Origin of the sequence: Nocardioides nanhaiensis (genome assembly GCF_039542785.1) — a bacterium.
Taxonomy (GTDB): Bacteria; Actinomycetota; Actinomycetes; order Propionibacteriales; family Nocardioidaceae; genus Nocardioides; species Nocardioides nanhaiensis.
Genome location: NZ_BAABIM010000003.1, coordinates 1 through 444,455, shown reverse-complemented (window position 1 = coordinate 444,455; position 444,455 = coordinate 1). Strand labels below are relative to the sequence as shown.

452 protein-coding genes, 1 tRNA gene, 1 other RNA gene, 1 pseudogene and 3 riboswitches (1 of these 458 running past the window's edge) are annotated in these 444,455 nt (G+C 73.0%); of the genes and pseudogenes, 165 read left to right on the top strand and 290 right to left on the bottom strand.

Annotated features, from left to right (window positions below; genetic code table 11):
• A protein-coding gene (locus ABD948_RS16230; protein ID WP_345267697.1) for a LysR family transcriptional regulator crosses the window boundary here: on the bottom strand, positions 1 to 299 show its 5' end (the start). 583 nt of this gene lie to the left of the window's left edge; the window shows 299 of its 882 coding nt (coding positions 1–299); it begins with the start codon at positions 297 to 299; the stop codon falls past the left edge of the window.
• 82 nt (positions 300 to 381) lie between these two features.
• Here ABD948_RS16230 and ABD948_RS16225 point away from each other — a divergent pair, with 82 nt between their 5' ends.
• On the top strand, positions 382 to 1,623 hold the full coding sequence (locus ABD948_RS16225; RefSeq protein WP_345267695.1) for an MFS transporter: 1,242 nt from the start codon (positions 382 to 384) through the stop codon (positions 1,621 to 1,623).
• A gap of 13 nt (positions 1,624 to 1,636) precedes the next feature.
• Here the strand turns inward: ABD948_RS16225 and ABD948_RS16220 are convergent, their stop codons facing one another.
• Both ABD948_RS16220 and ABD948_RS16215 read right to left on the bottom strand, forming a co-directional pair.
• Entirely contained in the window at positions 1,637 to 2,233 is a 597-nt protein-coding gene (locus tag ABD948_RS16220; RefSeq protein ID WP_345267693.1) for a hypothetical protein, read from the bottom strand.
• Positions 2,230 to 2,919: a hypothetical protein gene (locus tag ABD948_RS16215; protein ID WP_345267691.1), complete on the bottom strand. Its 690-nt coding sequence runs from the start codon at positions 2,917 to 2,919 to the stop codon at positions 2,230 to 2,232. The genes ABD948_RS16220 and ABD948_RS16215 overlap by 4 nt, the downstream gene beginning before the upstream one ends.
• A 91-nt stretch (positions 2,920 to 3,010) precedes the next feature.
• Here ABD948_RS16215 and ABD948_RS16210 point away from each other — a divergent pair, with 91 nt between their 5' ends.
• Positions 3,011 to 3,802, top strand: coding sequence for an SDR family oxidoreductase (locus ABD948_RS16210; protein ID WP_345267688.1), 792 nt, complete (start codon positions 3,011 to 3,013; stop codon positions 3,800 to 3,802).
• 20 nt (positions 3,803 to 3,822) lie between these two features.
• Here ABD948_RS16210 and ABD948_RS16205 read toward each other — a convergent pair whose 3' ends face one another.
• Both ABD948_RS16205 and ABD948_RS16200 read right to left on the bottom strand, forming a co-directional pair.
• The gene (locus ABD948_RS16205) at positions 3,823 to 4,581 is read right to left on the bottom strand and encodes an SDR family oxidoreductase (RefSeq protein ID WP_345267686.1); all 759 of its coding nucleotides are present in this window, start codon (positions 4,579 to 4,581) and stop codon (positions 3,823 to 3,825) included.
• Positions 4,582 to 4,606: 25 nt separating this feature from the next.
• Positions 4,607 to 5,761 carry an MFS transporter gene (locus tag ABD948_RS16200; protein WP_345267684.1) on the bottom strand — a complete coding sequence of 385 codons (1,155 nt, stop codon included), beginning with the start codon at positions 5,759 to 5,761 and terminating at the stop codon, positions 4,607 to 4,609.
• A gap of 109 nt (positions 5,762 to 5,870) precedes the next feature.
• Here ABD948_RS16200 and ABD948_RS16195 point away from each other — a divergent pair, with 109 nt between their 5' ends.
• The gene (locus ABD948_RS16195; protein WP_345267682.1) at positions 5,871 to 6,470 is read left to right on the top strand and encodes a TetR/AcrR family transcriptional regulator; all 600 of its coding nucleotides are present in this window, start codon (positions 5,871 to 5,873) and stop codon (positions 6,468 to 6,470) included.
• 14 nt (positions 6,471 to 6,484) lie between these two features.
• On the opposite strand, the gene ABD948_RS16190 is transcribed toward ABD948_RS16195, so the two are convergent.
• Positions 6,485 to 6,919 (bottom strand): GAF domain-containing protein, encoded by a 435-nt coding sequence (locus ABD948_RS16190; protein ID WP_345267680.1) that lies wholly within the window; start codon positions 6,917 to 6,919, stop codon positions 6,485 to 6,487.
• Between the two features lie 22 nt (positions 6,920 to 6,941).
• Between ABD948_RS16190 and ABD948_RS16185 the strand changes: the two genes are divergently transcribed.
• Both ABD948_RS16185 and ABD948_RS16180 read left to right on the top strand, forming a co-directional pair.
• Complete coding sequence (locus tag ABD948_RS16185; protein WP_345267678.1) at positions 6,942 to 7,535, top strand: LysR substrate-binding domain-containing protein; 594 nt, start codon at positions 6,942 to 6,944, stop codon at positions 7,533 to 7,535.
• Positions 7,536 to 7,720: 185 nt separating this feature from the next.
• Positions 7,721 to 9,412 carry a BCCT family transporter gene (locus ABD948_RS16180; protein WP_345267676.1) on the top strand — a complete coding sequence of 564 codons (1,692 nt, stop codon included), beginning with the start codon at positions 7,721 to 7,723 and terminating at the stop codon, positions 9,410 to 9,412.
• 43 nt (positions 9,413 to 9,455) lie between these two features.
• Here the strand turns inward: ABD948_RS16180 and ABD948_RS16175 are convergent, their stop codons facing one another.
• Entirely contained in the window at positions 9,456 to 10,835 is a 1,380-nt protein-coding gene (locus ABD948_RS16175; protein ID WP_425576627.1) for a GuaB1 family IMP dehydrogenase-related protein, read from the bottom strand.
• A 94-nt stretch (positions 10,836 to 10,929) separates the two neighbouring features.
• A complete protein-coding gene (locus ABD948_RS16170) occupies positions 10,930 to 11,322 on the bottom strand; it encodes an ankyrin repeat domain-containing protein (RefSeq protein ID WP_345267672.1) in 393 nt (130 codons plus the stop codon).
• Between the two features lie 43 nt (positions 11,323 to 11,365).
• Between ABD948_RS16170 and galK the strand changes: the two genes are divergently transcribed.
• Positions 11,366 to 12,556 (top strand): galactokinase, encoded by a 1,191-nt coding sequence (gene galK / locus ABD948_RS16165; protein ID WP_345267670.1) that lies wholly within the window; start codon positions 11,366 to 11,368, stop codon positions 12,554 to 12,556.
• 105 nt (positions 12,557 to 12,661) lie between these two features.
• On the opposite strand, the gene ABD948_RS16160 is transcribed toward galK, so the two are convergent.
• On the bottom strand, positions 12,662 to 14,014 hold the full coding sequence (locus ABD948_RS16160; RefSeq protein WP_345267668.1) for a DUF2252 domain-containing protein: 1,353 nt from the start codon (positions 14,012 to 14,014) through the stop codon (positions 12,662 to 12,664).
• Positions 14,015 to 14,112: 98 nt separating this feature from the next.
• Between ABD948_RS16160 and ABD948_RS16155 the strand changes: the two genes are divergently transcribed.
• Entirely contained in the window at positions 14,113 to 14,844 is a 732-nt protein-coding gene (locus ABD948_RS16155) for a hypothetical protein (protein WP_345267666.1), read from the top strand.
• Positions 14,845 to 14,902: 58 nt separating this feature from the next.
• Here the strand turns inward: ABD948_RS16155 and ABD948_RS16150 are convergent, their stop codons facing one another.
• Together ABD948_RS16150 and ABD948_RS16145 are read right to left on the bottom strand one after the other, a co-directional pair.
• The gene (locus ABD948_RS16150; protein ID WP_345267664.1) at positions 14,903 to 16,114 is read right to left on the bottom strand and encodes an acyl-CoA dehydrogenase family protein; all 1,212 of its coding nucleotides are present in this window, start codon (positions 16,112 to 16,114) and stop codon (positions 14,903 to 14,905) included.
• A 14-nt stretch (positions 16,115 to 16,128) separates the two neighbouring features.
• A complete protein-coding gene (locus ABD948_RS16145) occupies positions 16,129 to 17,496 on the bottom strand; it encodes an acyl-CoA dehydrogenase family protein (RefSeq protein WP_345267662.1) in 1,368 nt (455 codons plus the stop codon).
• A 133-nt stretch (positions 17,497 to 17,629) separates the two neighbouring features.
• Between ABD948_RS16145 and def the strand changes: the two genes are divergently transcribed.
• Positions 17,630 to 18,232 carry a peptide deformylase gene (gene def / locus ABD948_RS16140; RefSeq protein ID WP_345267660.1) on the top strand — a complete coding sequence of 201 codons (603 nt, stop codon included), beginning with the start codon at positions 17,630 to 17,632 and terminating at the stop codon, positions 18,230 to 18,232.
• Here def and ABD948_RS16135 read toward each other — a convergent pair.
• Genes ABD948_RS16135 through cobA form a run of 3 tightly spaced genes read right to left on the bottom strand, consistent with a single transcriptional unit; the run spans position 18,199 to position 20,963 of the window.
• Positions 18,199 to 18,861: a hypothetical protein gene (locus tag ABD948_RS16135; protein ID WP_345267658.1), complete on the bottom strand. Its 663-nt coding sequence runs from the start codon at positions 18,859 to 18,861 to the stop codon at positions 18,199 to 18,201. The two genes, def and ABD948_RS16135, sit on opposite strands and share 34 nt — an antisense overlap.
• Before the next feature lie 28 nt (positions 18,862 to 18,889).
• Complete coding sequence (locus ABD948_RS16130) at positions 18,890 to 19,693, bottom strand: TrmH family RNA methyltransferase (protein WP_345267656.1); 804 nt, start codon at positions 19,691 to 19,693, stop codon at positions 18,890 to 18,892.
• The gene (cobA, locus tag ABD948_RS16125) at positions 19,686 to 20,963 is read right to left on the bottom strand and encodes a uroporphyrinogen-III C-methyltransferase (protein WP_345267654.1); all 1,278 of its coding nucleotides are present in this window, start codon (positions 20,961 to 20,963) and stop codon (positions 19,686 to 19,688) included. The genes ABD948_RS16130 and cobA overlap by 8 nt, the downstream gene beginning before the upstream one ends.
• Positions 20,964 to 21,054: 91 nt before the next feature.
• On the opposite strand from cobA, the gene ABD948_RS16120 reads away from it, so the two are divergent.
• Positions 21,055 to 21,582 carry a YbhB/YbcL family Raf kinase inhibitor-like protein gene (locus tag ABD948_RS16120; protein ID WP_345267652.1) on the top strand — a complete coding sequence of 176 codons (528 nt, stop codon included), beginning with the start codon at positions 21,055 to 21,057 and terminating at the stop codon, positions 21,580 to 21,582.
• Positions 21,583 to 21,650: 68 nt separating this feature from the next.
• On the opposite strand, the gene ABD948_RS16115 is transcribed toward ABD948_RS16120, so the two are convergent.
• From ABD948_RS16115 to ABD948_RS16105, 3 genes are read right to left on the bottom strand one after another with little or no spacing between them, the layout of a single operon-like run.
• A complete protein-coding gene (locus ABD948_RS16115) occupies positions 21,651 to 22,319 on the bottom strand; it encodes a CE1759 family FMN reductase (protein WP_345267650.1) in 669 nt (222 codons plus the stop codon).
• Positions 22,316 to 23,440: an LLM class flavin-dependent oxidoreductase gene (locus ABD948_RS16110; protein WP_345267648.1), complete on the bottom strand. Its 1,125-nt coding sequence runs from the start codon at positions 23,438 to 23,440 to the stop codon at positions 22,316 to 22,318. The genes ABD948_RS16115 and ABD948_RS16110 overlap by 4 nt, the downstream gene beginning before the upstream one ends.
• 59 nt (positions 23,441 to 23,499) lie before the next feature.
• Entirely contained in the window at positions 23,500 to 24,705 is a 1,206-nt protein-coding gene (locus ABD948_RS16105; protein ID WP_345267646.1) for a PP2C family protein-serine/threonine phosphatase, read from the bottom strand.
• A 41-nt stretch (positions 24,706 to 24,746) separates the two neighbouring features.
• Here ABD948_RS16105 and ABD948_RS16100 point away from each other — a divergent pair, with 41 nt between their 5' ends.
• The 8 genes from ABD948_RS16100 to ABD948_RS16065 all read left to right on the top strand — a co-directional run bounded on the left by ABD948_RS16100 (position 24,747) and on the right by ABD948_RS16065 (position 34,671).
• Positions 24,747 to 25,994 carry a tetratricopeptide repeat protein gene (locus ABD948_RS16100; protein ID WP_345267644.1) on the top strand — a complete coding sequence of 416 codons (1,248 nt, stop codon included), beginning with the start codon at positions 24,747 to 24,749 and terminating at the stop codon, positions 25,992 to 25,994.
• Complete coding sequence (locus ABD948_RS16095) at positions 25,991 to 27,016, top strand: tetratricopeptide repeat protein (protein WP_345267642.1); 1,026 nt, start codon at positions 25,991 to 25,993, stop codon at positions 27,014 to 27,016. The genes ABD948_RS16100 and ABD948_RS16095 overlap by 4 nt, the downstream gene beginning before the upstream one ends.
• A 91-nt stretch (positions 27,017 to 27,107) precedes the next feature.
• Positions 27,108 to 28,640 (top strand): catalase, encoded by a 1,533-nt coding sequence (locus ABD948_RS16090; protein WP_345267641.1) that lies wholly within the window; start codon positions 27,108 to 27,110, stop codon positions 28,638 to 28,640.
• Between the two features lie 166 nt (positions 28,641 to 28,806).
• Positions 28,807 to 30,261 (top strand): ethanolamine permease, encoded by a 1,455-nt coding sequence (gene eat / locus ABD948_RS16085; protein ID WP_345267639.1) that lies wholly within the window; start codon positions 28,807 to 28,809, stop codon positions 30,259 to 30,261.
• Positions 30,262 to 30,263: 2 nt separating this feature from the next.
• Positions 30,264 to 31,655, top strand: coding sequence for a glutamine synthetase family protein (locus ABD948_RS16080; RefSeq protein WP_345267637.1), 1,392 nt, complete (start codon positions 30,264 to 30,266; stop codon positions 31,653 to 31,655).
• Positions 31,656 to 31,728: 73 nt separating this feature from the next.
• Complete coding sequence (locus ABD948_RS16075) at positions 31,729 to 33,087, top strand: aldehyde dehydrogenase family protein (RefSeq protein WP_345267635.1); 1,359 nt, start codon at positions 31,729 to 31,731, stop codon at positions 33,085 to 33,087.
• A gap of 103 nt (positions 33,088 to 33,190) precedes the next feature.
• Complete coding sequence (locus ABD948_RS16070) at positions 33,191 to 33,970, top strand: 3-oxoacyl-ACP reductase (RefSeq protein WP_345267633.1); 780 nt, start codon at positions 33,191 to 33,193, stop codon at positions 33,968 to 33,970.
• Positions 33,967 to 34,671, top strand: coding sequence for a gamma-glutamyl-gamma-aminobutyrate hydrolase family protein (locus tag ABD948_RS16065; protein WP_345267631.1), 705 nt, complete (start codon positions 33,967 to 33,969; stop codon positions 34,669 to 34,671). Before ABD948_RS16070 ends, ABD948_RS16065 begins: the two co-directional genes overlap by 4 nt.
• Here ABD948_RS16065 and ABD948_RS16060 read toward each other — a convergent pair.
• Positions 34,659 to 35,126, bottom strand: coding sequence for an NUDIX hydrolase (locus ABD948_RS16060; protein WP_345267629.1), 468 nt, complete (start codon positions 35,124 to 35,126; stop codon positions 34,659 to 34,661). The genes ABD948_RS16065 and ABD948_RS16060 overlap by 13 nt on opposite strands.
• A gap of 40 nt (positions 35,127 to 35,166) precedes the next feature.
• Between ABD948_RS16060 and ABD948_RS16055 the strand changes: the two genes are divergently transcribed.
• The 5 genes from ABD948_RS16055 to ABD948_RS16035 all read left to right on the top strand — a co-directional run bounded on the left by ABD948_RS16055 (position 35,167) and on the right by ABD948_RS16035 (position 38,636).
• Positions 35,167 to 36,144 carry an alpha/beta hydrolase gene (locus ABD948_RS16055; protein WP_345267627.1) on the top strand — a complete coding sequence of 326 codons (978 nt, stop codon included), beginning with the start codon at positions 35,167 to 35,169 and terminating at the stop codon, positions 36,142 to 36,144.
• An 87-nt stretch (positions 36,145 to 36,231) separates the two neighbouring features.
• On the top strand, positions 36,232 to 36,891 hold the full coding sequence (locus ABD948_RS16050) for a hypothetical protein (protein WP_345267625.1): 660 nt from the start codon (positions 36,232 to 36,234) through the stop codon (positions 36,889 to 36,891).
• A 10-nt stretch (positions 36,892 to 36,901) separates the two neighbouring features.
• Positions 36,902 to 37,267, top strand: coding sequence for a hypothetical protein (locus ABD948_RS16045; protein ID WP_345267623.1), 366 nt, complete (start codon positions 36,902 to 36,904; stop codon positions 37,265 to 37,267).
• Positions 37,264 to 37,971 carry an RDD family protein gene (locus tag ABD948_RS16040; protein ID WP_345267622.1) on the top strand — a complete coding sequence of 236 codons (708 nt, stop codon included), beginning with the start codon at positions 37,264 to 37,266 and terminating at the stop codon, positions 37,969 to 37,971. The genes ABD948_RS16045 and ABD948_RS16040 overlap by 4 nt, the downstream gene beginning before the upstream one ends.
• Before the next feature lie 65 nt (positions 37,972 to 38,036).
• Complete coding sequence (locus ABD948_RS16035; RefSeq protein WP_345267620.1) at positions 38,037 to 38,636, top strand: RDD family protein; 600 nt, start codon at positions 38,037 to 38,039, stop codon at positions 38,634 to 38,636.
• 21 nt (positions 38,637 to 38,657) lie between these two features.
• Here the strand turns inward: ABD948_RS16035 and ABD948_RS16030 are convergent, their stop codons facing one another.
• The 4 genes from ABD948_RS16030 to ABD948_RS16015 all read right to left on the bottom strand — a co-directional run bounded on the left by ABD948_RS16030 (position 38,658) and on the right by ABD948_RS16015 (position 42,010).
• The gene (locus tag ABD948_RS16030) at positions 38,658 to 39,422 is read right to left on the bottom strand and encodes a sulfite exporter TauE/SafE family protein (protein WP_345267618.1); all 765 of its coding nucleotides are present in this window, start codon (positions 39,420 to 39,422) and stop codon (positions 38,658 to 38,660) included.
• Between the two features lie 7 nt (positions 39,423 to 39,429).
• The gene (locus tag ABD948_RS16025) at positions 39,430 to 40,554 is read right to left on the bottom strand and encodes an SPFH domain-containing protein (protein ID WP_425576626.1); all 1,125 of its coding nucleotides are present in this window, start codon (positions 40,552 to 40,554) and stop codon (positions 39,430 to 39,432) included.
• A gap of 111 nt (positions 40,555 to 40,665) precedes the next feature.
• The gene (locus ABD948_RS16020) at positions 40,666 to 41,127 is read right to left on the bottom strand and encodes an NfeD family protein (RefSeq protein WP_345267614.1); all 462 of its coding nucleotides are present in this window, start codon (positions 41,125 to 41,127) and stop codon (positions 40,666 to 40,668) included.
• Between the two features lie 88 nt (positions 41,128 to 41,215).
• Positions 41,216 to 42,010, bottom strand: coding sequence for an ABC transporter ATP-binding protein (locus ABD948_RS16015; RefSeq protein ID WP_345267612.1), 795 nt, complete (start codon positions 42,008 to 42,010; stop codon positions 41,216 to 41,218).
• 62 nt (positions 42,011 to 42,072) lie between these two features.
• On the opposite strand from ABD948_RS16015, the gene ABD948_RS16010 reads away from it, so the two are divergent.
• The gene (locus tag ABD948_RS16010; RefSeq protein ID WP_345267610.1) at positions 42,073 to 42,798 is read left to right on the top strand and encodes a hypothetical protein; all 726 of its coding nucleotides are present in this window, start codon (positions 42,073 to 42,075) and stop codon (positions 42,796 to 42,798) included.
• Positions 42,799 to 42,810: 12 nt separating this feature from the next.
• On the opposite strand, the gene ABD948_RS16005 is transcribed toward ABD948_RS16010, so the two are convergent.
• A complete protein-coding gene (locus tag ABD948_RS16005) occupies positions 42,811 to 42,957 on the bottom strand; it encodes a VOC family protein (RefSeq protein ID WP_345267608.1) in 147 nt (48 codons plus the stop codon).
• A gap of 326 nt (positions 42,958 to 43,283) precedes the next feature.
• Here ABD948_RS16005 and serB point away from each other — a divergent pair, with 326 nt between their 5' ends.
• The gene (gene serB / locus ABD948_RS16000) at positions 43,284 to 44,510 is read left to right on the top strand and encodes a phosphoserine phosphatase SerB (protein ID WP_345267606.1); all 1,227 of its coding nucleotides are present in this window, start codon (positions 43,284 to 43,286) and stop codon (positions 44,508 to 44,510) included.
• 37 nt (positions 44,511 to 44,547) lie between these two features.
• Here the strand turns inward: serB and ABD948_RS15995 are convergent, their stop codons facing one another.
• Positions 44,548 to 45,084: a SixA phosphatase family protein gene (locus ABD948_RS15995; RefSeq protein WP_345267604.1), complete on the bottom strand. Its 537-nt coding sequence runs from the start codon at positions 45,082 to 45,084 to the stop codon at positions 44,548 to 44,550.
• 42 nt (positions 45,085 to 45,126) lie between these two features.
• Here ABD948_RS15995 and ABD948_RS15990 point away from each other — a divergent pair, with 42 nt between their 5' ends.
• Positions 45,127 to 46,146, top strand: a complete 1,020-nt coding sequence (locus ABD948_RS15990; RefSeq protein ID WP_345267602.1) for a cyanophycinase — start codon at positions 45,127 to 45,129, stop codon at positions 46,144 to 46,146.
• Positions 46,143 to 48,914 carry a cyanophycin synthetase gene (gene cphA / locus ABD948_RS15985; protein ID WP_345267600.1) on the top strand — a complete coding sequence of 924 codons (2,772 nt, stop codon included), beginning with the start codon at positions 46,143 to 46,145 and terminating at the stop codon, positions 48,912 to 48,914. The genes ABD948_RS15990 and cphA overlap by 4 nt, the downstream gene beginning before the upstream one ends.
• A 52-nt stretch (positions 48,915 to 48,966) precedes the next feature.
• On the opposite strand, the gene ABD948_RS15980 is transcribed toward cphA, so the two are convergent.
• From ABD948_RS15980 to ABD948_RS15965, 4 genes are all read right to left on the bottom strand, one after another.
• Positions 48,967 to 50,694, bottom strand: coding sequence for a Mur ligase family protein (locus tag ABD948_RS15980; protein ID WP_345267598.1), 1,728 nt, complete (start codon positions 50,692 to 50,694; stop codon positions 48,967 to 48,969).
• A gap of 52 nt (positions 50,695 to 50,746) precedes the next feature.
• A complete protein-coding gene (gene fabI, locus ABD948_RS15975) occupies positions 50,747 to 51,520 on the bottom strand; it encodes an enoyl-ACP reductase FabI (protein ID WP_345267596.1) in 774 nt (257 codons plus the stop codon).
• Between the two features lie 69 nt (positions 51,521 to 51,589).
• Entirely contained in the window at positions 51,590 to 52,282 is a 693-nt protein-coding gene (locus ABD948_RS15970; RefSeq protein WP_345268031.1) for a beta-ketoacyl-ACP reductase, read from the bottom strand.
• Positions 52,283 to 52,418: 136 nt separating this feature from the next.
• Positions 52,419 to 52,631 carry a dodecin gene (locus ABD948_RS15965; RefSeq protein ID WP_345267595.1) on the bottom strand — a complete coding sequence of 71 codons (213 nt, stop codon included), beginning with the start codon at positions 52,629 to 52,631 and terminating at the stop codon, positions 52,419 to 52,421.
• Between the two features lie 125 nt (positions 52,632 to 52,756).
• On the opposite strand from ABD948_RS15965, the gene ABD948_RS15960 reads away from it, so the two are divergent.
• Both ABD948_RS15960 and ABD948_RS15955 read left to right on the top strand, forming a co-directional pair.
• Positions 52,757 to 53,080, top strand: coding sequence for a DUF3099 domain-containing protein (locus ABD948_RS15960; RefSeq protein ID WP_345267593.1), 324 nt, complete (start codon positions 52,757 to 52,759; stop codon positions 53,078 to 53,080).
• Positions 53,081 to 53,217: 137 nt separating this feature from the next.
• Positions 53,218 to 53,445 carry a hypothetical protein gene (locus ABD948_RS15955; RefSeq protein WP_345267591.1) on the top strand — a complete coding sequence of 76 codons (228 nt, stop codon included), beginning with the start codon at positions 53,218 to 53,220 and terminating at the stop codon, positions 53,443 to 53,445.
• A 25-nt stretch (positions 53,446 to 53,470) separates the two neighbouring features.
• Here the strand turns inward: ABD948_RS15955 and chrA are convergent, their stop codons facing one another.
• Together chrA and moaA are read right to left on the bottom strand one after the other, a co-directional pair.
• Positions 53,471 to 54,856, bottom strand: a complete 1,386-nt coding sequence (chrA, locus tag ABD948_RS15950; protein WP_345267589.1) for a chromate efflux transporter — start codon at positions 54,854 to 54,856, stop codon at positions 53,471 to 53,473.
• Positions 54,857 to 54,949: 93 nt separating this feature from the next.
• Complete coding sequence (gene moaA / locus ABD948_RS15945; RefSeq protein WP_345267587.1) at positions 54,950 to 55,948, bottom strand: GTP 3',8-cyclase MoaA; 999 nt, start codon at positions 55,946 to 55,948, stop codon at positions 54,950 to 54,952.
• 35 nt (positions 55,949 to 55,983) lie between these two features.
• Here moaA and ABD948_RS15940 point away from each other — a divergent pair, with 35 nt between their 5' ends.
• Positions 55,984 to 56,859, top strand: coding sequence for an SURF1 family cytochrome oxidase biogenesis protein (locus ABD948_RS15940; protein ID WP_345267585.1), 876 nt, complete (start codon positions 55,984 to 55,986; stop codon positions 56,857 to 56,859).
• A gap of 157 nt (positions 56,860 to 57,016) precedes the next feature.
• On the opposite strand, the gene ABD948_RS15935 is transcribed toward ABD948_RS15940, so the two are convergent.
• From ABD948_RS15935 to ABD948_RS15925, 3 genes are all read right to left on the bottom strand, one after another.
• Complete coding sequence (locus ABD948_RS15935) at positions 57,017 to 58,744, bottom strand: glycerol-3-phosphate dehydrogenase/oxidase (protein ID WP_345267583.1); 1,728 nt, start codon at positions 58,742 to 58,744, stop codon at positions 57,017 to 57,019.
• Between the two features lie 87 nt (positions 58,745 to 58,831).
• Positions 58,832 to 60,343 (bottom strand): glycerol kinase GlpK, encoded by a 1,512-nt coding sequence (gene glpK / locus ABD948_RS15930; RefSeq protein ID WP_345267581.1) that lies wholly within the window; start codon positions 60,341 to 60,343, stop codon positions 58,832 to 58,834.
• A gap of 91 nt (positions 60,344 to 60,434) precedes the next feature.
• Complete coding sequence (locus ABD948_RS15925) at positions 60,435 to 61,304, bottom strand: MIP/aquaporin family protein (RefSeq protein WP_345267579.1); 870 nt, start codon at positions 61,302 to 61,304, stop codon at positions 60,435 to 60,437.
• Between the two features lie 127 nt (positions 61,305 to 61,431).
• On the opposite strand from ABD948_RS15925, the gene ABD948_RS15920 reads away from it, so the two are divergent.
• Together ABD948_RS15920 and glpK (ABD948_RS15915) are read left to right on the top strand one after the other, a co-directional pair.
• Positions 61,432 to 62,193 (top strand): IclR family transcriptional regulator, encoded by a 762-nt coding sequence (locus ABD948_RS15920; RefSeq protein WP_345267577.1) that lies wholly within the window; start codon positions 61,432 to 61,434, stop codon positions 62,191 to 62,193.
• Positions 62,194 to 62,200: 7 nt separating this feature from the next.
• The gene (gene glpK / locus ABD948_RS15915; RefSeq protein ID WP_345267575.1) at positions 62,201 to 63,715 is read left to right on the top strand and encodes a glycerol kinase GlpK; all 1,515 of its coding nucleotides are present in this window, start codon (positions 62,201 to 62,203) and stop codon (positions 63,713 to 63,715) included.
• 9 nt (positions 63,716 to 63,724) lie between these two features.
• On the opposite strand, the gene ABD948_RS15910 is transcribed toward glpK (ABD948_RS15915), so the two are convergent.
• From ABD948_RS15910 to ABD948_RS15900, 3 genes are all read right to left on the bottom strand, one after another.
• Positions 63,725 to 65,602 (bottom strand): ABC transporter ATP-binding protein, encoded by a 1,878-nt coding sequence (locus ABD948_RS15910; RefSeq protein ID WP_345267573.1) that lies wholly within the window; start codon positions 65,600 to 65,602, stop codon positions 63,725 to 63,727.
• Between the two features lie 102 nt (positions 65,603 to 65,704).
• Entirely contained in the window at positions 65,705 to 66,520 is an 816-nt protein-coding gene (locus ABD948_RS15905; RefSeq protein ID WP_345267571.1) for an enoyl-CoA hydratase/isomerase family protein, read from the bottom strand.
• 49 nt (positions 66,521 to 66,569) lie between these two features.
• The gene (locus tag ABD948_RS15900; RefSeq protein ID WP_345267569.1) at positions 66,570 to 68,168 is read right to left on the bottom strand and encodes an ABC-F family ATP-binding cassette domain-containing protein; all 1,599 of its coding nucleotides are present in this window, start codon (positions 68,166 to 68,168) and stop codon (positions 66,570 to 66,572) included.
• A gap of 122 nt (positions 68,169 to 68,290) precedes the next feature.
• On the opposite strand from ABD948_RS15900, the gene ypfJ reads away from it, so the two are divergent.
• Entirely contained in the window at positions 68,291 to 69,259 is a 969-nt protein-coding gene (ypfJ, locus tag ABD948_RS15895) for a KPN_02809 family neutral zinc metallopeptidase (RefSeq protein WP_345267567.1), read from the top strand.
• Between the two features lie 16 nt (positions 69,260 to 69,275).
• Here ypfJ and ABD948_RS15890 read toward each other — a convergent pair whose 3' ends face one another.
• From ABD948_RS15890 to ABD948_RS15820, 15 genes are all read right to left on the bottom strand, one after another.
• Positions 69,276 to 70,181, bottom strand: a complete 906-nt coding sequence (locus tag ABD948_RS15890; protein ID WP_345267565.1) for a phosphotransferase — start codon at positions 70,179 to 70,181, stop codon at positions 69,276 to 69,278.
• An 85-nt stretch (positions 70,182 to 70,266) separates the two neighbouring features.
• Positions 70,267 to 70,389: a hypothetical protein gene (locus ABD948_RS15885; protein ID WP_345267563.1), complete on the bottom strand. Its 123-nt coding sequence runs from the start codon at positions 70,387 to 70,389 to the stop codon at positions 70,267 to 70,269.
• 187 nt (positions 70,390 to 70,576) lie between these two features.
• Complete coding sequence (locus tag ABD948_RS15880; protein WP_345267561.1) at positions 70,577 to 71,191, bottom strand: acVLRF1 family peptidyl-tRNA hydrolase; 615 nt, start codon at positions 71,189 to 71,191, stop codon at positions 70,577 to 70,579.
• 10 nt (positions 71,192 to 71,201) lie between these two features.
• Complete coding sequence (locus ABD948_RS15875; RefSeq protein WP_345267559.1) at positions 71,202 to 71,708, bottom strand: ASCH domain-containing protein; 507 nt, start codon at positions 71,706 to 71,708, stop codon at positions 71,202 to 71,204.
• A 28-nt stretch (positions 71,709 to 71,736) separates the two neighbouring features.
• Positions 71,737 to 72,447 (bottom strand): dienelactone hydrolase family protein, encoded by a 711-nt coding sequence (locus ABD948_RS15870; RefSeq protein ID WP_345267557.1) that lies wholly within the window; start codon positions 72,445 to 72,447, stop codon positions 71,737 to 71,739.
• Positions 72,448 to 72,635: 188 nt separating this feature from the next.
• Positions 72,636 to 73,049 (bottom strand): metal-sulfur cluster assembly factor, encoded by a 414-nt coding sequence (locus ABD948_RS15865; RefSeq protein ID WP_345267555.1) that lies wholly within the window; start codon positions 73,047 to 73,049, stop codon positions 72,636 to 72,638.
• Positions 73,046 to 73,522 (bottom strand): Fe-S cluster assembly sulfur transfer protein SufU, encoded by a 477-nt coding sequence (sufU, locus tag ABD948_RS15860; RefSeq protein WP_345267553.1) that lies wholly within the window; start codon positions 73,520 to 73,522, stop codon positions 73,046 to 73,048. Before sufU ends, ABD948_RS15865 begins: the two co-directional genes overlap by 4 nt.
• Positions 73,523 to 73,524: 2 nt before the next feature.
• A complete protein-coding gene (locus ABD948_RS15855) occupies positions 73,525 to 74,808 on the bottom strand; it encodes a cysteine desulfurase (protein WP_345267551.1) in 1,284 nt (427 codons plus the stop codon).
• 2 nt (positions 74,809 to 74,810) lie between these two features.
• Entirely contained in the window at positions 74,811 to 75,569 is a 759-nt protein-coding gene (gene sufC, locus ABD948_RS15850) for a Fe-S cluster assembly ATPase SufC (protein ID WP_345267549.1), read from the bottom strand.
• Entirely contained in the window at positions 75,566 to 75,916 is a 351-nt protein-coding gene (locus ABD948_RS15845; RefSeq protein ID WP_345267547.1) for a non-heme iron oxygenase ferredoxin subunit, read from the bottom strand. Before ABD948_RS15845 ends, sufC begins: the two co-directional genes overlap by 4 nt.
• Complete coding sequence (gene sufD, locus ABD948_RS15840) at positions 75,916 to 77,094, bottom strand: Fe-S cluster assembly protein SufD (protein WP_345267546.1); 1,179 nt, start codon at positions 77,092 to 77,094, stop codon at positions 75,916 to 75,918. The genes ABD948_RS15845 and sufD overlap by 1 nt, the downstream gene beginning before the upstream one ends.
• 50 nt (positions 77,095 to 77,144) lie before the next feature.
• On the bottom strand, positions 77,145 to 78,563 hold the full coding sequence (gene sufB, locus ABD948_RS15835; protein WP_345267544.1) for a Fe-S cluster assembly protein SufB: 1,419 nt from the start codon (positions 78,561 to 78,563) through the stop codon (positions 77,145 to 77,147).
• A complete protein-coding gene (locus ABD948_RS15830; RefSeq protein WP_345267542.1) occupies positions 78,560 to 79,297 on the bottom strand; it encodes a helix-turn-helix transcriptional regulator in 738 nt (245 codons plus the stop codon). Before ABD948_RS15830 ends, sufB begins: the two co-directional genes overlap by 4 nt.
• A 58-nt stretch (positions 79,298 to 79,355) precedes the next feature.
• The gene (locus tag ABD948_RS15825) at positions 79,356 to 79,793 is read right to left on the bottom strand and encodes a hypothetical protein (protein WP_345267540.1); all 438 of its coding nucleotides are present in this window, start codon (positions 79,791 to 79,793) and stop codon (positions 79,356 to 79,358) included.
• The gene (locus ABD948_RS15820) at positions 79,786 to 80,151 is read right to left on the bottom strand and encodes a hypothetical protein (RefSeq protein WP_345267538.1); all 366 of its coding nucleotides are present in this window, start codon (positions 80,149 to 80,151) and stop codon (positions 79,786 to 79,788) included. The genes ABD948_RS15825 and ABD948_RS15820 overlap by 8 nt, the downstream gene beginning before the upstream one ends.
• A 23-nt stretch (positions 80,152 to 80,174) precedes the next feature.
• Here ABD948_RS15820 and ABD948_RS15815 point away from each other — a divergent pair, with 23 nt between their 5' ends.
• Genes ABD948_RS15815 through ABD948_RS15805 form a run of 3 tightly spaced genes read left to right on the top strand, consistent with a single transcriptional unit; the run spans position 80,175 to position 82,866 of the window.
• Positions 80,175 to 81,110, top strand: a complete 936-nt coding sequence (locus tag ABD948_RS15815) for an ABC transporter ATP-binding protein (protein WP_345267536.1) — start codon at positions 80,175 to 80,177, stop codon at positions 81,108 to 81,110.
• Complete coding sequence (locus ABD948_RS15810) at positions 81,107 to 81,910, top strand: ABC transporter permease (RefSeq protein WP_345267534.1); 804 nt, start codon at positions 81,107 to 81,109, stop codon at positions 81,908 to 81,910. The genes ABD948_RS15815 and ABD948_RS15810 overlap by 4 nt, the downstream gene beginning before the upstream one ends.
• Before the next feature lie 8 nt (positions 81,911 to 81,918).
• Positions 81,919 to 82,866, top strand: coding sequence for a COX15/CtaA family protein (locus tag ABD948_RS15805; RefSeq protein ID WP_345267532.1), 948 nt, complete (start codon positions 81,919 to 81,921; stop codon positions 82,864 to 82,866).
• A gap of 24 nt (positions 82,867 to 82,890) precedes the next feature.
• On the opposite strand, the gene ABD948_RS15800 is transcribed toward ABD948_RS15805, so the two are convergent.
• Positions 82,891 to 83,832 (bottom strand): heme o synthase, encoded by a 942-nt coding sequence (locus ABD948_RS15800; protein WP_425576625.1) that lies wholly within the window; start codon positions 83,830 to 83,832, stop codon positions 82,891 to 82,893.
• Positions 83,833 to 84,083: 251 nt separating this feature from the next.
• On the opposite strand from ABD948_RS15800, the gene tkt reads away from it, so the two are divergent.
• The 5 genes from tkt to ABD948_RS15775 all read left to right on the top strand — a co-directional run bounded on the left by tkt (position 84,084) and on the right by ABD948_RS15775 (position 91,103).
• Positions 84,084 to 86,168 carry a transketolase gene (tkt, locus tag ABD948_RS15795; protein ID WP_345267528.1) on the top strand — a complete coding sequence of 695 codons (2,085 nt, stop codon included), beginning with the start codon at positions 84,084 to 84,086 and terminating at the stop codon, positions 86,166 to 86,168.
• Between the two features lie 82 nt (positions 86,169 to 86,250).
• On the top strand, positions 86,251 to 87,354 hold the full coding sequence (tal, locus tag ABD948_RS15790; RefSeq protein WP_345267526.1) for a transaldolase: 1,104 nt from the start codon (positions 86,251 to 86,253) through the stop codon (positions 87,352 to 87,354).
• A complete protein-coding gene (gene pgi, locus ABD948_RS15785; protein ID WP_425576611.1) occupies positions 87,354 to 89,009 on the top strand; it encodes a glucose-6-phosphate isomerase in 1,656 nt (551 codons plus the stop codon). The genes tal and pgi overlap by 1 nt, the downstream gene beginning before the upstream one ends.
• A 46-nt stretch (positions 89,010 to 89,055) precedes the next feature.
• Positions 89,056 to 89,808: a 6-phosphogluconolactonase gene (pgl, locus tag ABD948_RS15780; protein ID WP_345267524.1), complete on the top strand. Its 753-nt coding sequence runs from the start codon at positions 89,056 to 89,058 to the stop codon at positions 89,806 to 89,808.
• A 323-nt stretch (positions 89,809 to 90,131) separates the two neighbouring features.
• Complete coding sequence (locus tag ABD948_RS15775) at positions 90,132 to 91,103, top strand: type IV toxin-antitoxin system AbiEi family antitoxin domain-containing protein (protein ID WP_345267522.1); 972 nt, start codon at positions 90,132 to 90,134, stop codon at positions 91,101 to 91,103.
• 114 nt (positions 91,104 to 91,217) lie between these two features.
• Here the strand turns inward: ABD948_RS15775 and ABD948_RS15770 are convergent, their stop codons facing one another.
• From ABD948_RS15770 to uvrC, 9 genes are all read right to left on the bottom strand, one after another.
• Positions 91,218 to 91,577 (bottom strand): RNA polymerase-binding protein RbpA, encoded by a 360-nt coding sequence (locus ABD948_RS15770; RefSeq protein WP_345267520.1) that lies wholly within the window; start codon positions 91,575 to 91,577, stop codon positions 91,218 to 91,220.
• A gap of 66 nt (positions 91,578 to 91,643) precedes the next feature.
• Positions 91,644 to 91,877: a preprotein translocase subunit SecG gene (gene secG, locus ABD948_RS15765; protein ID WP_345267518.1), complete on the bottom strand. Its 234-nt coding sequence runs from the start codon at positions 91,875 to 91,877 to the stop codon at positions 91,644 to 91,646.
• A 90-nt stretch (positions 91,878 to 91,967) separates the two neighbouring features.
• Positions 91,968 to 92,762 (bottom strand): triose-phosphate isomerase, encoded by a 795-nt coding sequence (tpiA, locus tag ABD948_RS15760; protein WP_345267516.1) that lies wholly within the window; start codon positions 92,760 to 92,762, stop codon positions 91,968 to 91,970.
• Positions 92,763 to 92,766: 4 nt separating this feature from the next.
• Positions 92,767 to 93,966: a phosphoglycerate kinase gene (locus ABD948_RS15755; protein WP_345267514.1), complete on the bottom strand. Its 1,200-nt coding sequence runs from the start codon at positions 93,964 to 93,966 to the stop codon at positions 92,767 to 92,769.
• Positions 93,967 to 93,968: 2 nt separating this feature from the next.
• Positions 93,969 to 94,964 (bottom strand): type I glyceraldehyde-3-phosphate dehydrogenase, encoded by a 996-nt coding sequence (gene gap / locus ABD948_RS15750; RefSeq protein WP_345267512.1) that lies wholly within the window; start codon positions 94,962 to 94,964, stop codon positions 93,969 to 93,971.
• Between the two features lie 160 nt (positions 94,965 to 95,124).
• Positions 95,125 to 96,111, bottom strand: coding sequence for a DNA-binding protein WhiA (whiA, locus tag ABD948_RS15745; protein WP_345267510.1), 987 nt, complete (start codon positions 96,109 to 96,111; stop codon positions 95,125 to 95,127).
• An 85-nt stretch (positions 96,112 to 96,196) separates the two neighbouring features.
• Positions 96,197 to 97,192: a gluconeogenesis factor YvcK family protein gene (locus ABD948_RS15740; protein ID WP_345267508.1), complete on the bottom strand. Its 996-nt coding sequence runs from the start codon at positions 97,190 to 97,192 to the stop codon at positions 96,197 to 96,199.
• Between the two features lie 2 nt (positions 97,193 to 97,194).
• A complete protein-coding gene (gene rapZ / locus ABD948_RS15735; RefSeq protein ID WP_345267506.1) occupies positions 97,195 to 98,118 on the bottom strand; it encodes an RNase adapter RapZ in 924 nt (307 codons plus the stop codon).
• On the bottom strand, positions 98,115 to 100,145 hold the full coding sequence (gene uvrC / locus ABD948_RS15730; RefSeq protein WP_345267504.1) for an excinuclease ABC subunit UvrC: 2,031 nt from the start codon (positions 100,143 to 100,145) through the stop codon (positions 98,115 to 98,117). The genes rapZ and uvrC overlap by 4 nt, the downstream gene beginning before the upstream one ends.
• Positions 100,146 to 100,233: 88 nt before the next feature.
• On the opposite strand from uvrC, the gene ABD948_RS15725 reads away from it, so the two are divergent.
• Positions 100,234 to 101,529 (top strand): tetratricopeptide repeat protein, encoded by a 1,296-nt coding sequence (locus ABD948_RS15725; protein WP_345267502.1) that lies wholly within the window; start codon positions 100,234 to 100,236, stop codon positions 101,527 to 101,529.
• A 20-nt stretch (positions 101,530 to 101,549) separates the two neighbouring features.
• Here ABD948_RS15725 and ABD948_RS15720 read toward each other — a convergent pair whose 3' ends face one another.
• The 3 genes from ABD948_RS15720 to uvrA all read right to left on the bottom strand — a co-directional run bounded on the left by ABD948_RS15720 (position 101,550) and on the right by uvrA (position 105,661).
• The gene (locus tag ABD948_RS15720) at positions 101,550 to 101,969 is read right to left on the bottom strand and encodes a Rieske (2Fe-2S) protein (RefSeq protein WP_345267500.1); all 420 of its coding nucleotides are present in this window, start codon (positions 101,967 to 101,969) and stop codon (positions 101,550 to 101,552) included.
• A 64-nt stretch (positions 101,970 to 102,033) separates the two neighbouring features.
• On the bottom strand, positions 102,034 to 102,543 hold the full coding sequence (locus tag ABD948_RS15715) for a Rieske (2Fe-2S) protein (RefSeq protein WP_345267498.1): 510 nt from the start codon (positions 102,541 to 102,543) through the stop codon (positions 102,034 to 102,036).
• A 73-nt stretch (positions 102,544 to 102,616) separates the two neighbouring features.
• The gene (gene uvrA / locus ABD948_RS15710; RefSeq protein ID WP_345267496.1) at positions 102,617 to 105,661 is read right to left on the bottom strand and encodes an excinuclease ABC subunit UvrA; all 3,045 of its coding nucleotides are present in this window, start codon (positions 105,659 to 105,661) and stop codon (positions 102,617 to 102,619) included.
• 234 nt (positions 105,662 to 105,895) lie between these two features.
• Here uvrA and ABD948_RS15705 point away from each other — a divergent pair, with 234 nt between their 5' ends.
• The gene (locus tag ABD948_RS15705; RefSeq protein ID WP_345267494.1) at positions 105,896 to 106,570 is read left to right on the top strand and encodes an MBL fold metallo-hydrolase; all 675 of its coding nucleotides are present in this window, start codon (positions 105,896 to 105,898) and stop codon (positions 106,568 to 106,570) included.
• Positions 106,571 to 106,835: 265 nt separating this feature from the next.
• Here ABD948_RS15705 and ABD948_RS15700 read toward each other — a convergent pair whose 3' ends face one another.
• From ABD948_RS15700 to ABD948_RS15685, 4 genes are all read right to left on the bottom strand, one after another.
• Positions 106,836 to 107,198, bottom strand: coding sequence for a hypothetical protein (locus tag ABD948_RS15700; protein WP_345267492.1), 363 nt, complete (start codon positions 107,196 to 107,198; stop codon positions 106,836 to 106,838).
• 316 nt (positions 107,199 to 107,514) lie between these two features.
• Complete coding sequence (locus ABD948_RS15695; RefSeq protein WP_345267490.1) at positions 107,515 to 108,612, bottom strand: 2Fe-2S iron-sulfur cluster-binding protein; 1,098 nt, start codon at positions 108,610 to 108,612, stop codon at positions 107,515 to 107,517.
• Positions 108,613 to 108,744: 132 nt separating this feature from the next.
• Complete coding sequence (locus tag ABD948_RS15690) at positions 108,745 to 109,038, bottom strand: hypothetical protein (RefSeq protein WP_345267488.1); 294 nt, start codon at positions 109,036 to 109,038, stop codon at positions 108,745 to 108,747.
• A 3-nt stretch (positions 109,039 to 109,041) separates the two neighbouring features.
• A complete protein-coding gene (locus ABD948_RS15685; protein ID WP_345267486.1) occupies positions 109,042 to 110,208 on the bottom strand; it encodes a 3-ketosteroid-9-alpha-monooxygenase, oxygenase component in 1,167 nt (388 codons plus the stop codon).
• A 75-nt stretch (positions 110,209 to 110,283) separates the two neighbouring features.
• On the opposite strand from ABD948_RS15685, the gene ABD948_RS15680 reads away from it, so the two are divergent.
• From ABD948_RS15680 to ABD948_RS15670, 3 genes are read left to right on the top strand one after another with little or no spacing between them, the layout of a single operon-like run.
• Positions 110,284 to 111,471 (top strand): acyl-CoA dehydrogenase family protein, encoded by a 1,188-nt coding sequence (locus tag ABD948_RS15680; protein ID WP_345267484.1) that lies wholly within the window; start codon positions 110,284 to 110,286, stop codon positions 111,469 to 111,471.
• A gap of 13 nt (positions 111,472 to 111,484) precedes the next feature.
• Complete coding sequence (locus ABD948_RS15675) at positions 111,485 to 112,597, top strand: acyl-CoA dehydrogenase family protein (RefSeq protein WP_345267482.1); 1,113 nt, start codon at positions 111,485 to 111,487, stop codon at positions 112,595 to 112,597.
• Between the two features lie 3 nt (positions 112,598 to 112,600).
• Positions 112,601 to 114,211 carry an AMP-binding protein gene (locus ABD948_RS15670; RefSeq protein ID WP_345267480.1) on the top strand — a complete coding sequence of 537 codons (1,611 nt, stop codon included), beginning with the start codon at positions 112,601 to 112,603 and terminating at the stop codon, positions 114,209 to 114,211.
• A 24-nt stretch (positions 114,212 to 114,235) separates the two neighbouring features.
• Here the strand turns inward: ABD948_RS15670 and ABD948_RS15665 are convergent, their stop codons facing one another.
• The 4 genes from ABD948_RS15665 to ABD948_RS15650 are packed head-to-tail and all read right to left on the bottom strand — an operon-like array spanning position 114,236 to position 118,438.
• Entirely contained in the window at positions 114,236 to 114,931 is a 696-nt protein-coding gene (locus ABD948_RS15665) for an SDR family NAD(P)-dependent oxidoreductase (RefSeq protein ID WP_345267479.1), read from the bottom strand.
• Complete coding sequence (locus tag ABD948_RS15660) at positions 114,932 to 115,699, bottom strand: SDR family NAD(P)-dependent oxidoreductase (RefSeq protein ID WP_345267477.1); 768 nt, start codon at positions 115,697 to 115,699, stop codon at positions 114,932 to 114,934.
• The gene (locus tag ABD948_RS15655; RefSeq protein ID WP_345267475.1) at positions 115,692 to 116,795 is read right to left on the bottom strand and encodes an NAD(P)H-dependent flavin oxidoreductase; all 1,104 of its coding nucleotides are present in this window, start codon (positions 116,793 to 116,795) and stop codon (positions 115,692 to 115,694) included. Before ABD948_RS15655 ends, ABD948_RS15660 begins: the two co-directional genes overlap by 8 nt.
• Positions 116,795 to 118,438 carry an acyl-CoA synthetase gene (locus tag ABD948_RS15650; protein WP_345267473.1) on the bottom strand — a complete coding sequence of 548 codons (1,644 nt, stop codon included), beginning with the start codon at positions 118,436 to 118,438 and terminating at the stop codon, positions 116,795 to 116,797. Before ABD948_RS15650 ends, ABD948_RS15655 begins: the two co-directional genes overlap by 1 nt.
• Positions 118,439 to 118,484: 46 nt before the next feature.
• On the opposite strand from ABD948_RS15650, the gene ABD948_RS15645 reads away from it, so the two are divergent.
• A complete protein-coding gene (locus ABD948_RS15645; RefSeq protein ID WP_345267471.1) occupies positions 118,485 to 119,285 on the top strand; it encodes a crotonase/enoyl-CoA hydratase family protein in 801 nt (266 codons plus the stop codon).
• A 26-nt stretch (positions 119,286 to 119,311) separates the two neighbouring features.
• Entirely contained in the window at positions 119,312 to 119,998 is a 687-nt protein-coding gene (locus ABD948_RS15640; protein ID WP_345267469.1) for a type III secretion system chaperone family protein, read from the top strand.
• A gap of 15 nt (positions 119,999 to 120,013) precedes the next feature.
• Here ABD948_RS15640 and fadD8 read toward each other — a convergent pair whose 3' ends face one another.
• Positions 120,014 to 121,618 (bottom strand): fatty-acid--CoA ligase FadD8, encoded by a 1,605-nt coding sequence (fadD8, locus tag ABD948_RS15635; protein ID WP_345267467.1) that lies wholly within the window; start codon positions 121,616 to 121,618, stop codon positions 120,014 to 120,016.
• 68 nt (positions 121,619 to 121,686) lie between these two features.
• On the opposite strand from fadD8, the gene ABD948_RS15630 reads away from it, so the two are divergent.
• Together ABD948_RS15630 and ABD948_RS15625 are read left to right on the top strand one after the other, a co-directional pair.
• Positions 121,687 to 122,262 carry a TerD family protein gene (locus tag ABD948_RS15630; protein ID WP_345267465.1) on the top strand — a complete coding sequence of 192 codons (576 nt, stop codon included), beginning with the start codon at positions 121,687 to 121,689 and terminating at the stop codon, positions 122,260 to 122,262.
• A gap of 50 nt (positions 122,263 to 122,312) precedes the next feature.
• Positions 122,313 to 123,194: an aldo/keto reductase gene (locus ABD948_RS15625; protein WP_345267463.1), complete on the top strand. Its 882-nt coding sequence runs from the start codon at positions 122,313 to 122,315 to the stop codon at positions 123,192 to 123,194.
• A 32-nt stretch (positions 123,195 to 123,226) separates the two neighbouring features.
• Here ABD948_RS15625 and ABD948_RS15620 read toward each other — a convergent pair whose 3' ends face one another.
• The gene (locus tag ABD948_RS15620; RefSeq protein WP_345267461.1) at positions 123,227 to 124,270 is read right to left on the bottom strand and encodes an LLM class F420-dependent oxidoreductase; all 1,044 of its coding nucleotides are present in this window, start codon (positions 124,268 to 124,270) and stop codon (positions 123,227 to 123,229) included.
• A gap of 57 nt (positions 124,271 to 124,327) precedes the next feature.
• Here ABD948_RS15620 and ABD948_RS15615 point away from each other — a divergent pair, with 57 nt between their 5' ends.
• The 4 genes from ABD948_RS15615 (at position 124,328) to ABD948_RS15600 (ending at position 128,039) form a co-directional block, all read left to right on the top strand.
• The gene (locus tag ABD948_RS15615) at positions 124,328 to 125,296 is read left to right on the top strand and encodes a Zn-ribbon domain-containing OB-fold protein (RefSeq protein ID WP_345267459.1); all 969 of its coding nucleotides are present in this window, start codon (positions 124,328 to 124,330) and stop codon (positions 125,294 to 125,296) included.
• A gap of 18 nt (positions 125,297 to 125,314) precedes the next feature.
• Positions 125,315 to 126,367, top strand: a complete 1,053-nt coding sequence (locus ABD948_RS15610) for a thiolase domain-containing protein (protein ID WP_345267458.1) — start codon at positions 125,315 to 125,317, stop codon at positions 126,365 to 126,367.
• The gene (locus tag ABD948_RS15605) at positions 126,367 to 127,530 is read left to right on the top strand and encodes a thiolase domain-containing protein (RefSeq protein WP_345267457.1); all 1,164 of its coding nucleotides are present in this window, start codon (positions 126,367 to 126,369) and stop codon (positions 127,528 to 127,530) included. Before ABD948_RS15610 ends, ABD948_RS15605 begins: the two co-directional genes overlap by 1 nt.
• A gap of 209 nt (positions 127,531 to 127,739) precedes the next feature.
• Entirely contained in the window at positions 127,740 to 128,039 is a 300-nt protein-coding gene (locus tag ABD948_RS15600; protein WP_345267456.1) for a helix-turn-helix domain-containing protein, read from the top strand.
• Between the two features lie 17 nt (positions 128,040 to 128,056).
• On the opposite strand, the gene ABD948_RS15595 is transcribed toward ABD948_RS15600, so the two are convergent.
• On the bottom strand, positions 128,057 to 128,659 hold the full coding sequence (locus ABD948_RS15595) for a ClpP family protease (protein ID WP_345267454.1): 603 nt from the start codon (positions 128,657 to 128,659) through the stop codon (positions 128,057 to 128,059).
• Positions 128,656 to 129,312 (bottom strand): ATP-dependent Clp protease proteolytic subunit, encoded by a 657-nt coding sequence (locus ABD948_RS15590; protein ID WP_345267452.1) that lies wholly within the window; start codon positions 129,310 to 129,312, stop codon positions 128,656 to 128,658. Before ABD948_RS15590 ends, ABD948_RS15595 begins: the two co-directional genes overlap by 4 nt.
• 129 nt (positions 129,313 to 129,441) lie before the next feature.
• Between ABD948_RS15590 and map the strand changes: the two genes are divergently transcribed.
• Positions 129,442 to 130,209, top strand: coding sequence for a type I methionyl aminopeptidase (map, locus tag ABD948_RS15585; protein WP_345267450.1), 768 nt, complete (start codon positions 129,442 to 129,444; stop codon positions 130,207 to 130,209).
• A 26-nt stretch (positions 130,210 to 130,235) separates the two neighbouring features.
• On the opposite strand, the gene ABD948_RS15580 is transcribed toward map, so the two are convergent.
• Together ABD948_RS15580 and ABD948_RS15575 are read right to left on the bottom strand one after the other, a co-directional pair.
• Positions 130,236 to 131,480 (bottom strand): cytochrome P450, encoded by a 1,245-nt coding sequence (locus tag ABD948_RS15580; RefSeq protein WP_345267448.1) that lies wholly within the window; start codon positions 131,478 to 131,480, stop codon positions 130,236 to 130,238.
• Positions 131,481 to 131,586: 106 nt separating this feature from the next.
• Positions 131,587 to 132,879 (bottom strand): cytochrome P450, encoded by a 1,293-nt coding sequence (locus tag ABD948_RS15575; RefSeq protein ID WP_345267446.1) that lies wholly within the window; start codon positions 132,877 to 132,879, stop codon positions 131,587 to 131,589.
• Between the two features lie 106 nt (positions 132,880 to 132,985).
• Between ABD948_RS15575 and ABD948_RS15570 the strand changes: the two genes are divergently transcribed.
• A complete protein-coding gene (locus ABD948_RS15570; RefSeq protein WP_345267444.1) occupies positions 132,986 to 134,149 on the top strand; it encodes a steroid 3-ketoacyl-CoA thiolase in 1,164 nt (387 codons plus the stop codon).
• Here ABD948_RS15570 and ABD948_RS15565 read toward each other — a convergent pair.
• The 23 genes from ABD948_RS15565 to ABD948_RS15455 all read right to left on the bottom strand — a co-directional run bounded on the left by ABD948_RS15565 (position 134,146) and on the right by ABD948_RS15455 (position 158,238).
• Positions 134,146 to 135,285: a serine hydrolase domain-containing protein gene (locus ABD948_RS15565; RefSeq protein ID WP_345267443.1), complete on the bottom strand. Its 1,140-nt coding sequence runs from the start codon at positions 135,283 to 135,285 to the stop codon at positions 134,146 to 134,148. The two genes, ABD948_RS15570 and ABD948_RS15565, sit on opposite strands and share 4 nt — an antisense overlap.
• 49 nt (positions 135,286 to 135,334) lie before the next feature.
• Positions 135,335 to 135,730 carry a transcription antitermination factor NusB gene (gene nusB, locus ABD948_RS15560; RefSeq protein WP_345267441.1) on the bottom strand — a complete coding sequence of 132 codons (396 nt, stop codon included), beginning with the start codon at positions 135,728 to 135,730 and terminating at the stop codon, positions 135,335 to 135,337.
• 4 nt (positions 135,731 to 135,734) lie between these two features.
• Complete coding sequence (efp, locus tag ABD948_RS15555) at positions 135,735 to 136,298, bottom strand: elongation factor P (protein ID WP_345267439.1); 564 nt, start codon at positions 136,296 to 136,298, stop codon at positions 135,735 to 135,737.
• Between the two features lie 144 nt (positions 136,299 to 136,442).
• A complete protein-coding gene (locus ABD948_RS15550) occupies positions 136,443 to 136,898 on the bottom strand; it encodes a type II 3-dehydroquinate dehydratase (RefSeq protein WP_345267437.1) in 456 nt (151 codons plus the stop codon).
• Complete coding sequence (gene aroB, locus ABD948_RS15545) at positions 136,895 to 138,010, bottom strand: 3-dehydroquinate synthase (protein ID WP_345267435.1); 1,116 nt, start codon at positions 138,008 to 138,010, stop codon at positions 136,895 to 136,897. The genes ABD948_RS15550 and aroB overlap by 4 nt, the downstream gene beginning before the upstream one ends.
• Positions 138,007 to 138,507, bottom strand: coding sequence for a shikimate kinase (locus ABD948_RS15540; RefSeq protein WP_345267433.1), 501 nt, complete (start codon positions 138,505 to 138,507; stop codon positions 138,007 to 138,009). Before ABD948_RS15540 ends, aroB begins: the two co-directional genes overlap by 4 nt.
• Positions 138,508 to 138,517: 10 nt before the next feature.
• The gene (aroC, locus tag ABD948_RS15535; protein WP_345267431.1) at positions 138,518 to 139,696 is read right to left on the bottom strand and encodes a chorismate synthase; all 1,179 of its coding nucleotides are present in this window, start codon (positions 139,694 to 139,696) and stop codon (positions 138,518 to 138,520) included.
• Between the two features lie 40 nt (positions 139,697 to 139,736).
• Positions 139,737 to 140,456, bottom strand: coding sequence for a prepilin peptidase (locus ABD948_RS15530; protein WP_345267428.1), 720 nt, complete (start codon positions 140,454 to 140,456; stop codon positions 139,737 to 139,739).
• On the bottom strand, positions 140,453 to 141,301 hold the full coding sequence (locus ABD948_RS15525) for a shikimate dehydrogenase (RefSeq protein ID WP_345267426.1): 849 nt from the start codon (positions 141,299 to 141,301) through the stop codon (positions 140,453 to 140,455). The genes ABD948_RS15530 and ABD948_RS15525 overlap by 4 nt, the downstream gene beginning before the upstream one ends.
• Before the next feature lie 42 nt (positions 141,302 to 141,343).
• Positions 141,344 to 142,573 carry an endolytic transglycosylase MltG gene (gene mltG / locus ABD948_RS15520; protein ID WP_345267424.1) on the bottom strand — a complete coding sequence of 410 codons (1,230 nt, stop codon included), beginning with the start codon at positions 142,571 to 142,573 and terminating at the stop codon, positions 141,344 to 141,346.
• Positions 142,566 to 143,027 (bottom strand): Holliday junction resolvase RuvX, encoded by a 462-nt coding sequence (ruvX, locus tag ABD948_RS15515; protein WP_345267422.1) that lies wholly within the window; start codon positions 143,025 to 143,027, stop codon positions 142,566 to 142,568. Before ruvX ends, mltG begins: the two co-directional genes overlap by 8 nt.
• Positions 143,027 to 145,750: an alanine--tRNA ligase gene (alaS, locus tag ABD948_RS15510; protein WP_345267420.1), complete on the bottom strand. Its 2,724-nt coding sequence runs from the start codon at positions 145,748 to 145,750 to the stop codon at positions 143,027 to 143,029. The genes ruvX and alaS overlap by 1 nt, the downstream gene beginning before the upstream one ends.
• Positions 145,750 to 146,067 carry a DUF6167 family protein gene (locus ABD948_RS15505; RefSeq protein WP_345267418.1) on the bottom strand — a complete coding sequence of 106 codons (318 nt, stop codon included), beginning with the start codon at positions 146,065 to 146,067 and terminating at the stop codon, positions 145,750 to 145,752. Before ABD948_RS15505 ends, alaS begins: the two co-directional genes overlap by 1 nt.
• A complete protein-coding gene (locus ABD948_RS15500; protein ID WP_345267416.1) occupies positions 146,064 to 146,600 on the bottom strand; it encodes a hypothetical protein in 537 nt (178 codons plus the stop codon). The genes ABD948_RS15505 and ABD948_RS15500 overlap by 4 nt, the downstream gene beginning before the upstream one ends.
• Before the next feature lie 58 nt (positions 146,601 to 146,658).
• A complete protein-coding gene (locus ABD948_RS15495; protein ID WP_425576608.1) occupies positions 146,659 to 148,038 on the bottom strand; it encodes a replication-associated recombination protein A in 1,380 nt (459 codons plus the stop codon).
• A 54-nt stretch (positions 148,039 to 148,092) separates the two neighbouring features.
• A complete protein-coding gene (locus ABD948_RS15490; protein WP_345267414.1) occupies positions 148,093 to 149,112 on the bottom strand; it encodes an ABC transporter ATP-binding protein in 1,020 nt (339 codons plus the stop codon).
• Entirely contained in the window at positions 149,105 to 150,076 is a 972-nt protein-coding gene (locus ABD948_RS15485) for an ABC transporter ATP-binding protein (RefSeq protein WP_345268025.1), read from the bottom strand. The genes ABD948_RS15490 and ABD948_RS15485 overlap by 8 nt, the downstream gene beginning before the upstream one ends.
• Before the next feature lie 119 nt (positions 150,077 to 150,195).
• Positions 150,196 to 151,107: an ABC transporter permease gene (locus ABD948_RS15480; protein WP_425576624.1), complete on the bottom strand. Its 912-nt coding sequence runs from the start codon at positions 151,105 to 151,107 to the stop codon at positions 150,196 to 150,198.
• Positions 151,108 to 151,141: 34 nt separating this feature from the next.
• Entirely contained in the window at positions 151,142 to 152,068 is a 927-nt protein-coding gene (locus tag ABD948_RS15475; RefSeq protein WP_345267410.1) for an ABC transporter permease, read from the bottom strand.
• Positions 152,069 to 152,390: 322 nt separating this feature from the next.
• A complete protein-coding gene (locus tag ABD948_RS15470; protein WP_345267407.1) occupies positions 152,391 to 154,064 on the bottom strand; it encodes a peptide ABC transporter substrate-binding protein in 1,674 nt (557 codons plus the stop codon).
• A gap of 269 nt (positions 154,065 to 154,333) precedes the next feature.
• A complete protein-coding gene (aspS, locus tag ABD948_RS15465) occupies positions 154,334 to 156,130 on the bottom strand; it encodes an aspartate--tRNA ligase (protein WP_345267405.1) in 1,797 nt (598 codons plus the stop codon).
• On the bottom strand, positions 156,127 to 157,500 hold the full coding sequence (hisS, locus tag ABD948_RS15460; protein ID WP_345267403.1) for a histidine--tRNA ligase: 1,374 nt from the start codon (positions 157,498 to 157,500) through the stop codon (positions 156,127 to 156,129). The genes aspS and hisS overlap by 4 nt, the downstream gene beginning before the upstream one ends.
• A gap of 3 nt (positions 157,501 to 157,503) precedes the next feature.
• Entirely contained in the window at positions 157,504 to 158,238 is a 735-nt protein-coding gene (locus ABD948_RS15455; RefSeq protein WP_345267399.1) for an MBL fold metallo-hydrolase, read from the bottom strand.
• 108 nt (positions 158,239 to 158,346) lie between these two features.
• On the opposite strand from ABD948_RS15455, the gene ABD948_RS15450 reads away from it, so the two are divergent.
• On the top strand, positions 158,347 to 159,588 hold the full coding sequence (locus tag ABD948_RS15450; RefSeq protein WP_345267397.1) for a DUF349 domain-containing protein: 1,242 nt from the start codon (positions 158,347 to 158,349) through the stop codon (positions 159,586 to 159,588).
• A gap of 184 nt (positions 159,589 to 159,772) precedes the next feature.
• On the opposite strand, the gene ABD948_RS15445 is transcribed toward ABD948_RS15450, so the two are convergent.
• From ABD948_RS15445 to ABD948_RS15385, 13 genes are all read right to left on the bottom strand, one after another.
• Positions 159,773 to 162,106, bottom strand: coding sequence for a RelA/SpoT family protein (locus ABD948_RS15445; RefSeq protein WP_425576606.1), 2,334 nt, complete (start codon positions 162,104 to 162,106; stop codon positions 159,773 to 159,775).
• 34 nt (positions 162,107 to 162,140) lie between these two features.
• On the bottom strand, positions 162,141 to 162,677 hold the full coding sequence (locus tag ABD948_RS15440; RefSeq protein WP_345267395.1) for an adenine phosphoribosyltransferase: 537 nt from the start codon (positions 162,675 to 162,677) through the stop codon (positions 162,141 to 162,143).
• A 4-nt stretch (positions 162,678 to 162,681) separates the two neighbouring features.
• Complete coding sequence (secF, locus tag ABD948_RS15435; protein WP_345267393.1) at positions 162,682 to 163,965, bottom strand: protein translocase subunit SecF; 1,284 nt, start codon at positions 163,963 to 163,965, stop codon at positions 162,682 to 162,684.
• Positions 163,965 to 165,860 carry a protein translocase subunit SecD gene (gene secD / locus ABD948_RS15430; RefSeq protein ID WP_345267391.1) on the bottom strand — a complete coding sequence of 632 codons (1,896 nt, stop codon included), beginning with the start codon at positions 165,858 to 165,860 and terminating at the stop codon, positions 163,965 to 163,967. The genes secF and secD overlap by 1 nt, the downstream gene beginning before the upstream one ends.
• A gap of 1 nt (position 165,861) precedes the next feature.
• Positions 165,862 to 166,182, bottom strand: a complete 321-nt coding sequence (yajC, locus tag ABD948_RS15425) for a preprotein translocase subunit YajC (RefSeq protein WP_345267389.1) — start codon at positions 166,180 to 166,182, stop codon at positions 165,862 to 165,864.
• Between the two features lie 150 nt (positions 166,183 to 166,332).
• Complete coding sequence (gene ruvB, locus ABD948_RS15420) at positions 166,333 to 167,403, bottom strand: Holliday junction branch migration DNA helicase RuvB (RefSeq protein WP_425576605.1); 1,071 nt, start codon at positions 167,401 to 167,403, stop codon at positions 166,333 to 166,335.
• Positions 167,404 to 167,414: 11 nt separating this feature from the next.
• Positions 167,415 to 168,008 carry a Holliday junction branch migration protein RuvA gene (ruvA, locus tag ABD948_RS15415; protein ID WP_345267387.1) on the bottom strand — a complete coding sequence of 198 codons (594 nt, stop codon included), beginning with the start codon at positions 168,006 to 168,008 and terminating at the stop codon, positions 167,415 to 167,417.
• Positions 168,005 to 168,511: a crossover junction endodeoxyribonuclease RuvC gene (locus ABD948_RS15410; protein ID WP_425576623.1), complete on the bottom strand. Its 507-nt coding sequence runs from the start codon at positions 168,509 to 168,511 to the stop codon at positions 168,005 to 168,007. The genes ruvA and ABD948_RS15410 overlap by 4 nt, the downstream gene beginning before the upstream one ends.
• A 151-nt stretch (positions 168,512 to 168,662) precedes the next feature.
• Positions 168,663 to 169,430 (bottom strand): YebC/PmpR family DNA-binding transcriptional regulator, encoded by a 768-nt coding sequence (locus tag ABD948_RS15405; protein WP_345267383.1) that lies wholly within the window; start codon positions 169,428 to 169,430, stop codon positions 168,663 to 168,665.
• Between the two features lie 44 nt (positions 169,431 to 169,474).
• Positions 169,475 to 170,146 carry a pyridoxal 5'-phosphate synthase glutaminase subunit PdxT gene (gene pdxT, locus ABD948_RS15400; RefSeq protein WP_345267381.1) on the bottom strand — a complete coding sequence of 224 codons (672 nt, stop codon included), beginning with the start codon at positions 170,144 to 170,146 and terminating at the stop codon, positions 169,475 to 169,477.
• Positions 170,147 to 170,189: 43 nt separating this feature from the next.
• Positions 170,190 to 171,518: a MinD/ParA family ATP-binding protein gene (locus ABD948_RS15395; RefSeq protein WP_345267379.1), complete on the bottom strand. Its 1,329-nt coding sequence runs from the start codon at positions 171,516 to 171,518 to the stop codon at positions 170,190 to 170,192.
• A 139-nt stretch (positions 171,519 to 171,657) separates the two neighbouring features.
• Positions 171,658 to 172,311: a class F sortase gene (locus tag ABD948_RS15390; RefSeq protein ID WP_345267377.1), complete on the bottom strand. Its 654-nt coding sequence runs from the start codon at positions 172,309 to 172,311 to the stop codon at positions 171,658 to 171,660.
• On the bottom strand, positions 172,308 to 173,105 hold the full coding sequence (locus ABD948_RS15385) for a DUF4397 domain-containing protein (RefSeq protein WP_345267375.1): 798 nt from the start codon (positions 173,103 to 173,105) through the stop codon (positions 172,308 to 172,310). Before ABD948_RS15385 ends, ABD948_RS15390 begins: the two co-directional genes overlap by 4 nt.
• 104 nt (positions 173,106 to 173,209) lie before the next feature.
• On the opposite strand from ABD948_RS15385, the gene ABD948_RS15380 reads away from it, so the two are divergent.
• Both ABD948_RS15380 and ABD948_RS15375 read left to right on the top strand, forming a co-directional pair.
• A complete protein-coding gene (locus ABD948_RS15380; protein WP_345267374.1) occupies positions 173,210 to 173,986 on the top strand; it encodes a hypothetical protein in 777 nt (258 codons plus the stop codon).
• Positions 173,983 to 174,891 carry a hypothetical protein gene (locus ABD948_RS15375; RefSeq protein ID WP_345267372.1) on the top strand — a complete coding sequence of 303 codons (909 nt, stop codon included), beginning with the start codon at positions 173,983 to 173,985 and terminating at the stop codon, positions 174,889 to 174,891. Before ABD948_RS15380 ends, ABD948_RS15375 begins: the two co-directional genes overlap by 4 nt.
• Before the next feature lie 7 nt (positions 174,892 to 174,898).
• Here the strand turns inward: ABD948_RS15375 and ABD948_RS15370 are convergent, their stop codons facing one another.
• Together ABD948_RS15370 and ABD948_RS15365 are read right to left on the bottom strand one after the other, a co-directional pair.
• Positions 174,899 to 176,341 (bottom strand): dihydrolipoyl dehydrogenase family protein, encoded by a 1,443-nt coding sequence (locus ABD948_RS15370; RefSeq protein WP_345267370.1) that lies wholly within the window; start codon positions 176,339 to 176,341, stop codon positions 174,899 to 174,901.
• A 38-nt stretch (positions 176,342 to 176,379) separates the two neighbouring features.
• Positions 176,380 to 177,219: a DUF1206 domain-containing protein gene (locus ABD948_RS15365; protein WP_345267368.1), complete on the bottom strand. Its 840-nt coding sequence runs from the start codon at positions 177,217 to 177,219 to the stop codon at positions 176,380 to 176,382.
• 94 nt (positions 177,220 to 177,313) lie between these two features.
• On the opposite strand from ABD948_RS15365, the gene ABD948_RS15360 reads away from it, so the two are divergent.
• The 3 genes from ABD948_RS15360 to ABD948_RS15350 all read left to right on the top strand — a co-directional run bounded on the left by ABD948_RS15360 (position 177,314) and on the right by ABD948_RS15350 (position 179,155).
• On the top strand, positions 177,314 to 177,646 hold the full coding sequence (locus ABD948_RS15360; protein ID WP_345267366.1) for a hypothetical protein: 333 nt from the start codon (positions 177,314 to 177,316) through the stop codon (positions 177,644 to 177,646).
• A 77-nt stretch (positions 177,647 to 177,723) separates the two neighbouring features.
• Positions 177,724 to 178,737: a hypothetical protein gene (locus tag ABD948_RS15355; protein ID WP_345267364.1), complete on the top strand. Its 1,014-nt coding sequence runs from the start codon at positions 177,724 to 177,726 to the stop codon at positions 178,735 to 178,737.
• A gap of 40 nt (positions 178,738 to 178,777) precedes the next feature.
• Positions 178,778 to 179,155 (top strand): hypothetical protein, encoded by a 378-nt coding sequence (locus ABD948_RS15350; RefSeq protein ID WP_345267362.1) that lies wholly within the window; start codon positions 178,778 to 178,780, stop codon positions 179,153 to 179,155.
• 15 nt (positions 179,156 to 179,170) lie between these two features.
• Here ABD948_RS15350 and ABD948_RS15345 read toward each other — a convergent pair whose 3' ends face one another.
• Both ABD948_RS15345 and ABD948_RS15340 read right to left on the bottom strand, forming a co-directional pair.
• A complete protein-coding gene (locus tag ABD948_RS15345) occupies positions 179,171 to 180,052 on the bottom strand; it encodes an SDR family oxidoreductase (protein WP_345267360.1) in 882 nt (293 codons plus the stop codon).
• Positions 180,053 to 180,077: 25 nt separating this feature from the next.
• On the bottom strand, positions 180,078 to 180,827 hold the full coding sequence (locus tag ABD948_RS15340; protein ID WP_345267358.1) for an SDR family oxidoreductase: 750 nt from the start codon (positions 180,825 to 180,827) through the stop codon (positions 180,078 to 180,080).
• Between the two features lie 69 nt (positions 180,828 to 180,896).
• Between ABD948_RS15340 and ABD948_RS15335 the strand changes: the two genes are divergently transcribed.
• The 6 genes from ABD948_RS15335 (at position 180,897) to ABD948_RS15310 (ending at position 185,869) form a co-directional block, all read left to right on the top strand.
• Positions 180,897 to 181,685, top strand: a complete 789-nt coding sequence (locus ABD948_RS15335) for an enoyl-CoA hydratase family protein (RefSeq protein ID WP_345267355.1) — start codon at positions 180,897 to 180,899, stop codon at positions 181,683 to 181,685.
• On the top strand, positions 181,682 to 182,569 hold the full coding sequence (locus ABD948_RS15330) for a CoA transferase subunit A (protein WP_345267353.1): 888 nt from the start codon (positions 181,682 to 181,684) through the stop codon (positions 182,567 to 182,569). The genes ABD948_RS15335 and ABD948_RS15330 overlap by 4 nt, the downstream gene beginning before the upstream one ends.
• A complete protein-coding gene (locus ABD948_RS15325; protein ID WP_345267351.1) occupies positions 182,569 to 183,360 on the top strand; it encodes a CoA-transferase subunit beta in 792 nt (263 codons plus the stop codon). The genes ABD948_RS15330 and ABD948_RS15325 overlap by 1 nt, the downstream gene beginning before the upstream one ends.
• Complete coding sequence (locus ABD948_RS15320; protein WP_345267349.1) at positions 183,353 to 184,438, top strand: NAD(P)H-dependent flavin oxidoreductase; 1,086 nt, start codon at positions 183,353 to 183,355, stop codon at positions 184,436 to 184,438. Before ABD948_RS15325 ends, ABD948_RS15320 begins: the two co-directional genes overlap by 8 nt.
• 221 nt (positions 184,439 to 184,659) lie before the next feature.
• A complete protein-coding gene (locus tag ABD948_RS15315; protein ID WP_345267347.1) occupies positions 184,660 to 184,971 on the top strand; it encodes a cold-shock protein in 312 nt (103 codons plus the stop codon).
• A 484-nt stretch (positions 184,972 to 185,455) separates the two neighbouring features.
• Complete coding sequence (locus ABD948_RS15310; protein ID WP_345267345.1) at positions 185,456 to 185,869, top strand: hypothetical protein; 414 nt, start codon at positions 185,456 to 185,458, stop codon at positions 185,867 to 185,869.
• Between the two features lie 312 nt (positions 185,870 to 186,181).
• On the opposite strand, the gene ABD948_RS15305 is transcribed toward ABD948_RS15310, so the two are convergent.
• Complete coding sequence (locus ABD948_RS15305; protein WP_200919040.1) at positions 186,182 to 186,595, bottom strand: winged helix-turn-helix transcriptional regulator; 414 nt, start codon at positions 186,593 to 186,595, stop codon at positions 186,182 to 186,184.
• A 64-nt stretch (positions 186,596 to 186,659) separates the two neighbouring features.
• Here ABD948_RS15305 and ABD948_RS15300 point away from each other — a divergent pair, with 64 nt between their 5' ends.
• Both ABD948_RS15300 and ABD948_RS15295 read left to right on the top strand, forming a co-directional pair.
• Positions 186,660 to 187,490, top strand: coding sequence for an SDR family oxidoreductase (locus ABD948_RS15300; protein WP_345267341.1), 831 nt, complete (start codon positions 186,660 to 186,662; stop codon positions 187,488 to 187,490).
• 123 nt (positions 187,491 to 187,613) lie between these two features.
• Positions 187,614 to 188,072 carry a PaaI family thioesterase gene (locus ABD948_RS15295; RefSeq protein WP_345267339.1) on the top strand — a complete coding sequence of 153 codons (459 nt, stop codon included), beginning with the start codon at positions 187,614 to 187,616 and terminating at the stop codon, positions 188,070 to 188,072.
• Positions 188,073 to 188,353: 281 nt separating this feature from the next.
• On the opposite strand, the gene ABD948_RS15290 is transcribed toward ABD948_RS15295, so the two are convergent.
• On the bottom strand, positions 188,354 to 188,689 hold the full coding sequence (locus ABD948_RS15290; protein ID WP_345267337.1) for a hypothetical protein: 336 nt from the start codon (positions 188,687 to 188,689) through the stop codon (positions 188,354 to 188,356).
• Between the two features lie 328 nt (positions 188,690 to 189,017).
• Here ABD948_RS15290 and ABD948_RS15285 point away from each other — a divergent pair, with 328 nt between their 5' ends.
• Positions 189,018 to 190,571, top strand: a complete 1,554-nt coding sequence (locus tag ABD948_RS15285; protein WP_345267335.1) for a hypothetical protein — start codon at positions 189,018 to 189,020, stop codon at positions 190,569 to 190,571.
• Between the two features lie 28 nt (positions 190,572 to 190,599).
• Here the strand turns inward: ABD948_RS15285 and ABD948_RS15280 are convergent, their stop codons facing one another.
• Positions 190,600 to 191,247, bottom strand: coding sequence for a hypothetical protein (locus ABD948_RS15280; protein WP_345267333.1), 648 nt, complete (start codon positions 191,245 to 191,247; stop codon positions 190,600 to 190,602).
• A 63-nt stretch (positions 191,248 to 191,310) separates the two neighbouring features.
• On the opposite strand from ABD948_RS15280, the gene ABD948_RS15275 reads away from it, so the two are divergent.
• The gene (locus ABD948_RS15275; protein WP_345267331.1) at positions 191,311 to 191,817 is read left to right on the top strand and encodes a hypothetical protein; all 507 of its coding nucleotides are present in this window, start codon (positions 191,311 to 191,313) and stop codon (positions 191,815 to 191,817) included.
• Entirely contained in the window at positions 191,814 to 192,170 is a 357-nt protein-coding gene (locus ABD948_RS15270; protein WP_345267330.1) for a hypothetical protein, read from the top strand. Before ABD948_RS15275 ends, ABD948_RS15270 begins: the two co-directional genes overlap by 4 nt.
• A 16-nt stretch (positions 192,171 to 192,186) precedes the next feature.
• Here the strand turns inward: ABD948_RS15270 and ABD948_RS15265 are convergent, their stop codons facing one another.
• The 4 genes from ABD948_RS15265 to ABD948_RS15250 are packed head-to-tail and all read right to left on the bottom strand — an operon-like array spanning position 192,187 to position 195,986.
• Entirely contained in the window at positions 192,187 to 193,365 is a 1,179-nt protein-coding gene (locus tag ABD948_RS15265; RefSeq protein ID WP_425576604.1) for an acetyl-CoA C-acetyltransferase, read from the bottom strand.
• A complete protein-coding gene (locus ABD948_RS15260) occupies positions 193,365 to 193,979 on the bottom strand; it encodes a TetR/AcrR family transcriptional regulator (protein ID WP_345267328.1) in 615 nt (204 codons plus the stop codon). Before ABD948_RS15260 ends, ABD948_RS15265 begins: the two co-directional genes overlap by 1 nt.
• On the bottom strand, positions 193,972 to 194,787 hold the full coding sequence (locus ABD948_RS15255) for an SDR family oxidoreductase (RefSeq protein ID WP_345267326.1): 816 nt from the start codon (positions 194,785 to 194,787) through the stop codon (positions 193,972 to 193,974). The genes ABD948_RS15260 and ABD948_RS15255 overlap by 8 nt, the downstream gene beginning before the upstream one ends.
• Positions 194,787 to 195,986 (bottom strand): acyl-CoA dehydrogenase family protein, encoded by a 1,200-nt coding sequence (locus ABD948_RS15250; protein ID WP_345267324.1) that lies wholly within the window; start codon positions 195,984 to 195,986, stop codon positions 194,787 to 194,789. The genes ABD948_RS15255 and ABD948_RS15250 overlap by 1 nt, the downstream gene beginning before the upstream one ends.
• A 58-nt stretch (positions 195,987 to 196,044) precedes the next feature.
• Here ABD948_RS15250 and ABD948_RS15245 point away from each other — a divergent pair, with 58 nt between their 5' ends.
• From ABD948_RS15245 to ABD948_RS15230, 4 genes are read left to right on the top strand one after another with little or no spacing between them, the layout of a single operon-like run.
• Complete coding sequence (locus ABD948_RS15245; protein ID WP_345267322.1) at positions 196,045 to 197,580, top strand: FadD3 family acyl-CoA ligase; 1,536 nt, start codon at positions 196,045 to 196,047, stop codon at positions 197,578 to 197,580.
• The gene (locus ABD948_RS15240; protein ID WP_345267320.1) at positions 197,580 to 198,743 is read left to right on the top strand and encodes an acyl-CoA dehydrogenase family protein; all 1,164 of its coding nucleotides are present in this window, start codon (positions 197,580 to 197,582) and stop codon (positions 198,741 to 198,743) included. The genes ABD948_RS15245 and ABD948_RS15240 overlap by 1 nt, the downstream gene beginning before the upstream one ends.
• Positions 198,740 to 199,645 (top strand): acyl-CoA dehydrogenase family protein, encoded by a 906-nt coding sequence (locus ABD948_RS15235; RefSeq protein WP_345267318.1) that lies wholly within the window; start codon positions 198,740 to 198,742, stop codon positions 199,643 to 199,645. Before ABD948_RS15240 ends, ABD948_RS15235 begins: the two co-directional genes overlap by 4 nt.
• Complete coding sequence (locus tag ABD948_RS15230) at positions 199,645 to 200,646, top strand: acyl-CoA dehydrogenase family protein (RefSeq protein WP_345267316.1); 1,002 nt, start codon at positions 199,645 to 199,647, stop codon at positions 200,644 to 200,646. Before ABD948_RS15235 ends, ABD948_RS15230 begins: the two co-directional genes overlap by 1 nt.
• Positions 200,647 to 200,649: 3 nt before the next feature.
• On the opposite strand, the gene ABD948_RS15225 is transcribed toward ABD948_RS15230, so the two are convergent.
• From ABD948_RS15225 to ABD948_RS15185, 9 genes are all read right to left on the bottom strand, one after another.
• On the bottom strand, positions 200,650 to 200,943 hold the full coding sequence (locus ABD948_RS15225) for a hypothetical protein (RefSeq protein WP_345267314.1): 294 nt from the start codon (positions 200,941 to 200,943) through the stop codon (positions 200,650 to 200,652).
• A gap of 34 nt (positions 200,944 to 200,977) precedes the next feature.
• Positions 200,978 to 201,628 carry a 3-hydroxy-9,10-secoandrosta-1,3,5(10)-triene-9,17-dione monooxygenase reductase subunit gene (hsaB, locus tag ABD948_RS15220; protein ID WP_345267312.1) on the bottom strand — a complete coding sequence of 217 codons (651 nt, stop codon included), beginning with the start codon at positions 201,626 to 201,628 and terminating at the stop codon, positions 200,978 to 200,980.
• A 17-nt stretch (positions 201,629 to 201,645) separates the two neighbouring features.
• Positions 201,646 to 202,545 carry an iron-dependent extradiol dioxygenase HsaC gene (hsaC, locus tag ABD948_RS15215; protein WP_345267309.1) on the bottom strand — a complete coding sequence of 300 codons (900 nt, stop codon included), beginning with the start codon at positions 202,543 to 202,545 and terminating at the stop codon, positions 201,646 to 201,648.
• On the bottom strand, positions 202,542 to 203,447 hold the full coding sequence (gene hsaD, locus ABD948_RS15210; protein WP_345267307.1) for a 4,5:9,10-diseco-3-hydroxy-5,9,17-trioxoandrosta-1(10),2-diene-4-oate hydrolase: 906 nt from the start codon (positions 203,445 to 203,447) through the stop codon (positions 202,542 to 202,544). The genes hsaC and hsaD overlap by 4 nt, the downstream gene beginning before the upstream one ends.
• Positions 203,447 to 204,613 (bottom strand): 3-hydroxy-9,10-secoandrosta-1,3,5(10)-triene-9,17-dione monooxygenase oxygenase subunit, encoded by a 1,167-nt coding sequence (gene hsaA, locus ABD948_RS15205; protein ID WP_345267305.1) that lies wholly within the window; start codon positions 204,611 to 204,613, stop codon positions 203,447 to 203,449. Before hsaA ends, hsaD begins: the two co-directional genes overlap by 1 nt.
• Positions 204,614 to 204,730: 117 nt before the next feature.
• Positions 204,731 to 205,348: a DinB family protein gene (locus ABD948_RS15200; protein WP_345267303.1), complete on the bottom strand. Its 618-nt coding sequence runs from the start codon at positions 205,346 to 205,348 to the stop codon at positions 204,731 to 204,733.
• 29 nt (positions 205,349 to 205,377) lie between these two features.
• Positions 205,378 to 206,499 carry a 4-hydroxy-2-oxovalerate aldolase gene (dmpG, locus tag ABD948_RS15195; RefSeq protein WP_345267301.1) on the bottom strand — a complete coding sequence of 374 codons (1,122 nt, stop codon included), beginning with the start codon at positions 206,497 to 206,499 and terminating at the stop codon, positions 205,378 to 205,380.
• 1 nt (position 206,500) lies between these two features.
• The gene (locus tag ABD948_RS15190; protein ID WP_345267299.1) at positions 206,501 to 207,403 is read right to left on the bottom strand and encodes an acetaldehyde dehydrogenase (acetylating); all 903 of its coding nucleotides are present in this window, start codon (positions 207,401 to 207,403) and stop codon (positions 206,501 to 206,503) included.
• On the bottom strand, positions 207,400 to 208,212 hold the full coding sequence (locus ABD948_RS15185; protein WP_345267297.1) for a 2-keto-4-pentenoate hydratase: 813 nt from the start codon (positions 208,210 to 208,212) through the stop codon (positions 207,400 to 207,402). Before ABD948_RS15185 ends, ABD948_RS15190 begins: the two co-directional genes overlap by 4 nt.
• A gap of 35 nt (positions 208,213 to 208,247) precedes the next feature.
• Here ABD948_RS15185 and kstD point away from each other — a divergent pair, with 35 nt between their 5' ends.
• Together kstD and ABD948_RS15175 are read left to right on the top strand one after the other, a co-directional pair.
• Complete coding sequence (kstD, locus tag ABD948_RS15180; protein WP_345267295.1) at positions 208,248 to 209,975, top strand: 3-oxosteroid 1-dehydrogenase; 1,728 nt, start codon at positions 208,248 to 208,250, stop codon at positions 209,973 to 209,975.
• Positions 209,975 to 210,862 carry a MaoC/PaaZ C-terminal domain-containing protein gene (locus ABD948_RS15175; protein WP_345267294.1) on the top strand — a complete coding sequence of 296 codons (888 nt, stop codon included), beginning with the start codon at positions 209,975 to 209,977 and terminating at the stop codon, positions 210,860 to 210,862. Before kstD ends, ABD948_RS15175 begins: the two co-directional genes overlap by 1 nt.
• 16 nt (positions 210,863 to 210,878) lie before the next feature.
• Here the strand turns inward: ABD948_RS15175 and ABD948_RS15170 are convergent, their stop codons facing one another.
• Complete coding sequence (locus ABD948_RS15170; protein WP_345267293.1) at positions 210,879 to 211,322, bottom strand: MarR family winged helix-turn-helix transcriptional regulator; 444 nt, start codon at positions 211,320 to 211,322, stop codon at positions 210,879 to 210,881.
• A gap of 96 nt (positions 211,323 to 211,418) precedes the next feature.
• On the opposite strand from ABD948_RS15170, the gene ABD948_RS15165 reads away from it, so the two are divergent.
• Entirely contained in the window at positions 211,419 to 211,859 is a 441-nt protein-coding gene (locus ABD948_RS15165) for an OsmC family protein (RefSeq protein ID WP_345267291.1), read from the top strand.
• A 65-nt stretch (positions 211,860 to 211,924) separates the two neighbouring features.
• Here ABD948_RS15165 and ABD948_RS15160 read toward each other — a convergent pair whose 3' ends face one another.
• The 9 genes from ABD948_RS15160 to ABD948_RS15120 are packed head-to-tail and all read right to left on the bottom strand — an operon-like array spanning position 211,925 to position 220,448.
• Positions 211,925 to 213,151 (bottom strand): DUF480 domain-containing protein, encoded by a 1,227-nt coding sequence (locus ABD948_RS15160; protein WP_345267290.1) that lies wholly within the window; start codon positions 213,149 to 213,151, stop codon positions 211,925 to 211,927.
• A 49-nt stretch (positions 213,152 to 213,200) separates the two neighbouring features.
• Entirely contained in the window at positions 213,201 to 213,563 is a 363-nt protein-coding gene (locus tag ABD948_RS15155) for a hypothetical protein (protein WP_345267288.1), read from the bottom strand.
• A 31-nt stretch (positions 213,564 to 213,594) separates the two neighbouring features.
• Complete coding sequence (locus ABD948_RS15150; protein ID WP_345267286.1) at positions 213,595 to 215,130, bottom strand: cryptochrome/photolyase family protein; 1,536 nt, start codon at positions 215,128 to 215,130, stop codon at positions 213,595 to 213,597.
• Positions 215,131 to 215,153: 23 nt separating this feature from the next.
• Positions 215,154 to 215,666 carry an MOSC domain-containing protein gene (locus ABD948_RS15145; protein WP_345267284.1) on the bottom strand — a complete coding sequence of 171 codons (513 nt, stop codon included), beginning with the start codon at positions 215,664 to 215,666 and terminating at the stop codon, positions 215,154 to 215,156.
• 22 nt (positions 215,667 to 215,688) lie between these two features.
• Complete coding sequence (locus ABD948_RS15140; protein ID WP_345267282.1) at positions 215,689 to 216,879, bottom strand: lipid-transfer protein; 1,191 nt, start codon at positions 216,877 to 216,879, stop codon at positions 215,689 to 215,691.
• Positions 216,876 to 217,280, bottom strand: coding sequence for a MaoC family dehydratase (locus tag ABD948_RS15135; RefSeq protein WP_345267280.1), 405 nt, complete (start codon positions 217,278 to 217,280; stop codon positions 216,876 to 216,878). Before ABD948_RS15135 ends, ABD948_RS15140 begins: the two co-directional genes overlap by 4 nt.
• Positions 217,277 to 217,678, bottom strand: a complete 402-nt coding sequence (locus tag ABD948_RS15130; protein ID WP_345267278.1) for a Zn-ribbon domain-containing OB-fold protein — start codon at positions 217,676 to 217,678, stop codon at positions 217,277 to 217,279. The genes ABD948_RS15135 and ABD948_RS15130 overlap by 4 nt, the downstream gene beginning before the upstream one ends.
• Positions 217,675 to 218,220, bottom strand: a complete 546-nt coding sequence (locus ABD948_RS15125; protein WP_345267276.1) for an FAS1-like dehydratase domain-containing protein — start codon at positions 218,218 to 218,220, stop codon at positions 217,675 to 217,677. Before ABD948_RS15125 ends, ABD948_RS15130 begins: the two co-directional genes overlap by 4 nt.
• Positions 218,217 to 220,448 (bottom strand): acyl-CoA dehydrogenase family protein, encoded by a 2,232-nt coding sequence (locus ABD948_RS15120; RefSeq protein WP_345267274.1) that lies wholly within the window; start codon positions 220,446 to 220,448, stop codon positions 218,217 to 218,219. The genes ABD948_RS15125 and ABD948_RS15120 overlap by 4 nt, the downstream gene beginning before the upstream one ends.
• A 34-nt stretch (positions 220,449 to 220,482) precedes the next feature.
• On the opposite strand from ABD948_RS15120, the gene ABD948_RS15115 reads away from it, so the two are divergent.
• The gene (locus ABD948_RS15115) at positions 220,483 to 221,400 is read left to right on the top strand and encodes an alpha/beta fold hydrolase (RefSeq protein WP_345267272.1); all 918 of its coding nucleotides are present in this window, start codon (positions 220,483 to 220,485) and stop codon (positions 221,398 to 221,400) included.
• A 6-nt stretch (positions 221,401 to 221,406) separates the two neighbouring features.
• Here ABD948_RS15115 and ABD948_RS15110 read toward each other — a convergent pair whose 3' ends face one another.
• Positions 221,407 to 222,861: a WS/DGAT/MGAT family O-acyltransferase gene (locus ABD948_RS15110; protein ID WP_345267270.1), complete on the bottom strand. Its 1,455-nt coding sequence runs from the start codon at positions 222,859 to 222,861 to the stop codon at positions 221,407 to 221,409.
• A gap of 103 nt (positions 222,862 to 222,964) precedes the next feature.
• Here ABD948_RS15110 and ABD948_RS15105 point away from each other — a divergent pair, with 103 nt between their 5' ends.
• Positions 222,965 to 224,230, top strand: coding sequence for an alpha/beta hydrolase fold domain-containing protein (locus tag ABD948_RS15105; RefSeq protein WP_345267268.1), 1,266 nt, complete (start codon positions 222,965 to 222,967; stop codon positions 224,228 to 224,230).
• Positions 224,231 to 224,241: 11 nt separating this feature from the next.
• Here ABD948_RS15105 and ABD948_RS15100 read toward each other — a convergent pair whose 3' ends face one another.
• On the bottom strand, positions 224,242 to 226,371 hold the full coding sequence (locus ABD948_RS15100; RefSeq protein ID WP_345267266.1) for an acyl-CoA dehydrogenase family protein: 2,130 nt from the start codon (positions 226,369 to 226,371) through the stop codon (positions 224,242 to 224,244).
• A 289-nt stretch (positions 226,372 to 226,660) separates the two neighbouring features.
• On the opposite strand from ABD948_RS15100, the gene ABD948_RS15095 reads away from it, so the two are divergent.
• Positions 226,661 to 228,145 carry a hypothetical protein gene (locus ABD948_RS15095; protein ID WP_345267264.1) on the top strand — a complete coding sequence of 495 codons (1,485 nt, stop codon included), beginning with the start codon at positions 226,661 to 226,663 and terminating at the stop codon, positions 228,143 to 228,145.
• Between the two features lie 10 nt (positions 228,146 to 228,155).
• Positions 228,156 to 228,827 carry a class I SAM-dependent methyltransferase gene (locus ABD948_RS15090; protein WP_345267262.1) on the top strand — a complete coding sequence of 224 codons (672 nt, stop codon included), beginning with the start codon at positions 228,156 to 228,158 and terminating at the stop codon, positions 228,825 to 228,827.
• Here ABD948_RS15090 and ABD948_RS15085 read toward each other — a convergent pair.
• The 3 genes from ABD948_RS15085 to ABD948_RS15075 are packed head-to-tail and all read right to left on the bottom strand — an operon-like array spanning position 228,795 to position 232,002.
• The gene (locus ABD948_RS15085; RefSeq protein WP_345267260.1) at positions 228,795 to 229,892 is read right to left on the bottom strand and encodes a prenyltransferase; all 1,098 of its coding nucleotides are present in this window, start codon (positions 229,890 to 229,892) and stop codon (positions 228,795 to 228,797) included. The two genes, ABD948_RS15090 and ABD948_RS15085, sit on opposite strands and share 33 nt — an antisense overlap.
• Positions 229,885 to 230,685, bottom strand: a complete 801-nt coding sequence (locus ABD948_RS15080; RefSeq protein WP_345267258.1) for a class I SAM-dependent methyltransferase — start codon at positions 230,683 to 230,685, stop codon at positions 229,885 to 229,887. The genes ABD948_RS15085 and ABD948_RS15080 overlap by 8 nt, the downstream gene beginning before the upstream one ends.
• A gap of 12 nt (positions 230,686 to 230,697) precedes the next feature.
• Positions 230,698 to 232,002 carry a glycosyltransferase family 4 protein gene (locus ABD948_RS15075; protein WP_345267256.1) on the bottom strand — a complete coding sequence of 435 codons (1,305 nt, stop codon included), beginning with the start codon at positions 232,000 to 232,002 and terminating at the stop codon, positions 230,698 to 230,700.
• A 255-nt stretch (positions 232,003 to 232,257) separates the two neighbouring features.
• Between ABD948_RS15075 and ABD948_RS15070 the strand changes: the two genes are divergently transcribed.
• Positions 232,258 to 232,863: a TetR family transcriptional regulator gene (locus ABD948_RS15070; protein ID WP_345267254.1), complete on the top strand. Its 606-nt coding sequence runs from the start codon at positions 232,258 to 232,260 to the stop codon at positions 232,861 to 232,863.
• Between the two features lie 300 nt (positions 232,864 to 233,163).
• Here the strand turns inward: ABD948_RS15070 and ABD948_RS15065 are convergent, their stop codons facing one another.
• The 15 genes from ABD948_RS15065 to ABD948_RS14995 form a co-directional block, all read right to left on the bottom strand.
• Positions 233,164 to 233,919, bottom strand: coding sequence for an SDR family NAD(P)-dependent oxidoreductase (locus ABD948_RS15065; RefSeq protein ID WP_345267253.1), 756 nt, complete (start codon positions 233,917 to 233,919; stop codon positions 233,164 to 233,166).
• 1 nt (position 233,920) lies between these two features.
• A complete protein-coding gene (locus ABD948_RS15060; RefSeq protein ID WP_345267252.1) occupies positions 233,921 to 234,841 on the bottom strand; it encodes a 3-oxoacyl-ACP reductase in 921 nt (306 codons plus the stop codon).
• Between the two features lie 4 nt (positions 234,842 to 234,845).
• Positions 234,846 to 235,037 carry a ferredoxin gene (locus ABD948_RS15055; RefSeq protein WP_345267251.1) on the bottom strand — a complete coding sequence of 64 codons (192 nt, stop codon included), beginning with the start codon at positions 235,035 to 235,037 and terminating at the stop codon, positions 234,846 to 234,848.
• Positions 235,038 to 235,050: 13 nt separating this feature from the next.
• A complete protein-coding gene (locus tag ABD948_RS15050) occupies positions 235,051 to 235,521 on the bottom strand; it encodes a pyridoxamine 5'-phosphate oxidase family protein (RefSeq protein ID WP_345267250.1) in 471 nt (156 codons plus the stop codon).
• Positions 235,522 to 235,524: 3 nt separating this feature from the next.
• On the bottom strand, positions 235,525 to 236,523 hold the full coding sequence (locus tag ABD948_RS15045) for an NAD(P)/FAD-dependent oxidoreductase (protein ID WP_345267249.1): 999 nt from the start codon (positions 236,521 to 236,523) through the stop codon (positions 235,525 to 235,527).
• 102 nt (positions 236,524 to 236,625) lie between these two features.
• Positions 236,626 to 237,399: a hypothetical protein gene (locus ABD948_RS15040; RefSeq protein WP_345267248.1), complete on the bottom strand. Its 774-nt coding sequence runs from the start codon at positions 237,397 to 237,399 to the stop codon at positions 236,626 to 236,628.
• Positions 237,399 to 237,956, bottom strand: a complete 558-nt coding sequence (locus ABD948_RS15035; RefSeq protein ID WP_345267247.1) for a hypothetical protein — start codon at positions 237,954 to 237,956, stop codon at positions 237,399 to 237,401. Before ABD948_RS15035 ends, ABD948_RS15040 begins: the two co-directional genes overlap by 1 nt.
• Before the next feature lie 20 nt (positions 237,957 to 237,976).
• Positions 237,977 to 239,221, bottom strand: coding sequence for an MCE family protein (locus tag ABD948_RS15030; protein WP_345267246.1), 1,245 nt, complete (start codon positions 239,219 to 239,221; stop codon positions 237,977 to 237,979).
• 8 nt (positions 239,222 to 239,229) lie between these two features.
• Positions 239,230 to 240,618: an MCE family protein gene (locus ABD948_RS15025; protein WP_345267245.1), complete on the bottom strand. Its 1,389-nt coding sequence runs from the start codon at positions 240,616 to 240,618 to the stop codon at positions 239,230 to 239,232.
• A complete protein-coding gene (locus tag ABD948_RS15020) occupies positions 240,615 to 241,883 on the bottom strand; it encodes an MCE family protein (protein WP_345267244.1) in 1,269 nt (422 codons plus the stop codon). The genes ABD948_RS15025 and ABD948_RS15020 overlap by 4 nt, the downstream gene beginning before the upstream one ends.
• A complete protein-coding gene (locus ABD948_RS15015; protein WP_345267242.1) occupies positions 241,880 to 242,872 on the bottom strand; it encodes an MCE family protein in 993 nt (330 codons plus the stop codon). The genes ABD948_RS15020 and ABD948_RS15015 overlap by 4 nt, the downstream gene beginning before the upstream one ends.
• Positions 242,872 to 243,993, bottom strand: a complete 1,122-nt coding sequence (locus tag ABD948_RS15010) for an MCE family protein (protein ID WP_345267240.1) — start codon at positions 243,991 to 243,993, stop codon at positions 242,872 to 242,874. Before ABD948_RS15010 ends, ABD948_RS15015 begins: the two co-directional genes overlap by 1 nt.
• Entirely contained in the window at positions 243,990 to 245,321 is a 1,332-nt protein-coding gene (locus tag ABD948_RS15005; protein WP_345267238.1) for an MCE family protein, read from the bottom strand. The genes ABD948_RS15010 and ABD948_RS15005 overlap by 4 nt, the downstream gene beginning before the upstream one ends.
• 7 nt (positions 245,322 to 245,328) lie before the next feature.
• Positions 245,329 to 246,171: an MlaE family ABC transporter permease gene (locus ABD948_RS15000; protein WP_345267236.1), complete on the bottom strand. Its 843-nt coding sequence runs from the start codon at positions 246,169 to 246,171 to the stop codon at positions 245,329 to 245,331.
• 1 nt (position 246,172) lies between these two features.
• Positions 246,173 to 246,946 (bottom strand): MlaE family ABC transporter permease, encoded by a 774-nt coding sequence (locus ABD948_RS14995; RefSeq protein ID WP_345267234.1) that lies wholly within the window; start codon positions 246,944 to 246,946, stop codon positions 246,173 to 246,175.
• Positions 246,947 to 247,158: 212 nt separating this feature from the next.
• On the opposite strand from ABD948_RS14995, the gene ABD948_RS14990 reads away from it, so the two are divergent.
• On the top strand, positions 247,159 to 247,719 hold the full coding sequence (locus ABD948_RS14990; RefSeq protein WP_345267232.1) for a DUF1707 SHOCT-like domain-containing protein: 561 nt from the start codon (positions 247,159 to 247,161) through the stop codon (positions 247,717 to 247,719).
• A gap of 3 nt (positions 247,720 to 247,722) precedes the next feature.
• Positions 247,723 to 248,451: an ion channel gene (locus tag ABD948_RS14985; RefSeq protein ID WP_345267230.1), complete on the top strand. Its 729-nt coding sequence runs from the start codon at positions 247,723 to 247,725 to the stop codon at positions 248,449 to 248,451.
• Between the two features lie 186 nt (positions 248,452 to 248,637).
• On the opposite strand, the gene ABD948_RS14980 is transcribed toward ABD948_RS14985, so the two are convergent.
• From ABD948_RS14980 to ABD948_RS14890, 19 genes and pseudogenes are all read right to left on the bottom strand, one after another.
• Complete coding sequence (locus ABD948_RS14980) at positions 248,638 to 249,360, bottom strand: MmcQ/YjbR family DNA-binding protein (protein WP_345267228.1); 723 nt, start codon at positions 249,358 to 249,360, stop codon at positions 248,638 to 248,640.
• Positions 249,361 to 249,428: 68 nt separating this feature from the next.
• Positions 249,429 to 250,733, bottom strand: coding sequence for an MFS transporter (locus ABD948_RS14975; RefSeq protein ID WP_345267226.1), 1,305 nt, complete (start codon positions 250,731 to 250,733; stop codon positions 249,429 to 249,431).
• Positions 250,730 to 251,071, bottom strand: a complete 342-nt coding sequence (locus tag ABD948_RS14970) for a hypothetical protein (RefSeq protein ID WP_345267224.1) — start codon at positions 251,069 to 251,071, stop codon at positions 250,730 to 250,732. The genes ABD948_RS14975 and ABD948_RS14970 overlap by 4 nt, the downstream gene beginning before the upstream one ends.
• On the bottom strand, positions 251,068 to 253,203 hold the full coding sequence (gene uvrB / locus ABD948_RS14965; protein WP_345267222.1) for an excinuclease ABC subunit UvrB: 2,136 nt from the start codon (positions 253,201 to 253,203) through the stop codon (positions 251,068 to 251,070). The genes ABD948_RS14970 and uvrB overlap by 4 nt, the downstream gene beginning before the upstream one ends.
• Before the next feature lie 337 nt (positions 253,204 to 253,540).
• A complete protein-coding gene (locus ABD948_RS14960) occupies positions 253,541 to 254,101 on the bottom strand; it encodes a carboxymuconolactone decarboxylase family protein (protein WP_345267220.1) in 561 nt (186 codons plus the stop codon).
• Positions 254,098 to 255,021, bottom strand: a complete 924-nt coding sequence (locus ABD948_RS14955) for an SDR family oxidoreductase (RefSeq protein ID WP_345267218.1) — start codon at positions 255,019 to 255,021, stop codon at positions 254,098 to 254,100. The genes ABD948_RS14960 and ABD948_RS14955 overlap by 4 nt, the downstream gene beginning before the upstream one ends.
• A 66-nt stretch (positions 255,022 to 255,087) precedes the next feature.
• Positions 255,088 to 256,344: a phospholipase D-like domain-containing protein gene (locus ABD948_RS14950; RefSeq protein ID WP_345267216.1), complete on the bottom strand. Its 1,257-nt coding sequence runs from the start codon at positions 256,342 to 256,344 to the stop codon at positions 255,088 to 255,090.
• Positions 256,345 to 256,392: 48 nt separating this feature from the next.
• Positions 256,393 to 256,965: a hypothetical protein gene (locus ABD948_RS14945; RefSeq protein ID WP_345267214.1), complete on the bottom strand. Its 573-nt coding sequence runs from the start codon at positions 256,963 to 256,965 to the stop codon at positions 256,393 to 256,395.
• Positions 256,962 to 257,594: pseudogene (locus tag ABD948_RS14940) on the bottom strand (MCE family protein); the annotation flags it as partial. The gene ABD948_RS14945 and the pseudogene ABD948_RS14940, both read right to left, overlap by 4 nt.
• 12 nt (positions 257,595 to 257,606) lie before the next feature.
• A complete protein-coding gene (locus ABD948_RS14935; RefSeq protein WP_345267212.1) occupies positions 257,607 to 258,071 on the bottom strand; it encodes an MlaD family protein in 465 nt (154 codons plus the stop codon).
• The gene (locus ABD948_RS14930; protein ID WP_345267210.1) at positions 258,071 to 259,225 is read right to left on the bottom strand and encodes an MCE family protein; all 1,155 of its coding nucleotides are present in this window, start codon (positions 259,223 to 259,225) and stop codon (positions 258,071 to 258,073) included. The genes ABD948_RS14935 and ABD948_RS14930 overlap by 1 nt, the downstream gene beginning before the upstream one ends.
• Entirely contained in the window at positions 259,222 to 260,295 is a 1,074-nt protein-coding gene (locus tag ABD948_RS14925; protein ID WP_345267208.1) for an MCE family protein, read from the bottom strand. Before ABD948_RS14925 ends, ABD948_RS14930 begins: the two co-directional genes overlap by 4 nt.
• Complete coding sequence (locus tag ABD948_RS14920) at positions 260,292 to 261,275, bottom strand: MCE family protein (protein WP_345267206.1); 984 nt, start codon at positions 261,273 to 261,275, stop codon at positions 260,292 to 260,294. The genes ABD948_RS14925 and ABD948_RS14920 overlap by 4 nt, the downstream gene beginning before the upstream one ends.
• 8 nt (positions 261,276 to 261,283) lie before the next feature.
• Entirely contained in the window at positions 261,284 to 262,300 is a 1,017-nt protein-coding gene (locus ABD948_RS14915) for an MCE family protein (protein ID WP_345267204.1), read from the bottom strand.
• The gene (locus tag ABD948_RS14910) at positions 262,297 to 263,436 is read right to left on the bottom strand and encodes an MCE family protein (protein ID WP_345267202.1); all 1,140 of its coding nucleotides are present in this window, start codon (positions 263,434 to 263,436) and stop codon (positions 262,297 to 262,299) included. Before ABD948_RS14910 ends, ABD948_RS14915 begins: the two co-directional genes overlap by 4 nt.
• Positions 263,437 to 263,440: 4 nt before the next feature.
• Positions 263,441 to 264,319 (bottom strand): MlaE family ABC transporter permease, encoded by an 879-nt coding sequence (locus ABD948_RS14905; protein ID WP_345267200.1) that lies wholly within the window; start codon positions 264,317 to 264,319, stop codon positions 263,441 to 263,443.
• The gene (locus tag ABD948_RS14900) at positions 264,319 to 265,158 is read right to left on the bottom strand and encodes an MlaE family ABC transporter permease (protein WP_345267198.1); all 840 of its coding nucleotides are present in this window, start codon (positions 265,156 to 265,158) and stop codon (positions 264,319 to 264,321) included. The genes ABD948_RS14905 and ABD948_RS14900 overlap by 1 nt, the downstream gene beginning before the upstream one ends.
• A gap of 43 nt (positions 265,159 to 265,201) precedes the next feature.
• Positions 265,202 to 266,077 (bottom strand): SCP2 sterol-binding domain-containing protein, encoded by an 876-nt coding sequence (locus ABD948_RS14895; RefSeq protein ID WP_345267196.1) that lies wholly within the window; start codon positions 266,075 to 266,077, stop codon positions 265,202 to 265,204.
• 64 nt (positions 266,078 to 266,141) lie between these two features.
• The gene (locus ABD948_RS14890) at positions 266,142 to 267,110 is read right to left on the bottom strand and encodes a DNA-3-methyladenine glycosylase family protein (RefSeq protein ID WP_345267194.1); all 969 of its coding nucleotides are present in this window, start codon (positions 267,108 to 267,110) and stop codon (positions 266,142 to 266,144) included.
• Positions 267,111 to 267,190: 80 nt separating this feature from the next.
• On the opposite strand from ABD948_RS14890, the gene ABD948_RS14885 reads away from it, so the two are divergent.
• From ABD948_RS14885 to ABD948_RS14875, 3 genes are all read left to right on the top strand, one after another.
• The gene (locus ABD948_RS14885; RefSeq protein WP_345267192.1) at positions 267,191 to 267,976 is read left to right on the top strand and encodes an enoyl-CoA hydratase/isomerase family protein; all 786 of its coding nucleotides are present in this window, start codon (positions 267,191 to 267,193) and stop codon (positions 267,974 to 267,976) included.
• 180 nt (positions 267,977 to 268,156) lie between these two features.
• Positions 268,157 to 268,750: a TetR/AcrR family transcriptional regulator gene (locus tag ABD948_RS14880; protein WP_345267190.1), complete on the top strand. Its 594-nt coding sequence runs from the start codon at positions 268,157 to 268,159 to the stop codon at positions 268,748 to 268,750.
• Between the two features lie 50 nt (positions 268,751 to 268,800).
• Complete coding sequence (locus ABD948_RS14875) at positions 268,801 to 270,387, top strand: ATP-dependent DNA ligase (RefSeq protein ID WP_345267188.1); 1,587 nt, start codon at positions 268,801 to 268,803, stop codon at positions 270,385 to 270,387.
• Here ABD948_RS14875 and ABD948_RS14870 read toward each other — a convergent pair.
• The 4 genes from ABD948_RS14870 to ABD948_RS14855 all read right to left on the bottom strand — a co-directional run bounded on the left by ABD948_RS14870 (position 270,373) and on the right by ABD948_RS14855 (position 273,919).
• Positions 270,373 to 271,287, bottom strand: a complete 915-nt coding sequence (locus ABD948_RS14870) for an alpha/beta fold hydrolase (protein WP_345267186.1) — start codon at positions 271,285 to 271,287, stop codon at positions 270,373 to 270,375. The genes ABD948_RS14875 and ABD948_RS14870 overlap by 15 nt on opposite strands.
• Before the next feature lie 46 nt (positions 271,288 to 271,333).
• A complete protein-coding gene (locus ABD948_RS14865) occupies positions 271,334 to 271,771 on the bottom strand; it encodes a hypothetical protein (protein ID WP_345267184.1) in 438 nt (145 codons plus the stop codon).
• Between the two features lie 35 nt (positions 271,772 to 271,806).
• Positions 271,807 to 272,496, bottom strand: a complete 690-nt coding sequence (locus tag ABD948_RS14860; RefSeq protein ID WP_345267182.1) for a TetR/AcrR family transcriptional regulator — start codon at positions 272,494 to 272,496, stop codon at positions 271,807 to 271,809.
• 139 nt (positions 272,497 to 272,635) lie between these two features.
• On the bottom strand, positions 272,636 to 273,919 hold the full coding sequence (locus tag ABD948_RS14855) for an acetyl-CoA C-acetyltransferase (RefSeq protein ID WP_345267180.1): 1,284 nt from the start codon (positions 273,917 to 273,919) through the stop codon (positions 272,636 to 272,638).
• Between the two features lie 165 nt (positions 273,920 to 274,084).
• On the opposite strand from ABD948_RS14855, the gene ABD948_RS14850 reads away from it, so the two are divergent.
• Positions 274,085 to 275,419: a 3-oxoacyl-ACP reductase gene (locus ABD948_RS14850; protein ID WP_345267178.1), complete on the top strand. Its 1,335-nt coding sequence runs from the start codon at positions 274,085 to 274,087 to the stop codon at positions 275,417 to 275,419.
• 2 nt (positions 275,420 to 275,421) lie between these two features.
• Positions 275,422 to 276,324: a MaoC family dehydratase gene (locus ABD948_RS14845; RefSeq protein ID WP_345267176.1), complete on the top strand. Its 903-nt coding sequence runs from the start codon at positions 275,422 to 275,424 to the stop codon at positions 276,322 to 276,324.
• Positions 276,325 to 276,366: 42 nt separating this feature from the next.
• Here the strand turns inward: ABD948_RS14845 and ABD948_RS14840 are convergent, their stop codons facing one another.
• Positions 276,367 to 277,734, bottom strand: coding sequence for an MFS transporter (locus tag ABD948_RS14840; RefSeq protein ID WP_345267174.1), 1,368 nt, complete (start codon positions 277,732 to 277,734; stop codon positions 276,367 to 276,369).
• A 19-nt stretch (positions 277,735 to 277,753) separates the two neighbouring features.
• Between ABD948_RS14840 and ABD948_RS14835 the strand changes: the two genes are divergently transcribed.
• Entirely contained in the window at positions 277,754 to 278,155 is a 402-nt protein-coding gene (locus tag ABD948_RS14835; RefSeq protein WP_345267172.1) for a winged helix-turn-helix transcriptional regulator, read from the top strand.
• Complete coding sequence (locus ABD948_RS14830) at positions 278,152 to 278,691, top strand: PaaI family thioesterase (protein WP_345267170.1); 540 nt, start codon at positions 278,152 to 278,154, stop codon at positions 278,689 to 278,691. Before ABD948_RS14835 ends, ABD948_RS14830 begins: the two co-directional genes overlap by 4 nt.
• Before the next feature lie 81 nt (positions 278,692 to 278,772).
• Here the strand turns inward: ABD948_RS14830 and ABD948_RS14825 are convergent, their stop codons facing one another.
• The 8 genes from ABD948_RS14825 to ABD948_RS14790 form a co-directional block, all read right to left on the bottom strand.
• Positions 278,773 to 279,180 (bottom strand): hypothetical protein, encoded by a 408-nt coding sequence (locus tag ABD948_RS14825; protein ID WP_345267168.1) that lies wholly within the window; start codon positions 279,178 to 279,180, stop codon positions 278,773 to 278,775.
• 5 nt (positions 279,181 to 279,185) lie between these two features.
• Positions 279,186 to 279,620: a hypothetical protein gene (locus ABD948_RS14820; RefSeq protein WP_345267166.1), complete on the bottom strand. Its 435-nt coding sequence runs from the start codon at positions 279,618 to 279,620 to the stop codon at positions 279,186 to 279,188.
• A 54-nt stretch (positions 279,621 to 279,674) separates the two neighbouring features.
• Complete coding sequence (locus tag ABD948_RS14815; RefSeq protein ID WP_345267164.1) at positions 279,675 to 280,553, bottom strand: acyl-CoA thioesterase; 879 nt, start codon at positions 280,551 to 280,553, stop codon at positions 279,675 to 279,677.
• Complete coding sequence (locus ABD948_RS14810; protein WP_345267162.1) at positions 280,550 to 281,536, bottom strand: PAC2 family protein; 987 nt, start codon at positions 281,534 to 281,536, stop codon at positions 280,550 to 280,552. Before ABD948_RS14810 ends, ABD948_RS14815 begins: the two co-directional genes overlap by 4 nt.
• Before the next feature lie 10 nt (positions 281,537 to 281,546).
• A complete protein-coding gene (locus tag ABD948_RS14805; RefSeq protein WP_345267160.1) occupies positions 281,547 to 282,983 on the bottom strand; it encodes a hypothetical protein in 1,437 nt (478 codons plus the stop codon).
• A gap of 67 nt (positions 282,984 to 283,050) precedes the next feature.
• Positions 283,051 to 284,976, bottom strand: coding sequence for a 1-deoxy-D-xylulose-5-phosphate synthase (dxs, locus tag ABD948_RS14800; protein ID WP_345267158.1), 1,926 nt, complete (start codon positions 284,974 to 284,976; stop codon positions 283,051 to 283,053).
• 18 nt (positions 284,977 to 284,994) lie between these two features.
• The gene (locus ABD948_RS14795) at positions 284,995 to 285,951 is read right to left on the bottom strand and encodes an SMP-30/gluconolactonase/LRE family protein (RefSeq protein WP_345267156.1); all 957 of its coding nucleotides are present in this window, start codon (positions 285,949 to 285,951) and stop codon (positions 284,995 to 284,997) included.
• 24 nt (positions 285,952 to 285,975) lie between these two features.
• Positions 285,976 to 286,449, bottom strand: a complete 474-nt coding sequence (locus ABD948_RS14790) for an NUDIX domain-containing protein (RefSeq protein ID WP_345267154.1) — start codon at positions 286,447 to 286,449, stop codon at positions 285,976 to 285,978.
• A gap of 52 nt (positions 286,450 to 286,501) precedes the next feature.
• Between ABD948_RS14790 and ABD948_RS14785 the strand changes: the two genes are divergently transcribed.
• Positions 286,502 to 287,515: a glycosyl hydrolase family 18 protein gene (locus ABD948_RS14785; protein ID WP_345267152.1), complete on the top strand. Its 1,014-nt coding sequence runs from the start codon at positions 286,502 to 286,504 to the stop codon at positions 287,513 to 287,515.
• A gap of 99 nt (positions 287,516 to 287,614) precedes the next feature.
• Here ABD948_RS14785 and ABD948_RS14780 read toward each other — a convergent pair whose 3' ends face one another.
• The 13 genes from ABD948_RS14780 to ABD948_RS14720 all read right to left on the bottom strand — a co-directional run bounded on the left by ABD948_RS14780 (position 287,615) and on the right by ABD948_RS14720 (position 299,336).
• On the bottom strand, positions 287,615 to 287,986 hold the full coding sequence (locus ABD948_RS14780) for a hypothetical protein (protein ID WP_345267150.1): 372 nt from the start codon (positions 287,984 to 287,986) through the stop codon (positions 287,615 to 287,617).
• Between the two features lie 44 nt (positions 287,987 to 288,030).
• A complete protein-coding gene (locus ABD948_RS14775; protein ID WP_345267148.1) occupies positions 288,031 to 288,435 on the bottom strand; it encodes a YjbQ family protein in 405 nt (134 codons plus the stop codon).
• A gap of 43 nt (positions 288,436 to 288,478) precedes the next feature.
• Positions 288,479 to 289,120: a thioredoxin-like domain-containing protein gene (locus ABD948_RS14770; RefSeq protein WP_345267146.1), complete on the bottom strand. Its 642-nt coding sequence runs from the start codon at positions 289,118 to 289,120 to the stop codon at positions 288,479 to 288,481.
• 221 nt (positions 289,121 to 289,341) lie between these two features.
• Complete coding sequence (locus ABD948_RS14765; RefSeq protein ID WP_345267144.1) at positions 289,342 to 289,641, bottom strand: thiamine-binding protein; 300 nt, start codon at positions 289,639 to 289,641, stop codon at positions 289,342 to 289,344.
• Between the two features lie 44 nt (positions 289,642 to 289,685).
• The gene (locus ABD948_RS14760; protein ID WP_345267142.1) at positions 289,686 to 289,868 is read right to left on the bottom strand and encodes a hypothetical protein; all 183 of its coding nucleotides are present in this window, start codon (positions 289,866 to 289,868) and stop codon (positions 289,686 to 289,688) included.
• A gap of 58 nt (positions 289,869 to 289,926) precedes the next feature.
• Positions 289,927 to 290,595, bottom strand: coding sequence for a hypothetical protein (locus ABD948_RS14755; protein ID WP_345267140.1), 669 nt, complete (start codon positions 290,593 to 290,595; stop codon positions 289,927 to 289,929).
• A gap of 64 nt (positions 290,596 to 290,659) precedes the next feature.
• Entirely contained in the window at positions 290,660 to 291,346 is a 687-nt protein-coding gene (locus ABD948_RS14750) for a TSUP family transporter (protein WP_345267138.1), read from the bottom strand.
• A gap of 53 nt (positions 291,347 to 291,399) precedes the next feature.
• Positions 291,400 to 294,081, bottom strand: coding sequence for an aconitate hydratase AcnA (acnA, locus tag ABD948_RS14745; protein ID WP_345267136.1), 2,682 nt, complete (start codon positions 294,079 to 294,081; stop codon positions 291,400 to 291,402).
• A gap of 417 nt (positions 294,082 to 294,498) precedes the next feature.
• Positions 294,499 to 295,338 carry an ABC transporter ATP-binding protein gene (locus ABD948_RS14740; protein WP_345267134.1) on the bottom strand — a complete coding sequence of 280 codons (840 nt, stop codon included), beginning with the start codon at positions 295,336 to 295,338 and terminating at the stop codon, positions 294,499 to 294,501.
• The gene (locus tag ABD948_RS14735) at positions 295,335 to 296,423 is read right to left on the bottom strand and encodes a FecCD family ABC transporter permease (RefSeq protein WP_345267132.1); all 1,089 of its coding nucleotides are present in this window, start codon (positions 296,421 to 296,423) and stop codon (positions 295,335 to 295,337) included. Before ABD948_RS14735 ends, ABD948_RS14740 begins: the two co-directional genes overlap by 4 nt.
• On the bottom strand, positions 296,420 to 297,502 hold the full coding sequence (locus tag ABD948_RS14730; protein WP_345267130.1) for a FecCD family ABC transporter permease: 1,083 nt from the start codon (positions 297,500 to 297,502) through the stop codon (positions 296,420 to 296,422). The genes ABD948_RS14735 and ABD948_RS14730 overlap by 4 nt, the downstream gene beginning before the upstream one ends.
• Positions 297,503 to 297,541: 39 nt before the next feature.
• A complete protein-coding gene (locus tag ABD948_RS14725; RefSeq protein WP_345267128.1) occupies positions 297,542 to 298,591 on the bottom strand; it encodes an iron-siderophore ABC transporter substrate-binding protein in 1,050 nt (349 codons plus the stop codon).
• 106 nt (positions 298,592 to 298,697) lie between these two features.
• A complete protein-coding gene (locus tag ABD948_RS14720; protein ID WP_345267126.1) occupies positions 298,698 to 299,336 on the bottom strand; it encodes a TetR family transcriptional regulator in 639 nt (212 codons plus the stop codon).
• A gap of 126 nt (positions 299,337 to 299,462) precedes the next feature.
• On the opposite strand from ABD948_RS14720, the gene ABD948_RS14715 reads away from it, so the two are divergent.
• Entirely contained in the window at positions 299,463 to 300,431 is a 969-nt protein-coding gene (locus ABD948_RS14715) for a CPBP family intramembrane glutamic endopeptidase (protein ID WP_345267124.1), read from the top strand.
• Positions 300,428 to 301,084 (top strand): hypothetical protein, encoded by a 657-nt coding sequence (locus ABD948_RS14710; RefSeq protein ID WP_345267122.1) that lies wholly within the window; start codon positions 300,428 to 300,430, stop codon positions 301,082 to 301,084. The genes ABD948_RS14715 and ABD948_RS14710 overlap by 4 nt, the downstream gene beginning before the upstream one ends.
• Before the next feature lie 265 nt (positions 301,085 to 301,349).
• Here the strand turns inward: ABD948_RS14710 and ABD948_RS14705 are convergent, their stop codons facing one another.
• The gene (locus ABD948_RS14705; RefSeq protein ID WP_345267121.1) at positions 301,350 to 301,829 is read right to left on the bottom strand and encodes an Lsr2 family DNA-binding protein; all 480 of its coding nucleotides are present in this window, start codon (positions 301,827 to 301,829) and stop codon (positions 301,350 to 301,352) included.
• Between the two features lie 129 nt (positions 301,830 to 301,958).
• Here ABD948_RS14705 and ABD948_RS14700 point away from each other — a divergent pair, with 129 nt between their 5' ends.
• Positions 301,959 to 302,087, top strand: coding sequence for a hypothetical protein (locus tag ABD948_RS14700; RefSeq protein ID WP_345267119.1), 129 nt, complete (start codon positions 301,959 to 301,961; stop codon positions 302,085 to 302,087).
• A 108-nt stretch (positions 302,088 to 302,195) separates the two neighbouring features.
• Here the strand turns inward: ABD948_RS14700 and ABD948_RS14695 are convergent, their stop codons facing one another.
• A complete protein-coding gene (locus ABD948_RS14695; protein WP_345267117.1) occupies positions 302,196 to 303,344 on the bottom strand; it encodes a TDT family transporter in 1,149 nt (382 codons plus the stop codon).
• Between the two features lie 92 nt (positions 303,345 to 303,436).
• Between ABD948_RS14695 and ABD948_RS14690 the strand changes: the two genes are divergently transcribed.
• The gene (locus tag ABD948_RS14690; RefSeq protein ID WP_345267115.1) at positions 303,437 to 304,363 is read left to right on the top strand and encodes a LysR family transcriptional regulator; all 927 of its coding nucleotides are present in this window, start codon (positions 303,437 to 303,439) and stop codon (positions 304,361 to 304,363) included.
• Positions 304,364 to 304,644: 281 nt separating this feature from the next.
• Positions 304,645 to 305,589, top strand: a complete 945-nt coding sequence (locus tag ABD948_RS14685; protein WP_345267113.1) for a LysR family transcriptional regulator — start codon at positions 304,645 to 304,647, stop codon at positions 305,587 to 305,589.
• Here ABD948_RS14685 and ABD948_RS14680 read toward each other — a convergent pair.
• The 6 genes from ABD948_RS14680 to ABD948_RS14655 form a co-directional block, all read right to left on the bottom strand.
• Positions 305,586 to 306,698, bottom strand: coding sequence for an Mrp/NBP35 family ATP-binding protein (locus ABD948_RS14680; RefSeq protein ID WP_345267111.1), 1,113 nt, complete (start codon positions 306,696 to 306,698; stop codon positions 305,586 to 305,588). The two genes, ABD948_RS14685 and ABD948_RS14680, sit on opposite strands and share 4 nt — an antisense overlap.
• Positions 306,695 to 307,618, bottom strand: coding sequence for a TorD/DmsD family molecular chaperone (locus tag ABD948_RS14675; protein ID WP_345267109.1), 924 nt, complete (start codon positions 307,616 to 307,618; stop codon positions 306,695 to 306,697). The genes ABD948_RS14680 and ABD948_RS14675 overlap by 4 nt, the downstream gene beginning before the upstream one ends.
• Positions 307,615 to 309,129: a molybdopterin dinucleotide binding domain-containing protein gene (locus ABD948_RS14670; RefSeq protein ID WP_345267107.1), complete on the bottom strand. Its 1,515-nt coding sequence runs from the start codon at positions 309,127 to 309,129 to the stop codon at positions 307,615 to 307,617. Before ABD948_RS14670 ends, ABD948_RS14675 begins: the two co-directional genes overlap by 4 nt.
• Before the next feature lie 112 nt (positions 309,130 to 309,241).
• Entirely contained in the window at positions 309,242 to 310,555 is a 1,314-nt protein-coding gene (locus tag ABD948_RS14665) for a molybdopterin-dependent oxidoreductase (protein WP_345267105.1), read from the bottom strand.
• A gap of 10 nt (positions 310,556 to 310,565) precedes the next feature.
• On the bottom strand, positions 310,566 to 311,159 hold the full coding sequence (gene nrfD, locus ABD948_RS14660) for an NrfD/PsrC family molybdoenzyme membrane anchor subunit (protein ID WP_345268019.1): 594 nt from the start codon (positions 311,157 to 311,159) through the stop codon (positions 310,566 to 310,568).
• A 3-nt stretch (positions 311,160 to 311,162) separates the two neighbouring features.
• Complete coding sequence (locus tag ABD948_RS14655; protein ID WP_345267103.1) at positions 311,163 to 312,095, bottom strand: 4Fe-4S dicluster domain-containing protein; 933 nt, start codon at positions 312,093 to 312,095, stop codon at positions 311,163 to 311,165.
• A gap of 133 nt (positions 312,096 to 312,228) precedes the next feature.
• On the opposite strand from ABD948_RS14655, the gene ABD948_RS14650 reads away from it, so the two are divergent.
• The 8 genes from ABD948_RS14650 (at position 312,229) to ABD948_RS14615 (ending at position 317,454) form a co-directional block, all read left to right on the top strand.
• A complete protein-coding gene (locus ABD948_RS14650) occupies positions 312,229 to 312,594 on the top strand; it encodes a YidH family protein (protein ID WP_345267101.1) in 366 nt (121 codons plus the stop codon).
• Complete coding sequence (locus tag ABD948_RS14645; protein WP_345267099.1) at positions 312,591 to 312,911, top strand: DUF202 domain-containing protein; 321 nt, start codon at positions 312,591 to 312,593, stop codon at positions 312,909 to 312,911. Before ABD948_RS14650 ends, ABD948_RS14645 begins: the two co-directional genes overlap by 4 nt.
• A gap of 115 nt (positions 312,912 to 313,026) precedes the next feature.
• Positions 313,027 to 313,524 (top strand): uracil-DNA glycosylase, encoded by a 498-nt coding sequence (locus ABD948_RS14640; protein WP_193664518.1) that lies wholly within the window; start codon positions 313,027 to 313,029, stop codon positions 313,522 to 313,524.
• 110 nt (positions 313,525 to 313,634) lie between these two features.
• Positions 313,635 to 314,261 carry an alpha/beta fold hydrolase gene (locus tag ABD948_RS14635; RefSeq protein ID WP_345267097.1) on the top strand — a complete coding sequence of 209 codons (627 nt, stop codon included), beginning with the start codon at positions 313,635 to 313,637 and terminating at the stop codon, positions 314,259 to 314,261.
• A 34-nt stretch (positions 314,262 to 314,295) separates the two neighbouring features.
• On the top strand, positions 314,296 to 314,883 hold the full coding sequence (locus ABD948_RS14630) for a sigma-70 family RNA polymerase sigma factor (RefSeq protein ID WP_345267095.1): 588 nt from the start codon (positions 314,296 to 314,298) through the stop codon (positions 314,881 to 314,883).
• Complete coding sequence (locus tag ABD948_RS14625) at positions 314,880 to 315,533, top strand: zf-HC2 domain-containing protein (RefSeq protein ID WP_345267093.1); 654 nt, start codon at positions 314,880 to 314,882, stop codon at positions 315,531 to 315,533. The genes ABD948_RS14630 and ABD948_RS14625 overlap by 4 nt, the downstream gene beginning before the upstream one ends.
• Before the next feature lie 55 nt (positions 315,534 to 315,588).
• Positions 315,589 to 316,281, top strand: coding sequence for a hypothetical protein (locus tag ABD948_RS14620; protein ID WP_345267091.1), 693 nt, complete (start codon positions 315,589 to 315,591; stop codon positions 316,279 to 316,281).
• A gap of 192 nt (positions 316,282 to 316,473) precedes the next feature.
• Positions 316,474 to 317,454: a YeeE/YedE thiosulfate transporter family protein gene (locus ABD948_RS14615; protein ID WP_345267089.1), complete on the top strand. Its 981-nt coding sequence runs from the start codon at positions 316,474 to 316,476 to the stop codon at positions 317,452 to 317,454.
• 213 nt (positions 317,455 to 317,667) lie between these two features.
• On the opposite strand, the gene ABD948_RS14610 is transcribed toward ABD948_RS14615, so the two are convergent.
• The gene (locus ABD948_RS14610; protein ID WP_345267087.1) at positions 317,668 to 317,931 is read right to left on the bottom strand and encodes a metal-sensitive transcriptional regulator; all 264 of its coding nucleotides are present in this window, start codon (positions 317,929 to 317,931) and stop codon (positions 317,668 to 317,670) included.
• A complete protein-coding gene (locus ABD948_RS14605) occupies positions 317,931 to 318,332 on the bottom strand; it encodes a DUF302 domain-containing protein (protein WP_345267085.1) in 402 nt (133 codons plus the stop codon). Before ABD948_RS14605 ends, ABD948_RS14610 begins: the two co-directional genes overlap by 1 nt.
• A gap of 30 nt (positions 318,333 to 318,362) precedes the next feature.
• Between ABD948_RS14605 and ABD948_RS14600 the strand changes: the two genes are divergently transcribed.
• The 3 genes from ABD948_RS14600 to ABD948_RS14590 are packed head-to-tail and all read left to right on the top strand — an operon-like array spanning position 318,363 to position 321,326.
• A complete protein-coding gene (locus ABD948_RS14600) occupies positions 318,363 to 319,655 on the top strand; it encodes a hypothetical protein (RefSeq protein ID WP_345267083.1) in 1,293 nt (430 codons plus the stop codon).
• A 60-nt stretch (positions 319,656 to 319,715) separates the two neighbouring features.
• Positions 319,716 to 320,057 carry a helix-turn-helix transcriptional regulator gene (locus ABD948_RS14595; RefSeq protein ID WP_345267081.1) on the top strand — a complete coding sequence of 114 codons (342 nt, stop codon included), beginning with the start codon at positions 319,716 to 319,718 and terminating at the stop codon, positions 320,055 to 320,057.
• 18 nt (positions 320,058 to 320,075) lie between these two features.
• Entirely contained in the window at positions 320,076 to 321,326 is a 1,251-nt protein-coding gene (locus ABD948_RS14590) for a tyrosine-type recombinase/integrase (RefSeq protein ID WP_345267079.1), read from the top strand.
• A gap of 186 nt (positions 321,327 to 321,512) precedes the next feature.
• Here ABD948_RS14590 and ABD948_RS14585 read toward each other — a convergent pair whose 3' ends face one another.
• Positions 321,513 to 322,676, bottom strand: coding sequence for a class I SAM-dependent RNA methyltransferase (locus ABD948_RS14585; protein WP_345267077.1), 1,164 nt, complete (start codon positions 322,674 to 322,676; stop codon positions 321,513 to 321,515).
• A gap of 16 nt (positions 322,677 to 322,692) precedes the next feature.
• Positions 322,693 to 324,741 (bottom strand): APC family permease, encoded by a 2,049-nt coding sequence (locus ABD948_RS14580; RefSeq protein WP_345267075.1) that lies wholly within the window; start codon positions 324,739 to 324,741, stop codon positions 322,693 to 322,695.
• Positions 324,742 to 324,816: 75 nt separating this feature from the next.
• On the opposite strand from ABD948_RS14580, the gene ABD948_RS14575 reads away from it, so the two are divergent.
• The gene (locus ABD948_RS14575) at positions 324,817 to 325,467 is read left to right on the top strand and encodes a potassium channel family protein (RefSeq protein ID WP_425576622.1); all 651 of its coding nucleotides are present in this window, start codon (positions 324,817 to 324,819) and stop codon (positions 325,465 to 325,467) included.
• A 25-nt stretch (positions 325,468 to 325,492) separates the two neighbouring features.
• Positions 325,493 to 326,164 (top strand): potassium channel family protein, encoded by a 672-nt coding sequence (locus ABD948_RS14570; RefSeq protein WP_345267071.1) that lies wholly within the window; start codon positions 325,493 to 325,495, stop codon positions 326,162 to 326,164.
• A 167-nt stretch (positions 326,165 to 326,331) separates the two neighbouring features.
• Here ABD948_RS14570 and ABD948_RS14565 read toward each other — a convergent pair whose 3' ends face one another.
• The 4 genes from ABD948_RS14565 to dut are packed head-to-tail and all read right to left on the bottom strand — an operon-like array spanning position 326,332 to position 328,638.
• The gene (locus ABD948_RS14565) at positions 326,332 to 327,060 is read right to left on the bottom strand and encodes a DUF3159 domain-containing protein (protein ID WP_345267069.1); all 729 of its coding nucleotides are present in this window, start codon (positions 327,058 to 327,060) and stop codon (positions 326,332 to 326,334) included.
• Positions 327,057 to 327,431, bottom strand: coding sequence for an OB-fold nucleic acid binding domain-containing protein (locus tag ABD948_RS14560; protein WP_345267067.1), 375 nt, complete (start codon positions 327,429 to 327,431; stop codon positions 327,057 to 327,059). Before ABD948_RS14560 ends, ABD948_RS14565 begins: the two co-directional genes overlap by 4 nt.
• A gap of 20 nt (positions 327,432 to 327,451) precedes the next feature.
• A complete protein-coding gene (locus ABD948_RS14555; protein ID WP_345267065.1) occupies positions 327,452 to 328,129 on the bottom strand; it encodes a DUF3710 domain-containing protein in 678 nt (225 codons plus the stop codon).
• Entirely contained in the window at positions 328,126 to 328,638 is a 513-nt protein-coding gene (gene dut / locus ABD948_RS14550) for a dUTP diphosphatase (protein ID WP_345267064.1), read from the bottom strand. The genes ABD948_RS14555 and dut overlap by 4 nt, the downstream gene beginning before the upstream one ends.
• A gap of 96 nt (positions 328,639 to 328,734) precedes the next feature.
• On the opposite strand from dut, the gene ABD948_RS14545 reads away from it, so the two are divergent.
• Both ABD948_RS14545 and ABD948_RS14540 read left to right on the top strand, forming a co-directional pair.
• On the top strand, positions 328,735 to 329,214 hold the full coding sequence (locus ABD948_RS14545; RefSeq protein WP_345267063.1) for a DUF3093 domain-containing protein: 480 nt from the start codon (positions 328,735 to 328,737) through the stop codon (positions 329,212 to 329,214).
• A 62-nt stretch (positions 329,215 to 329,276) separates the two neighbouring features.
• On the top strand, positions 329,277 to 329,594 hold the full coding sequence (locus ABD948_RS14540; RefSeq protein WP_345267062.1) for a DUF4235 domain-containing protein: 318 nt from the start codon (positions 329,277 to 329,279) through the stop codon (positions 329,592 to 329,594).
• 123 nt (positions 329,595 to 329,717) lie between these two features.
• Here ABD948_RS14540 and ABD948_RS14535 read toward each other — a convergent pair whose 3' ends face one another.
• From ABD948_RS14535 to ABD948_RS14525, 3 genes are all read right to left on the bottom strand, one after another.
• Positions 329,718 to 330,008, bottom strand: coding sequence for a DUF4193 domain-containing protein (locus ABD948_RS14535; RefSeq protein WP_345267060.1), 291 nt, complete (start codon positions 330,006 to 330,008; stop codon positions 329,718 to 329,720).
• 131 nt (positions 330,009 to 330,139) lie between these two features.
• Positions 330,140 to 331,015 carry an inositol monophosphatase family protein gene (locus ABD948_RS14530; RefSeq protein ID WP_345267058.1) on the bottom strand — a complete coding sequence of 292 codons (876 nt, stop codon included), beginning with the start codon at positions 331,013 to 331,015 and terminating at the stop codon, positions 330,140 to 330,142.
• Positions 331,012 to 332,127, bottom strand: a complete 1,116-nt coding sequence (locus ABD948_RS14525; RefSeq protein ID WP_345267056.1) for a ferrochelatase — start codon at positions 332,125 to 332,127, stop codon at positions 331,012 to 331,014. The genes ABD948_RS14530 and ABD948_RS14525 overlap by 4 nt, the downstream gene beginning before the upstream one ends.
• Positions 332,128 to 332,161: 34 nt before the next feature.
• Between ABD948_RS14525 and ABD948_RS14520 the strand changes: the two genes are divergently transcribed.
• The gene (locus ABD948_RS14520; RefSeq protein ID WP_345267054.1) at positions 332,162 to 333,457 is read left to right on the top strand and encodes an MFS transporter; all 1,296 of its coding nucleotides are present in this window, start codon (positions 332,162 to 332,164) and stop codon (positions 333,455 to 333,457) included.
• Here the strand turns inward: ABD948_RS14520 and ABD948_RS14515 are convergent.
• Entirely contained in the window at positions 333,347 to 334,897 is a 1,551-nt protein-coding gene (locus ABD948_RS14515; RefSeq protein WP_345267052.1) for a hypothetical protein, read from the bottom strand. The two genes, ABD948_RS14520 and ABD948_RS14515, sit on opposite strands and share 111 nt — an antisense overlap.
• Before the next feature lie 94 nt (positions 334,898 to 334,991).
• Between ABD948_RS14515 and ABD948_RS14510 the strand changes: the two genes are divergently transcribed.
• Positions 334,992 to 336,296 carry a D-arabinono-1,4-lactone oxidase gene (locus ABD948_RS14510; protein WP_345267050.1) on the top strand — a complete coding sequence of 435 codons (1,305 nt, stop codon included), beginning with the start codon at positions 334,992 to 334,994 and terminating at the stop codon, positions 336,294 to 336,296.
• Between the two features lie 135 nt (positions 336,297 to 336,431).
• Here ABD948_RS14510 and ABD948_RS14505 read toward each other — a convergent pair whose 3' ends face one another.
• Positions 336,432 to 336,932 carry a hypothetical protein gene (locus tag ABD948_RS14505; protein WP_345267048.1) on the bottom strand — a complete coding sequence of 167 codons (501 nt, stop codon included), beginning with the start codon at positions 336,930 to 336,932 and terminating at the stop codon, positions 336,432 to 336,434.
• A 110-nt stretch (positions 336,933 to 337,042) separates the two neighbouring features.
• Between ABD948_RS14505 and ABD948_RS14500 the strand changes: the two genes are divergently transcribed.
• Complete coding sequence (locus ABD948_RS14500; RefSeq protein WP_345267046.1) at positions 337,043 to 337,858, top strand: response regulator; 816 nt, start codon at positions 337,043 to 337,045, stop codon at positions 337,856 to 337,858.
• A gap of 18 nt (positions 337,859 to 337,876) precedes the next feature.
• On the opposite strand, the gene ABD948_RS14495 is transcribed toward ABD948_RS14500, so the two are convergent.
• The 8 genes from ABD948_RS14495 to ABD948_RS14460 form a co-directional block, all read right to left on the bottom strand.
• A complete protein-coding gene (locus tag ABD948_RS14495; RefSeq protein WP_345267044.1) occupies positions 337,877 to 338,233 on the bottom strand; it encodes a hypothetical protein in 357 nt (118 codons plus the stop codon).
• The gene (locus ABD948_RS14490) at positions 338,230 to 338,919 is read right to left on the bottom strand and encodes a signal peptidase I (RefSeq protein ID WP_345267043.1); all 690 of its coding nucleotides are present in this window, start codon (positions 338,917 to 338,919) and stop codon (positions 338,230 to 338,232) included. The genes ABD948_RS14495 and ABD948_RS14490 overlap by 4 nt, the downstream gene beginning before the upstream one ends.
• Positions 338,920 to 338,987: 68 nt before the next feature.
• Positions 338,988 to 339,626, bottom strand: coding sequence for a TasA family protein (locus ABD948_RS14485; RefSeq protein WP_345267041.1), 639 nt, complete (start codon positions 339,624 to 339,626; stop codon positions 338,988 to 338,990).
• A 200-nt stretch (positions 339,627 to 339,826) separates the two neighbouring features.
• Positions 339,827 to 342,817: a bifunctional [glutamine synthetase] adenylyltransferase/[glutamine synthetase]-adenylyl-L-tyrosine phosphorylase gene (locus ABD948_RS14480; protein ID WP_345267039.1), complete on the bottom strand. Its 2,991-nt coding sequence runs from the start codon at positions 342,815 to 342,817 to the stop codon at positions 339,827 to 339,829.
• On the bottom strand, positions 342,814 to 343,575 hold the full coding sequence (locus ABD948_RS14475; protein ID WP_345267037.1) for a type 1 glutamine amidotransferase: 762 nt from the start codon (positions 343,573 to 343,575) through the stop codon (positions 342,814 to 342,816). Before ABD948_RS14475 ends, ABD948_RS14480 begins: the two co-directional genes overlap by 4 nt.
• A 1-nt stretch (position 343,576) precedes the next feature.
• Complete coding sequence (locus ABD948_RS14470) at positions 343,577 to 343,945, bottom strand: hypothetical protein (RefSeq protein WP_345267035.1); 369 nt, start codon at positions 343,943 to 343,945, stop codon at positions 343,577 to 343,579.
• Between the two features lie 25 nt (positions 343,946 to 343,970).
• On the bottom strand, positions 343,971 to 345,308 hold the full coding sequence (locus ABD948_RS14465) for a glutamine synthetase family protein (RefSeq protein ID WP_345267033.1): 1,338 nt from the start codon (positions 345,306 to 345,308) through the stop codon (positions 343,971 to 343,973).
• Positions 345,309 to 345,363: 55 nt separating this feature from the next.
• Positions 345,364 to 345,843 (bottom strand): hypothetical protein, encoded by a 480-nt coding sequence (locus ABD948_RS14460; protein ID WP_345267031.1) that lies wholly within the window; start codon positions 345,841 to 345,843, stop codon positions 345,364 to 345,366.
• 122 nt (positions 345,844 to 345,965) lie between these two features.
• Here ABD948_RS14460 and ABD948_RS14455 point away from each other — a divergent pair, with 122 nt between their 5' ends.
• Positions 345,966 to 346,655 carry a response regulator transcription factor gene (locus ABD948_RS14455; protein ID WP_345267029.1) on the top strand — a complete coding sequence of 230 codons (690 nt, stop codon included), beginning with the start codon at positions 345,966 to 345,968 and terminating at the stop codon, positions 346,653 to 346,655.
• Between the two features lie 10 nt (positions 346,656 to 346,665).
• Positions 346,666 to 347,979, top strand: coding sequence for a sensor histidine kinase (locus ABD948_RS14450; protein ID WP_345267027.1), 1,314 nt, complete (start codon positions 346,666 to 346,668; stop codon positions 347,977 to 347,979).
• A 34-nt stretch (positions 347,980 to 348,013) separates the two neighbouring features.
• Here the strand turns inward: ABD948_RS14450 and ABD948_RS14445 are convergent, their stop codons facing one another.
• The 3 genes from ABD948_RS14445 to ABD948_RS14435 all read right to left on the bottom strand — a co-directional run bounded on the left by ABD948_RS14445 (position 348,014) and on the right by ABD948_RS14435 (position 351,066).
• Positions 348,014 to 348,400 (bottom strand): hypothetical protein, encoded by a 387-nt coding sequence (locus ABD948_RS14445; RefSeq protein WP_345267025.1) that lies wholly within the window; start codon positions 348,398 to 348,400, stop codon positions 348,014 to 348,016.
• A 64-nt stretch (positions 348,401 to 348,464) separates the two neighbouring features.
• Positions 348,465 to 348,845 carry a hypothetical protein gene (locus tag ABD948_RS14440; protein ID WP_345267023.1) on the bottom strand — a complete coding sequence of 127 codons (381 nt, stop codon included), beginning with the start codon at positions 348,843 to 348,845 and terminating at the stop codon, positions 348,465 to 348,467.
• A 151-nt stretch (positions 348,846 to 348,996) separates the two neighbouring features.
• Positions 348,997 to 351,066 (bottom strand): NAD(+) synthase, encoded by a 2,070-nt coding sequence (locus tag ABD948_RS14435; RefSeq protein ID WP_345267021.1) that lies wholly within the window; start codon positions 351,064 to 351,066, stop codon positions 348,997 to 348,999.
• 61 nt (positions 351,067 to 351,127) lie between these two features.
• Between ABD948_RS14435 and ABD948_RS14430 the strand changes: the two genes are divergently transcribed.
• From ABD948_RS14430 to ABD948_RS14395, 8 genes are all read left to right on the top strand, one after another.
• Positions 351,128 to 351,616, top strand: coding sequence for a VOC family protein (locus ABD948_RS14430; protein ID WP_345267019.1), 489 nt, complete (start codon positions 351,128 to 351,130; stop codon positions 351,614 to 351,616).
• A 48-nt stretch (positions 351,617 to 351,664) separates the two neighbouring features.
• A complete protein-coding gene (locus ABD948_RS14425; RefSeq protein ID WP_345267017.1) occupies positions 351,665 to 352,084 on the top strand; it encodes a VOC family protein in 420 nt (139 codons plus the stop codon).
• A gap of 34 nt (positions 352,085 to 352,118) precedes the next feature.
• A complete protein-coding gene (locus ABD948_RS14420; RefSeq protein WP_345267016.1) occupies positions 352,119 to 353,042 on the top strand; it encodes a phosphotransferase in 924 nt (307 codons plus the stop codon).
• A gap of 81 nt (positions 353,043 to 353,123) precedes the next feature.
• Entirely contained in the window at positions 353,124 to 354,317 is a 1,194-nt protein-coding gene (locus tag ABD948_RS14415; protein WP_345267014.1) for an MFS transporter, read from the top strand.
• Between the two features lie 16 nt (positions 354,318 to 354,333).
• Positions 354,334 to 354,744 (top strand): VOC family protein, encoded by a 411-nt coding sequence (locus ABD948_RS14410; protein WP_345267012.1) that lies wholly within the window; start codon positions 354,334 to 354,336, stop codon positions 354,742 to 354,744.
• Between the two features lie 111 nt (positions 354,745 to 354,855).
• Positions 354,856 to 355,734: a 3-methyl-2-oxobutanoate hydroxymethyltransferase gene (gene panB, locus ABD948_RS14405; RefSeq protein ID WP_345267010.1), complete on the top strand. Its 879-nt coding sequence runs from the start codon at positions 354,856 to 354,858 to the stop codon at positions 355,732 to 355,734.
• Complete coding sequence (locus ABD948_RS14400; RefSeq protein WP_345267008.1) at positions 355,734 to 356,600, top strand: oxidoreductase; 867 nt, start codon at positions 355,734 to 355,736, stop codon at positions 356,598 to 356,600. The genes panB and ABD948_RS14400 overlap by 1 nt, the downstream gene beginning before the upstream one ends.
• A 50-nt stretch (positions 356,601 to 356,650) precedes the next feature.
• Positions 356,651 to 357,865: a PQQ-dependent sugar dehydrogenase gene (locus ABD948_RS14395; protein ID WP_345267006.1), complete on the top strand. Its 1,215-nt coding sequence runs from the start codon at positions 356,651 to 356,653 to the stop codon at positions 357,863 to 357,865.
• 15 nt (positions 357,866 to 357,880) lie between these two features.
• Here the strand turns inward: ABD948_RS14395 and ABD948_RS14390 are convergent, their stop codons facing one another.
• The 3 genes from ABD948_RS14390 to ABD948_RS14380 are packed head-to-tail and all read right to left on the bottom strand — an operon-like array spanning position 357,881 to position 358,994.
• Complete coding sequence (locus ABD948_RS14390) at positions 357,881 to 358,180, bottom strand: hypothetical protein (RefSeq protein ID WP_345267004.1); 300 nt, start codon at positions 358,178 to 358,180, stop codon at positions 357,881 to 357,883.
• Between the two features lie 31 nt (positions 358,181 to 358,211).
• Positions 358,212 to 358,394, bottom strand: a complete 183-nt coding sequence (locus ABD948_RS14385) for a hypothetical protein (protein ID WP_345267002.1) — start codon at positions 358,392 to 358,394, stop codon at positions 358,212 to 358,214.
• A gap of 9 nt (positions 358,395 to 358,403) precedes the next feature.
• On the bottom strand, positions 358,404 to 358,994 hold the full coding sequence (locus tag ABD948_RS14380; RefSeq protein ID WP_345267000.1) for a copper resistance CopC family protein: 591 nt from the start codon (positions 358,992 to 358,994) through the stop codon (positions 358,404 to 358,406).
• Between the two features lie 111 nt (positions 358,995 to 359,105).
• On the opposite strand from ABD948_RS14380, the gene ABD948_RS14375 reads away from it, so the two are divergent.
• The 4 genes from ABD948_RS14375 to ABD948_RS14360 all read left to right on the top strand — a co-directional run bounded on the left by ABD948_RS14375 (position 359,106) and on the right by ABD948_RS14360 (position 363,222).
• Complete coding sequence (locus ABD948_RS14375; RefSeq protein ID WP_345266998.1) at positions 359,106 to 360,767, top strand: circularly permuted type 2 ATP-grasp protein; 1,662 nt, start codon at positions 359,106 to 359,108, stop codon at positions 360,765 to 360,767.
• Positions 360,764 to 361,690 (top strand): alpha-E domain-containing protein, encoded by a 927-nt coding sequence (locus ABD948_RS14370; protein ID WP_345266996.1) that lies wholly within the window; start codon positions 360,764 to 360,766, stop codon positions 361,688 to 361,690. Before ABD948_RS14375 ends, ABD948_RS14370 begins: the two co-directional genes overlap by 4 nt.
• Positions 361,690 to 362,535, top strand: a complete 846-nt coding sequence (locus ABD948_RS14365) for a transglutaminase family protein (RefSeq protein WP_345266994.1) — start codon at positions 361,690 to 361,692, stop codon at positions 362,533 to 362,535. The genes ABD948_RS14370 and ABD948_RS14365 overlap by 1 nt, the downstream gene beginning before the upstream one ends.
• Positions 362,536 to 362,688: 153 nt before the next feature.
• Positions 362,689 to 363,222, top strand: a complete 534-nt coding sequence (locus ABD948_RS14360; protein WP_345266992.1) for a hypothetical protein — start codon at positions 362,689 to 362,691, stop codon at positions 363,220 to 363,222.
• Positions 363,223 to 363,271: 49 nt separating this feature from the next.
• Here ABD948_RS14360 and ABD948_RS14355 read toward each other — a convergent pair whose 3' ends face one another.
• A complete protein-coding gene (locus ABD948_RS14355; protein ID WP_345266990.1) occupies positions 363,272 to 363,982 on the bottom strand; it encodes a histidine phosphatase family protein in 711 nt (236 codons plus the stop codon).
• Between the two features lie 131 nt (positions 363,983 to 364,113).
• Positions 364,114 to 364,496: RNase P RNA component class A (gene rnpB, locus ABD948_RS14350), an RNA gene on the bottom strand.
• A gap of 94 nt (positions 364,497 to 364,590) precedes the next feature.
• Between rnpB and ABD948_RS14345 the strand changes: the two genes are divergently transcribed.
• Positions 364,591 to 366,414 (top strand): sensor histidine kinase, encoded by a 1,824-nt coding sequence (locus ABD948_RS14345; protein ID WP_345266988.1) that lies wholly within the window; start codon positions 364,591 to 364,593, stop codon positions 366,412 to 366,414.
• A gap of 8 nt (positions 366,415 to 366,422) precedes the next feature.
• Here ABD948_RS14345 and ABD948_RS14340 read toward each other — a convergent pair whose 3' ends face one another.
• Complete coding sequence (locus tag ABD948_RS14340) at positions 366,423 to 367,328, bottom strand: SDR family oxidoreductase (RefSeq protein WP_345266986.1); 906 nt, start codon at positions 367,326 to 367,328, stop codon at positions 366,423 to 366,425.
• 180 nt (positions 367,329 to 367,508) lie between these two features.
• On the opposite strand from ABD948_RS14340, the gene ABD948_RS14335 reads away from it, so the two are divergent.
• The 3 genes from ABD948_RS14335 to ABD948_RS14325 all read left to right on the top strand — a co-directional run bounded on the left by ABD948_RS14335 (position 367,509) and on the right by ABD948_RS14325 (position 368,932).
• Entirely contained in the window at positions 367,509 to 367,688 is a 180-nt protein-coding gene (locus ABD948_RS14335) for a hypothetical protein (RefSeq protein ID WP_345266984.1), read from the top strand.
• Positions 367,689 to 367,739: 51 nt separating this feature from the next.
• A complete protein-coding gene (locus tag ABD948_RS14330; RefSeq protein WP_345266982.1) occupies positions 367,740 to 368,375 on the top strand; it encodes an alpha/beta hydrolase in 636 nt (211 codons plus the stop codon).
• A 98-nt stretch (positions 368,376 to 368,473) separates the two neighbouring features.
• Positions 368,474 to 368,932, top strand: a complete 459-nt coding sequence (locus ABD948_RS14325; RefSeq protein WP_345266980.1) for an SRPBCC family protein — start codon at positions 368,474 to 368,476, stop codon at positions 368,930 to 368,932.
• Between the two features lie 25 nt (positions 368,933 to 368,957).
• Here the strand turns inward: ABD948_RS14325 and ABD948_RS14320 are convergent, their stop codons facing one another.
• The gene (locus ABD948_RS14320) at positions 368,958 to 369,632 is read right to left on the bottom strand and encodes a vitamin K epoxide reductase family protein (protein ID WP_345266978.1); all 675 of its coding nucleotides are present in this window, start codon (positions 369,630 to 369,632) and stop codon (positions 368,958 to 368,960) included.
• 43 nt (positions 369,633 to 369,675) lie between these two features.
• A complete protein-coding gene (locus ABD948_RS14315) occupies positions 369,676 to 370,995 on the bottom strand; it encodes a YibE/F family protein (protein ID WP_345266976.1) in 1,320 nt (439 codons plus the stop codon).
• A gap of 128 nt (positions 370,996 to 371,123) precedes the next feature.
• Between ABD948_RS14315 and ABD948_RS14310 the strand changes: the two genes are divergently transcribed.
• Positions 371,124 to 371,570 (top strand): hypothetical protein, encoded by a 447-nt coding sequence (locus ABD948_RS14310; protein ID WP_345266975.1) that lies wholly within the window; start codon positions 371,124 to 371,126, stop codon positions 371,568 to 371,570.
• On the opposite strand, the gene ABD948_RS14305 is transcribed toward ABD948_RS14310, so the two are convergent.
• A complete protein-coding gene (locus ABD948_RS14305) occupies positions 371,540 to 372,670 on the bottom strand; it encodes an SLAC1 family transporter (protein WP_345266973.1) in 1,131 nt (376 codons plus the stop codon). The two genes, ABD948_RS14310 and ABD948_RS14305, sit on opposite strands and share 31 nt — an antisense overlap.
• Positions 372,671 to 372,763: 93 nt before the next feature.
• Between ABD948_RS14305 and ABD948_RS14300 the strand changes: the two genes are divergently transcribed.
• From ABD948_RS14300 to ABD948_RS14290, 3 genes are read left to right on the top strand one after another with little or no spacing between them, the layout of a single operon-like run.
• Positions 372,764 to 373,696, top strand: coding sequence for a LysR family transcriptional regulator (locus tag ABD948_RS14300; RefSeq protein ID WP_345266971.1), 933 nt, complete (start codon positions 372,764 to 372,766; stop codon positions 373,694 to 373,696).
• Positions 373,697 to 373,733: 37 nt separating this feature from the next.
• Positions 373,734 to 373,991 (top strand): 30S ribosomal protein S18, encoded by a 258-nt coding sequence (rpsR, locus tag ABD948_RS14295; RefSeq protein WP_345266969.1) that lies wholly within the window; start codon positions 373,734 to 373,736, stop codon positions 373,989 to 373,991.
• A gap of 11 nt (positions 373,992 to 374,002) precedes the next feature.
• A complete protein-coding gene (locus tag ABD948_RS14290) occupies positions 374,003 to 375,028 on the top strand; it encodes a CobW family GTP-binding protein (protein ID WP_345266968.1) in 1,026 nt (341 codons plus the stop codon).
• A 21-nt stretch (positions 375,029 to 375,049) separates the two neighbouring features.
• Here the strand turns inward: ABD948_RS14290 and ABD948_RS14285 are convergent, their stop codons facing one another.
• Genes ABD948_RS14285 through ABD948_RS14275 form a run of 3 tightly spaced genes read right to left on the bottom strand, consistent with a single transcriptional unit; the run spans position 375,050 to position 376,634 of the window.
• A complete protein-coding gene (locus ABD948_RS14285; RefSeq protein WP_345266966.1) occupies positions 375,050 to 375,970 on the bottom strand; it encodes a cation diffusion facilitator family transporter in 921 nt (306 codons plus the stop codon).
• Positions 375,970 to 376,302, bottom strand: coding sequence for an ArsR/SmtB family transcription factor (locus ABD948_RS14280; RefSeq protein WP_345266964.1), 333 nt, complete (start codon positions 376,300 to 376,302; stop codon positions 375,970 to 375,972). Before ABD948_RS14280 ends, ABD948_RS14285 begins: the two co-directional genes overlap by 1 nt.
• A 56-nt stretch (positions 376,303 to 376,358) precedes the next feature.
• Positions 376,359 to 376,634 carry a hypothetical protein gene (locus tag ABD948_RS14275; protein WP_345266962.1) on the bottom strand — a complete coding sequence of 92 codons (276 nt, stop codon included), beginning with the start codon at positions 376,632 to 376,634 and terminating at the stop codon, positions 376,359 to 376,361.
• 46 nt (positions 376,635 to 376,680) lie between these two features.
• Positions 376,681 to 376,903, top strand: a riboswitch (cobalamin riboswitch).
• A gap of 23 nt (positions 376,904 to 376,926) precedes the next feature.
• Here ABD948_RS14275 and ABD948_RS14270 point away from each other — a divergent pair.
• The 10 genes from ABD948_RS14270 to ABD948_RS14225 are packed head-to-tail and all read left to right on the top strand — an operon-like array spanning position 376,927 to position 387,781.
• Positions 376,927 to 377,964 (top strand): ABC transporter substrate-binding protein, encoded by a 1,038-nt coding sequence (locus ABD948_RS14270; protein ID WP_345266960.1) that lies wholly within the window; start codon positions 376,927 to 376,929, stop codon positions 377,962 to 377,964.
• Entirely contained in the window at positions 377,961 to 379,004 is a 1,044-nt protein-coding gene (locus ABD948_RS14265; protein WP_345266958.1) for a FecCD family ABC transporter permease, read from the top strand. The genes ABD948_RS14270 and ABD948_RS14265 overlap by 4 nt, the downstream gene beginning before the upstream one ends.
• The gene (locus tag ABD948_RS14260) at positions 379,001 to 379,720 is read left to right on the top strand and encodes a (2Fe-2S) ferredoxin domain-containing protein (RefSeq protein WP_345266956.1); all 720 of its coding nucleotides are present in this window, start codon (positions 379,001 to 379,003) and stop codon (positions 379,718 to 379,720) included. The genes ABD948_RS14265 and ABD948_RS14260 overlap by 4 nt, the downstream gene beginning before the upstream one ends.
• Complete coding sequence (gene cobN, locus ABD948_RS14255) at positions 379,720 to 383,334, top strand: cobaltochelatase subunit CobN (protein ID WP_345266954.1); 3,615 nt, start codon at positions 379,720 to 379,722, stop codon at positions 383,332 to 383,334. Before ABD948_RS14260 ends, cobN begins: the two co-directional genes overlap by 1 nt.
• Positions 383,327 to 384,124, top strand: coding sequence for a precorrin-6A synthase (deacetylating) (cobF, locus tag ABD948_RS14250; protein WP_345266952.1), 798 nt, complete (start codon positions 383,327 to 383,329; stop codon positions 384,122 to 384,124). Before cobN ends, cobF begins: the two co-directional genes overlap by 8 nt.
• Positions 384,121 to 384,651 carry a 2'-5' RNA ligase family protein gene (locus ABD948_RS14245; protein ID WP_345266950.1) on the top strand — a complete coding sequence of 177 codons (531 nt, stop codon included), beginning with the start codon at positions 384,121 to 384,123 and terminating at the stop codon, positions 384,649 to 384,651. Before cobF ends, ABD948_RS14245 begins: the two co-directional genes overlap by 4 nt.
• Positions 384,648 to 386,057, top strand: a complete 1,410-nt coding sequence (locus ABD948_RS14240; RefSeq protein ID WP_345266948.1) for a cobyric acid synthase — start codon at positions 384,648 to 384,650, stop codon at positions 386,055 to 386,057. The genes ABD948_RS14245 and ABD948_RS14240 overlap by 4 nt, the downstream gene beginning before the upstream one ends.
• On the top strand, positions 386,054 to 386,791 hold the full coding sequence (locus ABD948_RS14235) for a cobalt-precorrin-6A reductase (RefSeq protein ID WP_345266946.1): 738 nt from the start codon (positions 386,054 to 386,056) through the stop codon (positions 386,789 to 386,791). The genes ABD948_RS14240 and ABD948_RS14235 overlap by 4 nt, the downstream gene beginning before the upstream one ends.
• On the top strand, positions 386,788 to 387,324 hold the full coding sequence (locus ABD948_RS14230; protein ID WP_345266944.1) for a bifunctional adenosylcobinamide kinase/adenosylcobinamide-phosphate guanylyltransferase: 537 nt from the start codon (positions 386,788 to 386,790) through the stop codon (positions 387,322 to 387,324). The genes ABD948_RS14235 and ABD948_RS14230 overlap by 4 nt, the downstream gene beginning before the upstream one ends.
• A gap of 58 nt (positions 387,325 to 387,382) precedes the next feature.
• Entirely contained in the window at positions 387,383 to 387,781 is a 399-nt protein-coding gene (locus ABD948_RS14225; RefSeq protein WP_345266942.1) for an NUDIX domain-containing protein, read from the top strand.
• Positions 387,782 to 387,783: 2 nt separating this feature from the next.
• On the opposite strand, the gene ABD948_RS14220 is transcribed toward ABD948_RS14225, so the two are convergent.
• From ABD948_RS14220 to ABD948_RS14170, 11 genes are all read right to left on the bottom strand, one after another.
• The gene (locus tag ABD948_RS14220) at positions 387,784 to 388,266 is read right to left on the bottom strand and encodes a hypothetical protein (protein WP_345266940.1); all 483 of its coding nucleotides are present in this window, start codon (positions 388,264 to 388,266) and stop codon (positions 387,784 to 387,786) included.
• Between the two features lie 121 nt (positions 388,267 to 388,387).
• Entirely contained in the window at positions 388,388 to 388,939 is a 552-nt protein-coding gene (locus ABD948_RS14215) for a hypothetical protein (RefSeq protein WP_345266938.1), read from the bottom strand.
• 201 nt (positions 388,940 to 389,140) lie between these two features.
• Positions 389,141 to 390,079, bottom strand: coding sequence for a cobalamin biosynthesis protein (locus tag ABD948_RS14210; protein WP_345266936.1), 939 nt, complete (start codon positions 390,077 to 390,079; stop codon positions 389,141 to 389,143).
• 7 nt (positions 390,080 to 390,086) lie between these two features.
• Positions 390,087 to 390,851, bottom strand: a complete 765-nt coding sequence (locus tag ABD948_RS14205; protein ID WP_345266934.1) for an adenosylcobinamide-GDP ribazoletransferase — start codon at positions 390,849 to 390,851, stop codon at positions 390,087 to 390,089.
• A complete protein-coding gene (gene cobT / locus ABD948_RS14200) occupies positions 390,844 to 391,857 on the bottom strand; it encodes a nicotinate-nucleotide--dimethylbenzimidazole phosphoribosyltransferase (protein ID WP_345266932.1) in 1,014 nt (337 codons plus the stop codon). The genes ABD948_RS14205 and cobT overlap by 8 nt, the downstream gene beginning before the upstream one ends.
• Positions 391,854 to 392,651 (bottom strand): CbtA family protein, encoded by a 798-nt coding sequence (locus tag ABD948_RS14195; RefSeq protein ID WP_345266930.1) that lies wholly within the window; start codon positions 392,649 to 392,651, stop codon positions 391,854 to 391,856. Before ABD948_RS14195 ends, cobT begins: the two co-directional genes overlap by 4 nt.
• A gap of 11 nt (positions 392,652 to 392,662) precedes the next feature.
• Positions 392,663 to 392,884 (bottom strand): CbtB domain-containing protein, encoded by a 222-nt coding sequence (locus ABD948_RS14190; RefSeq protein WP_345266928.1) that lies wholly within the window; start codon positions 392,882 to 392,884, stop codon positions 392,663 to 392,665.
• Between the two features lie 160 nt (positions 392,885 to 393,044).
• Positions 393,045 to 394,052: an Rv2231c family histidinol phosphate aminotransferase CobC gene (cobC, locus tag ABD948_RS14185; protein WP_345266926.1), complete on the bottom strand. Its 1,008-nt coding sequence runs from the start codon at positions 394,050 to 394,052 to the stop codon at positions 393,045 to 393,047.
• Positions 394,045 to 395,397 carry a cobyrinic acid a,c-diamide synthase CobB gene (locus ABD948_RS14180; RefSeq protein ID WP_345266924.1) on the bottom strand — a complete coding sequence of 451 codons (1,353 nt, stop codon included), beginning with the start codon at positions 395,395 to 395,397 and terminating at the stop codon, positions 394,045 to 394,047. The genes cobC and ABD948_RS14180 overlap by 8 nt, the downstream gene beginning before the upstream one ends.
• Complete coding sequence (gene cobO / locus ABD948_RS14175; protein ID WP_345266921.1) at positions 395,394 to 396,008, bottom strand: cob(I)yrinic acid a,c-diamide adenosyltransferase; 615 nt, start codon at positions 396,006 to 396,008, stop codon at positions 395,394 to 395,396. The genes ABD948_RS14180 and cobO overlap by 4 nt, the downstream gene beginning before the upstream one ends.
• Positions 396,008 to 397,972 carry a VWA domain-containing protein gene (locus ABD948_RS14170; protein ID WP_345266919.1) on the bottom strand — a complete coding sequence of 655 codons (1,965 nt, stop codon included), beginning with the start codon at positions 397,970 to 397,972 and terminating at the stop codon, positions 396,008 to 396,010. The genes cobO and ABD948_RS14170 overlap by 1 nt, the downstream gene beginning before the upstream one ends.
• A 25-nt stretch (positions 397,973 to 397,997) precedes the next feature.
• A riboswitch (cobalamin riboswitch) is annotated at positions 397,998 to 398,167 on the bottom strand.
• A 13-nt stretch (positions 398,168 to 398,180) separates the two neighbouring features.
• On the opposite strand from ABD948_RS14170, the gene cbiE reads away from it, so the two are divergent.
• The 3 genes from cbiE to ABD948_RS14155 are packed head-to-tail and all read left to right on the top strand — an operon-like array spanning position 398,181 to position 401,428.
• A complete protein-coding gene (gene cbiE / locus ABD948_RS14165; RefSeq protein ID WP_345266917.1) occupies positions 398,181 to 399,416 on the top strand; it encodes a precorrin-6y C5,15-methyltransferase (decarboxylating) subunit CbiE in 1,236 nt (411 codons plus the stop codon).
• Positions 399,413 to 400,186 (top strand): cobalt-precorrin-4/precorrin-4 C(11)-methyltransferase, encoded by a 774-nt coding sequence (locus ABD948_RS14160; RefSeq protein WP_345266915.1) that lies wholly within the window; start codon positions 399,413 to 399,415, stop codon positions 400,184 to 400,186. The genes cbiE and ABD948_RS14160 overlap by 4 nt, the downstream gene beginning before the upstream one ends.
• Before the next feature lie 30 nt (positions 400,187 to 400,216).
• Positions 400,217 to 401,428, top strand: coding sequence for a DUF3500 domain-containing protein (locus ABD948_RS14155; RefSeq protein WP_345266913.1), 1,212 nt, complete (start codon positions 400,217 to 400,219; stop codon positions 401,426 to 401,428).
• A 4-nt stretch (positions 401,429 to 401,432) separates the two neighbouring features.
• Here ABD948_RS14155 and ABD948_RS14150 read toward each other — a convergent pair whose 3' ends face one another.
• The 4 genes from ABD948_RS14150 to ABD948_RS14135 all read right to left on the bottom strand — a co-directional run bounded on the left by ABD948_RS14150 (position 401,433) and on the right by ABD948_RS14135 (position 406,237).
• Positions 401,433 to 402,956, bottom strand: a complete 1,524-nt coding sequence (locus ABD948_RS14150; protein WP_345266911.1) for a precorrin-2 C(20)-methyltransferase — start codon at positions 402,954 to 402,956, stop codon at positions 401,433 to 401,435.
• The gene (locus ABD948_RS14145; RefSeq protein ID WP_345266909.1) at positions 402,956 to 403,654 is read right to left on the bottom strand and encodes a precorrin-8X methylmutase; all 699 of its coding nucleotides are present in this window, start codon (positions 403,652 to 403,654) and stop codon (positions 402,956 to 402,958) included. Before ABD948_RS14145 ends, ABD948_RS14150 begins: the two co-directional genes overlap by 1 nt.
• Positions 403,651 to 404,544 carry a nitrite reductase gene (locus ABD948_RS14140; protein WP_345266907.1) on the bottom strand — a complete coding sequence of 298 codons (894 nt, stop codon included), beginning with the start codon at positions 404,542 to 404,544 and terminating at the stop codon, positions 403,651 to 403,653. Before ABD948_RS14140 ends, ABD948_RS14145 begins: the two co-directional genes overlap by 4 nt.
• Positions 404,545 to 404,598: 54 nt before the next feature.
• Positions 404,599 to 404,788: riboswitch (cobalamin riboswitch) on the bottom strand.
• Entirely contained in the window at positions 404,786 to 406,237 is a 1,452-nt protein-coding gene (locus ABD948_RS14135) for an RNB domain-containing ribonuclease (RefSeq protein WP_345266905.1), read from the bottom strand. (Overlaps the previous riboswitch by 3 nt.)
• Positions 406,238 to 406,282: 45 nt before the next feature.
• Between ABD948_RS14135 and yaaA the strand changes: the two genes are divergently transcribed.
• Positions 406,283 to 407,062 (top strand): peroxide stress protein YaaA, encoded by a 780-nt coding sequence (gene yaaA, locus ABD948_RS14130; RefSeq protein ID WP_345266903.1) that lies wholly within the window; start codon positions 406,283 to 406,285, stop codon positions 407,060 to 407,062.
• Positions 407,063 to 407,086: 24 nt separating this feature from the next.
• Here the strand turns inward: yaaA and ABD948_RS14125 are convergent, their stop codons facing one another.
• From ABD948_RS14125 to ABD948_RS14115, 3 genes are read right to left on the bottom strand one after another with little or no spacing between them, the layout of a single operon-like run.
• Positions 407,087 to 408,325 (bottom strand): bifunctional RNase H/acid phosphatase, encoded by a 1,239-nt coding sequence (locus ABD948_RS14125; protein WP_345266901.1) that lies wholly within the window; start codon positions 408,323 to 408,325, stop codon positions 407,087 to 407,089.
• On the bottom strand, positions 408,325 to 409,065 hold the full coding sequence (locus tag ABD948_RS14120; protein ID WP_345266899.1) for a zinc ribbon domain-containing protein: 741 nt from the start codon (positions 409,063 to 409,065) through the stop codon (positions 408,325 to 408,327). The genes ABD948_RS14125 and ABD948_RS14120 overlap by 1 nt, the downstream gene beginning before the upstream one ends.
• Positions 409,062 to 410,300 (bottom strand): Nif3-like dinuclear metal center hexameric protein, encoded by a 1,239-nt coding sequence (locus ABD948_RS14115; RefSeq protein ID WP_345266897.1) that lies wholly within the window; start codon positions 410,298 to 410,300, stop codon positions 409,062 to 409,064. The genes ABD948_RS14120 and ABD948_RS14115 overlap by 4 nt, the downstream gene beginning before the upstream one ends.
• Positions 410,301 to 410,367: 67 nt before the next feature.
• Between ABD948_RS14115 and ABD948_RS14110 the strand changes: the two genes are divergently transcribed.
• Positions 410,368 to 410,670 carry an antibiotic biosynthesis monooxygenase family protein gene (locus ABD948_RS14110; protein WP_345266895.1) on the top strand — a complete coding sequence of 101 codons (303 nt, stop codon included), beginning with the start codon at positions 410,368 to 410,370 and terminating at the stop codon, positions 410,668 to 410,670.
• A 39-nt stretch (positions 410,671 to 410,709) separates the two neighbouring features.
• On the opposite strand, the gene ABD948_RS14105 is transcribed toward ABD948_RS14110, so the two are convergent.
• Positions 410,710 to 412,311: an AMP-binding protein gene (locus tag ABD948_RS14105; protein ID WP_345266893.1), complete on the bottom strand. Its 1,602-nt coding sequence runs from the start codon at positions 412,309 to 412,311 to the stop codon at positions 410,710 to 410,712.
• 152 nt (positions 412,312 to 412,463) lie between these two features.
• Between ABD948_RS14105 and ABD948_RS14100 the strand changes: the two genes are divergently transcribed.
• From ABD948_RS14100 to ABD948_RS14090, 3 genes are read left to right on the top strand one after another with little or no spacing between them, the layout of a single operon-like run.
• Positions 412,464 to 413,015: a hypothetical protein gene (locus ABD948_RS14100; RefSeq protein ID WP_345266891.1), complete on the top strand. Its 552-nt coding sequence runs from the start codon at positions 412,464 to 412,466 to the stop codon at positions 413,013 to 413,015.
• A complete protein-coding gene (locus tag ABD948_RS14095; RefSeq protein ID WP_345266888.1) occupies positions 412,972 to 414,447 on the top strand; it encodes a sensor histidine kinase in 1,476 nt (491 codons plus the stop codon). The genes ABD948_RS14100 and ABD948_RS14095 overlap by 44 nt, the downstream gene beginning before the upstream one ends.
• Complete coding sequence (locus tag ABD948_RS14090) at positions 414,432 to 415,103, top strand: response regulator transcription factor (protein WP_345266886.1); 672 nt, start codon at positions 414,432 to 414,434, stop codon at positions 415,101 to 415,103. The genes ABD948_RS14095 and ABD948_RS14090 overlap by 16 nt, the downstream gene beginning before the upstream one ends.
• A gap of 323 nt (positions 415,104 to 415,426) precedes the next feature.
• On the opposite strand, the gene ABD948_RS14085 is transcribed toward ABD948_RS14090, so the two are convergent.
• The 14 genes from ABD948_RS14085 to ABD948_RS14020 all read right to left on the bottom strand — a co-directional run bounded on the left by ABD948_RS14085 (position 415,427) and on the right by ABD948_RS14020 (position 430,127).
• On the bottom strand, positions 415,427 to 416,302 hold the full coding sequence (locus tag ABD948_RS14085) for a serine/threonine-protein kinase (RefSeq protein ID WP_345266884.1): 876 nt from the start codon (positions 416,300 to 416,302) through the stop codon (positions 415,427 to 415,429).
• Between the two features lie 2 nt (positions 416,303 to 416,304).
• The gene (locus ABD948_RS14080; RefSeq protein WP_345266882.1) at positions 416,305 to 416,715 is read right to left on the bottom strand and encodes a hypothetical protein; all 411 of its coding nucleotides are present in this window, start codon (positions 416,713 to 416,715) and stop codon (positions 416,305 to 416,307) included.
• A 132-nt stretch (positions 416,716 to 416,847) separates the two neighbouring features.
• Positions 416,848 to 417,798, bottom strand: coding sequence for a lysophospholipid acyltransferase family protein (locus ABD948_RS14075; protein WP_345266880.1), 951 nt, complete (start codon positions 417,796 to 417,798; stop codon positions 416,848 to 416,850).
• Complete coding sequence (gene larAH / locus ABD948_RS14070; RefSeq protein ID WP_345266878.1) at positions 417,795 to 419,375, bottom strand: NPN-dependent hydroxyacid isomerase, LarAH14/15/16 family; 1,581 nt, start codon at positions 419,373 to 419,375, stop codon at positions 417,795 to 417,797. Before larAH ends, ABD948_RS14075 begins: the two co-directional genes overlap by 4 nt.
• A 73-nt stretch (positions 419,376 to 419,448) precedes the next feature.
• Complete coding sequence (locus tag ABD948_RS14065; protein WP_345266876.1) at positions 419,449 to 420,666, bottom strand: zinc-dependent alcohol dehydrogenase; 1,218 nt, start codon at positions 420,664 to 420,666, stop codon at positions 419,449 to 419,451.
• The gene (locus tag ABD948_RS14060) at positions 420,666 to 422,993 is read right to left on the bottom strand and encodes an HAD-IB family hydrolase (protein ID WP_345266874.1); all 2,328 of its coding nucleotides are present in this window, start codon (positions 422,991 to 422,993) and stop codon (positions 420,666 to 420,668) included. Before ABD948_RS14060 ends, ABD948_RS14065 begins: the two co-directional genes overlap by 1 nt.
• 187 nt (positions 422,994 to 423,180) lie before the next feature.
• Positions 423,181 to 424,731 (bottom strand): M20/M25/M40 family metallo-hydrolase, encoded by a 1,551-nt coding sequence (locus ABD948_RS14055; protein ID WP_345266872.1) that lies wholly within the window; start codon positions 424,729 to 424,731, stop codon positions 423,181 to 423,183.
• A gap of 211 nt (positions 424,732 to 424,942) precedes the next feature.
• The gene (locus ABD948_RS14050; protein WP_345266870.1) at positions 424,943 to 425,362 is read right to left on the bottom strand and encodes a hypothetical protein; all 420 of its coding nucleotides are present in this window, start codon (positions 425,360 to 425,362) and stop codon (positions 424,943 to 424,945) included.
• A complete protein-coding gene (locus tag ABD948_RS14045; RefSeq protein ID WP_345266868.1) occupies positions 425,359 to 426,762 on the bottom strand; it encodes a DUF4331 domain-containing protein in 1,404 nt (467 codons plus the stop codon). The genes ABD948_RS14050 and ABD948_RS14045 overlap by 4 nt, the downstream gene beginning before the upstream one ends.
• Positions 426,762 to 427,019 (bottom strand): hypothetical protein, encoded by a 258-nt coding sequence (locus ABD948_RS14040; protein ID WP_345266866.1) that lies wholly within the window; start codon positions 427,017 to 427,019, stop codon positions 426,762 to 426,764. The genes ABD948_RS14045 and ABD948_RS14040 overlap by 1 nt, the downstream gene beginning before the upstream one ends.
• 133 nt (positions 427,020 to 427,152) lie before the next feature.
• Positions 427,153 to 427,224: transfer RNA gene (locus ABD948_RS14035), tRNA-Val, on the bottom strand.
• 223 nt (positions 427,225 to 427,447) lie between these two features.
• Positions 427,448 to 427,921: a peroxiredoxin gene (locus ABD948_RS14030; RefSeq protein WP_345266864.1), complete on the bottom strand. Its 474-nt coding sequence runs from the start codon at positions 427,919 to 427,921 to the stop codon at positions 427,448 to 427,450.
• Positions 427,918 to 429,609 carry an AMP-binding protein gene (locus ABD948_RS14025; protein ID WP_345266862.1) on the bottom strand — a complete coding sequence of 564 codons (1,692 nt, stop codon included), beginning with the start codon at positions 429,607 to 429,609 and terminating at the stop codon, positions 427,918 to 427,920. The genes ABD948_RS14030 and ABD948_RS14025 overlap by 4 nt, the downstream gene beginning before the upstream one ends.
• 89 nt (positions 429,610 to 429,698) lie before the next feature.
• Positions 429,699 to 430,127, bottom strand: a complete 429-nt coding sequence (locus ABD948_RS14020; protein WP_345266860.1) for a DUF3052 domain-containing protein — start codon at positions 430,125 to 430,127, stop codon at positions 429,699 to 429,701.
• A 285-nt stretch (positions 430,128 to 430,412) separates the two neighbouring features.
• Here ABD948_RS14020 and aceE point away from each other — a divergent pair, with 285 nt between their 5' ends.
• Positions 430,413 to 433,151 carry a pyruvate dehydrogenase (acetyl-transferring), homodimeric type gene (aceE, locus tag ABD948_RS14015; protein WP_345268018.1) on the top strand — a complete coding sequence of 913 codons (2,739 nt, stop codon included), beginning with the start codon at positions 430,413 to 430,415 and terminating at the stop codon, positions 433,149 to 433,151.
• A gap of 82 nt (positions 433,152 to 433,233) precedes the next feature.
• On the opposite strand, the gene ABD948_RS14010 is transcribed toward aceE, so the two are convergent.
• Positions 433,234 to 434,193, bottom strand: coding sequence for an alpha/beta fold hydrolase (locus ABD948_RS14010; protein ID WP_345266858.1), 960 nt, complete (start codon positions 434,191 to 434,193; stop codon positions 433,234 to 433,236).
• A gap of 275 nt (positions 434,194 to 434,468) precedes the next feature.
• Between ABD948_RS14010 and ABD948_RS14005 the strand changes: the two genes are divergently transcribed.
• The 7 genes from ABD948_RS14005 (at position 434,469) to ABD948_RS13975 (ending at position 441,703) form a co-directional block, all read left to right on the top strand.
• Complete coding sequence (locus ABD948_RS14005; protein ID WP_345266856.1) at positions 434,469 to 435,659, top strand: PucR family transcriptional regulator; 1,191 nt, start codon at positions 434,469 to 434,471, stop codon at positions 435,657 to 435,659.
• Between the two features lie 146 nt (positions 435,660 to 435,805).
• Positions 435,806 to 436,990, top strand: a complete 1,185-nt coding sequence (locus ABD948_RS14000) for an acyltransferase domain-containing protein (protein WP_345266854.1) — start codon at positions 435,806 to 435,808, stop codon at positions 436,988 to 436,990.
• Positions 436,990 to 437,988 (top strand): beta-ketoacyl-ACP synthase III, encoded by a 999-nt coding sequence (locus ABD948_RS13995; RefSeq protein WP_345266853.1) that lies wholly within the window; start codon positions 436,990 to 436,992, stop codon positions 437,986 to 437,988. The genes ABD948_RS14000 and ABD948_RS13995 overlap by 1 nt, the downstream gene beginning before the upstream one ends.
• Before the next feature lie 68 nt (positions 437,989 to 438,056).
• Positions 438,057 to 438,302, top strand: coding sequence for an acyl carrier protein (locus ABD948_RS13990; protein WP_345266851.1), 246 nt, complete (start codon positions 438,057 to 438,059; stop codon positions 438,300 to 438,302).
• A gap of 83 nt (positions 438,303 to 438,385) precedes the next feature.
• Entirely contained in the window at positions 438,386 to 439,636 is a 1,251-nt protein-coding gene (locus ABD948_RS13985) for a beta-ketoacyl-[acyl-carrier-protein] synthase family protein (RefSeq protein ID WP_345266849.1), read from the top strand.
• A gap of 57 nt (positions 439,637 to 439,693) precedes the next feature.
• Positions 439,694 to 441,145, top strand: a complete 1,452-nt coding sequence (locus ABD948_RS13980; RefSeq protein ID WP_345266847.1) for an acyl-CoA carboxylase subunit beta — start codon at positions 439,694 to 439,696, stop codon at positions 441,143 to 441,145.
• A 96-nt stretch (positions 441,146 to 441,241) separates the two neighbouring features.
• Positions 441,242 to 441,703, top strand: a complete 462-nt coding sequence (locus ABD948_RS13975; protein WP_345266845.1) for a hypothetical protein — start codon at positions 441,242 to 441,244, stop codon at positions 441,701 to 441,703.
• Between the two features lie 36 nt (positions 441,704 to 441,739).
• On the opposite strand, the gene ABD948_RS13970 is transcribed toward ABD948_RS13975, so the two are convergent.
• From ABD948_RS13970 to ABD948_RS13960, 3 genes are all read right to left on the bottom strand, one after another.
• Entirely contained in the window at positions 441,740 to 442,258 is a 519-nt protein-coding gene (locus tag ABD948_RS13970; RefSeq protein ID WP_345266843.1) for a DUF3145 domain-containing protein, read from the bottom strand.
• Positions 442,259 to 442,424: 166 nt separating this feature from the next.
• Positions 442,425 to 443,336 (bottom strand): alpha/beta fold hydrolase, encoded by a 912-nt coding sequence (locus tag ABD948_RS13965; protein WP_345266841.1) that lies wholly within the window; start codon positions 443,334 to 443,336, stop codon positions 442,425 to 442,427.
• A 16-nt stretch (positions 443,337 to 443,352) separates the two neighbouring features.
• Positions 443,353 to 444,303 (bottom strand): tetratricopeptide repeat protein, encoded by a 951-nt coding sequence (locus tag ABD948_RS13960; protein WP_345266839.1) that lies wholly within the window; start codon positions 444,301 to 444,303, stop codon positions 443,353 to 443,355.
• Positions 444,304 to 444,455 lie beyond the last annotated feature (152 nt).

Below are 444,455 nucleotides of genomic sequence, written 5' to 3'. Positions count from 1 at the left end.
GAGTCCAGGAAGGCCAACCGCACCGTCCCGGTCTCGGGGTCGAGCAGGGCGGCGAGGTCGTCGGTGAGGCGCCGGTAGCGCTCGACCAGCTCCTCGGCGGCCTCCGCGGCCAGCCGACCCGCGGGCGTCGCGTGCACGCCGGTGGCCGTGCGCACCAGCAGCTCGACACCCAGCTCGGCCTCCATCCGGGCCACGGCCCTGGAGAGGGTCGGCTGGGTGGTGCCCAGCAGTGCCGCCGCCTCGGTCACGTGACCGACGTCGACGAGCTGCCTCAGCCACTCCAGGTCACGGATGTTCATGCCCCCACCATACGGATCATGTATGGGTAGGGACCTCAGGACGCATTGGACGCATCGCGTGCAGCGGCGCAGGCTGGGATCCATGACTGTGGCCGACCACTCCGAGCACCTCGCGTCGGACGCCGCGCCGGAGGCCGGTCACCGCGCCGGCTCCGCCGCGTACCGCCGCGTCGTGGCCGCCCTCTTCCTCGCCGGTCTGGCCACGTTCGCCCTGCTGTACTCCACCCAGGCGCTGCTCCCCCAGCTGGCGCGTGACTTCGGCGTCACCGAGGGTGCGAGCACCCTCACGGTCTCGCTGACGACGATCGCGCTCGCCTGCACCCTGCTCCTGGTCGGGCCGCTCTCCGACGTCGTCGGGCGCACCCGGCTGGTGCACCTCTCCCTGGGTCTGGCCGCCGCGATCGGGCTGCTGTGCGCCGTCGCACCCACGTTCACGACGCTGCTCGTGCTGCGGGCCCTGCTCGGGGTCGCGCTGGCGGGCCTGCCCGCCGTGGCCACCGCGTACCTGCGCGAGGAGCTGCACCCGGGCACGCAGGCACGCGCCGCGGGCCTCTACATCGGGGGCACGGCGCTCGGCGGCATGGCCGGGCGCCTGGTGACGGCGGGCGCCGCCGACCTCGCCGGCTGGCGGTGGGCGCTCGCCACCACGGGACTGCTGGCCCTGGCGTGCGCCGTGGCCGTGCGGTTGCTGCTGCCGCCCTCGCGCGGGTTCGTGCCGGCACCGGCCGGGGTCCGCCCCGCCGTGCGGATGACCGCCAGGGCACTCGCCGACCCGGCGCTGCTCTCCCTCTACGCGATCGGCGCTCTCTCGATGGGCGCACTCGTGGCGAGCCTCAACACCGTGGGCTTCCGGCTCGAGGCACCCCCGTTCGGGCTGGGGCTCGGCGCCGCCAGCCTGGTGTTCCTCGTCTACCCGCTGGGCAGCATCAGCTCCGCGCTCGCGGGGCGGGCCGCCGACGCCGTGGGCCGGCACGTGGTGCCCCCGGTGGCGGCGCTGGTGGCCGTCGCCGGCGTCGTCGTCACCCTGGCGGCGCGACTGGACGCCGTCGTGCTGGGCCTCGCGCTGCTGGTGATCGGCTTCTTCGCGGTGCACGGCACCGCCAGCGGGTGGGTGCCGGTGCGCGCGCAGGAAGCCGGCGTGAGCGCCGGCCAGGCCGCCTCGCTCTACCTGGTGGCCTACTACGCCGGCGCCTCCGTGTTCGGCAGCCTGGCCGGCCTCGTGTGGAGCGCGGCCGGGTGGGGTGGCGTGGTCGCGATGGCCGCGGCCCTGATGACGCTCAGCGGCGCTCTCGCGGTCGGGTTGCGCCGCGGGGGCCGCCCGTGAGCGCCACCGGAGGTCAGAAGCCCTCGCCGCGCTCCCACTCGGTGTCGAGCCGGTCGTCGTAGACCTGGTTGCGGAACAGCACCCGGTCGCCGTCGTCGACCACCTCGGGCACCGGGATCGACTCGCCCACCTCGTCGCTCTCCCACGAGACGAGATCGGTGCTCACCAGCGCGACGCTCGACTCCGGCGCCTGCTGGATGAACGCGTCGTCGGCATAGCACCCGGCACCGATCGCCAGGGTCTCTCCGGCGGTGTCGACGTCGAGGGTGAGGCAGCCGTCGCCGGCCTCGTGCGCCAGCACGGGCTCGGTCCAGGCATCGGGGTCCGCGGGGTCGGACGCCTGCACGTAGACCCTGCGGATGTCCTGCGGGTCGATCCAGACCGCCGCAGTGCCGCCAGAGTCCATCTCGATCTCCACCAGGGCGTCGTCGGGAGACGGTGTGGTGTCGCTGCTCGCGTCCGACAGCTCGGAGGGCAGCGGAGCGACTCGCTCCGAGGTGTAGGAGGGGGCGCTGCCACCCTCGGAGCCGGACTCGCCGCACCCCGCGAGCACCGGGGTGACGAGCAGGGCCAGCGTGGTGAGGGCGTGGACGACGAGTCGCTGGGTCACCCGGTGGGGATGCCCCGGTCGGTGGATCGCGAAACACCGAGCACCTCCCGCTGGACGGCGCGCGCCAGCGCGCCCACGCCGACGCCCCACACCGCGGCCCCCAGCAGCTTGAGGCCGTCCTCGACCAGGATGCGCAGCGAGTCGAACGCGGTGATGCCGCCGATCTCCACCACCAGGTCGACGACGAGCGAGGCGCCCAGCAGCCCCGCCCCCAGCAGGAGCACCGACGTCTCGGGCCGTGCCCGCAGCAGGTCCCGGTGCAGGGCCACCGTCAGGCCGAGCCAGACGACGTAGCCCACCAGGGCCGTCTCACCCGGGATGCCGGCCTTCTGCAGCGTGCCGTCGTGGACCATGAACTGGTCGTCGAGGGCGAGGGCCAGGGTGAGGACGCCGAGCATCAGCAGCAGCCGGGCCAGGGGTCCCTCGTGGCGCGCCGGCCAGGCGGTCGCGAGCGCCACGGCCGCGCCCGCCGTCCAGACCATGACGGTCAGGGCCGAGAGCGCGCCGACGTACAGCGGCGAGGCGGTTGTGACGGTCAGGTCGCGGGTCAGGTCACCGAACGTCTCCTCCACCGAGGCGGCGATCACCACGCCCAGGGCCAACGCCAGCGAGGCGGGAAGGGCTCCGAGCAGCAGGGCCCAGCGCACCAGCGAGCCCGCGCTGGGCTCGTCGACACGGCGATGCATGCGGGGATGCTCGCACGCCTGCGGCCCGGCCTGGGTGCGAGTCTCGACACAGGTCGCCCCGCCGGTCGCAGGGCTCGGGTAGAACAGCCCTGTGAACACGCGTGCACTCATGGTCACCGGCGCGGCCGCCGGCATCGGCAGGTCGATCGCCCTGCGGTTCCTCCGCGAGGGGTGGACGGTCGGTGCCTACGACCTCGACGAGTCCGGGTTGGCCTCGCTCGAGCAGGAGGCGGCGCCGCTGCCCGGCACCGTGGTCACCGGCCGCCTCGACGTCCGCGACCGGGCTCGCCTGGAGGAGTGCCTGACCGAGCTGACCGGCCGAACCGGCCGGCTCGACGTCATGGTCAACAACGCCGGCCTGCTCAACAGCGGCCCCTTCCACGAGCTCACCCCCGAGCAGCTGGACCGCGAGCTCGCCGTCAACGTCGGCGGGGTGCTGCACGGCCTGCACGCCGCCTTCCCGCACCTGCGTGCCACCCCGGGGAGCGTCGCCGTCAGCCTGGGCTCCGCCTCGGCGATCTACGGCCAGGCCGAGCTCGCCAGCTACAGCGCCACCAAGTTCTACGTGCGGGGCCTCACCGAGGCGCTCGAGATCGAGTGGGCGCGCCACGGCATCCGGGTGGTCGACATGTGGCCGCTCTTCGTGGGCACCGCGATGGTCGACGGCGTCGACATCGGCACCACCAGCACCCTGGGCGTGCGCCTGCAGCCTGACGACGTCGCCGAGCAGGTGTGGCGCGCCGTCCACCCCGGTCGCGCCCGTCGCGCCCTGCACCAGGTGCACTACCCGGTGGGCCGCCAGGCCACCCTGCTGAGCCTCGGCTCCCGCTTCTCACCGGCGTGGCTGACCCGGCAGGTCAACCGCAGGCTCGCCCGGCACTGAGGCCGCGGCGCGCGGGTGCGTCAGCCGTGCGGCACGCCCTGCACCGTGCCGCCGTCGACGACGAACTCCGCGCCCGTGGCGTAGGAGGAGTCCCGGCTGGCCAGGAACACCACGAACGACGCCACCTCCTCGGGCTGTCCGGGGCGACCCAGCGGCACCGTGATGACGTCGTCGGGGAAGCCTTCGGTCATCGGGGTGCGGATGAGCCCGGGGTGGATCGAGTTGCAGCGGACCCCCTGGCCCGCGAGCTCGAGCGCCACCGACTTGGTCAGCCCGCGGACCGCCCACTTGGTGACCACGTAGCCGTGCGCCCACGGGCTGCCGCGCAACCCCTCGACCGAGGAGATGTTGATGATCGAGGCGTCGCCTGCGGTCCCCGCCGCGGCCACGAGCGCGTCGGAGCAGGCCCGGATGCCGAGGAAGGTGCCGGTGAGGTTGACGTCGAGGATGCGCTGCCACTCCCCCAGGTCGAAGTCGCCGATGGCGCCGCCGTTGACGATGCCGGCGTTGTTGACCAGCACGTCGAGCCGCCCGAACGCCGTCGTCGTGGCCGCGACGGCGTCGGCCCACTGCCGCTCGTCGGTGACGTCGAGGCGCACGTAGCGGGCCGCCTCGCCCAGCTCGGCGGCCAGCGCCTCGCCCTCGGCGTCGAGCACGTCGCCCAGCACCACCCGTGCTCCCTCGGCGACCAGGGCGCGGGCGTGGGCCTCGCCCATGCCGCGGGCTCCGCCCGTGATGAGCGCGACCTTGCCGGAGACCCTGCCCTGCGCACCGTCCATGTTCCGGACCGTACTGGAACTCGTTCTACCCGGCGAGGGTCCCCGTCGCCCCGGGGGTCTCAGGCGCGTCGGGTCGCGGCCTGGCAGCCGCGGACGTCAACCCCAGAGCGAGCCCGCCCGCGAGCAGCAGCAGCGCCCCGGCCACGAGGAACGTCATCCGCTGACCGGTCACGGCCACCAGGGCCCCGACGGCGGCGGCCCCCAGCGCCTGGCCGGCGGTCAGGGCGACGAAGAGGCGCGCCGTGGTCGCGCCCGCGTTCTCGGGCCGGAGCGCGGCGGCCCAGGCGATGAGCACACCACTGAGGGCCGTGTAGGAGCCCCCGAACAGCACGCACCCGAGAGCCGCGACCGGGACGTGACCGGGTGCCGCGGCGAGCAGCCACGTGCCTGCGGCGCTCCCGGTGGCGGTGACCGCCCAGGCGCCCCGCAGCCCCAGGAGTCGGACGGCGTCGCCGCTGAGGGCCCCCAGCACGGCAGCGACGCCCAGCAGCACCCACAGCAGGGCTCCGGTCCGCTCGCCGAGCCCGCCGACGCCCACGACCAGGTCGCGACCGAACGTCCACACCGCCGCGGAGCCGGCCCCGGCCAGGAGCGCCAGACCCACCGGGACCGCCACCGACACCTCGCTCGTCGCGGCGTCGGGGCCCCGCGCCACCCGCTCGACCACGGACGGCCACCGGACGGCCCGGTCGACGACGGTCGCCGTCACCACGCTGGCCACGGCGGCGGCCCACCACATCGGCCGCCACGCCAGGGGCGCCGCCAGCACCACGGAGCCGGCCAGCAGCACCCCGACGCCCGTGCCCGCGTTGACGACCGCCTGGGCCCGGTCGGCGTGGACACCCGGGGAGACTGTCGCCCCGACGGCCACCACCAGAGCCGGCGACGCCGCACCGGCCGCACCGCCACCGACGACGACGCCCACGGCGAGGGCCGGCACCGACGGGGCGGTCGCCACGAGCGCGGCTCCGGTCGCGCCCAGGGTCGCGGCCAGCCAGAGCACCGGCCGCGCTCCGCGCCGCAGGACGAGGCGGCCCGCCAGCAGGGCCACCAGGCAGTAGGAGGCGAAGGCTCCGGCGGCGACGAGACCCGCCGTCGCGGCGTCGATGCCCAGCTCGGCCGAGAGCTGCGGGAGCTGCAGGCCGAAGCCGTACCGCACGACGCCGTAGGTCGTGGCCACCAGTCCCGCGCCCGCGGCGACGACGGGCAGGACCGCCGCATCGGCTCCAGCAGCGGCCGGACCAGCACGTAACGATCGTTTCAACATAGTGATCGTTACAGTACGGGACATGGCCCGCTCCGCACGCCCCGCCGCCAAGGACCGGCTCCTCGACGCCGCCGAGCAGCTCTTCTACGAGCGCGGCATCGCCGCCACGGGGGTGGACGCGGTGCTGCAGCGCGCGGGCGTCGCACCGGCCACGCTCTACGCGCACTTCGCCGGCAAGGACCACCTGGTGGCCGCCTACCTCGAGCGGCGGCACGCCCGGTGGCGCGCCGCCTGGGACGCAGCCCTGGCGCGGACGGGCGAGGACCCCGCGGCACGACTGCTGTCGGTCTTCGACGCTCTCGAGCACTTCCGCGCGGACGCCGTCGGCGACCGCGGCTGCGCCTTCCTGGCCGCCGCCGTCGAGGTGACCGACGCCGGTCACCCCGCCCACGCCTGGCTGCTGGCCGACACCGACCTGTTGCGGGAACGGCTGCTCCACCTGGCGGAGCAGGCCGGTGCCGCCGATCCGCAGGCACTGGCTGCGGAGCTGCTGCTGCTCTACGACGGCGAGCTGGCAGCGCGGTCGCGAGAGGCCGTCCGCGCCGGTGCGTCGCGCCCCGACCACGGGCGCACCCGTCGCCTGGCGGCGGCCGCCGTCGAGCGCCACCTCACCGAGGTGTGACCGCCCCACCCACGTCAGTCCAGGGCGCGGATCCGCTGGAGGTTGCGCCCTCCCCGGGCGAACGTCGCGACGACGGCCGGCGGCACGCCCGCCTCGTCGAGCGACTCCGGGTCCCAGCGCGTGGCGCGCACGTGCACCAGGTCCGCCTCATGGGCCCGGGGATCGACGTCGTAGCGCCACTCCCCCGTGAGGACCCCGCTGCGGTACCGCCCGTCGGCGTCGCGGGTCCACACCTGGTCGCCCACCGGCAGCGCGGCGAACCGCTCCAGGCGCCGCGCCGCACGCTCGTCGGACTCGGACAGCTCGGCCAGGGCCTCCGCGAGCGACGCAGGCGGCACCGCCAACCTGCCGCCCATCCCCACCACGCCGAGCGCGAACGCCCGCTCGAGCGCGAGCTCGGGGTCGACGGCGTCGTCGCGTGAGCGCATCGGCGCGCGGTGGACGGCCATGGAGCCACCCTAGGGTGGGGGCATGGATGAGCCGTTCCGCGTGGGTTTCGTGACCGGCGCGACGCCCGACAAGTGGGCCCGCACCTGGCGCGAACGACGCCGGGACCCGCTGGAGCTGGTGCCGCTCGGCGAGGAGGAGCAGGAGCCGGCCGTCCGCGAGGACCGGGTGCGGATGGTGCTCGCACGCCTGCCGGTGGACCGCGACGGGTTGCACTGCATCCCGCTCTACGAGGAGCTCCCGGTGGTGGTCGCCTCGGCCGAGCACGTGCTGGCCGCCACGGGCGACGACGAGGAGGTGACCCTCGCCGACCTCGCCGAGGAGCAGCTGGTCCTCCCCCACCGCTCCGGGTGGCGACCGGAGGCACCTCAGCTGGACTGGCCGGCCATGAGTGCCTCCGACGCCGTCGAGACCGTCGCCGCGGGCACGGGGGTCGTGCTCCTGCCCATGTCGGTGGCGCGGCTGCACGCGCGGCGTGACGTCGTGCGTCGCGTCGTCGCCGACCTGCCCTCCACCGGGGTGGGCCTGGTCTGGCGCATCGACCTCGACGACGACGAGCGGGTGCAGACCTTCATCGGCATCGTGCGCGGACGGACGGTGCGCTCCACCCGCGGGTGAGTCCGCTCTCACCGAGCCCTCATCTTCCCTGCAGCCGCGGGGTACTGGAGGGGTCGCCCGCTCGGACAACTTGCCGCGGGCAACCACCTGCGATAGGGCTGGACCCGATGACCACTGCTCCCGAACGTCCTCCGAAGACCTCCGACCCCCGCGACCCGCGGCACCGCACCGCGCACACACGCGACGTGATCCCGCACCCCGCGCTCGACACCGCCCTGCACAGCGACGCCGACGAGCCCGGCAAGCGCTCGGGCATCGACCTGTGGGCCTTCCTGGTGCCGGCCGTGCTCGCCGTCGGCTTCGTGGTGTGGGGCATCGTCTCCACCGACTCGCTGGGCGACGCGGCCGACAGCGCCAGCGCCTGGGCGCTGGAGAACCTCGGGTGGTTCTTCGTGCTCAGCGCGAGCGGCTTCGTGGTCTTCGTCGTCTGGCTGGCGGTGAGCCGTTACGGACGCATCCCGCTCGGTCGTGACGACGAGGAGCCGGAGTTCCGCACCTCCTCGTGGATCGCGATGATGTTCAGCGCCGGCATGGGCATCGGGCTGATGTTCTACGGCGTCAGCGAGCCGCTCACCTTCTTCGTCGACCCGCCCCCGGGCACCGGTGGCGAGGGCAACCCCGAGGCCGCCCAGCACGCGATGGCCACCACGCTCTTCCACTGGACCCTGCACCCGTGGGCGATCTACGCGCTGGTCGGTCTCGCGATCGCCTACGGCGTGTTCCGCAAGGGCCGCGCACAGCTGATCTCCGCCGCCTTCGAGCCGCTGCTGGGCAGCCGCGCCCACGGTCCCGGTGGCCGGGTGATCGACATGCTGGCCATCTTCGCCACGCTCTTCGGCTCCGCCGCCTCGCTGGGCCTGGGTGCGCTGCAGATCCGCAGCGGGCTGCAGATCGTCGGCGGCATCGGCACGGTCGGCAACGCCGTGCTCGTGGGCATCATCGCGGCCCTCACGGTCGCGTTCGTGCTCTCCGCCGTCTCGGGCGTGGCCAAGGGCATCCAGTGGCTCTCGAACATCAACATGGTGCTGGCGCTGCTGCTGGCCCTGTTCGTGTTCGTGGTCGGCCCGACCGTCTTCATCCTCAACATGCTGCCCACCGCCATCGGCAGCTACCTGGGCGATCTGCCCGACATGGCCGCCCGCACCGGCGCCGAGGGCGCCGAGACCAGCGAGTGGCTGGCCTCGTGGACCGTCTTCTACTGGGCCTGGTGGATCTCGTGGACCCCCTTCGTGGGCATGTTCATCGCCCGCATCTCCCGGGGGCGCACGATCCGGCAGTTCGTCGCGGGGGTGCTGCTCGTGCCCAGCGTCGTCAGCCTGGTCTGGTTCGCCATCTTCGGCGGCACGGCGATCAACCTCCAGCAGGGCGGCACCGACGTCTACGGCGACGGCGTCGCGGAGTCCCAGCTGTTCAACACCCTCGAGCAGCTGCCGTGGTCGACCATCGCGATCGTCCTCGTCATGGCACTCGTGGCGATCTTCTTCGTCTCCGGCGCTGACGCCGCCTCCATCGTCATGGGCTCGCTCTCCGAGCGCGGCACCACCGAGCCGTCGCGGCGCACGGTGATCTTCTGGGGCACGCTGATGGGCGCGGTCGCCGCCACCATGCTGGTGATCGGCGGGTCCGACGCCCTGAGCGGCTTGCAGACGATCACCATCGTCGCGGCCATCCCGTTCGTGCTGGTGATGATCGGCCTGGCGGTCTCGCTCATGAAGGACCTGCGACGCGACCCGTTGATGGTCCGCCGCGAGTACGCGGCGGAGGCCGTCGAGGCCGCCGTCGTCACGGGCGTCACCCAGCACGGCGACGACTTCGTCATCGCCGTCGAGGAGTCCTCCGGGACGTCCACGACCCCGGCGGCGCCCGAGAGCCGCTGACGGCGCCGCACGCCGCGGCACCGCGCCCAGGGGCGCCCGCAGGTCACCAGCTGGTGGCCAGCGGGCGCCCCTCGTGGTAGCCGGCCGCGGACTGCACGCCCACGACGGCGCGCTCGTGCAGCTCCTCCAGCGAGGTGGCACCGGCGTAGGTGCACGCGGAGCGCACGCCGGAGCAGATCTGGTCGATCAGGTCCTCGACCCCGGGGCGCGCCGGGTCCAGGTACATCCGCGAGGAGCTGATGCCCTCCTCGTAGAGGCCCTTGCGGGCACGGTCGAAGGAGGACTCCCCCGCGGTGCGGTGCGCGACGGCGCGGGCCGAGGCCATGCCGAAGGAGACCTTGTAGGAGCGCCCGTCCGAGTCCTGCGTCAGGTCGCCCGGCGACTCGTGCGTACCGGCGAACCACGAGCCCACCATGACCGACGACGCCCCGGCGGCCAGCGCCAGCGCGACGTCGCGCGGGTGCCGCACACCCCCGTCGGCCCAGACGTGCGCGCCGAGCTCGCGCGCCGCGGCCGCGCACTCGAGGACCGCCGAGAACTGTGGTCGCCCGACCCCGGTCATCATCCGGGTGGTGCACATGGCACCCGGCCCCACGCCCACCTTGACGACGTCCGCGCCCGCCTCGACCAACGCCCGGGTGCCCTCGGCGGAGACCACGTTGCCGGCCACCACGGGCACGCCCGGGTCCAGGTCACGGACGGCGCGCAGCGCCTCGAGCATCCGGTCCTGGTGACCGTGCGCGGTGTCGACCACAAGCGTGTCGACGCCGGCCTCGAGCAGCTCGGCGGCCTTGACCGCGACCTCGCCGTTGACGCCGACGGCGGCGGCGATCCGCAGCCCGCCGCGCTCGTCGACGGCGGGCTGGTAGAGGGTGGCGCGCAACGCGCCGGTGCGGGTCAGCACGCCCGCCAGCGTGCCGTCGGGGTGGACCGCGACCGCCAGCGGCGTCTTGGCCCGCTCGATCGCGTCGAACGCCTCGCGCGGGTCGCTGTCGGCGGCGATGGTCACGGCGGCGCCGCTCTTGACCTGCCCCACCTGGGCGAAACGGTCCACCTCGGCGCAGTCGGCCTCGCTGACGACGCCCACCGGTCGCCCGTCCTCGACGACGACGGCCGCGCGGTGCGCCCGCTTGGGGATCAGCGAGAGCGCCTCGGCGACCGTCTGGTGCGGGTGCAGCTCGATGGGGGTGTCCATCACCAGGTGGCGCGACTTCACGAAGCGCACCACCTCGGCCACCACCGAGGTCGGGATGTCCTGCGGGATCACCACGAGCCCGCCGCGCCGGGCCACCGTCTCGGCCATGCGCTTGCCCGCGATCGCCGTCATGTTGGCGACCACCAGAGGCAGCGTCGCGCCGGTGCCGTCGCTGGTGCTCAGGTCGACGTCGTAGCGGCTGGCCACCGCCGAGTGGCGCGGCACCATGAAGACGTCGTCGTAGGTGAGGTCGTGCGAGGGCTGGGTCTGCTGGAGGAACTGCACGTGCGGGCACGATACCCGCGCCCGGCCCGCTCGCCGATCAGCCGGGCGGCTCGGGCAGCGAGCGCTCGAAGAACGCCGCCGTGGCGCGGGCCGAGGGCTCGCCGTGGTCGGGGTCGGCTCCCAGCGCGACCAGCGCGGCCGCCACCTCCTCCTCGGCCTTGAACAGCGCGCCGGCCAGCGGGCTCTGACCACGGTCGTTGAGCCGGTCGACGTCGGCGCCCCGCGAGGCCAGCGCCCGCACCGTCGCGGCGTGGCCGTGGTAGGCGGCGAGCATCAGCAGCGAGTTGCCCCGGGCATCGGCGAGGTCGACCGGCACACCGGCGTCCACGTAGGCCGCGAGCCGGTCGGTCTCGCCCGCGCGCGCCCAGTCGAGCACCTGGTGCGCGAGGTCCACCAGCGCAGGGTCGGGTTCGGGCTGGGCGTCACTCACACCGGCGATGATGCCGCACCGCACGCTTCGTAGGCTCGCCGGCGTGACGAGCCTCCTGGAACCCGGCACGACGACCGACCGTGCGGTCCGGCTGCGCGCCGAGCACCGTGCCCGCTGGGGCGCGGACCCGGCTCTCGTCGGCCGCGCCCCCGGGCGGGTCAACCTGATCGGCGAGCACACCGACTACAACGGCGGGCTGGTGCTGCCCGTGGCGCTGCCGCACAGCACGCTGGTGAGCCTCTCGCCGCGTGACGACGGGCGTGTGCGGGTCGCGAGCCTGCAGGCCGAGGGCGTCTTCGAGGCGCAGCTGGACGACGTCGGCCCCGGCACGGTCGACGGCTGGGCCGCGTACGCGGCCGGTGTGCTGTGGGCCCTGGACGAGCAGGGCGTCACCGTGCCCGGCGTGGACCTGCTCGTGGACTCCACGGTGCCGCTGGGCGCCGGGCTCTCCTCCTCGGCGGCGCTGGAGTGCGCGGTGGCCGTGGCGGTGACCGCACTCGTGGGCGGCGACCTCTCCCCCGCCGGCCGTAGGCGTCTCGCCGCGGCCTGCGTGCGCGCGGAGTCCGAGGTGGCCGGCGCGCCCACGGGCGGCATGGACCAGGCGGTCTCGCTGCTCGCCGAGCCCGGCGCAGCGCTGCTGCTGGACTTCGACACCGCCGACGGCTCGGTCGGCGACCTCCGCCACGTGGAGCTCGGGCTCGAACGCGCCGGCCTGGCGCTGCTCGTCACCGACACGCGGGTCTCGCACGCGCTCGTCGACGGCGGCTACGGCGACCGCCGCGCCGAGTGCGGCCGGGCCGCCGAGGCGCTCGGCGTCGACTCCCTGCGCCGCGCCGACCTCGCAGGCGTCGAGGCCCTGCCCGACCCGTTGCTGCGACGTCGAGCGCGGCACGTCGTCGGCGAGGTGCAGCGCGTCTCGGGCGTCGTCGAGGCGGTGACGGCCGGTGACTGGGGCACCGTGGGCCGCGCGTTCGTCGCCTCGCACGCCTCGATGCGCGACGACTTCGAGATCTCCTGCGCCGAGCTGGACCTGGCGGTCGCGACCGCTGTCGAGGCCGGCGCGCTGGGGGCACGGATGACGGGCGGCGGCTTCGGCGGCTCGAGCGTGGCGCTGGTGCCCGCCGACCGGGTGGAGGCGGTGGTGGCCGCGGTGCAGCGTGCCTTCGCCGACGCCGGACACCGCGCACCCCTGCACCTGATGGCGACCCCGTCAGCGGCGGCCGACCTCGTCTGAGCGCTGCCGCCTCACGGGTCACGGGCCCCACGGGGCTCGCAGGTCGCCGACCGCGCGGGGCGCCGGTCGCACAACCTCTCGGGCAGAACTTCGATCGGTGCGCAGTCAGGTCGCCGAGACGCCGATCCGCCCCTCGCGGAACGCGTGCACGAACAGGGCGTGGTCCTCGCGCACCTGCTCGGCGTAGGCGAGCCCGAACTCGGTGATCCACTCGGTGAACTCCTTGCGGCGCCGGTGCACGCTCGCGGCCACCGCCTCCTCCACCTGGAAGTCCACGAGATCCTGCTCGCTGTCCTCGTCGGAGGCGCAGTGGATCTTGGCCGTGGCCCGGCCCAGCAGGTCGACGACGGCCCTGATGTCGTCGGGCTCGGTGAGACCCGACCAGTCCAGGTCGACCTCGTAGGGCGAGACCTCGGCGACGACGAAGCCCACGCCGTCGATGGCGGTGTGCCCGAGCAGCGGGTCGGTGTGCACCTGCAGGGCGCGCTGGCTGACCACGGTGCGGTGGCCCTCGTGCCGGAAGTAGCGCTCCACCTCGCCGGCGTCGACGAAGCGGCTGATCGCCGGCACGTTGGCCTGCTTCATGCTCAGCACCACGTCGTTGTCGAGCGCCTGGCTCTGACCCTCGACGAGCAGGTTGTAGGCGGGCAGGCCCGCGCTGCCGATGCCGAACCCGGACTTGCCCACCACGTCGCGCAGCTCGTAGAAGAGCTCGCGGTCGAAGCGCTTGTCCTCCGGGATGGTCTCCAGGTAGCCCTCGAACGCGCTGACCACCCGCGCCCGCTCGACCTTGCCCAACCGCCTGACGGAGCTGTCCTCGCGGAAGGTGCGCTCGCCGCCCTCGAGCACCGTCATGCCGTCGAGGAGGTCGGCGCGGCGGTTGCAGCGGGCCGCCACCAGCGCGGCGTGCACGGGGCCCGAGGTGTTCTCCAGGTGCAGGGCGAAGTCCTCGTCCTGCTCGCTGCGCCGGTAGTCGTCGACCTGCGCCAGGTAGGCCCGCACGTACGCACCGACCAGGCGTCGCACGTCGGCCTCCGGCAGCGCCTTCTGCCACCCCATCAGCGCCATCGACGCCGCGAAGCGCTGCAGGTCCCAGGTGAAGCGGCCCAGGTAGGCCTCGTCGAAGTCGTTGACGTCGAAGACCAGCCGGCCGTCGGAGTTGAGGTAGGTGCCGAAGTTCTCCACGTGCAGGTCGCCGTGCACCCAGATCCGGCCGCTCTGCTCGTCGCAGAAGTCGTCAGCCCAGCGCGGGTCCCCGGGGCCCTGGGTGCCGGTGAGGTCGGAGAAGAACAGGCAGGCGGTGCCGCGGTAGAAGGCGTGCGGGTCGGCCGCCATCTTGCGGTACTTGGTGCGGAAGGCCGCGGGGTCGGCCTTCATCAGCGGGGCGAAGGCGTCGGCGAGCACGCCGATGATGACCTCGGAGCGGTCCGAGCCAGGTGGGGTGCGTGCGGCGTTCACGCGCCCGAGTGTGCCAACACGTGTGACATTCGCTCCCGCGGGCACCGGTCGCAGCCCGACCCCGTCGGGCTCCCACCCACGACGCGAAGGACGACCACGTGCCCAAGAAGACGCTCGGCAAGATCAAGGACGCCGCCGAGAAGACGGTCAAGCTGCCCGTGGAGGTCGGCCGTTCGGCGGCGGGTACCGTCGCCGGCACCGTCGGCTCGGTCGCCGGCACGGTGGGCGCGCTCGTCGGGCTGGGCGGTGACAAGGAATCCGGCGCTCGCGACGACAGCGCCGCGACGCCCGTCGACCCGGATCCCGTGGCCGAGCCCGCCGCCCCCCGCAAGGCGCACGGCGACCCTGTCAGCCCCGCCGCCCCGACCGCCCCGGTGGCGAAGAAGTCCGCCGCGACGAAGGCGGCCGCCACGAAGGCGCCGGCCGAGAAGCAGCTGGCGAAGAAGGTCCCCGCCACGAAGTCTCCCGCGAAGAAGGCCCCTGCGAAGAAGGCTCCTGCCTCGGAGGCCCCGGCGACGAAGAGCCCCGCAACGACGACCCCTGCGAAGGCCCCTGCGTCGGAAGCCCCCGCGACGAAGGCGCCCGCGACGAAGGCCGCGGCGAAGAAGTCCCCCGCCGCGAAGACCGCCAAGAAGACGGCCAAGAAGACGGCTAAGAAGGCGCCCTCCGCGCAGGCAGCTACTGCGGGACCCGCCGTCGCCGCGGCCAAGAAGGCCGAGGCCGACCCGTCGGTCGAGACGCCGGCGCTGCTGCAGGCGCCCGACGTCGACGACGCGGCGTCGTCGTCCTCGCCGTCCCCGACGTCCTCGGCGACCACCACGCAGGAGTAGCGCAGGGTCCCGGCGGCCGGCCCCATGTCCGGCCGCCGGGAGCTGCTGGACCGGTGGGCTACTTCAGCTGGGCGCTGGAGAGCCCCAGCACGCGGCGGGCCACGATCAGCTGCTGGATCTGCTGGGTGCCCTCGAAGATGTCGAGGATCTTGGAGTCGCGGGCCCACTTCTCGAGCAGCTCGGCCTCGGAGTAGCCCACGGCGCCGCACAGCTCGACGCAGCCGAGCGTGATGTCGGAGCCCACGCGGCCGGCCTTCGCCTTGGCCATCGAGGCCTCCAGCGAGTTGGGCTCACGGTTGTCGGCCATCCACGCGGCCTGCAGCGTGAGCAGGTGGGTGGCCTCCCAGTCGGCCTCCATCTGCAGGAAGCGCGCCGCGGCGGCGTGCTGCAGCTGAGCGGGCCGGTCGTAGTCGACCTCGACGCCGGCGCGGGCCAGCAGGTCGCGGGTCAGGTCGAGCGCGGCGCGGGCGCAGCCCACCGCCATCGCTGCCACCAGCGGGCGGGTGTTGTCGAAGGTCGCCATCGCGCCGGCGAAGCCCTGCTTGGTGTCGACCTCGGCCGAGCCGAGCAGGTTCTCCGCGGGGACCCGGCAGTCCTCGAAGATGATCGTGGCGGTGTCGGAGGCCCGGATCCCGAGCTTGTGCTCCAGCCGGTCGACCCGCATGCCCGGCGTGCCCTTGGGCACGACGAAGGACTTGATGGCGGCCCGGCCGAGCGACTTGTCGAGCGTCGCCCACACCACGATGTGGTCGGCCCGGTCACCGGAGGTGACGTAGATCTTCTCGCCGTTGAGCACGTACTCGTCGCCGTCGAGCACCGCGGTGGTCGTGATGTTGGCCGAGTCCGAGCCCACACCGGGCTCGGTGATGGCCATGCCGGCCCACACGCCCGCGAAGCGCTCGAGCTGCTCGGCGTTGGCCACCGAGGCGATGGCGGAGTTGCCCAGCCCCTGGCGCGGCATCGAGAGCAGCAGGCCCACGTCGCCCCAGCACATCTCGGCGATCGACATCACCGAGGCCAGGTTGGCGCCGTTCTTGACGGTCTTGTCGTCGTCCTTCTCCTCGCGACGGACGCCGGCGGCGCCGGCACCCTCGCTGGCGCCGGACTCCGAGAGCCCGTCGATCATCGCTGCGAGCATGTCGAGCTCCTTGGGGTACTCGTGCTCGGCGCGGTCGTACTTGCGGGAGATGGGGCGCAGCATGTTCATGGCCACCTGGTTGGCCTGGCTGACCAGCGGCGCGAACTTCTTGGGGTTTTCGAGATTGATCATGATGTGGTCCGTCCTCAGACGAGGACTGCTCCTTCCATGACGCCGATCGCACGCAGGTCGCGGTACCACCGCTCCACCGGGTGCTCCTTGACGTAGCCGTGACCCCCGAGCAGCTGGACGCCGTCGAGGCCGATCTGCATGCCCTTGCTGGCGCACAGGTTGCGGGCCAGGGCCACCTCGCGGGTGAAGTCCTTGCCGGCGGCGGCCCGGGAGGCCGCCTTGTAGGTGAGCAGGCGCATGGCCTGCAGCTCGATGGCGATGTTGGCCACCATGAACGCCACCGACTGGCGGTGGGCCACGGGCTCCCCGAACGCCTTGCGCTCCTTGACGTAGGGCGTCACGTAGTCGAGCACGGCCTGGCCGGTGCCGACGGCGAGCGCGCACCAGGCCAGGCGCGAGAGCCGCACGCACTCGGCGTAGGTGGAGCCGTCGGTCTGGCCCAGGACGGCCTCGGCCGGCACCACGACGTTCTCGAGGCTGAGCTTGGTCAGCGAGGCGGCACGCACCCCCATCGAGGGGTCGCCCTCGACGGTGAGGCCGTGGGTGGAGGACTCGACCAGGAACATCACGGGCTTGCCCTCGAGGGTGGCCCCCACCACGAACAGCTCGGCCTGGGCACCGCGGGCCACCAGGCTCTTGACGCCGTCGAGGCGGTAGCCGCCCTCGGGCGTGCGGGTGGCGGTCGTGGCCGGCGACATGACGTCGAAGAGCACGCTCGGCTCGGTCAGCGCGAGCGCGGCGGCGGGCACCTCGTCGGCGGTGAACGCCGGCAGGTAGGTCTGCTGCTGGGCCTCGGTGCCCCACAGGCCGATGGCGGTGGCCACCGACCCGGGCGCGAGGGTGGCGACGGCCAGGCCCATGTCGCCCCGGGCGAGCGCCTCGGCGACCAGGGTGCCGGCCATGGCCGAGCGCTCCTCGGAGATCCCGCCGAGCGCCTCGGGCACACCCAGGATGGGCAGGCCGATCTCGAGGCTGGCCTTGAGCACGGCCTCGGGTGCCTCGCAGGCCTCGTCGGCCTCGACGGCGGCGGGCCGCACGACCTCGTCGGCGAACTCGGTGACCACGTCGACGAGCATCTGCTCGTCCTCGGTGGGCGTGAGGTCGAAGACGCCCGAGGCGCGGGTGGTGGCCGGGCGGGTGCCGGGCTTCGTGGCAGACCCCGCCTTGGAGAAGGTGCGGCTGGCCGTGGTCATCGTCTTGAAGCCGTTGCGGGTGACGGTGAAGACGGCCTGCTCGGTGGGCTTGCGCAGGCCGACCCTGTCGATCAGGTCGCTCTGGGCCAGCTTGTTCAGGCCCGCGACGAGGTAGCCGATCGGGTCGCGGCGCGCGGTCTCCGGCAGGCCGTTCTTCCCGCCGGGAAGCAAGGAGTTGAGGAGGGACATGGCTCCAATGTAACTCGCAGTTACACTCACGGCTACACCTGGGCTCCCGCCCGTTCCGTGGGGCGGGTCACACCACGCTCGACTCCGCCCACCACGTGCGGCACGCGCCGGGCTGCGCCGTATGCTCGCGCGCATGCCCGCGCCCGCCCAGCCCCCCGAGCACGCCCCGCACGGCGCCCTGCCCACCGGCGGCACGGTGCGCCCGATCACCCGCTGGGGCACCCCCGTCATGCACCGCGCGCAGGCGCCGGTCGAGACCTATGACGAGGCGCTGCGCAGCCTGGTCGCCGACATGGTGGCCACCATGTACGCCGCCGACGGCGTCGGCCTCGCGGCCTGCCAGATCGGCGAGGACGTCGCGGTCTTCGTCTTCGACTGCCCCGACGAGTCCGGCGAGCGGACCGTGGGCGTGGTCTGCAATCCCGAGCTGAGCCTGCCCGAGGCGGGCGAGCGGCGGCTCGAGGAGGACGCGGAGGGGTGCCTCTCCTATCCCGGCGCGTTCACCGAGCTCGCCCGGCCCGACACCGCCACGGTCACCGGCACCGGCCTGGACGGCGAGCCGGTGACCTTCTCCGGCGACGGCCTGCTCGCCCGCTGCCTGCAGCACGAGACCGACCACACCCGCGGCACCGTCTTCGGCGACCGGCTGCCCACCAAGGCGCGCAAGCGGCTGGCCAAGGCGCACGACAAGGCGGTCGAGGACTACCCGCCCGACTGGCCCGTCGGCGAGGAGTAGATCGCACCACCGCCGTCCCCGGGCACCTCGACGGTCGTCACCACCTGGGTCAGCGAAGGGGTGCGCGGCGTGGAGGAGAAGCCGAACCGGCACGGTGGGTCCACCGGCGCGAGGCGGCCCAGGTCGGATCCGTCGAGGGCGCCGGCCAGCCGCGCCACGCGCTGCACGTCGGTGGCGCCGTACCACTCCCGACGACCACCCGCGGCCGAGCCGCGTGTCCGGACACCGCGCAGCACCACCCGGGCGACGGGATCGGTGAGCGCGCACCAGGCGGGCGCGGTGCCGACGCGTGCGGGCACGACGCGCAGCAGCCGGCCGAGCGCCGTCCGGCCACCGAGGGCCAGGTCGAGCTGCAGCGAGGGTGACCGGAACTCCCGCCTCCCGGGGGACTCGCGCACCCGGCACGGCTCGAGCCGCACCTCGTCGAAGACGTAGGTGGCGGCGATGAAGTCGCGCACGTCCGCACTGGGGGCCAGCAGGACCCGGTGACCGTCGGGTCGCTCGACCATGGCGTCGGCGAAGGAGCCCAGCGGCGTGTCGCGCCAGTGGCCGACGACGACCCGGACCCCGCTGGTGCTGCCGACGCCGGCGATCTCGCCGGCGAAGCGGTACCGCGTGCCTCGACCCATGCCGCGCCGGTTCCCCGTCACCGGCCCGTCACCGGCGAGCCGCCACGTAGCAGGCGACGGCCGTCGCGGCCGCCACGTTGAGGGAGTCGGTGCCGGGCGCCATCGGGATGATCGCGCGGCGCGCGGCTGTGGTCTCCCAGCGCCGCGAGAGGCCGTGCCCCTCCGAGCCGAGCACCAGGGCGATCCGGTCGACCCCGGCCACCGCCTCCTCCACCGGCACGGCGTCGTCGGCGAGCGTGAGGGCGACGGTGGTGAAGCCGCGCTCCCCCAGGTCGGTCAGCGCCGTGGCCCAGTCGGGCAGACGGGTCCAGGGCAGCGCGAAGACCGCACCCATCCCCACCTTGACCGCTCGCCGGTAGAGCGGGTCGGCGCAGCGCGGGGCCAGCAGCACGGCGTCGAAGCCCAGCGCCGCGCCGCAGCGGAAGATCGCGCCCACGTTGGTGTGGTCCACGACGTCCTCGAGCACCAGCAACGACCGGGCGCCGTCGAGCACCGCCTCGACGCTCGGCAGGGGTGCTCGCTCCAGGGAGGCGAGTGCCCCGCGGTGCACGTGGAATCCGGTGACCTGCTCGGCGAGCGACTCCTCCACCACGAAGCAGGGCGCCTCGGAGGTGGCCAGCACGTCGGCGAGCCCGTCGAGCCAGCGCGGCGCCATCAGGAAGGAGCGCGGGACGTGACCGCCCTCGACGGCGCGCCGCACCACCTTCTCGCCCTCGGCCAGGAACAACCCGTGCTCGGCCTCAAGGTTCTTGCGCAGCTCGACGTCGCGCAGGTCGCGGTAGTCGCGCAGGCGTGGGTCGTCGGGGTCGGTGACCTCGACCAGCTCAGCCACGGGGTGCCGGCTCCCCCACCGGCTCCCCCGGCAGGCGGGCGGCGACCTCGGGGAAGTGCTCGGGGTGCGCCACGGCCACGACGTCGCCGATGACGACGATCGCCGGCGGCCGCACACCCTCGGCGCTCATCACCTCGGCCAGCGTGCCCAGGGTGGCCAGCACGGTGCGCTGGGTGGGCATGGTGCCGTCGCAGACCACCGCGACCGGCGTGCCGGGGTCGCGCCCGTGCTCGGTCAGCGCTGTCGCGATGTGCGGGGCGTTCTCGACGCCCATCATCACCACGACGGTGCCCTGCAGCCCGGCCAGGGAGGGCCAGTCGGTGAGCGACTCCGGGTGCCCGGGCGGCAGGTGGCCGGAGACCACGGTGAACTCGTGGGTGACGCCGCGGTGCGTCACCGGGATGCCTGCGATGGCGGGCACCGCGACCGGGCTGGTCAGCCCGGGGACCACGGTGACCGGGACGCCGGCGGCGCGGCAGGCGATGACCTCCTCGTAGCCGCGCCCGAACACGAAGTTGTCGCCGCCCTTGAACCGGACCACGCGCTTGCCGGCCAGCGCGTGCTCGACGATGACCCGGTTGATCTCGGCCTGCTGCGCCGAGCGACCACGCGGCAGCTTGGCGACGTCGACCAGCTCGACCTCGGGGCGCAGGTCACCCAGCAGCTCACGGGGCGCCAGCCGGTCGGCGACGACCACGTCGGCCTCCATCAGCGCCTTGCGCCCGGCCAGCGAGATCAGGTCGGGGTCCCCCGGGCCACCACCCACCAGCACGACGCCGGGCGTCGGCGGCCGCCCCGACGGCGGGTTGAGCGTGCCGTCGCGCAGGCCTGTGAGCACGTCGTCGCGCACCTGGGCCGAGCGGCGCGGGTCCCGCTCGCCGAGCACGGCCACGGTGACACCGGCGGCGCGGCCCACTGCGGGGGTCCAGGCGGAGGCCCGCGCGGCGTCGTCGGCACGCACGCAGAAGACGCGCCGCTCCTCGGCCGCCGTCGAGACCTGCTCGTTGACGGCGGCGTCGTCGGTGGCGGCGACGGCGTACCAGGCCTCGTCGAGGTCCTCGGGGACGAAGGGCCGCGGGTGCCAGGTGACCTCGCGCGCGGCGGCCAGGCCGTCGATGGCCGGTGTCACCTCCGGTGCGATCACGTGCACCAGGGCGCCGGCCGCGATCAGCTGGGGCACCCGGCGCTGGGCCACGTGACCTCCGCCGACCACCACCACCCGGCGTCCGCCCAGTCGCAGTCCCACGGGATAGGTCAGGTGCTCCGCCACGCCACCATCCTCCCGCGAGTGCGCGGTCGACCATCCCCCCGGGGGGCGCCATGGGATGCTCGGTCGCGTGCCACCTGGTTACCTGGAGGGCATGAGCCTCGACCGACCCGTCAGCCCGAACCCCTACGACCTGCTGCCCGCCGTGCCCTCGTTCACGGTCACGAGCGCCGACGTCACCGAGGGCCAGCCCCTCAAGGACGACCAGGTGGCCGACGCCGGCAACACCTCCCCGCAGCTCTCCTGGGAGGGAGCGCCCGAGGGCACCAAGTCGTTCACGGTGACCTGCTTCGACCCCGACGCCCCCACGCCGAGCGGCTTCTGGCACTGGGTGCTCGTCGACCTGCCGGCCGACGTCACCTCGCTGGACACCGGCGCCGGTGCCGAAGGCGCCTCGCTGCCCGGCAACGCGTTCATGTGTCGCAACGACGGCGGCGGCCACGGCTTCATGGGTGCCGCCCCGCCGCAGGGCGACCAGGTGCACCGCTACTTCTTCGTCGTCCACGCGGTCAAGGAGGAGACCCTCGGCGTCGACGCCGACGCCTCCCCCGCCGTCGTCTCCTTCAACCTGGCCTTCAAGACCGCCGGGCGCGCCATCGTGCACGGCACCTACCAGCACTGATCGCAACCGAGCCTGCGAAGCGGAGCCGGGTCGCCGGGGACCAGCGTCCCCGGCGGCCCGGCGCCTCGTCACCCGCCAGCGCGGCGCAGCAGCTCCTCGAACGGCAGCGACGTGGCCGCGTGCGCGTCGTCGGCAACCGACGACGGCACGGCGTGCAGACCACCGGGGCGGACCACGGCCTCCGGCCGAGCCGCAGCCCGGCGCGCGAGAACCGCGGCGGCCAGCTCACCACCGGCCCGCTCCACCCGCTCCTGCAGCGCGCCGTCACCGAAGTCCTCGGTGGCCGCGAAGACCCCGGTGGGCACGGGGGTGGCCCGCAGGTAGGAGAACAGGGGCCGCACCGCGTGCTCCAGCACCAGCGAGTGCCTCGCGGTGCCAGCGGTGGCGCCCATCAGCACCGGCAGACCTGCGATCGCCCCGGGCTCCAGGACGTCGAAGAACGTCTTGAAAAGCCCCGAGTACGACGCCGAGAAGACCGGGGTGACGGCGACCAGCGCGTCGGCTCCCGTTACCGCCGCGATCGCCGCCTCCAGCGTGGCGTCGGGGAAGCCCGTCACCAGGCGGTCGGCCAACGGGTGGGCCAGTGCCCGCAGCTCGACGACGTCGACCCCGACCTCCGCCCGCGTCACGCCCCGAGCGGCGAGTCCCTGCACGGTGGCCTCGGCGAGCCGGTCGGCCAGGAGCCGGGTCGAGGAGGGCACTCCGAGACCGGCGCTGAGCACCGCCATCCTGGTCATGCCGTCACCCCGGTCGGCGTCGCCAGCGGCCGCACCCCGAGGACGTCGGCGGGCGAGGCGGCCGCGAGGCGGGAGGCGTGCGTCGGCGCGTCGGGCACCCCGGCCGGGCGGCCCTCGGCGAAGCCGGCGCGCAGGTCGGGCAGGATCTCGCCGAGCAGGTCCAGCTGCTCGAGCACGGTGCGCAGCGGCAGCCCGGCGTGGTCGACCAGGAAGAGCTGGCGCTGGTAGTCGCCGACGTACTCGCGGAAGCCCAGCGTGCGCTCGAGCACCTGCTGCGGCGACCCGACGGTCAGCGGAGTCTGCGTGGTGAAGTCCTCCAGCGAGGGGCCGTGGCCGTAGACCGGCGCGTTGTCGAAGTAGGGCCGGAACTCCCGAACGGCGTCCTGGCTGTTGCGACGCATGAAGAACTGTCCGCCGAGGCCGACGATCGCCTGCGCCGCGGTGCCGTGGCCGTAGTGCTCGAAGCGCTGCCGGTAGAACGCGACCATCCGCGCCGTGTGCGTGGCGGGCCAGAAGATGTGGTTGGAGAAGAAGCCGTCGCCGTAGTAGGCGGCCTGCTCGGCGATCTCCGGGGTGCGGATCGACCCGTGCCACACGAAGGGCGGCAGGCCGTCGAGCGGGCGCGGGGTGGCGGTGAAGCCCTGCAGCGGCGTGCGGAACCGGCCCTCCCAGTCCACGACGTCCTCGCGCCAGAGCCGGTGCAGCAGCGCGTAGTTCTCGACCGCGAGGTTGATGCCCTCCCGGATGTCCTTCCCGAACCACGGGTAGACCGGTCCGGTGTTGCCGCGCCCGAGCATCAGGTCCATCCGGCCGTCGACGAGGTGCTGCAGGGTCCCGTAGTCCTCGGCGAGCCGCACCGGGTCCGTGGTGGTGATCAGCGTCGTCGCGGTGCTCAGCAGCAGGCGCTCGGTCTGCGCGCCGATGTAGGCGAGCGTCGTCGTCGGCGAGGAGGCGACGAACGGCGGGTTGTGGTGCTGGCCGAGGGCCAGGACGTCGAGGCCGACCTCCTCGGCCTTGCGCGCGATCGCGACGGTGGCCTTGATCCGCTCGTGCTCGGTCGGGGTGCGGCCGGTCGTCGGGTCGGGGGTGACGTCGCCGACGCTGAAGATGCCGATCTGCACGGGCACTCCTTCGAAGGTGGTTGAAGTTTCCACCAACCCGAACCGCTCCCCCGCGGCCCCTATTCCCCGCGCGGAGCCTCGCCCGCGACCGCGGGAGCCTGGGCCGCACGGGCGCCGGGTGCATCGATGACGACGGGCGAGGCCACCGCCGCGGGCAGACCGCGGCTGAGGATGAGCACGGCGCGGTCGTCGTCACCGCCGGGGACCTGACGGATGATGCGGCGCGCGGCGCCGTCGAAGCCGGTGCGCACCGCGCGCCGGGCCGTGCCCTGCAACCAGGAGATGCCGGCGTCGAGGTCGGCGTCGCGGGTCTCGATCACGCCGTCGGTGTAGAACATCAGCGCGTCGCCGGGCCCGAGCACGCCCTCGCTGCTGTGCAGCTCGGGGTCGGGGAGGATCCCGAGCGCCATCCCGCGGGCGTTGTCGACTTCCCAGCGCCGGTCGAGCGAGGCCCAGCGCAGCGCCGGGGGGTGTCCGGCGCTGGTGACCGTGTAGGTGCCCGGGTCGAGGTCGACCACCAGGTGCACCGCCGTGGCGAAGGACTCGTCGGAGTGCTGGCGCAGCAGGAACCGGTTGGCGGCGTCGAAGAGCTCGTGCGGTGGCAGGGAGCCGAGGAGTCCACCCAGGGCCCCGGCGAACTGGAGCGCCTGCGGACCCACGGCGACGCCCTTGCCGCACACGTCGACGAGCACCATCTCCAGGCGCGGGCCGTGCGGCCCCTCCGCCAGGTCGGCGACGAAGAAGTCGCCGGCGTAGCTGAGGCCCTGCGATGAGCGCACCGCCGACTGCGCCTCCCACTCCTGCGGCAGCGGGGGCATCACCCCCTGGGCCTGCAGGCGGTCGCGCAGCTCGGAGAGCATCGCCTCGCCCAGCGTGACCGGCAGCCCGCTGCGCTGGTGGGCGGCTTGGTAGAGGATCAGCGCGACGGCGATGACGAACGCCACCATCGCGGTCATCTGGCGCACCTCCAGCGCACCGCCGCCTGCCCACAGCACCGCGGTGAACGCGGCGGCCGTGGTGACCGCCGACAGCGCCACCAGGGGCCACAGCCGCAGCAGGAGCACCCCCAGCAGCAGCCACACGAAGTAGGCGGTGAGCGGCATCCAGTCGTACCTGGCCAGCGAGACACCGAACGAGACGAGCACGCCCGCGAGGAGCACCGTCAGCATGAGCACCTGACCGCGTCGAGAGCCCGTGCGCCAGCTGTTCGCGCCGGCGGCGGCGAACTCGCCACAGGCGCGGAGGCTGTCCCGGATGGCACTCACCGACCCAGACTAGGACCCGCGGCGCGCGTAGGCTGGGGAACGTGCCAACCGACCCGCCGGACGCCCCGGACGACGCCGCGAACCCGCTGCTCGCCAGCCTGCAGCGCGCCGTCGAGGCGACACCCGACGACGTCGCGCTGCGGCTGCACCTGGCCGACCTGCTCGTGGAGGCCGCCCGCGGGGGCGAGGCCGTCGCGCACCTGGCGGCGGTGCTGCAGCGCGACCCCGGCAGCTCGCGGGCCCGGGAGCTGATGGCGACCGCGCTGGCTCCCCCGGCACCGGCCGCCCCCGCAGAGCCCGACCCGACCGCCCGGCCCTCCGGCTTCGACTGGCAGGCGGCGGAGTCCGACCTGGGCGAGGTGGTGGCACCGATGTTCGCCGAGTCCAGCGCCCAGGAGTCCGAGGTCGCGGCCTACGACGTCGAGGGCAGCCGGATCACCCTGGCCGACGTGGGAGGGATGAAGGAGGTCAAGAAGCGCCTGAACGCCGCGTTCCTGGCCCCGATGCGCAACGCCGAGCTGCGCCAGATGTACCGCAAGAGCCTGCGCGGCGGGCTGTTGCTCTACGGGCCCCCCGGGGTGGGCAAGACCTTCATCGCGCGAGCCCTGGCCGGAGAGCTGGGCGCCGGCTTCATGACGGTCTCGATGGCCGACGTGCTCGACATGTACGTGGGCAACAGCGAGAAGAACGTCCACGAGCTCTTCGAGACCGCTCGGGCCAGCGCCCCGGTGGTGCTGTTCCTCGACGAGGTCGACTCCATCGGTCACAAGCGCAGCCGGATGCACTCCGACCACATGCGCAGCACCGTCAACCAGCTGCTCCTCGAGCTCGACAGCGTCGCCTCCGACAACGAGGGCGTCTTCGTGCTGGCCGCCACCAACCACCCCTGGGACGTCGACGCGGCGCTGCGGCGGCCGGGTCGCCTGGACCGCACGCTGCTGGTGCTCCCGCCCGACCTCGAGGCGCGGCTGGCGATCTGGGAGTCGCACCTGCGCGAGCGCCCGGTGGCGGGCATCGACGTCAAGAAGCTGGCCAAGGCCACCGACGGCTACACCGGCGCGGACATCGCGCACCTGGTGGAGAGTGCGGCCGAGATCGCCCTGCTCGAGGCGGCCGAGAGCGGGACCGTGCGGATGATCGGGCAGGCCGACATCGAGGCCGCCCTGCGGGAGCTGCGCCCCTCGGTCGGCCCGTGGTTCGAGACCGCGCGCAACGTGGCGCTCTTCGCCAACGACGACGGCAGCTACGACGAGCTCCTGACGTACCTGCGCAAGCACCGCAAGCTGTGAGCGACCCGCGCCTCCAGCGGGTCGGCGACCTGCTCGAGCTGCGCCGCCACGCCGAGGCACGGGCGGTGCTGCAGCCGCTGCTCGCCGAGCGGCCGGACGACCCCGGTCTGCACGGCCTGCTGGCGCAGGCGCTGCTGGGCGAGGGCGACCACGCCGGGGCTCTCGCGGCGGCCAACCGCGTGGTCGCGCTGGCTCCCGACGACGAGTGGGGGCACCGGATCGCCGCCGTCACGCTCGACCGCATGGGTCAGCACCTCGAGGCCACGCACGCGGCCGCCGAGGCGGTGCGGCGTGCGCCGCTGAGCTGGCAGACCCACAAGGTGTACGCCCAGGTGGCGATCGACGCCCGCAGCATGGGTCGCGACGCGCGGGCGGCCGCGCAGCGTGCCGTCCAGCTGGCACCCACCGAGGCCGACGCGCACTTCGTGATGGGGCTGGTGGCGCACCGGCTCTCCGACGACCAGACCGCCGTCGCGGCGTACCGGCGCGCGCTCCAGATCGACCCGCAGCACGCCACCGCGCTGCACAACCTGACCATGCTCGAGAGCGGCCTGCGGCTGGGGCGCTCGGCGCAGGGGCTCGGTGCGGCGCTGCGGCTGGCCCCGGACGACGAGCTGATGCGCGGCAACGTCGACGTGCTGGCCGCCCGGTTCGTGCGGCGCCTGTACTTCGCGGCGCTGCTGGCCTTCGTCGTCGGCCTGGCGGTCGCGCTGGCGGGTGGACCCGACGGCGGCCCCACGCTCCTGTCGGTGCTGGTGGCGGCGGCGCTGGTGCTCGGTGGAGGCGGCTACACCCTCGCGCTGGCGCGCAGCATCCCGGTGGGAATCCGCCGCTACGTGTCCGGCCGGTTGCTGCGCGACCGCTTCCTGCTGCTCAACGTGGTGCTGACCGCCTCGATGACGATCGCGGCCCTCGTGTGCTGCCTGGTGCCGGGTGGCGCGGGCTGGGGGCTCCTGCTCCTGCAGCCGATCGGGCTGGCCAACGTGGCCGCGTTCGTGTGGGCCGTGACCCGTCGTCGCTGAGCGCTCATGCCCTGCGCCCCGGAGGGGCACCGGTGGGGAGCCAGGACCGACCGCGCACCGCAGCACGACGACGAACGGAGTCGCACCACCCATGACCCACACCCAGGACCGCCCGCAGGGCGGCTCGTTCACGCCCACGGGCGCGCCCGCGCCCTCGGACCGCAGCTCGCTCACCGCCGGCGACACCGGCCCGCTCCTGCTGCACGACCACCACTTCATCGACCAGATGGCGCACTTCAACCGCGAGCGCGTGCCCGAGCGCAACGTGCACGCCAAGGGCAGCGGCGCCTTCGGCGTCTTCGAGTGCACCGAGGACATGAGCGCCTACACCAAGGCCGCCATGTTCCAGGCCGGCACCAGCACCGACATGCTCGCCCGGTTCTCGACCGTCGCCGGTGAGCAGGGCTCCCCCGACACCTGGCGCGACCCCCGCGGCTTCTCGCTGAAGTTCTACACCTCCGAGGGCAACTGGGACCTCGTCGGCAACAACACCCCGGTGTTCTTCATCCGCGACACGATGAAGTTCCCCCACTTCATCCGCAGCCAGAAGCGCCGCGGCGGCACCGGCCTGCGCGACAACGACATGCAGTGGGACTTCTGGACCCTCAACCCCGAGTCGGCGCACCAGGTCACCTGGCTGATGGGCGACCGCGGGCTGCCCGCCTCGTGGCGCAACATGCAGGGCTACGGCTCGCACACCTACCTGTGGATCAACGAGGCCGGCGAGAAGACGTGGGTCAAGTTCCACTTCCACTCCGACCAGGGCGTCAAGAACCTCACCCAGGAGGCGGGCAACAAGCTGGCCGGCGAGGACTCCGACTTCCACCGCCGCGACCTGCAGGAGGCCATCGGCCGCGGCGACTTCCCGTCGTGGACGCTCAAGGTGCAGCTGATGCCCTACGAGGAGGCCAAGACCTACCGGTTCAACCCCTTCGACCTCACCAAGGTGTGGCCGCACAGCGACTACCCGCTGCACACGGTCGGGAAGATGACCCTCAACAAGAACCCGGACAACTTCTTCGCCCAGATCGAGCAGGCAGCCTTCGAGCCGTCGGCGATCGTCCCGGGCATCGGGTTCAGCCCCGACAAGATGCTGCTGGGTCGGGTGTTCGCCTACGCCGACACCCACCGCTACCGGATCGGCCCGAACTACCACCAGCTGCCCGTCAACAAGCACCGGGTCGAGGGTGCGCAGACCTACCACTTCGACGGCCCCATGGCCTACGAGCACAGCGGGGACGCGCCGGTCTACGCCGCCAACTCCTACGGCCGCGGCTACAGCGACCTCACCGGCCCGCCGGAGGACTCCTGGGAGCTCGACGGCGAGATGACCCGCGAGGCCTACCGGCTGCGCGAGGACGACGACGACTTCGGCCAGGCCCGCGCGCTGGTCAACGACGTCTGGGACGACGCCCAGCGCGAGCGCTTCGTCGGCAACGTGGCCGGCCACGTGCTCGGCGGCGTCAGCGACGAGGTCCTCCCCCGCGTCTTCGAGTACTGGAAGAACGTGGACGAGGAGATCGGCAAGCGCATCCAGGCCAAGGTCGAGGAGGGCAAGGCCACCCTGCCCGCCCCCCACGACGCCGAGGCCGAGGGCGTCATCGAGGACCCCACCTCCGTCTGACACCCGCAGCAACCGCTGGCCGCCCGCCGTCCCCCACCGGGGGGGCGGGCGGTCCGCGTTGCTGGACCGACACGGTTCCGATACGCCCATGTCCTTGTGGGCGCCTCCGCGTGGGCCTAGCCTCCGAGAACCGCAGAGCGCGGGGACGACGGGGACGGGGACCACCATGACCGCAGAGCCATCGACACCGCGCGCCGGCACGAGCCCGGGGCAGCCCACCGGCACCGGTCAGGACGACGCCTACTTCCAGGAGCGCCAGCTCCAGGGCGGCGTGGCGGGCTGGGTGCTGCTGGCCGGGCTCGGCGTCGCGTACGTCATCTCCGGTGACTTCGCCGGCTGGAACTTCGGCCTGGCCGAGGGCGGCTGGGGCGGGTTCGCGATCGCCGTGGTGGTCATGGCCGTCATGTACCTGTGCATGGTGCTCGGCCTGGCCGAGCTCTCCTCCACCATCTCCACCGCCGGCGGCGGCTACGCCTTCGCCCGCCGGGCGCTCGGACCCTGGGGCGGCTTCCTCACCGGCACGGCGATCCTCGTGGAGTACGCCATCGCTCCGGCGGCCATCGCCAACTTCATCAGCGCCTACGTCGACTCGCTGATCGGCGTCTCCGGGCCGCTGGTGTTCCTGGTCTTCTACATCGCCTTCATCGGGCTGCACATCTACGGCGTCGGCGAGGCGCTGAAGCTGATGTTCGTGATCACCGCCATCGCGGTCGTCGCGCTGCTCGTCTTCGTGGTGGCCGCCGCGCTCAAGTTCGACGCGTCCAACCTCACCGACATCCCGGTCACCGACGCCGCCGGGGCCAGCGAGCTGCTGCCGTTCGGGCTGATCGGCGTCTGGGCCGCGCTGCCCTACGCCATCTGGTTCTTCCTCGCCGTCGAGGGGGTGCCGCTGGCCGCCGAGGAGACCAAGGACCCCGCGCGCTCGATGCCACGCGGCATCATCGCGGCGATGCTCACGCTGCTGGCGTTCGCGGCGCTGATCCTCGTCGTCGCCCCGGGCGCCGCCGGGGCCGGCACCATCGCCGACTCCGGCAACCCGCTGGTCGACACCCTGGAGGTGGCCTACGGCGGCTCGACCGCCGTGAGCACCTTCGTCAACATCGTCGGGCTGCTCGGCCTGATCGCCAGCTTCTTCTCGATCATCTACGCCTACTCGCGCCAGACCTTCGCGCTCTCGCGCGCCGGCTACCTGCCCACGGTGCTCTCCAAGACCGGACGCCGCAAGACGCCCTACCTGGCGCTGATCGTGCCCGGCATCATCGGCTTCGCGATGGCGGTGCTCAACCAGGGCGACCTGCTCATCCTGGTGGCGGTCTTCGGCGCCACCATCTCCTACGTGCTGATGATGCTCTCCCACATCGTCCTGCGGGTCCGCGAGCCCGACCTCGAGCGCCCCTACCGGACCCCCGGCGGCGTCGTCACCACCGGCATCGCGCTGGTGCTCGCGCTGGTCGCCGTCGTCGCGGGGTACCTCGTGGACCAGCGGGTCATCCTCGTGACCGCCGGCGTGTTCGCGCTCGCCATCGCCTACTTCTACTTCTACAGCCGCCACCACATCGTGACGGGAGCCCCCGAGGAGGAGTTCGCCGCCATCGAGGACGCCGAGAAGGGGCTCAGCTGACCATGGCCGACCTGACCGAGGGCACCGACCGGCCCACCAACGACCGGATGCTCACCCTCGACCGGCTGAGGCACCTCATCGCCGAGGGCAGCGTCGACACCGTCGTCATGGCGTTCACCGACATGCAGGGTCGGCTGCAGGGCAAGCGCCTGCACGCCGCGTACTTCCTCGACGTCGCCCTGTCGGCCGGGACCGAGGGGTGCAACTACCTGCTGGCCGTCGACGTCGACATGAACACCGTCGACGGCTACGCCATCACGTCGTGGGAGAAGGGCTACGGCGACATGGAGTTCGTGCCCGACTGGGGCACCCTGCGCCTGCTCACCCACCTGCCCGCGACCGCGATGGTGCAGTGCGACCTCGCCTGGCCCGACCACACGCCGGTGCTGCAGGACCCCCGCACCATCCTCAAGACCCAGCTGGCGCGCTGCCGCGAGCAGGGCTGGGAGGCGCTGGCGGGCACCGAGCTGGAGTTCATCTCCTTCGACACCACCTACGAGCAGGCCTGGAGCTCGGGCTACCGCGACCTGGTGCCCTCCAACCAGTACAACATCGACTACTCCATCCTCGGCACGACGCGGGTGGAGCCGTTGCTGCGCGCCATCCGCAACCACATGTACGCCGCGGGGCTCGACGTCGAGGGCGCCAAGGGTGAGTGCAACCTGGGGCAGCACGAGATCGGCTTCCTCTACGCCGAGGCGCTCACCTCCGCCGACAACCACGCCGTCTACAAGAACGCCGCCAAGGAGATCGCCGCCCAGCAGGGCAAGGCGATCACGTTCATGGCCAAGTACGACCAGCGCGAGGGCAGCTCCTGCCACATCCACCTCTCACTGCGCGGCACCGACGGCAGCCTGGTGTTCTGGGACGAGGAGAAGGGCGAGCGCAGCGCGCTCTACGACCACTTCGTCGCAGGTGTGCTCGCCACCGCCGCCGACTTCACCCTGCTCTACGCACCCAACATCAACTCCTACAAGCGCTACGCCGACGGCTCCTTCGCCCCGACGACGATCGGCTGGGGTCTGGACAACCGCACCTGCGCGGTGCGGCTGGTCGGGCGCGGGCCCTCGGCCCGGATGGAGAACCGGCTGCCCGGCGCCGACGTCAACCCCTACCTGGCGCTGGCCGCCATGATCGCCGGCGGCCTGCACGGCATCGAGCAGGAGCTGCCGCTCGAGGACGAGCTGGTGGGCAACGCCTACGCCTCCGACCACCCCCACGTGCCCCGCACGCTGGCGGCGGCCCGGGAGAGGTTCGCCACCTCCGAGGTCGTCCGGTCGGCCCTGGGTGGCGACGTCGTCGACCACTACGTCAACATGGCCGACGTGGAGCTGGCCGCCTACGGCGCCGCCGTCACCGACTGGGAGCTGCGCCGGGGCTTCGAGCGCCTCTGAACCCCGCCCCCGTCGCGGCGGCACCGGGTCGTGCCGGCGCCTCCTCCCCTGTCCCGTCGAGCGAGAGTCCCCCATGACCGACACGTTCACCGTGCTCAACCCGGCCACCGAGCAGCTCATCGCCGAGGTGGCGATGGCGAGCCTGGAGCAGACCGACGCCGCCATCGCCGCCGCGCACGAGGCCTTCCCCGCGTGGCGCGCCGTCGCGCCGGGCGAGCGGGCGGCACTGCTGCGCCGGTTCGCGGCCGTCGTCGACGCCCACGTGGAGGAGCTCGCCGAGATCGAGGTGCGCAACGCCGGGCACACCTGGGGCAACGCCCGCTGGGAGGCCGGCAACGTCCGCGACTGCCTCAACTACTACGCCGGCGCGCCCGAGCGACTCTTCGGCCGCCAGATCCCGGTCCCCGGCGGCACCGACCTCACCTTCCACGAGCCGCTCGGCGTCGTCGGCATCATCGTGCCGTGGAACTTCCCGATGCCGGTCGCGGGCTGGGGGCTCGCCCCCGCGCTGGCCGCCGGCAACACGGTGGTGCTCAAGCCCGCCGAGCTGACGCCGCTCACGGCGATCCGCCTCGGTGAGCTGGCGCTCGTGGCCGGCCTGCCCGAGCACGTGCTCACGGTGCTGCCGGGGCGCGGGCCCGTGGTGGGCGAGCGGTTCGTGACCCACCCGCTGGTGCGCAAGGTGTGCTTCACCGGATCCACCGCGGTGGGCAAGCGCGTCATGGCCGGCTGCGCGGAGCAGGTCAAGCGGGTCACCCTCGAGCTCGGCGGCAAGAGCAGCAACATCGTCTTCGCCGACACCGACCTGGCCGCCGCGGCCGCTGCGGCCCCGGGGGCGGTGTTCGACAACGCGGGGCAGGACTGCTGCGCGCGCTCGCGCATCCTGGTGGAGCGCTCCGCCTACGACGAGTTCCTCACCCACCTGCAGCCCGCCGTCGAGGGCATGCGGGTGCTCGATCCCAGCGACGAGACCAGCGAGATGGGGCCCCTCGTCTCCGCCCAGCAGCGCGACCGGGTTCGCGGCTACCTCGACGACGCCGAGGTGGCCTTCGCCGCGCCGGCCCCCGGGGGCGCCGGGTGGTGGGTCGCGCCGTCCGTGGTCGCCGTCGAGGACCCGGCCGCCCGCATCTGGCGCGAGGAGGTCTTCGGACCCGTGGTCGCCGTCATGCCCTTCGACGACGAGGCGCACGCCGTCGCCCTCGCCAACGACACCGAGTACGGACTGTCCGGCTCGATCTTCACCCGCGACCTCGGCCGCGGCCTGCGGGTGGCGCGCGCCGTCGAGGCGGGCAACCTCTCGGTCAACTCGCACTCCGCCGTGCGGTACTGGACGCCCTTCGGCGGCTACAAGCAGTCCGGGCTGGGTCGCGAGCTCGGCCCCGACGCACCGATGTCGTTCACCGAGGAGAAGAACGTCTTCATCGGCCACTAGCCGCCGACCACCAGCAACCGGCCATCAAACCTGAGCACCGCTCCGACACGAGAGCGGCGCTCCCCGATCCCGTGCACCACCGACCTCGAGGAGGCCCCACCCCATGGCAGGACGTATCCAGGACCGCGTCGCGGTCGTCACCGGCGGGTGCTCCGGCATCGGCCTCGCCACCGTCCAGCGCTTCGTCGAGGAGGGGGCCAAGGTCGCGGTCGGCGACATCGACGACGAGCGCGGGCACCAGCTCGTCGGGCAGCTGGGTGGGGAGTCCGTCGCCACCTACGTGCACGTCGACGTGACCAGCAAGGAGGAGGTCGACGCGCTCTTCCAGACCGCGAAGGACACCTACGGGTCGGTCGACATCGCGTTCAACAACGCCGGCATCAGCCCGCCCGAGGACGACTCCATCCTCGAAACCGACCTCGACGCCTGGCGCAAGGTGCAGGAGGTCAACCTGACGTCGGTGTACCTGTGCTGCAAGGCAGCGCTCCCCCACATGCTCGAGCAGGAGCGGGGCTCGATCATCAACACCGCCTCGTTCGTCGCCGTCATGGGTGCTGCGACCTCGCAGATCTCCTACTCCGCCTCCAAGGGGGGCGTGCTCTCGATGACCCGCGAGCTCGGTGTGCAGTTCGCGCGGCAGGGGGTGCGCGTCAACGCACTGTGCCCGGGCCCGGTCAACACCCCGCTGCTCAAGGAGCTGTTCGCGAAGGACGCCGAGCGGGCCGCCCGACGCCTGGTGCACGTGCCCATGGGCCGCTTCGGCGAGCCGGAGGAGATGGCCAACGCCGTGCTGTTCCTCGCCTCCGACGAGTCCTCGTTCATCACCGCCAACACCTTCCTGGTCGACGGCGGCATCTCGGGCGCGTACGTCACGCCGCTGTGAGCACGCCGCTCGTCGGGCTGACGGCCTACCGCGAGCAGGCGGCCTGGGGTGTGTGGCGCCAGGCCGCCGACGTGCTGCCTGCGCAGTACGCGCGGGCCGTCGAGGCGGTGGGCGGCCTGCCCGTGCTGCTACCGCCGGTGGCCCAGGTGGGCGCGGCCGAGGCCGTCGTCGCCCGCCTCGACGCGCTCGTCGTCAGCGGGGGTGCCGACGTGGACCCGGCGCGCTACGGGGAGACGCCGCACGCCCGCACCGCCGGGTGGCGCCCCGACCGCGACGCGTGGGAGCTGGCGTTGCTCGACGCCGCCGAGGCGCGGGGCCTGCCGGTGCTCGGCGTCTGCCGCGGCATGCAGCTGATGGCCGTGCACGCCGGTGGCGTGCTCGACCAGCACACCCCCGAGCTCGTCGGCCACGAGCAGCACTCGCCCGGCGGCGACGCCTTCGGGCGCGTCGAGGTCGCGACGGTGCCCGGCACCCGCACGGCGTCCCTCGTCGGCGAGGCGCTCACCGTGGCCTGCCACCACCACCAGTCGGTGCGCACCCACCCCGGTTACGTCGCGACGGCGCGTGCGGACGACGGCACGGTGGAGGCCATGGAGCTGCCCGGCGACCGGTTCTGCCTCGCCGTCCAGTGGCACCCGGAGACCGCCGAGGACGTCGGCCTGCTGGCCGGCCTGGTGCGCGCCGCCGCTCACCCCACGTAGCGAGCAGCGCTCTCCCCGGAGATCGCCGCCTCCACGCGGCCGGTGAGCACCGGTGTCATCCGCGGCAGGTCGTCCAGCGGCCACCAGTGCACGTCGCTGGACTCGTCGTCGGCCACGTGGGCCTCGCCGGAGACGTAGGAGCAGGCGAAGGTGAGGTCGAGGTAGACCGCCAGGTCGCCGTTGGCGTGGGTGACCTCGTGGCCGGAGCTGACCTGCGCCAGGCGATCGGCCCGCACCTGGACCCCGGTCTCCTCGAGGGCCTCGCGCACGGCAGCCACCGCTGGCTCCTCGCCGGGCTCCATGATGCCGGTGATCGGCGTCCAGGCGCCGTTGTCGGCGCGGCGCACCATCAGCAGCCGCCGCTCGTGCACCACGACGGCGGTGACGGCGGGCAGCCACAGCCTCGACTGGCCCACGTGGCGGCGCAGCTCGACGACGAAGTCCGGGATCGGCACCCCGGCAACGTAACCCAGGCGCATTTGCCATGCTGTGCCCATGCCGTCCGAGTTCACCGTCGACGTGCTGGGAGAGCCCTGGGAGGCCGAGACCATCGGGCTGCCACCCGACGAGGAGGGCCCGCTCGGCTTCACGCTGGTGCGACGCCGCTGCGCGCGGCCCACCGGTCGGGCGGTCCTGCACGTGCACGGCTTCGCCGACTACTTCTTCCACACCGAGTACGCCACCTGGTGGCTCGACCGCGGCTACGACGTCTACGCCGTGGACCTGCGCAAGTACGGCCGGTCCTGGCGGCCGCACCAGACGCCCACCTACGTCGACGACCTGCACGACTACTACGCGGAGCTCGACCTGGCGTGGGACCGGATCGTGCGACGCGACGGCCACGACCACGTGGTGGTCTCCGCGCACTCCACCGGCGGGCTGACGACGCCGCTGTGGGCGAACGCCCGACGACCCGCCGAGCTGGCCGGGCTGGTGCTCAACTCCCCGTGGTTCGACCTGCAGGGTGCCGCCTGGCTGCGCTCGCTGCCCGCCACCCAGGTGCTGGCCCGGATGGCGGCCCGCACCCCGCTGCGCGAGATCAAGCGCGCCGTGCCCGGCTTCTACGCACGCAGCCTGCACCGCGACCACGAGGGCGAGTACGACTTCGACCTGCGGTGGAAGCCGATCGACTCCTTCCCGGTGCGCGCCGGCTGGCTGCACGCCGTCCGGCGCGCGCACGCCGAGCTGCACGCCGGGCTCGAGGTCGCCTGCCCGGTGCTCGTGCTCAGCTCGGGAGCGACCGCCTACCCGGCGCAGATGGGCGAGGACGTGCACAGCACCGACATCGTGCTCGACGTGCGGCAGATCCGGCAGTGGGCCACCGCCGTCGGTCCGCACGTCACCTACGTGGCCGTGCCCGGCGCCCGGCACGACGTCGTCCTCTCGCGTGCCGAGCCGCGCGCCCGGGTCTACGCCGAGCTCGGTCGCTGGCTCGGCGCCTACGTCGCCCCGCCCCCTCGCACGCTGCTCTGACCCCGCCCGCCGCCCCGGCGAGAACGAGCGTCGACGCGGTCGCCGGAATCGACGACGCGATCGCACTCCGTCGACGAGGATGCTCGGGTGACACGATCTCGTGCCCTCTCCGCGCTGCTCTGTGCCGCGATCCTCCTGCTCGCCGCGCCGACGCACGCTCGGGCGGCCGAGGGCGCCTGGCGGGGCGACGACGCCGCCGGTGATGCCGTCGCCTTCACGTTCTCGCCCGAGCCGCCTCCCTGTGGCAGTGTCAGCGAGCGGACCGCGCCGCGGGGAGACATCCGACGGCTGGGGGTGCGGCACACGCGCTCGTCTGTGCGCGTGACTGTCGTCATCAGCGATCTGGACGCCGGCCCGGCGCGCGTGTCAGTGCCGCTGCAGACCGAGAGACGCCACATCGACCTCGACATCGACCTCCCCACCGGCCCCGAAGCCGACGGCGTCGAGGGATCGCTGTCCGACCCCGGCAAGCCGACACGCCCCGAGCTCGACGAGTGCGGCGGGTACGGGTGGATCTCCTTCGGAGTGTCGTGCGAGGCGCTGCGGGTGCGGGCCGCCGCGCATGCGGTCACGGCGACGATTCCGCGGTCCTGCCTGGGTCACCCGCGCTGGGTGCGGGCCGGCGCCGAGGTGCAGACCGAGCTGCCGGACGAGGAGTGGACGAGCGATCGCTGGGCCCCCGCTGCCGCCGACGACACCCCGTGGTGGCGGCCGGTTCTCGGCCCGCGGGTGCGTGCGGCGCGCTAGCCTCCGGTCCATGAATCCCGTCACCGGCCTCTCCCTCGGTCGTATCGCCATCGGCGCCGCCGCTCTCGCTCGCCCCGCCCTCGTGTCCCCGCGCATGGGCCAGGGCACCGAGGCCCCGCTGATGACGCAGTGGTTCGGCTCGCGCGAGGTGGCACTGGGGCTGGCCACGCTGGTGGCCGGGCACCCCGCCCGCCGCAACCTGGTGCTGATCGGCGTCGCCGTCGACGCCGCCGACGCCGCCACCGCCTACGCGGGCGTGCAGGCCAAGGCACTGGACCAGAAGATCGGCATGGGGCTCACGGCCGTGGCCTGCTTCGCGGTCGTGCAGGGCCTGGCCGGGTTGCGCGTGCGCAAACCGGGCACCGTCACGGCGTGAGCAGCTTCCCTCCTCCCCCGCCCGACCCGCGGGACCAGGACTCGCCCGCGCCGGGTCCCCGCGACTCCCGGGCCGACGCCCGGCCCGGCCCGGACGGCTACCCGGTCTACGAGGCGCCCGACGTCCACGAGCGACGCGCGGAGCCGCCGCCTCCACCCAGCGGCCCGACCTTCCCGGGGCAGGCGCCGGGCCCGTTCCCACCGGCGCCTCCGACGCCGGGCACCCCGCGCGCGGGCGAGATCGGCGAGCGGATCCTGGCCCGCGTGCTGGACGCGATGATCATCTCGGTGGCCAGCGTCGTGGTCGGCGGCGTGACCGGGTTCGTGCTGGCCTTCGTCGTCACCGGCTCGACGGCCGGTCGGCTCGCGGTCTCCACCGCCCTGTTCGTCGTGGGCGCGGTCATCGTGCTCGGCTACTACGCGGTGCTCGAGTCCGGCACGGGCGCCACGCTGGGCAAGCGCGCCATGCGGTTGCGCGTCGTCGGGCCCGACGGGCACAGCTTCCCCACGTTCGCCGAGTCGGTGAAACGCAACATCTTCCTGGTCTTCTACCCGCTCGGCATCATGCCGACCGAGAACCAGCCGCTGACGCCCAGCCTCTCGCTGATCATCGCCGTGAGCATCATCGTCACGATCGGGCAGGACCAGGCCACCCGCCGCGGCTGGCACGACAAGTTCGCCGGCACACGGGTCCTCAAGGACTGAGAGCACCCGGGCACCGGACCAGTCCACCGATTGCCGCTCCGGCGCGGTAGCGGGACGCTGAGGGCATGAGCGACCAGCAGCCCCCGTTCCCGCCCGAGCAGCCGCACCCGGGGCAGCCCGGCCAGCCGCCCTTCGGGCAGCCCGGCCCCGGCTACGGCGGCATGCCGCCCACGCCCGGGGCGGGGGCGCCGGCCGGCCTGCTCGAGCGCTTCGTCGCACGCTTCCTCGACGGGCTGATCCTGGGCGTCGCGTACTTCGTGGTGAGCCTGGTGATCGGAGCGATCCTGCCCTTCGGCCGCTTCCTCTCGACCGGTGAGCTGTTCATCTACAACCTCGTCCTGGTCCCGCTCAGCGTCGCCCTCTCCCTCGGCTACTACGCCTACCTGGAGTCCACGCAGGGCCGCACCCTGGGCAAGCAGGTGATGAAGCTGCAGGTGGTGGGGCCCGCCGGCGGCCACCCCACGCTCGAGCAGGCGCTGCGCCGCAACGCCTTCCTGGCGCTCAGCCTGGCCGGCATCGTCCCGATCATCGGCCAACTGCTGGGCGCCCTGGCCGGCCTGGCTGCGGTCATCTTCATCGCCGTCACCATCAACAACGACACGGTGCGTCGTCAGGGCTGGCACGACACGTTCGCCGGCGGCACCCAGGTGCTGAAGGTCGGCTGATTCCCCCGCCCGCAGCCACCCTCAGGGCAACAGGAAGGCCGTGAAGGCCACCAGGCCGACGACGACGATGACCATGCGCAGGGCCAACGGCGAGAGCCGGCGACCGACGCTGGCTCCGATCAGCCCGCCGATCACCGCGCCGATGCCGATGAGCAGCACGATCGTCCAGTCGACCTCGGCCACCACGGCGAAGATCAGGCCCGCGACGCCGTTGACGATGGCCGCGAGCACGTTCTTGACGCCGTTGAGCCGCTGCAGCGTCTCCTGGACCCCGATGCCCAGCACCGCCATCAGCAGCACGCCCTGGGCGGCGCCGAAGTAGCCGCCGTACACGCCGGTGAGCAGCACCGCGGGCCACACCCACCAGGCGAGGTCGCGGGCAGGGGCGCCGCGCTCGGCGTGCCGCCGGGCCACCCACGCCGAGAGTCGCGGCTGCACGACCACCAGGACCACGCCCAGCAGGATCAGCGCGGGCACGATCGCCTCGAAGGCCCCCGGCGGGAGCACCAGCAGGAGCACCGCCCCGACCACCGCGCCGAGCAACGACGCCGAGGCCAGGCGCAGCACCCGGCTGCGCTGCCCCGCGAGCTCGCGGCGGTAGCCGATCGCGCCGGTGACCGAACCCGGCACCAGGCCGATGTTGTTGGAGACGTTGGCGACCACCGGCGGCACGCCGAAGGCCAGCAGGGTGGGGAAGGTGATCAGCGTGCCGGAGCCCACCACGGTGTTGATGGTCCCGGCCCCCACGCCTGCCAGCAGGATGGCCGCCGCCTCGAAGAGCGACACCCTCGCGTCAGGAGGTGGCCGGCGGCGCGTCGTCCGCGGGCGGGGCCGGCTGGGCGGGTGCGGGCATGCCGGCACCCGACTCGGCAGCCTGGGCCGCCTCGGGCGAGCGTCCGGGGTGCGCGGCCTGGGTGGCCTCGGCGATGGCCTGCTCGACGGCCTCGTTGGCCTTCGAGACACCGTCGTCGTCGCTCAACGACGCGGGCTCGCTGGTGCCCATGTCGACTCGGGTGCGCGGACCGTCGACCTCCTGCGGGATGCCCTGCAGGGAGTTCATCGTCGATCCGAGGCCCTCGAGCGCCTTGCCGATCTCGCTGGGGACGATCCACACCTTGTTGGCGTCGCCCTCGGCGATCTTCGGCATCATCTGCAGGTACTGGTAGGCCAGCAGCGACTGGTCGGGGCGGCCGTCGTGGATGGCCTGGAACACCGTCTGGATGGCCTGGCCCTCACCCTGGGCACGCAGGATCGCGGCTTCCCGGTCGGCCTGGGCACGCAGGATCTGCGACTCGCGCTCACCCTGGGCGTTGAGGATGTTGGACTGCTTGTTGCCCTCGGCGGTGAGGATGGCCGACTGGCGCTGACCCTCGGCGGTGAGGATGAGCGCACGCTTGTCGCGGTCGGCGCGCATCTGCTTCTCCATCGCGTCCTTGATCGAGGGCGGCGGGTCGATGCCCTTGATCTCGACGCGGTTGACGCGGATGCCCCACTTGCCGGTGGCCTCGTCGAGCACCCCGCGCAGCCCGTGGTTGATCTCGTCGCGGCTGGTGAGCGTCTGCTCGAGGTCCATGCCGCCGACGATGTTGCGCAGCGTGGTCATGGTCAGCTGCTCGACGGCCTGGATGTAGTTGGCGATCTCGTAGGTGGCCGCGATCGGGTCGGTGACCTGGAAGTAGATGACGGTGTCGATCTCGACGACCAGGTTGTCCTCGGTGATCACCGGCTGCGGCGGGAAGCTGACCACCTGCTCGCGCAGGTCGATCAGGTAGCGCACCTTGTCGATGAACGGCACCACGATGTTCAGACCTGCGGGCAGGGTCTGCTTGTACTTGCCGAACCGTTCCACGATGCCCGCGCGTGCCTGCGGGACGATGCGGACGGTCTTGGCCAGCAGCGTGATCACGAAGACCAGCAGCAGCGCCAGGAGCACCAGGACGACGGACACGGGGATCTCCTTCTCGGGCCGGCGCGAGCCGGTGCGGGGACGAGTCGTTCTCGGGTGTTCTCGGGTGTTCTTGGGGTGTTCTCAGCCGTCCAGGCGTGCGACGGGGTGGACGTAGGCGGTGGCGCCCTTGATCTGCAGCACCTCCACGGTCTCGCCGGGGGCGATCACCAGGTGCTCGTCGTAGGGCGAGGCGGACCAGATCTCGCCGCCGATCTTGATCCGGCCCGTGCTCAGACCGGTGATCTCGGCGGTGACCTCGGCGCGCTGACCGACGAGCTTGCCGTGACCCAGGTTGAGCTCGGGGCCGCCGTGGAAGCGCTTGGCCAGCGAGGGCCGCACCAGCGCGAGCATGGCGACCGAGGCCGCTGCAGCGGCGAGGACCTGCACGGGGATGCCGAGCCCGATCAGCGCCGCCGTCATGCCGGCGAGCGCACCGACGGCCAGCATGATCAGGACCAGGTCGAGGCTGAACATCTCCGCGACCGAGAGCAGCGCGGCCAGCCCGAGCCACGTGGCCCACAGGTTGTCGCGCAGCCAGTCCATGCCTCCACCCTAACGCTCGCCCCCGACAGCGGGTCGGTCAGCGCGGGGCCGGCGCGGGTCAGTGCCAGCCAGCGCCGGCCGGCGCGGTTCAGCGGGAGCGGACCCGGCGCCGCGCCGACCAGCGGCCGGCCTCGTGCCGCAGCACCAGGGGCATGCCGAAGGTGGCCGAGAGCGCCTCGGGCGTGAGGACGTCGTCGATGGGACCGGCCTCCACGACGCGTCCCTCGCGCAGCAGCAGGGCGTGGGTGAAGCCGGGCGGGATCTCCTCCACGTGATGGGAGACCAGCACGGTGGCCGGCGAGTCGGGGTCGTAGGCCAGCACCGAGAGCGTGGAGACGAGGTCCTCGCGGCCGCCGAGGTCCAGCCCCGCCGCCGGCTCGTCGAGCAGCAGCAGCTCGGGGTCGCTCATCAGCGCGCGCGCCACCAGCACCCGCTTGCGCTCGCCCTCGCTGAGGGTGCCGAAGGTGCGGTCCGCCAGGTGCGGCACGCCCACCTCGCGCAGCAGCGCCTCGGCGCGGCCGTGGTCGAGCTCGTCGTAGTCCTCGCGCCAGCGACCCAGCACGCCGTAGGAGGCCGAGACGACGACGTCGCGCACCGCCTCGCCGCGCGGCACGCGCTCGGCCAGGGCGGCGCTGGTCAGCCCGATGCGCGGGCGCAGCTCGAAGACGTCGACGGTGCCGATCAGCTCACCGAGCACGCCCACCGCCCCGGAGGTGGGGTGCACCTGGGTGGCCGCCACCTGCATCAGCGTGGTCTTGCCGGCACCGTTCGGGCCCAGGATCACCCACCGCTCGCCGTCCTTGACCACCCAGGTCACGCGGTCCAGCAGGGTTGCCTGACCCTTGCGGACCACGACGTCGGCGAGCTCGAGCACGGCGGGCATGGCCGCCACCCTAGTCCGGCGCCGTCGCTGTCGCTCGGACCGCCCTCGTAGGCTCCGGGCTCGTGAGCACCCTGCCCGTGAGCGCCGTCCTCGCCTGGTGGGGCACCTCGTGGCTGCAGGGCGCCGCGGCCGCGGACGACCTGCTCGACGCCGTCCTCGGTGACGACGCCGCGCACACCGTGGGGGGCCTCGAGGCCGAGCCGGTCGGGCTGCTCGCCGCCCTGGCGCAGATGCGGGCGCGCGGCGCCACCGGTGTCGGGGCCGCCTTCCCGGCCGAGGGGGACCTGGTGGGACTCGGCGGACCCGCCGACCTCAACCTCGCCGCCGTCGAGGTGGGTGAGGCGGTCTGCTCCTGGGAGGCCGACCTCGCGCTCGTGCCGCTGCGCGTGGGCGCGGGGGTGCAGTGGAGCGCGCACCCGTGCCGACGGCGTCAGCTGCCCGACGTCGGCGAGGCCGACCGCGAGCTGCGGCTGGTGCTGGTCAGCGCCGCCGAGCGGCTCGCCGGCCTCGAGGTGGCACGCTGGCGGCCCGAGGTGGCCGACGAGCTGATGGACCTGCGTCGCCGCGGCCCGCTCGCGGCGCCCCCCGGGGTCCCACCGCGCTGCGTGGAGCTGGCCGGCCGCGCGCTGCAGGCCCTCGCCGTCGTCGAGCTGGCGCTGGAGGACGACGGCGGCGCGATCACCGCCGCCGAGGCCGCCGAGCGGCGCGAGGCGCTGGTGCCGCTGCACCGCACCGGGCGTCGGGCACTCACCGCGGCCTGCTCCCCCGAGGTGTGGCCGCCCGCCTGACCCGCCGCACGCCTACTGCTCGGCCCAGACACCCAGCACGTTGCCGCCGGGGTCGGCGAAGGTGAACCGGCGTCCACCAGGAAACGCCTCCGGCTCCTCCACCACCCGTCCCCCGCAGGCCTCGAGGCTCGCGTCGAGGTCGCGCGAGAAGAGCAGCACCAGCGGCCCGCCCGGCCCCGGTGCGCTCGCGGTGGTGATGCCGCCCGCCTCCCCGGGGCGGGCCGGGTCGTGGAAGCCGGCGTAGCCCGGCCCGTACTCGGTGAAGCGCCACCCGAGGCGCGCTCGTAGAAGGTGCGCGTCGCGGCGAGGTCCGTGGCGCCGAGCTCGACGAAGTCGAGGGCGTGGTGGGTGTGGTCCGTCGGGTCTCCTGGCGTCGGTGGTGCGCGGGACCGCACCGGCGACCAGCATGACCCCGACCACCGACACCGGTACCGGTGGACGCCGCGCCCGTGGCGGCCGGCGGAGCCGTTAGCCTCGGCACCGAGATGACCCCCGACCGCGCGCCGGCCAAGCCGGAGACCCTGCTGATCACGCTCACCGGCAAGGACCGGCCCGGCGTCACCTCCTCGATCTTCGACACGCTCGCGCGCGCCGGCGTCGAGGTGCTCGACGTCGAGCAGATCCTGCTGCGCCGCCGACTGATCCTGGGCGTGCTCGTCACGGTGCCGCGCGACTGGCAGCGGCTGCAGTCGGCGGTCGAGGAGACCGCGGCGGCGCTCGAGATGACCGTCGAGATCGAACGCGGGTCCGGCGACAACCGCACCCGCGGCCTCGGCCGCTCGCACGTGACCGTCATCGGGACACCGCTCAAGGCCACCGCGATGGCCGCCATCGCCGGCCGGATCGCCGACTGCGGCGGCAACATCGACCGCATCGAGCGGATGGCGCGCTACCCCGTGACCGCGATCGACCTGCACGTCTCCGGCGTCGAGCCCGAGGTGCTGCGCGCACGGCTGGCCCGCGAGGCCGCCCAGCAGCGGCTCGACGTCGCCGTGCAGCCCGCCACGCTGCTGCGCCGCGGCATGCGGCTGATCGTGCTCGACGTCGACTCCACGCTCATCCAGGGCGAGGTGATCGAGATGCTCGCCGCGCACGCCGGCCACGAGGCCGAGGTGGCCGAGGTGACGGAGCGGGCGATGCAGGGCGAGCTGGACTTCGAGGAGTCGCTGCGCGCCCGGGTGGCGCTGCTCGAGGGGCTCCCGGTCGAGGTGCTCGACGACGTCTACGGGCAGATCGTCGTCAACCCCGGCGCGCGGACGCTCGTGCGCACCCTGCGCCGCCTGGGTTACCGGTTCGCCATCGTCTCGGGTGGGTTCAGCCAGATCACCGACCGTCTCGCCGCCGACCTCGGCATCCACTTCGCCCGCGCCAACGAGCTCGAGATCGACGCCGGCCGCCTGACGGGGCGGATCGTGGGCCGGGTGGTCGACCGGGCCGCCAAGGCCGAGGCGCTGCGCGAGTTCGCGGCCGAGGTCGGGGTCGGCGTCGCCTCCACGATCGCCATCGGCGACGGCGCCAACGACCTCGACATGCTCAACGCGGCCGGGCTCGGCATCGCCTACAACGCCCGCCCCGTGGTGCAGGAGGCGGCCGACACCTCCGTCAACGTCCCCTACCTCGACACGATCCTCTACCTGCTCGGCATCTCCCGCGAGGAGATCGAGGCCGCCGACGCCGAGGCCGGCATCGTGACGCCGTCACCGCCGGTCTGAGCGGCGCTGCCCGGAACCGGGCTGCCCGGCACCAGGATCAGCCGCGCCCCACGTGCGAGGCGGTGAGCGAGGCGGTGCCGGGGGCGAGGTCGGCCCACGAGCCGTCGTAGGCGAACACCACGAGCGCGCTGGTGGGGAAGCCCTGGGCGGCGACGGCAGACGCGTCGGCGTCACCCGTGCCGTCGTCGAGCAGCAGGGCCAGCGAGCCCATCGTCGGGTTGTGCCCGATCACCACCAGGGTCCGCACCTCGTCGTCGACCAGGCGCACCAGGTCGACGGCGGCCTCGGGGCCGGCGGCGTAGAGACCCGGCTCGAGCGTGGGCGCGAGGTCCCAGCCGGCGCCGCGGGCCACGGCGGCGTAGGTCTCCTCCGTGCGCCGCGCCGCGGAGACCAGGGCGGCGTCGGGGTGCACACCCTGCTCGGCCAGCCAGCGACCGGCGGCCTCTGCGTCCACGTGGCCCCGCTCGGCCAGCGGCCGCTCGGCGTCGGTGGGCGCTGCCTGCTCCGCCTTCGCGTGCCGCATGACGACGAGCGTCCGCTCGGTCGGGCTCGGGGGCGGGGTGGTCTCGGGCACCGGGCCAGTCTAGGAGCCCGGCACACCCCTAGGGTGTGCCCCATGCCCCACGGACCCCTGATGATCATCGGCGGAGCGGAGGACAAGCTGCGCAAGCGGACCATCCTCAAGGAGTTCGTGGCCGCGGCCGGCGGCCCGCAGTCCCGGATCGCCGTGGTGCCCACCGCGTCCTCCCTCGGCCCGGAGGTCTCGGGGGTCTACGACGCGCTGTTCCGTCGCGAGGGAGCCACCGAGGTGGTCGCGGTGCGGCCCGAGAGCCGCGAGGAGGCGCACGACCCCGAGCGCGTCGCCCAGATCGAGGCCGCCACCGGCGTCTTCATGACCGGCGGCAACCAGCTCAAGCTCTCCTCCATCGTGTGCGGCACCCCGGTCGGGGACGCCATCGTGGCCGCGCACGAGCGCGGCGCCGTCGTGGGCGGCACCTCCGCGGGCGCCAGCATCCAGTCCAGCCACATGCTGGCCTTCGGTGGTCCGGGCTCGACCCCCAAGCAGCGGATGACCCAGATGGCGGCCGGCCTCGGGCTCGTCGACGCCGCCGTCATCGACCAGCACTTCGACCAGCGCAACCGCTACGGGCGACTGCTGATGATCGTGGCGCAGTCGCCCCAGCTGCTGGGCATCGGCGTCGACGAGGACACCGCCGCGATCGTCGAGCGCGACGACGAGGGCCACCAGGTGCTGCGCGTCATCGGCCGGGGCGCGGTGACCGTGCTGGACCCGGCCAGGATCACCACCAACGCCTTCGAGGCCAAGCGCTCCGCCCCCATCCTGGCCAGCGGGGTGGTGCTGCACATGCTGCCCGAGGGCTCGTGCTTCGACCTGACCACCCGCACCCTGGTGCCCCCCGAGGCGCAGGTGAGCGAGGAGGACGCGGCCGAGCTGAGCGAGGCCGGCCGCGACCTGCGCGCGATGGCGCGCGACATCGCCGCCGCCGACGCCTCCCCCGGGGCGCTGCGCCGTCGCCTGGCCCGACGCATCCGTTCCCGCGGCGACGATCCCGCCCCTACCCCTGACGACGACCCGGCCGGCACCGCGCCCGAGCAGGAAGGACCCACCCGATGAGCGAGCGCCCCACCCCGGACCTGCAGATCCTCGAGACGCGGGTCTACCGCGGCGGCAACGTCTGGTCCTACGACAAGGCCATCCACCTCGTGGTCGACCTCGGCCGGCTCGAGGAGTTCCCCACCAACACCCTGCCCGGCTTCACCGACCTGCTGCTGGAGATGCTGCCCGGGCTGCGCGAGCACTCCTGCTCGCGCGGCAAGCGCGGCGGCTTCGCCGAGCGGCTCGTCGAGGGCACCTGGCTCGGCCACGTCGCCGAGCACTGCGCGCTGGCGCTGCAGCAGGTCGTGGGTCACGACATCCGCCGCGGCAAGACCCGTGGCGTCAAGGGCCAGAAGGGCCACTACAACGTCATCTTCGGCTACGCCGACGAGCACGTCGGCCTGGCCGCCGGCCGGCTGGCCGTCCAGCTGGTCAACCACCTCGTCGAGGCCGACCCCGGCTTCGACTGGGAGACCGAGCTCGAGGACTTCATCCGCCGCGCCCAGCGCACCGCGTTCGGTCCCTCCACGCAGGCGATCCTCGACGAGGCCGTCAGCCGCGACATCCCGTGGATCCGGCTCAACCAGCACTCGCTGGTGCAGCTGGGCCAGGGCGTCCACGCCCAGCGGATCCGCGCCACCATGACCTCCGAGACGAGCGCGATCGCCGTCGACGTCGCCTCCGACAAGGACCTCACCACCCGCCTGCTCGGCGCCGCCGGCCTCCCCGTGCCCAAGCAGGAGGTCGTGCGCACCGAGGACGGCGCCGTGCGCGCCGGCGAGCGGATCGGCTACCCCGTCGTCGTCAAGCCGCTCGACGGCAACCACGGCCGCGGCGTCTGCCTGGACCTGATGAGCCCCGACGACGTGCGCGAGGCGTTCGCGATCGCTCGCGAGCAGTCCCGGCGCGGCTACATCGTGGTCGAGAGCCAGATCACCGGCAAGGACTACCGCTGCCTGATCATCGACGGCCGGATGGCGGCGATCGCCGAGCGCGTACCGGCCTCGGTCACCGGCGACGGCACCTCGAGCGTGCGCGACCTGGTCGACCTCGCCAACGCCGACCCGCGCCGCGGTGTGGGTCACGAGAAGGTGCTGACCCGGATCAAGCTCGACGACGCCGCCGAGGCGCTCGTCCGCAACCAGGGACTCGACGGCATCGACGACGTCCCGGCGGAGGGCGCCACCGTCAAGCTCGCGCTCACCGGCAACATGTCCACCGGCGGCATCTCGATCGACCGCACCTTCGAGGCGCACCCCGAGAACATCGAGATCGCCGAGGAGGCCGCCCGCATGGTGGGCCTCGACATCGCCGGCATCGACTTCATCTGCCCCGACATCACCGAGCCCGTCCGCGAGACCGGTGGCGCGATCTGCGAGGTCAACGCGGCCCCCGGCTTCCGGATGCACACCCACCCGACGATCGGCGAGCCGCAGTTCATCGCCAAGCCGGTGGTCGACATGCTCTTCCCGCCGGGCGCGACGTCGCGGATCCCGATCGTGGCCGTCACCGGCACCAACGGCAAGACCACGACCTCGCGAATGATCAGCCACGTCTTCAAGGGCATGGGCCGCAAGGTGGGCATGACCTCCACCGACGGCGTCGTCATCGACGAGCGGCTGCTGATCCGCTCCGACGCCTCCGGGCCGCGCTCGGCGCGGATGGTGCTGCAGAACCCCCGCGTGGACTTCGCCGTCTTCGAGGTCGCGCGCGGCGGGATCCTGCGCGAGGGCCTGGGCTACGAGCGCAACGACGTCGCCGTGGTGCTCAACGTGCAGCCCGACCACCTCGGCCTGCGCGGCATCGACACCGTGGAGCAGCTCGCCGACGTCAAGGCCGTCCTCGTGGAGGCGGTGCCGCGCGACGGCCACGCCGTGCTCAACGCCGACGACCCGCTGGTGCGCGAGATGCGGCGCCGCTGCTCGGGCCAGGTGGTGTGGTTCTCGATGGAGGAGCCCGGCTCCGAGACCCGCGACATGATCGAGGCGCACTGCCGCCGCGGCGGCAAGGCGCTGGTGCTCAACCCCAGCGAGCGCGGCGAGATGATCGTCGTCAAGCACGGCCCGCGCGAGATGCAGCTGGCCTGGACCCACCTCCTGCCCGCCACCTTCGGTGGCCGGGCGCGGATGAACGTCCAGAACGCGCTCGCCGCCGCGGCCGCCGCCTTCGCCGCCGGTGCCCCGCTGCACGACATCCGGCAGGGCCTGCGCACCTTCTCGACCAGCTACTACCTCTCCCCCGGCCGCCTCAACGAGGTGGAGGTCAACGGCGTCAACGTCATCGTCGACTACTGCCACAACGCGCCCGGCATGAAGATGCTCGGCGACTTCGTGGACCGGGTCGGCGAGTCCCTGGAGTCCTCCCACGAGCTGGCGCGCCCCTCGCGGATCGGCGTCATCGCCACCGCCGGCGACCGGCGCGACGAGGACATGCGCGAGCTCGGCGAGATCGCCGCGCAGCACTTCGACGTCGTCATCGTGCGCGAGGACGCCGCACTGCGTGGCCGTGCCCGCGGCGAGGTGGCCGAGCTGGTGCACGAGGGCGTGCGCCGCGCCATCGACGCCGGCGCGCGCTGCAAGCAGGTGGAGCAGGTGCACGAGGAGATCGACGCCGTGCGGCACGCCATGTCGCGGGCCAACCGCGGCGACCTCGTGGTGATCTGCGTCGACAAGCACGCCGCGGTGATGACCGAGCTCGAGACCTGGTCCTCCCAGGCGCAGGCCGGCTCCGGCGTCAACCCCGACTCCCCCGCCGCCGACCCGGACTACGTGGCGCCCGCCGAGTGAACCCAGGCGGGCCCGGGGTGCGCCCCGCGGCCCGCACCCGGGCCCCGGGGACTCACACAGGCGCGGACGGCGTGCTCGCGGCGCGCACCTTGGCCGCCAGCACCGCGGGGGTGTCGGGCGTGCCGCCGTTCTCGGCGATCCAGTCGTAGACCTCCTGCCGCTCGGCGTGGCACATCAGCCCGACCACGTCGCCGGGCAGTGCCTGCCCGACGAGCGCGGACAGGCTGGCCAGCTCCGTGGGGTAGGAGGGGATGCCGGTCAGCCCGACCCGCGCCGCACCCGCCGAGAGCAGGGCGTCGAGCTCCTCGGTGGTGCGCCCGCGCAGGTACTTCTCCTTGTGCCCGATCGCGACGACGTCGGCGTCGCGCGCGGCGATCTCGGCCAGCTTCTCGATCAGCTCGTCGGTGCGGTCGCCGACGACACCGAGCCCCAGGAGCAGCCGGCCGCCCTCGGCACGCACGCCGTTCATGATCTCGACCATCGCCTCGAGGCCGGCCTCGTTGTGGGCGAGGTCCATGACCACCGACACCTCGCCGCCCGGCCCCGGCATCGTGAAGAAGTTCATCCGGCCGGGGTTGTGCGCGGCGTCCGGCAGGAACGAGGTGAGTCCCTCGACGACCTTCTCCCGCTCGATCCCGATCGCGAGCGCCGCCGAGGCGGCGGCCAGGGTGTTCTCCACGTTGAACCGCGAGAGGCCGGCGAGCGTCATCGGCACCTCCACCAGCTCCACCAGCGGGTCCGGGTCGGCGTCGGCGGTCAGCACGCAGATCCACCCGTCGATCACGGTGGTGGCGCGCCCGCCGTCGCTGAGCGTGTCGCGGACGCCGGGCGAGTCGACGTCACGGCTGAAGACCCACGGCTGCGCCTTGACGACGCTGCGCATCGCGTACACCCGCGGGTCGTCGGCGTTGAGCACGGCCCAGCCGCTGCGCCGGGTGATCCGCGGGACGACCGCCTTGACCTCGGCGAGCTGGTCGACGGTGTCGATGCCCTGCAGCCCGAGGTGGTCGGCGGTCACGTTGGTGACCACCGAGACGTCGTTGCGCGTGAGGCCGATACCCTTGAGCAGGATGCCGCCACGGGCGGTCTCGGTGACGGCGAGCTCAACCTCGGGGTGCGCCAGCACCCGCCCGGCCCCGCTGGGGCCGGAGTAGTCACCGGAGTCCACCATCTCGCCGTCGATGTACACGCCGTCGGTGTTCGACCAGCCCACCACGCGCCCCGCGACCCGGCCGATGTGGGCGACCATGCGCGAGGTGGTGGTCTTGCCGTTGGTGCCCGTGACGGCGACGACCGGCACCGCCGGCGTGATCGTGCGCGGCCGCTCGCCCGGCTCGCTGGCGGCCACCAGCTCCGCCGCCTGGCTCACCGCCTCCTCGATCTCGGCGGCGCCCGCGCGGCCCTCCTGGACGGCGTCGAGCGCCTGCGCCACGGCCTCACCCATCGCGGTGGCCCGGGTGCGGTGCTTCCAGGGGTAGGCGACGACGATCAGGTGCGGGTCGGCGGTGCTGCGCACCCGGACTGCGAGCCGCGCGGTGCCGGCCTCCTGTGCGACGGCCCGCACGAGCCGACCTACGGCGCGCAGCGCGAACCGCTGGCGGAAGCCGGTCTCCGGAGCCCCGGGCCGCGCGTTCTCCAGCCCGATGCGCCGCGCCAGGCGCCCGGCGCGCTCCTCGGAGACGGCGGCCAACCCGCTGAGGTCCAGCGTCAGCTTGATGGCGGCGCGGGGGAAGTAGAGGTTGGGGCCCTCCAGGACCCGGAGCTCGACGAGGGAGGTCATCGGGCGACCGTAGCGAACCGGCGGGGCACGACCCAGCCGGGCCGTGGCGGGGTCAGGCGCCCATCGCGTGGAAGCCGCCGTCGACGTGCACGATCTCGCCGGAGGTGGCCGGGAAGAGGTCGGAGAGGAGGGCGCAGACGGCCTTCGCGGTCGGCACGTGGTCGGTGTTGTCCCAGCCGAGCGGCGCCCGGCTGCTCCACAGGTCCTCGAGGTCGGAGAAGCCAGGGATGGCCTTGGCCGCCAGGGTCTTGAGCGGCCCGGCGGAGACCAGGTTGACGCGGATGCCCTCGGGGCCCAGGTCGCGGGCCAGGTAGCGCGAGGTCGACTCCAGGCCGGCCTTGGCCACGCCCATCCAGTCGTAGGCCGGCCAGGCGACGGTGGCGTCGAAGGTCAGGCCGACGACGGAGCCGCCGGCGCCCATCAGCGGCTTGCAGGCCATCGCCAGCGACTTCAGCGAGTAGGCCGAGACCTGCACCGCCTGCGCGACGTCCTCCCAGGGACCCTCGAGGAAGCGGCCACCGAGCAGGGTCTCGGGGTTGCCGTAGGCGATGGAGTGGACGACGCCGTCGAGGTGGTCGGTGTGCTCGCGGACCTGGTCGGCCAGGCCCGCCAGGTGGTCGGCGTCGGTGACGTCGAGCTCGAGCACGGGCGGCTCGGTGGGCAGCCGCTTGGCGATGCGACGGGTGATGCCCAGCGCGCGACCGAAGTTGGAGATGAGCACGGTGGCGCCCTGCTCCTGGGCCACCTTGGCCGTCGCGAAGCCGATGGAGGAGTCCATGGTCACGCCTGCGACCAGGATGGTCTTGCCCTCGAGGATGCCTGACATGGGATGTGCCTCTCGTTCGGTGCGTGCGTGCGGTGCGTGCGGTGCGTGCGGGATCTGGGGCGGGGCGGGTCAGTGACCCATGCCGAGGCCGCCGTCGACCGGGATCACGGCACCGGTCACGTAGGCGGCACCCTCGCCGGCCAGCCAGGTGACGGCGGAGGCCACCTCGACGGGGTCGGCGTAGCGACCCAGCGGCACCTGCGTCTTGATGCTGGCGCGCTGCTCGTCGCTCAGCACCGCGGTCATGTCGGTGTCGACGAAGCCGGGCGCCACGACGTTGGCGGTGATGCCGCGGGAGCCGAGCTCGCGGGCCAGCGAGCGCGCCATGCCGACCAGGCCAGCCTTGGAGGCGGCGTAGTTGACCTGCCCGGGCGAGCCGAGCAGGCCGACGACCGAGGAGATGAAGACGATGCGGCCCCGGCGCAGGCGCAGCATGCCCTTGCTGGCGCGCTTGGCGAGCCGGAAGGAGCCGGTCAGGTTGGTGTCGATGACCGAGGACCAGTCCTCCTCGCTCATCCGCAGCACCAGGGTGTCGGCGGTGATGCCCGCGTTCGCCACCAGCACCTCGACCGGGCCGTGGGCGGCCTCCACCTCGGCGAAGGCCGCGTCGACGGCAGCGGGGTCGGTGATGTCGCAGCGGACGTCGAGCGCGCCGTCGGGCGCCCCGCCGCTGCGGGTCGTGACGGCGACCTTGTCACCCTGGGCGAGGAAGGCCTCGGCGATGGCGCGGCCGATCCCGCGGTTGCCGCCGGTGACCAGCACCGACCGGGGCTCCGGGGCCTGCGTCGTGGTGCCGGCGGCAGCGTCGTCACGGGCGTCGTCGGTGGGGTTCTGGCTCACGCTCGACGACGCTAGTGATTACTCCGGGGTACTCCGAACCGGGCACCCCGGGGCGCGGTCAGTCGTCCTCGAGGCGGAAGCCCAGCTTCATGCCCACCTGGAAGTGCTGGACGCCGCCGTCCTTGACCTGGCCGCGCACCTGGGTGACCTCGAACCAGTCGAGGTGGCGCAGCGTGCGGGCCGCCCGCTCGACGCCGTTGCGGATGGCGGCGTCGATGCCGTCGGGCGAGGTGCCGACGATCTCGGTGATGCGGTAGGTGCGGTCGGACATGGAGGCCTCCGGGCTGCTGGGTGCGACGAACGGGCTGGGAGCGGATCTGTGGACGTATCTGCGCCGGGAGCGGGTGTGATGCATCCGGCTGGGTCGGCTGATGGTAGCGACGTAGGCTCGGGAGCATGGCCAGGGCACGCAACGACGACGACGCCGTCCGCATCACCACCGCCTCCGCCAGCCGTCACGAGGACATCCGACGGCGGCAGCGGCGCTACCTGGCGTCGATGAGCCTGCGCACCATCTGCTTCGTGGGCGCGGTCATCGTCGGCGAGGGTCTGGCCATGTGGCTGCTGATCTTCGGCGCCATCTTCCTGCCCTACGTGGCCGTCGTGATGGCCAACGCGGTCACCACGCGCAACGACGCCTTCGACCTGCGCGCGCCGACCGTCGCCCGCCCCCAGCTCGAGGGCGGCACGGGTCGCCAGTCCATACCCCCGGGGTCATAGCGTCCCACCGCACGCCATCTGTCAGACTTGGGCGCGCGGTGCTCCACTCCCCCCGATCGGGGCCCGCGCGGTGCCGGGTGGAGCAATCCCGAGACCACCCGGCACCGCCTCGGTGCCCGCCCGCCCCAGGAGGACCCGTGCCGGAGCGCCACGACGGACCGGCGGCGGCCGACGACGCACCCGAGCGCCTCGTGTGCTCGGCCAAGGGCTGCACCGACGACGCCACGTGGCGCCTGCTCTGGAACAACCCCAAGCTGCACACGCCCGAGCGGCGCAAGGAGTGGCTGGCCTGCGACCAGCACCGGGCGTCGCTGGGCGACTTCCTCGGTGCGCGCAGCTTCCTGCGCGACGTCGTCGCCGTCTGACGACCCCCTCCCTGGACCGGGGGCGCTAGACGGCGGCGCGCAGCAGCCCGACGACGACGCCCAGCAGCGCACAGGCGCCCAGCGTGCGCAGCACCGACCAGCCGCGGCCGAACACCAGCCCGGCGCCGACCAGCGTGATGCCCAGCGCCACCCACTGGACCGAGCCGAGCACGGGCAGCTCCAGGTCGAGCGGACCGTCGGTCACCCGGACCCTCTCGGCGAACAGCGTGTGCAGCGCGAAGTAGACCGCCAGGCTCCCGATGACGCCCACGACCGCGGCGGTGATGCCGGTCAGGGCCGACGAGATCGCCCGGTTGCCGCGCAGTCGCTCCACGTAGGGGGCCCCGAGCAGGATGAACAGGAAGCACGGCACGAACGTGACCCAGGTGACCAGCAGCGAGGCCACCACGGCGGCCACCCAGGGGTCGAGCACGCCCGGCGCCCGGTAGGCGCCCAGGAAGGCCACGAACTGCACGACCATGACCAGCGGACCGGGTGTGGACTCCGCCAGCGCGAGACCACGCACCATCTCCCCCGGCGCCAGCCAGCCGTAGACGGCGACCGCCTGCTGCGCCACGAAGGCCAGCACCGCGTAGGCGCCACCGAAGGTCACCAGTGCCGTGCCGGCGAAGAAGAGGCCCTGGTCGACGTAGACCGACGAGCGGCCCAGGACGAGCGCCGCCAGCGCGACGGGAGCGCCCCAGAGCAGTAGCCCCACGCCCAGGGTGAGCGCAGCCCGCCTGCCCGAGGGCCGCTCGGCGTGCAGGGCGTCGTCGCTGATCAGCGGCGCAGGTCCGTCGTCGACGGGGGCCGCCTTCGGGGTCGTCAGGGTGGGGACGGCCCGTCCCAGCCACCAGCCCAGCGGCGCCACGAGCGCGATGACGACGGGGAACGGGACGCCGAAGAAGGTCAGCGCCACGAACGCCGCCACGGCCATGGCGACGAGCGCCGGGTGGGTGAGACCCCGGGAGGCGACCTTGACGACGGCCTGCAGGACGATGGCGATCACGGCCGGCGCGAGACCCAGGAACAGCGACTCGACCAGCGTGGTGTCGCCGAAGGCGACGTAGATGCCCGAGAGGGCCAGCAGGGCCACCACCCCGGGCAGGATGAACAGGATGCCGGCCACCAGCGCGCCCCGGACGCCGTTGAGCAGCCAGCCCACGTAGGTGGCCAGCTGCTGGGCCTCCGGCCCCGGCAGCAGGGTGCAGTAGGAGAGCGCGAAGAGGAAGCGCTGCTGCCCGATCCAGCGCTTCTCGTCGACCAGGGTCCGCTGCATCACCGCGATCTGCCCGGCGGGTCCGCCGAAGGTCTGCAGCGAGATCGCGAACCAGGTGCGCGCGGCCTGGCGCAGCGCGATGACGTCTCCAGGCCTCGCACCGTCGGGTGGCTCCGGGCGAGGATCGCTCACGCTGTCACCCCACGACGCTGCACGGCGTCAGCGTCGTGGCTGCCCTCGGGCAAAGTCAAGCGGACCGATGGTGTTACCGGTCAGGGGTCGCGCTCAGCCGCCGATGGCCGACATCGGGCGGTCGGGCTGCAGGAAGGTCGGGTCGTCGATGCCGTGGCCGGCCGCCTTGCCGTGCATGGCCACGACCCAGCGCTGGGCGATCTCCTCGTCGGAGGCCCCGCCGCGCAGCGCGGCGCGCAGGTCGGACTCGCTGCGCGCGAACAGGCAGTTGCGCACCTGGCCGTCGGCGGTGAGCCGGACCCGGTCGCAGTCGCCGCAGAAGGGGCGGGTGACCGAGGCGATGACGCCGACCGTGGCCGGGCCGCCGTCGACGGTGAACAGCTCGGCCGGCGCGCTCCCCCGCGGCTCGGACGCCGGGGTGAGCGCGAACTCGGCCTGCAGCCCCGTCAGGATCTCGTCGGCGGTGATCATGCCCTCGCGGCTCCACCCGTGCTGGGCGTCGAGCGGCATCTGCTCGATGAAGCGCAGCTCGTAGCCGCGCTCCACGCACCAGCGCAGCAGCTCGCACGCCTGGTCGTCGTTCTGGCCGCGCAGCAGCACGGCGTTGACCTTGACCGGCCCCAGCCCGGCCGCCTCGGCGGCCGCGAGGCCGGCGACGACGTCTTCGAGCCGGTCGCGCCGGGTGATCTCGTGGAACGTCTCGCGACGGACGCTGTCCAGGCTCACGTTCACGCGGGCCAGGCCCGCCTCGGCGAGCGCACCGGCCGTGCGGGCCAGGCCCAGTGCGTTGGTGGTGATCGACATCTCGACCTCGGGCGCAGCAGCGTGGACGCGTCCGACGATGTCGACCAGTCCGCGACGCACCAGCGGCTCGCCGCCGGTGAAGCGCACCTCTTGCACGCCGAGCCGCTCGGTGGCCACCAGCACCAGGCGCACGACCTCGTCGTCGGTGAGCACCTGCTCGGTGGGCATCCAGTCCAGGCCCTCCGGCGGCATGCAGTAGGAGCACCGCAGGTTGCAGCGGTCGGTCAGCGAGACACGGAGATCCGTGGCCACGCGGCCGTAACGGTCGGCGAGCGGGAGCACCTGCATACCTCCACCCTACGGTGTGCACCTACTCTGGAGGCGTGCGCTCGTTCGCCTTCCTGCTCAGCCGTCGCTGGCTGCTCTTCGCGCTCGCGGTGGTGCTCCTGGCCGCCGGGGCGTGGTGGCTGGGCCAGTGGCAGTTCGACCGCCTCGAGGACCGCCAGGCAAGCAACGCCGTGGTCCGCGCCAACGAGGCCAAGGCACCGGCGGCCGTCGACGAGGTGCTCGCCGTCGGGCGACCCGTCTCCAGCCAGGACGAGTGGCGGCTGGTGGAGGCCACCGGCACCTACGCCGTCGACGAGACGATCATCGTGCGCTACCGCACCCGCGAGGGCGCCTCCGGCGTCGACGTCGTGGTGCCGCTGGTCACCGAGCAGGGGCCCGCTCTGCTGGTCGACCGGGGGTGGCTGGCCACCGAGGCCCAGGGCACCACCACGCCCGACGACGTGCCGGCGCCGCCCTCGGGCGAGGTCACCGTGACCGGCTGGGTGCGCGCCGACGGCACGGGCGACAGCACCGCCGTCTCCGACCTCTCGACCCGCGCCGTCTCCAGCGTCACCATCGGCGATGCCCTCGACCGCGACGTCTACGGCGGCTTCGCCGACCTGCAGAGCGAGAGCCCCGAGCCGGCCGTCTCGCTGGAGCCGGTCGAGCTGCCCGAGCTCGACAACGGCCCGCACTTCTTCTACGGGCTGCAGTGGTGGTTCTTCGCGCTGCTCGCCCTCGTGGGCTTCGGCTACCTCGCCTACGACGAGCGCAAGCGCGGGCCGTCGGGCCAGCGACCCCGGCGCGAGCAGAAGCCACGCAGGCCGGCCAAGCCCCCCAAGCAGCCCAGTGCGCGCAAGGTGCGCGACGCCGCGCGCCGCGAGGCGGTGCGGGCGGAGATCGAGCGGCAGGAGCAGTCCTCGAGGCGCTAGGTCGTCCGGGCCCGTCGCGAGTCCCACGCGTCACCCCAGCCTCAGCTTTACCCGGTCGACCGGGTACCCCCCCCGCTTGTCGGCCTGAATATTGGCCGACAAGCAGCACAACGGGCCGACAAGTGAGGTCCGAACCCCTGTTCGACCCCTCGTCGTGTCAGGCCTGGCTGACCGGGACGACGTCGGGAGCGCCCTTGCGGGCAGCGTCGGCGGTCTCGTCGTCGGGCATCGTCTGGCTCTCCCGCTCGGCCTCGACCCGCTTGACGTAGTGCTCCACCTCGCGGTCGCGCTGGGTCTCGTCCCAGCCGAGCACGGGCGCGAGCAGGTCCGCCACGTGCGGTGCGGCGGCGACGCCGCGGTCGAAGGTCTCGATGGAGACGTGCGTGCGACGGGTGAGCACGTCGTCGAGGTGCCGCGCCCCCTCGTGCGAGGCGGCGTAGACGACCTCGGCACGCAGGTAGTCCTCGGCCCCCTCGAGCGGCTCGCCCAGCGAGGGGTCCTCGGTCACGAGGTCGAGGAGCTCGGTGACCAGCGTGCCGTAGCGCTCGAGCAGGTGCTCCACCCGCGCCACGTGCAGGCCGGAGTCCTGGGCCAGGGCACGGCGACGGTTCCACAGCGCCGCGTAGCCCTCGGCGCCCAGAAGGGGCACGTCCTCGGTGACGCACGGGCCGACCCGGCGGCCCAGCACGCCCTCCAGGCCGTGCACGGCCTCGTCGACGGCGTCGGCGGCCATCACGCGGTAGGTCGTGTACTTGCCGCCCGCGACCACGACGAGGCCGGGCACGACGTGGGCGACGGCGTGCTCGCGCGAGAGCTTGGAGGTGGCCTCGCTCTCGCCGGCGAGCAGCGGGCGCAGCCCGGCGTAGACACCCTCGACGTCGGCGTGGGTCAGCGGGGTCTCGAGCACGGTGTTGACGTGCTCGAGCACGTAGTCGATGTCGCTGGCGCTGGCGGCCGGGTGGTCCTTGGAGAGCTCCCAGTCGGTGTCGGTGGTGCCGATGATCCAGTGCCGCTTCCACGGGATCACGAACAGCACCGACTTCTCGGTGCGCAGGATCAGCCCGGAGTCGCCGCGGATCCGGTCGCGGGGCACCACGAGGTGGATGCCCTTGCTCGCCCGCACGCGGAACTGGCCGCGCTCGTGCGCCAGGCCCTGGGTCTCGTCGGTCCAGACGCCGGTCGCGTTGATCACCTGTGCCGCGCGGACCGCGAACTGCTCCCCGGTCTCGAGGTCGACGACCTCGGCGCCGGTGACGCGCTCGCCCTCCTTGAGCAGGCCCACGACACGGCAGCGACTGGCGATCGAGGCGCCGTAGGCGGCCGCGGTGCGCGCCAGGAACATCGTGTGCCGGGCGTCGTCGACCTGGGCGTCGTAGTACTGCAGCGCCCCCACGAGCGCGTCCTTGCGGAGCGAGGGGAAGATCCGCCGGGCGCCGCGGCGGGTGAGGTGGCGGTGCAGCGGCATGCCCGACCCGTGCCCGCTGGCGCGCGAGAGCGTGTCGTAGAGCGCGACGCCGGAGCCTGCGTAGAGCCGCTCCCACCCGCGGTGCTTCAAGGGGTAGAGGAACGGCACCGGCCGCACCAGGTGGGGGCAGAGCCGCTGCATCAGCAGCCCGCGCTCCTTGAGCGCCTCGGCGACCAGCCGGAAGTCGAGCATCTCGAGGTAGCGCAGCCCCCCGTGCACGAGCTTGGAGGAGCGGCTCGAGGTGCCCGAGGCGAAGTCGCGCGCCTCCACCAACCCCACCGAGAGGCCTCGGGTCGCGGCGTCGAGCGCCGCTCCGGTGCCCACGACTCCCCCGCCCACGACCAGGACGTCGAGGCGTTCCTCGCGCATCCGGCCGATGGCCTGGGTGCGGGTGGCGGGCGAGAGAGGTACGGGGGTCATCGGGGGTCCTCCCGGTGGGTGGTGGGGCGGTGGCGGGTGTGCCGGGTGCGTGCCGGGTGTGGCAGGTGCCGTGCGGGTGCGTCCGGATCAGTCGACGTCGACCCAGTCGAGCGTGCGCTCGACGGCCTTCTTCCACTGCCCGAAGCCCTCGCTGCGCTGCTCCTCGGACCAGGTCGGCTCCCAGCGCTTGTCCTCGTTCCAGTTGCGCCGCAGCTCGTCGGTGTCCTTCCAGAAGCCTACGGCCAGGCCCGCGGCGTAGGCCGCGCCGAGCGCCGTGGTCTCCGCCACCACCGGCCGGCTCACCGGCACGCCGAGCACGTCGGCCTGGATCTGCATGCACAGCTCGTTGGCGGTCACGCCGCCGTCGACCTTGAGCACCTCCAGCTTCACGCCGGAGTCCTTCTCCATCGCCTCGGTCACGTCGCGGCTCTGGTAGCAGATCGCCTCCAGGGTGGCGCGTGCCAGGTGGGCGTTGGTGTTGAAGCGCGAGAGGCCGACGATGGCGCCGCGCGCGTCGCTGCGCCAGTAGGGGGCGAAGAGCCCCGAGAACGCGGGCACGAAGTAGACGCCGCCGTTGTCCTCCACCTGCCGCGCCAGGCTCTCGGACTGCGAGGCTCCGCTGATGATGCCGAGCTGGTCGCGCAGCCACTGCACCGCCGAGCCCGTGACGGCGATGGAGCCCTCGAGCGCGTAGACGCAGTCGGCGTCGCCGAACTTGTAGGCCGGCGTGGTGAGCAGGCCCGCCTTGGACCTGACGATCTCGGTCCCGGTGTTGATGAGCATGAAGTTGCCGGTGCCGTAGGTGTTCTTGGCCTCTCCGGGGGCGAAGCAGACCTGACCCACCGTAGCGGCCTGCTGGTCGCCGAGGATGCCGGTGAGCGCCACCTCCCCGCCGGCGGGACCGTTGGCGCGGGTGTGCCCGTAGGTCTCGGAGGAGGAGCGGATCTCGGGCAGCATCTGCCGCGGGATGTCGAAGAAGGAGAGCAGCTCGTCGTCCCACGCGAGGGTCTCGAGGTCCATCAGCATGGTGCGGCTGGCGTTGGTGACGTCGGTGAGGTGGAGCCCGCCGTCGGTGCCGCCGGTCAGGTGCCACATCAGCCAGGTGTCGGTGTTGCCGAAGATCGCGTCGCCGCGCTCGGCCGCCTCGCGCACGCCGTCGACGTTCTCGAGGATCCACTGGATCTTGCCGCCGGAGAAGTACGGGGCGGGCGGCAGGCCGGCCCGCTGGCGGATCGTGTCGCCCTTGCCGTCACGCTCGAGCTTGGAGGCGATCCGGTCGGTGCGGGTGTCCTGCCACACGATGGCGTTGTAGTAGGGGCGCCCGGTGTTGCGGTCCCACACCACGGTCGTCTCGCGCTGGTTGGTGATGCCGATCGCGGCGAGGTCCGAGGGCTGCAGCCGTGCCTTGCCGAGGGCGGTCTGGATGACGGCGGAGGTGCGCTCCCAGATCTCGACGGGGTTGTGCTCCACCCACCCCGCCTGCGGCAGCACCTGCTCGTGCTCGAGCTGGTGCTTGGCGACCTCCGAGCCGCTGTGGTCGAAGATCATGAAGCGGGTGCTGGTGGTGCCCTGGTCGATGGCACCGACGAAGTCGGCCATGGTCACTCCTGGTGGTCGGTGGTGTGGTCGGTGATGTGGTCGGGACGTGCGGGTGGTCGGGGATCCGTGGTGCGGCCAGGTGGGCCGCTAGTCAGCCGGCGGGGGTCTGGACCCCCTTCTCGGCGGCGGTCTCGGGCTCGGCGGGGCCCAGGTGGCGCTCGATGAGGTGCACGAAGGCGAAGCCACCGATGAGGGCGCCCACGAGCGGGCCGACGATCGGCACCCAGAAGTACAGGGATCCGTCGTTGGCCGACTGCCAGATGTCGCTGCCGTAGCCGGTCAGCCAGCCGGCCAGGCGCGGACCGAGGTCGCGCGCGGGGTTGATGGCGTAGCCGGCGTTGGCGCCCCAGGCCATCCCGATGCCGACGACGACCATGCCCACGAACCAGGGCGTCAGGTTGGCCAGCGGGGGGTTGTTGTGGGCCGTGGTGAGGGCGAGGACGAGGAAGACCAGGACGGCGGTGCCGAGCACCTGGTCGCCCAGCGCGGTGAAGGTCGAGACAGGGTCGCCGGCCATGTCGACACCGGGTGAGGTGACGAAGATGCCCATCGAGGCCTTGCCCACCTCGGGGTCGAAGCCGCTGATGAAGTCGGCGTAGAGCAGTCGCACGAGCAGCGCCGCGACGAAGGCTCCGGCCAGCTGGGCGAGCGCGTACGGCCCGACCTTGCGCCAGGGGAAGCCGCGGAAGACGGCGAGCGCCACCGTGACGGCGGGGTTGAGGTGTGCGCCGGTGATCTTGCCGGCCGTGTAGATGCCGAGCACCACGCCCAGGCCCCAGGCCCAGCTGATGGAGTCGACGTCCCCGCGGCCGGCGGCCACGACGGAGGCCACGACGCCGCAGCCGAAGAGGATCAGGATCAGGGTGCCCGCGAACTCCGCGCACAGCTCGCCCCACAGCGTGGGCTCGTGCGCGGCCGGCTCGCGGGCCGTGGTGGTGCTCTCGACGGTGTGGTCGGCCATGCGGTGACTCCTCCCGAGGTCGCGCGCCGCCCCGTTGCGGCGCGCGAGACGTGACGCTAGGCACGTGTGTGACGTGGGTCAACGAGCACCGTTCGACAATGGCGAACGGCAGTGCGACGCTGGTCCGGTGCCCGGTCGGATCCAGAGTCTCGAGCGCGGCGCGGCGGTGCTCTCGCTCCTGGGCGGCGCCTCGCCCGACCTCTCCCTGGCCGAGGTCGCCGACGCCCTCGGGCTCCCCCGCCCGACCACGCACGGCCTGCTCGCCACCCTCGTGCACGTGGGCTTCGTGCAGCAGGACGGGCGCAGTCGCCGCTACCGGCTCGGCGCCGGGCTGACCTCCCTGCAGCAGCACGGCGTCGACCGTCACGACCTGCGCTCCACGGCCACGAGCTGGTGCGACTCGCTGGCCGCGCGCACCCGGGCCGAGGTGCTGGTGTGCGTGCGCACCGGTGACGCCGCCGAGGTCGTGCACCACGTCTTCCGCCCCGACGGGAGCGAGCAGCGCCTGCGCGTCGGCGAGCTGCTGCCGCTGCACGCCACCGGCGTGGGCCGGGCGCTGCTGGCCGCCTCGACGACGGGGCACCGTGCGCTCACCGGGCCGCTCACCGCCTACACCGCGCGCACCCCCACCGCGAGCACGCGGTTGGCCGGGCTGCTCGACCGGGCCCGCGCCGCCGGCTTCGCGGCCGCCCCGGGCGAGCACGTCCCCGAGGTCGGCGACGTCGGCGCCGCGCTGCGCGGCGTCGGCGGTCTCCCGGTGGGTGCGGTCGCCTGCGCCGGGCACGTGGACACGCTCTTCGGGCCCGACGGCGTCGCCCGCCCCGAGGTGGCGCAGGCGGTGACGGCGACCGCCGCCGCGATCAGCCGCGCCCTGGTGACACCCCGGTGAGCGTCGGATGACCGGGACGCCGGGGCGCTCGGTGGTGGCCGCCATCGACCAGGGCACCACCTCGACGCGCTGCCTGCTCTTCGACCACGACGGCCAGATGGTCTCGCTCACCCAGCGCGAGCACCGCCAGCACTACCCCCGGCCGGGGTGGGTGGAGCACGACGCCGAGGAGATCTGGCGAGTCGTGGAGCGGATCGTCCCCGAGGCGGTGCGCCAGGCTGGTCTCGAGCCGGCGCAGGTGGCCGGGCTGGGCATCGCCAACCAGCGCGAGACCACCGTGGTGTGGGACCCGGCCACCGGTCGGGTGCTGGCCCCGGCGATCACGTGGCAGGACACCCGCGCGGACGAGCTGGTGGCCGGGTTGGTGGCCGACGGGCACGCCGAGGAGTTCCGGCGTCGCTCCGGACTCACCCCCGCCGGCTACTTCGCCGGCCCGCGGCTGCGCTGGCTGCTGGACCACGTGCCGGGCCTGCGGGAACGCGCCGGTCAGGGCCGGGCGCTGTTCGGCACCATGGAGTCCTGGCTGATCTGGCAGCTCACCGGCGGACCCGAGGGCGGGCGCCACGTCACCGACGTCACCAACGCCAGCCGCACGATGATGATGGACCTGCGCACCCACACCTGGGACCCGGTCCTGCTGGACCTGCTGGAGGTGCCGCCGGCGGTGCTGCCCGAGATCGTGCCGACCACCGGGCCCTTCGGGGCGTGCCGCACGGTGCTGCCCGGCGTGGCGATCGGCGGCGCCATCGGCGACCAGCAGGCGGCTCTGGTGGGCCAGACCTGCTTCGCGCCGGGCGAGGCCAAGTGCACCTACGGCACCGGGGCCTTCGTGCTCCTCAACACCGGCGAGCGCATCGTCGACTCCCACCACGGCCTGATCCCCACCGTCGCCTACCACCTGCGCGACCAGCAGCCGGTGTACGCGCTGGAGGGCTCGATCGCGGTGACCGGCTCGCTCGTGCAGTGGTTCCGCGACGCGCTGGAGATGATCCCCACCGCCCCGCAGATCGAGACCCTGGCCCGCACGGTGGAGGACAACGGCGGCTGCTACATCGTGCCGGCGTTCTCCGGCCTCTACGCGCCGCGCTGGCGCGCCGACGCCCGCGGCATCGTCGTCGGGCTCACCTCCTACGTGCGCCGCGGCCACCTGGCCCGTGCGGTGCTGGAGGCCACCGGCTGGCAGACCTGGGAGGTGGTGCGCGCCATGGACGCCGACTCCGGCATCCCGCTGGCCGCGCTGAAGGTCGACGGCGGCATGACCGCCAACCACCTGCTGATGCAGTTCGTCGCCGACGTGCTCGACGTGCCGGTGGAGCGTCCGCTGGTCTCCGAGACGGTCTCGCTCGGCGCCGCCTACGCCGCCGGCCTCGGGATCGGCTTCTGGGCCGACCTGGAGGGCCTGCGCCGCAACTGGCACCGGGCGGCGCGCTGGACCCCGACCATCGACCCCGAGCACCGTGCCCGGGAGGCGGCCAACTGGTCCGACGCCGTCAACCGTGCCCTGGGGTGGAGCCCGCGCTGACGGCGCGGATCAGCCGGCCGTCGGCGTGAGCGGGTCGGAGGCGAACTGCGTGCGGTACAGCTCGGCGTAGAGCCCGTCGCGCGAGAGCAGCTGCTCGTGCGTGCCGGACTCCACGATGCTGCCCTGGTCGAGCACCAGGATCTGGTCGGCGTGGCGCACCGTGCTCAGCCGGTGCGCGATCACCAGCGAGGTGCGGCCCTCGAGCGCCGCGTCGAGGGCGCGCTGGACCGCGGCCTCCGAGCCGCTGTCGAGGTGCGCGGTGGCCTCGTCGAGCACCACGATCGACGGCGCCTTGAGCAGCAGCCTGGCGATCGCCAGCCGCTGCCGCTCCCCGCCGGAGAGCCGGTAGCCGCGGTCGCCGACGACCGTGTCGAGCCGGTCGGGCAGGCTGCGCACCAGGTCGGCCACCTGGGCCGCCTCGAGCGCGTGCCAGATCTCCTGCTCCTGGGCCTCGGGCCGGGCGTAGAGCAGGTTGGCGCCGATGGTGTCGTGGAACATGTGGGCGTCCTGGGTCACGTACCCGACGGCGTCCTCGAGCGACTGCAGCGTCACCTCGCGCACGTCGTGGCCGCCCACACGCACCGCGCCCTGCTGCACGTCGTAGAGCCGCGCCACCAGGTTGGTCACGGTGGTCTTGCCCGCGCCGGAGGGGCCCACCAGGGCCACCATCTGCCCGGGCTCGGCGACGAAGCTGACGTCGCGCAGCACCGGCCCGGAGTCGGTGGAGTCCCCGCGCGCCAGCACCTCGAGCGAGCCGATCGAGACGTCGTCGGCGCGCGGGTAGGCGAATCCGACGTGCTCGAACTCCAGCCGGCCCGCGTCGCGGGGCAGCCGGTGCGCGCCGTGGCGCTCCTGGACCAACGAGGGCAGGTCGAGCACCTCGAAGACCCGCTCGAAGCTGACCAGCGCGGTCATCACGTCGACCCGGACGTTGGAGAGCCCTTGGAGCGGCCCCAGCAGCCGCATGAGCAGCGTCGCGAGCGCCAGCAGCGTGCCGACCGTCAGTGTGCCGCTCACCGCCAGCTGGCCACCGACGCCGTAGACGAGCGCGGTCGCCAGGGCGGGCACGAGCAGCATGGCGGCGCCGAAGATGCGCGTCAGCAGCGAGATCCGCACCCCGAGGTCGCGCACCACCGCTGCCTTGGTGCCGAAGTTCTCGTCCTCCTCGCCGCGGCGACCGAACAGCTTGAGCAGCATCGCACCACCGACGTTGAAGCGCTCGGTCATGGTGTTGCCCAGGTCGGCGTTGCCGTCCATCTGGCGCCGGGTCAGACCCGCGAGCCGGGCACCGACCCAGCGCGAGATGACGAACAGCAGCGGGAAGAGCGCCACGCACAGCAGCGTGACCTGCCAGCTCAGCGCCAGCATGGCGATGCCGACCACCACGACGGCGACGCCGTTGGAGACGACCCCGGCGAGCGTGGAGGTGAAGGCCCGCTGGGCGCCGATCACGTCGTTGTTGAGCCGGGAGACCAGCGCCCCGGTCTGGGTGCGGGTGAAGAACGCCAGCGACTGGCGCTGCACGTGGCCGAACACCTGGGTCCGCAGGTCGTAGATGAGCCCCTCGCCGATGCGCGAGGAGAGCCAGCCGATCAGCACCGACAGGACGGCGTTGAGGACGGCGACCCCCGCCATGGCGAGGGCGAGCAGGGTGACCAGGCCGCGGTCGTCGGCCAGGATGCCGTCGTCGACGATGCGCTGCACCAGCAGCGGCAGCACGACGACCATCCCGGCCTCGAGGACGGTGAGGGCGAGGAAGACCGCGATCAGGCGACGGTGCGGGCGCGCGAAGCGGATCACCCGGCGCACGGTCTGCCGCTCGATGCGGTTGTCGACGACGCTGCGGTCGGTGCGCAGGCTGCGCCACGCGGCGGCGTTGGGGCTCATGCCTTGCACGGGCCCACCCCCTCTCCTCGCTCAACTGGCTCTACCGGCTCTACCGGCTCTAGTGGCCTGTCCCGGCCGGGCGGCCACGCGGCCGCCCGGGTCTCACCCGCCCATCAGCTGGGCCAGCTCGCGGAACCGGCGGGTCTGCGCCTCCCGCTCGAGGCGGCGCTGCTCCTCCAGGCTCCGCTCACCCGCCCCCAGCAGGAGGGCCTTGGTCTCACGGACCGCCCCGGCCAGCGGGGCGGTGAGAGCGGCCACGAGGTCGGCGACCGCCTGGTCCAGCTCGGCTGCCGGAACCACCGCAAGCGCGAGCCCGATCTCGGCTGCCTCGGCCGCGCCCACGCGCCGCGCCGTGGCGCAGATCTCGAGCGCTCTCATGTACCCAACACACTCGACCAGCGGTTGTGTTCCCGCGAGGTCGGGCACGAGCCCCAGCGCCGACTCCTTCATGCAGAAGCTGACGTCCTCGGCGACCACCCGCAGGTCGCAGGCCAGGGCCAGCTGGAAGCCCGCACCCACCGCGTGCCCCTGCACCGCGGCGATCGAGACGAACCGCGGGTCGCGCAGCCAGGTGAAGCCGCGCTGGTAGGCGTCGATGGTGGCGCTCACCTGGTCGTCGGGCAGGGCCAGCAGCGCGCTGACCGTCTCTTCCCCGTCGCCGCCGGCGGGGTCGAGCATGCTGCGGTCCAGCCCGGCGGAGAAGGCCGGACCCTCGCCGCGCACCACCACGACGCGCACCTCCTCGGGCAGCTGGGCCCCGACGGCGCTCAGCGTGCGCCACATCGTGGGCGTCTGGCTGTTGCGTCGCTCGGGCCGGGCGATCGTGAGGGTGGCCAGCGCGCCCTCGACCTCCAGCCGGAGCCCCGCGGCACTCAGCAGGTCGGGGGTGAGCGGGGTCTCGGGCGTGATCAGGGGCATGCTGCGGATCATAGGAGCGCGCACCGACGGTGAGCGCCGGCGCCCGCCGTCAGGCCAGGCTGACCAGGTCGGCGTAGTCCGGCGTCCAGAGGTCCTCGACGCCGTCGGGCAGGATCAGCACCCGGTCGGGCTCCAGCGCGTGCACCGCGCCCTCGTCGTGGGTCACCAGCACGATCGCGCCCTCGTAGCTGCGGATCGCGGCCAGCACCTCCTCGCGCGAGGCGGGGTCGAGGTTGTTGGTCGGCTCGTCGAGCAGCAGCACGTTGGCGCTGGAGACCACGAGCGAGGCCAGGGCCAGGCGGGTCTTCTCGCCGCCCGAGAGCACCGCGGCGGGCTTGTGCGCGTCCTCGCCGGAGAACAGGAAGGAGCCCAGCACCGAGCGCGCCTCGGTGTCGGTGAGCTGGGGCGCGGCGCTCTGCATGTTCTCCAGCACCGTGCGCTCGGTGTCGAGCGTCTCGTGCTCCTGCGCGTAGTAGCCGAGCTTGAGCCCGTGACCCGGCAGGACCCGGCCCGTGTCGGTCTCGTCGACCCCCGCGAGGATCCGCAGCAGGGTGGTCTTGCCCGCGCCGTTCAGACCCAGAATCACCACGCGCGAGCCGCGGTCGATCGCCAGGTCGACGTCGGTGAACACCTCCAGCGACCCGTAGGACTTGGAGAGCTCGGCCGCCGTCAGCGGGGTCTTGCCGCAGGGCGCCGGCTTGGGGAAGGCGATGTTGGCGACCTTGTCGGCACGCCGCTCACCCTCGACGCCGGCCATCAGCTTCTCGGCCCGCTTGAGCATCGACTGCGCCGCCTGGGCCTTGGTGGCCTTCGCGCGCATCTTGTTGGCCTGGTCGGTGAGCGTGCGCGCCTTGTTCTCGGCGTTCATGCGCTCGCGCTTGCGGCGCTTCTCGTCGGTCTCACGCTGCTGGAGGTAGTTGTTCCAGCCCATGTTGTAGACGTCGATCGTCTCGCGGTTGGCGTCGAGGTGCAGCACCTTGTTGACGCAGCGCTCCAGCAGCCCGGTGTCGTGGCTGATGACCACGAGGCCGCCCTTGTGGGCCACCAGGAAGTCGCGCAACCACAGGATCGAGTCGGCGTCGAGGTGGTTGGTGGGCTCGTCGAGCAGCAGTGTCTCGGCGCCGGAGAACAGGATCCTGGCGAGCTCGACGCGGCGTCGCTGGCCACCGGAGAGCGTGCGCAGCGGCTGGCCCATCAGGCGGTCGGCGATGCCCAGGCTGTGCGCGATCTGCGCCGCCTCGGACTCCGCGGCGTAGCCGCCACCCGCGTGCAGGTCGGTCTCGGCACGGGTGTAGCGCTTCATGGCACGCTCGCGCTCACGGGGGTCGTCGCTGCCCATGGCCTCCTCGGCCTGGCGCAGCCGGCGGACGACGTCGTCGAGCCCGCGGGCGGAGAGGATCCGCTCGCGGACCAGCTGCTCGGGGTCGCCGGTGCGCGGGTCCTGGGGCAAATAGCCGACCTCGCCGGTCGCCTGGACCGTGCCGGAGGCGGGCAGCCCCTCCCCGGCGAGGATCTTGGTGAGGGTCGTCTTGCCGGCGCCGTTGCGGCCGACGAGACCTATCTTGTCGCCGGCGGCGACCCGGAACGTCACGTCCTCCATCAGGAGTCGTGCGCCGGCCCGCACCTCGACCTGGTGGGCAGTGATCATGAGGCGCCCAGTGTCCCGCACTCGGGAGTCGCCACATAACTCGCGCCCCTCCCGGAAACGCGCAGCGACGCACGTCACACGTCACGCGGGCAGGACACCGCGGACGACACTAGGGTCCCCCCATGCGCTTCAACCCCAAGGCCCGGCTCGACCGAGGACGTGTGCGCGACGCCGGACGGGGCTCGGGACGGGGCTCCGGTGGGCGCCCCGGTGGCGGGACGCGCCTGCCGATCCCCTCCGGCGTCGGTGCCGGCGGCATCGGCGGGGTGCTGCTCCTGGTCGTCGTCGCGGTCGCGCTGTTCGCGACCGGGGGCCTGCCCGGTGTGGGTGGGGATGGCGGCGGCACCGGCGCCACCGGAGGCGCGGCCTACGACACCGCACGGTTCTCCGACGCGACCGACACCGGCCGCTACGACGACTGCCGCACCGGCGCCGACGCCAACCGCAGCCCGGACTGCGCCCGGGTGGCAGTGGAGAACTCGTTGACCGACTACTGGGACGGCGAGCTGGGCCGCGACTTCGAGCCCGAGCAGGCCCTCGTGACGTTCACCGACGACGTGCAGACCGGCTGCGGCCCGGCCACCTCCGCCGTCGGGCCGTTCTACTGCCCCACCGACGCCAGCATCTACCTCGACACGCGGTTCTTCGACGAGGTGCTGGAGCGGCGGCTCGGCGGTCCCGACGGCGGGTTCGTGGAGTACTACGTGCTGGCCCACGAGTACGGCCACCACATCCAGAACCTCACCGGCCAGATGGGCAGGGTGCGCACCCAGCAGGGGCCGCAGAGCGACGCCGTGCGCCTGGAGCTGCAGGCCGACTGCTACGCCGGGATGTGGACCCGCGCCGCCACCACCACCGAGGACGCCTCCGGCCAGGTGCTGATCAGCGAGCTGACGCGCGAGGACATCACGCTGGCGTTGGCCGCCGCCGAGACGGTGGGTGACGACCGGATCCAGGAGCGCACCCAGGGGCAGGTGACCACCGAGACCTGGACACACGGCTCCTCCGACCAGCGCGAGGCCTGGTTCCTGCGTGGCTACGAGGAGGGGTCGCTGCAGGCCTGCGACACCTTCGCGGTCGAGCGGGTCTGACCCCTTCGAGGCCGGGCTACACCTCGAGGAGCGCCTCAAGCGCGTCGTGCTGGCGCTGCAGCGCCCGCAGGTGCGGGGCCACGGCGGGGTGACGGAACTTGCCGGCCAGGGCGCCCTCGCCGCCGGCGACGCGGGAGAGCGCCCAGTCCGCGCGACCCAGCGCCGTCACGACGGCGGCCACGCGCGCACCGAGCAGCACCTGGTCGAGGTCGGCCAGCCCCGGCGGCAGCCCCATCCGGTACGCCTCCACGAGGGGCTCGAGGTCCTCCCGGGCCCCGAGGGCGTAGAGCCCCAGGTCGGTGCCCACGCCGGCGGTGCCGAGCACGGCCCAGTCCAGCGCCACCACGTCGTCACCGTGGCGCCCCCGCAGGTTGGCACGGGTCGGATCGCCGTGCGCGGGCACCTGGGGCAGCGCGTCCACGAGGTCGAGCAGCACACCCCGGCGGCTCCACAGGTGCGCCGCCACGTCGGCCAGCGTGGTGCGCGCCAGGGTCGACCACCCGCCGCGGCGCTCGGCCAGGGCCAGCCGGTCGCGCAGCAGGTCGCGTGCCAAGAAGCGCGGTCGCGGCAGCTCGGAGCCGGCGAAGCGGCCCAGGGCCATCGCGACGAACAGCCCCGGCAGGGCGTCGTCCTCCACCCAGTCCTGGGTGAGGGTGATGCCCTCCTCGTCCTCCTCGACGGCGGCTGCGGTGGTGCGCAGCCCCCGGGTGTGCAGCACCAGCCCGGTGAGCAGCACGTCGGCCTCGCGGCGCCAGTAGGCGTGGCTGTGGGGCGCGAGCAGCGCGGCGTCCTCGCGCGGGTCGGGCCGCAGCAGGCGCTTGACGACGACGGGGCGGCCACCCAGCGCGGTGCGCCACACGCCGAGGGTGCTGGGTCCGGCCCCACCGGGCAGCGGATGCCAGTCCGGCTCGGGCTGCCACATGCGCTGGACGCTAGTGCATCCGCGCGCCGGAGCCCGGGAGCCGACCCGCAGGGGCCCCGGTGTCGCGGGCGCAGTCGCGAGTCGTCTAGAGCGCGGGCACGTAGCTGATCGCCATGCCGAGCACCCACACCCCCACCCCCAGCAGCACGCGCCCGCCCTCGCGCAGGAGCCGCGCGGGCGCCTCCTGCTCCAGGGTCGACGGCACCATCCGGGAGGCCGAGAACCCGCGCCGAGGCGGCCCGCGAGGACCTGCAGGACCTCCGCCGGGAGCGAGCCGCCGAGGGCGACCGCGGTGGTGGGACGCAGCCCGAGGAGATTCCGCCGTTCGCTCCCCGTCGGACGCCGCGCGCGCAGGACTGAACCTGCCGGAGACCGCCGCGGACGGCGCGGAGGGGTCAGGCGTTGACGACCTCCACGCGCACGCTCACGGCGTCCCGGACCGCGCCCAGCAGCACCGCACGTCGGGGGTCGGGGACGGCGAGCGTCTGCCCAACCGGCTGCAGGCCGGTCAGGCGCGGGTCGGCCAGCACCGCGCTCAGCGCCTCCTGGTCACCGCCCACCACCAGCGGCCCCGGCCCCAGGAGCCGGGCGGCGTGGTCGGCGGCTGCGCGGTAGGCGTCGCGCGCCTGGTTGTCGCGACGACGGGCGAAGCGCTGCTGCGACTGCCCACCGGCCTTGGTGCGACCCTGCACGTGCCGCTGCCCCACCTTGGACTCGACGACCTGCTCACCGCTCAGACGCGCGACCGCGAACCCGCCCTTGCGCACCAGCAGCACGCCCCAGTCGTCGGGGACGCGCGCGGCGGCCCGGAACGCCTCGACGTCGGCCGGCCCGTCGTGGCCGGCGTCGAACGGCAGGCGCAGTCGCGCGTGCGAGCCGTCGTCGGCCTCCACCACCAGGGCGCCCTGGTCCACCCGTGCCCGGGTCGCTCCGTGCCGGGCCTCGAAGTTCTCGACCCAGCGGGCGATCCGCTCCCGCGGCACGAGCACCACCTGGGTTGCGGAGGTCACCTGGGGTCCTTCACGCCTGGTAGAGCACCCGGAGCTGTTCGAGCACCACGGGCATGTCGGGGCGGAAGCCGCGACCGAGCGGGTCGTTCTCGCTGAAGAAGTGCTCGTGCTCGGCTCGCCACTGCTCGAGGCTGCGATCCCCCTCGCCCTCGGCGTGCGCGTGCTCGGCGTCGACCTCGTCGAAGGGCACCACCCGCACCGCGGTGGTGGCCACCAGCGCCCGCGGGCGGCCGGCACCGTCGAGCACGATGCCGAGGGTGCCGGGCTCGGGCAGCGGCTCGTCGTCGCCGTAGTCCTCGCGCGCGCTCGCCGTCGCCGTCTTGGTGCCGTCCAGCACCAGCCGCAGCAACCGGTCGGACTGCTCGGCATCGGCACCGAACGCCCACGCGGGCGGAGGCACCGAGGTCAGCGCGTCGGGGCCGAAGTAGCCGGGCAGCGTCTCGAGCCGAGCGTGCCGCTTGGCGAGGTTCCAGAACTGCTCGATCTCGCCGTCGACGGGTCCGCGCGTGGTCTCCATCGCCGCGACGCTACCGGTCCTCCTCCGATCAGCCGCCGGCCGGTCCGACAGGAAGGCGGGTTGCGAGGAACCGCTCCGTGGCGGCCCACGCCTGCTCGGACGCCTCGGGGTGGTGCATGGGCAGGTCGGGGTTGTCGAAGGCGTGGTCGGCGCCCTCGTAGGTGCAGAACTCCACCTCGGGACCGGCCACGGCGTCCTCGATCCGGGCCACCGTGTCGGCGGGGATGTAGGAGTCCGCCAACCCGAACTGGTGCAGCGAGGGTGCCGTCACCTGCGGTGACAGCCCGAGCAGGTCCGGCAGGGCGGAGCCGTAGTAGGAGACCAGCGCGTCCACCGGTTCCCGGGCCGCCAGCGCGAATCCCAGCCCGCCCCCGAAGCAGAAGCCCAGCGCACCCACCGGCCCCGTCACCGACCCGAGACCGCGCAGATGACCCAGCGCTGCGGCAGCGTCGTCGACGGCGGCGTCCCAGTCCAGGCGCGGCAGCAGACCCATCGCCTCCTCCAGCATGTCCGGCCCCTCGGGCACCTTCGAGACACCCAGGCGCCAGAAGATCTCCGGCGCCAGCACCACGTAGCCCAGACCGGCCAGGTCGGAGGCCCGCTGCTCGACGTAGCGGCTGATGCCGAAGATCTCCTGCAGCAGCAGGATCCCCGGGCCGCTGCCGGCCTCGGGCAGCCACAGGTGGGCGGGCATGTCGCCCGCGGTGGTGGGGACGTCGACGCGGGAGGCGGTGGTCACGGCGTCACGGTAGCGGCTACCGCTGGTCGAGCAGCGGCGTCCCGACGGGCGACGCGTACCGACATTATCCCCTCGGAGCCCGCGTCAGCTCACCGGGCTCGCTCGGTGCGCGGTCCAGCGGTCAGCGGGTCTCGAGCCGCCCGTCACGGCCGCGTCGCAGGTCTGCTCGTTCCTCGCAGACCTGCGGCTCAGACGTTGAAGCCGAGGGCTCGCAGCTGCTCGCGACCGTCGTCGGTGATCTTGTCGGGACCCCACGGCGGCATCCAGACCCAGTTGATGGCGACGTCGTTGACCAGGCCCTCGAGCGCGGCGTGGGTCTGGTCCTGGATGACGTCGGTCAGCGGGCAGGCCGCCGAGGTGAGCGTCATGTCGATGACGCAGTTGGATCCCTCGTCGACGTGCACGCCGTAGACCAGGCCGAGGTCGACGACGTTGATGCCGAGCTCGGGATCGACGACGTCCTTCATCGCCTCGGTCACGTCCTCGACGCTGGTGGCCGAGCCGGCCGGCGCGGTCGCGCCGGTGGCCTCGGGCACCTCGGGGAGGTCGCTGTGGTCGGGGGTCGCGACGGCGGGAGCGTCGGTCTGGTTGGTGTCGGTCATGACTGGGCCTCCAGGGATCGGGCGGTGGCGTCCTTCCATGCCATCCACGAGAGCAGCGCGCACTTCACGCGTGCGGGGAACTTGGCGACGCCCGCGAACGCGATGCCGTCCTCGAGCACCTCCTCGTCGGGCTCGACGGCTCCCTTGCCCTGCATGAGGGCCTGGAAGTCGGCGTGCACCGACATGGCCTGCTCGACGGTCTTGCCGATGAGCAGGTCGGCCAGCACCGAGGTGGAGGCCTGGGAGATCGAGCAGCCCACGGCGTCGTAGCTGACGTCGGCGACACGCTGGGCGCCGTCGACCTCCTCGAGGTGGACCCGCAGGGTCACCTCGTCGCCGCAGGTGGGGTTGACGTGGTGGACCTCGGCCTCGAACGGCTCGCGCAGTCCCGCGTGGTGCGGGTTCTTGTAGTGGTCCAGGATGATCTCCTGGTACAGCGCGTCCATGTTGGCCGCGGAGTTGTCGGCAACCATGCTCAACCCACCTTGAAGTAGGAACGGGTGTACTCGAGCGCCTCGACGAGAGCATCGATCTCGCCGGGCGTGGTGTACAGGTACGACGACATCCGGGTCGAGCTCTGCACCCCGAAGCGCGCGTGCGCAGGCTTGGCGCAGTGGTGACCGGCGCGGACCGCGACCCCACGTGAGTCGAGCACCTGGGCGATGTCGTGCGGGTGCACGCCCTCGAGCTCGAAGGAGACCGCGCCACCGCGGGAGTCGGCGTCGGTGGGCCCGAGCACGCGCAGCCCTGGCACCGAGAGCAGCCCCTCGAGCGCGTAGGCGGTGATCGCGTGCTCGTGCGCGCGGATCGCCTCCATGCCCACGTCGCGCAGGTAGTCGACCGCAGCGCCGAGCCCGATCGCCTCGATGATCGGCGGCGTGCCCGCCTCGAACTTGTGCGGGATGCCCGCGTAGGTGGAGCGCTCCATCGCGACGGTCTCGATCATCTCGCCTCCGCCGTGGAAGGGCGGCAGCGCCTCGAGCACCTCGCGCCGGCCCCACAGGACGCCGATGCCGGTGGGCCCGACCACCTTGTGGCCCGTGAACACGAACAGGTCGGCGCCGCACTCGGTGACGTCGACCGGCATCTGCGGCACGGCCTGCGAGGCGTCGACGACGACGAGCGCGCCGACCTCGTGGGCGCGCGCCGCGATCTGCGCCACCGGGTTGATCGTGCCCAGCATGTTGGAGACCCAGGTGAGCGCGACGACCTTGGTGCGCTCGGTGATCAGCGAGTCGATCTCGGAGAGGTCGAGCCGGCCGTCGTCGGTGAGCCCGAACCACCGCAGCGTCGCGCCGGTGCGCTCGGTGAGCAGCTGCCACGGCACGATGTTGGAGTGGTGCTCCATCTCGGTGATGACCACCTCGTCGCCCTCGCCGACGGCGAGGTCACCGCGGGCCCAGGCGAGGGTGTTGGCCACCAGGTTGAGCGCCTCCGTGGCGTTCTTGGTGAAGATCACCTCGTCGCGGCTTGGCGCACCGATGAACGAGGTCACCTTGTCGCGCGCCGCCTCGAAGGCCTCCGTGGACTCCGCGCCCAGCTGGTGCATCGCCCGCGAGATGTTCGCGTTGTGCCGCTCGAGGTGGTCGACCATCGTGTCGATCACCACCTGCGGCTTCTGCGAGGTGTTGGCGCTGTCGAGGTAGACCAGGGGGCGGCCGTCCGCGAGCGTGCGCTCGAGGATCGGGAAGTCCTTGCGGATGACCTCCAGCTCGGGCAGGAGCCCGGAGAGGCCCGCGTGGACGGCAGGGGTGGTCATGGTCAGACCGCGCTCTTCAGGTACTTGTCGTAGCCCTCGGCCTCGAGCGCGTCGGCCAGCTCGGGGCCGCCGGACTCGGCGACCTTGCCGTCGACGAACACGTGCACGCGGTCGGGCTTGATGTAGCGCAGGATCCGCGTGTAGTGGGTGATCAGCAGGACGCCGCGACCCTCGCGCTCACGGAACCGGTTGACGCCGTCGGAGACGATCTTCAGGGCGTCGATGTCGAGGCCCGAGTCGGTCTCGTCGAGGATCGCGACCTTGGGGTCGAGCAGCTCGAGCTGGGCGATCTCGTGGCGCTTCTTCTCGCCACCGGAGAAGCCCTCGTTGACCGAGCGCTGGCCGAACGTCGGGTCCAGGTTCAGCCGGTCGAGCGCTCCGTTGACGTCCTTGACCCAGGTGCGCAGCTTCGGGGCCTCGCCGTCGATGGCGGTCTTGGCGGTGCGCAGGAAGTTCGACACCGAGACGCCGGGGACCTCGACGGGGTACTGCATGGCCAGGAAGAGCCCGGCGCGCGCCCGCTCGTCGACCGACATCTCGAGGACGTCCTCGCCGTCGAGCAGCACCTGGCCGCCGGTGACGGTGTACTTGGGGTGGCCCGCGACCGAGTAGGCGAGCGTGGACTTGCCGGATCCGTTCGGACCCATGATCGCGTGGGTCTCGTCGGCGTCGATCGTGAGGGTGACGCCCTTGAGGATCTCCTTGGGGCCGTCCTCGGTGCTGACCGAGACGTGCAGGTCGATGATCTCGAGCTTGCTCATGCGGGGGTGACTCCGTTCAGGGTGGTGGTGGTGTCGACGTACAGGCCGTCGGCACGCACCTCGACGGGGAAGGTGGCGACCGGCTCGGTGGCCGGCAGGCCGGTGGGCTTGCCGCTGCGCAGGTCGAAGCGGGAGCCGTGCAGCCAGCACTCGACGGCGCAGTCGGCCACCTCGCCCTCGCTGAGGTTGACAGCGGCGTGGCTGCAGAGGTCCTGCAGCGCGAAGAACTCCTCGGTGCCGTCGTCGGAGACGCACTTGGCGATCGCGACGTCGAGGGCGCCGATGGTGACGCCCAGGGCCTCGTCGGCCGGGACGTCGGTAGGGGCGCAAGCCAGCTCGAAGGACATCAGGCCCCCTTGAGGACGTTCTTGGCGAGCTCCGCCTCCACGGTGGCCAGCAGCTTCTCCTCGACGGCGGGGATGCCGACCTTGCGGATCAGGTCGTTGAAGAAGCCGTGCACGACCAGGCGCTGCGCCTCCTTCTCGGAGATGCCGCGCGAGCGCAGGTAGAACAGCTGCTCGTCGTCGAACCGCGCGGTGGCCGAGGCGTGGCCGGCGCCGGCGATCTCGCCGGTCTCGATCTCGAGGTTCGGCACGGAGTCGGCCTGGCAGCCCTCGGTGAGCACCAGGTTGCGGTTCTCCTCGTAGGTCTCGATGCCCTCGGCCTCCTTGCGGATCAGCACGTTGCCGATCCACACGGTGTGGGCACCCTGCCCCTGCAGCGCGCCCTTGTAGAGCACGTTGCTCTTGGTCTTGGGCGCGTTGTGGTCGGCGAAGAGCCGGTGCTCGAGGTGCTGGCCGGCATCGGCGAAGTACAGGCCGAAGAGCTCGGCCTCGCCGCCGGGCCCGGCGTACTCGACGTTGGCGTGCATGCGCACCAGGTCGCCGCCGAAGGAGATCGAGGTGTGCCGCACGTAGGCGTCACGGCCGACACTGATGGCGTCGCGACCCAGGTGGACCGCGTCGTCGTCCCAGTCCTGCAGGCTCAGCACGGTCACCTTGGCGCCGTCGCCCACCAGGAAGGTCTGGATGGCGGAGTAGCGCGCCGTGCCGGTGTGCACCAGCACGAGCGTCACCTCGGCGTGCGTGCCGATGCGGAACAGCAGGCGGCCCCAAACCAGGTCGTCGATCGACTCGCCGTGCAGGCGGAGCACGACCGGCTCCTCGATGCGCGTGTCTGCCGGGACGTCGAGCAGCATCGCTCCTGCGGCGTTGGCGGCCGCGAGGGCCGCGGGCCGCTCGCTGGGTGCCACCTCCCCGAGCTCGCGCGCCTGCTCCGCGGAGATCTCGGTCAGGCTCACACCCTCGGGGACCGTGGAGTCCCAGGTGAGGTGGCCCTGCGAGGCCTCGCCGTCGAGGATGCCGCGCAGTCGCTTCAGGGGGGTGAAGCGCCACACCTCCTCGCGGCCCGTGGGCACGGGGTGGTCGGCCAGGTCGTAGGAGCCCGGCGGGTTGAGGTGGCTCACGACCCGCTCCTGCTCCAGGCTCGCCTGGACGCTCTCGCGGGCAGCATCGGTCACGGTCACGCGCTCTGCTTTCGTCGACGTTCGGGGGTGGCTGTGCTGGGGGCGGTCGGTCAGCCGACCGCGCCCTCCATCTGCAGCTCGATGAGGCGGTTCAGCTCCAGGGCGTACTCCATCGGGAGCTCCTTGGCGATCGGCTCGACGAAGCCGCGCACGATCATCGCCATCGCCTCGTCCTCCTCCATGCCGCGCGACATGAGGTAGAACAGCTGGTCCTCGGAGACCTTGGACACGCTGGCCTCGTGACCCATCGAGACGTCGTCCTCGCGGATGTCGACGTAGGGGTAGGTGTCGGAGCGGCTGACCTGGTCGACCAGCAGCGCGTCGCACAGCACGTTGGACTTCGAGCCGTGCGCCCCCTCGTTGACCTGGATCAGGCCGCGGTAGGAGGTGCGGCCACCGCCGCGGGCCACCGACTTGCTGAGGATCGAGCTGGAGGTGTGCGGCGCCGCGTGCACCATCTTGGCGCCGGCGTCCTGGTGCTGGCCCTCGCCCGCGAAGGCGATCGAGAGCGTCTCGCCCTTGGCGTGCTCGCCCATCAGGTAGATGGCGGGGTACTTCATCGTCACCTTGGAGCCGATGTTGCCGTCGACCCACTCCATGGTGGCGCCGGCCTCGCAGGTGGCGCGCTTGGTGACCAGGTTGTACACGTTGTTCGACCAGTTCTGGATGGTCGTGTAGCGGCAGCGGCCGCCCTTCTTGACGATGATCTCCACGACGGCGCTGTGCAGCGAGTCCGAGGAGTAGATCGGCGCGGTGCAGCCCTCGACGTAGTGCACGTAGGCGTCCTCGTCGACGATGATCAGCGTGCGCTCGAACTGACCCATGTTCTCGGTGTTGATCCGGAAGTAGGCCTGCAGCGGGATGTCGACGTGCACACCCTTCGGCACGTAGATGAACGAGCCACCGGACCACACGGAGGTGTTGAGCGCGGAGAACTTGTTGTCACCGACCGGGATGACGGTGCCGAAGTACTCCTTGAAGAGCTCCTCGTGCTCCTTCAGCGCGGTGTCGGTGTCGACGAAGATGACGCCCTGCTCCTCGAGGTCCTCGCGGATCGAGTGGTAGACGACCTCGGACTCGTACTGGGCCGCGACACCGGAGACCAGACGCTGCTTCTCGGCCTCGGGGATGCCCAGCTTGTCGTAGGTGTTCTTGATGTCCTCGGGCAGGTCGTCCCAGGTCTGGGCCTGCTTCTCCGAGGAGCGCACGAAGTACTTGATGTTGTCGAAGTCGATGCCCGAGAGGTCCGAGCCCCAGGTGGGCATGGGCTTGCGGCCGAAGAGCTTGAGGCCCTTCAGACGCTGGTCGAGCATCCACTGCGGCTCGCTCTTCTTCGAGGAGATGTCGCGCACGACGGTCTCGTTGAGCCCGCGCGTGGCCGTGGCGCCGGCGTCGTCGCTGTCGGACCAGCCGAACTCGTAGCGACCGATGCCCTGCAGCCCGGGGTTGAGCTCTTCGATGGAGGTCATGAGGTGACCGTCTCCTTCGTCGTGGGATGGGGGTGGTTCCTGGAGGTGCTGATGGAGGTGCTGCCGGCGCGCGGCGCACCGGAGGTCTCGGGGATGCACGTGGTGCAGACGCCGTCGCCGTGGGCGATGGTGGCCAACCGCTGCACGTGGGTGTCGAGCACGCGGCTGATCGCCGCGGTCTCGGCCTCGCACAGCTGCGGGAACTCGTGGGCCACGTGGGCCACCGGGCAGTGCTGCTGGCACAGCTGCTCACCGATCGGCAGCTCCCGCACCGCGGCGGCGTAGCCCTCCTCGGTGAAGATCCGGGCCAGCACCTGCGCGGGGCTGAGCTCGGGGTGCTCCTGCTCGACCTGCCCGAACCGCTCCTCGACGAACGCCACGCGGCGCTCGGCGAAGGCGCGGACGGCGTCGTCCCCCCCGGTCTCGGCCAGGAACCGCAGCGCCTGCGCGGCCAGGTCGTCGTAGGCCTGGTCGAAGCCGTCGCGGCCGGTCTCGGTGAGCGAGAAGACCTTGGCGGGTCGGCCCCGGCCCCGGCGCACCGGGGTGCGGGGCTCGCCGGCCACCACGGCCCCCTCCTCGACCAGCTGGTCGAGGTGGCGCCGCACCGCGGCGGGCGTCAGGTCGAGGCGCTCGGCGAGCGCCGCGGCCGTGGAGGGACCCTCGACCAGGATCGACCGCACGACGCGCTGACGCGTCGGCTGGTCCTCCCGGGCACGGTTCTCCACGAATTCCACAACACCAGTGTGCCGATATTGCTTCCGGCCGTTCAAGCAAGGGCAGCCTTACCGGGCCTCAGCGGCTGCGCCTGGCCCGTGCCGACGACCGCGAGCGCAGCCACGCGAGTCCGGCGAACGGCAGCACGAGCGGCAGGAAGCCGTAGCCCTGCCCGAAGTGCGACCACACCGTGCGGTCGGGGAACAGCTCGGGCGCGGCGTAGCTCAGCGCCCCGACGCCGAGCACGCCCACGAGCTCGACGCTCACCGCTGCCAGGGCCACGCTCCGGGCCCGGGGACCGCCGAGGACCAGGCAGGTCGTGGCGACCAGGTAGAGCACGGCGGCCAGCAGGGAGAGCGCGTACGCCAGCGGCGCGCGGTCGGCGTCGGTGCCCAGCTGCACCAGCGAGCGGCCCGTGGCTGCCACCGCGAAGACGCCGTACACGAAGACCAGCGCCCTGCCCCACCCGGAGGCGAGCTCGGTGCGCGTGGTGACGCGCGGCGCGGTCTCAGGCACCGGCGCCGTTCCAGATCGCGACCAGGCGCAGTTCGAGCGCCAGCACGGTGGCCAGGGCCAGGGCCAGGACGGCGGTGCCCGCGCGGCTGCGTTCGGCCAGCGACCAGAACGCGCCGATCGGCAGCACCAGCGCGACGCCGACCAGGTAGCTGACGAACAGCACGCCGGAGACCTCGCGGCCGGTGCCGGCCAGCGCCACCGAGCCGGTGACCACCTGCACCAGGAGCAGGACCTCGGCCACCGCGAGGGTGAGGTAGACCCGGTCACCGACCGCCTCGTCGCGCACCAGCAGCACCACGCACGCCACCAGGCCGGCCGCGGCCACGGCGTAGACCAGCACCTGCAGCCAGACGTTCACGACCCCGAGATTACTCTGGGGTCGTGCCCCCCTCGCCCGCCGTCCTCGTCGACGGCCTGGTGATGAGGTACGGCGAGACGATCGCCGTGGACGGCCTGCACCTGGCCGTCGAGGCGCAGACCATCACGGCCGTGCTCGGCCCCAACGGCGCCGGCAAGACCACCACGCTCGAGACCTGCGAGGGCTACCGCAAGCCGCACCACGGCCGGGTGAGCGTGCTGGGGCTGGACCCCGTGCGCGACCGCCGGGCACTGCTCCCCCGCATCGGCGTCATGCTGCAGGCCGGCGGGGCGTGGTCGGGCGTGCGGGCCCTGGAGATGCTCGAGCACGTGGCGCGGTTGCACGCGCACCCGCTGGAGGTCGGCCCCCTGGCCGAGCGCCTGGGCCTGCACGAGTGCGGTCGCACCCCCTACCGTCGCCTCTCCGGCGGCCAGCAGCAGCGGCTCGGGTTGGCGATGGCGCTGGTCGGGCGCCCCGAGGTCGCCTTCGTCGACGAGCCGACCGCCGGCATGGACCCCGCGGTGCGGCGCACCACGTGGGAGCTGCTCGAGGAGGTGCGGGCCGACGGCGTCACCGTGGTGCTCACCACGCACTACATGGACGAGGCCGAGCGACTGGCCGACCACGTGCACATCATCGACCGCGGGAGGCTGGTGGCCAGCGGGTCGCCGCTGGAGCTGATGCGCGGCGGCACCGTCTCCACCATCCGCCTGGTCGTGACCGAGCCGTTCCCGCCCGGTGCCGGCGACTCGCTGCGCGCCGCGCTCGGCCCCGACACCGAGGTCAGCCAGCTCGACAGCCTCAGTCTCCTGGTCACCGGCCCGGCCGACGCCTCCACGCTGGGCAAGGTCTCGCGCTGGTGCGACGAGCACGGCGTCGTCCCCGAGTCGCTGACGCTGGGCCAGCGCAACCTCGAGGACGTGTTCCTCGAGCTGACCGGACGGGGGCTGCGGCCGTGAGCGCACCGGCCCGGCCCGGCCGCCCCACCCCTCGCGGAGCGGGCGCCTTCGCGCCACGTCCGGGTGCGGCCCCCTTCCTCACCCAGGTGCGCGCCCAGGCCTCGATGGAGGCCCGGCTGATGGTGCGCAACGGCGAGCAGCTGCTGCTCGCCGTCGTGATCCCGGTCGTGGTGCTCGTCGGCGGCGTGCTCGGCGCCGAGCGGGTCGGGCTCGAGCTCGACGGACCCGCCGTCGACGTGCTGGCGCCCGGGGTGCTCGCGCTCGCCGTCATGTCGACCGCCTTCACCTCGCTCGCCATCGCCACCGGCTTCGAGCGCCGCTACGGCGTCATCAAGCGCCTCGGGGCCTCGCCCCTCTCGCGCACCGGCCTGTTGGTCGGCAAGATCCTGGCGCTGCTGCTCGTCGAGCTGATGCAGGCCGTCGTCATCAGCGGGGTCGCGCTGGCGCTCGGCTGGTCGCCCTCGGTCTCCGCGGTGGGCGTGGTCCTCGCCGTCGTGCTGGGCACCGCGGCCTTCGCGGCGCTCGGGCTCGCCCTGGCGGGTGCCCTGCGTGCCGAGGCCACGCTGGCCGCCGCCAACCTGGTGTACCTGCTGCTGCTCGCCGGGGGCGGCGTGGTGCTTCCCCTCTCGGCCTACGGTGGGTTCGGCGAGGCGCTGCGGCTGCTGCCCTCGGGAGCACTCGGCCAGGCCATGCGCGAAGCCCTCACCCAGGCCTCGGTCGCCTGGGTCGAGCTCGGCGTCCTGGCCGCCTGGGCGGTGCTCGGCGCCGCCCTGACCTCCAAGACCTTCAAGTGGGAGTGAGTGAACCGGTGAGCCTCGACCTCCAGACGCTGCGCAGCCGCGCCCGCTGGGCCGGCTGGGTGCGCCCCCTGGGCATCGCGAGCATCGTGGCGAACATCGGCATCGTCGTCACCGGCGGTGCGGTGCGGTTGACCGGGTCGGGCCTGGGCTGCCCCACGTGGCCGCGGTGCACCGAGGACTCCTTCACGCCCCACGGCGAGCTCGACCTGCACTCGGCCATCGAGTTCGGCAACCGGCTGCTGACCTTCGTGCTGGTGGCCGTCGCCGTCGCCACCTTCGTGGCCGCCTGGGCCACCGCGCGGCGCGACCTGCGCCGCCTGGCCCTCGTGATGGCCCTCGGCATCCCCGCCCAGGCGATCATCGGCGGCATCACGGTGCTGACCGACCTCAACCCGTGGGTCGTGGCCTTCCACCTGCTGTGCTCGATGGCGATCATCGGCGTCGCCGTGCTGTTCGTGCGCCGCGTCGACCACCCTGACCCCGTGCTCGCCACCGGGCCCGCGGTCACGCTCGCCTGGGGCACCTTCGCCGCCGGGTGGCTGACCCTCTACGTCGGCACGATGGTCACGGGCTCCGGTCCGCACGCCGGCGACGTCGACGCCCCGCGCAACGGGCTCGACCCGTTGCAGCTGAGCCAGCTGCACGCCGACGCCGTGTTCCTGCTCGTCGGCCTGACCCTCGGCCTGCTCGCCGTCGCCTGGAACCTGCCCGGCGACGCGCGGCGCGCCGCCGGGGTGCTGCTCGGGGTCCTGCTGGCGCAAGGTCTGGTGGGCTTCGTGCAGTACGCCACCGACCTGCCCGAGGTGCTCGTCGGCATCCACATGCTCGGTGCCGGTCTGGTCTCCGCGGCCATGACCTGGGCGCTGCTCGCCGTCCGCGAGGCCGCCGGCACCACGACACCGGGCCTCACGCCCCCGCGGCCCGCCCAGGACCAGGACGTGCCCTCCGTCGTGTGAGCGTCCCCGGATCCCGGGGCGAGGTCAGAAGAGGATCGGGTCGAGCGCCACGGCCACGAAGAGCAGCGAGAGGTAGAGGTTGCTCGTGTGGAACAGGCGCATCGGGGCGATGACGCTGAGGTCCTCGCTGCGCCGCGTGCGCGCCCACATGCGGTGCGCCTCGACCAGGAACACCACACCCAGGACGGCTGCGGCGACCGGGTAGACCGGGCCCGTGCCCGCCACCGGCCACAGCAGCAGCGAGGTCGCCACCATGACGTAGCTGTAGAGCACGATCTGCCGCCCGACCACGGGTGCGGGCGCGACCACGGGCAGCATCGGCACGTCGACGTTGGCGTAGTCCTCGCGGTAGCGCAGCGCGAGCGCCCACGTGTGCGGGGGCGTCCAGAAGAAGACCACCATGAAGAGCACGATCGGCACCCAGGAGAGCTCACCGGTGACAGCGGTCCAGCCGATGAGCGCCGGGAAGCAGCCGGCGATGCCGCCCCAGACGATGTTCTGGGTGGTCCGCCGCTTGAGCACCATCGTGTAGCCCAGCACGTAGAACGCGTTGGCGCCCAGCGAGAGCGCGGCCGAGAGCGGGTTGACCCACACCAGGAGCACCACGGTGGAGAGCACCGCGAGCACGGTGGCGAACACGAGCGCCGAGAGCGGCGTCACGATGTGGCGCGGCAGGGCCCGGCGACGCGTGCGCCGCATCTGCTCGTCGATGTCGCGGTCGTAGACGCAGTTGTAGGCCGACGCCGACCCGGCGGAGAGGGCACCGCCGACGACGGTGGCGAGCACCAGTCCCAGCGGCGGGACGCCGCGGGCCGCGAAGAACATGACCGGGACCGTGGTGAGCAGCAGCAGCTCGATCACGCGCGGCTTGGTGAGCCCCACGTAGGCCGCGACGACGTCGCGCCACCCCGCCTTGGCCGGCCGGCCCGGAGCCGGCTCGTCACCGGCCGCGGGCGGGTGCGCCAACGGCCCGGGCGGCAGCCCGGGTCGGCCGGGCTGCCCGTCGCCGGCGTCGGAGGAGTCGTCGGGATCCGGCTGCCCGAAGGCGGCGGTCGGATGGCCGACGTGGGTCACAGAGTCCTCGCAGACGGACGCGGGTACAGGGGGCAGAACGTGGGTGGACAGCGCTGTGAGTCTAGCGGCCACCCTGAGTAGGCTCAGAACGGCCAGCCCCCCACCCCGGGGTCGGCCGAGACCCCCGTCACGAGAGGACCCTGGTGAGCACATCCCTGGACTGGAACGAGCTCGACGACACGGCGGTCGACACCGTCCGAGTGCTGGCGATGGACGCCGTGCAGAAGGTGGGCAGCGGCCACCCCGGCACCGCGATGAGCCTGGCCCCGGTCGCGTACCTGCTCTTCCAGAAGGTGATGCGGCACGACCCCGCGGACCCCGACTGGATCGCGCGTGACCGCTTCGTGCTCTCGGCCGGCCACTCCTCGCTGACCCTCTACCTGCAGCTCTACCTCGGCGGCTTCGGGCTCGAGCTCGACGACATCAAGGCCCTGCGCACCTGGGGCAGCAAGACCCCCGGGCACCCCGAGCACGGCCACACCACGGGCGTCGAGACCACCACCGGCCCGCTCGGTCAGGGCGTGGGCAACGCCGTGGGCATGGCGATGGCCGGCCGGCGCCTGCGCGGCCTGCTCGACCCCGGCGAGCACGAGTCGCCGTTCGACCACCACGTCTACTGCATCGCCTCCGACGGCGACATGGAGGAGGGCGTCAGCGGCGAGGCCTCCTCGCTGGCCGGCACCCAGCGGCTGGGCAACCTCACCGTCATCTACGACGCCAACAAGATCTCCATCGAGGACCACACCGACATCGCGCTCAGCGAGGACGTCGCCGCCCGCTACGAGGCCTACGGCTGGCACGTCCAGACCGTCGACTGGACCCAGGGCGGCACCGAGTACCGCGAGGACGTGCCGGCCCTGTGGGAGGCCCTCCAGGCCGCCCGCGAGGTCACCGACCGCCCCAGCTTCATCGAGCTGCGCACCGTCATCGCCTGGCCCGCACCGAACGCGCAGAACACCGGCGCCTCCCACGGCTCCGCGCTGGGCGAGGAGGAGGTCGCGGCCACCAAGAAGGTGCTCGGCTTCGACCCCGACCAGACCTTCGAGATCAAGCCCGGCGTGCTCGAGCACACCCGCGAGCTGCTGCAGCGCGGCTCCGCCGCCGGCGACGCCTGGGACCCGGCGCTGCAGAGCTGGCGCGAGGCCAATCCCGAGTCCTTCGAGCTGCTGCACCGGCTCAAGGGCCGGCACCTGCCCGCCGGCTGGGCCGACGACCTGCCCACCTGGGGCCCCGAGAAGCCGGTCGCCACGCGCAAGGCGTCGGGCGCCGTCATCAACGCGCTCGCGGCCACGCTGCCCGAGCTGTGGGGCGGCTCGGCCGACCTCGCCGGCTCCAACAACACCACGATCGAGGACGCCCTCTCCTTCATCCCGGCCGACCGGTCGACGAAGAAGTTCCAGGGCGACCCGCAGACCGGCCGGGTGCTGCACTTCGGCATCCGCGAGCACGCCATGGGCTCGGTGATGAACGGCATCGCCCTGCACAGCGGTACCCGCGTGTTCGGCGGCACCTTCCTCACCTTCTCCGACTACATGCGTCCCTCGGTGCGGCTGGCCGCGCTCATGGGCCTGCCGGTCACCTACGTGTGGACCCACGACTCCATCGGTCTCGGCGAGGACGGCCCCACCCACCAGCCGATCGAGCACCTGGCGGCGCTGCGCGCCATCCCCGGGCTCGACGTCGTCCGCCCCGCCGACGCCAACGAGACGGCGGCGGCCTGGAAGGCCGTGATCGAGAACACGACCCGGCCGGCCGGGCTGGTCCTCTCGCGCCAGGACCTGCCCGTGGTCCCGCGGGGTGAGCAGGGCTACGCCACCACCGACGACGTCGCGAAGGGCGGCTACGTGCTGCTCGACACCGACGGTGCCCCCGACGTGGTGCTCATCGGCACCGGCTCCGAGGTGCAGCTCGCCGTCGAGGCGCGCGAGATGCTCGCGGCCGACGGCATCGCGGCGCGCGTGGTCTCGATGCCCTGCCGTGAGTGGTTCGACGCGCAGGACACCTCCTACCGCGACAGCGTGCTGCCGCCGACGGTGAAGGCGCGCGTCTCGGTCGAGGCCGGCGTCGCGCTGGGCTGGCGCGAGCTCGTCGGCGACCACGGCCGCAGCATCTCCATCGAGCACTACGGCGGCTCGGCGGACTACCAGCGGCTCTACACCGAGTACGGCATCACCGCGCAGGCCGTCGCCGACGCCGCGCGCGACAGCGTCAGCTCGCTGGCGGGCTGAGACTGCCTACCGGCGCCATCCCGCCCCACCCGATCCACCGGCCACACCCGGCCCGCACGCACCCATCCCACGAGGAGGACCCATGAACGACCGGCTCCAGCAGCTGTCCGACGCAGGCGTGTCCATCTGGCTCGACGACCTCTCCCGCGAGCGCATCGAGAGCGGCAACCTCGCCGAGCTCGTCAAGGAGCGCTCCGTGGTCGGCGTCACCACGAACCCCACCATCTTCGCCGGCGCCGTCAGCGACGGGGAGCGCTACGACGACCAGGTCCGCAGCCTCGTGCAGGCCGGCAAGGACGTCGACGAGGTCATCTTCGCGCTGACCACCGACGACGTGCGCAACGCCTGCGACGTGCTCGCGCCGGTGGCCGAGCGCACCGACGCCGACGGCCGGGTCTCGATCGAGGTCGAGCCCTCCCTCGCCGAGGACACCGAGGGCACCATCGCCTCGGCGCAGCGGCTCTGGGCCGCCGTCGACCGGCCGAACGCGCTGATCAAGATCCCCGCCACCCACGAGGGCATCCCCGCCATCACGGCCGCCATCGCCCAAGGCATCAGCGTCAACGTGACGCTCATCTTCAGCATCGAGCGCTACCGCGCCGTCATGGACGCCTACCTCGCGGGTCTGGAGCAGGCGCGCGACGCCGGCCTGGACCTCACCAAGATCGTCTCCGTCGCGTCGTTCTTCATCTCCCGCGTCGACGCCGAGATCGACAAGCGCCTCGAGGCGATCGGCAGCGACGAGGCGATGGCTCTGCGCGGCAAGGCCGCCGTCGCCAACGCGCACCTGGCCTATGCCGCCTTCCAGGAGGTGATGGCGAGCGACCGCTGGAAGCAGCTCGCCGAGGCCGGTGCGCAGCCGCAGCGTCCGCTGTGGGCCTCCACCGGCGTCAAGAACCCCGACTACCCCGACACCCTCTACGTGACCCAGCTGGTGGTGGCCGGCACGGTCAACACCATGCCCGAGAAGACCCTCGAGGCGTTCGCCGACCACGGTGAGGTGGAGGGCGACACGGTCACCGGGCGCGGCGAGGAGGCACAGCGCACGATGGACGCGATCTCCGCCCTCGGCGTCGACATGACCGAGGTGTTCCTCGCGCTCGAGCAGGAGGGCGTCGAGAAGTTCGTCGGCTCCTGGGACGAGCTCGTCGAGACCGTGAAGGGCCAGATGGAGGCGGTCCGCTAGTGGATGCCCCGGTCGACGCCACCGGTACCGCGGCCTGGGCCGAGCTCGACCGCCTGGCCGCGGGGCTCGCCCCCGACCTGCGCGCGTGGTTCGAGGCGGACCCGGGCCGCGTCGAGCGGCTCTCGTTGAGCGCCGCGGACCTGCACGTCGACCTCTCCAAGCACCTTGCCGACGACGACGTCCTGGCCGCGCTGGTCACGCTCGCCGAGCAGACCGGCGTGGCCGAGCGCCGCGACGCGATGCTGCGCGGAGAGCGGATCAACGTCACCGAGGACCGCGCCGTGCTGCACACCGCGCTGCGACTGCCGCGCGACGCCTCGCTCGAGGTGGAGGGCACCGACGTGGTCGCCGAGGTGCACGAGGTGCTCGACCGCGTCTACGCCTTCGCCGAGCAGGTGCGCTCCGGCGAGTGGCGCGGCGTCACCGGCGAGCGGATCCGCACGGTGGTCAACATCGGCATCGGCGGGTCCGACCTGGGCCCGGTGATGGCCTACGAGGCGCTCGCCGAGTTCCGTCACCCCGAGATCGAGTGCCGCTTCATCAGCAACATCGACCCCACCGACGCGGCCACCACCTTGGAGGGCCTCGACCCGGCGACGACGCTGTTCATCGTCTCCAGCAAGACCTTCGGCACCCTCGAGACGCTCACCAACGCGCGACTGTGCCGCGCGTGGCTGCTCGAGCGGCTCGGCGACGAGGTCGACGGTGACGCCGCCGTGGCTCGACACTTCGTCGCCGTCTCCACCGCGCTCGACAAGGTGGCCGACTTCGGCATCGACCCCGACAACGCGTTCGGCTTCTGGGACTGGGTCGGCGGGCGCTACTCCCTCGACTCCGCCATCGGCACCTCGCTCGTCGTCGCCGTCGGGCCCGAGCGCTTCGCCGAGCTGCTCGCCGGCATGCACGCGATGGACGAGCACTTCCGCACGGCGCCGCTGGAGCGCAACGTGCCCGTGCTGATGGGTCTGCTCAACGTCTGGTACGCCGACTTCCACGGCGCGCAGACCCACGCCGTCCTGCCCTACGCCCAGCTGCTGCACCGCTTTCCCGCCTACCTGCAGCAGCTCACCATGGAGAGCAACGGCAAGGGCGTGCGCTGGGACGGCACCGCCGTCACCGCCGGCACCGGCGAGATCTTCTGGGGTGAGCCCGGCACCAACGGGCAGCACGCCTTCTACCAGCTCATCCACCAGGGCACCCGGCTGATCCCGGCCGACTTCATCGCCTTCGCCAATCCCTCGTTCGCGCTCAGCGACGGCGACCAGGACGTGCACGAGCTGTTCCTGGCCAACTTCCTGGCCCAGACCCGCGCGCTGGCGTTCGGCAAGACCGCCGAGGAGGTGCGGGCCGAGGGCACCGAGGAGTCCGTCGTCCCCGCGCGGGTCTTCACGGGCAACCGGCCAACGACCTCGATCATGGCGCCGGCGCTGACGCCGTCCGTGCTGGGACAGCTGGTCGCGCTCTACGAGCACATCACCTTCACCCAGGGCGTCGTCTGGGGCATCGACAGCTTCGACCAGTGGGGCGTCGAGCTGGGCAAGAAGCTGGCCCAGGAGGTCGGCCCGGCGATCGACGGCGACGCCGACGCGCTGGCCGCCCAGGACGCCTCCACCCGGGCGCTCATCGCGTACTACCGCGAGCACCGTCGGTCCTGAGCGCCCGCACCACCCATCCACACCTGCACCTCGGGAAGGCTCCACCATGACCGACTCCCCCGCCCCCCGCGTCGAGGTCCACGACGGCCCCGACGCCCTCGCCACGGCCGTCGCCGGCGAGCTGCTCTCGCGGCTCGCCGACGCCCAGGACGCGGGCCGCGAGCCGCACGTCGTCCTCACCGGCGGGACGATCGCCGTCCACGTGCACCGCGAGATCGCCCGACTGAGCCCGGACTCGGGCGTCGACTGGACGCGTGTCGTCGTCTGGTGGGGCGACGAGCGCTTCGTGGCCCCCGGCTCCGAGGACCGCAACGCGCTCGGTGCGCGCGCCGACCTGCTCGACGCCGTCGGGGCCACCCAGGTGCACGAGGTGGCCTCTACCACCGACGCCCCCGACGTCGCGGCCGCCGCAGCCGCCTACGATGCCGCCCTGCGCGAGCACGGCGCGGACGAGTTCGAGGTCGTGATGCTCGGCGTGGGGCCGGACGGCCACGTGGCCTCGCTCTTCCCCGGCTTCCCGCAGCTCGACGCCGACGGCATCACGGTCGCCGTCACCGACTCCCCCAAGCCGCCGCCGGAGCGGGTCAGCCTGACCTTCGGGCGCCTCAACCGCACCCGCGCCACCTGGCTGCTGGTCTCCGGTGAGGGCAAGGCCGACGCCGTGGCTGCCGCACTCGCCCCCGAGCCCGACGACGCCGAGGCCCGCGACGCCCTGCGCCGCGACACCCCGGCCCGCGGCGTGGCCGGTCAGCAGGAGACTGTCTGGTTCCTCGACCGCGCCTCCGCGTCCCACCTCTGACCCACCGCGACACCAGCGCCGAGTCGGCGCCAGCGCGCGTCGTGGAAGGCGCGAGTCGGCGCTAGCGCGCGCCCAGGCGAGGCCGAGCCGGCGCTGGCGCGCGCCCACGCAGAGCCGACTCGGCGCTTGCGCGCGTCGTGGCAGGCATGAACCGGCGCGTGCGCGCGCGAGGAGGCAGCAGCATCGACACTCCGGTCTCCGGCCGATGAATCGTGGGGACGACCGACCCGCCGTGCGTCCACAGGGGAGGAACAGACCAGGCTCCTCCACAGGCGACGTCACGACGGCTCGCGGGAGCACCGCGAGTCCGCAGAGTGCCGGGCATGAAGATCACCCACATCCTGGAGCGCGGCGTCCTCGACGCCCACGACCCCGTGCCGGACGACGGGCCCTTCACCCTCGCCACGGCACTCGACGCCGGACTCACGCGCCGCAACCTCACCGACCTCGCGCGCGAGGGCATCCTGCGTCGACCGATCCGCGGTATCTACGTCCTGACGCAGGCCGGTGACTCGCTGGCGTTGCGGGCGGCGTGCCTCCGGTTGGTGGCGCCTCCCGATGCCGTGGTGGTCGACCGTCACGCAGGATGGCTGCTCGGTGCGGACATGGTGCTGGCTCCTGGTGAGCACCTCGCCCTCAGACCGCTGTCGCTCTACCGGCCGTCCGGTCACGGACGCCTGCGCAACCAGATCTGCGCGAGCGGCGAGCGCATGCTGTCGGACCGCGACGTCGTCGAGCTCCACGGATTGCGTGTCACCACAGCACTGCGCACGGCGTGCGACCTCGGTCGCGTGCGGTGGACGGACCAGGCGATCGCTGGCATGGACGCACTGGCACGGCTCGGGACCTTCTCACGCAACGAGCTCATCCAGGAGATCGAGCGCTTCAGGGGGCACCGGTTCGTCACCACGGCTCGCGCCGTCGCTCTGCTGGTCGACGGTCGATCCGAGTCCCCCGGTGAGTCCGTGCTCCGACTCCGGTGCCACGAGAGCCACCTGCGCAGCATGACGCCTCAGGTGTCGGTGTACGACGGTGACGTCTTCGTCGCGCGCTTGGACCTCGCGGACCAGGCACAGATGCTGGCGGCCGAGTACGACGGACTCGAGTGGCACTCGACAGCCACGCAGCTGGAGCGCGACCGCCGGCGGCGGGAAGCGGTCCAGGACCTCGGCTGGATCGTGAAGGCCTTCACCAGCGCCGACGTGTTCGGTCCACAGCGCGTCGTCGACAGCGTCCTCGCCGAGGCCCGCCGCGAGGCACGCCGTCGCCGCGGGCTCAACGTGTGGGGCACCTGACCCGAGGACGCGGAAGCGCCGACTCGCGCCCCACCCGACGCGCGGAAGCGCCGACTCGCGCCTCACCGGGCGCGCGGAAGCGCCGACTCGGCAGTCACCCTCGAGCGGCAGGGCTCAGAAGATGATGTCGCCGGACTTGCGGCGTGAGCGCAGCAGCTGCAGGGCCTCGTCGAGGATGACCTGGGCCTCCTGGTCGGAGCGGCGCTCCTTCACGTAGGCCAGGTGGGTCTTGTAGGGCTCGATCTTGGGCGCCGGCGGCGGGTTGTCGCTGTCCAGCGAGGCCGGCAACCCGCACTTGGGGCAGTCCCAGGAGTCGGGGGGCGTCGCCTCGATGGCCAGCGTGATGACCGAGCGGTGCTCGTGGGAGCAGAAGTAGGTGACGGCCTGGCGGGGTGCGGCGTCACCGCGCTCCGCCTCACCCATCGGGCCAGCCCCGACCCGGCTGCCCCGGATCGCATTTCCTCCACCAGCCATGCTGCGTCGTCTCCTGTGCGGTTCGAGCGATCGGCCGGGGCCGATCGAGGTAGGGGGTGCGCGCGTCTACTGGTAGGCGAGCATCAGGCCGAGCGCGAAGACGCACGCGAACCAGACGATGCCGATGCCCACGGTGAAGCGGTCCAGGTTGCGCTCGGCCACCGATGAGCCGCCGAGCGAGCTGGAGACACCACCGCCGAACATGTCCGAGAGTCCCCCGCCGCGGCCCTTGTGGAGCAGCACCAGCAGGATCATGATCGCGCTCGAGATGATGAGCAGGACGGTGAAGAGCAGTTCCACGGCCGTGATCCTACGTCAGGCGACGGACGGCGGCGCAGCCGGCACACGCGACGAGCCGACCGGTCCGCGAGAGGGTCGTCACAGCCGCCGTCACAGGGTGGGCATCTCGTAGAAGCGGCAGATGCCACCGAACTCGTCGGCCTGCAGGCTGGCCCCGCCCACCAGAGCTCCGTCGACGTCGGTCTGCGCCATGATGCCGGCGACGTTGGCCGCCTTGACCGACCCTCCGTAGAGCACCCGCACTCCCTCGGCGGCCGCGTCGTCGAAGGTCTCGCGCACGTGCGCGCGGATGGCGGCGCACACCTCCTGCGCGTCCTCGGGCGTGGCAACCTCGCCGGTGCCGATCGCCCAGACGGGCTCGTAGGCGACGACGAGCCCGGCCACCTGCTCGGCGGTGAAGCCGGCCAGCGAGCCTGCCACCTGGGCGGTGGTGTGCGCGACGTGCTCGCCCGCCTGGCGCACCTCGAGGCCCTCGCCGACGCACACGATGGGGGTCATCCCGGCCCGGTGGGCGGCGTGCGCCTTGGCGCTGACGAGCTCGTCGGTCTCGCCGTGGTGCTCGCGCCGCTCGGAGTGCCCCACGACGACGTAGGAGCAGCCCAGCTTGGCGAGCATGCCCGCGGAGATCTCACCGGTGTAGGCACCGGACTCGTGCACCGACACGTCCTGCGCGCCGTAGCGCACGGAGAGCCGGTCGCCGTCGACGAGCGTCTGCACCGACCGGAGGTCGGTGAAGGGCGGGACGACGACGACCTCGGCCTTGGCGTAGTCGTGGCGCTTGTCGCTGAGGGTCCACGCCAGCTTCTGGACCAGCACCACCGCTTCCTGGTGGTTGAGGTTCATCTTCCAGTTGCCCGCCATCAGCGGGGTGCGCGCACTGCTCATCTGCTCAGTCCTCCAGGACGGTGATCCCGGGGAGCTCCTTGCCCTCCAGGTACTCCAGCGAGGCGCCGCCGCCCGTGGAGATGTGGCCGAACGCGGCCTCGTCGAAGCCCAGCGTGCGCACCGCGGCGGCGGAGTCGCCGCCGCCGACGACCGAGAGGCCCTCGATGCCGGTCAGCGCCTGGGCCACCGCCCGGGTGCCGGCCGCGAACTCCTCGACCTCGAAGACGCCCATCGGACCGTTCCAGAACACCGTCCGGGCACCGGAGAGCGCCTCGGCGAAGGCCGCCGCGGAGTCGGGGCCGATGTCGAGACCGAGCGCGTCGTCGGGGATGGCGTCGGCGGCCACCACCCGCGGCTGCGGGGTGGCGTCGCCGCTCGGGAACGTCGTGTCGACGACGACGTCGGTGGGGAGCACGATGCTGACCCCCGAGCTCTCGGCACGGGCGAGGTACTCGCGGCAGACCTCGAGCTGGTCGTCCTCCAGCAGGCTCTTGCCGACCTCGTGGCCCTGCGCCTTGAGGAAGGTGAAGACCATCCCGCCACCGATCAGCAGCGTGTCGGCCTTGCCGAGCAGGTTGTCGATGACGCCGAGCTTGTCGGAGACCTTCGAACCGCCGAGCACCACGGCGTAGGGCCGCTCCGGGCTCTCGGTCAGCCGGCGCAGCACCTCGATCTCGGTGCTCACCAGCCCGCCCATCGCGTGCGGCAGCCGCTGGGCCACGTCGTACACCGAGGCCTGCTTGCGGTGCACGACGCCGAAGCCGTCGGAGACGAACGCGTCGGCCAGGGAGGCCAGCTGATCGGCGAACGCGCCGCGCTCGGCGTCGTCCTTGCTGGTCTCGCCCGCGTTGAAGCGCACGTTCTCGAGCAACGCGACCTGGCCGTCCGCGAGACCGGCGACCGTCTGCTGCGCGGAGTCACCGACGGTGTCGGAGGCGAAGGCCACCTCGGCGCCGAGCAGCTCGCCCAGGCGGGCGGCCACCGGGCGCAGCGAGTACCGCTCCTCGGGGGCACCCTTCGGGCGGCCGAGGTGCGCGGTGACCACCACCCGGGCACCGGCCGCGGCCAGCTCGGCGATGGTGGGCACGCTGGCGCGGATGCGCCCGTCGTCGGTGATCGTGCTGCCGTCGAGGGGGACGTTGAGGTCGGAGCGGACCAGCACCCGCCGGCCGCCCACCTCGCCGAGCCCGGCGTACTCCCCCACCGTCAGAGGCTCTGGCCGACGTGGGTGATCAGGTCGGCGAGGCGGTTGGAGTAGCCCCACTCGTTGTCGTACCAGCCGACGACCTTGACCTGGTTGCCGATCACCTTGGTGAGCGGCGCGTCGAAGATGCACGACGCCGGGTCGGTGACGATGTCGGAGGAGACGATCGGGTCGGTGGAGTAGCGCAGGAATCGGCCGTCGGCGGCCTTCTCGACCGCGGCGTTGACCTCCTCGACGCTGGTCTCGCGACCGGCCTCGAAGGTGAGGTCGGTGGCCGAGCCGGTGGGCACGGGGACCCGCAGGGCGTAGCCGTCCAGCTTGCCCTTGAGCTCGGGCATGACCAGGCCGATGGCCTTGGCGGCACCGGTGGAGGTGGGCACCACGTTGAGGGCCGCGGCGCGGGCGCGGCGCGGGTCCTTGTGGATGTTGTCCTGGAGGTTCTGGTCGGCGGTGTAGGCGTGGACCGTGGTCATCAGGCCCTTGACGATGCCGAACTCCTCGTGCAGCGCCTTGGCCATCGGCGCCAGGCAGTTGGTGGTGCAGGAGGCGTTGGAGATGACCGTGTGCTGCGCGGGGTCGTAGAGCTCGTGGTTGACACCCATCACCACGGTGATGTCCTCGTTGCTGGCGGGCGCCGAGATGATCACCTTCTTCGCGCCGGCCTCCACGTGGGCACGGGCCTTGGTGGCGTCGGTGAAGAAGCCGGTGGACTCCACGACCACGTCGACGCCGAGGTCGCCCCAGCCGAGGGCGGCGGGGTCGCGCTCGGCGAAGGCCTTGATCTCCTGGCCGCCGACGACGATGGCGTCGTCGGTGCTCGAGACGTCGGCGTCGAGCCGGCCCAGGATCGAGTCGAACTTGAGCAGGTGGGCGAGCGAGGCGTTGTCGGTCAGGTCGTTGACCCCGACGATCTCGATGTCCGCCCCGGAGGCGCGCACGGCCCTGAAGAAGTTGCGGCCGATCCGGCCGAACCCGTTGATGCCTACACGAACGGTCACTGGTGCTGCTCCCTGTCGTCGACGAGCGAGGTGGTCCGAGGGCCCCGGTCAGGGGCGAGCCCCGACCCTATCGCCGCCCACGGACAGCGCAACGCCACGGTCCGAGGTACGTGCGGGTAACCGACGTCACGGGGGGCGAGGCGTCGGCACCGGTCCGGGGTCAGGCGTCCTCGGCGAGCATGTCGGCGGTGAGGGAGGCCTCGGTGTCGGGGATGCCGAGCTCCTCGGCACGCTTGTCGGCCATGGCCAGCAGGCGCCGGATGCGACCGGCGATCGCGTCCTTGGTGAGCACGGGGTCGTGGAGCTGGCCGAGCTCCTCCAGCGAGGCCTGCTTGTGCTCCAGGCGCAGCTCGCCGGCCATCCGCAGGTGGTCGGGCACCTCGTCGGCCAGGATCTCCATCGCCCGCTCGACGCGCGCGCCGGCGGCCACGGCGGCACGGGCGGAGCGGCGCAGGTTGGCGTCGTCGAAGTTGGCCAGGCGGTTGGCCGTGGCGCGCACCTCGCGCCGCATCCGGCGCTCCTCCCAGGCCATCAGCGACTCGTGGGCGCCGAGCCGGGTGAGCAGCTGGCCGATCGCGTCGCCGTCACGGAGCACCACGCGGTCCACGCCGCGCACCTCGCGCGCCTTGGCCTGGATGCCGAGCCGCCGCGCGACGCCCACCAGGGCGAGCGCGGCCTCGGGCCCGGGGCAGGTGACCTCCATGGAGGAGGAGCGGCCGGGCTCGGTGAGCGAGCCGTGGGCCAGGAAGGCGCCGCGCCAGGCGGCGACGGCGTCGCACCCGGAGCCCGCGACGACGGCCGGCGGCAGCCCCCGCACGGGGCGACCGCGCTGGTCGAGCAGGCCGGTCTGCCGCGCCAGCGACTCGCCGTCGCGCACGACGCGCACGATGTAGCGGCTGCCCTTGCGCAGGCCGTTGCCCTGCACCATGACGACGTCGGACTGGTGGCCGTAGACCTCGGCGATGTCCTTGCGCAGCCGGCGCGCGGCGGCGCCGGTGTCGAGCTCGGCCTCGACGACGATGCGGCCGCTGACGATGTGCAGGCCGCCGGCGAAGCGGAGCAGGGAGGCCACCTCCGCCTTGCGGCAGCAGGTCTTGGTGATCTGCGTGTTCGCCAGCTCCGCCTTCACCTGAGCCGTCATCGCCATGGCGCTGATCCTGCCACGCGCGTCAATCACCCGGCGCCGGTGGGGATCCGGCGTCGGGGGTGCCCGTCGGGTCGGTCACGCCGGGTCAGGCGTGGTCGCCCTCGAAGAGCGTGGCGTAGGCGGCGGCCAGCTTGTGGGGGTCGTGTCGGGGGGATCCGTCGTCGGCGCCGAGGTCGGCGAGCACCAGCGCGGCCCCGCAGGCAGCGGCCTGCTCGCGCAGCTCGGCCAGCTCGCCGCCGACGCGTCGCTCGTCGGCCAGCACGGTGTGCAGGCGCAGCTCGGGCGCGTGCTCGGCGAGCACCGCGAGGTGGTCGGCAGCCCCGAAGCCGCCGGTCTCGCCCTCCTGCTCCTCGAGGTTGAGCACGACCACCACCCGGCCCGTGGTGCGCACCAGTGCCTCGCGCAGCGCCGGCACCAGCAGGTGCGGGAGCACGGAGGAGAACCACGACCCAGGTCCGAGCACCACCCAGTCGGCCTCCTCGACGGCGGCGAGCGCGGCCGGGCTGACGGGCGGGTCGGGCGGCTCGAGTCGGACGCTGGCGATCACGCCCTCCGTGGTGGCCACCTCGACCTGCCCGCGGACCACCGTGAGGGCCTCGGGGTCGGTCGGGTCGAGTCCACGCACGTCGGCCCAGATGTCCATGGGGGTGAGTGCCATCGGCAGCACCCGGCCCTTGGCACCGAGCAGTCGCCCCACCCAGTCCAGGGCGTCGACGTGGTCGCCCAGCAGCTCCCAGAGCCCGACGATGAGCAGGTTGCCCACCACGTGGCCGCGCATCTCGCCCTCGCCGGCGAAGCGGTGCTGCAGCAGCCGCGCCCAGGTGTCGCCCCAGTCGTCCTCGCCGCACAGCGCGGCGAGGGCCATCCGCAGGTCACCGGGCGGCAGCACGCCGAACTCGCCGCGCAACCGGCCGGAGGAGCCGCCGTTGTCGGCGACCGTGACGATGGCGGTGAGCTCGTCGAGGGTGAGGTCGTCGACGAGGAGGCGCAGCGCCGAGAGCGAGGCGTGCAGGCCGTGCCCGCCGCCCAGCGCCACCGCGGACTGGGCGCGCAGGCCCGCGGAGCTGCGTACGGGCGTCATGCTCACTCCCGGCCGAGGTCGCGGTGCATGACGCGTGCGGTGAGGCCGGCGCCGCTGAGCCGGGCGGCGATCTCCTCCGACATCGCGACGCTGCGGTGCTTGCCACCGGTGCAGCCGATGGCGACCCGCATGAAGCGCTTCCCCTCGCGCAGGTAGCCCTGCGCCACCAGCTGCAGCACCGGCAGGTAGGCCTCGAGGAACTCCGCGGCGCCCGGCTGCGCCGTCACGTAGTCCGCGACCGCGGCGTCACGGCCGGTGTAGGGGCGCAGCTCCGGCACCCAGTGGGGGTTGGGCAGGAAGCGCATGTCGGCGAGCATGTCGGCGTCGACGGGGATGCCGTACTTGAAGCCGAAGCTCACCACCGTGACCTTGAGCCGCACGGTCTCGCTGGTGCCGAAGGCCGCGGCGATCCGGTCGGTGAGCTGATGGACGTTGAGCGCCGTGGTGTCGATGACGAGGTCGGCGTCGCTGCGCAGGTCGGCCAGCACGCTGCGCTCGCGCTGCAGCCCGTCGAGCAGCCGTCCGCCGCCCTGGAGCGGGTGGGGGCGGCGCGCGGCCTCCTGGCGGCGCACCAGCACCTCGTCGGTGGCGTCGAGGAAGACCAGCGTGGCCGTGCGGCCGAGCGTGCCCTGGGCCAGCGTGGCGTGCAGGGTGTGGAAGAACGAGCCCGAGCGCACGTCGACGACGACGGCGATCGGCTGGCGCGGGCCGAGGCTCTGGTCGACGAGCCGGACGACGTCGGGCACCAGGCTCGGCGGCAGGTTGTCGACCACGTAGAAGCCGAGGTCCTCGAGCTCCTTGGCCGCGGTGCTGCGACCGGCGCCGGTCATGCCGGTCACGACGACGAGCTGCCCGCTGCCGGCCGCGGCGGGCAGCGGCGCGGGTGCCTCGGGGGTGCCGCTGCCCGGGGGTGCCTGGTCGCTCATGCTTCCTCGATCTCGCCGGTGGCGGTGTTGACGGTGTAGGCGGGCTCCTCGGCGCGGCCCGCGGAGCCGGCGTCCTGGTCGGACCCCTCGGCCGCGGCGGGGGCGACGGCGTCCTTGATGGCCTGCGCGGTCCGCGGCCCGATGCCGGGCACCTGCGCGATCTCCTCGACCTCGGCCGCCCGCAGCTTGCGCAGCGAGCCGAAGTGCTTGAGCAGCGTCTTGCGGCGCACCTCCCCGAGGCCGGGGACGTCGTCGAGCACGCTCTCGACCATCGACTTGGAGCGCCGCGAGCGGTGGTGGTTGATGGCGAAGCGGTGCGCCTCGTCGCGGATGCGCTGGAGCAGGTAGAGCCCCTCGGAGCTGCGCGGCAGGATGACCGGGTCCTCCTCCCCCGGCACCCACACCTCCTCCAGCCGCTTGGCCAGGCCAACGACGGGCACGTCGTCGATGCCGAGCTCGGTGAGCGCCTGCTGGGCGGCGGCCACCTGGGGTGGGCCGCCGTCGACGACGACGAGACCGGGCGCGTAGGCGAACTTGCGGGCGCGACCCGTCTCGGGGTCGACCAGCATCGGGCCGGACTGCTCGTCGCCGGGCTTGAGCTCGGAGCTGGCCTGCTCGTCGAGCAGCCGGCGGAACCGCCGGGTGATCACCTCGTGCATGGAGGCGACGTCGTTCTGGCCGTCGACGCCGCGGATGACGAAGCGGCGGTACTCGCCCTTGCGGGCCAGGCCGTCCTCGAAGACCACCATCGAGGCCACCACCTCGGTGCCCTGCAGGTTGGAGACGTCGTAGCACTCGATGCGCAGCGGTGCCTCCTCGAGCTCGAGGGCGTTCTGGATCTCCTCGAGGGCGCGGTTGCGGGTGGTGAGGTCGCTGGCGCGCTTGGTCTTGTGCAGCGCCAGCGCCTGCTGGGCGTTGCGGGCCACCGTCTCCTGCAGGCTCTTCTTGTCGCCGCGCTGCGGCACGCGCACCTGGACGCGGCTTCCGCGCAGGTCGGAGAGCAGCTGCTCGAAGGTGGCGGAGTCGGGTGGCTCGGCGGGGACGAGGATCTCGCGCGGGATGCTGTCGGCGGCCGACTCGGGGTCGGTGCCGGCGTAGAGCTGGAGCAGGAAGTCCTCGACGAGGTCACCCACCTCGCCGTCCTCGACCCGGTCGGCCACCCAGCCGCGCTGGCCGCGCACCCGCCCCCCGCGCACGTGGAAGATCTGGACGGCGACCTCGAGCGGGTCCTCGGCGAGCGCGATCACGTCGGCGTCGGCGCCGTCGGGCAGCACCACCGACTGCTTCTCCAGCGCCTTGCGCAGCGCGCCGAGGTCGTCGCGCAGGCGGGCGGCCCGCTCGAAGTCCATCGCGTCCGAGGCGGCGTACATCTCCTTCTCGATGCGCTTGGTGAAGGGGCGGGTGCGCCCCGCCATGAAGTCGCAGAAGTCCTCGACGATCGCGCGGTGCTCCTCGGCGCTGACGGTGCCGACGCAGGGGGCCGCGCACTTGCCGATGTAGCCGAGCAGGCACGGACGGCCGATCTGGGCGCTGCGCTTGAACACGCCGTTGGTGCACGAGCGCATGGGGAAGACGCGCAGCAGCACGTCGACGGTCTCGCGGATCGCCCAGGCGTGGCTGTAGGGGCCGAAGTAGCGGGTGCCCTTGCGCTTGGCGCCGCGGCCGACCATGACCCGCGGGAACTCGTCGGAGAGGGTGACGGCGAGCCACGGGTAGGACTTGTCGTCGCGGTACTTGACGTTGAAGCGCGGGTCGAACTCCTTGATCCAGGAGTACTCCAGCTGCAGCGCCTCGACCTCGGTCTTGACCACCGTCCACTCCACGCTGGCCGCCGTGGTGACCATGGTGGCGGTGCGCTGGTGGAGGTTGCCGACGTCCTGGAAGTAGGAGGACAGACGCGCCCGCAGGCTCTTGGCCTTGCCGACGTAGATGACCCGGCCGCGGGAGTCGCGGAACCGGTAGACACCCGGTTGGGTGGGGATGGAGCCCGGCTCGGGTCGGTAGCTCAAGGTCTGGCTGCGGGCCACCGGACCACCCTACGGGGGTGCGCCGACACGCCTCGCGACACACCAGCCGGGTGCTGACTATTTATCTACATCGGTTTAGTGTTGTTTCATGCGATGTCGCGACACCTACGGGCTCGGCCTCACCACCAACCGGGCGGCGGCCACCGCCTACGAGCGTGGCGTCGGTCGGCTGCTGCGGCTCGAGCAGGGCGCTGCGGAGTCGGTCGCCGCCTCGCTGGCGCACGACCCCACCTTCGCCCTGGGTCACGCCACGCTGGCCCTGCTCGGTCGCGAGATGTGCCTGCCCATCGACGTGGAGGCGCGGCTGCGCGACGCCGAGGTGCTCGCCCCGCGGGCCACGGAGCGCGAACGCAGCCACGTGCACGCGGTGGCCGCCCACCTGCGCGGCGACCCGGCTCCCCTGCGTCGCCACCTCGCCGCGCACCCGCGCGACGCCGTCCTGCTGGCAGCCGCGGTCCCCACCATCGCCTTCTCCGGCGCCACCGAGGTGCCCGAGGAGGCGTGGGCGATCGTCGAGGGCGCCGCCCCCGCCTACGGCAACGACCCCTGGTTCGCGGGACTGCTGGCTTTCGTGCGCACGGAGCAGCGCCGTTTCGACGAGGCGATGGACCTCGCCACCACCTCCCTGGCCGCCATCCCGACGGCGGGGCACGCCGCCCACGCCCGCGCCCACGCGCACTACGAGACCGGCGACCACGCGGCCGGGCTCGCCTGGATGGACGCGTGGGTGCGCACCCAGGGCCACAGCGCCGAGGGCCGCAGCCACTTCGTGTGGCACGCGGCGCTGCACGAGCTCTCGCTGGGCGACCTCGACGGCGTGGCGCGCCGCTACGACGCCGACCTGCGGCCCGACCCGGGCCTGGGCTGCCGAGCCCTGGTGGACTCCGGGTCGCTGCTCGTGCGGTGGGCCCTGACCCCGGGCGCCGGGGCCGCGCGGGGCCTCGAGGAGGTCGTGCGCGCCACTCCTCCGCACCAGCTGCAGCGTCCGGCCACGCCGTTCCTGGCGATGCACGCCGCCGTCGTGCTGCTGGCGCTGGAGGACACCTGCGGCCTGGCCGAGCTCGCGGCGTGGGCGCAGCACCACCCCCACCCCACGCAGCGCGAGGTCGTCGCGCCCCTGGCCGAGGCGCTGGGGCTGCTGGCCCGCGGCGCCGCCGGACCCGCGGCCGACACGCTGGCGAGGATCGCCCCGCTGTGCCGCCGGCTCGGAGGGTCCGACGCCCAGCGCGAGGTGGTCGAGGAGTGCCGGATCGCCGCGCTGCTGCGCGCCGGGCGGCTCACCGAGGCGCGCGCCGTGCTGGACGCACGGCTGGACCGCCGTGAGTCGCCCCGCGATCGCCGGTGGCGTGCCTGGGCCACGGCGAGGGCCAGCGCCGCGGCCTGACCCGCGTGCCCGAACCCGCGTCAGACCGTGCGGACCTCGCCGTTCTCGACGGTGATCTCGACCTCGGTCAGGCCCGTGGTGGCCGGGCCGCCCTCCCGCTCGCCGGTCTCGGCCGAGAACGAGCTGCCGTGGAAGCTGCACTCGATCGTGCCGCCCTCGACGCCGGTGACGGTGTTGCCCTGGTGCGGGCAGGTGGCGGTGAACGCCTTGAAGTCGCCCTCGGTGGGCTGGGTGACGACGACGCCCTGGTCGCCCAGCACGATGCCACCGCCCACCGGCACGTCCGCGGTGGGCGTCAGCACCGCACCGGCCGCCGGCGCCGCGCCGCCATCGGTCTCCTCCTCGCCGCCGCCTCCGCCGCAGGCGGCGAGGACTGCGGCGACGCCGAGCGCGCCCATGCCCTGGAAGACGATGCGTCGCGAGGTCTGGATCTGTGCCATGGGTCTCTCCTGGTGGGGGTGCCGTGGGACGTGCGGAGCAGGTGCGTGGAACGCCGCGGGGTGCTCAGGCGCGCTGGACGGTGCCGCCGCGCAGGGTGACGGCGACGGGGTCGAGCGGTGAGGTGGCCGGACCCGAGACGGGCTCGCCGGTGTCGATCGAGAACAGGCTGCGGTGGCAGGGGCACACGATGGCGCCGTCGGTGACCTCCGTGACGGGGCAGCCCTGGTGGGTGCAGGTGGTCGAGAAGGCGCGCACCTCGCCGGCGACGGGCTGGGTCACCACGACCGCCTCGTCGGGGAGGATCACGCCGCCGCCGACCTCGACGTCGGCCAGTGGCACGAGCCCGTCAGCGGGGGCCGCTGTGGCGTTGCCCTCCGTGGGTGCGGGCTCGGCGCTCGCGGAGGCCGTCGGGCTGGACGACGGCGTCGGGCTGCCGGTGGCCGGGTCGGCGGCGACGTCGTCCGAGCCACCGCCACCGCTGCAGGCGGCCAGCACCGGGAGGCCCAGCCCGGCGGCGGTGAGGCCGCCGAGCGCGCCGCGACGGCTGAGGGAGGGGGTCTCGCGGGGGGTCACGAGCAGGACAGTAGCCAGGCGGTGTGAGAAAACCCTGTGAGACCGGCCGGTCCGACCACCGGGCGGCCCCGGTTCAGCCGGCCTTGCGGGCGCGGGCGGACCCGGTGGCCCGTGTCGCTCCCGCCTTCGTGGCCGGGGCCTTCTTCGCCGTGGCCTTCTTCGCGCTGGCCTTCTTCGCGGTGGTCTTCTTCGCGGCCTTCCGTGCCGGGGCCTTGGTGGCCGCGCGCGGGTCGACGTCCACCGGCGCCTTGCGAGGGCGCGAGGCGGTCACCGTGCTGTCCGCGAGCAACGGCGCGAGGAACTGCCCGGTGAAGGACTCGGTGTGCGCTGCCACCTCCTCGGGCGTCCCCTCGGCGACGACGAGCCCGCCGCGCGACCCGCCCTCGGGGCCCATGTCGACGATCCAGTCGGCGGTCTTGATGACGTCGAGGTTGTGCTCGATCACCAGCACCGTGTTGCCCTGGTCGACCAGGCGGCCGAGCACGAGGAGCAGCTTGCGGATGTCCTCGAAGTGCAGGCCGGTGGTGGGCTCGTCGAGCACGTACACGGTGCGACCGGTGGAGCGCTTCTGCAGCTCGGTGGAGAGCTTGACGCGCTGCGCCTCGCCGCCCGAGAGCGTGGTGGCCGGCTGGCCCAGGCGCACGTAGCCCAGCCCCACCTCGACCAGGGTCTTCATGTGTCGCGCGATCGCGGGGACGGCGGCGAAGAACTCCAGGGCCTCCTCGATCGGCATGTCGAGGACCTCGGCGATGGTCTTGCCCTTGTAGTGCACCTCGAGCGTCTCGCGGTTGTAGCGGGCGCCGTGGCAGACCTCGCACGGCACGTAGACGTCGGGGAGGAAGTTCATCTCGATCTTGATCGTGCCGTCGCCGGCGCACGCCTCGCAGCGGCCGCCCTTGACGTTGAACGAGAAGCGCCCCTGCAGGTAGCCGCGCATCTTGGCCTCCGGCGTGGAGGCGAAGAGCTTGCGCACGTGGTCGAAGACCCCGGTGTAGGTGGCCGGGTTGGAGCGCGGCGTGCGACCGATCGGCGACTGGTCGACGTGGATCACCTTGTCGACGTGCTCGAGGCCGGTGATGCGGCGGTGGCGGCCCGGCACCGTGCGGGCGCGGTAGATCTGCTTGGCCAGCGAGGTGTAGAGGATGTCGTTGACCAGGGTGGACTTGCCCGAGCCCGAGACCCCCGTGACCGCGCAGAAGACGCCGAGCGGGAAGGCGACGTCGATGTCGCGCAGGTTGTGCTCGCGCGCCCCCTTGACCACCAGCTCACGGCCCACGGTGCGCGGACGCCGGACCTCGGGCAGGGCGATCTCGCGTCGGCCCGAGAGGTACTGGCCGGTCATCGAGTCGGGGTGCTCGTAGAGCCCCTTGACCGAGCCGGAGTGCACCACCTGGCCGCCGTGCTCGCCGGCGCCGGGGCCGATGTCGACCACCCAGTCGGCGGTGCGGATGGTGTCCTCGTCGTGCTCGACGACGATCAGGGTGTTGCCGAGGTCGCGCAGCCGCACCAGGGTCTCGATCAGGCGCTGGTTGTCGCGCTGGTGCAGCCCGATGGAGGGCTCGTCGAGCACGTACAGCACGCCGACCAGACCGGCTCCGATCTGCGTGGCCAGCCGGATCCGCTGGGCCTCGCCGCCGGAGAGCGACCCCGAGGGACGGTCGAGCGAGAGGTAGTCCAGGCCGACGTCGAGCAGGAAGCGCAGCCGCTCCTGGATCTCCTTGAGCACCCGCTCGCCGATCTGGCGCTCACGGGCGGTGAGCTGCAGGCCCTGGAGGAAGTCGGCGGTCTCGTTGATGGGCAGCGAGCAGATCTCGGCGATGTTGCGACCCCCGAGCGTGACGGCCATCGAGACCGGCTTGAGCCGGCTGCCACGGCAGGTGGGGCAGGGCACCTCGCGCATGTAGCCCTCGAAGCGCTCGCGCGTGGTGTCGGACTCCGACTCGCGGTGCTTGCGCTCGACCCAGGGCCGCACGCCCTCGAACGCGGCGTAGTAGGCCCGCTCGCGGCCGTAGCGGTTGCGGGTGACCACGTGCACCTTGGTGCGGTGGCCGTCGAGCAGCGCCCGCTGCGCGGTGGTCGGGATGTCCTCCCAGGGCATGTGGACGTCGAAACCCAGCTCGCGGCCCAGCGCCTCCATCAGCTTGAGGAAGTAGTCGGCGACGTGTGCGGTGCTCCACGGCTGCAGCGCGCCCTCGGCGAGCGAGGCGGTGGGGTCGGGCACCACCAGCTCGGGGTCGACCTCCATCCGGGTGCCGAGACCGCTGCAGACCGGGCAGGCACCGAAGGGCGAGTTGAACGAGAACGAGCGCGGCTCGAGCTCGTCGGTGTCGATGGGGTGCTCGTTGGGGCAGGCCATCTTCTCCGAGAAGCGCAGCTCGCGCTGGGGGTCCTTCTCGGGCAGGTCGACGAAGTCGAGGAGCACCAGGCCGCTCGCCAGGTTGAGGGCGGTCTCGACGGAGTCGGTGAGCCGGCGCTTGGCCGAGCCCTTGACCGCGAGCCGGTCGACGACCACCTCGATGGTGTGCTTCTTCTGCTTGTCGAGGGTGGGCGGGTCGTCGAGCAGGTGGGTCTCGCCGTTCACGCGGGCCCGGGAGAAGCCCTGCGCCTGGAGCTGCTTGAACAGCTCGACGTACTCCCCCTTGCGACCCCGCACCACAGGTGCCAGCACCTGGAAGCGCTGACCCTCCTCGAGGGTGAGCACCTTGTCGACGATCTGCTGGGGGGTCTGCCGCTCGATCGGGGCGCCGCAGGTGGGGCAGTGCGGGCGACCGGCGCGCGCGAAGAGCAGGCGCAGGTAGTCGTAGACCTCGGTGATGGTGCCGACCGTGGAGCGCGGGTTCTTCGACGTGGACTTCTGGTCGATCGAGACCGCGGGCGAGAGCCCCTCGATGAAGTCGACGTCGGGCTTGTCCATCTGGCCGAGGAACTGGCGCGCGTAGGCGCTCAACGACTCCACGTAGCGTCGCTGACCCTCGGCGAAGATGGTGTCGAAGGCCAGGGAGGACTTGCCCGAGCCCGAGAGCCCGGTGAAGACGATGAGCGCGTCTCGCGGGAGGTCGAGGGAGACGTCCTTGAGGTTGTGCTCGCGCGCGCCTCGGATGATGAGCTGGTCCGCCACGGTGGTCTGGGCCGCCTTCTGCGTCGTGGTGTGGTCGTTCGGTGCGGGTCGGTTCGGAGCTGGTCTGCGGGGGTGCTGCAGGAGTGCGGCGGGGCGGGCCACGCTGCCCTCCCGACACGCTCACCCAATGTCTCACGCACCACCGACAGCCCACGCCTCAGCGTTGCCACGGGATGCGACCGGGGTGGTCTCCGCCTCGCCGGCCGGTACCCCGACACCTGCGAGGATGACCCCATGACCTACACCGGAGACGTGACCGTGGGCGGCGCGCCCGAGACCCGCGAGCTGGCTCACCTCAGCATCACCAAGGTGGCCGTCGACGAGAAGATGTCCAACAACGCCTACCTGCTGCGCTGCACTGCCACCGGCGAGCAGGTGCTGATCGACGCCGCCGACGACGCCGAGCGGCTGCTCGAGCTGATCGGCGGCGGCGGGCTGACCGCCGTCGTCACCACCCACCAGCACTGGGACCACCACCGCGCGCTCGCGGCCGTCGCCCGGGCCACCGGCGCCGAGATCGTCGCCGGGGCCCCCGACGCCGACGCCATCACCGAGCAGACCGGCGTGACCGTGACCCGCCGGGTGCAGCACGGCGACACCGTGGCCGTGGGCGGGTGCAGCCTGGAGGTGATCGCACTCGCCGGTCACACGCCGGGCTCCATCGCGCTGCTGCACACCGACGGCGACACCGGCGTCCCGCACCTGTTCACCGGGGACTCGCTCTTCCCCGGCGGGGTCGGCAACACCTTCGGCGACGCCGACGCCTTCACCCAGCTGGTCGGCGAGGTGGAGCACAAGGTCTTCGACCGGCTCCCCGACCAGACGTGGTTCTACCCCGGCCACGGCGGGGACTCGACGATCGGTGCCGAGCGCCCCCACCTGGCCGAGTGGCGCGAGCGCGGCTGGTAGCAGGGCGTTCGACAGGCGACCTCGGCGGACCACTGCTGACGTCGGCAGGCGGGGCGGCCCGGGCACGAGCACCGGCACCCACGCGGCGCCCGCGCACTCCGGCACACCACCGGACACGTGAGCCGCCCCGCCCACCCCCGCCCCGGACGCCGTCGGGCCCCCGCCCGTGCGGCACCGGAGACAGCTCCGGCGCGCCACCCGAGGGCGACGCGCCGGAGCTGGGGACCCGGACGCTGGGGGGTGCGCCGGGTCGATCGAGGGCGTCCTAGGACGCGAGGACCACCGTGCGGGGCAGGTCCTGGGGCAGGCTGAGCAGCTCGAGGTGCTCGACGAGCTCGTAGCAGGGCAGGCCGGCGGCGAGCAGGTCGGCGAACGAGACGCCGTCGTGCTCCATGGCCCAGGCCCAGCACACGGCCGGGGTCACGGGCAGCTGCTCGACGGCGAGCAGGGTGTGGCGCAGTCGCTCGCCGGCGACGCCGTGGGCGACGAGGAGCAGCTGGACGTCGTCCCAGGTGGCCGACTCGGGGTTCTGGTCCACCGCGCGCAGGCGGCGGTCCTCGCTCCAGGAGAGCGGGGAGGTGGATGACGAGACCAGTCGACGCTGGATGCGGGTGAGCGTGGCGAACATGGCCCCTCCTCTCGGGGGAACCGCACCGGGTCCTGGTCGGCGGGTACCGACCGTGGGGGAGGACGTCGATGGCGGGTGGGGGGTGTGCGGTCCGCAGGGGTCCGAGCCGTGCGTAGGCACCATGGTGACCTGTGATCCACAATACAGGAAACTGGTCCAGACCACCGCATACCCCGATGACCGACTCCCCGGAGCCGCGGTGCCGCGGGGTGGGGGCGACGCACATCCACAGGTTGTGGAAGGTCTGTGGAAACAGCGCCGGCCGACGGGACGCCCGGACTGTTACCCGGCTGTGGATGTCCGAGGACCGCCGGGGTCAGCTGTAGGTGACCCGGACGACCTCGGCGGCCGGCAGCGACTGGCAGCCCAGCCGGATGCCGTCGGCCAGGTCCTCGTCGTCGAGCACGTCGTTGCGCTGCATCGACACCTCGCCCTCGAGCAGTCGCACCGCGCACGCCGAGCACTCCCCCTCGCGGCAGGAGTAGGGCGCCTTGACCCCGCGCGACTCCAGGAAGTCCAGCAGCCGCTGGCGGGGGTCCCAGTCGTCGAAGCGGTGCGTCTCGCCGTCGAGCTCGACCTCCAGGCGCACGGGGCCCCTGACGCCCGGCTCCTCGGCGGCCGGCTCCTCGGCGGTGGGCGCAGCCGCGGCGGCGTCCTCCCCCTCGGCGTCGACCGGCCCCGGGACGGCGTCGCCGAACGGGTTGCCGCCCAGCGAGACGAACTTCTCCTGGTGACGACGCTCGCGCGGCAGGCCCAGCTCCTTGGCCGCGGCGATCACCGCCCTCATGAACGGCGCCGGTCCGCAGGTGAACAGGTCGTGCTCCAGGTGGTCGGCCACGAGGGCGCGCAGCTGCTCGGGCGTCGGCAGGCCCTGGAGGCTCTCCAGCCAGTGCACCACGCGCAGCCGGTCGGGGTGCGCCGCGGCGAGCTCTGCCAGCTCGCGCGCGAAGATCACCGAGGACTCGTCGCGGTTGGCGAACACCAGCACGATGCGTCCGCTCCCGGCGGCCAGCGCGGTGCGGGTGATCGACATGATGGGCGTGATGCCGCTCCCCCCGGCCAGGAGCAGCAGGTCGGCGTCGAGGCTGGCGGGCGTGAAGATGCCGCTGGGCGGCAGCACGCGCAGCGTGGAACCGGGGCGGACGTGGTCGCAGATCCAGTTGGACGCGTAGCCGCCCTCGGTGCGCTTGACCGTGACCGTGAGCCGCTCGGGCTGCTCGTGCGGGCTGCTGGAGAGGGAGTAGCAGCGGGCGGCGACGCCGGTCTGCTCGCTCGGCACCGCGAGGGTGAGGAACTGGCCGGGCTTGTAGCGGAACTGCTCCTCGACGCCCGCGGGCACCTCGAAGGAGATCGAGTGCGCCTCCGCGGTCTCCTCGACGACGTCGACGACCTTCAGCTCGAACGAGGTGTCCATGCTCTGCGCGCGCTCTCCTCGGGTGGGCCGGGGCGGCGCCCGCGGCGGTGTGGTGGCTCGGATGGGCTCGGGGTGGGCCCGTGGGCGGCCGCGCGGCGCGCGGTGCCCGGCAAGGTTACCCGTCGGTACCGATCAGTACCCGTCCTCGGCGCCGACCGGCACCTCTCCCCCCCGGGTGGCCGCCTCGATGCTGGCCAGGAGCCGCGGGCAGCCGCGGTGGGTCTCGCGCCGACCGGACCGGCGAGTCAGCTCGGGGCACTGGTGACGGGCCTCGGCGCTCCACTGGATGGAGGTCTGGTGCTCGCTGTTCTTCTTGACGCCGACCCGCGCCAGGCAGTCCAGGCAGGCCACCTCGGTGAGCCGCGCCTGGGTGTAGAGGCGCTGGTCCTCGACGGTCTCGGCGCTGGTGGGGACGAACGACGCCACGGCTCAGGTGCCCGACATGAGCTGGGGCTGGGTCTCGTCGGACCCGTCAGGCTCCCCGGCCGCGTCACGGCGGGCGAGGTTCTCGGCGACCTCCTCCTGCCAGAACTCGTTGGCCTGGGTGGTGTCGACCTCGAACTCGAAGCGGTCGGTCATCTCGGGGGCGATGTCGGCGACGTCGACGTAGAACTGCTCGTACCAGCGGCGCAGCTGGTAGACGGGCCCGTCCTCCTCGCACAGCAGCGGGTTCTGCACCGGCACCTTGTTCTGCCAGATGTGCACGTCCTGCAGGAACCCCTCGCCGAACATCTGCGCGTACTTCTTCGCGATGTAGCGCGCGGTGTCGTCGTCGAGGCCCTCGGGCTTCTTGACGGTGATGCCGTACTGCAGGGTGAAGGAGTCGGGGCCCGTGGGCAGGTGGCAGTTGATGAGCACGACCTCGGTCTCGAAGCCCTTGTAGTCGACCTCGAGCCAGTTGATCATGTACGCGGGGCCGAAGTAGGTGGCCTCGGACTTGAGGAAGAGCTCGGCGCTGCCGTAGCCGCCGGCCTTGTCGGGCCGACCCTTGGACTCCATGTACTGGGTGGCCTCGGTGCCCTCGAAGACGTTGCGGAAGCTCGTCGGGAACGAGAAGTGCACGTAGTAGAAGTGCGCCATGTCGACGACGTTGTCGATCAGCTCGCGACAGTGCGACCCCTGGATCGGCACGACCTCCCACGACCAGTCGGTGTAGAGGCCCTCGTCGAGCCCGGGCAGCTCCGGCGGCAGGATGGCGTGGTCGGGCTCGGACCCCTCGGGGTCGTGCCACACCAGCACCTGCCCGTTGCGGATGGCCACGGGGTAGCGCTGGGTGCGGGCGCGCAGCGGCACGCGGCGCGCGTAGGGGATCTGCTTGCACCGCCCGTCGCCTCCCCACCGCCAGTCGTGGAAGGGGCAGGCGATCTGGTCGCCCTTGACCTCGCCCTGGGTGAGGTCTCCGCCCATGTGGCGGCAGTAGCCGTCGAGCACCTGGATCTCGCCCTGGGTGTCCTGCCAGACCACGAGCTTGGTGCCGAAGGTCTCGATGCCGTGCGGCTCGCCGTCGGCGAACGTGCTGGCGAGCCCGAGGCAGTGCCAGCCCCGCGCGAACCGCATCGGCTGCTGCCCGTGGTCGAGCATCCTGGTCGCGCTCATGCGTGCCTCCTCCGGCGTCGATCGGACGACCGCTGCAGGCTAGCCGAAAACGAGAACACGTTCTAGTCTGGGGTCATGCGTGTAGCCCTCGAACCCGAGCACCTCGCCCTGCGCGCCGAGCTGCGCGAGTACTTCGACCAGCTGGTCACCCCCGAGCGTAGGGCCGGGCTGGCCTCGGCCACCGGAGAGTTCGGGGAGGCGGGCGTCTACAAGGAGGTCATCCGCCAGATCGGCAGCGACGGATGGCTCGGCATCGGGTGGCCGGCCGAGTACGGCGGCCAGGCGCGCAGCATGGTGGAGCAGCTGATCTTCACCGACGCCGCGGCGGTCGCCGGCGTCCCCATCCCCTACCTGACGCTCAACACGGTCGGGCCCACGATCATGCGCTACGGCACCCAGGAGCAGAAGGACTACTTCCTGCCCCGGATCCTGGCCGGCGAGCTGCACTTCTCCATCGGCTACTCCGAGCCCGGCTCGGGCACCGACCTCGCCTCGCTGCGCACGCGCGCGATCCGCGAGAGCGACGAGTGGGTGATCGACGGCCAGAAGATGTGGACCTCGCTCATCCAGTACGCCGACTGGATCTGGCTGGCCTGCCGCACCGACGCCGAGCTCCCGCGGCACAAGGGGCTCTCGATGATCCTGGTGCCCGCCGACGCCCCCGGCGTCTCCTACACGCCCGTGCACACCGTCGCCGGCGTCGGCACCAGCGCCACCTACTACGAGGACGTCCGCGTGCCCGCGGGCAACCTCGTCGGCGAGCTCAACGGCGGCTGGTCGCTGATGACCAACCAGCTCAACCACGAGCGCGTGGCGCTCACCAGCGCCGCACCGCTGATCCAGTCGCTGGGGCAGGTGCGCCAGTGGGCCCAGCAGACCAAGAACGCCGACGGCCAGCGCGTCATCGACTCCGAGTGGGTGCAGCTGGCGCTGGGTCGCGCGCACGCTCGCGTCGAGGCGCTGAAGCTGATCAACTGGAAGCTGGCCTCCGACGCCGACGCCGGGGTGGACCTCTCCCCCGCGGAGGCCTCGGCCACCAAGATCTACGGCTCCGAGCTGGCCACCGAGGTGTACCGCTCGCTCATGGAGGTCGTCGGGCCCGAGGCCGGCATCACCGGCGACTCCGAGGGAGCGGTGCTCGCGGGCCGCCTCGAGCGATTCCACCGCAGCTCGCTCGTGATGACCTTCGGCGGCGGCACCAACGAGATCCAGCGCGACATCATCGGCTACGTGGGCCTCGGGCTGCCCGCGGCCAAGCGGTAAGGGAGCAGCACCCGTGGACTTCACCTTCACCCCCGAGCAGGACGAGGCGGCCTCCCTGGCCGCCACGATCCTGGGCGACCGCACCGGCACCGACCGGCTCACCGCCGTCGAGCAGGCCGGCGACCGGTTCGACCGCGACCTGTGGCGCGAGCTGGGCACCTCCGGCCTCCTCGGGCTGCACCTGCCCGACGACCACGGCGGCGCCGGGCTGGGCCTGCTGGAGCTGTGCCGGGTGCTCGTCGAGGTCGGCCGCCGGGTCGCACCGGTGCCGCTGGCCGTGCACGGCGCGGCCGGGCTGCTGCTGGCCGAGTGCGGCGACGCCGACCAGGCCGCACGCTGGCTGCCCGGTCTCGCCGCCGGCGAGGTGGTGGTCACCGCCGCCGTCTCCGAGGAGCGCGTCGCCCTGCCCGCGCGGCCGGTCACCACCGCCTCCCCCGCGCCTGAGGGCGGGGGCATCTGGGAGCTGCACGGCGTCAAGACCGTGGTGCGGGCGGGCACCGCGGCCGACCTCGTGCTCGTCACCGCCAGCACGCCCGACGGCGTGGGCGTCTTCGCGCTCGACCCGGGCACGGACCGCGTGCGCGTCGTCGCGCAGCGCACCAGCGACGGCGACGCGGTCGCCCGCCTCGAGCTCGACGGCGCCGCGGCTCAGGCGGTCGGCACGCCCGGCGACGGCACCGCGACCCGGCTGGGTCAGCTGCTCGTCGTCACGGCGGCCGCCGAGCAGCTCGGGGTCACCGAGGGTGCGCTGCACCTGACCGCCGCCTACGCCAAGACCCGGGAGCAGTTCGGCCGGCCCATCGGCACGTTCCAGGCCGTCTCGCAGCGGTTGGCCGACGGGTACATCGACGTGCTCGGGCAGCGACTGACGCTGTGGCAGGCCGCGTGGCGGCTCGCCGAGGGGTTGCCCGCCGAGGTCGAGGTGGCCACGGCCAAGCTCTGGGCCGCCGACGCCGGGCACCGCCTCGCGCACACGGCCGTGCACGTGCACGGCGGGGTGGGCATCGACCTCGACGGCGAGGCGCACCGCTACTTCACCAGCGCCAAGCGCTTCGAGCTGCTCTTCGGCGGCGCCACCGACCAGGCGCTGCTGATCGGCCGTGCCCTGGCCGACGACCCCGCCTGAGGTGTGACTGCGACGGGTCCCGACGTCCGGGCCCAGCTGCTCGCGCGAGCAGCGGACGACTCCCCCGGGCTGCTGAGCTCAGACCACCGCTGGTCGTGGCGCGAGGTGGTGGCCGACTCGGCCGCGGTGGGCGCCGCCGTCCACCGACGCCTGGACCCTGCACGCCCGCCGCACGTGGGGGTGCTCATGCAGAACACGCCCGCGTTCCTGCACGCCATCGGCGGCGCAGCGCTCTGGGGGCACGTGGTCGTGGGGCTCAACCCGACCCGACGCGGCGCCGCGCTGGCTGCCGACGTCGCACGCAGCGACTGCCAGTGGGTGCTCGTGGACGAGGCGCACCGCCACCTGCTCGACGACGCGCCGGGGCTCGGTGTCCCGGTGCTCACGGTCGAGGACCTGGCACCGGACCCGGAGGCCGACGGCACCGCTCCGGCCTACGTGCAGGCCGACGCCGACACGCTGCTGATGCTGATCTTCACCTCGGGCACCTCCGGCGACCCCAAGGCCGTGCGGGTCACCCACGGCAAGGTGGCCGGTCCGGGTGCGATGCTCGGCGAGCGGTTCGGTCTCGGGCCGGGCGAGGTGGCCTACGTGTCGATGCCGCTGTTCCACTCCAACGCCGTCATGGCCGGGTGGGCGCCCGCGCTGGCCACCGGTGCCGCCGTCGCGCTGGCACCGCGGTTCAGCGCCTCGGGCTTCCTCGACGACGTCCGGCGCTACGGCGCCACCTACGCCAGCTACGTGGGCAAGCCGCTGGCGCACGTGCTGGCCACGCCCGAGCGCCCCGACGACACCGCCAACCCGCTGCGCCTGGTGTTCGGCAACGAGGCCAACGAGCGCGACATCGCCGAGTTCGGACGCCGCTTCGGCTGCACGGTGGTGGACTCCTATTCCTCCACCGAGAACGCCGTGATCGTCCAGCGGGTGCCCGGGATGCCGGCCGGCGCGCTCGGCCGGCCGCTCGACGGGGTCGAGGTGCTCGATCCCGTCACCGGAATGCCTACGCCCGACGCCGAGCTCGACGCCGCGGGACGCTTGCTGAACGCGGACGCCGCGACGGGCGAGCTGGTGAACACCCGCGGCGCGGGCGCCTTCGCCGGCTACTACCGCGACGAGGCCGCCGACGCCGAGCGGATGCGCGGCGGCATGTACTGGTCGGGCGACCTCGCCTACCGCGATGCCGACGGCTTCGTCTACTTCGCCGGCCGCAGCGCCGACTGGCTGCGGGTCGACGGCGAGAACCTCGGCGCCGCACCGGTCGAACGGGTGCTGCTGCGCCACCCGGCCGTCTCGGAGGCCGCTGTCTACGCCATCCCCGACCCCTCCTCCGGCGACCAGGTCGTGGCTGCACTGGCGCTGAGAGCACCGCTCTCGCCCGATGAGCTCACGGAGTTCCTCGACCAGCAGACCGACCTGCACACCAAGGGCCGCCCTCGCTGGGTCCGGATCACCCCGACCCTCCCCCGCACCGCCACCACCAAGGTCCTCAAGCGCGAGCTCGCCGCCCAGGGTGCCGTCGCTGGTGACGGCGAGCTCTGGACGCGACCCGAGCGCGGCACCGCGTACACGCGCGTCGCGCCTGCGGCCGAGTGGCCACCACCGCTGGTCGAGTAGCCCGGTGGCGAGAGCGGTGGATGCTCAGCCCTCGTAGGGGACCTCGGAGCGCCAGGCATCGGCAGGCTGGTCGAGGGCGGCGCGGAGGGCACGGGCGACGGCGGCGTGGGAGAAGGGGCTGTCGGGGTCGGTGGAGAGGGTGCCGCGGACGGTCACCGAGACGGCGCGGACGCCGTGGGGCTCCAGCGTGGTGTCGAGGCTGTGCACGAGGTTGCGCACCGCGGCCTTCTGCACACCGAGCGAGGCGGCCTTGTTCCAGGGCTGGTCGGCGGCCATCGATCCGGTCACCGAGACCCGTGCGTCGACGGCCAGGAACGGGCGGGCGGCCTGGACGACGCTCAGCAGGGCGCCCACACCGAGCGCCACGTCCTCGGCGAGGGCTGCGGGGGTCAGCGTGAGGGGGTCCTCCTCGCGGAAGGCGCTGGGGTTGAAGTGCACCAGGGCGAACCGTCCGAGCCGCAGACCGAGCTCCGCCACGGTCGAGCGGACCGCGTCGTCGTCGGTGAGGTCGACCTGCGCGGTCTCCACGCGGACGCCGGCGTCACGCCCGTCGGCGGCCAGCTGCTCGAGCTCCCGCGGGTCGATGCCGAGCAGCGCCAGGTCGTGGCCCTCGGCGGCGAGCAGTCGGGCCAGGTGGCCACTCACGCCCGGACCGGCACCGGCCACGAGCACCGCGCCGGTGGGGAGGGGGCGGGCGTCGGTCTCGGCGGTTCGGCTCACTCACACACCGTAGCCACCGTCGACGTCGAGCTTCTGGCCGGTGACGAACCCCGCGCGGTCCGAGACCAGGAACGCCACGGCCTCGGCGACGTCGACCGCCCCGCCGAAGCGCCGCAGCGGGATGGCGGCGCGGGCCGCCTCGAGCGCCCGCTCGTCGAGGTCTCCCCCGGCCATCAGTCGCTCGGCCATCCCGTCGGTCAGCATGCCGGGGCCCACGCAGTTCACCCGCACCCCGAAGCGCCCCTCCTCCTTGGCCAGCGCACGCACGAGCGCCTCGACGGCGGCCTTGGGGGCCGAGGAGAGCCCGTCGCGCACCGGGAACCGGCTGGTCGCGGCGGTCGTGACGGCGACGAGCACACCACCGGAGCGGCGCAGGGCCGGCAGCACCGCGTGGGCCACGGCGAAGAACGCGCCGGCGTCGTCGGCGAGCTGCGACGACATCTGCGCCGGCGTCACCTGCGAGAGGTGCCGCATCGGCACGTGCGGGCCGGCGGCGTGCACGACGACGTCGAGCCCACCCCATGCGGACTCGACGTCGTCGACGAGTGCCGTCACGGCCGCGGCTGCGTCCGGGGCGGCCAGGTCCAGCGACTCCTCGCGGAGCAGGTGCTCCGACCCGGTGGGAGCGCTGCGGTACGTGCCGGCCACCGCGTGGTCGACGGCGAGCCGCCGCGCGACCGCCGCGCCGATGCCGCCGCTGGCGCCGACGACCAGCGCCCGACGTCGCCCCTCCGCGGGCGCGGCGCCGCCCGGGGCGTCGTCAGGCACGCAGCTTGTCGAGCCGCGCCACCGTCTCCTCGAACTCGCTCACCAGGTCGGCCATCACGTCGGCCACGGGACGCACCTCGTTCATCCGCCCCACGATCTGACCGATCGGCATGGAGATCACGTCGGGGTTGTCGGAGGCGTTGATCCGGTTGTGGGCCTCGGCGACCAGCAGGTTCTGCAGCGGCATGGGCAGCGGCTCCGGAGCACCCTCCTCGGCCCACGCCTGGGTCCAGCGGGTCTTGAGCAGCCGCGCGGGCTTGCCGGTGTAGACCCGGGTGCGCACGGTGTCGGCGGAGCTGGCGCGGGTGAACGCCGTCGACCAGCCCTTGTTGCTCACGAGGTTCTGGTACTCCTCGGTGCCGAGCCAGATCGACCCGGTCCACACGCCCTGAGCGCCGAGCGCCATGGAGGCCGCCACCTGGCGACCGGAGCCGATGCCGCCCGCGCCGAGCACCGGCACGTCCGGCCCGACGGCGTCGACCACCTCGGGGGTGAGCACCATGCTGGCGATCTCGCCGGTGTGGCCACCGGCCTCGTGGCCCTGGGCGACGATGATGTCGACACCGTTGGCCACCTGGCTGAGCGCGTGCTTGGCGGCTCCGGCCAGGGCGGCCACAGCGATGCCGTGCTCGTGGCACTTCTCGACGACGTCGGCGGGCGGCGAGCCGAGGGCGTTGGCGATCAGCACCGGGCGGTGCTGGAGCGCGACGTCGAGGTGCGAGCGCGCCACCGAGTGCAGCCAGCCGAGCACGCCCTCGCGACCCTCGCCCTCGGGCAGCGGCGGCACGCCGAGCGCGAGCAGCGTCTTGTCGACGAACTGCTTGTGCTCCTCGGGGATCATCGCGCCGAGGTCGAGGGAGGTGCCCTCGGTGGGGATCTTCATCGGCATCACGATGTCGACGCCGTACGGCTTGCCGTCGGTGTTCTCGTCGAGCCAGGTGAGCGTGCGCTCGAGCTCGTCGGTCTCGTTGAACCGCACGCAGCCGAGCACACCGAGCCCACCCGCGCGCGAGACGGCGGCGGCGACGTGCTCGCTGGGGGTGAAGGCGAAGATCGGGTACTCGATCCCGAAGCGGTCGCACAGCGGACTGCGCATCAGGCGGTCACCTCCTGGGTGCTGGTCAGGGCCATCTCCTTGGCCTTGGGGTACTGCGCCTTGCCGGTGGCGTTGCGCGGCACCTGCTCGACGATGGTGAGCGCCCGGGGAAGCTTGTAGCCCGAGAGGTCGCGACGCAGGTAGGAGCGCAGCTCCTCGAGCTCGAGCGTGTGGCCCTCGCGGAGCTCGACGACGGCGGCCACGGCCTGGCCGTAGCGCTCGTCCGGGAGGCCGACGACGAGCACGTCGTAGACGGCGGGGTGGCCCTTGATCGCCATCTCCACCTCCTCGGGGTAGACCTTCTCGCCGCCGGTGTTCACGCAGTTGGAGCCGCGGCCGAGCATCGTGATGCGCCCGCCCTCCTCGACCCGCGCGAAGTCGCCGGGCACGGCGTAGCGCTGGCCCTCGATGACCAGGAAGGTCTCGGCCGACTTCTTCTCGTCCTTGTAGTAGCCGAGCGGCACGTGGCCTCCGCGGCCGATCCGCCCGACCTTGCCGGCGTTCTCGTCGGTGACGGCGAGCACGCGGTTGTCGTCGTCGATCACGATCACGTGCGGGCCCGGCGTGACGACGGGGCCGTCCTTGCTGAGCGCGTTGGGGTCCTGGAGCCCCGTGCCCTGGAAGCCGGTCTCCGAGGCGCCGATGGAGTCGGTGAAGAACGCGTTGGGGAACGCCTTCATCCAGCGCTCCTTGACGGGCGGGCTGAAGATCGCGGCACTGCTGGCGATGGAGATGAGGTTCGACCCGTCGTAGGGGGTGCCGGCCTCCTGGGCCCGCTCGTACTCCTCGATCAGCGGACGCGCCATGGCGTCGCCGGTCATGAACACCAGCTGCACCTTCTCGCGGTCGATGACCTCCCAGGTGCGCTGCGCGTCGAACTTGGGCTCCAGGATCGTCAGGTGCCCCGCGAACAGGTGCATGAGCAGGCCGGCCTGCGCGCCGCCGTGCATGAGCGGGCTGAACGGGAAGGTGACCAGCCGGGGATCGGTGGCCTGGCGGGACTGGTCGTGCTCCTCCAGCGGCTCGCCGGTCATGAAGTCGATCCCGCCGCCCAGCACCCGCCAGAAGTCCTCGTGGCGCCACATCACGCCCTTGGGGAAGCCGGTGGTGCCTCCGGTGTAGATGATGTGCAGGTCGTCGGGGCTGCGCTCCCCGAAGTCGCGCTCGGCGCTCTGGCCGGCGACGGCGTCGGCGTAGAGCACGCCCCCGTAGGAGCCGACGTCGGAGGCGTCGTCCGGTGCCGTGGGGTCCGGGAGCGCGACGACGGTCTGCAGCTGCTCGTGGCGAGGTGCGCAGGCGGCGACCAGTGGCGCGTAGGGACGCTCGTGCAGCAGCGCCTTCACGTCGGCGTTGTCGAAGAGGTAGTTGAGCTCCCCCTCGGTGTAGCGGTAGTTGACGTTGATGCACACCGCGCGCACCTTGACGACGGCGAGCACGGCCACGACGTGCTCGACGCTGTTCTTGGCGTAGATGCCCACGTGGTCGCCCGTGCCGATGCCGCGCGAGGCCAGGAAGTGGGCCAGCCGGTTGGCCTCGGCCTCCAGCTCGGCGTAGGTCACGGTGCGGTCGAGGACCTTCACGGCGGGGTTGTCCGGCGCGGCGTCGACGGCGTGCTCGAAGAGGTCAGCGATGTTGAGGGCCACGTCGCGAGACTAGAACACGTTCTCGTTTTTCGCTAGGTTGCCGCCCATGGCCAACGACGACGGATCGCCGCACTGCCTGGTCGAGCAGGAGGGGCACGTGCTGGTGGTGACCATGAACCGCCCGCGGGCCCGCAACGCCCTCTCCGGCGAGATGCTCGAGATCATGGAGGGCGCCTGGGACAGGGTGAACGAGGATCCGGAGATCCGCGTCTGCATCCTCACCGGGGCGGGCGGCTACTTCTGCGCCGGCGCCGACCTGAAGTCGATGTCGCGCAAGGCCCCGAGCGAGAGCTTCGAGTCCGGCGAGTACGACCCCTCGCGGATCAAGGGCCTGCTCAAGGGCTTCCGGCTCACCAAGCCGCTCGTCGCCGCCGTCGAGGGGCCGGCCATCGCCGGCGGCACCGAGATCCTGCAGGGCACCGACATCCGGGTTGCCGGCGAGTCCGCCCGCTTCGGCATCTCCGAGGCGCGCTGGTCGCTCTACCCGATGGGCGGCTCGGCCGTGCGACTCCCCCGCCAGATCCCCTACACCGTGGCCGCCGAGCTGCTGCTCACCGGCCGTCAGGTGCCTGCCCCCGAGGCCAAGGAGCTCGGCCTGATCGGTCACGTCGTCCCCGACGGCCAGGCACTCACCAAGGCCCGCGAGCTGGCCGACATGGTCGCCGCCAACGGGCCGGTCGCCGTCCAGGCCATCCTGCGCACCATCCGCGACTCCGAGGGCAAGCACGAGGACGACGCCTGGGCCGACGACGCCGCGGTCGGGCGCACCGTCTTCGCCAGCGACGACGCCAAGGAGGGGCCGCGCGCGTTCGCCGAGAAGCGCGCGCCGCAGTTCACCGGTCGCTGACCCCTCCGTGCTCCTAGGGTGAGCGGGTGCAGCTGTCCACGCCCAGCCTGATCCTGGTCATCATCGGCGTGCTCGTCGTCATGACGATCGTCAACCGCGTGCTGGCGGAGCGACGCACGCGCGCCATGACGACGTTCGCGGCCGAGCGCGAGCTCACCTTCGAGGCGCGCGACCCCTCGCTGGTCGACCGGTTCCACGGCAGCCCGTTCGGACGCGGCTACGCCCGGCGAGCCACCAACGTCGTCCACGGCACGCACGACGGCCGACGGGTGGTGGCCTTCGACTACCACTTCCGCGTGCGCAGCAGCAGCGGCGGCAGCGGCGGTCGCGGCAGCAGCTCCCACACCTACTCCGTGATCGCGATGCACCTCGACGCCGTCGTGCCCGACCTGTCGATCTCCCCCACCGGGGTGCTGGGGCACCTGGTCAACGCCGTCAGCAAGCGCGACGTGCAGGTGGGTCATCCGGACCTCGACCGCGAGTTCACCATCGTGACCTCCGATCCCCAGTTCGCCGCGGAGCTGCTCTCGCCCGAGGCGGCCGCGCTCATGCTGCGCAACAGCCACGTGGCGTGGCGCTTCGAGCGCGACTCCATGCTCATGATCGGGCGGGGCACCTGGAGCACGACCGAGATCGACGCGCGGCTGCGCCTGATGGATGCCCTGCTCGACGCCACGCCCGCCGCACTGTGGCGTCGCCTGCGACCGGAGTGACCCCCGAGCCCGGGATCAGCCGACGGCGCGCTCGCCCGTCCAGTAGCGGGCGCGCAACGCCTTCTTGTCCGGCTTGCCCAGACCGGTGAGCGGCAACGCGTCCGTCGCGATCACCTGCTTGGGGGCCTGCACCGATCCCTTGCGCTCCTTGACCATGCCCTGGATCTCGGCGACGACGTCGTCGGTGAGCTCGTGTCCCTCGCGCAGCACCACGATCGCCGTCACGGCCTCGCCCCAGCGCTCGTCGGGCGTGCCGATGACGCCCACCTGCGCCACCGCCGGGTGCTCGGCGACGACGTCCTCGACCTCGCGCGGGAAGACGTTGAAGCCGCCGGTGACGATCATGTCCTTGGTCCGGTCGACGATGTACCAGAAGCCGTCCTCGTCCTCGCGAGCGACGTCGCCGGTGTGCATCCAGCCGTCCCGGAACGTCTCGGCCGTGGCCTCCGGCAGGTTCCAGTAGCCACCGGCGAGCAGCGGCCCGGCGACACAGATCTCCCCCGGCTCACCCGGGGCCACCGGCTCGCCGTCCTCACCCAGGAGCGCGGTGCGCAGGAAGGCCGACGGGCGCCCGCACGAGGCCAGACGGCGGTCGTCGTCGGTGACGTGGTCGGCCTTGGCGAGGTAGGTGATCACCATCGGCGCCTCGGACTGCCCGTAGTACTGGGCGAAGATCGGGCCGAAGCGGTCGATCGCCTCCCGGAGCCGGACCGGGTTGATGGCCGAGGCGCCGTAGTAGACGGTCTCGAGCGAGGAGAGGTCGCGGGTGCGGCTGTCGGGGTGGTCCATGAGCGCGTAGAGCATCGAGGGCACCAGCATGGTGGCGGTGATCCGCTGCTCCTCGATCACGCGCAGCACCTCGGCGGGGTCGAAGCGCGCCAGCACGTGCAGCGAGCCGCCCTGGATCACCGTCGGCACGAAGAACGCCGCGCCCGCGTGCGAGAGCGGCGTGCACATCAGGAAGCGCGGGTTCTCCGGCCACTCCCACTCGGCCAGCTGCACCTGCGTCATCGTGGCCATCGTCTGGGCCAGGCCGACGACGCCCTTGGGCTTGCCGGTCGTGCCGCCGGTGTAGGTGATCGAGACGACGTGGTCGGGCGGCAGCAGCGCCGCCGTCAGCCGCTGCGGCTCGAAGCCGGCGGCCACCTCCACCAGGTCGTGCGTGGTCGCGCGCGAGGCAGCGAGCGGCTCGGGCACGGGGCCGATGGTGAGCACCGTCGTCAGGCCCGGGCACTTCTCGAGCAGCTCGAGCGCACGCTCGGTGAAGTAGGGGTCGATCACCAGGAAGGTGATCTCGGCGTCGGTGATCACGTAGGCGTGGTCGTCGGCCGACCCCAGGGGGTGCAGCGAGGTCCGGCGGTAGCCCTGTGTCTGACCGGCGCCCAGGATGTAGAGCACCTCGGGCCGGTTGAGCGCCAGCAGCGCCCCGGCCGAGCCGGTGCCGCAGCCCACCGACTCGAAGGCCTGCACGTAGCGGCTCATCTGCTCGGCGACCTGCCCGCCCGTGAGCGTGGTCTCGCCCAGGTGCATGACCGGACGGTCCCGGTGGCGTCGCAGGGCGGCCACCATGAGGTCGCCGTTGTGGGTGCCCGTGCGCAGGTGGCGCAAGTGATCGGTCATGCGGCAGAGACTAGAACGTGTTCCAGTTTCGTGCCAGGGCCTGTCCGGTCGCCCGGTAGGTTCGGGGCATGGTGCAGATGATCGCCGAGCAGCGCCTCGCCGTGGCCGACGAGGCCGGCCACGCCCTCACCCGCGTGCGCATGGGTCTCTCGTGGGACAAGGAGCGCGGCGGCGGCGTCATCGGCGCCACGGCCGACGTCGACCTCGACGCCACCGCCCTGCAGTTCGCCGGCGGTCGGTTGTTCGACCTGGCCTTCTACAACAACCTGCGCACCCGCGACGGCTCGGTCGAGCACCTCGGCGACAACCGCAGCGGCAGCGGCGCGGGCGACGACGAGACGATCGCCGTCGACCTCGGCGCCGTGCACGGGCCGGTCGACACCATCCTGTTCCTGGTCAGCAGCTACCGCGGCCAGGCCCTGGAGTGGGTCACCAACGCCGCCTGCCACCTCAGCACCGAGGACGGCACCGAGCTCGCCCACTTCACCCTCACCCAGGGCCCGCGCGAGACCGGCGTCGTCATGGCGGCGCTCACGCGGGGCGACGCCGGCGACCCGTGGACGCTCGAGGCCGTCGGGCGGGGCGTGCCGATCACGGTGCCCACCCAGGGACTCGAGGCGCTGGCACCCTTCGTGCAGCGTTGACCTGCTGCCCGGTCTGCGGGTCCGTTGTCCGCGGCGGGTAGAACAGAGGCATGCAGACACGCAGCATCGGCAACGACACCGTCGGCCACGTCGCGGTGGGCGCCATCGGCCTCGGCCTGATGACCTTCGACCAGGACGGCCAGCACCCGCGCGAGCAGCTGCTCGGCACCGTGCGCTCGGCCGTGGACGCGGGCGTCACCCTCTTCGACACCGCCGACGCCTACGGCTTCGGTGACCGTGGCACCGAGGCCAACGGCGCGAACGAGCGGCTCATCGCCTCGCTGCTCGACGAGGCGGGCCTGCGCGACGAGGTGCTGCTGGCCACCAAGGCCGGTCACGTGCGCACCGACGACGGCGGTTGGGGACTCGACTCCTCCCGCGAGCACCTGCTCGCCGCGGTGGACGCCAGCCGCGAGCGGCTCGGCGTCGACGCCATCGACCTGTGGCAGCACCACCGGCCCGACCCGGCCGTGCCCTACGAGGAGGTGCTCGGCACGCTCAAGGAGGTGCACGACTCCGGCAAGGTCCGCATGGTCGGACTCTCCAACGCCGACCCCGCGCAGATCCGTCAGGCCCACGAGGTGCTGGGCAGCGCGCTGGTGAGCGTGCAGAACCAGTTCTCCCCCGCCTTCCGCTCCAGCGCGCCCGAGATCGAGGTCTGCGCCGAGCTGGGCCTGGCATTCCTGCCGTGGAGCCCCCTCGGCGGCCTGTCGGACGCCAAGGCGCTGGGCGAGAACCACCCCGCCTTCGCCGAGATCGCCACCGAGCGCGGCGTCTCGCCCCAGCAGCTGGCGCTCGCCTGGGAGCTCGCCCAGTCCCCCTGCGTCATCCCGATCCCCGGCGCCAAGCGCCCGGGCTCCATCCGCGACTCGGCCCTCGCCGCCGACCTGCAGCTGACCGACGACGAGCTCCGCCGCCTCGACGCCTCCTGACCAACGGCCACCGGGAGGCGCCGCGTCGGCGGTCAGGCGAGCAGCTCGGCGACGGCGCGGACCTCCTCGGGCGAGCGGCAGCTGAGCATCAGGGTGGTCACGCCGGTCTCCTCCCACTGTGCGACCCGCTCGCGCACCTCGCCAGCGGTGCCGATGATGTGCATGTCGTCGACCAGCTCGTCGGGGATCAGGGCCGTGGCCTTGTCCTTCTCGCCGCCGAGGTAGAGCTCCTGCACCTCGCGGGCGAGGTCCTCGTAGCCCATGCGCACGAACACCTGGTTGTGGAAGTTGGCCTCCTTGGCGCCCATGCCGCCCATGTAGAGCGAGACGAAGGGGCGCATCGCGTCGAGCACCTGGGCCTTCTCGGCGGCGTCGCGGACGACCTGCAGGTGGCAGGTGGCGGCGATCTCGAAGTCGGCGCGAGTGCGGCGGGCGCCCTCGCGGGCGAAGCCCTCGTCGAGCCACGGCTGGTACATGGCGGCCGACCTGGGCGTGTAGAAGATCGGGATCCAGCCGTCGGCGATCTCGGCGGTCTGGGCCACGTTCTTGGGTCCCTCGGCACCGAGCCAGATCGGCACGTCGGCGCGCAGCGGGTGGACGATCGGCTTGAGCGGCTTGCCGAGGCCGGTGGCGCCCTCGCCCCGGTAGGGCAGCGGGTGGTGCGGCCCGTCGTTGGTCACCGGCGCCTCGCGGGCCAGCACCTGGCGCACGATCGAGACCACCTCGCGGGTGCGGGCCAGGGGCTTGCTGAACGGCTGGCCGTACCAGCCCTCCACCACCTGGGGCCCGCTCACCCCCATGCCCAGGACCACCCGCCCGCCCGACAGGTGGTCCAGGGTCAGGGTGTGCATGGCGATCGAGGCGGGGGTGCGCCCCGACATCTGCACGATCGAGGTGCCCAGGCGCACCCGTGAGGTCTCGCGGCCCCACCAGGCCAGCGGGGTGAAGGCGTCCGAGCCCCAGGCCTCGGCGGCGAAGACGGCGTCGAAGCCCGACTCCTCGGCGGCGGCGACCAGCTCACCCGTCCCCTGCGGGGGCTGCGCGCCCCAGTACCCCAGCTGCAGTCCCAGTTTCATGGCGACACTGTGGCAGAAAGGTTGCCCAGAACATAGAACGTGTTCTAGTTTCGCCTCATGCCCCGCACGCTCTCGGCGCCGGTCACCGTCGCCTTCGACTACACCCGCTCCACCGGGCCCGTGCTGGGTCGCTTCCTCACCGGCCTGCGCGACGGCGTCGTGGTGGGCGGACGCACCTCGGAGGGGCGCGTGGTCGTGCCGCCGCCCGAGTTCGACCCGGTGACCCACCGCGCCGTCGAGGACTTCGTCGAGGTCGCCGACGTCGGCACGGTCACCTCGTGGACCTGGGTCCCGGAGCCGGTCAAGGGCCAGCCGCTCGACCGCCCGTTCGCCTTCGCGCTCGTGCTGCTCGACGGCGCCGACGCGCCGCTGCTGCACGCCCTGGACGCCGGCTCGCCCGACCAGGTCAGCACCGGCATGCGCGTCCAGGCGCGCTGGGCCGAGGAGCGGCAGGGGGCCATCACCGACATCCTGTGCTTCGAGCCGGCAGAGGACTCCGCGTCGCCCTCGGCCACCCGGTCCCCCGAGTCCCCCACGAACGCCGACCCCGTCACCGGCGTCGTCACCCCGGTCTCACTCGACTACGTCTACGCCGCCAGCCCCGAGGAGTCGGCGTTCTACCGCGGCCTGGAGCAGGGGCGGATCCTCGGCCAGCGCTGCCCCGCCTGCGGCAAGGTCTACGTGCCACCGCGCAGCGCCTGCCCCTCCGACGGCACCCCGACCACCGACGAGGTCGAGCTCTCCGAGACCGGCACGATCACCACGTTCTGCATAGTCAACGTGCCGTTCCTGGGTCAGCGGATCACCCCGCCCTACGTCTCGGCGTACGTGCTGCTCGACGGCGCCGACATCGCGATCCTGCACCTGATCCTCGACGTGCACGCCGACGAGGTGCACATGGGCATGCGGGTCAAGGCGGTCTGGAAGCCCCGCGAGGAGTGGGGCACCACGATCGAGAACATCAGCCACTTCGCGCCGACCGGCGAGCCGGACGCGGACTACGACACCTACAAGCAGCACCTGTAGAGAACGGGACCCGATTCCATGAGAGACGTCGCCGTCGTCGGCTTCGCCCAGCGCCAGATGGCCGAGTTCGACGGGTCGCCCACCTGCGTCGAGCTGCTCGTGCCGCTCTTCGCCGAGTGCTACGAGCAGACCGGCTGGACCCGCCAGGACGTGGGCTTCTGGTGCTCCGGGTCCTCGGACTACCTGGCCGGGCGCTCCTTCTCGTTCGTGCAGGCGGTCGACGCGATCGGCGTCATCCCGCCCGTCAACGAGTCGCACGTGGAGATGGACCTGGCGTGGGCCATGTACGAGGCCTGGGTCAAGATCCAGACCGGCGAGGTCGACACCGCCCTGGTCTACGCCTTCGGCAAGAGCTCGGCCGGCGTGCTGCGCCGCACGCTGGCGATGCAGCTCGAGCCGTACACGATGACGCCGCTGTGGCCCGACACCGTCTCCCTGGCGGGGCTGCAGGCACGCGCCGGCATCGACGCCGGGCTGTGGGACGAGCGCGCGATGGCCGAGGTGGCGCAGCGGTCGCTCACCGACGCCGAGAAGAACGAGTACGCCGTCCGCAGCGGCGGCTCCTCGGTCGAGGACCTGCTGGCGCGCCCGATGTACGCGGACCCGCTGCGCAAGCACGACTGCGCACCCGTCACCGACGGGGCTGCCGCGCTCGTGCTGGCCGCCGGCGACCGGGCCCGCGACGTGCGCGAGCGTCCTGCGTGGATCAGCGGGCTCTCGCACTACGTGGACCCCATGAGCATGGGCACCCGTGACCTCACCCGGGCGCCGTCCGCGCAGCGGGCCGCGCAGGCGCTCGACCTCGACGGCGTCGAGGTGGCCGAGCTGCACGCCCCGTTCAGCCACCAGGAGCTCGTGCTGCGCCGTGAGCTCGCGCTGGCCGACGACGTCGCGGTCAATCCCTCGGGCGGCGCGCTGGTGAGCAACCCGATGTTCTCCGCCGGCGGCATCCGGGTGGGCGAGGCCGCCCGCCGGATCTGGGACGGCGACGCCGGCAAGGCCGTCGCGCACGCGACCTCGGGCCCCGCGCTCATGCAGAACCTGCTCTGCGTCATGGAAGGACGTGCCTGATGGGCAAGCAGCCGGCCGCCGTCATCGGCGTGGGCCAGACCCACCACCGCGCCAAGCGCGAGGACGTCTCGATGGCGGGCCTGTGCCGCGAGGCCATCGACCGCGCGCTCGAGGACGCCGGGATGACCCTCGACGACGTCGACGCGATCGTCGTCGGCAAGGCTCCGGACCTGTTCGAGGGCGTGATGATGCCCGAGCTGTTCCTGGCCGAGTCGCTGGGTGCCGCGGGCAAGCCGCTGCTGCGCGTGCACACCGCGGGCTCGGTGGGCGGGTCGACGGCGATCGTGGCCTCCTCGCTCGTCCAGGCCGGGGTGCACCGCACGGTGCTCACGGTCGCCTACGAGAAGCAGTCGGAGTCCAACGCCATGTGGGCGCTCTCGGTGCCGGTGCCGTTCAACATGCCGGTGCACGCAGGCGCCGGCGGCTACTTCGCGCCGCACGTGCGCTCCTACATCCGCCGCTCGGGCGCACCCACCGAGGTCGGCGCGATCGTGGCCGCCAAGGACCGGCAGAACGCGCTGAAGAACCCCTACGCGCACCTGAAGAACCCCGACACCACCGTCGAGTCGGTGCTGGCCTCCCAGATGCTGTGGGACCCCATCCGCTACGACGAGACCTGCCCGTCCTCCGACGGCGCGTGCGCCCTGGTGATCGCGGCCGAGGACGTCGCCGCCCGATCCCCCAATCCCGCCTGGATCCACGGCACCGTGATGCGCTCGGAGGCCACCACCGCGGCCGAGCGCGACCAGGTCAACCCGCAGGCCTCCCGCGACGCCGCGGCCGCCCTGTACAAGCAGGCGGGCATCACCTCGCCCATCGACGACATCGACGTCGCCGAGATCTACGTGCCGTTCTCGTGGTTCGAGCCGATGTGGCTGGAGTCGCTGGGCTTCGCCGGTGAGGGCGAGGGGTGGAAGCTCACCGAGTCCGGCGCGACGGCGATGGACGGCCGGATGCCGGTCAACTGCTCGGGCGGCGTGCTCTCCTCCAACCCGATCGGCGCCTCCGGCATGCTCCGCTTCGGCGAGGCCGCGCTGCAGGTGCGCGGCGCCGCGGGCGAGCACCAGGTCGACGGCGCCCGCACCGCGCTCGGCCACGCCTACGGCGGCGGCTCGCAGTTCTTCGCCATGTGGATCGTGGGTGCCGACAAGCCCGGCTCCTAGCCGCACGGACACGCCGGAGCCCGCCTCGGTGGGGTCGGGTGCCTGACGACGCAACCCCCGACGTCCTCGGGCACCCGACCCTCCGGGGCGGTTCCGCGTCCGACCGGCCGTCAGGCCGCCGACGGGCGAGATCTCGCCCGTCCACCTCGCTGGCTACGCCCGTGGCGAACGTCGGTCCCGGGTGGCCGTGCCTGTCGTAGCGTCGGGACATGACCGCCGAGAACGTCGTGCCCTTCCGACGCCGCGAGCCGGAGCCGCTGTGGCGCGAGGTGGTGGGTCGTGAGCTGCGCGAGGAGCGCAGCCGCCAGCAGCGCACGCTGGCCGACGTCGCCGGGCAGGCGGGCGTCTCGGTGCAGTACCTCTCCGAGGTCGAGCGCGGACTCAAGGAGCCCAGCTCCGAGGTGCTCGGCGCCGTGCACGGTGCGCTGGGCCTGCGACTCGTCGAGCTCACCACCCGGGTCACCGAGCGGCTCGGCGCCCCCGCGGGACCGGTCGCGCTCGCGGTCTGAGTGGGGCTCGGCGGCGCTCAGGCGGCTGACTTCTTGCGGCTGCCCAGCACCTCGTCGGCCATGCCGTAGGCGACGGCGGCCGGGGCGGTGAGCACCAGGTCGCGGTCGGTGTCGTGGCGCAGCTGCTCGACGTCGACGCCGGTGTGGTGACTCAGCAGTGACTCCACCTCGGCGCGCAGGCGGACGATCTCCTTGGCCTGCAGTGCCAGGTCGGGCAGCGTGCCGCGGCCGCCGCCGGCGGGTTGGTCGAGCACCACGCGCGCGTGGGGCAGCAGCGAGCGGCGGCCGGGCTCGCCGGCCGCGAGCAGCAGGGCGGCCGTCGACCCCACCTGCCCCACGCAGGTCGTCACGATCTCGCTGCGCACGAAGCGCAGCGTGTCGTACACCGCCAGCACCGAGGTGACGGCGCCACCGGGTGAGTTGAGGTAGAGGCTGATCGGCTGGTCGGGCGACTCGGACTCCAGGTGCAGCAACTGGGCGATGACCGCGTTGGCGACCCCGTCGTCGACCTCGGTGCCCAGGTAAACGATGCGGTCGCTGAGCAACCGGCTGTAGACGTCGACCGCCCGCTCACCCCGGACCGTGCGCTCCACCACGCTGGGGATCGTGTACTGGCTCATGCGCGCACCCCCGCCGCGCGGGTCGTGCCCGTGGTGCCCGCCGTCGCGGGCTCGGCCATGCCGAAGGCCGTGCCCGACCGCGAGGGCGCCACCGAGGTCACCGTGTGCAGCACGTGGTCGACGAACCCGTATTCGCGCGCCTGCTCGGCGGTGAACCAGCGGTCGCGCAGCGCGTCGCGCTCGACCCGCTCGACGGGCTGGCCGGTGTGCTGCGCGGTCAGCCCCATCATCACGTCCTTCATGTGCTCGAGGTTCTCGGCCTGGATCTCGATGTCCACGGCGCTCCCGCCGATGCCGGCCGAGCCCTGGTGCAGCAGCACCCGGCTGTGCGGCAGCGCGAAGCGCTTGCCCGGTGTCCCGGCGGTGAGCAGGAACTGACCCATGCTGGCGGCCAGCCCCATCGCCAGGGTGGCGACGTCGTTGGGGATCAGCTGCATCGTGTCGTAGACGGCCAGACCGGCCGTGACCGAGCCGCCGGGGCTGTTGATGTAGAGGCTGATGTCGCGGGTCGGGTCCTCGGCCGAGAGCAGCAGCAGCTCGGCGCAGAGGCTGGTGGCGATGGCGTCGTCGACCTCCTGCCCCAGCACGAGGATGCGCTGGTGCAGCAGACGGTCGGCGGCGGTGCGGGTGAGGGTGTGGTCGTTGGTGCTCATGCGGTCTCCATGGCCCCAGCGTGGGCCGCGCAGAGCCGCTCCTCCAGCGTTTCCGCCGCGAGCGGATCCGCTCCCGGCAGAGGTGGCCGGATGTGAGCCGATCGCACGCCGGCGGCTACCGTGGGGCCCGTGATCGAGCTCCGCACGCCCGCCCAGATCGAGGAGATGCGCCCGGCCGGGCGCTTCGTCGCCTCGGTGCTGACCGCTCTCCTCGAGAAGGCCGACGTCGGCGTCAACCTGCTCGAGCTCGACGAGCTGGCGCACCGGATGATCCGCGAGCAGGGGGCGGAGTCCTGCTACATCGACTACCACCCCTCCTTCGGTGCCTCGCCGTTCGGCAAGGTGCTGTGCACCTCGGTCAACGACGCCGTGCTGCACGGCCTGCCGCACGACTACGTGCTGGCCGACGGCGACCTGGTGAGCCTCGACTTCGCGGTCAGCGTCGACGGCTGGGTCTCGGACTCCGCGGTCTCCAAGGTCGTCGGCACCCCGCGCGAGGAGGACCTGCGGCTCATCGAGCTCACCGAGGTCGCGCTCGCGGCCGGCATCGAGCAGGCCCGCTCCGGCAACCGGATGGGCGACATCTCCCACGCGATCGGATCGGTGGCCCACGAGGCCGGTCTGAGCGTCAACCTGCAGTTCGGCGGCCACGGCGTCGGCCGCACCATGCACGGCGACCCCCACGTGGCCAACGACGGCCGCCCCGGCCGCGGGCTCAAGCTCAAGCCCGGCCTGGTGATCGCCATCGAGCCGTGGTTCCTGCACACCACCGACGAGATCTACATCGACGCCGACGGCTGGACGATCAAGAGCAAGGACGGCTCCCGCGGCGCCCACTCCGAGCACACCATCGCCATCACCGACGGCGACCCGATCGTCTTCACCGCCCGCGACTGACGGCAGGGGTCAGCGCCGCGGCCGCCTCAGGCGTAGGCCACCCGCAGGGCCTTGATGCCGTTGACCCAGGAGTGCCGCAGGCGGCGCGGCTGCTCGAGGCGGCGGATGCCGGGAGCGGCGTCGGCGAGGGCGTGGAAGATCAGCCGGATCTCCTGGCGCGCGAGGTTGGCACCGAGGCAGTAGTGCGCGCCGTGACCTCCGAAGCCGAGCTGGGGGTTGGGGTCGCGGGTGATGTCGAAGCGGAACGGGTCCGCGAAGACCTCCTCGTCGAAGTTCGCGCTGGCGTAGAAGAGCCCCACCCGCTGGCCGCGGGCCACGGGCACCCCGCCCACCTCGGTGTCGTTGAGCGCGGTGCGCTGGAAGACGCTGATGGGGCTGGCCCAGCGCACGACCTCGTCGACCATGGTCGCGGGGCGCTCGGCGCACCACAGCTCCCACTGGTCGGGGTGGTCGAAGAAGGCGTTCATGCCGTGGGTGATGGCGTTGCGGGTGGTCTCGTTGCCGGCCACGGCCAGCAGGATCACGAAGAAGCCGAACTCGTCGTCGGTCAGTCCCCGGTCGCCCTTGTGGGCGTGCACGAGCTTGGTGACGATGTCGTCGCGCGGGTGCGCCTTGCGGTCGGCCGCCATCTCCATGGCGTAGGCCAGGATCTCGGCCGCGGCGACGTCGGGCTGGCCCTGGATGTCGGGGTCGTCGGAGGCCAGCATCTGGTTGGACCAGTCGAAGAGCTTGAAGCGGTCCTCCTGCGGGACGCCGATCAGGTCGGCGATCGCCTGCAGCGGCAGCTCGGCGGCCACCTGCTCCACGAAGTCGCCCTCCCCCGCCTCCGACGCAGCGGCGACGATGCCGCGGGCGCGGCTCTCCATGGTGGCCTCCAGCTCCGCGATCGAGCGCGGCGTGAACCCGCGGGAGACGATCGCGCGGTGCTGGGTGTGGTGCGGCGGGTCCTGGTTGAGCAGGATGGTGCGCTGCAGCTCGATCTGCTCGCGCAGCATTCCCTCGGTGAACCGGATGATCGCGCCATTCTCCTCCGCCGACCAGTCCCGGCTGTTCTTGGAGACCGCCGCGACGTCGGCGTGCCGGGTGACGGCGAAGTAGCCGGAGCCGGACTCGGGCGCCATCCCGTCGAAGCTGCCCGGCGCCTGCTCCACCCAGTGCACCGGTGACTGCTCCCGCGCGGCCCGGAAGGCCTCGTGCGGGATCCCCTGCTCCAGCAGGAACGGGTCGGTGTAGTCGGCGAAGCCCTCGGGCAGCAGGTCGGCGGCGGTCACGTGGTTCTCCTTCGAGGAGGTCGGGGCGGTCGTGGGGTGGGCCGAGACGGTGCCGGGAGGTGCCGGGAGGTGCCGGGAGGTGCCGGGAGGTGCTGGTGCGAACGGCTCAGCGGTGGTAGGCCACCTGCAGGTCCTTGACGCCGTTGAGCCAGCCCGAGCGCAGCCGGTCGGGCTCCCCGCGCTGCTCGATGCGCACGCCGCTGTCGGCGAGCGCGTCGAAGATCAGCCGCACCTGCAGCCGCGCCAGGTTGGCGCCGATGCAGTAGTGCGCGCCGTGGCCGCCGAAGGCCTGGTGCGGGTTGTGGTCACGGGTGATGTCGAAGCGGAAGGGGTCGGTGAAGACGTCCTCGTCGAAGTTGGCGCTGGCGTAGAAGAGCCCCACCCGGTCACCCGCGGGGATGGTCACGCCGCCCACCTCGACGTCGACCAGCGCCGTGCGCTGGAAGGAGGCGACGGGGGTGGCCCAGCGGATCAGCTCGTCGACGGTGGTGTTGGGGCGCTCGGCCTTGAACAGCTCCCACTGGTCGGGATTCTGCAGGAAGGCGTGCATGCCCCAGGTGGTGGCGTTGCGGCTGGTCTCGTTGCCGGCGACGGCGAGCAGCACCATGAAGAAGCCGAACTCGTCGTCGGAGAGCCCGCGCCCCTCGACGTCGGCGCTGACCAGCTTGGTGACGATGTCGTCCTGCGGGTTGCGCCGGCGCTCCTCGGCGAGCGCCATCGAGTAGGCCAGGATCTCGAGGAACGCGGTGGCCTGGTCGCCGTCGACGGTGGGGTCGTCGTAGGCCATCATCTGGTTGGACCAGTCGAAGACCTTGCCGCGGTCCTCCTGCGGGATGCCGAGCAGCTCGGCGATGGCCTGCAGGGGCAGCTCGGCGGCGACGTCCTCGACGAAGTTGCCGGTGCCGTGCTCGACGGCGTTCGCGACGATCTGCTCCGCGCGTGCCTTGAGGTTGGCCTCGAGCGCGGCCACGGCCCGCGGCGTGAACGCGCGGCTGACGATCTGGCGCAGCTTGGTGTGGTCGGCGCCGTCGTGGTTGATCATCATGAAGCCGGTCTGCTCGCGCTCCTCCTTGGTCATCTCGGGCGCGAACCGGATGATCACGCCGTTGGCAGCGGTGGAGAAGGCGGCGGAGTTCTTGGAGACGGCGGCGACGTCGGCGTGCCGGCTGACCACCCACAGGCCGTCGTGGTCGGGGAAGCCGCCGAGCGCGGCCTCGCCCTGGGGGCAGAACGAGACGGGCGCGGTGCGCCGCAGCTCCCGCATCTCCTCGTGGGGGAAGCGCTCCACCATCACGTCGGGGTCCGTGGGGTCGAAGCCCTCCGGCACGGTCGGTACGGCGGGGGTCTCGGCGGCCAGCGTCACGGGGGGCTCCTGGGACAGGTCGAAGTACTGGAACACGTTCTAGGCACGGACACTACATACTCTCGGAATCTTGGGAAAGACTTTCGTGTCCGCGCCCTGCCCAGTTCTTGTGATGGATGAGAACGTGTTCTAGTTTGCTGCCATGGGCACCCCCGTGATCGTCGACGCCGTCCGCACCCCCCTCGGCAAGCGCCGCGGCTGGCTCGCCGGCGTGCACCCCGCCACGCTGCTGGGGTTCGTGCAGGGCGAGGTGCTGCGCCGTGCCGGTGTGGACGACGCACTGGTGGAGCAGGTCGTGGGCGGGTGCGTCACCCAGGCCGGCGAGCAGTCCAACGACATGGTGCGCCGGGCCTGGCTGCACGCGGGCCTCGCCCAGCACACCGGCGCCACCGCCATCGACGCCCAGTGCGGGTCGGGCCAGCAGGCCGCGCACCTGGTGCACGACATGGTCGCCGCCGGCACCATCGAGGTCGGGATCGCCTGCGGCGTGGAGTCCATGTCGCGCATCCCGCTCGGTGCCAACGTGCCGCAGGGCATGGGCGACCCGCGGCCCGAGGACTGGACCATCGACATGCCCAACCAGTTCGAGGCGGCCGACCGGATCGCCCGCAACCGGGGGCTGACCCGTGCCGACCTGGAGGCCTTCGGCCTGGCCTCGCAGCGCAAGGCGCGCGTCGCCGTCGACGAGGGCCGCTTCAAGCGCGAGATCGCGCCGCTCGAGGCCCCGGTGCTCGACGACGAGGGCGCCCCGACCGGCGCGACCCGCGTCGTCGACACCGACCAGGGCCTGCGCGAGACGACCGCCGAGGGGCTCGCCGGGCTGCGGAGCGTCCTGCCCGACGGCCTGCACACCGCCGGCACCTCCTCGCAGATCTCCGACGGCGCCTCGGCCGTGCTGATCATGGACGAGGCGCGTGCCCGCGACCTGGGCCTCACGCCCCGTGCCCGGATCGTGACGCACTGCCTGGTCGGCTCGGACCCCTACTACCACCTCGACGGCCCCATCGAGGCCACGCAGAAGGTGCTCGACCGCACCGGGATGACCATCGGCGACATCGACCTGTTCGAGGTCAACGAGGCCTTCGCCTCGGTCGTGCTCTCCTGGGCCGGCCAGCACCACGTGGACCTCGACCGGGTCAACGTCAACGGCGGGGCCATCGCGCTCGGGCACCCCGTGGGCTCCACCGGCACCCGCCTGATCACCACCGCGCTGCACGAGCTCGAGCGCCGCGACTCCTCGACGGCACTGGTCTCGATGTGCGCCGGCGGCGCGATGGCCACCGGCACGCTCATCGAGCGGATCTAGCCGGCGTCGAGGGCCTCCAGCGCGCGGGCGGCGTCGGCGAAGGAGTAGTCGGCGCCGCGTCGCGAGACGAACGGGTCGCCCAGCCGGACGACGACCGTGCTCGAGGTCGGATCCACCAGCAGCACCTGACCGCCGAAACCCAGGGCGGCGACGGCCTCCTGCGGCGCCGACGGCGCGAGCTGCCCCGGCTCCGGGACCGGGGAGCCGGTGCCGGGCTGGTCGAAGGCGCCCGCCACCGTGCCGCGCCGGTTGAGCCACCACAGCAGCCCGTAGGCGGCGTTGAGCGGTTGCGAGGGCTGGCCCACGACGGCGCGCACCCACGCCCGCGACAGCAACCGCTCGCCGTCGGTCTCGCCGTTCCCCGCCACGAGGTCGCCCAGGCGCGCCAGGTCGCGACAGGTGGACTGCAGCCCGAACGCGGTGTTGGTGGAGCGGCCGCTGGCGTCGGGGGTCATCCGGCTGGCCGTCATGCCCAGCGGGTCGAGCATCCGGCGCTGCGCGTAGTCGGCGGTGGGCTCACCGGTCGCGGCCCGCAGCACGGCGTCGAGCACCTGCACCGCGCCGTTGCTGTAGACCCACCGCTCCCCCGGGGGCGCGTCCTGGCCGCGCTCGAGCGCGAAGCCCGTGCGGTCGGTGGCCCGCAGCAGCCCGGCGTAGTCGTCGTCCTGGGTCCAGGCGCGGCCGGAGACGCCGCTGAGCAGGTCGCGCACCGTCACGCCGGCCGACGGCGTTCCGCGCCACGCGGGCACGTACCGCGCCACCCGGTCGCCGGGGGCGAGCACGCCGTCGTCGACCGCCAGCCCGACCAGCAGCGCGGTCAGCGACTTGGTGACCGAGAAGACCTCCCGCGGGGCCTCGGGGGCGCCGTCGCGCCAGTACCACTCACCGACCACCCGGCCTGCGCGCGCGACCAGGAGGCACGAGGACCCGGCGGCCCGCGCCTCGCGTGCGACGCCGCGCAGGGTGGCGGCGTCGAACCCGGCCTCGGCGGGTGGCACCCGCGGCCAGGGTCGCACCGCCGGGGCGGGTGCGGGCCGGCTCGACGGCTGGCTCGACGGCTGGCTCGACGGCTGGCTCGACGAGGCGTCGGGAGCCGCGTCGGTGCACCCGCCCAGCAGCAGGGCGCCGGCCGTCACGACGCAGCTCAGCGCCGCCCACGGACCTCGGAGCCGGCGCACCGCGCCGCTACCGGGTGCGCTGGATGGCGCCCAGGACGCCGTTGACGAACGGCGGCGAGTCGTCGGTGGAGAGCTCGCGCACCAGCGCCATCGCCTCGGTCACCGCGACGCCGTCGGGCACGTCGTCCTGCCAGAGCATCTCGAAGACACCGAGCCGCAGCACGTTGCGGTCGACCGCCGGCATCCGCGCCAGCGTCCAGCCCTGCGCGTGCTCGGTGAGCAGCTCGTCGATGGCCTCGCGGTGCTCGACGACGCCGCGCACGAGCACCGCGGTGTAGGGGTTGGTGGGCGCCGCACCCTCCTCGACCGAGCGGTCCAGGGTGGTGGTGGCGTCCTCGCCGCGCAGGTCGGCGGCGTACAGCAGGTCGAGGGCGCGCTTGCGCGCCTTGGATCGGGCTCCCATCAGGTCAGGACTTGACGCGACCCAGGTAGGAGGAGTCGCGGGTGTCGACCTTGACCTTCTCGCCCTGGTTGATGAAGAGCGGCACCTGGATCTCGTGCCCGGTCTCGACGGTGGCGGGCTTGGTGCGGCCGGTCGCGCTGTCGCCGACGACGCCGGGCTCGGTGTAGGTGATCACGAGCTCCACCGAGGCGGGCATCTCGATGTAGAGCACCCGGCCCTCGTTGGTGGCCACGATGGCCTCCTGGTTCTCGAGCAGGAAGTTGCTCGCGTCGCCCACGACCTCGGGCGCGATCTCCAGCTGGTCGTAGGTGCCGGTGTCCATGAAGACGTAGGAGGTGCCGTCGTTGTAGAGGTACTGCATCGTCCGCTTGTCGACGCTGGCGACCTCGACCTTGACGTCGGCGTTGAACGTGCGGTCGACGGTCTTGCCGCTCTCGACGCTCTTGAGCTTCGAGCGCACGACGGCCCCGCCCTTGCCGGGCTTGTGGTGCTGGAACCAGATGACCTGCCAGAGCTGGCCGTCGAGCTTGAGCACCATGCCGTTCTTCAGGTCGTTGGTCGTTGCCATCGCGCGCGTTCGCCAGCCTTCGTGTCGGGAGGTGGACCCGTGGGGTCCGGGAGTCGGTGCCTGGCGGGCGCATCGGCGCCGCCGCCGGGCAGCAGCCGCCGAGTCTAGCCGGAGCCCGCCGTGCGGGCCGACTCGGCGCGGCCCTCAGCCGGCGAGGTGCTCCAGCGCGCGGCGGTACCCCTCGACCCCGAGGCCCGCGACGACGTGGGCGGCGTGGGGGGTGATCACCGAGGTGTGCCGGAACACCTCGGGGCGCTGCGCGGGGTCGGAGAGGTGCACCTCCACCAGCGGCGCCTCCAGCTGCGCGCAGGCGTCGTAGAGCGCGTAGGAGTAGTGCGTCCAGGCGCCGGCGTTGAGCACCACCGGCACCTGCTCGTCGGCGGCCTGGTTGAGACGGTCGAGCAGCACACCCTCGTGGTTGGTCTGCTCGACCACGACGGCCAGGCCCAGCGCCTCACCCCAGCCACGGCACAGCTCGGCCAGCTCGGCGAAGGTGGTGGTGCCGTAGATCTCGGGCTGACGGCGACCGAGCCGACCGAGGTTGGGTCCGTTCAGCACCCAGACCGGCCGCTCGGCCGGCCGGCCGCCGGCCGTGCTCACGACTGCTCGCCGAGCGCCTCGTAGGCCGCGCGCAGGTCCTCCTCGGAGGGGCCGGCGAGCACACGGGGGCGCGCGACGTCGTCGAGGACGACGAAGCGAAGCTGGCTGCCGCGGGCCTTCTTGTCCACGCGCATGTGCGCGAGCAGGTCGTCGAACGGCGCCCCGGCGTAGCCGACGGGCAGGCCGACGCGACCGAGGACCGAGCGGTGGCGCTCGACCACCGACGCCGGCAGCGTGCCGGCGCGGGCGGCCAGCTCGGCCACGAAGACGCACCCGACGGCGACGGCCTCGCCGTGGCGCACGCCGTACTCCTCGTACCGCTCGATGGCGTGGCCGAGGGTGTGCCCGTAGTTGAGCGCCTCGCGGCCCGGGTGGTCACCGGAGCCGCCGGTCTCGCGCAGGTCGGCGACGACCACCTCGACCTTGACGGCGATCGCGCGCTCCACGAGCTCGCGCAGCACCGGCGAGGAGGGCACCAGCGCGTCGGGGTCGGTCTCCTCGACCAGGCGCAGGATCTCGGGGTCGGCGATGAACCCGCACTTGACCACCTCGGCCAGGCCGCTGACCAGCTCCTCGCGCGGGAGCGTCTCGAGCAGGGAGAGGTCGCAGAGCACGCCGGAGGGCTCGTGGAAGGCACCCACGAGGTTCTTGCCCGCACCGGTGTTGATGCCGGTCTTGCCGCCCACGGCGGCGTCGACCATGGCGAGCAGGGTGGTCGGCACGTGCACGACCTTCACGCCGCGCAGCCAGGTGGCGGCCACGAAGCCGCCGAGATCGGTGGTGGCGCCCCCGCCGAGGGTGACGACGGCGTCGGAGCGGGTCAGCCCGGCCTCGCCGAGCGCCTCCCAGCAGGCCTCGGCGACGGCCGCCTGCTTGCCCTCCTCGCCGTCGGGCACGGCGAGCACCACGACCTCGCGGTCCTCGAGGTGGTCGACCAGGTCGTCCACGAACGCCTCGAGCCGCTCGGGGCAGATCACCGCGACCCGCTCGACGCCCTCGCCGAGCATCGCGGCGAGCCGGTCGCCGAGGTGGTGGCCGACGACGACGTCGTAGGGGTGCGCGCCGCGCACCGGGATGGTGGTGGGAGCGGCGGGGCCGGCGGGACCGGTCATGGCAGTGCCTTCCTGATCTCGGCCGCCACCTCGTCGGGTGTGCGGCCGTCGGTGTCGACGACCAGGTCGGCCACCGACTCGTACACGGGGGTGCGCTCGTCGAGCAGCGCCTTGATGCGTGCCCGCACGTTGCCGAGCAGCAGCGGACGACCGACGCCCAGGCCCACCCGCTTGACGGCCTCGGAGAGCCCGACGCGGAGGAACACGACGGTGTGCTGCTCCCCCGCCAGCAGCTCGCGGGTCGCGGGGTCGAGCACGGCGCCGCCGCCGAGCGAGAGCGGACCCTCGTGCTCGGCGAGCGCGGCGGCCACGGCCTCGCGCTCCAGCGCCCGGAAGGCCTGCTCGCCGGAGTCGACGAAGATGTCGGAGACGCTGCGGCCGGCGGCGGCCTCGACGTCGGCATCGGTGTCGCGGACCCGCTGCCCGGCTGCCTGCGCCAGCAGCGTGGCCACGGTGGTCTTGCCGGCACCCATGGGCCCGACCAGCACGAGGGTCATCGACGTCGCCTCAGCGGTAGACGAGCGTCTCGAGGTAGCTGGTCACGTTGCGGCGGGTCTCGCCCACCGAGTCACCGCCGAACTTCTCCAGCACGGCGTCGGCCAGCACCAGCGCCACCATCGCCTCGGCGACGATGCCGGCGGCCGGGACCGCGCACACGTCGGAGCGCTGGTGGTGCGCCACGGCCTCCTCACCGGTGGCGACGTCGACGGTGCGCAGCGCACGCGGCACGGTGGCGATGGGCTTCATCGCCGCACGCACGCGCAGCACCTCGCCCGTCGTCATGCCACCCTCGGTGCCGCCGGAGCGGCCCGAGACGCGACGGATGCCGTCCTCGGTGGGCACGATCTCGTCGTGGGCCAGCGAACCTGGGGTGGCGGCGAGCGCGAACCCGTCGCCCACCTCGACGCCCTTGATGGCCTGGATGCCCATCAGCGCCCCGGCCAGCCGGGAGTCCAGCCGGCGGTCCCAGTGCACGTGGGAGCCCAGGCCCGGCGGCAGCCCGTGCACCACGACCTCCACGACGCCGCCGAGCGTGTCGCCCTCCTTGTGGGCGAGGTCGATGCGCTCGACCATCGCCTGCGAGGTGGCCTCGTCGAGGCAGCGCACCGGGTCGGCGTCGAGACGCTCGACGTCGTCCGCGGCGGGCCACAGCCCGTCGGGTGCGCGCACGCCGCCGAGCTCGATGACGTGCGAGACGATCCGGGCACCCGCCGCCTGATCGAGGAAGTTGGAGGCCACCCGGCCCAGCGCCACGCGCGCGGCGGTCTCGCGCGCCGAGGCGCGCTCGAGCACGGGGCGGGCGTCGTCGAAGGCGTACTTCTGCATGCCGGCCAAGTCGGCGTGCCCCGGCCGGGGGCGGGTCAGCGGCGCGTTGCGCGCCAGCGAGGCCAGCTCCTCGGCGTCGACGGGGTCCGCGGACATGACCCGCTCCCACTTGGGCCACTCGGTGTTGCCCACCTCGACGGCGACCGGACCGCCCTGGGTGATCCCGTGGCGCACCCCGCCGACCAGCGTCACCTGGTCCTGCTCGAACTTCATCCGGGCGCCGCGGCCGTAGCCGAGCCGGCGCCGCGCCAGGGAGTCGGCGACGTCGTCGGTGGTGAGGCCGACCCCGGCCGGCAGACCCTCGAGGATCGCGACCAGGGACGGACCGTGGGACTCGCCCGCAGTGAGCCAACGCAGCATGGCGCCAGTCTCCCATCCCCCTCCGACGCCGCGACGGGGGTCACCCCCGCACGAGACCTCGCAGCAGCGGTTCGCCCCACACGACCCCCACCAGGGCGCCCGCGACCATGAACGGACCGAAGGGGAACGCCCGGCGTCCGAGCACCTTCAGCAGGGTCAGCAGACCACCGACGACGCCGCCCAGCAGGAAGCCGGCGTAGAGCCCGACCAGCAGCTCGCCCCACCCCAGCAGCCCGAGGAGCAGCCCCAGCAGGCCCGCGAGCCGCACGTCGCCGAAGCCCAGCCCGCGGGGGTGCACCAGCCACAGCAGGTAGAAGCTGCCGTAGGCGACGACGAAGCCGAGCGCGGCCCGCACCAGGGCGTCGAGGCCGCCCGCCGGGTCGAGCAGCGCGGCCGCCGTCACCAGCGCCGCGGTGACCAGCGTGGCCGGCCACACCAGGCGCACGGGCAGCAGGTGCGTGCGCCAGTCGACGACGGCGAGAGCCACGAGCACGGGCACCATCGCCAGGAGCGGCAGCAGCGGCCACGACCAGCCCAGCCGTGCGCCCAGAACACCGCCGACCAGCGCGCCCACGAGGGCGGCCCGGGTACCGAGCAGCGGCGCGGCCGCGATCTCGAGGTAGGCGACCTTGACCGGGTCGCCCTCCTGCCGGGCCGGCGGCTCTGCGGGCTCGGGCACCGCCGCGATCAGCCGGGGCACCGCCAGGCACCCGGCTCCCGCCACCGCCCCGCAGCCCACCGCGGCGACGACGTCGATCACACCGCTGCTCCCGCAGCGGCACCCTGCGCCGGTCCGGCCCAGCGCGCCGCCAGCTCCGCCTCGGCGGCGGCCCGCATCACCGCCAGGGGCGCGGGCAGCCCGGTGAAGATCTCGAACTGCAGCGCCGCCTGGTGCGCCAGCAGGTCCAGCCCCCCGACGAGCACCTGCCCGTGCGCGGCGGCCGCGGCCGCCAGCGGCGTCGGCCACGGGTCGTAGACCACCTCGAAGACCACGGGCACGCCCGCGCAGCGGTCCACCAGGGCGGCGTCCTGCGCGGCCACCGGCACCGTGCTCACCACCACCTCGCCGATCGGCTCGCCGTCGTCGAGCCCAGCCACCGACACCTCGGGACCCGCGGGGTGGCGGCGCAGCGCGGCCACGGTCTCGGCCGCGCGCTCGGGCGAGCGCGCCAGCAGCCGGATCCGCTCGGCTCCGAGGTCGCACAGCGCCAGACCGGTGGAGGCGGCCGTGGCACCGGCGCCCAGCACGGTCGCCGCCCGCACCTCGCCGTCCCAGCGCTCGCGCACCGCGGCCACGGCGCCCGGCAGGTCGGTGTTGTCACCGCGCACGACGCCGTCGGCCAGCACCAGCGTGTTCACCACCCCCGCCCGTGCGGCCCGCTCCGAGACCTCGTGGGCCAGCGTCACTGCCTCGCGCTTGAAGGGCATGGTGAGCGAGAGTCCACGCCACTCCTCCCCCAGGCCGGCCAGGAAGTCGGCCAGCCCGCCGGCGTCGACCCGGACGCCGTCGTAGCGCCAGTCGAGCCCGACCTCCGCGTAGCCGGCACGGTGCAGGGTGGGCGAGAGCGAGTGGGCGATCGGGTCGCCGAGGACGGCGCAGCGCACGGGTGCCGGTCTCCTGTCCTGTTCGAGCTCTGGGTGCCTGCCTCAGCAGGCGTCGGAGCCGTCGCAGTACGCGTCGTACTCCGCCTTGTACTCCAGGAACTCGTCGTAGCTGGTGGCGAACTTGGTCTCGCCGGTGCGCAGGTTCACGGTCACGTAGTAGTACCAGTCGCCCTCGGCCGGGGCCGCCGCCGCCTCCATGGCCGCCTCGCCCGGGTTGTCGATCGGTCCCGGGGGCAGACCGGTGACCTGGCGGGTGTTGTAGGGCGACTCGGTGGCGATCTGGTCGGCGGTCAGGGCGACCCCGGGTCGGATCCCCAGCGCGTACCCGACCGTGGCGTCGATCTCGAGGCGCCCGACGGTGCCGGCGGTGCCGGGGTTCTCGAGGCGGTTGTAGATCACCCGCGCCACCTTGGGCATGTCGTCGCCGCGCGCCTCGGCCTCCACCAGGCTGGCCACGGTCAGCAGCTCGTGCGGGGTGTAGCCGAGCGCCTCGGCGCGCCGCACCAGGTCGACGTCGGCCGCGGCCTGCTTGAACCGCTCCACCATGCTCTGCAGCATCGTGGCCGGCGTCGCGTTGGGCGCGAAGGAGTACGTGGCCGGGAAGAGGTAGCCCTCGGCGCTCTCGGCGTAGTCGGGCAGGCCCAGCTTCTGCGGGGACTCCAGCACCCGCTCGAACTGCGCGCGCCTGAAGTCGGTGTTCTCCACCAGGATGTCGACCACGTCGGCGTTGCGGTAGCCCTCGGGGACGACGATCTGGTTGGTCATCGTCTGCGCCGGGTCGATCAGCACCGCGAGCGCGCCCTGCGCCGACATCTGCTCCATCATCGGGTAGAAGCCGGGCTGGATGGCACTGGCGTCGGGGTTGCCGCTGGCGGCGTCGACGAACGCCTGCGCCGAGGCCACGATGTCCTGCTCGGCCAGGTTGGTGCCCATCTGGCTGATGCTGTCGCCGCTCACCACCTCGAAGGTCACCTCGCCCGAGCCGGGGCCCGGGTAGTCCTCGGGGGCGGCGAACTGGTCGCGCAGGAAGTCGACGCCGCGGCTCACCCCCACGTAGCCCAGGCCGCCCACGATCGCCAGCACGATCAGCACCGGCAGGCAGCCCTTGAGGCGCGAGCCCGTGGTGCGACGGCGGCGCCGGCCACCGGCCCGCGCCTGTGCGTCGAAGGCGTCGTCGAGCGTCTCGACGTCGCCGGCCGCGGGCGGCGGCTCGACCATGTCGGGGTAGGCCTCGGCGTACCCGTCGCGGCGGCCCTCGTGCTGGTCAGTCATCGGTCTCCTCGACGAGCTCGCCGGGCGGCTGCCCGGTGGCACGCTCGGTGTCGAGCGCGTGTTGCAGGATCAGCACCGCGGCTGCCATGTCGACGACCGAGCGGCGGTCCTGGCCGGATCGTCCTCGATCCCTGAGCATAGCCTCCGCGCTCACGGTCGTGAGGCGCTCGTCGACCAGCCGCACCGGCACGGGTGCCACCCGGCGCGCCAGGCGGGCCGCGAACTCGCGCACCTTCACCGCGGCCGGGCCCTCGCCACCCGAGAGCGAGCGGGGCAGCCCGACGACCACCTCGAGGACCTCGTGCTCGGCCGCCAGCTGCCCGATGCGACGCACGTCGCCCTTGCCGGAGCGCACGGTCTCCACCGGCGTCGCCAGCATGCCGGCGCCGTCGCTGCGGGCGACACCGATCCGGGCGTCGCCCGGGTCGAGGCCCAGCCTCACCCCGCGGCGCATCAGGTCGCGGCCACCCGCCCGACCTCGGTGGCCACCAGGGCCAGGGCCTCGTCGATGCGCGAGGCGTCGCTGCCGCCGCCCTGGGCGACGTCGTCCTTGCCGCCGCCCTTGCCGCCGACCAGCGGGCCCACGGCGCGCACCAGGGCGTTGGCCGAGAGACCCCGCGCCCGCGCCTCGTCGTTGGTGGCCGCCACCACGGAGACCTTGCCCTCCGCGTCGCCGATCACCACGACCACACCCGGCTCGCCTGCGGGCAGCCGACCGCGGACGTCGAGCGCCAGCTGGCGCACGTCGGCGCCACCGGCGCCCGCGGCGCGGTGGGCCACCACGTGCACGGGCCCCACCCGGGTGGCGCCGGCCGCCAGGTCGGCACCGGCCGCCAGCAGCTGGCCCAGCCGCAGCCTCTCCAGCTCCTTCTCGGCCGCGCGAAGCCGCTCCACGAGGTCGCCCACGCGCGGCACCAGGTCGTCCTGCTGGGTCTTGAGCAGCCCGGTGAGCTGCTGCACGACGTCGCGCTCGCGCGCCAGGTAGGCGAAGCCCTCGACGCCCGTGAACGCCTCGATGCGGCGGTTGCCCGAGCCCACGGAGGACTCGCCGGTGACCACGACGGTGCCGATCTGCGAGGCGTGGTCGACGTGCGTGCCGCCGCACAGCTCGCGCGACCACGGGCCGCCGATCTCGACGACGCGCACCTGCTGGTCGTCGTAGGTCTCGCCGAACAGCGCGAGCGCTCCCCAGTCGCGGGCCTCCGAGAGCGTCATGTACTGCCAGCCCACCGGCAGGTCGGCCCGCAGCGCCTCGTTGGAGACGCGCTCGATGTCGCGCACCTGCTCGGGGGTGAGGCCCGAGAGCCACCCGAAGTCGAGGCGCAGGTAGCCGGGGCGGTTGTAGGAGCCCGACTGGAGCGCGCTGGGGCCGAGCACCTCGCGGAGCGCGGCGTGCACCACGTGGGTGCCCGAGTGCGCCTGCCGGGCTCCGGTGCGCCACTCGGGGTCGACCTGGGCGTGCAGGGTGGCGGCGTCGGAGGACCCCGGCGCCAGCTCGCCGTCGACGACCCGCACCTGGTGCACCACCAGGCCGCGCACCGGGCGCTGCACGTCGAGCACCTCCAGGCTGCCGCCCGGGAAGACGATCGTGCCGGCGTCCGCGGCCTGGCCGCCGGACTCGGCGTAGAACGGGGTGCGGTCGAGCACGAGCTCGCCCACCTCGCCGGACGCGAGACGCTCGACGGGCGCGCCGCCGCGCAGCAGGGCCAGCGGTCGCGACTCGGTCTCGAGGGTCTCGTAGGCGAGCCACTGCGTGGGCCCGTGCTCGTCCAGGACGGCCCGGTAGGCGCCGGTGTCGGCGTGCTGGCCGCGCTTGGCGCGGGCGTCGGCCTTGGCGCGCTCGCGCTGCTCGGCCATCAGGCCGCGGAAGCCGTCCTCGTCGACGCCGAGCCCGGCCTCGGAGGCCATCTCCAGCGTGAGGTCGATCGGGAAGCCGTAGGTGTCGTGCAGCGCGAACGCGCGCTCGCCCGAGAGCGTGGTGCCCCCGCTCTCGCGCACCTCGCCGGCCGCCAGGTCGAAGATCTGGGTGCCCGCCTGCAGCGTCTTGCGGAAGGCGTCCTCCTCGGCGAAGGCCACGCGCGAGATGCGCTCCCAGTCGGTGCGGAGGTCGGCGTAGGTCTCGCCCATCTTCTCGCGACTCACCGGCATCAGCTCCGGCAGCGCGGGGTCCTCGTAGCCGAGCAGGCGCATCGACCGCACCGCGCGCCGCAGCAGCCGGCGCAGGACGTAGCCGCGACCGTCGTTGCCGGGCGTGACGCCGTCGCCGATCAGCATCATCGACGAGCGCACGTGGTCGGCGACCACGCGGAAGCGGACGTCGTCGCCACGGTCGGCGCCGTAGCGGCGGCCGGTGAGCTCCTCGGCCCGCGCGATGACGGGCTTCATCACGTCGATCTCGTACATGTTGTCGACGCCCTGCAGCAGGAACGCCACGCGCTCCAGACCCATGCCGGTGTCGATGTTCTGGCTGGGCAGCGGCCCCGCGATGTCGAAGTCCTCCTTGGAGCGGACCGCGCTGAGCTCCTCCTGCATGAAGACCAGGTTCCAGATCTCCAGCAGCCGGTCCTCCAGCGCCGTCGGCATGTCCGGGCCCAGGTCGCGCGCCTCGAACGCCGGGCCGTGCTCGGGCCCGCGGTCGTAGAGGATCTCCGAGCACGGGCCCCCCGGCCCGGGCACGCCCATCGACCAGTAGTTCTCCTTGCGGCCCAGGCGCAGGATGCGGTCCTCCGGCAGCCCGGTGACCTGGCGCCACAACGCCAGCGCCTCGGGGTCGTCGGCGTAGACGCTCGGGTAGAGGCGGCTCTCCTCGAGGCCGAACCCACCGTCGGCGACGGGCTTGGTGACCAGCTCCCAGGCCAGCTCGATGGCGCCGTGCTTGAAGTAGTCACCGAAGCTGAAGTTGCCGCACATCTCGAAGAACGTGCCGTGCCGCGTGGTCTTGCCCACGTCCTCGATGTCGGGGGTGCGCACACACTTCTGGATGCTCACCGCGCGCGGGTAGGGCGGCGTCTCCTGCCCGAGGAAGTAGGGCTTGAAGGGCACCATGCCGGCATTGACGAACAGCAGGTTCGGGTCGTCGAGCAGCAGCGAGGCCGAGGCGACGGGCTGGTGGGCACCCACGGTGGAGCTGTGCTCGAAGTGCGCCACGAAGCGGCGGCGGATCTCCGCGGTGTCCATCAGGTGCTGCCTTCTCTCTGGTCGGTGGTGCTGGGACCGGCGATCTCGCCGGGGGGAGACGTGGGGGCATCCTGCCCGGCGGGGCCGAGCTCCGGCGGGCCGGTGGCACCGGCGCGGTGCAGCCGCTCGCGCAGGACCGGCGCGGCCTCGGCCCGGCCCTGCGCCACCTCCTCGCGCAGCATGCGCGCTCCGAGCCAGGCGGCACCGACGCGGTCGCGCAGCCCGTCGGCGGTCAGCGCCTCGGCGGCGCGGCGCCCACGCACCATCGCGTACACCCCGGCGCCGGCCCCGGCCACGAACCAGAGGCCGCGGCTCATGCCGCGCTCTCGTCCAGGTCGACCCCGGCGCGCTGGCGGGCCTGCCACTCGCGCACGGCGGTGCGGCGCTCGGTCTTGCGCTGCTTGCGCGCCCGCTTGACCTCGCGGCGCATCTCGAACCGGATGCGGTGACGCACCTCGGGTGAGAGCGCGCGCCGCAGACCCGCGACGAACGCACCGGTCTGCACAGCGGTCTCACGCAGCACCAGGTCGGCGAAGACGGGAGCCGGGACGACCGGAGCCGCAGGGCCCTGCGGCACGCGCACCTCGGCCTCCTCGCCCAAGCGGGTGATCACGTACTCGCGGTCCTCGACCTGCCGCCCGACCTGCTGCGAGGCCGCCAGCTCCTGCTCGATGCCGCTCAGCTGGGTGCGCAGCGCGGCGGCGTCGGCCTCCGCGCGGGCCAGCGCCTGCGCGGTGCGTGCCCGTTCGCGACGCAGCGAGACCGTCAGCAGCAGGCACGCGCCGGCCACCACCACCACCGCGGCGACCACGCCGACGACAGCCCACCCGGGCACGGACCACTGCTGCACGCTGACCGACCCTAGGGCATCGCCCCGAACGCCGCCGTGTCGCCGGCCCACCACGCTGTCAGTGGCCACGGATGATGCGGCGGACCCGCTCCCAGCGATCCTTGACGGCGGCCTCGGCGCCGAGCGCCGTCGGACGGTAGTAGCTGGCGTCGGCGACGACGTCGGGGGCGTACTGCTGCTCGGCGATGCCGTAGGGCTCGTCGTGGCTGTAGGTGTAGGTGCTGCCGTGCCCGAGGTCCTTGGCGCCGGAGTAGTGCGCGTCGCGCAGGTGCGGCGGCACCGGGCCCACCTTGCCGGCACGCACGTCGGCCTGCGCGGCGTCGATGGCGGTGATGACCGCGTTGGACTTGGGCGCGACGGCCAGCGCGATGGTGGCCTGGGCCAGGTTCAGCCGGGCCTCGGGCATGCCGATCAGCTGGACCGCCTGGGCGGCGGCGACCGCGGTGGTGAGCGCGGTGGGGTCGGCCAGGCCGACGTCCTCGCTGGCCAGGATCACCAGGCGCCGGGCGATGAAGCGCGGGTCCTCCCCGGCCTCGATCATCCGGGCCAGGTAGTGCATGGCGGCGTCGGCGTCCGAGCCGCGCACCGACTTGATGAACGCGCTCGTGACGTCGTAGTGCTGGTCGCCCTGCCGGTCGTAGCGCACGGCCGCCCGGTCCACGGCGGTCTCGGTGGTCTCCAGGTCGATGGTGGTCGAGCCGCGCGACGCCGCGGCGCCGGCGGCGGCCTCCAGGTAGGTGAGCGAGCGGCGGGCGTCGCCGCCGGCCAGGCGCACCAGGTGGTCGAGCGCCGCCTCCTCCATCTCGTAGGTGCCGCCGAGCCCGCGCTCGTCGGCGAGCGCGCTGGTGAGCACCCCGCGCACGTCGTCGTCGGTGAGGGACTCCAGGCGCAGCAGCAGGCTGCGCGAGAGCAGGGGTGAGATGACGCTGAAGAACGGGTTCTCCGTGGTCGCGGCCACGAGCGTCACCCACCGGTTCTCGACGCCGGGCAGCAGCGCGTCCTGCTGCGCCTTGCTGAAGCGGTGCACCTCGTCGACGAACAGCACCGTCTCGCCGAGCCCTGCGACCAGCCGACGCCGGGCGGAGTCGATGGCCGCGCGCACCTCCTTGACACCGGCCGAGACCGCGGAGACCTCCACGAAGGCGCGATCGGTCTGCCGGCTCAGGATCGAGGCGATCGTGGTCTTGCCGGTGCCGGGCGGACCCCAGAGCAGCACCGAGAGCGACTGGTCGCCCTCCACCACCTGGCGCAGCGGCGACCCGGGTGCGCGCAGCTGCGACTGACCGGCGAGCTCCTCGAGCGTGCGGGGCCGCATCCGGACCGCGAGCGGCGCGGAGGCGTGCCCGCTGTGGGCCAGCGAGCCCCCTCCACCCGCGCTCTCGGGGCCCCCGCCGGGGTCGGCGGGCGCACCCGGCAGGTCGAACAGCTGGTCACTCACCTGACCATCCTCCCCCGGCCGCAGGGCAGGGGGACCACCGGTGGTCGACCAGGATCAGGACGTGGTCCGGGTGACCGCGGCGGCCGAGTCCTCCGCGAAGTGGCAGGCGGAGAGGTGGGCGCCACCCAGGTCGGGCCGCACGATCAGCTCGGGCTCCTCGCTCGCGCACCGGTCCTGCGCCATCCAGCAGCGCGTGTGGAAGCGGCAGCCCGAGGGCGGGTTGGCGGGCGAGGGCACGTCGCCCTCGAGCTGGATCTGCTCCCGCGTCCCCCGCGTGGAGGGGTCGGGCACCGGGACGGCGCTGAGCAGCGCGCGCGTGTAGGGGTGCGTGGGCCGCTCGTAGATCTCGGCGTCCGACCCCAGCTCGACCATCTTGCCCAGGTACATCACCGCGACACGGTCGGAGATGTGGCGCACCACCGAGAGGTCGTGGGCGATGAAGACGTAGGCCAGGCCGAGCTCGGCCTGCAGCCGCTGCATCACGTTGACCACCTGCGCCTGCACGCTGACGTCGAGGGCCGAGACGGGCTCGTCGCAGACCAGCACCTTGGGGTTGAGCGCGATGCCGCGGGCGATGCCGATGCGCTGGCGCTGGCCACCGGAGAACTGGTGGGGGTAGCGGTTCACGTGCTCGGGGCTGAGGCCCACCATGTCCATCAGCTCGCGCACGCGCTGGCGCCGGCCGCTCTTGGGCACGGCGTCGGGGTGGATGTCGAAGGGCTCACCGATGATGTCGCCGACCGTCATCCGCGGGTTGAGCGAGGTGTAGGGGTCCTGGAACACGATCTGGATGTCGCGGCGGATGCGACGCATCTCGCTGCGGCCCTGGCTGTAGACGTCGACGCCGTCGAACTGCAGCGATCCGTCGGTCGGCTCCTCCAGGCGCACCAGCATCCGGCCCAGGGTCGACTTGCCGCAGCCCGACTCCCCCACGATGCCGAGCGTCTCACCGGCCTTGAGCTCGAAGGAGACGCCGTCGACGGCGCGCACGTGGCCGATGGTGCGGCGCAGGATGCCGCTCTTGATCGGGTAGTGCTTCTTGAGTCCCTCGGCCTTGAGGATCGTCTCAGCCACCGAGCACCTCCTCTGCGAAGTGGCACGCGCTCTGGCGGCCGGGGCGGATCTCGAGCAGCGGCGGGTCCTCGCGACGGCACAGGTCCTGCGCACGCGAGCACCGCGGGTGGAACGCACAGCCCTGCGGCAGGTTCAGCAGGCTGGGCGGCAGGCCCGAGATGGCGTACAGCTCCTGGCCCTTGCGGTCCAGGCGCGGGATCGACTGCAGCAGCCCCTCGGTGTAGGGGTGGCCGGGATTGGCGTAGAGCGCGTGCACGTCGGCGGCCTCCACGATCGAGCCGGCGTACATGACGTTGATCCGGTCGGCCACGTCGGCCACGACGCCGAGGTCGTGGGTGATCAGGATGAGCCCCATCTTGCGCTCCTCGCGCAGCTCGTCGAGCAGCGCCATCACCTGGGCCTGCACCGTCACGTCGAGTGCGGTCGTGGGCTCGTCGGCGATCAGCACCGCCGGGTCCAGCGCGAGCGCCATCGCGATCATCACGCGCTGGCGCATGCCACCGGAGAACTGGTGCGGGTAGTCGTTGACGCGCAGCTTGGCGGCGGGGATGCCGACGCGCTCCATCAGGCGCACGGCGTGCGCCTTGGCGTCGGAGCGGTTGGTGCCGCGGTGCACGCGGAACATCTCGCCGATCTGCCAGCCGACCGGGAAGACCGGGTTCAGCGAGGAGAGCGCGTCCTGGAAGATCATCGAGATCTCCGGGCCACGGATCCGCCGCCGCTCCTCGGGCTTCATCGTGAGGAGGTCGCGACCACGGAAGCGCACTTCGCCCTGGGGGATCTTGGCCGGCGGCATGTCGAGGATGCCCATGATCGCCTGCGCGGTCACGGACTTGCCCGAGCCGGACTCGCCGAGCACGGCGAGCGTCTCGCCCTCGTTGAGGTGCAGGTCGACGCCGTTGATGGCCTTGGCGACGCCGTCGCGGGTGTGGAACTCCACGTGCAGGTCGCGCACCTCGAGCAGGTGGCCCTCGTAGCGGGCGTCCTCCTCGCGGCGCTGCTGGGCAGAGGAGCGGCGCGAGCCGCGGCGGCCGGGAGCGGGCACGTCGGAGACGCGGTCGGTGGGGGTGGACACGGGTGTCGTCACCTCGACTTCGGGTCGAAGGCGTCGCGGATGGCGTCGCCGAGCATGATGAACGCGAGCACGGCCAGGCTCAGGAAGAGCGCCGGGAAGAGCAGCACGTGCGGGGCCGAGGAGCGGGCAGCCAGACCGGCGTCGATCATGACGCCCCACGAGATCGTCGGGGGCCGCAGGCCGATGCCGAGGAAGGACAGCGCTGCCTCGGCGGCGATGAAGCCGCCGAAGTTGATCGTGGAGATGACGATCACCGGGCCGATGGCGTTCGGCAGCACGTGCGAGCGCACGACGCGCAGCGGCGAGGCGCCGAGGGCACGGGCCGAGGCCACGTAGTCGTTGGGCGTCACCTGCAGCACCGAGGCGCGCATGAGCCGGAAGATGCTCGGCCAGCCGAGCACGACCTGGGCGAGCACGACCTGGAAGATGATCCACAGGTAGGTGTCGTCCTCGCCCTGCAGGCTGGTGAGGATGATGATCGCGCCGAGGATCAGCGGCAGGCCGAAGAAGACCTCGGCCACGCGGCTGGTCAGTCCGTCGACCCAGCCCCGCTTGTAGCCGGCCAGCAGGCCGAGGGTCACGCCGACGATCATCGTGCCGATCGTGGAGAACAGGCCGACCAGGATCGAGGCGCGCGCGCCGTAGATGCAGCGCGCGTAGAGGTCGTAGCCCTGGGTGTCGCGACCGAACCAGTTCTCGCCCGTCGGCGTGGATCGCGCTTCCCCGAGGTCGAAGTCCCTCGGGTCGGTGTTGGTGAACAGGCCGGGCGCGATCGCCATGGCGACGAACACCAGGATCATCACGCTGGCGATCCAGAAGAGCGGGTTCTTGCGCAGGTCGCGCCACGCGTCGCCGCGCAGCGAGCGCACCGACTGCTCGCGCGGCTCCTCGCCGCTGGGATCGATGGTCTGCGACTCCACCGCGCTCTCGGCGGCGGGCTTGGGTCCGGGCAGCTCAGTCAAGGGAGATCCTCGGGTCAAGGAGGCCGTACAGGAGGTCGACGATCAGGTTGGCGGCGAGGTAGATCAGTACCAGCGCGGTCACCGCCCCCACCACCACGACGCCGTCGCGATCGTTGATGCCGCGGAAGATGTACCCGCCGACACCTTGGATGTTGAAGATGCCCTCGGTGATGATCGCGCCGCCCATCAGCGCGCCGAGGTCGTAGCCCAGGAAGGTGATGATCGGGATCATCGAGTTGCGCAGCGTGTGGATGCCGATGACCCGCCGCTCGGGCAGCCCCTTGGCCCGGGCCGTGCGCACGTAGTCGGACTTCACGTTGTCGGCCAGGTTGGTGCGCATCAGCCGGGCCAGGTAGGCCAGTGACGTGGAGGCCAGCACGAAGGCTGGTAGCAGCAGCGAGTAGAAGGAGACCTCGCCCGAGACGGTGACCGGGAAGAGCCCCCACTGGACACCGAGGTAGAGCTGCAGCACCGACCCGGTCACGAACACCGGCAGCGAGATCACCAGCAGGGTGCTGATCAGGACCAGGTTGTCCATGAACCCGCCCTTGCGCAGCCCGGCCAGCACACCGGCCGCGATGCCGATGACGGCCTCGATGCCGAGCGCCATCAGGCCCAGCTGGCCGGTCACCTGGAAGCGCTCGACGAGCTCCTCGCTGACCGAGACGCCGTACTGGTTCTCACCGAAGTCGCCCTGCACCACGTTGGCCATGTAGAGGCCGTACTGCACGGGCAGGGGCTCGTTGAGGTTGTACTTCTCGTTGAAGGCCGCGATGTAGGCCTCCGAGCAGGGTCGCTCGCCGCACTTGCCGGCGGTCGGGTCGCCGGGGAGCGAGAAGACCATCCAGTAGATCAAGAACGTCACGCCGATGAACACGGGGATCATCTGCAGCAGACGTCGGACGGTGTAGGTGCCCACCGTGCCTCCATATCGGTCGTGGATCGCTCACGGATCGCGGTGCTGATCCGTCCGGGCCGGGTGCGGCCCGCGGGTGTGGCCGGGTCTCGGCGCTCGTCGCAGCCGGCACAGCATGGCACGCCACGGATCCTGCCGGGAGCGGCAGGTCTGGTCCGGGCGCCGGCGGTGCGGGCTCCGAGAAGTCGCCGACCTGGTGGTCGGTGCGTGACCTTGACGGTCTCGCGACGGTGGGCCGGCTGCAGAAGCAGCCGGCCCACCGCGTGCTGATGAGCTGGCCAGGGTCTAGCCCTGGGTCACGCAGGTCGTGCTGTCACCGGAGGTGTCACTCCGAGACGGTGATGTTCGCGTAGTCCGGGACGCCGAAGGCGTTGATCTCGACGCCGTCCACACGCTCCGACCAGCCGACACGGCCGGTGGAGTACCACAGCGGGATGATCCGCATGTCCTCGGCCAGCAGCGCCTCGGCCTGCTGGTAGAGGCTGTTGGCCTCGTCGAGGTCCTCGGCGGCCGCAGCGTCGCGGGTCAGCTGCTGGAACTCGGGGTTGGCGTAGTCGTAGTAGTTCGACGCAGCGCCCTCGGAGTACAGCGGCACCAGGAAGTTCTCGATCGAGGGGTAGTCCATCTGCCAACCCTGGCGGAACATGCCGGTGACCTCGCGCCCGTCGAGGGCGGTGAGGAAGGTGGCGAAGTCCACGGTCGGGGACGGGGTGCACTCGATCTCGAGCGCCTCGCGGATGGAGTTGCAGGCAGCCTCGGTCCAGGGACCGTGGTCGGCGTCACCGTTGTAGGTGAGCGTCAGCTCGCCGTCGTAGCCGCCGGCCTCGTCGAGCAGGGCCTTGGCAGCCTCGGGGTCGTAGACGCACGCCTCGCCGCACTGGTCGGCCGCGTAGCCGTCGACGACCGGGGAGACCCAGCCGGTGGCGGGCTCGGAGGCACCGGCGAAGATCTGCTCGGTGATGGTGTCGCGGTCGATGGCCATCGAGATGGCCTTGCGGACGTCGGGGTTCTCCAGCGACTCGTCGACCTCGGGGTTGATGCCGATCATCTGGATGACGCCGACCTCGCGCTCGGTGCCGCGGCCGCCGAGGCTGTCGAGCCACGCGTCGTCGATGAGGTTGTCGGTGGGGATGTTGTCGATCACGTCGATCTCACCGGCCTGGGCGTCGGCGAACGCCGCAGCCTCGTCGGTGTAGATGCGGAAGGTGATGCGGTCGGGGTTGCCCGGGAACTCACCGGAGTACTCCGGGTTCTTGACCAGCACGATCTGCTGGTTCTGGGTGAACTCCTCGACCATGTACGGGCCGGCCGTGACGGGCTTCTGGCCGAAGGCCTCGGGGTCCTCGAAGAAGACCTCGGGGAGCGGGGCGAAGGCGGCGTAGCCCAGGCGCACCGGCAGGTTCGAGACCTTCTCGGTGGTCTGGATGGTGAAGGTCTGGTCGTCGACGACCTGCAGACCGCTCATCTCCTCGGCGGCCGGGGGGACCTCCTCGCAGGGGTCCGCGTTCTCGTCGGTGACGGTGCCCTCGGGGTCGCACTGCAGGTCCGCGAAGCCGGCGACCGGCTCGAAGAAGTAGCCGCCCTGGTAGCCGTTGGGGGCGTAGGCGGCGTAGTTCCACGCGTCCACGAAGCTGTTCGCGGTGACGGGGGTGCCGTCGGAGAACATGTAGTCCGACTTGAGGGTGACCGTGAAGTTCTGGTTGTCCTCGGTCTCGATCGACTCCGCGATGTCCATCTCCGGCGCGGCGTCCTCGACGTTGTAGTGCACCAGCTTGGAGGTGGACACGTCGATGATGTTGCCGCCACAGGTCTCGGCGGTGTTCGACGGGATCAGCGGGTTCTCCGGGTTGCAGCCGTTGACGATGATCTCGCCACCGGTCGCGCTGCCGCCACCGTTGCTGCTGCCGCCGTCGTCACCGTCGCCTCCGCCACAGGCCGCGAGCACCACGGCCAGGGACGAGACGGCGGCGACGGTCATGGAGCGTGGGACGCGTCGCATGAAATCGTTCTCCTCGAGTCGGTTGCGGGGACCCCAACCGGGCACCCCGCAGGGACATTAGGCGACCCGCGGCCCCACGACGATCACCGAGCGGTAACGATCCGGTCTCGGCTGGCGAATTTGGTCCTTGACAGATCAGCTGATTCCGTGCTGGTCGCGCCGAGCGGGGTCCACACCCTGCACCAGGGTCGGACGACGGCGCAACCCCTGCCGCGGCATGGCCCAGCCGGGGGGTGTGGGGGGATCCGAACGGACCAGCCGGGGCCTGGTCAGCCCTTCTCGACGGGCTCGGGGCGGGCGGGCGGACCGTCCACGCCGGCCTCGCGGCGCTGCTCGGGGGTGATGGGCGCGGGGGCGGAGGTGAGCGGGTCGAAGCCACCGCCGGACTTGGGGAAGGCGATGACGTCGCGGATCGAGTCGCTGCCGGCCAGCATGGCCACGATCCGGTCCATGCCGACCGCGATGCCGCCGTGCGGGGGTGCGCCGTAGGCGAAGGCGTCGAGCAGGAAGCCGAACTTCTCCTGGGCCTCCTCCTCGCCCAGGCCCATCACCGAGAACACCCGTCGCTGCACGTCGCCGCGGTGGATACGGATCGACCCGCCGCCGAGCTCGTTGCCGTTGCAGACGATGTCGTAGGCGTAGGCCAGCGCGCTGCCGGGGTCGGTGTCGAAGGTGTCGAGGAACTCCGGCTTGGGGCTGGTGAAGGCGTGGTGCACCGCCGTCCAGGCGCCGGCACCCACGGCGACGTCGCCGCTGGCGACCGCGTCGGAGCTGGGCTCGAACAGGGGGGCGTCGACCACCCAGGTGAAGGCGAAGACGGAGTCGTCGAGCAGGTCGCCGCGACGGCCGATCTCGAGCCGTGCGGCGCCGAGCAGCGCGCGGCTGCTCTTGGGGGCGCCGGCCGCGAAGAAGACGCAGTCGCCGGGCGCCGCACCGACGTGGGCGGCCAGTCCGGCGCGCTCCTCCTCGGACAGGTTCTTGGCGACCGGTCCCCCGAGCTCGCCGTCCTCGCCGATCGTCACGTAGGCCAGGCCCTTGGCCCCGCGCTGCTTGGCCCACTCCTGCCAGGCGTCGAACTGGCGGCGCGGCTGGCTGCCGCCGCCCGGCATCACGACCGCGCCCACGTAGGGCGCCTGGAAGACGCGGAAGGCGGTGCCCGCGAAGTACTCCGTGCACTCCACCAGCTCCAGGCCCATGCGCAGGTCGGGCTTGTCGGAGCCGTACTTCTCCATCGCCTCCGCGTAGGTCATCCGGGGCAGCGGGCGCTCGATGGTGTGCCCGGCCTGGGCCCACATGGCCGACAAGACGTCCTCCATCAGCTCGATGACGTCCTCCTGGTCGCAGAAGCTCATCTCGATGTCGAGCTGGGTGAACTCCGGCTGGCGGTCGGCGCGGAAGTCCTCGTCGCGGTAGCAGCGCGCGATCTGGTAGTACCGCTCCAGCCCGCCGACCATCAGCAGCTGCTTGAACAGCTGGGGGCTCTGCGGCAGGGCGTACCAGCTGCCCGGCGAGAGGCGTGCGGGCACGAGGAAGTCGCGGGCCCCCTCGGGCGTGGAGCGGGTGAGGGTCGGGGTCTCGACCTCCACGAAGTCGCGGCCGTCGAGCACGTCGCGGGCCGCCTTGTTGACCTTGCTGCGCAGGCGCAGGGCCGCGTTCGGGCCGGAGCGGCGCAGATCGAGGTAGCGGTGCTTGAGACGCGCCTCCTCCCCCACCTCGCCGCCCTTGTGACCCGAGGCGTCGTCGATCGGGAAGGGCAGCGTCGCGGACGGCGCCAGCACCTCGACCTCGGTGGCGACGACCTCGACCTCGCCGGTGGCCAGGTTGGGGTTCTCGTTGCCCTCCTTGCGGGCGACCACCTCGCCCACGATCCGCAGGCAGAACTCGCTGCGCAGGCTGTGGGCGACCTCCTCGTCGCGCACCACCACCTGGACGACGCCGCTGGACTCGCGCAGGTCGAGGAAGGCGACCCCGCCGTGATCGCGCCGCCGCGCCACCCACCCGGCGAGGGTGACGGTCTGGCCGACGTGCTCGGCGCGCAGGGCGCCGGCGTCATGGGTGCGGATCACGGGTGCTGCTCCTCTGTGGTGGGGGTGACGACCCGCGATCGCAGGTCGTCGGGGGGCGGGGCCCAGGTCGCGGGATCGGCCGCGGTCTGGTCGCCCGAGCGGATGTCCTTCACCTGGTGGCCCTCGGTCGGGGCGTCGCCCGGGAACCACACGAACGGGATGCCGCGCCGCTCGGCATAGCGGATCTGCTTGCCGAAGCGCTGCGCGGAGGCGGCCACCTCGCACGGGATCCCACGTGCCCGCAGGGCCGTGGCGACGGCGTCGCTGGCCGGGCGCGAGCCCTCGTCAGCCAGGGCGACCAGCACGGCGCTGGGCACCGCGCGGTCCGCCGTCAGGCCCGTGCGCGCCATCAGCGTGACCAGCACGCGGCTGAGGCCGAGCGAGATGCCGACGCCCGGGTAGGTGGTGCGGCCGTCGGAGGCCAGCGCGTCGTAGCGCCCGCCCGAGCAGATGGAGCCGAGCGACTCGTAGCCGTCCAGACGGGTCTCGAAGACCGTGCCGGTGTAGTAGTCCAGGCCGCGGGCGATCGCCAGGTCGGCCTCCACGCGCACCCGGTCGGTGACCAGGTCGGCGCAGCCGCGCACCAGTGCCGCGAGCTCGTCCAGGCCCTCGTCGAGCAGCGGGTGCTCGACGCCCAGGGCGCGCACCGCGGCCACGAACGAGTCGTCGGTGGCACGGATGCCGGCCAGCTCGAGCACCCGGCCTGCGACGTCGTCGCCCAGGCCGGCCTCGGCGACGAGCAGTGCCCGCACCTGGTCGGCGCCGATCTTGTCGAGCTTGTCGACCAGGCGCATCACCTCGTCGAGGGAGTCACCCGGCTCGATGCCCAGGCCGGCGTAGAAGCCCTGGATCAGCTTGCGGTTGTTGACCTGCACCCGGAAGCCGGGCAGGAAGTCCAGCCGGGTCAGCGCGTCGACCATCACGCGCGTCACCTCGACGTCGTGGTGGAAGGGCAGCTCGTCGCGCCCGACGACGTCGATGTCGGCCTGCGTGAACTCGCGGTAGCGGCCCTCCTGGGGGCGCTCGCCGCGCCAGACCTTCTGCACCTGGTAGCGACGGAAGGGGAACTCCAGCTTGCCGGCGTTCTCGAGCACGTACCGCGCGAACGGGACGGTCAGGTCGAAGTGCAGCCCCAGCCCGGCGTGGCCCTCGGTGGAGGTCTCGTGCAGGCGGCGCAGCAGGTAGACCTCCTTGGAGGTGTCGCCCTTGCGCAGGAGCTGCTCCAGGGGCTCGACGGCGCGGGTCTCGATGCCGGCGAAGCCGTGCAGCTCGAAGACGTGGCGCAGCGTGTCGACGACGTGCTGCTCCACCGCGCGCTGGGCGGGGAGCAGCTCGGGGAACCCGCTGAGCGGGGTCGGCTTGGCGGCCACGGGTCAGAGCCCTCGCGTGACGGGGTCGGCGCCCGGGCGCTGGGGGTCCTGGTCCTGCAGGTCGAGCAGGTAGGGGTTGGTGGCCCGCTCGCGGCCGATCGAGGTCTGCTCGCCGTGCCCGGGCAGCACGACGACGTCGTCGGCCAGCGGCAGCACCTTGGCAGCCAGCGTGCGCAGCATGGTGGCGTGGTCGCCGCCGGGCAGGTCGGTGCGCCCGATGGAGCCGGCGAAGAGCAGGTCGCCCGCGAACAGGACCTCGCTCACCTCGGCGACGTCGGGGTAGGGCGCGCGGAAGGTCACCGAGCCCTCGGTGTGCCCGGGCGTGTGGTCGACCACGAAGCTCACACCGGCGAGCTCGAGGGCCTGGCCGTCGCCGAGCTCGCGGACGTCGTCGGGCTCCGCCCACCGGTAGTCGCCACCGAGCATGCTCCCCACCATCGCGGTGGAGTCGCTGGACATGCCCGCGAGGGGGTCGGTGAGCAGGTGCCGGTCACCGGGGTGGATCCACGCCGTCGCGTCGTAGGTGCCGGCCACGGGGGCCACCGACCACATGTGGTCGAGGTGTCCGTGGGTGAGCAGCACGGAGACGGGCTTGAGACGCTGCTCGCGCACGATCTCGGCGATGCCCGGGGCGGCGTCCTTGCCGGGGTCGACGACCACGCACTCCGCCCCGGGCGCGGTGGCCACGACGTAGCAGTTGGTGCCCCACGGGCCCGCGGGGAAGCCGGCAATCAACACTCCGTCACACTATCGAGATCATCCGGCCACCGTCGCCCCGGTATCCCCCGTTATCGTGGGCGCTCGATCAGCACCGATGAAGGCCGCCACCAGCGAAGAGGTTCAGCAGTGACGAGCAGCGCATGGGGTCGCGTCGGCGAGGACGGCACCGTCTTCGTCCGCACCCCCGACGGCGAGCGCGCCGTGGGCCAGTACCCGGTCGGCACCCCCGAGGAGGCCTTGAAGTTCTACGAGGACCGCTTCGCCTCCCTGGAGACGGAGGTCTCGCTGCTCGACCAGCGGGTCCACTCCGGCGTGCTCAGCCCCGAGGAGGCCACCGAGTCGGTGCGCACGGTGCGCACCCAGGTCACCGAGGCCAACGCCGTCGGCGACTTGGCCGGCCTGGCCGCCCGGCTCGACGCACTGCTGCCGGTGATCGCCGCGCAGCGCTCGGTGCGCAAGGCCGAGAAGGCGCAGAAGACCGCCGAGGCCAAGGAGGCCAAGGAGGCACTGGTCGCGGAGGCCGAGAAGATCGCGGCCGGCAACGACTGGCGCCACGGAGCCAACAAGCTGCGCGACATCCTCGAGCGCTGGAAGGCGCTCCCCCGCATCGACCGCCCTTCCGACGACGCGCTGTGGAAGCGCTTCTCGGGCGCGCGCACCACCTACACGCGCCGCCGCAAGGCGCACTTCGCCGAGCAGGACGAGAAGCGTGGCGCCGCCCGCGTCGTCAAGGAGCGGCTCGCCACCGAGGCCGAGTCGCTGGCCGACTCCACCGACTGGGGCCCGACCGCCGGGCGCTACCGCGACCTGATGAGCGAGTGGAAGGCCGCCGGGCCGGCGCCCAAGGACGTCGACGACGCCCTGTGGGCCCGCTTCCGCGGTGCCCAGGACCGCTTCTTCGGCGCCCGCGACGCCGCCAACGCGGCGCTGGACGCCGAGTTCGCCGGCAACGCCGAGGTCAAGGAGCAGATCCTGGTCGAGGCCGAGGCACTCAAGACCGAGCTCGAGCGCACCGGCGACCTCGAGGCCGCCAAGCGCGCGTTCCGCGACATCGCGGACCGCTGGGACGCCGCCGGCAAGGTGCCCCGCGCCCGCATCAAGGAGCTCGAGGGCCGGATGCGCACCGTCGAGCAGGCGATCCGCAGCACCGAGGACGCCCGCTGGAAGCGCACCGACCCCGAGAAGTCGGCCCGCGCCGACGACATGGTCTCCAAGCTGCAGGCCGCCATCGACGCCCTCGAGGCCGACCTCGCCACGGCGCAGGCTGCGGGTGAGGAGAAGAAGGTCCGCGACCTGGAGGAGAACCTCGCCTCCCGCCGGATGTTCCTCGAGGCGGCCCAGCGGGCCTCTGCCGACTTCGGCGGCTAGCGCGCGCCCATCGGTGATCGAGTAGTGCCGTCCCGAGCCTGCGAGGGACGGCGCGTACCGAGATCCCGTGAGCCGAGCGCCCCCGTCGACCGATGCCACTCACCGGAGGGCACTCGTCTCACCGGGTCTCGATACGCCGGGTCGCGGGTTCGTGCCTCACCCGCGCCGGCTACTCGACCTTCGCTCAATGCGTGACGCGGTAGGCGTCGAAGACACCGGGCACCTGCTTGACGGCGCGCAGCACGTTGTCGAGGTGCTTGGCGTCGGCCATCTCGAAGGTGAACCGCGAGGTGGCCACACGGTCGCGGGTGGTGGAGAGGTTGGCGCTGAGGATGTTCACGTGGGCGTCGGAGAGCACCATCGTGATGTCCGAGAGCAGCCGGGCACGGTCGAGGGCCTCCACCTGGATGTTGACCAGGAAGGTGGTCTGGCCCGTGGGGGCCCACTCCACCTCGAGCACCTTCTCCGGCTGGGAGCGCAGGCTGGCGGCGTTTGTGCAGTCGGTGCGGTGCACCGAGACACCGCCGCCCTTGGTCACGAAGCCGAGCACGTCGTCGGGCGGCACGGGGGTGCAGCACTTGGCGAGCTTGACCCACACGTCGGGTGAGCCCTTGACGACGACGCCGGCGTCGCCCCCGGCGCCCACCCGCGAGCGGCTGCGCCGCCCGGTGATCGTGACGGCCTCGGCCAGGTCCTCCTGGGCGCCCTCGTCGCCGCCGTGCAGGTCGACGACGCGGCGCACGACCGCCTGGGCGGAGATGTTGCCCTCCCCCACGGCGGCGTAGAGCGCGGTGACGTCGGGCAGGTTGAAGTGCACGGCGGCCAGCATCAGCGACTCGTGGGAGAGCAGGCGCTTGAGCGGCAGCCCCTCCTTGCGCATCAGCCGGGCGATCTGGTCCTTGCCCTGGTCGATGGCCTCCTCGCGCCGCTCCTTGGTGAACCACTGGCGGATCTTGGTGCGGGCGCGCTGGGACTTCACGAAGCCCAGCCAGTCGCGGGAGGGCGCGGCGTTGGCGGACTTGGAGGTGAAGACCTCCACGACGTCGCCGTTCTCGAGGGTGGACTCCAGCGGCACGAGGCGGCCGTTGACCCGGGCGCCGATCGTGTGGTGGCCGACCTCGGTGTGCACGGCGTAGGCGAAGTCGACCGGGGTGGCCCCCGAGGGCAGCGCGATGACGTCGCCGCGCGGGGTGAACACGTAGGTCTCGGAGCGGTTGATCTCGAAGCGCAGGCTCTCGAGGAACTCCCCCGGGTCGTCGACCTCGCTCTGCCAGTCGAGCAGCTGACGCACCCAGGTCATGTCGTCGAGGTCGCCGCGCTGCTCGGTGTCGGCACCGGTGCGGCCGGCCTCCTTGTACTTCCAGTGCGCGGCGACGCCGTACTCGGCCCGGCGGTGCTGGGCGAAGGTGCGGATCTGCATCTCGACCGGCTTGCCCTGCGGTCCGATCACGGTGGTGTGCAGCGACTGGTACATGTTGAACTTCGGCATCGCCACGTAGTCCTTGAACCGGCCGAGCACCGGGTTCCAGCGCGAGTGCAGGATGCCGAGCACGGAGTAGCAGTCGCGGTCCTCGTCGACGAGGATCCGGATGCCGACCAGGTCGTAGATGTCGGTGAACTCGCGCTTGCCGACGATCATCTTCTGGTAGATCGAGTAGTAGTGCTTGGGCCGACCGGTCACGGTGGCCTTGATCTTGGCCTCGCGCAGGTCGTTCTCGACCTGGCCGATCACCTCCGTGAGGAACTGGTCGCGCGAGGGTGCGCGCTCGGCCACCATCCGCACGATCTCGTCGTAGATCTTCGGGTGCAGAGTGGCGAACGCGAGGTCCTCCAGCTCCCACTTGATGGTGTTCATGCCCAGCCGGTGGGCCAGCGGGGCGTAGATGTCGAGGGTCTCGCGCGCGGTGCGCTCCTGGCTGCGCTGGGGCACGTAGCGCAGGGTGCGCATGTTGTGCAGGCGGTCGGCCAGCTTGATGACCAGCACCCGGATGTCGCGCGACATCGCGACGATCATCTTGCGGATGGTCTCGGCCTGCGCCGAGTCGCCGTACTGGACCTTGTCGAGCTTCGTGACGCCGTCGACCATGCGGGCGACCTCGTCGCCGAAGTCGCGGCGCACCTCGTCCAGCGTGTACGGCGTGTCCTCGACGGTGTCGTGCAGCAGCGCGGCGACCAGCGTCGGCTCGGTCATCCCGATGCCGGCGAGGATGGTGGTGACCGCCAGCGGGTGCGTGATGTAGGGGTCGCCGCTCTTGCGCATCTGCGTGCCGTGCATCTGCTCGGCGGTCTTGTAGGCGCGCTCGAGCAGGGCCAGGTCGGCCTTCGGGTGGTTGGCTCGCACCGCGCGGAACAGCGGCTCGAGGACGGGGTTGACCGTGGGGCTCTTGGTGCCCATCCGCGCGAGCCGGGCGCGCATGCCGCGGCCACCGGGCACGGAGGGCTCGGTGGGAGTGGCCGCGCCGCCACCGGGTGCGGGCGCACCCGTCCGGACCTCCGGCACGGTGCGCTCCTCCGTCATCACCCCAGTCTAGGCACGGCAGGGACGGGCGGGGTCAGACGGTGGTCAGCGCCGTCACGGTCAGGTCGCCGGCGGTCTCGCGCCCGGGCAGGAAGCCCAGCTCCATGAGCACCGCCAGGCCCGTGACGACACCACCGCAGCGCTCCACGAGCTCGCGGGTGGCGGCCACCGTGCCGCCGGTGGCGAGCACGTCGTCGACCAGGAGCACGCGCTGTCCGGGGGCGACGCCGTCGCGGTGGATCTCGAGCGTCGCCTCGCCGTACTCCAGCGCGTAGGAGATCTCGTGGGTCTCCCGCGGCAGCCGGCCCACCTTGCGCACCGGCACCAGTCCGACACCGAGCGCGAGCGCCACCGGGGCGGCGAGGATGAACCCGCGCGCCTCCATGCCCACCACGGCGTCGACGACGACCGCACCGGCCTCGTCGCGACCGGCCGCCGCCAGCGCCTCCACCACCGCGGCGAACCCCTCGGGGTGCGCCAGCAGCGGGGTGATGTCCTTGAAGACGATGCCGGGCTCGGGGTGGTCGGGCACGTCGAGCACCAGCTCGCGCAGCGCGGTCGCGGCGTCCACGGCGCTACGGCTTCTTGCGCTCGGACTTGCTGGTGCGACTGGGCTGCTGACGCCCGGACGCACGGCTCTCGCCCACCTCGCGACGCGGTGAGGGCGCCGTGCGCCCGCGACCCATCGGCTCGGATCCCGCGGTGCCGCGCGGCGCCGTCGGCCTGGTGGGGGAGGCACCGGCACGCGGCCGCTCCTCCTCCTCGGGCATCGGCTCGCCGAGCGCCTCGTAGAGCTCGGCCTCCTCGTCGCGCTCCTGCACCGGCAGGTCGTCGGCGAAGCTGGGCACCGAGGCGTAGCGGTCGGCGTTGTTGCGGGCACGGGCCTGGGCGCGGGCGTCCTTGGCCTGGACGTCGTCCTCGGTGCCCTTGAGGTGCACCAGCACGCGCGGCGCCAGGCAGACCGAGGAGTAGACACCGACGGCCATGCCGACGAACTGCGAGAGCGCGAGGTCCTGCAGCGAGCTGGCACCGAGCAGCACGGCACTCACGAACAGGATGGCGCCGATCGGGATCAGCGCCACCAGACCGGTGTTGATCGAGCGCACCAGCGTCTGGTTGACGGCGAGGTTGGCGGCGTCGGAGTAGGACTGGTCGGCGCGCCGGAGCTCCTGGGTGTTCTCGCGCACCTTGTCGAAGACGACGACCGTGTCGTAGAGCGAGAAGCCCAGGATCGCGAGCAGACCGGTGACCGCCGACGGCGTGACCGGGAAGCCGGAGAGCGCGTAGATGCCGATCGTGATCGCGATGTCGTGCACCAGTGCCACGAGCGCGGCGACCGACATCTTCCACTCGCGGAAGTAGAGCGCGATGAAGACGCAGACGAGCGCCAGGAAGATGGCCACACCGATCGCGGCACGTTGCCCGACCTCGGCTCCCCAGCTGGCGCCGATCTCGGTCTGGGAGATGTCCTGCTCGGGGTCGGTGACGTCGACGGTGTCGGTGATGACGCCCTCGAGCTGCTCGCCCTCCTCGATCGTGAGGTCCTCGGTCTGCACCAGCAGCGCGTTGCCGGCGGTGGTGACCGTGGGGGTGCCGGTGCCCGAGATGCCGGAGTCGGCAACGGCGACGCGCAGGTCGTCGGCCTTCGCCTGGTCGGCCTCGCCGGAGGGCAGCGTCACGGTGAACTGGGAGCCACCGGTGAACTCGATGCCGAAGTTGAGGCCCTTGCCCAGCGTGATGGCCATGCAGACAGCCACCAGCAGGATGCTGATGCCGTACCAGAGCCGCTTGCGCTCGACGAAGTCGATCGAGCGGCCACCCTGGTAGAGGTCGTTGCCGAGGCGTGAGAACTTGCCCATCAGGCCCTGCCTCCTGCCGGGACGCGGTCGGTGCGCACACGCTCGGTGTCCACCCGGTCGATGCCCAGCGACTCGGGGCTGAGGCCGGACATCCGGCCCCCGCCGTTGAAGAACTTGTAGCGGGCCAGGTAGCTGACCATCGGCTTGGTGAACCAGAACAGCACGGCGAGGTCGATCAGGGTGGAGAGGCCCAGCGCGAAGCCGAAGCCCTTCACCGCACCGGTCGCGAAGATGTAGAGCACCGCGGCCGAGAGCAGCGAGACCGTGTTGGCGGCCAGTCGCGTGACCTTGGCCCGCTTCCAGCCGGTCTCGACGGCGACCCGCATGGACTTGCCCTCGCGCATCTCGTCCCTGATCCGTTCGAAGAACAGGATGAAGGAGTCGGCGGTGACACCGACGGCGATGATGAAGCCCGCGATGCCGGGCAGCGTGAGCGTGAAGCCCGCCGTCTCGCTGAGCAGCAGCACGAGCGCGTAGGTGATGAGCGCGGCCACCGCCAGCGACCCGAGCACCACGATGCCGAGACCGCGGTAGTAGAGCAGGCAGTAGAGCATCACGAGCCCGAGGCCGAAGGCACCCGCGTAGAGGCCGGCGGTGAGCTGGTCACCCGCGAGCGAGGGGCCGACGGTCTCGGAGGTGACGTCGTCCTGGAAGGCGATCGGCAGCGCGCCGAACTTCAGGCTGGTGGCCAGGTCGTTGGCGGTGGCCTCGGTGAAGTTGCCGCTGATCTGCGCCTGGCCGTTGGTGATCACGCCCTCCATGTAGGGGGCCGAGATCACCGAGCCGTCGAGGACGATCGCGAACTGGTCGCACTCGGCTCCGCCACCGGGGCACACGATCTGGCGCGAGATGTCGGCGAACGCCTCGCGGCCCTGGCCGCCCAGCTCGAGGCTGACGACCCACTGGACCTCGTTCTGCGGGATGCCGGCGCTGGCGGAGGTGAGCTCGGTGCCCTCGATGACGGCGGGGCTGAGCAGGTACTTGGTGGAGGGCTGCGCGGCCTGGCGGCCGGTGGCTTCCTCGGGCGGGCTGCACGAGACCAGCGGCTGGTTCGGGTCGTCGACGACCGGGACCGCCTGGCCCTCGGCGTCGAGCAGCTGACCCTCGGGGCTGCAGGTGTAGGAGTTGAAGAGCTCCACGGCCTCCCCGGTGGGGGCCCGCATGTACTCCAGACCCTCCTCGACGCTGGCCGAGCCCTGCGCGTCGGGCACGACGGTCTCGCCGGCCGAGGGACTGGCGTCGCCGCTCGGGCTGGCCTCACCGGTCGGACTGGCCTCACCGGTCGGGCTGGCCTCACCGGTCGGACTGGCGGAGTCCGCGGGGCTCGCCGGGGCGGACGGCGTGGTCTCGCCCAGGTTCAACGGCGCACGGTTGCTGGTACCGCCATCCTGCTGGCCGCCCTGGTTCTGCTGGCCCTGCTGGCCCTGCTGGCCCTGCTGGCCGTCCTGGCCGGCCGGGGGCAGCTGCCCGGTGAGGTCACCGAGCTGGGAGGGGTCGATGGCGCCGGCGGCGCCGCCGCCGCAGCGCTCGGGCTCGAAGTCCGTGCACGCCACCATCCGGAAGCGCAGCTGGGCCTGCCGCTGCACGACCTCGATCAGGTCGCGACGGCGCTGCCCGGGGATCTCGACGATGACGAACTGACCGCTCTGGGTGGTCACCTCGGCCTCGCTCACGCCCGAGCCGTTGACGCGCTGGTCGATGATCGAGCGGGCCTCGTCGAGGCTCTCGCCGTCGGGGTTGCCGCTCGCGGTCAACGTGATCCGGGTGCCGCCCTGCAGGTCCAGACCGAGCTCGGGGCGCCAGCTGCCCGCCAGCGCCACCAGGCCGTACAGGATGCCCAGCGAGATCCCGAAGATCACCAGGGTGCGCCCGGGGCGCAGCGGTCGGCGCGCCATCTCAGAGCTCCTCGGTGCCGAGCGGCCGCTCGGGGGTCGCGGCCGTGCCGCCGGTCACGTCCGCGCGCGGGACGACATTGCCGATGGCCGCGCGCACCACCTCGAGCACCACACCGTCGGCGACCTCGACGCGGACGCGGTCCTCCTCGAGGGTGCGCAGCGTGCCGAAGATGCCGGAGGTGAGCATCACCTCGTCACCGACCTGCAGGGAGTCCTGCATCCGGACGGTGGCCTTCTGGCGGCGCTGGGCCGGCCGGATGACCAGCAACCAGAAGAGCAGCACGATGCCCACCAGGGGCAACAGGGAGGCGAGCTCCTGCACGACGAAACCTCTCGAGACGCGACGAAAGAACACGGCTGCGGCGCACACACCGGCGCGCGACCAGGCCGACGGGTCAGTGTAGACACGAGGGTGGCCCAGGCCACGATCGGGGACCTCGTCCCCGGACGCCTCGGTGAGGCGTCCCGCGACCTACTCGTCGAACAACGACACGTCGCCGGCGATGGTTCCCGCCGGGGGCACCAGACCCAGGTGCGCCCAGGCCGCCGGCGTCGCGACGCGCCCGCGCGGCGTGCGCGCCAGGAAGCCGTTGCGCACCAGGAACGGCTCGGCCACCTCCTCGACGGTCTCGCGCTCCTCGCCCACCGCCACGGCGAGGGTGGAGAGCCCCACGGGTCCGCCGCCGAAGCGCCGGCACAGCACGTCGAGGACGCCGCGGTCGAGGCGGTCGAGCCCTAGGCGGTCGACCTCGTAGAGCTCCAGCGCCGCCGACGCGCACACGGCGTCGACGACGCCCTGCGCCCGCACCTGGGCGTAGTCGCGGACCCGGCGCAGCAGCCGGTTGGCGATGCGCGGGGTCCCGCGCGAGCGCGAGGCGATCTCGGCGGTGCCCTCGGCCGTGGCCTCCACCCCGAGCAGCCCCGCGGAGCGCTGCACGATCAGGTCGAGCTCGTCGGGCTCGTAGAACTCCAGGTGACCGGTGAAGCCGAACCGGTCGCGCAGCGGCCCCGGCAGCAGGCCGGCCCGCGTGGTGGCGCCCACGAGCGTGAACGGCGGGATCTCCAGCGGGATCGCCGTGGCCCCGGGGCCCTTGCCGATGACGACGTCGACCCGGAAGTCCTCCATCGCCATGTAGAGCATCTCCTCGGCGGGGCGCGACATCCGGTGGATCTCGTCGACGAAGAGCACGTCGCCCTCGTTCATGCCCGAGAGGATCGCGGCGAGGTCGCCGGCGTGGGTGATCGCCGGGCCGCTGGTGAGTCGCAGCGGCGCGGTCATCTCGGCGGCGATGATCATGGCCAGCGTGGTCTTGCCGAGCCCCGGGGGCCCGGAGAGCAGCACGTGGTCGGGGGCGCGCCCACGGCGGCGGGCCGCCTCGAGCACGAGTCCCAGCTGGTCGCGCACCCGCTGCTGGCCCACCACCTCGCCGAGGGTCTTGGGGCGCAGCGCGGCCTCGACGGCGCGCTCGTCGCCGTCGGCCTCGGCGGCGGTCAGGGAGCGCAGGTGCGCGTCCTCCACCGCCTCCAGCTCGTCCTCGTGCACGCGCGGCCTGCTCAGGCCCGGCTCAGCGACTGCAGCGCGGCGCGCAGCAGGGCGGCGACGTCGGGCACCGGACCGGCGGTCTCGGCGACGGCCGCGCAGGCCTTCTCGGCGTCCTTGGCCGACCAGCCCAGGCCCACCAGGCCCTGGGTGACCTGCTCGCGCCACGGCTCGGTGGCCGCGGCGGCCGGCTGCTGCACCCCGGTGACCGGCCCGATGCGGTCCTTGAGCTCCAGGATGATGCGCTGGGCACCCTTCTGCCCGATGCCGGGCACGCGGGTGAGGGTCTTGACGTCGTCCGCGGCGATCGCGGTGCGCAGGTCGTCGGGGCTGAGCACCGCGGTGATCGCCTGGGCGACCTTGGGGCCCACGCCCGAGGCGGTCTGCACGAGCTCGAAGATCGAGCGCTCGTCGTCGTCGCGGAAGCCGAACACCGTGAGCGAGTCCTCGCGGACCACCATGCTGGTGGGCAGGGTGGCCTCCTGGCCCACGCGCAACCCGGCCAGCGTGCCGGGGGTGCACATCACCTCCACGCCGAGGCCGCCGACCTCGACGACGGCGCTGGTGAGGGTGAGGGCCGCGACGCGGCCGCGGACGAAGGCGATCATCGGGGGCTCCTCGTGGGGGTCCGGTTGGCGCCGGTGCCGGCTGCGGCGAGCGCGGCGTCGATGCGCGCCTGCGCTCCCCCGCGCCAGATGTGGGTGATGGCCAGCGCCAGCGCGTCGGCGGCGTCAGCGGGCTTGGGAGGTGCGTCCAGGCGCAGGATCCGGGTGATCATGGCCCCGACCTGCGCCTTGTCGGCGCGACCGTTGCCCGAGACCGCGGCCTTGACCTCGCTCGGGGTGTGCAGGGCGACCGGCAGCCCGCGCCGCGCCGCGACCACCAGCGCGATGCCGCTGGCCTGGGCGGTGCCCATGATGGTGCTGGAGTCGGAGCGGGCGAAGACGCGCTCGACGGCGACGGCGTCGGGGGCGTGCTCCTCGATCCAGGCCTCCACGCCCTTCTCGATGGTGACCAGCCGCTGAGCCACCGGCACCTGTGCGGAGGTGCGCAGCACGTTGACGTCGACCAGGGTGAGCGGGCGGCCCACCGTGCCCTCGACGACGCCCATGCCGCAGCGGGTCAGGCCGGGGTCGATGCCGAGCACGCGCACAGCAGGGCTCCTCGCAAGGTGGTGGCAGGTCGGCACACGAGCGGGTCGAACGTGTGTTCGCAGACCACGCTAGCCGCCGGCGCCGACACCTCCCGGGGCGACACGCCGGTCACCCGGCGTCGAGCGCCGCCATCACCTCGTCGGGGACCTCGTGGTTGGCGTAGATCTCCTGCACGTCGTCGAGATCCTCGAGCACGTCGATGAGGCGGAAGAGCTTGGCGGCCGCGTCGGCGTCGAGGGCCACCTTGTTGTCGGGCACGAAGGAGGCCTCGGCGGAGTCGTAGTCGATGCCGGCGGTCTGCAGCGCCGTGCGCACGTCGACCAGGTCGGTGGCCTCCGAGAGCACCTCGAAGGCGCCGTCGAGGTCCTGCACGTCGTCGGCGCCGGCCTCGAGGGTGGCCTCGAGCAGGTCGTCCTCGGTGACCGTGCGGCCCTCCTGCTCGGCCGGGACGACCACCACACCCTTGCGGTGGAAGAGGAAGGAGACCGAGCCGGGGTCGGCCAGCGAGCCGCCGTTGCGGCTCATCGCGGTGCGCACCTCCATGGCGGCACGGTTCTTGTTGTCGGTGAGGCACTCGATGAGCAGCGCGACGCCCGCCGGGCCGTAGCCCTCGTACATGATCGTCTGGTAGTCGGCGCCGCCGGTGTCCTCACCCGAGCCGCGCTTGACCGCCCGGTCGATGTTGTCGTTGGGCACCGAGCTCTTCTTGGCCTTCTGGATGGCGTCGTAGAGCGTCGGGTTGCCGCTGGGGTCGCCGCCGCCCATGCGCGCGGCCACCTCGACGTTCTTGATGAGCTTGGCGAACATCTTGCCGCGCTTGGCGTCGACGACCGCCTTCTTGTGCTTGGTGGTCGCCCACTTGGAGTGGCCGGACATGCGCGCCCCTACTTCCCGTCTCGGACTTCTCGAGCTACCCGCCGTCAGGCCGGGGCCGCGGGTGCGGCCTGCCTGCCGGTGACCATCGCGACGAACAACCGGTGCACCCGGTGGTCGCCGCCCACCTCGGGGTGGAAGGACGTCGCCAGCAGCGCGCCCTGACGGACGGCGACGATCCTACCCGCGGCCTCCCCCGCTCCCGGGTCACCCGGTGGGTCGGCCGCCTCGACCCGCGCGAGCACCTCGACGCCCGAGCCGGCCTCCTCGACCCACGGCGCCCGGATGAACACCGCGGGCACCGGGCCCTCGACACCCTGCACCTGGACGGTCCCCTCGAAGGAGTCGACCTGGCGGCCGAAGGCGTTGCGCCGCACCGTGACGTCGAGGCCGCCGACGGTCTGCTGGCCGGGAGCGCCGTCCAGCACCCGGTCGGCGAGCAGGATCATCCCCGCGCAGGTGCCCAGCACGGGCAGGCCCCCGCGGATCCGCCCGCGGAGCGGCTCGAGCAGGTCGAAGGTGCGCAGCAGGCGCACCATCGTGGTCGACTCCCCGCCGGGTAGCACCAGGCCGTCCACCGCCTCCAGCTCCGACGGCCGCCGCACCCGGGCGGCCCGGGCACCGGCCGCCTCGAGGGCGACGAGGTGCTCGCGCACGTCGCCCTGCAGGGCCAGGACGCCGACCAGCGGCGGAGCGGGCAGGTCGGGGGACGTGGACACGATCCGCGAGCCTAGCGAGCGCGTCCCACCGGCCGCCGCCCCCTCAGAGCGCCGAGGCCATCCCGGCGCAGGCCCGCAGCCACGACATGCGCGTGGCTGCGGAGAGCTGGGCGTAGGGGATCACCGACCCTGCCACCAGCACCGGGTCGTAGGGCACCCGGTAGACCGCGCGGGTGCGCTGCTCGTAGACCGAGGTCAGGTCGGCGGCCAGCTTGGCGTCGACCTGCGGCGAGGGGTCGGAGAGCACCGTGACCGTCTTGTACTTCAGGTTCTGGTAGCCCGCGTCCTGCAGCGCGTCGAGCATCCACAGGCCGCTGTAGCCGGTGTCCTCGCGCACCGTGCTGGTGACGACGAGCAGGTCGGCGGCGTCGGCGGAGGCGAGCCAGTTCTCGGCGCGCATGTTGTTGCCGGTGTCGACCAGGATGATCCGGTAGAAGCGCTCGAGCAGCTTGTGCACCTCGTTGAAGTCCGCGGCGCGGATGGTGCCGGTGACGTCGGGGCGCTCGTCGGAGGCCAGCACGTCGAAGTGCGCGTCGCCCTGGGAGCGCACGAACGCCCCGAGGTCGCCGATGCGCGACTGGTAGACGTCCTTGAAGCGCTCGAGGTCCTCGAGCAGCTCGCGGGTGGTGTTGCGGTGGGCGCTGCGGGTGCCGCGGATGCCGAGGGTGCCGCGGGTCTCGTTGTTGTCCCACGCCACGACGCCGCCGCCCCGGACGGTGCCGAACGTGTAGCCGGCCGCCAGCACGCCCGTGGTCTTGGCGGCGCCGCCCTTGGGGTTGATGAAGGCGATCGTGCGCGGGCCGTCGAAGTCCTTCTGGATCAGCGCCCGGTCGTTCTGGAAGGCGAGCTCCTTGGGGCCCATCCTCGGGCGGATCGCGCCACCGCTCCAGCGGCGCACCCTGCCCCGCCAGCCCCAGGTGGCCGGGCCGAGCTCGACGTGGGCGTCACGGCGGTCCAGGAAGTCGGTGGCCGACATGTAGCGGCCCTGCTCCTGCTCCTCCAACGGCGGCACCGCCACGCCGGGGCGCCCCGAGCCGGTGGTGGGCGGCGGCGTGGCCGGAGGCGCCGTGGGCGGCGAGCTCGGCGGCGGGGGCGGCGCGAACGACGACGCGGGCGGTGCAGCCGGGGGTGCTGCCGGTGCGGCTGCCGGAGGGGCTGCCGGCGGGGCCGCGGGGGGCGGCGTCGTCGGACCGCCCGTGGTGTCGGGCAGGGGGTCGCTCAGGGGGTCGCCCGCGACCTTCGCGGGTCGCTCGGTGGTGTGGACCGGCTCCTCACCCGGGTCGGGCGCCCAGGGTGACCCCTCGCCGACGGCCGGCCGCTCGCCCGTGTCGTCGGTGCCGGGACTGCTGGGATCCTGCGGCCACTGGCTCATCGGTGCCATCCCCTCGGGGTCTGTCGTGCGGTGGTGCGACCGTCCTCGCGACGGCGCACGTCGTCCTGAGCATTACCCACGCGCTGCCACCGGAAACCGACGGGTTCTCCCGGCCCGGCGCATCGGCCCAGGGATCGGGTCAGCGGGCCGGGCCCACGGGCTCGGCCACGACCACCAGGTTGCTGTCGTACCCCTCACCCGGTGTGAAGCTCCCCGAGCAGGTGATGAGCACCAGGCGGTGCGGGCCGGTCTGGTCCAGGACGCCCGCGGTGGTGGCCAGCGACTGCTTGTCGAGCGTGCGCACGGAGGTGACCCGGTAGACGGCCCGCCGGGCGCCTGCGCGCAGGGTGACCTGCTCCCCCGGCCGGACGTCGAGCAGCCGGGCGAAGTAGCCCAGCCCGGCGGTAGCCGAGTCGACGTGACCGGCCACCACGGTGCTGCCGAAGGGGTCGCCGGCGGCGGCACTGCCGTCCCACCACCCGACGTGACGCACGTCCTCGGGCACGACCAGCTCGCCCGCGCGGGTCGTGGCCGGACGCACCGGCGCGCGGGCGCCGTCGGGCAGCACGACCGCCTGCGGCGCGAAGGTGACCCGCTGGGAGGCGGCCGTGCGCCCCTCGCGGGCCGGCGCCGGTGTGGGGCCGGCGCCGTCGGGCGCGGTGTCGGGCGTCCTCCCGGACGGGCCGGGCGAGGTGGCGGTCCCGGACCGGGCGTCGGGTGTGGTCGCGGGTGCGCCGCAGCCCGCCGTGGCCGCGGACAGCAGTGCCGCGACGACGAGGGCGCGTGCCCTCACCGGAGCAGGGCCAGCGACCTGACGGGCTCCCAGGCCGTGCCGTGGGCGGGGGTCGCGCCCACCGCCTGGCCGCCGCTGCCCGTGTCGACCAGGTCGGGGGCCGCGGAGCCGCTGGTGGAGGTCGAGAGCACGTGGGTCGCCACGTTCATCGACTGGGCCTCGGGGTCGCCGACGGCGTAGACCTGCGTGACGGAGCCGCCGCGCACCTGCAGGTCCAGCGGCCCCAGCACCGCAGGTCCCTCCTGGCCGGTCGGCACGATGTCGACCGCGTAGGTGCCGGCCGGGACGACCACCTCGAGCGACTCGCCGTTGGCGACGTTGGCGAACAGCACCTCCCCGTCGACCCGGATGTCCGCGGGGGCCACGGCCGCGGTGTGGGCCACCGTCAGCCGCGACTTGCCGCGCGGCACGGCGGTGAGGTCGTTGTCGAAGACCGTGGTCACCGGCGGCGCGCTCGACGAGGTGGCCTGGTGCACGACGACGTCGTGGCTCTCGCCGGCAGCGGAGGTCACCGAGCTCTCGAGCACGACCTCGCCGTCGTCGGAGACGGTGAGGGTGCGGGCGCCCACCGGCACCTCGAAGGGGCCCACCACCTCGGATGTGGCGACGTCCTCGGCGACCGTCCGGCCGTCGACGACGACGTCGAGCGCCCGGTCGGGCAGTCCCTGCACGACGAAGAGCTCGGCGGTGGCCGGCGCCGACCCGGGCGCGGCCTGCGCCACGGTGGCCGCGACGGTCGTCGTGGCGACGCCGGCGGCCGCGGCCAGCGCGGCGACGAGCATGGAAGTCCTCATGTGGTGCCCTCCCCCAGGCATGCCGCAGTCCCTCCCCGGGCCACGGCTAGCATCCACGGTAGCCGAGGCTGTTTCACCGGCCGACCACGACGGGAGGGAGTGGGGTGGCGACGACGTCTGCGCGTCCCGGACTGCGCCGCGTGCTCGGTGTCCTGGTGGTGAGCATGCTGTTGCTCGGCGCGGTGGTCGTCAACCAGCGGGGCGAGCGGCTGCCGGCGACGGCCCCTGTCGCCGACCAGGACGGCGCGGCCGGGGCCGGCCCGGACGCGGTCGCGAACGGCCCGGTCTCGCCCTACCGCCCCACGGGCGGCGTCGCGCCCGTCGGGCCCGGGATGACCGAGCCCGGCGTCCTGGTGGTGGCCACCGCCGACGACACCGGGGTCGAGGTGCAGGAGTGGGTGCTGCTGCCCGAGTCGGAGACGACCCTCGACCTGGACGTGCCCGACGCCGCCTCGCTCGGTGTCCTCGCCGGGACCGCCGAGGTCCGCGCGGTCGACCTGGTGGTGGACGCCGATGGCGAGGCGGTGCCCGGCGCCCCGGGCGAGGTGTCGGCACCCACCACGCTCGACCTGGGTCGCCCGGTCGTGGCCGTCGCCCTGACCTACCGCCTGCTCGGCACGGCGGAGCGCAGCGCGCCCTCCTCCTCCGGACGCGCGCTGGCCGTCGTGGGCCCCCTGCTGAGCACCGGTGACCTGCCGGTGACCGTGGTGGCCCCCGGCGCGGGCGTGCTCAACCTGGCCTGTCCCGACGCCGAGGGCACGCTCGAGGCGTGTGCTGCCGGCGTGCCGCCGCTGCTGCGCACCGACGCGCCACGACCGCTGGACGAGGCGCTCGTCGCCGTGCAGCTGGACCTGGGTCCGGTCGCGGGGGGCACCTCGTGACGCCGCTCGAGGGGGGTCTGGGCGTGGCGGCGGTCGCGATCGGCTGCCTGACCTGGGCCGGCTACGTGCTGCTCGCCGGCACCGCGTCGTGCTGGCTGCTGCTCTGGCCGGGGGGCACCCGGCACCCACGGCTGACCCGGCTGGCCCTCGTGGGGGCCGCGGTGATGGGTTTGGGCACCCTGCTCGACCTCCTCCTGCGCACCGGCCCCGCCGGCCGGGCCCCGGGCGAGGTGCTGGACGCCGTCGGTGGCTCCGCGGTCCTGGTGCGGCTCGCGATCCTGGCCGGCGTCCTGTTCTTCTGGCCCGACCTCGTGGCCGGTCGCGCCCGCGGGTGGCGCCGCGGCGTCCTCGCCCTGGCCGTCGTGGGGCTGGCCGGCAGCCTGGTGGCCCGGCCAGGCCTGCCGGACGACCTCGCCGGCACCCTCACCCAGGTGGCGACGGCGGCGCACGTGCTGGCGCTGGCGGTGGGGCTCGGCGTCGTGCTGCTGCTGGTGGTGCTGGCCAGACCCGCCCCGGACGCGGCCGACGGCCCCGTCCTCGACGACCCCGACGACTACCCGGAGGGCGGCACCACGGGCGACCTCGCCGACGACCTGGTGGGCCCCGCCGCCTGGCTCGGCGCCGGAGCCCTGGGCGTGCTGGCGACCGGTCGCCTGCTGGAGGCGGCGCTCACCCGCGCGCTGCCGCTCGCGGTGCCGCTGCAGCTGCTGGCCGCCGCCGCCCTGCTGGCCGTGGGCCTCCGCGCCGCGCGGCGTCCGCTCGAGGCCGCAGGGGCGGCCCAGGCGCCCGGGGGCGGCACGCGCACGCGCACCAGCACCGCTCTCGTGGGGTTGGCCCCCGTGGTGCGGATCGTGCTGGCGCTCGCGGTCCTGGTGGTGCTGCTCGCCGCGGTGCTCGCGCGGTAGCCGCCGCTCAGGCCCCGTCCCGCAGCTGCCCCTGCAGGTCGGCCACGACGGTCGAGATCGCCCGGTGCATGGTCGGGAAGGCGTAGTGCATCGAGCCCAGCGTCGCCAGCGGCACCTCGGCGTGCACCGCGAGCGCCAGCAGGCCCAGCACCTCGCCCCCTGTGGGGCCCATCGAGGTCGCTCCCACGAGCACGCCGCGGTCGGCGTCGGCCACCAGCTTGATCAGACCCACGCCACCGGGGCCGTGCAGCCAGCCGCGGCTGGAGGAGGCGAGGTCGGTGTGGGCGGTCAGGACGCGGAGGCCGGCCGCGCGCGCCTGCTTCTCCGACATGCCCACCGAGCCGACCTCGGGGTCGGTGAAGGTGACCCGGGCGACCGCGCGGTAGTCGGCCCCCTGGAAGTCCTCGCCGTCCTGGCCCTCGGGCGCCAGCACGTCGCGGATCACGACGTCGCCCTGGTACATCGAGACGTGGGTGAAGGCGCCCTTGCCGGTGATGTCGCCGATCGCCCAGAGCCGCTCGCCCGCGCGCATCCGCTCGTCGACCTCGAGCGAGCGCGCGGTGGGGTCCAGCCCCACGGTCTCGAGGCCGACGTCGCGGATGGCCAGGCGGCGTCCGGCGGCGACGAGCAGCTGCTCGGAGGCGACCTCGCCACCGTCGGCCAGCGTCACGGTGAAGCCGGTCTCGTCGTGCCGCACGCGCTCGATGCCCACACCGCTGAGGATCGTGACGCCCTCCTCGGTGAGCACCTGCTCGAGGAGCGCGCTCGACTCGGGCTCCTCCGGACCGAGGATCCGCTCCCCCACCTCGAGCAGCGTGACGGCGACGCCGAACCGCGCGAAGACCTGGGTGAGCTCGCAGCCGATGGGGCCGCCCCCGATCACGGTGAGGCTCCCCGGCAGCTCGCGCACCTGCACGGCCTCGCGGTTGGTCCAGTAGGGCGTGCCGGCCAGCCCGTCGATCGGCAGCTCGGCGGGGTCGGTGCCGCAGTTGAGCACGACCCCACGGGTGGCGGTGAGGCGGCGCTCGCCGTCGTCGGTGGTGACGACGACGGTGCCCGTGCCGTCGAGACGACCGGTGCCGCGGACCAGCTCGACGCCGGCGTCGGTGAGGCGCTTCGCCGCGACGGCGTCGTCCCAGTCGTCGGTGGCCTCCTCGGAGATCCTGCGTGCGACCGGCGCGTAGTCGGGGTGCACCTCGGCCTGGCCGGCCAGGGTGTCGACGCGCCGCGCCTCGGCCAGCGTGTGGGCCGCGCGCAGCATCATCTTCGAGGGGATGCAGCCGTAGTAGGGGCACTCGCCGCCCACGAGGCGCTTCTCGACGCCGACCACGCGCAGCCCGGCCTGCGCCAGGCTCTGCGCCACGTGCTCGCCGCCGGGGCCCAGCCCCACCACCACGACGTCGACCTCGTCGACCTGCTCCACCCGCCGGGCTCCCGCGTTCTCGCTCATGCGATCAGCCTGCCAGGTGCCGCCGACGCCCGCGACGATCAGCGGGAGAGGTGGCGTGCCCAGGCGAAGCAGAACACCCCGAAGCAGGCGATCCCGACCCCGATGGCGCCGAGCAGCACCGGCCCGAAGGGCTGCTCGAGCACCTGGCGCAGCGCCTGGTCCAGGCCGCCGGACTCCTCGGCGTCGTGGGTGGCGGCGGCGTAGCAGAAGAGCGACCCCACCACACCGAGCGAGACGCCCTTGGCGCTGTAGCCGGCGCGGCCGAGCCAGGTGTAGGCGGTGCCCGTGTCACCGGTCGCGCCCGCCGCCTCGAGGTCGCGCAGGAAGCGGTCGGTGACGCCCTTGTAGACCAGGGCCGCACCGACGCCGACGATCCCCAGGCCCACGGCCCCGATGATCAGCTGCCCGCCGGGCCAGCCCATCACCTGGGCGGTCATCGAGTCGGTCTGCCTCTCGCCGCCACCACCGCCGTCACCGGCGGCCTTGCGGGCGGCACTGACGGCGATCACGGCGTAGACGACCGCCTTGCCGGCGGAGGTGACGCGCTTGCGCACCCGGTCGACGCCGTCGTGGGTGCGGTGGCCGAGCAGCGCCTCCAGCCCCTGCCAGAGCACCAGCAGGGCCATCCCGAGCGCCACGGCCCACACGATCACCGGTCCCAGGGGCTGCTCGAGCAGGGTCTGGATCGCGCCCGAGGTGGAGGTCGAGCCCTCCCGGTCGCCCAGCGCCAGCTGGAAGGCCAGCCATCCCAGCACCAGGTGCACGACGCCGTACGCCACCAGCCCCGCGCGAGCGAGGTGGTCGAGCGTCTCGCTGCCGTGCGCCTGCCGCGCCGTGCCCCTGGCCTTCGTCGCTGCCCGCTCGCCCGCTCCGCTCATGCCGCAGGGTCCCACACGTCGACACCGGGGCGCGCCCACCCGTCGGGGTGCCCGAGGTCGCCGTCCGGAGGTCCCGGTTCGGCACAATGACCCGGTGACCCGAGACCACCTGGACCCGCACGAGATCCCCGACGACGCCGGGGCGGGCAGGACCGCTGCCTTCATCGGCGAGGACGTCGCGCGCCAGCTGGTCGTGCGCCTGACGCTGTTCGTCGCGCTGCTGGGCGTGCTGGCCGGCGCGGCCACCGAGGCCGACCAGGGTGTGCGCACGGCGGCGATCGTCGTGGGGGTCGTCGGCGTGCTGGCGCTCCTGGTCAGCGCGCTCGCACGGTGGCGGCGCACGCGGCAGTGGGTGCTGACCCTCCTGGTGCTCGCCGCCAGCGGGTCCCTGCTCGCCGTCATGCTCGTGCAGCAGTCGTCGGCCTGACCGGTCCGCCGCCCCGTTTGGCGGGGCGCGAGCCGGGGAAGGGTGCCCCGCGACCGTTCGAGACGAGGAGACGAACCATGGCGGTAGCCGAGGAACGCACGCCGCAGGCCGGTGAGCTGGAGGTGCACCTGCCCGACATGCGCGGGTACTCCGGGCTCATCGACGCCATCGGCACCGACTGCGGGGCTCTCTCGGCGCAGGCTGAGACCTACTGCTCCAACGCGGACTTCGGCAAGATCCTGGAGGACCTCACCGCCGACTACGCGGCGCTCCTCCCGGTGCTCCACGACCTCCTGGCCGACCAGGAGACCTTGATGAAGGACTACGCGGTCGCCATCGACCAGCTCGTCGTCGACTACGAGACCACCGACGACGGCGTCGCCCGCGACTTCGGCGGCGACGGCATCACCGGCGGCTCCGGCACCAACAGCGCGAAGTTCGCCCAGGTCTCGCCCGTCGACTACCTCGCCACGCCGTACCCCTCCGAGAGCGACCTGCCCGAGGTGTCGTTCGGCTTCGTCTTCGACAAGCTCGCCTGGGCGCTGGAGAAGTTCTGCAACTGGGACGTGCGGGCGCAGGTCACCGACTGGATCGCCGGCGACGTCGTCGATGTCTCCACGCAGGCCAAGTGCTGGGAGATCATCGGCGAGCGCATCGGCGACACCCGCGACAACCTCGGCGAGGGACAGTCCCTGATCTTCCAGACCTGGAGCGGCCAGGCGGCCAACAGCCACGCCGCCTCCATGTACGGGTGGGACACCGCACTGGACGACCAGGCCACGGAGTTCCCCCAGCTGGGCGACTACCTGCGCCAGGTCGCCGAGGAGGCGGTCAACGTCGCGCAGCTCGTCGTCGACTGCATCCGCCTCGCCATCGACCTCATTCTCGGCGCCTGGTCGCTCATGTACGTGCCGATCGTGGGCCAGGCCCGCTTCATCAAGAAGGCGTGGGACGCCTACAAGCAGGCGAGCAGGGCCACCGCGTACCTGCGGATGCTCTGGTCGTTCCTGCGCACCGTGAAGGACTACTTCGTGGTGCTCTTCGACAAGCTCAACCCCGCGATCCTTCCGCCGGCTCCCCTGGCGGTCTGAGGTGAGCCGGCCCGGATCCGAGGACCCCCGACTCCGTCAGGTGGCCGAGGAGATAGCCGCGGCGCGCTCCGGTCTGCGCGACGCGGTCTCCGCGGCCCGGGCCGAGCTGGAGGCCCTGCGCCGCCAGCCCGTGTTCACCGAGGAAGAGAAGCGCCTGCTGCAGGAGACGGCGCAGCGCGGCGAGATGGGACCCCAGATGCGCGAGTTCTCCGAGGAGGTGCGGCGCGGCAACGCCGACTGGGAGTCGTTCATCCGTGACCGCGACCGCGACCCGGAGAGCCGCGGACTGCTGGAGGGCTTCATCCAGCGCAGCGAGGACCTGCACGCCGAGGAGGCCGCCGAGGCCTTCGCCGCCACCCCGCCCCCCGAGGACGTCGAGGACCCCCGGATCCCCGGGCAGGGGCCGACCGCGCGCTGAGCTCGCCGACGTCGCTCAGGCGCCGTAGACGGGCTCCGGATCGGGGGCCTCGGTGATCAGCTCGCGCAGCGCCGGACCGACCTCGGCGGCCTCCCAGCGGCGACCGAGGTCGCGGGCCGGGCCGTGCCGCCACCCGGTCTCCAGCGTCACGGTGCCGCCGTCGATCTCGATGACGCGACCGGTGACGTCGGCGGACTCGGCCGAGGCCAGCCACGCGACGATCGGCGAGTTGTCCTCGGGCAGCGCCATCGCGGAGGTGTCGAAGGCTCCCTCGGTCATCCGGGTGCGGGCCACCGGTGCGATCGCGTTGACCGTGACGCCGTAGCGCCCCATCTCCTGCGCGGCCACCAGGGTGAGCCCGGCGATGCCGGCCTTGGCCGCGGAGTAGGTCGCCTGCCCCACCGACCCCTGCAGCCCGGCGCCGGAGGAGGTGTTGACGACGCGGGCGGCGCGCTCGCGACCGGCCTTGGACTCCGCGCGCCAGTAGGCACCCGCGTGGCGCAGGGGTGCGAAGTGGCCCTTGAGGTGCACGCGCACCACGGCGTCCCACTCCTCCTCGGAGGTGTTGACGAGCATCCGGTCGCGCACGAAGCCGGCGTTGTTGACCAGCACGTCGAGGCCGCCGAAGGTCTCGATCGCCTGCTGCACCATCGCCTCGGCCTGCGCGAAGTCGGCGACGTCGGCGCCGTTGGCCACCGCCTCTCCCCCGGCCTCGCGGATCTCGGCCACCACCTGCTCGGCCGGCGACTCGCCCGTCCCCTCGCCGGCGAGCGAGACCCCGAAGTCGTTGACGACGACGCGCGCGCCGTGGCGCGCGAGCTCCAGCGCATGCGCGCGTCCGATGCCGCGTCCGGCGCCGGTCACGATCGCGACGCGTCCCTCCAACAGTCCCACCACGGTGCTCTCCTTGTTCTCTCGAGTGTCAGTCCACGTGCAGGAACACCGGCGGCTCGCCGCCGCCGTGGCAGGCGACGACGGCGCCCGAGACGTAGGAGGCCAGGTCGCTGGCCAGGAACGCGACGACGGCGCCGACCTCGGCGGGCCGCGCCATCCGGCGCAGCGGGATCGTGCGCTCGATGGCGGCCACGCGCGCGTCGCCGCCGTAGTGGTCGGTGGTGTGCTCGGTGCGGCACAGGCCGACGTCGACGGCGTTGACGCGCACCGCGGGACCCCACTCCATCGCCAACGAGGCGGTCAGGGAGTCGAGGCCGGCCTTGGCCGCGGCGTAGGCGGCGATGGTGGGGGCGGGGCGGTGCGCGGCGATCGACGAGATGTTGACGACCACACCCCCGCCGGCCTGCTGCGCCATGACGCCGTGGGCTGCCTGCGCGGCGGCCAGGGGTGCGAGCAGGTTCAGCCCGACGACGCGCTCGTGGAAGCGGGCGGAGGCGGTGGCAGCCTCGGTGGCCGGGGCGCCCCCGGCGTTGTTGACCAGCACGTCGAGCCGGCCGTGGTCGGCCGCGACATCGCGCACGAGCGCCTGCACGGCATCGGGGTCGCGCACGTCGCAGATCCGGTGGTCGGCCGCCGGGCCGTCGGGCGCCTCGCCACGACCGCAGGTGACGACGGTGGCGCCGGCCTGCTGCAGGGCCTCGGTGATGCCGCGACCGATGCCCTTGGCGCCGCCGGTCACCAGGGCGACGCGCGCGTACAGGTCGAGCTCGAGGGGCATGGCTGCTACCCTACCAAGCAATTGCTTGGTTGGTTGCCTGGCTGTCGCCGGCGCCCGGATCGGAGACCGATGAGTTCCAGCTCCCCCATCAGCTCGGTGCTGCGCGAGGACGGCGTCCGCGTCGTCACGATGGACGCGCCTCCGGTCAACGCCCTCACGGTGCAGGGCTGGTTCGACCTCGCCGACGCCCTGCGCGAGGCCGGTGAGGACCCCGGCACCCGCGCGGTGGTCCTGCGGGCCGAGGGCCGCGGGTTCAACGCGGGCGTCGACATCAAGGAGATGCAGCACACCACCGGCTTCGACGCCCTGCTGGGCGCCAACCGCGGCTGCCACGCCGCCTTCAAGGCCGTCTACGAGTGCGCGGTGCCGGTGGTGGCGGCCGTGAACGGCTTCTGCCTGGGCGGCGGCATCGGGCTGGTCGGCAACGCCGACTGCGTCGTGGCCAGCCAGGACGCCTACTTCGGCGCCCCCGAGGTCAAGCAGGGCGCCCTCGGCGTCGCGACGCACCTGGCGCGCCTGGTGCCGCAGCACCTGATGCGCACGCTCTACTTCACCGCCCGCACCGTGCCGGCCTCCCAGCTGCTGCAGTTCGGCTCGGTGCTCGAGGTCGTCCCGCGCGAGCAGCTGGACGACGCCGCGCTCGCCGTGGCCGGCGAGATCGCCGCTCACGACACCCGGGTGATCCGCGCGGCCAAGGAGGCGATCAACGGCATCGACCCGGTCGACGTCAACCTCAGCTACCGATTCGAGCAGGGCTTCACCTACGAGCTCAACCTGGTCGGCGTCAGCGACCGGCTGCGCGACGACTTCGCCGGCACCAGCAAGGCCGACAGCCAGCCCGGGAAGGGGACCGCATGAGCCGCCAGCCCCGCGACAAGCGGATGAGCATCGAGGAGGTCGTGGCCCAGCTGGAGAGCGGGATGACGATCGGCATCGGCGGATGGGGCCCGCGGCGCAAGCCGATGGCGCTGGTGCGCGCGATCCTGCGCTCGGAGCTCACCGACCTGACGGTCGTCAGCTGGGGCGGTGCCGACGTCGGCCTGCTCGCCCGCGCCGGCCGGATCCGCAAGCTGGTCTACGCCTTCGTCAGCCTGGACACGGTGCCGCTGGAGCCCAACTTCCAGCGGGCGCGCCAGCAGGGCACGATCCCCGAGGTCGTCGAGCTCGACGAGGGGATGTTCCAGACCGGGCTGCGGGCCGCAGCCCAGCGCCTCCCGTTCCTGCCGATGCGTGCCGGGCTCGGCTCCGACGTGATGGTCAACAACCCGCACCTGCGCACGGTCACGAGCCCCTACGACGAGGGTCACGGGCACGAGGAGCTGGTGGCCGTCCCGGCCCTGCGCCTCGACGTCGCGCTGCTGCACCTCAACCGCGCGGACCAGCACGGCAACGCCACCTACCTGGGCCCCGACCCCTACTTCGACGACCTGTTCGCGATGGCCGCCGACCGCACCTACCTCAGCGTCGAGCAGGTCGTCGACACCGCCGGTCTCACCGTCGACACGCCGGTGCAACGACTCCTGCTCAGCCGGATGCTGGTCACCGGCGTCGTCGAGACCCCGCACGGCGCGCACTTCACCGACTGCCGCCCCGACTATGGGCGCGACGAGAAGTTCCAGCGCGCCTACGCCGCCGCGGCCGGTGGCACCGACGAGGAGTGGGCCGCGTTCGAGCAGCGCTTCCTCACCGGCGACGAGGCCGACTACCAGGCCGCTGTCGCGGCGTTCGGGGAGGAGTCCTGATGTCGACGAGCCAGACCAGCACCCAGGTCACCCGCGCCGACGTCTGCGCGGCCGCCGTGGCCGACGCCTTCGCCGAGGACGGCGAGATCTTCGGCAGCCCCATGGGCATCATGCCCATGCTCGGCGTCCGGTTGGCCAAGCTGACCAGCAACCCCGACCTGGTGATCAGCGACGGCGAGTCGCTGTTCCTCGGCGGCGTGCCGCCGCTGTTCGCGACGGCCGACGTCGTGGAGGGCTGGATCCCGTTCCGCAAGGTCTTCGACGTGGTCGCGCACGGGAAGCGCCACGTGATGATGGGGGCCACGCAGATCGACCGGCACGGCAACCAGAACATCTCCGCCATCGGTGACTTCGACCGGCCCAAGCGCCAGCTGCTCGGCTCGCGCGGCGCGCCCGGCAACACCGTCAACAACCGCACCTCCTACTGGGTGCCGCGCCACTCCCCCCGGGTCTTCGTCGAGCAGGTCGACGTCGTCTCCGGCGTCGGCCCGGCCCGAGCGAAGGCCGCGGGCCCTGCCGCCGCACGGTTCAACGACATCCACCGCGTGGTCACCAACCTCGCCGTGCTCGACGTCGGCGGTCCGGGCGACACCCTGCGGGTGCGCAGCCTGCACCCCGGCGTCACGCTCGAGCAGGTGCGGGAGGCGACCGGCTGCGAGCTGGCGGTGGACTCCCCCGATGCGAGGACAGCGCCCGAGACCCGACTGCCCACGGACGAGGAGCTCGTGATCATCCGCGAGGTGCTCGACCCGAAGGGCCTGCGCTTCAAGGAGGTGCCCCACGATGCGTGAGCAGCAGCTGCGCACCGCGCTGACCGAGCTGACCGGCGTGCGCCACCCCGTGGTGCAGACCGGCATGGGCTGGGTCTCCGGCCCCCGGCTGGTCAGCGCCACCGCCAACGCCGGCGGGCTCGGCATCCTGGCCAGCGCCACGATGAGCTTCGCCGAGCTGGAGGCGGCGATCATCGAGGTCAAGGGCCGCACCGACCAGCCCTTCGGCGTCAACCTGCGCGCGGACGCCGCCGACGCCCCCGACCGCTGCCGCCTGCTGGTGGAGCACGGCGTCAAGGTGGCCTCGTTCGCGCTCGCCCCCAAGCCCGAGCTGATCGCCTCGCTGAAGGAGCACGGCGTCGTCGTCATGCCCTCGGTGGGTGCGGCCAAGCACGCCGTCAAGGTGGCCTCGTGGGGCGCCGACGCCGTGATGGTGCAGGGCGGCGAGGGCGGCGGCCACACCGGCCCGGTGCCCACCACCCTGCTGCTGCCCACGGTGCTCGACGCCGTCGACATCCCGGTGGTGGCCGCCGGCGGCTTCTTCGACGGTCGCGGCCTGGCCGCCGCGCTCTCCTACGGCGCCGCCGGCGTCGGCATGGGCACGCGGTTCCTGCTCACCAGCGACTCCGCGGTGCCCGACGCCGTCAAGCGCCTCTACCTCGAGCGCGGCCTGACCGACACCGTCGTCACGGCCAAGGTCGACGGCATGCCGCACCGGATGCTGCGCACCGACCTGGTGGAGGAGCTCGAGGGCACCAACCCGCTGCAGCGCCTCGCGCCGACGGCTCGCCGCACCCTGGAGTTCAAGCGCGACAGCGGCATGTCGTGGGCGGCACTCGCCCGCGACGGCCGCGCCATGAGGAAGACCCAGGGCCGCACCCTGGGCCAGATGGCGCTGGCCGCCAACACGCCCACCATGCTCAAGGCGGGCCTGGTCGACGGCGACACGACCGCCGGCGTGCTCGCCTCGGGGCAGGTGGTCGGCCTGATCGACGACCTGCCCAGCTGCGAGGAGCTGATCGACCGGATCGTCGACCGCGCCGTCGTCGAGCTGCGGCGTGCCTCGGGGCTGTTGGGAGACGCGGGGCCGCTCGGGTAGTGGCCGCGGTCGGGCCAAGCCCTCGTCACGGCCTGCCCGACCGCGTGGGGCTCACCGCTGCCCGGTGCCGTCGTCGTACGGACCGGGAACGCCTGGTGGCGTCCGGTCCGCTGGGCGGCACAGTCGGCAGACGGGAGAGTCGGGGCGGATGCTGACGCGGCAGAGTCAGGCGGTTGCTTCCGAGGCTGCACGACCGGGGTCTCGCCTGCGATGCTCCCGGTGTGATTGCAACCGGCGTGGTTCGTACCTGGCACGACGACGAAGGCTGGGGCGTCATCGACTCGCCTGCCACTCCGGCTGGTTGCTGGACGCACTTCTCCTCGGTCCGCGTCGACGGCCTCGCAACACTGACGGTGGGTCAGGACGTCACGTTCGAGTTCGAGTCCGCCGAGCAGGACGGGTACCGGTTCAGGACGGTGGGCGTGTGGCCAACGGGTCAAGAACCGAAATCGAGAACCCTCGATGAAGCGGGATCGTCGAGTGCCTACCAGTCCACTCTCACGCTGACCTTTGACGAGCCCGGCACTGTCTGAAGCGGGCTGACTGCGGGAGCCATGGTCGAGCGGATGAACAATGTGCTCGTGACCGCACTTCAACATGCCATTGCGGCCGTGCTTGATGCGGCAAAGCCAGAACTGCAGGCTTCGGAGGTGGAGTCAGTGGCGCGGACGTTGGCTCCGTAACTTCCCTGCTCCGTGCGGGCGAGGCGGTGGCTGGCCTCGAGATCCTTTTGCGACAACCTCTATGAGGACGACATCTCTGTGGAGCGCGGCCTATTGCTCAACCTTCTCGAAGCCGCACGACGCGCAGGCGCCGACGCGGACCGCATCGACATCCTGCTGGCCTAACGCCGCCTCCTCGGCACGATGATGCGCACCTCAGACCTCCAGTGGCTCTGACTCATGGCTCTGACTCATGGCTCGTGACTGAGCGCCCAGTACCGCACGGTTTGCGGCATGGTCGGGCGGATGCCCGCTGTGCGGCATGGTCGGGCGGGTCGGGGGGAGACTGGCCTATATGACGATTGGGCATGGCGACGCCAGCAACCGGCTCATCGAGCAGCGCATACGCAACCGCATCATCGAGTATCTGGGGTTGGCCGCATCGTTCGAGGCTCAGCGTGAGTACGAGCGAGAGGTACCAATCGCACACATCCCCTACGAAGTCATCAACCAGTGGGAGGACCAGGTACGGACGAACCCTCGGGAGAATCCCTATAACACCGACATCTACGACCACGCCGAGGTCGAGGCGCTCTCCTCGTTTCAGGCGGTCTGGGATTCGGTAGCGGCAGCAGTTCCAGAAAACTACCCGGCGCTGGCCGAAGTTCAGGCCATGCCCGAGTGGACGCTGCTTCGCGAATCGGCAGAGGACGCGCTCGGTGTTCTGATGCGCCGAGGCAAGTTCCCTGAGGACAGCGAGATCGACTGACTGAGGCGCGCCCGACTAGCGGACCAGACGCGGCATGGTCGGGCGGAGCCCGCTGGGCGGCATGGTCGGGCGGAGCCCGCAGTGCGGCATGGTCGGACGGTTGAAGGCATCCGCCGGGCTACGCCGCACTGCGCACTGCGTCCACGATCAAGGCAGAGTCGGTCAGGACCATTGCGGTCTCGAGCTAGCTGCGCTGCTCGAGCAGGAGCGTCGTGGTGTGAGGCCGTCTAGAGCTGGTCCTGCTCGCGGACGTGGGCTGATGACGGCTTGCACGGACGCCGCATCTCGGTCTCTCCGCCTGGGACGGGAGGGTCAGGGCTGGGGACTGGCGAGTGCCGCGGTGCGAGCGAAGTTGACCGCGAGGCGCTGCGGCGGGCCGTCGTCCTGCATCGCTGCTTCGAAGACTGGCTCGGGCACGTTGAGGGCCCACGCGTTCATGGCCTCGAGGACGCCTCGAAGTTCCAGGCCCACGGGGGTGAGCTCGTAGACGACTCGCGGCGGGATCTCGGCATACGCCGTGCGGGTCACCAGGCCGTGGGTCTCGAAGCGACGCAAGCGGCTGGTGAGCGTGTGTGCGCTGATGCCCGGCAGGGCCTGCATCAGCTCGGTGAAGCGCAGCGGTCCGTGCATCAACTCCCGCACGACCAGGGTGGCCCAGGGGCCGTCGAGGAGCATCAGGAAGCGGGAAACTCCGCACTCGGGCACGCAGACCTTGTTGATCGTCACGATTTGCACGATACGCCGTTACTGCAGTTGACGTAACCGATGTAATGGATGCACTAATGGCGACATGACCTTCATCGTCCACGGCGCCTCCGGCGCTCAAGGCTTTCCTGTCCTCTCTGCTCTGCGCGCCGCCGGCCACGACGCCACCGCTGCGGTCCGTGACCCTTCCTCGATCGTCGGCGCGGCAGTCGCGGTCGACTACAGCTCGGTCGACTCCCTCGTCTCGGCTTACCGCGACGCGTCCGGCGTCTTCGTCCACATCCCCGTCGGCAGCCCCCAGCACCAGTCCGAGGTGGCCAGCAACGTGGCGATCGCCCTGGCTCGGGCCGGTGTCCGCCGCGTCGTGATGTCCACCAGCGGCTACACGCTTGAGGCAGACAGCGGACCCGCGATTCTCGCCGAAGCGCTGGAGTCCTCAGGCGCCTCGTACGCGATCCTCGAGCCCAAGCTGTTCCTGGAAAACCTGCTGCTGCCCCCGGTTCTGGGACCGGCGCGCTCCGAGGGAGTGCTGCGTTACCCCGTGCGAGCCGACTACCCACTGTCGTGGGTCTCGCACCTCGATGTCGCTGACGCCGCTGTCCGGCTCCTCACCGACGAGTCGGTCACCGGACGCGTCACGATCGGTGCGCTGCCTGCGCTGCTCGGCAGCGACCTCGCCGATGGTTTCAGCACGTACCTCGAGACGTCCGTCGTGTTCGAGGCACAGGACCCGGAGGAGTTCGGACGACAGATCATCCCGATGTTCGGCGAGCAGGGCGCTCGCCCGGTCATCGACTCCTACGTGTGGCGTCAGACCCAGGTCTCCGAAGTGATCGACGAGGAGCCCTCGGCCCAGCGCCTCCTGGGACTCTCGCCACGCACCGTCGCGCAGTGGCTCGAGGAAGCCGCCGTCTGAGCGCCACCCACTCGACACCCGGACCGGCGGCTCTTTCGGCCGCCCCTCGACCTTGTGATGGCCGGCGCACATGGTCGAGTCTGTGTAGGTCGCACCGGCCCGTCCACGACAACGAGGTCACCCATGGCACCCGACAGGTCCCTGCAGGACGTCTACTTCCCGGAGCTGCGCTGCTTCGGGTGCGGCCCGGCCAACGCCGACGGCCTCCGGCTGCGCAGCTTCGCCGACGGCGACGGCCGGGCGGTCGCCCGGTTCACCCCGTCGCCGCACCACGACAACGGTCTCGGCCACCTCAACGGCGGCATCATCGCGACCCTGCTCGACTGCCACTCCGCGGCGGTGGTCACGCACGAGGCCCACGAGCGCGGCTGGCCGCCGCTCCCGGGCGCCGCCCTGCCCTACGTGACCGCCGGGCTCGACGTCTCCTACCTGAGGCCCGCGCCGCTCGAGCACGCCGTCGAGCTCAGCGCCAGCGTCCTGTCGGCCACCGAGGCGGAGATGACCGTCGAGGTCGTGCTCGCCTGGGACGGCCGCGACCGCAGCCGGGCCACGGCCCTGTGGAAGCGCTGGCGACCGCGCTGACCGTTCGAGTCATCGAACCCGCGTCGCAGCTACAACGGCGGCCAAGGGTGGCCCGGTACGTGGGCCGCTGGCGGCATCACTGCTCAACCAGCGGCGTAGACGCCTGCGAGCCACGGGACAACAACCCGTCACGAGAGGCCCACCGGCAACACGTCCGGAATTTCCTCGCCACGGTCGACCCGACGACGGGCTTCATAAGGCAACTAGCGCCTTCGTCGCGCAAGCCCGCAGAGCGGCATGGTCGGGCGGATGCCCGCTGCGCGGCATGGTCGGGCGGATGACTAGGCGCGGCTGCGCAAATGGTCGCGCAGATCGCGCACCTGGTCTGCCAGGTGTTCAGCTGGGTATTGGCAGCTCTTGGTTGGCAGGTACTCACGGACTAGTCGCTCCGTCGCAAGCAAGTGCTCGGCAAACCATTCGCGCACCTGACCCGCATCGCCCATGCCCTTCGGGAGTCGATGCCAAACGACGAAACGCCGCTGCGAGCGGCCCACGGCGCCCGCCGAGACGCCCATGGGAGGCGAGTCGTCGCCCGTGTCGTCGCCCGTGAAGAACCCGATGTCCACGGCCCAATCATCCTCAGGCGTTCGTGGCGCGAAGTCCCAGATCTCACGCATGACGAGGTTGTGTGCCGCCCTCGCTGGACCAAACTCACCCAGAACCCCACCAGCAGTGATGGCCATGCGCAGGATCTTGCCCTACGTGAATGAGTCGCTTCCCCAGACGCCCGCTCATCGGCATGAGCGGGCGGATCGCGAGCGGTTGCCGCATCACCCGACCGGCGTCACCACGTAACTGGCGCGGTCACGCGGAACGTCGGCCTAGCAACGACTCGAGGTGCCGCTCGGTGGCCGCGCAAAGAGGCTCGATCACCCCTCCGAAAATGCTCGAACATACTCTCGGTTGAACATTGTTATCCACAAGCCCGTTCGAATATCATGGAGCATGGCTCACCTCGCCGCACCACCCCGGGACCCGGGAGACCTCACTCCCGCGGACCTGCTGCGCGCCGCCGAGCACGAGATCCTGGCCACCCGCCGCAGTGAGGTCCGTCAGTACGAGCTCCTCCTGGCCTGGGCCGACCTGCACTCCGGCGACCCGCAGGACCAGCCCGGTGCGGTCCCGGTCCGCCACGGCGGCCCCAAGCTGATCTACCCCGGCCGGGACGGCACCCCCGGTGTGGTCGACCTGTGCCTGCCCGAGATCGCCGTCGCCCGCGACGAGTCACCCATCACCTGCCGCAACACCCTGCGCGTAGCACTCGACCTGCGTCACCGCTTCCCCGCCACCTGGGCCCAGATCCAAGCCCTGGTCCTGCCGGTCTGGGTCGGGCGCCAGATCACCCACCTGGCCCGCGACCTCACCCTGGAGCAGGCCGTTGTCGTCGACACCGCGGTCGCCGATGCCGCCGCCCAGGGCCCCGGTCGGGTCCTGGAGATCGCCGAAGCCAAGGTCATCGAGGCCGATCCCGACGCCCACCGGAAGCGTCTCGAGCTCGCTGCCCGCACCCGCGGGGTCTGGCTCCATCGACCCCGTGCCGGCGAGGAACGACTGCACAACCCCGGGGTCGCGATGATCATCGCCCGCCTCGAGACCGGCGACGCCGACGCCTTCGACGCCACCATCACCGAGATCGCCGCCCTCCTGGAAGAGCACGCCGACCCCGACCAGCAGCCCGAGGGTGAACCCCACGGCACCGACCACTGGCGATCCGAGGCCTTCGCACTCCTCGCCGACCCCGCCGCCGCGCTCTCCTTCCTTGCCCGCTGCCACGACCTCGCGAGAACCGACCACGCGCCCGACACCACGGGTGAGGCGGCTCCGCCCAGCGACGCCGAGCCGGCAGCAGACGAGGGGTCCGCACCCGAGGATCACCTCGCCGGCACGACCGAGTCAGCCGCCGAGCCCGTCGAGGTCGAGGACACCAGCGGCTGGACCCCGATCACGCCCGCTCCAGGAGCGTCGTCACCGTTCCACTGCCCGCCCCGCACCCGCGGCACCGCACGCCTCTTCGTCCACCTCGCCCTCGGCGCCGACGGACAGCTCGCACCCCTCGCCCGGGTCGAAGGCCTCGGACCGGTGCTGGCCAGCCAGCTCGCCGACCTGCTCCGCCACCACGACATCACGCTCACGCCGGTGATCGACCTCCACGAAGGCCGCTCGGTCAACGGGTACGAGCACCCCACCGACGTCCGCGAGAGAGTCACACTCCGCACCGCCGGCAGCGTCTTCCCCCACGCCACCGACCTCACCCGCCAGGCAGGCCGACCCCCGACCTCGACCACGTCGTCCCCTACGAACGCCACGGACCACCCGGCCAGACCGGCGACCACAACACCGCGCCCCTGCAGCGGCTGGCCCATCGCGCCAAGACGCACCTGGGCTACCAGGTGCACCAGCTCGGCCCGAACCGCTGGATCTGGCGCACGCCCCACGGCCTCACCAGGCTCGTCGACCAGACCGGCACCCACCACCTCAGTCCGGCTGAGTACGCCCTGACGGCCTACCTCGCGAACCACCTCGCGGCCTAGCCGCGAGGCACGTACCCCGCAGGCGGCGTCCAGGTGCCGGTGTCGCGCAGGTGCGCGTAGATGTCGTACTCGGGGGCGAAGTAGGCCTCCAGCTCGGCGCGCAGACCGACGGAGAGCTCAGGCTCCTGCCGCTCGGTCGAGACGTTGTGGGTGGCGATCTCCTGCTCACGGTCCAGCTTCTCCGCGATCCAGCCCTGCCAGACCTCGGGGCGCTCCAGCGCGAAGATGCGGTCGACGCCGATGTCGAGCTGGTCGCTCATCGCCACGAAGCGCGCCGGTCGGCCGCGGAAGCGGTTCTTGCGCTGCAGGTAGTCGCGGGCGAACTCCTCGAAGGTCTGCTCGCCGGTGAACCGGCGCGAGCCCTCCTCGGCCAGAGCCGGTCGGCGGCGGTAGCGCCACCACGACTCCAGCCACTCCACCGGCTCGCGGAAGAGGCTCACCACCTCGTAGTCCTTGCGGTAGTACCCACCCTTGCGCAGCAGAGGCACCATCAGCTCGTGGAACTGGGCGCAGTTGAGGTGCTTCAGCTTGGGGTTGACCCGCAGCACCACCTCCGCCTGGCCGGCCACGGAGCGGACCATCGAGGTGGAGGCGCACTTGGGCATCGACAGCATGACGAAGCCGTGGGCAGGCAGGGCGAGCACGGGGGCCACGGTATCCCCGAGCACCCCGCCGACCGGTGCGCCCACCCCGGTAGCCTCGGCACAGTGAACAGGTTCGGTCGGGTGGTGCTCCTCGCGATGATCCCGGTGAACCTGCTGCTCATCGCCTGGGTCTGGTTCGGGCGCGTCATCTTCGGCGTCGGCGGCTGGTTCCTGCTGCTGGGGCTGCTCGTGGTCGTCCCGGCGCTGCTGCTCACGCTGCTGACGACGACCGTCCTGGCCTACACGCAGGCGGCACGTCCCCGTCACCTCACCACGCACCAAGCGGTCGCCCAGGTGCTGGTGTGGTTCTGCCTGTTCACCTGGGGGCTGTTCCAGCCCGACTTCGGCGACACGAAGGACAGCGAGCTGTCGTTCCTCACCCAGATCACGGGAGAGCGGAGTCGCAGCCTGCTGGACGCCAGCTACACGCTGACGGGCTTCTCCATCTTCGGGGCGGCACTCGCGTGGCTGCTGCTCCTGGGCTACCTGGTCTTCGCCCGGCAGAAGGTCGAGCCGCAGCACTGGGCACCGCTCGGCGCTCCCCCCGCATCGCCGGCGGCCGGACGATGACGAGCCAGCCACCGGAGCCGCCGCGCCGCGCCAAGCACCTGATGGACCCCAACCAGCCGCGGCCGCGCACCAGCCCGGAGGACATCGCACGGCTCGAGAAGGTGCAGCGCCGCGTGCTGACCGCGCTCACGGTGACGACGATCCTGCACCTCTCGGCCGGTCTGGCGATCGCCTCGGACTACATCGACCGCGAGCGCACCGACGCGATCATCGGGCTCAACGTGCTCGCCGCTGCGTTCGGCGTCTGCGCGGTGGCTTCGGGCCTGGCGATCTACAAGAAGTCGCTGGCGAGCCCACTGCTGCTGCTCGGCCTGATCCCCGGCATCGCCGGCCTGGTCTGGGTGCTGGGCTGAACCGAGAGACCAGTGGTCAGCCGAGCCGCTCGATGATCGTCACGTTGGCCTGACCGCCGCCCTCGCACATGGTCTGCAGCCCGTAGCGGCCGCCGGTGCGCTCCAGCTCGGCCAGCATCGTGGTCATCAGCCGGGTGCCGGTGGCCCCGATGGGGTGACCCAGCGCGATGCCGCCGCCGTTGACGTTGACCCGCTCGTGCGGCGCACCGGTCTCCTTCATCCACGCCAGCGGCACGGAGGCGAAGGCCTCGTTGCACTCGAACAGGTCGATGTCCTCGACGCCGAGCCCGGAGCGCTCGAGCGCGTGGCGAGTGGCGGCGATTGGTCCGGTGAGCATCCACACCGGGTCGTCGCCGCGCACCGAGAGGTGCACGACCCGGGCGCGCGGCGTGAGCCCGTGCTCGGCCACGGCCCGCTCGGAGGCCACCAGCAGCGCGCTGGCGCCGTCGCAGATCTGGGAGGCGACGGCGGCGGTGACCCGGCCGCCCGGGGCCAGCGGCTCCAGCCCGGCCATCTTCTCCAGCGACGTGTCGCGCGGGCACTGGTCGGTGTCGAACACCGTCCCGTCCGGGAGCGTCACCGGCTCGATCTCGCCGGCGAAGCGACCCTCGGCGATCGCGGTGCGGGCCCGCTCGTGCGAGGCCAGCGCGAACTCCTCCATCTCCTGCCGGGAGATCCCCCACTTCTCGGCGATCATCTCGGCCGAGCGGAACTGGCTGACCTCCTGGTCGCCGTAGCGCGCCTGCCAGCCGGGCGACTCCGCGAACGGCGTCGAGAAGCCGTACTGCTGGCCGACCAGCATGGCGGCCGAGATCGGGATGGCGCTCATGTTCTGCACGCCGCCGGCCACCACGAGGTCCTGGGTGCCCGACATGACGCCCTGGGCGGCGAAGTGGACCGCCTGCTGCGAGGAGCCGCACTGGCGGTCGATGGTCACGCCCGGCACGTGGTCGGGCAGTCTCGCCACCAGCCAGGCGGTGCGGGCGACGTCGCCGGCCTGGGAGCCGATGGTGTCGCAGCAGCCCAGGATGACGTCGTCGACGGCGCCCGGGTCGACGCCGGCGCGCGTCACCAGCGCGCTCAGCACGTGCCCGGCCAGGTCGGCGGAGTGGACGCCGGCGAGGGCGCCGCCGCGCTTGCCGACCGGGGTGCGGACGGCGTCGACGATGTAGGCGGCGGGCAGGTTCTCGGGCATCAGCTCTCCTCACGAGCGGCGATCCCGTCGAGCAGGATCGTCAGGTACTGGCGCGCCACCTCGGTGTGGCTGCGCCGACCGCCGGGGCGGTACCAGGCCACCGCGACCCAGACGGTGTCGCGGATGAAGCGGTAGGTCAGCTCGACGTCGAGCTCGGCGCGCAGGGCACCGGCGCGCACGCCGTCCTCGAGCAGGGTGATCCAGACGGCGCGCGACTCGCGGTTGCGCTCGGCCAGGTAGGCGAAGCGCTCGAAGGCGCCCAGGTGGGCGGCCTCGTTCTGGAAGATCGCCACCTCGTGCGGGTGCCGGTCGATGGTCTCGAAGGACACCTCGACGGCCTGCTCGAGCTTGGTGCGGGCGTCGGCGTCGCTGGCCAGGATGGCCTCGTAGCGCCCGAAGAGCTCGGCCTGGAAGGTGCGCAGCACCTCGTCGACCATCGACTCCTTGGAGTCGAAGTGGTGGTAGAGGCTGCCCGAGAGAATGCCGGCGGCCTCGGCGATGTCACGCACCGTGGTGAACTTGTACCCCTTGGTCGCGAACTGCTCCGCGGCGATGGCGAGCAGCTGCTCGCGACGGCTGGTCGTCTGCGCCCGACCGTCGGCGGCCTCAGGCATGCTGGCTGCTCACCGAGAGCACCTCACCGGTGAGGTAGCTGGAGTAGTCGCTGGCCAGGAACACCATGGCGTTGGCCACCTCCCACGGCTCGGCGGCGCGGCCGAACGCCTCGCGCTGCTTGAGCTCGGCGAGCAGCTCGTCGCTGGTGACCTTGGCCAGGAACGGGTGCATCGCCAGGCTCGGGCTCACCGCGTTGACGCGGATGCCGAACGGCGCGAGGTCGAGCGCGGCGCAGCGGGTCAGCGCCATCACCCCGGCCTTGGCGGCGGCGTAGTGCGCCTGGCCCTCCTGCGCGCGCCAGCCGATCACCGAGGCGTTGTTGACGACGACGCCACGCGTGCCGGCCTCACGCATGCGCTGCCCCGCGGCGCGCACGCAGCGGAACGTGCCGGTGAGGGTGATGTCGAGGACCCGGCTCCACTCGTCGTCGGTCATCTCCAGCACCGAGGCCGTGCCGCCGAGGCCGGCGTTGTTGACCATGACGTCGATGGGCCCGGACTCCTCGGCCAGGTCGAGCAGCGCCTCGACCTGCGCCTGGTCGGTGACGTCGCAGACGGTCTGGCGCACCCGGTCGGCGCCGAACTCCTCGGCCAGCACGGCCTCCGCCTCGGCCAGGCGCCGGGCATGGGTGTCGGAGAAGACGACCGTGCGCGCACCCTCCTCGAGCGCCCGGCGGACCACGGCCGCCCCGATGCCGGCTCCCGCCGCCGCGGTGACGACCACGTTGCGGCCGGCGAGCAGCTGGTGGCCGGGCACGTACGCGGGCGCAGGCTGCTCGGGTCGGTGCTGCAGGGGGTCGGCGCTCATCAGGTTCCCTTCGGCTCGCGCGGGAGGCCGAGCACGCGCTCGGCCAGGATGTTCTTCTGCACCTCGTCGCTGCCGCCGTAGATGGTGTCGGAGCGCGAGAAGAGGTAGAGCCGCTGCCACTCGTCGAGCTCGTAGCCGCTCTCGCCGCGGGCGAGCAGGCCGGCCGGGCCGGCCACCTCCATGGCCACCTCGCCCAGGCGCTTGTGCCAGCCGGCCCAGACGAGCTTGAAGATCGAGCCCGCTCCCCCACCGGCCGCGGAGTCCGAGCCGCCCTCGAGCGTGGAGAGGCCGCGCAGCGCCTGCGCGCGGATCACCTCCAGCTCCACCGAGAGCGAGGCGAGCCGGTCGCGCAGCACGGCGTCGTCCAGGGCACCGGTGCGCCGCGCCAGGTCGACAACCCCGGCCAGCTCGCGGGCGTACCCGACGGTCTGCGCGACGGTGGAGACGCCGCGCTCCAGGCCGAGCAGCCCCATGGCCACGCCCCAGCCGTTGCCGGGCTCGCCGACCACGAGGTCGGCCGCGGTGCGGGCGCCGGTGAAGAAGACCTCGTTGAACTCCGAGCCGCCGGTGAGCTGCTCGATGGGCCGGACCTCGACGCCGGGCTGGTCGAGCGGCACCAGCAGGAACGAGAGCCCGTGGTGGCGCTGCGAGCCGGGCTCGGTGCGGGCGAGCACGAAGACCCACTGGCTCAGGTGAGCGTTGGAGGTCCAGACCTTCTGGCCGTCGATCACCCAGGTGTCGTCGTCGAGGACGGCTCGGGTCTTGACGTTGGCGAGGTCGGAGCCGGCGTCGGGCTCGGAGTAGCCCTGCGCCCAGAGCTCGGTGACGGCGCGGATCCCGGGCAGGAAGCGCTGCTGCTGCTCGGGGGTGCCGAAGGCGATCAGGGTGGGGCCGAGCAGCGTCTCGCCCAGGTGGTTCACCGGGTACGGAGCCTCGGCACGGGCGTACTCCTCGTGGAAGATCACCTGCTGCCACAGGCTCAGGCCGCGGCCGCCGTGCTCGACGGGCCAGCCCACGCAGGTCCACCCGTGCTCGGCGAGCAGCCGGTTCCAGGCCAGCCGCTCCTCGAAGGCCTCCTCGTCGCGGCCGGGGCCGCCGACGCCCTTGAGCCGCGCCCAGTCGCCGCGCAGGTGCGTGGCCAGCCAGTCGCGGATCTCCGCACGGAAGGCCTCGTCCTCGGCCGCGTAGCTCAGGTCCACGGGTGCTACCCTACCAAGCAATTGCTTGGTTGGTTGGCGCCGCTGTCGAGGAGGTCGGATGCGCAGCACCATCCCCGCGGTCCTGCGGCACGCCGCGCAGACCCATGGCGACCACCCCGCACTGGTCACCGACGACGGCGTGCTCAGCCACCGTGCGCTGCACGCCCGCGTGCAGGAGGTCGCCACCGACCTGGTGCGGCACGGGCTCGCGCCCGGCGAGCACGTCGTGGTGTGGGGCCCCAACAGCGCTCAGTGGGCCGTGGCGGCACTGGCGGTCACCTACGCGGGCGGCGTGCTGGTGCCCGCCAACTCCCGCTACACGGGCCACGAGGTGGCCGACCTGGTGCAGCGCACCCGCGCCGGCGTCGTCTGGCTGGCCGACGGGTTCCTGGGGCGCACCCAGCGTGCTGACCTGCTCGACGCCGGACCGCTGCCCTCGCTGCGCACGCTCGGCGACCTGGCCACGCTCGAGCTGCACTCGCACGGCGACGACGGGGGCGCCGCGCCCCGCACCGACGTCACGCCGGCCGAGGTCGAGGCGCGCGCAGACGCCGTCGGCCCCGACGACGTCGCCGACGTGCTGTTCACCTCCGGCACCACCGGCCGCTCCAAGGGCGCGATGAGCGCCCACCGGCAGAGCCTGGAGGCCGCCCGCACCTGGGCGGAGCTCGGTGGGGTGCGCCAGGACGACCGCTACCTGGTGGTCAACCCGTTCTTCCACTCCTTCGGCTACAAGATCGGCATCCTGGTGGGCCTGCTCACCGGCGCCACGCTCTACCCGGTGGCCACCTTCGACGTCGGCGAGACGCTGTCGCTGATCGAGCGAGAGCGCATCACCCTCTTCCCCGGCGCCCCCACGCTCTACCAGTCGCTGCTCACCGCCCCCGAGCGCGCCGGGCGCGACCTCTCCTCGCTGCGCCTGGCCGTCACCGGGGCCGCGATGGTGCCGGTGGTGCTGATCGAGCGCATGCGCGCTCCCGAGCCCGAGGGACTCGGCATCGACCAGGTGGTCACCGCGTTCGGCATGACCGAGGCCGTCGTCGTCACCATGTGCCGCCAGGGCGACGACGCCGAGACCGTGGCCACCACGTGCGGCCGGGCCGTGCCGGGCATGGAGGTCCGCATCGACGGCGCCGGCACGCCCGGTGAGGAGGGCGAGCTGCTGGTGCGGGGTGGTCAGGTGATGCTCGGCTACCTCGACGACGCCGAGGCCACCGCGGCCGCCGTCGACGTCGAGGGCTGGCTGCACACCGGCGACGTCGGGCGCCTCGACGAGCACGGCAACCTCACCATCACCGACCGCCTCAAGGACATGTACATCTCGGGCGGCTTCAACGTCTACCCCGCCGAGGTGGAGCAGGTGCTGCTGCGCTGCCCGGGCGTCGCCGACGTCGCCGTCGTCGGGGTGCCCGACGAGCGGATGGGTGAGATCGGCCGCGCGTTCGTCGTCGGCACCGCCACGGAGGCCGACGTGCTCGCCTTCGCCCGCGACCACCTGGCCAACTTCAAGGTCCCCCGCCACGTGACCCACCTCGAGACTCTGCCGCGCAACCTGGGCGGCAAGGTGCTCAAGACCGACCTCAGGAGCCTGTAGTGGACCTCGACCTGTCCGAGTCCGAGCTGGCCTTCCAGGCCGAGGCGCGCGCCTGGCTGGAGGCCCACGTGCCGCGCGAGCCGCTGCCCTCGATGGACACCCCCGAGGGCTGGGCGCGGCACCAGGAGTGGGAGGCGCAGCTGGCCGCCGACCGCTGGTCGGTCGTCTCGTGGCCGCGCGATCTCGGCGGCCGCGGGGCCTCTCTCGTGGAGTGGGTGGTCTTCGAGGAGGAGTACTACCGCGCCGGCGCGCCTGGTCGGGTCTCGCAGAACGGCATCTTCCTGCTCGCGCCGCTGCTCTTCGACCACGGCACGCCCGAGCAGCAGCAGCGCTTCCTGCCCGAGATGGGCAGCGGTCAGACCATCTGGGCGCAGTGCTGGAGCGAGCCCGAGGCCGGCTCCGACCTCGCCTCGCTCACCTCCACCGCCACCCGTGACGACGAGCACGGCGGCTGGGTGCTGCGCGGCCAGAAGACGTGGTGCTCGCGCGCCGCCCTGGCCCACTGGGGCTTCGGCCTGTTCCGCTCCGACCCCGAGGCGCAGCGGCACGCCGGTCTCACCTACCTCCTCTTCCCGCTTAACGCCCCCGGCGTCACGGTGCGCCCGATCGCCCAGCTCGACGGCGAGCCCGGATTCGCCGAGGTGTTCTTCGACGAGGTCTTCGTGCCCGACGCCGACGTTCTGGGCGCACCCGGCGACGGGTGGCGCGTCGCGATGTCGACCGCCGGCAACGAGCGCGGACTCTCGCTGCGCTCCCCCGGTCGCTTCTGCGCAGCCGCGGACCGCCTGGTCGACCTCTATCGAGAGCAGTGCTCCCAGCAGCCCGTCACCTCGACGGCGGCGGCCGGCGTCGTCGACGCGTGGATGCGCGCGCAGGCCTACCGGCTCTACACGTGGGGCACGGTCACCCGGCTGCGCGACGGCGGCGAGATGGGTGCCGCGGGCTCGGTCAACAAGGTGTTCTGGAGCGAGCTCGACGTCGCCCTGCACGAGACCGCGCTCGACCTGCTGGGCCCCGAGGGCGAGCTGCCCTCACGCTGGCTCGACGGCTACACGTTCTCGCTCTCGGGCCCCATCTACGCCGGCACCAACGAGATCCAGCGCAACATCGTGGCCGAGCGGATCCTCGGCCTGCCCCGCGAGCCCAAGGGAGCGCAGAAGTGAAGTTCGAGCTCTCCGCGGACCAGCGCGACTTCGCCACCTCGCTCGACCGGCTGCTGGCCGGCGCGGACACCGTCTCCGTGGCCCGCGCCTGGGCCGACGGCGACCACGCTCCCGGCCGTGCCCTGTGGGCGCGACTCACCGAGCAGGGGCTGCTCTCGCTGGCCACCGAGGCCTCGCCGGTCGAGGTGGTCGTGGCGCTCGAGGCGCTCGGCCGCCACGCGGTGCCGGGACCGTGGGTCGAGTCGGCCGCCTACCTGCCGGTCGCGCTGGGTCGCGAGGTGCATGGCATGGCCACCGTGGCGCTGCCGCCCCTGGCGCCGCTCGCGCTGGACGCCGACGCCGCGGACGAGGTGTACCTGGGGTCGGCCCCGGCGCGCGCCGTCGGGGACCCGCGGGTCTCGGTCGACCGCACCCGGCGGCTGTTCGCCGTCGAGCCCGTCGACTCCTCCGCGAGCCCCGAGGTGCTCGTCGACGACGCCGCGCTCGACCTGGCCGTGCTGGCCACGGCGGCGCAGCTGCTCGGTGCCGGCGAGCGGATCCTGGCCGACACCGTGGCGTACGTGACCCAGCGTCGCCAGTTCGGCCGGGCGATCGGCAGCTACCAAGCGCTCAAGCACGCACTCGCCGACGTCCGGATCGCCCTCGACTTCGCCCGGCCACTGGTGTGGGGGGCGGCCCTGGAGCCCACACGCCGCGACACGGCGGCCGCTAAGGTGGCCACCGCCGACGCCGCCTACCTGGCCGCCCGCACCGGTCTCCAGCTGCACGGCGCCATCGGCTACACCGCGGAGTTCGACCTGAGCCTCTGGCTCACGAAGGTGCGGGCTCTCGTGGGCGCCTGGGGCACACCCGCGCACCACCGCGCGGTGGTGCTCGACGCGCTGGTCGGGGCGGGTGCCTGATGGACGTCACCCGCAGCGAGGAGCAGCAGGAGCTCGCCTCGATCGTCGCCTCCCTGCTCACCCGGCAGGCCGACAGCGGCGCCGTCCGCGCTGCGATGACCTCCGCCACCGGCTACGACGAGCAGCTGTGGCGCACCCTGGTGGAGCAGATCGGGGCCGCGGCGCTGAACGTCCCCGAGGAGCACGACGGCGCCGGGTACGGGCTCGTGGAGTCGCTCGTGGTGCTGGAGGAGCTGGGCCGCTCGCTCGCCCCCTCGCCGCTGCTGTCGAGCATCGTCGTCACCGAGGCGTTGCTGGCCGCCACCGGTGCCGCCGCCGAGGACGCCAGGGCCCGGCTGCTGCCGCGGATCGCCGCCGGCGAGATCGCTGCTCTCGTGCTCGACCCCGAAGCCGTGCTCGACGGCGTCGAGGCCACCGTGCTGCTCGCCGTCGTCGACGACGCTCTGGTGGAGGTCGACCCCACCTCGGTGCGTCGCACCTGGGCGCCCTCGATGGACCAGACGCTGCGGTTCGCCCGGGTCGATCTTGCGGACGCCGTCACCACACCGATCGGCCAGGACGCCGGGCCCGCGCTGGCCCGGGCCCGGCAGGTGGGTGCCGTCGCCGTCACCGCGCTGCAGGTGGGCCTGGGGGCCCGAGCTCTGGACATGACGGTGTTCTACACGCGCGACCGTGTGCAGTTCGGCCGCCCCATCGGCTCCTTCCAGGCCCTCAAGCACCGGATGGCCGAGATGCTGGTGCTGCTCGAGATGAGCCGCTCCGCCTCCTGGACGGCCGCCTACGCCGTGGCCACCCGCACCCCGGACGCCGAGCGTCTCACCCACGTCGCGAAGAGCTACTGCTCCGAGGCGCTCGCCCGGATCGCCGCCGAGACCGTGCAGCTGCACGGCGGCATCGCGATCACCTGGGAGCACGACGCCCACCTGGTGTTCAAGCGCTCCCACGCCCTGGGCCAGCTCTTCGGCAGCGCCGTCGAGCACCGGCGCCTCGTCGAGCTCTGAGTTTCAGCCCTCCACGCGCCCGACGCGAGCGCGGGTGGCCGTCAACCCCAGCGTCCAGCACGAGATGCACCCGCGCCAGCTCAGCACCGAGCCGACCAGCAGCAGCAGGAACAGCGGCGAGGCCACGGCGGCGAGCACGACGGCCGCCACCGCGAGCACGACGCCGAGGACCCCGCGCACGTAGTGCTCGCGCAGCGACCGGCTGGCGAACAGGTCGCAGACGGGATCAGGAGTGCCCGAGCCGACGGGACCCACCGCCTCCGGCAGACGCGGGGTGTCGACGAGGGAGCCACTCATGGTGCCAGCCTACGAGCCCGGCGGGAGCGCGCCGTCACGACTGCTTGTCGTCGGTGGTCGCGTACTGGCCGCGGTTGAACAGCAGCGGCCGGTCGTCGCGACCCTCGATCAGCTCGAGCACGCGACCGATGACGACGTGGTGGTCGCCGCCCTCGTGCACGGCGTGGATGGAGCAGTCGATGTGCGCCACGGCACCGTCGAGCACCGGGGAGCCGGACTGCTCGGCGGGACGCCAGTCGACGCCGGCGAACTTGTCGACGCCACGGCTGGCCATCCGGTTGGACAGGTCGGCCTGGTCGGCGGCGAGGATGTTGATGCAGAAGCGGCCCGAGCGCTGGATCATCGGCCAGGCGCGCGAGGTGCGCGCGGGCACGAACAGCACCAGCGGCGGGTCGAGCGAGACGCTGGAGAAGGACTGGCAGGTCATGCCGACGGGCTCGCCGCTGCTCATCGCGGTGACGACGGTGACGCCCGAGGCGAAGCGGCCCAGCACGTCGCGGAAGCGGCGCGCGGCCGCGACGGCCTCGGGGTCGTCGCCGTGGATGGCACTGCCCTCGCCGGGGCGCCACTCGACGTCGAAGTCGGCGTCGCCCAGCCAGGACTCGATCAGGGCCGGGCTCGGCCACGTCTCACGGGCGTCCGGACTGATCCCCTCCGGGATCTCTGGGTTGGCTCCCGAGGTCATGGTGCTCACGGTAGAGGTCAGGCCCCGCCGCCGAAGTCGTGCCCCCAGTACGAGACGGCGGTGGACTCGCGGGCGACCCAGCGTGCGTCCTCGACCGTCAGGCCGTCGGTGCCGAACTCGACGTCGAAGCCGCCGGGCGACTTGACGTAGAAGGAGACCATCTCGTCGTTCATGTGCCGCCCGAGCGTGGCCGACAGCGGGGCGCCGTGCTTGCGCACCCGCTCGAGGGCACGTCCCACGTGGTCGAGGGTGTCGACCTCGAGCATGATGTGCACGCACTTGGCGGGGTTGGGCATCGGCAGGAACGCCAGCGAGTGGTGGCGGGGGTTGACGCCGAGGAACCGCAGCCAGACCTTGGAGCCCGGCTCCTTGCCGACGAACTCGCCGGGCATGCTCATCGAGTCGCGCAGCCGGAAGCCGAGCACGTCGCGGTAGAACCGCAGCGCCTCGACGTCGTCGAGCACGGGGACGACGATGTGGCCCATCCCCTGGTCGCCGGTCACGAAGGTGGCGCCGTACGGCGGGACGACCGGGCGGGCCTCGTAGGTGATGCCGTGGAAGAGCTCGAAGACGTTGTCCCACGGGTCGCGGAAGCGCAGCATCTCCTGCACGCGGCGCTCGGCGAGCTCCTCGGGGGTGCCCTCCTCCACGTCGACGCCGGCCTTCTGCAGGTGCTCGCGCGCCTCCTGCAGCGCAGCGTGGTCGGCGAGCTCCCAGCCGGTGGCGGAGAGCTCGTCGCGGTCGGAGGGGAACACCACGAGTCGTGCCGAGACCTCGTCGATGCGCCAGTACTGGTGATCGGGGTTCGGGCCGCGACCCTCGGCCAGGCCCAGCACCTTGCCGGCGAAGGTGCCCCACGCCGACAGGTCGGTGGAGGCCACGCGCACGTAGCCCATGCTGCGGATGTCGATGGTCACTCGCGGCTCCTCTCCGTGCGCTCCCGGTGACGGCCCAGGAAGTCCGTGGCCACCGCGCGGAACTCCTCGGCCGCCTCGATCTGTGCCCAGTGCCCACAGTTCGGGAAGACGTGCAGCGAGGCCTTCGGTATCAGCTTGAGCGCCACCATCGCGCCGTCGAGCGGGTTGACCCGGTCCTCGCGTCCCCACGTCAGCAGGGTGTGCTTGCGCAGGCGGTGCGCCTCGCGCCAGAGCATGCCGTCCTCCGCGGTCTCGGGGTTCCAGAACGACATGCCCATGGAGCGCATCGCCTCCTGCGCTCCCGGAGCGGTGGCGTCGGCGAAGCGCTCCTCGACCAGCTCGTCGGTGACCAGAGACTGGTCGTGGACCATGCAGGAGATGAAGGCGCGCAGCGCCTCGCGTGACGGGGCGGCTCCGAAGTCCATCAGGCGCTTGACGCCCTCGGTGGGGTCGGCGTGGAAGAGGTTGAGCGAGAGCCCGCCGGGGCCCATCATCACCAGGCGACCCACGCGGTCGGGGTGCTCCAGCGCCAGTCGCATGGCCGTGCCGCCGCCGAGGCTGTTGCCCAGCAGGTGCACGTGCTCGATGCCGAGCTCGTCGAGCAGCGCCACCACGTGACCGGCCGCGTGCCGGTAGTAGTTGCCCACCACCTCGGGCTTGTCGGAGGTGCCGAACCCCGGCTGGTCGACCAGCAGCGTGCGGAACGTGGTGGCGAAGCCGGGCAGCGCGCGGCCGAAGTTCGACCACGCCGAGGCACCGGGACCGCCCCCGTGCAGCATCACCAGCGGCAGCCCACCACCCACCTCGGTGGGCTGGCCGGCCTCGTAGTAGCCGAGCGTGATGCTCCCGGCCTTCGCCGAGCGGTGCGTCGACTCCTTGGTGAGGGTCGTGGAGGAGCCCATCAGTACATGCCGGGGTCGACCTTGTGGCCGAACTCGTGGGCGCCGAACATCTGCAGGGCGCGCTCGGGGTCGTTGGCGGCGTGGACACGCCCGGCGTGGGCGTCGCGCCAGGCACGCTGCAGGTAGGTGCCGGTGGTGAGCGCCCGCCCGCCGGAGGCCTCGAACAGCGCGTCGATGGCCTCGATGGCCCGCTCGCTGCCGATCACCTGGTCGCGGCGCACCTTCAGGCGGGTGCGCAGCGGGATCGGCTCGCCCTTGGCGACGTAGGCCTGCTCCTCGCGGATGTTGTTGACCAGCAAGGCCCAGGCGGCGTCGATCTCGGAGGAGGCGCGGGCGATCCGCACCATGGCGAACGGGTCCTTGGAGGCCTTCTCGCCGAGGTAGGCCGCGCGGCTGCGCGCCTGCTGCATCTCGACGTGCTCGGCGTAGGCGCCCATCGCCATGCCGATGATCGGCGTGGTGATGGTGCCGGTGAAGATCGAGTGGAACGGCAGCTTGTAGAGGTCGTTGGTGTTCTGCTCCTGGCCGGGGCCCTTGCACTGGCCAGTCTCGCCCATGCTGAGCGTGAACGCCTCCGGCACGAACACGTCCTCGACGACGATGTCGTTGCTGCCGGTGCCGGCCAGCCCGACCATGTGCCAGACGTCGTTGATGGTGTAGTCGCTGCGCGGCACCATGAAGGTCTTGAAGTCGACGACCTGCCCCTCGGCGTTGAACACGAGCCCGCCCAGCAGCACCCAGGAGCAGTGGTCGGAGCCCGAGGAGAAGCTCCACTTGCCGGAGAGGATGTAGCCGCCCTCGGTGACCGTGGCCTTGCCGGTGGGCGCGTAGGAGGAGCTGAGCCGGGTGCTCGTGTCCTCGCCCCACACGGCCTGCTGCGCCTCCTCGGCGAAGAGCGCCACCTGCCAGGGGTGCACGCCCACGACGCTGGAGACCCAGCCGGTGGAGCCGCACGCCGAGGCGATGTCGCGCACCGCGGTGTAGAAGGTGATCGGGTCGGCCTCGTGGCCGTCGAAGCGGCGGGGCTGGAGGAGCTTGAAGAAGCCGGTCTCGTCGAGCTCCTTGATGGAGGACTCGGGGACGACGCGCAGCCGCTCGCACTCGTCGGCCCGCTCCCGGAACCCGGGCAGCAGGTCGCGGACTCCGTCTAGAACAGCCTGGGACATCGCTCGTCCTCCTCGTTGGGGTAGCACCACCGCCATACTAGAACACGTTCTCGTTTTGGACCAGACGGTGGCACGCGACCCTGGTCACGGGGGTGGTGGCGGTGGAGGCGGTCGGCGTCAGGCGTCCTCGACGAGGCCCGGGTGGCCCGCCTCGCGCGCGGCCTGCTCCACCCGGGCGTGGTGGCTGACCCAGTCGTAGTCGGCCGGCAGGTTGTCGACGTCGGCCCGCAGCCCGACGGCGCCGTCGAGCTGCTCGCGCAAGATGTCGGCGTGCCCGAGGTGGCGGGCGGTGTCGACCGCCACGTGCACCAGCACCTGGTGCAGCGTCACCTCGTTGGTCGCCTCCGGCCACCACGGCACCCGGCCACGGGCGTCGAGGCCCCGCTCGTCGAGACCGAGGGCGTCGAAGGTCTCGGCCGCGTGCGCCCAGGCCCGCTTGTAGAGCCCCACGACGTCGGAGCGGGTCTCCTCGGGAGTGACCCACATGTCGGCGTTGTCGTCGCCACCCGGTTCGTCCACCGGGTTCGTCACCCCCGTCGGTCGCCCGAACGTGTCGCCGAAGTAGCCGAGCTCCACGTGCGCCAGGTGCTTGACCAGGCCGAGCAGGTTGGTGCCGGTTCCGGTGAGGGGGCGTCGCTGGTCGTAGTCGCTCGCACCCTCGAGCTTCCAGAGCAGCGCGTCGCGGAGGTTCTGCAGGTAGCGGACCAGGGTCTCCCCCGGGGTCGTGACCGTCATGGCGTCAGCCTCGCACGTCCCCTGCGTCGTCAGCCGTCGGCAGCGGCCTTGTCGGCCTCGGCGCGCAGCATCAGGGCGATGTCGATCAGCTGGTCCTCCTGGCCGCCGATCAGCTTGCGGCGCCCCGCCTCGAGCAGGATCTTCGCCCCCGGGACGTCGTAGCGCTCCGCGGCGTTGCCGGCGTGCTTGAGGAAGGAGGAGTACACCCCGGCGTAGCCCATCATCAGCGTCATCCGGTCCAGTCGGCACTCCTCGGGCATCGCGGGCCTGATGACGTCCTCGGAGGCGTCGACCACCTGCAGGAAGTCGACGCCGGTGCGCCAGCCCAGCTTGTCGCAGACGCCGATGAACGCCTCGAGGGGCGTGTTGCCGGCCCCGGCGCCGAAGCGGCGTACCGAGCCGTCGATCTGGGTGGCACCGGCGCGTGCAGCGATCACCGTGTTCGCCACGCCCAGCCCCAGGTTCTCGTGGCCGTGGAAGCCGACGTCGGCCTGGTGCCCGATCTCGGCGACGACGGCGGCCACGCGGTCGGCGGTCTGCTCCATCACCAGCGCCCCGGCCGAGTCGACGACGTAGACGCACTGGCAGCCGGCGTCGACCATGATCCGCGCCTGCGCGGCGAGCACCTCGGGTGGCTGGGTGTGGCTCATCATCAGGAACCCGACCGTCTCCAGGCCGAGCTCCCGCGCGAGGCCGAAGTGCTGGATCGAGACGTCGGCCTCGGTGCAGTGCGTGGCCACCCGGCAGATCTGCCCGCCGTTGTCCTGCGCGGCGCGGATGTCGTCCTTGGTGCCCAGCCCCGGCAGCATCAGGAAGGCGATCTTGGCGCGGGTCGCCGTCTCGGCGGCGATCCGGATCAGCTCCTGCTCGGGGGTGTGGCTGAAGCCGTAGTTGAACGAGGAGCCACCCAGGCCGTCGCCGTGGGTCACCTCGATGACGGGGATCCCCGAGGCGTCCAGCGCACCCACGATGTCGCGCACCTCGGTCGCGGTGAACTGGTGCCGCTTGTGGTGCGACCCGTCGCGCAGGCAGGTGTCGGTGAGCCGCAGGTCCAGCTCACCCCACGGCTCGGTGCCGTGGGTGCCCGACCAGGTGCGGGTCAGCGCGTCGCGCTCGTGCGGGGTGGGCAGTCCCTGGGTGTCGTCGGTCATCTCAGGCCTTCCCGGCGAGCACGGCCCGCGCGATGTTCTCGCCGACGCGCGCCGCGGCGGCCGTCATGATGTCGAGGTTGCCGGAGTAGGGCGGCAGGTAGTCGCCGGCGCCCTCGACCTCGACGAAGATGGAGATCTTGGTCTGCCCGCGGGTGGCCGCCGAGGGCTCGTCGACCTGCGGCTCCTGCAGCAGCCGGTAGCCCGGCACGTACTCCTGCACCGCGCGCTCCATCGCCAGCACCGAGGTCACGATCGCGTCGGTGTCGGCATCCGGCGCCACCGCGCAGAAGATCGTGTCCCGCATGATCATGGGCGGCTCGGCCGGGTTGAGGATGATGATCGCCTTCCCCGTCTCCGCACCCCCGATCTCGGTCACCCCGCGCGTGGTGGTCCGGGTGAACTCGTCGATGTTGGCCCGCGTGCCCGGCCCCGCCGACACGCTCGAGACCGAGGCCACGATCTCGGCGTAGCTCACCGGGGCGACCCGCGAGACGGCGTTGACCATCGGGATCGTGGCCTGACCACCGCAGGTGATCATGTTGACGTTCCACTCCCCCACGTGCGCCTCGCCGTTGACCGGCGGGATCACGGCCGGCCCCACGGCCGCCGGCGTCAGGTCGACCGCCCGGATCCCGGCCTCGCGGTAGCGCGGCGCGTACTCGCGGTGCACGTAGGCCGAGGTCGCCTCGAAGATCAGGTCGGGCAGCTCGTCCTGCTTCAGCAGCCAGTCCACGCCCTCGTGGCTGGCCTCCAGGCCCTGGTCGGCGGCCAGCCGCAGGCCCTCGCTACCGGGGTCGACGCCGATCATCCAGCGCGGTTCGACCACGTCGCTGCGCAGCAGCTTGTAGAGCAGGTCGGTCCCGATGTTGCCGGGGCCGACGATCGCGGCGGTGAGCGTGCTCATGCGGTCTCCTCGAGGTTCTCGAACTCGGTGACCAGCGGGGCGAAGCCGCTGATCCGCGCCTCCACGCGGTCGCCCGGCGCGAAGGGGACGAAGGGGCCCAGGGCCCCGGACAGGATCACGTGACCCGCGCGCAGCGGGTCGCCGAACCGGTGGGCCTGGACGGCGAGCCAGCGCAGCGCCTCGAGCGGGTCGCCGAGGCAGGCGGCGCCGGTGCCCGCGGAGCGCTCCTCGCCGTTGATGCTCAGGCTCATGGTGACCTCACGCGGCTCGACCTCCGCGAGGGGGCGACCGTCGCTGCCGAGCACGAACAGCCCGCTCGAGGCGTTGTCGGCGACGGTGTCGGTGAACCCGATGTCCCACCCGGCGATGCGCGAGTCGACGATCTCCAGGGCCGGCAGCGCCACCTCGACGGCGTCACGCACCGCGGCCAGCGTGATCTCCTCCTCCGTGGCGGGCGCGACGTCGGCCCCGAGCACGAAGGCCACCTCGGCCTCCACCCGCGGCTGCAGCAGCGTCCGCATGCCGACGGGGTGCTGCCCGCTCACGTCCATCTCGTCGAGGAGGTAGCCGAAGTCCGGCTGGTCGACGCCGAGCTGGTCCTGCACCGCCTTGCTGGTGGCGCCGATCTTGCGGCCCACGACGCGGGCGCCGGCCTCCAGCCGGGCGCGGACCAGCCCCTGCTGCACCGCGTACGCGGCGGCGAGGTCGTCGGTGCCGATCAGGTCGCGCACGGGGGCGCACGGCTCACGGGTGCGCAGCGCCGTCGCGAGGCGCTCGACGGCGGCGTCGACGGCGTCGGGTGAGGTCACGGTCGCGATACTAGAACCTGTTACAGTTCTGCGCCATGACGGGTCCTTCCGCGCGCGCCTCCGAGCCGCTGCCCACCGAGGTCGACGTGGTGGTCGTGGGAGCCGGTGCCGCCGGCATGACGGCGGCGCTCGCCGCCGCCGAGCGCGGGCTCGACACCGTGCTCCTGGAGAAGAGCGCCTACTTCGGCGGCTCGACGGCGCGCAGCGGCGGCGGCGTGTGGATCCCCGGCAACTACGCGCTGAAGGCCGCCGGGGAGGACGACCCGCTGGAGAACTCCAAGCTCTACCTGGACTCGATCGTCGGCGAGGTGGTGCCCAAGACGCGCCGCGACACCTACGTCGACCGCGGGGCCGAGGTGCTGGAGCTGCTGCGCGCCCGCACCCCCCTGCGCTTCACCTGGGTGCCCGAGTACGCCGACTACCACCCCGAGCAGCCGGGCGGGCGCCCTCGCGGCCGGACCGTGGAGCCGGTGCCGGTCGACGCACGGTTCCTCGGCGAGGAGCTCGAGCGGCTGCACCCGCCCTACACCAAGGCGCCCGCCAACATGATCGTCACGCAGGCGATGTACCGGAAGGTCAGCCTCGGACTGCGCACCCTCGGCGGCCCCGTCACGCTGCTCCTGGTGGCGCTGCGGCGCATGCTCGCCGGCCTGCGCGGAGCGCGCATGTACGCGATGGGCAACGCCATTGCCGTGTGCCTGAGGCAGGGACTGCGCGACGCCCGCGTGCCCGTGCACTTCGAGTCCGAGCTGCTCGACCTGGTCCTGGAGGACGGCCGGGTCGTCGGCGTCCGCGTGCGGCGCGACGACGGCGAGCACGTGGTGCGGGCCCGGCGCGGGGTGATCCTCGGCAGCGGCGGCTTCGAGCGCAACGCCGAGCTCCGCGAGAAGCACCTGCCGGCCCCCACCTCCGCCGACTGGACCACCGGCTCGCAGTTCAACACCGGCGGCGGCATCGAGGCCGGCGTCGCGGCGGGCGCCGGCACCGACCTCATGGACGACGCCTGGTGGGGCCCGACCATTCCGCTGCCGGGCCGGCCGTGGTTCTGCCTGGCCGAGCGCAACCTGCCAGGCTCGATCATGGTCAACCAGGCAGGCCGTCGCTACATGAACGAGGCGCTGCCCTACGTCGAGGCCGTGCACGCCATGTACGAGGGCGAGGCCACCGGCACCCCGCACGTGCCCAGCTGGATGATCATCGACCAGCGCTACCGCAACCGCTACGTCTTCGCCGGCCTGATGCCCCGCCAGCCCTTCCCCGGGCGCTGGTACAAGAGCGGCGTCATCAGGAAGGCAGCCACGCTGGAGGCGCTCGCCGCCGAGATCGAGGTACCGGCGGCCGCGCTGCGCGAGACCGTCGAGCGCTTCAACGGCTTCTGCGCGGACGGCGTGGACCGCGACTTCCACCGGGGCGAGTCGGCCTACGACCGCTACTACTCCGACCCCACGGTCAAGCCCAACCCCTCGCTGCACGTCATCGACCAGGCGCCCTTCTACGCCGTCAAGATCGTGCCCGGCGACCTCGGCACCAAGGGCGGTCTGGTCACCGACGAGCGGGCGCGGGTGCTGGGTGAGGACGGCGCCCCGATCCCCGGCCTGTACGCGGCCGGCAACGTCTCTGCCGCCGTCATGGGGCACACCTACCCGGGGCCGGGCGGCACGATCGGCCCGGCCATGGTGTTCGGCTACCTCGCGGCCGAGGACATCGCGCTGACGCCGGGCCGGCGGACCACGGCCCGACCCACCGAGCAGGAGATCGCCTGATGCCCATCGACCCCGGCGTCGCCATCGGCGCCGACCTGGGAACCCGCACCTTCTCGTGGACCGAGAGCGACGTCCTGCTCTACCACCTCGGCATCGGTGCCGGCGCGCAGCCGCAGGCGCACCTCGACGAGCCGCGGCTGCGGTGGACCACCGAGCACGACGGCGTGCAGGTGCTGCCCTCGTTCGGCGTGGTCGCCCCCACGTTCCACGAGACCGAGGCGCCCTCGGTGGCCATGCCGGGCGTCGAGATCGACCTCGCCCAGGTCGTCCACGGCTCCCAGGCGGTCACCGTCCACGGCCCCATCCCGAGCTCCGGGTCGGCGACGCAGCGCACGACGCTGACCGACGTCTGGGACAAGGGCCGGGCCGCCGTCATCTGGCAGGACGCGACCGTCACCGCCGACGACGGCACCGAGCTGTGGTCGACGCGCTCGTCGATCTTCGTGCGCGGGGAGGGCGGCTTCGGCGGCGAGCGCGGCAGCACCGAGACCGTCGCCCTCCCCGGGCGCGGTCCGGACGCGGAGCGCACCTACGCCGTCCGGCCCGACCAGGCGCTGCTCTACCGGCTCTGCGGGGACCGCAACCCGCTGCACTCCGACCCCGGCTTCGCCCGGGCGGCCGGCTTCCCCGCACCGATCCTGCACGGACTCTGCTCCTACGGGATCGTGCTGCGCGAGCTCACCGAGGCGCTGCTGGAGAGCGACGCGAGCCGGGTCCGGGGCTTCGCCTCCCGCTTCACCGGCATCGTGATGCCCGGAGAGCGGCTGCGCGTGCGCGGCTGGCGCGAGGACGGCCGCGTGCTCGCCGAGGCGGTCGTCGACTCCGACGACGCAGACCGCGACGGCGCGCCCGTGCTGGGCGACGTCGTCCTCGACCTGGCCGACTGACCCCGGGGCCTCGACGTCAGGCCAGGTTGGCCGACACCCGGCGCAGCAGCCGCTGCAGCTGGGCGACCTCGGCGCCGTCGAGCCCGAGCAGCTCCCCGACGCGGCACTGGATCTCGGTGCGCTGGGCGCCGACGCGGCGCCCGCGGTCGGTGAGCCGGACGACGACGCTGCGTGCGTCCTGCTCGTCGCGCGCGCGGGTCACCAGGGCGGCCGCCTCGAGGCGGCGCAGCAGCGGGGTCAGGGTCGCGTGGTCCAGGCGCAGGGTGCGGGCGACCTCGCTGATCGTGAGGTGCCCGTGCTCGGCCAGCAGCACGACCACCAGGTACTGGGGATAGGTGAGCCCGAGCTCGGAGAGGATCGGCCGGTAGGCGGCGGTGACCGAGCGGGAGGCCGCGTAGAGGTCGAAGCAGACGAGGTCCTCGAGCCCGCCGAGGGCGTCTCGACCCGCGGGACCGGTCATGGCAGAACTTGTGTGGCGCGCACTCATCTTGTACACAAGATATCAGACGGGCGCTCGCCTGTCGCAGATCTTCCACCCGATCGAGAGGACACCCCCATGCCCACGCGCACCGCACGCACCGCCTGGAACGGCTCGCTGCAGGAGGGCTCCGGCCAGGTCGAGCTCTCCAGCTCCAAGGTCGGCACCTACGACGTCTCCTTCCCGAAGCGCTCCGCCGAGGAGGCCGGTGGCGCCACCAGCCCCGAGGAGCTCATCGCCGCGGCCCACTCCTCCTGCTACGCCATGCAGCTCTCGGCCCTGATCGCCGAGGAGGGCGGCACCCCGCAGGCCCTCGACGTGACCGCCGACGTCTCGCTCGGCCCGGACCCCGACGGCGGCTTCCGCCTCACTGGCATCAAGCTCACCGTCCGCGGCGAGGTGGAGGGTCTCGACGAGGCCGGCTTCCAGAAGGCCGCCGAGGGCGCCAAGGCCGGCTGCCCGGTCAGCAAGGCCCTCACCGGTGTCGAGATCACCCTCGACGCCGCCCTGGAGAGCTGAGCCTCTCCCCCACGATCCACCGCCCACGGACGCGCCCGCCCGCCGTCCGTGGGCGGTGCTGTGTCTCAGCCGTGGGTCGGTCGGCGGGCCACCAGGTAGAGACGCTCGGTGGTCTCGCCGCGGGCGGCCACCGGCCCCCGGCGGTACCACTCGACGTCGGCGAGCCCCGCCTGCTCGAGCAGCGGGACGACCCCGGCGGGCTCGTGGAACACGAAGTCCAGGCTCACCGGGTGCTCGAACCACTCGTCGTGGCGCCGGACGCCGGAGCCGGCGTGCAGCGCGACGAGGAGCAGGCCGCCCGGTCGCAGCGGGCGCGCCAGGGACGCCAGCGCCTCGGGCAGCTCCGAGGCGGCCAGGTGGATGAGTGAGTACCAGGCCAGGACGGCGTACCAGCCGTCCGCGTTGGTGGGGCGCATCAGGCGGCGCAGGTCGCCGACCTCGTACTGGCCGTCGGGGTAGCGACGGCGCGCCTCGGCGACCATCCCGGGGCTGAGGTCGATGCCTGTCGCGTCGGCGCCCAGCGTGGCCAGGTAGTCGGTCACGTGGCCCGGGCCGCAGCCCACCTCGACCACCGGGCCGCCCTCGAGCGCGACCCGGTCCAGCAGCCACCGCTCGAACGGCAGGTGGTCGAGCTCGTCGGCCAGGGCGGCCGCGTAGTCGGCGGCGATGGCGCCGTAGCCCTCGCGCACCCGGGCGTCACGGCCCTCGGCGCCGTCCGCGGCCAGCACCACCTCGGTGTCGACCGACTCGAGGGCGCTCGCCGTCGTCGCCGCGCTCGGTGCGACGGCGGTCTCGCCGAGCAGGTGCACCCAGCGTGCGTCCTGCTCGCGAGGGCCCCGCGGCAGCTGCTGCACCAGCGGCGCCGAGCGCTGCGCCATCCGCTGCAGGCACGCCTCGACCTCGTCGCGGTCGGCGAAGGCGTGCAGCCGCTCGGTGCGGCTGCGCAGCGCGCCGGGCGGCTGCGGTCCGCGGAGCAGCAGCACGGTGAGCAGCGCGCGCTCGTCGTCGGCCAGGTCGAGCACCTCGGCCAGCGCCTGGTGGTACTTGAGGGTCCGGCGCCCCGAGTCCGACCACACGATGCGCAGCAGCGAGCGGTCCTTGAGGCCGCGCGCCGTGCTCTCGACCAGCTGCTCGTCGTAGTCCACCACCGGCTCTCGGCTGCTGGACTGGTTGCAGGCGGTGCGCAGCCCGCTCAGCGTCATCGGGTACGAGCCGGGCACGGTGACCTGCTTCTCCAGCAGGCTGCCGAGCACCCGCTGCTCATCGGCACTCAGGACGGGCAGGTCGCTCACGCGGGCAGCGTAGTGCTCGGCCGGTGAGCGAGGTGAGCGCGGTGAGGCGTCACAGGAAGGGCAGCAGGCTCAGCAGCAGCGCGAGCAGGCCCAGCGCGACGACGCCCTCCAGCTCGGGGGCGGTGCGGGCCAGCACGTAGCCGGTGGCGACCGCGAGGCTGCCCGCCATCAGTGGCCCCGCGAACGCGCCCACGAGCGGCGCCACGAGCACCAGCACCGCCGAGAGCAGCACGAAGGCCAGGCCGAGGGCCTGCACGGTCTGCTGCACCGTCGGTCCGATACGCACCTGCGCGGGCGCCGGTGCGGGCGGACGATCCAGGTCGTCGAGCCAGCGGCCGTCGGTGCTGTCCATGCCCTCCATGACCGTCCAACGCGCCAGGCCGCCGACGGTCACGTCCGGCGTCGACGTCACGGATCCCGGTCTGGTCCGCGGCCCGGCACCCTCAGGACGAGCGCTCGCCTGCTGCCCTGCCCTCCAGCCAGGGCGCGGCGCGACGGGTGTGGGCGGCCTTCTTGGCCGGCGCGAGGCCCTCGTAGCCCCGTGCGATCACCTGGGAGCGGGGGTTGCCGGCGAAGACGTCGAGGTGGTCGCGCACGAAGGTCCAGTAGAGCGCGTCCCAGTCCTCGCACCACTCCCCCTTGGGCACGTCGCTCATCCGGCGCAGGTAGGCCGAGCCGGAGACGTAGGGCTTGGTCGTGATGGCCTCGCCGGCGGCGAACTGGCTCATCGCGTAGACGTTGGGCACCATCACCCAGTCGTAGGCGTCGACGAACATCTCCATGAACCACTCGTAGGTGGCCTCGGGGTCGGCGCGCAGCAGGCACAGCGCGTTGCCCAGCACCATCAGCCGCTCGATGTGGTGGGCGTAGCCGCGCTCGAGCACCCGGTCGAGCACCAGGTCGACGGGCGCCAACCCGGTCTCGCCGGTCCACCACCCCTCCCCCAGCGGGCGGGCGTGCTCGAGGCGGTTGCGGCTGCGCAGCCGTCGGCCGTGGTGCACGTAGGTGGCGCGCATGTACTCGCGCCAGCCGATCACCTGGCGCACGAACCCCTCCAGCGAGGCCAGCGGCACCCCGCCGTCGGCGGCCCGGTCGAGCGCGCGGTGCAGCACGGTGGTGGGGCTGATCAGCCCGATGTTGAGGCCGGGGGTGAGCACGGAGTGGAAGACGATCGGGTGCTCGGTGGAGACGGCGTCCTCGTAGGGCCCGAACTGGTCGAACCGCTCGTCGAGGAACTCCTCGTAGCCGGCCTCGGCCTCCTCGTGCGAGGTGGGCCAAGCGAAGGAGTCGGCACGACCGGGGTTGTCGGGGAAGGCGCGGCCCACCCACGCGATGGCCTCCTCGACCGCCTCGTGACGCTCGGGAGGTCCGTCGGTGTGGCCGGCGACGCCGGGCACCTCGTGCCCGCGCGGCAGCTTCTTGCGGTTCTCCTCGTCGAAGGACCACTTGCCGCCCACCGGGCTGCCGTCGTCCTCCACCAGCACGTCGAGCCGGCGCCGCTGCCAGCTGTAGAAGTGCTGCATGCGCGGCTGCTTGCCGCTGGCCAGCTGCTCGGCCAGCTGGGCGCGCGTGGTGAGGAAGTTGGGGGTCACGAGCACGTCGTCGTCCGACATCTCCAGGCCCGCCTCGGCGACCGCCGCCTGCAGGTCCTGCTCCAGCCAGTCGTCGACGACGTCGTACCAGGTGACCCGGGTGGCCCCCAGACGGCCGAGCAGCCGCACCAGCGCGGCGCGGCTGGTGGTGCGGCCGTCGGTCTCGACCACCTCGACGGCGTGACCGGCCTCGCGCAACCGCTCGGCGAAGCGGCGCATCGAGGCGCGGTGCAGCACCAGCTTCTGCACGTGGAAGCGGTACTGGCGGAAGAGCAGGTCGTGCTCGACCAGCACGAACGTGTCGACCCCGTCGCGGCCCGAGCCGGCGTCGAGGTGGTCGGTGAAGAGCTGGTGCGGCAGCACGAGGCGCACGTGGTGGTCGGTCACGCCGGACCGGTACCCGGCGCCACTTAGGGCAGGTGCCGACGTCGGGCCGGGGCCGGCACCCCGATGGCGCCCCGCAGCGGTGCGAGCTCGACATCGTCGGTGCCGAGCTCGACGACGTCGCCGAGCCGCACGGGGCCGCCGGCCAGCACCCGGCACACCGCACCGCCCCGACCGCGGCGCAGCACCCCCTGGGCGCCGTCGCCGATCGTGTCGTCGAGCAGCTTGCACGGCGCCGCGACCCGGACCACCTCCAGCACCACCTGCGACCCGAGGCGGATCAGGCTGCCGGGCGCGGTGGGCACGACGCCGTCGGAGACGGTGACGTTGCGGCGCGTGAGCCCCGCCGGCACCGGCGCGCCGAACAGCTCCGCCGCCTCGGCCAGGGCCTGCGCGCTCTGCACCGTCACCTGGCGGTGCCGGCTGCCGTGGTAGCGGTCACCGACGATGCCGGCCGCGGCCTCCACCTCGACCTCGGTCACCGACCGGGTGGGCAGGCGCCGCCCCGGGGCCACGTGCAGGGCGGCGACCGTCGTCATGCCACCCAGGCTACGAGGCGGCCTACGAGCGCCCCTGCAGCACGAGGCCGCTGGTGGGCACGCCCGTGCCGGCCGTCACCACCACCGGAGCCGAGGTGGCACCCGGCACCTGGTTGACCGAGGTGCCGCGCACCTGGCGCACCGCCTCGGCGATGCCGTTCATGCCGTGGATGTAGGCCTCACCCAGCTGCCCGCCGTGGGTGTTGAGCGGCAGCCGACCGCCCAGCTCGATGGCGCCGTCGCGCACGAAGTCCGGTGCCTCGCCGCGACCGCAGAAGCCCAGCTCCTCCAGCTGCATGAGCACGTAGGGGGTGAAGTGGTCGTACAGCACGGCCATCGGCACCTCGCGCGGGCTCACGCCCGACTGGCGCCACAGCTCGCGACCGACGACTCCCATCTCCGGGATGCCGATGTCCTCGCGGTAGTAGGAGGTCATCACGAACTGGTCGCGACCGCTGCCCTGGGCGGCGGCGGTGACGACGGCCGCTGGCTGGCGCAGGTCGCGTGCCCGCTCCGCGGAGGTGACGACCAGCGCGACGGCGCCGTCGCTCTCCTGGCAGCAGTCGAGCAGGTGGAGGGGGTCGACGATCATCCGCGAGGCCTGGTGGTCCTCGAGCGTGATCGGCCGGCCGTGGAAGAAGGCGTGCGGGTTGGTGGCGGCGTGCCGGCGGTCGGCGACCGCCACCCGGCCGAAGTCCTCGGAGGTGGCGCCGTACTCGTGCATGTAGCGCCGCGCCTGCATGGCCACGGTGGCGGCCGGGGTGCCGAGCCCCATGGGGTAGGAGAAGGCGTTGTCGAGGCCGTTGGTGTTCACCTGGGTGGCGGCCGCCACCGAGACCTGGCCGAAGCGGCTGCCGGAGCGCTCGTTGAAGCCGCGGTAGGCCACCACCACGTCGGCGACGCCGGTGGCGACCGCCATCGCGGCCTGCTGCACCGTGGCGCAGGCGGCGCCCCCGCCGTAGTTGATGCGGCTGAAGAAGCGCAGCTCGGGGATGCCGAGCTCGCGGGCCACCGCGATCTCGGAGGAGGTGTCCATGGTGAAGGTGGTGAGACCGTCGACGTCGGCGGGCGTGAGGCCGCAGTCGGCCAGGGCGTGCCGCACGGCCTCGACGGAGAGCTGCAGCTCGGAGCGGCCGGACTCCTTGGAGAACTCGGTGGCGCCGATGCCGGCGATGGCCGCGGCTCCGGAGAGCGGGCTGCGCGGGCCGGTCACGGCAGCCTCACGCGGACGGTGCCGGTGACGTGGTCGCCCAGCGAGACGGCACCGCGGACGGCGACGGTGGCGACGCCGTCGGACACCTCGGTCACCTCGCCGTTGAACGTCAGGGTGTCGTAGGGGTAGGCAGGGGCACCGAGCCGGATGGCGATGCCGTGCAGGTCGGCGTCGTGGCCGGCCCACTCGGTCACGTAGCGCTCCACCAGCGCCGTGGAGGTGAGGATGTTGACGAAGATGTCCTTGCTCCCGGCGGCCTGCGCGATGTCGCGGTCGTGGTGCACGTCCTGGAAGTCGCGGGTGGCGAGAGCAGTGCTCACCACCAGCGTGGGAGTGATCGGCACCTCCCAGGTCGGGAGCGCTGCGCCGACGGCCGTGGGGTCCGGGGTGGTCGCGGTCATCGGCTCTCGTCCTTCCGCCACACGGGCAGGGTCAGCTCGTCGTCGACGTCGCGGAAGTCGACGCGCAACGGCATGCCGATCGCGATCTCGTCGTCGGCGACGTCGACCACCTCGCCTACCATCCGCACACCCTCCTCCAGATCGACCAGCGCGATCACGATGGGCAGCTCCTTGCCCGGCACCGGCGGGTGGCGGTGCACCACGTAGGAGAAGACCGTGCCGCGCCCCGAGGCCACCACGTGCCCCTGGTCGAGCGCCTCGCAGGAGCGGCAGGCGGGCCCCGGTGGGAAGCGACGCGTTCCGCACGCGTTGCACTGCGGCACGCGCAGCTCGTGGGCCTGCACGCCCGCCCAGAAGTCGGCCGTGTCGCGCCCGACCATGGGCCGGATGACGCTCATGCGGAGGTCTCGCGGCTGCGCGGCACGAACTTGAGCACCCGGAACAGCATCGTGGCCACCACCTCGTCGCCGACGTACCAGGTGTTGCGGCTGGTGACGAAGTAGCCGACGCCCATGCCCGTGGTCTTGGGCCCGACCACCGAGTCCAGCGCGGTGGTGACGCGCACCTGCTCGCCGACCCGCAGGGTGCGGCGGTACTCCTGCTCGCAGTTGGTGCCGAGCACCGCGGTGAACCCCTCGTCGGTCAGCACGCGCATCATCCCGTGCAGCGGGTCGCCGGCGGGCGGTGTGCCGCCGAGGCCGTACATGGTCCACACCTGCGCCATCGAGGGCGGCGCCTCGCCGGCCTTCCAGCGCGGGTTGGTGTTGCCCATCGCCTCGAGCCAGTTGTTGATCGTGGGCTGGTTGACCGGGTCGCGCGCCTCGCGCTCCGCGGTCTCGCCGAGCCCACGGATCCGCTCGGCCTCGGCCATGATCCGCGCGTGGCGCTCGTCCTCGACCACGCCGCCGGCGGGGGCCGCGGCACCGGGTGGCGCCGTCATCGCGGGACCCGCGGCATGCCCAGCCCGAACATCGCGATCAGCTCGCGCTGCACCTCCTGCACGCCACCGCCGAAGGTGAGGACCAGGTTGCGCTTGAACTGGCCGTCTAGGTACTCGAGCAGCTCGGCGGTCTCCGCATCGGCAGGGTCTCCGTGGCGGTGCACGATGCCGGCCAGTTCCGGCCCGATCGACTGGATGCGGTCGGAGGCGAAGACCTTGGAGGAGGAGGCGTCGCCGACGCTGACCTCGCCGTGCTCGCCGGCACGGGCCACCTCCCAGTTGAGCAGCTCGTTGACGCGGAAGGTCGCCGTCACCCGGCCCATCACCTCGCGCACGTCCGGCCGGTCGGCCACCCCGGCCTTGGTGGCCCAGTCGAGCACCTTGTCGCGCAGGCCCTCGATCCGTCCGGCGGGGCCGAGCATGACCCGCTCGTGGTTGAGCTGGGTGGTGATCAGCTTCCAGCCCTGGTTCTCCTCCCCGACCAGCATGTCGACCGGCACCCGCACGTCGTTGAAGTACGTGGCGTTCACGTGGTGACTGCCGTCGGCGGTGATGATCGGCGTCCAGGAGTAGCCGGGGTCGGAGGTGTCGACGATGAGGATCGAGATGCCGCGGTGCTTGGGGGCGTCGGGGTCGGTGCGCACCGCGAGCCAGACGTAGTCGGCCTGGTGGCCGCCGGTGGTCCACAGCTTCTGCCCGTTGACGACGTAGTGGTCGCCGTCGCGGCGCGCGGTGGTGCGCAGCGCGGCCAGGTCGGTGCCGGCGTCGGGCTCGGAGTAGCCGATCGCGAAGTGCACGTCGCCGGCGAGGATGCGCTGCAGGAACAGGTCCTTCTGCTTCTGCGTGCCGTAGCGGATCAGCGTCGGACCGACGGTCTGGAGCGTGACGGCGGGCAGGTGCACGTCGGCCCACTGCGCCTCGTTGGCGAAGATCGTCTGCTCGACCTCACCGAGACCGTGGCCGCCGTACTCGCGCGGCCAGCCGACCCCCATCCAGCCGTCGCGGCCCATCTGCCGGATGACCTGCTGGTAGCCGGCGCCGTGCCGGTCGCGCGAGCCCTCGGGGCCGGGATCACCGTGGCCGGCCTGGCCCGCGAGGCCGGTGAAGTAGGCGCGCAGCTCACCCTTGAGGGCGCGCTGCTCGGCGCTGAGCTCGAGGTTCTTGGCCGTGGGGTCCTCCACCGGCACCTGGTCCGCGGAGGCACCCAGCGTGCGGACGGCGTCGGTGAGCAGCGCCGAGTAGGTGGGCAGCGGGTAGGTGAGGTCGACACCCATGCCACCGTGCAGGTGGTGGCAGGTGCGCACCGCCGGTGGCGCCTCGGCGGCCGCCCAGTAGGCGGCCACCCGCAGGTCGTCGTCGGCCGGGAGCCCGCGGGCGACGCGCCACACGGCGTTGCCGGCCACCAGGTCGAGGGTGCGCGAGGCGATGTAGACGTCGGCCGCCTGCAGCGCGACCGCCTGGAACTCGGCGAGCGTGCGCCCGAACTGCGTGCGGCCCTTGACGTAGTCGGCGGTGAGGTCCCGGGCACCTGCCACCAGGCCCGCGACGACGACGGCGAGCCCCGCCGCCGCGTGCTCCACCAGCACCGCGTGGGCGCCGGGCACCAGCGGCTCGGCCGGGGCGCCCTCCAGCACCACGGTGTGCTCGGCGCCGCCGCGGGTGCCCGCCGAGGTGGGACTCGCCAGCAGGGTCACCCCCGGGCCGGCAGGGTCGACCAGCACGACCTGGGGCTCGCCGGCCTCGTCGAGCGCGGTGACCAGGAGGCGGTCGGCGCCGTCGGCACGGCTGACGCCGACCTTGCGGCCCGTGACCGCGCCTCCCGTGATCGTCGCGGTCGGCGCCTCCAGCAACCCCACGCCCGGCTCGCGCAGCGCAGCCGTCAGCTGCACCTCGCCGCGGGCGACCCCCGGCAGCCACGCCGCCTGCTGCTCGGGCGTGCCGGCCCGGGCCAGCGTCAGCGCCCCGCAGCACAGCGTCTCCCACAGCGGGAGCGCGAGGCCTCGCCGGGCTGCCTCGCGCAGCAGCACCGCGGCGCCGTCGAGGCCCAACCCCTCGCCGCCGTGGTCGGCGGGCACCGGCAGGGCCAGCAGTCCGTCCGCGGCGAGCGCAGCCCAAGCGTCGTCGTCGGGGTGCGCGGCCGCGCGGGCCAGGGCGTCGGAGGCCGCCGCACGGGCGGCCTCGAGCGTCTCGTCGTCCGGCACGTCGTGGGTGTTCAGCAGGGCGTCCACGCGGCAAACTGTAACGTGTTCTAGTCTGATCGGCATGCTCTCCCCCCGCGACCTCGTGGACCGGCGGTTCTACCTGCCGTGGGCGCGCATCCCCGACGGCGAGGTGCTCGAGCTGCCCGGCCGCGGCAGCACGTTCGTGACCGACACCCCCGGCCCGCGACCCGACTCCCCCACCGTCGTCCTGCTCCACGCGCTGGCCTGCACCGGCCTGCTGACCTGGTTCCCCGCCGTCGAGCCGCTCTCGCGGCGCTACCGGGTGATCACGCTCGACCAGCGCTGGCACGGCCGCGGCATCCGCAGCGAGGAGTTCTCGCTCGTCGACTGCGCCGACGACGTCGCCGCCGTCGCGCAGGCGCTGGGCGTCGAGCAGGCCATCGTCGTCGGCTACTCGATGGGGTCCGTGGTGGCCCAGCGCGTGTGGCGCCAGCACCCCGGCCTCGTGGGCGGCCTCGTGCTCGGCGCGAGCACCGACCGCTTCCAGAAGGCGCCCTACGAGCGCCTGTTCTTCACCGGCGTCGCCGCCTCCATGGGTGGCATGCGCACGGTGGCACGCTCGCGCGCGGCCTCCGCGGCCGCCCGCGCAGCCGCCGTCGCGCTGGCCGGCGAGCCCACCGACGTCCAGGACTGGGCGCTGCGCGAGCTGCGCTCCACCAGCCCCTGGGCCGCGGGCCAGGCGCTCGCCGCGCTGGGCCGCCACCACTCCCGGCCCTGGCTGGGGGCCATCGACGTGCCGACCGCCGTCATCGCGATGATGCGCGACCGGGTGATCCCGACGCCACGCCAGCTCGCGCTCGCGCGCGCCGTCCCCGGCGCGACCCTCCACCAGGTCGACTCGGGCCACGCCGGCGTCGTGCTGGAGTCGGAGAAGTTCGTGCCGGTGCTGCTGGAGGCGGTCGCGACCGTGAACGCGCGCCGTCGCGACGTCTGGCGCACCCGCCGCCGCGTCCGCTGACCTCGGTCAGTCGGCGTCCGCACGCTCCGGATCGGCGACGACGGCGAGGGAGCGGCCGGTGACGGCGGCGGCAAGTGCGGAGAGCTCGGCGGGGAAGCGCTGGGCCAGGCCGTCGACGTCGGGCAGCGACTCACGGCAGGCGATGACACCCACGTGCACGCGGCCGTTGTTGCTCATCACGGTGATGTTGAGGCCGGCGCCGTGGAAGACGGGCCCGAGGGGGTAGAGCGCCCGGATCTGGGCGCCGCTGACGTAGAGCGGGACCGGGGGGCCGGGGACGTTGCTGATGACCAGGTTGTGCACCACCGGGTGCTTCTCGGCCAGGCGCAGCCCGGCGTAGGCGCGCACGGCGAGGCCGAAGGTGCGGGGGGCGGCGAACTCCGCCCAGTCCTGCAGGGAGTCGGCGCTGATGGCCTGGTGGTGGTCCTTGGCGTTGCGGTTGGAGCGCGACATCTCCTCGAGCCGCTCGAGCGGGTCCTCGAGGTCGGTGCCCAGCCGGGTGAACAGCGCCGAGACCTTGTTCGCGCCGCCGCTGCGCCGCGACTCCTCGCGCACCGAGACGGGCACGGTGGCCAGCAGCGAGGAGTCCGGCAGCTCGTCGCGGTCCTCGAGGTAGGAGCGCAGGGCACCGCCGGCGACGGTCAGCACGACGTCGTTGACGGTCGTGCCGGTCGCGTTCTTGACCCGGCGGACCTCCTCGAGCGACAGGTCGGCGAGCGCGATCGCGCGGTGCCCGGTGATGGTGCCGTTGAAGGAGGTGCGCGGGGCGGTGAGCGGTGCGGCCATGGCGGTGCCGCGCCGGGCGCGGTCGATGGTGCGGGTGATGCCCTTGCCGGTGGGGGCCAGCAGCTTGACGCCGGTCAGCGGCCGCCGCGTGGCGGTGCTGACGACGGCGCGGCCGAGCAGCTCGGGGCGGCTCGGCTCGCGACCGAAGCCGCCGTGGTCCTGGCCGGCACCCATCGGCGGGGCACCCGGCTCGAGGCTGCACAGGTGCGAGACCAGGTTGGCTCCCGAGACGCCGTCGACGGTGGCGTGGTGCATCTTGGTGAACAGGGCCACCAGCCCGTCGCGCTCGCCGTCGTCGTAGCCCTCGATCGCCCACATCTCCCACAGGGGGCGGGAGCGGTCCAGCGGCTGGCCGGCCAGGTGGGCGGTGAGCTCGGCCAGCTCGGCGTAGCCGCCGGGGGTGGGCAGTGCCAACCGGTGCACGTGGTGCTCGATGTCGAAGCCCTTGTCGCGCACCCACACGGGGTGGTCGAGCCCCAGCGGGACGCGACGCAGCTTGCGGGTGAACTCGGGGACGTCGCGCACCGCGTCGTCGATGTCGTCGCGCAGCCGGGCGAAGGAGTACGGCTCGGACATCGTCGAGGGATCCAGCACCATGACCGCACAGACGTGCATGAGCTGGGCGGGGGTCTCCAGGTACAGGAAGCTGGCGTCGAGCCCGGAGAGACGGTCCATGGCGCGCATGCTACCGCCAACTAGAACCTGTTTCACTTTTTGGTGAGGGTGACTCGCCCCACCTCCCGGCCGGTCACTGAGAGCACCGATTAACCTGGCCCGCATGGGGTTCTTCCGGCGCCAGGTCGTCACGGCCGCGCTCACCGCCAACGCCGTCCGCCCGATCCCGGGGTTCCGCACCGGCATCCCGGCCTTCTTCGCCGGCTGGCTGACCGGGGAGCTGGCCCCCCACGCGCTCGCCGTCACCGCTGCCGACACCGCCGTCCACCTCGCACACCCGCCGGCGGGCGGCCGCAGCCGCGCCGGTCTGGCGTTGTCCGCGGTGAGCACCGCCGGTCTCGCCTACCTGGTCGCCCAGAGCCGCCGGGTGCGCGAGCTCACCGAGGAGGTGCTCGAGGAGGCGCTCGGCGCCGACTACGTGGAGCAGCTCGACGCCCTGCCCACGCCCTCGGACCTGGCCGTGCCGTGGCGCCAGCTGGTCAACCCCTTCCGCTCACGTGCGACCGGGTACCAGGTCGAGCGCGACATCGCCTACAACGCCCACGGCCGCCGCGGGTACCTCGACGTCTACACGCCCGAGGGCGGCGTGCCCCGGGGCGGGGCGCCGGTGCTGCTGCAGGTGCACGGCGGCGCCTGGACGATCGGCAACAAGGACCAGCAGGGTCTGCCGCTGATGCGACACCTGGCCGCCAAGGGCTGGGTGTGCGTCGCCATCAACTACCGCCTGGCGCCCCGCGACCCCTTCCCGGCGCAGGTGATCGACGTCAAGCAGGCCATCGCCTGGATCAAGGAGCACATCGCCGACTACGGCGGCGACCCCGGCTATGTCGCCATCACCGGTGGCTCCGCCGGCGGACACCTGGCCGCGCTGGCCGCGCTGACGCCTGGCGACAAGGACTGGCAGCCCGGCTTCGAGGACGCCGACACCTCCGTGCAGGTGGCGGCGCCCCACTACGGCGTCTACGACATGGCGGGGTCCACCGGTCTGCGCCCGGCCACCCTGATGCGCGACCGCTTCCTGGCGCCGCGGATCATGCAGAAGCGCTGGAGCGAGGACCCCGAGCTCTTCGAGGCGGCCTCCCCCATCCTGCGCATCACCGACGACGCCCCGGACTTCTTCGTGCTGCACGGCAGCCACGACACCCTGGTGCCGGTGGAGCAGGCGCGGCTGTTCGTCGAGCGCCTGCGGGCCACCACGCGGCGCACCGTCGTGTACGCCGAGCTGCCCGGCGCCCAGCACGCCTTCGACATCTTCCCCTCGATCCGCTCCAGCCACGTGCTGCGGGCCATCGACCGCTACCTGCACTGGCACTGGGCCGGCCACCGCGCGCGCACCGGCAAGGCTGACGCGGGCGCGGCACGGGACTGACGCGGAGCCTCTCAGCCGCGCGGCAACCCCAGGATCCGCTCGCCTGCGACGTTGCGCAGCACCTGCGTGGTGCCGCCCGCGATCGAGAGGCAACGGGTGTTGAGCATCTCCCAGACGGCGGAGCGCGCCTCGTCGTCGTCCTCGGCCGGCGCGACGGCGCGCGGCCCGAGCAGCTGCACGACCAGCTCGGAGCCGTCCTGACGGTTGCGCACGCCGAGCAGCTTGGCCACGCTCGACTCGGCCCCAGGGCCCCGGCCCGCCAGCGAGCGCAGCGTGGTCCGCACGCCGAGCAGGGCGCAGACCGTCGAGAGCGCCACGGAGCGACCGACGGCGACCTCGGCCACCGGTCCCACACCGGAACCGGATCCGGCGAGGGCGACCGCCCGCTCGGTCGAGCGGTCCAGGCGACTCGTGGCCATGGCCACCCGCTCGTTGGCCAGCGTGGTGCGCGCCAGGCGCCAGCCGTCGCCCGGCTCGGCGACCAGGCAGTCGTCGGGGACGAGGACGTCGTCGAGGAAGACCTCGTTGAACAGCGCCTCGCCGGTGATCTCGCGCAGCGGCCGTACCTCGATGCCCGGTGAGCGCATGTCGACGAGGAAGTAGGAGATGCCGCGGTGCTGCGGCGCCTCGGGGTCGGTGCGCGCCAGGCAGATGCCCCAGTCGGCGCGGTCGGCCACCGAGGTCCACACCTTCTGGCCGGTGAGCCGCCAGCCGCCCTCGACCCGCTCGGCGCGGGTGCGCAACGAGGCGAGGTCGGAGCCCGCACCCGGCTCGGAGAACAGCTGGCACCACACCAGGTCGCCGAGCAGAGAGGGCCGCACGAACCGCTCGCGCTGCTCCGCGGTGCCGTGCTCGAGGATGGTCGGCAGCGCCCAACCGGCGATCACGATGTCGGGCCGCTCGACCCCGGCCCGCGCCAGCTCCTGGTCGATGACGAGCTGCAGCACCGGGTCGGCCCCGAGCCCGGCCGGTGCCGGCCAGTGCGGCGTCAGGTAGCCGGTCTCGACCAGCAGCTCTCGGCGTGCCGTGGGGTCGGTCTCGGCGGCGATCCGCTCGACGCCGGCGCGCACCTCGGCGCGCACCGCCTCGTCGCGACCCTCGAGGTCGAGCTCGACACGACGACGGGTGCCCGCGACGGCCCGCGACGTCAGCCGGGCGGCGGCGGCCTCGGGGTCGGCCAGCAGGCCGCGCAGGGCCAGCGCGCGCCGCAGGTAGAGGTGGGCGTCGTGCTCGTGGGTGAAGCCGATCCCGCCGAGCACCTGGATGCAGGCCTTCGCCACCTCGACGGCCCCGTCGAAGCAGGTCACCTCGGCGACGTCGGCGGCGAAGGCCCACTGCTCGTGCCTTCCCTGCGAACCGTCGAGCGCGTCGAGCGCACAGGCGGCGTCCCACGCCGCGGCGGTGACCGCCTCGGCGGTCTCCAGCATCTCGGTGCACAGGTGCTTGACGGCCTGGAAGGCCCCGATGGGCTTGCCGAACTGCTCACGCACCTGCGCGTAGGAGGTGGCGGTGGCCAGGCACCACCGGGCGACACCCGCGGCCTCGGCCGCCGCCAGGGTGACGGCCGTGCGACGCAGCAGCTCGGCGTCGACGCCGGGCAGGGCCACGACGCCGGCGGCCTCGACGTCCACGCGCACCCGGTTCCAGCGGCGACTCAGGTCGAGCGGCCCCACGGCGGTCGGCGTCACGGCCTCGACGGGCGCGAGCAGCACCGGCGCACCCGTCCGCCCCTCGACGACCAGCAGGTGCGAGGCGGAGGGCAGGTCCCAGGCCAGCCCGTCCAGGACCAGCGACACCACCGAGCCGCTGCCCACCTTGACGGCACCCTCGGGCAGGTCGGCCACCCCCGCGAGCACCCGGCCAGCGACCGCCGGGCCCAGCAGCGGGCCGGGGACCAGCGCGTGGGCGCACGCCTCGAGGGCGATCGCCTGCTCCAGCCACGTGCCCCCGCCACCCCCGGCGGACTCCGGCAGCGCGATCGTGGCGGCGCCCATCTCGCAGAGCGCGGCCCACGTGGCCGCGAACGCAGCGTCGGCGTCGTCCTCGGCGGCGCGCACCGCGGCCGGCCCCTCCAGCGAGCCGGCCCAGTCGCGCAGGGTGGTGGCTAGCTCCTCGTGGTCGGGTGCGACGCCCAGCGACACGGTGCCTCCTGCGGGTCGGTCGCCGTCGACGACCAAGAACTAGAACATGTTCCACCTTAGCGTCTCCGGCCGTTTGGCGGCAGCCAGGACGGGGAGACTGCCTCACGTGACGCCGCCCGGTCCCCCACCGCCCCCGCTGGGCCCCCCGCCGTCCGGACCCCCGCCGTCCGGCCCACCGCCCACGAGCCCGCCACCCGGTCCCCCCTGGGGGCCGCCACCCACCACCGGACGACCAGCGCCGCGACGGCGCACGGCGCTCTGGGTCGTCCTGGCGTGCCTGGTCGCACTGGTGGGCGGGGGCGTCACCGCCGTCGCGGTCGGATCCGGCGGCGACGACGGCGAGCCGTCGAGCCAGCAGGACACCGGGGCACCGGACCCGGACAGCGAGGACACCTCCGAGACCGGCGTCGACCCCGGGGAGCCCGAGCAGGCCGACCCCGTCGAGGAGCCCGAGCGGATCACGCTCGGCCCGAACGACTACCTCAGCCCGTGCCAGCTGGTCACCCTCGACGACGTCACGACGATCTTCGGCCGACTGGGGCCTCGCGGCTACGTGCGGCAGCAGATCATCGAGGAGTCGATGTCGCCGGCGGTGTTCCGCAGGGAGACCGACACCCTCTCGCGGGCCATCGACACGACCTGCACCTACAACTTCGGCGACGACGACGTCACGAGCCTCACCGTCCGGGTCGACCAGCACCGCTCCGCTCGCGAGGCCGCGGCGCGCAAGCGCTACACCGCCCGGCTGGGCAGTGGCGCCGAGCTGCGCAAGATCAAGCGCGAGGTGACCCTCGAGGGCTTCGAGTGGCTCATCGACGCCACGGAGGAGCTGGCCGAGGACGGTGGCGGCGTCCCGGTGCGGGGCGACGACTCGCTGCTCTACATCGCGGGGCGCGGCTCCTACCTCACCCAGGCACGCAACGCGGCGGTCTCGTTCGAGTACGGCCCTCTCAGCTTCGACCCCGGGCCGCTCAGCGAGCGCGAGCGGCGTTTCCAGGACCCGCGCATGCTGCGGCTGGCGCGCCTGGTGGCTCGTCGCGTCGCCGACCCCGACCTCCCGCAGGACCGTGGCCCCTCGAACCCCGACGGCCGCGAGGAGTTCGCGCCGGGCGTGCCTCACGTGGACGCCTGCGCGGTGCTGTCGGCGGCGTTCCACGAGGCGTTGACCGGCAAGCGGCCCGACCCCGGCGCCGAGACCAGCAGCCTCCCCGTCGACACCGCGGCCCGCAAGCGGCAGGGCACCACGGCGATCTCGCGGACCGGGCGCAACGAGTGCTCGCGCCGCACCTCAGGGGTCGGTGAGGGCGCGAACCGGACCACGGGCGCCGACTCCACGCTGGTGGTGCAGTACGCCCGCACGCCCGAGGAGGGCGAGACCCTGCTCGAGGAGGTGATCATCAACCGCTACTTCGACGAGGAGGACGAGGCGCGCTTCACCGTCCGCGACCTCATCGCCTCACGGCTGGTGACGCCGCAGACGATCGAGGGGGTCGACACGATGTACCTCTTCGACTCCGAGGCGTCGACCGGCAAGGAGAACCGCTCGCTCGCGGCCTTCGTGCGCGTCGGCTCGCGGGTCTTCACGATCACGGGCTTCCGGCCGAGCAAGGACTCGCTCGACCTGAAGTACCCGACGGTGCAGGGCTTCCGCGACGCTGCCGAGGTGCTCGCGGCCGAGCTGCCGGAGATCTCCCCGGAGACACCGGTGGACGCATCGCCGCAGGCGGCTGAGCCCGAGGACCCGGAGGAGCAGCCGTCGTCCGCGGATCAGTAGCCTGCGCGGCATGCCAGACCTTCCCGACCTGCCGCCCGAGATGCTCGAGCACGCCCGCGCGACCCGCGGCTTCATGCCCGAGGACGAGGGCGCGCTGCTGCACCGGTCCGCGGTGCGGGCGCTCGCCGAGGGGCCGGCGCTCGAGGTGGGCACCTACTGCGGCAAGTCCGCGATCTACCTGGGGGCGGCCGCCCAGGCCGTCGGCGGCCCGCAGGCGATCGTCTTCACCGTCGACCACCACCGCGGATCGGAGGAGAACCAGGCCGGCTGGGAGCACCACGACCCCACCGTCGTCGACCCCGAGCTCGGCCTGATGGACACCCTGCCGTTCTTCCGACGCGCCATCGCCCACGCGGGCCTTGAGGAGCAGGTGGTCGCGCTGGTGGGTCGCAGCGGCACCGTCGCCGCGCACTGGCGCACGCCACTGGCACTGCTGTTCATCGACGGCGGCCACGCCGAGGAGCCGGCGCAGGCCGACTACTCCGGCTGGGCGCGCTGGGTGCGGCCCGGTGGGCTGCTGTGCATCCACGACGTGTTCGCCGACCCCGCCGACGGCGGCCAGGCGCCGTACCACGTCTACCAGCGCGCGCTGGCCGGCGGCAGCTTCACCGACGTCGAGGCGTGCGGCTCGATGCGGGTCCTGCGCCGGTCAGCCGGGGTGGCCGGCGAGCCGGTCGGCTGACTCGGGCGCACACCCGCACTCCAGCGCCAGCTCGGGCGGGTGTGGTGCCAGCGAGGTGCCGCGCATGATCCCGGAGCCCGGCGAGCTGTGGCCGTAGGTCTCCCCCAGCGCGTCGACCGCGAGGATGACGGCGGCCGCGGTGTAGGTGGTGTGCTCGTGCGGCCAGTGCACGTCGTCCCCGGAGACCCAGCCGGTCCAGTAGCGGCCGTCGGTCTCGCGCAGGCGCAGCTGGACGTCGGCCAGCAGCGCGACCGCGCGGCGGTGGTCGCCGACGGCGTCGAGCGCCATCGCCAGCTCGCAGGTCTCGGCGCCGGTGAACCACGGGTTGGTGTCGACGCAGCGGATCCCCAGCCCAGGCTGGACGAAGTCGTTCCACCGGGAGTCCAGGAGCGCAACGCCGGCCTCGCCGCGCACGGCACCGCCCAGCACCGGGTAGTACCAGTCCATGGAGTAGGTGGACTTGTCGGCGAAGAGGTCACGGTGCTCGCGCAGGGCGTGGCCCAGCCGGCCACCGGCCAGCTCCCACTCCGGCTGCGGTTCGCCGAGCAGCTCGCCGATGGCCAGGCCCGCACGCAGCGACTGGTAGATGCTCGAGGAGCCGGCCAGGAGCGCGAACGACTCGGTCGGCGTCCAGTTGATGCCACCGAAGGGCAGTTGCTGGGAGACCACCCAGTCCAGGCCTGCGCGCACCGAGGGCCAGTAGCCCCGGACCCAGTCGATGTCGTGACGCACGAGCCAGTGGTGCCAGACACCCACCGCGAGGTAGGCGCTCATGTTCACCTCGCCGCGCTCGTCGTCGACGGCTCCGGCGACGATCTTCATGGGCCACGAGCCGTCGGGGCGCTGCATGGTGGGCACCCAGGCGTAGGCGCGCTCGGCGGCCTCCACCTGACCGCCCACGAGCATCGCCATCGCGGCCTCGACGTGGTTCCAGATGTCGACGTGCTCGCCGGTGGTCCACGGGACGGCGCCGCACGGCTCCTGCATGGCGGCGATCGCGGCGGCGGTGTCGGCCACCTGGCCCTCGGTGAGGACCCCGGTGACCCAGGGCAGCGGCTCAGCCATCGGTGTCCACGCTGTCGTCGGCCCGGACGGCCGGCGTGGTGCGCGGACCCTGCTCGGGCTTGCGGAAGTACAGCACCATGCTCTTGCCGATCAGCGGGTCGAGCACCTTGCCGGCCAGGCGCAGGGCGCGCGGCTGCTTCATGATCTCCCACACCAGCAGGCGGTGGTAGGCCTTGGCGGCGGGGTGGTCGTCGTTGTTGACGCCGACCGCGCACTTGATCCACCAGTAGGGCGCGTGCAGGCCGTGGGCGTAGGACTTGCCCTCGAAGACCATCGCGGTGCCGGGCGTGCCGTCGTTGGGGCGGCCGGCCTTGGTGATCTTGTCGACCAGCTCGTGGTCGGTGTAGATGCGGATGTGGCCACCCTCGGCGTTGTGGTACTCCTGCGAGAGCCTCCAGTTGACCACCTCGGGCAGCCACCGCGGCACGGAGACGGCCAGCGTGCCGCCCGGGCGCAGCACCCGCACCAGCTCGGTGATGGCGTCGACGTCGGCCCAGATGTGCTCGAGCACCTCGGCGGCGACCACGCGGTCGAACTCGCCGTCGGCGAAGGGCAGCGCGAGCGCGTCGCCCTGCTTGATGTCGGCCTCGGCGCCCGCCGGCACCTCGCCGGCCTCCTTCATGGCGCCGAACAGCTCGAGCACGCCGGCCAGCTCGTCGCCGTCGCGGTCGAAGGCCACGACGTCGGCGCCGCGGCGGTACATCTCGAAGGCGTGGCGGCCGGCGCCGCAGCCCATGTCGAGCACGCGGTCGCCCGCGCGCAGGCCCAGGCGGTCGAAGTCGACGGTCAGCATCCGGGGGGCTCCTCAGGCTCGGGTCGGGTCGGTGGGGGACGAGACGGCAGGCGACGGCGCGGCGTCGGGGTGGTGCTCGCGGCGGTGGTCCTCGATCACCCGCTCGTAGGCAGCGGCGACCTTGACGGCGACCGCGCGCCAGCTGAACAGCTCCTCGACCCGACGCCGACCCGCGGCGCCCATGCGGGCGCGGCGCTCGGGGTCGTCGAGCATGCCGGCCAGCGCCGCGTGCAGCTCGCCGACGTCGCCCGGGGTGACCAGGTCGGCGCACTCGCCGTCGGGGCCCACCACCTCGGGGATGGCACCGGCGCGCGAGACGACCAGCGGGGTCGCGCACGCCATCAGCTCCGCGGTGGGCAGCGAGAAGCCCTCGTAGAGCGAGGGCACGCAGGCCACCTCGGCCGAGCCCATCAGGTCGACCAGGTCGGCCTCGGAGAGCCCGTGGGCGAAGCGGACGGCATCACCGATCGAGAGCTTCTCGATGAGCTGCTCGGTGCGGCCCCCGGGCTGCGGCTTGGTGACCAGCACGAGCTCGACGTCGCGCTCGGTGCGCAACTTGGCGAAGGCCTCCAGCAACGTGGAGACGCCCTTCATGGGGGCGTCGGCGCTGGCCATGGCCATGATCCGGCCGGGCACGCGGGGCGTCGTCGGCGGGCGGAAGCCGTCGTCGACGCCGAGCAGGATGACCTCCATCCGCGCGGGGTCGACGCCGAAGTCGGTGGCGATGTCGCGCTTGGAGGCCTCGGAGGGCGTCATGATCGCGCGGGCGCGCCGGGCGACCTTGCCCTGCATGCGCAGGAAGCCGTACCAGCGGCGCAGGGTGAGCTTGCGCCACGGGTTGCGGGTCTGGGCCAGGTCGATGCGCCGGTCGAAGGTGATCGGGTGGTGCACCGTGGTGATCAGCGGCAGGTCGACCTTCGCGGGGTCGTCGATGTCGAGCATCCCGTAGCCCAGCACCTGGTTGTCGTGCGCGACGTCGAACTCGTCGCGCCGCTCGGCCAACAGCCGGGCGACCCGCTTGCTGAAGGTGCGTGCCTCGGGGAAGCCCGCCAGGCACATGATCGCGAACTCCTCGACGTCGATCCGGTCGCGGAACTCGCGCAGCTTCGGCACCCGGAACGGGTCCGGCTCGCGGTAGAGGTCCAGGCTCGGGACCTTGGTGAGCGCCACGCCCTCGTCGAGGTCGGGGTAGGGCTGCCCGGAGAACACCTCGACGGTGTGGCCCAGGCGGGCCAGCTCGCGGCTGAGGTGGCGGATGTAGATCCCCTGACCGCCGCAGTGGGGCTTGCTCCGGTACGACAGCAGTGCGATGCGCATGCGCTGGTGACCTCTGACCTCTCTCATCACCCCGCCGCGCGGGGACCGTCCGGGCACGTGCTCCGGGTGCGTCGACGCGCCGGCCGGACCAGGTGGAACGTGTTCCTATCATGCTCCACCGCTTGCTAGCCTAGTCGGGCGGTCCACCGGCCGTCGGGAGTCCGCAGCACGTCTCAGCGTCGCGATGTGGCGGGCGACACACCGCACCACCCGCGGAGCCCACCCCCTCCCTCGGACGACCAGGAGCAGCACCACATGAGCGCGACCAACTCCCTCTCCACCGAGGACCTGGGCTCCACCGCCCAGCGCGACCGGCGCAAGCGCATCCTCGACGCCACCTACGAGCTGGCCTCCGAGGGCGGCTTCGACGCCGTGCAGATGCGCGCGGTCGCCGAGGCCGCCGAGGTGGCGCTCGGCACGCTGTACCGCTACTTCCCCTCCAAGATCCACCTGCTCGTCTCGGCGCTGGGCCGCCAGTTCGAGTCGGCGGAGTCATCGCTGGTGACCCGACCCGTGCCCGGTGACACGCCGGCGGAACGGGTCATCTGGGTGCTCAAGCGCACCAGCCGCGGCCTTCAGGGCGACCCGCACCTCACCGAGGCGCTCACCCGCGCGTTCATGTTCGCCGACGCCTCGGTGGCCAACGAGATCCACGCCGTCGGCATGTCGATGACCTCGATCCTCACCCACGCCATGGACCCCGAGCGCAGCACCGAGGTGACCGAGGACGACGTCGCCATCGCCCGCGTGATCGGCGACGTCTGGCTCTCGGCCCTGGTCGCCTGGGTCACCGGCCGCTCCACCGCCGCCGAGACCGCCGCCCACATGGAGACCGCCGTCCGCATGCTGCTCAGGGACTGAGCAGGGCTGAGCTCGCGAAGCCCTGCTGATGGTGGTCGAGTAAGCGAGACGCGGGTGAGCCTGCGAACCCGCGCGGAGCGCATCGAGACCTGTCGACTCACCGACCGAGCACCAGCGCAGCAATCCGCGGGTGAGGAACGAACCCGCGGGGAGCGGAGCGGGGCAAGACCAGCCGGCCGCCCGCCGCCACCGCGACGACGCACCGCAGGGCATCCGACATACGGCTCACCGGATCTCGGTACGCCCAGCCCCTCGCAAGCTCGGGACAGCGCTACTCGATCAACGGCGGTGGACCAGCGCTCACCCCCCGAACGCGTGCGTGCTGGTGACACCGCCGTCGACGGCGATCTCGGCACCGTTGGTGTAGGCCGACTCGTCGCTGGCCAGGTAGACGTAGACCGGGGCGATGTCGGCGGGGGTGCCGACGCGGCGCAGCGGCACCCGGGAGGCGCCGAACTCCATGGCGGCGTCGCCGCCGTGCACGCGGGTCATGGGGGTGTCGATCATGCCGGGGTGCACGGAGTTGACCCGGATGCGGTGGCGGCCCAGCTCCATGGCCGCGCACTTGGTCATGCCGCGGATGGCCCACTTGGTGGCGGCGTAGGCGGTGCAGCCGGCCATGCCGGCCAGGCCCTCCACCGAGGAGGCGTTGATGATCGAGCCGCCGCCGTTCTTGCGCATCGTGCGCGTGACGGCCTGCATGCCGAGGAAGCAGCCGAGCTGGTTGACCCGGAACAGCAGGTCGACCTCGTCGCGGCCCATCCGCTCGATGTCGCCGAAGCGCAGGATGCCCGCGTTGTTGGCCAGCACGTCCACCGGGCCGAAGCGGGCGTTGGCGTCCTCGACGACGGCAGCCCACGAGGTCTCGTCGCTGACGTCGTGGTGCGCGAAGTGGGCGGCCTCGCCCAGCTCGTCCGCGAGTGCCTGACCCTCGTCCTTGGCGACGTCGGCGATCACCACCCGGGCACCCTCGGCCACGTAGGCACGGGCGATCGCTGCGCCCTGACCCATCGCAGCACCGGTGACGATGGCGCTCTTGCCGCTCAACCTGCCCACCTCAGACCTCCAGCGCCATGACGGAGTCGGCGGCGAAGCCCACGGCGGGGTCCCGCTCGGCGAAGAAGCCGCCGAGCTGGCCGGCGAGGTCGTCGGGCGTCCACGCCGAGCCCGCGGCGTCGAAGCGCTGCTCGACGACCGGAGCGGCGACGAGCGCCACCATGCCGCCGTACACGACGAAGACCTGGCCGGTGATCCGCGCTGCGGCGGGCGAGGCCAGGTAGGCCACCAGCGGGGCGACGTGCTCGGGCGAGTACGGGTCGATCTCGGCACCCGAGGTGTCCTCACCGAAGACCTGGGCGGTCATCGCCGTGCGGGCGCGCGGGCAGATCGCGTTGGCGCGCACGCCCATCCGACCCAGGCCGCGCGCGCTGGAGAGCGTGAGGGCGGTGATCCCCGCCTTGGCCGCCGCGTAGTTGGCCTGGCCGGGCGAGCCGCCCAGGAACGCCTCGGAGGCGGTGTTGACGATGCTCGCCTCGACAGGAGCACCGCTCTCCTTCGAGCGCTGCCGCCAGTAGGAGGCGGCGTTGCGCGAGAGCAGGAAGTGCCCGCGCAGGTGTACGCGGATCACGTCGTCCCACTCCTCGTCGGAGAGGTTGAAGAGCATCCGGTCGCGGGTCATGCCGGCGTTGTTGACGACGACGTCGAGCGAGCCGAGTCCCTCGACGGCGGCAGCGATCATGGCGTCGGCCGTGGAGCGCTCCCCCACGTCGCCCTCGACGACGGAGACCTGCCCGCCGGCGGCCTTGATCTCCTCGACCACCTGGTCGGCGGCCCCCGGCAGGTCGTTGACGACGACGGCCGCACCCGCCGCGGCGAGCGCCAGCGCCTCCGCGCGGCCCAGGCCGGCGCCGGCCCCGGTGACGACGGCGACCTTGCCCTCCAACGAGGTGGCCGTGGTGAGATCGGTGCTCTCGCTCACGCGCTCAGTCCTCCAGCGAGATCGCGGCGCGGGGGCACGCGGCGACCGCGCGCTTGACGTCCTCGAGGTTCTCGGGCGTCGTCTCCTCGGCTTTCACCTGCAGGTAGTCGTCGTCGTCCAGCTCGAACACCTCGGGTGCCATCGCCTCGCACAGGGCGTTGGACTCGCAGAGGTCGAAGTCGACCTTGATCCTCATGGTGCGTCCTTCCTCAGGTCATCTTGCGGTGGTCCCACGTGGCCACGTGCTCGGCGCGGATGATCACCGCGACCCGCTTGGTGGCCTGCTTCTCGACCGTCTCGCGGCCGAAGTCCCCCAGCTCCTCGAACGAGGCCGCCCCGAGCATCCGGGTGGCGACGCGGGAGCCGATGTCGAAGATCCCTTCGGCATCGCGGACGATCTCGGCGGTGCCGGTGATCGAGACGCCGCGCAGCTCGAAGTAGTCGACGCCGTCCTCGACCAGCGCGCTGACCCGTGGGTCGCGCTCGAGGTTGCGGATCTTCTGGCTGCGTCCGTAGGTCCAGAAGGCGAGCGAGCCGTCGGGCTCGATCACGTAGAACAGCGTGCTCAGGTGCGGAGCGCCGCTCGGGCCGATGCTCGCCACCTGCACCTTGAGGTTCTCGGTCAGCAGCTGGCCGACCTCCTGGTCGTCCATGCGCACCGCGTCGCGTCCACCAGCCATGGCTCAGCCCTCCTCGGACGAGTGGCCGGGGAAGACCTTCGCCCCCGGGTCGATGGCGACCGTCGCGTTGTTGACGGCCGTGGCGGCCTCGCCGAACCCGACGGCGATCAGCCGCACCTTGCCGGGGTACTCCGTGATGTCGCCGGCCGCGAAGACGCGCGGCAGGTTGGTGCGCATGGCGGGGTCGACGCAGATGTGCCGCTTGCTGACCTCGATCCCCCACTGCTGCAGGGGCCCGAGGTCGGCGATGAACCCGAGCGCCGCCACCACGGCCTGGGCGGGCAGCGTCGTGGTCTCGCCCGCCACCTCGACGTCGACCTCGGCGAGCGCACCACCCCCCGGGCCGGTGCGGCCCTGGGTGTCGCGCAGCGCGGTCACCTGCGCCTTCGTGATGATGCGCACCGAGGAGTCACGCACCTGCTGGACGGTGCGCTCGTGGGCGCGGAACGCGTCGCGGCGGTGCACGAGGGTGACGCTGGAGGCGACCGGCTCCAGGTGCAGCGCCCAGTCGAACGCGCTGTCGCCACCACCGACGATGACGACGTCCTTGCCGGCGTAGGGCGCGAAGCTGGGCACGAAGAACTCCAGGCCGCGGCCGACCCAGCCCTCGCCCGCGGGGAGCGGGCGCGGGCTGAACTTGCCGATGCCGGCGGTGATGACGACGGCGCCGGCACGCACCGAGCCGCCGTCGTCGAGGCCCACGGTGACGCCGTCGTCGTCGGTCTCGAGCGTCGTGGCGGTGCGGTCGAGCAGGTACTCCGGCTTGGCCGAGCCGGCCTGCTGCACCAGCCCCTCCACGAGGTCGCGGCCCTTGATGCCCGGGAAGCCCGCGACGTCGAAGATCTGCTTCTCGGGGTACATCGCGGTGATCTGGCCACCGAGCTCGGGCAGCGAGTCGACGACCGCGACCCGGTGGCCGCGGAACCCCGCGTAGTAGGCGGCGTAGAGGCCGGTGGGCCCCGCGCCGATGATCAGGAGGTCGCACTCGACGGTGGAGGTCACGCCGGCGATCCTTCCTGGCTGGGGGCTCCGCGACAAGCACCCGCGCGGTACCGGGACGCCTCGCAGCGTGCCGCCGACCCTACTGGAACAGGTTCTAGTTTGTCAGGCCGTCTCGAGGTCGGCGACGAGCCATCCGTCGTCGGTGCGGACCATCGTGACCAGGGCCCGGAACGGGGTGTACACGGCGTCCTCGCCGTTCTTGGTGGAGAGCGAGTTGAGGAAAACCAGCACCTGCGCCTCGGTGTCGTTGGCGCTCACCACGCCCTGCGAGACCACGCTGACCTGCACCTCGGTCTTGTTGCGCAGGAAGTCGGGCTTGGCGTCGTCGGTGGTCGCGCGGAACTCCTCGGCGAAGTCGGAGGTGAGCAGCGCCGTCGCCGACTCCACCTGCGCGTCGTACTCCTGCCAGGAGCGGGCCACCAGGTCGTAGGCCGCCTGCCCGGCCAGCTGCGCCACCGAGCGGGCGTCGGCCGGCGAGATCGTGAGCAGGTCCTCGCCGTTGGGCGCCGTGGACCCCGTCCCGGCCGCCCGCGGCGCCGGGTCCTCGCGCAGCCCCAGGTAGATGCCACCACCGAGGCCGGCCAGCGCCAGCACCACGATGACGGCGGCGAGCACCAGGGTGGTGCGACGCGAGGCCAGCAGTCCGGGTCCGGGCGTCGCGACCTCCTCCCCCGTCTCCTGCTGCTGCGGCGACCCCGCCGGCTCCTCACGGACACGGGGCGCCGGGTCGGGCGCCGGGTCGGGCGCCGGGTCGAGCGCCGGGTCGAGCGCCGCGTCGGGCGCCGGGTCCGGTGCGCGGCCGGCGACGCGGCGGGGACGGGCGCCGGGCTGCACGCTCGAGGGACGACGGCGCGGTGGTCGTGGGGTCGCGGCCATCAGGCGAGACCCTCCACGAACTGCAGGTCGCTGGCCTTCCAGGCGCCCTCGACCAGCGAGAGCTGGATCTGCAGGCGGAAGGTACGGGCCACGGGGGCCTGGTCGGTCTGGTCGTTGGCCACCGTGCCGGTGGTGGCCACGATGACGGTGGCGCTGTCCTGGGCGGCGGTGACCACCCCGGCCCACACCACCTCGCCGGTCATCACGGCGCGGGCACCCCCGAGCAGCTCGAGCAGCTCGTCGGTGCCGCTGTCGTACTGCTCGGCGAACTCACCGGTGGCCAGGGCGCGCACGCGCTCGATCGAGGCGTCGACGTCGTCGTAGCGGATGTTGACGAAGGCGGTCGCCACCTCCGTGGCGGCCGCGACCACCTCGCTGAACTCCCGGCGCTCGGCGGCGCTCGCCGCGGTGAGCCCGCCCGCCTCGACGGCGAGGGCCGGTGCGGGCTCCTCCTGCACGGCACGCACCACCACCACGCCGACCAGCGCGGTCGTGCAGGCGGTCAGCAGCGCCACCACGTAGAGCGCGATGTTGGTCCGACGGCGCGAGCGGAGCACCTGCTCGTCCTCGGCCGGCGCTACTGCACCGCGGGGCCGATCAGCATCCACTTCCAGGCGTCCTCTCCGAGGATCGACGACGGCGGGCTGCCCAGCCGCACCGGCTTGCCCTGGGCGTCCACGACACCGGGGACCTGGCCGGTCCTCGGGTCGTAGTAGCCCAGCGACGCGCGGCCGGGGTTGGGGTTGCTGGGCTGACCGGGAGCGTAGTTGAAGCCCCGGTAGTTGGTGTCGAGTCGGGTGCACCGCGCCGGGAAGATCGGCGCGTCGTCGAGCTCGTTGCCCTGACGCCACTCGCTGGGCGGGAGGTAGCCCTCGGTGCACGGCTTGGTCTGGTCGAACTGCAGGTTCACGTGCCCGAAGCCGTCGGGCGTGGTGCCGGTGAAGCCGCTGCCGATCAGCCGCGGGAAGGAGACGAGCAGCTGCTCGACGCCACGCAGGTGCGCCGTCACCACCTGCTGCACGCTGATGGCGTTGCCCAGCAGGATGGGCAGCGTCGGCTCGAGGTCCTCGAGCAGGGCCTGCACCTCGCGTGCGGCGCCCGGCGTCTGCTCGAGCACGGTGCGCAGGTCCTGGTCGCTCTCGCGCAGCGTGCGGGTGACCAGGCGCAGGTCGCGGCTGAAGGAGCGCAGCTCGGCCTTGGTGTCGGCCTGGGTGCCCAGCACGATGCGCAGTCGCTGCAGCAGCGCGCGCGTGAAGGGCTCGTTCTCGGCGGCGGCGTCGACGAACTGACCGCCGTTGTCGAGCAGCTGCTGCAGCGGCCGGCCGGTGTCGTCGAAGAGCTGGCCCAGCTCGCTCACGGTGGTGCGCAGCGCCTCCTTGTCGACCGAGCCGACGAACGCGTCGAGCTCGACGAGCAGGTCGGCCTCGTCGACGGGCAGCGACTCGGCGCTGCCCGTGAGCACGGTGCCGTTCTCGGCGTAGGGGCCTTGGTCGTCGGCCGGCTCGAAGTCGAGGTACTGCTCGCCGACCGCCGAGAGGTTGTGCACGAACATCGGGCTGTCGACCGGCAGCTCGGTGCCGTCCTCCAGCTGGAGGGTGAGCGTGACGCCCTCGTCGGTGGCGCGCATCCGGCTGACCTCGCCGATGGAGACGCCGCGGTAGGTCACGGCACTGCCCTCGAACAGGCCCCCGGAGGTGGGCAGCGTGGCCTCCACGGTGATGCCGCGGCCGAGCACGCGGTCCACGATCCCCAGGTACGAGGCAGCCACGTAGACGATCCCGACGGCGCTCAGCACCACGAACGCGACGAGTCGGGTCCGCATGCCGGCGCTCATGCGGATCCCCCCAGGAGTCGGTCGCGGTCCGGCGACGGCGTCGGGCGCCCGCTGGTGGCGGCCCGGCCCAGGCCGCCGGTGGCGCCCCCCAGTCCGTCCAGCAGGTCGCCCAACCCGTTGCCCAGCCCGTTGCCGAGGTCGCCCAGCCCGTTGCCCAGGCCGGTGCGGGTGCCGAGCAGCCGGCACACGGGCGTGCGGCGGTAGCGAGGCAGCTCGCAGGCCTGACGCAGCTGGCCGAGCAGGTCGGCGCTGCGCAGCACGCGGCGGCAGGCGGGGCTGGTGAGGTTGCCCGACTCCAGGCAGTCGAGCACGCCGTCGACCAGCGGATCGAGCGGGGTGCCGTTGGTGAGGTCGCCGAGGTCGATCTCGGGCACGCCGATGCCGCGGAAGAGGTTGTCGAGGCTGACCTCGAAGCGGATCGAGGTGTTGGCGTAGTCGCCCAGCACCACCTCGGAGGCCTCCTGCGGGAAGGGGAAGCTGAGCAGCAGGTTGAGGCCCGGGGCCAACGAGTCACCTGAGGCCGAGAGCCGGTTGAGGATGGGCTGGAGGTCGCGCAGCGAGCTGAGGAGGTCCTCGCGACTGGCGCGGATCACGCGCGTCCCCACCTGGCCCAGCTCCTCGAGGTCGGTGAGCATGGTGACCAGCTCCTCGTGCTGCTGCCCCAGCACGCGGATCGCGGGGCCGGTGGCGTCGATCGCCTCGGTGATCACCTCGCGCTGGGCGTTGAGGGTGCCCGTGAGGCGGTTCATCGCCTCGAGGGCGGTGATGATGTCGCCCTTCTGCGCGTCGAGGGTGCCCACCACCGCGTCGAGGTTGCGCAGCAGCGAGCGCAGGTTGTTGGTGCGACCGCTCATCACGTTGTTCAGCTCGCGCGTGATGGTGCCGAGCTGGGCGACACCGCCGCCGGAGAGCAGGAACGAGAGCGCACCGAGCACCTCCTCGACCTCCGGGTTGCGGCCGGTGGCCTCGAGCCCGATCACGTCGCCGTCGGCGAGCCGACCGGCGGGCGGCTCGCCGGTAGGCTCCTCGAGGGCCACGTACTTCTCGCCGAGCAGGCTCACCTGGCGGATGTCGGCGATCGCGTTGGCGGGCAGCTCCACGTCGTCGCGCACGCGCAGGGTGATCTCGGCGTGCCAGCCCACGCGCTCCACCTCGGTGACCTCGCCGACCGTGACGTCGTCGACCATCACCGGCGATCGGGGCACGACGTTGAGGATGTCGGCGAACTCGGCGGTGACCTCGTAGGAGGCGTCGGCGTCGACCGGGGACCCGGGCAGCGGCAGGTCGTAGGCGCCGTCGAAGTCGCAGCCGCTGAGCAGGAGCGCACCGGCCAGCGCCGCCACGAGCGGCCGGGCCCAGCGTCGGGTGCACGGACGGGCGGTCACGAGGCACCTCCGAGCAGGGCCTCGACGCTGGTGTCGGTGCCGATGCGCACCGGGCCGCGCACCGGCGCCCGCGACGTGCCGGTCGCTCCCGGGGCCGTGCGCGGTGCGATGCCGGAGACCGACGGCGCCCCCGTGCCCGACCGCGCCGCGGCCGGCAGCCCACCGGCACCCTCGCGGGCCGCGGCCTGCTGGGCCAGCACGGGCTCGAGGAGCTGCTCGAGCAGGCGGCAGGAGAGCTGCCTGGTGGCGGCGGGGATGTCGGACTGCTGGATGATCGCGCAGAGCAGGCCGTCGGCGTCGGCGATGTTGCCGTCGAAGCCGATCCGCGAACCGATCGAGCCCGACTCGGCGTTGAAGGCGATCGCGAGGTTGCCCAGGGCCACCGGCGCGACCGTGAGGGCGTCGTCGATGGACTCGCGCTCGGAGTTGATGGTCTTCATGACCCGGCTCAGCTTCTCGACGTCGGTCACGAGCGCGCGGCGGTTGCCCCGCACGAAGGTGCGCACCGTCCCCACGGCGCTCGCCACGGAGTCGAGCGCGGCCGCCAGCTCCTCCCGCTCCTCCACGAGATCGCGGGAGACGCCTGCGAGGTCCTCGACGAAGGCGCGCACGACCTCGTCGTTGCGGGCCAGGTTGTCGGAGAAGACCGCCAGCTGCTCGACGGTGGCGAACAGGTCGCCGCTGCCCTGGCCGAACGTGACGGCCGCCGCCGAGAGGTCCTGCAGCATCTGGTTGCCCCGGGCGCCGTTGCCGCGCAGTGCGGTGGAGGCGGCCTGCAGGGTGCGGTCCAGCGTCCCGTCGGCGTTGACACCGTTGGGCCCCAGCGCCGATGTCAGGTCGCGCAAGGCCTTGTAGATGCGGTCCAGCTCGACCGGCACGCCGGTGTCGGCCAGGGCGATGTCGGCGCCGTCAGGGAGCGTCGGGCCCTCGGTCCACGCCGGGCCCAGCTGCACGAAGCGGTCCGCGACCAGCGTCGGCGTCACGACGGCGGCCTGTGCCTCGGCGGGCAGCCGGTGCTCGTCGTCGTAGACCATCTCCACGCGCACCGACTCGCCCTCGGGCACCACGGCGGTGACCCGGCCGATGGTCACGCCCAGGATGCGGACGTCGGTGCCCACGTAGACGCTGACGGCGCTCGGGAAGTGGGCGGTGACGGTCCGGGTGCCGCCGCCGGTCTCGCGGGAGAGCAGGAAGCCGCCGAGCAGCACGAGCACGAGCAGCACCGCGAGGGACCGCAGCGTGGTGAGGCGTCGCAGCAGGCTCACTGGAACACCTCCTCGGGGGGGACGGGCTGGAACTCACCGGTGGGGATGGCCAGCAGGTTGGAGGCGTAGGCGTCGAACCAGGGTCCGGTGCCGACGATGTTGGACAGGATGCTGGCGTAGGGGCCGAGGGCGGCGAGGGTGCCCTTGAGCTCCTTCTCCTTGCTGATGAGCAGGGAGAGCAGGTCGTCGACCTCGCGCAGGGCCGGCCCGATCTGCGCCTGGTTGTCGGTGGCGACACCGCGGAGCTCGACGGCGAGGCGACGCGCGTTGACCAGCAGCCGGTGGATCGCCTGCTTGCGCTTGCGCACCTCCTCGAAGACCAGCTCCGCGTTGCCCATCAGCGAGACCAGGTCGTCGCCGCGCGCGGCCAGCAGCGTGCTGACCTCGCGCGAGCTGGCCAGCAGCGCGCGGATCTGGCTGTCGCGCGAGGCGACCGTGCGCGAGAGTCGGGCGATGCCGTCGAAGCTGGCCTGGATCTCGGGGGCGGCGGCCTCGGTGGTCACCGAGACCTCGGTGAGCGCCTGCACCAGCTGGTCGCGGTCGAGCTGCTCGGTGGTGGTGGCGAGGTCGCCGAAGACGTCCACGATGTCGTAGGCCGACTCGGTGCGCTCGAGCGGGATGGCCTCGGAGCTGCTCTGCTGGCCCTCCCCCGCCGGCGAGAGCTGCAGGTACTTCTCGCCCAGCAGGTTGAGCACCTCGACCGAGGCCCGGCTCTCGGTGCCGAACTCGACGCCGTTGTCGACCTCGAACTCGACCCGCACGCGGTCGCCCACCAGGTCGACGGACTTCACCCGGCCGACCCGGATGCCGCCCACCTGGACGATGTTGCCGACCCGCATGCCGCTGGCGTCGCTGAACTCGGCGGAGTAGGTGGTGCCCCGGAAGCCCGGGAAGCTGGAGAGGTTGAAGGTGGCCGCCAGCATCAGCAGCATGATCACCACCGTGATGGCGCCCAGTCGGAGCGCGCGCGCCTGCGAGACCCGGGCCATCAGCGGTTGCACCTCGGCCGGTTGCTGCGCACGTTGATGTCGTTGAGGAGTCCGTTGAGCCGGTCGACCAGCTGGTTGGGGACGCCCCGGATCTCGGGCAGGGTGATCTCGGCGGAGAACCCGCAGACGTAGTAGCTGTACCAGCTGCCGTAGGTGCCGGTCCGGGTCTGGTCGGTCATCGACTCCGGCAGCCGGTCGAGCAGCTCGACGACGAGCTTGCGCGACTGCGGCGTCGTCAGGAGCGCCGAGAGCCGGCGCAGCTCGCGCAGGTCGGCCTTGAGCAGCGGTCGCCCGTCCTGCAGGAGGTCGGCGACCACCACGGTCAGGTCGGAGATGTCCTGCAGCGAGGAGCCGATGGTGTCGCGGTCGGCGGCGAGGTCGGCCATCCAGCCGTCGAGCTCGGTGATGAGCGTGGTCAGCTCCTGCGAACGGCTGTCGACGGTCTGCAGGGTGGTGGTCAGGTTGCCGATCACCTCGCCGATCAGCTGGTCGCGGTCGGCCAGGGTGGTGGTGAGCGAGGCGGTCTTCTGCAGCAGCCCCTGCACGGTGCCGCCCTCCCCCTGCAGCACCTGCACCAGGTTCATGGTCAGCTCGTTGACCTGGGCGGGCTGCAGGGCGTCGAAGAGCGGCTTGAAGCCGTTGAAGAGGGCCGTGAGGTCGAGGGCCGGCGCGGTCTGGCTGATCGGCAGGACGTCGTCCTCCTCCAGGGGCTCGGCGCCGGCGCTCTCGCCCTCCTCGATCGCCAGGTAGCGGTCACCGACCAGGTTGAGGAAACGGATCTCGGCGCGTGACCCGGTGGTCATGGGCACCTCGGCCTTGACCCGGAAGGTGACGATGGCCTGGCTGCGCTCGTGGTGGTCGACGTCCTTGACCTCGCCGACGCTCACGCCGGCCACGCGCACGTCGTCGCCCTTCTCGAGCATCGAGGCGTTGGAGAAGACCGCGCGGTACTCACGCCCCTCGCCGAACCCGACGTTGCCCATGATCGCGGCGAGCAGCCCGGTGACGAGCACAGAGACGACGGTGAAGATGCCGAGCTTGATGCCGGCCGCGATGGTGGCGGCGTTGCGGCGGTTGCGCAGCTTGCGGCCGTCACCGGCGCCCGGACCCGGCCCGCTCATCGGCCACCTCGCACGACGGGCCCGTAGAGCAGGGAGCCGAGCGAGCCGTAGGTGTCGGCGTCGCCGCCGCTGCGGCCGGCCAGCACCGCGTTGACGACGGCCTGGTCGCCCGGCGTGCCGGCCAACCCGCTGGACATCGTGCGCGCCGCGTTGGCCGCCGGGTAGGAGGGGGCGACGCGCTGTGGCGCCCCCGGGATGATGCTGGTCGGCGGGTTGTCGTCGAGGTCGGTGCCGTCGTCGAAGGCGTTGGGACCCGCCGGGACCGCCGGGTTGGGCAGGCCGGCGCACCAGGGTCCGCGACCGACCTCGCCGTAGACCGGGATGTCCTGCGGGCCGTAGGCGCGGTACTGGGGGGTGAAGACCTCGACGTACTGGCGGATCTCGTTGCCCGCGAAGGTCTTGGCCAGCAACGGCTTGTACTTGGCGGCACCGCGGACCAGGCACGGGAACTGCGGGGAGTAGGTGGCCAGCAGGTCGAGCACCGGCGCGGTCACCTCGCCGACGCGGACCAGGTTGGCCTCGTTGTCGGCCAGCACGCGGGTGCTGGTGCGGGCGAGTCCGCTGACGTCGCTGAAGAAGACGCCGATCTCGCGGCGCTTCTGGGTCACGGTCTTGGCGGTGACGGTCAGGTTGTCGAGGGTGGCCAGGAGGTCGGGTGCCGCGACGTCGTAGGAGTCGGCCACCTCGGCGAGCAGCACGAGGTCCTCGCGCAGCGTCGGCAGCAGGTCGGTGATGTCGCCCAGGTAGGCGTCGAGGTCTTCGAGGGTCTGGCCGAGCTGCTCGCCACGACCCTCGAGCGCGGTGGCCAGGGCGTTGAGCGTCATGTTGAGGTCGGCGGGCCGCACGGCACGCAGCAGGGGGAAGAGCTCGGCCAGGATGCGGCTGAGCTCGACGTTGACCTCGACACGGCTGGAGGGGATCACCGACCCCTCGCGCAGGCTGTCGGCGCCGCGCGCCGGGGGCATGACGAAGGAGAGGTACTTCTGCCCGAACAGGGTGGTGGGCAGGATCTGCACCCCGGCGTTCTCCGGGATCTGCTCGGCGGTGCCGGGCTGCAGCGCGACGCGGATCGAGGCCTCCTGGCCGTCCTGGTCGATGTCGCGCACCTCGCCCACCAGCACGCCGTTGAGCCGCACGTCGCCGAACTTGGCCAGCTGCAGCCCGGCCCGGTCGGCCTTGACCGTGATCATCGTGACCCGCGCGAAGGTCTTGTTGTAGACGCCGATGGAGAGCCCGATGAGCACCGCGATCGCGGTGAGGAACACGACGCCGGCCAACAGCAGGCGCACGTGCTCGCGCTTGCTGTCGTGGTGGATGTTGACCAGCACGGCGCCGCTACCCCGTGATCCGCACGGTCGTGGTGGAGCCCCAGATGGCGAAGCTGAGGAAGAAGTCGGCCACGACGATCGTGACGATGCTGGTGCGGATCGCGCGCCCCACGGCGGTGCCCACGCCGGCTGGCCCGCCCGAGGCGGTGAACCCGTAGTAGCAGTGGATCAGGATCACGGCGACGGCCAGGAAGATCAGCTTCGCGAAGGACCACAGGATGTCGATGGGCGGCAGGAAGATCTGGAAGTAGTAGTCGTAGGTGCCGGGCGACTGGCCGTAGATGAAGATCACGATCAGTCGCGGTGAGAGGTAGGAGGAGAGCAGCGCCACGGTGTACAGCGGGATGACGGCGATGAAGGCGGCGATCATCCGGGTGGTGACCAGGAACGGCAGCGAGGGGATGCCCATCACCTCGAGGGCGTCGACCTCCTCGGAGATGCGCATCGCACCCAGCCGCGCGGTGTAGCCGCACCCGACGGTCGCGGCGAGCGCGATCGCGGAGATCAGTGGTGCGACCTCGCGGGTGTTGAAGTAGGCGGAGATGAAGGCGCTGAACTTGGCGACGCCGAGCTGGTTGGTGGCCGCGTACCCCTGGATGCCGACCTCGGTGCCGGAGAAGAACGCCAGGAACGAGATGACTCCGACGGAGCCGCCGATCAGGGTCAGCCCGCCGGCGCCGAAGGTCACCTCGGCGAGGTGCTTGGTGATCTCGCGGGGGTAGCGGCGCACCGCCCGCGGGCCCCAGGCCAGCGCCTTGACGTAGAAGAGGAGCTGGTCGCCGTACTGCTCGAGGCTGCGCCGTGGTGCCACCACCACGGTCTCGACGATCGTGCTCTGGATGCCGGCCATGTCAGAGCCCCGGGGGTGGGACGACTTGGAAGTAGATGGCGGTGATGATGGCGTTGAGGAAGAACAGCAGCATGAAGGCGACGATGACGGCCTCGTTGACCGCGCGGCCGACACCCGAGGGCCCGCCCCCGGCGTTGAGACCCTTGTAGGCCCCGACGATCGCGGCCAGCCAGCCGAAGACCACGGACTTGATGAGCGCGATCCACAGGTCGGTGATGCTGGCCAGCGCCGTGAAGCTGGACAGGAAGGCGCCCGCCGAGCCGCCCTGCACGATGACGGTGAAGAAGTACCCGCCGCCGATGCCGGCGGCGATCACGATGCCGATGATCATCAGCGCCACGAACATGGTGGCGACCACGCGCGGTGCGACCAGCCGCTCGAGGGGGTCGACGCCGAGGACCTCCATGGCGTCGATCTCCTCGCGGATCTTGCGCGCCCCCATGTCGGAGCAGATCGCCGAGCCCGCGGCACCCGCGATGATCAGTGCCGCGGCGATCGGGGCCGCCTCGCGCACCACGGCGAGCACCGCCGTCGCGCCGGCGAAGGACTGGGCACCCAGCTGCCCGGTGAGGGCGCCGACCTGCAGCGAGATCACCGCACCGAAGGGGATGGAGACCAGGATCGTGGGCATCAGGGTGACGCTGGTGATGAACCACGCCTGCTCGATGAACTCCCGCACCTGGAAGGGCCGCGTGAAGATCACCTTGGTGACGTCGACGACCATCGCCGCGATCTCACCCGGTCCACGGACGATCGCCACAGCGTTGAACGCCATCTGTCACCTCCCCATCAGAGCGACGGCGGTCACACAGTAGAACGTGTTCTCGTTTTCGACAACGAGAGTCGTCTTAGCCGCGCCCCCGGGTGGGTACTGGCACCCGTCGCCACCGCCCGGCGAAGGGTGCGTACACCGTAGGGAAAGGTGAGCGACCTAGGATGCCGAATCGTGGAACGCGTCACAGCCAGAGCCCGCTCCAGGGCCCGCGGATGACCCCCGATCCCTGGGTGGCGTTCCCCCACGACCCCCGCGACCCGGCGCACTCCGGCCTGCGTGCCTCCGACGCCGAGCGCGAGCTGGTCCGCCAGATGCTCACCACCGGGTTCGCCGAGGGACGTCTGGACCGCGAGGAGTACGAGGAGCGCAGCGACGCCGTCGACACCGCGCGCACCCTGGGCGACCTCCCGCCGATCGTGGCCGACCTCGTGCCGCTGCGTCCTGCACCGGTGCGGCGCACCGGTGAGCTGGTCGGCCTGGACCCCACCGACCTGGACCGCCGCGCCCAGGAGACCTGGCGGGCCGAGCGGCGCAGCGCCGTCCTCAGCCTGCTCGGCGCCAGCCTGATCTGCTGGTCCATCTGGGTGGCCACCGGGTTCTCCGGCCCCGGGTTCGACCCCTCCTTCGCCTGGCCGGCCATCGTCTCGGCCGCCCTGCTCGTGCGCGTGCTCCAGGTGGCCGCCACCCGGGAGGAGCGCGTGGCCCAGGAGCGCGCCCGGCTGGAGAAGCGCCAGGCCAAGCAGCTGCGCGCCCGCTCGTGGAAGAGGGACTGACCCGTGGAGCTGCCCCGCTCGCTGCGCGCCGCGCGCCGCCGTCACCACCCGGGCGCGCACGAGGACGAGATCCACCACGTGCTCGGACGCAACCCCTCGGGGGTGCTGCTGATCGCCCAGCTGACCGCGGTGCTCGCCTACCCGTTCCTCGACGACTCGGTGGCCGGCCGGGCCGTGCTGGGCGTGGTGCAGATCGCGATCCTGATGATCGCGCTGTGGGCGGTGCGCCGCACGCCGGCCCTCAGCATGGTCGCCGGCCTGATCGCGGTGCCCGCCGCGCTGTTCACGGTGCTCGAGGCGGTCTACCCCACCACCGGGTGGGTGGTGCTGGTCTCGGCGCTGCTGCACGCGCCGTTCTACTTCTACGTCTCCTACGGGATGATCCGCTACCTCTTCCACGACGAGAAGGTCACCCGCGACGAGCTCTTCGCCACCGGCGCCGCCTTCACCGTGGTCGCCTGGGGCTTCGCCTACCTCTACGCCGCCGTGCAGGTGGTGTGGCCGGGGTCCTTCACCTCCTTCGACGGCGAGGGCACCCGGCCGTGGTTCGAGCTGCTCTACCTCTCCTTCACCACCCTCACCTCGGTGGGGCTCTCCGACGTGACCCCCATCGCCGACCACGCGCGGTCCCTGGTGATGGTCGAGCAGGTCGCCGGAGTCTTCTACGTCGCGCTCGTCGTCGCCCGCCTGGTCGGGCTCAACGCCAACCGGCTCGCGCGCGGGCGCCGCTGACGGCTGGGCCGGTGGGTCTCGTGGGGCTCGTGGGGCTCGTGGGGTGAGGGGGCGATCCCACGTCCACGTGGGATCACGGAACAGGGGGGCCGGAATACTGGCCCTCCGGTTCCGCGATCACCCCTCCGGTGACACAGGTGTGGCAGGTGGGACTGCTGTGACAGCGCCGCAACCCCACCCGCGGCGTCAGGACTTCTGCTCTGCTGACTGCGCTTGGTCGAGGTCGAGCTCCAGCTGGGCTTCCGCCCCGTCCTCGGTGTCCGCCTCGTCCGCGTCCTGCGGCTCGGACGCCGCCTCGTCCGCGTCCTGCGGCTCGGACGCCGGCTCGGCCTCGTCCTCAGGCTCGGCCTCGTCCTCGTCCTCGTCCTCGTCCTCGTCCTCGGTTTCAGCCTCGACCTCCGACCAAGGCTCGGGTTCGGGCTCGGGCTCGGGCTCCGGCTCCGGCTCGACCTCCGGCTCCGGCTCGACCTCCGGCTCCGGCTCGACCTCCGGCTCCGGCTCGACCTCCGGCTCCGGCTCCGAGTCGGGCGCGGGGGCCGAGGCTGCCTCCCAGCCCTCCGGACGCTCGCCGTCCGGCAGGGAGCTCACGAGCAACCGGTAGGACTCCGCGACGGCCGCGCGCAGCACGTCGTCGTCGAGCCCGGACAGGGTGAGGTCGCTCCAGCCGCGCCGGCCCACGTAGGCCATCGGACGCGCGGCACCGGTCGCGCCGTGATCCTCGAGCCAGGCGTCCGCCTCGCCCCGGTCGGCACCGAGCCGCACACCGACCGCGTGCCGCCCCAGGTAGGCGACCGCGGTGCCGCGCGTGCCCCGGCCCACGCGCACCACGGGGTGCTCGGTGCGCCAGCCGCCGTCGGCACGGGTCCCGGGGAGCGTCAGGCAGTGCTCGGTGAGGGTCTCGACGTCCATGGCCCCATCCAACCAGCGCGGCCCCCACGGGGCCGGCAGGACGGCCGGGCCGATCCCGTCTGTCCGGCTCAGCCCGTGGCGCCGGCCTCGAGCGCCACGCGGTCGATCACCGCGCGCGCCCGACGGCGGTAGCGCCACACCTGCAGCAACCCGACCCCCCACAGCACGTACTGGGTGCTCATCGCCCAGCGGAACGCCTCGGGCGTGTAGGCGGTGGAGTCCCCCGGCGTGCGCCAGTCCAGCACCAGCCCGATGGCGATCACGAGCACCAGCGAGGCGCTGAAGCCGCCCTGGTTGATGATGCCGCTGGCGCTGGCCAACCGCTCGGAGGGGTTGGAGGTGCGGCCCAGGTCGAACCCGATCATCGACGCCGGCCCGCCGACGCCGGTGACCACGACGAGCAGCACCAGCAGCCACAGCGGCGCGTTGCCCGGCCACAGCAGGACCACGGTCCACACACCGACGATCGACCAGACGATGGCCAGCACGATCGTGGAGCGGTGCCAGGGGTGACGGCTGATCGCCCAGCCCAGCACCGGCCCGCTCACCATCACCGCCGCCACCATCAGGGTCAGCAGCGCTCCCGCGGTCTCGGTCGAGCGCCCCTCGCCCCGGACCAGGAAGGGGTAGCCCCACAGCAGGGTCAGCGCGGTGGCGCTGAACTGGGTGGTGAAGTGCATCCAGAACCCCAGCCGCGTCCCTGGGTGGGCCCACGACGCCGCCAGGCTGTGCCGCACCGCGGTCAGGGAGAGCCGGGCGCCGCGCACGTGCCGGGCCGACGGGCTGTCGTCGACGACGAGCACCAGCACGACCGCCATCAGCAGGCCGAGCCCCGCGGCGCCCAGGTAGGCGGCGGTCCACCCGACCTCGCGCAGCGCCCAGATCATCGGCACGGCGGCGCCCACCGCTCCCAGCTGGCCCAGGGTGCCGGTGAGCGAGGTGACGAACGGGATCCGGCGCGGGGAGAACCACCGGCTCACCAGCCGCAGGACGCAGATGAAGGTCAGGGCGTCGCCGATGCCGACACCCACACGCGCCACGATCGCCAGCGGGAAGCTCTCGACGACGGCGAACAGCGCCTGCGAGGCCGCCAGCAGCAACGTGCCGACCAGCATGACGCTCCGGGAGCCGAAGCGGTCGACCAGCAGCCCGACCGGTACCTGCATGCCGGCGTAGACGAGCAGCTGGAGCATGGTGAAGGTGGCCAGCTGGGCGGCGCTGATCCCGAAGCGGTCACTGGCGGCCAGGCCGGCGACCGCCAGCGAGGAGCGGTGGAAGACGGCGAGCAGGTAGACCAGCAGCCCCACTGCCCAGACCGACCAGGTACGCAGCTCCGTCGCCGGGCTCGCGATTGCCGGGGCGGGGTCACTCACTCCTGCGACGATATCGGCGCCGGCACCTCGGTCTCCCATCGGCGACGTCGCTCGGCGCTGCTCTGCTCCCACCACGGGGTGCCCCGCTCACCGAGGGCCACCTTGGCGGCCTGCACGCCCGCGCGGGCCGTGGCCTCGGCGTCCTCCCCCGCGCCGGCGCGCTTCACCCGCCCCACCTCGCGGCGCCAGGCCATCAGCACCCGCTGCAGCTCGGAGCGACGCGCGGGCGGGATCTCGGGGTCGGTGGCCCGCCACCGGCGGCCGTCGATGACGACGTGGTGGCCGTCCTCGGTCAGCGGCGGCCCGTCGTCACCACTGTCGCGGCGGGCACCGCTCACCCGGCGTCCATCATCTGCCGCAGCTCCTTCTTCAGGTCGCCGATCTCGTCGCGCAGCCGCGCCGCGACCTCGAACTGCAGCTCCGCGGCCGCGGTCTTCATCTGGTCGGTGAGCTGCTGGATCAGGCCGGCGAGCTCGCTGCTGGGCAGCCCCGCCAGGTCGGCGGCGTGCTGCCCGGAGGCGGCCTTGCCCAGGCCCGGCACGGGCTGCTTGACCTTGACCCCGCCGGCACGCCCCTTGGCCTCGGTGCCGGCCCAGGTCTCGAGCAGCGCCTGGGTGTTCTCGTCCTCGCGGGCCAGCATCTCGGTGATGTCGGCGATCTTCTTGCGCAGCGGCTGGGGGTCGATGCCCCGCTCGGTGTTGTAGGCGATCTGCTTGGCGCGACGCCGGTTGGTCTCGTCGATCGCCGACTCCATCGAGGGCGTGATCCGGTCGGCGTACATGTGCACCTGGCCGGAGACGTTGCGGGCGGCGCGACCGATGGTCTGGATCAGCGACTTGTCCGAGCGCAGGAAGCCCTCCTTGTCGGCGTCGAGGATCGAGACCAGCGACACCTCCGGCAGGTCGAGGCCCTCACGCAGCAGGTTGATGCCGACGAGCACGTCGTACTCCCCCAGCCGCAGGTCGCGCAGCAGCTCGATGCGCTTGAGGGTGTCGACCTCGGAGTGCAGGTAGCGGGTGCGGATCCCGGCGTCGAGCAGGTAGTCGGTGAGGTCCTCGCTCATCTTCTTGGTCAGGGTGGTGACCAGCACGCGCTCGTTCTTCTCCGCCCGCGTGCGGATCTCGTGGATGAGGTCGTCGATCTGGCCCTTGGTGGGCTTGACGACGACTTCGGGGTCGATCAGGCCGGTGGGGCGGATGATCTGCTCGACCACGTGCGGCGGGGTGTCGCCGCCGACCTTGTCGAGCTCGTAGTCGCCCGGGGTGGCCGAGAGGTAGATGGTCTGGCCGATCCGGTCCAGGAACTCCTCCCAGCGCAGCGGCCGGTTGTCCATCGCGCTGGGCAGGCGGAAGCCGTGCTCGACCAGGTTGCGCTTGCGCGACATGTCGCCCTCGTACATGCCGCCGATCTGCGGGATCGCCACGTGCGACTCGTCGACGACGAGCACGAAGTCCTCGGGGAAGTAGTCGAGCAGGCAGTTCGGGGCGCTGCCGCGCGGCCGACCGTCGATGTGCATGGAGTAGTTCTCGATGCCCGAGCAGGATCCGACCTGGCGCATCATCTCGACGTCGTAGGTGGTGCGCATGCGCAACCGCTGGGCCTCCAGCAGCTTGCCCTGCTTCTCGAACGTGGCCAGCTGCTCCTCGAGCTCGGCCTCGATGCTGGTGATCGCCCGCTCCATGCGCTCGGGACCGGCGACGTAGTGCGTCGCGGGGAAGATGTAGACCTCCTGGTCGTCGGTGAGCACCTCCCCCGTGACCGCGTGCAGGGTCATCAACCGCTCGATCTCGTCGCCGAAGAACTCGATGCGCACCGCGTGCTCCTCGTAGACGGGGAACACCTCGAGCGTGTCACCGCGGACCCGGAAGGTGCCGCGGGTGAAGCTCATGTCGTTGCGCGTGTACTGGATCTCGACCAGCCGGCGCAGGATCGAGTCGCGGTCGTGCTCCTCGCCCACCCGCATCCGGATCATCCGGTCGACGTACTCCTGCGGGGTGCCCAGGCCGTAGATGCAGGAGACCGTGGCCACCACGATCACGTCGCGCCGGGTGAGCAGGCTGTTGGTGGCCGAGTGCCGCAGCCGCTCGACCTCCTCGTTGATCGAGGAGTCCTTCTCGATGTAGGTGTCGGTCTGGGGGACGTAGGCCTCGGGCTGGTAGTAGTCGTAGTAGCTGACGAAGTACTCGACGGCGTTGTCCGGGAACAGCTGGCGCAGCTCGTTGGCGAACTGCGCGGCCAGGGTCTTGTTGGGCTGCATCACCAGCACCGGGCGCTGCACCTTCTCGGCCACCCACGCCACCGTCGCGGTCTTGCCGGTGCCGGTGGCGCCGAGCAGGACGACGTCCTGCTCCCCGCCCTCGATCCGCTTGGCGATCTCGGCGATGGCCGCCGGCTGGTCGCCGGCGGGATCGTAGTCGGAGACCACCGTGAAGGGGGCGACGCGGCGCTCGAGGTCGGTGACGGGACGCATGCCTCGAGACTACGACGGCCCACCGACAAGCCCCGCGGAGCTGCGCGAGGAACGAGCGCAGGTCCGTACGGGGCGCAGGTTGAGCAAGCCCCGCGGAGCTGCGCGAGGAACGAGCGCAGGTCCGTACGGGGCGCAGGTTGAGCAAGCCCCGCGGAGCTGCGCGAGGAACGAGCGCAGGTCCGTACGGGGCGCAGGTTGAGCGAGGCCCGCGGGTGAGGGACGAACCCGCGACGGCCGAGTCGAAACCGTCCGACTCAGGGGCAGGACGGCGTGCTCGAGGTCGGAGGTCGGGTCACCGGATCTCGGTACGCGATCAGCGGTGGGCGGCGAGCCTCGGTCAGCGCGACCGGTCGGGCGGCACCCGCAGCACGGTCAGGGTGGTGGCGAGCATCCGGTAGTGCCCGACGAGCATCACCAGCTCCAGGCACTCCCGCTCGTCGCGGTCGGCGCGCAGCCGTGCCCAGGTGGCGTCGGAGAGGTCCTCGGTGGCGTGCAGCTCGTCGACGACCTCGAGCAGCAGCCGCTCGGCGTCGGTCCAGCCGGGGGCGGAGGGGCCGGCGGCGACCCTCTCCACCTGCGCGGCGTCGAGCCCTGCACGGCGGGCGAGCGGGCGGTGCTGGGCGAGCTCGTAGTCGCTGCCGCACAGGGTCGCCACCCGCAGGATCACGAGCTCGGTCTCGCGGCGGGCGAGGCGGCCGCCGGGCATCATCGTCCCGGCGAAGTGCAGCCACCCCCAGAAGAGCCGGCGGTGGCGTCCGAGGGTCAGGAACACCGCCGGCGGCTCCGTGCCCTGCACGCGCCCCGCGAGCCGCGCGAAGCCCTGGACGAGCAGCCCGGTCTGGCGGCGCGTCCCCGGGGCCAGCCTGGCGGGCCCCGGCGCGCGGGACGCGATGCTCACCGCGCGCTCCGGCGCGCTGCGCCGACCTCGGGCAGCACCCGGTTCGCGCCGGCGTTGAAGGCCCGCATCAGCCCGACGTAGAGCGGCGGGCACAGCCGCTGCGCCGCGTGGGCGAGGCGGATGTCGGTGGAGGTGTAGACCCAGTACCGGTTGCGCCGGACGCCCTCGAGGATCGCCTCCGCCGCCCGCTCGGGGCTGACGGCGTGGCTGCGGAACCGGGCCTGGGCCTTGAGGAACCGCGGCCCGGCCTTGTCGATGCCGTCGATGTGCACCGTCTCGGTGAGCGGCGTCGCCACCCCGCCCGGGCAGACCAGGCTGACGCCGATCCCGTGCCGACGCAGGTCGAAGCGCAGCACCTCCGAGACACCCCGCAACCCGAACTTGGAGGCGGAGTAGGCGGCGTGCCACGGCATGCCGATGAGGCCGGCGGCGGAGGAGACGTTGACCAGGTGACCGCCGCGGCCGCCGTCGACCATGACCGGCACCAGCTCCTCGATCACGTGGACGGGGCCCATCAGGTTGACATCGACGAGCCGTCGCCACGTGTCGTGCTCGAGGCTGCTCACGGTGCCCCAGGCACTGATCCCGGCGATGTTCATGACCAGGTCCATGGGGCCCGACAGCTCCGTGACCCGCCGCGCCAGTGCCGCGACGGCGTCGTGGTCGGAGACGTCGGCCGCCTCGGCCAGCACCACCGTGCCGCCGGCCCCGCGGATCTCCTCCGCCACCTGGCTCAACGGCTCGGCGGCCAGGTCGGTCAGGTGCAGCCGGGCGCCCTCGCGGCCCGCGGCCCGCGCCGTCGCACGCCCGATGCCGCTCGCGGCTCCGGTGAGGAAGACGTCGCGACCTCGCAGCGAGCGGAGGTCGGGGCGCCGCACGCGGGGTCCCCGGTGGTCACGAGCGGTCGTGGCGGGGAGCATGCGCGCCATCGTAGGGACGCACGCACCATCTGGCAGCGGGTTGCGCAGCCGGGTCTCGGGCGGCGGTCAGAGCAGCGGGCGCAGCGGCGCCAGGATCAGCTCGGTCCACTTGCGGTGCAGGTCGCGCGCCTCCCACTCGCCCCGGGTCAGCGGCAGGCAGTTGCTCTCGTCGACGGCGAAGACCGACTCGAGCACCTTCGACATCGACTCGTCGATCACCTCGACGTTGATCTCGTAGTTGCCCTGCAGGCTGAGCCGGTCGATGTTGGCGGTGCCGACGGTGCACCACGTGCCGTCGACCGTGGCGGTCTTGGCGTGCACCATCGCGTCGCGGTAGCGCAGGATCTTGACGCCCGACTCGAGCAGCTGGCTGAAGTACCCGCGCGAGATCCAGTCGGCCACGATGTGGTTGGACTTCAACGGCAGCAGCAGCCGCACGTCGACGCCGCGACGGGCGGCGTCGCGCATCGCGTCGACGAAGTCCTGGTCGGGCAGGAAGTAGGCCTGGGTCATCCACACGTTGCGGCTCGCGCGGTTGATGGCCTCGATGTACATGGAACGGATCGGGAACATCCACAGCCGGGGCACGTTGCGCTGCACCCGGATGGAGGGCTCCCAGGTGGAGGCGGTCTCGAGCAGCAGCGGCCGCTCGCTGTGGCGCAGGCGCCGCCGACGGTGCAGGTTCCAGAAGTCGGCGAAGGCGCGCTTGAGGTCCCACACGCCCGAACCGGTGATGCGCACGTGCGTGTCGCGCCACTCGGTCTCGTAGGCCGAGCCGATGTTGTAGCCGCCCACGAACCCGGTGTCGTCGTCGACGACGAGGATCTTGCGGTGGTCGCGGCCGTAGCGTCGCAGGTCGAGGAACCGCCACCCGGCCGCGTACACCGGGTAGCGCAGGACCTTCATGCTGCTGGGGAAGTGCTTGAACACCGGCGAGACGACGAGGTTCGCGAAGCCGTCGTAGATGCAGTACACCTCGACCCCGCGCGCAGCGGCGTCCGAGAGCGCCTTCTTGAAGCGCTCGCCGGTCTCGTCGCCCTTCCAGATGTAGGTCTCGAACAGCACCTGGCGCTGGGCGCCCTCGATGGCCGCGATCATGTCGTCGTACAGGTCGCGACCGTAGGTGTAGATGGTGACCGTGCCGTCGCCGACCGAGACGGTCTGGGGCGGGGAGACCGGGAACGGCTTGGCCTTCTTGCCGCGGCGCCGGTAGGAGTCCACGAGCGACATGCCCACGGCGATCGCGAGCTGGAGACCGACCAGGGTGAGCAGCACGCGACGCAGGGCGCCGAAGAGGCGGTCGACGTCGATGCGCGCACTCACGGGCACAATCTAGGGCACGGGACCTCACGCCAGCTCGCGCCGGGAACCTCACCGCGTGAGCAGGTTGTCGATCTCGACCTCGTCGACCAGCCAGCGACCTCCCGAGCGCACCATCTGCATGCGCACCCGCTGCTCCTCCAGCCGGGGCCGCGACCCCGGAGCAGTGATCTCCTGGTCGACGAACAGGAGCACCTCGACGTGCTCGGTGTCGCGCACGGTGCCGGCCGAGGCGAGCACCGTGCCGGTCGCGCTGGAGCCGAGCTCGGTGACCAGGTCGACCAGGTCGGCCGTGGCCGGCGCGAAGGTGTCGCGGAAGGCCGGCGTGCCGATCTCCTCCACCCACGCGAAGTCCTCCCGCGCCGTCGCGGCGTCGTAGGTGGTCATCGCGACGACCGCCTCCCGCGCCGCCTGCTCGGCGGCCGCGCCTGCCGAGGCCCGTGCCACCGCCTGCTGCTGACCTGCCGGCCGACGGGCCGCGTCGTCGCCGACCACGAGGGCGACGACGAGCGCCGTCGTCAGGGCCACCACCAGCGCGACGGTGCCCACCAGCACCCGCGCCGGGACCCGCAGGCCCCGCCGGGGCTCCTCGTGCGGCGCGTGCCGCTCCTCTCCCGTGCTCATCGCGGCGGCCCCGGCAGCGGACCCGGCGCGTGCGCGGCGCCCCGCTGCAGCGTGGCCAGCGACGGCGAGCAGGCCAGGTCGGTGCGCAGCGGACGGCGCTCGGGGTCCCGCGGTGAGCGGCGGGGCACCCCGTAGTCGCACCGCTGGTCCCGGTCGAAGATCAGCTCGATGCGCAGCTCGCCGTCGCGCACCACCCGGCCGAGCGTGCCCAGACCCGGGGCGTAGGAGCGCAGCAGCTCGCGGAAGTGCGGCTCACGCAGCGCGAACACGTCGGTGAGGCTGACGCCGACCTCGAGGAAGTCGGGCAGCACCCGGCGCGCGTCCTCGACCAGGCCCTCCAGCTCGGCCAGCTGGCCGGGGCCTCGTCGCAGGGTCCGGCGCAGGAGCGGGTCCTCCTCGCGCAGGAAGGCCGCGAGCCGCCGCGCCGAGGTGCCCAGGCGCTCCAGGTCGGCGGCCGATCCCGGCACGACGTCGAGCGCCCGGTTGCCGGTGCGGATCAGGCTCCGGGTCTGCGGCCACGCCTCGTCGAGCTCGGCCAGCAGCAGGTCGCTCTGGTCCAGGATCCGGCCGAGGTCGTCACCGGTGCCCGAGAGACCCGTGCTGAGCTCGCGCAGCAGCGAGCGCAGCTTGCGGTCGTCGACCTAGCTGAGCACGTCGTTGATCGCCACGACGGTGCTGCTCAGCGTGACGGGCAGGTCGGTGTACCCGGCCTCCAAGGTGTCGCCGTCGGCCAGGAACGGGCCCTGGTCGGTGTTCGGCTGGAAGTCGAGGTACTGCTCCCCCACGGGCGAGAGGCTGCGCACCTGGGCGCGGGCGTCGGCCGGGATCTCGGTGCCCGCGCGCAGCCGCACCTGCACGTGCGCCCCTTGGCGGGTCATGGTGATCTCGCGGACCTTGCCCACCTTGGTGCCGCGATAGGTCACGGCGGAGCCCTCGAAGAGGCCACCGGTGCTGCCGACGACGACCGTGAGGTCGACCGGCTGTGCCGTGAGCGGGGCGTCGAGCACCTCCGCGAACAGGTAGGCCACCGTGACGACGAGCACGAGCAGGACGCCGACCGCGCTGAGGTAGAGGCGGTCGGAGAGCACCCGGAGCACGCGGCGCATCAGCGGGCCCTCCGTCCGGCGACCGAGGCGGTCCTCTCCTGCAGGTCCCGGGTCGTCGCGCCCAGGCCGTCGAGGAGGCCCCGCCCGAGGTCCTGCAGCGGCCCGGGGCCCTCGAGGATCGGCAGCCCCAGGTCGTCGAGACCCAGCTCGGGGAGCGGCAGGCCGAGCAGGTCCTCGAGGACCTGCGCCAGGTCCGGCGGCTGCAGCCCGTCCAGGTGCAGGTCGAGCGCGATGCTCAGGTAGTCGCCGGGCACGACGCCGTCGAGCGCGGAGCCGAGCCGCACCAGCTCGTCCAGGCCGCGCGCGTAGTCGTCCTGCAGGGCGGCGAACTCCCCCAGCACCGGGCCGGCCTGGCGGGTCAGGCCGAGCAGCTGCTCTCGCGTGAGGCCCACCGTCTGGTCGGCCACCTCGGCGAACTGCTCGACCTCGCGCAGCAGCCGGGTGAAGCCGGGGGTGTTGGCACGCAGCACGCGCGCGGCCGGTGCGATGTCGCGCAGGGCGCGGTCGATGGTGCGCTCCCGCGATCGGAGGGTGCGCGAGACCGAGGCGAGCGCGCGCAGCGTGCGGTCGATCTCGGCGGTGGTGGCGTTGGTCTGCGAGACCAGGGTGGCCGACCCCTCCAGCAGCGAGCGCACCCGTGCCTCGCGACCGCCGAGTGCCAGGTTGAGCTCCTCGGTCACCGTCTGCAGCTGCGCCAGACCGCCACCGTTGACCAGCAGCGAGGCCTGCGAGAGCGCGTCCTCGACCGTCGGCGCGGTGTCGGTGGCGGAGATCGGGAGCACTGCTCCGTCCTCCAGGACCGGCCCCCGCTCGGGGTTGGTGACGTCGACGAAGAGCTCGCCCAGCGGTGTGGTGTAGCGCAGCCGTGCGGTCGCGCCCTCGCGCAGGCCGGCGTCGGCGCGGACGAGCATCTCGGCCCGGGCCTGGAAGTCCGCGGCCGTGACCTCCTGCACGCGCCCGCTGTCGACGCCGTTGACCTTGACCGTCGCGCCGCGCGAGAGGTTGAGCGCCTCCTCGAAGTCGGCGCTGACGGACACGGTCTCGCCGGGCACGCCGGTGCCCGACAGCGGGACGTCGGCCAGCGTCGTGGAGCACCCGGTGGCCAGCGCGAGCACGGTGCACAGGAGCCCCGCGAGCAGGGAGCGGGCGTTCATCGTCGACCGCCCGACGGCGCGCGCCCGGCGGGCGCGCGGTCACCCGGGTCGGTGCCCAGCAGCTCGCAGAGCGGCGCGGCCACCTGCTCGCAGGCGTCGAGCAGCTCGCTCCCCAGCGGCAGCAGGATCTCCGGCGAGACCCGGGTGGGCAGCCGGTCGCCCGGGGCCGCGCGCTGCAGGTTCTGCAGCACGAGCGGGAAGACCTCGAGGATCTCGGAGAGCTGGCGCTGCTTGCGCAGCATCGTGCGGAAGGCGCGCGAGGTGCCGCCGATCGTCTCGATGACGGCCTCGCGGTTGGTGCGTGCGAAGTCCGAGACGGTCGTGACGGCGCGCTCCAGCGCCACGAGCGCACGCCGGAAGCGCCCGCGCTCGGCGGCCAGGATCTCGCTCGCCGTGGCCACCTGGTCGAGGAACTCGCGCGTGGTGGAGGCGTTGTCGGCGACGTCGCCCACCAGCAGGTCGAGCGCCGTGAGCGCCCCGGCGATCTCCTCGCGCTGGCCCGAGACGCCCTCGACGGCGTCGGCGAGGGAGCCGACGGTCTCGTTCAGCCGGGAGCCGTTGCCGCGCAGGGCCGACTCGCCGTCCTCCACCAGTCGGCGCACCGCCTCGGTGCCCTGCCGGGAGCCGGAGATGCCCGTCGCCACCGTCTCCAGCGCACCGAGCACCTCGTCGAAGTCCACGGGGGTGCGCGTGCGCTCGACCGGGATCACGTCGCCGTCGGCCAGCTCGGGCCCGGAGCGGTAGACCGGGGTCAGCTCCACGTAGCGGTCGGTGGCCACGGACCGGGCGACGACGACCGCGCCGGCGTCGGGGGGGATCGCGCGGTCCGCCTCGACCTCGAGCGTGACGCGCACCTGCGTGCCCTCCGGCTCGATGTCGGTGACGGTGCCGACCGGGACACCGAGGATGCCCACGTCGTTGCCCTCGAAGAGCCCGGCGGTGTCGGGCAGGAACACGGTGATCGTGGCGGTGCGGGCCAGCGGGTTGCTCGTGGGCACGCAGCCGACGGTCGCGGCGGCCAGCACGCAGACCAGGGCGACCAGGAGGGGCCGGAGCAGGCGGGCGCTCATCGGCAGCCACCCTGCAGCTGGCACAGCGAGTCGTCCGCGGGGATCGCGGGGTCGTCCACGTACAGGTCGAGGAACGGCCCGTTGCCGGTCGCGTTGGCCACGTAGCGCAGCGCCGGCGCCATCACGTCGAGCACCCGCTCCAGCGAGGCGTCCTGGGCGTTGAGGGCGTCGAGCGCCAGGTCGAGGTCACGCAGTGCCGGGGCGACGTCGGCGCGGGTCTCGGTCACGATCGCGGTCAGCGCCTCGGCGAGCCCCGTCGTCTGGTCGAGCAGACGACGGATGGCCTGCCGCCGCACCGTCACCTCGCGGACGACGAGCGTGGCCTGCTCCATCAGGCCGGTGATGTCGGCGTCGCTCTCGTGCAGGCGCAGGCTGACCTGCTCGGCCGCCCGCAACAGCTCCCCGGTCTGTCCGCTGCGCGCCGCCACGAGCTCGGAGAGTCGGGCCACGCCGTCCAGCGCCGGACCGACGTCGTCGCCCGCCGCGGCGAGCGTGCGGCTGGCCGCCGTCAGCGCGCGGGCCAGCCGCGGCGCGTCCAGCTCCTCGAGCCGCCGGGTGCCTCCCTCGAGCACGTCCTGCAGGTTGTAGGGCACCGAGGTGCGCTCCAGCGGGATCCGGCCGTCGGCGAGCTGACCGCCGCCGACCGGGTCGACCTCCAGGTAGTGCGTGCCCAGCAGGGTGGCGACCTTGACGGCGGCGCGGCTGCCCTCGCCGAGCTCGATGCCCTCCTCGACGGTGAAGGTGACCAGCACGTCGGTGTCGCGCAGCTCCACCGAGCGCACCTCGCCGACGGGGACGCCGTGCACCTGCACGTCCTCACCGGGGCGCAGCCCGGCGGTGTGGGCGATGACGGCGGTGTAGGTACCGGTGCCGAAGGAGACGACGCTGAGCAGGACCACCAGGCCCGCGACCAGCCCCGCGAGCACGATGGCCACCAGCCCGACCTTGAACGGGTCGCGGGCCGAGAGGGGCGTGCGCACCGACCGGCTCATCGGCAGACCTCCGACCACGGGCCGTTGCCGCCGGCGGGGTTGAGCGACGTCTCGCCCAGCGCGAAGGCCAGCGAGCACACGTAGACGTTGAGCGCGCTCTCGTAGGAGGTGCCGCGCCCCAGCGCCTCGAAGGTGCCGCCGAAGGAGCGCAGCGCGCGGTTGAGCCGCTGCCGGTTCTGCGCCAGGAGCCTGGCCACCTGGGCGAAGCGGGCGAAGGCGACGTCGGCGGGCCCGCGCAGCTCGGTCAGCAGCGACGAGGTGGACCCGACGAGCCGACCGACGCCGTCGACGGCGTCGCCGATGGCCTGGCGGTCGCGGGCCAGACCGGTCATCAGCAGCCGCAGCTCGCGCACGGTGGCGGCCACCTGGGCGTCCTGGCCGGCGAGGTTCTCGAGCACCGGGGTGAGGTTGGTGAGCACCTCGCCGACGAGCTCGTCGCGGTCGGCCAGGAACGTCGTCAGCTCCGCCGTCTGCCCGAGCAGGGTCTCCACCGTGCCCCCCTCACCCTGCAGCACCTTGATCATCGAGGTGGAGAGCTCGTTGACCTCGGCGGGCTCGAGCACCTCGAAGAGCGGACGGAAGCCGTTGAGCAGCTCGGTGAGGTCGAAGCCCGGGCTGGTGCGCGCGAGCGGGATGCGCGCGCCGTCCTCGAGCGGCTCGCCGCGCGGCCCTTCCTGCACGAGCGCCAGGTAACGCTGGCCCAACAGGTTCTGGTAGCGCATGACGACGCTGGTGGTGTCGAGCAGCGGCTGGTCGTCGACGACCTCGAGGCGCACCTCGGCGGACCGGCCGTCCCCGCTGACGGCGATCGACTCCACGCGCCCGACCCGCACGCCGGCGACGCGTACGTCGTCGCCCGGCCGCAGCCCGCTGACGTCGCTGAAGGTCGCGGTGACGGTGCGCGACTCGGCAGCCAGCCCGTTGACCATCGTGTTGACCAGCAGCACCAGCAGCACGGCGCTGGCGGCCACGAAGGCCGCGAACTTCAGCGCGGTGGTGCGCAGCCCCGTCATCGCTCCCCCTCCGGCTCGTCGGTGCCACCCGCGGTGCGCAGCAGCGCCCGCAGTCCGGCCTGCTCCAGCGCCTCGGCGCGACGTTGCGCCGCGCGGTCGCGGGGCCCGGCGGTGCCGTAGCGGGGCCGGTCGTCACTCGTGTAGTACGGCGGGGCGTCCAGCTGCAGGATCCCGTCGGTGAGCACGAAGCCCTCGCGGACCGCCCCCGGCAGCTCCTCCCCGAGGGCGATGTTGGTGCGCGTGGAGCCGGTGATGGCGGCGCGGCGGTTGTCGTGGACCGCGTCGAGCAGCAGCGCCGCGTTGTCGAGCATCGCCACCAGCTGACGCTGGTTGGTGTCGAGGAAGGTGCGCGAGGACCGCGCCAGCGAGGTGCCCCCGGCGATCAGCGCCACGACGGAGGCACGCTGGGTCACCAGCGTGTCGAGGGTGACCAGGGCGTCGTCGGTGGCCTGCAGCAGGTCGGGCGCCACGCGGTCGACGACCTCGAGGTTGGTGGCCAGCTTCGCCAGGTCCGAGCGCACGAGTGGCAGCTCGGGCACCAGCCGCTGCACGTAGCGGTCGGCGAGGTCGATGGTGCGACCCAGCCGCGCCCCCCGCCCCTCGAGCGCCTGCGCGGCCGAGCCGAGCGCGGCGGAGAGCTCGGCCGGGCCGAGCGCCGTCGTGAGCCGGTCGATGTCGTCGAGTGCCTGCTGCAGCTCCAGGGTGCCCTGGGTGGTGTCTGCCGCGATGCTGTCGCCCGGCTCCAGGGCGTCGGGCGAGACGCCGTCGTAGACGACGAGGTCCACGAAGGAGGTGCCGAACACCGTGGCCGGCAGGATCCGGGCCACCACGTTGGCGGGCACGGTGGCCATGTGCTCCTCGGGCATCGTCATGGAGACCCGGACGCCGCCCTGGGGGGCGCGGCCGACCTCGTCCACCCGGCCCACGATGACCCCGGAGATCTTGACGTCGGAGCCCTCGCGCAGCGACCCGCCCGCGTCGGTGACGACGGCGGAGACCCGCGGGTCGCCACCGACGGCGCCGGTGGTGCGCGCGTACGCCAGCCCGACCAGCCCGGTCAGGAGGGCGAGCACCAGCACGCCACGACCGGCGAGGGCGCGGCGGGAGGGCTCACCGCGGGGGCGTCGACCGACCACGGCGTTACCCCGAGACCCGGAAGCCGGGGTCGCCGCCCCAGAAGATGAGCGTCATCACCATGTCGAGCACGACGACGACCACGATGCTGGCGCGGATGCCGGCTCCGGTGGCCTCCCCCACCGCCTGCGGTCCGCCGCTCACGCGCAGCCCGTACCAGCAGTGGATCAGCGCGATCGCGAGTGCGAACACCAGGATCTTGACGACGGAGAGCAGCACGTCGCGACCCTGGATGAAGGTGGAGAAGTAGTGGTCGTACTGGCCGGGCGACTGCCCGAAGAGCACGACCACCGAGACCTGGGAGGCGATGTAGGAGCCGATCAGCCCGATCAGGTACAGCGGCAGGATGCCGGCCATGCAGGCCAGCACCCGGGTGGCGACCAGGTAGCGCATCGGTCGCACCGCCATCACCTCGAGCGCGTCGACCTCCTCGTGGATGCGCATGGAGCCCAGCTGGGCGGTGAAGCGGCACCCCACCTGGGCTCCCAGCGCCAGGGCCGCCACGAGAGGAGCCAGCTCGCGGGTGTTGGCGCTGGCCGAGACGAAGCCGGTCAGCGGCGCCAGCCCGACGAGCTCGAGGCCGTTGAACCCCTCGATGCCCAGCGAGGTGCCCGCCGAGAGCGAGAGGAGGACCATCACGCCCACGGTGCCGCCGCCGACGATGATCGCGCCGGACCCCCAGGCGATGTCCTTGAGCTGACGCAGCACCTCGCGCGGGTAGAGCCGCAGCGTCGCGGGCACGGCGCCGAGCGTGGTGGCCGCGAACGTCGCGAACGAGCCGAGCTGGGCGAAGGCGGCGAGGACGGCGTCGAGCAGGCTGATCGCCGCGTGGCCGATCCGGCTGCCCGGGCCCCCGCTCGCCCTCCCGGCGGGCAGGACCGCCATCAGGCCACCGCCTGCGGCACGAGCATCACGTAGGCCTGGGTGATCAGCACGTTGGCGAAGGCCAGCAGGATCACGCTCACCACCACCGCCTGGTTGACGGCGTCGGCCACGCCCTTGGGGCCGCCCCGGGCCGTGAGCCCCTTGTGGGCCGCGACGATCGTGGCGATGAAGCCGAAGACGAGCGCCTTGAGCTCGGCCAGGAGCAGGTCGCTGGGCTGGCTGAAGCTGACGAAGCTCTCCAGGTAGGCGCCCGAGGAGATGGTGCCGCTGCCGACGTTGAGCGCGAACGCCGTCACCATCGCCGTCATCGCCACCACCACGGTGAGCAGCAGCGCCACCAGCAGCGCGGCCACCACCCGCGGTGCCACCAGGCGCTGCACGGGGTTGATGCCCATCACCTTGAGGGCGTCGATCTCCTCGCGCACCGTGCGCGCCCCCAGGTCGGAGGTGATGGCCGAGCCGACGGCACCGGCGATCATCAGCGAGGTGACCAGTGGCGCACCCTGGCGCAGCACGCCGATGCCGTTGACCGCGCCGCTGAACGAGGTGGCGCCGATCTGGTTGGCCACGGCCCCGATCTGCACCGAGGTGATGACGCCGAACGGGATGGCCACCAGGATCGTGGGCAGCAGGGAGACCCGGGTCATGAACCACGCCTGCAGCAGGAGCTCCGACCAGGAGAAGCGGCGGGCCACGATGTCGCCGACCGCGGTGGTGGCCGACTCGACGCCGAGCGCCACCAGGTGACCCGAGGTCACGACGCCGGCGCGCGCCCGCCCCGCCAGGTTGTCCACGCCCGAGCGCCCCGCACGACCGATCGTCGTGGCGATCGTGGTCATGGCGGCTCCGGGTGGTGCGGCTGGCGTTGGCTGAGGAGGCGGGTCAGGCCTGCGGGATGTCGATCAGCGAGGCGAGGCGCAGGGCGTGACCCCGGTCACCGCGGACCTTCAACTGGCCGCGCATGACCGCGGTTACGGGTCGCAGGTGGCCGGTCGCGAGCCGCAGGAAGTCGTGGGCCTGGCAGGTGACGGTGGCGTCGCGACCGGCGCCGTCGGTGCCGTCGTGGCGGGCGGCGGCGTCGTCGAGACGGGTGACGACGGCACGCCCCTCGGCCACCAGCACCTCGTACCGCTCGATCACGCCCGCGGGGTGCCCCAGCAGCCGGAACCCGACGCACAGGCGGGTGCCGCGGGCGCGGCGCAGGCTGAGTCGCTCGGGCAGCTGCCGGAAGATCTCCTCCAGGACGACGCCGCGCAGGTCCGAGCCCATGATCCGCACCAGGTGCGCGACAGGCACGGTGCCCAGCACCCGCGCGACCTCCGACGCCTCGAGCGCGACGGGCTCGACCGCGACCTGGGGATCGGCGGCGCTGCGGAACGAGCCGGCCAGGCCCAGCGCCAGGTCGAGGTCACCCTCCACCTCGAGGCGGCCGCCGAGCAGCAGCAGCCCGGCGCTGGTGATCCCGGTGGTGAGCGCCTCCAGGGCGTCCAGCTCGCAGCGCAGGACGACGTCGGGCCCCGCCGCGTCCGCGCCCGGCACGGTGCGGACACCGGCGTCGAGCAGCAGCACGACCGGCTCGAGGTCGCGGCCCTCGTGGTGGGCGCGCACCAGCACGGCGCCGCGCAGCGCCTCCAGGCGCTCGGGCAGCAGGCGCCGCGGCAGGTCCTCGACCACCCGGGCCAGTCGTGCCGCGGCCGGAGCCGTGGCGGTCGCCGTCGCCGTGGGCTCGAGGGGGCGGGCGGTGAGGTCGCGTGGCATGGGTCCCCCGAGCGTCGGTGAGCGTCGTCGCGGGCGCGTTACCTGCTGACAGGAGTAACAGATATCACAGTCCGCGCCGCACCGGCAGGTGCGTGCGCGGAGCCATCCGCGCGCCGCGCCGCGGCCGGTGCAGCCCGGCCAGCGCGATCAGCGCCGGCACCCGGCCGCGGTGGGGCCGCCACGGCTCGAGGAAGGACTCCATCTCGGCGTCGTCGAACGGCGTGCCCGTGAGCGCCCAGCCGACGTCCTTGGCCACGTGGTAGTCGCCGAACGAGACGGCGTCGGGGTCGCCGTGGGCGCGCTGGCGCACCTCGGCGCTCGTCCACACGCCGATGCCGGGCAGGGTCCGCAGCCGGCGGTCGGCCTCCTGCGGCGGCAGGGTGGCGGTGCGCTCGAGGGCGTCGGCGACCCGCGCCACCGTCACGATGGCGCGCGAGCGGGCGTGGTCGACGTGCATGGCCAGCCACTCCCAGGAGGGCACGCGGCGCAGCGCGGCGGCGTCGGGCTGCACGCGCAGGCCGATCGCCGCACCCGGCCCGGGCGCGGGCTCGCCGAAGCGCTGCACCAGGCGGCGGAACCCGGCGAACGCCTCCTGGCCGGTCACCTTCTGCTCGATGATCGCCGGCACCAGCGCCTCCATGACCAGGCCGCTGCGCCCCAGGCGGGCGTGCGGGAAGCGCCGCCGCGCCTCGGCCAGCACCGGGTGGCGCGGCTCGAAGTCGCTCCAGTCGTCCTCGGCGCCGAGCATCGCCGGGACGGCGTCGAGCGCCCACGTGGCGCCGGGCCCCCAGGCGCGCGCCCGCACCTCGCCCGCGCTGCCGGCCTTCGGCCTCGGCTCGAGCCGCAGCGTCACCAGGCCCTCGGGCGTGCGCAGCCCGCGCCAGTAGCTGCCCCCCTCGTCGACGTGGAAGGTCGGGTCACCACGACCGTGGCGGTGCAGGTGCAGCACCTGCCCCAGCGAGCAGGGCCAGTCCGGGCGCCACAGGCGCTCCTGCTCACGCTCACCCTCGCGCGCGTCGTGCTGACCGACCACGGTCCGACTCTAGGCCGCCGTGGTCCTGCGTGGGCCCGGGACCGGCCCCGCGCTCCTAGAACCTGTTCTACCCTGCCGCCATGGTCCTCCAGATCAGCGACGACGCCCGCGTGCGCACCCTGACCCTCGACCGAGCCGAGGCGCTCAACGCCTTCGACGAGGCGCTCTACGACGCCACGACCGACGCGCTGCTCGCGGCCGCCGAGGACCCCGACGTCGCCGTGGTGCTGCTGACCGGTGCCGGTCGGGCGTTTTCCGCCGGCACCGACCTGCTGGAGATGCACCAGCGCGCCACCGACCCCGACTTCGTGCCCGGGCGGCACGGCTTCGTCGGGCTGGTCGACGCCCTGGCCGCGTTCCCCAAGCCGCTGGTCGTGGCCGTCAACGGGGTGGGGCTCGGCATCGGCACCACCGTGCTCGGCTTCGCCGACCTGGCGTTCATGGCCTCCACCGCGCGGCTCAAGTGCCCGTTCACGAGCCTCGGCGTCGCGCCCGAGGCCGCCTCCTCCTACCTGCTCCCCCGCCTGGTCGGGCGCCAGCAGGCCGCGTGGCTGCTGCTCTCGGCCGAGTGGATCACCGCCACCGAGGCCCTCGCGATGGGCCTGGTGTGGAAGGTCTGCGAGCCCGAGGACCTGCTCGACGAGGCCCACCGCCACGCCGCCCTGCTGGCCGCCCGGCCGATCTCGTCGCTGGTCGCCGTCAAGCGCACGATGACGGCGCCGCTGCGCGCCGGGGTCGAGGCCGCCCGCGAGCTCGAGAACGCCGCCTTCGCCGAGCTGATGGGCGGACCCGCCAACCTCGAGGCGCTCACCGCCTTCGCCGAGGGGCGCGAGGCCGACTTCACGTCACTGCCGCCGGGCTGGTGAGGGCGGGCTGGTGAGGGCGGGGTCGTGAGGGGGGACCCGCGGCGGCGGTGCCTGCGCACCCGTCGCCCGGCGCGGATCGGTCACTGACACACCGCGACCTCCGGGCCACCCGGTCGCGGCGCCCCCGGCGGGTACAGTCTTCGTGACAGCACGAAGGCCTTTCACCACTTGGGGACACCGATGCCCGACACCGCACGGCCCCGCCGGCCCCGGCTCGACCAGGAGACCGTGCTGCGCACCGCCGAGCTCCTCGTGGACCGCGAGGGCTACGACGCGCTGACCATGACGCTGCTCGCTGGCGAGCTCGACACCCGGGTCTCCTCGCTCTACAACCACGTGGCCAACCTCGAGGACCTGCGCTCGGCGCTGCAGGTGCGGGCCATGCAGATGATGGGCGAGGCCGTGCGGCGGGCCGCCATGGGCCGCGCGGGCACCGACGGGCTGCGCGGCCTGAGCCACGCGCTGCGCACCTTCGCCCGCGAGCACCCCCACCGCTACGCCGCCCTGACCCGCCCGCCGGTCGACCGTGAGGCCTTCTTCGAGGCCGCGATGCCCGTGATCGAGGCGATGACCGTGATGGTGCGCTCCACCGGACTGGCCGAGAGCGAGATCCTGCCCACCGGCATGGCGATGTTCTCGGCACTGCACGGCTTCGTCTCGCTCGAGGCCAGCGGCTACTTCGGCGGCGTCCCCGACCTCGACGCCGTCTTCGAGCAGGTCATCGAGGGCGCCGTCGCCGGCGCCGTCCCCGCCGTGGTCCGCACACCCGCCTGACGACGCCGCGGGTGGCCGGGCCTGTCGGTGCCGCCTGCCACGATGGCGAGGTGCTCCTTTCCGACCTCGTCGCCACCTCGGCCGCCGTGGCCGCCACCCGCTCGCGCAAGGCCAAGGTGGCGGCACTCGCCGAGCTGCTCTCGCGCGTCACGCCCGACGTCGACGCAGCGGACACCCTGCCCTACGGCGAGCCCGCCGAGATCGAGATCGTCGTCTCCTACCTGGGCGGCGCCCTGCTGCAGCGCCGCACGGGGCTCGGCTACCGGGGGCTCAGCTCGCTGCCCGAGCCCGCCGCGGAGCCCGAACTCACGGTCCGCGAGGTCCACGAGGCCTTCGAGCACCTCGCCGGGCTGGAGGGCAAGGGCTCCCAGGCGGCTCGCGCCACCGCGGTGGTGGAGCTGTTCGGCCGCGCCACCGCCACCGAGCAACCCTGGCTGCGCGGCCTCGTCACCGGTGAGGTCCGTCAGGGGGCGCTGGACTCGCTGGTGCAGGAGGCCCTCGCCCAGGCCAGCGGAGTCCCGCTGACGGCGCTGCGCCGCGCCGCCATGCTCGCCGGCGCCACCGTCGCGGTGGCCCGCGCCGCCGTCACCGGCGGCGAGGCCGCGCTGGCCGAGGTCGGCCTCGAGGTGCTGCGCCCGGTGCTGCCGATGCTGGCCTCCACCTCGCCGAGCGTCGGCGAGGCGCTCACCAAGGCCGCGGGCAAGGCCGGGGGGCCGGTCGCCGTCGACACCAAGCTCGACGGGATTCGGGTGCAGGTGCACCGCCACGGTGAGGAGGTCGTCGTCGCGACGCGCTCGCTGGAGGTGATCACCGAGAGGCTGCCCGAGGTGGTCGAGATCGTGCGCGCCCTGCCCGCCACCTCGCTGGTGCTCGACGGCGAGGTGCTGGCGCTCGACGACACCACCGGGCGCCCGCGCCCGTTCCAGGAGACCGCCTCGCGCACCGCGATGAGCGAGGGCGTCGTCGTCACGCCCTACTTCTTCGACGTGCTGCACCTCGACGGCACCGACCTGCTCGACTCCCCCGCGCACGAGCGCCTCGACCTCCTCGAGCAGCTGGTGCCCGAGCGGCACCGGGTCGCCCGGGTGGTCACCGACGACGCCGCCGAGGCCGAGCGGTTCCTCACCGAGGTGGTCGCCGCCGGCCACGAGGGTGTGGTCGTCAAGCAGCTGGCCGCGCCCTACGCGGCCGGGCGTCGCGGGTCCGCGTGGGTCAAGGTCAAGCCGGTGCACACCCTCGACCTCGTGGTCGTGGCCGTCGAGCGCGGCTCCGGCCGGCGCCGGGGGTGGCTCTCCAACATCCACCTGGCCGCCCGTGACCCCGACTCCCCCACCGGCTTCACGATGCTCGGCAAGACGTTCAAGGGCATGACCGACGAGATGCTCGCCTGGCAGACGCAGCGCTTCACCGAGCTCGCCGTCGAGGAGCGGGCCGAGGGCCAGCGCGGTGACGACGGCGACTGGGTGGTGCGGGTGCGCCCCGAGCAGGTCGTCGAGATCGCCATCGACGGCGTCCAGCGCTCCACCCGCTACCCCGGTGGCGTGGCCCTGCGCTTCGCCCGCGTGGTCAGGTACCGCGACGACAAGTCGCCGGACGAGGCGGACACCCTGGCCACCGTGCAGTCACTCCTGACGTAGACCGGCGTCGGAGCCGCCCGGAGGAACGACCGGATCACCGGCGAGGTGCGTCGTCAGCACCGCCGCCAGCTGCTCGGGGGCCTCCTCCGCCATGTGGTGCCCGGAGTCGATGACCGCCGAGCTGACGGTCGCGCTGCACCACGGCTGCCAGACGGCCGCCGGGTCGCCGTAGAGGTCCGCCATGTCGTCGTGCCGTGACCAGGCCACCAGCGTCGCGCACTCGATGCGCCGGCCGGCGGCTCGGTCGGCCTCGTCGGCGTCGCGGTCGGGGCCCAGCCCGGCCCGGTAGTCCTCGATCATGGCGCGGACGGTCAGCGGGTCGCTGACGGCCTCCCGGACGTCGGCGTGATTCTCCGCGCCCATCGTGTGCGCGTCGAGCCGGTACCAGGCGTCCGGATCCGCGGCGACCACGCGCTCGGCGTGCGGGGAGGCCCCGAGGAAGAACCAGTGCCACCACGCGGTCGCGAAGCGCGCGTCGACACGCTCGAGCGCCTCGAGGACGGGGATGCTGTCGAGCACGGCCAACCTGCTCACCCGCTCGGGGTGGTCCAGCGCCGCGCGGTACGCGACGTAGCTGCCCCGGTCGTGACCGACGACGGCGAACCGCTCGTGGCCCAGGTGCGCGGCCAGGGCGACGACGTCCGCCGCCATCGTGCGGTCGCAGTAGACCCGGCGATCCTCGTCGGGGTCGGGCTTGGAGGAACGTCCGTAGCCGCGCAGGTCCGGGCAGACGACGCGGTAGCCGGCGTCGGCGAGCAGCGGAGCGACGCGGTGCCAGGTGGTGTGCGTCCGGGGGTGGCCATGGAGCAGGACGACGGCCGGGCCCTCCCCGCCCACCCGGACCCGCAGCTCGACGTCGTCGGCCACGCGGACTCGCTCGAGGTCGAAGCCGGGGAACATCTGCCCATGCTGCCAGCGCTGGTGGTGACCGCGCAGCGGTGACCTCTCAGGCGTGTCGTCGCTCGCGCGCGGCTGCCAGGATCCGCGGGGCCTCCATCGCCAGGCTCAGCGCGGCGATGCCCGCGCCCAGCGCGGTGTGCGGCCGGCGCACCCCCCGCTCGCGCAGGCGGCGCACGATCGCGCGCGAGACCCGCGGCGTGGCGAGCAGGCTGCTGACCGACGTCGTCATCCCGGCGGCCATCAGCAACGGTCCACCGCGCACCGGCTCAGGCGCGGCGCCCCGCGGCGAGCCGTCCCCGGCGACGGTGGTTCCCCGGCGCTCACGCTCGAGCGCCACCATGGCTCCGGTCGAGCCGGCTCCCAGCGCCAGCTTGGCACCCCGCAGGGCCCAACGACCCTCCACGTAGTCGGGCAGGGCGGTCCAGACGAAGGCCGTGACGGCTCCCACGGTGGCCTGGGCCAGGTCGACGTCGCGCTCGAGCATGTCGCGAACCTACGCGACCTGCGGGCGGGGCGCTCTCAGCCCCGCACCAGCGCCAGCGCGGAGAGCACCAGGTAGTCGCGCACCTGCTGGGCCGAGATGTCGCCGACCGTGGGCACCCCGGGGGCGGCCTCCTTGACCAGGATGCCGACGCGGGCCAGCTGCAGCGAGCCCAGCCCGTTGGCGTAGAGCATGTTGGCCAGCAGCACGGGGTCGCCCGGCACCTCGAACTCGCCGTCGGCCTGCCCGCGCTCGAGCACGCCGGAGAGCACCGCGAGGCACGAGGAGATGGCCCGACCGAGCCGGAACAGCGCCCCCTCGGAGATCTCGCCGAGCAGCTCCTCGCCGCTGCGCCGCATCAGTGCCTGGGCGCAGTCCACGAAGGGCGGGTGCGCCAGCCCGTAGTCCACGAACGCGCCGACGATCGCCTCCAGCCGGTCGCGACCGGTGGCCAGCCCCTCGGCGGCCCCCGTCATCGCCGCGCGCAGCTCGTCGAGGTAGCCCACCAGGGTGAGCGCGAAGAGCTCCTCCTTGCCGGTGAAGTGGCGGTAGAGGATGGCCCGGTTGACGCCGACCGCCCGCGCGATGTGCTCGATCTGCACGTCGGTGTCACCGCGGGAGTCGAACAGCTCACGGGTGGCAGCGATGATCTGCGCCTCGCGCGCCCGGCGCCGGGTGGCCGCCGCGGTGCGCCGACCGTCGGTCTCGGGCGCGGTGCTGGGAGGCATGAAGGGAGTGTACGAGGTGTGCAACTCGCAGTTGCACGAGTGTGACAGGAGGCTCACCCGCCCGCAGCCCGGGCCCGGCCCGCCGTCAGGACGACGACGGACCGGGCCCGGTCGGCACAGGTCGATCAGGCGAGCCGGATCACGGGCGCTCGAGGATCGCGACGACGCCCTGGCCGCCGGCGGCGCAGACCGAGATGACCCCGCGGCCGGAGCCCTTCTCGGCCAGCAGCTTGGCCAGCGTGTTGACGATGCGGCCGCCGGTGGCGGCGAACGGGTGTCCGGCCGCGAGCGAGGAGCCGTTGACGTTGAGCTTGGCGCGGTCGATCGAGCCCATCGGCGCGTCGAGGCCCAGGCGCTCCTTGCAGAACACCGGGTCCTCCCACGCGGCGAGCGTGGAGAGCACCTGCGAGGCGAAGGCCTCGTGGATCTCGTAGAAGTCGAAGTCCTGCAGGGCCAGGCCCTCACGCTGGAGCATCCGCGCCATCGCGTAGGCCGGCGCCATCAGCAGGCCCTCGCCACCGTGCACGTAGTCGACCGCCGCGGTCTCGGAGGCGGTGATGTAGGCCAGCACGGGCAGGCCGCGCTCCTTCGCCCACTCCTCGCTGGCCAGCAGCACCACCGAGGCGCCGTCGGTGAGGGGGGTGGAGTTGCCGGCGGTCATGGTGGCGGCCTCGCCCTTGCCGAAGACCGGCTTGAGCTTGGCCAGCTTCTCGACCGAGGAGTCGGCGCGCAGGTTGTTGTCGCGCTCGACGCCGCGGAAGGGCGTCACCTGGTCGTCGAGGAACCCGCGCTCGTAGGCGGCGGCGAGCTTCTGGTGCGAGGAGGCGGCCAGCTCGTCCTGCGCCTCGCGGGTGATCTGCCACTCCAGCGCGGTCAGCGCGGCGTGCTCGCCCATCGAGAGGCGGGTGCGGGGCTCCCCGTTCTGCGGGATCTCCAGGCCGATGTCGCCGGGGCGGATGGCGCCCAGCGCCTTGACCTTGCCGGCCGTGTCACGCGCGGCGTTGACCTTCATCAGCTTCTTGCGCAGCTTGTCGCTGATGGCGACGGGCGCGTCGGAGGTGGTGTCGGTGCCACCGGCGATGCCGACCTCGATCTGGCCCAGGGCGATCTTGTTGGCCACCTGGATCGCGGCCTGCAGGCCGGTGCCGCAGGCCTGCTGGATGTCGGTGGCGGGGCTCTCGGGCGAGAGCTTGGAGCCGAGCACCGCCTCGCGGGTGAGGTTGAAGTCGCGCGAGTGCTTGAGCACCGCGCCGGCCACGACCTCGCCCACACGCTCGCCCTCGAGGCCGAAGCGGGTGACGAGGCCGTCGATGGCGGCGGTGAGCATCTCCTGGTTGGACACGTTCGCGTAGGCGGTGTTGGACCGCGCGAACGGGATGCGGTTGCCGCCGATGACGGCGACGCGACGAGTCTGGGATTCCATGGCACGATTGTGGCCCGGACTACCCGCGGGTAACAACCCGGTGAGTGCCACGTCACCAAATGTGGACACTGAGTTACACCCGCGGTTACATCATCCTCGCACCGGCCCGCCAAGGCGCCGGCCGCGCCCGCCCGCCTCACCGCACCCCCGGAGGACCCCACCGCCATGAGCGACCGCTACCAGGGCTTCACGACGACCCCGATCGGCAAGCTGCTGGTCAAGAACCTCGGACTGCCCAGCCCGACCAAGCTCGAGCGCTACACCGCCGGCGACCCGCTGGTGCAGGGCACCGTGCTGGTCGGCGGCACCGGCCGTCTCGCGGAGTCGCTCCCCGGCCTGCTGGACACCGTCGGCATCGCCAGCACCCCCGTCGCCGGCGACGGCGAGCGGTTCAAGGGCCTGGTCTTCGACGCCACCGGGCTCACCAGCGCCGCCCAGCTGAGCGCCCTGCGCGACTTCTTCACCCCGGTGATGCGCAGCCTCGAGAGCTGCCCGCGGGTCGTCGTGATCGGCACCCCGCCGGAGCTCGTCTCCGGTGCGGAGCGCGTCGCGCAGCGGGCGCTCGAGGGCTTCACCCGCAGCCTGGGCAAGGAGATCGGTCGCGGCGGCACCGTGCAGCTGGTCTACGTGGCCGAGGGCTCCGAGGCGGCCGCCACCAGCACGCTGGGCTTCCTGCTCTCCCCCAAGTCGGCCTACGTCTCGGGCCAGGTCGTGCGGATCGGTGCCCACGGCACCGCCGACGTGCCCGAAGTGGCCGACCAGACCCGTCCCCTCGCCGGGAAGATCGCACTGGTGACCGGCGCCAGCCGGGGCATCGGCGAGCAGATCGCCCGGGTCCTGCACCGCGACGGCGCGACCGTGGTCGGCGTCGACGTGCCCCAGGCGGCCAGCGACCTGCAGTCGCTGATGAAGGAGCTCGACGGCGACTGGCTCACCCTCGACATCACCGGCAAGGACGCCCCGCAGCGCATCGCCCACCACCTGTCGGAGAAGCACGGCGGCGTCGACGTCGTCGTGCACAACGCCGGCATCACCCGCGACAAGAAGCTGGCCAACATGGGCGAGGACCGCTGGGACTCGGTGATCGCCGTCAACCTCACCGCCCCCGAGCTGATCACCCGCGAGCTGCTCGACCAGAAGGTGGTCAACGCCGGCGGCTCCATCGTGGGCGTCGCCTCGATCGCCGGCATCGCCGGCAACGTGGGCCAGACCAACTACGCGGCCTCCAAGGCCGGCGTCATCGGGTTCGTGGACTCGCTGGCCGACGAGCTCTCCGACGGCATCACCGTGAACGCGGTGGCGCCCGGCTTCATCATCACCCAGATGACCGCCGCCGTGCCGTTCGCGACCCGCGAGGTGGGGCAGCGGCTCAACGCGATGGCGCAGGGAGGTCTGCCCGTCGACGTCGCCGAGACGATCGCCTGGTACGCCCACCCGGGCTCCAGCCAGGTCAACGGCAACGTGGTGCGCGTGTGCGGCCAGATGATGCTGGGGGCCTGAGCATGGCCTCGACCTCCTCCGGCCCCGCCGCCTCCAAGCAGGTCACGCCGGGCAGTGGTGGGATCCCGGTGCTGCTCAAGGCGGCACTGCCCTCGATCCCGGTGATCAACAGTCTCCCCGGCGTCAAGAAGGCGTCACCGAAGGGTTTCACCGGACTCGGCTACAGCCGCCCGCCGGTCACCGCGGAGCGTGCCCACGTGGAGGCCTACGCACAGGTGTGCGGCTTCCCGAGCAAGGACACGGTGCCGCTCACCTACCCGCACATGCTGGCGTTCCCGCTGCACATGGCGATCATGACCGACGCCGCCTTCCCGGCGCCCGCCATCGGCACCGTGCACCTCGAGAACGCCATCACCGCCCACCGCGCCATCGGTGTCGGCGAGCAGCTGGGCGTGACCGCGCGGGTGGGACCCGCCCAGCCGCACCCCAAGGGCACCACCTACGTGTTCAGCACCGAGGTGCGTGACACCGAGGGCGCCGTGGTGTGGGAGAGCGAGTCGACCTACCTGCGTCGCGGCAGGGGCGACGACGACGCGCCGAGCGGCAGCGTCTTTCCGCCGGTCACCCCGAACGGCATCGTCTGGAAGCTGCCCGCCGACCTGGGCCGGCGCTACGCCGCCGTCTCCGGCGACCACAACCCGATCCACCTCTACCCGCTCACGGCCAAGGCGCTCGGCTTCCCGCGCCAGATCGCGCACGGCATGTGGAGCAAGGCGCGGGTGGTGGCGGCGCTGGAGAACCGGTTGCCCGACGCCGTCCGCGTCGAGGTGGCCTTCAAGAAGCCGATCGTGCTGCCCGGCTCGGTCGAGCTCGGCACCGAGACCACCGACGACGGCTTCGCCTTCGCGCTGAGCTCGCCGCGCTCGGGTGCCCCGCACCTGGTCGGCGCCACGCACGCGCTCTGACGCCGCGCCCGTCGCCCGTCCGTCCGCGCCGCGAGGCACGGCTCAGCCGGTCGGGCGGCGGGCCTCCCGGGAGCCCAGGGCGATGACGCCGGCCCCGAGCACGGTGACTCCCGTGACGACGAGCACCGCGGCGTCCCAGCCGGCGGCCGGCGTCGCACCGGCCGCCACGACGCTGACCACGATCGTGATGCCGCAGGCCGCCCCGAGGTAGCGCGCGGTGTTGTTGGCGCCGCTGCCCATGGCTGCCCGGTCAGCCGGCACGCTGGCGACCGACTCGCGACCGAGGATGGCGTTGAGCACCCCGGTGCCCGCGCCGGCGACGGCCATCGCCAGGGAGAGCCGCCAGAGCTCCCCCGCGGTGTCGACGCCGTAGGTGAGAAGCTGCCCCGCGGCCACGACCAGCAGCAGCACCGCTACCGGTCCCCCGCCGACGAGCGGGTGCGGGATGCGCCGGACCAGCAGCGCGGCCACCACGCTCGCACCGGCCCAGACCAGCACCGGGACGCTGGCGGTCATCAGGCTGACGCCGAGCGCGAGGCGTCCGTGGGCGGGGACGTAGGCGGACAGGCCGATCATGCCCAGCCCGACGACCAGCGAGCCGAGCGTCGCCGACCGGAAGCGCGGGTCGCGCAGCAGTCCGGTGTCGACGAGAGGGTCGGGCGCGCAGCGCTCGACCAGCGCGAAGGCGCCCAGCAGGACCACGGCCCCCAGGGCCAGGGCGAGCACGAGGCCGTCCACGCCCTCGCGCGCCTCGGTCAGCATGGAGACGAGCACGGCCAGCGCAGCGGTGAGCAGCAGGCCGCCCACCACGTCGGGTCGGCGACGGACGAGGGCGGAGGAGGAGGCGACACGCCCCAGGGTCGGCACCACGAGCGCGGCGGCGAGCACGACGACCACGACGTAGGCCGTGCGCCAGCCCGTGACCTGGTCCAGCAGCGCTGCGAGCACTGCTCCGGCACCGATCCCGAGGCCTACGCTGGCGCCCCAGACGGAGGTCGCGCGCACGCGCTCGGGGCCGAGCGTCGTCGCGTGGGCCAGCACCGCCAGCCCGCACGAGAGCACCGCTGCCCCACCCACGCCCTGGAGCAGGCGTCCGGCCACGAAGAGCACCTCACCCTGCGCTAGCGCGCAGACCAGGGCCCCGACACCGACGGCGCCCAGCCCGGCCAGGTAGACGCGGCGCCGTCCCAGCGTGTCGCCCAACACCCCGGCCGCCAGGAGCGCGGCCGCCAGGCCGACGCTCATCGAGCTGAGGATCCAGGCGCGCCCGGCCGGCCCGGCGCCCAGGTCGGCCGCCGTGGCCGTGACCGTGGCCATCGGCGTCACGTAGGTGACCAGGACCAACGCCGTGCCGAGCGCCACGGGCGCGAGCGCCGCGGGAGCAGTAGTAGGTTTGACATTCAAACTCACAGCCGGGACGCTAGCACGCGTGAGCGCTGCCGAGGTACCCGTTGCCGGCCCGGTCTCACTGGCAGACCTGCCCGGCCGGCCGTGCCCGATCGCGGCCTCCCTGGAGGTCGTCGGCGAACGGTGGGCACTGCTCGTCGTCCGCGAGATCTGGTTCGGCAGCACCCGGTTCACCGACATCGTCCGTGGCACGGGCGCGCCCCGCGACCGCGTGGCGGCTCGCCTGAAGGTGCTCGAGCAGGCCGGTGTGGTGCGACGCGAGGCCTACCAGGACGCGCCGACGAGGTACGACTACCGGCTCACCGAGTCCGGGCGCGCGCTCGTCCCCGTGCTGCGCGCCCTCCTCGCCTGGGGCCGCGAGCACGCGGTCTCCCCCGACGACCCCCTCCTCCACCTCTCCGAGAAGAAGGACCGACGCCCGTGAGCCCCGACCCGACTGCCGCTCCCCCCGACACGACCCCCGACTGGGGCGAGGCCCGTGAGCGGACCGTCAGCTGGCACGACCCGATGATCGGCGCCGGTGCCGCGATGTCGATGACCGGCCTGGACTACCTGCGCGCCATGGCCGACGGCGTGCTGCCACCGCCACCCATCTCGCAGCTGATGCAGATGGGGCTGACCTCGGTGGAGCACGGCCGGGTCGAGTTCACCTGCGAGCCCGACGAGTCGGCCTACAACCCCATCGGCGTCGTGCACGGGGGGCTGGTGTGCACGCTGCTCGACTCGGTGGCCGGCTGCGCGCTGCACAGCACCCTGCCAGCCGGCCGCGGCTACACCTCGATCGAGATCAAGGTGAGCTACCTCAAGGCCGTCACCGCGCGCAGCGGCACCCTCACCGCCGTCGGCACCGTGGTCAAGGGCGGCTCGCGGGTGGGCTTCACCGAGGGCGTCGTCACCGACGCCGCTGGCAAGGTCGTCGCCACCGCCACCAGCACGCTGCTCGTCTTCGACGTGGCCTGAGAATGACCGAGGGCCCCGCGGACGATCCCTGGGGTGTCCCTCAGAGCCCCAGTGCCAGCACCAGGGCGCGTGCGCCCGTCGTCAGCGGCATGCGCGGGCGACGCGCTTCTTGGCGTTGTGGACGGCCTTCTCGGCGTCGGCTCGGTTCTGGGCGGCGAACTCGTAGCGCCGCTGCGCCTCCTTGAGCAGGCGCTTGTTGCGGGCGTTGGGGGTGCGCTCGAAGCGCTCGCGCGCGCGGTCGCGGGCAGCCTTGGCGCGGCCCTCGTTGTACCTGGCGCGGTCGAGCCGGTCCTCGGCGCGCTCGAGGCTGGCCTTGGCCTTCGCGCACGCCCGGGCACCGGTCGTCGTCACACGATCGGCGGTGGCGCTCGCCGAGACGGCGACGGGGGCCGGCGCCGCCGTGGCGGTGACCGGGGCGGCCAGGAGGCCGAGGGAGAGGGCGCCGGCGGCGAGGAGGCCGGCAGGACGCAGCCGCGTGGTCGTCGTCATGGCGGTCACCGGCACTGCTCGTAGTAGGCCGCCTCGGCTCGCTTCAGCGCCTGCTGGGCGTCGGCCAGCCTCACGTCCGCGCGTCGGTAGTTGGCCGACGCGGCCTGCACCCGGCGGCGGTTGGTGAGGGACGGGTTGTTCGCGTACGCGCGCTTGGCGGCCGAGTACCGGTCGGTGGCCGCCTGCATGTTCGCCACGGCCGCGCGGTAGTCCCTCTTCGCCACGGACACGCGCCGCTTCAGCGTCGCGCAGCTGGCCTTGGCCGTGGTGACGTCGCTCGAGACGGCCGCCGCCGCGGCCGGGGCGGCCTGGGCGCCGGCGGGCGCGCCGAGCAGGGTCACGGAGGTGGCGGCGGCGGCCAGCAGGGAGGCGGCGCCGAGGCGGAGCGAGGGGCGGGTGGGCGGTCGGGAGGCGCGAGGCGCGCTGGTGAGGGAGCTCATGCGACGTGATCTACCCGACTGCACGCGCGTCGAAACGCGCCAGCCGCGACCGCGTCAGTCGCGCGGCTTCACCGGGCGGATCAGGCCCTCCTGCGCCACCGTGGCCACCAGCGTGCCGTCGGTGGTGTAGACGCGACCCAGCGAGAGGCCACGGGCGCCCTGCGCCGAGGGCGACCACTGGTCGTAGAGCCACCACTCGTCGGCGCGGAAGGGGCGGTGGAACCAGATGGTGTGGTCGAGCGAGGCCATCTGCACCCGCGTGGGGTCGGTCTCGTGGGCGGCCAGGCTGGCGCCGAGCAGGCTCACGTCGCTCGCGTAGGTGAAGGTCGCCAGGTGCTCCAGCGGGTCGTCGCCCAGCCCGCCCTGGATCCGGATCCACATGCGCGCCTGCGAGGGGTGCTCGGGGTCCTCCGGGAGGCCGTAGCGGGAGTTGCCGAGGTAGCGCACCTCGAGCGCCGCCCACTCCTTGCCCAGCGCGTCGGCGTCCTCGTTGCCGCGGTCGCGCATCAGCTCCACGAGGTCCATGCCCTGCTCGGGGGTTCCGACCTCCGGCATGGCGTCCTGGTGCTCGAAGCCCTCCTGGGCGCGCTGGAAGCTGACCGTCTGGTAGTAGATCGGCCGGCCGTGCTGGCGCGCCATCACCCGGCGGGTGACGAACGAGCGGCCGTCGCGGATGCGCTCGACGTCGTAGATGATCGGCACGCCGTAGTCGCCGGGCAGCAGGAAGTAGCTGTGCAGCGAGTGCACGTGGTACCCGTCCTCGATGGTCCGCGACGCGGCCACCAGCGCCTGCGCCGCCACCTGACCGCCGTAGACGCGCTGACGCACCGACTCGGGCTGCCGCCCACGGAAGAGGTCGACGTCGAGGTACTCCAGGTCGAGCAGCGAGACGAGCTCGCGCGCGGCGGAGGGCTGGCCGGGCTGGTCGTTCATCGGGTGCCTCCCGTGCCCCAGCCGTCGGCGGGCGGCTCGTCGGTGTCGTCGTCCCCGGGCTGCTCGAGCCCGGCCAGGAACTGCTCGAACTCCTGCCCCAGCTGCTCGCCCGTGGGCAGCGGCTCGTCGCCGGCCAGCAGGTTGGCACCGGACTCCTCGGCACGGGCGAAGGAGTCGTACTGCCGCTCCAGCGCCGAGACTACGTCGGCCACCTCGGTGTTGTCGGCCAGGTGAGCGGTGATCTCGACCTCGCGCTGGGCGGCCGCCTCGCGCAGGTCTGACAGGTCGATCATCAGGCGTCCGCCGACCTCGAGCCGCTCCAGCAGCTCGACGGCGGCGCGGGGGTAGTCCAGCTGCGCCAGGTAGTGCGGGATGTGCGCCACGAAGCCGAGCGCGGCGTGACCCCACTCCCCCAGCCGGAGCTCGAGCAGCGACTGGGCGCTGCTCGGGATGCGCAGCTCGCCGGCCCACCGGCTCTCACCGACCAGCAGCTCGGGTGCGTTGGCGTGCGGCGTGATGGCGATGGGGCGCGTGTGCGGCACGGCCATGGGGACCGACCCCAGGTTGACGACGCGCGTGACGCCGAAGCGCTCCACGACCTCGCGCACGGCGAGCGCGAAACCCTCCCAGCGGTTGTCGGGCTCGGGTCCGTGCAGCAGCAGGTACGGCGCACCGCTGCTGTCGTGCAGCAGCCGCACGACCAGGCGCGGCGCGTCGTAGTCGTCGTAGTGGTCGCGGACGAAGGTCATCGGAGGGCGCCGTGCCCGGTAGTCGTGCAGACGGTCGACGTCGAAGGTCGCCACCACGGTGCCGGTGCGGCCGTCGCGCGCCGTGGAGGTCGTGACCAGGTGCCCGGCGGCGAGCGCCGCGGCGTTGCCGGCGTCGAGGAAGCCGTCGAGGACGACGACCATCGTGAGCGTGGTGAGGTCCTCCAGCTCGGGCACGTCGTCGACGATGTGCACCAGTCGGGATCCGTCGCTCACAGGCACGACCCTATTGCGTCGGCGACGCCGCAGGCGGCGCGGGCTGCGTGCCGCGCCGGGCGGTGTCGGGCAGGTCACCCTCGGACCCACTGCCGGACCCACTGCCGGAGCCGCTGCCGGACCCGTACGTGACGCGGATCAGCTTCGCGGCCTGGCGGGCCAGTGCGCGGCGGTTGAAGCCGGTCAGCGACTCGAGCCGGGAGTCGACGGCGGCCGCCCGCTCGCCGGCACCCGCCTGCTCCGGGACGGCGGCACCGGTGGCGTCGAGCTCGTCGAGCAGCGCCCACAGGCCGGGTGCGCCGAGCGTGGAGGCGAGCGCCTCGCAGGCCCACCACGAGACGGCGTAGCCGACCTCGTCGTCCTCGGCGAAGGCCTCGTCGGCGGGCAGGTCGGTGAGCGTGCGCGCCGTCGCGGCCCGCACGGCGGCCCGCGCGATGCGGCGCTGCTCGAGGGGCAGCGGCTGCACCGAGACCCACTCGGCCAGCCCCTCGCTCAGCCACACCGGGGCGTCGTCGTCGTGCACCCCGACGGCCACGTGGGTCAGCTCGTGGCGCAGCAGCCGGTCGCGCACCGGACCCTGCACCTCGAGCATCCGGGGGTGCAGCGCGACGCGTGGCGTGGTGCCCTCGCCCGTGCTGAAGGCGAGACCGTCGAGCCGTTCGGGCACCCCGCCCAGCGGCGGCTCGATGCTCGTCAGGAAGTCGGTGGTGGAGAGCGCGTAGAGCACCACGGTGCCGTTCCACGGGTAGGGCACCACGCCGTCGACGTCGGCCAGCGCGCGTTGCGTGGCCGCCAGGAGCGGCTCGGCGACCGCGACCGACTGCTCGTCGAAGACGCCGAGGACGCCGTCGGTGCGGCGGACCTGCACGGCCACGTCCCCGTCGTCCCAGGGCTGGCTCCAGGGTTGCGCGGAGGCCTCCCAGGCGGGGTCGTCGACCGAGCTGACGACGAGCTCCCCTCCGCTCGCCGTCGGGTCGGGTGAGAACCGGTAGCGGTCGCGGGTGGTCACGGGCGCCTCGTCGAAGCCGTCGAGCAGCGTGCTCACCTCGACGACCGCCCAGTAGTCGTCGCCCTCGCGGACCAGCGAGCTCGGCAGCGCCTGGATCTCGAGCGAGGCGAGGGGCAGCTGGGCCACGCTGTCGAAGTAGGTGCCCTGCTGGGTGGTGAACGCGAGGTCGGTGAGGTCGAGCGTGGCGGCGAAGGCGGCGCGGTCGCCGGCCACGAGCGCCGCACTGCGCGCGGCGAGCGCGCGGTCGAGCCGCGGCACCACCCGCCGTGCCCGGGTCAGGGCCAGACCGCCCTGACCCAGAGGCGTCGCGCCCTGGCTGGCTGCGCCGTCTGCGGGAGCGGTGCTCTCGTCGGGCGTCGCGGTCTGCGCGGACGATCGGGGAGAGGGGACCTCGGGATCGGCGGAGGAGCAGGCGCACAGCGCGAGGACCAGGACCATGGCCGCGCCGGCGGCCGGCCGGCAACGTCCTGCTCGTGGCCGGCGCACTCGGGACGCAGTCTCAGCCTCAGCCGGCGTGGTCGGCATCGACCGTGCGCTCCCCCACCCCGGTGTCGGGTCCGACCTCGGGTCGCGCGGAGACGTGGGCGGCGACGTCGCGGGCGATCGCCTGACCGGTGAGGCCGATCCGTTCCATGATGACGGCGCGCTTGGCGTGGTCCAGGAACTCCTGCGGGATGCCGCGCACCTGCACGGGCGTGGTGACGCCCTGCGCCGCGAGGGTCTGGGTGAGCACGGATCCCACTCCCCCGACCACACCGTTGTCCTCGAGACTGACGACGAGCTGGTGCTCGCGGGCCAGCTGCACCAGCGCCGGGTCGACGGGCTTGACCCAGCGGGGGTCCACGACGGTGACGCCGATGCCCTGGGCGTCGAGCAGCTCGGCCGCCTCGACGGCGGCGGTGGCCATGGCCCCGACGGCCACGAGCAGCACGTCACGCGGCCCCTGGCGCACGAGCACGTCGACGCCACCGACGCGCCCGACGGCCTCGATGTCCTCGGGCGGCGGACCCTTGGGGAAGCGCACCACGGTGGGCGCGTCGTCCACCAGCACGGCCTCGTCGAGCAGCTCGCGCAGCCGGCTGGCGTCACGCGGCGCGGCCAGGCGCAGGCCGGGCACCACCTGCAGCATGGACATGTCCCACATGCCGTTGTGGCTGGCGCCGTCGTCGCCGGTGACCCCCGAGCGGTCGAGCACGAAGGTGACGCCGCAGCGGTGCAGCGCGACGTCCATCAGCACCTGGTCGAACGCCCGGTTGAGGAACGTCGCGTACACCGCGAAGACCGGGTGGAGCCCACCCATGGCGAGGCCGGCGGCCGAGGTGGTGGCGTGCTGCTCGGCGATCCCGACGTCGATGGTGCGCTCGGGGAAACGGCGCTGGAACGCGTCGAGGCCCACCGGGTGCATCATCGCCGCGGTGATGGCGACGACGTCGGGACGCCGCTCGCCGACCTCGACGATGGCGTCGGAGAAGTGGTCGGTCCAGATCCGGCCCTTCGGCTTCTCGGCGCCGGTCTGCACGTCGAAGGGCCCGGGGGCGTGGAACTGGTCGGCCTCGTGCCGCTCGGCGGGGTCGTAGCCGAAGCCCTTGCGGGTGATGGCGTGCACGATGACCGGGCCGCCGAAGCGCTTGGCCTTCGCGAGCGCCTTCTCCATCGCGGCACGGTCGTGGCCGTCGACGGGGCCCACGTACTTCAGGCCGAGGTCCTCGAAGAGACCCTGCGGCGCCAGGGCGTCCTTCATGCCCTTCTTCATCGCGTGCAGCGCGTCGTAGGCGGCGGGACCGACGCCGGGCACCGCGTTGAGCCGCCGCTTGACGACGTCGAGGACGTGCTCGTAGCGCGGGCTGGTGCGCAGCGAGGTGAGTGCGGTCGCGAGGCCCCCGATGGTCGGGGTGTAGGAGCGACCGTTGTCGTTGACGACGATGACCAGCCGGCTGTCCTTGGCGATCGCGATGTTGTTGAGCGCCTCCCAGGCCATGCCGCCGGTGAGCGCGCCGTCGCCGATGACGGCCACGGTGTGCCGGTCCTCGCCGCGGATGGCGTAGGCCTTGGCCAGCCCGTCTGCGTAGCTGAGCGCGGTGGAGGCGTGGGAGTTCTCGACGATGTCGTGGGCGGACTCGGCCTGGCTGGGGTAGCCGCTCATCCCGCCCTCGCGGCGCAGGGTGGCGAACTCGGCGTGACGACCGGTGACCAGCTTGTGCACGTAGGACTGGTGACCGGTGTCGAAGACCACGCGGTCGCGGGGGCTCTCGAAGGTGCGGTGGATCGCCAGGGTGAGCTCGACGACGCCCAGGTTGGGGCCGAGGTGGCCGGTGTTGGTCGCCACGGTGCGGATCAGCAGGTCGCGGATCTCGGCGGCGAGCGCGTCGAGCTCGTCGTCGCGCAGGCCCCGGAGGTCGCCGGGGCCGGAGATCGTCTCGAGGAGGCCCATACCGGCGAGTTTAGGCGGTCACCGGTCCCACACCGCGATCGCGGGCTCGGCGAAGCTGCCCATCCACACGCGGCCCGCGTGCTCGCGCACGCCGGTCACCGCGTGGTAGCTCACACCGTGCGCGGCGGCGTCCAGGTCGAGGTCGTGGACCAGGGTGCCCTCGGTGTCGTAGGCGCGCACCCGCACCGAGCGGCGCGGTCCGGGCTGCAGCCGTTCGGGGGTGCGCAGCGCCAGGCGACGCAGCTTCTGCGGCGCGGCCTGCAACCGCTCCAGGACGGCGTCGGTAGGGCTGGCCAGCGCCACCCACAGCAGGCCGTCACTGCCCTGCGAGAGGTTGTCCGGGTAGCCCGGGAGTCCCATCGCCAGGTAGTCGCGCAGCCCCGCGCGCCGCCCGGTGAGCCACAGCCGCACCAGCGTGCGTGCACCCGTCTCGGCGACACAGACGAAGTCCTCCTCCGGGCTCAGCGCGACCCCGTTGGCGAAGGCCAGGCCGTCGAGCAGCACCGAGACCGTGCCGTCGGGCGCCAGCCGCAGCAGTCGCCCGCTGCGGGTCTGGTGCACCAGGTCGTGGTGCCACCGGTCCAGGTCGTGCACCTGCGAGGAGTCGGAGAAGTAGACGGTGCCGTCGGTGGCCACCGCGGCGTTGTTGCAGACGCGCAGCGGCCGCCCCTCGTGGCTGTCGGCAGCCACCTCGACGGCGCCCGTGGCCAGGTCGACGCGCAGCAGGCCGCGGTCGGCGTCGCACACGACGAGGCGCCCGTCGGGGTGCTCCTCGATGCCCAGCGGGTGCCCACCCGTGTTCGCCACCTGGCGCAGGCGGCGTCCGTCGTGGCTGACGCACCACAGCGACCCGTCGGTGGTGCCGGTGACCACCGAGCCCTCCTCGGGCCCCGACGTGAGCACCAGCACGTCCTCGGCGCCCTCGCCGGGCACGGGGTGGACGGTGAGCCGGCCGGTGCCGCCAGGGGAGGTCATGCGGCCATCCTCACACCGGTCCGCTCACGGGCGGCCGGCGCCGGGGAGTACTTTCGCGGCGGCGGCGAGCCGGCGGTAGGTGACCGAGTGCAGGAACCGCGGCACGAACAGCCGCGCGGAGCCGGTGAGCGGCAGCAGCGGCACCTGCTCGGGGTCGACGAACACGATCCGGCGTCCCTCCCCCACGACGACGTCGGCGTCGGAGGCGGTGGTGGCCCCCACCCACACCTGCATCCGGTCCAGCGAGCGGTAGGCCTGGTGCCAGACCCGGGCGTCGCGCCACAGCTCCAGGCTGCCGGCCGGCAGGAGGAGCCCGGTCTCCTCGGCCAGCTCCCGGTAGGCGGCGGTCTCGAACGCCTCGGTCGCCTCCTCCGGCGGGTCGAGGTGACCCCCGGGCAGGCCCCAGCACTCGGGGTCGATCACCGGGTGCTCGTCACGCTCCTGCAGCAGCACCCACCCGCGCGGGTCCACCAGCAGGACGCCGGCGAAGAGGTGCACGGCGCCGAGCCTACGCAGCGGCGGGGCGGGCGAGCGGGCGTAGCCTCGGGCGGTGCCTGCCTTCCCTCGTCGTGCCGCGCTCGCCTCGCTCCTGCTGGTTCTGGTGTCGACGGCGGGGGTCACGCCCGCGCTCGCCGCTCCGGACGACGGCCTGCGCACGACCGGCTGGGTGCTGCCCTCGACCTCCCCCGCGGTGATCGCGCGCGACGCACCCGGGCTGGACCAGGTCGACGTGGTCGGCTCGACGCTGCGGGCCGACGGCGGGCGGGTGAGCGCGCCGGGGCGTGACGCGCTGCGGCTGATGCGGCGCTCGCAGGCGCAGGGGCTGCACACCGAGCTGCTGCTGAGCAGCTACAGCAACCGGCTCGAGGACTTCGACCCGCGGGCCGCCCACCGGCTGCTCTCCTCCCCCGCCCGCACCCGCGCCGTGGCGCGGCGACTGGGTGCGATCGTGCGCAGCCAGGGCTGGGACGGCGTCAACGTGGACCTCGAGCGGCTGCAGCGGCGCGACGCCGGTGGCCTGGTGCGCCTGGTGCAGCAGCTGCAGGCCGCGATGCCGCCCGAGCGCACGGTCACGGTCGACGTCAGCGCCGCCACCTCGCTGCGCGCCTACCGCGCCCGCGGCTACCGGCTGCGCCCGCTCGGGCGCGCGGCCGACGCCGTCGTCCTGATGACCTACGACTACTCCGGCCCCACGTGGACCGGCCCGGGACCGATCGGCCCGCTGGACTGGCAGGAGCGGGCGGCCCGTGCCGCGCTGGCGGTCGTGCCGGCCGACCGCCTCGACCTCGGCATCGCGGGCTACGGCTACACCTGGCCGCGTGCCGCCGGCGGCCGCACCGGCCGGTCGCTCACCGTGGCCGCCGCCCGCCGCCTCGTGCGCGCCGACGGCTCCCGCGCCCGCTGGCACCGCGCCGAGGGCGAGTGGTCGGCCCGACTCTCGGACGGCACCCGGCTGTGGTGGTCCGACGCCCGCTCGCACCGGCTGCGGGTGTCGCTGGCCGAGCGGCTGGGGTTGCGCGGCGTGGCCGTCTGGCGGTTGGGGTCGGCCGACCCGCTGGGCTGAGGTGCCGTCGGGATTGACCGGTACTGCGCGCGAAGTTGGGCGATCGAGCCGCGGCTTCATCTCGACAGTCCCACAGGTCTCACGCGCCACATGCCGGTCTCACAACCGCGCCACGAACCGCCGTCCGCGCAGCGCCTCCTCCACCAGCCCCACCTCGCGCCGCACCGCGGAGAGCCGCGCGTCCTCGGCCAGCCACGTCTCCACGGCGGCGTCGGCGACATCGGGGTCGGCCACGTGGCGCAGGTCGGCGCGGCACTCGCTCAAGCCGGCGTGCACGCTGGCCTGGCAGGCCTCCACGTGCCGCAGCGCGAAGCGGGCGAGCACCACCACGTGACGCCGCAGGGCCGGGTAGGTGCGGTACTCGGGCGGGCACAGGTCGAGCAGCCACGCGTGCGCCGTGGTCTCCCAGTCGGGGGCGTCGGGCGGACGGACCTGGCGCGGCCAACCGGCCGGGGCGACGTGGGTGACCATGGGGAGGAGGCTACCCCGAGATCGAACAGATGTTCGACCGCCTTCTACCCCGCCAGGAAGCTGAACCGCACCGTGCGCTCGGCGTTGTCGACGTTGAGGTCCACCAGGCACACGCTCTGCCAGGTGCCGAGCGCCAGCTGTCCGTCGAGCACGGGCAGGGATGCGTGCGGCGGCACGATCGCCGGCATCACGTGGGAGCGGCCGTGCCCGGGCGAGCCGTGGCGGTGGCGCCAGCGGTCGTCGGCGGGCAGCAGGTCGCCGAGGGCGGCGAGCAGGTCGTCGTCGCTGCCCGCACCGGTCTCGATGACGGCGATGCCGGCGGTCGCGTGCGGCACGAAGACGTGCAGCAGGCCGTCGCCGCGGCCGGCCGCCCACTGCTCGCAGTCGCGGGTCAGGTCGAGCACGCGCTCCTGGCCGCCGGTCCGGTAGCTGCGGGTCTCGCTGTCCATGCCGCGATGGTGGCACGGGGGCCGACGCGCGACGACGGAGCCCTCAGGCGGGTCGGCTGTCGCCGCCGGTCAGCGCGGCCAGCTCGTCCAGGTCGGCACCGCCGGCGCACGACGCGAACGGCTCGGGAGCCGTCTCACCGGCACCGAAGTTCTCGATGAACAGCGGCAGCCGCGCGTCCTCGGGGCCCTCCAGGTCGAGCTGGGTGCCCCAGACGGTCGCCACCACCGGCGCGCCCAGGCCCGGGTAGGGCGAGAGGATGCCGTTCTGCGGGAGCAGGTCGGTCAGGGCGGCGACGCCGTCGTCGTCGACCTGCTCGGGGTCGTAGGTCAGCCAGACCGTCCCGTGCTCCAGGTCGTGGGTGACGTGCTGCTCGGGGACCGGCTCGTCGTAGACGCCGCAGTCGAGCCAGATCGCGTTGTGCTCGCCGCCGACGCTCGGCGACTGCTCGTAGTCCACCTCGCCCTCGACGTGGGTCGTGGGCAGGTCGGGGTAGGTCTCGACGTCGTCCAGGGTCGGGGCCCCGTCGGTGCCGCCGGACCCACCGGAGGAGTCGGTGGAGCCCTCGGAGGCCTCCTCCCCCGACCCGCTGCGCCCACCGGCGCGCGGACCGTCCTCGCCCAGCACCTGCGGCAGCACGATCGCGCCCACCACCACGAGGACGGCGAGCACGACGGCTGCGGCCACCGCCGGCCACGCCCGACGTCGGCCGGGCTCCGGGGGCGGCGGCCACACGGGCGGACCGGTCGGCGGCCCCCACCCGGGTGGAGGCGCTGACGGAGGGCTCGTCGGTGGGCCGGTCGGTGGGCCGGTCGGTGGGCCGGTCGGTGGGCCGGTCGGTGGACCGCCGGGCGGATCCCACCCGGGCGGCGGGCCGGGGGACGGCGGCCCCGGGGGGTGCTGGTCGCTCATCGGTCGAGGGCGTCCTCGACGCGCTGCACCTTGGCGGTCAGCTGGCCGGTGTAGCCGGGGCGGATGTCGGCCTTGAGCACCAGCGAGACGCGGGGCGACTCCTCGCCCACGACCTCGACGGCACGCTTGACCACGGCCATCACCTCGTCCCACTCCCCCTCGACGGTCGTGAACATCGAGGTGGTCTCGTTCGGCAGGCCGGACTCGCGCACGACCTTCACGGCGCGGGCCACGGCCTCGGAGACACCACCGGTCTCGTCGCCGCCGGACGGGGAGATGCTGAACGCCACGAGCATGTGGTCACGCTAGGCGACGACGGCAAGCCGCCCGCCACCCGTGCTCACGCGACAGCGTCGTGCCTGTCCTGCACGTACCAGCCGGCCCAGGCGAGCGGGAAGCAGACGGCGGCCAGCACGCACAGGCCGACTCCCCCACCGCGGCGTCGCTGCCCGACGCCGGTGAGCACGCCGAGCGTGACGACGAAGACCGCCACCAGCATCAGGGGCACCACGACAGGATCCACGCACCCATCCTCCCCCCGACGCCCTGCGGTGTCACCGCGCCGGCGCGGGATCGACGGGTCAGAACACCGCGTACGTGCCGGGGCCGAGGAAGAAGCCCTGGCCGGCGTCCTGCAGGCAGGTGAGGCCGATGGGCTCGATGACGCACCGCATACCCAGGGCGGCAGAGGTGACGACGGTGCCGGCCTCGACCTTGGGGGCGCCGGGCTCGCGGATGGTGTCGGTGTTGCACACCGGCTGGAAGCCGGCGTCGGAGAACTCGACGCGGCCCACCACCTGGCTGGGGCTGTCGGTGCAGGTGGCGGGGTCGCGGACGCCCTCGAGCACCTCGCAGCTGGTGGGGATGAACCGGTTCTGCAGCACGCAGTAGTAGAAGCCGTTGCTGCTCTCGAAGCGGCGCGCCTCCTGCGTCCCGCCCGTGGCGGCGGCCAGGTGCGCCTCCGCCTCGGTGGCGGAGGTGGGCGGCTGGCTCAGGTCGACGCCGGCCCCGGTCGGCGTGGGCTCGGGCGCCTCGGAGGTGGCGGCGTCGGTCGGCGTGGCGGCCTCCGTGGGCGTCGCGGTCTCGCTCGGCGAGGGGGTGGGCGACGGCGTGGGGGTGACGGTCTCGGTGACGGTCACCGGCTCCTGCGGCTCGGCGCCGTCGTCCCCCTGGCTGCAGGCGGTGAACGAGGTCAGCGCCAGCAGGGTCAGCATGCTGGCGGCCAGGGGGCGGCTCACGGCGCGGATCACGCGCCCCAGCCTCGCAGAGCCGCACCGCCACGGGGCATCACGCCGGCGGCGTTTCGCGCGCTCGTCACGGCAGCAGGCTGCGCAGCACCAGCGCCAGGGCCGAGACCAGGCACACCACGAGCACCGCCGAGCGGAAGGCCGGACCGGCGAGCCGGTCACGCCACCGGCGGGCCAGCAGGTCGCCGAGCAGCAGCACCGGCACGCTGACGGCGGCGAGCAGCACCTGCGCCCGGGTGATCTCACCGGTCACCGAGAGTCCCACCAGGCTCAGGGTCGCCCCGACCAGGAAGTAGACCGCCATGGTGGGGCGCACCCGCTGGGCGGGCCAGGACTGGTAGAGCAGCGCGATCGGTGGCCCCCCGATCGAGGTCGCCGTGCCCGTGACGCCGGAGACGAAGCCGGCGACACCGAGGGTGCCGCGGTTGATGGGCACCGCGACGGTCTGCGAGGACGCGACGACGGCGACCAGCACCATCACCCCGACCGCGAGGCCGATCCACCGGTCGGCCAGCACCGCCACCAGCCAGACGCCGACGGCGGTGCCGGGCACGCGCATCGGCAGTGACCACGCGAGCCCCCGCCAGTGCACGCCCCCGCGCTCGTGGCGCAGCGTCACGACGGGCATCAGCACCACGAGCAGCAGCAGGTAGCCCGGCATCAGCTGCGGCTCCAGCAGGCTCACGACGGGCGCGGTGAGCAGGCCGATGCCGAGACCGACGACGCCCTGCACGAAGGCGCCGGCCAGGAGCACCGCCACGATGGTGGCGAGCGCTCCCGGACCGACGCCCAGGATCTCGTGCGGGATCAGCCGCGCCGCAGGTTGCGCAGCACGTACTGCATGATGCCGCCGTTGCGGTAGTAGTTGGCCTCGCCCGGGGTGTCGATGCGCACGACGGCGTCGAACTCCACCTCGCCCGCCGTGACCTTGACGGTGCGCGGGGTGCGGCCCTCGTTGAGCTCGGTGATGCCCGAGATCGAGAAGGTCTCCTCACCGGTCAGGCCCAGCGACTCCGCCGACTGGCCCTCGGGGAACTGCAGCGGGATGACGCCCATGCCGATCAGGTTGGAGCGGTGGATGCGCTCGTAGCTCTCCGCGATGACCGCCTTGACGCCGAGCAGCGAGGTGCCCTTGGCGGCCCAGTCGCGCGAGGAGCCCGAGCCGTACTCCTTGCCGCACAGGACCACCAGCGGGATGCCGGCGGCGGCGTAGGACTCCGACGCCTCGTAGATCGACGTCACGGGCGCGTCGTCGCCCTCGCCCGCGGTGAAGTCGCGGGTGAAGCCGCCCTCGGTGCCCGGGGCGATCTGGTTGCGCAGCCGGATGTTGGCGAACGTGCCCCGGATCATCACCTCGTGGTTGCCGCGGCGCGAGCCGTAGGAGTTGAAGTCGCGCTGCTCGACGCCGTGCTCGGCCAGGTACCTGCCGGCGGGGCTGTCCTTCTTGATCGCGCCGGCCGGGCTGATGTGGTCGGTGGTGACCGAGTCGCCCAGCTTCAGCAGCACCCGCGCGCCCTCGATGTCGGCGACCGGCTCGGGCTCCTCGGGCATCCCGTCGAAGTAGGGAGGCTTGCGCACGTAGGTGGACTCGTGGTCCCAGGCGAAGGTCTTGCCCTCGGGCGTGGGCAGCGAGCGCCACGCCTCGTCGCCGGCGAAGACGTCCTCGTAGCTGTCGCCGAACATCTCGGAGCTGATCGCCTCGCCGATCACGCGCTCGACCTCGGCGGGCGAGGGCCAGATGTCCTTGAGGAACACGTCGTTGCCCTCGGTGTCCTTGCCCAGCGAGTCGCCGAACAGGTCGAGGTCCATCGAGCCGGCGAGGGCGTAGGCCACGACCAGCGGCGGAGAGGCCAGGTAGTTCATCTTCACGTCGGGGTTGATCCGACCCTCGAAGTTGCGGTTGCCCGAGAGCACCGAGGTGACGGCCAGGTCGCCCTCGTTGACGGCGGCCGAGACCTCGGGGATGAGCGGGCCGGAGTTGCCGATGCAGGTGGTGCAGCCGTACCCGACCAGGTTGAAGCCCAGCTTGTCGAGGTAGGGGGTCAGCCCCGCCTTGTCGTAGTAGTCCGAGACGACCTTGGAGCCCGGCGCCAGCGTCGTCTTGACCCACGGCTTGCGCGCGAGGCCCTTCTCGACGGCGTTCTTGGCCAGCAGGGCGGCTGCGATCATCACCGACGGGTTGGAGGTGTTGGTGCACGAGGTGATGGCGGCGATGGTGACGGCGCCGTGCCCGATGGTCACCTGCTGGCCGTCGATCTCGAGGTCGACGGTCTTGTCGGCGTCATCGGTGTAGTCGGCCAGTGCCTCGCGGAACTTCGGTCCGGCCTCGCTGACCTCCACGCGGTCCTGCGGGCGCTTGGGCCCGGCCAGGCTGGGGACGACGGTCGAGACGTCGAGCTCGAGCTGCTCGGAGTAGCGGGGCTCGGCCGACGGGTCGTGCCAGAGACCCTGCTCCTTGGCGTAGGTCTCGACCAGCGCCAGCTGCTCGGCGGAGCGGCCGGTGAGCTTGAGGTACTCGATGGTCTGCTCGTCGATCGGGAAGACCGCGATGGTGGAGCCGAACTCGGGGCTCATGTTGCCGATGGTGGCGCGGTTGGCCAGCGGCAGCGCGGAGACACCGGGGCCGTAGAACTCCACGAACTTGCCGACCACGCCGTGCTTGCGCAGCATCTCGGTGATCGTGAGCACCAGGTCGGTGGCCGTCGAGCCCTCGGGCAGGTCGCCGTTGAGCTTGAAGCCCACGACGCGCGGGATGAGCATCGAGACCGGCTGGCCGAGCATCGCGGCCTCGGCCTCGATGCCGCCGACGCCCCAGCCCACCACGCCGATGCCGTTGACCATCGTGGTGTGGGAGTCGGTGCCGACGCAGGTGTCGGGGTAGGCCTGCAGCACGCCGTCGACCTCACGGGTGAACACGGTGCGGGCCAGGTGCTCGATGTTGACCTGGTGCACGATGCCGGTGCCCGGCGGGACGACCTTGAAGTCGTCGAAGGCGCCCTGGCCCCACCGCAGGAACTGGTAGCGCTCGCGGTTGCGCTCGTACTCGATCTCGACGTTGCGCTCGAACGCCTCGGGCGTGCCGAAGACGTCGGCGATCACGGAGTGGTCGATGACCATCTCGGCGGGAGCGAGCGGGTTGATCTTGGAGGGGTCGCCACCCAGCTCGGCCATCGCCTCGCGCATGGTGGCGAGGTCGACGACGCAGGGCACGCCGGTGAAGTCCTGCATGATCACGCGCGCCGGCGTGAACTGGATCTCCTTGCTGGGGTCCGCGTCGGCGTCCCACCCGGCGATCGCCTTGATGTCCTCGGCGGTGATGTCGGCACCGTCCTCGGTGCGCAGGAGGTTCTCCAGCAGCACCTTGAGCGAGAACGGCAGCGACGCGACGTCGAGGCCCTCCCCGGTGACGGCGTCGAGCCGGAAGATCTCGTAGCTCTTGCCGTCGACGTCGAGGCTGCTCTTCGCGCCGAAGCTGTCCTTGCTGGCCATCCGCCATCTCCTCGTGAGTGGGTGCGTGCTGCGTACGGGTGCTGCTGCCTGCGGGGCGACGTCCGTCGTCGGCCGCCTCCATCTTGCCGCCGGGGTGAGCACCCCGGGTAGTAAGGCGGGCCTAACGGTCGTGTCCGGAGGCCGGTACCCCGTCGGCATTTGTCTTGACATCAAGATACATGACGTCGAGCGATCAGCCCAGCGCGCTGTGCACCCGCGTCGTCAGAGCTCCCCGGGTCGGCCGAGCGCCGACCGGTGTCCTTCCGCCGGATGACGGGGCGGCCCGGTGGATTTCCCCGGTCGACCGGGTACTCCCAAGCTTGTGGGCCGAAATGTGGGCCGACAAGCTGCACAGTCCCCGGCCGACCGGGGAAACCTGCGACAGGTGGGACGCGTGGTGCGTGACCCCCGGACGCGTCAGCCGGCGTCGACGGCGTGGTGACGCCCGATCGGCAGCACCAGCGGCTTGCCGGAGACGGGGTCGGTGATGATCCGGCTGCGCATGCCGAACACCTCCTGCACCACCTCGGCGGTGAGCACCTCGGCGGGCTCGCCGGCAGCGTGCAGCCGGCCCTCGCAGACGGCGACCAAGTGGTCGGCGTAGCGGGCGGCGAGGTTGAGGTCGTGCAGCACCATCACGATCGTGGTGCCCCGCTCGCGGTTGAGCTCGGTCAGCAGGTCGAGCACGTCGACCTGGTGGCTGACGTCGAGGAAGGTCGTCGGCTCGTCGAGCAGCAGCAGGTCGGTCTGCTGGGCCAGCGCCATGGCGATCCACACGCGCTGGCGCTGGCCGCCGGAGAGCTCGTCGACGGGCCGGTCGGCCAGCTCGGCGGTCTCGGTGACCTCGAGTGCACCGGCGACGGCGGCCTCGTCCTCGGCGCTCCACCGCGCGAGCACCCGCTGGTGGGGGTGGCGCCCCCGCGCCACCAGGTCGCCGACGACGATCCCCTCGGGCGCCAGCGGCGACTGCGGCAGCAGGCCGAGGGTGCGGGCGACCTGCTTGGTGGGAAGCCTGTGCACCGCCTTGCCGTCGAGCAGCACCTGGCCCGAGCGCGGCGCGAGCAGCCGCGCCATGGCCCGCAGCAAGGTGGACTTGCCGCAGGCGTTGGCACCGACGATGCAGGTGATCTGCCCGGCGGGCACGGGCAGGTCGAAGCCCTCGATGACGGTGCGGTCGCCGTAGCCGAGCGTGACGCCGTCGACGGCGAGCGTGTGCTCCGCGGCGCGGCCGAGCGGGGTGGACGGGGCGGCGCTCACAGGGACCCTCCGGCGCGGTTGGTGCGGATGAGCAGGTAGACGAGGAACGGCGCGCCGAGGCCGCCGGTGATCACACCGACCGGGTAGCGGGCGTCGAAGGCGAACTGCCCGACCAGGTCGGCGCTGCACACGAGCAGCGCGCCGACCAGGGCGGAGGGCACCATCAGCGAGCCGGGGCCCACCAGGCGGGCGGCGATGGGGCCGGCCAGGAATGCCACGAAGGCGATCGGACCCGAGGCCGCAGTGGCGAAGGAGATCAGCGCGACGGCGCTGAGGATGACCAGCAGTCGGGTGCGCTCCACACGGACGCCGAGGGCGGTGGCGGAGTCGTCGCCCTGCTGCATCAGCTGCAGGTTGCGGGCCTGGCTGAGCAGCAGCGGCGCGAAGCAGGCGATCGCGAGTGCCAGCGGCAAGATGGCGCTCCACTGGGCGTTGTTGAGGCTGCCGGTGAGCCAGCGCATGGCCACCTGCAGGTCCCACTCGGCGGCGCGCACGATCACGTAGGCCACGACGCTCTCGAGCATCGCGGAGATGCCGATGCCGATCAGGATCAGCCGGGTGCCCACCACGCCGTCCTTGAAAGCGAGCAGGTAGATCAGCAGGGCAGTCGCCAGCCCGGCGACGACCGCGACGATCGAGACGAGCCCCTCGCTGAGCCCCAGCACCACCAGGCCGACGACGGCGGCCGCGCTGGCACCCGCACTGATCCCGATGATGTCGGGGGCGGCGAGCGCGTTGCGCAGCAGCGTCTGGAAGGCGATGCCGGCCAGGCCGAACGCGGTACCGGTGAGCACCGCCATCACCACCCGCGGCAGCCGCAGCGTGCCGACGGTGAACGAGGCGCCGGGCACCTGCTCGCCGAGGATGACCCGCACGACCTCGCCGGGGGTGTAGAAGGTCTGGCCGACCATCAGGCTGGTGGCCACCACCGCGAGCAGCAGCACCGCCAGCAGGAGGGTGACGACGATCCGGCGGCGTGAGCGGCGGGCCCGGGCGCGGCCGTGCCGGGTCGCGGCGCCGCGCGGGTCCCCGCCGCCCCCGGGAGCCGAGGCGGGTCCGGTGGTGGTGCCGAGCAGCGCGGTCACAGGGCACGCAGCTTCGTGCGTCGGACGATCCAGATGAAGACCGGGGCACCGATGAAGGCGGTGACGATGCCGACGTCGACCTCGGAGGGCCGGGCCACGACTCGGCCCACGACGTCGGCGGCGGTGAGCAGCGCGGCGCCGAGCACCATCGAGGCCGGCAGCAGCCAGCGGTGGTCGATGCCCACCAGCAGGCGGCACAGGTGGGGCACCACGAGACCGACGAAGCCGATCGGCCCGGCGACGGCGGTGGCGGCGCCGCACAGGATCACCGCGCCGAGGCCGGCCAGTGTGCGGATGAGCACCACGTTCTGGCCCAGGCCCGCGGCGACGTCGTCGCCCAGCGCCATCGAGTTCAAGCCACGCGCACAGGCCAGGCAGAGCACGACGCCAACGAGCAGGAACGGCAGCACCTGACCGATCCGCGCGTAGTCGGCACCGCCGACACCGCCGATCTGCCAGAACCGGAACTGGTTCATGACGTCGATGCGGGGCAGCAGGATCGCGCTGATCAGCGAGGTGAACGCGGCGGACGACGCCGCGCCGGCGAGGGCGAGCTTCAACGGCGTCGCTCCCCCGCGGCCCAGTGAGCCGACCGCGTAGACGAAGACCGCCGCCCCCGCCGCCCCCGCGATGGCGACCCAGATGTAGCTGGCGGGCGAGGCGAGGCCGAAGAACGCGATGCCGGTGACGACGGCCAGCGAGGCCCCCGGCGTGACGCCGAGGATCCACGGCTCGGCCAGGGGGTTGCGGGTGATGCCCTGCATGACGGCGCCGGCCGCGCCCAGGGCGGCGCCCACGAGCACGGCGAGCAGGGTGCGCGGGATCCGCTTCTCCACCGCCGCCTGGGCCACACCGCCGGCCTGGTCGCCCGCCAGCACGCCGCCCAGCCCGTCGAGCACCTCGCCCGGACCCATCACGCGGGTCCCGAGGGCCACGGAGGCCAGGGCCGCGCCAAGCGCGAGCACCACGGCCACGGCGAACCAGAGGGTGCGCGCGGCCACGCGGGGCCGTCGGCTGGCGACGGCCTCGCGCGGCTGCGGGCGCTCCGGTGCCCCGGCAAGGCGGGCGAGCTGGGTCATGGCTGGGTCACGGCTGGCTCACGGTGTGGTCGGTCCCGGTCAGCCCTGGGCGTTGGCGGCGGCGTCGGCCAGGAAGCCCACGTACTCCTCGATGCCCCAGGGGATCGAGAGCGGCGTCGGGTTGGCCGCGGCCGCCAGCGGGGTGGAGTCCGGCAGGACCGCCACCGCGCCGTTCTCGATGGCGGGGATCTGCGAGAGCAGCGGGTCGGCCTGCACCTGCTCGAGCAGGTCCTCGGTGCCGTAGGTGACGAACAGGTCGGTGTCGGCGAACTTGTCGGCCTCCTCCGCGCTGATCGTCAGGTAGAACTCGTCGCTGCCCGCCGAGGCCTCGGCCACGGCCGGGGACTCCACCAGGCCGTGCTCGGTGAGGAACTCCGGGCGCGGGTCGAGGTTGCTGTAGAAGCCGATCTGGCTGAGGTCGGTGGGGTCGGTGAAGGTGAAGGCGACGCTCTTGCCCTCGAGGTCCGGCTCGGCGGCGAACGCCTCGCTCACCTGGGTCTCGAGGTCCTCCACCAGCTGCTCGCCCTCGGCCTCCATGCCCATGGCCCGGCTGTTCATCAGGATCATCTCGTCGACCGAGGTGCTCCAGGCGACGTCCGGGTACGCGACGACGGGCGCGATCTGGCTCAGCGTGTCGTACTCCTCCTGCGTCATGCCCGAGTAGGAGGCGAGGATGACGTCGGGGGCGGTGTCGGCCACGCCCTCGAAGTCCAGGCCCTCGGTCTCGTCGAACAGCACGGGCGTCTCGGCGCCGAGCTCGGTGAGCTTCTCCTCGACCCACGGCAGCACGCCGTCGCCGTCGTCGTCGCCCCAGGTGGCCTCGCTCATGCCCACCGGCACGACGCCGAGGGCCAGCGGCACCTCGTGGTTGCCCCAGGACACGGTGGCGACACGCTCGGGCGCCTCCTCGATGGTGGTCTCGCCGAAGGCGTGCTCGATCGTGACGGGGAAGGCGTCCGCGTCCGCGCCGGCCGCGGTGCCGCCCTCGGCGCCCGCGGACCCCTCGGAGGTGTCGTCGGATCCGCAGGCGACCAGGACGGCGGAGGCGGACAGGGCCGCCACGGTCCCGATGAGTCGTCGTGCACGCATGCTTGGTCTCGCTTTCTGAGGCTTAGGTGAGGCAACCCTAAGCCCTGCGCCGTGGAGACGCGCAACCGGATGCGCGTGTGATGCGCGCGACAGTCCGTGAGCCGCCTCAGCCGGTCGCGAGCACGGCCTCCACGGCGATCCGCAGGGCGACCTCCTCGCCGGCCACGCGCGCGGGGGCGCCCGGCAGGGCACGCTCGAGCGCGAGCCCGTTCAGCACGGTGAGCAGAAAGCGGGCCGCCGTCTCGACGTCGTCGACCCCCTCGCGCAGGGCCACTCCCTCCTCGCGGAGCCCGGCGAGCCACCCCTCGATCCTGCCCAGGGAGAGGCGCTCGAGCGCGTGGAAGGCGTGCTCGGCGTCCTCCCCCGGCGGTGAGGCGACGTAGGCGGCGTGCAGCGAGGAGACGTGCCTCCTCGCCTGCTCTCCGGCCCCCACCTCGGCGAGGACCAGCTGCAGCGCGGTGAGCAGGCGGTCGCTCGCGCTGCGCGAGCGGTCCGCGAGCGGGTCGTCGGGCAGCTCCAGCGCCGCCAGTCCCGCCACGACCGTGTCGAGCAGCTGGCGCTGGGTCGGGAAGAAGTGGCGCAGCGACCCCACGCTGACGCCGGCGCGCGCCGCCACGCCGCGCACGCTGAGGCGGGCGGTCGGGTCCTCGCCGAGCATCGTGGCCGCCGCGACGAGGATCCGGTCGCGCGTGCCGAGCCCGTCCCGCTCGGCCTCGTCCGGGCGGCCGGAGCTCGCCGGCGTCACCCCCGCCCCCACGGGGCCGTCCGCGATTCGCCCCTACTAGTACAGCGTGCTAGTTTCCCCGTCGTCACTAGCACAGCGTACTACTCACGCCCGGCACCGCCGGACGTCGACCCACGAGGAGACCCCATGACGACCGATCCCTGGCTGCTGCGCGACCACCCGTCGCGGGCGCTCCCCACCGGGGTCCCCGCCGGTGTCGAGTACCACCGGGTGCTGACCGGCGAGCGGCCCCGGGTGCTGCGCGGCCTGCTCGCCATCGTGCTGCTCCTCGCGGGGCTCGTCGGCTTCTCGCTGCTCCTCGTGCAGGGCGCCGAGCTGCTCGACACCCGGGTCCTCGACCGCGACCCGGCCACCTCGCCGCTGACCCTGCTGGCCGGATCCCTCTCGCTGGCGCTGCTCATCCCGTGGTCCATGCTCGTCCAGCGACTGCTGTACGGGGTGGCGCCGTCGAGCCTGCACTCGGTGACCGGGCGGTTCCGCTTCGACGTGCTGGGCCGGACGCTGCTGCTGCTCGGGCCGCTCGTGCTGGTCGCCGTCGGGGTCACCGCCGCGCTGCTGGGCGGTGAGCGGGTCGCCTGGAGCAGCAGCGACCTGGTGGTGATGTTCCTCGGCGGCCTGCTCATCAGTCCGTTGGCGGCCGCCGGCGAGGAGTACGGCTTCCGGGGGCTGATGTTCCGGGTCGTCGGGGGCTGGTCGCGCAGCCCACGAGCCGGGCTGGTGACCGGCGTCGTCGTCACGACGGTCGCCTTCTCCCTGGTGCACGGGACCATCGACCCCTACCTGCTCACCTCCTACCTGCTGCTCTTCGGCTCGATGGCGGTGGTGACCTGGCGCACGGGAGGACTGGAGACCGCCGTGGTGCTGCACGCCGTGTACAACCTGGCGATCCTGCTCGCGGTCACCCTGCACCTGGACCTGCTCGGGCAGCTCGACAGCCGCGAGAGTGCGGCCGGGTCTCCGGTGAACCTGGGCCCTGCGGGAGCCGTCGTGCTCGCGACGGCCATCGTGTGGTGGCTCACCCGCCGCAGCGGCCCCGTCCGCACCCCCCGCGCCGCCGCCGGAGACCGGGTGGTCGTCGGAGCCGGAGGGCGGTGACGGTGCTCGCCGGGTGGAACGACCGCCGGCTCGCGCGGCGCGCCCGCCCTGCCGACGGGCGGCCGCTGAGGCCGTTCCGGTGGTGGCACCTGTTGCGTCGCTCCCTGCTGTCCACCACCCTGGAGGTCGAGGGGCGGCCGGTCGTGCACACCGTGGAAGTCAGGCACGGGGGCGACTCCGACGGCGTGGTGCGCGCCGGCCTCTACGTCGACGGCGAGCTGCGGCTGCAGTCCCGGCTGCCGGCGCGGTTCCCGGTCGAGGGCGGTCACATCGAGGTGCGCCGCGGCCCCGCGGGGCTCCGCACCTGCCGCCTCGTGACCCTGGACGGCGAGGTCCGCTCCCTCCAGCCGGACCCCGCCTCGGCGGAGGGACGGCGGCTCCGACTCGCGCGCCGCCACCCGCGGGCCAGTGCCCTCGTCGGCGCGTTCTCGGTCCTGCTGCTGACCGCCGGTCTGGTCGTGGGCGCGCTGCAGGCGGCCGAGCCCGTCTCGCAGATCCCGCCGATCGCCTCGACGCTGGGCACGTTCGAGTCGCCGTGGCGGCCCCCCGTCTGGCTCAACCTGGCCCTCGGGCTGGGCGCGGCCCTGGCCGCCGTCGAGCGTGCGCTCCGGCTGAAGTACCACTGGCTGCTCGACGGCGGCGCCGCCACCTGAGCCACCCGTGACCGACGGGCGACCCGCTCACCGGGGCGCGAGCAGCGCCACGCACTCCACGTGGTGGGTCATCGGGAAGACGCCGACGCTCCTGAGCGTAGACGCGATCCTTTGCGGTCAGCTGCGGTCAGGAGGCGAAACCGACCTCTGACCTGCAGCGATGCCGCCCGAGAGGTCTGGGGTCGTCAGCACGCCGCTGAGGGAGCTTGCGAATCAAAGCGAGCCCATTCCGAGCCCTCGTGTCTGCGGGCACCGACGGTCGCAATCAACTGCATGTTGAGGTGTCGCCGCGAGCGCGTGCTTCGAGGTACTGATCCATCAGCGCCACGGGGATCCGGCCGCGGTCGGAGACGACGATGTCGTGCGTGGACGCCCAGCGACGTGCGTACGCCGGGGTCGGCGGTGCGGGCGCGAGCGGCGGTGCCGATTCGAGGGCTCGTGCGGCATTGGCGCCGACCATCTCCTCGGCCAGTCCTACGCGCGCAGCCGCGAGGAAGCGGTAGGTCCACTCCTGGGCGAGCTTGCGGGTCTCGCAGAAGATGATCGGAACGTTGGGGAACCGGATCTGGCACTCGGTGATGCCTTCGGCCACGAGACTCGGCCGGACGTAGTCGACCTTGAAGCCCCGCGAGTAGCCCTCTTCGACGACCACCGCGGCGCGCGGGATCCCGGAGAGCTCGCCGCGCCCCGTCGTACGCAGGACCGCACCGCCACCTGCTCGACGATCTCGGCGTCGGGTGGCCACTCCTCGAGCCGGTGGCAGTAGACCTTGCCGGTGCGCGGCCACACGTCCTTCGCCTTGAGGATGATTCCCTCCTCGAGCGGGATCCGGAGCAGGTACGGGAACGTCGATCCGGGTTCGGTGTTGCGCGCGATGACGAAGTCCTCCGGCATCCTGATCCTCACCCTGCCCGCCAGCTGTCACCCAGGCGTCGTCGTGCTCGCCATCGGCATCGGGTACCGCACCCTTCGCCACCGGCTCGACCACCAGGCGCAGGCCTGACTCACATCGCTGCCTGACATTTCGATGATGTGTCGAATCCAGTCGCTCGCGACGTGCGCCCGACCATGCCGATGTGCCGGCTCAGCACAGTCCGGGGACCGAGGGAGGTCAGGCCGGGGCGCGCAGCAGGTGGCCGGAGAACACTCCGCGCCCGGTACGCACCGCCACCGTGCCCCAGGCGAGCAGGAGGCCGGCGTAGAAGAGCACCGCAGCGACTGCCAGGAAGTGCGCTCCCGTGATGGCGGCCAGTCCTGACGTCCCGGTGACGACGGTGCCGACCGGGAAGGTGAAGGACCACCAGGTCAGCGAGAAGGGCATGCCTGCGCGCACGGTGCGGATCGTGATGGCGATCACGAGCGCCAGCCACAGCATGGCGAACCCCCACATGGGTGCGCCGTAGACGAGCCCCATGGCCTCGAAGGCGCGCCCGTACGGCGCGGGGTAGACGCCGGTGGCTGTCGCCCCCAGGGTGTGTGCGGCGGTGATCGACTGGCCGAGCGGGCCGAGCACGATCCACAGCGTGGGCGCCGCAGCAGCGGCCCCGACCTTGTGGTGCACCAGCCGGGTCCAGATCATCGTGATCACGACCAGGCTGGCCACGATGGTCAGGCCGAACATCATCGTGCAGGCCAGCTGCATGGTGAGCTGCCACTGACCGGCGGGCAGGTGGGGGATCAGCAGTGGGCCGGTGGCCGCGCTCACCATGGGCGGCACGATCGGCATCAGCCAACCGCCGAAGGCGGCGTCCGGCTTCACCTCGTGGGTGGTGAAGGCCTTGTAGGGCACGGCCACCGCGGTCCAGAGACCGAGCAGGGTGCCGGCGGTCCAGAGCACGAAGTCCATGCCGACCGCTGTCGCTTGGCCGACCAGCGGCTGACCGACCAGCAGGGCTCCTGCACCGACGGTCATCAGCGCCATGGCCGGCGCGCCGTAGAAGTGCGACATCGCCGGGTTGTCGAGGTGTCCCCGCGCGGTGCGGGGGTGCTGCGTCCAGTGGATGATTGTCGCGGTGCTGATGACGGCGAGCAGGATCACGTCGAGCACCCACACGGTCCGTGCGAAGAGCAGCAGCCCGGGGACCTTGACGGGCAACGTCGCTGCGGCGTTCGCGACGATGCCGGTGCCCATCACCGAGGCGAACCAGTTCGGGCCGATGAACCCGAACGCGGGCTGTCCCTGGAGAGCAGACAGGAAGGAACGACGATCCACCGGGCGCTCACTGGTGCTGGTGCTGGTGCGGGCTTGAAGAGTGCTCATGTGTTCAGTCTGCGATCGCGCGGGGTGGGTCAGTAGTCCCCGCCCCCTTGTGCATGCACAACCAGAGCTTGTGACTGCCGTAGGGTTGTCCTGTGTCCGCTTCCCACCTTCCTGACCTCGATGGACTGCGGCTGCTGGTGGGCATCGCCCGGCATGGCAGCATCGGCGCCACGGCACGCACCAACGGCATCAGCCAGCAGGCCGCGTCCGAACGGGTGCGGGCGATGGAGGCCCAGACCGGACTGACGCTCGTGCGACGCGGCGCACGTGGTTCACAGCTCACCGAGGCCGGCGTGGTCGTCACAGAGTGGGCGGCGCGGCTGCTTGACCTGGCCGACGAGGTGGACACCGCGATCGAGGGACTGCGTGGCGACCGCAGTCGCGAGCTCGTGGTGTGGGCCAGCATGACCATCGCGGAAAGTCTCATCCCCCGCTGGCTGGTGCAGCTGCGCCAACGACAGCTGGGCGAGGGCTACCGGGCGACGGCAGCGAGTCTCCATGCCTCCAACAGCCGCGACGTGGTCGAAGCGGTTCGCGCAGGGACGGCCCACGTGGGCTTCGTCGAGGGAGTCGAGGCGCCGGTCGGGGTGCGGTCGGTGACCGTCGCCCACGACGAGCTCGTCCTGGTCACGGCAACCGGTACACCGCTGAGCCGCAGGCGCACTCCCCTGCCGCCCGACGAGGTGGCCGAGCTTGCGCTGACCAATCGTGAGCAGGGATCCGGCACCCGCGAGGTCCTCGAGATCGCCCTGGCCAAGCACGGCCTGGTGTCGGGCGACCCGGACGTGGAGCTCACCACCGCAACTGCCATCCGCGAGGCGGTCATCGCCGGCAGCGCGCCGGCCTTCCTCAGCCGCCGCGTCGTCGCGCGCGACGTCGAGTCCGGGAGCCTGAACGTCGTGGCGGTCAAAGACCTCGACCTACGTCGGTACTTCCGCGCCGTCTGGGTCGGAACCAAAAACCCGCCCGCCGGGGCGGTGCGTGACCTCGTGGCGATCGCGCGGGCGACCAAGCGGTGACCCCTGAGCGCTTACACAGTGAAGTGGTAGACCACGAAAAGGATTCCGAGCACCACGAGCAAGCCGAGTATGTAGAGTCCGACGACCTCGATCTGAATTCCTGGTTTGGTGAGCCGCATCTGGGCCACCTCCCTTCCTTTCCGTCCAAGATGTCCGCGATCCCGGCATGCCGCTAGCCGACTGGTTCTTGTGTATCCACAACAAAGACTTGTGCCCTGGATGCCCGAACATTAGGGCGCGGGCCGGTGGTCCAAACGCCAGTTCGGCATAGGGTCTCGCTCATGCCGCTGTCGCCTCATGTCCCGGATCTCGGTGCAATGGAGATGTTGCTCAGCGTGGCGCGGCTAGGAAGTCTGGGCCGGGCCGCCGAGGAACACGGCGTGACCCAACCCGCGGTGAGCTCACGGATCAGCCGGATGGAGCACCTGCTCGGCCTCGCGCTCATCGAGCGCGGCCCTCAGGGCTCGCGTCTCACGGCCTCGGGCAGCCTGGTTGCTGACTGGGCGCGCGAGGTCGTCGAGGCTGCTGCCTCCCTCGAACGTGGCGTGGACGCCCTGCGCACCCAAGATCGAGATCGGCTTCGGATCGTGTCCAGCATGACGATCGCTGAGTACCTGATGCCTACATGGTTGCTCACGGCGCATCAGGAGGAGCCCGAGCTCGCCATTGCCCTGGAGATCGCGAACTCGACCACAGTCGTGCGCCGCGTCACCGACGGGCTGACTGATCTGGGGTTCGTCGAGGGGCCGGGGCGCCCGCCGGGGCTGCGTTCGGAAACTGTCGCACGCGATGTCCTTCAGGTCGTGGTGTCGCGTGACCACTCCTGGGCACGGCGGCGACGTGCCCTGTCGGCACGCGAGCTGGCGGAGACACCGCTGATCCAGCGCGAGCACGGGTCCGGGACCCGTTCGACGTTGGGTCGGGCGCTGACGATGGCACTGGGCAAGGTCGAAACGGCCCCGCCGATGCTGGAGTTGACCTCCACGACCGCCATCAAGTCAGCCGTCCAGAACGGTCTGGCGCCCGCGGTGATCAGCTCGATCGCGGTCGCTGATGCGGTGGATCACGGACGCCTGGTGGCGGTGCCGGTCGCGGAGCTGGACCTCTCCCGCACGTTGCGCGCGGTGTGGCCCTCGGGGCGCGCGCTCCTCGGGACGGGCAGAACGTTCGTGGCCCTGGCACGCCACGCGCATCTCCGCGCGGGTCGACCCCGGGCTGAGCGCTAGACAGGGGTGAGCGGAAGCTGTCGGCCCACCAGGGAACGGCGCGCCGGCTTGAGTGCGGCCGCGATGCTGGACAGGGCTCTGGCCGAGGGCGCCTGAGGGGCAGAGACCACCACCGGCTCGCCGTTGTCACCGGCCTTCCGCAGGGCCAGGTCGAGGGGAACACCGCCCAGAAGAGGGGCGCCGAGCTGTTCAGCGAGCTCGGCTCCACCGCCGGCGCCGAAGAGGGCCGTTGTGGCCCCGCACGAGCCACAGACGAGGCCGGTCATGTTCTCGATGATGCCGGTCACCGGCACGGAGGCTTCACGTGCCATCAACCCGACCCTGCTTGCGACCGTCCGTGCTGCCTGCTGGGGTGTGGTCACCACTATCAGGGAGGCATCGGGGAGGAGCTCCAGAACCGAGAGTGTCACGTCCCCGGTGCCCGGGGGGAGGTCGAGCAGCAGGACGTCCAGGTCGCCCCAGTGCACGTCCTGGACGAACTGGGTCAGTGCCTTGTGCAGCATCGGTCCGCGCCACACGATCGGTGTTTCCTCCTCGACGAGGAACCCGAGTGACATCAGCCGTACGCCGTGAGCCTGCACGGGCAGCATCGTCTCGTAAAGCGCGACCGGGCTACGCCGTACGCCGAACAGTTGGGGCACCGAGTACCCCCACACGTCGGCGTCGAGGAGACCGACCGACTTGCCCTGCTGGGCTAGGGCGACCGCGAGGTTGGCCGAGACGCTCGATTTCCCCACCCCGCCCTTCCCGCTGGCCACGGCCAACACCTCGGCCCTGTGGGGCACACCTGCGGTCGTCCTGGCCGTCAGGAAGCGCCTGGCCGTCTCCTGGCGCTGTGCCTCACTCATGACGTCGAAGGCAACCTCGACGATGGCGCCGGGGGTGACCCCGCGTACAGCCGTGGCGACGTCGTCTGCGATGCGTTGGCGCAGCGGACAGGCTTCGGTGGTGAGCAGGATGCGGACCGCTACGCCTTCTCCGCGTCCAACGGAGATGGCCTTGACCATGCCGAGCGGGGAGAGGGGCTGATCCAGCTCGGGGTCCAGCACTGAGCCGACGGCCGCATCCAGCAGGTCCTGATCTGGTCCGTTGCGCGCAAGCAACCTCACTGCTCCTCACCTCTAGAACGCGTAGCAGGCTGTTCCTCCAACAGGCTCACCAGCACCTGCGCCGTGCGGTCGGCCCGGTCCCGCCAGGTGCTGGTCGCATCATGGCCGGTACGGGCGTGGATCGCGGACCACGCGGAGGCGTGCTCGCCCAGCCAGGCGAGGGTCGCTCTCGGGTCCTGTTGCAACATCGCCTTGAGGGCATAGCGGCGTTCGCCGCGACGGAACCCGACGTCTGCCCGGGTCGCACCGACCTGCAGGTCGCGCTGGGTCAGGACATAACCGGAGCGGATGGGGGTGACCAGTACGTCCAGGGTGTCCTCCAGGGAGTCGTCGGCTTGGAGGCCGGGAGGTGCCGAACGCAGGGCCAGCGGCAGTAGTGCGGGAGTCGGGTTGTCGACGACCTCGGCTTGTAGAGCCTGGAGCGTGAGGTCGGCCCACGCGGTCGTCGCGGGCACACCGAGGGATTCGACCGCCGCGAGGTATCCGGGCGCCCATGACCAGAGGTGCTCGTGCAGCAGGGCGGTGCGTGAGCGTTGAAGCTGAGCCGAAAGCCGCTCGTCTGGTGTCGTCGACTCTGCGGTCCCGAGCTCCGCGTAGAGCATGAGCAGGGTGCCGAGGTGGTCGGCGTCCTCGGGTGCCCTCAGACCCAAGGCCCGCCAGAAGCCGGCGACCCGGTCCAGCCCCTCACCACCGAGCTGCCCTTCGGGGCCGAGGTGGATGGCCGCATGCGGTGGCGCTGCCAGGACGAACACGCCGGTGTGCTCGGCGCCGCTCGGCGCCGCGAGGTCCAGCGCGTGGCATACCTCCCGGTTGCCCGGCGCCGGGGTGAGCACGGCCGCGCCCAGGGCTCGCAGCAGCTCCCAGTGCTGCGAGGTCCGGCCGGTGCTGGGATGCACGTTCTGGGTCTCGGTCGTGCTCATCTGTGGTCTCGGATCACGAAGGTGTCCGGACTCGGCTTGAGGGGTCGCATCAGCCAGGTCGGCCTGCGCAGGCCGTCGGGCGACACTTGCCCGGCGGGCCGGGTCCTGGCCATCCACTGCGTATAGACCTCGCGGGCCTTGGCGGTGTCGACCGCGATGTCACCGGCCCGGTCGTCCGGTGAGGCTCGGACGACCCGGACCGCTTGGTGCCAGCAGTGCATGCCAGAGATCGGGTCCGGATGGACCGGGAACGTGAGGTTCTGGTGCACCCCGGTGTCGCTCCACCAGATCCGCATGGTGTCGGGGTCGCTGGTCTCGTGGGGTTCGACATTCTTGACCCGCCGCATCGTCCAGTCATCGCCCACCTGTTGAAGGTCGACGGTTGCCATCACGGCCCCGACACCGCCGCCTTGCTGGTGGGTGGGACGCCAGCGGCCCATGTGGTGGGAGCAGGCGACGACACCGGGTCGGATGCCCTCGGTGATCCAGGCCTTCGCGACGAAGTACCCGATGTCGGTCTGCACCCGCAGCAGGTCACCGGTGTGCTCCACCCCGAGGCGGGTGGCGTCGCTGGGGTGCACCCAGACCGGGTTGGTGTGCGCGAGCTCGTCGAGCCACTTGGAGTTGCCGGAGCGGGTGTGGATCTGGGTGGGCAGCCGGAACGTGGACAGCAGCACCATCTGGTCCGGGGCCAGCTCGTCGGGGTGCACGTGACTCTTGATGTAACCGGGGATGGCGTGCTCGGGCCAGCCCCAGCCGGCGAGGGTGGAGGACCAGAACTCGAGCTTCCCGGACGGCGTCGGGAAGCCCTTGCGCACGACACCGTCGACGTCGACGCCGACCGGTCGGCGGCCCTGGGCGTCGGGTTCTGGAGACGCGACCGGGGAGAGGTTGGGGTCCGCAGGCTTCGCCGTCGAGGTGTAGACCCGGCCCTGGGGTGTGGTGTTGGTGTCGGCCAGTTCAGAGGCCGGCACTTCAAAGGTGTACTGCGCCCCGACGCCCTTGGAGATCTCGAAGGCACCGTAACGGCGCATGAACTGCAGCGGACTCAGACCCTCTTGCGCGGCGCGCTCAGGAAGCCCCGGCACGGAGTTCTCGAACATCCACCCGTAATACTCATCGACGCTCAGCTTCTCCCCCGGGTGGGCGCGCGACTCGTGGTACTGCCGGATGCCGAGGCTGCCGTCAGGGTCGATGCGCCAGGACAGCTCGATCCACCACTCGTTCTCCTCCCACACCTCGCCGGGGTTGACCTCGCGGCTGTCGGTGATGGTCTCCCCCAGGCGTTCGCGTGCCGCGCGGATCACCGGCTGGCGGAAACCTAGCCACTGGCCGTCGTACTGCTCATAGGAGTGGGTGTCGTGGCGTTCCGGGCCGTGCCCCATCGGCAGGACGTAGTCGGCGAGGTAGGCCGACTCGTTCCAGGTCGGGGTCAGTGAGACGAAGCAGCCCACCTTGTCCTCGTCGGTGAGCACCTCCATCCAGGACAGTCCGTCGGGGTTGGTCCACACCGGGTTGTAGACCCGGATGAAGTAGGTGTCGAGCTTGCCGCGGCCGTCCTTGAGGAACTGCGGCAGCAGGAAGGAGAGCTCGTCTGGGCCAGCGGGAACTCCATCGGCCAGGTCAGCTCCTGCCAGACCCCCGGGTGCGGCGGGTGTGGATCGGCTTGGGAACGAACTTGTTCCACGCGTTGGCGAACAGACCGCCCTCGGTGCCGATCGAGCCTAGGAGCGCCGAGATCAAGATGAGTGTGCGGGTGATCTGCCAGCCGCCGAGGTTGGAGGCGGCGGCCGATCGCCAGGCGTGCGAGGAGAACCGGGTGCCGGCCTGGGCGACCGTCTCGGCCATCTCGGCCAGCGTGGCCGCATCGATGCCCGACTCCTGGGCGGCGTAGTCGAAGGTGAACTCGGCGTACAGGGTGGCCAGTTCCCCTTCGAACGCCTCGAAGGTCACCGGCAGGTCGGGCCGGCAGGCCTCGAGGTATTCCTGCCAGTTCCACCACTTGCGCACGAACTCTCGGTCGTAGCGTCCGGTCGCGATGATGTGCTGGGCAACCGCGAGGTTGATCGCGCCTTCGCTGCCAGGCTGCGGGGAGAGCCACCAGTCGGCGTGGGTGGCGGTGTTCGACAACCGGGTGTCCAACACGATGAGCTTCGCGCCGTTGGCCCGCGCATCGGTGATCCGCTGCGCGTGCGGGTTGAAGTAGTGCCCCGTCTCCAGGTGCGAGCTGATCAGGTAGATCACCTTCGCGTTCGCGTGGTCCGGGCTCGGGCGGTCCGCGCCCATCCAGAACTGGTAGCCGGTGCGGCCCCCGCTGGAGCACACGTTGGTGTGGGAGTTGTGCCCGTCCACTCCCCAGCTGGCCAGTACTTTCTCGGTGTAGCCGTCCTCCCCCGGTCGACCGAGGTGGACCATGATCTCGTTCTGTCTTTCTTCCACGATGGCCTTGCGCAACCGGGCCGCGATCGCGTCCAGGGCCTCGTCCCAGCTGACCCGTTCCCACTGCCCCGATCCGCGCTCTCCCACCCGGCGAAGCGGGTAGAGGATCCGGTCGGGGTCGGTGACCTGGTTCAGGGTGGCCGGCCCCTTGGCGCAGTTACGCCCGCGGCTGCCGGGGTGTTCGGGGTTGCCTTCGAACTTGCGGACGTGGAGGTCGTCTCGGTCGACGTAGGCCAGGAGTCCGCACGCGGACTCGCAGTTGAAGCAGGTCGTGGGCACCAGCATGTAGTGGTGCTCCTCGCGGCGCGGCCAGGCACGGGAGTCGAGATCGACCCAGTCGTCCCACCGCTCCTTGGGTGGGAACGAGGCGAGGTGGACGCCGCTGGGGCCTTGGTAGAACGTCTCGCCGCGGGCCTCGACCTCCGTGCGGGCAGCCGAGACCCGCTCGGCACGCTCGGACAGCGACGTGGGACGACCACGACGAAACAGGGGTGCCACGGGGACCTCCTCAGGCCAGCGGAACTGATTGACCGGCTTGGACATAGGCATGCTCATGGGCCAACAATCCGACCAGTGCGAAAGGAACCGCGATCAGGCCGACCCAGGGTGCTGCGACCGCGACCAACACAGCGACGACACCGACCCGGAAGAACATCGCGAACCGGCCGTGTGTCATCTCGCGGCTCGCGAGGTGGGCGTGCGCGGTCACGTGCGGCAGGGTGATCTCGGTCCACACCAGCAACAGGTGCACCGCCGCGGACACGGCCAGGACCACCTCGACCGCCCGCACGCCACGCTCCGGGGAGAGGACAACCGCGAAGGGAAGCAGCGCCGCAGCTCCGGCGAGAACCGCCTGCACCGCCAGGTGCGCCGGGAGCAGCGGGCTCTGCCACAGGTCGCGCGCCTTGGCCTGGGCGAACAGGTAGGCGGTGTAGCAGGCGGTTCCCAGCCCCAGCACAGCCCCCAGCACCCCAAGCACCTGCTGCGGTGTTCGCAGGTCCAGGAGCGCGGCCCCGAGGTAGAGCACCACCAGGGTCCCGAAGCCCCCGATGATGAACGAGCCCCGGACCAGCCAACTGCTCCAATGGTGGCGAGTGAAGATTATTCAGAATCGGAACGGATGCTTGAGATCCCAGATCAGCAGCACCCCGGTGATCGCGAGGAATACCAGCGCCACCAACGGGGCGACATACCGGGTGACCTCGCCACCCCAGCCAAGCAGCCCGGTCAGCGCCAGCGCGATCGCCAGCAGGAACGCGCCGGAGGCGATGCTCTTGGTCCAGGTGTACAGGCTGACCCGCCACCCCCACGGGGCGTGGTGCGGGATGTCGTAGGACAGCAATGCCGCAGCCGAGGACCGGGCTCCGTCGGGATGACCCGACGGCACCAGCTGGGGGTCGGGGGCGCCCTGGGTCGACCAGGCATACAGGCCGCCCTCGGGGCGTGTCGCCCCGAGTGGGTCGAGGGTGGCCTGGTGCGCCCCGAGGTAGAACACGCCGGGTCCTGTCTCCTTCTCGGGGCGACGCACCGTGACAGGGTGTCGCTTGACCGCCTGGGCCACCTTCGAGGTCGGGTCGTTCATATCCCCAACCAGAATGGCCTGCGTCGGACAGACCGTGACGCAGGCCGGCTCCAACCCGACATCGAGCCGGTGGGCGCACATGTTGCACTTCTCCGCCGAGTGGTCCTCGGGGTTGATGAAGATCGCGTCGTAGGGGCAGGCAGCCATGCACGCCTTGCACCCGATACAGATGCTCTTGTCGAAGTCGACGATGCCATCGGGACGCTTGTGCATCGCCTCGGTGGGACACGCGGTGACGCACGGCGCGTCGGTGCACTGGTTGCACCGGGTGACCTGGAACGCCCGACGGACCGCGGGGAACTCGCCGACATCCACGGACTTCACGTAGGTCCGCGTCACCCCGAGCGGAACCTCGTTCTCGCTCTTGCACGCCGTGGTGCACGCATGACACCCGATACACCGTGTCTGGTCCAGGACCTTCAGCCACCGGACCGGGCGATCCTCGAGATCCTCCATGTGGGCAGCGTCTCAGACCACGGCTCACATCGGCACCCAAGTCAGGCTTGGGACCAGGGGACCGAAAAGGTCAGGTCAGGGCATGGGCCGCGGTCCTGGCTCTACGATGTGTCGCACCCAGGAGGGGATCCACATGTCGGAGCCATCACGCAAGGTCAGCGAAGACACCGAGCCGGACTACCGGTTCACGCTGGCCAACGAGCGCACGTTCCTTGCCTGGATGCGCACCGCGCTCGCGCTGCTCGCCGCCGCCGTGGCGATCGTGCAGTTCGCCTCGGACCTGGGTTCACAGTCGTTTCGCGAGGCATGTGGCATCGCCTTCAGCGTCCTGGCCGCGGGGTCCGCGGCCGGTGGTCTCTGGCGGTGGACATCGACCCAGACGGCGATGCGTCGGGGCAGCCACCTGCGCCGCGGCTCGCTGCCGGTGACGCTCGCGGTCGCCCTCACCGTGCTCGCGCTCGGCGTGTTCGTGGTTCTCGTCGTCGAGCTCGGTCAATGACCAGAGCCCTCGACGTCGGCCTGGCCAGGGAACGCACGTCGCTGTCCTGGACCCGCACATCCCTGGCAGTGATGGCTAACGGGCTGCTGGTGATGATCCGCCACGAGAAGGCGTTCCCGCTCCCGGTGGCCGCTGGTCTCGCCGGCCTGTCCCTCGTGGTGGCCCTGCTCGCGCTCACCCACGCCGCCCTGAGGTCGGGGGTCGTGCGTCAGCCCGATGCTCAGATCGGGGCGCCCACCTGGCGCGTGGTGACACTGGGAATCGGGATCACCGTCCTCTGTCTTGCGACCGGTGTCGCGCTCGTGGGCTGGAGCTGACGGGGTGCTGCATGACCCTGCCAGCAAGCGAGACCGCGTCCACGACGTTCCGGTCGGTCGGCTGAACCAGCTGGTCGAAGGGTGGCGGTTCGGAGGTCCGAGCGGTACCAGGTTCGTGCCCTGGTTCGACCCCGACGGCGCTGGCACCGGCGCCCGGGTCCTGCTGCTGATGGAGGCGCCGGGCCCCAAGACGGTTGCCGCGGGCGACCTCGGCTTCAGCTCGCTCGACAACGACGATCCCACCACCCGACAGGTCCGCCGGGCGCTGACCCCCTCCAGGCTCGACCCGGCGCGCTGCCTGCGGTGGAACGTCGTCCCCTGGGCATTGACCGGACCTGAAGGTCGACTCCGCAGCCCCCGAGTCAACGACTTGGAAGAGGCCCGCCCCGCCTTGAGCGCCCTGCTCGCCGAACTGGTCGACCTCCGGGTGGTCGTGCCCTTCGGCAGCGCGGCGCTGGAGGGCTGGATGCGGTACCTCACGCTCGCCGAGCACCCGGTCCTCGTCCCCACCCTGGCCGTTCCCCATCCCTCACCCGCCAACGGACACCGGCGCCAGGAGGCCTTCCGCCGAACCACCGCCGCTCTGGAACGAGCCGCGGATCTCTGCCGGTGAACGGCCCACTGCCTGGTGCGCAGCCATCTGCCGTCAGCTTCCTGTAAGTACTCGAGGCCTTTAAGCGACCTCGTGTGGTGGACATGCTCAAAAGCCTGAGGCGAACCGCGATGGCACCGGTCGTCGTCCTGGCCCTCGTCAGCTGCGGAGGGTCGCCTCAGACGACCAACAGCACTTCGGGCGGCGACTCCTCGGGGAAGAGCATCTCCGTCGCCGGCGCCCCGGCGCTGAGATGGGGCGAGGGAGACTACGGAGTTGTCCTCGCGCATGGCGCTGCTTTCGACGCGGCCAGCTGGGAGAAGCAAGCCGTCGCTATCGCCGACCAGGGGGCGAGCGTGATCGCGGTCGAGAACATCGACCCCGATGCGATTCGCGACGCGATAGAACTGCTACAGGGCGAGGGAGTCGCCGACGTCGCGCTCGTCGGAGCCAGCGCTGGCGCCGACGCCATCCTCGATCTCGCGAGCCAGGACCCAGGGCTGGCCGATCAGCTGATCCTGCTGTCGCCGAACGCAACGGTCGAGGGGCTCGGGGATGAACCGAAGCTCTTCGTGGCCAGCAAGGACGAGCCCGTGGCCCACGTCTCGACAGAGCTGGCCGGTTCCTCCCCCGGTGAGGAGAACGCGCTGATGATCCTCCCGGGCTCGGCCCACGCGCAGAACATCTTCGCCACCGACCAGGCCGCACCGGTCCTCGACGCGATACTTCAACGCCTAAAACGCTTCGCTGCCCCGTGAGCCCGCGCGGAGCCGTCGTGCACGGCGCGACACGGTGAACCGATCCCGAGAGCGCGTCGTACCCAGGCTCGTGAGATCGCTACGCCTGGGCTCGCGGGCACCCGGGAGGACGGCCGAGGCCGACGAACGGGTGCTGACCGAGCTCTACCTACGACACGGAACGGCCCTGATGACCTTCGTGCTGCGCCTGGTCGATGACCGGGGCCGTGCCGAGGACGTCGTGCAGGAAACGATGCTGCGCGGCTGGCGCAACCTGGACAGGATCGATCCGAGTCGCGGTGAGCCGCGTGCCTACCTGTTCGCGGTGGCCCGCAACCTGGTGATCGATCTGTGGCGCGCCGACGAGCGCCGCCCACGACTCGTCGGCGACGACGACACCGTGGCAGCCCAGTCGGTCGGTGACCGCGCCGACGCGGTCGTCGACGCCTACCTCGTCGAGCAGGCGCTGGACCGGCTCTCACCCCAACACCGGGCCGTGGTCGACGAGCTCTACTACCGCGGCGCCACGGTCACCGAGGCCGCCAGCACCCTCGGACTGCGCCCGGGCACCGTGAAGTCACGGTCCTACTACGCGATCCGCATCCTGCGGACCGCATTCGAAGAGATGGGAGTCGAGCGATGAACCAGCACGAGGAGGACCGCGCTCACACCCCGCTGCGCGAGCTGCTAGGCCCCTACGTCCTGGGCGGTCTCGACGCCGACGACCGGGCTCGGCTCGAGGCCCATCTCCCGAGCTGCGCCGCATGCCGCGACGAGCTCGCGACGTACGCCGGGCTGCCGGCGCTGCTGCGGGACGGGGCCCCGGCATCAGCACACCGCGAAACCTCCGATGCTGCCCTAGGTGAAGCGATCGGAGCCCTGCGGACCCGCCGTCGACGTCGCCGGCTCATCCTCACCGCGGCCGCCGCGGTCGTGCTGGTCGCCGGAGCGGGTGTCGGCACGGCGCTGGTTCTCGGACCCGACGCACCGGTCGGAACGACTCTCGCGCTGAGCGCACCGGCGGGGGTGAGCGCCACCGGTGCGACCTCCTTGAGCGCCAAGCCATGGGGCACGTCGGTCGAGCTCGACCTGCGGGGGCTCCCACAAGACGAGCAGTTCGTCGCCTGGCTCGTCTCGCCCGAGGGCGAGCGCCAGCAGGTCGCCACCTGGGGATCGACCGGCAACGGCGAGGCGCACGTGACCGGGGCCGCCGCACTCGTCCCGCGCGACGTGGCCCAGGTGCGAGTCACCGACTCCGACGGTGATCTCGTGCTCTCCGCCGCCACTCGGTGAACCGATCCGCCGGCGACGGCGTACCCCTGCCTGACATCCGACGAAGGGATCCACCATGAAGAAGATGACCACCGCCCTCACCGCCCTCACCGTGACCGCGGCGCTCGGCGGCACCTACGCCGCCACCGCCGGCAGCGCCTCCGCCACCGCTGGGGCTGGGCACCGCGACCGCCATCACGCGACCAAGTCCGTAGACGTCGAGATCCTCGCCCCCGGACGCGGCGACAACGCCGGCATCGCCGGAGCCGGGTGGTTCGTCGACCTCGACATCGACTTCCACGACACCACGCTGGCAGGCACCGGCTTCACCGCCAACCAGCTGACCGGGCCGGCCGCGCACAACAACACCGCCCCCTTCCCCGGCACCTTCTCGACCGGCACCGACGACCGGATGCCCGGCCTGGTCGTGCTCACCAGCACCACCAACAGCACCCTGCCCGGCTTTTCCGGCCCCGGAACCAACCTGGCCAACCTGTTCAACCTCACCGGCGTCACCGACCGCTCCAAGGACGACGTCGAGCTCTGGGACACCTGGATCGTCGGCGCCCCGATCGCCGGCAAGGACGTCACCACCACGCTTACCGTCGCCGTCATCGACGACTTGAACCACGACGGCATCTACAACGACGCACCCGGTGTCGTCCCCGACCAGAACGCCGACGGCCGCATCGACCGCCGCGACCTCGAAGCCATCGGCGTCGCCTCCAAGATCGAGACCGTCGACTTCCGCATCAACGGCGCATCCTGAAGGGGATCCGGAAGCTCTCCCGGCGTCGCGCACTGATCGTCACCCTGGGCGTAACTCATGGTTCGAGCGGGCCGCCCTCGGACGCCGTCGCACCTCGGGTGGAACGGGGCAGGCAGAATCGAGGAATGCCGACACCCCATCTGGAGCCACGATGACCGCCCCGTCCGTCGCCGGCGCCATCCGCACCTGGGCATGATCACCTCCGTCATCACCGGAGCGGTGGCCGGCGTGGCCATGGGCTACGTGCTCCAGCGGGGGCAGCTGTGCTTCCACTCCGCGATCCGCGGTTCCATGGACGGCCGGTTCCTCCTGGTCCGAGGCTGGGCCCTCGGCGTGGCGCTGGCCTCGGTGGGCCTCGCGCTGCTTTTCCTCCTTCCGGGCACCAGCGGCCTCAACCAAGGCTTGGCCTTCCGTCCGGTGGCGAACGTAACCGGCGGACTGATCATCGGCATCGGGATGGTCGTGGCCAAGTCATGCGTCTCAGGGCTGTTCTACAAGCTGGGCTCAGGCATGCTCGGAGCTCTCGTCGGGCTGACCGGCTGGGCAGCGGGCGAGCTGATCGCCCACCAGTTCACGCTGCCCGGTCCGACGGTGCTCGCGGGTGGCGAGGCCGCGACCATCCCCGGCCTGCTCGGGGTGCCGCGCCTCGGCGTGGCCGTCCTGCTCCTCCTCGGCGTCGCGATCGCTCTCCGGTTTCGGCCGGGTCGCGAGTCCCCGGCCCACGACTGGCAGTGGGGCTGGCGACGGGTCGGACTGGGACTCGGGGTCGCGATCACCAGCGGGTGGGCCTTGGCAGCCCTGGGCGGCGCCAGCTTCGGTCCCAGCTCGGTGGGTGCCGTCGCGAGCATCGCCGGCGGCTCCCCCAACTACTGGTTGATCACGTTCCTCGTGGGCATCGTCGCGGGTGGCACCCTGGCGGCTCGTACCGCGGGCGGGTTCTGGGTCCGCGGCGAGGAGCCGGTTCGCTACGTCCAGCTCGCGGCCGGTGGGCTCCTGCTCGGGGCCGGAGGCTGGATCGCTGGAGGCTGCAACCTCGGCCACGGCCTCTCCGGAGTCGCCCAGCTGAACGTCTCCTCGCTCGTGGTGGTGGCCGCCATGGTCGCCGGAGTGTGGGGGGCGGGTCTCGGCTCGGCAACGGTCGCTCAGCGCTCACCTGCCGCACGCAGCACGTGAGAGGTGCGCCTGTCCGCGCACGAGAGGCGTTCCCGGCCGGTAGATCTTCGGCCACCGTCGGGCGATGTACCGCTTGAGGTGCGGCGGATGGCGCGGTCCCGCCGCAGCTCCGTAGACCCGATGCGCGCCAGCGAGGCGGGAAGAGGGTGCGCCGTCAATGGGCCGAGCGAGCGCCCCGACCAAGGCCCCCAGGTCGTTGCGATCTCCGGGCAATCACGCGAGAGAGAGGAAGAGCTTCTCCATCTTCTTCACGTCCACGCTGTCGATACCGTCACCGGCGGTCAGGCATTGTTGGAGGCCGCTGGCCACGATGGCGAACCCGGCCCGGTCCAGCGCCTTGGACACCGCCGCGAGCTGAGTGACCACCTGCTCACAGTCGCGGCCCTCCTCGAGGAGGCGCAGGACGCCTCCCAGCTGACCCTGGGCACGTTTGATGCGGTTGATGACCGGGGTCATCTCGGTGGGGTCGAGCTCCATCATTCCTCCTCGGACACGGCGGCCAGGGCCGCCACTAGTCGCTGCTTCGCATCGGCGGCCACGGAGTCCAGCGCCCCGTTGTCGGCGAGTCCCATCATCGCGTCCGGGTCGAAGGCCTCGACCACCGTGGTTGCCTCGCCAACAGAACGGACCACCACGTTGCACGGCAGCACGGTGGCAATCGATGGGTCCACCTGGATCGCCTCGTAGGCGAGCGGCGGGCGACAGGCGCCGAGGATGACCTGCGGTGGAAGGTCGACGTCCAGCTTGGCTTTCATGGTGGCTGCCAGGTCGATCTCGGTCAGGATGCCGAAGCCCTGGTCGGCCAGGGCCGAACGGGTCGCGTCCACAACCTCGGCGTACGGGCGCGCGATCGTGACGGACAACGTGTAGGCGCCCATCAGGCACTCCTCCTGGAGACCGGCGCGGCGATGCGTGCCGAGTTCGCGGCACTTCTCCGGCAGCACCGCGTCCAGCAGCGGCTCGTAGGGACGACGGCCGAGGAGCGTGAGGAACTCGGTGGCGTGATCCGGACCTACCGCCAGAGTGTCCTCGTCTGGCTCGGCGAGGCGATGCGCGCGGCCAGCCCACTGGCCTTCTCCAACATGCCGCCAGCACAGCCGAATCCGTTCAGATCGGTCGGTGTGAGCAGCGCACATCTGACAGCGGCCGGCGAACTGGCGCGCGCGCTCGACCTCGCCCGACAGCAATCGACCGCGCGCCCGGCGTCGACTGATGAGCTGGCCACGCCGAGCGCCAACCCGATGGTGGACCGATGGCGTCTTGCCGCCCGTGCAGCGGCCCTCGCTGAACACGACACCAGCGAGCAGGTGTCCGCGCAGATGACCGCGCCCCAGGCCCAGGCTCTCGTCGGCGACGTCGCCGCGTTGACCCAGGCACTGGTGGTCCTCGACCAGCGATACAAGAACACACCCGGTTGGGAGCCGCTCGCCCAAAGTGCGCGGCTCGGCTGGGCTTCGCTGGCAGCGGCGCTGGACGTGAACCTCGGCCAGCCTGATTACGCCGTCGATCACCTCGGCTGGCGACCGAAGACGAAGGTCATCACCGGTTCGGCGCGTCCAGGGATCCTCGGCGTCCTGCAGGCGCAGCACAACCTCGTGATCCGGATGAAGTCCGCGCCCAACGCGACCAACCTTCGCCTGGTCGTGGACTCCCAGCGCCTCATCTCCACGCACCTCGCACCGTACGCCGCCCGAATCGACGAACGACTCGCCGGGCGATGGGCAGAGCGCGCCGAGACCTACTCCGTCGTTCAGAAGGAGCTGCGTGAGATCGGCGGGCTTCTCGGAAACGGCGGACTCGCCGCGGCCGAAGGCGCGAAGGCCGTTGCACGACTGAAAGCCCTCCCCCACGACACGATCGTCGAGCCACGCGTCCTCTCTGGTTTCCAGTTGCTCTTCAACCGCCTCGACAACCGCATCGCCGACGTCATCGAATACGGCGTCGAGCAGGGTGCCTTCTTCAAGCGCGTGACGCTCCCGCGCCTTGTCGGCGGGGGCGGACAACTGGTCCGCCCGGTCCGCGAACGCTTCGTACCCGTCACGTCGGCGACCGATCTCGCAGTCGTAAAGACCGTCCGCGAGCGGCTGCGACCCAAGGACGAACCGCCCATGGCCACCCCCGGACCGACGCGAGTCGACCTGCACTCCGCGCTGATCCACCGTCCGACCCAAGGAGGGGCCATCGATGTCCCGAACATCTAACCCCCGCACCATCGGCGGCGCCCGAGCACCTAGGCAGTTATGCCGACCGGAGGAGAGCAAATGTCCAGCGATATGAGCATGTCAGACAGCGTCGTCTCGATGGCGCGAGACCCGTTCCTGAACACTGAGGAGGCGTGCGGCTACCTCGGCGTTCCCAAGGCGACGCTGCTGACATGGCGTGTTCGCCGTCCTGGCTACGGCCCGCGCGCTGTCAAGGCCGGTGGCCGCCTCAAGTACCGCCTCTCGGAGCTTGACCGATGGCTGAGTGCCCATGAGGAATCTTTCGCGGAGGACCCGGACAGCGACGAAGACCCTTCTCGCGAGGTTATCCGTACCCGCCGCCGTGCCAGTCGGGTGCGTAGTGCTGCCCTGCGGGCGACCCACCCTGACGGGGTCGCTTGACGGCTGAAGGAGAGAATGATGGCAAGGCAGAAGTTGATGGTCGGCACCTACGGCGAGATCAGCTGCTTCCGGTTGAAGAGCGGGTCGTGGCAGGCGCGCGCCCGCTACTGCGACGTCGACGGAGTCGTCCGTCAGTACCGCAAGAACGGAGAAACCAAGACCACGGCGAAGGCCAACCTCAAGGCGTTCTTCATCGAGCACACCGGCACCTTCGGCGATGGTGCGCTCGCACCCGATGACACTGTTCAAGATCTTCTGGACCTCTGGTTCGAGAAGATGGAGCAGGCCGAGGGGGGACCCAGCGCGGAGACTCTGGGCTACTACCGATCCCATGTCCGTTGGGTTCTGGAAAGGGACAAGACCGAGCAGCCGCTCGGCGCATACCAACTCCGGCACGTACGGCCGGTGATCATCCAGGCCGCGCTCGACGGCGCCGGCGTCTCTCCCGATCTGCGCAAGCGCATTCGCAGCGTCCTCGTGCGCGCGTTCAACCTGGCGATCTTCCACGAAGCCATCAACGGCAACCCGGCCACGGCCGTCCCTTCTGTCCCTGTGCCGAAGGTCAAGAAGAAGCCGGTAGCGGTCGAGGACCTCGACGCTGTGCGTGCGGCCATCCGTGAGTGGGCGAACGCCGAGCGGCGCAATGGCCCTAAGAGTGTCGACCTCCCGGACATCGTCGACATGCTCATCGCCACCGGTATGCGGATCGGCGAACTGCTCGCCCTGCGCTGGTCCGACATCGAGTTGACCGCCCCTCCCGCGCGCCGCGACGACGAGACCTGGTTCCCGTGGCTCATGGTCAACGGCCAGATCACCTCCAAGGACAAGCGGGTCGACTACGGTAAAACCCACGCCGCGATCCGCCCCATCGCACTCCCCGACTGGGCCGTTGCCATCCTGCTCCGACGCAAGCTGGAGCAGCCACCGAACGACATCGACGCAGTCTTCGCCAGCCGCAACGGAACCTGGCACTTCCCCGGCAACATCCTGAGCCGGCTGTGGCACATCCGCCAGCTCGACGAGTACGCCGACATCGCCGCGCTCAGCGACGTCTCGCCCCACTCCTTCCGCCGGACAGTGGCAACCGAGATCGACGAGGTCTACGACGCCGACGCCGACGCCGCCAAGGATCAGCTCGGCCACACGTCCAAGACGGTCACCGAACGGCACTACATCAACCGCCGGCTCGTGGTGCCGGACTACCGCGCCGCGACGGAGCGGCTTGCTCCTCGGACTGAGCCCGCCGACGATCCCGAAGTTGGGCTCTGAGAGCCCTCAGACCCCCGGAACGGCCCCCGTGAGCCCTCTTCGCACTACGCGTCGGTCTACGGGCCGTTTCTCGCGTTCTCGGGGGTCTCCAGGCCCGGCATCTGAACCGGTCTCAAAACTCAAAGTGCGCCCAAAGTGCGCCCTAAGCCCCGATTGTCGAGGCCGGCGCCAGCACCCCGACTTGCATCACCGCAGGTCAGAGCCGGTTTTCGTCAGCAACGCGACACATTCGACGTGGTGCGTCATCGGGAACAGGTCGAAGGCGCGCAGGGTGCGCAGCTGGTAGCCGTGCTCGGCGAAGACCGCGAGGTCGCGGGCCAGCGCCGCGGGGTCGCACGCCACGTAGGCCACCGCGCGCGGCGTGCGCGCCACCACCTGCTCGACGACGGCGCGCTTGGCGCCCGCCCGCGGCGGATCCAGCACCACGAGGTCGACCGGCTCGACGCGCTCGGCGGCCAGGGCGGTGAGCACCTCGGCGACGTCGCCGGTGTGCGGCTCGACGCCGGGGACGTTGGTGCCCAGCAGCGCGGCGGCCGACGGCTCGCCCTCCACGGCCAGCACACGTCCGGTCGGGCCCACGGCGTCGGCCAGGAAGGCCGAGAACAGCCCGACGCCGGCGTAGAGGTCGAGCGCCGACTCCCCCGGTCGTGGCTGGAGCGCCTCCAGGACGGCGGCCACGAGAGCCTCCGGCGCACCGGGATGCACCTGCCAGAAGCCGCCCCGGGCCACGTCGAAGTCGCGGTCGCGCACCCGGTGCACCGGGCCGTGCGGTGCCTCGATCAGGCAGTCGGCCACCGGCACCACCTCGCGCGAGCGGTGCTTGCGCATGCCACGGTCGACCGGCCCGTCGACGCCGTCCACCGGCGGCTCGAGCGCCACGTAGCGCTGCCGGGTGCGCCAGCGCAGCCCCTCGTCGTCGCCGGGCACGGCCTCCACCTCGACGTCGACCTCGAGGCCCGCGAGGCGGCGCAGCTGCTCGGCCACCACGGCGGCCTTCAGCGCGCGCTGGGCGGGCAGGGCCACGTGCTGGAAGTCGCAGCCCCCGCAGCCGTCCGGTCCGGACACCGGGCAGGGGGCGGTGACGCGGTCGGGCGAGGGCTCGAGCACCTGCACGGCGTCACCCCGCCAGAAGCTGTCGCCCGCCGTGCCCTCGGTGACGCGCAGCACCACGCGCTCCCCCGGCAGCGCGTGGCGCACGAACACCACGCGCAGGGCGGGCTCGGGCCCGTCGCCGACGGGCACCCGGGCCACGCAGTGACCCCCGTGCGCCACGGGACCGACCACCACCTCGTGGGTCTCCCCCACGTGCGAGCGGCCGCGCGGACGACGAGCCCGAGGTCGCCTGGTCATCGACCACCCACCGCCGTCACCGGTACTGGCTGGGGTCGGCGTCCTCGCGCTGCACCTGGCCGCGCCGCAGGTCGCCCGGTCGCACGCGGCTGATCTCGCGCTCGGCCCTCTCGCGCCCGATCTCGGAGGAGCGCAGCTGGTAGGGCACCGAGGTGACCATGACGCCGGGGGTGAACAGCAGCCGGCCCTTGAGGCGCAGCGCCGTCTGGTTGTGCAGCAGCTGCTCCCACCAGCGGCCCACCACGTACTCGGGGATGTAGACCGCCACGACCCCGCGCGGGTTGGCGCGGCGGATCTCGCTGGCGTACTGGACGATGGGCCGCACCAGCTCGCGGTAGGGCGAGTGCAGCACCTTCAGCGGCACGCCCAGGTTGCGCTCGTCCCAGGCCTCCAGCAGCGCGTTGGTCTCCGCGGGCTCCGCCGAGACGTAGACACCCTCCAGGATGTTCGGCCGCGAGGCCTTGGCGAACGCGAGTGCGCGCAGCGTGGGCTTGTGCAACTTGGAGACCAGGACGATCGCGTGCACCCGGGTGGGCAGCACGTTGTCCTCGTCGTTGGCCGCCAGCTCCAGCGCCACCTTGTCGTAGTGACCCTTGATGCCGCGCATCACGAGGAAGAAGAAGCCCATCGCCAGCAGCGTGATCCACGCGCCGGCCAGGAACTTGGTGATCAGCACGATCACCAGCACCACCGCGGTGAAGCTGAGGCCGATCGTGTTGATGACCCGCGAGCGCAGCATCCGCCGCCGCTCCGCCGGGTCGCTCTCGGTGGCCAGCAGCCGGGTCCAGTGCCGGATCATGCCCAGCTGGCTGAGGTTGAAGGAGACGAACACTCCCACGATGTAGAGCTGGATCAGGCGGGTCGGCTCGGCGTCGAAGGCCACGATCAGCACGATCGCCATCAGCGCCAGGAACACGATGCCGTTGCTGTAGGCCAGCCGGTCGCCGCGCGAGCCGAGCGCCCGCGGCGCGAGGCCGTCCTTGGCGAGGATCGAGCCGAGCACCGGGAACCCGTTGAAGGCGGTGTTGGCGGCCAGCACGAGGATCACTCCGGTGACCGTGACCACGAGGTAGAAGGCGGGCGAGAAGTCGCTGAAGACCGCCCGCGCGATCTGGGCGATGACGGCGTCCTGCCGGTAGGTCTCCTCGCTGAGCGCGACGCCGTCGCGGCTGAGGCGGTCGAGGTCGTGCGGGTCGACGTAGCGCAGCCCCATCTGCTTGGCCAGCACGATGACGCTCACCATCATCGTGATGGCGATCAGGCCCAGCAGCAGCAGCGTCGTGGCGGCGTTGCGGCTCTTGGGCCGCTTGAACGCCGGCACGCCGTTGCTGATCGCCTCGACGCCGGTGAGCGCGGCACAGCCGGAGGAGAACGCGCGCGCCAGCAGGAACAGCAGCCCCATCGTGGTGAGGGCGCCGTCCATGCCCTCCTCGGGGGTGATGACCAGGTCGGCGCTCTCCACCTGCGGCAGGTCGCCGGCCAGCAGGCGCAGGAAGCCGAAGGCGCACATGCCGAGGATCGCGGCCATGAAGACGTAGGTGGGCACCGCGAAGACCGTGCCGGACTCCCGGATGCCGCGCAGGTTGACCGCCATCAGCGCCAGCACCGCCATCGAGGCGAACAGCACCTCGTGGTCGTGCACGGCCGGGATGGCCGAGGAGGCGTACTGCGCCGCCGAGGAGATCGACACCGCGACGGTCAGCACGTAGTCGACCAGCAGCGCGCTGGCCACCGTGGTGCCCGCGGTCTGCCCCAGGTTGACCGTCGCGACCTCGTAGTCGCCACCGCCGCTGGGGTAGGCGTGCACCGTCTGGCGGTAGGAGGCGATCACCGCCGCCATCACCAGGGCCACCGCGATCGCGATCTTCCACGACCACACGTAGGCGCTCGCGCCGGCCAGCGAGAGCATGATGAAGACCTCGTCGGGGGCGTAGGCCACCGAGGAGAGCGCGTCGCTGGCGAAGACCGGCAGCGCGATGCGCTTCGGGAGAAGGGTCTCGCCGAGCTGCGAGCTGCGCAGCTTGCGCCCCACCAGGATGCGCTTGGAGACGCCTCGGACACCCACGGGCGAGAGCGTACGGGAGGTCGGCCCCCCGCGAGGTCATCGGCGCAGTACGGTGGGCGCGTGCACGTGGTGATCATGGGTTGCGGCCGAGTCGGGTCGACGCTGGCCCGCAGCCTCGAGGACCGCAACCACACGGTGGCCGTCATCGACAACGAGCCCGACGCCTTCCGCCGTCTGGGCCCCGGTTTCAACGGGGAGAAGATCACCGGGCACGGCTTCGACCAGCAGGTGCTGGAGAAGGCCGGCATCCGGCGCTGCGACGCCTTCGCCGCCGTCTCCAGCGGCGACAACTCCAACATCATCGCCGCCCGCGTGGCCCGCGAGACCTTCGGCATCCAGCAGGTCGTGGCCCGCATCTACGACCCCGGCCGCGCCGAGGTCTACCAGCGGCTGGGCATCACCACGGTCGCCACGGTCAAGTGGACCGCCGACCAGGTGCTGCGCCGGATCCTGCCCGCCGGTGCCGAGCCCGACTTCCGCGACCCCTCCGGGACCATCCGCGTCGACCAGGTGCCCGTGCCCGAGGTGTGGGTGGGGCACCGCACCGTCCACTTCCAGGAGCAGACCCGCAGCCGGATCGCCTGGATCGACCGGCTCGGCGAGGGCATGCTGCCCCACCGCGACAGCGTCATCCAGGAGGGCGACCTGCTGCACCTGGTGATGGTGGAGCGCGACGCCGGCCAGACCTTCGCCGTCATCGAGCGCGGCCCGGACCAGGACGCGTGAGACCTGTGACGAGCGAGGAGCAGTCGTGAGAGTCGCCATCGCCGGGGCCGGCGCCGTGGGCCGGTCCATCGCCCGCGAGCTGATCCAGAACGGGCACGAGGTCCTGCTGATCGACAAGAACCCCGGCTCGATCCACCCCGAGCGGGTGCCCGACGCCGAGTGGCTGCTGGCCGACTCCTGCGAGCTCTCCTCGCTGGAGGAGGCGCGGCTGGACCGCTGTGACGTCGTCATCGCCGCGACCGGCGACGACAAGGTCAACCTGGTCACCTCGCTGCTGGCCAAGACCGAGTTCGGCGTGCCCCGCACCGTGGGCCGGGTCAACCACCCCAACAACGAGTGGCTCTTCACCGAGGCCTGGGGCGTCGACGTCAACGTCTCGACGCCGCGGATCATGTCGGCGCTCGTCGAGGAGGCCGTCACCGTCGGCGACCTGGTGCGGCTGTTCACCTTCCGCCAGGGCAACGCCAACCTGGTGGAGATGACACTGCCCTCCGACTCCCCCTACGTGGGCAAGCCCTCCGGCCTGATCCCGCTGCCCGAGAACTGCGCCCTGGTCACGATCCTGCGCGACGGCCAGGTCTACGTGCCCGACCCCGAGCAGCCGGTGGAGTCCGGCGACGAGCTGCTCTTCGTGGTGCCCGACGAGGGCGAGGACGAGCTCGAGCGCCTGCTCGCCCCCTCCGCGCACGGCGGCTAGGTCTCGGCGCTCCCTTGCGTCTCACGGGCCCCGGATTTACCCGGCGGGCCGGGTAAGTCGTCACTTGTCGGCCTGAACATTGCCCAACAAGCAGCACATCAGGCCGACAAGTTCCGTCCTCGTCCCCGTCGCCGTTCCGGTGGCCGTCGCCATCGTCGCGCCCGGCGTCAGCGTGCGACGGACTCGATCGGGGTGGTGTTGCGGCCCAGCAGCCAGACCATGCCGGCGAGGGCGGCCAGCTGGAGCGGCCAGCCGAGCACGATCTTGAGCACCCCGAGGATCGCGATGGCGGCGTCGGCCTCGAGCGCGCCCGAGCTGCCACCGAGCCAGACCGGCCCCTGCACGGCGACGCGCAGCGCGCAGGGCAGCGCCAGCAGCCAGGTCAGCCGCGTGCAGAGCCGCACCACCTGCCGGTCCTCGTGCCAGGCGGTGGGGTCGCCGGTGACGCTGCCCACCATGAAGCCGACCAGCGGCCAGGTGACCAGGCAGCTGACGGCGAGCAGCACGGTGTAGCCGCCGTTGTAGAGGATCCCGGGCAGGAAGTAGGCCAGCGCCTGCTCCTCCTCCGAGCCTCCGCGGCGCTGCGCCAGCCACACGAACAGGTAGCCGATGCCGATGCCGACGAGCGCGTTGAGCACGAACTGCGGTGTGGAGCGCTGCACGAGCCGCACCGCCAGCAGCACGAGGGCCGCGGCCACGCTGATGCCGACCGCGAGCAGCAGCTCGCGCGTGGTCAGCCACAGCACGGTGAACATGATCGTCGGCACGGCGGCCTCCACCATGCCGCGTCGTCCGCCGAGCGCGGTGGCCAGCTGACGACGCACGACCGCCTCGACGGACGCCACGGTCGGCGCAGGCTGGCCAGGCTGGCCGGTGGGCTGGTCGGGCGCGCTCACGGCAGCAGCTCGTAGCGCGGGTTGTACAGGGTGCGCACGCCGTCGTGCACGCCCACGCGACCGGAGACCGTCATCGCCACGCCGGGGCCGACGCCGGCGATCCGACGCCGCCCCAGCCAGACGACGGTGAGCGAGCCCGAGCCGTCGTCGAGCTCGGCCTCGAGGGCGGGCACACCACCGCGGGGGCGCAGGGTGACGCTGCTCAGCGTCCCGCGCAGCACCACGGGTGTGCGGTCGGGCGCCTCGGCGATGGTGCGCTCCTCGGGCGTACCCTCCTCGCGACGGGGCCGGCGCTCCTGGGCGGCGTCGTCGCCCCCGTGGGTCCAGCGGACCAGCCGGCGGCGCAGCCGGCCGCCCTCCTGCGGCGCCATCGCGGGCCGCTCCCCCGAGCTCAGTTCTCGGCCGGCGGTGCCGGCGGGGTGATCTTGCGGGCGTGGTCGGGCAGCACCAGCGGCAGCGGCTCGCCCACCATCATCGGCTCGCCGCTGCGTCGCACGGCGACGCGCGTGATCATCTGCTCCCACTCGGCGCCGAGCTCGGGCTCCATGGCGGGGCGGCCCAGCAGCGTGGCGCGCAGCAGCCACCGCGGCCCGTTGACGCCGATGATCCGCGAGGGCTGGACGCCGGAGGTTCCGTCGGGCAGCTGCACCTGGATGCGGCACTGCAGCTCGGGGCCGAAGGGTCCCTCCTGCTCGCTGGCGGTGCCGCCGCGCTGGGTCATGTCGGCCGCGATCTGCGGGCGGACCTCGCTCCACAGGTCACCGTTGCGGGGGGCGGCGAAGGCCCGCAGCTCCAGGGCGCCGTCCTGCCCCACGAGCATCACGGCCTGGACGTTGCCCGAGGACTCCTCGACCTGCATGCGCAGCTCGCGACCCTCCTCGGACTGGATCAGCAGCGACCCCAGGTCGACACGGTCCACGTCGTTCTCGGGCAGGTCGTCGGCGTCGAAGGGACCGCCGTCGCCCAGCGGGGCGTCCTGCGCGCTCCCGTCCCCGGCCTCGCCGGCGTCGGGAGCCGCGACGGACTCCTCCGACGCGGTGCGCGCGTCCTTCTTGCGTCCGAACTTCACGGGTGACCCTCCTGGGCGTCGATTCCGGGACGGGGCGCGGCCGCGGGCGCGGGTGCGCCGGGCTCGGCGCTCCCGAAGCCTCCGGTAGAACCGTAACCCCCCGCGCCGCGCTCGCTCGGGGGCAGTGCCTCGACAGCGGTGAAGTGGGCGTGCTCGACGCGCTGCAGGACCAGCTGGGCGATCCGGTCGCCGCGCCGCAGCGCGACCGGGACCTGCCCGTCGGTGTTGACCAGCAACACCTTGACCTCGCCGCGGTACCCGGCGTCGACCGTGCCCGGCGTGTTGACGATGGACAGGCCGTGGCGCACCGCCAGACCCGAGCGCGGGTGCACGAGCGCCACGTAGCCCTGCGGCACGGCGAGCGCGATGCCGGTGGGCACCAGGGCCCGCTCCCCCGGGCCCAGGAGGACGTCGACCGTGGTGTGCAGGTCGGCGCCGGCGTCGCCGGGGTGTGCGTAGGCGGGCAGCGGGAGGTCGGGGTCCAGGCGCACCACGGGGATCTCGAGCACGCCCGCACAGTAGTGCCACCCGCCCCCCACGGGCCCCCGCTGGCCTCCGGCCGGCCCCCCGCCGCCCCCGCGGAGCCCGGGTGGGATCCTTCTCCCGTGTCCGACCGCGCCCTGCTGCACCGCGAGCGCCTCGGCGTGCCGCTGCGCTGGTGGGTGCAGGGCACCATGCTGGTGGCGAGCCTGTGGCTGGCGCTCGTGGTGGCGACGCCGCCCGTGGTGGCCTACGGCGTCACCCTGGTGGCCCTGCTGCTCCTGGCGGCCGCGCTGATCAGCTTCGGCTCCGCGCGCATCGAGGTGGCCCACGACGAGCTGCGCGCGGGACGCGCGCGGATCGAGGCCCGCCACCTGGGCCGCGCCCACGCGCTGGACGCCGAGCAGACCGGCCGCGTGGCCGGTCGCGAGGCGGACGCGCGGGCCTTCCTGCTGCTGCGGCCCTACCTGCCTCGCGCGGTCCGCGTGGAGATCACCGACCCCGCCGACCCGGCGCCCTACTGGCTGCTCAGCACCCGGCACCCCGAGGACCTCGCGCGGGCGCTGACCGAGCTGGCCGGCGGCGACACCTCCCCGCGCGCCTGACCGGGGTCGTCGTGCTTGCGACCCCGGCGTCTGGGGGGTCCGTCCCTGGGTACTGTGAGCCCATGGCCTCCGACAGCTCCAAGATCTGGTCCGTCTTCTCCCTCGTCGCCGCCGTCGGCGCCGGCACGGTGGCGAAGAAGGGGGTCACCGCCTCCTGGAAGGCGGCCACCGGCAAGAACCCGCCGGCCAACCCCGCCGACCCCGACGTCGACATCTGGGAGGCCGTGGCCTGGGCCGTCGCCAGCGGCACGCTGATCGCCCTGGCCCGGATGCTGGCCACCCGCAAGGCGGCCAACTACTACGCCAAGTCGACCGGGCACCTGCCCCCGGGCCTGGAGAAGGACGGTCAGGACCCGCGCAAGAAGGCGCCCACCAGCTGACGGACCGCCCCGGCTCCACCCCTCCGGACACAGCGACGCCGACCCCCCGCGTGAGCGGCCGGGTCGGCGTTCTGGTTCCTCGGTGGGCGGACCGACGTGTCGGTCTGCCCGTGACGCCTGGGATCAGGCGCAGTCGCGGCAGATCATCTTCTTCTCGTCCACCAGCTGGCTGCGGTGGTGGACCAGGAAGCAGCTCATGCAGGTGAACTCGTCCTCCTGCTTGGGCTTCACCTCGACGGCGAGCTCCTCGTGGCTGAGATCGGCGCCCGGGAGCTCGAAGGACTCGGCCGCCTCGGTCTCGTCCTCGTCGACCTTGCCGGAGTTCTTGTCGTGGCGTCGCGCCTTGAGCTCTTCGATGCTCTCCTCGGACTGGTCTTCCTCGTTCTTGCGCGGTGCGTCGTAGTCCGTCGCCATGACGTGATCACTCCTCTCTCCCGGATCTGGCGCGCCAGATTGTGCACCATGGGGGCACGGACGCCTACACCGCCCCGCAGCGTGATCCGGGAACCACTGCGGGCGTCACTGCAACCGAGGTACCCCGTCGGCTATTCCGCGACCGCGGTGGGAGCGGGATCACGCAGGAATCCGCAGCGTCGGACGGCCTCCAGCAGGGTGTCGAAGCCGTCGGCGGGCGAGACGACCAGCGCGTCCAGACCACCGGCGCCGGGGTGCAGCTCGGTGCGCGCACCGGCCGCGCGCGCCACCAGCCCGGCCGCCGCGTGGTCCCACAGGTTCACCGCCTCCTCGACGTAGCCGTCGAGGCGCCCCTCGGCCACCAGGCAGACGTCCAGGGCACACGACCCCAGGCGCCGCACGTCGCGCACCTCGCCGAGCAGCTCGGTCACCGCGGCGCCCTGGACCCGGCGGCGGTCCCGGTCGTAGCTGAAGCCGGTGCCCACGAGCCGCTCGGCCAGGGGGGCCACGGGTCGCACTCCGATGGGCTGGCCGTCGCGCAGCGCGACCACGCCCTCGCCGTCGGGGGCCGGTCGCGCGACGTACTTCACGCCGTGGGCGACGTCGAGGACGATGCCCGCCACCACCTCGCCGTCGAGCTCGGCGGCGATCGAGACGGCGTACTGCGGCAGGCCGTAGAGGAAGTTCACGGTGCCGTCGATCGGATCGACGATCCACCGCACCCCGCTCGTGCCGGTGACGTCGTCGCCCTCCTCGCCGAGGAACGCGTCGTCGGGACGCCGCTCCCCGATGGCGGCGCGGATCAGCTGCTCGGAGTCGCGGTCGGCCTGGGTGACCACGTCGGTGCTGCTGGTCTTGGTGTCGGCCACGCGGACGACGCCGGCCGCGCGCTCGCGCACCAGCGCGGCGGCAGCCCGCGCGGTCTCCACCGCGAGGTCGGCGAGCTCCTCGACGAGCGCCCGCGTCTGCTCGGGCGACCTGCCGCCCGAGGGGTCGGCGGCGGTCACCGGCCGCACAGCGCGGGGCGCTCGCCCCGCGGGTTGGCGCAGCAGCCGACCGGGCACGCGTCCCACATCGGGCCGGTGGTGCCGAGGCTGGCCCGCGCCACCTCCTGCCCCCGCTCGACGGCGGCGCGCTCGAGCAGCAGGTCGCGCACCGTGGCCACGAACCGGGCGTCGTCGCCGGGCGTCGCGGCCCGCGCGGCGGGGAGCCCGAGCTTCTCGGCGGTCTCCATGGCCTCGGTGTCGAGGTCGTAGATGACCTCCATGTGGTCGGAGACGAAGCCCACCGGCACCATCACCACACCCGGCACCCCCTGCTCGGCCAGCGCCTCGAGGTGGTCGTTGACGTCGGGCTCGAGCCACGGGACGTGGGGCGCGCCGGAGCGCGAGCAGAACACGAGGTCGTGCCCGTGCCGCACGCCGGTCTGTTCGGCCACCTGGTCGACGACGACCTGGGCGACGTCGCGGTGCTGGGCCACGTAGGCGCCGCCGCCGGCCTCCGGGGGGCCGCTGGAGTCGTTCATCGCCGTCGGGATGGAGTGGGTGACGAAGGCGATCCGTGCGCCCTCCCGCACCTCCTCGGGCAGCTCGGCGAGCGCCGCGAGCGTGGCGTCGACGACGGGCTCCACGAAGCCCGGGTGGTTGAAGTAGTGCCGCAGCTTGTCCAGGCGCGGCGCGCCCTCGACCCCCTCGACGGCGTCGAAGAGGTTCTCGCGGTACTGCCGGCAGCTCGACCACGACGAGTAGGCGCTGGTCACGAAGCAGGCCGCGCGCTGCACGCCGTCGGCGGCCATCTGCGCCATCGTGTCGCGCAGGTAGGGGTCCCAGTTGCGGTTGCCCCAGTAGACGGGCAGGTCGATGCCGGCCGCCGCGAGGTCGGCACGCATCGCGGCCAGGAAGGCGCGGCACTGGTCGTTGATCGGTGAGCGGCCGCCGAAGAGGTAGTAGTGCTCGCCGACCTCCTCGAGCCGCTCGCGCGGGATGCCCCGGCCGCGGGTGACGTTCTCGAGGAAGGGGACGACGTCCTCGGGCTTCTCCGGTCCGCCGAAGGAGACCAGCAGGACGGCGTCGTAGGGGGTCACGTCGGGGGTGGTGTCGGGGGCGTCGGGATTAGGCACGCCCCCATCGTATGGACCTACATTTCATCCACCGATGATGTCCTCCTACCGCCGGATCCTGACCCTGCCCGGCACCGCCCTCTTCTCCGCCACCGGCCTGGTGGCCCGCCTGCCCATCTCGATGGCGGGGCTCGGGATCGTGCTGCTCGTGCAGGCCAGCACCGGCTCCTACGGCGTCGCCGGCGCCGTGGCCGCGGCCTACATGGTGGCCAACGCGGTGCTCGCGATCCTGCAGGGTCGGTTGCTCGACCGGCTGGGTCAGCGACGGGTCCTCACCGTTGCCAGCCTCGTCTTCGGCGCGGCGATGAGCGGTCTGGTGTGGTCGGTCGAGCAGGGCTGGCCGCTGGCGACCGCCTATGTGCTGGCCGCCGTCGCGGGCGGGTCGCTCCCGCAGATCGGCTCCTGCGTGCGGGCCCGCTGGGCGTTCGTGCTCGACCAGCCGGCCGAGGTGCAGACCGCCTACGCGCTCGAGGCGGTGGTGGACGAGGCGGTGTTCATGCTCGGCCCGATCCTGGTGACGCTGCTCGCGACCACCGTCGACCCGGTCGCCGGGCTGGCCACCGCGGTCGTGGCGGGCGTCGTGGGCAGCATCGCCTTCGGCGCACAGCGCTCCACCGAGCCTCCCAGCCACCCTCGGCCGACCAGCGGGTCGGCGCGTCCGCCGATGCCGTGGCGCACGGTGGCGCCGCTGGCGGTGGTGAGCGCCTGCCTGGGCGTGCTCTTCGGTGCCGCCGAGGTGACGACGGTGGCCTTCGCCGAGACGCAGGGCTCCCAGGCCTACGCCGGCCCCCTGCTGGCGCTGTGGGCGCTCGGCAGCCTGACGGCCGGCGTCGTCACCGGCGCGATCACCTGGCGGCGCGGCCCCGACGTGCGGCTGCGGTGGGGAGCGGCCGGGATGGCACTGGCGATGGCGCCGCTCGCCTTCATCGACTCGGTGCCCGTGATGGGGGCGATGCTGCTCGTGGGTGGCCTGGCGATCGCCCCCACGCTGGTGGCGACGATGGCGATGCTCGAGGCCTCGGCCCCGCGCGCCCGGCTCACCGAGGGCATGGCCGTGGTGCAGACCGGCCTGGTCGCCGGCGTCGCGCCCGGTGCCACCGCGAGCGGGTTCGTCGTCGACCACGTGGGCGCCTCGCAGGCCTACCTGGTGAGCCTGGCCGCCGGCCTGCTGGCAGCGCTCGCCGCCCAGACGCTGCCCCGGTCCGGGGCGGGGGCACGCTCAGCGTCCGAGGTCCGCGACCGCGACGCTCCCGACCTCCTGCCACCACCGGCAGGCACCCCGCACGCCGGGATCGGCGTGCTGGGCACCCCAGACCCCGAGCAGCGGTGAGCCGCGCTGCCCTGCGAACAGCAGGGCCGCGCGCCGGGTCCCGGGCTGCTCCAGGGCCCGTTCCAGCACCGTGCGCGCCACCTCGTGGGTGGTGCTCGCGGCCAGCCTCAGGGCCGCCACCTGACGTCGGGGGTCGGTGTCGGTGTCGGCGGCGGTGTCGGCGGCGAGCCACCCCGCGACCCGCGGCGGCAGCACGTCGCCCTCGAGCATCACCAGGCGGCGCAGCGCTCGCGCCCGCACGAGCGGCTCGGGGTGCTCCTCCCCCATCTCGGCCACCACCGCGGCGAGGGGAGCCACGAGGGCCGGCTGACCGCGCAGCAGCATCCCGGAGGTGACCGCCCGGGTCTCGAAGGGGCCGACCGCCAGCTCGAGCAGCAGCCTGGTCAGCAACGGCTGGGGCTCCACGCCGAGGGAGTCGGTGACCCGGCGGGCCAGGACCTCGCACCGCCGCCAGTGCTCGTCGGAGCGACGGTCGGTGGAGGGGGCGAGGGCGGGCGCCAACGGCTTGTCGAGCCGGGCCCGTACCCGTGCGTGCTGCGCGCGCGGCATCAGCCGCACCAGGTGCGTCAGCCAGCGCCAGCGATCGGTGCCCTCCTCGGCGGCCGCGAAGGCGCGCACGACCGGCTCCTCCACCGCCGCGAGCAGCCCGGGGTCCCCCGAGGTGCTCACCAGGTTCTCCAGGCACACCACCCCGCCGCTGGCCACGTGGTCGCGCTCGTCCTCCAGCAGCTGGCCCGCCCACGCGACGGCGTCCGGCGTCCGCAGCTCCCCCACCAGGCTGGCGACGTCGGCCAGCTGCTGCACGTGCGGGTGCTCCACCAGGTCACGGGCCGCCGCCAGCACCACCTCGGCGTACGGGCCGCAGCGCAGCAGCGCCAACGCCTCGTAGCGGGTGTGGTAGCCGGTGCCCCAGCTGCGCAGCAGCTCCCTGAGGCACCGGCCCACCAGCTCCTCCATGTGCGCCCGCGGCATGCCCAGCCCACCGCCCGCCACCGACGCCCGGGCCCAGCGCAACCACTCGCCGCCGGTCGCCTTGCCCGTCGTCAGGGGGTGCAACGCCGACTCCATGTGGGCCAGGTCGACCGGCTCGGTGCCGGGGTCGCGGTCCTCCGGGCTGTAGGAGAAGGTCCGGCACAGGATGTCGACGGGCGCACGCAGGGTCCCGGGTGCGAGCTCGAGCACCTGCTCGTAGGCGTCCACCACGGCACCCACCCGCCGCGCGCCGGTCTCCACGCGGTGCGCGGTGGTGGAGCTCATCGGCAGCCCGAGCTGCTCCAGGCGCCGCACCATGCCGATCTGGGAGACGGCCTGGGGACCCGCAGTGAGCCGTGCCATCCGCAGCGCCCAGCCGATGCGGACCCCCACGTCGATGCGCCCCTCACCGGGAGCGGAGGGGTCGTCGAGCGTCTTGAGCGGAGCTCCCCGGCGGTTCGAGGCCACGTGCGGGACGGTAGGCGGACGACGACGGGTCGTCTCGTCGTCCGATCAGGCGACAAGCCTCCGGCCCGGGGCACGGCGCGGCTACGGTGGCGGGGTGAGCGAGCGCTGGCAGAACTGGGCACGGCTGGAGTCCGCTCGCCCCACCCGCACGGTCACGCCGCCCGACGTCGAGGCGGTCGCCGCGGAGGTGGTGCGGGCGCGGGCGGCCGGCGAGAGCGTGAAGATGGTCGGCAGCGGCCACAGCTTCACCGCGATCGCCGCGCCCGAGCACACGTTGCTGCGCCCCGAGGGGCTGCAGGGCGTCGTCGCGGTGGACCGCGAGGCGATGACGGTCACCGCCCGCGCCGGCACCCGGCTCGACGACTTCAACCGGAGCTTGGAGCACCTGGGCCTGAGCCTGCACAACATGGGCGACATCGCCGAGCAGACGCTGGCCGGCGCGGTCTCCACCGGCACCCACGGCACCGGCGGCGTCGCGGCCGGCCTGGCCGCCCAGGTGGTCGGCCTGGAGCTGGTCACCGGCACCGGCGAGGTGCTGCGCGCCAGCGCCACCGAGCACCCCGAGGTGCTGGAGATGGCCCGGGTGGGGCTCGGTGCCCTCGGCGTGCTGACCAGCCTGACCTTCGCCGTCGAGCCGCTCTTCGCCCTCGAGGCCCGCGAGCGGCCGATGGGCTGGGACGAGGCGCTGGCCCGCTACGACGAGCTGACCGCCGAGCACCACCACGTGGACCTCTACTGGTGGCCGCACACCGACGGCCTGCTGGTGAAGACCAACACCCGGCTGGCCGACCTGGACGACCTGCGGCCCGTCCCCCGCCTGCAGGGCTGGGTCGACGACGAGCTGCTCGCCAACCGGGTGCTGGGGGCCGGGCTGGCCGCCGCCAACCTCGTGCCCCGCGCCACGGCGCCCTTCAACCGCACGGTGACCCGGCTGGTGCCCGACCGCACCTACAGCGACGTCGCCCACCGGGTCTTCACCTCCCACCGCGGCGTGGTGTTCCGCGAGATGGAGTACGCCGTGCCGCGCGCCGCCGGGCTGACGGCGCTGCGCGAGGCGCGCGCGGCCCTGGAGGCCTCCGGGGTGCAGGTGGGGATGCCGGTCGAGGTGCGCTGCGCCCCCGCCGACGACATCCCGCTCTCCACCGGTGCGGGTCGCGACTCGCTGTACCTGGCCTTCCACACCCACCACCGCGCCGACCACGCGCGCTACTTCGCCGCCGTCGAGTCGGTGATGCGTGCCCACGAGGGCCGCCCGCACTGGGGCAAGCTGCACACCCGCCAGGCCGACGGCCTCGCGGCGCTGTACCCGCGGTTCGGCGACTTCCTGGCGATGCGCGACCGGCTCGACCCCGACCGGGTCTTCGCCAACCCCTACCTGCGGCGCGTCCTGGGCCCCTGAGCCCGGCCGTGCGGCCGGTGCAGAAAAAAGTTTGGGATCCCAGGTTTGGGGCGTGCGCGAGCCGGGCATCAGGGCTGAGCCGCCCGCATCTCGGGGGCGGGTGGCCTCGGGGCCACGATCGACGCGCCGGCCGCTCTACAGCGGCCCGCCTCCGCCACCACCGAGCGTGCAGGTGACCGACTTCGTCCACGGGTCGCTCGACCAGCTCCCGCGGACCGCGGTGATCCGCACCGTCCAGGTGACGTTGTTGAGGAAGGCCGAGGCCGAGCCGTTCAGGGTCGCGCTGCGTGACGTCGTCTGCTGCCTCGCCACCACGGTATCCGCGCGGAGGAGCTCGTAGAGGTAGCTCTCGCCGGCGAGCGGCGTGACCGCGAAGCCGTTGACCGTGACCGTCAGGGAGCGGCTCCCCAGGTTGTTGGCGCACGAGGCGGTTCCCGTGACCTGTGAGGGAGCCACCATCTCCGCGGTGCCGACCACCTGGCTCGCGGTCTTCGCCGTGGTGAAGCGGGCGAGCGCCGCGGCCGGCACGGTCACGAGCGCGAGCACCAGGACCAGCAGCGAGACGGCGCGCAGGCCGGGCACACCGGGGCGCCGGGTGGGGGCCACCCCCCGGCGGTGCTTCCCGCGTCGTGCCATCAGGACTGCTCCTTCGTTGCTATCGTCGAGCTCATTGCTCGGTCTCACCCTCCCTCGCCAGGCTCAAGAGGGAGGTCCCCCCACCTCAAGATCCGCGCAAGGAGAGCCCGATGGTCCCCCCACCCCCCACCGGCACGGAGCTCGCGGCTCCCCCGGACACCCGCCGCGCCCTCGTCGTCGAGGACGACGAGGACGTGCGCGAGTTGATCGGCTTCGCCCTCACCAGCCAGGGCTTCGAGGTCTGCTCGGTCGACTCCGGCCAGGCCGCGATCGACCTGGTCTGCTCGCTGGACCCCGACCTGGTCACCCTCGACCTCGGCCTGCCCGGCATCGACGGGATCGAGACCTGCCGGCGCATCCGTGAGGTCACCGACGCCTACGTCGTGATGATCACCGGCCGCGACGACGAGATCGACCGGCTGATCGGTCTGGAGACCGGTGCCGACGACTACCTCTCCAAGCCGTTCAACGTGCGCGAGCTGCGCGCCCGCGTCAACGCGATGTTCCGCCGACCGCGGCGCGTCGCGGAGGCGGCGCCGCGCGTGGTCGCGCGGCCGACGGCCGAGGTCGCGGCGCCCGCTGACCCGGCCGGCACCGCGCCGTCACCCAGCGACCACGAGGTGCTGCGCCACCACGGGCTGGTCGTCGACGTCGACGCGCGCGAGGCCACCCGCGACGGGGAGACCCTGCCGCTGACCCGGCTGGAGTTCGACCTGCTGGCGCAGCTGATGCGCTCGCCCGCGCGGGTCTGGAGCCGGGAGTCGCTGCTGCGCGCCGTCTGGGACACCGAGTGGTCCACCGACACCCACCTGGTGGAGGTGCACGTGGGCAACCTGCGCCGCAAGCTGGGCACCAGCCCCTCCGGGGGCGGCTACCTGCGCACGGTGCGCGGCGTCGGCTACCGCATGGAGACGCCCGCCTCCTGACCGCGGCCGGGCAGGCGGTCAGCAGGCGGTGGCGAGGCGGCAGGCCAGGCGGTCGGCCGCGGCGCCGAGCCGGTGGCCGGTCTCCTCGGCCTCGACCCAGGCCCCGTCGGCCAGCTGCTGCTCGATGCGACCGGCCAGCACGGCCAGCTCGCACGCACCCACCAGCTCCGAGGAGGTGCGCAGGCTGAGCACCCGGTCCATCGCCGGGTCCAGGCGTCGCTCGGCGAGGCGCGCCACGACGGCGCACACCCGCTCGGGCAGCATGCGCCGGTAGCGCTGCAGGTGCTGGGCGGCGAAGCCGGCGTCGCCGAGCTCCTCGCCGAAGGCGGCCAGCCGCTGGTCGTCGAGCACCGGCTCGAGCACCGGGGCGCTCATGCCGCCCGCCGCGCGCCGCCGCGCCGGGGAGTGGTCACCGTGTCGGTGCCGTCGGCGTCGTCGGACCTCTCTCCGCGCGACCAGATCGTGGTGATGCCGAGGCCCACGAGGCCGGCCAGCGCCAGCCACCGGACGCCGTCGGCGATCCACGGCTCCCGCAGGAAGCGCACGGCGCTGCCCAGGGCGGGCACCACGCCGCTCACGCGCCAGGCGGTCTCGCCGTCCATCGTGGCCAGCCACGGGTCGACGTTGGGGTTGGCGTCGCCCTGGGTCCGGACGGCCACGCGGCCGCCGGGCTGGTCGACGACCTCGACGATGCGGTGGGTCTCGACGCGGTGGTCCTCGACGGGGATGTGGTAGGTGATCACGTCGCCGACGGCGAGGTCCTGCACGTCGACGGGGCGGATGACCACCACGTCGCCGGGGACGATCTCCGGCGCCATCGAGCCGGTGAGCATGGTCATCGTGCGGTAGCCGAGCAGGTGGGGACCCACCGCGAGGAACGCGAAGATCCCCACCGAGCCCACCAGCACCAGGGTCAGGACGCCGGCGAGCAGCCGGCGCAGCACACGGACCGGCAGGGCCGCGCGGCCGCGCGGGGACGGCGCGCTGGGGGCGGCACCCTCCTCGGGCAGCTGCGCCGGCAGCTCTGCGGGGGCGGACCGGGTGTCGGAGACGACGATCACGGGGCGTCCTTCCTGGATGAGGCGCTGGTGGGCGGTGGGGGGTCAGGCGGGCCGGTGGCCCGGCGGGATCAGCGGAAGCTCGCCGCGCGCTGGGTGGCGTCGAAGGTGAAGCCGATCGTGGAGGAGAGGCCCTGGAAGTCGTTGTTGGCGGCCTCGGGCAGCAACATCGAGACGCGCAGGTTGGAGGCGGCGGCCGCGGTGTTGAGGGTGCTGGTGGCGGCGGTCAGGTCGAGGTTCGAGCCGACGACGGCGCGGGTGGTGACGACCGGGGTGGTGGTGCCGGAGCAGGTGAGCTCGTTCGAGGCGGCCTTGACCCAGGCGACCGAGCACTGGTCGACCTTGAGCTGCAGACCGTTGGTGGCGTCGGAGGTGAGCAGGCTGGCGGCGCCGGTGGGGGCGGTGGTGAGCCTGACCGAGCCGAAGGCCTCGGTGTCGCTGCTGCGGGTCAGGGTGACGGCGCGCTGCACGGTGTCGCCGGGGACCAGGTTGGTGGCGGCCACGGTGGTGCCGGCGGTGGCGTGCTGGGTGAGGCCGATGACGACCTTGCCGGTGGAGACCGCCTGGCTGGCCGAGGTGGTGGAGGTGAAGGAGCCGAAGGTGCCGAGGCCCGCGACCGAGGCGGCCGCGCCGACGAGGGCGACGGAGGCCAGGACCTTGGTGGTGGTGGCCTTGCGACCGGCGGTGCGGGAGACGGTGTGCTTGCCCATGATGAGGCCTTTCGTACGTGGGGGGTGATCCCGGTGGGGATCGGCCGGACCTTGCTGGCCCTGCCTGACGAGAAGAACTCTGCGCCTCGGGACTCAAGTGCTCCCGTGCTGCGACCGCACGTTCCCTCAAGGGATCCGCAAGGAGTCCCGGCTCGCTCAAGAGCGGCGCAACACACGCCCTCGAGGGCGGCGGGGAGGGGTCAGGAGTCCCAGAAGATGCGGTCGACGACCTCGCGCGAGCGCCGGGTGGCGCGCAGGTAGTCGTTGACCAGTTGGTCGCTGCTGCCGGCCGGGTAGCCCAGGATGCTCGCGACCGCGGCGCGCTCGCGTGAGTCGCGCGGCAGGTGGTCCCCGGGCTTGCCGCGCGCCAGGGTGACGGCGTTGCGGGTGCGGCTCACCGTGCGCCACACGTGGGCGAGCAGCTCGGCGTCCTCGCCGGGGAGCAGGCCGGCGGCGGCCGCGGCCTCGAGCGCCGGCAGGGTGCGGGGGGTGCGCAGCCCCGTGACCTCGCCCGCGTGGCGCATCTGCAGCAGCTGGACGGTCCACTCGATGTCGGCGAGCCCGCCGCGGCCCAGCTTCAGGTGCAGCTGGGGGTCGGCGCCCTTGGGCAGCCGCTCGGTGTCGACGCGCGCCTTGATCCGCCGCACCTCCACCACGTCGTCCTGCGAGAGCCCCTGCTCGGGGTAGCGCAGCGGGTCGACGAGTGCCTCGAAGTCGGCGCGCAGCGCGGGGTCGCCCGCCACGGCGTCGGCGCGCAGGAGGGCCTGCGCCTCCCACACGTGCGACCAGCGTGCGTAGTAGGCGGCGTAGGAGTCCAGCGAGCGCACCAGCGGTCCCTGCCGGCCCTCGGGTCGCAGGTCGGCGTCCACCTCGAGCGCGGGGTCGCCGCCGGGTGCGGCCAGCAGCCGGCGCAGCTCGTTGGCCACGGCCTGCGCGAACGAGGCGGCGGTGTGCTGGTCGACGCCGGGGGCGGCGCGGTGCACGAACATGACGTCGGCGTCGCTGCCGTAGGAGAGCTCGAAGCCGCCGTAGCGGCCCATCGCGACCACGGCCATCGCCGTCGGCGGCTCCGCCAGCCCCCGCTGCGCGCACACCGCGGTCGTCACGGTGGCGAGGGTGGCCTCCAGGGTCGCGTCGGTGAGCCGGGAGAGCCCGGCACCCACCTCGGCGACGTCGGTGAGGCCGAGCACCTCGCCGGCACCGATGCGGAACAGCTCGCGGCGCCGGATGCCGCGCACGGCGCGCACCGCCTTCTCGGCGTCCTCCTGGCGACCGGCCAGCGCCAGCATCTCCTCGACGAGCGCCTCCGCGGGGGCGGGGGCGAGGTCGCCGGCGAGGATGCGCACGCCCTGCGGCTCGCGCTCGAGCAGCTGGGTCACGTAGCGGGCGGTGGAGATGAGTCGCGCCAGCCGCTCGGCCACCTGTCCCTCGTCGCGCAGGGTGCGCAGGTACCAGGGGGTGCTGCCCAGGCTCTCGCTGATCCGGCGGAACCCGAACAGCCCGGCGTCGGGGTCAGGACCCTCGGCGAACCACTGCAGCATCGCGGGCAGCAGCGCCTTCTGGATGGTGGCGGTGCGGGTGAGGCCGCTGGTCAGCGCCTCGAGGTTGCGCAGCGCGGCGGCGGGGTCGGCGTAGCCGAGCGCGGCGAGCCGGTCGCCGGCGGCCTCCGAGGAGAGCCGGATCTCGTCCTCGGAGATGCGCGCCACCGCCGAGAGGAGAGGCCGGTAGAAGAGCTTCTCGTGCAGGCGGCGCACCTCGCGGCGCTGGTGCTGCCACGCCGCGTCGAGGGCCCGGGCCGGCTCCTTGAGGAAGCCCATGCTGCGGCCGAGCCGGCGCATCGACTCCTCGTCGTCGGGCAGCACGTGGGTGCGCTGCAGGCGGTGCAGCTGGATGCGGTGCTCGAGCTGGCGGAGGAAGAAGTAGGCCTCGTGCAACGCCTCGCCGTCCTCGCGGCCCACGTAGCCGCCACGGGTCAGCGCGGCGATGGCGCTCAGGGTGGTGGGGGCACGGATGCCGGCGTCGGTGCGCCCGTGCACCAGCTGCAGCAGCTGCACCGCGAACTCGACGTCGCGCAGACCGCCGGCGCCGAGCTTGAGCTGGCGGTCGGCGTCGCGCGCCGGGATGTGCTCGAGCACCCGGCGGCGCATCGCCTGGGTGTCGGCCACGAAGCCGTCGCGCTCGCTGGCGTGCCAGACCATCGGCTGCACCATCGCCACGAAGTCGCGGCCGAGCGCCAGGTCGCCCGCCACCGGCCGGGCCTTGAGCAGCGCCTGGAACTCCCAGGTGCTGGCCCAGCGCTCGTAGTAGCCCTGGTGGCTGGCCAGGGTGCGGCTGAGCGGCCCGGCCTTGCCCTCGGGTCGCAGGTTGGCGTCGACCGGCCAGATGGTGCCCTCGCCGGTGTGGTCGCCGCAGACGCGGATCAGGTGGCTGGCCAGCTGGGTGGCGGTGCGCAGCAGGCCGGGGTCCTCCTCGGCCCCGGCGGCCGGCTCGTGCACGAACAGCACGTCGACGTCGGAGACGTAGTTGAGCTCGTGGCCGCCGCACTTGCCCATCGCGACGACGGCGAGCCGGCAGCGGTCGGCCGCCTCCCCCACCCGGGTGCGCGCCACGGCCAGGGCGGCGTCGAGCGTGCCGGCGGCCAGGTCGGCCAGCTCGGCGGCGACGTCGTCGACGCCGACCTCGTGGGCCAGGTCGCGCGAGGCCAGGCGCAGCAGCACGCGGCGGTACTCCACGCGCAGCGCGTCGACGGCGTCGGCGTCCGGGCGGGTGGCGCGCGGCAGGTCGACCTCGGGGTCGGCGCCCACGGCGGCCAGCAGCCCCGCGCGCACGGCGTAGGCGGCGGGCCGGGTGGAGCCGAGCGTGGGGTCGCGCAGCTCGTGCCAGTGCGCGGGGTGGCGGGCCAGGTGGTCGGCCAGCGCCGGGCTGGCGCCCAGCACGCTGAGCAGCCGCATCGCGGTGCCCTCGTCGTCGGCCAGGACGGTGAGCAGCTCCGTGGCGTCGGGGGCCTCCTCGACCAGGCGGCACAGGCCGCGCAGGGCGGTGTCGGGGTCGGCGGTGCGCGCCAGCAGCGCCAGCAGCGGCTCGCCCGCGGACCCCAGCTCGTCGAGCAGCCCCTGGGCCGCGTCGGCGTCGAGGAAGCCCAGGCGCACCAGCGCCCCCTTGCCGCCGGCGCGGCCTCCCGGGGCGTTCACGCCCACTCCCCCGCCGGACGTGCGGCTGCCTCGCGCGCCAGCGCGACCAGGCGGACGGCCAGCCCCCGCCAGGTGGCCTCCAGCTCGGCGCGTGCGGCCGCGACCTCGGCCAGCGCGGCCTCCTGGTCGACGCCGCGCTCGAGGTGCCGCTCGGCGTCCTCCTCGGCCCAGCGGCGCAGGATCGGCTCGTCGACCTCGGGGTGCCACTGCACGCCCCACACGGTGGGCGCCAGGCGCAGCGCCTGCACCTCGCCGCCGGGAGCCCGCGCGAGCACCGTGGCGCCGGTGGGCACCTCGAGCACGATGTCGTCGTTCCAGTGGACGCCGCGGGCCGGCCCCGCGGCCAGCCCGCCGAGCAGCGGGTCGCCGGCAGCCTGCGGCGTCCAGCCCACCGGCAGCAGGCCCACCTGCTGGCCGGCCGGGTTGCGCCCGGTGCGCGCACCCAGCGCCAGCGCGGCCAGCTGGTGGCCCAGGCAGACGCCGAGCACGGGCGTGCCGCGGTCGGCACCCTCGCGCACGAGGGCCCGGGTGGGCGCGAACCACGCGTGGGCGGGGTCGTCGGCGTCCTGCGGACCGCCGAGCACGAGCAGCGCCCGGTGGTCGTCGAGGGAGCGGGGCAGCTCGTCGCCCTGGGCCGGGCGGCGCACGTCGAGGCTGGCCCCGGCCGCGGTGAGCCACTCACCCAGCAGTGCCGGCGGGCAGCCGGCGTCGTGCTCGACCACCAGCACGCGCACCGGACCGGGCGCGGGCGCCGTCACCTCAGACCTCCTGCTCGGCAGCCAGGGTGAGGAAGACGGTGACGATGCCCGTGACGGCGAGCAGCAGCGCCAGCGGCGTGATGGACGCCGTGAGGAGCGCGACGACCACCAGCCAGCCACCCAGCCCGAGCACCACCGGCTTCGCGCGGGGGTGGGTCTCGGTGACCATCCGGCGAGCGAGCAGCGCCCACACGAGGGTGAGGACGCCGAGCCCGAGGTAGACCAGGTTGACCACCAGCTCGCGGCCGCTGGTGCCGGCGGCGCCCACGACGCCCAGGCCGGTGACGACCAGCGCCAGCACGACCGCCGCCCAGAGCACCAGGCCCTGGCGGACGCCGCGTTCGTCGGCGGGTGGGCGGGAAGCGCTCATGGCAGGCGGCCCTCGATCCCGGGGGTCAGAGCACCGGGAGCATGCGGTCGCGCTCGAAGGCGGAGACCTGCCCGCGGTACTCGTCCCACTCCGCGCGCTTGTTGCGCAGGAAGAAGTCGAAGACGTGCTCCCCCAGCGTCTCGGCCAGCAGGTCGGAGCCCTCCGCGATCGCGATCGCCTCGTTGAGGCTCTTCGGCAGCGGCTCGATGCCGAGGCTCTTGCGCTCGCGCTCGGTGAGCGACCAGACGTCGTCCTCGGCCTCGCGGGGCAGCTCGTAGCCCTCCTCGACGCCCTTGAGGCCGGCGGCCAGCACCACCGCGAAGGCCAGGTAGGGGTTGCAGGCGGCGTCGATGGTGCGCAGCTCGATGCGCGTCGAGGCGCCCTTGAGCGGCTTGTACATCGGCACCCGCACCATCGCGGAGCGGTTGTTGTGGCCCCAGCACACGTAGGAGGGGGCCTCGCCGCCGAACATCAGCCGCTTGTAGGAGTTGACCCACTGGTTGGTGACGACGCTCATCTCCGGCGCGTGCTGGAGCACGCCCGCGATGAAGGAGCGTCCGGTGCGGGAGAGCTGGTACTCCGAGCCGGCCTCGTAGAAGGCGTTCTGGTCGCCCTCGAAGAGGCTCACGTGGGTGTGCATGCCCGAGCCGGGGTGGGTGGTGAACGGCTTGGGCATGAAGCTGGCCCAGATGCCCTGGCTCAGCGCCACCTCCCGGATCACGGTGCGGAAGGTCATGATGTTGTCGGCGGTGGTGAGCGCGTCGGCGTAGCGCAGGTCGATCTCCTGCTGGCCGGGGCCGGCCTCGTGGTGGCTGAACTCCACCGAGATCCCCATCGACTCCAGCATCGTGATCGCCTCGCGCCGGAAGTCCGAGCCCATCGACTGCGCCGTGTGGTCGAAGTAGCCGCTGCGGTCCATCGGCACCGGCTCCTCACCGGCCTCGGGCACGTTCTTGAACAGGTAGAACTCGATCTCGGGGTGGGTGTAGAAGCTGAAGCCGCGCTCCCCTGCCTTGGCGAGGGTGCGCTTGAGGACGTTGCGCGGGTCGGCGTAGGAGGCGCTGCCGTCGGGCATCTCGATGTCGCAGAACATCCGCGCGGTCGAGGGGCCCTCGCCGCGCCACGGCAGGATCTGGAAGGTCGAGGGGTCCGGCTTGGCCAGCATGTCGGCCTCGAAGACCCGCGCGAAGCCCTCGATCGCCGAGCCGTCGAAGCCGATGCCCTCGGCGAAGGCGCCCTCGAGCTCGGCCGGCGCCACGGCCACCGACTTCAGGAAGCCCAGCACGTCGGTGAACCACAGTCGCACGAACCGCACGTCGCGCTCCTCGAGCGCCCGCAGCACGAAGTCCTCTTGCTTGCCCATGGGGCCACCCTAGGGTGTGCCGATCCGTCCCGACCGCCACCGGGTCGGCGGGTGGTCAGTCGTCCTCGAGGTCCGGCAGCTCGTTGCGCTCGAGGTCGGAGACGGTGGGCTCGCCGCGGTTGCAGAACACCTCGACCTCGATCGAGCGGCCCCCTTTGGAGAAGACGGCGTCGACGTCGTCGTCGGGGCCGGACTCGAAGCTGACGGTGCGCCAGCCGTCGACCGGGTCGGCGCTGACGCCGGTCGCGACCACGCCCTGGCACTCGACGACGAAGGCGCCGAACTCGTCGGTGATCTCGCCGCGCACCCGCTCCGCGTCGACCGGCGGGACGAGGCGACCGTCCCCGGCGTCGGTGCGCTGGGCCTGGGCGATCGCCTCGTTGACCGTCGGGCCGCGGTCACGCAGGCTCGCGCCGACGCTGCTGACCGCGATGACGCCCACCGAGACGGCGGCCGTGGCCGCCAGCAACCAGGCGGCCACGTACCCCAGGACGCGCAGCCGCGGTCGCGGGCGGGGGGGCTCGGGCGTGCTCACGGCACCATCCTGGCGCCTGCCGGCTCCGGACGTCGTCAAGCGAGGGTTAAGGGCGCGCTAAGGCGCGGTGCGCCCGGCCGCGCCGAGGCGGGACCTGCGGCTCGGTGGGCTAGGGTCCGCGCGTGGTGCAGGTGCTGATCATCGAGGACGACCCGCGCATCCGCCCGCTGCTGATGCGCTCCCTCGACGAGCGCGGCTACGCCGTCTCCTCGGCCTCGACCGGCATGCAGGGCCTCTCGATGGCGGTCGACCACCGCCCCGACCTGGTGATCCTCGACCTCGGGCTCCCCGACGTCGACGGCACCCAGGTGCTGGCGATGCTGCGGGCGGTCAGCCAGGTGCCGGTGATCGTGGCCAGCGCCCGCGACGACGACCCCTCGCTCGTGGGCTGCCTCGACGCCGGCGCCGACGACTACGTGGTCAAGCCCTACACGCCCGAGCAGCTCGAGGCGCGGATCCGTGCGGTGCTGCGCCGGGTCGGCGGCGGTGCCCGCGCGCAGCAGCCGGTGCTGGTGGTGGGCGGCCTGCAGGTCGACGTCGCCGCGCGGCGCACCACCCTGGACGGCGAGCCGGTGGAGCTGAGTCCGCGCGAGTTCGACCTGCTGCGCCACCTGGCCGAGCGACCGGGCGAGGTGGTGACCAAGAAGGAGCTGCTCAGCGAGGTGTGGCAGCAGCCGTGGGGCGGCTCGGACAAGACCGTCGACGTCCACGTCTCGTGGCTGCGCCGCAAGCTGGGCGAGTCGGCGGCCGAGCCGCGCTACCTGCACACCGTGCGCGGCGTCGGCGTGCGACTCGCCGCGCCCGGGGCCTGAGCGGCGACCCGTGCGCCGGAGCCTGATCCTCACCGTCGCCGCAGCCACCTCGATGGTGCTGCTGGCGATGCTGGTGCCGATGGCGGTGCTGGTGCGTGACTACGCGCTGGAGGACCGCATCTCGCGCGCGGCGCTGGAGGTGCAGACCACCGAGAGCGTGGTGTCCGAGCAGTCCGACAGCCCCGGCGTGGTGGCTGCCTACCTCGACAGGATCAACCGGGACCCCGACATCCAGACCACGGTCTACTACCCGAACGGGTTGGCCGTGGGGCCCGACGCCTCCGAGGACGCGCGGGTGGAGCAGGCGCGCAGCTCGCGCCAGGCGCGCATCGACGACGTCGACGGCGGCGCGGAGTTCCTCGTGCCGGTCTCGCTGGGCGGAGCCTCGGCCGGGCCGGAGGCCACACCGGTGATCCAGGTGCGGGTGCTGGCGCCGGGGCTCGAGTCCGACATCGTCCGCAGCCTGCTGGTGCTGCTGGGTCTGGGTGTGGCGCTGATGGCGGGCGCTCTCGTGCTGGCCGACCGGCTGGGCCGCTCGTTCGTGCAGCCGATCCGCGCGCTGGCGGCGCACGCGCAGTCGCTCGGCGACCGCCGCCATCCCGAGCCGGTGCGGGCCGACGAGGGTCCGCACGAGGTGCGCGAGCTGGCGCAGGCGATGAACCGTCTGGTGGAGCGGGTCGAGACGCTGCTGGAGCGCGAGCGGGCCGGCGTCGCCGACCTCTCGCACCGGCTGCGCACCCCCATGACGGCGTTGCGTCTGCGGGTCGACGCCCTGGACTCCCCCGAGCAGCGCGCCCGCCTGGGTGGCGACCTCGACGAGCTGCAGCGGATGGTGGACCACGTGGTGCGCGAGGCGCGGCGCTCCGAGCGCGAGGGTCTGGTGGCCGGCACCGACGCCGTCGAGGTGCTCGGCGAGCGGGTGCGCTTCTGGGAGCCGCTCGCCGAGGACCAGGAGCGGTCGCTGCACCTGGACCTCTGCCCCGGGCCCCTGCCCGTCCGTGCGGCTGCCGAGGACCTCGCCGCGCTGGTCGACGTGCTGCTCGACAACGTCTTCACCCACACGCCCGAGGGCGCCGACCTCTGGGTGTCGGTGGCTCCCGGCGCCGCCGGTGGCGCCGGCGGCGCCGTCCTGGTGGTCGAGGACGCCGGACCCGGCTACCCGGCCGACCTCGACGTCACCGCGCGCGGCGCCTCGGGTGCCGGCTCCACCGGGCTGGGGCTGGCGATCGTGGCCAGCACCGCCGAGGCGTCCGGTGGTGGGCTGTCGCTGGGTCGGTCCTCGCACGGCGGAGGGCGCGCCGAGGTGGTCCTCGGCGCGCCCTGAGCCTGCGGTGACCGCGGCTGCGGTCGGGCCGGGGTCAGCTCACGGTGATGGTGGAGCTGCAGCCGCTGCCGCCCCCCACGGGGGTGGCACGCATGACGAAGCGGTCCTTGCCGGCGGTGTTGCGGGCGAAGCGGTCCAGCTCGACGTCACCCTCGCGGTCGGCGGTGCGGGTGACGTTGCCGATGACGCGGCCGTCCTGGCGCAGCACGACCTTCCAGCGGCTGCCGGGGCGCAGGTTGTCGAGGTCGGCGCTGACCTCGAACCCGCGACCCTCGCGGTCCACCGAGAACTCGTAGCTGCCGGGGCCGCAGCGGCCCTGGCGGTCGACGTCGGCGTGCGCGGGCGCGGCCACGAGCACGGCGGTGGGGACGGCGAGCAGGGCGCCGGCGGTGGTGAGGGCGGCGGTCTTGGCGATCTTCATGACGGTCTTCTCTCTTCGGGGTGGTGGGTGTGGATGTGGTGTGGGTGTGGTGGTTGCGGGTCGGTCAGCGGGCGAGCGCCGCCGTGCAGGCGGTGCCGTTCTCGGGGGTGGCGGTCACGGTGAACTCGTCGGAGCCGTCGGGGTCGGCCAGCACGTCGACGTCGAGCTCGCCGTCCTCGTCGGTCTGGCGGTCGGCCTCGAGCAGCGAGGTGCCGCCCTGGGTGAACTCGACGGTCCACGCCTCGGCCGGGCCGGCGGACTGCAGCTCGAAGGCCACCTCGAGCGCGCCGTCGTCCTCCTCGGCGCTGAGCTCGTAGGTGACGCCGTCCTCGCAGCTGCCGCGCTCGAGCGCCTCGTCGTCGCCGCCCAGGGTCAGCCAGAGCACGACGCCGGCGGCGATCACGACGACGGCGGCGACGACGCCGATCAGCAGCTTGTTGTTCATGGGAGCCTCTCCTCGCGGTGTCCCGGCCGCCGGGGTGTCCGGACCGGGTGTGTGCGAGAAGATTCGCCGAGCGCTCGCTAAGCGCGAACCAGCCGTCGGCTAAGGCGAGGCAAAGTCCTCGGGAGGGGTTGGCAGGGCCGCCCCGACCGGGTCAGGACCGGGGGACGCGCGCCTCGATCTCGGCCAGCCACGCAGCCGGCGAGGCGTCCGAGGGCATCCGCCAGTCACCGCGGGGCGACATGGTGCCGCCGGGGCTGACCTTGGGCCCGTTGGGCAGCGCGGAGCGCTTGAACTGCGAGGCGAAGAAACGCCTGCAGAACACCTCGAGCCAGTGCCTGACAGCGGCGAGGTCGTAGGCGGCCCGGCGCTCCACGGGCAGGCCAGGTGGCCACTCGCCCCGGTCGGCGTCGTGCCAGGCGTGCCACGCAAGGAAGGCGATCTTGCTCGGCCGGTAGCCGCGCCGGATCACGTGGAAGAGCGTGAAGTCCTGCAGGGCGTAGGGCCCCACGGAGTCCTCCGTGGCCTGCGGCTTGGCGTCGCCCTCGGTGGGGATGAGCTCGGGGGTGATCTCCAGCTCGAGGATCTCGCGCAGCAGCCCGGCAGTGACGTCGTCGAACTCGCCGGTGTCGGCGACCCAGCGGATCAGGTGCTGCACCAGGGTCTTGGGCACGCCGGCGTTGACGTTGTAGTGGCTCATCTGGTCGCCGACGCCGTAGGTGCACCACCCCAGCGCCAGCTCGGAGAGGTCGCCGGTGCCGACGACGATGCCGCCGCGCTGGTTGGCCAGCCGGAACAGGTAGTCGTAGCGCAGCCCGGCCTGCACGTTCTCGAACGTGACGTCGTAGGCCGACGCGCCGCGGGCGCCCTGGCTGTAGGGGTGCTCGAGGTCGGCGAGCATCTGCTCGGCGGCGGGGCGGATGTCGAGCTCGGAGAACGTGACGCCGAGCGCCGCGCACAGCTGGGTGGCGTAGCCCCTGGTGGTGTCGGTGGTGGCGAAGCCCGGCATCGTGAAGCCCAGGACGTCCGAGCGCGGCCGGCCGAGACGGTCCATCGCCTTGCACGCCACGATCAGGGCGTGCGTGGAGTCGAGGCCACCGCTCACACCGATCACGGCCTTGGGCTGCCAGGTGCCACCGCCGATGGCGGTGAGCCGCTGCTCGATCCCGGAGACCTGGATGTTGTAGGCCTCGTAGCAGTCCTGGGCGAGGCGCTCGGCCGAGTCGGGCACGAACGGGAACCGGTCCACCTTGCGCCGCAGGCCGACGTCACCGGTGGGCGGGGCGAGCGTGAAGCGCACCGTCCGGAAGGCACCGCGGCCCGTGCGGGCGTCGAGGGTGCGGCGGTTGTCGTCGAAGGTCCCCTGGCGCAGGCGCTCCTGCCGCAGCAGGTCGAGGTCGACGTCGGCGAGGGTGCGGCGGGCGCCGTCGGGGAAGCGCTCCCCCTCGGCCAGCAGCTCGCCGGCCTCGTAGACCATCGTCTGCCCGTCCCAGGAGAGGTCGGTGGTCGACTCCCCCTGGCCGGCGGCGGCGTAGACGTAGGCGGCGCTGCAGCGGGCGCTGGCGCTGCGCACCAGCATCCGGCGGTCCTCGGCGCGGGCGATGGTGATGGGGCTGCCGCTGAGGTTCAGCAGCACGCTGGCGCCCGCGAGCGCTGCCTCGGCACTGGGGGGCACGGGCACCCACAGGTCCTCGCACACCTCCACGTGGAAGGTCAGCCCGGGCACGTCGTCGGCGGTGAAGAGCAGGTCGGGGCCCAGCGGCGCCGTCCGGCCCGCGACGGTGATGCTGCTGCCGCGGCGGTCGTCGCCGGGCGCGAACCACCGCCGCTCGTAGAACTCCCGGTAGGTGGGCAGGTAGCTCTTCGGAGCGACGCCGAGCACCTCGCCGCGGTGCACGACCACCGCGCAGTTGAGCAGTCGACCCTCGTGCGAGAGCGGTGCTCCGACGACGAGCACCGGCAGCAGGTCGGTGCTCGCCTCGATGATCGCGGCCAGCCCCTCGTGCACGGCCTCGAGCAGGGTGTCCTGCAGGAACAGGTCGTCGACGGCGTAGCCGGTGAGACCCAGCTCCGGGAAGACCGCCACCGCGACGGCGTCCTCGTGGCACGCCCGCGCCTGCTCCACCGTGCGCGCGGCGTTGGTGGCGGGGTCGGCGATCGCGACCGGCAGCGTGCACGCCGCCACCCGGGCGAACCCGTGGGCGTACGCGGAGTAGAAGTCCACGGGGCGAGTCTAGGGACGACGTCGGCGATGAGTTCCGCGGACGACCTCGGTCTACCCCGGCATGACCGTCCACGAGACCCCGATCAGCCCGTGCCTGTGGTTCGACTCCGAGCTGGAGGAGGCCGCCACCTTCTACTCCTCGGTGTTCCCCGACTCCTCGGTGCACCTGACCCGGATGCCGGGCCCGGACGGCGGCCCCGGCGCCGTGGTGGCGGGTGAGTTCACGCTGGCCGGTCTCACCTTCCGCGGCATCAACGGCGGCCCGCAGCACGCCGGCTTCACCGAGACCGTCTCGTTCAGCATCGCCTGCGCCGACCAGGCCGAGGTCGACCACTACTGGTACCGCCTGCTCGACGGCGGTGAAGAGTCGATGTGCGGCTGGCTCAAGGACCGCTTCGGCCTCTCCTGGCAGGTGGTGCCGCGCCGCCTCGACGAGCTGCTCCGCGACCCCGACCCGGCGCGCGGCTCCGCCGTCATGGAGGCCATGCTCCGGATGCGGCGCATCGTGGTCGCCGACCTCGAGGCGGCCGCCGAGGCCGTCTCCGCCTGATCCCACGCCCGCCAGACAGCCGACCACACCCACAGAGAAGAGAGCACGATGCCCGCACGCGTGAACCCCTACCTGCAGTTCCGAGGCCACGCCGAGGAGGCGATGACCTTCTACCAGTCCGTCTTCGGCGGTGACCTGAACCTGATGCGCTTCGCCGACATGGGCGGCATGGGTGTCCCGGAGGCCGAGCAGCAGCAGCTGATGCACTCCGACCTCGTCGTGAGCGACTCCATCGCCCTGATGGGTGCCGACGTGCCCAGCACCCACCCCGAGCTCGACCAGTACAACGTGCACCTCTCGCTCAGCGGCGACGACGAGGCGCAGCTGCGCGGGTGGTTCGAGAGGCTGGCCGAGGGCGGCAGCATCGACGTCCCGCTCGAGAAGGCACCGTGGGGCGACCACTTCGGCCAGGTCAAGGACCGCTACGGCGTCAACTGGCTGGTCAACATCGCCGGGGGCGGCTCCTGAGCCTCGTGCCATCCTGACGGCGTGAGGTCGTCGCGTGCGTGAACCCCCGCCCGGTCTCGGCGAGGACACCGTCCTCGCCCTGGTGCGGGAGCACTGGCTGCCGGACGCGACGACCGCCGTCCACCTCCCGCTCGGCTTCGGGGCCTGGCACTGGCAGGTGGACCTGGGGTACCGGCCGACCCTCGTCGCCACCTACGACCTGCCGACGCCTGCCCGCCCGCGGTCGGTCCTGGACGACGCCTACGCAGCGACTGCCGACCTGGCCTTCGCGCTGGACGCCGTGGTGGCGCCGCTGCCGAGCACGGCGCTGACGCCGACCGTCGACGTCCCGGGTCAGCCGGGTGTCCTGAGCTGCACGCCGTGGGTCCACGGCGAGCCGGGCCGGTACGGCGAGCCGATGACCGACGACCAGGCGGAGTCGACGGCGCGCACCCTCGCCCGGCTGCACCGCGCCTCTCCCCCGCGGCGGCTGCCCACGTGGAGCACCGCCGTCCCGTCGGACCTGACCGGCCGCCTCACCACCTCGCTCGACGACGACGCCTCCTGGCGGGCCGGCCCGCTGGGCACCATCGCCCGACGGCTCCTGGCCGAGCACCGCGACGCCGTCACCGCGGACGTCGAGGAGCACTCCCGGCTGCTCGCCGAGGTGGAGTCCACCCGCGAGCGCTGGGTGGTGACGCACGGCGAGCCGCACCGCGGCAACCAGATCGACACCCTGCAGCGCACGCTCCTGGTCGACTGGGAGTCGGTGCGCCTGGCGCCGCCCGAGCGCGACCTGCGCTGGCTGCCCGACCCGGCCGCGGCGGGCGCCGACCCCGCGGTCCTGCGGCTGGTCGAGCTGGAGTGGCGCCTGGACGAGGTGGCGCAGTACGCCCTCCGGTTCGCCGGCCCGCACCCCGGTGGCCCGGACGACGAGATCGCGCTCGCCGGCCTGCGCGACGCCCTCGCCGACGACTGACGGAGCCGCCGAGTCGGCGCTTGCGCGCAGTCCGCCCGGCCGACCGAGCGCCACCCGCCGGCAACCCCTACGGTGGCGGCCGTGAAGCAGTGGCAGCGGGTGGCGCTCGCGATGTTCGCCGTCGGGTGGGGCGCCAACCAGTTCAGTGCGCTGCTCGTGGCCTACCGCGACGAGATCGGCATGGACGCCCAGACCCGCGCGTTCCTCTTCGGCGTCTACGCCGTCGGCCTGGTGCCGGCGCTGCTCGTCGGCGGAGCAGCCTCCGACCGCTGGGGTCGCCGGGCCGTCGTCCTGCCCTTCGTGGCCCTCTCGCCCCTGGCCACCGTGCTGCTGATGGTCGAGAGCACCTCGGTGCTCGGCCTGGCCGCCGGCCGTCTGCTGGCGGGCGCGTGCTCCGGCGTCGTCTTCTCCGCCGCGAGCGCCTGGGTCACCGAGCTCTCGGTCGACGACGCCCCGGGATCGGCCGCCAAGCGCGCCGCGATCGCGCTCTCCGCCGGGTTCGGCGTCGGGCCGCTGGTCACCGGCCTGCTGGGCGAGTGGGTGCCCGCCCCCCTGGTGGTCTCCTACGTGCCGCACCTCGTGCTGGGCGTCGTCGCCGCCGTGGTCCTCTGGCCGGTCCCGGGCCCCCGGCCGGTCGGCATCACCCCGCGGCCGCTGCTGCGGGTGCCCGCCGTCACCCGCAGCGCGCCCTTCCTGCTCCGCGTGGCCCCGGCCGCGCCCTGGGTGTTCGGGTCCGCCGCCATCTCCATCGCCTACCTGCCGGGCGAGCTCACCGGCAGCCCCGCGGGCGCCGTCGCCTTCGCCGGTGTGCTGGCCGGCATCACCCTCGGCACCGGCGTGCTCGTGCAGCCCGCCGCCCGCCGCCTCGACGACGCCCGCCCGCTGCTGGCCTCCCAGGTCGGTCTGGTCGGGGCCGTGGTGGGCACCCTGCTCGGCGTCGCGACCCTCACCACCGACGTGCGGTGGCTGTTGCTGGTCGCGGGCCCGGTGCTGGGCGCCGCCTACGGCTGCGTCCTGGTCTCGGGCCTGCGCGAGACCGAGCGGCTGGCGGCTCCCGACCAGCGCGGCGCCACCGTCGCGGTCTTCTACGCCCTCACCTACCTCGGCTTCGCGGCGCCCTACGCGCTCGGCGCCCTGGCCGGCGCCGGCCTGGGGCCGCGCGGCGCGCTGCTGGCCGCCGTCGTCGCCGCCCTGGTCTCGCTGGCGGTCATCTCGACGGCCTCCCGCGGGCCTCGCCGCGGCCGCCCCGGCACCGGTAGCGTCACCCTCCCCTGACCGCGAGGAGCGACCCGTGCCCGGACTCAACCCCTACCTGCAGCTGCGCGGCGAGGCCCGCGAGGCGCTCGACTTCTACCACGGCGTCTTCGGCGGCGAGGCGAGCGCGATGACCTACGCCGACGCCGGCGGCATGGGTCTGCCGCAGGGCGAGCAGCACCTGGTGATGCACGCCAGCCTCGACGCCGGCCCGCAGCTGAGGCTGATGCTCGCCGACCTGACCGACGACGCGCCGGACGCGCCGAACGGCGTCATCATGCTCAGCGGCCCGGCCGACGACGGCCCGACGCTGACCCGGTGGTTCGAGGCGCTGGCCGACGGCGGCAGCGTGGCGGTCCCGCTCGAGCTCGCTCCGTGGGGCGACCACTACGGCCAGGTCACCGATCGCTTCGGCGTCTCGTGGATGGTCGACTTCGGCGACGCGTGACCGGCGACACAGCGCGGTCGGCCCGGCCCCGGGGCTAGCCTGGGCGCTCCTGAGGATCCCCACCATGCCCGTGGACCGCACGCCGGCCGCGAGGTGACAAGGAGCTCGACGATGAGCGCACCCGAGGAGCCCGCCCCGTACGGCGGCGGCACCCCCGCACCCCCGGCAGGACCGGCAGCACCGGCGGCGCCAGCCGCCAAGCGCGTCCGCACCCACCACCTGCGCGAGCTCAAGGAGCGCGGCGAGCGCTTCTCGATGCTCACCGCCTACGACCAGTACACCGCCGGCATCTTCGACGAGGCCGGCATCGAGGTGCTCCTGGTCGGCGACTCGGCCTCCAACAACGTCTACGGCAACGAGACCTCGCTGCCGGTCACGGTCGAGGAGCTGCTGCCGCTGACCCGTGCGGTCTCCCGCTCGGTGCGCCGCGCGCTGGTGGTGGGCGACCTGCCCTTCGGCAGCTACCAGGCCTCGCCGGAGCAGGCGTACCTGACCGCCGTCCGGTTCATGAAGGAGGGCGGCGCGCACTGCGTCAAGCTCGAGGGCGGCGTCGAGATGGCCCCGCAGATCGAGAAGCTGACCCGCGGCGGCATCCCCGTCATGGCGCACATCGGCTTCACGCCGCAGAGCGAGCACACCCTCGGCGGCTACCGGGTCCAGGGCCGCGGCGAGACGGCCGAGCGGGTGCTGGCCGACGCCCGGGCCGTCCAGGACGCGGGGGCGTTCGCCGTCGTCATGGAGATGGTGCCCGGCGACGTGGCCGCCCAGGTGACCCGCGAGCTGGTCATCCCGACCATCGGCATCGGCGCCGGCGCCGGCTGCGACGGCCAGGTGCTGGTCTGGCAGGACGCCTTCGGCCTGCGCACCGGTCGGATGCCGCGCTTCGTGCGCCAGTACGCCGACCTGCACGGCACCCTCCTGCAGGCAGCCCGCGACTACGACGCCGACGTCAAGGCCGGCACCTTCCCCGCCGAGGAGCACACCTTCTGATGAGCACCCCCACGATCCCCGACCAGTCCGGCCGTACCGCCGTGATCACCGGCGGCAACTCCGGCCTGGGACTCGAGACCGCCCGGGCGCTGGCGGGAGCCGGTGCCCACGTGGTGCTCGCGGTCCGCGACACCACCAAGGGCGAGGCCGCCGCCGCACGGCTGAGCGGGTCGGTCGAGGTGCGCGAGCTGGACCTGGCCGACCTGGCGTCGGTCCGCGCCTTCGCCGACGCGTGGGACCGGCCGCTGGACCTGCTGGTCAACAACGCCGGGATCATGATGGTGGCGCAGGGGCGCACGGCCGACGGGTTCGAGCGCCAGATCGGCACCAACCACCTCGGGCACTTCGCGCTCACCAACCTGCTGCTGCCGCAGGTGACCGGCCGCGTCGTCACGGTCTCCTCCAGCCTGCACAACGGCCCGCAGGTGAGCCTCGACGACCTCGACCTGACTCGCGGCTACAAGCCGACCCGCGCCTACCAGCAGAGCAAGCTGGCCAACCTGCTCTTCACCAGCGAGCTGCAGCGCCGGCTCACCGCGGCCGGCTCACCGGTGCTCGCCATGGCCGCGCACCCCGGGTACTCGGCCACCAACCTGCAGAGCCACCACGCCAACCCGCTGATGAACAAGCTGATGTGGGTGGCCAACAAGGTGGTCGCGACCAGCGCCGAGTTCGGTGCGCGCCCCACGGTGCACGCCGCGGTGGCCGACCTGCCCGGCGACACCTACGTGGGCCCGGGCGGCTTCCAGGGTGTGCGCGGCGCCCCGGCGCCGGTCGGCCGCTCGCAGCAGGCCCGCGACGCCGACGTCGCCCGCCGGCTCTGGGAGATCTCCGAGGAGCGCACCGGCGTCACCTGGCCGCTCTGAGCCCACCTCGGCCCTCCCGCGGCGCCCGAGCAGCGCGTAGCGTGAGCTTCATGCGCCGGTCCACCCTCGCCGCTCTGCTCGTCTCCTCCCTCGCCCTCGTGCTGCCGCTGGGCACCGTGCCGGGGGTGGCAGCGAGCGCACCCGCACCGGCGGTCGCCGACGTCGGCACCGGCGCAGCCCTCGGGGCGCGGCTCGACGCCGCAGCGGAGCGCGCCCGCGTGCCGCAGCTGCGGGTGACCCGCCGGGTCACCGGCCTGCGCAACCCCTGGGACGTCCAGCCGCTGCCGGGTGGCCGCCTGCTCATCAGCGAGCGCGACACCGCCCGCCTGCTGGTGGCCGGCAAGCGAGGTGGCACCCGGACCGTGCGCTTCCCGAGCCGCTCGGTCTGGGTGTCCGGCGAGACCGGCCTGATGGGGCTCGAGGTCGACCCGCGCTTCGGGAAGAACCGCCGCTTCTACACGTGCAGCGGGTGGCGGACCGCCGGCGGCACCGACGTGCGCGTCATCGCCTGGCGGCTCTCGAAGAACTACCGCACCGCCACGCGCGCCCGCACGCTGGTGGCGGGGTTCCCGACCACCAGCGGCCGCCACGGCGGCTGCCGCCTGCTGGTCGCGCGCGACGGTTCGCTCGTCGTCGGCACCGGCGACGCCGCGGTGGGCACCAACCCGCGCGACCTCGACTCCCTGGGTGGCAAGACCCTGCGGCTCAACCGGCTCACCGGCGCCCCCTGGCCGAGCAACCCGTTCGCCCGCGCCACCGGCCCGCGCCGCTACGTGCTCACCTACGGCCATCGCAACGTGCAGGGCCTGGCCCAGCGCGCCGACGGCTCGCTGTGGTCGGTGGAGCACGGCTCCTTCCGCGACGACGAGGTCAACCTGCTGCGCCCCGGGGGCGACTACGGCTGGAACCCCGTGCCCGGCTACGACGAGAGCGTGCCGATGACCGACCAGTCGCTGCCGGGCCCCCAGGTGGCGGCGCGCTGGCGCTCCGGCACCCCCACCATCGCGCCGTCGGGAGCCATGTTCGTACAGGGTCGCCGGTGGGGGGCCTTGAACGGCACGATGGCGATGGCGGTCCTCGGCGCCCAGCGGATGGTCTTCCTGGGCTTCGACGCTCGCGGGCGGCTGCAGCGCACCACCGTGCCGCCGGTGCTCACCCGGTTCGGGCGGCTGCGCTCGGTCAGCACGGCACCCAACGGCGACCTGCTCGTGACCACCGACGCCAGCCCCGGTGCCGTCCTGCGCGTGCGTCCCGTCGCCCGCTGAGCCCGGTCGAACAGGTCAGCCCCAGTCCAGGAACCGCGCGCCGGCCACCAGCACCGCGAACCACACGAGCGCAGCCACGGCTGCGACGGCGACGAGCCGACGCGGGTGCGGCGTCCACCAGCGCAGGCACAGCACCAGGCCGGCCACCCAGCCCAGCGCCAGCAGCAGCACGGCCCACCACGGCGCCACCAGTGCGCTGGCGCCGTAGAGGAACCCGACCGAGACCATCGCTCCCAGGCCCACCCACGGCCAGGGCGAGACCCGCTCGCCGTGCAACCCCGTGCGGGGTGGACGGATCTTGCGACGACGTGCCACGACTCGCTGGCTACCGGGGAACCGGTCGGCCTCAGTCCTCCTGCGCCTCGTCGTTCCAGCGCGGGTCCTGGTCCCACTCCTCGGTGCGCTCCGCGGCCTTCTCCAGCGCGCGCGACGCCTCGGCCTCGGTGTCGTAGGGCCCCAGCCGGTCCTTGTTGGGGCAGCCGTCCTCGCCCTCGACCTGGTGGTGCTTGATGCAGTACCAGTACGCCATGGCGTGAACCTACTCCCCCGACGGGGCGTCGAGGCCCGTCGCCCGACGGCGCGCCACCACCGCGACCGCACCGAGGAGCAGCAGACCCAGCGCCGCCGCCACTCCCGTCATCAGACCGAGCCCGGGGCCGGCGGACCCGGTGGCGGAGGCCTCCCCCCGGGAGGTGGAGGACGCAGCCTCGGCCTCCAGCCCCTCCTGCGTCCCCGCTCCCAGCGGTCGGGAGCCCTCGAGCTCGCCGACGCCGAAGTCGTAGGCGCCGCTGATCTCATGGCCGTCGACGGCCACGACCGAGAACCGGACCTGGTGGTAGCCGTCGTCCAGGCCGGCCACGGGGACGGTCACCCGGGTGCCCTCGTGGAGCACGGCGCCGTCGACGCCGTCGCGGCCCTCGCCGGAGAGCACCTCGATCTCGACGTCCTGCTCGAGCACCTCGCCGGTGAAGACGAGCGTCACCTGGCCGGGCGCGAAGTCCATCACCGCGCCGGTCTCGGGGTAGCTGGCGGCCAGCTCCTCGTGCGCCGACGCCGTCGGCGCGGCGACCAGCAGGCCGGCGAGCGCGAGCAGCAGGGCCGCGGCGCCCGAGAGGACTCGTGTGAGCACGATCACCCAACCTACCCGAGCCGCGCGTGCCGCGCAGCCGGCGTGCCCGTGCGCGGAACGCACGGTGGAGCGTCACACGCTCGTCACGCGGCAGTCGCTACGTTGCTCACCATGAGCGCGATGTTCGAGGGGTACGGAGCGCAGGGCCCGGCGTACGACGAGATGTTCGACGGGGACTCGTTGCGGTCGCCCTACCGCCGGTTGCGCAGCTCCCTGGCTGCGCTGACGACGCCCGACCTGGTGAGTCGGGTCGAGGCGCTGCAGGCGGCCTACCTCGACCAGGGCGTCACCTTCGACATCGGCGGCGAGGAGCGGGCCTTCCCGCTCGACATCCTGCCGCGCGTCATCGAGATGGACACCTGGAGCACCATCGAGCGCGGCGTGCAGCAGCGCGTCCGGGCGCTCGAGGCGTTCCTGGCCGACGTGTACGGCGAGGGCGAGGTCTTCGACGACGGCGTCGTGCCGCGCCGCGTCATCACCACCTCGGCGCACTACCACCGCCAGGCCGCCACCGTGCGCCCGGCCAACGGCGTGCGGGTGCACGTCTCGGGCATCGACCTGATCCGCGACAACAACGGCGAGTTCCGGGTGCTCGAGGACAACGCGCGGGTGCCCTCCGGGGTCTCCTACGTGATGACGAACCGGCGCGCCATCACCGCGGCGCTGCCCGAGACCGTCAGCGGGCACCGCATCCGACCGGTCACCGGCTACCCCCAGCGGCTCCTCGCGGCCCTGCGTGCGGCGGCCCCTGCCGGCGTCACCGACCCGACGGTGGTGGTGCTGACCCCGGGCGTCTACAACGGCGCCTACTTCGAGCACGCGCTCCTCGCGCGCACCATGGGCGTGGAGCTCGTGGAGGGACGCGACCTGGAGTGCCGCCGCGGTCGCGTGATGATGCGCACGACCCAGGGCATGGCCCCGGTGCACGTGATCTACCGCCGCATCGACGACGAGTTCCTCGACCCCGTGCACTTCCGCGCCGACTCGGTGCTCGGCTGCCCGGGCATCATCGACGCCGCCCGCTCCGGCAACGTCACCCTGGCCAACGCGGTGGGCAACGGCGTCGCCGACGACAAGCTCGTCTACACCTACCTGCCCGACATCATCCGCTACTACCTCTCCGAGGAGCCGGTGCTGCGCAACGTCGACACGTGGCGCGTGGGTGACGCCGAGGCGCGCGAGGAGGTGCTCGACCGGCTCGACGAGCTGGTGCTCAAGCCGGTGGACGGATCCGGCGGCAAGGGCATCGTCATCGGTCCGCGGGCCACGCAGGCCGAGCTCGACGAGCTGCGCGCCAAGGTGATCGCCTCGCCGCGCGACTGGATCGCCCAGCCGGTCGTGCAGCTCTCGACCGTGCCCACGTTCGTCGACGGCGAGCTGGGGCCGCGCCACGTCGACCTGCGGCCCTTCGCCGTCAACGACGGCAACCGCGTGTGGGTGCTGCCCGGCGGGCTGACCCGGGTGGCGCTGGCCAAGGGCGAGCTGATCGTCAACTCGTCGCGTGGCGGCGGATCGAAGGACACCTGGGTGCTGGCCGGTCCGGCGCACGACGACGAGCCGGAGGGCACCGGGGAGGACGCGGTCGACCTCGCCGACGGCGCGTCGGCGTCGGCGTCGGCGTCGGCGTCGGCGGAGGTGCCCGAGCCCGCTCCCGCGCAGAGCCGGCCCGCTCCGCCCGGACCGGTGCTGCTGGAGCAGCACGAGCAGGCCGAGCAGCAGCAGCAGCAGCAGGTCCGGCGGACCCAGCAGGTCGAGGGGGGTGGCGCGCGATGATGCTCAGCCGGATCGCCGAGTCGATGTTCTGGATCGGCCGGTACGTGGAGCGCGCCGAGGACACCGCACGCATCCTCGACGTCCAGACCCAGCTGCTGCTCGAGGACACCGCTCTCGACGAGGAGAGCACCTGTCACGGTCTGCTCTCGCACATGGGGGTCGAGGACGTGCAGGGCCCCGTGACGATGTCGCGGATGCTCGACACCCTCTGCTACGACGGCGGCTCGTCGGTGTCGATCGCGGCGGCGCTGAGCGCCGCCCGTGAGAGCGCACGCCGGGCACGCGAGACGCTCTCGGTGCCGCTGTGGGAGGTCATCAACACCACCCACCTCGCCATCACCTCCGGGCACTTCCAGTCGCGCCGCCCGCCGGGCGTCTTCCAGTGGGTGCGCGAGCGGGCTGCGCTGGTCAACGGCACCGCCGACGCCACGATGACCCGTGACGAGGGCTGGCACTTCCTGGTCCTGGGGCGCATGGTCGAGCGTGCCGACATGACCTCGCGGCTGGTGGCGACGGCGTCCGCCACCCACGGGCAGGGCGCTCCCTGGTCGACGACGCTGCGCGCGTGCGGCGGCTACGAGGCCTTCCTGCGCACCTACCGCGGCATCGAGACCGAGCGGGCGGCGGCGGAGTTCCTGCTGCTCGACCGGCTCTTCCCCCGGTCGGTGGTGTTCTCGCTGAACCGCGCCGAGCAGTGCCTGGAGAACCTCGAGTCCGGTGGCCCGCGCGCCGGGTTCCAGAACGAGGCCCAGCGGATGCTGGGGCGGATGCGGGCCGAGCTGGAGTACCGCTCGCTCGCGGAGCTGATGACCGACCTGCCGCACGAGATGGAGCGGTTGCAGCGCACCTGCGCGACCGCCACCGACGCCGTCACCCGCCGTTACTTCGCCGGCGCCGAGGCGCTGAGCTGGGGAGCCCTCTGATGACCATGCAGCTGCGCATCGTGCACACCACCACCTTCGAGTACGAGGGCAAGGCCACCGCCTCCTACAACCAGGCGCGGTTGACGCCGGTGACCACCACCGACCAGATCGTGGTGCACTCCCGCGTCGAGGTCTCGCCCAAGCCGTGGGTCTTCGAGTACCGCGACTACTTCGGCACGCAGGTCACCGCCTTCGAGGTGGTCGACCCGCACGACCACATGGCGGTGACGGCCACCTCCACCGTGCACACGCACCGCTCCCCCCTCCCGGCTCCCAGCGCCACCTGGGAGTCGCTGGGCACCCGCGAGGTGGAGGACCGGTGGACCGAGTACCTGACGTTGCCCGAGCGGGTGGCACCCACGACGGACTTCGCCCAGCGGGTCAAGCAGGTCGCCGCCGACCACGACCTGCCGGGCGAGGCCGCGCGCGACCTGTGCGCGCTGGTGCACGACGAGCTCGAGCTGGTGCCGGGCTCCACCCACGTGGGGGCTCCCGCGGCCACCGCCTGGCAGCAGCGCGCCGGCGTCTGCCAGGACCTCGCCCACCTCGTCGTCGGCGGTCTGCGCACCATGGGTCTGCCCGCCCGCTACGTGAGCGGCTACCTGCACCCCGCGGACGAGCCGGTCGTCGGCGAGCACGTGCGCGGCGACTCCCACGCCTGGGTGGAGTGGTGGGACGACGGCTGGCAGGGCTACGACCCCTCCCACGACCGGGCGCCCGACGACCGCTACGTGACGCTCGCCGTCGGCCGCGACTACGGCGACGTCAAGCCGATCAGCGGCATCTACTCGGGTGCGCGCACCTCCTCGATGACCGTCGAGGTGGAGCTGACCCGACTGGCGTGACCGCGGGTAACTGACCCGGAGGGGCGGTCCAGCCCACCCCGTCGGGCCGGTGGACGATGCCCCGTCGGTGCCGTGGTGGCCCAGGACGCATCGGAGTAGGCAGGAAGCGGCGGTCCCGACCGGGACGGTCGACCTTCCACCAGGAGCCTCACCATGCCTGCACCGCGTCGCCAGATCCTCCCGTCCCTCTCGCTCGTCGTCTCGATGCTGGCGCTCGTCGTCGCGCTCGGCGGCGCCAGCTACGCCGCCGTCAAGATCAACGGCGCCGACATCAAGCGCAGCTCCATCCCGGGCAGTGCCCTCAAGGCCCGCGCCGTCGTCGGGCCCAAGATCGGCCTCGACGCGGTGACCGGCAAGAACGTCAAGGAGTCCTCGCTCGGCCAGGTGCCCTCGGCCGCCCAGGCCGACACCGCTGCCGGCGTCGCCGACGAGGGCGTCGACTCCGCCGCGCTCGCCGGGATCACGCGACGCTCCAACGGCGAGAGCATCGCCGCCGGCACCACGGGCTCGGTGATCGCCTCCTGCGAGCCAGGCGAGCAGGTCATCGGCGGCGGCAACGACGGCAGCCTGAGCTTCCGGGTGATCGCCTCCCGCAACGAGGGCACGACCGGGTGGCGGGTCTTCGTGTTCAACGGTGGCGGCGGCGCCGCCACCTTGACCACGCACGTGTTCTGCCTGGCGCCCTGATCACCCGGCTCGACCCGCTGGGCTGCTGCCGACCAGCGGGTCGGGCCCGTCAGCCGTCGACGTCGTCGTCGACGTCGACGTCGACGTCGTCGAGAGCCTCCTCAGCGGTCTCCCCGGTGACGTCGTGCGCGGAGGCGTCCAGGAGGGACGCACCACCCAGCGGCTCGCTCTGCCACCGCACCAGCTCCCAGCCGGAGGCGGGGTCACCGTCGAGGACGCTCATGCCGGTGTTCATCAGGTGGAGGTCGGCGGCCACCTCGGGGCTCAGCCGTGCCGCCAGGGTGCTGAACACCCGGATCGCCGCGCCGTGGCTGACCACCGCCACGGTGTCGGTGCTCCCGTGGCCGGCCGCGATGTCGCGAACCGCCTCCGAGTAGCGCCGCAGGAAGGCGTGCCCGTCGGTGCCTCCGGGCAGCGCGTGGCCCAGCTCGCCCCGCATCCAGCCCGCCACGCACTCCACGTAGGCGCGCACCGCGGGCTCGTCCGAGCGCATCTCGTACTCCCCCGCCGCGATCTCCTCGAGCCCCGGCCGGACGACGACCTCGAGCCCCCTCGCCGCGGCCAGCGGTGCCGCCGTCAGCTGGGTGCGGACCAGCCGCGAGGCGTACACCGCGGCGAGCTCGACCTCGGCCAACGCCCCCGGCACCGCGCCGGCCTGGGCCTCCCCCAAGGGGGTCAGCCCCGCGCCCGGGAACGCGGTGTCCAACGCCCCTGCGACGTTGTGCGGTGTCTGGCCGTGTCGGATGAGCAGCAGTCGCACGCGACCACCCTACGCAGTACGCGCACGCGCCGAACCCATGAACGAACGACGCCCCGGCAACGGCGTCCACGCCTGGCGGGAACGCGCCCGGGGCCGTTCGTTCATCAGTTCGGCGGGCAGGCCGGCCGGTGCGAACGGGCTGGCCTGTAGGCCGGGTTCTGTCCGCCTGGCTCAGGCCAGGCGGGGCGACCATCCATCTACGACGGCCGTTGCCGACCGCCTCCAGCGACCTACCCGTGCACTCGGGCGAGCAGCCCTCGAGCGTGCACTGTTCGGTCTTGCTCCCGGTGGGGTTTGCCGAGCCGCGCCGGTCGCCCGGCGCGCTGGTGGTCTCTTACACCGCCGTTTCACCCTTGCTGCGCCGTCCTCCGAGGAGGGCGACCCAGCGGTCTGTTCTCTGTGGCACTGTCCCGCAGGTCACCCTGGGTGGGGATTACCCACCACCGTGCTCTGTGGAGCCCGGACCTTCCTCGGCGCCTGGTCTCCCAGACGACGCGGTCGCCCGGCCAGCCCGTTCGCCCCAGCAGGATAGCGGCCCGACGCCGGTGCGACACCCCGTGCACACCCCTGTGCGCCACTCGACGTGCGCGACACCCGAGGATGGAGGCATGCAGTCGCTGGTGAGCCCCGAACCTCGCGGCGAGCGACCGATCCGGCGCCGCGCGACGGTAGAGGCCTCGCTGCAGGCCGACGAGGCGTTGCAGCTGATCGCCGAGGGGGTCACCAAGGTGGCCGGCTTCGGCGTCGCCGCCATCAGCGTCGCCCGCGAGGACGGGCAGCTCCACGTCACCGCGGTCGCGGGCAGCGAGGAGGCCCGCGCCTACCTAGAGGGCACCCGCACCCCGGTCGCCGAGCTGCTGGCCGAGCTGGAGCGCGGCGACGAGTGGGGCCGCTTCCGATTCGTCCCGCACGACCGGATGAGTGACCACGAGGGCGAGTGGGGATGGGTCCCCGACGTCGAGACCAGTGACGCCGAGGGCGCCTGGCACCCGCTCGACCTCCTGGCGGCGCCCCTGCGGGACGCGCACGGCCGGCTGCGCGGCACGCTGTCCATCGACCTCCCCAGCGACGGGCGCGTGCCCGGCCCGGAGAAGCGTCGGGTGCTGGACCTCTACGCCGACCAGGCCGCGCAGGCGGTCGTCACGGCGCTGGAGCGCGAGGAGCTGGCCGCCGAGGTCCGTCTCGCGACGGCGGCCCGGCGCGCCGTCCGCACCTCGCCGAGCCACCACTCGCTGCAGCAGGTGCTCGACGACGCCCGCGGTCCGCTGCTGGAGGGCTTCGGTGCGCTGGGCCTGTGGATGCACGTCACCGGCGAGGGCGACGGCGTCAGCGCCGTCCACTCCTCCGACGGGCGCGACCTGCAGCTGCCGCCGGACCTGGTGGCCCTGGCGACCGGTGCCGCGGGCTCCCTGTGGGAGCTCGAGCGCGTCGCCGTGATCGACCCCGACCGGCGAGAGCCGCTGCTCTCCACCGAGCAGGAGCAGCAGGTGAGAGCACTGCTCACCGAGCTGGACGTGGGAGTGGCCATGATCGTGCCGCTCGGGCTGGGGTCGGAGTGCGTGGGGGTGCTGGTGCTCACCCGTGCGCGCGGGGGCCTCGCGTGGTCCGACGCCGAGGAGGGCGCGGCACTGGAGGTCGGTCGCGACCTGGGCGGCGCCGTCCTGCGTGCCCAGCTGATGGAGCGCGAGCACCGGCTGGTTCAGCAGCTGCGCGAGCTCGACGGCTACCGCAGCCGGATGGTCGCGACGGTCTCCCACGAGCTGCGCAACCCGTTGACGGCGATCGTCGGCCACCTGGAGATGCTCGAGGGTCACCCGGAGGTCGGCGGCAACGCGGTCGCCTCGCTCTCGGCGATGGAGTCGGCGGCCCAGCGCCTCACGCGGTTGGCCGACGACCTGCTGATGCTGGCGCGCGTGACCGCCGCCTCCGAGGCCGACCCGGCCGACCGGCCACCGCTCGCGCCGGTCGACCTGCTCGCGGTGGTGACCGAGATCGTGGAGCTGCTGGCCCCCGAGAACGCCCGGCGTCGTCAGCAGGTCCAGGTCGAGGTCGGGCCGGGCTCCACCGTGGTGCTGGGCGACCGGGACCAGCTGGACCACCTGGTCTCGAACCTGGTGGGGAACGCCACCAAGTACACGCCCGACGGGGGCACGATCCGGGTGCACCTGGCCGGACCCACCTCGGACGCCCGGCCGAGCGAGGTGGTGCTGGCGGTGGTGGACGACGGCATCGGCATCTCGGAGGCCGACCAGCGGCTGCTGTTCACCGAGTTCTTCCGCTCCGAGGACACCCGGGCCCGCCAGCAGCGCGGCACCGGCCTGGGGCTCAGCATCGTGCGCAGCGTGGTGAGGCGCCACGGCGCGACGATCGAGGTGGAGTCGGCCGTGGGCTCCGGCAGCACGTTCCGGGTGCGCTTCCCCGCCCCTGCCTGAGGGCTGGGTCAGACCGTGACGGGCTTGCCGCCGGTCACCGCGATCACCTCGCCGGTGATGTAGGTGGCGTCGGCGGAGGCCAGGAACACGTAGGCGGGAGCGACCTCGGCGGGCTGGCCGGCCCGGCCGATCGGCGTCTGCTCGCCGAACTCGGCGACGGCGTCCTCGGGCATCGTCGCCGGGATCAGCGGCGTCCAGATCGGGCCGGGCGCGACCGCGTTGACGCGCACGCCGTCCGGTGCGACCTGCTCGGCGAGCCCGCGCGTGAACGCCACGATGGCGGCCTTCGTGCAGGCGTAGTCGAGCAGCTGTGGCGACGGCGAGCTGGCCTGCACCGAGGTGGTGCCGATGACGCTGCCTCCGCGAGGCATGTGCCGCAGGGCGCGCTGGGTGAGCCAGAACATCGCGTACACGTTGGTGCGCATCACCCGGTCGAGCTGCTCGGTGGTGATGTCGGCCAGGCTGCCCGGCTGCGCCATCTGGTAGGCGGCGTTGTTGACCAGCACGTCCACGCGACCGAACTCGGCCACGGTGCGGTCGACGAGCTCCTCGCAGAACTCCTCGGAGGTGATGTCGCCCGGCACCAGGACGGCGCGTCGTCCGGCCTGCTCCACCAGCTCCGCGGTGCGGCGTCCGTCCTCCTCCTCCGTGGTCAGGTAGGTGAGCACCACGTCCGCGCCCTCCCGGGCACAGGCGATCGCGACCGCTCGGCCGATCCCGGAGTCGCCGCCCGTGAGCAGGACGACCTTGTCCTGGAGCCGCCCGTGACCGACGTAGCTCTCCTCACCGTGGTCGGGCTCGTCGCCCAACCGCGAGGTCGTCGTGCGACCGGTCCCGGGTGCGGGAAGCTGCTCCCCCGCGGTGTCGGGCTGCTGCCGGCGCTGCGGATCAGTGCTCTCGTCGTGCTCGCTCACAGGTCCTCCTGGGGGCTCGTCGGTGAGTGTCGGCTGCGGCTCCGGCGACCGCCCCCGGCAGTACCCGAAGGCATGCCGGGGCACGCGCGCACCTCTACGACCCACCCCCACGTGTGCGCCTCGCAACGGGGGTTACCGGTGCCGCTTCCACAACCCGAGCGCACACGACGAGGACTCCTCATGAGCCAGCAGGACCACGACCGTTCCCCGGAGGCCGACGGGTCCGACCGCCCCTCCGTCGACCAGCCGCTGAACGCCGAGCCCCGGCCCCAGGTCACGCCGGTGCTCGCGGTCGTGGCCCTCCTGGTGGTGGTGGGCGCGGTCTTCGCCCTGATCACCTGGACGCGCTACGCCACGTAGTGCCGCACCCACCGGGGCCAGCCGTGACCAGCGCACCGGCACAGTGAAGGCATGCGAGCACGACTGATCGACGTCGCCACACCTCGCGACCCGGCGGGCATCGTGGTGGTCCTGCACGGCGGCGGATCGCGGCGGGGCAGCCCCGCGGTCAGCCCCACCCAGCTGTCGGTGCTGAGGATGCTGCCGGTCGCGCGCACCATCGCCCGGGCCGGCCGCCGTCGGCTGGCCGTCAGCAGGTTGCTCAACAGCCATCGCGGGTGGGACGCCAGCCACACCCCGGTGGACGACGCCTCCTGGGCGGTGCGGCAGCTGCGCGAGCGGCACCCCGGAGTGCCGGTGGCGCTGGTCGGCCACTCCCTGGGTGGCCGCGCGGCGCTGCTGGCCGGCTCACTGCCACCGGTCACGACGGTGGTGGCCCTCAACCCGTGGCTGCAGGCCACCGACGACGTGGACCTGACCGGGAGGCACGTCCTCGTCGTGCACGGCACCGAGGACCGGATCGCCTCGCCGCAGCGGTCGAGGACCCTGGCCGACAGGCTCGCGCGCCGTCCCGGCGTCGAGCTCACCTGGCACGAGGTGGCCGGCGGCAAGCACGCCATGCTCTCCCACCGCGGGGAGTTCGAGCGCACCGCGGCACGCTTCGTGGTCGAGCACCTGCTCGCAGACCACGACCCAGCGCGGGAGTAGCCGGCCCCCACCGCACGTGTGGCGGATCGGTGAACGGGGACTGGTGGGCTCGGCGCTCCCCCGATCGGGGGAGCGCTCCCCCGATCAAGGAGGCTCCCATGAAGGACGTCGAGCGCACGATCACCGTCCCCGTCCCGCTGAGCGCGGTGTGGGAGTACCTCACCGACTTCACCCACACCGAGCAGTGGGACCCGCCGACCGAGCGGACGCAGCTGGTGCTCGCCAACGGCCAGGACGGCAAGGGCGAGGGCACGGTCTACCGCAACACCTCCTCGATGCTGGGCAACAGCACCGAGGTCACCTACACCGTCACCGAGTACGTGCCGCAGCAGCGCTTCCAGCTGCGCGGCGACGCCTCGGCGATGCAGCTGCTCGACACGATCACCTTCGCCGGTGACGAGACCACCACGACGGTCACCTACCACGCAGAGTTCCACCCGCAGGGTGCGGCGAAGCTGGTCGAGCCGCTGCTGCCGCTCGGCCTCAAGCGGATCGGCGACAAGACCGCCGACCAGCTGGAGGAGACGCTGCGCTCACTCCCGTCGACCGACGCCTGACGCCTCACGCGACGAGGGGCTGGGCTCAGAGCAGGGTTCGCCAGTAGTACCAGAACTGCTCGCCGGCGAGCACGACGACGACGGCGTACAGCGCGACGACGCCGAGCAGGTGCCACTGCCCCAGCACCCGGACGACGCCGGAGCGTGCGACGCCGGCGCCCAGGACGCCGGCGCGCGCGTTGCGCAGCGTCGTGTACCAGGCGATCGGGATCGTCATGGCCCACACGACCATGCAGTAGGGGCACAGGGCGCCGATGCGGTACAGGCTCTGGAACACCAGCCAGGCAACGAAGGCCAGCCCGGCGAGCACGCCCACCTGGAGCCCCAGCCAGTACCAGCGGCGCAGCCGGGCGCCGGCGAGGATCGCGGCGCCGGTGGCGGTGACGATCGAGAACCCGGTGATCCCGAGCAGCGGGTTGGCGAAGCCGAACGCCTCGGCCTGCTCGGTGATCATCACCGACCCGCAGGACAGGATCGGGCTGAGGTTGCAGCTGGGTGTGTAGGAGCTGTCCTCGAGCAGGGCGATCTTCTCGATCATCAGCACGAAGGCGGCCAGCCACCCCACGCCACCGCCGACCAGCAGCAGCCACCCGAGGGCACGGTCGGAGAACGGGGGCGCGTCGACCTGGTCGAGATCGCCGTCGTCGACGCCGTCGAGGTCGTCGTCGACCGGCTCGTCCAGCACCTGCCGCTCGCTCATCGCGGGCCCTCCCTCGTCGTCGGTCGCACCCCCGGCGAGGCTGTCAGGCGGGGTCCGAAGCCGTCTCGTAGCCTACCCGCTCGCGCGGCGCCGGCACGGTGAGCACGGCCACCGCCGTGGTGGCCGGCACCGCCAGCACCAGGCCGATGCTCCCCGCCAGCGAGCGGACGATCTCGCTGGCCAGCTCCTCGGTCTCGAGCAGGCCCCAGATCGAGCGGTCGTACAGCGAGACCGCCAGCAGCAGGGTGAGCGCGGTGCCGGTGTAGGCGAAGACGATCGTGTAGATCGTGGAGGCGATGTGGTCGCGTCCGATCCGCATGCCGCTGGCGAACAGCTGCGCCCGGGTCAGCGACGCCGAGGCGGCGCGCAGCTCCCACACCGCGGAGGCCTGGGTGATCGTCACGTCGTTGAGGATCCCGAGGCCCGCGATGACGACGGCCGCCATCAGCAGGCTCTGCAGGTCGAGCCGGTCGGCGTAGCTGGAGAGCACGGTGCTGCCGTCGTCGGAGACGCCGGTCAGGCGCGCCGACCCCACCGCCCACCACGCCAGCAGCGCCGTGAGCAGCACCCCGGCCAACGTGCCGCCCAGCGCCGCGCTGGTGCGCATGGAGACACCGTGGGTGGTGTAGATGACCACGAACATGATGACCGTCGAGGCCACCAGCGCCACCGGTACCGCGGGCTCCCCGGCCAGCAGCGCCGGGAGCAGGAAGTAGCCCACCACCAGCCCCGCGAACCCCAGGCCCACGAGCGCCATCAGGCCGCGGAACCGCGCCACCATCAGCACCACGAGCACGAACAGGCCGGCGGCCCACCACAGCGACGCCGAGCGCTCGATGCCGAAGAAGGTGATGGAGGCCTCGCCGCCCTCGGGTGCCGGCGCCCTCAGCAGCTCCACCCGGTCACCGGGCTCGAGGCCGGCCTGGCTCACCTGGGGCGCCACCGGCACCACGACCTCGCGGCCCTCGTCGACGCCCTCGTCGACGGTGACCACCAGGTTGCCGCAGTCCTCGCCCCGCGTCGGCGAGCCGCCCGGCCCCTCCGAGGCCGGTTGCACGGGGCACGGCGTCTGCACCTCCTCGACCACGCCCTCGGGGAAGGAGCTCCCCTCGGCGGCGAAGCCCACCGAGCCCTGCAGCTCGTCGGCAGCGCTGCCCGAGGGCCACAGCAGCACCGCGCCCACCAGCGAGACGACGCCGACGACGGCGAGCGCCGCGAGCAGCAGGGTGCGCGGCAGCGGGTCGATCTCGAGCTCCGCGTGGCCCCCGTGACCGTGGCCGTGCCCGTGCCCCACCGCGGCGCCGGCGGCCGGCGTCCCTGCGCGGTGGGCCCGGTGGGAGGCGCGCGCTCCGCGACGCGCCATCAGGCTCGGTTCCTGGCGTGGTGGCTGGGCGCGGGGAGCATGCGCGCACCCTAGTGCGGGCCTCCCACCGCCGCCGACGACGTCGGCGCCGAGTTGCCCCGGGCCGGTGCTCTCGTCACGATCGGCGGGTGCACCCGCGTCGCCTCCTGCTGCTGCTCGCGGTGGCCGCCGTCGTGGCCGCCACCGCGCTGCTGGGCGACCCTGCGGAGGACTCCCCCGGTGCCGGCGGCACCACCGCGCCGGCGCAGCCCGAGACCTCCGCGCCGCCCGTGGACGACCTGTCGTTCTGCGAGGCCTTCGCCACCCTGGGCGCCGTCGCCGCCAACCACAGCGCCAACGACTCACGCGTAAGCCGTACCGAGCTCGACGCCGCCAGCCAGGCGGTGCGCGACCTCGCTCCCCGGCTGGCCGTGGACGACGCCACGCGGGCGGGGCTGCTGGCCGAGGTGGAGGCGCTCGCCGACGACGGCGTGGCCGACCCGGGTGAGAGCACGGCAGCGGACGCCGAGCAGCAGGCCTTCGCCGAGTACCTGGGCACCGCCTGTCAGACGGGCACCGAGAGCGAGCCGCTGTAGACGCCGCGCAGCGTGCGCACCGCGACCAGCGCCCAGGCCGCCACCAGCAGGGCGGCGAGCCCGCCCGCGAGGGCGTCGAGCCCCCACCAGCCGGTGAGGTCGGCCACGGCGACCGTGCCGGTGACCACGGTGCCGAGCGGGAACGTGAAGGCCCACCACGTCAGCGCGAACGGCAGCCCCGTGCGCAGGGCCCGCGCCGTGCGCGCCGCGCAGACTGCGAGCCAGACCAGCGCGAGCGCCAGCACGGGGGCGGCGTAGCCGAGCGCGACGGCGCGTCCCAGCGCCGGGTCGGGGGCGGCGGCGCCCAGGTGGTGTGCCGCCGTCGCCGACTGCCCCAGCGGGCCCAGCACGATCCACCAGGTGGGCACGAGCGCCGCCGGCCCCAGCCCCTGGGACCGCACCCGGCCCACGAGCAGGCCCCCCACGCGCAGGCTCAGCAGCAGCGTGAGCACGGCCAGCACCAGGCAGCCCACCAGGAGCGCGCCACGCAGCGACGCCGCCACGTGCGGCAGCAGCAGCGGCCCGGTGGCAGCGCAAACCATCGGCGGCACCACCGGCATCAGCCACCCGGCGAACGGCTCGGGCTCCTGGCCGGCGTCGCGCAGCGCCCGCAGCCTCGACGGCGCCAGCAGCGCCGTCGTCAGGCCGAGCAGGGTGCCCGCGGGCCAGAGCACGAGTGCCAGGTCGACCGCGACCGACTCGCCGACCACGCCCGGCCCCACCAGGACCGCACCGGCGGCCACGGTGAGCAGCGCCATCGGCGCAGCGCCGACGAACGGACCCCGCACCGGGTGGCGCAGGTGACCCCGGGCCGTGCCGGGGTGCCAGCGCAGGTGCAGGGCGGCTCCCGTGGCGACGGCGAGCAGCAGCGCCGTCGCCAGCAGCCAGGTCGCGACCGCGACGGCGTCCAGGACCCGCGCGGTCGTCGGCCCGGCCCACGGGCGCTGCGCCAGCGAGGCGGCGACCACGGCCAGGATGCCCGTGCCCATCACCGTGGAGAACCAGGCCGGCGGCACGTAGCGCACTCGCTCCGCCCACCGGTCGGCACGCTGCTGTGACGCCGTGACCGGTGCGACCGAGGCCTGCTCGAGGATGCTCACCCCTCGACCCTGGCCCTCCTCACGGCCGGGCAGTAGTCGTCCGTTCCCTGGGAGGTCACAGGTTCAGCCTGTGATGAGCCTATGGTGGAGCCTGTGACTGCCGCTCCCCCACGCCCGAGCCGGGTGCCCGACCTGGAGGGTCTGCGCCTCCTCGTCGCCATCGCCCGCGAGGGCAGCATCGGCGCCGCGGCCCGCACCCTGGGCGTCACCCAGCAGTCGGCCTCCGAGCGGCTGCGCTCCGTGGAGGCTCAGGTGGGTCTCACACTGGTGCAGCGCGGCGCCCGCGGCTCGGGACTCACCGCGTCGGGCACCGTGCTGGTGGAGTGGTCGGCCCGGCTGCTCGACCTCGCCGAGGAGATCGACCACGCCATCGAGGGGCTGCGCGGCGACCGCAGCCGCGAACTCGCCGTCTGGGCCAGCATGACGGTGGCCGAGAGCCTGCTGCCCCGCTGGCTGGTGCTGCTGCGCGAGCGCCAGCTGGCCGAGGGGCTCACCCCCACCAGCGTCGGACTGGTGGCGGCCAACAGCGACGCCGTGCTCACCGCCGTCCGCGACCAGCAGGCCGACCTCGGCTTCGTGGAGGGCGCCCGCCCGCCGCGCGACCTGCGCTGGAGCGCCGTCTCCACCGACGAGCTGGTGCTGGTGGCGGCCGCCGGGACACCGATCGCCCGCCGGCGCTCACCCCTGACGCCGGGCGAGGTGGCCGGCCTGACCCTCACGACCCGGGAGCAGGGCTCCGGCACCCGGCAGGTGGTCGAGCACGCGCTGGCCGAGCACGGCCTCGCGCTGGGCGGCACCCTGGTGGAGCTCACCACCGGCTCGGCCGTGCGCGCCGCCGTCGTCGCCGGCGGACCCCCCGCCTTCCTCAGCCGCGCCGTCGTCGCCGGCGACCTCGACGCCGGCCGGCTGGCGCTGGTGCCCACCCTCGACCTGCGGCTGCGCCGCACGCTGCGAGCGGTGTGGGCCGGCGGCCGCCAGCCCCCGCCGGGGCCGGTGCGCGAGCTGGTGGGCATCGCGCGGACCTGACAACTTGTTGAGAATTGTTCTCATGTAGCGTGGGCGCATGACCGCTCCTCGCCCTGCCCGTGCTGCCCGGCCCCGCACCGCCCGAGCCCGCCGCAACCCGCTCGACGACGCCGGCATCGAGCACGTGACCTACCGCGACGTCGACCTGCTCCGCACGTTCGTCTCCGACCGCGGCAGGATCCGCGCCCGCCGCCTCACCGGGCTGCGCCCGCAGCAGCAGCGCGCGGTGACCCGCGCCGTCAAGACCGCCCGCGAGATGGCCCTGCTGCCGTTCGGCTCCACGGCCCGCCGGTAGCGTCGGCTCCCGTGCCCACCCGTCTGCCCGGCATCCCCGTCGTCGCGCTGACGGGGCACCTGGGCGCCGGCAAGACCACCGTGCTCAACCACCTGCTGCGCGCCCCGGGAGCCCGCGTCGGCGTCGTCGTCAACGACTTCGGCGCCATCAACGTCGACGCCGCCCTGGTGACCGGCCAGGTCGACGAGCCGGCCTCGATCACCGGCGGCTGCGTGTGCTGCATCAGCGACACCGACGAGCTCGACGCCGCGCTGGAGCGGCTCACCCATCCGCGGCTGGCGCTCGACGTCGTCGTGGTGGAGGCCAGCGGGGTGGCCGAGCCGGCCGCGCTGGCCAAGCTCATCCGCTACAGCGGCGTGGAGCGGGTGCGGCCCGGCGGCGTCGTCGACGTGCTCGACGCCGTCGAGCACCGACGCACCCTCGACACCCGCGACGAGCCACCGCCGCGCCACGCCGCAGCCTCGCTGGTGGTGGTGAACAAGTGCGACCTGCTGCCCCCCGGCACCGCCGAGCAGACCCTGCGGGACCTGGAGTCGCGGGTCCGCGCCGTCAACCCGCACGCCGCCCTGGTGCGCACCAGCCGCGGCCGCCTCGACCCGGCGCTGGTCTTCGACGCCGCGGCGCCCGAGCCGCCCGACGGCCAGCTCACGCTCGCCGACCTGGCGCGCCCGGACGACGAGCACGGCCACGTCCACGTCGCCTCGGCCTCGCTCGCCGTCCCGGGCGCCGTCTCACCGGGTCGCCTGCTCGACCTGCTGGAGCGCCCGCCGCTGGGCACCTACCGTGCCAAGGGCACGGTGCAGGTGCGCAGCAGCACGACCGGCGCGACCCGCGGCTACCTGGTCAACCTGGTCGGTCGACAGCTTCACGTCGCCACCCACCGAGCCCGCACCGCCGGCAGCGAGCTGGTGCTGCTCGGGCCGGGGCTCGACGTCGCGGCGGCCGAGCGGGCGCTCGCCGTCGCCCTGCAGCCTGCCGAACGCCCCGACCCGGAGGGGTCGCGCCGGCTGCAGCGCTACCGGCGTCTCAGCCTCTGAGCGGTCACCGGCTCCCGGCCGTCACCAGGTCACCTCGTGGCACTGGCGCGTCGGCGCGGACTCCACCTGCAGCGTGGCGTGCTCGATGCGGTGGGCGGCGCGCAGCACTGCCTGCGCCTCCTCCAGCACCTGCTGGCTCGTGGCCTCCCGGCCGACGACGAGGTGCGCGGTCGCGACCACCATGCCCGAGGTGAGCGTCCACACGTGCAGGTCGTGCACGTCGTCGACGCCGGCCACCGCCTCGAGGTCGGCCACGACCCGCTCGAGCGGCACCTCGGCCGGCGCGTGCTGACCGAGCACGGCCAGCACCTGGCGCCCCAGGACGACGGCGCGCACCGCCACGAAGACCCCGATCGCCAGAGCCACCCCGGTGTCCCAGCCGGGCGCGCCGGTGGCGGCCACCAGCACGCCCGCCACGATGACGCCGACGCTGCCGGCGGCGTCGGCGACCACCTCGTAGTAGGCGCCCTTGAGGCTCAGCGACTCCTGCGCGCCGGCGCGCAGCAGCACCATCGAGACCACGTTGACGGCCAGGCCGAGCGCGCCCACGACGAGCATCGGTCCCGTGGAGACCTCCACCGGCTCACCCAGCCGTGCCAGCGCCTCCACCACCACGTAGACCGCGACACCGAGCATGATCAGCGCGATGAAGCCCGAGGCCAGCACCTCGGCCCGGTAGGAGCCGTAGGAGCGGCGACCCGTGCTGTCGGGCCGGGTGGCGATGCGGGTGGCCACCAGCGCCATCCCGAGGGCGACGACGTCGGCGCCCATGTGGCCGGCGTCGGAGATCAGCGCCAGCGACCCCGAGACCAGGCCCGCCACCAGCTCGACGACGAAGAACGTGCCCACCAGCCCGAACGCGACCGCCAGGCGCCACCGGTGCCGCCCGGCCGCGCTCAGCCCCTGCCCGTGGCCGTGCCCGTGGCCGTGCCCGGCGCCCATCAGCCGGCCCGTCCGGGCTGGGGCGGCTGGTGCCCGGCGTCCACGGCGAGCACCACCTGGGCGACGTCGCCCAGTGCGTGCGCCAGCCGCGCGTCGGCCAGCTCGTAGCGGGTGCGGCGCCCCTCCGGCACCGCGACCACCAGCCCGCAGTCGCGCAGGCAGGCCAGGTGGTTGCTCATCGACTGCCGGCTCACCCCCACCTGCTCCGCGAGCTCGGCCGGGTAGCCCGGCTGGTCGCGCAGCGCGAGCAGGACGGCGGCGCGGGTCGGGTCGGCGAGGGCGCGCCCGAAGCGCACGAGGGCGTCGAGTGAGACGACGGCGGTGGCGGTCACCGGGTCACGGTACAGCGGATCCTGGATTCAGGCCACGCTGTACCGATCAGCTGATCTCACCACCCGTGGTCGGCCCCGACCATCATGACCGTCGCGAGCACGACCGCGGTCACCGACAGCCCGACGGCCAGCGTGCCGAGCCTCCGGGCGGCGGGCTCGCTCCGGGCCGCCACCCCCAGCCAGGCACCCAACGCCGCCACCGGGTAGGCGAACGGGCTGAAGAGGAGGCTGTAGCCGAGCACCACCGCCAACACCGCGAACCCGAGGGCGATGAACCCCAGCGGCCGCACGTCCGGCCCCGGCCACTCCCGCAGCTCGTGCTCGGTCTCCACGATCCGCACCGTAGAGCACGACTCGACGGATCCGGATCGATCACTGGTACGTTGCTCGAGCCGTGGTGCACGGGAAGCCGGTCTGACGCCGGCGCGGCCCTCGCCACTGTAGCCGTCGAGCACGGCGACCCCCGCGGTCCGTTCCAGCACCACCGAGCACCACCTCACGACCCTTGGAACGGGCCGGGCCACTGGGCGCGAGCCTGGGAAGGTCGGTCGCCGCGTGTTGACACGGAAGCCAGGAGACCGGCCACGGCGCGTCATGTTCCACGAGGTCCTTGGAGAATCACCGATGCGCAGCTCACCCTGCCCTGCCCTGCCCACCCCACGACCAGCCCGGGCAGCAGCCGCCCTGGCCCTGGCCGCCCTGACCCTGACGGCGTGCGCCGGCGCCCCGGCCGCGGAGCCGCGCTCCGAGTCCGCCGGTGAGGACGGCTTCCCGCTGGAGATCACCTCCTGCGGGCGCACCACCACCCTGGAGCAGCCCGTCACGGCGGGCGTCACGCTCAACCAGGGCGCCACCGAGGTGGCGCTCGCGCTGGGGCTGGAGGACCAGCTGACCGGCACCGCCTACCTCGACGACGCCGTGCAGCCCACGCTGCAGCAGGCCTACGAGGCGGTGCCGGTGCTGGCCGCCGAGTACCCCACGCAGGAGCAGCTGCTCGCCGCCCAGCCCGACTTCGCCTACGCCAGCTACGCCAGCGCGCTGGAGGCCACGGCCGTCGGCACGCCCGCCGAGCTGGAGCAGCTCGGCGTCGCGAGCTACCTCTCCCCCTTCGGCTGCGCCGAGGACGCCGACCGGCCCGCCGCCTCCTTCGACGCCGTGTGGGTCGAGGTCGACGACGTCGCCGCGGCGTTCGGGGTGCCCGAGCGCGCCGAGCAGCTGCGCGAGGAGCAGGAGCAGGAGCTCACGGACGTCGAGCGGGCCGGGGCCGGCGAGGGCACCCGCGTGCTCTGGTACGACTCCGGCGACAAGACGCCCTACGTGGGCGCCGGGGACGGCGGGCCGCAGCTCGTGCTGGACGCCGTGGGCGCCACCAACGTCTTCGGCGAGCTGGCCGGCAGCTGGGCCGACGGCAGCTGGGAGGACGTCGTCGCGGCCGACCCCGACGTCATCGTCCTGGCCGACGCCGCGTGGTCCGGCGCCGCCGAGAAGCGCGCCTACCTGGAGCGCGACCCCGTCCTGCGCGAGCTGACGGCGGTGCGCGAGGGCCGCTTCGTCACGGTGCCGTTCAGCGAGTCCACGGTGGGCGTGCGCCTGGTCGACGGCGCCGCCTCGGTGGCCGAGCAGCTGGAGCGACTCGCTCCCCTCGAACCGGCTCGGGGATGACCACCCTCCGGCCCACCGCGGGGATCGCGGTGGTGCCGGGGGCCCTGGCCGTGCTCACCCTGAGCATGGCCGTGGCCCTCGGCATCGGCTCGGTGCACGTGCCGCTCGCCGACGTGCTGGCCGTCGTCGCCCGCCGCCTGGGTGCCGGTGACCTCGGCGTCACCCTCTTCGACGACCGGATCGTCTGGCAGCTGCGGATGCCGCGGGTGCTGGGTGCGGCCGCCGTGGGCGCCGCCCTGGCCTGCTGCGGCGCGGTCCTGCAGTGCCTGGTGCGCAACGACCTCGCCGACCCCTACCTGCTGGGCATCTCCGGAGGTGCCGCCGTCGGCGCGGTGACGGTGATCGTGCTCGGCGTCTCCGTCGTCGGCCTGGTGGGCTCGGCGGCCATCGGCGTCGCCGGCTTCGTGGGCGCGCTGGCGTCGCTCGCACTGGTGCTGCTGCTGGCCACCGGCCGCAGCGGCCAGCTGCCACCCACCCGCACGGTGCTGGCCGGCGTCGCCGTCGCCCAGGCGTGCGCCGCCTACACCTCGCTGCTGGTGATCGTGCGCGGCGAGGGCGACGCCGCCCGCCGGGTGCTCACCTGGACCCTCGGCTCGGTCGCCGGCTTCCGCTGGGGCTCGGCCCTGGTGGTCGCCGGCGTGGCGCTGGTCGCCGTGCTCGTCGCGACGGCGTGCGCCGGCCACCTCGACGCGCTGGCCCTCGGCGAGTCCACCGCGGGTTCGCTCGGTGTCGACGTCCGGCGCGTGCGCTGGGGGCTGCTGGTGGGCACCGCGCTCGTCACGGCGCTCCTGGTGGCGCACGCCGGGGCCATCGGGTTCGTCGGGCTGGTGGTGCCGCACCTGGTGCGGGCGCTCACCGGGCCGCGGCACCGCTTGCTGCTGCCACTGGCGGCGCTGGCCGGAGCAGTGCTCCTGGTCTGGGCCGACGTGGTCGCCCGCTCCCTCGTGCCCGGCCAGGAGATCCCCATCGGCGTGGTCACCGCCGTGGTGGGGGCACCGTTCTTCGCCTACCTGCTGCGGCGCAGCGCGAGGTTCGCATGAGCACCCCTGTGCGCACCCGGGTGGTCGTGACCGGCATGTCCGCCCGCGAGGCCGCCGCCCACGGCGTGCTCGCCCGCCTGGCCGCGCCGCACGACGGCGTCGTGGCCCACCTGCAGCAGGGCTCCCCCACCCTCGCCGCCGTCCTGGACCGCCTGGCCGACGACGGCGCCGAGCGCGTCGTCGTCGCGGGGGTCTCGCTGGGCACGCTGGCGCCCGGCGTCTCGTGGCTGCGGCGCGTGGCCGCGCACTGGTGGCGCGAGCGCCGCGACGCCGGCCTGCCGCTGCCCGAGGTCGAGGTCGGCCTGGTGCTGGTGGCCGACGCCGTCGAGCTGGCCACCGTCGTCGAGGGCCTCACCAAGCAGGTGCGCGGCGGTGAGCCCGGGCTCACCAGCGCCGCCTGGGAGGAGGTGCCACGGCACCGGCACCAGGTGCTGGTCTGCCGGGGGCCGCGCTGCACCGCGCGCGGCTCCGACCGCACCGCCGAGGCGCTCGCCCTGGCGCTGGCCGAGCAGGGCCTGGGCGACGACGACGTGCTGCTCACCCAGACCGGCTGCCTCTTCCCCTGCAACCACGCGCCCGTCGTGGCCGTGCAGCCCGACGACGCCTGGTACGGGCAGCTCACGCCCGACGCCGCCCGCCGGCTGGCCCGCGAGCACCTCGTGGCCGGCCGGCCCCTCGACGACCACCGACTCACCCGCCTGCGAAGGGATCCCTGATGCGCATCGCCCTGCTCTCCACCTCCGACACCGACCTGCTCTCGGCGCGGGCCGCCAACGCCCTCGGCGCCGACTTCGTGCACGCCAACCCGGCGCGCCCCGGCCACCAGTCGATGGCCGAGAGCATCGAGGGCTGCGACCTGGTGGTGGGCCGCATCCTCGGCTCCCCCCAGGACCTGTGCACCGGCTTCGCCCGCATCCGCGACACCGGCATGCCGATGGTGGTGCTGGGCGGCGAGCAGCAGCCCAGCGCCGAGCTGATGGAGCTCTCCTCGGTGCCGATCGGCGTGGCCGCCGAGGCGCACCGCTACCTCGCCGAGGGCGGGCCGGCCAACCTGCGCCAGCTGCACGCCTTCCTCTCCGACACGGTGCTGCTCACCGGCGAGGGGTTCGAGCCGCCGGCCGCGCTGCCCGCGTGGGGACTGCCCGACCGCCCGCTCGTGGACCCCACCCTGCCCAAGGTCGGGGTGCTCTACTACCGCGCCCACGAGGCGTCGGGCAACGCCTCCTTCGCGCACGCGCTGGCCGACGCCGTCGACGCGACGGGCCTGGCCACCGGTGTGCCGGTGTTCGCGGGCTCGCTGCGCACGGCGCCCGACGAGCTCTACGAGACGCTCGGGCAGCTGGACGCGCTCGTCGTCACGGTGCTGGCGGCCGGTGGCTCCACGCCGGCCGGCGCCTCGGCGGGCGGTGACGACGAGGCGTGGGACGTGGAGCGGATGGCGGCGCTCGACATCCCCGTGCTGCAGGGCCTCTGCCTCACCAGCAGCCGGGCCGAGTGGGAGGCCAGCGACGACGGCGTGAGCCCGCTCGACTCGGCCACCCAGATCGCGATCCCCGAGTTCGACGGCCGCATCATCACCGCGCCCTTCTCGTTCAAGGAGGTCGACGCCGACGGCCTGCCGCACTACGTCGCCGACGCCGAGCGCTGCGCGCGGGTCGCGCGGATCGCCGTCAACCACGCCCGTCTGCGCCACACCCCGCCCTCCGAGCGGCGCCTCGCGCTGGTGCTCTCGGCCTACCCCACCAAGCACAGCCGGGTGGGCAACGCCGTCGGCCTGGACACGCCCGTCTCCGCCGTCCGCCTGCTGCGCCGCCTGCGCGACCAGGGCTACGACCTGGGCGCGCCCGGCGAGGTGCCCGGCCTCGACCTCGCGGACGACACCGAGGCCGGCAACGCCCTCATCCACTCCCTGATCGCGGCCGGCGGCCAGGACGAGGAGTGGTTGACCGCCGCGCAGCTCACCGACGCACACGTCCGCATCACCCCCGCGCAGTACCGCCGCTGGACCAGCCACCTGCCCGCCGACCTGATGGACGACGTCGAGGCGGCCTGGGGGCCGGCCCCGGGCACGCTGTTCGTCAACGACGTGGGCGAGATCGTGCTCGCCACGATCCGCGCCGGCAACGTGGTGCTGCTCATCCAGCCGCCCCGCGGCTTCGGCGAGAACCCGGTCGCGATCTACCACGACCCCGACCTGGCGGTGACCCACCACTACCTGGCCGCCTACCGCTGGCTCGAGGCCGAGCAGGCCGACGGCGGTTTCGGCGCGCACGCGGTGGTGCACCTGGGCAAGCACGGCTCGATGGAGTGGCTGCCCGGCAAGAACGCCGCCCTCTCGGCCTCCTGCGCCACCGACGCCGCGGTCGGCAGCCTGCCGCTGGTCTATCCGTTCCTGGTCAACGACCCCGGCGAGGGCGCGCAGGCCAAGCGGCGCGCGCACGCCACGATCGTCGACCACCTGATCCCGCCGATGGCGCGCGCCGAGAGCTACGGCGACATCGCGCGCCTGGAGCAGCTGCTCGACGAGTACGGCAACATCGCCGCGATGGACCCGGCCAAGCTGCCGGCCATCCGCGGCGAGATCTGGCAGCTCATGCACGCCGCCGAGATGCACCGCGACCTCGGGCTCGAGGAGCGCCCCGGCGACGAGGAGTTCGACGACTTCCTGCTGCACGTGGACGGCTGGCTCTGCGAGATCAAGGACGCCCAGATCCGTGACGGCCTGCACGTGCTCGGCGCCGCGCCCACCGGCGAGGCGCGGGTCAACCTGGTGCTCGCCATCCTGCGTGCCTCGCAGGTGTGGGGCGGGCAGACGGCGGCCGTGCCCGGGTTGCGCGCCGCGCTGGGTCTCAAGGAGAACGCCGAGGCGCTCGGCGCCGTCGACGAGATCGAGGCCCGAGCCCGCGAGCTGGTGCTGGGGATGGAGGCGGCCGACTGGTCGCCGGCAGCCGCCGCGACCCTGCACGACGACCCCGAGGTGGTGCGGGTGCTGGAGTTCGCCGCCACCCAGGTGGTGCCGCGGCTGGGCAGCACCACCGACGAGCTCGACGCCGTGCTGCACGCGCTGGACGGCGGCTTCGTGCCGGCCGGTCCCTCCGGGTCGCCCTTGCGCGGGCTGGTCAACGTGCTCCCCACGGGCCGCAACTTCTACACCGTCGACCCCCGCGCCATCCCCTCCCGCCTGGCCTGGCAGACCGGCCAGGCGATGGCGGAGTCGTTGGTGCAGCGCTACCTCGACGACATGGGCGAGCACCCCACCTCGGTCGGGCTCTCGGTGTGGGGCACCTCCGCCATGCGCACCAGCGGCGACGACGTCGCCGAGGTGCTCGCGCTGCTCGGCGTCCGACCGGAGTGGGACGAGGCCTCGCGTCGCGTGCAGCAGCTGCACGTCGTCCCGCTCGAGGAGCTGGGGCGCCCGCGCATCGACGTCACCGTGCGCATCTCGGGCTTCTTCCGCGACGCCTTCCCGCACGTGGTGACGATGCTCGACGACGCGGTGCGGATGGTGGCCGAGCTCGACGAGCCCGCGGAGAGCAACTTCGTGCGCGCGCACGTGCAGGCCGACCTGGCCGAGCACGGCGACGAGCGGCGCGCCACCACGCGCGTCTTCGGCTCCAAGCCCGGCTCCTACGGCGCCGGCATCCTGCAGCTGGTGGAGTCCGGCAGCTGGCGCGACGACGCCGACCTGGCCGAGGTGTACACGCAGTGGGGCGGCTTCGCCTACGGGCGCGACCTCGACGGCCGACCCGCCGCCGAGGACATGCGCTCCTCCTACCGGCGGATCAAGGTGGCGGCCAAGAACATCGACACCCGTGAGCACGACATCGCCGACAGCGACGACTACTTCCAGTACCACGGTGGCATGGTGGCCACCGTGCGCGCGCTGACCGGCTCGGACCCGCAGGCCTACGTGGGTGACTCCACCACGCCCGACGCCGTGCGCACCCGCACCCTGCAGGAGGAGACCAACCGCGTCTTCCGGGCCCGGGTGGTGAACCCCCGCTGGATCGGCGCCATGCGCCGCCACGGCTACAAGGGCGCCTTCGAGCTCGCCGCGACCGTGGACTACCTGTTCGGCTTCGACGCCACCACCGGCGTCGTCCACGACTGGATGTACACCGCGCTGGCCAACGAGTACGTGCTCGACGAGACCACCCGCCAGTTCCTCCGCGAGGCCAACCCCTGGGCCCTGCGTGGGATCGTCGAGAAGCTGCACGAGGCCGTCGACCGCGGGCTGTGGGCAGAGCCCGACCCCGACGTGCTCGCCGCGATGCAGCAGGTCTACCTCGAGGTCGAGGGCGACCTCGAGGACCGGGGCTCCGGTGGCTGAGGTGTCCGTGCCCGTCAAGCGCGTCCGCGTCATCGGCGTCGGCCCCGGCGACCCCGACCTGGTGACGGTCGAGGCGCTGCGGGCGATGCGATCGGTGGCCTACTTCGTGGTCTCCGACAAGTCCGGGCGTGGCGGCATGCCGGATCCGCTGGTCGAGGCGCGGGGTCGGCTGCTGGACCGACACCTGGGCTTCGAGCCGATCGTCGTGCGCATCGAGGACCCGCCCCGCGAGCGTCGTCCCGAGCGGACCGGCAGCGAGGAGGAGTACGCAGCCGTCGTCGAGGCGTGGCACGAGGCGCGCTCGCAGGGCTACGAGGAGGCGTTGCTGGCACATCCCGGTGACGCGGGCTTCCTGGTGTGGGGCGACCCCGCCTTCTACGACTCCACGCTGCGGGTGCTGGAGCGGGTCCGCCGGCGGGGGCGGGTCGCCTTCCAGGTCGACGTGCTGCCGGGTATCTCGAGCGTGCAGCTGCTGGCCGCGCGGCACCGGATCGTGCTGCACGAGGTGGGCGAGCCGCTGCACGTCACCACCCGCCGACGCCTGCGCGAGGCGGTCGACGGCGGCCAGCGCAACCTGGTGGTGATGCTCAACTCGGCCATCGAGCTGGAGGGCCTGGAGGACTGGCACATCTGGTGGGGCGGCAACCTGGGCACGGCGTCCGAGCAGCTGGTCGCCGGCCGCGTCGGCGAGGTGCTCGACGACGTCGAGGCCGCCCGCGAGCACTGCCGCGCCGAGGCCGGCTGGGTGATGGACATCTTCGCGCTGCGCGCCCCGGAGTGGGAGGCGTGAGCGGGCACACCGTGCTCGTCGTCCCGGTACCGGCGCTGCAACCCTTCGTGCGTGAGCGCACCGCGCGCTACGACGCCTCGTTCCTCTCGGCCGACCCGGGGTTCGTGAACGCGCACATCACCCTGCTCGGCCCGTGGCTGCCCGAGCCGGGTGACGTCGACCTCGCGACGGTCGGGCGGATCGCCGCCGCGCAGCCTGCGTTCGACTACCGCCTCGCGCGCGTCGAGGGCTTCCCCGACGGCGTCCTGCACCTGCCGCCCTCGCCCGGGTCGCCCTTCCGCCGGCTGACGGCGGCGCTGGTGCAGGCCTTCCCGGAGACCCCGCCCTACCGCGGTGAGTTCCCCGACACCGTGCCGCACCTGACCCTCGACCACGCCAGCACCGGCGCCACCGTCGCCTCGCTCACCGCGGAGCTCGCGCTCCCGGTGACCGCGCGGGCCGACCGCGTCGACCTGCAGTGGTGGGCCAACCACGACTGCCACGTGCGCGCCTCCTGGCCGCTGGGCGGCCCGGGAGCCGCGGCGTGAGCGGCCTGCTGGTCGCCGGCACCACCTCCGATGCCGGCAAGAGCGTGGTCACCACCGGGCTGTGCCGGGCGCTGGCGCGCCGCGGCGTCCGGGTCGCGCCGTACAAGGCGCAGAACATGAGCAACAACTCGATGGTGGTGGGGTCGCCCGACGCCGTCACGGGGACGGGCGAGATCGGTCGCGCCCAGTGGGTGCAGGCGCTGGCCGCACGGGTCGAGCCCGAGGTGGCGATGAACCCGGTGCTGCTCAAGCCCGGCACCGACCGGCGCAGCCACGTGGTGCTGATGGGCCGCCCCGCAGGGCTCGTGGACTCGATGGACTTCGTGGAGGGCCGGCGCCACCTGGCACGCGCCGCCCATGCCGCGTTCGACGACCTGGCCGCGCGGTTCGAGGTCGTGGTCGCCGAGGGCGCGGGCAGCCCGACCGAGATCAACCTGCGGGCGGGTGACTACGTGAACATGGGCCTGGCGCGGCACGCCGACCTGCCCACGGTCGTCGTCGGCGACATCGACCGCGGTGGCGTGTTCGCGGCGTTCGCCGGCACGCTCGCGCTCCTGGACGACGACGACGCGCGCTTGCTCGCGGGGTGGGTGGTCAACAAGTTCCGCGGCGACCGGCGCCTGCTGCAGCCCGGGCTCGAGCAGATCGCCGAGCGCACCGGCCGCCCCGTGCTGGGCGTCCTGCCGTGGAGCCCGGACCTGTGGCTGGACTCCGAGGACGCCCTCGACCTGGAGGCGCGCCGCTCCCCCGGCACTGCTGCCCGCGCGCGCGTCGCGGTGGTGCGGCTCCCGCGCATCTCCAACTTCACCGACGTCGACGCGCTCGGCCTGGAACCGGACCTCGACGTCGTCATGGCCTCGACGCCGCGCGGCCTGGCCGACGCCGACCTGGTGGTGCTGCCGGGCACCCGCGCGACGATCGCCGACCTGGCCTGGCTGCGCGAGCGCGGGCTCGACCGTGCCGTGCTCGCGCACGCGGCGACGGGCCGGCCGGTGCTGGGCATCTGCGGTGGCTGCCAGATGCTGGGCCACACCGTCGCCGACCCGGACGGCGTCGAGGGCCCGCCTGCCGTCGTCGAGGGGCTGGGCCTGCTGGAGGCGACCACGACGTTCGGTGGCGAGAAGGTGCTGCGGCGCCACGAGCCCGCCGGCTACGAGATCCACCACGGCCGCGTGAGCGGTGCTCTCTCAGCGGGCCACGTGACCGGGACGATGGTGCACGGCTCCCTGGAGGACGACGCCACCCGCGCCGCTTTCCTGACGACGACGCTGGGCCACCTGGGCGTGACCTCGCAGGTCTCCTTCCCGGCCGCCCGTGAGCGGCGGCTCGACCTGCTGGGCGACCTGGTGGAGGAGCACGTCGACGTCGAGGCGCTGCTGCGGCTGGCCCGGGAGGGTGTGCGGTGAGGGTGCTGCTCCTGGGTGGCACGGGTGAGGCGCGTGCGCTGGCCGGGTTGCTGGTCGGGGCGGGCGCGTCGGTGACGACGTCGCTGGCCGGGCGGGTCTCACGGCCGGCGCTGCCCGTGGGTGAGGTGCGCATCGGCGGCTTCGGCGGCGTCGCGGGCCTGCGACAGGCGGTGCTCGACGGCGGCTTCGACGTCGTGGTCGACGCCACCCACCCGTTCGCGGCGACCATCAGTGCGCACGCGGCGCAGGCCTGCGCCGACCTCGTGCCGCTGCTGCGCCTGCAGCGCCCGGGCTGGGAAGGCGTCCGGGCCACCAGGGTGGGCTCGCACGCGGAGGCCGCCGCGGTGGCGGCGCGGTACCGGCGTCCGTTCCTGACGGTGGGCCGCCAGTCCCTCGACGACTTCCGCTCGGCACTGGGCGCGCACCCGGCGGTGGCCCGGGTGGTGGAGCCGACGGAGGTGCCGGAGGCGTGGACGCTGCTGCGCAGCCGGGGGCCGTACACGCTGGAGGGCGAGCTCGCGCTGGTGCAGGAGCTCGGCGTCGACGTGCTGGTCTCCAAGGACTCCGGTGGCGACCTCACGCGACCCAAGCTGGAGGCGGCTGCGAGGCTGGGCGTGCCGGTGGTGCTGGTCGACCGGCCTCCGCCCCCGGCCGGGGTGAGCACGGTGGCGACGCCGGAGCTCGCCGCGGCCTGGGTCCTCGAGCAGCAGGACGGACGAGAGGTGCAGCAGTGAAGGTGCTGGTGACGGGTGGCGTGCGCTCGGGCAAGTCCCGGCACGCGGAGTCGCTGCTGGAGGGGCAGCCGGTGGTCACCTACGTGGCGCCGGGCCCGACCGTCGATGAGGACCCCGACCCCGACTGGGCCGCCCGGCTGGCCGCGCACCGCCTGCGCCGTCCGCCGCACTGGCGCACCCTGGAGTCCCGCGACCTGGCCGCCGCCCTCTCCCCCGACGGCGCCGTCATCGTCGACTGCCTGGGCACCTGGCTGACGGCGCTCCTGGACCGCACCGAGGCCTGGGACCAGCCCTCCGAGCAGGTCCGCAGCCGCGTGACCACCGCGCTCGACGTCGCCGTCGAGACCCTCGCCGCCCGCCCCGGCGACGCCGGCCCCGTGGTGCTGGTGACCAACGAGGTCGGCCTCGGCGTCGTCCCGGAGCACCGCTCCGGACGGCTCTTCCGCGACCTCCTGGGCGAGGTCAACCAGCGGATGGCGGCCGCGAGCGACGAGGTGCACCTGGTGGTCGCGGGGCGGGTGCTGCGGCTGTAGGCAGAGCGGTGCCGGGTTGCTCGTTCGGGTCGCGCCGCGCATCACCTACGGTGCCTCGGTGTCGTCAGCCATCCACATCGCAGCCGCACTCCTGGTGCGTGAAGGCAGGGCCCTGCTGGCACACCGCCACCCCGCACGCCGCTGGTACCCCGACTGCTGGGACCTCGTGGGCGGCCACGTGGAGGACGGGGAGTCGCCGGAGGAGGCGGTGCGCCGCGAGTGCCTCGAGGAGCTCGGCGTCCGTGTACACGATCCCCGCCCGATCGCCCTGGGCGTCCCCGATCCGACCCTGGTGATGCACTCCTTCGTCGTCATCCGGTGGGACGGCGAGCCCACCAACACCGCGCCCGACGAGCACGACCGGCTGGCGTGGTTCGGCCCGGACGAGCTGGCCGGTCTCGACCTGGCCCACCCGGACGGACTCGGCGAGCTGGTCACCGCGGTCCGGTCTGCCTGAGCTCAGGCCTCCCGGCAGCGCCGCTCCTCGAGGTCGGCGCAGACGAAGACGCCGATCCTCTTGCGGACGTGGCGGATGCGGTCGCCGTCGCGGTAGGCGATGCCGATGGCCGACCCTCCCGCGACGGCGCTCCCCGCCGGCCGGGTCACCTCGACGAAGAGGTCGGCCGTCCCCTCGTCGGCGTCGCACCGGCGGCGGACCTGCCGTGTGCCGTCCTCGAGCGGGCGCAGCCGGTCGATCCTCTTCTTCACCAGGCCCACGGACACGTGCCGGTCCATCACGGTGAAGTCGGTGACCCGCGCGCCTCCCCGCACGCCGACCAGGCGCACCCCTATGACCGAGACGCGACTGCCCCGGGTCAGGCAGAGCGACGGTCCGTGGACCGTGTAGGTCGCGGCGCGCGGCGCGTCGTCCTCGACCTTGACGGTGTACCCGCCGTCGCCTCCCGCCAGCCGCTGGCCGGCATCGGCACGTGGCACCGCCACGGAGGCCGAGACTGGACCCATGAGCAGGGCGGCGACAACCGCCACCGAGACCAGTCGACGAAGGCGCCCACTCACCCGGGCAGAGTAGTGGTTGGCGCGTCGACTGCGCCCGGAACCGAGGTCAGCCCTCCCCCGGCCACCACGCCTCTGTCAGCTCGACCGGGTCGGGGAACGTCGCGTCCGTCGCCTCCAGCCTCAACCCCTCCAGCCGCGCCGCGCGGATCGCCGCGGCGATCTCGCTCGAGACCACGACCTTGCCGACACGACGGTCCGGGTAGTGGCTGTGCACCGGCGCCTCGGCGTCGCCGACCGGCTCGAGCACCAGCTGGTACCCGGGCACCGGCGAGCCGTCGCGCAGGCGCACATCGGCCGTCGACGTCGCCAGGTCGGCGCCGTGATCGCGCAGCAGGGCGACCAACCGGTCGCTCATCAACGAGGCACCGCCCCCGTCGGTGCGCCACAGCATGTCGCGCAAGCGGGTGCCCCGTGAGTCGTGCGCCTGCACCCACCACACCTCCACGTCGAGGTGCGCCACCCCGCGCCGCCCCACCTCGCGCCTGACGTCGTGGCCGGCCGGTGTGACCCAGCGCCCGTACTGCGGCCGTCCGGGGCCGTCGGGGTGCACCCACAGGTCTCGGGTCGCACCGGTCGGTCCGAGGATGTGCCAGCTCACCGGGACATTCTGCGGCACGGCCCCGACATGGTGGCCGATCAGCCGTCGGCAGCAGCCCGAGGACGCGCGTCCAGCGGACTCGTCAGGCGCGCCACCCATGGCGCCCTCGAGGCAGCCGGCGCGAGCTCGCCGAACCTATGAACGAACGATGTCCGCCGCCCACCGGCGCCGTGGGAGCGACGCCTGCCGGTCAGCGATTGTTCATAGGTTCGGCGCGCCACGTCGAGGCGCTCGTGCCAGATCCACCGCAGCGGAGAGCAGCACCGCGCCGACGTCGACCCGGCGCGCCAGCGCGACCATCTGCCGCACGTCGGCGACGGCGGGCGCGCGCCCCGACCCCAGCAGCGGCCGGTGCTCGACCCGCGAGCCGTACACCGTGACCCCGCCGAGCCGCACGCCGAGCGCGCCGGCGAAGGCTGCCTCCACCGGCCCCGCGTTGGGACTGGGGTGACCGGGGGCGTCGCGACGCCACGCCTGCCATGCCCCACGGTGATCCGGGCCCAGCCCCACGGCCAGCAGCGCGGTGAGCCGCGACCCCGGGAGGTTCAGCACGTCGTCCAGCCGCGCTGCCGCCCAGCCGAACTGCTCGTACCGCGCGGAGCGGTGGCCCCACATGGCGTCGAGGGTGTTGGCGGCCCGGTAGGCCAGCAGCCCGGGCACGCCGGCCACGGCTCCCCACACCAGTGGCGCCACCACGGCGTCGGAGGTGTTCTCGGCCAGCGACTCCAGCACCGCTCGCGACACCTCCCCCTCCGACAGCTCCGAGGTCGTGCGCCCCACCAGGTGCGTCAGCCGCTGGCGCGCGCCCGGCAGGTCGTCGCCCTCGAGAAGCTCGGCGACGGCGCGCGCCTCCCGCTCGAGCGAGGCACCGCCCAGCACCACCCAGGTGGCCCCGGCCGTGACCATCGTCCCGAGCAACGGTCGGCCGCGAGAGCACCGCTCACCGACGACGCCGATCAGACCGGCACCACCCACCAACAGGCCCACGGCCGCCGCGCCGCGCAGCCGCGACGACGCGTGAGCCCGCCGCTCCAGGGCCTGCGCGAGCGACCCGAACAGCGCCACCGGATGCCCGCGTCGAGGGTCGGGGACGACCCGGTCGAGCAGGGCCCCGAGCAGCAACCCGGCCGCACGGCTCACCGGCTCGTCACCCGAGGGCCACCACGCCCACCAGGAGGGTGGCCAGGCACAGCTCGATCCCGGCACCGAACACGTCGCCGTTCACGCCGCCCAGCCGCCGGGTCGCCCGCCGCACCAGTGCGGTGACAAACCCGGCCGCGAGCAGCACGGCGAGGACACCTCGCCACCAGTCACCACCCGCCCACTGCAGGAGCCCAGCCACGAGCGCGGCCGCTGCCAGCCATCCGCCCACGGCCACGGACGGCGCGATCCGGCCGATGTACGGCGCAGCCAGGCCGCCGTCACGCGCCGCCGGCACACCGCGCAGGCAGGTGATCCACAGCGCCAGCCGCGAGACGCACACGAGCGCGCCCGCCAGCACCTGCCCGGGCCAGCCGGTCAGCAGCGGCGTGAGTGCGACGGCCTGCACCGCCAGCACCAGGAACACCGCCGCCCCACCGGCAGGTCCCGAGGTGCTGGTGTGCATCGCGGCCAGCGAGCGCTCCGGGTCGTGCGAGGCCGTCAGGCCGTCGGCGGTGTCGGAGAGCCCGTCGACGTGGAAGGCGCGCGTGCCCAGCACCAGCGCCGCGACCCCGAGCAGACCGACCACCAGCATCGGCAGTCCCAGAGCCGTGCCGACGACGCCGACCAGCACGACCGCGATCCCCAGGGGCAGCACCGCGAGGGGCGCGAGCAGCATCGCCCAGCGTGCGACGTCGCCGTCCACCCGTCCCGGCATCCGCGCGGGAACGACGGTCAGCATGCCCAGTGCCAGGCGCCAGCCGTCACGCATCGGGCGGGAGCACCTCCGCGAGCAGCGCGACCTCGCCCAGCAGCGCCGCGGCGGCACGCACCAGCGGCACGGCCGCGACAGCACCACTCCCCTCGCCCAGGCGGAGCCCGAGGTCGAGCAGGGGCTCGAGGCCCAGCTTCTCCAGCGCCAGCGACTGCCCGGGCTCCGTGGACCGGTGCCCGGCCGCGCACCACGCGGCGACGCCGGGCTCCAGCCGCTCGGCGGTCAGCGCGCACGCCACCGCCATCAGTCCGTCCAGGAGCACCGGGACGCCGGCACGTGCCGCCTCGCGCACGTAGCCGGCGGCGGCGGCGAGATCGGCACTGCCCAGGGCGGTCAGGCAGTCCACCGGGTCGTCGGCGCGAGCACCGGCACGCTGCAGGGCCTGCTCGACGACGGCGGTCTTGCGGGCGAGGCCAGCGTCGTCGACACCCGTGCCCCGGCCCACGACCTGCTCGGCAGGCACGCCGAGCCCGGCAGCCACCAGGGCGGCGGCCGGCGTCGTGTTGCCGATCCCGAGGTCGCCGCTCAGCAGGAGGTCTGCGCCGGCGGCGATCTCCTCGCGCGCCACGGCGGCACCCACCTCCAGCGCCTGCAGGGTCTCCGCGTGCGTGAGGGCGTCCTCGAGGTGGATGGCGCCCGAGCCGCGTCGCACGTGCAGCGCGTGCCCACTCTCGTGGTCGACCCCGACGTCGACCAGCCGCACGTGCACGCCGTGCGCGCGGGCCAGCGCATCGACACCCGAGCGTCCCTGTGCCACGACGCCGAGCATCGCGCCGGTCACCGCCGCCGGGTAGGCACTGACGCCGTGGGTGGCCACGCCGTGGTCGCCCGCGAAGACCGCGAGCCGCACGTTCGACGGCGCCGCGGGCGGCACCTGCCCCTGGCACGCGGCCAGCCACACACCCAGCTCGCCCAGGCGACCCAGGGCTCCGGCGGGTACGGCGAGGGCACCGAGGCGCTCGCCCGCTTCGCGCCGGGCCTCGGCGCTCGGTGGTGTGATCACAGGCTGGCCGCCAGGGCTCGCCTGTCCTCGACGGCCTGCGCGGAGGCGGCGAGCCGCTGCACCGCCCAGGCCAGCCCCAGCGCCAGCACGCCCCAGAGGGCGGCCAGCGTGAGCAGCGAGGCGAGCCGGAACGACCACAGTGTGCTGGCCGGGAAGGCACCCAGCTCGTCGACGACGGGGAAGACCCCGGCGGCCACCGCCATCACGACCACGTAGCCGACCACGGCGCCACCCACCGCCGGCAGGGCGCCGATGCGTTGCCAGAACCGCGAGGCCAGCAGGACGGCGACCACCGCGGCGACCACCGAGAGCAGCACGAAGCCGAAGTAGAGCCCGGTGCGCGAGCCGATGGTCTCACCGCTGCCCACCGCGGGTGGGGTGGCGGGGTACTTGAGGAACGGCACCAGCGCGTAGGCCACGAAGCCGATCCCGACGACGAGAGCAGTGCTCTGAGCTGCCCCCAGCCGACCGAGGCGACCGACGGCGGCAGCGCTCACCAGCGCCATGATCCCGCCCAGGGCGACGCCGACCGCCAGCGTGCCGGTGCCGAGGCCCCAGGTGCGCTGGGTCGCGCGGCTGACCACCGCGCCCTCGTCGTCGGCGTGGCTGTGCGAGTACGCGGCCCCGTCCTCGTGCGTGTGGGTCTCGGGAGCCGGCGCCGGAGCGGCCGACTCCTCGAGCGCGATGGCGGCATCCACCTGCGGCTCCCCCACCTGGTGGGCGACGAGGAAGGCGGCGATGCCGGCGAGCAGCCCGACCAGCAGGCCGCGCACCAGGAAGTCTCGGGGTCTCATGGTCGCCCTGCTCAGTGGCACGGGTAGCCGAGCAGGTGGCGACCGTCGTGCACCCACTCGTGGATGGCGGTGCCGGCCGGGAGGGAGACCGCACCCTGGTCGGCGCTCACGAAGAACAGCGCGACGAGGGCCAGGAGCCCCACGAAGAGCAACCAGGGGGCGAGCTGGCGGAACGGGACGGCGGGGAGCGGGGCGACCGCTCCGGTGCTCGGGGCAGCAGACGTCGACGACATGTAGGACCTCCTCAGGGATTCAGCGTCCCTGCTAGACGGGGTGGATGCGGGCCGTCGGGTCTGGCTCCACCGCCGTTCGTGACCAGGTCACGGAGGCGGTGTCACAGTAGCGCGACTGCGCCGGATTCCCACCGGCTTCCTCGGGCTCGCTGGAACGACACTAAGGCATCGCGAGCGCGGTGGACAGGGCGTCCAGCAACGAGTCCGTCACGTCCGGCGGACGGACGGCGATGCGCACCCAGGAGTCGTCGAGCCCGGGGAACGTGTCGCAACGCCGGGCGGCGACACCCGCCTCGCGCAGCCGGGCGTGCACGCCCGCCCCGGGCCGCGCCAGCACGAACGAGGTGACCGAGGTCAGGTGCTCGACGCCGAGGTGACTCAATCCCCGGTGGAGGTGCGCACGCCACCGCGCGACCTGCTCGGCTCGGCGCTCTGACTCTGCTGCGGCCTCCGGGGTCGAGCACGCTCGCATCGCGGCCACCGCCGCCGTCGAGACCGACCACGGCACGCGCAGCGCTCGCAGCTGCGCCGCCTCGGCCTCCCCCGCCACCAGGTAGCCGGCCCGCACCCCGGGGATGGACCACTGCTTGGTCAGGCTGCGCACGACGACGACGCCTGGCAGCCCCCGAGCCGCGAGCGACTCGGGCTCGTCCTGCACGGTGTCCATGAACGCCTCGTCCACCACCACCACGCGGCCCGGTCGCACCAGCGCCCGCACCGCTGCGGCCGGGTGCAGCACCCCGGTCGGGTTGGTGGGGTTGCCCAGCACCACCAGGTCGGCGTCGTCCGGCACCGCAGAGACGTCGAGGCGGAAGGGCGGCGCCTGCACCACCGCGGTGACGGCGTGCCCGGCCGCCACCAGGGCCGCGTGCGGCTCGGTGAACTGCGGGTGCACCACCACCGGTCTGCGCCAGTCCCGCCAGCGCGCGACCAGCGTGAACGCCTCGGCCGCCCCCGCAGTGGCCACGACCTCCCCCGGCGCGCGGCCGTGCAGCACGGCGAGCGCCGCCTCGGCAGCAGCGGCGTCGGGGTAGCGGCCGACGTCGTCGAGGCTGGCCAGCAGTGCCTGCTGCAGCCAGGGTGGCCGCTGCCCGGGGTACACGTTGACGGCCAGGTCGAGCAGCCCCGGCGTGGCCTCGGCGTCGCCGTGGTGGGCCAGGTCAACCACGCGCGGCGGCCTGGGCGAGCCGCTGCGCGAGCTGCGGGTGCCCCGCCCAGTGCGTGTGCAGGTACGAGGCGTGCAGCGTCGGCCCGGCGAAGCCGACGTCGGCGCCGTCCACGGTCCAGGCCGCCACGGCACCGCGCTCGGGCGTGGTGTGCGTGCGGTGGAACTCGTGCGCGGTGCACCGCTCCCCCGCCCGGGTCAGCAGCGTGTCGGCCGGCGCGGTGAGCGTCGGGTAGCGCATGGTCAACCGCTCCGCCATGACGGCGTCCGCCTCGATGGCCCCGACCATGGGCTCACCCTCGAGCGTCGCGCACAGGTAGAGCAGGCCGGCACACTCCGCCGCCGTGGGCACGCCGTCGCGCACCGCGGCGGCCAGCTCGGCTCGCAGAGCGGTGTTCTCGGCGATCTCGCGGGCGTGCACCTCCGGGAACCCGCCACCCAGGTAGATCGCCCGGGTGCCGGGTGGCAGGGCGGCGTCGCGCACGGGGTCGAAGGTCGCCACCTCGCAACCGGCGGCGCGCAGCAGCTCCTCGGTCTCGGCGTAGCGGAAGGTGAAGGCCCGGCCGCCGGCCATCGCCACCACGGGTCGATCGCCCCCGGCACCGCTCACCGGCGACACCACCGACGCCGGCGCCCACGGCGCGGCATCGAGGCGGGGCGCCTGCCGAGCCACGGCGAGCACGGCGTCGAGGTCCACGTGCTGCTCCACCTGGGCGGCCAGCCGGTCGAGTGCCTCCGCGGCCAGCCCGCGCTCGGCGGCGGGCACCAGCCCGAGGTGCCGCGAGGGGGCGCTGATCGCCTCGTCGCGCGGGAGGGTGCCCAGCACGGGCAGCCTGATCGAGTCGCGCACCTCCTGCGCATGGCGCGGCGAGCCGGCCTGGTTGAGCACCACGCCGACGACGTCGACGGTCGGGTCCCAGGTGGCCATGCCGTGCACCACCGCGCCGATCGAGCGCGAGGAGCGCGAGATGTCGACGACGAGCACCACCGGGCTGCGGGTCAGTGCCGCGACGTGCGCGGTGGAGGAGAACCCGGCGCCGCCGACGCGACCGTCGTAGAGCCCCATCACGCCCTCGACGACGGCGACTGACGCCGGCACCGGCGTCGCGGCGCCGTGCAGCAGCAGCGGCACCACGAGCTCCTCGCCCACCAGGTGCGGGTCGAGGTTGCGCCCCGGGCGCCCGCATGCCAGTGCGTGGTAGCCGGGATCGATGTAGTCCGGCCCCACCTTGTGCCCGCTGACGGCCAGCCCACGCCGGGTCAGCGCCGCCATCAGTCCCGTGGCCACCGTGGTCTTGCCCTGGCCGGTGGCCGGGGCCGCCACCACCAGGCGAGGGAGAGCGCTCACCACTCGATCCCCCGCTGGCCCTTCTGGCCGCGGTCCATCTGGTGCTTGACCTTGGTCATCTCGGTCACCAGGTCGGCGGCCTCGACGAGCGCGGGGTGGGCGCGCCGCCCGGTCACCACCACGTACTGGCGGCCCGGACGCTCGCGCAGCGTGGTCACCACGTCGTCGACGTCGACCCAACCCCACTCCATCGGGTAGGTGAACTCGTCGAGCACGTAGAGGTCGTGGGTCTCGGCGGCGAGCCGGCGCTTGACCTCGGCCCAGCCCTCGGCGGCGTCGCGGGCGTGGTCCTCGGCCTCGCCGGCCTTGCGGCTCCACGACCAGCCGGAGCCCATCTTCTGCCAGTCGACGGGCCCGCCCTCGCCGGTCTGCTCGTGCAGCTCCCCGAGCCGCTCGAGCACGGTCTGCTCGCCGATGCGCCACTTGGCGGACTTCACGAACTGGAAGACCCCCACCCGCCAGCCCTGGTTCCAGGCGCGCAGCGCCATCCCGAAGGCTGCGGTCGACTTCCCCTTGCCGTCACCGGTGTGCACCATGAGCAGCGGCAGGTGCCGCCGCTGTGCGGTGGTGAGCCCGTCGTCCGGGGTCTCCTGGACCTGTCCCTGCGGCATCAGGCCACCCGCTCGCGCACGACGCCGGCGAGCGCGTCGCCGGTCACCTCGGCCATCGTCACCAGGTCGGCGCGCAGGTGCCCGGCCAGGGTGCCGGCCAGGCCGAGCCGCATCGGGCCCGCCTCGCAGTCGACGACGAGCGCGGCCACGCCCTGCTCGGCCAGCCACGTGGCGGCGCGGTGGGCGCGCGGCAGCGGGTCGGCGCCCGCGGTGGCGCGGCCGTCGGTCACCACCACCAGCAGAGGACGACGGCGCGGATCGCGCACCCGCTCGCGCGCCACGACGCGCCCGGCCTCGAGCAGGCCCTCCGCCAACGGCGTCCGGCCGCCCGCAGGGACCTCGTCGAGGCGGCGGGCCGCGATCTCGACCGAGCGCGTGGGTGGCAGCACCAGCTCGGCCCCCGTGGCCCGGAAGGTGACCAGCCCAACGGTGTCGCGCCGCTGGTAGGCGTCCAGCAGCAGGCTCAGCACCGCGGTCTTGACCTGCTCCATCCGGCGGCGCGCCGCCATGGAGCCCGAGGCGTCGACGCAGAGCAGCACCAGGTTGGCCTCGCGTCCCTCGCGCACCGCGGTGCGCAGGTCGTCCGGCTGCAGGCGCAGAGCACCGCTCACCCGGCCCCGTGCCACCTGGTGCGGCAGCGAGGCGCGCACGGTCTCGAGCAGGTGCACCGGTCCGGTGCCGCCGCGCCGAGCGCCCACCCGGCGACCGTTGCTGGTGACGGCGCGGCTGCGGCGCCCCGCGACGCCCTCGCCCGTGCCCGCGACCGTGAAGAGGCGGGCCCGGCCGGGCTCGCCCGCAGCAGCGCTGCTCGTCGCGGGCGCCGGAGTCGGCGTCGGCGTCGGCGTCGGCGCACCGGTCGGCTGCTCCCCCTCGCCGGCCTGCGGCGCCTCGCCGGCCTCGGGCGACTCGGGTGCCTGCCCGGTGCCACCACCCTCGGGCGGCGCGCCACCGTCGGGTCCGTCCGGCTCGGGGTCGGGCTCGGGGTCCGGCTCGGGGTCGGGCTCGGGGTCCGGTTCCGGGTCGGGATCGGGCCCCAGCACGTCGTCCAACGTCTCCTCGTCGAGACCCGGGGTGTCGAACGGGTTGCGGCGCCGCCGGTGCGGCAGCGCCAGCCGCGCGGCGACCCGCACGTCGCCCACCGTGACGACGTCCCGCCCCTCCCAGGCCGCGTGCGCCACCGCGGCGCGGGCGGTCACCAGGTCGGCGCGCAGGCCGTCGACGTCGAAGGCCGCGCACAGCTCCGCGATCCGCAGCAGCATCGCGTCGGGCAGCTCGACCGAGGCCACGGCGGCCTGGGCCGCGGCCAGCCTCTCGCGCAGGGCGCGCTGCTCGGCGTCGAAGCGCGCTGCGAAGGCAGCGGGGTCGGCGTCGAAGGCCATCCGGCGTCGCACCACCTCCACGCGCAGCGCGGGGTCGCGCGGGGCCGCCACCTCGACGGTCAGGCCGAAGCGGTCGAGCAGCTGCGGGCGCAGCTCGCCCTCCTCGGGGTTCATCGTGCCCACCAGCACGAAGCGCGCCTCCCGCGAGACCGAGACGCCGTCGCGCTCCACCGTGCAGCGGCCCATCGCGGCGGCGTCGAGGAGCACGTCGACCAGGTGGTCGTGGAGCAGGTTGACCTCGTCGACGTAGAGGATCCCGCGGTGCGCCTTCACCAGCAGACCGGGCTCGTACTCCGCCTCGCCGGTGCTGAGCACCTTCTCGAGCTGCACCGAGCCGAGCACGCGGTCCTCGGTGGCGCCCACGGGCAGCTCCACCAGCCGCACCGGCCGGGTCTCGCCGTCCACCTCCACGGGCGGCAGCACGGCGGCGAGCGCCCGCACGATCGTGGACTTGGCGGTGCCCTTCTCGCCGCGCACCAGCACGCCGCCGATCTCGGGCGAGACCGCGCTCAGCACGAGCGCCAGCGACATGTCGCCGGGGTCGACCACGGCGGCGTAGGGGTAGGTCAGGTCAGCTGCTGGCACGAGAGGCTCCCGCTCTGTCGCCATGGATGGGTGACGTCGCGAGGCCGGTCTTCGGACTTCCCGGCTCGGGTGCTCGAGGTTGCTGAGCACGTCGACCGGGTCACCGCAGCGGGCCTGTGCCGGATTCCCACCGGCTTCCCAGATTCTCCCCTCGGGCTCTCACACCGTCGGGGCACCTCGTGACCAGCGCACGATAGCGTCGTCGCCCGTGCCCGCCTCCCCCGCGTCCCGGATCACCGTCGTCGGCCTCGGCGCCGAGGGTCTCGCCGGGCTGTCGCAGGCGGTGCGCGAGCGGGTGCTGGGGGCCACCGTCGTGGTCGGGGGGAGCCGTCACCTGGCGATGCTGCCCGACCCGGCGCAGACCCCCGGCCAGCAGCGGCTGCCGTGGCCGCACCCCTTCAGCACCGAGGCCGTCCCGGCCGGCGCCGTGGTGCTCGCGTCCGGTGACCCGCTGGTCTCCGGCGTGGGCAGCACGCTGCTGCGCGAGCGCGGCCCGGACGCCGTCGAGGTGCTGCCGCACCTCTCCTCCGTGCAGCTGGCCCGCGCGCGGATGGGCTGGCCCGCCGAGACGTGCGCGGTGGTCTCGGTGACCCGGCGAGACGTCGCCGCGGTGCTGCGCGAGCTGGCTCCCGGGCGCCGGGTGCTGGTGCTCTCCGCGGACGCCGGGACGCCCGCGCAGGTGGCCGGTCTGCTGGAGGCCGCGGGCTGGGGTGCCTCCGCGATGACGGTGCTCGGCGAGCTCGGTGCTGCCACCGAGAGCCGCCTCGAGGGCTACGCCCGCGACTGGGCCGAGCCCGGCGCGACGCCGTTCCCCGACCTGCACGTGCTCGCCCTCGAGCTGCACGGCCCGACCTCCTGGGACCGCGGCTGGGCCGCCGGCCTGCCCGACGACGCCTTCGAGCACGACGGGCAGCTCACCAAGCGCGACCTGCGCGCCGCCGCCCTGGCCCGGCTGGCTCCCCAGCCCGGGCATCTGCTGTGGGACGTCGGCGCCGGTGCCGGATCCGTGGGTGTGGAGTGGATGCGCGCGCACCCCGCGTGTCGCGCCGTCGCGCTCGAGCGCCAGCCGCACCGCTGCGCGCGCATCGAGCGCAACAGCCAGGCGCTCGGCGTCCCCGGGCTCCGGGTGGTGTCCGGCGCGGCCCCCGACGACCTCGCCGACCTCCCCGACCCCGACGCGGTCTTCGTGGGCGGCGGAGCCTCGCTGCCCGGTGTCCTCGACACGTGTCGGCAACGGCTCCGGCCTGGTGGCCGGCTGGTCGTGCACAGCGTGACGCTGCAGACCGAGCGCCTGCTGCTCGCGCTGCACGAGCAGGACGGCGGTGAGCTGACCCGGCACGCCGTCGAGCACGTGCAGCCGGTGGGCACGTTCACCAGCTGGACGCCGGCACGCGCCGTGGTGCAGTGGGCGTGGACCAAGCCGCACGAGGGAGGACCCGCATGACCGTGCACTTCGTCGGCGCCGGCCCAGGTGCCGCCGACCTGATCACCCTGCGTGCTGCCGCGCTCCTGGCAGCGGCCGACGTGGTGCTGTACCCCGGCACCTACCTCGACGCCGCCGTGCTGGAGCACTGCAGGGCCGGCGTCCGTCTGGTGGACACCCAGCACCTCGACCTCGACCGGATCACGGCCGCGGTGGTCGAGGAGCACGCAGCAGGGCAGGAGGTCGTCCGCCTCACCAGTGGCGACCCCTCGCTCTACTCGGCGCTCACCGAGCAGACCCGCCGCCTCGACGCCGCCGGGGTGCCCTGGGACGTGACGCCCGGTGTGCCCGCCTACGCCGCCGCCGCAGCAGCGGTGGGCCGCGAGCTCACCGTGCCGGAGGTGGCCCAGACGGTCGTCCTCACCCGCACCCAGGCGCGCTCGACGGCCATGCCGAGCAGCGAGTCGCTCGAGGCCTACGCCGCCACCGGCGCCACGCTGGCGATCCACCTGGCGATCACCCGCACCGCCGAGCTGATGGCGCGCGTCGAGCCGCACCTCGGCGCGGACTGCCCCGTCGTCGTCGTGTACCGCGCCAGCCAGCCCGAGCAGGTGGTGCTGCGCGGCACCGTGGCCACCATCGGGGACCAGGTGGAGCAGGCCGGGCTGCGCCAGGCCGCCGTCGTGCTGGTCGGTCGGGCGCTGGGCCAGGACCCCCTCCTCGTCGAGAGCCACCTCTACTCCGCCGGCCGCACGAGACCCACCGACACGGCTCAGCCGCCGCACAGGTGACGCACAGGGGGCGTTCCTAGCGTCCTCGCCATGACCACCACCTCACTGCGCCAGCGCCTCGCCGCCACCGCCCTCGCGGGCACCCTGCTCCTGACCGGGTGCGCCGCCGGCACCTCCGCCGCGACGGACACCGCCGCGTCCACCTCCACGACCACGACCTCCTCCACCAGTTCGTCGACCACCACGGTGACGGAGGCCGCCGCGGCGGCCGAGACCTCCGAGAGCGCCACCACCGCGGAGACGATCGCGGCGACCGCGGAGGCGATGGAGGCCTTCCTGGCCACGCTGAGCGAGGAGCAGCAGGACGCCGTGCTCTACGCCTACGACGACGAGACCCGCACCACCTCCTGGTCGAACTTCCCGGTGACCTTCGTCGAGCGCGCGGGGCTGAACCTGGCCGACCTCACCGAGGAGCAGCAGGTCGCTGCGATGGGCGTGCTGGAGGCCCTGCTGAGCGACGAGGCCTACGCCACGGTGGTGGGCATCATCGGTGGCGACGAGTACCTGGCCGAGAACAGCAGCAGCACCGAGAGCTCGCTGGGCCAGTACTACATCGCGTTCTTCGGCGATCCGGCCGACACCGCCTTCGCCGTCCAGTACGGCGGCCACCACCTGGGCCTGAACGCCGCCCTGGACGCGTCGGCGGGGACCATCACGTTCGCGCCCACCCACCTGGGCGTCCAGCCCGCCGTGTACACGAACGAGGAGGGCGAGGAGGTCCAGCCCTTCGACGGCATCTACACCGACGCGTTCGCGTTCTTCGACTCCCTCACCGCCGAGCAGCAGGCGACGCTCACCTCCGGCGAGGTCAGCACGTGCTCGCCGGGCGACACCTGCGACTTCGCCACCGGCAGCGGGCTGCAGGGTTCCGACCTCACCGAGGAGCAGCGCGTGCTGCTGCTCGACCTGCTGGCCAACTGGGTGGGCATGGCCGACGAGCAGACCACCGACGCGGCGCTGGCCGAGATCGAGGCCACGCTCGACGACACGGTCGTCGCGTGGTCGGGCGAGACCACCTACGACATGACGGCCGGCGACGGGATCAGCTTCTCGGTGTCCGGGCCCGACGTCTACGTGGCGCTCCAGGCCCAGGACGGGTCGGCCGGCGCAGACGTCGAGGGCGTCACGACCTCCGGCTGGGGCCACGTGCACACGATCTACCGCGACCCGTCGAACGACTACGCCGGCGTCGTCGAGCAGCAGGCCGCCACCGGCATGGCCGGTGGCCCCGGCGGGGCCTGACCGCTCAGCGCGGGTCTCCCCCAGTGCCGCGCCAGTCGCGCGAGGTCCACACCCGGCCCGACCGCGTGACGGCGGTGCGGCTCGACCCCACGATCAGCAGGCACTTCATGTCGATCGACTCCGCGTCGAGCCCCGCGAGCGTCGTCACGGCGAGCGACTCCTCGGCGCGGCCGACGTCGCGACCCACCACGACCACGCGGTCGGCCGGCAGCACCTCCAGCAGCGTCTTCTGCAGCTGCGCCACCTGCTCGCGCCGCGAGCGCGAGGCGGGGTTGTAGACCGCCAGCACCAGGTCGGCCTCGGCGACGGCGCGCACCCGCTGCTCGATCAGCGGCCAGGGCTTGAGCCGGTCACTGAGGCTGACCACGGCGAAGTCGCCGCCCACGGGCGCGCCGGCCCGGGCCGCGACGGCCTGCACGGCGCTGACACCGGGCAGCACTCGCACCGACACCGCCGGCTGCTCGTCGGCCACCTCGAGGACCGCGCTCGCCATGCCGAACACCCCGGCATCGCCGCCGGATACCACGGCCACCCGCTCCCCCGCCGCCGCGAGTCGCAGCGCCAGCCGCGCCCGGTCGGCCTCCACGGTGTTGCCCGAGGCGTGCCGGGTGAGCCCGGCGCGCTGCGGCACCCGGGCCACGTAGGGCGCGTAGCCCACCACGTGGTCGACCTGGGCCAGCTCGTCGGCGACCTCCGGCGTCAGCCAGCAGTCCGGGCCGGGTCCCAGGCCGACGACGACCACCTCGCCCGCCCGCTCGGGGGCCACGGCCTCCCGCAGGGCGGGCCCCACCCGCGGCGCGGTGTCGCCGGGCACCACGACCAGCGAGAAGTACGGCACCTGCTCGGCGTCGACCTCGGCCACCGGCATCCGTCGCTCCTCGCCCATCGAGGCACGCTCCACGTACACCGCGCCCTCCAGGCGGCCGGCGGCCTCGAGCGCGCGCCGCACGGCCGGGAAGGTGCGCCCGAGCTTCATCACCACCGCCGCCTGCGTGTCCGCGAGCCGGCGCGCCAGCTCCGCCTCCGGCAGCGTGCCGGGCAGCACGGTCAGCACGTCGGTCTGGCGGGCCAGCGGCAGTCCGGTGGTGGCCGTGGCCGCCGCGAAGGCCGGAACGCCCGGCACCACCTCGGTGGCGAACTCGGCGGCCAGCCGGTCGTGCATGTACATGGCCGAGCCGTAGAACAGCGGGTCGCCCTCGGCCAGCAGCACCACGTGCCGCCCCGCTTCCAGGTGCGCACGCAGCCGCGCCGCCGACTCCTCGTAGAACTGCGCCATCGCGCCGGCGTAGCCGCCCGGGTGCGCGGTGCTGCCGGTGGTCACCGGGTAGCGGAGCAGCTCCTCGGTGGTGCCGGGGCGCACCAGGTCGCCGGCGATGCGCCGCGCGTGCGACTCCTTGCGCACGCCGGCGTGGTAGGCCACCACGTCCGCCTCGCCGATCAGCCGGGCCGCCTTGAGGGTCACCAGCTCCGGGTCGCCCGGGCCCAGGCCCACGCAGGTGAACCGTCCACCGGTCCGCGCGGCCGTCATCACTCCACCTCCGTAGCGAGCGCGTTGACCGCCGAGCAGGCCATCGCCGAACCACCGCGGCGCCCGCGCACCGTCACGAACGGCACGTCGATGCCGTGCTCGCCGGCGAGGTCCACCAGCGCCTGCTTGGACTCCGCCGCGCCGATGAACCCCACCGGGCAGCCGATGATCGCGGCCGGCCGCGGGGCGCCGTCGAGCAGCATCTCGAGCAGGTGGAACAGCGCTGTGGGGGCGTTGCCGATGGCCACCACCGCGCCCTCCAGGTACGGCTCCCACAGGCTGACGGCGGCCGCGGTGCGGGTGGTGCCCCACGCGCTCGCCAGCAGCGGCACCTCGGGCTCGGTGAGCAGGCAGTGCACGGCGTTGCCGGCGGGCAGCCGTGAGGCGGTGACGCCCATGGCGACCATCCGCACGTCGCACAGCACGGGCGCGCCGTCGGCCAGCGCAGCGCGACCGGCGTCGCCCAGCGCGGGGTGGACCACCAGGTCGTGCACCAGGTCGGTCTGGCCGCTGCCGTGGATCATCCGCACGGCCACCTTCTCCGCGTTCGCGGGCACCACGGAGAGGTCGGCCTCGGCGCGGATGGTGGCGAAGGAGTCGTCGTAGATGGCCGGGCCGTCGGCCACGTAGTCGAAGCGCCGCGTCGGCGGGGCGGGCTCGGCCGGCCCGAGGGGGCGGGTGCTCGTGGCGGTGCTCATGCCGCCACCTCCCCGTGCGGCCCAGCGGCCTCCGCCTCGACGACGACGCCCCGCCACGGCGTCACCACCAGCCGGTCGCCACGCTCGGCCAGCTGCTCCACCAGCACGGGTGCCAGCGCGCCGCCGGGTGCGGCCACGTGGGCGCCGCCGTGCGGCAGCGGCGCGGAGACCACCAGCGCGGCCGGGTCGGGCAGCCCGGAGGCCGCCCACGGGGCCGGGAGCTCGTCCACGTGCCACGCCGCGGTCGGGCCCTCGCCCCGGTCGGCCAGGAAGCGCCGCGCCAGTCCGAGCAACGCCGGCACGGCGTCGTCGAGCGCCACCACCTCGCCCCAGCCGTCGCGCCCTACCCGCACCTGGGCGCGCTCGTCGTCGAGCGCCACCAGGCCCAGGTCGGCCGGTGCCGCGTGCAGGTCGCCGCGGCCGTCGTCGAGGACGAGGCAGAACCGGCCCGGCAGCGCGGCCAGCACGGGGTCGGCGCACAGCCGACGGTCCAGCTCGGCGAGCAGCGGCCGCAGGTCGGCGCGCCCGCCCCGCAGCCCGGTGAGCGGCGAGCACAGCACGTTGCGGGCCAGCTCGTGGGTGCGGCTGGGCAGCAGACCCGTGGCCTCCACCTCGGCGACCACGGGCTCCGGCAGCGCGCCGCCCTCGAGCGGGAGGCCGCGCAGCTGCAGGTTGGCGCGGGCGGTCAGGTGCAGGTCGCCGTCGCCGTGGCGCTGCGCCACCTGCGAGAGCGCCTGCAGCGCGGCGGCGGTGACCCGACCACCGACCAGGCGGACGCGCACGAGCGCTCCGTCGTCGGCGGGCCAGGGGCGCAGCACCCCGGGGCAGCGGTCGCGCCGGGTGCGGGCAGGCCGTGTGGGCAGCGCGGACGTGGGGTCGGCGAGGGGCATCGCGGGTCCTGAGGAGGTCGGGGGCTCTCCGCGTCGCCCCGGGTGACCTCGCGGTGGTCACCGCAAGGGCCAGCAGGTCTTCGGACTCGGGATCGACCGGCGCGGGGCGCCTTCCCAGGTCTCGCGACCCAGTGACCGCCGGTCTCCCGGCCTGCCCCGTCCGTCACCCACACCGCTGCGCGTCAGTCCCGGACTCTCACCGGGTTCCCGTGTGACTGGCGCTGCCGACCCTAGACGAGGATCAGCCGAGGCGGAACTCCACCGTCCGGGACTCGACATCGGCCTGCGCCAGCGTGACGACGACCTCGGTCCCCAATGGCAGCTCCTGCGCGCCCACCACCCGCGCCTCCACGCCCTCGGTGCGCAGCATGACGACGCCGCGCCGCGGGTCGTCCTGCTCGACGCTCACCACGACGGCGTCGAACTGCTCGCCCACCCGGTGCGCCAGCAGCCCGGCCTCCACCAGGTCGGTGACGGCGCGCTCGTAGGCACGGGCGCGCTGGGTGGAGGCCGCCATCTCACCGGGCAGCCGCGGCAGCGCCTCGAGCACCCATCCGGGCACCTCCTGCTCGGCGCACAGCGCCACGCACACCTCGCCGGCGTAGCGGTCGGCCAGGCGGCGCAGGGGCGCCGTCACGTGCGCGTACTCCGAGGCCAGCGCGGAGTGCTGCGGCTCGGCCGGCACCTCGCCGTCGAAGGCCACGTAGCCGCTGCCGCGCAGCAGCCGGGTGGAGGCCACCACCATCGCGGCGTGGGCCGGGACGCTGGGGTCCAGGGAGCGGATGAAGTCGGGGTAGAGCTGCTCCGCGGGCCACTCGATGCCCAGACCGGCGGCCGTGCGGTGCAGCCGCTGCACGTCGCGCGGGTCGGGCGGCGGCAGGGTGCGCAGCAGACCCACCCGGGCGTAGACCATCAGCGAGGCCGCACCGAAGCCGGTGAGCAGCGAGATCTGCGCGTTCCACTGCTCCACCGGCAGCAGGGATCGGAACTCGAGGGTCCAGTGACCCTCCTCCACGTCGATCTCCTGCTCGGGCAGCGGCAGCGAGACCCCGCCGCGGGCAGCGTCGCGCGCCAGGCGCAGCTCGCCGATCTCCTGCAGCAGGTGCAGCACCTCGCCGGCCGAGCCGTCGTCGATGGCGGCCTGGGCCTGCTCGTAGGTGAGCTGCGCGGTGGAGCGCACCTGCGCGCGCTCGACGACCACGTCGGTGCCCTCGCCCTCGGCGTCGACCCGGATGGTCCACAGCAGCGCCGGGCGCACCTGGCCCGGCAGCAGCGAGGCGGCGTCCTCGGAGATCGCCGGCGGGTGGAGCGGGATCTTGGACTCCGCGCCGTAGAACGTCTCGCCCCGCGCGTGCGACTCGACGTCGACCGGATCGCCCGGCGTCACGAACGCCATCACGTCGGCGATCGCGTAGTGCACCACGTAGCCGTCGGTGTCAGGGTCGCGCTCGATGTGCAGCGCCTGGTCCAGGTCGCGGGCGCCCTCGGGGTCGATGGTGAGGAACGGCAGGTCGCTGCGGTCCAGCTGCGGCATCCGCGGGCTCGACGCCGCCTCGCGGGCCGCGGCCAGCACCGGTTCCGCGAACTCCCCGGGCAGGTCGAGCTCGGCGCGGATGCGCTCCACGCCCTCCTGCATCGTGCGCGCGACCTCGTCGGCGCCGCGACGGACCCGGACCACGCGGTTGCTCGGCATGACCCGACCCTAGTAGGTCCGGACGCGCTGCCTACCCTGGCGCGCGTGCTGATCCTGCTGCCGCCCAGCGAGGGCAAGACCGCCGCGCGCCGCGGCAAGCCGCTCGACCTCGCCTCGCTCGGCCACCCGGGACTGACGGCGGCGCGCGAGCGTGTGCTCGAGGCCCTCGTGACGCTGTGCGAGGGCGAACCCGCGGAGGCGGCGCAGGCGCTGGGCCTGGGCGCCACCCAGCTCGACCTGGTGGAGCAGGACGCCGGTCTGCGCGCGGCACCCACGCAGCGCGCCGACCGCGTCTACACCGGCGTGCTCTACGACGCCCTCGAGCTGCCCGCGCTCTCCGCGGCCGCCAAGCGCCGGGCCGCCACCCGGCTCGCCGTCACCAGCAGCCTGTTCGGGCTGGTGCACCCCGGCGACCGGATCCCCGCCTACCGCCTCTCGGGCGACGTCACGCTGCCCGGTCTGGGGCCGGTGGCCGGGGTGTGGCGCGAGGCGCTGCCGGCGGTGGCCACCGCCGCCGTCGGGCGCGGGCTGCTCGTCGACCTGCGCTCGGGCATGTACGCCGCCTTCTGGCGCCCCGAGGGCGAGGTGGCACGGCGCACCGCCACCGTGCGGGTGCTGCACGAGCAGGGTGGGCAGCGCAAGGTGGTCAGCCACTTCAACAAGGCCACCAAGGGCCGGATCACCCGGGCGCTGCTCGAGGACGGCCGCGCGCCGCGGACCCCCGTTGCGCTGGCCGAGGTGCTCACCGACCTCGGCTGGTACGTCGAGGTCGGCGAGCCCGGGCCGCGCGGCACGCAGCTCGACGTCGTCGTCCGCGAGCTGTAGGCCGCCGCGGCCGAATCAGCCGGGCTACCAGGCGGTGCGGGCCCCGGCGAACGCGTCGTTGCCCGGCGGCAGCGCGTTGAACAGCCGCAGCGAGGCCTTGTCGTCGGCGTAGAACGAGACCACCGAGACCGAGGCCGGCGAGAGCTCCATGCGGAACAGCGCCTCCAGCGGTGCGCCCATCGCCTGCGCCACCAGGGTCTTGATCGGCGTCACGTGGCTGACGACGACCACGGTGCGGCCGCTGTGCTGCTCGCGCACCCGCGCCAAGCCGGCGAGCACGCGCTCCTGCACGGCGCGGAAGGACTCCCCGCCCGGCGGCGGCACGTCGAGCGAGCCCAGCCAGGCATCGAGCCCGGCCTGGTCCCGCTCGGCCACCTCGGCGAAGGTCAGGCCGTCCCAGTCGCCGAACTCCATCTCGGCGAAGCCCGGCTCCTCGACCACCTCGTGCCCCAGCAGCTCGGCCACGATCTGCGCGGACTCGCGGGTGCGGCGCACCGGCGAGGCGATCACGGCATCGATGCGCTCGGCGATCGGCGAGAGCCACTCGCCCGCCGCGCGCACCTGGGCGCGGCCCTCCTCCGAGAGCGGCGGGTTGTCACCGCCGAGGCCGCCGGAGAAGCGCTTGGCGGCGGTGTGCGCGGTGACGCCGTGGCGCACCAGCACGATCGTGGTCGGCGGACCGCCCGGCGGTGACCAGCCGCGGGCCGGCGCGGGGCTGCTCGCCGGGCTCTCGACCTCCTCGACGACCGACTCGGCATCGGACTCGGCATCGGACCCGGCGTCGGACTCGAGGCCGGTCTCGGCGTCGGACGCGAGGCCGGTCTCGGAGCCGCTCAGCACCATCACGCCCGAGCGGACGCCGTCGAGCGCTTCGTTGGCGAGCTGGTCGGCGGCGGCGTTCTGGGCGCGCGGCACCCAGGTGTAGGTGGTGCCCGCGGGTGCGAGGCGACTCGCCTCGAGGGCCAGGGGGCGCATGGCGGGGTGCTTGATCTTCCAGCGGCCCGACATCTGCTCCACGACGAGCTTGGAGTCCATCCGGACCTCGATCGCGGTGGCCTCCGGGGCGTGGTCGCGGACCAGCCTCAGGCCCGCGATCAGGCCGGAGTACTCCGCCACGTTGTTGCTGGCGACGCCGATCGTGGTGCCGTCGACCGCGAGCACCTGGCCGGTGTCCGCATCACGCAGCAGCGCGCCGTAGGCGGCGGGGCCGGGGTTGCCCCGCGAGCCGCCGTCGGCCTCGACGACGACCGACCGGGCGCCCATCAGAGCCCGGACTCGGCGGTGCGCACCAGGATCCGCTGGCACTCCTCGCAGCGCACGACCTCCTCGGGCGGCAGCGCCCGGATGCGGGAGACCTCGGCGGCGTCGAGGGTCAGTCGGCAACCGCCGCACTGGCGGGCCCGCAGCTCGGAGGCGCCGACGCCCTTGGCCTCCTTGAGCTTCTCGTAGAGCGCCAGCAGGTCCGCGGGGACGCCCGTGGCGGCCCGGTCGCGGTCGGCCTGCACCTCGGCGAGCTCGGCGTCGAGGACGGCGAACCGCCCGTCGCGCGACTCCACCAGCTCGGCGCGGCGGGCCTCCATGCCCGCCACCTCCTCGCGCAGCGTGTCGAGCCCGGTCTGGGCGATCTCCAGCTGCTCCATGATCTCCAGCTCCTCGTCCTCCAGGACGCCGATGCGCCGCTCGAGGCTCTCGAGCTCGTGCTGCATCCGCTCGAGGTCCTTGGGATTGGAGATCAGTCCCTTGTCCATCCGGTCGCGGTCGCGGGTGCGCCGCGCCTTGACCTGCTCGACGTCGGCATCGGCCTTGGCCTGGGTCGCGCTGAGGTCGTCGACCACCACCTGCTGGTCACGCAGGTGGGTGAGGGTCTCGGTGTGGGTGGCGGTGATCTCGGTGATCAGCGCCAGCTCGGGCAGCGAGCGGCGCTGGTGCTGCAGCTGCGCCAGGCGGGCATCGAGCGCCTGCAGGTCGAGCAGGCGCAGCTGGTCGGCGGGGTCGGCTCTCACGCTTCGTCCCTCGGGTCTCTCGGGCTGGTCGGGCTGGGGGTCTCGGCGGCCGGCGCCACCTCGTGGGGGTCACCGGACGCGGCGTCGGCGTCCTGTTCGGCGGGCTCCGCGCGGAAGGTCCACGGGTCGGTGCAGGCGGTGCTGACGCGCACCTCCAGGGTATCGCCACCCTCGCTGCCGAACGCCTCGGTCAGCAGCCGCTCGAGCACGGGCAGCCAGGTCCACTCGGCGGCCCAGTGCGCGACGTCGACCAGGGCCGGGCCCTCGTGCTCGAGAAACTCCGCGGCGGGGTGGTGGCGCAGGTCGCTGGTCAGGTACACGTCGGCGTCGGTGCGCCGCACGGCGTCGAGCAGGAAGTCGCCGGCGCCGCCGCACACGGCCACCCGCCGCACGACGCGGTCGGGGTCGCCGGCCACCCGCACGCCGTGCGCGGTCTCGGGCAGCGCGGCGGCCACGCGAGCGGCGAACTCACCGAGCGTGGTGCGCTCCACGGTGCCGATGCGACCCGAGCCGGTGGCCGAGACGGCCGGGTCAGCCACCTCGACGACGTCGTAGGCGGGCTCCTCGTAGGGGTGCGCGGCGAGCATCGCGCGCACCACGGCCCCGCGCAGGGCACGGTCGAGCACCACCTCGATGCGCACCTCCTGCACGGTCTCGAGGGCGCCCACGCTGCCGACGGCGGGCTCGGCACCCGGGAGCGGGCGGAAGCGCCCCTCCCCCGGCACGGTGAAGGAGGCGAAGTCGTAGGCGCCGATCCGGCCGGCGCCCGCCTCGGCCATCGCCGCGCGCACGGGTGCGGCGGCGTCGGGCGGCACGTAGACGGTCAGCTTGTCGACCGCGGGGCCGGCCGCACCCTGCAGCGGGGCCAGGTCGCCCAGCCCCAGCGCCCGAGCGAGCGAGTCCGAGACGCCGTCGACGGCGTGGTCGGCGTTGGTGTGGGCCGTGAGCAGGGCGCACCCCGCACCCTGGAGCGTGGCGACGGTGCGGCCCTTGGGCGTCGTCGCGGCCATCGAGTGCACGGGCTTGAGGAACAGGGGGTGGTGCACCAGCAGCAGGTCGGCGCCCCACGCCGCGGCCTCGCGCGCCACCTCGGGCGCCGGGTCCACGGCCAGGAGGACCTTGCGCACCGACGCCTCGGGGTCGCCCAGCACCAGCCCGACGGCGTCCCAGCCCTCGGCGGTGGCAGGCGGGTACCACCCGTGCAACGTCGTCATCAGGTCCTGGAGGGTGGGCACGGCGCCCACCGTAGCGGCGTCGCTCACCGGTCCTGGCGGGCACCCGCGCCCTGGCTACCCTGCCTGCATGCCCGTCGTGAAGATCAACGCCATCACCGTGCCCCCCGAGGCCGGCGCCACGCTCGAGGAGCGCTTCGCCGCGCGCGCCCACACCATCGACCAGACCCCCGGCTTCCTCGGCTTCCAGCTGCTGCGCCCCACGGCCGGCGAGTCGCGCTACTTCGTGGTGACCCAGTGGGAGGACGACGCCGCCTTCGAGGCGTGGCGCGACGGCGCCGGCCGGGCCGCCCACGCCGGTGAGCGTGCCCAGCCCGTCGCCTCCGGAGCCGACCTGCTGGAGTTCGAGGTCGTCCTCGACGTGACCCCGTAGAGCTCGCCGGAGCCGGGATGGTCCGGGCCGCGCGCCGGGTCAGTTCACCTGACGGGTGCGCCCCTCCCAGTACGGCGCGCGCAGCTTGAACTTCTGCAGCTTGCCGGTGGCGGTGCGCGCCAGCTCGTCGCGGAACTCCACGGAGGTGGGGGCCTTGTAGCCGGCCGCCTTCTCCTTGCACCACGCGATGAGGTCGGCCTCCGTGGCCTCCTCCCCCTCGGCCAGCACCACGAGCGCCTTGATGGTCTCGCCCCACTTCTCGCTGGGCACGCCGATCACGGCCACCTCGGCGACCGCGGGGTGGCTGAAGAGCACGTCCTCCACCTCGATCGAGGAGACGTTCTCGCCGCCGGTGATGATCACGTCCTTCTTGCGGTCCTGGATCGTCACGTAGCCGTCGTCGCCGATCACCGCGCCGTCCCCGGTGTGGAACCAGCCGTCGGCCAGCGCGCGCGCGGACTCCTCGGGCTGCTCCCAGTAGCCCTCGAGCACCACGTTCGAGCGGGCCAGCAGCTCGCCGGCGCCCTCCTGGCTCTCGGTCGTGCTGAGCCGGACGCCGAGCGCCGGCGCACCGGCGCGGGTCAGCAGCCCGGCGCGCTCCTCCGCCGGCAGGTCGTCCCACTCCTCGCGGGCACGGTTGATGGTGAGCAGCGGCGAGGTCTCGGTGAGCCCGTAGATCTGGATGAACTCCCAGCCCAGCTCGGCCTCCACCCGAGCGACGGTCTTGGTGGGCGGCGGGGCGCCGGCCATGATGATCCGCACCTTGTCGCGGCCGGGGATCTCGCCCTCCCAGGTCTGGGCGGCCTCCAGCACCGCGGCCGCCACCGCGGGGGCCGCGCACATCACCGTGACGCCGTGCTCCTCCACGCGACGCAGGATCTCGGCGCCGTCGATCTTGCGGATGACGACCTGCTTGACGCCCAAGCCCGTCATCGCGAACGGCATGCCCCATCCGTTGGCGTGGAACATCGGCAGCGTGTGCAGGTAGACGTCCCGGTCGCTGACGGTGGTGTGCATCGCGAAGGTGACGGCGTTGACCCAGATGTTGCGGTGCGTGATCTGCACGCCCTTGGGCCGGGCCGTGGTGCCGGAGGTGTAGTTGATGCACGCCGTCGCGTTCTCGTCGGGGTCCCACGGTCGCGGCTCCGGGCCGCCGTCCTCGGGAGCCGCGGCGAACAGGCTCTCGTCGTCGCCGATGACGAAGCGGTGCTCGGCGCTCACCCCCGCCAGCGACTCGTCGAGCTCGGGGTCGACCCACAGCACCCGGGCACCGGAGTGCTCGACGATGTAGCTCACCTCGTCGGGGCGGAGCCGGAAGTTGACGGGTACCAGCACCCGCCCGGAGCCGGCCACGCCGAAGAAGGCCGTCAGCAGCCGGGCGCTGTTGTGGGAGACGAACGCCACCCGCTCCCCCACCTCGATGCCCAGCTCGTCGAGGCGTGCGGCCATCCGTCGTGCCAGCGCGCCCATCTCGGCGTAGGTGGTGCGGCCGTCCTCGCCGAGCGGCCGCGCCGGCTGGTCGGGCTCGTCGACCACGGCGGTGCGCTGGCCGTAGACCTGCACGGCGCGGTCGATGAAGTCGGAGACGGAGAACGGGACGAGCACGAGACCTCCTGCGGTGACGGACGTGATGCCCGCCACTCTAGGACGGTCGGCCAGCGCCGGACCGGCGGTCGCCCCGTCCGCTCGACGAGCGGTCCGGACGGCTCGGCGAGCGGCCGGGCAGAGCCTTCATGAGACCGTTCTCATGCGCGTCTCATGCCCGCCCCACGCTGCGCGAGGAGCCTGCTGCCATGAGCAACCTGTGGAAGGCGCTCCTCGGCGTCGCGCTGGTGGTACCGCTCGCCGCGTACGTGGCGGGCACGCTGGGCCCCTCCGCGGCCGACGACGGGAACCGCAGCCGCCCGGTCATCATCGGCCAGGTGCCGAGCTCCGAGCCTGCGGACGAGCCCTCGCGCACACCCGGTGACCGGCCGACGCGCGATAATCGCGGTCCGGGGCGCGACGACGACCGGGACGACCTGGACGACGACTTGGGCGACGATCTGGACGACGGCTCGGACGAGAGCGACGAGGACGACGATGACGACGTGGCGCCGGCGCCGGCCCCAGAAGGCACCCGTGAGCAGACGCGGAGCGACGACGGAGGATCCCGCTCCGGGCGAGACGACCAGGGAGATGCCCGCAGCGGTGGATCCGTCTCCGGCGGCTCCGGCGGCTCCGGCTCCGGCGGCTCCGGTGGCGGGCCGCGACCGGGCGGCGGCGACCGGGACGACGACCGGGACGACGACGACGGCGACGATGACGGGGACGACGACGGGGACGACGGGGACGACGACGACTGAGGCCCGTCGTCGACGCATCCTGCAGTTCTCGGTCCGCACCCGCATCGCGGCCACCATCATGGTGGTGACTGCGGCCGCCATGACCTCGGCCGGCATCCTGGTCTACGCACTCGAGTCGGCCCAGGTGGACAGCGACACCAACCAGCAGATCGACCAGGAGATCCTGGAGTTCCGCGCCCTCCAGGCCGGTGACGACCCGTTGACGGGAGCGCCTTTCGCCGACACCGAGCGGCTGCTGAGCCTCTTCCAGGACCGCAACGTCACCGACGACGACGAGATCCTGGTGACCTACCTCGGCAGCGAGGTGCTCGACAGCTCCCCCAACCGGTTCGGTCGGGCGATCTTGGACGAGGCCGAGTACGAGCAGGTGGTGGCCTCGCGGCTCACCGGCGGCGGTACCGAGGTCTACGAGAGTCCCCAGTACGGCGAGGTCTGGGTCACCGTCGTGCCGGTCGAGAACCGCATCGACCGCGACGCACCCGGCGCGCTGGTGATCGTCAACCTCCTCGCCGAGGAGCGCAGCGAGCTCAACCGCACCATCCGCACCTACGCGATCATCACGCTGCTCTCGTTGGCGCTGATCACCGCGCTCGCCTTCTGGCAGGCCGGACGCCTGCTCGCCCCGCTCACCACCCTGCGCGACACCGCCCGCGAGATCACCGCCACCGACCTCTCCCGTCGGATCCCGGCCCGGGGCAACGACGACGTCACGGCGCTGACCCACACCATCAACGACATGCTCGACCGTCTGGAGGCGGGCTTCGAGGCCCAGCGCAACTTCCTCGACGACGCCGGCCACGAGCTGAAGACCCCGCTGACGGTGGTCCGTGGCCACGTGGAGCTGCTCGAGCACGGGGACGCCGAGGACGTTGCCGAGACCCGCGACCTGGTGCTCGACGAGATCGACCGGATGACGCGGCTGGTCGAGGACCTGGTCCTGCTGGCCAAGGCCCGCCGTCCCGACTTCCTCACCCCGCGCAAGGTCGACCTCGACAAGCTCACCCACAGCATGCTGGCGAAGAGCCGCGCCCTCGGCGACCGCGACTGGAAGCTCGACGGCAAGGGCGCCGGCCAGGTGGTGGTCGACGAGCAGCGGATCACCCAGGCGGTGCTCCAGCTGGCCGACAACGCCGCCAAGCACACCGACGCCGGGGCCGAGATCGCCGTCGGGTCGGCGCTCGAGGACGGGTGGGTGCGGCTGTGGGTGCGCGACACCGGCGACGGCGTGCCCGTCGACGACCGCGAGCACGTCTTCGAGCGCTTCGGCCGCAGCCTGGTGCGCCCCGGCGACGAGGGCTTCGGGCTCGGTCTGTCCATCGTCAAGGCCATCGCCACCGCGCACGGCGGCACCGTCGGTGTCACCGAGGCCGCGGGCGGCGGGGCCCGCTTCGAGCTGCGACTGCCACGGGAGGGCGCATGGCCAGGATCCTGATCGTCGAGGACGAGGCGCGCATCGCCTCCTTCGTGGCCAAGGGGCTGCGGGCCGAGGGCCACGTCGCTGCCATCAGCCCCGACGGCGAGAGCGGCCTCGACGAGGCCCTCGGCGGCGACTACGACCTGATGGTGCTCGACATCGGGCTGCCCGGCATCGACGGCTTCGAGGTGCTCGACCAGCTCCGCTCCCAGGGGTCGCGGATGCCGGTCATCGTGCTGACCGCCCGCGACTCGGTGACCGACACGGTCTCGGCCCTCGAGGGCGGCGCCGACGACTACATGGCCAAGCCGTTCCGCTTCGCCGAGCTGATGGCGCGGGTGCGCCTGCGGCTGCGCCAGGACCAGGCCGGCAGCGGCAACGGTGCCCGCGAGGCGCTGGAGGCCGGCGGCGTGCGGCTGGACCTGCGCACCCGCCGCGCGACGGTGGGTGGTCGCGAGGTCGACCTCTCGGCCCGCGAGTTCACCCTGGCCGAGATCTTCATGCTCAACCCCGGGCAGGTGCTCTCGCGCGAGCAGCTGCTCGACCACGTGTGGGGCCTGGACTTCGACCCCGGCTCCAACGTCGTCGACGTCTACGTGGGCTACCTGCGCAAGAAGTTCGGCGCCCCCACCATCGCCACCGTCCGTGGGATGGGCTACCGCTTCGTCCCCTGACCACCGACCCGGCGCGCGCTCCCGGGGACAGCCGAGTCGTCGGGTGCGTGCGCTCAGAGACAGCCGAGTCGTCGCTTGCACGCGCACAGAGACAGCCGAGTCGTCGCGTGCGCGCGCCCAGAGACAGCCGAGTCGTCGCTTGCACGCGCCCGGGAGAGGCCTGCGCGGAAGCGCCGGGTCGGCACCCCCACGACGCGCGGAAGCGCCAGCTCGGCACCCCCACGGCGCGCGCAAGCGCCGGGTCGGCATCCCCACGATGCGCCGAAGCGCCGGGTCGGCACCCCCACGACGCGCGGAGGCGCCGAGACGGCCGAGCCGTCGGGTCAGCGGACCTTGTAGGCCAGCTTGGCGCGGGGCTGGCGGGCGAGGACGGGCTCGAGGGCCTCGGCGACCTCGTGGGGCAGCGGGCGGTCGGCGGGTGCCGGGGAGAGCCCGGCACGCAGCACCTCGACCACCTCGGGAGCCAGGCGCGCGGGCAGGTCGCGCGGCGCGGCGGTGAGCTGGGGGTAGCGCACCTCGACGTCGTCGTGGTCGAGGTCGCCGTCGGCGAAGGGACGGTAGCCGGCCACGGCCTCGAAGAGCGTGGCACACAGACCCCAGACGTCGCTGGCGTGCCCGGGGATGCCGGTCTGCGGCGGGTCGCACTGCTCGGGTGCCAGGTAGGCATCGGTGCCGATCGGCACCGTGAGGCGCGCCGCGTCCTCGACGGGACGCGCCACCGAGAGGTCGATGAGTCGCGCCGGGGCGCCCATGATGATGTTGCTCGGCTTGATGTCGAGGTGCACCCAGCCGAGGTGGCGCAGGTAGTGCACCGCCGAGGCGATCTCGATGCCGAGCGGCAGGTACTGGTACTCGGGCAGAGCGCCGTGGCGGCGGATCAACGAGGAGAGCCGCGGGCCGTCGATCTGCTCGAGGACCAGGTGCGGGCGCTCCCCGTGGTCGACCGACCGCAGGCAGCGGGCCACCACCGGGTGGTTGACCTCGGCCAGGGCGCGCGCCTCGCGGCGCAGCCCGCGCAGGGTGGACTCGTCGTCCACCTGGCCGGGGCGCACCAGCTTGACGACGACCGGGGCGTAGGTGATCTCGTCGAAGGCCAGGTAGGCCTCGTACGAGGAGCCACCCCCGAGCAACCGCATCGCGGTCAGCTCGGGGGTGATCTCGTCGCCCTCGGTCAGGGCCCAGGCGTCGGAGGAGCCCATGCTCAGCGGCGCCGCGTGTCGTTGCGCGAGTTGTCGTTGGTGCTGCCCGCGGACCAGTCGCGCTTCTGCTTGCCGGGGCCGTCGCTGGTCATGTCGCGGGTCAGGTCGCCGCGGCTGCGGTCCTTGTCGCGGCTGACCTTCGAGAAGCGGGAGTTGGTGGCGTCGCGGCTGGCCCGGCTGTTGATGCTGTTGCGGGTCGCGGTGTCGCGGGTGTTGTCGCGGGTCCGGTCGCGGGTGTCGTCGTCATCGTCGTCGTCGACGGTGGTGACGATCTCGGTGTCGTCGTCGTAGCGGTTGTAGCCGGCGTCGTCGGCCGAGGCGCTGGAGACGCCGAGGGCCATCAGGCCGCCGCCGACCAGGCCGGCGGTGCTGATGATCCCGGCCTTGACGAGAGTGTGCATCGAGCTGCTCATGGGGTTCTCCTCCTACGGAATTCGCAGCAAGCGTGCGCTGCTGGCGAGGAGAACAGTGCCCAACGGCGGTGAGGCCACCATGAACCGTTCATGAGAGACCCCTCATGTGAGGTCGGCCGGGCTGCTGGGCACCTACGAACGGTCGCGGCGCCACGCCACCAGCCGACGCCCGGTCGGCTCGACCTCGGGGGAGGCCGACTGCTCCCAGAGTCGCCGCCACTGCGCGACCCGGGGGCCGGAGGGGTCGGGCGTCGCGCCGGCCGCGGCGCGACGACGCGCCTCCCACCAGGTGGTGGAGTCCTCGTCGAGCAGCACCGCGACGCCGTCGCGCACCCGAGCGGCGAAGTCGCGCACCGACTCGCCCTCGCGGGCGCGCAGCGGCTCGCCGAACCGCACGGTGAGCTGACGGCGGCCCGGGGCCGGCCAGGAGCGTCCGCGCGGCATGGCCGCGAACGTGCCCCGGTGGGCGACGGGCACGACCGGCACGTCGTGGGCGTGGGCCAGGTAGGCGGCACCCATGCGGAAGCGCCCCATCCAGCCGTCCTGGGAGCGGGTGCCCTCGGGGAAGATCAGCAGGCTCCAGCCCTCCTCGAGGACCTCGCCGGGCGTGGTGGCCATGGTGCCGCCGCGCCGGTCGATCGGGAAGGTGTTGAACAGCACCGAGGAGCCGACCGCGCGCCACCACGTGTCGAAGAAGTAGTCGGCGGCCGCCGCGACGGCGGTGCGCCGACGCCACCGGTCAGGCAGCGAGAGCAGCACCAGCGGGGTGTCGAGGTGGGAGGCGTGGTTGGCCGCGAAGATGACCGGTCCCTCGAGCCGGTCGAGGATGTCGAGGCCCTGCACGTGGGTGCGCACCGAGGATCGGAACACGGGCTCGAGCCCGGCGCGCTGCACCACCTCGCGGGCCGCGATCGCCGGCCGCGTGCGCGCCCAGTCGGACCGGAAGACCGTGGACTCCGACTCCGGCACCCACGGCTGCGCCGAGCGCGGCACCTGCGCGCGGTGCCCCCAGCGCCACCCGCGCGAGACCTGGCGGACGTCGTCGACGCCGCCGCGCCAGAACCCGCGGCGCCCGCCGCTCACCGGACGTCCGCGATCAGCTGCGGCGGGTTGTGCAGGTAGGTGATCGAAGGGCTGGTGCCCACCGTGCCCGAGGCCATCTCGAGGGCGTCGGCCAGCGTGCTGGCCGCCCGGAAGCCCAGGCGGGCGGCCACGCGGCGGTCACCGCCGACCCAGATGACGTCGCCCACGTGGTCCATGGCGTGCGAGGCCCAGTACCACATGTAGAACGCGTGGACGCCGTGGTAGGCGTGCGAGGTGCGGTAGAGGTGGATGTACCACTCGTCCTGGGCGAACTGCTGCTCGTACTTGGGCCCGATCACGGCGGGGTCGGTGGAGTCGGCGAGCACCTCCTCGTAGAAGTCCACGTAGGAGGGGTGGTGCAGCTGGTTGAACCCCTCGTTGAGCGGGTGGTAGAGGATCAGCGCGCCGCCCTGACGCACCGGCGGCCGGCCGCGGTAGGAGTTGAACACGTACCCCAGCCCCATGCAGGTGGCCAGGATCGGGTTCATCGAGGAGTGCACGTTGTACGGGCCCAGGAACGGCACTCCCAGCACCAGGACGTCGGTCTGGCCCTGCACCTCCACCAGCTGCTGCTCGTGCACCTTGGCCAGCGTGAGGTCGTGCACCGCCTCCACCTCGCCGGCGTTGACGCCGGTGACGCGGTACTGCGAGCGCATGTCGTGGAAGATGCGGTGCCGCATCTTCAAGGGGGCCGCAGCCAGCGCGCGCCGGCTCGCGAGCATCGTGGCCTGGTCGCGGATCGACCACTCCCACTCGCGCTTCTGCAGGAAGCCCATGCTCTTGGGGAAGACGGTGTTGTCGACCGTCGCCTCGATCTGGAAGACCTTCACGTGGTCCTTGATCAGCCGACCCATCCGCCAGGCCGAGGCGTGCAGCTCGGAGCTGTGGCGGTCCATGAACGAGGTCGAGTTCACCATCGTGTCGTGGTTGTGGTGGTGGCGCAGCGAGTTGTACGCCGAGAGGCCGATGCCGACCGACTTGTGGCCGCCCTCCATCGGCACCAGCGTGGTGTTGACGTAGACCAGCAGGTCGGACTCCGCGGCCCGCTTGTTGATGACGACGTGCTCGTCGGCCTCGGTCTTGCCCAGGAACGTGAGGTTGTCGTGGTCCTCGGCGTCGTGGTTGACCAGCAGCCCCTCGCCGAAGAAGGAGCGGAAGACCCGCTCCCCCACGATCGCCTCGAGCTCGGACGCCGTGAGACGGCGGTGGAACGCGTTGGCCGAGATGAGCACGACGTCGTCGACGCCGGCGTCGGCGGCGAGGGTGAGCACCTGCTCGATGATCCGCTGGCGCACGTCGGGCCGCTGCGGGGTGGGAAGCAGGGTCGAGATGTCGTCGAAGGCGATCGTCAGCCGCATGCCGGCGAACAGCAGCGAGGGCAGCGGGTCGGAGTCGACCGGGTGGTGCAGGGCGTCGTGGATGGTCTGCTCGACGTCGGCGACGGGCTCGATCGACTCGGGCGGGTAGACCACGCGCGTGCCGAGCGGGAACTCCTCGAGCCGGAACCCGAGCCCCTCGTGCACCAGCAGCGGCGGCGTCCGGTCGTCAACCTCGAGGACGAAACCTGGCCTGCTCATGACGTGCTCCTCGTGCTGCGGTGTGGACGACGGCTGGCCGACGGGGCGGCCATCGGGGTGGGTGGTCGGTGGGTCATCGCGTGTCCCGGGGGTCGAAGGCGACCTTGACGGTGCCCAGACGGCCGGCGGACTGGGCGTGGTCGAGCGCCTCGCGCCAGCGGTGCAGCGGGTAGGGCGCGACGCCCGTGGCCAGCTGCGCGACGGCGTCGAGCCCCGCGAGCTCCGTGGCGATCTCGAAGGCGCCACGCGGCTCGGCGGCTCGCCCGACACCCGCGGGCTCGGCGCGCGCCGAGGCGTAGCTGCCGACCAGCTCGAGCTCGCGGAACCAGGCGGCGGAGAGGTCGGCCGAGGCCGGCATGCCGGAGAGCACCACACGGCCGCCGGCGCGGGTGGCGTGCATCGCGGTCTCGAGCGAGGCACGGTTGCCGACGGCGTCGACGGCGACGTCGACCCCGCCGAGCAGGTAGGGGCTGGAGAAGTCGGGCTCGAGCTGGAAGGCGCCGGTCAGGCGGCGCACGCGTCGCAACACCTCACGGGGTGCGACGACCTCGCTGGCACCCAGCCGGAGCGCCAGCTCGCGCTGGTGGGCGTGCTTGGCCACCACGATGATCTCGCCGGCGGGCGTGAGCTCGCGCAGCGCCAGCGTGGTGAGCAGGCCCACGGAGCCGGCTCCGCTGACGAGCACGCGCTGCTGGGAGGTGACACCGGCACGCAGGGCGGTGTGCACCGCGCACGCCAGGGGCTCGATCAGGACCGCCTGCTCGTCGGAGTACTCCGCGGGCACCACGTGCAGCTGCGAGCGGTGCGCGGTGAGCTGCTGGCCCCATCCACCTCCCGTGGCACGGCAGAACCCGGTCTGCAGCGCTGGCGGCAAGTGGCCGACGGCGACCCGGGAGCACCTGTTGGTGGCGCCGGCGGCGCAGTCGGCACAGGGCTGCAGGCCGCGGGTGGCGCAGGTGAGCACCGAGTCGACGACGACGCGGGTGCCCTTCGGCAGGTCCTCGCAGTCCTCCTGCAAGTCGGCCACCACCTCGTGCCCGGGCACGAACGGCAGGGAGACGAGGGCCGAGAAGTAGAGACTGGTGGCGCCCGAGAGCGCGCCGAGGTCGGAGCCGCAGATGCCGGAGAGACGGGTGCGCAACGGCACCCATCCGTCCTTGTCGACCGACGGCGTCTCGCGGGTGACCAGCCGCAGCGGCGTGGTGGCGCTGCCGACCATGGGCAGACGGCCGCCGAGGGCCTTGCCGACGGCGGTGCGCGGCAGCGAGCGGAACATCTCCAGGGCGAGCATCAGCCGGGGCCTCCCGCCGGGTTGAGGCTGCGCACCGACGGCGAGGGGCTGGCCCAGTCGACGACGGTCCAGCGCTGCCGCTTGGCGTGGCGGTACAGCGGCACGTCGGGCCGCACCGCCACCGGGTGGCCGACGGCGTCGAGCAGCGGCAGGTCGGAGTGGGAGTCGGCGTAGCCGAAGGAACGGGCGAGGTCGAGGCCGTGCTCGGCGGCGTGCGCCTGCATCCAGGCGGCGCGCGACTCCCCCACCAGCGGCGAGGAGGCCAGGTGCCCCGTGCACCGCCCGTGCTCGTCGACGGCCAGCTGCGCGGACTCGATGTGGTCGAAGAGGGGGCGCAGCGGGCGCGTCAGGGGCGTGACGGCGCCGGTGATCAGCACCGTGCGGTGACCGGCCGCCCGGTGCTCACGCACGCGCCGCACCGCGGCGGGCGAGAGCCGGGAGAGCACGTGGCCGGTGAGGTGCTCGTCGACGATCCGCTCCAGGACGGCCAGGTCCGCCCCGGCGTACTCGCGGTAGGCGGTGCGCAGGAAGTCGCTGCGCTGACGCCGCTCGGCAGCCAGGAGGCCGGGCACCGAGGCGGCGACCCGGCCCAGGTGGGCCCACCGCTCGGCGGTGGGCAGCTCGCGCAGGCGCAGCCACAGGTAGCCCTCGAGCACGTTGCTGGAGAGCAGGGTGCCGTCCATGTCGAAGAACGCACCGATCTCGGCAGCTCCCTCGGCGGGCGCCTGGTCGGAGCCGGCGTCGATGGTGCGCAGGGTGGGGGCGCCACCGCCGGCGCGCTTGCGGCGCCGCTCGTCGAGCTGTCGGATGGGCTTGGTGACCGCGGGGCAGTGGATGTCCTGCAGGTACTCGCGCCAGTCGACGACCGCGGTGTCGAAGGCGAAGGCCTCCTGGTCCGCGGCCGAGAGCGACCGGAACAGCCCCACGGTGGCGCCGTCCTCGAAGCTCAGCTCGGCCTGGGTGTACTCGGCGTAGATGTCGAGGTAGCGGCGCAGGAACTCCAGGCGCCGACCCTGCTGGTCGAGCTTGCGCACCAGCTCGCGCGCGCGGTCGCTGCGCGGCACCTTGCCCAGCACGTAGTCGGCGGCGCGATGGGCACGCTCGCTGGTGGCGAGCACCCGCTCGACCGCCTGGCCCCCGGGGAAGCGCCATTCGGGCAGCAGCACGGCGCCGCGCTCCCCCGCCGTGAACGGGTGCTGCTGGAAGTAGCCGCGGATGTGGTCGTAGAGGACGCCGAACGTGAGCGGGTTGCGGTGCCCCGAGCTGACGTGGAAGTACCCGGGGGCGGCAGGCTCCGGCGGGTGGGCCAGCACCGCCACGATCGCGGCGACGACGTGGTCGACGGGGACGATGTCGACGGTGGTGTCGGCGGCGGCCGAGAACTCCGGCAGCTCGCCGCGGCCGTAGGCCAGGATCAGCGGCTCGGCCATCTTGAAGCCCTCGATCCACCCCGGGTGGGGCGTCACCAGGGCCGACTCCACGATGCTGGGGCGCACGATCGAGGCGCGACGGCCCTGCGCCGTCCACGCCTCGACGACGCGCTCGCCCAGGGCCTTGGTGAAGGTGTAGGCGTCGGTGAAGCCCAGGCTGCGGGCCCGCTCGGCGCCGATGCGCACCAGCTCGTCCTTGACCCACTGGCGCCGGGCCTGCTCGGTGGCGCGGGCGGCGGTGAGCATGCCGGCCCGGCTGTGCTCGCGCTCGGCCTTGCGCCGCTCCCGCTCGAGCAGGTCGGCCGAGCGCGACCGGTCCTCCACGGAGGTGCGCTGGGTCAGGCCCCAGGCGGTCTCGGCCTCGACGTCGACGTCGTGCTCGACCGGACCCTCGGGGATGACGCCGCGCCGCCGACCGGCCACGTAGGCGGTGGAGATGTGCACGTAGTGGATGGAGTCCTCGCCGCGACCGCTCGCGAGGGCGGCCTCGTCGATGCGGGCCAGCAGCTCGCGCACACCCACCACGTTGGTGCGGAAGCCCTCGTCGACCGGGGGGTCGAAGGAGACGTCGCCCGCACAGTGCACGACGGCGTCGAGGTCGCTGGGCAGCGGTGGCGCATCGGCCAGGTCGCCCTCGACGACGCCGACCCGCGCCGCCATCAGCTCCTCGACACCACCGGCGGTCTCGACCACCTCGGCGAAGATCGGCTTGCGCAGCAGGGTGGCCACGCGCTTGGCGGCTCCGGTGGAGCCCTTGGGACGCACCAGCACCGAGACCCGGACGCCGGGCACGCGGTCGAGCACCAGGTGCAGCAGCGCCTCGCCGATGAAGCCGGTGACCCCGGTGAGCAGCACGTGCTGCCCCTCCAGCCTCGCGGCGATGCCTGCCGAGCTCACGCGTGGTCCTCCCGGGGGACGTCAGGCGGGTCGCGCGGACCCGCGGGTGCTGGGTGACTGGTGGAGCCGGTGGTGCGGTCGCGATTGTGCCCCACCGCACCGACGGCCCCGCACCGGCCCGGTCCACGGACCGGGCGGGCGGGGCCGCCGACGGGCGATCAGGCGGGTGACCGCGCGAGGCCGCGGGTCAGCGACGCACGAGGCCCTCGCGCAGCGCCGGCTTCACGACCTTCTTGGGGCCGGGGCGCACCTGGCTGATCCCCTTGGTGTTCTTGCCGAGCTTGACCGTGATGTGCGCGATGGCGTCCGAGGTGATCCGCAGGGCCTTGCGGTTCACGTTCTTCAGCGTGTCGCCCTCGGTGTGGTAGTTCGGGTCGTAGATGACGCCGGCCCGGCCACCGAACAGCTGCTGCTCGCGCTCGGTCTTGACGCCGTCGGCCCCGGTGAAGATGCCGCCGGAGGGGACGCCGTTGTTGATGAAGGCCTGGTAGTCCGAGCGTCCGGAGAACTCGGTGTCCACGACCGGCTGCTTGGTGGCCTTGAAGTAGCGCCGGTAGGCGCGCTCGGTCTGCGCGGAGCCCGGGGGCACGGGGGCCTCGGCCTCGTAGGTCGACTCGTCGGCGTCGTAGACGCTGATCACGTAGTTCGGCGAGCCGACCATGTCGTAGTTGAGGTAGACCGCGATCTTGTCGAGCGCCTTGGGGCGCTTGGTGACCAGCTCGTTGACGTAGTGCGTCGAGCCGAGCAGGCCGATCTCCTCGGCACCCCACCAGGCGAAGCGGATGTTGTTGCGCAGCTTCTTCTCCAGGCCGGTCTTCTTCAGCGCGATCGCGGTCTCCAGCAGCGCGGCGCTGCCGGTGCCGTTGTCGTTGATGCCGGCGTGGTCCTGGACGCCGTCGAGGTGCGCGCCCAGCATCACGGTGTTGTCGCGGTCGCCGCGCTTGGTGGTGGTGATGACGTTCCAGGTGCGGCGCTGCTCGACGGTCACGTCGAAGTCCGCGGTGGCCTCGACCGGCCCCTCGGCCAGCTGCGCCAGCAGCGCGGTGCCGTCGGCCTGGGTGATGCCCGTGGTCGGCGGCAGGCCGGTCTCCCCACCCAGGGTCCCGTTCAGCTCACCCTCGGCGTTGTTGTAGATGACGACGACCGCGGCACCTGCCGCGCCCGCGGCGGCGGCCTTCTCGGCGAAGGAGCAGGTGCCGCGCGAGACGAGCGCGACGCCGTCGGTGGCATCGACGCCGGTCCAGGCGGCGTCGGTGCAGCCCAGCGGGTCGGTGGGCGCCACCAGGGGGCCGGTGACCGGCCCGTCGGTGCCGACCGAGCCCTCCATGATGATGTGCTCGAGCGCCTCGCCGTCGACGGTGAGGTCGTCCTTGTTCACGCTGGTGTAGGTGAAGTCGAAGTACTGGCGCTTCGGCTTGTAGCCGGCCTTCTTGAGCTGGTTCTCGATGTAGCGGGACCCCGCCGCGTAGCCGGGGCGGCCGGCGGCGCGGTCGCCCGTGCGGTCGGCGATCTCCTCCAGGCGACGCAGGTGACCGACGATGTCCTTCTCGTCGACCGCGCGGCGGATGGCCCTGCTGTCCTTGTCGAGGACCTGGTTGCGCGAGGGCTTGGCCTGCGCGCGACGCTCCTGCTCGACCGACTCCTGCTCGACCGACTCCTGCTCTACCTGCTCGACCGGACGGGTGGTCCGGTCCTCGCCGGTCGCGGCCGCGGTGGTGGCGGGACCGATGAGTGACACTCCGACTCCGAGAACAGCCGCGGCGGCGATGGCCGCGCGGCTCCGTGTGGCACGCACTGATGTGCTCCTGTGGGGTTGTGCGGATGGGACAGCCCCCACCCTCACACGAGTCACCGCAGGATCGCCAGCACCGCCCCCGGGTCCCGACCGGTTCGTCCGGGCCAGGTGGCCCTGGCCCGGACGAACCGTCGATGCCGGTGAGCTGCCGCGATCAGCCCCCGGAGGGCCAGGTCAGCCAGCTGACCTCGCCACCGCGCACGGCCGCGGTGAGGACGACGTCGCGCGTGCCCTTCTCCACCAGGTCGTAGCGGCCCGCCGTCAGCGAGTCGAAGACCAGCGAGGGAACCGGCTCCCCGGCGGCGACGGGGCGGCGGACGACGGCCACGTGCGGCGGGTGCTCGTGCCCGTGGTCGTGGTCGTGCCCATGCGCATGGTCGTGCGCGTGGTCGTGGTGGTGGACATCGGCCACGCGACCGTGGGCCAGCACCTCCACCTCGCGCCCGACGGACTCCAGCGGCATCTCCACGACGAGGGCACCGACGTCGCCGCCGATGTCCAGCATCACGGCGCCCTGGCCGGCCCAGGGGTTCTCCGGGGAGTCCGGGGAGTCCTGGCCGTGCTCGTGGCTCATCGCTGCCCGCTGCCGACCGAGGTGGTGCCGGGCTCGGTCTGGTAGCCACCCCCCGGATGACCCAGGTAGGGGAAGTTCGCCAGCAGCGGGGCGTTGGTGTTCGAGGTGCCGTCCTCGACCGCCGCGGCCGCGTCGTCGGGGGTGAAGGACGGGTCCACCAGCGGGATCGTCAGACCGGCCACGGCACGCAGTTCGACCGTGACGACGTCGTCCCCGACACGCCGGCCGTTGGGGAACCCGGCGGCGTCACCGGCGACGAGCCCCAGCGGGTTGGGCTCCGCCGTGGGCGGGACGGCCACGTTGAGGCGCAGCATGTCCGCGGGCGTCGGTCCGGTGAAGTTCTGGAAGCCGTCCACGACGCCGGCCGGGATGCCGGTGAGCAGGATGGCGTGCAGGTCCGCCCGCTCCTTGCGGTAGGCCGCCAGGCGGGGGAAGACGCCCGGGTAGAGCTGCGGCAGGAGCCCGGCCAGCTCGGGCCGGTAGACGTAGCGCTGGTACTGCTTGTCGCCGCTGGGCGGACGGATGTTCCACCGGTCCTTCTCGGCCATCGGCACGATGACCTCGTTGAACAGCGGGTTCGCCAGTCGCGAGACCTGCTTCCAGGGGCCGACGCCGACGTAGCGCGCCTGCTTGCGGTCCAGGACGCGCGACTTCTGCCGGCTGGCCGTGGCCCACACGCCGATCGTCGCCGCCGGGTCGCTGACACCACTGGGGCGGCGGCCGGTGCGGGTCAGCTGCTCGATCGGGATCTGCAGGGCGATCGAGTGCACGTTGAAGGACTGCGTGGAGTTGCGGCCGTTCATCTCGGGCATGTTGATCAGGTGCGCCTCGTTGAAGGGACGCAGGGCACCGAGGTCGAAGATGCTGCCCAGGTCGACGTGGAAGGCGTCGGCCCGCTGGCCCGCGAAGACCCGCTTGCCGGCGGGCAGGAACCGCACCGCCTGCCGCGCGAGGGCCGGGTAGTCGGGCGTGCTGCGCACGCCCACGTTGACCGGCGGGCAGGGCAGGTTGGTGCCCAGCACCTTGCGCGTGGTCTGGCGGCCGCGCCGGGTCACCTGGGTGACCGTGTAGGTCTGCGGACGGTTCCACGCCGCGTCGCTGATGTTCTGGATCGGGCCGGTGTTGTAGAGGAACGTCCGCGGGTTGCGGATGCGCGTGGAGAAGCGGAACTGGTAGCTGATGTCGGGCGTGGCCCGGCCCGAGTTGGCCACGTGGATCTCGTAGAGCACGTCGTCACCGAACTCGAAGAAGTTCGGCCCGCTGTCGGGCTTCTGCAGCGGGATGAAGTTGGCGATCAGGGTGACGGTGCTGGGCTTGTCGGGGCTGACGAACGCGTAGACGTCGGTGCCGTCGGCCACGGGGTCCTTGCTGATCTCGGGCGCTTCGCGGTGGGAGGACATCAGCGCACCCCCGCCGCGCGCAGGATCCGGCCGACGAGGTCCTTGTCGGTCACGTCCACCTCGTCGTCACCGGACATCACGGTGAGTCGGCCGGCGGCCGGGTTCTCGATGTACACCATCACCGGGCCACCAGACCCCAGTCCGCTGCCGCGCTCGGTGTCCGACGCGGCTGCCGCGCCGGCCGTCGCCGCCACCGCCCCCGCTGCCGCACCGGCTCCCGCGACCGCGATGAAGCCCCTTCTGCTGGTCTCGCTCATGCTCTGCCTCCAGGCATCCGGGCACCCCGGTGTGAGGTGCGCCACCCTGCGTTCGGAGCCGCGCCGACGGCGGATGTCGCCGCGCGGGATCGTCTCGCAGTGGGAGACGGTGGCCGGGCCGGGGCCGGCGGGGTGGGCGCAGAGGGGATCGAACCCCCGACCACCTCGTTGTAAGCGAGGGGCTCTACCGCTGAGCTATACGCCCGGGTGCCGCAAAGCGGCCACAGACTACCCGCGCGCTCGACCGGCCGTGGGCCGGGAGTGCTCGGGGCTGGCTCGGTGCCCCGGAGTGCCAGGAGCGATGTCACGAGCCCAAATGTCAAGAGCCGAGCCAATGGCGTCTCGGGTCACCACTGGCTCGGCGTCTCCGACACTACCCGGCCGCGCACGCCGGCGGAAGTGGTTGAGCAAGAAACCACCCGTCGTGACTAGACGGCCTGGTGCAACCGGGTCAGGTGCTCCACCAGGTCGCGGGCCTCCCCGGGCGGGTTGTGGACCGCCCAGCTAACCAACCCGGCCTTGTCGACCACGTAGGAGGAGCGGCGCGCCGTCCCGGCCCGCTCGTCGAGGACGCCGTAGGCACGCGACACGGCGCCGTGGGGCCAGAAGTCGCTCAGCAACGGGAAGTTGATGCCGTCGACGTCGGCGAAGGCACGCAGCGAGAACATCTGGTCGGTCGAGACGGCCAGCACCTCGGTGTCGAAGGTGAGGAAGTCGGCGAGCCGGTCGCGGATCCCCGCCATCTCACCGGTGCACACGCCCGAGAACGCGGCGGGGTAGAAGACCAGCGCCACCGCCTTGCTCCCCCGGTAGGAGGAGAGCCGGACGTCGGCGCCGAACTGGTCGCGCAGGGTGAAGTCCGGTGCCGGCGTCCCGACCGGCAGGCCCGCAGGATCACTCACCCGGCGGACTCCTCGTCGGTGCTGCCGTCGTCGCCGTCGTCGCCGTCGTCGCCGTCGTCGCCGCTGCCGTCGCCGTCACGCTCGACCAGCTCCCGCTTGAGCACCTTCCCGGTGGCGTTGCGGGGCAGCTCGTCGATGACGACGATCTCGCGCGGCACCTTGTAGCGGGCCAGGTTCTCCTTCACCCAGCCCTTGAGGTCGTCCTCGGTCACCGAGGAGTCGGTGAGCACCACGAAGGCGCGCAGCCGCTTGCCGAAGTCCTCGTCGTCGACGCCGATGGCCGCCACCTCGTCCACGGCCTCGTGGCGCGCCAGGCAGTCCTCGACCTCCTTGGGGAAGACGTTCTCGCCGCCGGAGACGATCATCTCGTCGTCGCGGCCCTCCACGTAGACCAGGCCGTCGTCGATGCGGCCCACGTCGCCGGTGGACATCAGGCCGTCGACGACGTCCTTGTTGCCGCCGCCGGTGTAGCCCTCGAACAGCAGGCTGTTGCCCACGAAGATGCGTCCCGAGGTGCCGTCGGCGACCTCCTTGCCGTCCTCGTCGAGGATCTTCACGATCGTGCCGAACGGCGGGGTGCCGGCCGCCGACGGGTTCTGGCGCAGGTCGGCCGGAGTCGCGATGGACCCGTAGGCCACCTCGGTGGAGCCGTAGGTGCTGTAGAGGTGGTCGCCGAAGCGGTCCATCCAGGTGGTGGCGAGGTCGCCGGGCAGCGCCGAGCCCGAGGAGGTGACCACGCGGACCCGCGACAGGTCGGCCTCCTCCAGCCGCTCGGCGGGCAGCGCCAGGATCCGCTGCAGCATCACCGGGATGACGACGAAGGACTCGCAGCGCTCGCGCTCGAGCAGGTCGAGCGCCTCCTCGGGGTCGAACTTGCGGCGCAGCACCGCGGTGGTGCCCAGCAGCATGCCGAGCGCCAGGTGCGCGAAGCCCCAGGTGTGGAACAGCGGCGCGGCGATGTGCATCCGGGTGCCGGCGCGCAGCGGGATGCGCTCGAGCAGCGCGACGGCGGCGTCGATGCCGGCCTCGTTGCGCGGCGCCCCCTTAGGGGTCCCGGTGGTGCCCGAGGTCAGGATGACCACGCGCGAGTGCCGCTGCGGCGGCGTCAGGTCGGTGTCGTCGCCGGCCTCCACGAGACCGTCGATGGTGGCGTCGGCCGCCTCCGCCTCCCGGTCGGTCTCCACCCACCCCAGCACGCGCTTCTCGAGCGAGGCCTTGGCCAGCAGCTCGGTGAACTCCTCGTCGTGGACGACGGCGCTGGGTGCCTCGCGCTCCAGCACCTCGACCAGCTGGGGTCCGGCGAACGCGGTGTTGAGGTAGAGCACGTCGGCGCCGAGCTTGGCCACGGCGATGCTGGCGTCCACGAAGTAGCGGTGGTTGCGACACATGACGGCGACGCTGTCGCCCTCGCCGACACCGAGGTCGGCCAGCGAGCGGGCCAGGGCGTTGCTGCGGCGGTGGATCTGGTCGAAGGTCAGCGAGCCGCGCTCGTCGATGATCCCGACCCGCTCGGGGTAGCGGGCGGCGAGCGAGGCGAAGCCACCGGCGGGGCCGGTGCCCCACTGCAGGACGGCCCGGCCGGTACGGGCCAGCTTGACCGGGGAGAGCGGCCGGACGACGCCCGCCTCGGTGAGGACCTTGAGCATCACCCCCGTGGAGCGGGCGCGGGTGCGGAGGGTCTCGAGCACGTACGTTCCTGACTGCCGGTGGAGTGGTGGACGGATCGACGACCGGTACCCCGGACCGGGCCCGGTGCCGAGGTGCGGTGGACCAGTGGTCAGGCGGGGGTCTTGGGCGCCACGAGCCGCGTGGCCGACCAGTCCTTGCTGACGGCGGCCGTCGTGGTCTGCGAGAGACCCGCGACCGGGGCGGCCTCGGCGACGTCGGCCGGGTTCACCGCGCCGGGTCGGCCGACCTTGGGCGTGAGCAGCCAGATGACGCCGCCCCCCACCAGGTCGGTGAGGGAGTCCACGAGGCCGTCGACCAGGTCGCCGTCGCCCTCGCGCCACCACAGCAGCACCGCGTCGACGACGTTGCCGTACTCACCGTCGACCATGTCGGCGTCGATGCAGTCCTCGACCGCGACCCTCAGATCGTCGTCGGTGTCGTTGTCCCAGCCCAGCTCCTGGATCACCATGCCGGGCGTGACGCCCAGTCGCTCGGGGATCCCTGTCTGGGTGGTCCCGCCACCCGCGGTCGAACTCACCGTGGCCTCCTTGGTCGTTCAGTCCGGCAGCCGATCGGTGGACCAGTGCCTCGCTCGTCGCCGCGGCCCGGACGGCCGCGGTGGTGATAGTCCACCGGAGTTGACGCGGGGGCGCAACCTCGGGTCCACACCACGACTACTGCCGCGCCGCGTTCACGCGGGCGCACGCGCCCACGCCCACGTACTCCTCGGTAGATTTCGCGGGGCCCGGGCCCGTGCCACGATGGAGCGGTGACCGACCACGACGACACCACCACGGGCACCCGATCGGGTGCCAAGCCGTCGGTGATCCACGAGGGGCTGCCGACCCAGCTCCCGGACATCGACCCCGACGAGACCCAGGACTGGCTGGCCTCCTTCGACTCGATGGTCGAGGAGCGGGGCCGGGACAGGGCCCGCTACCTGATGCTGCGCCTGCTCGAGCGTGCCCGCGAGTCCGCGGTGGGCGTGCCGGCACTGCGCAGCACCGACTACATCAACTCCATCCCGCCCGAGCGCGAGCCGTGGTTCCCCGGCGACGAGGAGACCGAGCGGCGCATCCGCGCCTTCATCCGCTGGAACGCCGCCGTGATGGTCTCCAGCGCCAACCGCAAGGGCCTCGAGGTCGGCGGTCACATCGCCACCTACCAGTCCTCGGCGAGCCTCTACGAGGTCGGGTTCAACCACTTCTTCCAGGGCAAGGACGCCCCCGGCGGCGGCGACCAGATCTACATCCAGGGTCACGCCTCCCCCGGCATCTACGCCCGCGCCTTCCTCGAGGGCCGGCTGAACGAGGAGCAGCTCTACCGCTTCCGCCAGGAGGTCCAGCACGGCCCCGGCAAGGGCCTGTCCTCCTACCCGCACCCGCGACTCATGCCGGACTTCTGGGAGTTCCCCACCGTCTCCATGGGTCTGACGGCGATCAACTCGATCTACCAGGCGCGGTTCAACCGCTACCTGCACAACCGCGGCATCAAGGACACCTCGCAGCAGAACGTCTACGCCTTCCTCGGCGACGGCGAGATGGCCGAGCCCGAGTCCCTGGGCGCGATCCGCGTCGCCGCCCGCGAGGAGCTCGACAACCTCACCTGGGTCGTCAACTGCAACCTGCAGCAGCTCGACGGCCCGGTCACCGGCAACGGCAAGATCATCCAGGAGCTCGAGGCCAACTTCCGTGGCGCCGGCTGGAACGTCATCAAGGTCGTGTGGGGCCGCGAGTGGGACGACCTGCTGGCCCGCGACGTCGACGGCGTGCTCGTCAACCAGATGAACACCACCCCCGACGGCCAGTTCCAGACCTACTCCACCGAGGACGGCGGCTACGTCCGCGACCACTTCTTCGGTGGCGACCCGCGCCTGCGCAAGATGGTCGAGCACATGAGCGACACGCAGATCGAGAAGCTGCCGCGCGGTGGGCACGACTACCGCAAGGTGTACGCCGCGTTCGACTCCGCCGCCAAGCACGTGGGTCAGCCGACGGTGATCCTGGCCAAGACCATCAAGGGCTGGACGATCGACGCCCTCGAGGGCAAGAACGCCACCCACCAGATGAAGAAGCTGACCCCGGCGGACCTCAAGAAGTTCCGCGACCGGCTCTACCTGCCGATCTCGGACCGCGACCTCGAGCGCTCCTACGAGGAGACCGGCGCCGCGCCGTTCTTCCACCCCGGCGAGAAGTCGCCGGAGATCGAGTACATGATCGAGCGCCGTCGCGCGCTCGGCGGCTCGGTGCCGCGCCGGGTCATCCGCTCCACGACCCTCACGCTCCCGGCCGACAAGGTCTACCAGGAGCTCCGCCAGGGCTCGGGCAAGAACAAGATCGCCACCACCATGGCGGTCGTGCGCCTGCTCAAGGACTGGATGAAGGACCCCGAGATCGGCAACCGCCTGGTGCCGATCGCGCCCGACGAGTACCGCACGTTCGGCATGGACGCGATGTTCCCCAGCGCCAAGGTCTACAACCCGGGCGGCCAGCGCTACGAGTCGGTGGACCGCAAGCTGCTGCTCTCCTACAAGGAGTCCGAGCAGGGGCAGATGCTGCACGAGGGCATCTCCGAGGCCGGCGCGATGGCCTCCGCGACCGCGGCCGGGTCGGCGTACTCCACGCACGGCGAGCACATGATCCCGTTCTACATCTTCTACTCGATGTTCGGGTTCCAGCGCACGGGTGACTCCATCTGGGCCATGGCCGACCAGCTCTCGCGCGGCTTCCTGATCGGCGCCACCGCGGGTCGCACCACGCTCACCGGCGAGGGGCTGCAGCACGCCGACGGTCACTCCCCGCTGCTCGCGGCCACCAACCCGGCCGTCGTGCACTACGACCCCGCCTACGCCTACGAGATCAGCCACATCATGAAGTCCGGCCTCGAGCGCATGTACGGCGAGACCGAGGACGGCAAGCAGGGCGAGGACGTCATCTTCTACCTCACCGTCTACAACGAGCCGGTCAGCCAGCCCAAGCAGCCCGACGACGTCGACGTCGAGGGGATCCTGCAGGGCATCCACCAGGTGTCCCGCGCCGAGGGCGAGGGCCCGAAGGTGCAGCTGCTCTCCTCGGGCGTCGGCATGCCGTGGGTCGAGGACGCCGCGCGGATGCTCCGCGAGGAGTGGGGCGTCGACGCCGACGTGTGGTCGGTGACCTCGTGGAACGAGCTCGCCCGTGAGGCCGTGGCCTGCGAGGACTGGAACCTGCTGAACCCCGACGAGCCGCAGCGCACGCCGTTCGTGACGCGCAAGCTCGACGGCAGCGGCGGGCCCTTCGTCGCCGTCTCCGACTACATGTCGGCGGTGCCGCTGCAGATCGCGCGCTGGGTGCCCGGCGACTACTGCGTGCTCGGCGCCGACGGGTTCGGGTTCGCCGACACCCGCCCCGCCGCGCGGCGCTACTTCCGCATCGACGCGCAGTCGGTCGTCGTCCGGGCCCTCCAGGCGCTCGCCGACGCCGGCGACCTGGAGCCGGAGAAGGTCACCAAGGCCCGCGAGTCCTACCGCATCGACGACCCGACCGCGGTCGCCGACGTGGCCCAGGAGGGCGGCGACGCCTGACCTCGGCTACCGCCGCGACGAAGCCCCCCGACCGTGCGGTCGGGGGGCTTCGTCGTCTCTGCCGTCGTGGAGGCCGGGTGCGTCAGGCCGAGGAGTCGCGCACGACCGAGAGACGACCCATGGCGGCGGGCACCGTCGTCTGGCCTGCCTTGAGCAGCGAGCGCCACTTGCCGCGCGAGTAGGTGGCCGGACGCGTCGTGCGGATGAAGTCGTGGACGATCTTCGCGAACCGCTCCGGGTGGTCCTTGTGCGGGAAGTGACCGGCGTTGGGCAGCACCTCCACCCGGGCCTCGGGCGCGAGCGCCGCGGCGTTGCTGGCGTGCCGCACGGGGATCACGTGGTCCTCGCGGCCCCACACCACCGCCATCGGCATCGCCTGGGTCAGGTAGGCGCGGTCGGCCATCGTGACGATCTGTCCGCGCCAGTCGACGACGGCCCGCACCACGTGCCGGATGGCGTGACGGGCGTGCGGGTCCTTGAAGGTGTCGTAGATGTCGGCGACCTCGGCGAGGTCGCGGGTGCTCCTGAGCCCGGACGCGGCGAGCGCCTTGAGACCGGCCACGCCCACGTGGCGCACGCCGGGCAGGGTCAGCGCCCCCATGACGTGGTGGTAGCCGGGCGTGGTGATCGCGCGGATGAGCGGTGAGACCTCGGGGCCCAGCCCGCCGCTGGCGACCAGCATCAACCGCTCGGTGCGCTCGGGGAACTGGTAGGCGAACTGCATGGCGACGCCGCCGCCGAAGCTGTGGCCCACCACGGTGGCCTTGTCGATGCCCAGCACGGTGAGCAGGTCGCGCATGCCGTTGGCGTAGCCGCCCACGCTGTAGTCGGCGCGCGGCTTGGCCGACTGGCCGTGGCCCAGTAGGTCGGGGGCGATGACGGTGTAGCGCCGGGCGAGGGTGTCGATGACCGGCAGCCAGGTGGTGTGGTCGCAGCCCAGCCCGTGCAGCAGCAGGAGGGCGGGGCCGGTGCCGGTCTTGACGAACGCGCGGCGGTGACCGTGGATCGTCAGGAACTGCACCTCGTGTCGCGAGTCGCTCACCGCGCCTCCTCGGGGGTGGGGTACTTCCGGATTCAACCAGAGCCGTCGGGCCTGGCGCAGGGCAACCGCTGTTTCCACGCGTCATCAGTGCTGGTGGTGCGCACCGGCATGTGACCGTAGCCGGGGTTGCCTCCCGGTTGGATCACCGACCGATCACCCGCAGGTGACGGTCGGGTCACGACCGCTGCCCTGCGCCTGACACGCGCCGAGATCCGGTACCCAGCGGTATCGAGCGGCATCCGTGGGACGGGACGGGACGGGACTACCCTCGGCCTGTGACCACCGGGACCACGCAGGGCATCTCCCGGCAGCGGGCCGCCCGGGCCCTGCGCCGCGCGGCCGGGGCACTGAGCACGCTCACCACCGGCCGCATGCAGGAGGAGGTGGCCTGGTTCCAGGAGCTGAGCGCCGAGGAGCGCGCCTGGGTCGGACAGATCGTCCAGGCCGGCATCGGTGGCTTCGTCGACTGGTTCGAGGACGGCGCCGTGGCCAGCGTGCGGTCGACCTCCGGCGTCACCGCGTCGGTGTTCGGTGCGGCTCCCCGCACGCTCACCGGCGCCATCAGCCTGCAGCAGACCGTCGACCTGGTGCGGCTCTCGATCGAGGTGCTGGAGTCGCACGTCGAGGACGGGGACCTGCTCGATCCCGACGACCGCCTCGCCGTCCAGGCCGCGATGTCGCGCTACGCCCGCGAGGTGGCCTTCGCCGCCGCCGAGGTCTACGCGCGCGCCGCCGAGGCCCGGGGCGCCTGGGACGCCCGCCTCGAGGCGCTCGTCGTCGACGCCGTGCTGCGCGCCGAGACTGACGAGGCGGTGCTCTCGCGGGCCAGCGCGGTCGGCTGGGCCACCGGCGCCCAGGTGGTGGCCGTGCTGGGCCGCACCCCCGAGCGGCGAGCCGACTCCGACCTGTTCGACGAGGTCCGCCGGGTGGCGCGCGCCTCCGGGCTCGACGCGCTCTGCGCCGTCCAGGGTGAGCGCCTGGTCGTGCTCCTGGGCGGACTGGCGCCCGAGGAGGCCGCGCCCGACCTCGTCGACCTGTTCGGCACCGGACCCGTGGTGATCGGCCCGGTCAGCGAGGACCTCGCGCACGCGCACGTCTCCGCGCGGGCCGCCCTGTCCGCGCACCGCGCGGCCGGGGGCTGGCCGGGGGCGCCGCGACCCGTGCACTCCCACCAGCTGCTGCCCGAGCGCGCCCTCTCCGGTGACGGCCACGCCCGCCGCTTCCTCGTCGAGGAGGTGCACCGGCGCCTGGCGGAGTCCCGGGGCGCCCTGCTCGAGACCGTGGCGGCCTACCTGGAGAGCGGTGGATCCATCGAGGCGACCGCCCGCGAGCTCTTCGTGCACCCCAACACCGTGCGCTATCGCCTGCGCCAGGCCGCCGAGGTCACCGGCTTCTCCCCCACTCTGCCGCGCGACGGGCTCGCCCTGCAGGTGGCGATCATCCTGGGACGCCAGTCCGCGCGGTGACGGCCGGAGGATGACCGGCGGGTGGACAGCGGGCGGCCGGTTGTCCAGCAGATCCGCGACTTTGTGGAGACCCTACAAAGTTCGGGGGGCGAGTTTCGTGGCTGCCGACGCCGTCGCGCCGCCGCCGTCGCGGCACAGTGGACCTCGTGCTCGTCATCGTCGCTCCCGGACAAGGCGCCCAGACGCCCGGCTTCCTCGCCCCCTGGCTCGAGGACCAGACCTTCGCCTCACGGTTGCGGTGGCTCTCCACCGTGGCCGGCATCGACCTCGCCCACTACGGCACCGAGGCCGACGCCGACGAGATCCGCGACACCCAGATCGCCCAGCCCCTGCTGGTGGCCACGGGTCTGCTGGCCGCGCTCGAGCTGTTCCCGCACCCCGCCGACGCGTTCAACAAGGTCGGCGCGGTCGCCGGGCACAGCGTCGGCGAGATCACCGCCGCCGCCGGGGCGCGCACGATCACCGCCGAGCAGGCCATGGTGCTGGTGCGCGAGCGGGGCCGCGCGATGGCTGCCGCCTCCGAGGCCACCCCCACCGGCATGACCGCCGTGCTGGGCGGGGACCGCGACGAGGTCCTGGCGAGTATCGACAAGCACGGCCTCACGGCCGCCAACGACAACGGCCCCGGCCAGGTGGTCGCGGCGGGCACCCTCGAGCAGCTCGCCGCCCTCGCCGAGGACGGGCCGGCCAAGGCTCGGCTGATGCCGCTCAAGGTCGCCGGCGCCTTCCACACCGAGCACATGGCGCCCGCGGTCGGCCACGTGGCCGACCTGGCCCGCTCGGTCTCGGTGCACGATCCCCGCATCCCGCTGATCTCCAACCGCGACGGCCAGGTCGTGCACGACGGGTCGCAGGTCCTGCAGCGCATCGTCGGCCAGATCGCGCACCCCGTGCGCTGGGACCTGTGCATGGACGCCATGCTCGACCTCGGCGTCACCGGCATCCTCGAGATGCCCCCGGCCGGCACCCTGACCGGCATCGCCAAGCGCGCGATGAAGGGCGTGGAGACCTTCGCCCTCAAGACCCCCGACCAGCTCGACGACGCCCGCGCGTTCTGCGCCAAGCACGGCGAGAGCTCGGTCTTCAACGCCTCGCCCACCTGGCGCATGGTCGTCTCCCCCACCAAGGGCACCTTCCACCGCGACGCCGACGCGGCCGCGGTCGAGGTGCTCTCCAAGGGCGCGGGCATCGGCACCGTCGAGACCCTGCGCGACTCGATCGCCGTCACCGCCGGGCACGGCGGCGAGGTGCTCGAGTGGCTCGTCGAGGACGGCGACCTGGTCTCCCCCGGTCAGCCCCTGATCCGCCTCCACCCGGTGGGCGGCGTCTGATGCCGCTGACCTCCGGCACCGGCGCGGCCCACGCTGCCCTGCTCGGCGTCGGCGCCTACCGCCCCGAGCGCATCGTCCCCAACTCCGAGGTCGTGGACGCGATCGAGTCCAGCGATGAGTGGATCCAGCAGCGCTCCGGCATCCGCGCCCGTCGCTTCGCCGGGCCGCACGAGACCGTGCGCACCATGTCGGTCGCCGCGTCCCGCGAGGCGCTCGCGGCCGCCGGCGTCGACGCCCGCCAGATCGACTGCGTCGTCGTCGCCACGGTCAGCCACCTCATGCAGACCCCCGCGCTCGCGACCCTGGTCGCCCACGACCTCGGCACCGAGCAGGCCGCCGCGTTCGACATCTCCGCGGCGTGCGCCGGCTTCTGCCACGGCGTGGCCATGGCCCAGGACTTCATCCGCGGCGGCAGCGCCCGCCACGTGCTGGTCATCGGCGTGGAGAAGCTCTCCGACATCACCGACCCGACCGACCGCGGCACCGCCTTCATCTTCGCCGATGGCGCCGGAGCCGTCGTCGTGGGTCCGAGCGAGACCCCCGGCATCGGGCCGGTCGTGTGGGGCTCCGACGGCGAGCAGGCCGACCTGATCCGCTCGCGCCAGGCCTGGGACGAGGTGCTCGCGGACGACGAGCCGCGCACCCCCCACCTGGTGATGCAGGGCAACTCGGTCTTCCGGTGGGCCTCGTTCACCATGGCCAAGACCGCCCAGCAGGCGCTCGACCGGGCCGGGATCGGCGTCGAGGAGCTCGACGTCTTCATCCCGCACCAGGCCAACAACCGCATCACCGACGCGATGGCGCGGGCCATGAAGCTGCCCGCGCACGTGCGCATCGCGCGCGACATCGTCGACAGCGGCAACACCTCCGCCGCCTCTGTTCCCCTGGCCCTCGAGCGGATGATCCGCGAGGGCGAGGCGCGCTCGGGAGACGTCGCTCTCCTGATCGCCTTCGGTGCCGGCCTGGCGTACGCCGCCCAGGTCGTCATCGTCCCCTGACCTGCTGACGCAGGCCGGACCACCCCGCGCACCGACCGCGCGACCCAACCACGAAGGAGACCGCCACCATGGCCACCACCGAAGAGATCCGCGCCGACCTCGCCGAGATCGTCAACGAGGTCGCCGGCATCGACGCCGACGACGTGCAGCTCGACAAGTCCTTCGTCGACGACCTCGACGTGGACTCGCTCTCGATGGTCGAGGTCGTCGTGGCCGCCGAGGAGAAGTTCGGCGTCACCATCCCCGACGACGAGGTCAAGAACCTCAAGACCGTCGGCGACGCCGTCGCGTTCATCGAGCGCGCCCAGGCCTGAGAGGCCGCGCACCACAGCGCCACCAGCACCACAGCAGCACCACAGCAGCACCAGCCACACCCACCCGAGAGAGAGGCACCACCATGAGCCGCACCCGCGTCGTCGTCACCGGTCTGGGCACCAGCAGCCCGCTCGGCGGAGACGTCGAGAGCACCTGGGACGGCCTGGTCGCGGGGCGCTCGGGCGTCCGACCCATCACCGAGGACTGGGTCGAGGACCTGCCGGTCAAGATCGCCGGCACGGCCGCCGTCGACCCCACGCAGGTGCTCGAGCGGGTCAAGGCGCGCCGCCTGGACCGCTCCTCGCAGCTGGCGATGGTAGCGGCGATGGAGGCCTGGAAGGACAGCGGCCTCGACGCCGCGCAGGCCTCCGGCGACCTCGACGGCGACCGGGTGGGTGTGGCCATGGCCTCCGGCATCGGCGGCGTCAACACGCTGCTGGCCAACTACGACACGCTCACCGCCAAGGGCCCGCGCCGGGTCTCGCCGCTGGCCGTGCCGATGCTGATGCCCAACGCCCCGGCGGCCAACATCAGCCTCTACGTCGGCGCCCGCGCAGCCGTCAACACGCCGGTCTCGGCCTGCGCCTCGGGCAACGAGGGCATCGCGCTGGCGATCGACCAGATCCGGCTCGGCCGGGCCGACGTCGTCGTCGCCGGTGGCACCGAGGCGGCGATCCACCCGCTCCCGATGGCCGCCTTCGCCAACATGATGGCGCTCTCCAAGAACACCAGCGACCCCACCACGGTCTCGCGGCCCTGGGACACCGGGCGCGACGGGTTCGTGCTCGGTGAGGGCGCCGGCGTGCTGGTCCTGGAGTCCGAGGAGCACGCCAAGGCGCGCGGCGCGCGCATCTACGCCGAGGTCCTCGGCGCCGGCATCACCGCCGACTCCCACGACATCGCCCAGCCCGACCCGGCCGGGCGCGGCGGCTCCCGCGCCATCAAGCGTGCGCTGCTGGAGTCCGAGATCGACCCCTCGGCCATCCGGCACGTCAACGCCCACGCCACCTCGACCCCGCAGGGCGACATCGCCGAGGGCCTGATGCTGCACGCCACGCTCGGCGCGCACGTCGGCGACGTCGTCGTCACCTCCACCAAGTCGATGACCGGCCACCTCCTCGGTGGTGCCGGCGCCCTCGAGGCGATCGCCACGGTGCTCGCCCTGCACCACCGGGTCGTCCCGCCCACGATCAACCTCGACGACCTCGACCCCCAGGTCGAGCTCGACATCGCCACGACGGCGCGCGACCTGCCCTCGGGACAGATCGCGGCCCTCAACAACTCCTTCGGGTTCGGTGGCGCCAACGTGGCCGTCGCCTTCGGCAGCGTCTGAGCCGGCTCCCAGCCCGCCACCGCCCGCACCGTCCGGCCACGAGACTCGGAGCACCGCATGACCACCACGCCCACCGCCCCCTCGGCACCTCCCGCCCGCTCGGCCAAGCTGCCGCGCGACCAGGACCCGCGCAACCCGGTCACCCGGCTGCGTGCGCTCGTCGACGAGGGCTCGCTCGAGCTGATCACCCCCGACGACGACTCCGGCATGGTGGCCGCGCTCGGCACCGTGCAGGGCGCCCCCGTGGTGGCCTTCTGCTCCGACGCCACCGTGATGGGCGGTGCGATGGGCGACCAGGGCTGCCGCGTCGTCGTCGACGCCTACCACCGGGCGATGACCGACCAGGTGCCGATCATCGGGCTGTGGCACTCGGGCGGTGCGCGGCTGGCCGAGGGCGTCCTCTCGCTGCACGCCGTGGGCCGGATCTTCCAGGTGATGACGCACGCCTCGGGCAAGATCCCGCAGATCTCCGTGGTGCTCGGCCCGGCCGCCGGTGGCGCCGCCTACGGCCCGGCCCTCACCGACGTCGTCATCCTGGGCCCGGAGGGCCGCATCTTCGTCACCGGCCCCGACGTCGTCCGCTCGGTGACCGGCGAGGCGGTCGACATGCTCCGCCTCGGCGGGCCCGAGCCGCACGGCCGGCGCTCCGGCGTCGTGCACATCCTCACCGACTCCGAGGCCGAGGCCCTCGAGCGGGCCCGCACCGTCGCCTCGCTGACCGGCGCCCAGGGCAGCCTGCGGGCCGAGGAGGTCGTGGACCGCGACCTCGAGGCCGTGCTGCCGGAGTCCAAGAAGCGCGCCTACGACGTGCACCCGCTGGTGGAGGAGATCCTCGACGAGGGCACCATGCAGGAGCTCCACGCCCGCTGGGCCCCCAACATCGTCACCGCGCTGGGCCGCTTCGGCGGCCGGTCGGTCGGCGTCGTCGCCAACAACCCGCTGCGCCTCGGCGGCTGCCTGGACTCGCTCTCGGCCGAGAAGGCCTCCCGCTTCGTGCGCATGTGCGACGCGTTCGGCATCCCGCTGATCGTCGTCGTCGACGTGCCCGGCTACCTGCCCGGTGTGGGCCAGGAGTGGGACGGCGTCGTCCGTCGCGGCGCGAAGCTGCTGCACGCCTTCGGCGAGTGCACCGTCCCGCGGGTGACGCTGGTGACCCGCAAGACCTACGGCGGCGCCTACATCGCCATGAACTCACGCTCGCTCGGCGCCACCCGGGTGTTCGCGTGGCCCGGAGCCGAGGTCGCCGTCATGGGTGCCGTGGCCGCGGTCCGCATCCTGCACCGCCGCAAGCTGGCCGAGGTGGCCCCCGACCTGCGTGCCGAGGTGGAGGCCGAGCTGGCCGCCGAGCACGAGCGGATCGCCGGAGGCGTCGACAAGGCCGTCGAGATCGGCGTCGTCGACGAGGTCGTGGAGCCCTCCCGCACCCGGTCCGCGCTGGCCCAGGCTCTGCACGACGCCGTCCAGTCCGACGGCGTGCGCCGCGGGCTGCACGGCAACATCCCGCTCTGAGACCCTCGCGAGCCCCGGCCCACGTAACCCCGGCCGCTAGGGTGGCGTTGACCTGATGACGGACGTCACAGCAACGCTCGAGGAGTCGACCCACCCATGGCCCACCTGGCCCGGACCACCCCGAAGCCGCCGCTCGCCCGCCAGCTGGCGGTCTCCCTGAGCGCCGTGGCCCTGACAGGCACGCTGCTCGCCGTCACCGGACCGCCCGCACAGGCGGCCGGGCAACCCGGCAAGCCCGCCACCTGGGGCTCGACCAAGGCTCCGAACCAGGTGCTGAAGCGCGGCTGCGCCTCCTACCGGTACCGCTACGTCATCACCCCGCCGACCGACCAGTGGGCCGCCGAGCTGTTCCTGACCGGGCCCGGGGGCAAGGCGCTGGCCGGCCCCGCGTTCGACGCCGGCGCCAACCCCCCGCGGGGCAAGGCGTTCTTCCGGCTGTGCGCACCCTCGCTGCGCCTGGGGCGGTACAAGATCCGGATGAAGATCACCTACCAGGACGGCTTCGACAAGTTCGAGGGCTTCGTCCGTCCCTCGACGTTCCGGCTCACCCGCCGCTGAGCCCTGCCGCCTCCGGTAGGTCCGGGCCGCGGTCGGTCAGACGACCTGGTGCAGCCACCGCACGGGCGCACCCTCGCCGGCGTGGCGGAAGGTCTCGAGCTCGTCGTCCCAGGGCTTGCCCAGCAGCTTGTCGATCTCGGTGACCAACGTCGTCTCCCCCAGGGCTGCCTTGACCACCGCGGCCTTGAGGCGGTCCTCGGGGATCATGATGTCGCCGTGCAGGCCGGTGACGGCGTGGAAGATGCCCAGGTCGGGCGTGAAGGAGTAGCGGGCGCCCTCCGTGGCACCGGTGGGCTCTTCGGTGACCTCGTAGCGCAGGTGGTTCCACCCGCGCAGCGCCGAGGCGATGGCAGCGGCACTGCCGGCCTCGCCGCTCCACGAGAGCTCCGTGCGGTACGAGCCGCTCTGGGCAGGCTGAGGAGACCAGCTGGGGTTGACGGCCACGCCGAGCACGCCGCCCACGGCCCACTCGATGTGCGGGCACAGCGCGGACGGCGCCGAGTGAACGTACAGGACGCCTCTGGTCGCAGTGCGGGGTGCGGTGCGTGCGGTCACCGTGGACTCCTCTGGTGGTGCCTCCGGCGCGAGCTGCGCCTTCCCCAGCGGGCTCGTCATGGAGGCTCCGCCGTGAGGAGGCGGGCCGTGCGTGTCACACCTGTGTAGTTAGGTGGCCATTGTGACCCATGTGGCGCCCGGACGCCAGCCCGACCGGCGCCGGCTGTCAGCCACGACCCGCACCCAGTGCCGTGAGCGTGGCGATCACCTCGGTGGCGATGCCCAGTCCACCCAGGTGGCTCTCGCCCCCGATGACGCGCAGGGTGGCGTCGGGCAGCCGCTCGACGACGTGCCGCCCGTGCCGCAGGGGCACGATGTGGTCGTCGTCGCCGTGCCACCAACGCACCGGCACCTGCACGTCGGCCAGCGCGAAGCCCCAGTCCCGCGTGAACAGCACGAGGTCGGTGAGCGGGGCGGAGGTCTGGAACCTGCTGCCGTTGAGCAGGTCGTCCAGGAACATCGCCTTGAACTCGGGGCGTGCCAGCAGGTTCTTGTCCCCCGGCGGCTGGACCGCGGCGTAGAGGTCCAGGATCGGTCCGGCCAGGGGCCGCACGACGCGGATGGCGCCGGTGAGGGCCACTCCGACGGGCACCCGCCCCATGCTCAGCAGCGGCGCGAGGCGCACCGCGAGCCGGATCGGACCTCCCTCGGCCGCATCGGGCCCGACCGTGGGGGCCACGCCGCCCAGGATCCCCACCCCGCGGACGCGGTCCGGCAGTGCGGCACCCGCGGCCAGGGCGTAGGGCCCTCCGCCGGAGAGCCCCACCATCCGGCAGTCCTCGACGCCCAACGCGTCGAGCAGCAGCACGAGGTCGTGCGTCCAGTCGCCGACCTCGGGGTAGAGGTGCGGCGTGGACGACCCGATGCCCGGGCGGTCGATCCCGATGATCCGCACGCCGAGCCGCCGCGCCTCGGCTCGCGCCTCGAGCGGGATCTGGCGCCGGGCACCCGGTGTGCCGTGCATCCACACGATCGCCTGACCGTGGGGAGAGCCGTACTCGGCGAAGCTCAGCCGCCTGCCCTCGCGGACGGCGACCGAGCCCTCCAGGGTGGGACGCGACGGTCCGCTGCTGCCCATGATGACGGGGACCGCGCTACCCGAGCCGGCCCTCGAGCGCCTCGGCGCGCTCCGCGGCATCGGTGAGCTGCTCGCTGTCGATGGCGTACGTGCGGTGGAACCAGGCCAGCGCATCCTGGTCGCGACCGGCGGCCTCCAGGGTGTCGGCGTACGCGTACCGCAGCCGCACCACCCAGGGCGCCCGGTTCTTGGAGTTCAGCGGGGCCATCTCGAGGGTGCGCAGCGCTGCGTCGAACTGCTTCATGTCACGGCGCGCACCGGCTTCGACGATGGTCATCTCGGCCTTCGCCTCCGGGGCGAAGTTGGCCACCGACGGACTCTTGGCCAACTTGATCGCCTGCTCGGGGTTGCCCATCGCGCGGTGGCAGTCCGCCATGATGGGCAGGTAGGCCGTCACGCCGTTCATCCGCTTCGCCGCACGCAGCTCGGCCAGCGCCTCGGCGTAGTGCCCGGCGGCGTAGGCGGCCTCGCCCGCCGCCTCGCGCACGACGGCGAGTCGGGCAGCCCGCGCACGCGCTGCCTTGGTGTGCTGGTAGGCGAGCTCGGGGTCGTCGTCGATCGCGCGACCCGCAGCCACCAGGTGGCGCGCGACCCGGGCCGCCAGCTTCTCCGGCAGTCCCTTGAGCTGGTTGCGGATCGACGGGTCGAGCTCGTCACCGGTGACGTCGCTCGGCAGCTCGGGACCGTCGTAGGCCGCCTGGTCGGCCGAGCGCTGCTCGGGGTCACGGCGAGGCCCGCGACGGTCGTCGGTGCGGCGCGCACCCGGGCCGCCTCGTCGCTCCTGGCCGCCCCGGGCATCGGGCTTGCCGCCCCGCTCGGGTCTGCCGCCGCGCTCGGGCTTGCCGCCGCGCTCGGGCTTGCCGCCGCGCTCGGGCTTGCCGCCGCGCTCGGGACGTGAGCCGCGGGCACCAGGGGCGCCCCCTCGCCGGTCGTCGCGACCCGGTCGACGGGCTCGGTCCTGCGTCATGGTGTTCCTCTGTTCTCGTATGTCCTCGTGGCACGTGGTGGTGCCGTCGTGCCGTCACAGGATCCCACGCCAACGGTCGGCGCGGCGAACGCGCTCGAGCGGCAAGGACCCCTGAAATAGCGTAGAGGCCACCTTGCGGTGGCCTCTACGTG

Excerpts from the sequence above, each read along its gene's own strand:
- ABD948_RS15700 (WP_345267492.1), bottom strand. The coding sequence starts at position 107,198 with ATGTTCGCCACGCTCACCCGCATCCAGCGTCGACTGGTCTCGTCATCC.
- whiA (WP_345267510.1), bottom strand. The coding sequence starts at position 96,111 with ATGGCGATGACGGCTCAGGTGAAGGCGGAGCTGGCGAACACGCAGATC.
- ABD948_RS15625 (WP_345267463.1), top strand. The coding sequence starts at position 122,313 with ATGCAGACACGCAGCATCGGCAACGACACCGTCGGCCACGTCGCGGTG.
- sufU (WP_345267553.1), bottom strand. The coding sequence starts at position 73,522 with ATGGTTGCCGACAACTCCGCGGCCAACATGGACGCGCTGTACCAGGAG.
- serB (WP_345267606.1), top strand. The coding sequence starts at position 43,284 with ATGACCCCCGACCGCGCGCCGGCCAAGCCGGAGACCCTGCTGATCACG.
- ABD948_RS15080 (WP_345267258.1), bottom strand. The coding sequence starts at position 230,685 with ATGCTGACCGTCGACTTCGACCGCCTGGGCCTGCGCGCGGGCGACCGC.
- ABD948_RS15355 (WP_345267364.1), top strand. The coding sequence starts at position 177,724 with ATGGCGGTAGCCGAGGAACGCACGCCGCAGGCCGGTGAGCTGGAGGTG.
- ABD948_RS14645 (WP_345267099.1), top strand. The coding sequence starts at position 312,591 with ATGACCAGAGCCCTCGACGTCGGCCTGGCCAGGGAACGCACGTCGCTG.
- ABD948_RS14090 (WP_345266886.1), top strand. The coding sequence starts at position 414,432 with ATGGCCAGGATCCTGATCGTCGAGGACGAGGCGCGCATCGCCTCCTTC.
- ABD948_RS16020 (WP_345267614.1), bottom strand. The coding sequence starts at position 41,127 with ATGGACTGGCTGCGCGACAACCTGTGGGCCACGTGGCTCGGGCTGGCC.
- ABD948_RS14360 (WP_345266992.1), top strand. The coding sequence starts at position 362,689 with ATGCCTGCACCGCGTCGCCAGATCCTCCCGTCCCTCTCGCTCGTCGTC.
- ABD948_RS14345 (WP_345266988.1), top strand. The coding sequence starts at position 364,591 with ATGCAGTCGCTGGTGAGCCCCGAACCTCGCGGCGAGCGACCGATCCGG.
- ABD948_RS14095 (WP_345266888.1), top strand. The coding sequence starts at position 412,972 with ATGACGGGGACGACGACGGGGACGACGGGGACGACGACGACTGAGGCC.
- ABD948_RS15075 (WP_345267256.1), bottom strand. The coding sequence starts at position 232,002 with ATGCGCATCGCACTGCTGTCGTACCGGAGCAAGCCCCACTGCGGCGGT.
- ABD948_RS14495 (WP_345267044.1), bottom strand. The coding sequence starts at position 338,233 with ATGAGCGCCCCGGTGCTCGAGCCGGTGCTCGACGACCAGCGGCTGGCC.
- ABD948_RS15190 (WP_345267299.1), bottom strand. The coding sequence starts at position 207,403 with ATGAGCACGCTCACCGCCGCGATCGTCGGCCCCGGCAACATCGGGACC.
- ABD948_RS14795 (WP_345267156.1), bottom strand. The coding sequence starts at position 285,951 with ATGACCTCCCCTGGCGGCACCGGCCGGCTCACCGTCCACCCCGTGCCC.
- ABD948_RS16070 (WP_345267633.1), top strand. The coding sequence starts at position 33,191 with ATGGCAGGACGTATCCAGGACCGCGTCGCGGTCGTCACCGGCGGGTGC.
- ABD948_RS15395 (WP_345267379.1), bottom strand. The coding sequence starts at position 171,518 with ATGAGCCAGTGGCCGCAGGATCCCAGCAGTCCCGGCACCGACGACACG.
- ABD948_RS14715 (WP_345267124.1), top strand. The coding sequence starts at position 299,463 with ATGACGACCGATCCCTGGCTGCTGCGCGACCACCCGTCGCGGGCGCTC.
- ABD948_RS14990 (WP_345267232.1), top strand. The coding sequence starts at position 247,159 with ATGACCCCCGATCCCTGGGTGGCGTTCCCCCACGACCCCCGCGACCCG.
- mltG (WP_345267424.1), bottom strand. The coding sequence starts at position 142,573 with ATGACTGACCAGCACGAGGGCCGCCGCGACGGGTACGCCGAGGCCTAC.
- ABD948_RS16225 (WP_345267695.1), top strand. The coding sequence starts at position 382 with ATGACTGTGGCCGACCACTCCGAGCACCTCGCGTCGGACGCCGCGCCG.
- ABD948_RS14330 (WP_345266982.1), top strand. The coding sequence starts at position 367,740 with ATGCGAGCACGACTGATCGACGTCGCCACACCTCGCGACCCGGCGGGC.
- ABD948_RS14885 (WP_345267192.1), top strand. The coding sequence starts at position 267,191 with ATGGTCCTCCAGATCAGCGACGACGCCCGCGTGCGCACCCTGACCCTC.
- ABD948_RS15165 (WP_345267291.1), top strand. The coding sequence starts at position 211,419 with ATGCCCACGCGCACCGCACGCACCGCCTGGAACGGCTCGCTGCAGGAG.
- ABD948_RS15630 (WP_345267465.1), top strand. The coding sequence starts at position 121,687 with ATGGTGCAGATGATCGCCGAGCAGCGCCTCGCCGTGGCCGACGAGGCC.
- ABD948_RS15050 (WP_345267250.1), bottom strand. The coding sequence starts at position 235,521 with ATGGCTGGTGGACGCGACGCGGTGCGCATGGACGACCAGGAGGTCGGC.
- ABD948_RS14595 (WP_345267081.1), top strand. The coding sequence starts at position 319,716 with ATGTCCAGCGATATGAGCATGTCAGACAGCGTCGTCTCGATGGCGCGA.
- def (WP_345267660.1), top strand. The coding sequence starts at position 17,630 with ATGCCCGCGCCCGCCCAGCCCCCCGAGCACGCCCCGCACGGCGCCCTG.
- ABD948_RS15470 (WP_345267407.1), bottom strand. The coding sequence starts at position 154,064 with ATGCGACGCGTCCCACGCTCCATGACCGTCGCCGCCGTCTCGTCCCTG.
- ABD948_RS14725 (WP_345267128.1), bottom strand. The coding sequence starts at position 298,591 with ATGCGTGCACGACGACTCATCGGGACCGTGGCGGCCCTGTCCGCCTCC.
- ABD948_RS15890 (WP_345267565.1), bottom strand. The coding sequence starts at position 70,181 with ATGTGGCAGCCCGAGCCGGACTGGCATCCGCTGCCCGGTGGGGCCGGA.
- eat (WP_345267639.1), top strand. The coding sequence starts at position 28,807 with ATGACCGCAGAGCCATCGACACCGCGCGCCGGCACGAGCCCGGGGCAG.
- ABD948_RS15845 (WP_345267547.1), bottom strand. The coding sequence starts at position 75,916 with ATGTCCTTCGAGCTGGCTTGCGCCCCTACCGACGTCCCGGCCGACGAG.
- ABD948_RS14730 (WP_345267130.1), bottom strand. The coding sequence starts at position 297,502 with ATGACCCAGCTCGCCCGCCTTGCCGGGGCACCGGAGCGCCCGCAGCCG.
- ABD948_RS14780 (WP_345267150.1), bottom strand. The coding sequence starts at position 287,986 with ATGGTCACCCACGTCGCCCCGGCCGGTTGGCCGCGCCAGGTCCGTCCG.
- ABD948_RS14325 (WP_345266980.1), top strand. The coding sequence starts at position 368,474 with ATGAAGGACGTCGAGCGCACGATCACCGTCCCCGTCCCGCTGAGCGCG.
- ABD948_RS14445 (WP_345267025.1), bottom strand. The coding sequence starts at position 348,400 with ATGAAGATCGCCAAGACCGCCGCCCTCACCACCGCCGGCGCCCTGCTC.
- ABD948_RS13990 (WP_345266851.1), top strand. The coding sequence starts at position 438,057 with ATGGCCACCACCGAAGAGATCCGCGCCGACCTCGCCGAGATCGTCAAC.
- ABD948_RS15090 (WP_345267262.1), top strand. The coding sequence starts at position 228,156 with ATGCCAGACCTTCCCGACCTGCCGCCCGAGATGCTCGAGCACGCCCGC.
- ABD948_RS14930 (WP_345267210.1), bottom strand. The coding sequence starts at position 259,225 with ATGAACGCCCGCTCCCTGCTCGCGGGGCTCCTGTGCACCGTGCTCGCG.
- ABD948_RS16185 (WP_345267678.1), top strand. The coding sequence starts at position 6,942 with ATGGATGAGCCGTTCCGCGTGGGTTTCGTGACCGGCGCGACGCCCGAC.
- ABD948_RS15270 (WP_345267330.1), top strand. The coding sequence starts at position 191,814 with ATGACGAGCCAGCCACCGGAGCCGCCGCGCCGCGCCAAGCACCTGATG.
- ABD948_RS14050 (WP_345266870.1), bottom strand. The coding sequence starts at position 425,362 with ATGAGCCACGAGCACGGCCAGGACTCCCCGGACTCCCCGGAGAACCCC.
- fabI (WP_345267596.1), bottom strand. The coding sequence starts at position 51,520 with ATGTCAGGCATCCTCGAGGGCAAGACCATCCTGGTCGCAGGCGTGACC.
- ABD948_RS14995 (WP_345267234.1), bottom strand. The coding sequence starts at position 246,946 with ATGGCGTTCAACGCTGTGGCGATCGTCCGTGGACCGGGTGAGATCGCG.
- ABD948_RS15370 (WP_345267370.1), bottom strand. The coding sequence starts at position 176,341 with ATGAGCGAGAACGCGGGAGCCCGGCGGGTGGAGCAGGTCGACGAGGTC.
- larAH (WP_345266878.1), bottom strand. The coding sequence starts at position 419,375 with ATGAGCAGGCCAGGTTTCGTCCTCGAGGTTGACGACCGGACGCCGCCG.
- ABD948_RS13965 (WP_345266841.1), bottom strand. The coding sequence starts at position 443,336 with ATGGGCAGCAGCGGACCGTCGCGTCCCACCCTGGAGGGCTCGGTCGCC.
- ABD948_RS16075 (WP_345267635.1), top strand. The coding sequence starts at position 31,729 with ATGACCGACACGTTCACCGTGCTCAACCCGGCCACCGAGCAGCTCATC.
- ABD948_RS15595 (WP_345267454.1), bottom strand. The coding sequence starts at position 128,659 with ATGAGCCAGTACACGATCCCCAGCGTGGTGGAGCGCACGGTCCGGGGT.
- ABD948_RS15335 (WP_345267355.1), top strand. The coding sequence starts at position 180,897 with ATGAGTTCCAGCTCCCCCATCAGCTCGGTGCTGCGCGAGGACGGCGTC.
- ABD948_RS15175 (WP_345267294.1), top strand. The coding sequence starts at position 209,975 with ATGCCCATCGACCCCGGCGTCGCCATCGGCGCCGACCTGGGAACCCGC.
- ABD948_RS14850 (WP_345267178.1), top strand. The coding sequence starts at position 274,085 with ATGAGCGACCGCTACCAGGGCTTCACGACGACCCCGATCGGCAAGCTG.
- ABD948_RS14620 (WP_345267091.1), top strand. The coding sequence starts at position 315,589 with ATGAAGAAGATGACCACCGCCCTCACCGCCCTCACCGTGACCGCGGCG.
- ABD948_RS14145 (WP_345266909.1), bottom strand. The coding sequence starts at position 403,654 with ATGAGCACCGCCACGAGCACCCGCCCCCTCGGGCCGGCCGAGCCCGCC.
- ABD948_RS16135 (WP_345267658.1), bottom strand. The coding sequence starts at position 18,861 with ATGGGTCGAGGCACGCGGTACCGCTTCGCCGGCGAGATCGCCGGCGTC.
- ABD948_RS14135 (WP_345266905.1), bottom strand. The coding sequence starts at position 406,237 with ATGCCGAGCAACCGCGTGGTCCGGGTCCGTCGCGGCGCCGACGAGGTC.
- ABD948_RS15610 (WP_345267458.1), top strand. The coding sequence starts at position 125,315 with ATGAGAGACGTCGCCGTCGTCGGCTTCGCCCAGCGCCAGATGGCCGAG.
- ABD948_RS15885 (WP_345267563.1), bottom strand. The coding sequence starts at position 70,389 with ATGGTGCCGTCGACCCTGGAGCAGGAGGCGCCCGCGCGGCTCCTGCGC.
- ABD948_RS15965 (WP_345267595.1), bottom strand. The coding sequence starts at position 52,631 with ATGTCCGACCGCACCTACCGCATCACCGAGATCGTCGGCACCTCGCCC.
- ABD948_RS14470 (WP_345267035.1), bottom strand. The coding sequence starts at position 343,945 with ATGAGCGCTTCCCGCCCACCCGCCGACGAACGCGGCGTCCGCCAGGGC.
- ABD948_RS15980 (WP_345267598.1), bottom strand. The coding sequence starts at position 50,694 with ATGACCTCCCTCGTCGAGCTCCGGGTCCTGGAGGGCCCCAACCTCTAC.
- ABD948_RS15170 (WP_345267293.1), bottom strand. The coding sequence starts at position 211,322 with ATGACCGGTCCCGCGGGTCGAGACGCCCTCGGCGGGCTCGAGGACCTC.
- ABD948_RS15260 (WP_345267328.1), bottom strand. The coding sequence starts at position 193,979 with ATGCCTGAGGCCGCCGACGGTCGGGCGCAGACGACCAGCCGTCGCGAG.
- ABD948_RS14085 (WP_345266884.1), bottom strand. The coding sequence starts at position 416,302 with ATGGGCTCCTCCGACGCCTGGGCCCTGACCGAGGGCGACGAGATCACC.
- ABD948_RS14905 (WP_345267200.1), bottom strand. The coding sequence starts at position 264,319 with ATGGCGGTCCTGCCCGCCGGGAGGGCGAGCGGGGGCCCGGGCAGCCGG.
- tal (WP_345267526.1), top strand. The coding sequence starts at position 86,251 with ATGAACGACCGGCTCCAGCAGCTGTCCGACGCAGGCGTGTCCATCTGG.
- ABD948_RS14860 (WP_345267182.1), bottom strand. The coding sequence starts at position 272,496 with ATGCCTCCCAGCACCGCGCCCGAGACCGACGGTCGGCGCACCGCGGCG.
- ABD948_RS14320 (WP_345266978.1), bottom strand. The coding sequence starts at position 369,632 with ATGAGCGAGCGGCAGGTGCTGGACGAGCCGGTCGACGACGACCTCGAC.
- dmpG (WP_345267301.1), bottom strand. The coding sequence starts at position 206,499 with ATGACCGACGACACCCAGGGACTGCCCACCCCGCACGAGCGCGACGCG.
- ABD948_RS14655 (WP_345267103.1), bottom strand. The coding sequence starts at position 312,095 with ATGGAGGATCTCGAGGATCGCCCGGTCCGGTGGCTGAAGGTCCTGGAC.
- ABD948_RS15605 (WP_345267457.1), top strand. The coding sequence starts at position 126,367 with ATGGGCAAGCAGCCGGCCGCCGTCATCGGCGTGGGCCAGACCCACCAC.
- ABD948_RS15855 (WP_345267551.1), bottom strand. The coding sequence starts at position 74,808 with ATGACCACCCCTGCCGTCCACGCGGGCCTCTCCGGGCTCCTGCCCGAG.
- ABD948_RS14465 (WP_345267033.1), bottom strand. The coding sequence starts at position 345,308 with ATGGGCAAGCAAGAGGACTTCGTGCTGCGGGCGCTCGAGGAGCGCGAC.
- ABD948_RS16045 (WP_345267623.1), top strand. The coding sequence starts at position 36,902 with ATGAATCCCGTCACCGGCCTCTCCCTCGGTCGTATCGCCATCGGCGCC.
- ABD948_RS15040 (WP_345267248.1), bottom strand. The coding sequence starts at position 237,399 with ATGGCCGCGACCCCACGACCACCGCGCCGTCGTCCCTCGAGCGTGCAG.
- ABD948_RS15935 (WP_345267583.1), bottom strand. The coding sequence starts at position 58,744 with ATGACCCCCGTACCTCTCTCGCCCGCCACCCGCACCCAGGCCATCGGC.
- ABD948_RS16190 (WP_345267680.1), bottom strand. The coding sequence starts at position 6,919 with ATGGCCGTCCACCGCGCGCCGATGCGCTCACGCGACGACGCCGTCGAC.
- ABD948_RS15015 (WP_345267242.1), bottom strand. The coding sequence starts at position 242,872 with ATGGCCCGGGTCTCGCAGGCGCGCGCGCTCCGACTGGGCGCCATCACG.
- ABD948_RS14285 (WP_345266966.1), bottom strand. The coding sequence starts at position 375,970 with ATGGGCGCCGGGCACGGCCACGGGCACGGCCACGGGCAGGGGCTGAGC.
- ABD948_RS15135 (WP_345267280.1), bottom strand. The coding sequence starts at position 217,280 with ATGACCGCGACCACCCCGGACCCCACGGCCGTCGGCGCAGCGCTCCCG.
- ABD948_RS14675 (WP_345267109.1), bottom strand. The coding sequence starts at position 307,618 with ATGAGCACGACCGAGACCCAGAACGTGCATCCCAGCACCGGCCGGACC.
- ABD948_RS15295 (WP_345267339.1), top strand. The coding sequence starts at position 187,614 with ATGGCACCCGACAGGTCCCTGCAGGACGTCTACTTCCCGGAGCTGCGC.
- ABD948_RS14040 (WP_345266866.1), bottom strand. The coding sequence starts at position 427,019 with ATGAGCGAGACCAGCAGAAGGGGCTTCATCGCGGTCGCGGGAGCCGGT.
- ABD948_RS15310 (WP_345267345.1), top strand. The coding sequence starts at position 185,456 with ATGACGATTGGGCATGGCGACGCCAGCAACCGGCTCATCGAGCAGCGC.
- ABD948_RS15960 (WP_345267593.1), top strand. The coding sequence starts at position 52,757 with ATGGCCAGGGCACGCAACGACGACGACGCCGTCCGCATCACCACCGCC.
- ABD948_RS14140 (WP_345266907.1), bottom strand. The coding sequence starts at position 404,544 with ATGCCCCTCGCCGACCCCACGTCCGCGCTGCCCACACGGCCTGCCCGC.
- ABD948_RS14110 (WP_345266895.1), top strand. The coding sequence starts at position 410,368 with ATGCCCGTCGTGAAGATCAACGCCATCACCGTGCCCCCCGAGGCCGGC.
- ABD948_RS16120 (WP_345267652.1), top strand. The coding sequence starts at position 21,055 with ATGAGCCTCGACCGACCCGTCAGCCCGAACCCCTACGACCTGCTGCCC.
- ABD948_RS14610 (WP_345267087.1), bottom strand. The coding sequence starts at position 317,931 with ATGGAGCTCGACCCCACCGAGATGACCCCGGTCATCAACCGCATCAAA.
- ABD948_RS16145 (WP_345267662.1), bottom strand. The coding sequence starts at position 17,496 with ATGTCCCTCCTCAACTCCTTGCTTCCCGGCGGGAAGAACGGCCTGCCG.
- ABD948_RS15590 (WP_345267452.1), bottom strand. The coding sequence starts at position 129,312 with ATGAGCACCAACGACCACACCCTCACCCGCACCGCCGCCGACCGTCTG.
- ABD948_RS15540 (WP_345267433.1), bottom strand. The coding sequence starts at position 138,507 with ATGACCCTCGTGCTGGTCGGGCCCATGGGTGCCGGCAAGACCACCGTG.
- ABD948_RS15000 (WP_345267236.1), bottom strand. The coding sequence starts at position 246,171 with ATGGCCGGCATCCAGAGCACGATCGTCGAGACCGTGGTGGTGGCACCA.
- ABD948_RS13960 (WP_345266839.1), bottom strand. The coding sequence starts at position 444,303 with ATGACGCAGGACCGAGCCCGTCGACCGGGTCGCGACGACCGGCGAGGG.
- ABD948_RS15340 (WP_345267358.1), bottom strand. The coding sequence starts at position 180,827 with ATGCCCCTCGAGCTCGACCTGTACGCGCGCGTCGCCCTGGTGACCGGC.
- ABD948_RS14605 (WP_345267085.1), bottom strand. The coding sequence starts at position 318,332 with ATGGGCGCCTACACGTTGTCCGTCACGATCGCGCGCCCGTACGCCGAG.
- ABD948_RS14590 (WP_345267079.1), top strand. The coding sequence starts at position 320,076 with ATGGCAAGGCAGAAGTTGATGGTCGGCACCTACGGCGAGATCAGCTGC.
- ABD948_RS15410 (WP_425576623.1), bottom strand. The coding sequence starts at position 168,511 with ATGGGCGTCGTCGAGGGCACGGTGGGCCGCCCGCTCACCCTGGTCGAC.
- secD (WP_345267391.1), bottom strand. The coding sequence starts at position 165,860 with ATGGCGCGCCGACCGCTGCGCCCCGGGCGCACCCTGGTGATCTTCGGG.
- ABD948_RS13985 (WP_345266849.1), top strand. The coding sequence starts at position 438,386 with ATGAGCCGCACCCGCGTCGTCGTCACCGGTCTGGGCACCAGCAGCCCG.
- ABD948_RS14265 (WP_345266958.1), top strand. The coding sequence starts at position 377,961 with ATGACCACCCTCCGGCCCACCGCGGGGATCGCGGTGGTGCCGGGGGCC.
- ABD948_RS14505 (WP_345267048.1), bottom strand. The coding sequence starts at position 336,932 with ATGGCACGACGCGGGAAGCACCGCCGGGGGGTGGCCCCCACCCGGCGC.
- ABD948_RS15085 (WP_345267260.1), bottom strand. The coding sequence starts at position 229,892 with ATGGCTGAGCCGCTGCCCTGGGTCACCGGGGTCCTCACCGAGGGCCAG.
- ABD948_RS14900 (WP_345267198.1), bottom strand. The coding sequence starts at position 265,158 with ATGACCACGATCGCCACGACGATCGGTCGTGCGGGGCGCTCGGGCGTG.
- ABD948_RS16150 (WP_345267664.1), bottom strand. The coding sequence starts at position 16,114 with ATGATCAATCTCGAAAACCCCAAGAAGTTCGCGCCGCTGGTCAGCCAG.
- ABD948_RS15925 (WP_345267579.1), bottom strand. The coding sequence starts at position 61,304 with ATGGCCGACCACACCGTCGAGAGCACCACCACGGCCCGCGAGCCGGCC.
- ABD948_RS14865 (WP_345267184.1), bottom strand. The coding sequence starts at position 271,771 with ATGCTCGAGCGCGACGTCGACCTGGCCCAGGCCACCGTGGGAGCCGTC.
- rpsR (WP_345266969.1), top strand. The coding sequence starts at position 373,734 with ATGACCGCTCCTCGCCCTGCCCGTGCTGCCCGGCCCCGCACCGCCCGA.
- ABD948_RS14370 (WP_345266996.1), top strand. The coding sequence starts at position 360,764 with ATGATGCTCAGCCGGATCGCCGAGTCGATGTTCTGGATCGGCCGGTAC.
- ABD948_RS15705 (WP_345267494.1), top strand. The coding sequence starts at position 105,896 with ATGACCTACACCGGAGACGTGACCGTGGGCGGCGCGCCCGAGACCCGC.
- ABD948_RS16055 (WP_345267627.1), top strand. The coding sequence starts at position 35,167 with ATGCCGTCCGAGTTCACCGTCGACGTGCTGGGAGAGCCCTGGGAGGCC.
- ABD948_RS15645 (WP_345267471.1), top strand. The coding sequence starts at position 118,485 with ATGGCCAACGACGACGGATCGCCGCACTGCCTGGTCGAGCAGGAGGGG.
- ABD948_RS14335 (WP_345266984.1), top strand. The coding sequence starts at position 367,509 with ATGAGCCAGCAGGACCACGACCGTTCCCCGGAGGCCGACGGGTCCGAC.
- sufC (WP_345267549.1), bottom strand. The coding sequence starts at position 75,569 with ATGAGCAAGCTCGAGATCATCGACCTGCACGTCTCGGTCAGCACCGAG.
- ABD948_RS16080 (WP_345267637.1), top strand. The coding sequence starts at position 30,264 with ATGGCCGACCTGACCGAGGGCACCGACCGGCCCACCAACGACCGGATG.
- ABD948_RS15365 (WP_345267368.1), bottom strand. The coding sequence starts at position 177,219 with ATGAGCGGAGCGGGCGAGCGGGCAGCGACGAAGGCCAGGGGCACGGCG.
- ABD948_RS15320 (WP_345267349.1), top strand. The coding sequence starts at position 183,353 with ATGCGTGAGCAGCAGCTGCGCACCGCGCTGACCGAGCTGACCGGCGTG.
- ABD948_RS15875 (WP_345267559.1), bottom strand. The coding sequence starts at position 71,708 with ATGGAGACCACGCGCGGACCCGTCGACGGCGAGATCGAGCAGTTCTGG.
- hsaA (WP_345267305.1), bottom strand. The coding sequence starts at position 204,613 with ATGTCCCAGGCTGTTCTAGACGGAGTCCGCGACCTGCTGCCCGGGTTC.
- ABD948_RS14635 (WP_345267097.1), top strand. The coding sequence starts at position 313,635 with ATGGCACCGGTCGTCGTCCTGGCCCTCGTCAGCTGCGGAGGGTCGCCT.
- ABD948_RS14260 (WP_345266956.1), top strand. The coding sequence starts at position 379,001 with ATGAGCACCCCTGTGCGCACCCGGGTGGTCGTGACCGGCATGTCCGCC.
- ABD948_RS15325 (WP_345267351.1), top strand. The coding sequence starts at position 182,569 with ATGTCGACGAGCCAGACCAGCACCCAGGTCACCCGCGCCGACGTCTGC.
- ABD948_RS15245 (WP_345267322.1), top strand. The coding sequence starts at position 196,045 with ATGCGCAGCACCATCCCCGCGGTCCTGCGGCACGCCGCGCAGACCCAT.
- ABD948_RS14945 (WP_345267214.1), bottom strand. The coding sequence starts at position 256,965 with ATGAGCACGGGAGAGGAGCGGCACGCGCCGCACGAGGAGCCCCGGCGG.
- ruvX (WP_345267422.1), bottom strand. The coding sequence starts at position 143,027 with ATGCGCCGCGGGGTGAGGCTGGGCCTCGACCCGGGCGACGCCCGGATC.
- ABD948_RS14100 (WP_345266891.1), top strand. The coding sequence starts at position 412,464 with ATGAGCAACCTGTGGAAGGCGCTCCTCGGCGTCGCGCTGGTGGTACCG.
- ABD948_RS15265 (WP_425576604.1), bottom strand. The coding sequence starts at position 193,365 with ATGCCCGAGAACCTGCCCGCCGCCTACATCGTCGACGCCGTCCGCACC.
- ABD948_RS15010 (WP_345267240.1), bottom strand. The coding sequence starts at position 243,993 with ATGAGCGGGCCGGGTCCGGGCGCCGGTGACGGCCGCAAGCTGCGCAAC.
- cobN (WP_345266954.1), top strand. The coding sequence starts at position 379,720 with ATGCGCATCGCCCTGCTCTCCACCTCCGACACCGACCTGCTCTCGGCG.
- ABD948_RS14540 (WP_345267062.1), top strand. The coding sequence starts at position 329,277 with ATGGCCTCCGACAGCTCCAAGATCTGGTCCGTCTTCTCCCTCGTCGCC.
- ABD948_RS14440 (WP_345267023.1), bottom strand. The coding sequence starts at position 348,845 with ATGAACAACAAGCTGCTGATCGGCGTCGTCGCCGCCGTCGTCGTGATC.
- ABD948_RS14880 (WP_345267190.1), top strand. The coding sequence starts at position 268,157 with ATGCCCGACACCGCACGGCCCCGCCGGCCCCGGCTCGACCAGGAGACC.
- ABD948_RS13975 (WP_345266845.1), top strand. The coding sequence starts at position 441,242 with ATGGCCCACCTGGCCCGGACCACCCCGAAGCCGCCGCTCGCCCGCCAG.
- ABD948_RS15615 (WP_345267459.1), top strand. The coding sequence starts at position 124,328 with ATGCCCCGCACGCTCTCGGCGCCGGTCACCGTCGCCTTCGACTACACC.
- glpK (WP_345267575.1), top strand. The coding sequence starts at position 62,201 with ATGACCGGGACGCCGGGGCGCTCGGTGGTGGCCGCCATCGACCAGGGC.
- ABD948_RS15620 (WP_345267461.1), bottom strand. The coding sequence starts at position 124,270 with ATGAAACTGGGACTGCAGCTGGGGTACTGGGGCGCGCAGCCCCCGCAG.
- ABD948_RS15720 (WP_345267500.1), bottom strand. The coding sequence starts at position 101,969 with ATGGCACAGATCCAGACCTCGCGACGCATCGTCTTCCAGGGCATGGGC.
- ABD948_RS14190 (WP_345266928.1), bottom strand. The coding sequence starts at position 392,884 with ATGTCGTCGACGTCTGCTGCCCCGAGCACCGGAGCGGTCGCCCCGCTC.
- ABD948_RS14160 (WP_345266915.1), top strand. The coding sequence starts at position 399,413 with ATGACCGTGCACTTCGTCGGCGCCGGCCCAGGTGCCGCCGACCTGATC.
- ABD948_RS16215 (WP_345267691.1), bottom strand. The coding sequence starts at position 2,919 with ATGCATCGCCGTGTCGACGAGCCCAGCGCGGGCTCGCTGGTGCGCTGG.
- ABD948_RS15990 (WP_345267602.1), top strand. The coding sequence starts at position 45,127 with ATGCCCCACGGACCCCTGATGATCATCGGCGGAGCGGAGGACAAGCTG.
- kstD (WP_345267295.1), top strand. The coding sequence starts at position 208,248 with ATGACGGGTCCTTCCGCGCGCGCCTCCGAGCCGCTGCCCACCGAGGTC.
- ABD948_RS14205 (WP_345266934.1), bottom strand. The coding sequence starts at position 390,851 with ATGCGTGACGGCTGGCGCCTGGCACTGGGCATGCTGACCGTCGTTCCC.
- ABD948_RS15775 (WP_345267522.1), top strand. The coding sequence starts at position 90,132 with ATGAAGATCACCCACATCCTGGAGCGCGGCGTCCTCGACGCCCACGAC.
- ABD948_RS14585 (WP_345267077.1), bottom strand. The coding sequence starts at position 322,676 with ATGACCAGGCGACCTCGGGCTCGTCGTCCGCGCGGCCGCTCGCACGTG.
- ABD948_RS15030 (WP_345267246.1), bottom strand. The coding sequence starts at position 239,221 with ATGCGGACCCGACTCGTCGCGTTCGTGGTGCTGAGCGCCGTCGGGATC.
- ABD948_RS16175 (WP_425576627.1), bottom strand. The coding sequence starts at position 10,835 with ATGGTGCCGCGCCACTCGGCGGTGGCCAGCCGCTACGACGTCGACCTG.
- ABD948_RS15110 (WP_345267270.1), bottom strand. The coding sequence starts at position 222,861 with ATGGACCGTCTCTCCGGGCTCGACGCCAGCTTCCTGTACCTGGAGACC.
- ABD948_RS14695 (WP_345267117.1), bottom strand. The coding sequence starts at position 303,344 with ATGAGCACTCTTCAAGCCCGCACCAGCACCAGCACCAGTGAGCGCCCG.
- nusB (WP_345267441.1), bottom strand. The coding sequence starts at position 135,730 with ATGGGAGCCCGATCCAAGGCGCGCAAGCGCGCCCTCGACCTGCTGTAC.
- tpiA (WP_345267516.1), bottom strand. The coding sequence starts at position 92,762 with ATGAGCAGTGCGCGCACCCCGCTGATGGCGGGCAACTGGAAGATGAAC.
- ABD948_RS15055 (WP_345267251.1), bottom strand. The coding sequence starts at position 235,037 with ATGAGGATCAAGGTCGACTTCGACCTCTGCGAGTCCAACGCCCTGTGC.
- ABD948_RS15695 (WP_345267490.1), bottom strand. The coding sequence starts at position 108,612 with ATGGACACCTCGTTCGAGCTGAAGGTCGTCGACGTCGTCGAGGAGACC.
- ABD948_RS15445 (WP_425576606.1), bottom strand. The coding sequence starts at position 162,106 with ATGACGGAGGAGCGCACCGTGCCGGAGGTCCGGACGGGTGCGCCCGCA.
- ABD948_RS15680 (WP_345267484.1), top strand. The coding sequence starts at position 110,284 with ATGCGTGTAGCCCTCGAACCCGAGCACCTCGCCCTGCGCGCCGAGCTG.
- hsaB (WP_345267312.1), bottom strand. The coding sequence starts at position 201,628 with ATGACCTCGGGAGCCAACCCAGAGATCCCGGAGGGGATCAGTCCGGAC.
- ABD948_RS15385 (WP_345267375.1), bottom strand. The coding sequence starts at position 173,105 with ATGAGGACTTCCATGCTCGTCGCCGCGCTGGCCGCGGCCGCCGGCGTC.
- ABD948_RS14820 (WP_345267166.1), bottom strand. The coding sequence starts at position 279,620 with ATGAGCTCCCTCACCAGCGCGCCTCGCGCCTCCCGACCGCCCACCCGC.
- ABD948_RS14805 (WP_345267160.1), bottom strand. The coding sequence starts at position 282,983 with ATGGTCCTGGTCCTCGCGCTGTGCGCCTGCTCCTCCGCCGATCCCGAG.
- ABD948_RS15910 (WP_345267573.1), bottom strand. The coding sequence starts at position 65,602 with ATGAGCCCCAACGCCGCCGCGTGGCGCAGCCTGCGCACCGACCGCAGC.
- ABD948_RS14195 (WP_345266930.1), bottom strand. The coding sequence starts at position 392,651 with ATGAGACCCCGAGACTTCCTGGTGCGCGGCCTGCTGGTCGGGCTGCTC.
- ABD948_RS15505 (WP_345267418.1), bottom strand. The coding sequence starts at position 146,067 with ATGAGCCGCGGCCTCTGGTTCGTGGCCGGGGCCGGCGCCGGGGTGTAC.
- panB (WP_345267010.1), top strand. The coding sequence starts at position 354,856 with ATGAGCGCACCCGAGGAGCCCGCCCCGTACGGCGGCGGCACCCCCGCA.
- ABD948_RS14315 (WP_345266976.1), bottom strand. The coding sequence starts at position 370,995 with ATGGCGCGTCGCGGAGCGCGCGCCTCCCACCGGGCCCACCGCGCAGGG.
- fadD8 (WP_345267467.1), bottom strand. The coding sequence starts at position 121,618 with ATGACCGATCACTTGCGCCACCTGCGCACGGGCACCCACAACGGCGAC.
- ABD948_RS16205 (WP_345267686.1), bottom strand. The coding sequence starts at position 4,581 with ATGGACGGTGCGCAGGGCAGGGTCTCCGGCAAGGTCGCGCTCATCACG.
- ABD948_RS14500 (WP_345267046.1), top strand. The coding sequence starts at position 337,043 with ATGGTCCCCCCACCCCCCACCGGCACGGAGCTCGCGGCTCCCCCGGAC.
- ABD948_RS15655 (WP_345267475.1), bottom strand. The coding sequence starts at position 116,795 with ATGCGCAGTCCGCTGTGCGACCGCTTCGGGATCGAGTACCCGATCTTC.
- ABD948_RS14600 (WP_345267083.1), top strand. The coding sequence starts at position 318,363 with ATGCGTGCCGAGTTCGCGGCACTTCTCCGGCAGCACCGCGTCCAGCAG.
- ABD948_RS16090 (WP_345267641.1), top strand. The coding sequence starts at position 27,108 with ATGACCCACACCCAGGACCGCCCGCAGGGCGGCTCGTTCACGCCCACG.
- ABD948_RS14520 (WP_345267054.1), top strand. The coding sequence starts at position 332,162 with ATGATGTCCTCCTACCGCCGGATCCTGACCCTGCCCGGCACCGCCCTC.
- ABD948_RS14155 (WP_345266913.1), top strand. The coding sequence starts at position 400,217 with ATGACCACCACCTCACTGCGCCAGCGCCTCGCCGCCACCGCCCTCGCG.
- cphA (WP_345267600.1), top strand. The coding sequence starts at position 46,143 with ATGAGCGAGCGCCCCACCCCGGACCTGCAGATCCTCGAGACGCGGGTC.
- ABD948_RS15130 (WP_345267278.1), bottom strand. The coding sequence starts at position 217,678 with ATGAGCGTCATCCGGCCCATGGTCGGGCGCGACACGGCCGACTTCTGG.
- ABD948_RS14935 (WP_345267212.1), bottom strand. The coding sequence starts at position 258,071 with ATGCGCCGCGTGCTCCGGGTGCTCTCCGACCGCCTCTACCTCAGCGCG.
- ABD948_RS14485 (WP_345267041.1), bottom strand. The coding sequence starts at position 339,626 with ATGGGCAAGCACACCGTCTCCCGCACCGCCGGTCGCAAGGCCACCACC.
- sufB (WP_345267544.1), bottom strand. The coding sequence starts at position 78,563 with ATGACCTCCATCGAAGAGCTCAACCCCGGGCTGCAGGGCATCGGTCGC.
- ABD948_RS15405 (WP_345267383.1), bottom strand. The coding sequence starts at position 169,430 with ATGTCCGGCCACTCCAAGTGGGCGACCACCAAGCACAAGAAGGCGGTC.
- ABD948_RS14825 (WP_345267168.1), bottom strand. The coding sequence starts at position 279,180 with ATGACGACGACCACGCGGCTGCGTCCTGCCGGCCTCCTCGCCGCCGGC.
- ABD948_RS14855 (WP_345267180.1), bottom strand. The coding sequence starts at position 273,919 with ATGGAATCCCAGACTCGTCGCGTCGCCGTCATCGGCGGCAACCGCATC.
- ABD948_RS14685 (WP_345267113.1), top strand. The coding sequence starts at position 304,645 with ATGCCGCTGTCGCCTCATGTCCCGGATCTCGGTGCAATGGAGATGTTG.
- ABD948_RS14650 (WP_345267101.1), top strand. The coding sequence starts at position 312,229 with ATGTCGGAGCCATCACGCAAGGTCAGCGAAGACACCGAGCCGGACTAC.
- ABD948_RS15200 (WP_345267303.1), bottom strand. The coding sequence starts at position 205,348 with ATGACGGTCACGACCCCGGGGGAGACCCTGGTCCGCTACCTGCAGAAC.
- ABD948_RS14125 (WP_345266901.1), bottom strand. The coding sequence starts at position 408,325 with ATGGGCGCCCGGTCGGTCGTCGTCGAGGCCGACGGCGGCTCGCGGGGC.
- ABD948_RS15770 (WP_345267520.1), bottom strand. The coding sequence starts at position 91,577 with ATGGCTGGTGGAGGAAATGCGATCCGGGGCAGCCGGGTCGGGGCTGGC.
- efp (WP_345267439.1), bottom strand. The coding sequence starts at position 136,298 with ATGGCAACGACCAACGACCTGAAGAACGGCATGGTGCTCAAGCTCGAC.
- moaA (WP_345267587.1), bottom strand. The coding sequence starts at position 55,948 with ATGCAGGTGCTCCCGCTCGCCGACCGTTACGGCCGCGTGGCCACGGAT.
- ABD948_RS14365 (WP_345266994.1), top strand. The coding sequence starts at position 361,690 with ATGACCATGCAGCTGCGCATCGTGCACACCACCACCTTCGAGTACGAG.
- ABD948_RS14430 (WP_345267019.1), top strand. The coding sequence starts at position 351,128 with ATGACCGTCCACGAGACCCCGATCAGCCCGTGCCTGTGGTTCGACTCC.
- ABD948_RS14765 (WP_345267144.1), bottom strand. The coding sequence starts at position 289,641 with ATGCTCGTGGCGTTCAGCATCTCCCCGTCCGGCGGCGACGAGACCGGT.
- ABD948_RS14270 (WP_345266960.1), top strand. The coding sequence starts at position 376,927 with ATGCGCAGCTCACCCTGCCCTGCCCTGCCCACCCCACGACCAGCCCGG.
- ABD948_RS15570 (WP_345267444.1), top strand. The coding sequence starts at position 132,986 with ATGGGCACCCCCGTGATCGTCGACGCCGTCCGCACCCCCCTCGGCAAG.
- ABD948_RS14080 (WP_345266882.1), bottom strand. The coding sequence starts at position 416,715 with ATGAGCAGCTCGATGCACACTCTCGTCAAGGCCGGGATCATCAGCACC.
- ypfJ (WP_345267567.1), top strand. The coding sequence starts at position 68,291 with ATGCGCTTCAACCCCAAGGCCCGGCTCGACCGAGGACGTGTGCGCGAC.
- ABD948_RS14980 (WP_345267228.1), bottom strand. The coding sequence starts at position 249,360 with ATGGACGTCGAGACCCTCACCGAGCACTGCCTGACGCTCCCCGGGACC.
- secF (WP_345267393.1), bottom strand. The coding sequence starts at position 163,965 with ATGGGCAAGTTCTCACGCCTCGGCAACGACCTCTACCAGGGTGGCCGC.
- ABD948_RS15225 (WP_345267314.1), bottom strand. The coding sequence starts at position 200,943 with ATGAGTGGCTCCCTCGTCGACACCCCGCGTCTGCCGGAGGCGGTGGGT.
- dxs (WP_345267158.1), bottom strand. The coding sequence starts at position 284,976 with ATGGGCCTCCTCGAGACGATCTCCGGCCCCGGCGACCTCCGGGGCCTG.
- ABD948_RS15900 (WP_345267569.1), bottom strand. The coding sequence starts at position 68,168 with ATGATCACTGCCCACCAGGTCGAGGTGCGGGCCGGCGCACGACTCCTG.
- pgl (WP_345267524.1), top strand. The coding sequence starts at position 89,056 with ATGACCGACTCCCCCGCCCCCCGCGTCGAGGTCCACGACGGCCCCGAC.
- ABD948_RS15290 (WP_345267337.1), bottom strand. The coding sequence starts at position 188,689 with ATGCGTGAGATCTGGGACTTCGCGCCACGAACGCCTGAGGATGATTGG.
- ABD948_RS13995 (WP_345266853.1), top strand. The coding sequence starts at position 436,990 with ATGCCGCTGACCTCCGGCACCGGCGCGGCCCACGCTGCCCTGCTCGGC.
- ABD948_RS14065 (WP_345266876.1), bottom strand. The coding sequence starts at position 420,666 with ATGCTCGCCCTGGAGATGTTCCGCTCGCTGCCGCGCACCGCCGTCGGC.
- ABD948_RS14815 (WP_345267164.1), bottom strand. The coding sequence starts at position 280,553 with ATGAACGACCAGCCCGGCCAGCCCTCCGCCGCGCGCGAGCTCGTCTCG.
- ABD948_RS14385 (WP_345267002.1), bottom strand. The coding sequence starts at position 358,394 with ATGGCGTACTGGTACTGCATCAAGCACCACCAGGTCGAGGGCGAGGAC.
- ABD948_RS14535 (WP_345267060.1), bottom strand. The coding sequence starts at position 330,008 with ATGGCGACGGACTACGACGCACCGCGCAAGAACGAGGAAGACCAGTCC.
- aroB (WP_345267435.1), bottom strand. The coding sequence starts at position 138,010 with ATGACCGGTCCCGCCGGCCCCGCCGCTCCCACCACCATCCCGGTGCGC.
- ABD948_RS15330 (WP_345267353.1), top strand. The coding sequence starts at position 181,682 with ATGAGCCGCCAGCCCCGCGACAAGCGGATGAGCATCGAGGAGGTCGTG.
- ABD948_RS15300 (WP_345267341.1), top strand. The coding sequence starts at position 186,660 with ATGACCTTCATCGTCCACGGCGCCTCCGGCGCTCAAGGCTTTCCTGTC.
- ABD948_RS14700 (WP_345267119.1), top strand. The coding sequence starts at position 301,959 with ATGACGAAGTCCTCCGGCATCCTGATCCTCACCCTGCCCGCCAGCTGT.
- ABD948_RS15685 (WP_345267486.1), bottom strand. The coding sequence starts at position 110,208 with ATGAGCGCGACCAGGATGCTCGACCACGGGCAGCAGCCGATGCGGTTC.
- ABD948_RS15600 (WP_345267456.1), top strand. The coding sequence starts at position 127,740 with ATGACCGCCGAGAACGTCGTGCCCTTCCGACGCCGCGAGCCGGAGCCG.
- ABD948_RS14395 (WP_345267006.1), top strand. The coding sequence starts at position 356,651 with ATGCGCCGGTCCACCCTCGCCGCTCTGCTCGTCTCCTCCCTCGCCCTC.
- ABD948_RS15115 (WP_345267272.1), top strand. The coding sequence starts at position 220,483 with ATGCTCTCCCCCCGCGACCTCGTGGACCGGCGGTTCTACCTGCCGTGG.
- ABD948_RS14425 (WP_345267017.1), top strand. The coding sequence starts at position 351,665 with ATGCCCGCACGCGTGAACCCCTACCTGCAGTTCCGAGGCCACGCCGAG.
- acnA (WP_345267136.1), bottom strand. The coding sequence starts at position 294,081 with ATGGCCAGCAAGGACAGCTTCGGCGCGAAGAGCAGCCTCGACGTCGAC.
- ABD948_RS14775 (WP_345267148.1), bottom strand. The coding sequence starts at position 288,435 with ATGGACAGCGAGACCCGCAGCTACCGGACCGGCGGCCAGGAGCGCGTG.
- ABD948_RS16195 (WP_345267682.1), top strand. The coding sequence starts at position 5,871 with ATGGCCCGCTCCGCACGCCCCGCCGCCAAGGACCGGCTCCTCGACGCC.
- ABD948_RS14615 (WP_345267089.1), top strand. The coding sequence starts at position 316,474 with ATGATCACCTCCGTCATCACCGGAGCGGTGGCCGGCGTGGCCATGGGC.
- ABD948_RS13980 (WP_345266847.1), top strand. The coding sequence starts at position 439,694 with ATGACCACCACGCCCACCGCCCCCTCGGCACCTCCCGCCCGCTCGGCC.
- ABD948_RS15865 (WP_345267555.1), bottom strand. The coding sequence starts at position 73,049 with ATGACCGACACCAACCAGACCGACGCTCCCGCCGTCGCGACCCCCGAC.
- ABD948_RS15145 (WP_345267284.1), bottom strand. The coding sequence starts at position 215,666 with ATGACGACGGTCGCCGCCCTGCACGTGGCCCCGGGGCGGCGCCTGCCC.
- uvrB (WP_345267222.1), bottom strand. The coding sequence starts at position 253,203 with ATGCGTCCCGTCACCGACCTCGAGCGCCGCGTCGCCCCCTTCACGGTG.
- ABD948_RS15070 (WP_345267254.1), top strand. The coding sequence starts at position 232,258 with ATGAGCGCGACCAACTCCCTCTCCACCGAGGACCTGGGCTCCACCGCC.
- ABD948_RS14045 (WP_345266868.1), bottom strand. The coding sequence starts at position 426,762 with ATGTCCTCCCACCGCGAAGCGCCCGAGATCAGCAAGGACCCCGTGGCC.
- ABD948_RS15725 (WP_345267502.1), top strand. The coding sequence starts at position 100,234 with ATGCGATGTCGCGACACCTACGGGCTCGGCCTCACCACCAACCGGGCG.
- ABD948_RS16035 (WP_345267620.1), top strand. The coding sequence starts at position 38,037 with ATGAGCGACCAGCAGCCCCCGTTCCCGCCCGAGCAGCCGCACCCGGGG.
- ABD948_RS16115 (WP_345267650.1), bottom strand. The coding sequence starts at position 22,319 with ATGACCAGGATGGCGGTGCTCAGCGCCGGTCTCGGAGTGCCCTCCTCG.
- ABD948_RS15740 (WP_345267508.1), bottom strand. The coding sequence starts at position 97,192 with ATGACGCCCGTACGCAGCTCCGCGGGCCTGCGCGCCCAGTCCGCGGTG.
- cobO (WP_345266921.1), bottom strand. The coding sequence starts at position 396,008 with ATGCCGCAGGGACAGGTCCAGGAGACCCCGGACGACGGGCTCACCACC.
- ABD948_RS15285 (WP_345267335.1), top strand. The coding sequence starts at position 189,018 with ATGGCTCACCTCGCCGCACCACCCCGGGACCCGGGAGACCTCACTCCC.
- ABD948_RS15125 (WP_345267276.1), bottom strand. The coding sequence starts at position 218,220 with ATGACGGCGCCACCCGGTGCCGCGGCCCCCGCCGGCGGCGTGGTCGAG.
- ABD948_RS14150 (WP_345266911.1), bottom strand. The coding sequence starts at position 402,956 with ATGACGGCCGCGCGGACCGGTGGACGGTTCACCTGCGTGGGCCTGGGC.
- ABD948_RS14955 (WP_345267218.1), bottom strand. The coding sequence starts at position 255,021 with ATGCTCCCCGCCACGACCGCTCGTGACCACCGGGGACCCCGCGTGCGG.
- ABD948_RS14400 (WP_345267008.1), top strand. The coding sequence starts at position 355,734 with ATGAGCACCCCCACGATCCCCGACCAGTCCGGCCGTACCGCCGTGATC.
- ABD948_RS14625 (WP_345267093.1), top strand. The coding sequence starts at position 314,880 with ATGAACCAGCACGAGGAGGACCGCGCTCACACCCCGCTGCGCGAGCTG.
- ABD948_RS14375 (WP_345266998.1), top strand. The coding sequence starts at position 359,106 with ATGAGCGCGATGTTCGAGGGGTACGGAGCGCAGGGCCCGGCGTACGAC.
- ABD948_RS14915 (WP_345267204.1), bottom strand. The coding sequence starts at position 262,300 with ATGACGGGGCTGCGCACCACCGCGCTGAAGTTCGCGGCCTTCGTGGCC.
- hsaD (WP_345267307.1), bottom strand. The coding sequence starts at position 203,447 with ATGGGCTCCTCCACGACCCTCACCAAGGAGTCGACGCACCGCTCGGCG.
- ABD948_RS14870 (WP_345267186.1), bottom strand. The coding sequence starts at position 271,287 with ATGTTCCCCGGCTTCGACCTCGAGCGAGTCCGCGTGGCCGACGACGTC.
- rapZ (WP_345267506.1), bottom strand. The coding sequence starts at position 98,118 with ATGAGCGACCAGGCACCCCCGGGCAGCGGCACCCCCGAGGCACCCGCG.
- aroC (WP_345267431.1), bottom strand. The coding sequence starts at position 139,696 with ATGCTGCGTTGGCTCACTGCGGGCGAGTCCCACGGTCCGTCCCTGGTC.
- ABD948_RS14560 (WP_345267067.1), bottom strand. The coding sequence starts at position 327,431 with ATGGCGCCGCAGGAGGGCGGCCGGCTGCGCCGCCGGCTGGTCCGCTGG.
- ruvA (WP_345267387.1), bottom strand. The coding sequence starts at position 168,008 with ATGATCGCCTTCGTCCGCGGCCGCGTCGCGGCCCTCACCCTCACCAGC.
- glpK (WP_345267581.1), bottom strand. The coding sequence starts at position 60,343 with ATGGCCGACTTCGTCGGTGCCATCGACCAGGGCACCACCAGCACCCGC.
- ABD948_RS14575 (WP_425576622.1), top strand. The coding sequence starts at position 324,817 with ATGGGTTGCGGCCGAGTCGGGTCGACGCTGGCCCGCAGCCTCGAGGAC.
- ABD948_RS14925 (WP_345267208.1), bottom strand. The coding sequence starts at position 260,295 with ATGAGCGCCCGCCTGCTCCGGCCCCTCCTGGTCGCCCTGGTCTGCGTG.
- ABD948_RS15905 (WP_345267571.1), bottom strand. The coding sequence starts at position 66,520 with ATGCCCCTGATCACGCCCGAGACCCCGCTCACCCCCGACCTGCTGAGT.
- alaS (WP_345267420.1), bottom strand. The coding sequence starts at position 145,750 with ATGGACACCGCGGAGATCCGCCGCCGCTTCGTGGCGCACTTCGAGCAC.
- ABD948_RS14895 (WP_345267196.1), bottom strand. The coding sequence starts at position 266,077 with ATGCCACGCGACCTCACCGCCCGCCCCCTCGAGCCCACGGCGACGGCG.
- ABD948_RS15255 (WP_345267326.1), bottom strand. The coding sequence starts at position 194,787 with ATGAGCGCCGACCCCCTGCAGCACCGACCCGAGCAGCCTGCGCCCGCG.
- ABD948_RS14845 (WP_345267176.1), top strand. The coding sequence starts at position 275,422 with ATGGCCTCGACCTCCTCCGGCCCCGCCGCCTCCAAGCAGGTCACGCCG.
- ABD948_RS15230 (WP_345267316.1), top strand. The coding sequence starts at position 199,645 with ATGGACGTCACCCGCAGCGAGGAGCAGCAGGAGCTCGCCTCGATCGTC.
- ABD948_RS16015 (WP_345267612.1), bottom strand. The coding sequence starts at position 42,010 with ATGCCCGCCGTGCTCGAGCTCGCCGACGTCGTGGTCCGCAAGGGTCAG.
- ABD948_RS15105 (WP_345267268.1), top strand. The coding sequence starts at position 222,965 with ATGGGGTTCTTCCGGCGCCAGGTCGTCACGGCCGCGCTCACCGCCAAC.